Origin of the sequence: Escherichia sp. E2562 (genome assembly GCF_005781075.1) — a bacterium.
Classification (GTDB): Bacteria; Pseudomonadota; Gammaproteobacteria; order Enterobacterales; family Enterobacteriaceae; genus Escherichia.
In genome coordinates this window covers 1-447948 of the sequence record NZ_VATM01000002.1, presented here as the reverse complement: position 1 = coordinate 447948, position 447948 = coordinate 1, and the positions used below count along the sequence as shown (strand labels likewise).

The 447948-nt window shown below is 50.2% G+C and carries 428 protein-coding genes, 4 tRNA genes, 4 other RNA genes, 12 pseudogenes and 1 other annotated feature; of the genes and pseudogenes, 212 read left to right on the top strand and 236 right to left on the bottom strand.

The features are described 5' to 3' along the window. The 11 genes from FEK43_RS03935 to FEK43_RS03885 form a co-directional block, all read left to right on the top strand. Positions 1–936, top strand: a 936-nt coding sequence (locus tag FEK43_RS03935) for a glutamate decarboxylase (RefSeq protein WP_138158432.1), incomplete at its 5' end; no start/stop codon positions are given. Between the two features lie 155 nt (positions 937–1091). After that, entirely contained in the window at positions 1092–2627 is a 1536-nt protein-coding gene (gadC, locus tag FEK43_RS03930; protein WP_130210471.1) for an acid resistance gamma-aminobutyrate antiporter GadC, read from the top strand. Between the two features lie 130 nt (positions 2628–2757). Continuing rightward, on the top strand, positions 2758–4077 hold the full coding sequence (locus tag FEK43_RS03925; protein ID WP_131162621.1) for a glycoside hydrolase family 10 protein: 1320 nt from the start codon (positions 2758–2760) through the stop codon (positions 4075–4077). 349 nt (positions 4078–4426) lie between these two features. Beyond that, positions 4427–5809: a diguanylate cyclase DosC gene (gene dosC / locus FEK43_RS03920; protein WP_130210475.1), complete on the top strand. Its 1383-nt coding sequence runs from the start codon at positions 4427–4429 to the stop codon at positions 5807–5809. Between the two features lie 24 nt (positions 5810–5833). Next, the gene (dosP, locus tag FEK43_RS03915; RefSeq protein ID WP_138158430.1) at positions 5834–8233 is read left to right on the top strand and encodes an oxygen-sensing cyclic-di-GMP phosphodiesterase DosP; all 2400 of its coding nucleotides are present in this window, start codon (positions 5834–5836) and stop codon (positions 8231–8233) included. Positions 8234–8491: 258 nt separating this feature from the next. Beyond that, positions 8492–9073 (top strand): D-alanyl-D-alanine dipeptidase, encoded by a 582-nt coding sequence (gene ddpX, locus FEK43_RS03910; RefSeq protein WP_135406604.1) that lies wholly within the window; start codon positions 8492–8494, stop codon positions 9071–9073. 13 nt (positions 9074–9086) lie between these two features. Beyond that, positions 9087–10637: an ABC transporter substrate-binding protein gene (locus tag FEK43_RS03905; protein ID WP_135406602.1), complete on the top strand. Its 1551-nt coding sequence runs from the start codon at positions 9087–9089 to the stop codon at positions 10635–10637. A gap of 1 nt (position 10638) precedes the next feature. Further along, positions 10639–11661: an ABC transporter permease gene (locus FEK43_RS03900; protein ID WP_131162619.1), complete on the top strand. Its 1023-nt coding sequence runs from the start codon at positions 10639–10641 to the stop codon at positions 11659–11661. Further along, positions 11658–12554, top strand: a complete 897-nt coding sequence (gene ddpC, locus FEK43_RS03895; RefSeq protein ID WP_130210485.1) for a D,D-dipeptide ABC transporter permease — start codon at positions 11658–11660, stop codon at positions 12552–12554. The genes FEK43_RS03900 and ddpC overlap by 4 nt, the downstream gene beginning before the upstream one ends. Then, a complete protein-coding gene (locus FEK43_RS03890) occupies positions 12551–13537 on the top strand; it encodes an ABC transporter ATP-binding protein (protein ID WP_135406600.1) in 987 nt (328 codons plus the stop codon). The genes ddpC and FEK43_RS03890 overlap by 4 nt, the downstream gene beginning before the upstream one ends. Continuing rightward, on the top strand, positions 13530–14456 hold the full coding sequence (locus tag FEK43_RS03885) for an ABC transporter ATP-binding protein (protein WP_135406597.1): 927 nt from the start codon (positions 13530–13532) through the stop codon (positions 14454–14456). Before FEK43_RS03890 ends, FEK43_RS03885 begins: the two co-directional genes overlap by 8 nt. Before the next feature lie 55 nt (positions 14457–14511). Here FEK43_RS03885 and FEK43_RS03880 read toward each other — a convergent pair whose 3' ends face one another. Beyond that, a complete protein-coding gene (locus FEK43_RS03880) occupies positions 14512–15402 on the bottom strand; it encodes a LysR family transcriptional regulator (RefSeq protein ID WP_130210491.1) in 891 nt (296 codons plus the stop codon). A 141-nt stretch (positions 15403–15543) separates the two neighbouring features. On the opposite strand from FEK43_RS03880, the gene FEK43_RS03875 reads away from it, so the two are divergent. The 6 genes from FEK43_RS03875 to FEK43_RS03850 are packed head-to-tail and all read left to right on the top strand — an operon-like array spanning position 15544 to position 21257. Further along, positions 15544–16251 carry a CoA transferase subunit A gene (locus FEK43_RS03875; RefSeq protein ID WP_135406595.1) on the top strand — a complete coding sequence of 236 codons (708 nt, stop codon included), beginning with the start codon at positions 15544–15546 and terminating at the stop codon, positions 16249–16251. Positions 16252–16253: 2 nt separating this feature from the next. Beyond that, entirely contained in the window at positions 16254–16910 is a 657-nt protein-coding gene (locus FEK43_RS03870) for a CoA transferase subunit B (RefSeq protein ID WP_135406593.1), read from the top strand. Between the two features lie 9 nt (positions 16911–16919). Beyond that, positions 16920–18125: an acetyl-CoA C-acetyltransferase gene (locus FEK43_RS03865; protein ID WP_135406591.1), complete on the top strand. Its 1206-nt coding sequence runs from the start codon at positions 16920–16922 to the stop codon at positions 18123–18125. After that, complete coding sequence (locus FEK43_RS03860; protein ID WP_135406588.1) at positions 18115–19038, top strand: 3-hydroxyacyl-CoA dehydrogenase family protein; 924 nt, start codon at positions 18115–18117, stop codon at positions 19036–19038. The genes FEK43_RS03865 and FEK43_RS03860 overlap by 11 nt, the downstream gene beginning before the upstream one ends. Before the next feature lie 45 nt (positions 19039–19083). After that, entirely contained in the window at positions 19084–20475 is a 1392-nt protein-coding gene (locus FEK43_RS03855; protein WP_130224856.1) for a GntP family permease, read from the top strand. Positions 20476–20486: 11 nt separating this feature from the next. Continuing rightward, positions 20487–21257 (top strand): 3-hydroxybutyrate dehydrogenase, encoded by a 771-nt coding sequence (locus FEK43_RS03850; protein ID WP_130210503.1) that lies wholly within the window; start codon positions 20487–20489, stop codon positions 21255–21257. Between the two features lie 34 nt (positions 21258–21291). Here FEK43_RS03850 and osmC read toward each other — a convergent pair whose 3' ends face one another. Continuing rightward, the gene (gene osmC / locus FEK43_RS03845; protein WP_000152305.1) at positions 21292–21723 is read right to left on the bottom strand and encodes a peroxiredoxin OsmC; all 432 of its coding nucleotides are present in this window, start codon (positions 21721–21723) and stop codon (positions 21292–21294) included. Positions 21724–22067: 344 nt separating this feature from the next. Between osmC and bdm the strand changes: the two genes are divergently transcribed. The 5 genes from bdm to FEK43_RS03820 all read left to right on the top strand — a co-directional run bounded on the left by bdm (position 22068) and on the right by FEK43_RS03820 (position 25950). Further along, positions 22068–22283 carry a biofilm-dependent modulation protein gene (gene bdm / locus FEK43_RS03840; protein ID WP_130210505.1) on the top strand — a complete coding sequence of 72 codons (216 nt, stop codon included), beginning with the start codon at positions 22068–22070 and terminating at the stop codon, positions 22281–22283. 101 nt (positions 22284–22384) lie between these two features. Further along, complete coding sequence (gene sra, locus FEK43_RS03835) at positions 22385–22522, top strand: stationary-phase-induced ribosome-associated protein (protein ID WP_000841557.1); 138 nt, start codon at positions 22385–22387, stop codon at positions 22520–22522. Between the two features lie 156 nt (positions 22523–22678). Continuing rightward, the gene (gene maeA, locus FEK43_RS03830) at positions 22679–24376 is read left to right on the top strand and encodes a malate dehydrogenase (RefSeq protein WP_024166593.1); all 1698 of its coding nucleotides are present in this window, start codon (positions 22679–22681) and stop codon (positions 24374–24376) included. 133 nt (positions 24377–24509) lie between these two features. Continuing rightward, the gene (adhP, locus tag FEK43_RS03825; protein WP_000642407.1) at positions 24510–25520 is read left to right on the top strand and encodes an alcohol dehydrogenase AdhP; all 1011 of its coding nucleotides are present in this window, start codon (positions 24510–24512) and stop codon (positions 25518–25520) included. 145 nt (positions 25521–25665) lie between these two features. Beyond that, on the top strand, positions 25666–25950 hold the full coding sequence (locus FEK43_RS03820; protein WP_004975840.1) for a HigA family addiction module antitoxin: 285 nt from the start codon (positions 25666–25668) through the stop codon (positions 25948–25950). Between the two features lie 4 nt (positions 25951–25954). On the opposite strand, the gene FEK43_RS03815 is transcribed toward FEK43_RS03820, so the two are convergent. From FEK43_RS03815 to fdnG, 4 genes are all read right to left on the bottom strand, one after another. Next, entirely contained in the window at positions 25955–26431 is a 477-nt protein-coding gene (locus FEK43_RS03815) for an NUDIX domain-containing protein (RefSeq protein ID WP_135406586.1), read from the bottom strand. Between the two features lie 71 nt (positions 26432–26502). After that, on the bottom strand, positions 26503–27156 hold the full coding sequence (gene fdnI, locus FEK43_RS03810) for a formate dehydrogenase-N subunit gamma (RefSeq protein ID WP_000045638.1): 654 nt from the start codon (positions 27154–27156) through the stop codon (positions 26503–26505). Further along, a complete protein-coding gene (gene fdnH / locus FEK43_RS03805; RefSeq protein ID WP_001240581.1) occupies positions 27149–28033 on the bottom strand; it encodes a formate dehydrogenase N subunit beta in 885 nt (294 codons plus the stop codon). The genes fdnI and fdnH overlap by 8 nt, the downstream gene beginning before the upstream one ends. 12 nt (positions 28034–28045) lie before the next feature. Beyond that, positions 28046–31093 (bottom strand): formate dehydrogenase-N subunit alpha, encoded by a 3048-nt coding sequence (gene fdnG / locus FEK43_RS03800; RefSeq protein ID WP_077786070.1) that lies wholly within the window; start codon positions 31091–31093, stop codon positions 28046–28048. A gap of 231 nt (positions 31094–31324) precedes the next feature. On the opposite strand from fdnG, the gene yddG reads away from it, so the two are divergent. From yddG to FEK43_RS03765, 7 genes are all read left to right on the top strand, one after another. Further along, entirely contained in the window at positions 31325–32206 is an 882-nt protein-coding gene (gene yddG, locus FEK43_RS03795; protein WP_130210507.1) for an aromatic amino acid efflux DMT transporter YddG, read from the top strand. Positions 32207–32484: 278 nt separating this feature from the next. Continuing rightward, complete coding sequence (gene narU / locus FEK43_RS03790) at positions 32485–33873, top strand: nitrate/nitrite transporter NarU (RefSeq protein WP_135406583.1); 1389 nt, start codon at positions 32485–32487, stop codon at positions 33871–33873. A 94-nt stretch (positions 33874–33967) separates the two neighbouring features. After that, on the top strand, positions 33968–37708 hold the full coding sequence (narZ, locus tag FEK43_RS03785; RefSeq protein ID WP_135406580.1) for a nitrate reductase Z subunit alpha: 3741 nt from the start codon (positions 33968–33970) through the stop codon (positions 37706–37708). Beyond that, the gene (gene narH / locus FEK43_RS03780) at positions 37705–39249 is read left to right on the top strand and encodes a nitrate reductase subunit beta (RefSeq protein WP_130210513.1); all 1545 of its coding nucleotides are present in this window, start codon (positions 37705–37707) and stop codon (positions 39247–39249) included. Before narZ ends, narH (FEK43_RS03780) begins: the two co-directional genes overlap by 4 nt. Beyond that, a complete protein-coding gene (gene narW / locus FEK43_RS03775) occupies positions 39249–39944 on the top strand; it encodes a nitrate reductase molybdenum cofactor assembly chaperone (RefSeq protein WP_135406578.1) in 696 nt (231 codons plus the stop codon). The genes narH (FEK43_RS03780) and narW overlap by 1 nt, the downstream gene beginning before the upstream one ends. Beyond that, positions 39941–40621 carry a respiratory nitrate reductase subunit gamma gene (gene narI / locus FEK43_RS03770; RefSeq protein ID WP_130210515.1) on the top strand — a complete coding sequence of 227 codons (681 nt, stop codon included), beginning with the start codon at positions 39941–39943 and terminating at the stop codon, positions 40619–40621. Before narW ends, narI (FEK43_RS03770) begins: the two co-directional genes overlap by 4 nt. Before the next feature lie 79 nt (positions 40622–40700). Continuing rightward, entirely contained in the window at positions 40701–41594 is an 894-nt protein-coding gene (locus FEK43_RS03765) for a PhzF family isomerase (RefSeq protein ID WP_135406575.1), read from the top strand. A gap of 108 nt (positions 41595–41702) precedes the next feature. On the opposite strand, the gene nhoA is transcribed toward FEK43_RS03765, so the two are convergent. Next, positions 41703–42548: an N-hydroxyarylamine O-acetyltransferase gene (nhoA, locus tag FEK43_RS03760; protein WP_135406573.1), complete on the bottom strand. Its 846-nt coding sequence runs from the start codon at positions 42546–42548 to the stop codon at positions 41703–41705. An 82-nt stretch (positions 42549–42630) separates the two neighbouring features. Then, a pseudogene (gene tnpA / locus FEK43_RS03755) lies at positions 42631–43049 on the bottom strand (IS200/IS605 family transposase). A 22-nt stretch (positions 43050–43071) separates the two neighbouring features. Between tnpA and FEK43_RS03750 the strand changes: the two are divergent. Both FEK43_RS03750 and FEK43_RS03745 read left to right on the top strand, forming a co-directional pair. After that, a pseudogene (locus FEK43_RS03750) lies at positions 43072–44042 on the top strand (transposase). A gap of 184 nt (positions 44043–44226) precedes the next feature. Next, entirely contained in the window at positions 44227–44796 is a 570-nt protein-coding gene (locus FEK43_RS03745) for a flavin reductase family protein (RefSeq protein WP_130210861.1), read from the top strand. 3 nt (positions 44797–44799) lie between these two features. Here FEK43_RS03745 and pptA read toward each other — a convergent pair whose 3' ends face one another. Continuing rightward, positions 44800–45027, bottom strand: a complete 228-nt coding sequence (pptA, locus tag FEK43_RS03740) for a tautomerase PptA (RefSeq protein ID WP_130210863.1) — start codon at positions 45025–45027, stop codon at positions 44800–44802. Between the two features lie 305 nt (positions 45028–45332). Between pptA and FEK43_RS03735 the strand changes: the two genes are divergently transcribed. Together FEK43_RS03735 and FEK43_RS03730 are read left to right on the top strand one after the other, a co-directional pair. Further along, positions 45333–47309 carry an alkyl sulfatase dimerization domain-containing protein gene (locus tag FEK43_RS03735; RefSeq protein WP_130210865.1) on the top strand — a complete coding sequence of 659 codons (1977 nt, stop codon included), beginning with the start codon at positions 45333–45335 and terminating at the stop codon, positions 47307–47309. Between the two features lie 102 nt (positions 47310–47411). Then, positions 47412–48461, top strand: a complete 1050-nt coding sequence (locus FEK43_RS03730) for a GGDEF domain-containing protein (protein WP_138158436.1) — start codon at positions 47412–47414, stop codon at positions 48459–48461. Between the two features lie 164 nt (positions 48462–48625). Here the strand turns inward: FEK43_RS03730 and FEK43_RS03725 are convergent. From FEK43_RS03725 to FEK43_RS03700, 4 genes and pseudogenes are all read right to left on the bottom strand, one after another. Continuing rightward, positions 48626–49084 (bottom strand): annotated as a pseudogene (locus tag FEK43_RS03725) (ISAs1 family transposase); the annotation flags it as partial. A gap of 344 nt (positions 49085–49428) precedes the next feature. Further along, positions 49429–50004, bottom strand: coding sequence for a hypothetical protein (locus FEK43_RS03720; protein ID WP_138158429.1), 576 nt, complete (start codon positions 50002–50004; stop codon positions 49429–49431). Between the two features lie 120 nt (positions 50005–50124). After that, a complete protein-coding gene (locus FEK43_RS03715; RefSeq protein WP_135406569.1) occupies positions 50125–50916 on the bottom strand; it encodes a hypothetical protein in 792 nt (263 codons plus the stop codon). Between the two features lie 1114 nt (positions 50917–52030). Next, positions 52031–52648 (bottom strand): glutathione S-transferase family protein, encoded by a 618-nt coding sequence (locus tag FEK43_RS03700; protein ID WP_135406564.1) that lies wholly within the window; start codon positions 52646–52648, stop codon positions 52031–52033. A 265-nt stretch (positions 52649–52913) separates the two neighbouring features. Here FEK43_RS03700 and ansP point away from each other — a divergent pair, with 265 nt between their 5' ends. Then, on the top strand, positions 52914–54413 hold the full coding sequence (ansP, locus tag FEK43_RS03695; protein ID WP_130260839.1) for an L-asparagine permease: 1500 nt from the start codon (positions 52914–52916) through the stop codon (positions 54411–54413). Positions 54414–54610: 197 nt separating this feature from the next. Here ansP and FEK43_RS03690 read toward each other — a convergent pair whose 3' ends face one another. After that, positions 54611–55672, bottom strand: coding sequence for a YncE family protein (locus FEK43_RS03690; RefSeq protein WP_135406562.1), 1062 nt, complete (start codon positions 55670–55672; stop codon positions 54611–54613). Positions 55673–55913: 241 nt separating this feature from the next. Here FEK43_RS03690 and pqqU point away from each other — a divergent pair, with 241 nt between their 5' ends. After that, positions 55914–58016 carry a TonB-dependent receptor PqqU gene (gene pqqU, locus FEK43_RS03685; RefSeq protein ID WP_135406559.1) on the top strand — a complete coding sequence of 701 codons (2103 nt, stop codon included), beginning with the start codon at positions 55914–55916 and terminating at the stop codon, positions 58014–58016. 142 nt (positions 58017–58158) lie between these two features. Here pqqU and mcbR read toward each other — a convergent pair whose 3' ends face one another. Next, positions 58159–58824 (bottom strand): colanic acid/biofilm transcriptional regulator McbR, encoded by a 666-nt coding sequence (gene mcbR, locus FEK43_RS03680; RefSeq protein WP_138158427.1) that lies wholly within the window; start codon positions 58822–58824, stop codon positions 58159–58161. 198 nt (positions 58825–59022) lie between these two features. Further along, complete coding sequence (gene curA, locus FEK43_RS03675) at positions 59023–60060, bottom strand: NADPH-dependent curcumin/dihydrocurcumin reductase (RefSeq protein WP_135406557.1); 1038 nt, start codon at positions 60058–60060, stop codon at positions 59023–59025. Positions 60061–60240: 180 nt separating this feature from the next. Here curA and mddA point away from each other — a divergent pair, with 180 nt between their 5' ends. After that, entirely contained in the window at positions 60241–60759 is a 519-nt protein-coding gene (gene mddA, locus FEK43_RS03670) for an L-methionine sulfoximine/L-methionine sulfone acetyltransferase (RefSeq protein ID WP_130222672.1), read from the top strand. Beyond that, complete coding sequence (locus FEK43_RS03665) at positions 60756–61205, top strand: DMT family transporter (protein WP_135406554.1); 450 nt, start codon at positions 60756–60758, stop codon at positions 61203–61205. Before mddA ends, FEK43_RS03665 begins: the two co-directional genes overlap by 4 nt. On the opposite strand, the gene ydcY is transcribed toward FEK43_RS03665, so the two are convergent. Further along, positions 61206–61439 (bottom strand): DUF2526 family protein YdcY, encoded by a 234-nt coding sequence (gene ydcY / locus FEK43_RS03660; protein ID WP_113649882.1) that lies wholly within the window; start codon positions 61437–61439, stop codon positions 61206–61208. A gap of 85 nt (positions 61440–61524) precedes the next feature. Next, a complete protein-coding gene (locus tag FEK43_RS03655; protein ID WP_135406552.1) occupies positions 61525–61698 on the bottom strand; it encodes a GhoT/OrtT family toxin in 174 nt (57 codons plus the stop codon). Positions 61699–61892: 194 nt separating this feature from the next. Here FEK43_RS03655 and yncL point away from each other — a divergent pair, with 194 nt between their 5' ends. Next, positions 61893–61988, top strand: coding sequence for a stress response membrane protein YncL (gene yncL, locus FEK43_RS03650; protein WP_074399477.1), 96 nt, complete (start codon positions 61893–61895; stop codon positions 61986–61988). A gap of 98 nt (positions 61989–62086) precedes the next feature. On the opposite strand, the gene patD is transcribed toward yncL, so the two are convergent. The 8 genes from patD to FEK43_RS03610 all read right to left on the bottom strand — a co-directional run bounded on the left by patD (position 62087) and on the right by FEK43_RS03610 (position 69802). Next, the gene (patD, locus tag FEK43_RS03645; RefSeq protein WP_131161500.1) at positions 62087–63511 is read right to left on the bottom strand and encodes an aminobutyraldehyde dehydrogenase; all 1425 of its coding nucleotides are present in this window, start codon (positions 63509–63511) and stop codon (positions 62087–62089) included. 21 nt (positions 63512–63532) lie between these two features. Beyond that, positions 63533–64327 (bottom strand): ABC transporter permease, encoded by a 795-nt coding sequence (locus tag FEK43_RS03640; protein ID WP_135406550.1) that lies wholly within the window; start codon positions 64325–64327, stop codon positions 63533–63535. Then, positions 64317–65258 (bottom strand): ABC transporter permease, encoded by a 942-nt coding sequence (locus tag FEK43_RS03635; protein ID WP_001251315.1) that lies wholly within the window; start codon positions 65256–65258, stop codon positions 64317–64319. Before FEK43_RS03635 ends, FEK43_RS03640 begins: the two co-directional genes overlap by 11 nt. Then, entirely contained in the window at positions 65259–66272 is a 1014-nt protein-coding gene (locus FEK43_RS03630) for an ABC transporter ATP-binding protein (RefSeq protein WP_131161502.1), read from the bottom strand. A 17-nt stretch (positions 66273–66289) separates the two neighbouring features. Further along, entirely contained in the window at positions 66290–67435 is a 1146-nt protein-coding gene (gene ydcS, locus FEK43_RS03625) for a putative ABC transporter substrate-binding protein YdcS (protein ID WP_135406548.1), read from the bottom strand. Positions 67436–67676: 241 nt separating this feature from the next. Continuing rightward, positions 67677–69086: a PLP-dependent aminotransferase family protein gene (locus FEK43_RS03620; protein ID WP_135406546.1), complete on the bottom strand. Its 1410-nt coding sequence runs from the start codon at positions 69084–69086 to the stop codon at positions 67677–67679. A gap of 79 nt (positions 69087–69165) precedes the next feature. Continuing rightward, positions 69166–69582, bottom strand: a complete 417-nt coding sequence (gene hicB / locus FEK43_RS03615) for a type II toxin-antitoxin system antitoxin HicB (RefSeq protein ID WP_135406760.1) — start codon at positions 69580–69582, stop codon at positions 69166–69168. 43 nt (positions 69583–69625) lie between these two features. Then, entirely contained in the window at positions 69626–69802 is a 177-nt protein-coding gene (locus FEK43_RS03610) for a type II toxin-antitoxin system HicA family toxin (protein WP_103852386.1), read from the bottom strand. Positions 69803–70023: 221 nt separating this feature from the next. Between FEK43_RS03610 and FEK43_RS03605 the strand changes: the two genes are divergently transcribed. Then, positions 70024–70254 (top strand): YncJ family protein, encoded by a 231-nt coding sequence (locus tag FEK43_RS03605; RefSeq protein WP_130260851.1) that lies wholly within the window; start codon positions 70024–70026, stop codon positions 70252–70254. A gap of 92 nt (positions 70255–70346) precedes the next feature. Here the strand turns inward: FEK43_RS03605 and rlhA are convergent, their stop codons facing one another. Together rlhA and FEK43_RS03595 are read right to left on the bottom strand one after the other, a co-directional pair. After that, a complete protein-coding gene (gene rlhA / locus FEK43_RS03600) occupies positions 70347–72308 on the bottom strand; it encodes a 23S rRNA 5-hydroxycytidine C2501 synthase (RefSeq protein WP_130210251.1) in 1962 nt (653 codons plus the stop codon). 72 nt (positions 72309–72380) lie between these two features. Further along, on the bottom strand, positions 72381–72917 hold the full coding sequence (locus tag FEK43_RS03595) for an XRE family transcriptional regulator (protein WP_130210213.1): 537 nt from the start codon (positions 72915–72917) through the stop codon (positions 72381–72383). A gap of 52 nt (positions 72918–72969) precedes the next feature. Here FEK43_RS03595 and ydcO point away from each other — a divergent pair, with 52 nt between their 5' ends. Beyond that, the gene (gene ydcO / locus FEK43_RS03590) at positions 72970–74181 is read left to right on the top strand and encodes a BenE family transporter YdcO (RefSeq protein WP_135406757.1); all 1212 of its coding nucleotides are present in this window, start codon (positions 72970–72972) and stop codon (positions 74179–74181) included. Between the two features lie 34 nt (positions 74182–74215). Here the strand turns inward: ydcO and FEK43_RS03585 are convergent, their stop codons facing one another. From FEK43_RS03585 to tehA, 3 genes are all read right to left on the bottom strand, one after another. Next, positions 74216–74884, bottom strand: a complete 669-nt coding sequence (locus FEK43_RS03585) for a DUF3313 domain-containing protein (RefSeq protein ID WP_130260854.1) — start codon at positions 74882–74884, stop codon at positions 74216–74218. Positions 74885–75180: 296 nt separating this feature from the next. Then, the gene (gene tehB / locus FEK43_RS03580) at positions 75181–75774 is read right to left on the bottom strand and encodes a tellurite resistance methyltransferase TehB (protein WP_130260855.1); all 594 of its coding nucleotides are present in this window, start codon (positions 75772–75774) and stop codon (positions 75181–75183) included. After that, positions 75771–76763: a dicarboxylate transporter/tellurite-resistance protein TehA gene (gene tehA, locus FEK43_RS03575; RefSeq protein WP_130210219.1), complete on the bottom strand. Its 993-nt coding sequence runs from the start codon at positions 76761–76763 to the stop codon at positions 75771–75773. The genes tehB and tehA overlap by 4 nt, the downstream gene beginning before the upstream one ends. Positions 76764–76886: 123 nt before the next feature. Here tehA and ydcK point away from each other — a divergent pair, with 123 nt between their 5' ends. Next, entirely contained in the window at positions 76887–77867 is a 981-nt protein-coding gene (gene ydcK / locus FEK43_RS03570) for a YdcK family protein (RefSeq protein ID WP_135406544.1), read from the top strand. Here the strand turns inward: ydcK and rimL are convergent. The 4 genes from rimL to FEK43_RS03550 all read right to left on the bottom strand — a co-directional run bounded on the left by rimL (position 77859) and on the right by FEK43_RS03550 (position 82050). Then, positions 77859–78398, bottom strand: coding sequence for a 50S ribosomal protein L7/L12-serine acetyltransferase (gene rimL / locus FEK43_RS03565; RefSeq protein ID WP_130260857.1), 540 nt, complete (start codon positions 78396–78398; stop codon positions 77859–77861). The two genes, ydcK and rimL, sit on opposite strands and share 9 nt — an antisense overlap. A gap of 62 nt (positions 78399–78460) precedes the next feature. Then, the gene (locus tag FEK43_RS03560) at positions 78461–78685 is read right to left on the bottom strand and encodes a YdcH family protein (protein ID WP_001296778.1); all 225 of its coding nucleotides are present in this window, start codon (positions 78683–78685) and stop codon (positions 78461–78463) included. A 141-nt stretch (positions 78686–78826) separates the two neighbouring features. Then, positions 78827–80482: a glucan biosynthesis protein OpgD gene (gene opgD / locus FEK43_RS03555; RefSeq protein WP_135406542.1), complete on the bottom strand. Its 1656-nt coding sequence runs from the start codon at positions 80480–80482 to the stop codon at positions 78827–78829. Between the two features lie 224 nt (positions 80483–80706). Beyond that, the gene (locus FEK43_RS03550; protein ID WP_131161509.1) at positions 80707–82050 is read right to left on the bottom strand and encodes a VOC family protein; all 1344 of its coding nucleotides are present in this window, start codon (positions 82048–82050) and stop codon (positions 80707–80709) included. Between the two features lie 216 nt (positions 82051–82266). Between FEK43_RS03550 and FEK43_RS03545 the strand changes: the two genes are divergently transcribed. Next, positions 82267–83190 (top strand): LysR substrate-binding domain-containing protein, encoded by a 924-nt coding sequence (locus FEK43_RS03545; protein ID WP_135406753.1) that lies wholly within the window; start codon positions 82267–82269, stop codon positions 83188–83190. A gap of 30 nt (positions 83191–83220) precedes the next feature. Here the strand turns inward: FEK43_RS03545 and FEK43_RS03540 are convergent, their stop codons facing one another. Continuing rightward, positions 83221–84861, bottom strand: coding sequence for a methyl-accepting chemotaxis protein (locus FEK43_RS03540; protein ID WP_135406540.1), 1641 nt, complete (start codon positions 84859–84861; stop codon positions 83221–83223). A 422-nt stretch (positions 84862–85283) separates the two neighbouring features. Here FEK43_RS03540 and FEK43_RS22975 point away from each other — a divergent pair. The 6 genes and pseudogenes from FEK43_RS22975 to FEK43_RS03525 form a co-directional block, all read left to right on the top strand. Next, positions 85284–85340 (top strand): annotated as a pseudogene (locus FEK43_RS22975) (hypothetical protein); the annotation flags it as partial. Continuing rightward, the gene (locus tag FEK43_RS22970; protein ID WP_240783016.1) at positions 85327–85410 is read left to right on the top strand and encodes a Hok/Gef family protein; all 84 of its coding nucleotides are present in this window, start codon (positions 85327–85329) and stop codon (positions 85408–85410) included. The pseudogene FEK43_RS22975 and the gene FEK43_RS22970, both read left to right, overlap by 14 nt. Before the next feature lie 289 nt (positions 85411–85699). After that, a pseudogene (locus tag FEK43_RS22965) lies at positions 85700–85837 on the top strand (hypothetical protein); the annotation flags it as partial. Continuing rightward, entirely contained in the window at positions 85776–85907 is a 132-nt protein-coding gene (locus tag FEK43_RS03530) for a type I toxin-antitoxin system Hok family toxin (protein WP_316246020.1), read from the top strand. The pseudogene FEK43_RS22965 and the gene FEK43_RS03530, both read left to right, overlap by 62 nt. 326 nt (positions 85908–86233) lie before the next feature. Further along, positions 86234–86371, top strand: a pseudogene (locus FEK43_RS22960) (hypothetical protein); the annotation flags it as partial. Then, positions 86310–86441, top strand: coding sequence for a type I toxin-antitoxin system Hok family toxin (locus FEK43_RS03525; RefSeq protein WP_316246020.1), 132 nt, complete (start codon positions 86310–86312; stop codon positions 86439–86441). The pseudogene FEK43_RS22960 and the gene FEK43_RS03525, both read left to right, overlap by 62 nt. Positions 86442–86506: 65 nt before the next feature. Here the strand turns inward: FEK43_RS03525 and FEK43_RS03520 are convergent, their stop codons facing one another. Next, positions 86507–86680 carry a hypothetical protein gene (locus FEK43_RS03520; protein WP_130210233.1) on the bottom strand — a complete coding sequence of 58 codons (174 nt, stop codon included), beginning with the start codon at positions 86678–86680 and terminating at the stop codon, positions 86507–86509. A gap of 272 nt (positions 86681–86952) precedes the next feature. Continuing rightward, positions 86953–87483 (bottom strand): cytochrome b561, encoded by a 531-nt coding sequence (gene cybB, locus FEK43_RS03515; RefSeq protein WP_135406538.1) that lies wholly within the window; start codon positions 87481–87483, stop codon positions 86953–86955. A gap of 188 nt (positions 87484–87671) precedes the next feature. Here cybB and gap point away from each other — a divergent pair, with 188 nt between their 5' ends. After that, positions 87672–88673 carry a type I glyceraldehyde-3-phosphate dehydrogenase gene (gene gap, locus FEK43_RS03510; protein ID WP_135406535.1) on the top strand — a complete coding sequence of 334 codons (1002 nt, stop codon included), beginning with the start codon at positions 87672–87674 and terminating at the stop codon, positions 88671–88673. A gap of 40 nt (positions 88674–88713) precedes the next feature. Here the strand turns inward: gap and aldA are convergent, their stop codons facing one another. The 3 genes from aldA to hrpA all read right to left on the bottom strand — a co-directional run bounded on the left by aldA (position 88714) and on the right by hrpA (position 95324). Then, a complete protein-coding gene (gene aldA / locus FEK43_RS03505; protein WP_135406534.1) occupies positions 88714–90153 on the bottom strand; it encodes an aldehyde dehydrogenase in 1440 nt (479 codons plus the stop codon). Positions 90154–90348: 195 nt separating this feature from the next. Next, on the bottom strand, positions 90349–91149 hold the full coding sequence (ydcF, locus tag FEK43_RS03500; protein ID WP_135406531.1) for a DUF218 domain-containing protein YdcF: 801 nt from the start codon (positions 91147–91149) through the stop codon (positions 90349–90351). Positions 91150–91421: 272 nt separating this feature from the next. Next, the gene (hrpA, locus tag FEK43_RS03495) at positions 91422–95324 is read right to left on the bottom strand and encodes an ATP-dependent RNA helicase HrpA (protein WP_135406529.1); all 3903 of its coding nucleotides are present in this window, start codon (positions 95322–95324) and stop codon (positions 91422–91424) included. A 200-nt stretch (positions 95325–95524) separates the two neighbouring features. Here hrpA and azoR point away from each other — a divergent pair, with 200 nt between their 5' ends. Next, positions 95525–96130, top strand: coding sequence for an FMN-dependent NADH-azoreductase (gene azoR / locus FEK43_RS03490; protein ID WP_135406526.1), 606 nt, complete (start codon positions 95525–95527; stop codon positions 96128–96130). Positions 96131–96183: 53 nt separating this feature from the next. Here azoR and FEK43_RS22955 read toward each other — a convergent pair. The 5 genes and pseudogenes from FEK43_RS22955 to FEK43_RS03470 all read right to left on the bottom strand — a co-directional run. Beyond that, positions 96184–96255: pseudogene (locus tag FEK43_RS22955) on the bottom strand (hypothetical protein); the annotation flags it as partial. Next, positions 96256–97116, bottom strand: a complete 861-nt coding sequence (pdxI, locus tag FEK43_RS03485) for a pyridoxine 4-dehydrogenase (protein WP_135406524.1) — start codon at positions 97114–97116, stop codon at positions 96256–96258. Between the two features lie 366 nt (positions 97117–97482). Continuing rightward, positions 97483–97806 carry a YdbL family protein gene (locus FEK43_RS03480; protein ID WP_130260928.1) on the bottom strand — a complete coding sequence of 108 codons (324 nt, stop codon included), beginning with the start codon at positions 97804–97806 and terminating at the stop codon, positions 97483–97485. Between the two features lie 7 nt (positions 97807–97813). Next, positions 97814–97999 carry a YnbE family lipoprotein gene (locus FEK43_RS03475; RefSeq protein WP_000706310.1) on the bottom strand — a complete coding sequence of 62 codons (186 nt, stop codon included), beginning with the start codon at positions 97997–97999 and terminating at the stop codon, positions 97814–97816. Then, positions 97996–100635, bottom strand: coding sequence for a YdbH family protein (locus tag FEK43_RS03470; RefSeq protein ID WP_135406522.1), 2640 nt, complete (start codon positions 100633–100635; stop codon positions 97996–97998). The genes FEK43_RS03475 and FEK43_RS03470 overlap by 4 nt, the downstream gene beginning before the upstream one ends. Before the next feature lie 207 nt (positions 100636–100842). On the opposite strand from FEK43_RS03470, the gene ldhA reads away from it, so the two are divergent. Continuing rightward, positions 100843–101832 (top strand): D-lactate dehydrogenase, encoded by a 990-nt coding sequence (gene ldhA / locus FEK43_RS03465; protein ID WP_064527367.1) that lies wholly within the window; start codon positions 100843–100845, stop codon positions 101830–101832. A 141-nt stretch (positions 101833–101973) separates the two neighbouring features. Beyond that, complete coding sequence (gene hslJ, locus FEK43_RS03460; RefSeq protein ID WP_135406520.1) at positions 101974–102396, top strand: heat shock protein HslJ; 423 nt, start codon at positions 101974–101976, stop codon at positions 102394–102396. Here hslJ and FEK43_RS03455 read toward each other — a convergent pair. Continuing rightward, the gene (locus FEK43_RS03455; protein WP_135406518.1) at positions 102393–102659 is read right to left on the bottom strand and encodes a DUF333 domain-containing protein; all 267 of its coding nucleotides are present in this window, start codon (positions 102657–102659) and stop codon (positions 102393–102395) included. The two genes, hslJ and FEK43_RS03455, sit on opposite strands and share 4 nt — an antisense overlap. A 272-nt stretch (positions 102660–102931) precedes the next feature. On the opposite strand from FEK43_RS03455, the gene nifJ reads away from it, so the two are divergent. The 4 genes from nifJ (at position 102932) to ttcA (ending at position 109625) form a co-directional block, all read left to right on the top strand. Continuing rightward, complete coding sequence (nifJ, locus tag FEK43_RS03450) at positions 102932–106456, top strand: pyruvate:ferredoxin (flavodoxin) oxidoreductase (RefSeq protein ID WP_135406516.1); 3525 nt, start codon at positions 102932–102934, stop codon at positions 106454–106456. 365 nt (positions 106457–106821) lie between these two features. After that, entirely contained in the window at positions 106822–107940 is a 1119-nt protein-coding gene (ompC, locus tag FEK43_RS03445; protein ID WP_130216118.1) for a porin OmpC, read from the top strand. A 139-nt stretch (positions 107941–108079) separates the two neighbouring features. Further along, a complete protein-coding gene (uspF, locus tag FEK43_RS03440; protein WP_130260872.1) occupies positions 108080–108514 on the top strand; it encodes a universal stress protein UspF in 435 nt (144 codons plus the stop codon). Between the two features lie 175 nt (positions 108515–108689). Next, positions 108690–109625, top strand: a complete 936-nt coding sequence (gene ttcA / locus FEK43_RS03435; protein WP_130208761.1) for a tRNA 2-thiocytidine(32) synthetase TtcA — start codon at positions 108690–108692, stop codon at positions 109623–109625. A 118-nt stretch (positions 109626–109743) separates the two neighbouring features. Here ttcA and dbpA read toward each other — a convergent pair whose 3' ends face one another. From dbpA to zntB, 3 genes are all read right to left on the bottom strand, one after another. Next, positions 109744–111117, bottom strand: coding sequence for an ATP-dependent RNA helicase DbpA (dbpA, locus tag FEK43_RS03430; protein WP_135406513.1), 1374 nt, complete (start codon positions 111115–111117; stop codon positions 109744–109746). Between the two features lie 29 nt (positions 111118–111146). Further along, positions 111147–111320, bottom strand: a complete 174-nt coding sequence (gene ynaL / locus FEK43_RS23305) for a protein YnaL (protein WP_276319618.1) — start codon at positions 111318–111320, stop codon at positions 111147–111149. 274 nt (positions 111321–111594) lie between these two features. After that, positions 111595–112578 carry a zinc transporter ZntB gene (gene zntB, locus FEK43_RS03425; RefSeq protein ID WP_130208765.1) on the bottom strand — a complete coding sequence of 328 codons (984 nt, stop codon included), beginning with the start codon at positions 112576–112578 and terminating at the stop codon, positions 111595–111597. A gap of 256 nt (positions 112579–112834) precedes the next feature. Between zntB and FEK43_RS03420 the strand changes: the two genes are divergently transcribed. Next, positions 112835–114067, top strand: coding sequence for a sensor domain-containing diguanylate cyclase (locus tag FEK43_RS03420; RefSeq protein ID WP_135406512.1), 1233 nt, complete (start codon positions 112835–112837; stop codon positions 114065–114067). Positions 114068–114097: 30 nt separating this feature from the next. Here the strand turns inward: FEK43_RS03420 and smrA are convergent, their stop codons facing one another. Further along, complete coding sequence (gene smrA / locus FEK43_RS03415) at positions 114098–114661, bottom strand: DNA endonuclease SmrA (protein WP_130208769.1); 564 nt, start codon at positions 114659–114661, stop codon at positions 114098–114100. A 654-nt stretch (positions 114662–115315) separates the two neighbouring features. Between smrA and FEK43_RS22805 the strand changes: the two are divergent. The 4 genes and pseudogenes from FEK43_RS22805 to uspE form a co-directional block, all read left to right on the top strand. After that, positions 115316–115457, top strand: a pseudogene (locus FEK43_RS22805) (AbgT family transporter); the annotation flags it as partial. Positions 115458–115467: 10 nt separating this feature from the next. Next, complete coding sequence (gene ogt, locus FEK43_RS03410; RefSeq protein ID WP_130208908.1) at positions 115468–115983, top strand: methylated-DNA--[protein]-cysteine S-methyltransferase; 516 nt, start codon at positions 115468–115470, stop codon at positions 115981–115983. Between the two features lie 194 nt (positions 115984–116177). Beyond that, positions 116178–116930 (top strand): fumarate/nitrate reduction transcriptional regulator Fnr, encoded by a 753-nt coding sequence (gene fnr, locus FEK43_RS03405; RefSeq protein WP_000611911.1) that lies wholly within the window; start codon positions 116178–116180, stop codon positions 116928–116930. A 150-nt stretch (positions 116931–117080) separates the two neighbouring features. Next, positions 117081–118031 (top strand): universal stress protein UspE, encoded by a 951-nt coding sequence (gene uspE, locus FEK43_RS03400; protein WP_130208771.1) that lies wholly within the window; start codon positions 117081–117083, stop codon positions 118029–118031. 50 nt (positions 118032–118081) lie between these two features. Here the strand turns inward: uspE and FEK43_RS03395 are convergent, their stop codons facing one another. Continuing rightward, a complete protein-coding gene (locus FEK43_RS03395; protein ID WP_130208773.1) occupies positions 118082–118339 on the bottom strand; it encodes a DUF2534 family protein in 258 nt (85 codons plus the stop codon). A 243-nt stretch (positions 118340–118582) separates the two neighbouring features. On the opposite strand from FEK43_RS03395, the gene ynaI reads away from it, so the two are divergent. Continuing rightward, positions 118583–119614 carry a low conductance mechanosensitive channel YnaI gene (gene ynaI / locus FEK43_RS03390; RefSeq protein ID WP_130208775.1) on the top strand — a complete coding sequence of 344 codons (1032 nt, stop codon included), beginning with the start codon at positions 118583–118585 and terminating at the stop codon, positions 119612–119614. Between the two features lie 57 nt (positions 119615–119671). Here ynaI and FEK43_RS03385 read toward each other — a convergent pair whose 3' ends face one another. The 3 genes from FEK43_RS03385 to mppA all read right to left on the bottom strand — a co-directional run bounded on the left by FEK43_RS03385 (position 119672) and on the right by mppA (position 124481). Then, complete coding sequence (locus FEK43_RS03385; protein WP_135406510.1) at positions 119672–121597, bottom strand: GH25 family lysozyme; 1926 nt, start codon at positions 121595–121597, stop codon at positions 119672–119674. A 3-nt stretch (positions 121598–121600) separates the two neighbouring features. Further along, a complete protein-coding gene (locus FEK43_RS03380; RefSeq protein WP_130260934.1) occupies positions 121601–122587 on the bottom strand; it encodes a GH25 family lysozyme in 987 nt (328 codons plus the stop codon). Between the two features lie 280 nt (positions 122588–122867). Then, the gene (gene mppA / locus FEK43_RS03375) at positions 122868–124481 is read right to left on the bottom strand and encodes a murein tripeptide ABC transporter substrate-binding protein MppA (RefSeq protein ID WP_135406509.1); all 1614 of its coding nucleotides are present in this window, start codon (positions 124479–124481) and stop codon (positions 122868–122870) included. 182 nt (positions 124482–124663) lie between these two features. On the opposite strand from mppA, the gene mpaA reads away from it, so the two are divergent. Continuing rightward, complete coding sequence (mpaA, locus tag FEK43_RS03370; RefSeq protein WP_064527321.1) at positions 124664–125392, top strand: murein tripeptide amidase MpaA; 729 nt, start codon at positions 124664–124666, stop codon at positions 125390–125392. Here mpaA and ycjG read toward each other — a convergent pair. Further along, positions 125367–126332, bottom strand: coding sequence for an L-Ala-D/L-Glu epimerase (gene ycjG, locus FEK43_RS03365; protein ID WP_130208785.1), 966 nt, complete (start codon positions 126330–126332; stop codon positions 125367–125369). The two genes, mpaA and ycjG, sit on opposite strands and share 26 nt — an antisense overlap. Positions 126333–126450: 118 nt before the next feature. Here ycjG and tpx point away from each other — a divergent pair, with 118 nt between their 5' ends. Then, positions 126451–126957, top strand: coding sequence for a thiol peroxidase (gene tpx, locus FEK43_RS03360; RefSeq protein WP_064527317.1), 507 nt, complete (start codon positions 126451–126453; stop codon positions 126955–126957). A gap of 44 nt (positions 126958–127001) precedes the next feature. Here tpx and tyrR read toward each other — a convergent pair whose 3' ends face one another. The 8 genes from tyrR to pspA form a co-directional block, all read right to left on the bottom strand. Beyond that, positions 127002–128543: a transcriptional regulator TyrR gene (tyrR, locus tag FEK43_RS03355; protein WP_130208787.1), complete on the bottom strand. Its 1542-nt coding sequence runs from the start codon at positions 128541–128543 to the stop codon at positions 127002–127004. A gap of 146 nt (positions 128544–128689) precedes the next feature. After that, positions 128690–129751: a YcjF family protein gene (locus tag FEK43_RS03350; protein ID WP_130208789.1), complete on the bottom strand. Its 1062-nt coding sequence runs from the start codon at positions 129749–129751 to the stop codon at positions 128690–128692. Further along, entirely contained in the window at positions 129748–131145 is a 1398-nt protein-coding gene (locus FEK43_RS03345) for a YcjX family protein (protein WP_135406507.1), read from the bottom strand. Before FEK43_RS03345 ends, FEK43_RS03350 begins: the two co-directional genes overlap by 4 nt. A 118-nt stretch (positions 131146–131263) precedes the next feature. Beyond that, positions 131264–131578, bottom strand: coding sequence for a thiosulfate sulfurtransferase PspE (pspE, locus tag FEK43_RS03340; RefSeq protein ID WP_135406505.1), 315 nt, complete (start codon positions 131576–131578; stop codon positions 131264–131266). A gap of 74 nt (positions 131579–131652) precedes the next feature. Continuing rightward, positions 131653–131874: a phage shock protein PspD gene (pspD, locus tag FEK43_RS03335; protein WP_096839698.1), complete on the bottom strand. Its 222-nt coding sequence runs from the start codon at positions 131872–131874 to the stop codon at positions 131653–131655. Between the two features lie 8 nt (positions 131875–131882). Next, on the bottom strand, positions 131883–132242 hold the full coding sequence (gene pspC / locus FEK43_RS03330) for an envelope stress response membrane protein PspC (protein ID WP_130208793.1): 360 nt from the start codon (positions 132240–132242) through the stop codon (positions 131883–131885). Continuing rightward, on the bottom strand, positions 132242–132466 hold the full coding sequence (pspB, locus tag FEK43_RS03325) for an envelope stress response membrane protein PspB (protein ID WP_001274965.1): 225 nt from the start codon (positions 132464–132466) through the stop codon (positions 132242–132244). Before pspB ends, pspC begins: the two co-directional genes overlap by 1 nt. Positions 132467–132519: 53 nt before the next feature. Then, entirely contained in the window at positions 132520–133188 is a 669-nt protein-coding gene (pspA, locus tag FEK43_RS03320; RefSeq protein ID WP_000511019.1) for a phage shock protein PspA, read from the bottom strand. A 166-nt stretch (positions 133189–133354) separates the two neighbouring features. On the opposite strand from pspA, the gene pspF reads away from it, so the two are divergent. After that, positions 133355–134332, top strand: a complete 978-nt coding sequence (gene pspF / locus FEK43_RS03315; protein WP_001602351.1) for a phage shock protein operon transcriptional activator — start codon at positions 133355–133357, stop codon at positions 134330–134332. A 131-nt stretch (positions 134333–134463) separates the two neighbouring features. Here pspF and puuE read toward each other — a convergent pair whose 3' ends face one another. The 5 genes from puuE to puuD all read right to left on the bottom strand — a co-directional run bounded on the left by puuE (position 134464) and on the right by puuD (position 140048). Further along, complete coding sequence (puuE, locus tag FEK43_RS03310) at positions 134464–135729, bottom strand: 4-aminobutyrate transaminase (protein ID WP_135406503.1); 1266 nt, start codon at positions 135727–135729, stop codon at positions 134464–134466. 37 nt (positions 135730–135766) lie between these two features. After that, positions 135767–137047: a gamma-glutamylputrescine oxidase gene (puuB, locus tag FEK43_RS03305; protein ID WP_135406501.1), complete on the bottom strand. Its 1281-nt coding sequence runs from the start codon at positions 137045–137047 to the stop codon at positions 135767–135769. A gap of 1 nt (position 137048) precedes the next feature. Then, positions 137049–138536: an aldehyde dehydrogenase PuuC gene (gene puuC / locus FEK43_RS03300; RefSeq protein ID WP_135406498.1), complete on the bottom strand. Its 1488-nt coding sequence runs from the start codon at positions 138534–138536 to the stop codon at positions 137049–137051. A 164-nt stretch (positions 138537–138700) separates the two neighbouring features. Beyond that, positions 138701–139258: an HTH-type transcriptional regulator PuuR gene (gene puuR, locus FEK43_RS03295; RefSeq protein ID WP_001278727.1), complete on the bottom strand. Its 558-nt coding sequence runs from the start codon at positions 139256–139258 to the stop codon at positions 138701–138703. Positions 139259–139283: 25 nt separating this feature from the next. Then, positions 139284–140048 (bottom strand): gamma-glutamyl-gamma-aminobutyrate hydrolase, encoded by a 765-nt coding sequence (puuD, locus tag FEK43_RS03290; RefSeq protein ID WP_135406496.1) that lies wholly within the window; start codon positions 140046–140048, stop codon positions 139284–139286. Between the two features lie 211 nt (positions 140049–140259). Between puuD and puuA the strand changes: the two genes are divergently transcribed. The 9 genes from puuA (at position 140260) to sapF (ending at position 149341) form a co-directional block, all read left to right on the top strand. Beyond that, positions 140260–141678 carry a glutamate-putrescine ligase gene (puuA, locus tag FEK43_RS03285; protein WP_130208805.1) on the top strand — a complete coding sequence of 473 codons (1419 nt, stop codon included), beginning with the start codon at positions 140260–140262 and terminating at the stop codon, positions 141676–141678. A gap of 148 nt (positions 141679–141826) precedes the next feature. Further along, a complete protein-coding gene (locus FEK43_RS03280; RefSeq protein WP_130208911.1) occupies positions 141827–141991 on the top strand; it encodes a hypothetical protein in 165 nt (54 codons plus the stop codon). Next, positions 141981–143366, top strand: a complete 1386-nt coding sequence (gene puuP / locus FEK43_RS03275) for a putrescine/proton symporter PuuP (protein WP_130208807.1) — start codon at positions 141981–141983, stop codon at positions 143364–143366. Before FEK43_RS03280 ends, puuP begins: the two co-directional genes overlap by 11 nt. Before the next feature lie 134 nt (positions 143367–143500). Further along, positions 143501–143746, top strand: coding sequence for a YmjA family protein (locus FEK43_RS03270; RefSeq protein ID WP_130208809.1), 246 nt, complete (start codon positions 143501–143503; stop codon positions 143744–143746). Between the two features lie 312 nt (positions 143747–144058). After that, positions 144059–145702 (top strand): ABC transporter substrate-binding protein SapA, encoded by a 1644-nt coding sequence (sapA, locus tag FEK43_RS03265; protein ID WP_130208811.1) that lies wholly within the window; start codon positions 144059–144061, stop codon positions 145700–145702. Beyond that, complete coding sequence (sapB, locus tag FEK43_RS03260; protein WP_064527260.1) at positions 145699–146664, top strand: putrescine export ABC transporter permease SapB; 966 nt, start codon at positions 145699–145701, stop codon at positions 146662–146664. Before sapA ends, sapB begins: the two co-directional genes overlap by 4 nt. Beyond that, entirely contained in the window at positions 146651–147541 is an 891-nt protein-coding gene (sapC, locus tag FEK43_RS03255; RefSeq protein WP_130208813.1) for a peptide ABC transporter permease SapC, read from the top strand. Before sapB ends, sapC begins: the two co-directional genes overlap by 14 nt. Beyond that, a complete protein-coding gene (gene sapD, locus FEK43_RS03250; protein WP_001128856.1) occupies positions 147541–148533 on the top strand; it encodes a peptide ABC transporter ATP-binding protein SapD in 993 nt (330 codons plus the stop codon). Before sapC ends, sapD begins: the two co-directional genes overlap by 1 nt. A gap of 1 nt (position 148534) precedes the next feature. Next, positions 148535–149341, top strand: coding sequence for a peptide ABC transporter ATP-binding protein SapF (gene sapF / locus FEK43_RS03245; RefSeq protein ID WP_000573415.1), 807 nt, complete (start codon positions 148535–148537; stop codon positions 149339–149341). A 52-nt stretch (positions 149342–149393) separates the two neighbouring features. Here sapF and FEK43_RS03240 read toward each other — a convergent pair whose 3' ends face one another. The 5 genes from FEK43_RS03240 to FEK43_RS03220 form a co-directional block, all read right to left on the bottom strand. Further along, positions 149394–150557, bottom strand: a complete 1164-nt coding sequence (locus tag FEK43_RS03240; RefSeq protein WP_135406494.1) for a multidrug effflux MFS transporter — start codon at positions 150555–150557, stop codon at positions 149394–149396. Between the two features lie 8 nt (positions 150558–150565). Next, the gene (locus tag FEK43_RS03235) at positions 150566–151939 is read right to left on the bottom strand and encodes a TolC family protein (protein WP_135406492.1); all 1374 of its coding nucleotides are present in this window, start codon (positions 151937–151939) and stop codon (positions 150566–150568) included. 3 nt (positions 151940–151942) lie between these two features. Continuing rightward, on the bottom strand, positions 151943–155050 hold the full coding sequence (locus FEK43_RS03230) for an efflux RND transporter permease subunit (protein ID WP_167850470.1): 3108 nt from the start codon (positions 155048–155050) through the stop codon (positions 151943–151945). Continuing rightward, complete coding sequence (locus tag FEK43_RS03225; RefSeq protein ID WP_135406490.1) at positions 155050–156171, bottom strand: efflux RND transporter periplasmic adaptor subunit; 1122 nt, start codon at positions 156169–156171, stop codon at positions 155050–155052. The genes FEK43_RS03230 and FEK43_RS03225 overlap by 1 nt, the downstream gene beginning before the upstream one ends. A 151-nt stretch (positions 156172–156322) precedes the next feature. Continuing rightward, a complete protein-coding gene (locus tag FEK43_RS03220) occupies positions 156323–156886 on the bottom strand; it encodes a TetR/AcrR family transcriptional regulator (RefSeq protein WP_130208821.1) in 564 nt (187 codons plus the stop codon). Positions 156887–157400: 514 nt separating this feature from the next. On the opposite strand from FEK43_RS03220, the gene fabI reads away from it, so the two are divergent. The 3 genes from fabI to FEK43_RS03200 all read left to right on the top strand — a co-directional run bounded on the left by fabI (position 157401) and on the right by FEK43_RS03200 (position 161462). Beyond that, entirely contained in the window at positions 157401–158189 is a 789-nt protein-coding gene (gene fabI / locus FEK43_RS03210) for an enoyl-ACP reductase FabI (protein ID WP_000506490.1), read from the top strand. 143 nt (positions 158190–158332) lie between these two features. Next, positions 158333–159460, top strand: coding sequence for a CMD domain-containing protein (locus FEK43_RS03205; protein ID WP_135406487.1), 1128 nt, complete (start codon positions 158333–158335; stop codon positions 159458–159460). A 67-nt stretch (positions 159461–159527) separates the two neighbouring features. Beyond that, positions 159528–161462 carry an exoribonuclease II gene (locus FEK43_RS03200; protein ID WP_135406485.1) on the top strand — a complete coding sequence of 645 codons (1935 nt, stop codon included), beginning with the start codon at positions 159528–159530 and terminating at the stop codon, positions 161460–161462. A gap of 63 nt (positions 161463–161525) precedes the next feature. Here the strand turns inward: FEK43_RS03200 and FEK43_RS03195 are convergent, their stop codons facing one another. Continuing rightward, the gene (locus FEK43_RS03195; RefSeq protein WP_130208829.1) at positions 161526–161648 is read right to left on the bottom strand and encodes a hypothetical protein; all 123 of its coding nucleotides are present in this window, start codon (positions 161646–161648) and stop codon (positions 161526–161528) included. A 53-nt stretch (positions 161649–161701) separates the two neighbouring features. Between FEK43_RS03195 and pdeR the strand changes: the two genes are divergently transcribed. The 4 genes from pdeR to osmB all read left to right on the top strand — a co-directional run bounded on the left by pdeR (position 161702) and on the right by osmB (position 165337). Further along, positions 161702–163687, top strand: coding sequence for a cyclic di-GMP phosphodiesterase (pdeR, locus tag FEK43_RS03190; protein ID WP_138158425.1), 1986 nt, complete (start codon positions 161702–161704; stop codon positions 163685–163687). 148 nt (positions 163688–163835) lie between these two features. Further along, the gene (gene yciZ, locus FEK43_RS03185) at positions 163836–164009 is read left to right on the top strand and encodes a protein YciZ (RefSeq protein WP_130208833.1); all 174 of its coding nucleotides are present in this window, start codon (positions 163836–163838) and stop codon (positions 164007–164009) included. A gap of 93 nt (positions 164010–164102) precedes the next feature. Continuing rightward, positions 164103–164852: a DNA-binding transcriptional regulator YciT gene (locus tag FEK43_RS03180; RefSeq protein ID WP_130208835.1), complete on the top strand. Its 750-nt coding sequence runs from the start codon at positions 164103–164105 to the stop codon at positions 164850–164852. Between the two features lie 266 nt (positions 164853–165118). Beyond that, positions 165119–165337 (top strand): osmotically-inducible lipoprotein OsmB, encoded by a 219-nt coding sequence (osmB, locus tag FEK43_RS03175; protein ID WP_000498252.1) that lies wholly within the window; start codon positions 165119–165121, stop codon positions 165335–165337. Between the two features lie 126 nt (positions 165338–165463). Here osmB and yciH read toward each other — a convergent pair whose 3' ends face one another. The 5 genes from yciH to pgpB form a co-directional block, all read right to left on the bottom strand. Next, complete coding sequence (gene yciH / locus FEK43_RS03170) at positions 165464–165790, bottom strand: stress response translation initiation inhibitor YciH (protein WP_135406484.1); 327 nt, start codon at positions 165788–165790, stop codon at positions 165464–165466. Continuing rightward, positions 165790–166527 (bottom strand): orotidine-5'-phosphate decarboxylase, encoded by a 738-nt coding sequence (pyrF, locus tag FEK43_RS03165; RefSeq protein ID WP_135406482.1) that lies wholly within the window; start codon positions 166525–166527, stop codon positions 165790–165792. The genes yciH and pyrF overlap by 1 nt, the downstream gene beginning before the upstream one ends. 193 nt (positions 166528–166720) lie before the next feature. Then, complete coding sequence (lapB, locus tag FEK43_RS03160) at positions 166721–167890, bottom strand: lipopolysaccharide assembly protein LapB (protein ID WP_130208841.1); 1170 nt, start codon at positions 167888–167890, stop codon at positions 166721–166723. A gap of 6 nt (positions 167891–167896) precedes the next feature. Beyond that, positions 167897–168205 (bottom strand): lipopolysaccharide assembly protein LapA, encoded by a 309-nt coding sequence (gene lapA, locus FEK43_RS03155; RefSeq protein ID WP_130259733.1) that lies wholly within the window; start codon positions 168203–168205, stop codon positions 167897–167899. Between the two features lie 160 nt (positions 168206–168365). Further along, positions 168366–169118, bottom strand: coding sequence for a phosphatidylglycerophosphatase B (gene pgpB, locus FEK43_RS03150; RefSeq protein ID WP_135406480.1), 753 nt, complete (start codon positions 169116–169118; stop codon positions 168366–168368). A 168-nt stretch (positions 169119–169286) separates the two neighbouring features. On the opposite strand from pgpB, the gene ribA reads away from it, so the two are divergent. Next, the gene (gene ribA / locus FEK43_RS03145) at positions 169287–169877 is read left to right on the top strand and encodes a GTP cyclohydrolase II (protein ID WP_130208847.1); all 591 of its coding nucleotides are present in this window, start codon (positions 169287–169289) and stop codon (positions 169875–169877) included. A 62-nt stretch (positions 169878–169939) separates the two neighbouring features. Here the strand turns inward: ribA and acnA are convergent, their stop codons facing one another. The 6 genes from acnA to topA all read right to left on the bottom strand — a co-directional run bounded on the left by acnA (position 169940) and on the right by topA (position 177404). Next, the gene (gene acnA / locus FEK43_RS03140) at positions 169940–172615 is read right to left on the bottom strand and encodes an aconitate hydratase AcnA (RefSeq protein ID WP_135406478.1); all 2676 of its coding nucleotides are present in this window, start codon (positions 172613–172615) and stop codon (positions 169940–169942) included. A gap of 163 nt (positions 172616–172778) precedes the next feature. Then, a complete protein-coding gene (ymiC, locus tag FEK43_RS03135; protein WP_130208851.1) occupies positions 172779–172874 on the bottom strand; it encodes a small membrane protein YmiC in 96 nt (31 codons plus the stop codon). Positions 172875–172989: 115 nt separating this feature from the next. Further along, on the bottom strand, positions 172990–173160 hold the full coding sequence (locus FEK43_RS03130) for a hypothetical protein (RefSeq protein ID WP_130208853.1): 171 nt from the start codon (positions 173158–173160) through the stop codon (positions 172990–172992). 2 nt (positions 173161–173162) lie between these two features. After that, positions 173163–173303, bottom strand: a complete 141-nt coding sequence (locus FEK43_RS03125) for a YmiA family putative membrane protein (RefSeq protein WP_212741620.1) — start codon at positions 173301–173303, stop codon at positions 173163–173165. Between the two features lie 319 nt (positions 173304–173622). After that, on the bottom strand, positions 173623–174597 hold the full coding sequence (gene cysB / locus FEK43_RS03120; RefSeq protein ID WP_064527218.1) for an HTH-type transcriptional regulator CysB: 975 nt from the start codon (positions 174595–174597) through the stop codon (positions 173623–173625). Positions 174598–174806: 209 nt separating this feature from the next. Continuing rightward, complete coding sequence (topA, locus tag FEK43_RS03115; RefSeq protein ID WP_130208855.1) at positions 174807–177404, bottom strand: type I DNA topoisomerase; 2598 nt, start codon at positions 177402–177404, stop codon at positions 174807–174809. A 378-nt stretch (positions 177405–177782) separates the two neighbouring features. Between topA and FEK43_RS03110 the strand changes: the two genes are divergently transcribed. Further along, positions 177783–178034 carry a YciN family protein gene (locus tag FEK43_RS03110; protein WP_130208857.1) on the top strand — a complete coding sequence of 84 codons (252 nt, stop codon included), beginning with the start codon at positions 177783–177785 and terminating at the stop codon, positions 178032–178034. Positions 178035–178069: 35 nt separating this feature from the next. Here FEK43_RS03110 and sohB read toward each other — a convergent pair whose 3' ends face one another. After that, entirely contained in the window at positions 178070–179119 is a 1050-nt protein-coding gene (gene sohB, locus FEK43_RS03105; protein WP_130259729.1) for a protease SohB, read from the bottom strand. A 218-nt stretch (positions 179120–179337) separates the two neighbouring features. Here sohB and FEK43_RS03100 point away from each other — a divergent pair, with 218 nt between their 5' ends. Together FEK43_RS03100 and cobO are read left to right on the top strand one after the other, a co-directional pair. Next, positions 179338–180096 (top strand): YciK family oxidoreductase, encoded by a 759-nt coding sequence (locus FEK43_RS03100; protein ID WP_130222779.1) that lies wholly within the window; start codon positions 179338–179340, stop codon positions 180094–180096. After that, positions 180093–180683 (top strand): cob(I)yrinic acid a,c-diamide adenosyltransferase, encoded by a 591-nt coding sequence (cobO, locus tag FEK43_RS03095; RefSeq protein ID WP_130259727.1) that lies wholly within the window; start codon positions 180093–180095, stop codon positions 180681–180683. The genes FEK43_RS03100 and cobO overlap by 4 nt, the downstream gene beginning before the upstream one ends. 51 nt (positions 180684–180734) lie before the next feature. On the opposite strand, the gene FEK43_RS03090 is transcribed toward cobO, so the two are convergent. From FEK43_RS03090 to rnm, 6 genes are all read right to left on the bottom strand, one after another. After that, complete coding sequence (locus FEK43_RS03090; RefSeq protein WP_130208865.1) at positions 180735–181043, bottom strand: hypothetical protein; 309 nt, start codon at positions 181041–181043, stop codon at positions 180735–180737. A 10-nt stretch (positions 181044–181053) separates the two neighbouring features. Continuing rightward, positions 181054–182055 (bottom strand): hypothetical protein, encoded by a 1002-nt coding sequence (locus tag FEK43_RS03085; RefSeq protein ID WP_130208867.1) that lies wholly within the window; start codon positions 182053–182055, stop codon positions 181054–181056. A 169-nt stretch (positions 182056–182224) separates the two neighbouring features. Further along, positions 182225–183100 carry a 23S rRNA pseudouridine(2605) synthase RluB gene (rluB, locus tag FEK43_RS03080; RefSeq protein ID WP_001291217.1) on the bottom strand — a complete coding sequence of 292 codons (876 nt, stop codon included), beginning with the start codon at positions 183098–183100 and terminating at the stop codon, positions 182225–182227. A gap of 191 nt (positions 183101–183291) precedes the next feature. Next, positions 183292–185169 (bottom strand): DUF2207 domain-containing protein, encoded by a 1878-nt coding sequence (locus FEK43_RS03075; RefSeq protein ID WP_135406476.1) that lies wholly within the window; start codon positions 185167–185169, stop codon positions 183292–183294. 27 nt (positions 185170–185196) lie between these two features. After that, positions 185197–185817: an L-threonylcarbamoyladenylate synthase gene (locus FEK43_RS03070; RefSeq protein ID WP_001516499.1), complete on the bottom strand. Its 621-nt coding sequence runs from the start codon at positions 185815–185817 to the stop codon at positions 185197–185199. Continuing rightward, on the bottom strand, positions 185814–186695 hold the full coding sequence (gene rnm, locus FEK43_RS03065) for an RNase AM (protein WP_001285663.1): 882 nt from the start codon (positions 186693–186695) through the stop codon (positions 185814–185816). The genes FEK43_RS03070 and rnm overlap by 4 nt, the downstream gene beginning before the upstream one ends. 137 nt (positions 186696–186832) lie before the next feature. Here rnm and trpL point away from each other — a divergent pair, with 137 nt between their 5' ends. From trpL to trpA, 6 genes are all read left to right on the top strand, one after another. Beyond that, a complete protein-coding gene (trpL, locus tag FEK43_RS03060; RefSeq protein WP_001700591.1) occupies positions 186833–186877 on the top strand; it encodes a trp operon leader peptide in 45 nt (14 codons plus the stop codon). Next, positions 186854–186947: a sequence feature (Trp leader region), on the top strand. It overlaps the preceding gene by 24 nt. Positions 186948–186968: 21 nt before the next feature. Further along, positions 186969–188531 (top strand): anthranilate synthase component I, encoded by a 1563-nt coding sequence (trpE, locus tag FEK43_RS03055; protein ID WP_135406474.1) that lies wholly within the window; start codon positions 186969–186971, stop codon positions 188529–188531. Further along, positions 188531–190126 (top strand): bifunctional anthranilate synthase glutamate amidotransferase component TrpG/anthranilate phosphoribosyltransferase TrpD, encoded by a 1596-nt coding sequence (trpD, locus tag FEK43_RS03050; RefSeq protein ID WP_000763524.1) that lies wholly within the window; start codon positions 188531–188533, stop codon positions 190124–190126. The genes trpE and trpD overlap by 1 nt, the downstream gene beginning before the upstream one ends. Then, the gene (gene trpCF / locus FEK43_RS03045; protein ID WP_171020814.1) at positions 190127–191488 is read left to right on the top strand and encodes a bifunctional indole-3-glycerol-phosphate synthase TrpC/phosphoribosylanthranilate isomerase TrpF; all 1362 of its coding nucleotides are present in this window, start codon (positions 190127–190129) and stop codon (positions 191486–191488) included. Between the two features lie 11 nt (positions 191489–191499). Next, the gene (gene trpB, locus FEK43_RS03040; protein ID WP_130258918.1) at positions 191500–192693 is read left to right on the top strand and encodes a tryptophan synthase subunit beta; all 1194 of its coding nucleotides are present in this window, start codon (positions 191500–191502) and stop codon (positions 192691–192693) included. After that, positions 192693–193499 carry a tryptophan synthase subunit alpha gene (trpA, locus tag FEK43_RS03035; RefSeq protein WP_130259720.1) on the top strand — a complete coding sequence of 269 codons (807 nt, stop codon included), beginning with the start codon at positions 192693–192695 and terminating at the stop codon, positions 193497–193499. Before trpB ends, trpA begins: the two co-directional genes overlap by 1 nt. A gap of 50 nt (positions 193500–193549) precedes the next feature. On the opposite strand, the gene ompW is transcribed toward trpA, so the two are convergent. Continuing rightward, positions 193550–194203 carry an outer membrane protein OmpW gene (gene ompW / locus FEK43_RS03030; protein ID WP_130259719.1) on the bottom strand — a complete coding sequence of 218 codons (654 nt, stop codon included), beginning with the start codon at positions 194201–194203 and terminating at the stop codon, positions 193550–193552. Positions 194204–194404: 201 nt separating this feature from the next. Between ompW and FEK43_RS22950 the strand changes: the two are divergent. The 4 genes and pseudogenes from FEK43_RS22950 to yciA form a co-directional block, all read left to right on the top strand. After that, a pseudogene (locus FEK43_RS22950) lies at positions 194405–194619 on the top strand (YkgJ family cysteine cluster protein); the annotation flags it as partial. Positions 194620–194646: 27 nt separating this feature from the next. Then, positions 194647–195390: a YciC family protein gene (locus tag FEK43_RS03025; RefSeq protein ID WP_130208877.1), complete on the top strand. Its 744-nt coding sequence runs from the start codon at positions 194647–194649 to the stop codon at positions 195388–195390. Positions 195391–195419: 29 nt separating this feature from the next. Next, the gene (locus FEK43_RS03020) at positions 195420–195959 is read left to right on the top strand and encodes a septation protein A (RefSeq protein WP_000808667.1); all 540 of its coding nucleotides are present in this window, start codon (positions 195420–195422) and stop codon (positions 195957–195959) included. A gap of 104 nt (positions 195960–196063) precedes the next feature. Next, entirely contained in the window at positions 196064–196462 is a 399-nt protein-coding gene (yciA, locus tag FEK43_RS03015) for an acyl-CoA thioester hydrolase YciA (protein WP_130208879.1), read from the top strand. A gap of 40 nt (positions 196463–196502) precedes the next feature. Here yciA and tonB read toward each other — a convergent pair whose 3' ends face one another. Next, positions 196503–197222, bottom strand: coding sequence for a TonB system transport protein TonB (gene tonB, locus FEK43_RS03010; protein ID WP_064528843.1), 720 nt, complete (start codon positions 197220–197222; stop codon positions 196503–196505). A gap of 223 nt (positions 197223–197445) precedes the next feature. On the opposite strand from tonB, the gene FEK43_RS03005 reads away from it, so the two are divergent. Both FEK43_RS03005 and kch read left to right on the top strand, forming a co-directional pair. After that, positions 197446–197742: a YciI family protein gene (locus FEK43_RS03005; RefSeq protein WP_000967596.1), complete on the top strand. Its 297-nt coding sequence runs from the start codon at positions 197446–197448 to the stop codon at positions 197740–197742. Positions 197743–198044: 302 nt separating this feature from the next. Then, entirely contained in the window at positions 198045–199298 is a 1254-nt protein-coding gene (gene kch, locus FEK43_RS03000) for a voltage-gated potassium channel protein (RefSeq protein WP_130259718.1), read from the top strand. A gap of 54 nt (positions 199299–199352) precedes the next feature. On the opposite strand, the gene FEK43_RS02995 is transcribed toward kch, so the two are convergent. Next, the gene (locus FEK43_RS02995; RefSeq protein WP_122983112.1) at positions 199353–199526 is read right to left on the bottom strand and encodes a YciY family protein; all 174 of its coding nucleotides are present in this window, start codon (positions 199524–199526) and stop codon (positions 199353–199355) included. Between the two features lie 142 nt (positions 199527–199668). On the opposite strand from FEK43_RS02995, the gene cls reads away from it, so the two are divergent. Together cls and FEK43_RS02985 are read left to right on the top strand one after the other, a co-directional pair. Continuing rightward, the gene (cls, locus tag FEK43_RS02990; RefSeq protein ID WP_130208884.1) at positions 199669–201129 is read left to right on the top strand and encodes a cardiolipin synthase; all 1461 of its coding nucleotides are present in this window, start codon (positions 199669–199671) and stop codon (positions 201127–201129) included. A 34-nt stretch (positions 201130–201163) separates the two neighbouring features. Further along, positions 201164–201493, top strand: coding sequence for an HI1450 family dsDNA-mimic protein (locus FEK43_RS02985; RefSeq protein ID WP_000366958.1), 330 nt, complete (start codon positions 201164–201166; stop codon positions 201491–201493). Between the two features lie 55 nt (positions 201494–201548). On the opposite strand, the gene FEK43_RS02980 is transcribed toward FEK43_RS02985, so the two are convergent. The 7 genes from FEK43_RS02980 to ychE all read right to left on the bottom strand — a co-directional run bounded on the left by FEK43_RS02980 (position 201549) and on the right by ychE (position 209405). Then, positions 201549–202394 carry an ion transporter gene (locus FEK43_RS02980; RefSeq protein WP_138158423.1) on the bottom strand — a complete coding sequence of 282 codons (846 nt, stop codon included), beginning with the start codon at positions 202392–202394 and terminating at the stop codon, positions 201549–201551. Positions 202395–202442: 48 nt separating this feature from the next. Then, on the bottom strand, positions 202443–203447 hold the full coding sequence (gene oppF / locus FEK43_RS02975; protein ID WP_130222797.1) for a murein tripeptide/oligopeptide ABC transporter ATP-binding protein OppF: 1005 nt from the start codon (positions 203445–203447) through the stop codon (positions 202443–202445). Then, the gene (gene oppD / locus FEK43_RS02970; protein WP_130208888.1) at positions 203444–204457 is read right to left on the bottom strand and encodes a murein tripeptide/oligopeptide ABC transporter ATP-binding protein OppD; all 1014 of its coding nucleotides are present in this window, start codon (positions 204455–204457) and stop codon (positions 203444–203446) included. Before oppD ends, oppF begins: the two co-directional genes overlap by 4 nt. Before the next feature lie 11 nt (positions 204458–204468). After that, positions 204469–205377 (bottom strand): oligopeptide ABC transporter permease OppC, encoded by a 909-nt coding sequence (gene oppC, locus FEK43_RS02965; RefSeq protein WP_000979659.1) that lies wholly within the window; start codon positions 205375–205377, stop codon positions 204469–204471. A 14-nt stretch (positions 205378–205391) separates the two neighbouring features. Beyond that, complete coding sequence (gene oppB, locus FEK43_RS02960) at positions 205392–206312, bottom strand: oligopeptide ABC transporter permease OppB (RefSeq protein WP_001516507.1); 921 nt, start codon at positions 206310–206312, stop codon at positions 205392–205394. An 85-nt stretch (positions 206313–206397) separates the two neighbouring features. Next, a complete protein-coding gene (gene oppA, locus FEK43_RS02955; RefSeq protein WP_130208890.1) occupies positions 206398–208029 on the bottom strand; it encodes an oligopeptide ABC transporter substrate-binding protein OppA in 1632 nt (543 codons plus the stop codon). 728 nt (positions 208030–208757) lie between these two features. Beyond that, the gene (ychE, locus tag FEK43_RS02950; protein ID WP_000616766.1) at positions 208758–209405 is read right to left on the bottom strand and encodes an NAAT family transporter YchE; all 648 of its coding nucleotides are present in this window, start codon (positions 209403–209405) and stop codon (positions 208758–208760) included. Positions 209406–209882: 477 nt separating this feature from the next. On the opposite strand from ychE, the gene adhE reads away from it, so the two are divergent. Beyond that, the gene (gene adhE, locus FEK43_RS02945; protein WP_130216022.1) at positions 209883–212555 is read left to right on the top strand and encodes a bifunctional acetaldehyde-CoA/alcohol dehydrogenase; all 2673 of its coding nucleotides are present in this window, start codon (positions 209883–209885) and stop codon (positions 212553–212555) included. A gap of 318 nt (positions 212556–212873) precedes the next feature. Here adhE and tdk read toward each other — a convergent pair whose 3' ends face one another. Further along, entirely contained in the window at positions 212874–213491 is a 618-nt protein-coding gene (tdk, locus tag FEK43_RS02940) for a thymidine kinase (protein WP_130208894.1), read from the bottom strand. 601 nt (positions 213492–214092) lie between these two features. On the opposite strand from tdk, the gene hns reads away from it, so the two are divergent. Next, positions 214093–214506, top strand: a complete 414-nt coding sequence (gene hns / locus FEK43_RS02935; RefSeq protein WP_105289150.1) for a histone-like nucleoid-structuring protein H-NS — start codon at positions 214093–214095, stop codon at positions 214504–214506. Between the two features lie 143 nt (positions 214507–214649). Here the strand turns inward: hns and galU are convergent, their stop codons facing one another. From galU to rssA, 3 genes are all read right to left on the bottom strand, one after another. Next, positions 214650–215558, bottom strand: a complete 909-nt coding sequence (gene galU / locus FEK43_RS02930; protein WP_130208896.1) for a UTP--glucose-1-phosphate uridylyltransferase GalU — start codon at positions 215556–215558, stop codon at positions 214650–214652. 201 nt (positions 215559–215759) lie between these two features. Beyond that, on the bottom strand, positions 215760–216773 hold the full coding sequence (rssB, locus tag FEK43_RS02925; RefSeq protein WP_130216020.1) for a two-component system response regulator RssB: 1014 nt from the start codon (positions 216771–216773) through the stop codon (positions 215760–215762). Between the two features lie 86 nt (positions 216774–216859). After that, positions 216860–217771, bottom strand: coding sequence for a patatin-like phospholipase RssA (gene rssA, locus FEK43_RS02920; RefSeq protein ID WP_130208900.1), 912 nt, complete (start codon positions 217769–217771; stop codon positions 216860–216862). Positions 217772–217883: 112 nt separating this feature from the next. Here rssA and FEK43_RS02915 point away from each other — a divergent pair, with 112 nt between their 5' ends. The 8 genes from FEK43_RS02915 to FEK43_RS02880 all read left to right on the top strand — a co-directional run bounded on the left by FEK43_RS02915 (position 217884) and on the right by FEK43_RS02880 (position 220311). Continuing rightward, complete coding sequence (locus FEK43_RS02915; RefSeq protein WP_130208902.1) at positions 217884–218342, top strand: YchJ family protein; 459 nt, start codon at positions 217884–217886, stop codon at positions 218340–218342. Between the two features lie 49 nt (positions 218343–218391). Further along, positions 218392–219234, top strand: a complete 843-nt coding sequence (gene purU / locus FEK43_RS02910; RefSeq protein WP_130208904.1) for a formyltetrahydrofolate deformylase — start codon at positions 218392–218394, stop codon at positions 219232–219234. 160 nt (positions 219235–219394) lie between these two features. Continuing rightward, positions 219395–219479 (top strand) — tRNA-Tyr (locus FEK43_RS02905). A gap of 33 nt (positions 219480–219512) precedes the next feature. Further along, positions 219513–219597, top strand: a tRNA-Tyr gene (locus FEK43_RS02900). A 46-nt stretch (positions 219598–219643) separates the two neighbouring features. Continuing rightward, positions 219644–219775, top strand: a non-coding RNA gene (locus FEK43_RS02895) — RtT sRNA. A gap of 47 nt (positions 219776–219822) precedes the next feature. After that, positions 219823–219954, top strand: a non-coding RNA gene (locus FEK43_RS02890) — RtT sRNA. Between the two features lie 46 nt (positions 219955–220000). Further along, positions 220001–220132: non-coding RNA, RtT sRNA (locus FEK43_RS02885), on the top strand. Between the two features lie 47 nt (positions 220133–220179). Further along, positions 220180–220311, top strand: a non-coding RNA gene (locus FEK43_RS02880) — RtT sRNA. A 16-nt stretch (positions 220312–220327) separates the two neighbouring features. Here the strand turns inward: FEK43_RS02880 and FEK43_RS02875 are convergent. The 12 genes from FEK43_RS02875 to narK all read right to left on the bottom strand — a co-directional run bounded on the left by FEK43_RS02875 (position 220328) and on the right by narK (position 236030). Further along, positions 220328–221419 (bottom strand): acyl-CoA desaturase, encoded by a 1092-nt coding sequence (locus tag FEK43_RS02875; protein WP_135406464.1) that lies wholly within the window; start codon positions 221417–221419, stop codon positions 220328–220330. Continuing rightward, positions 221406–222530, bottom strand: a complete 1125-nt coding sequence (locus FEK43_RS02870) for a sterol desaturase family protein (protein ID WP_138158421.1) — start codon at positions 222528–222530, stop codon at positions 221406–221408. Before FEK43_RS02870 ends, FEK43_RS02875 begins: the two co-directional genes overlap by 14 nt. Next, complete coding sequence (locus FEK43_RS02865) at positions 222523–223125, bottom strand: phosphatase PAP2 family protein (RefSeq protein WP_130259712.1); 603 nt, start codon at positions 223123–223125, stop codon at positions 222523–222525. The genes FEK43_RS02870 and FEK43_RS02865 overlap by 8 nt, the downstream gene beginning before the upstream one ends. Continuing rightward, complete coding sequence (locus FEK43_RS02860; protein ID WP_135406461.1) at positions 223122–224408, bottom strand: F390 synthetase-related protein; 1287 nt, start codon at positions 224406–224408, stop codon at positions 223122–223124. Before FEK43_RS02860 ends, FEK43_RS02865 begins: the two co-directional genes overlap by 4 nt. Continuing rightward, on the bottom strand, positions 224405–225211 hold the full coding sequence (locus FEK43_RS02855) for an MBL fold metallo-hydrolase (RefSeq protein ID WP_135406459.1): 807 nt from the start codon (positions 225209–225211) through the stop codon (positions 224405–224407). Before FEK43_RS02855 ends, FEK43_RS02860 begins: the two co-directional genes overlap by 4 nt. Then, the gene (locus FEK43_RS02850; protein ID WP_135406456.1) at positions 225189–226220 is read right to left on the bottom strand and encodes an NAD(P)-dependent oxidoreductase; all 1032 of its coding nucleotides are present in this window, start codon (positions 226218–226220) and stop codon (positions 225189–225191) included. Before FEK43_RS02850 ends, FEK43_RS02855 begins: the two co-directional genes overlap by 23 nt. Then, positions 226217–227224 carry a 3-oxoacyl-[acyl-carrier-protein] synthase III C-terminal domain-containing protein gene (locus tag FEK43_RS02845; RefSeq protein ID WP_135406453.1) on the bottom strand — a complete coding sequence of 336 codons (1008 nt, stop codon included), beginning with the start codon at positions 227222–227224 and terminating at the stop codon, positions 226217–226219. The genes FEK43_RS02850 and FEK43_RS02845 overlap by 4 nt, the downstream gene beginning before the upstream one ends. Positions 227225–227459: 235 nt before the next feature. Further along, complete coding sequence (narI, locus tag FEK43_RS02840) at positions 227460–228137, bottom strand: respiratory nitrate reductase subunit gamma (RefSeq protein WP_135406451.1); 678 nt, start codon at positions 228135–228137, stop codon at positions 227460–227462. Then, positions 228137–228847 carry a nitrate reductase molybdenum cofactor assembly chaperone gene (gene narJ / locus FEK43_RS02835; protein ID WP_135406448.1) on the bottom strand — a complete coding sequence of 237 codons (711 nt, stop codon included), beginning with the start codon at positions 228845–228847 and terminating at the stop codon, positions 228137–228139. The genes narI (FEK43_RS02840) and narJ overlap by 1 nt, the downstream gene beginning before the upstream one ends. Beyond that, positions 228844–230382: a nitrate reductase subunit beta gene (gene narH / locus FEK43_RS02830; RefSeq protein WP_046082940.1), complete on the bottom strand. Its 1539-nt coding sequence runs from the start codon at positions 230380–230382 to the stop codon at positions 228844–228846. Before narH (FEK43_RS02830) ends, narJ begins: the two co-directional genes overlap by 4 nt. Then, a complete protein-coding gene (locus tag FEK43_RS02825; RefSeq protein WP_130205689.1) occupies positions 230379–234122 on the bottom strand; it encodes a nitrate reductase subunit alpha in 3744 nt (1247 codons plus the stop codon). The genes narH (FEK43_RS02830) and FEK43_RS02825 overlap by 4 nt, the downstream gene beginning before the upstream one ends. Positions 234123–234638: 516 nt before the next feature. Then, positions 234639–236030, bottom strand: a complete 1392-nt coding sequence (gene narK / locus FEK43_RS02820; RefSeq protein ID WP_130205687.1) for a nitrate transporter NarK — start codon at positions 236028–236030, stop codon at positions 234639–234641. Positions 236031–236368: 338 nt separating this feature from the next. Here narK and narX point away from each other — a divergent pair, with 338 nt between their 5' ends. Further along, positions 236369–238165 (top strand): nitrate/nitrite two-component system sensor histidine kinase NarX, encoded by a 1797-nt coding sequence (gene narX, locus FEK43_RS02815; protein ID WP_130222809.1) that lies wholly within the window; start codon positions 236369–236371, stop codon positions 238163–238165. Continuing rightward, positions 238158–238808: a two-component system response regulator NarL gene (gene narL, locus FEK43_RS02810; protein ID WP_000070491.1), complete on the top strand. Its 651-nt coding sequence runs from the start codon at positions 238158–238160 to the stop codon at positions 238806–238808. The genes narX and narL overlap by 8 nt, the downstream gene beginning before the upstream one ends. On the opposite strand, the gene FEK43_RS02805 is transcribed toward narL, so the two are convergent. After that, on the bottom strand, positions 238809–240203 hold the full coding sequence (locus tag FEK43_RS02805) for a YchO/YchP family invasin (RefSeq protein WP_130205683.1): 1395 nt from the start codon (positions 240201–240203) through the stop codon (positions 238809–238811). A gap of 184 nt (positions 240204–240387) precedes the next feature. On the opposite strand from FEK43_RS02805, the gene ychN reads away from it, so the two are divergent. Then, on the top strand, positions 240388–240741 hold the full coding sequence (gene ychN, locus FEK43_RS02800; RefSeq protein WP_064528737.1) for a DsrE/F sulfur relay family protein YchN: 354 nt from the start codon (positions 240388–240390) through the stop codon (positions 240739–240741). A gap of 51 nt (positions 240742–240792) precedes the next feature. On the opposite strand, the gene chaC is transcribed toward ychN, so the two are convergent. Next, the gene (gene chaC, locus FEK43_RS02795) at positions 240793–241491 is read right to left on the bottom strand and encodes a glutathione-specific gamma-glutamylcyclotransferase (protein ID WP_135406441.1); all 699 of its coding nucleotides are present in this window, start codon (positions 241489–241491) and stop codon (positions 240793–240795) included. A gap of 157 nt (positions 241492–241648) precedes the next feature. Continuing rightward, a complete protein-coding gene (chaB, locus tag FEK43_RS02790) occupies positions 241649–241879 on the bottom strand; it encodes a putative cation transport regulator ChaB (RefSeq protein ID WP_131162217.1) in 231 nt (76 codons plus the stop codon). A 268-nt stretch (positions 241880–242147) separates the two neighbouring features. Between chaB and chaA the strand changes: the two genes are divergently transcribed. The 3 genes from chaA (at position 242148) to FEK43_RS02765 (ending at position 244297) form a co-directional block, all read left to right on the top strand. Then, a complete protein-coding gene (gene chaA / locus FEK43_RS02785; RefSeq protein ID WP_064528732.1) occupies positions 242148–243248 on the top strand; it encodes a sodium-potassium/proton antiporter ChaA in 1101 nt (366 codons plus the stop codon). Positions 243249–243656: 408 nt separating this feature from the next. Then, on the top strand, positions 243657–243764 hold the full coding sequence (locus FEK43_RS02775) for a type I toxin-antitoxin system toxin Ldr family protein (protein ID WP_064528728.1): 108 nt from the start codon (positions 243657–243659) through the stop codon (positions 243762–243764). Between the two features lie 425 nt (positions 243765–244189). Next, the gene (locus FEK43_RS02765; protein WP_016265910.1) at positions 244190–244297 is read left to right on the top strand and encodes a type I toxin-antitoxin system toxin Ldr family protein; all 108 of its coding nucleotides are present in this window, start codon (positions 244190–244192) and stop codon (positions 244295–244297) included. Between the two features lie 149 nt (positions 244298–244446). On the opposite strand, the gene kdsA is transcribed toward FEK43_RS02765, so the two are convergent. Genes kdsA through hemA form a run of 6 tightly spaced genes read right to left on the bottom strand, consistent with a single transcriptional unit; the run spans position 244447 to position 249751 of the window. Next, the gene (gene kdsA / locus FEK43_RS02760; protein ID WP_000811058.1) at positions 244447–245301 is read right to left on the bottom strand and encodes a 3-deoxy-8-phosphooctulonate synthase; all 855 of its coding nucleotides are present in this window, start codon (positions 245299–245301) and stop codon (positions 244447–244449) included. A 35-nt stretch (positions 245302–245336) separates the two neighbouring features. After that, the gene (sirB1, locus tag FEK43_RS02755; RefSeq protein ID WP_001764444.1) at positions 245337–246146 is read right to left on the bottom strand and encodes an invasion regulator SirB1; all 810 of its coding nucleotides are present in this window, start codon (positions 246144–246146) and stop codon (positions 245337–245339) included. A 3-nt stretch (positions 246147–246149) separates the two neighbouring features. After that, positions 246150–246542 carry an invasion regulator SirB2 gene (gene sirB2, locus FEK43_RS02750; RefSeq protein ID WP_130205677.1) on the bottom strand — a complete coding sequence of 131 codons (393 nt, stop codon included), beginning with the start codon at positions 246540–246542 and terminating at the stop codon, positions 246150–246152. Continuing rightward, positions 246536–247372 (bottom strand): peptide chain release factor N(5)-glutamine methyltransferase, encoded by an 837-nt coding sequence (gene prmC, locus FEK43_RS02745; RefSeq protein WP_130205675.1) that lies wholly within the window; start codon positions 247370–247372, stop codon positions 246536–246538. The genes sirB2 and prmC overlap by 7 nt, the downstream gene beginning before the upstream one ends. Continuing rightward, positions 247372–248454 (bottom strand): peptide chain release factor 1, encoded by a 1083-nt coding sequence (prfA, locus tag FEK43_RS02740; RefSeq protein ID WP_130205673.1) that lies wholly within the window; start codon positions 248452–248454, stop codon positions 247372–247374. Before prfA ends, prmC begins: the two co-directional genes overlap by 1 nt. 40 nt (positions 248455–248494) lie before the next feature. Continuing rightward, on the bottom strand, positions 248495–249751 hold the full coding sequence (hemA, locus tag FEK43_RS02735; protein ID WP_130205671.1) for a glutamyl-tRNA reductase: 1257 nt from the start codon (positions 249749–249751) through the stop codon (positions 248495–248497). Between the two features lie 213 nt (positions 249752–249964). On the opposite strand from hemA, the gene lolB reads away from it, so the two are divergent. From lolB to dauA, 4 genes are all read left to right on the top strand, one after another. Then, a complete protein-coding gene (gene lolB, locus FEK43_RS02730) occupies positions 249965–250588 on the top strand; it encodes a lipoprotein insertase outer membrane protein LolB (RefSeq protein WP_130205669.1) in 624 nt (207 codons plus the stop codon). Next, the gene (gene ispE, locus FEK43_RS02725) at positions 250588–251439 is read left to right on the top strand and encodes a 4-(cytidine 5'-diphospho)-2-C-methyl-D-erythritol kinase (protein ID WP_135406439.1); all 852 of its coding nucleotides are present in this window, start codon (positions 250588–250590) and stop codon (positions 251437–251439) included. Before lolB ends, ispE begins: the two co-directional genes overlap by 1 nt. Positions 251440–251589: 150 nt before the next feature. Beyond that, the gene (gene prs / locus FEK43_RS02720) at positions 251590–252537 is read left to right on the top strand and encodes a ribose-phosphate diphosphokinase (protein WP_001298109.1); all 948 of its coding nucleotides are present in this window, start codon (positions 251590–251592) and stop codon (positions 252535–252537) included. Between the two features lie 124 nt (positions 252538–252661). Then, positions 252662–254341 carry a C4-dicarboxylic acid transporter DauA gene (gene dauA / locus FEK43_RS02715; protein ID WP_131162220.1) on the top strand — a complete coding sequence of 560 codons (1680 nt, stop codon included), beginning with the start codon at positions 252662–252664 and terminating at the stop codon, positions 254339–254341. A 59-nt stretch (positions 254342–254400) separates the two neighbouring features. Here the strand turns inward: dauA and ychH are convergent, their stop codons facing one another. Beyond that, positions 254401–254679, bottom strand: coding sequence for a stress-induced protein YchH (gene ychH, locus FEK43_RS02710; RefSeq protein ID WP_064528711.1), 279 nt, complete (start codon positions 254677–254679; stop codon positions 254401–254403). Between the two features lie 276 nt (positions 254680–254955). Between ychH and pth the strand changes: the two genes are divergently transcribed. The 3 genes from pth (at position 254956) to FEK43_RS02695 (ending at position 257114) form a co-directional block, all read left to right on the top strand. Beyond that, the gene (gene pth, locus FEK43_RS02705) at positions 254956–255540 is read left to right on the top strand and encodes an aminoacyl-tRNA hydrolase (protein ID WP_135559637.1); all 585 of its coding nucleotides are present in this window, start codon (positions 254956–254958) and stop codon (positions 255538–255540) included. Between the two features lie 116 nt (positions 255541–255656). After that, on the top strand, positions 255657–256748 hold the full coding sequence (gene ychF / locus FEK43_RS02700; protein WP_000505866.1) for a redox-regulated ATPase YchF: 1092 nt from the start codon (positions 255657–255659) through the stop codon (positions 256746–256748). Positions 256749–256937: 189 nt separating this feature from the next. Next, on the top strand, positions 256938–257114 hold the full coding sequence (locus FEK43_RS02695; protein ID WP_165383448.1) for a hypothetical protein: 177 nt from the start codon (positions 256938–256940) through the stop codon (positions 257112–257114). A gap of 37 nt (positions 257115–257151) precedes the next feature. Here FEK43_RS02695 and dhaR read toward each other — a convergent pair whose 3' ends face one another. Then, positions 257152–259071: a dihydroxyacetone kinase operon transcriptional regulator DhaR gene (dhaR, locus tag FEK43_RS02690; RefSeq protein ID WP_135406435.1), complete on the bottom strand. Its 1920-nt coding sequence runs from the start codon at positions 259069–259071 to the stop codon at positions 257152–257154. A gap of 227 nt (positions 259072–259298) precedes the next feature. Here dhaR and dhaK point away from each other — a divergent pair, with 227 nt between their 5' ends. The 10 genes from dhaK (at position 259299) to FEK43_RS02640 (ending at position 271024) form a co-directional block, all read left to right on the top strand. Continuing rightward, complete coding sequence (dhaK, locus tag FEK43_RS02685) at positions 259299–260369, top strand: dihydroxyacetone kinase subunit DhaK (protein ID WP_130215987.1); 1071 nt, start codon at positions 259299–259301, stop codon at positions 260367–260369. 10 nt (positions 260370–260379) lie between these two features. Then, positions 260380–261012, top strand: coding sequence for a dihydroxyacetone kinase subunit DhaL (gene dhaL / locus FEK43_RS02680; RefSeq protein ID WP_130259701.1), 633 nt, complete (start codon positions 260380–260382; stop codon positions 261010–261012). 10 nt (positions 261013–261022) lie between these two features. After that, positions 261023–262441, top strand: a complete 1419-nt coding sequence (gene dhaM / locus FEK43_RS02675; protein WP_130205655.1) for a dihydroxyacetone kinase phosphoryl donor subunit DhaM — start codon at positions 261023–261025, stop codon at positions 262439–262441. A gap of 121 nt (positions 262442–262562) precedes the next feature. Next, positions 262563–264260 (top strand): alpha,alpha-trehalase, encoded by a 1698-nt coding sequence (locus FEK43_RS02670; protein WP_130205653.1) that lies wholly within the window; start codon positions 262563–262565, stop codon positions 264258–264260. A gap of 337 nt (positions 264261–264597) precedes the next feature. Further along, complete coding sequence (locus FEK43_RS02665) at positions 264598–265620, top strand: iron ABC transporter substrate-binding protein (protein WP_130205651.1); 1023 nt, start codon at positions 264598–264600, stop codon at positions 265618–265620. Continuing rightward, positions 265620–266600 carry an iron ABC transporter permease gene (locus FEK43_RS02660; protein ID WP_135384646.1) on the top strand — a complete coding sequence of 327 codons (981 nt, stop codon included), beginning with the start codon at positions 265620–265622 and terminating at the stop codon, positions 266598–266600. Before FEK43_RS02665 ends, FEK43_RS02660 begins: the two co-directional genes overlap by 1 nt. After that, positions 266597–267355, top strand: coding sequence for an ABC transporter ATP-binding protein (locus FEK43_RS02655; protein WP_130215977.1), 759 nt, complete (start codon positions 266597–266599; stop codon positions 267353–267355). The genes FEK43_RS02660 and FEK43_RS02655 overlap by 4 nt, the downstream gene beginning before the upstream one ends. Before the next feature lie 9 nt (positions 267356–267364). Further along, complete coding sequence (locus FEK43_RS02650) at positions 267365–268177, top strand: class I SAM-dependent methyltransferase (RefSeq protein WP_130205645.1); 813 nt, start codon at positions 267365–267367, stop codon at positions 268175–268177. Beyond that, positions 268174–269028 (top strand): ModD protein, encoded by an 855-nt coding sequence (gene modD, locus FEK43_RS02645; protein WP_135406433.1) that lies wholly within the window; start codon positions 268174–268176, stop codon positions 269026–269028. Before FEK43_RS02650 ends, modD begins: the two co-directional genes overlap by 4 nt. Before the next feature lie 25 nt (positions 269029–269053). Continuing rightward, positions 269054–271024, top strand: coding sequence for a TonB-dependent receptor (locus FEK43_RS02640; RefSeq protein ID WP_138158419.1), 1971 nt, complete (start codon positions 269054–269056; stop codon positions 271022–271024). 49 nt (positions 271025–271073) lie between these two features. Here FEK43_RS02640 and FEK43_RS02635 read toward each other — a convergent pair whose 3' ends face one another. Beyond that, complete coding sequence (locus FEK43_RS02635) at positions 271074–271328, bottom strand: GlsB/YeaQ/YmgE family stress response membrane protein (protein WP_000511315.1); 255 nt, start codon at positions 271326–271328, stop codon at positions 271074–271076. A gap of 197 nt (positions 271329–271525) precedes the next feature. Here FEK43_RS02635 and FEK43_RS02630 point away from each other — a divergent pair, with 197 nt between their 5' ends. After that, positions 271526–272260: a flagellar brake protein gene (locus FEK43_RS02630; RefSeq protein ID WP_130259694.1), complete on the top strand. Its 735-nt coding sequence runs from the start codon at positions 271526–271528 to the stop codon at positions 272258–272260. A gap of 1 nt (position 272261) precedes the next feature. Here the strand turns inward: FEK43_RS02630 and emtA are convergent, their stop codons facing one another. Beyond that, the gene (gene emtA, locus FEK43_RS02625; RefSeq protein ID WP_130205637.1) at positions 272262–272873 is read right to left on the bottom strand and encodes a membrane-bound lytic murein transglycosylase EmtA; all 612 of its coding nucleotides are present in this window, start codon (positions 272871–272873) and stop codon (positions 272262–272264) included. 99 nt (positions 272874–272972) lie between these two features. Here emtA and ldcA point away from each other — a divergent pair, with 99 nt between their 5' ends. Both ldcA and FEK43_RS02615 read left to right on the top strand, forming a co-directional pair. After that, complete coding sequence (ldcA, locus tag FEK43_RS02620; RefSeq protein WP_135406432.1) at positions 272973–273887, top strand: muramoyltetrapeptide carboxypeptidase; 915 nt, start codon at positions 272973–272975, stop codon at positions 273885–273887. 94 nt (positions 273888–273981) lie between these two features. Further along, complete coding sequence (locus tag FEK43_RS02615; protein WP_064528688.1) at positions 273982–275718, top strand: potassium/proton antiporter; 1737 nt, start codon at positions 273982–273984, stop codon at positions 275716–275718. Between the two features lie 56 nt (positions 275719–275774). On the opposite strand, the gene dadX is transcribed toward FEK43_RS02615, so the two are convergent. Further along, complete coding sequence (gene dadX / locus FEK43_RS02610; RefSeq protein ID WP_135406431.1) at positions 275775–276845, bottom strand: catabolic alanine racemase DadX; 1071 nt, start codon at positions 276843–276845, stop codon at positions 275775–275777. A 9-nt stretch (positions 276846–276854) separates the two neighbouring features. Further along, complete coding sequence (dadA, locus tag FEK43_RS02605; protein WP_135406429.1) at positions 276855–278153, bottom strand: D-amino acid dehydrogenase; 1299 nt, start codon at positions 278151–278153, stop codon at positions 276855–276857. Between the two features lie 329 nt (positions 278154–278482). On the opposite strand from dadA, the gene FEK43_RS02600 reads away from it, so the two are divergent. After that, positions 278483–280015 carry a SpoVR family protein gene (locus FEK43_RS02600; protein WP_130205627.1) on the top strand — a complete coding sequence of 511 codons (1533 nt, stop codon included), beginning with the start codon at positions 278483–278485 and terminating at the stop codon, positions 280013–280015. 51 nt (positions 280016–280066) lie between these two features. Here the strand turns inward: FEK43_RS02600 and fadR are convergent, their stop codons facing one another. Next, positions 280067–280786 (bottom strand): fatty acid metabolism transcriptional regulator FadR, encoded by a 720-nt coding sequence (fadR, locus tag FEK43_RS02595; protein ID WP_130215962.1) that lies wholly within the window; start codon positions 280784–280786, stop codon positions 280067–280069. Positions 280787–281007: 221 nt separating this feature from the next. Between fadR and nhaB the strand changes: the two genes are divergently transcribed. Both nhaB and dsbB read left to right on the top strand, forming a co-directional pair. After that, positions 281008–282549, top strand: a complete 1542-nt coding sequence (nhaB, locus tag FEK43_RS02590) for a Na(+)/H(+) antiporter NhaB (protein WP_130259690.1) — start codon at positions 281008–281010, stop codon at positions 282547–282549. A 145-nt stretch (positions 282550–282694) separates the two neighbouring features. Continuing rightward, positions 282695–283225, top strand: coding sequence for a disulfide bond formation protein DsbB (dsbB, locus tag FEK43_RS02585; protein ID WP_130205621.1), 531 nt, complete (start codon positions 282695–282697; stop codon positions 283223–283225). A gap of 45 nt (positions 283226–283270) precedes the next feature. Here the strand turns inward: dsbB and umuC are convergent, their stop codons facing one another. Both umuC and FEK43_RS02575 read right to left on the bottom strand, forming a co-directional pair. Next, positions 283271–284539: a DNA polymerase V catalytic protein gene (umuC, locus tag FEK43_RS02580; protein ID WP_135406427.1), complete on the bottom strand. Its 1269-nt coding sequence runs from the start codon at positions 284537–284539 to the stop codon at positions 283271–283273. Then, positions 284539–284958 (bottom strand): translesion error-prone DNA polymerase V autoproteolytic subunit, encoded by a 420-nt coding sequence (locus tag FEK43_RS02575; protein ID WP_130205617.1) that lies wholly within the window; start codon positions 284956–284958, stop codon positions 284539–284541. Before FEK43_RS02575 ends, umuC begins: the two co-directional genes overlap by 1 nt. Positions 284959–285821: 863 nt before the next feature. On the opposite strand from FEK43_RS02575, the gene FEK43_RS22945 reads away from it, so the two are divergent. Beyond that, complete coding sequence (locus FEK43_RS22945) at positions 285822–286013, top strand: hypothetical protein (RefSeq protein WP_135406425.1); 192 nt, start codon at positions 285822–285824, stop codon at positions 286011–286013. 653 nt (positions 286014–286666) lie between these two features. Here the strand turns inward: FEK43_RS22945 and FEK43_RS02565 are convergent. The 3 genes from FEK43_RS02565 to FEK43_RS02555 all read right to left on the bottom strand — a co-directional run bounded on the left by FEK43_RS02565 (position 286667) and on the right by FEK43_RS02555 (position 288228). Then, positions 286667–287113, bottom strand: coding sequence for a YcgN family cysteine cluster protein (locus FEK43_RS02565; RefSeq protein ID WP_205712811.1), 447 nt, complete (start codon positions 287111–287113; stop codon positions 286667–286669). A 90-nt stretch (positions 287114–287203) separates the two neighbouring features. Next, on the bottom strand, positions 287204–287863 hold the full coding sequence (locus FEK43_RS02560; RefSeq protein ID WP_130205613.1) for a fumarylacetoacetate hydrolase family protein: 660 nt from the start codon (positions 287861–287863) through the stop codon (positions 287204–287206). Between the two features lie 71 nt (positions 287864–287934). Beyond that, positions 287935–288228 carry a YcgL domain-containing protein gene (locus FEK43_RS02555; protein WP_130205736.1) on the bottom strand — a complete coding sequence of 98 codons (294 nt, stop codon included), beginning with the start codon at positions 288226–288228 and terminating at the stop codon, positions 287935–287937. A 125-nt stretch (positions 288229–288353) separates the two neighbouring features. Here FEK43_RS02555 and minC point away from each other — a divergent pair, with 125 nt between their 5' ends. From minC to FEK43_RS02530, 5 genes are all read left to right on the top strand, one after another. Continuing rightward, positions 288354–289049, top strand: a complete 696-nt coding sequence (gene minC / locus FEK43_RS02550) for a septum site-determining protein MinC (RefSeq protein WP_130205612.1) — start codon at positions 288354–288356, stop codon at positions 289047–289049. A 23-nt stretch (positions 289050–289072) separates the two neighbouring features. Beyond that, a complete protein-coding gene (minD, locus tag FEK43_RS02545) occupies positions 289073–289885 on the top strand; it encodes a septum site-determining protein MinD (RefSeq protein WP_000101043.1) in 813 nt (270 codons plus the stop codon). A 3-nt stretch (positions 289886–289888) separates the two neighbouring features. Continuing rightward, positions 289889–290155, top strand: coding sequence for a cell division topological specificity factor MinE (gene minE / locus FEK43_RS02540; RefSeq protein ID WP_001185664.1), 267 nt, complete (start codon positions 289889–289891; stop codon positions 290153–290155). Between the two features lie 453 nt (positions 290156–290608). After that, on the top strand, positions 290609–290953 hold the full coding sequence (locus FEK43_RS02535; RefSeq protein WP_130205610.1) for a YMGG-like glycine zipper-containing protein: 345 nt from the start codon (positions 290609–290611) through the stop codon (positions 290951–290953). Between the two features lie 3 nt (positions 290954–290956). Further along, on the top strand, positions 290957–291292 hold the full coding sequence (locus FEK43_RS02530) for a YmgD family protein (protein ID WP_074399524.1): 336 nt from the start codon (positions 290957–290959) through the stop codon (positions 291290–291292). Positions 291293–291349: 57 nt separating this feature from the next. Here FEK43_RS02530 and FEK43_RS02525 read toward each other — a convergent pair. The 4 genes and pseudogenes from FEK43_RS02525 to FEK43_RS02510 form a co-directional block, all read right to left on the bottom strand. Then, a pseudogene (locus FEK43_RS02525) lies at positions 291350–291493 on the bottom strand (autotransporter outer membrane beta-barrel domain-containing protein); the annotation flags it as partial. 48 nt (positions 291494–291541) lie between these two features. After that, positions 291542–291760, bottom strand: a complete 219-nt coding sequence (gene ymgF, locus FEK43_RS02520) for a cell division-associated protein YmgF (protein ID WP_130205608.1) — start codon at positions 291758–291760, stop codon at positions 291542–291544. A 130-nt stretch (positions 291761–291890) separates the two neighbouring features. Continuing rightward, positions 291891–293414, bottom strand: a complete 1524-nt coding sequence (locus FEK43_RS02515; RefSeq protein WP_130205605.1) for a cyclic diguanylate phosphodiesterase — start codon at positions 293412–293414, stop codon at positions 291891–291893. A 253-nt stretch (positions 293415–293667) separates the two neighbouring features. Then, positions 293668–294069 (bottom strand): DUF302 domain-containing protein, encoded by a 402-nt coding sequence (locus FEK43_RS02510; protein WP_135406422.1) that lies wholly within the window; start codon positions 294067–294069, stop codon positions 293668–293670. 454 nt (positions 294070–294523) lie between these two features. Between FEK43_RS02510 and FEK43_RS02505 the strand changes: the two genes are divergently transcribed. Next, a complete protein-coding gene (locus tag FEK43_RS02505; RefSeq protein WP_130205601.1) occupies positions 294524–294853 on the top strand; it encodes a YkgJ family cysteine cluster protein in 330 nt (109 codons plus the stop codon). Between the two features lie 405 nt (positions 294854–295258). Here FEK43_RS02505 and FEK43_RS02500 read toward each other — a convergent pair whose 3' ends face one another. After that, a complete protein-coding gene (locus tag FEK43_RS02500; RefSeq protein ID WP_130259685.1) occupies positions 295259–295975 on the bottom strand; it encodes a YebC/PmpR family DNA-binding transcriptional regulator in 717 nt (238 codons plus the stop codon). A gap of 680 nt (positions 295976–296655) precedes the next feature. On the opposite strand from FEK43_RS02500, the gene FEK43_RS02495 reads away from it, so the two are divergent. Continuing rightward, positions 296656–296997, top strand: coding sequence for a DHCW motif cupin fold protein (locus FEK43_RS02495; RefSeq protein WP_135406420.1), 342 nt, complete (start codon positions 296656–296658; stop codon positions 296995–296997). A 188-nt stretch (positions 296998–297185) separates the two neighbouring features. Here the strand turns inward: FEK43_RS02495 and icd are convergent, their stop codons facing one another. Further along, positions 297186–298436, bottom strand: a complete 1251-nt coding sequence (gene icd / locus FEK43_RS02490) for an NADP-dependent isocitrate dehydrogenase (RefSeq protein WP_000444487.1) — start codon at positions 298434–298436, stop codon at positions 297186–297188. Between the two features lie 171 nt (positions 298437–298607). Between icd and rluE the strand changes: the two genes are divergently transcribed. From rluE to roxA, 8 genes are all read left to right on the top strand, one after another. Continuing rightward, complete coding sequence (gene rluE, locus FEK43_RS02485) at positions 298608–299261, top strand: 23S rRNA pseudouridine(2457) synthase RluE (protein WP_130205595.1); 654 nt, start codon at positions 298608–298610, stop codon at positions 299259–299261. A gap of 9 nt (positions 299262–299270) precedes the next feature. Continuing rightward, a complete protein-coding gene (nudJ, locus tag FEK43_RS02480; RefSeq protein ID WP_022296361.1) occupies positions 299271–299732 on the top strand; it encodes a phosphatase NudJ in 462 nt (153 codons plus the stop codon). Positions 299733–299785: 53 nt separating this feature from the next. Continuing rightward, the gene (gene mnmA / locus FEK43_RS02475; protein ID WP_001353282.1) at positions 299786–300892 is read left to right on the top strand and encodes a tRNA 2-thiouridine(34) synthase MnmA; all 1107 of its coding nucleotides are present in this window, start codon (positions 299786–299788) and stop codon (positions 300890–300892) included. A 35-nt stretch (positions 300893–300927) separates the two neighbouring features. Then, entirely contained in the window at positions 300928–301569 is a 642-nt protein-coding gene (gene hflD / locus FEK43_RS02470; protein ID WP_001297479.1) for a high frequency lysogenization protein HflD, read from the top strand. 3 nt (positions 301570–301572) lie between these two features. Then, positions 301573–302943, top strand: a complete 1371-nt coding sequence (gene purB, locus FEK43_RS02465; protein ID WP_131162237.1) for an adenylosuccinate lyase — start codon at positions 301573–301575, stop codon at positions 302941–302943. A gap of 162 nt (positions 302944–303105) precedes the next feature. Next, positions 303106–303777 carry a two-component system response regulator PhoP gene (gene phoP, locus FEK43_RS02460; protein WP_130205589.1) on the top strand — a complete coding sequence of 224 codons (672 nt, stop codon included), beginning with the start codon at positions 303106–303108 and terminating at the stop codon, positions 303775–303777. Further along, a complete protein-coding gene (gene phoQ / locus FEK43_RS02455) occupies positions 303777–305237 on the top strand; it encodes a two-component system sensor histidine kinase PhoQ (RefSeq protein WP_135406417.1) in 1461 nt (486 codons plus the stop codon). Before phoP ends, phoQ begins: the two co-directional genes overlap by 1 nt. 75 nt (positions 305238–305312) lie before the next feature. Continuing rightward, positions 305313–306434 carry a [50S ribosomal protein L16]-arginine 3-hydroxylase gene (gene roxA / locus FEK43_RS02450; protein WP_130205585.1) on the top strand — a complete coding sequence of 374 codons (1122 nt, stop codon included), beginning with the start codon at positions 305313–305315 and terminating at the stop codon, positions 306432–306434. A gap of 48 nt (positions 306435–306482) precedes the next feature. On the opposite strand, the gene pepT is transcribed toward roxA, so the two are convergent. Continuing rightward, positions 306483–307709: a peptidase T gene (gene pepT / locus FEK43_RS02445; protein WP_135491158.1), complete on the bottom strand. Its 1227-nt coding sequence runs from the start codon at positions 307707–307709 to the stop codon at positions 306483–306485. 249 nt (positions 307710–307958) lie between these two features. Here pepT and potA point away from each other — a divergent pair, with 249 nt between their 5' ends. From potA to potD, 4 genes are read left to right on the top strand one after another with little or no spacing between them, the layout of a single operon-like run. Beyond that, complete coding sequence (gene potA, locus FEK43_RS02440; protein ID WP_130205581.1) at positions 307959–309095, top strand: spermidine/putrescine ABC transporter ATP-binding protein PotA; 1137 nt, start codon at positions 307959–307961, stop codon at positions 309093–309095. Then, complete coding sequence (potB, locus tag FEK43_RS02435; RefSeq protein WP_135406415.1) at positions 309079–309936, top strand: spermidine/putrescine ABC transporter permease PotB; 858 nt, start codon at positions 309079–309081, stop codon at positions 309934–309936. Before potA ends, potB begins: the two co-directional genes overlap by 17 nt. Then, positions 309933–310727 carry a spermidine/putrescine ABC transporter permease PotC gene (gene potC, locus FEK43_RS02430; protein ID WP_135406413.1) on the top strand — a complete coding sequence of 265 codons (795 nt, stop codon included), beginning with the start codon at positions 309933–309935 and terminating at the stop codon, positions 310725–310727. Before potB ends, potC begins: the two co-directional genes overlap by 4 nt. Continuing rightward, entirely contained in the window at positions 310724–311770 is a 1047-nt protein-coding gene (potD, locus tag FEK43_RS02425; RefSeq protein WP_130205579.1) for a spermidine/putrescine ABC transporter substrate-binding protein PotD, read from the top strand. Before potC ends, potD begins: the two co-directional genes overlap by 4 nt. Before the next feature lie 241 nt (positions 311771–312011). Here the strand turns inward: potD and cobB are convergent, their stop codons facing one another. The 5 genes from cobB to lolC are packed head-to-tail and all read right to left on the bottom strand — an operon-like array spanning position 312012 to position 316926. After that, positions 312012–312833, bottom strand: coding sequence for a Sir2 family NAD+-dependent deacetylase (gene cobB / locus FEK43_RS02420; protein ID WP_096938882.1), 822 nt, complete (start codon positions 312831–312833; stop codon positions 312012–312014). 15 nt (positions 312834–312848) lie between these two features. Continuing rightward, a complete protein-coding gene (nagK, locus tag FEK43_RS02415) occupies positions 312849–313760 on the bottom strand; it encodes an N-acetylglucosamine kinase (RefSeq protein ID WP_135406410.1) in 912 nt (303 codons plus the stop codon). Between the two features lie 28 nt (positions 313761–313788). Continuing rightward, the gene (gene lolE / locus FEK43_RS02410) at positions 313789–315033 is read right to left on the bottom strand and encodes a lipoprotein-releasing ABC transporter permease subunit LolE (protein ID WP_042003467.1); all 1245 of its coding nucleotides are present in this window, start codon (positions 315031–315033) and stop codon (positions 313789–313791) included. Continuing rightward, a complete protein-coding gene (lolD, locus tag FEK43_RS02405) occupies positions 315033–315734 on the bottom strand; it encodes a lipoprotein-releasing ABC transporter ATP-binding protein LolD (RefSeq protein ID WP_001033695.1) in 702 nt (233 codons plus the stop codon). The genes lolE and lolD overlap by 1 nt, the downstream gene beginning before the upstream one ends. Continuing rightward, positions 315727–316926, bottom strand: coding sequence for a lipoprotein-releasing ABC transporter permease subunit LolC (lolC, locus tag FEK43_RS02400; protein ID WP_097123823.1), 1200 nt, complete (start codon positions 316924–316926; stop codon positions 315727–315729). Before lolC ends, lolD begins: the two co-directional genes overlap by 8 nt. A 261-nt stretch (positions 316927–317187) precedes the next feature. Between lolC and FEK43_RS02395 the strand changes: the two genes are divergently transcribed. The 3 genes from FEK43_RS02395 (at position 317188) to ldtC (ending at position 322939) form a co-directional block, all read left to right on the top strand. After that, on the top strand, positions 317188–318258 hold the full coding sequence (locus FEK43_RS02395) for an acyltransferase family protein (protein ID WP_130205573.1): 1071 nt from the start codon (positions 317188–317190) through the stop codon (positions 318256–318258). Between the two features lie 127 nt (positions 318259–318385). Further along, complete coding sequence (gene mfd / locus FEK43_RS02390) at positions 318386–321832, top strand: transcription-repair coupling factor (RefSeq protein ID WP_131162240.1); 3447 nt, start codon at positions 318386–318388, stop codon at positions 321830–321832. 144 nt (positions 321833–321976) lie between these two features. Then, positions 321977–322939 carry a L,D-transpeptidase LdtC gene (ldtC, locus tag FEK43_RS02385; protein ID WP_167850469.1) on the top strand — a complete coding sequence of 321 codons (963 nt, stop codon included), beginning with the start codon at positions 321977–321979 and terminating at the stop codon, positions 322937–322939. A gap of 81 nt (positions 322940–323020) precedes the next feature. Here ldtC and bhsA read toward each other — a convergent pair whose 3' ends face one another. Continuing rightward, positions 323021–323278, bottom strand: coding sequence for a multiple stress resistance protein BhsA (gene bhsA / locus FEK43_RS02380; protein ID WP_135406408.1), 258 nt, complete (start codon positions 323276–323278; stop codon positions 323021–323023). Between the two features lie 240 nt (positions 323279–323518). Between bhsA and comR the strand changes: the two genes are divergently transcribed. Further along, on the top strand, positions 323519–324151 hold the full coding sequence (comR, locus tag FEK43_RS02375; RefSeq protein WP_135406406.1) for a TetR family copper-responsive transcriptional repressor ComR: 633 nt from the start codon (positions 323519–323521) through the stop codon (positions 324149–324151). A gap of 62 nt (positions 324152–324213) precedes the next feature. On the opposite strand, the gene FEK43_RS02370 is transcribed toward comR, so the two are convergent. From FEK43_RS02370 to yceD, 22 genes are all read right to left on the bottom strand, one after another. After that, positions 324214–324753: a glycine zipper 2TM domain-containing protein gene (locus tag FEK43_RS02370; RefSeq protein WP_135406403.1), complete on the bottom strand. Its 540-nt coding sequence runs from the start codon at positions 324751–324753 to the stop codon at positions 324214–324216. A gap of 208 nt (positions 324754–324961) precedes the next feature. Then, positions 324962–326266 (bottom strand): NADH-quinone dehydrogenase, encoded by a 1305-nt coding sequence (ndh, locus tag FEK43_RS02365; protein ID WP_064528597.1) that lies wholly within the window; start codon positions 326264–326266, stop codon positions 324962–324964. 397 nt (positions 326267–326663) lie between these two features. After that, positions 326664–327206 carry an alpha/beta hydrolase YcfP gene (ycfP, locus tag FEK43_RS02360; RefSeq protein ID WP_135406401.1) on the bottom strand — a complete coding sequence of 181 codons (543 nt, stop codon included), beginning with the start codon at positions 327204–327206 and terminating at the stop codon, positions 326664–326666. A 22-nt stretch (positions 327207–327228) separates the two neighbouring features. Then, positions 327229–328254, bottom strand: a complete 1026-nt coding sequence (gene nagZ, locus FEK43_RS02355) for a beta-N-acetylhexosaminidase (protein WP_130205563.1) — start codon at positions 328252–328254, stop codon at positions 327229–327231. A gap of 10 nt (positions 328255–328264) precedes the next feature. Next, entirely contained in the window at positions 328265–329089 is an 825-nt protein-coding gene (thiK, locus tag FEK43_RS02350; RefSeq protein ID WP_130205561.1) for a thiamine kinase, read from the bottom strand. Further along, positions 329070–329711, bottom strand: a complete 642-nt coding sequence (gene lpoB / locus FEK43_RS02345) for a penicillin-binding protein activator LpoB (RefSeq protein ID WP_130205559.1) — start codon at positions 329709–329711, stop codon at positions 329070–329072. The genes thiK and lpoB overlap by 20 nt, the downstream gene beginning before the upstream one ends. A gap of 13 nt (positions 329712–329724) precedes the next feature. Further along, on the bottom strand, positions 329725–330102 hold the full coding sequence (locus tag FEK43_RS02340) for a YcfL family protein (protein WP_130205557.1): 378 nt from the start codon (positions 330100–330102) through the stop codon (positions 329725–329727). A 2-nt stretch (positions 330103–330104) separates the two neighbouring features. Next, entirely contained in the window at positions 330105–330464 is a 360-nt protein-coding gene (gene hinT, locus FEK43_RS02335; protein ID WP_054445830.1) for a purine nucleoside phosphoramidase, read from the bottom strand. 498 nt (positions 330465–330962) lie between these two features. Beyond that, a complete protein-coding gene (ptsG, locus tag FEK43_RS02330) occupies positions 330963–332396 on the bottom strand; it encodes a PTS glucose transporter subunit IIBC (RefSeq protein WP_000475698.1) in 1434 nt (477 codons plus the stop codon). Between the two features lie 294 nt (positions 332397–332690). After that, a complete protein-coding gene (locus FEK43_RS02325) occupies positions 332691–333488 on the bottom strand; it encodes a metal-dependent hydrolase (protein ID WP_130205555.1) in 798 nt (265 codons plus the stop codon). 10 nt (positions 333489–333498) lie between these two features. Next, positions 333499–334503 (bottom strand): DNA polymerase III subunit delta', encoded by a 1005-nt coding sequence (gene holB, locus FEK43_RS02320; protein WP_130259677.1) that lies wholly within the window; start codon positions 334501–334503, stop codon positions 333499–333501. After that, positions 334500–335141, bottom strand: coding sequence for a dTMP kinase (tmk, locus tag FEK43_RS02315; protein ID WP_130205551.1), 642 nt, complete (start codon positions 335139–335141; stop codon positions 334500–334502). Before tmk ends, holB begins: the two co-directional genes overlap by 4 nt. Continuing rightward, positions 335131–336153, bottom strand: a complete 1023-nt coding sequence (yceG, locus tag FEK43_RS02310) for a cell division protein YceG (RefSeq protein WP_138158417.1) — start codon at positions 336151–336153, stop codon at positions 335131–335133. The genes tmk and yceG overlap by 11 nt, the downstream gene beginning before the upstream one ends. Positions 336154–336155: 2 nt before the next feature. Further along, on the bottom strand, positions 336156–336965 hold the full coding sequence (pabC, locus tag FEK43_RS02305; RefSeq protein ID WP_135406398.1) for an aminodeoxychorismate lyase: 810 nt from the start codon (positions 336963–336965) through the stop codon (positions 336156–336158). A 119-nt stretch (positions 336966–337084) separates the two neighbouring features. Beyond that, entirely contained in the window at positions 337085–338326 is a 1242-nt protein-coding gene (gene fabF, locus FEK43_RS02300; RefSeq protein ID WP_130205545.1) for a beta-ketoacyl-ACP synthase II, read from the bottom strand. An 89-nt stretch (positions 338327–338415) separates the two neighbouring features. Continuing rightward, complete coding sequence (gene acpP, locus FEK43_RS02295) at positions 338416–338652, bottom strand: acyl carrier protein (protein WP_000103754.1); 237 nt, start codon at positions 338650–338652, stop codon at positions 338416–338418. A 210-nt stretch (positions 338653–338862) separates the two neighbouring features. Beyond that, on the bottom strand, positions 338863–339597 hold the full coding sequence (fabG, locus tag FEK43_RS02290) for a 3-oxoacyl-ACP reductase FabG (protein ID WP_001008542.1): 735 nt from the start codon (positions 339595–339597) through the stop codon (positions 338863–338865). Positions 339598–339609: 12 nt separating this feature from the next. Then, the gene (gene fabD / locus FEK43_RS02285; protein WP_130215900.1) at positions 339610–340539 is read right to left on the bottom strand and encodes an ACP S-malonyltransferase; all 930 of its coding nucleotides are present in this window, start codon (positions 340537–340539) and stop codon (positions 339610–339612) included. A gap of 15 nt (positions 340540–340554) precedes the next feature. After that, on the bottom strand, positions 340555–341508 hold the full coding sequence (gene fabH / locus FEK43_RS02280; RefSeq protein WP_130205541.1) for a beta-ketoacyl-ACP synthase III: 954 nt from the start codon (positions 341506–341508) through the stop codon (positions 340555–340557). A gap of 67 nt (positions 341509–341575) precedes the next feature. Continuing rightward, positions 341576–342646: a phosphate acyltransferase PlsX gene (gene plsX / locus FEK43_RS02275; RefSeq protein WP_074399521.1), complete on the bottom strand. Its 1071-nt coding sequence runs from the start codon at positions 342644–342646 to the stop codon at positions 341576–341578. 80 nt (positions 342647–342726) lie between these two features. Then, positions 342727–342900, bottom strand: coding sequence for a 50S ribosomal protein L32 (rpmF, locus tag FEK43_RS02270; protein WP_000290727.1), 174 nt, complete (start codon positions 342898–342900; stop codon positions 342727–342729). A 51-nt stretch (positions 342901–342951) separates the two neighbouring features. After that, entirely contained in the window at positions 342952–343473 is a 522-nt protein-coding gene (gene yceD / locus FEK43_RS02265) for a 23S rRNA accumulation protein YceD (protein ID WP_001174481.1), read from the bottom strand. 198 nt (positions 343474–343671) lie between these two features. Here yceD and yceF point away from each other — a divergent pair, with 198 nt between their 5' ends. Next, complete coding sequence (gene yceF / locus FEK43_RS02260; protein WP_064528833.1) at positions 343672–344256, top strand: 7-methyl-GTP pyrophosphatase; 585 nt, start codon at positions 343672–343674, stop codon at positions 344254–344256. A gap of 111 nt (positions 344257–344367) precedes the next feature. Here the strand turns inward: yceF and rluC are convergent, their stop codons facing one another. Continuing rightward, the gene (gene rluC, locus FEK43_RS02255; RefSeq protein WP_135406396.1) at positions 344368–345327 is read right to left on the bottom strand and encodes a 23S rRNA pseudouridine(955/2504/2580) synthase RluC; all 960 of its coding nucleotides are present in this window, start codon (positions 345325–345327) and stop codon (positions 344368–344370) included. 572 nt (positions 345328–345899) lie between these two features. On the opposite strand from rluC, the gene rne reads away from it, so the two are divergent. From rne to FEK43_RS02240, 3 genes are all read left to right on the top strand, one after another. Then, a complete protein-coding gene (gene rne / locus FEK43_RS02250) occupies positions 345900–349085 on the top strand; it encodes a ribonuclease E (RefSeq protein WP_135406394.1) in 3186 nt (1061 codons plus the stop codon). A gap of 133 nt (positions 349086–349218) precedes the next feature. After that, complete coding sequence (locus FEK43_RS02245; RefSeq protein WP_130205535.1) at positions 349219–349512, top strand: DUF1778 domain-containing protein; 294 nt, start codon at positions 349219–349221, stop codon at positions 349510–349512. Then, on the top strand, positions 349509–350000 hold the full coding sequence (locus tag FEK43_RS02240) for a GNAT family N-acetyltransferase (protein WP_135406392.1): 492 nt from the start codon (positions 349509–349511) through the stop codon (positions 349998–350000). Before FEK43_RS02245 ends, FEK43_RS02240 begins: the two co-directional genes overlap by 4 nt. Positions 350001–350098: 98 nt before the next feature. Here the strand turns inward: FEK43_RS02240 and flgL are convergent, their stop codons facing one another. The 11 genes from flgL to flgB form a co-directional block, all read right to left on the bottom strand. Further along, entirely contained in the window at positions 350099–351052 is a 954-nt protein-coding gene (gene flgL, locus FEK43_RS02235; RefSeq protein WP_130215892.1) for a flagellar hook-associated protein FlgL, read from the bottom strand. A gap of 11 nt (positions 351053–351063) precedes the next feature. Then, a complete protein-coding gene (gene flgK, locus FEK43_RS02230) occupies positions 351064–352707 on the bottom strand; it encodes a flagellar hook-associated protein FlgK (RefSeq protein WP_135406390.1) in 1644 nt (547 codons plus the stop codon). Positions 352708–352772: 65 nt separating this feature from the next. After that, positions 352773–353714, bottom strand: coding sequence for a flagellar assembly peptidoglycan hydrolase FlgJ (gene flgJ / locus FEK43_RS02225; RefSeq protein WP_130205527.1), 942 nt, complete (start codon positions 353712–353714; stop codon positions 352773–352775). Beyond that, entirely contained in the window at positions 353714–354811 is a 1098-nt protein-coding gene (gene flgI, locus FEK43_RS02220; RefSeq protein ID WP_135406388.1) for a flagellar basal body P-ring protein FlgI, read from the bottom strand. The genes flgJ and flgI overlap by 1 nt, the downstream gene beginning before the upstream one ends. Before the next feature lie 11 nt (positions 354812–354822). Next, entirely contained in the window at positions 354823–355518 is a 696-nt protein-coding gene (flgH, locus tag FEK43_RS02215) for a flagellar basal body L-ring protein FlgH (RefSeq protein WP_130222889.1), read from the bottom strand. A gap of 43 nt (positions 355519–355561) precedes the next feature. Beyond that, positions 355562–356344, bottom strand: a complete 783-nt coding sequence (flgG, locus tag FEK43_RS02210) for a flagellar basal-body rod protein FlgG (protein ID WP_000625837.1) — start codon at positions 356342–356344, stop codon at positions 355562–355564. A gap of 158 nt (positions 356345–356502) precedes the next feature. Continuing rightward, entirely contained in the window at positions 356503–357258 is a 756-nt protein-coding gene (gene flgF / locus FEK43_RS02205; protein ID WP_135406386.1) for a flagellar basal-body rod protein FlgF, read from the bottom strand. A gap of 19 nt (positions 357259–357277) precedes the next feature. Then, complete coding sequence (flgE, locus tag FEK43_RS02200) at positions 357278–358483, bottom strand: flagellar hook protein FlgE (RefSeq protein ID WP_135406384.1); 1206 nt, start codon at positions 358481–358483, stop codon at positions 357278–357280. Between the two features lie 24 nt (positions 358484–358507). Then, positions 358508–359203, bottom strand: a complete 696-nt coding sequence (gene flgD / locus FEK43_RS02195; protein WP_064528545.1) for a flagellar hook assembly protein FlgD — start codon at positions 359201–359203, stop codon at positions 358508–358510. 11 nt (positions 359204–359214) lie between these two features. Further along, a complete protein-coding gene (flgC, locus tag FEK43_RS02190) occupies positions 359215–359619 on the bottom strand; it encodes a flagellar basal body rod protein FlgC (RefSeq protein ID WP_001196460.1) in 405 nt (134 codons plus the stop codon). A 3-nt stretch (positions 359620–359622) separates the two neighbouring features. Further along, entirely contained in the window at positions 359623–360039 is a 417-nt protein-coding gene (gene flgB, locus FEK43_RS02185; RefSeq protein WP_130216143.1) for a flagellar basal body rod protein FlgB, read from the bottom strand. 153 nt (positions 360040–360192) lie between these two features. On the opposite strand from flgB, the gene flgA reads away from it, so the two are divergent. The 3 genes from flgA to flgN all read left to right on the top strand — a co-directional run bounded on the left by flgA (position 360193) and on the right by flgN (position 361641). Further along, positions 360193–360852, top strand: coding sequence for a flagellar basal body P-ring formation chaperone FlgA (flgA, locus tag FEK43_RS02180; protein WP_130259668.1), 660 nt, complete (start codon positions 360193–360195; stop codon positions 360850–360852). A gap of 74 nt (positions 360853–360926) precedes the next feature. Then, complete coding sequence (flgM, locus tag FEK43_RS02175; RefSeq protein WP_135406382.1) at positions 360927–361220, top strand: flagellar biosynthesis anti-sigma factor FlgM; 294 nt, start codon at positions 360927–360929, stop codon at positions 361218–361220. A gap of 4 nt (positions 361221–361224) precedes the next feature. Next, on the top strand, positions 361225–361641 hold the full coding sequence (gene flgN / locus FEK43_RS02170; RefSeq protein ID WP_130205509.1) for a flagella biosynthesis chaperone FlgN: 417 nt from the start codon (positions 361225–361227) through the stop codon (positions 361639–361641). A gap of 39 nt (positions 361642–361680) precedes the next feature. Here the strand turns inward: flgN and murJ are convergent, their stop codons facing one another. The 4 genes from murJ to rimJ form a co-directional block, all read right to left on the bottom strand. Then, entirely contained in the window at positions 361681–363216 is a 1536-nt protein-coding gene (gene murJ / locus FEK43_RS02165; protein ID WP_130205507.1) for a murein biosynthesis integral membrane protein MurJ, read from the bottom strand. 108 nt (positions 363217–363324) lie between these two features. After that, a complete protein-coding gene (locus FEK43_RS02160; protein WP_135406380.1) occupies positions 363325–364248 on the bottom strand; it encodes a Gfo/Idh/MocA family oxidoreductase in 924 nt (307 codons plus the stop codon). 1 nt (position 364249) lies between these two features. Next, a complete protein-coding gene (locus FEK43_RS02155) occupies positions 364250–364897 on the bottom strand; it encodes a YceH family protein (RefSeq protein ID WP_064528533.1) in 648 nt (215 codons plus the stop codon). Between the two features lie 10 nt (positions 364898–364907). Beyond that, on the bottom strand, positions 364908–365492 hold the full coding sequence (gene rimJ, locus FEK43_RS02150) for a ribosomal protein S5-alanine N-acetyltransferase (RefSeq protein WP_130205501.1): 585 nt from the start codon (positions 365490–365492) through the stop codon (positions 364908–364910). A 235-nt stretch (positions 365493–365727) separates the two neighbouring features. On the opposite strand from rimJ, the gene mdtH reads away from it, so the two are divergent. From mdtH to FEK43_RS02100, 10 genes are all read left to right on the top strand, one after another. Then, entirely contained in the window at positions 365728–366936 is a 1209-nt protein-coding gene (mdtH, locus tag FEK43_RS02145; RefSeq protein ID WP_135406377.1) for a multidrug efflux MFS transporter MdtH, read from the top strand. Positions 366937–366999: 63 nt separating this feature from the next. Further along, complete coding sequence (gene grxB / locus FEK43_RS02140) at positions 367000–367647, top strand: glutaredoxin 2 (RefSeq protein WP_130259666.1); 648 nt, start codon at positions 367000–367002, stop codon at positions 367645–367647. 133 nt (positions 367648–367780) lie between these two features. Further along, on the top strand, positions 367781–368341 hold the full coding sequence (locus tag FEK43_RS02135; RefSeq protein WP_032183927.1) for a lipoprotein: 561 nt from the start codon (positions 367781–367783) through the stop codon (positions 368339–368341). A gap of 105 nt (positions 368342–368446) precedes the next feature. Next, positions 368447–369493: a dihydroorotase gene (pyrC, locus tag FEK43_RS02130; protein WP_131162253.1), complete on the top strand. Its 1047-nt coding sequence runs from the start codon at positions 368447–368449 to the stop codon at positions 369491–369493. Positions 369494–369566: 73 nt separating this feature from the next. After that, a complete protein-coding gene (gene dinI, locus FEK43_RS02125; protein WP_001217771.1) occupies positions 369567–369812 on the top strand; it encodes a DNA damage-inducible protein I in 246 nt (81 codons plus the stop codon). A 284-nt stretch (positions 369813–370096) separates the two neighbouring features. Beyond that, positions 370097–370351 (top strand): biofilm formation regulator BssS, encoded by a 255-nt coding sequence (gene bssS / locus FEK43_RS02120; protein WP_000414435.1) that lies wholly within the window; start codon positions 370097–370099, stop codon positions 370349–370351. A gap of 114 nt (positions 370352–370465) precedes the next feature. Beyond that, positions 370466–371584, top strand: a complete 1119-nt coding sequence (gene solA / locus FEK43_RS02115; RefSeq protein WP_135406375.1) for an N-methyl-L-tryptophan oxidase — start codon at positions 370466–370468, stop codon at positions 371582–371584. Between the two features lie 47 nt (positions 371585–371631). Further along, positions 371632–371745, top strand: a complete 114-nt coding sequence (locus FEK43_RS02110; RefSeq protein ID WP_001253741.1) for a YceO family protein — start codon at positions 371632–371634, stop codon at positions 371743–371745. A 261-nt stretch (positions 371746–372006) separates the two neighbouring features. Next, positions 372007–372573: a cytochrome b gene (locus FEK43_RS02105; protein ID WP_131162255.1), complete on the top strand. Its 567-nt coding sequence runs from the start codon at positions 372007–372009 to the stop codon at positions 372571–372573. A gap of 3 nt (positions 372574–372576) precedes the next feature. After that, positions 372577–373152 carry a YceI family protein gene (locus FEK43_RS02100; RefSeq protein ID WP_064528519.1) on the top strand — a complete coding sequence of 192 codons (576 nt, stop codon included), beginning with the start codon at positions 372577–372579 and terminating at the stop codon, positions 373150–373152. Between the two features lie 41 nt (positions 373153–373193). Here FEK43_RS02100 and FEK43_RS02095 read toward each other — a convergent pair whose 3' ends face one another. Continuing rightward, positions 373194–374246 (bottom strand): rhodanese-related sulfurtransferase, encoded by a 1053-nt coding sequence (locus FEK43_RS02095; RefSeq protein WP_135406372.1) that lies wholly within the window; start codon positions 374244–374246, stop codon positions 373194–373196. Positions 374247–374469: 223 nt separating this feature from the next. On the opposite strand from FEK43_RS02095, the gene lpxL reads away from it, so the two are divergent. From lpxL to FEK43_RS02080, 3 genes are all read left to right on the top strand, one after another. Further along, positions 374470–375390: a kdo(2)-lipid IV(A) lauroyltransferase gene (gene lpxL, locus FEK43_RS02090; protein WP_130205487.1), complete on the top strand. Its 921-nt coding sequence runs from the start codon at positions 374470–374472 to the stop codon at positions 375388–375390. A 171-nt stretch (positions 375391–375561) separates the two neighbouring features. Next, on the top strand, positions 375562–376788 hold the full coding sequence (gene mdtG / locus FEK43_RS02085; RefSeq protein WP_130205485.1) for a multidrug efflux MFS transporter MdtG: 1227 nt from the start codon (positions 375562–375564) through the stop codon (positions 376786–376788). An 82-nt stretch (positions 376789–376870) separates the two neighbouring features. Continuing rightward, positions 376871–377245: a MysB family protein gene (locus tag FEK43_RS02080; protein WP_130205483.1), complete on the top strand. Its 375-nt coding sequence runs from the start codon at positions 376871–376873 to the stop codon at positions 377243–377245. On the opposite strand, the gene FEK43_RS02075 is transcribed toward FEK43_RS02080, so the two are convergent. The 3 genes from FEK43_RS02075 to mdoG form a co-directional block, all read right to left on the bottom strand. Further along, positions 377246–377473 carry a YceK/YidQ family lipoprotein gene (locus FEK43_RS02075; RefSeq protein ID WP_135406369.1) on the bottom strand — a complete coding sequence of 76 codons (228 nt, stop codon included), beginning with the start codon at positions 377471–377473 and terminating at the stop codon, positions 377246–377248. A 172-nt stretch (positions 377474–377645) separates the two neighbouring features. Continuing rightward, positions 377646–380189: a glucans biosynthesis glucosyltransferase MdoH gene (gene mdoH, locus FEK43_RS02070; RefSeq protein ID WP_130205479.1), complete on the bottom strand. Its 2544-nt coding sequence runs from the start codon at positions 380187–380189 to the stop codon at positions 377646–377648. Next, positions 380182–381717 (bottom strand): glucans biosynthesis protein MdoG, encoded by a 1536-nt coding sequence (gene mdoG, locus FEK43_RS02065; RefSeq protein ID WP_135406468.1) that lies wholly within the window; start codon positions 381715–381717, stop codon positions 380182–380184. The genes mdoH and mdoG overlap by 8 nt, the downstream gene beginning before the upstream one ends. A 394-nt stretch (positions 381718–382111) precedes the next feature. On the opposite strand from mdoG, the gene mdoC reads away from it, so the two are divergent. Beyond that, on the top strand, positions 382112–383269 hold the full coding sequence (gene mdoC / locus FEK43_RS02060; RefSeq protein ID WP_131162257.1) for a glucans biosynthesis protein MdoC: 1158 nt from the start codon (positions 382112–382114) through the stop codon (positions 383267–383269). A gap of 7 nt (positions 383270–383276) precedes the next feature. Here mdoC and clsC read toward each other — a convergent pair whose 3' ends face one another. The 6 genes from clsC to csgB all read right to left on the bottom strand — a co-directional run bounded on the left by clsC (position 383277) and on the right by csgB (position 387102). Beyond that, complete coding sequence (gene clsC, locus FEK43_RS02055; protein ID WP_131162258.1) at positions 383277–384758, bottom strand: cardiolipin synthase ClsC; 1482 nt, start codon at positions 384756–384758, stop codon at positions 383277–383279. Then, positions 384700–385233 (bottom strand): O-acetyl-ADP-ribose deacetylase, encoded by a 534-nt coding sequence (gene ymdB / locus FEK43_RS02050; protein ID WP_131162259.1) that lies wholly within the window; start codon positions 385231–385233, stop codon positions 384700–384702. The genes clsC and ymdB overlap by 59 nt, the downstream gene beginning before the upstream one ends. A gap of 94 nt (positions 385234–385327) precedes the next feature. After that, on the bottom strand, positions 385328–385639 hold the full coding sequence (locus tag FEK43_RS02045) for a type 1 fimbrial protein (protein ID WP_131162260.1): 312 nt from the start codon (positions 385637–385639) through the stop codon (positions 385328–385330). Positions 385640–385756: 117 nt separating this feature from the next. After that, positions 385757–386089 carry a curli assembly chaperone CsgC gene (gene csgC, locus FEK43_RS02040; protein ID WP_000992819.1) on the bottom strand — a complete coding sequence of 111 codons (333 nt, stop codon included), beginning with the start codon at positions 386087–386089 and terminating at the stop codon, positions 385757–385759. Between the two features lie 58 nt (positions 386090–386147). Beyond that, on the bottom strand, positions 386148–386606 hold the full coding sequence (gene csgA / locus FEK43_RS02035) for a curli major subunit CsgA (protein WP_000771421.1): 459 nt from the start codon (positions 386604–386606) through the stop codon (positions 386148–386150). 40 nt (positions 386607–386646) lie between these two features. Next, complete coding sequence (csgB, locus tag FEK43_RS02030; protein WP_130205467.1) at positions 386647–387102, bottom strand: curli minor subunit CsgB; 456 nt, start codon at positions 387100–387102, stop codon at positions 386647–386649. A 757-nt stretch (positions 387103–387859) separates the two neighbouring features. Here csgB and csgD point away from each other — a divergent pair. The 4 genes from csgD to csgG are packed head-to-tail and all read left to right on the top strand — an operon-like array spanning position 387860 to position 390202. Then, entirely contained in the window at positions 387860–388510 is a 651-nt protein-coding gene (csgD, locus tag FEK43_RS02025) for a biofilm master transcriptional regulator CsgD (RefSeq protein WP_064528493.1), read from the top strand. A gap of 4 nt (positions 388511–388514) precedes the next feature. After that, positions 388515–388904, top strand: a complete 390-nt coding sequence (gene csgE / locus FEK43_RS02020) for a curli production assembly/transport protein CsgE (protein WP_130205465.1) — start codon at positions 388515–388517, stop codon at positions 388902–388904. A gap of 22 nt (positions 388905–388926) precedes the next feature. Beyond that, on the top strand, positions 388927–389343 hold the full coding sequence (gene csgF, locus FEK43_RS02015; protein ID WP_130205464.1) for a curli production assembly/transport protein CsgF: 417 nt from the start codon (positions 388927–388929) through the stop codon (positions 389341–389343). Positions 389344–389368: 25 nt separating this feature from the next. Next, on the top strand, positions 389369–390202 hold the full coding sequence (gene csgG, locus FEK43_RS02010) for a curli production assembly/transport protein CsgG (RefSeq protein ID WP_130205462.1): 834 nt from the start codon (positions 389369–389371) through the stop codon (positions 390200–390202). A 61-nt stretch (positions 390203–390263) separates the two neighbouring features. Here the strand turns inward: csgG and FEK43_RS02005 are convergent, their stop codons facing one another. From FEK43_RS02005 to ghrA, 4 genes are all read right to left on the bottom strand, one after another. Further along, positions 390264–390755: a DUF1097 domain-containing protein gene (locus FEK43_RS02005; RefSeq protein WP_130205460.1), complete on the bottom strand. Its 492-nt coding sequence runs from the start codon at positions 390753–390755 to the stop codon at positions 390264–390266. A 101-nt stretch (positions 390756–390856) separates the two neighbouring features. Further along, positions 390857–391411, bottom strand: coding sequence for a molecular chaperone YcdY (gene ycdY, locus FEK43_RS02000; RefSeq protein ID WP_130205458.1), 555 nt, complete (start codon positions 391409–391411; stop codon positions 390857–390859). Positions 391412–391433: 22 nt separating this feature from the next. Then, entirely contained in the window at positions 391434–392171 is a 738-nt protein-coding gene (gene ycdX, locus FEK43_RS01995; protein WP_130205456.1) for a zinc-binding phosphatase, read from the bottom strand. Positions 392172–392225: 54 nt separating this feature from the next. Next, the gene (gene ghrA / locus FEK43_RS01990) at positions 392226–393164 is read right to left on the bottom strand and encodes a glyoxylate/hydroxypyruvate reductase GhrA (protein ID WP_130205454.1); all 939 of its coding nucleotides are present in this window, start codon (positions 393162–393164) and stop codon (positions 392226–392228) included. 233 nt (positions 393165–393397) lie between these two features. On the opposite strand from ghrA, the gene FEK43_RS01985 reads away from it, so the two are divergent. The 3 genes from FEK43_RS01985 to FEK43_RS01975 all read left to right on the top strand — a co-directional run bounded on the left by FEK43_RS01985 (position 393398) and on the right by FEK43_RS01975 (position 395720). Beyond that, positions 393398–393485 (top strand) — tRNA-Ser (locus tag FEK43_RS01985). Positions 393486–394272: 787 nt separating this feature from the next. Then, positions 394273–394650: a DUF1878 family protein gene (locus FEK43_RS01980; protein WP_130205450.1), complete on the top strand. Its 378-nt coding sequence runs from the start codon at positions 394273–394275 to the stop codon at positions 394648–394650. A 209-nt stretch (positions 394651–394859) separates the two neighbouring features. Further along, on the top strand, positions 394860–395720 hold the full coding sequence (locus tag FEK43_RS01975) for a hypothetical protein (RefSeq protein WP_138158415.1): 861 nt from the start codon (positions 394860–394862) through the stop codon (positions 395718–395720). Positions 395721–395833: 113 nt separating this feature from the next. Here the strand turns inward: FEK43_RS01975 and phoH are convergent, their stop codons facing one another. The 6 genes from phoH to FEK43_RS01945 form a co-directional block, all read right to left on the bottom strand. Then, on the bottom strand, positions 395834–396622 hold the full coding sequence (phoH, locus tag FEK43_RS01970; RefSeq protein WP_167850467.1) for a phosphate starvation-inducible protein PhoH: 789 nt from the start codon (positions 396620–396622) through the stop codon (positions 395834–395836). A gap of 641 nt (positions 396623–397263) precedes the next feature. Further along, positions 397264–398535 (bottom strand): iron uptake transporter deferrochelatase/peroxidase subunit, encoded by a 1272-nt coding sequence (gene efeB / locus FEK43_RS01965; RefSeq protein WP_135406364.1) that lies wholly within the window; start codon positions 398533–398535, stop codon positions 397264–397266. Positions 398536–398540: 5 nt separating this feature from the next. After that, entirely contained in the window at positions 398541–399668 is a 1128-nt protein-coding gene (efeO, locus tag FEK43_RS01960; protein WP_130205442.1) for an iron uptake system protein EfeO, read from the bottom strand. Between the two features lie 57 nt (positions 399669–399725). Further along, a complete protein-coding gene (gene efeU / locus FEK43_RS01955) occupies positions 399726–400556 on the bottom strand; it encodes an iron uptake transporter permease EfeU (protein ID WP_000497942.1) in 831 nt (276 codons plus the stop codon). Positions 400557–400868: 312 nt separating this feature from the next. Beyond that, a complete protein-coding gene (putP, locus tag FEK43_RS01950) occupies positions 400869–402377 on the bottom strand; it encodes a sodium/proline symporter PutP (RefSeq protein WP_113409538.1) in 1509 nt (502 codons plus the stop codon). Positions 402378–402522: 145 nt separating this feature from the next. Next, positions 402523–402741 (bottom strand): hypothetical protein, encoded by a 219-nt coding sequence (locus tag FEK43_RS01945; protein ID WP_135406361.1) that lies wholly within the window; start codon positions 402739–402741, stop codon positions 402523–402525. Between the two features lie 57 nt (positions 402742–402798). Between FEK43_RS01945 and putA the strand changes: the two genes are divergently transcribed. Continuing rightward, on the top strand, positions 402799–406761 hold the full coding sequence (gene putA, locus FEK43_RS01940; protein WP_135406359.1) for a trifunctional transcriptional regulator/proline dehydrogenase/L-glutamate gamma-semialdehyde dehydrogenase: 3963 nt from the start codon (positions 402799–402801) through the stop codon (positions 406759–406761). A 39-nt stretch (positions 406762–406800) separates the two neighbouring features. Here putA and rutR read toward each other — a convergent pair whose 3' ends face one another. Next, a complete protein-coding gene (gene rutR, locus FEK43_RS01935) occupies positions 406801–407439 on the bottom strand; it encodes an HTH-type transcriptional regulator RutR (RefSeq protein ID WP_000191701.1) in 639 nt (212 codons plus the stop codon). Between the two features lie 260 nt (positions 407440–407699). Here rutR and FEK43_RS22940 point away from each other — a divergent pair. Next, positions 407700–407954, top strand: a pseudogene (locus tag FEK43_RS22940) (solute carrier family 23 protein); the annotation flags it as partial. Positions 407955–408212: 258 nt separating this feature from the next. Here FEK43_RS22940 and FEK43_RS01925 read toward each other — a convergent pair. After that, on the bottom strand, positions 408213–408386 hold the full coding sequence (locus FEK43_RS01925) for a general stress protein (RefSeq protein ID WP_001273658.1): 174 nt from the start codon (positions 408384–408386) through the stop codon (positions 408213–408215). Between the two features lie 376 nt (positions 408387–408762). Between FEK43_RS01925 and wrbA the strand changes: the two genes are divergently transcribed. Then, positions 408763–409359 carry an NAD(P)H:quinone oxidoreductase gene (gene wrbA, locus FEK43_RS01920; protein WP_001151442.1) on the top strand — a complete coding sequence of 199 codons (597 nt, stop codon included), beginning with the start codon at positions 408763–408765 and terminating at the stop codon, positions 409357–409359. A 20-nt stretch (positions 409360–409379) separates the two neighbouring features. Next, positions 409380–409607: a YccJ family protein gene (locus FEK43_RS01915; protein ID WP_001143120.1), complete on the top strand. Its 228-nt coding sequence runs from the start codon at positions 409380–409382 to the stop codon at positions 409605–409607. 400 nt (positions 409608–410007) lie between these two features. Here the strand turns inward: FEK43_RS01915 and agp are convergent, their stop codons facing one another. Together agp and FEK43_RS01905 are read right to left on the bottom strand one after the other, a co-directional pair. After that, on the bottom strand, positions 410008–411249 hold the full coding sequence (gene agp / locus FEK43_RS01910) for a bifunctional glucose-1-phosphatase/inositol phosphatase (protein ID WP_135406356.1): 1242 nt from the start codon (positions 411247–411249) through the stop codon (positions 410008–410010). A gap of 149 nt (positions 411250–411398) precedes the next feature. After that, positions 411399–412832, bottom strand: coding sequence for a gluconate:proton symporter (locus FEK43_RS01905; RefSeq protein ID WP_130205434.1), 1434 nt, complete (start codon positions 412830–412832; stop codon positions 411399–411401). A 272-nt stretch (positions 412833–413104) separates the two neighbouring features. On the opposite strand from FEK43_RS01905, the gene FEK43_RS01900 reads away from it, so the two are divergent. The 5 genes from FEK43_RS01900 (at position 413105) to cbpM (ending at position 417115) form a co-directional block, all read left to right on the top strand. Beyond that, the gene (locus tag FEK43_RS01900; protein ID WP_130205432.1) at positions 413105–414019 is read left to right on the top strand and encodes a LysR family transcriptional regulator; all 915 of its coding nucleotides are present in this window, start codon (positions 413105–413107) and stop codon (positions 414017–414019) included. 50 nt (positions 414020–414069) lie between these two features. Continuing rightward, positions 414070–415323 (top strand): D-amino acid dehydrogenase, encoded by a 1254-nt coding sequence (locus tag FEK43_RS01895; RefSeq protein ID WP_131162300.1) that lies wholly within the window; start codon positions 414070–414072, stop codon positions 415321–415323. Continuing rightward, complete coding sequence (locus tag FEK43_RS01890; protein ID WP_131162301.1) at positions 415320–415676, top strand: RidA family protein; 357 nt, start codon at positions 415320–415322, stop codon at positions 415674–415676. The genes FEK43_RS01895 and FEK43_RS01890 overlap by 4 nt, the downstream gene beginning before the upstream one ends. Before the next feature lie 213 nt (positions 415677–415889). Further along, entirely contained in the window at positions 415890–416810 is a 921-nt protein-coding gene (gene cbpA / locus FEK43_RS01885) for a curved DNA-binding protein (protein WP_135406354.1), read from the top strand. Then, a complete protein-coding gene (cbpM, locus tag FEK43_RS01880) occupies positions 416810–417115 on the top strand; it encodes a chaperone modulator CbpM (RefSeq protein ID WP_130205424.1) in 306 nt (101 codons plus the stop codon). Before cbpA ends, cbpM begins: the two co-directional genes overlap by 1 nt. Before the next feature lie 155 nt (positions 417116–417270). On the opposite strand, the gene torD is transcribed toward cbpM, so the two are convergent. From torD to torC, 3 genes are read right to left on the bottom strand one after another with little or no spacing between them, the layout of a single operon-like run. Continuing rightward, positions 417271–417870, bottom strand: a complete 600-nt coding sequence (gene torD, locus FEK43_RS01875) for a molecular chaperone TorD (protein WP_131162302.1) — start codon at positions 417868–417870, stop codon at positions 417271–417273. Continuing rightward, positions 417867–420401, bottom strand: a complete 2535-nt coding sequence (torA, locus tag FEK43_RS01870; RefSeq protein WP_135406352.1) for a trimethylamine-N-oxide reductase TorA — start codon at positions 420399–420401, stop codon at positions 417867–417869. The genes torD and torA overlap by 4 nt, the downstream gene beginning before the upstream one ends. Further along, positions 420401–421570, bottom strand: a complete 1170-nt coding sequence (gene torC, locus FEK43_RS01865) for a pentaheme c-type cytochrome TorC (protein ID WP_135406349.1) — start codon at positions 421568–421570, stop codon at positions 420401–420403. The genes torA and torC overlap by 1 nt, the downstream gene beginning before the upstream one ends. Before the next feature lie 131 nt (positions 421571–421701). Between torC and torR the strand changes: the two genes are divergently transcribed. The 3 genes from torR to FEK43_RS01850 all read left to right on the top strand — a co-directional run bounded on the left by torR (position 421702) and on the right by FEK43_RS01850 (position 426316). Next, positions 421702–422394 (top strand): two-component system response regulator TorR, encoded by a 693-nt coding sequence (gene torR, locus FEK43_RS01860; protein WP_130205416.1) that lies wholly within the window; start codon positions 421702–421704, stop codon positions 422392–422394. 32 nt (positions 422395–422426) lie between these two features. Beyond that, positions 422427–425171, top strand: coding sequence for a TMAO reductase system sensor histidine kinase/response regulator TorS (gene torS, locus FEK43_RS01855; RefSeq protein WP_135406347.1), 2745 nt, complete (start codon positions 422427–422429; stop codon positions 425169–425171). 71 nt (positions 425172–425242) lie between these two features. Then, positions 425243–426316 (top strand): 4Fe-4S binding protein, encoded by a 1074-nt coding sequence (locus FEK43_RS01850; RefSeq protein WP_135406342.1) that lies wholly within the window; start codon positions 425243–425245, stop codon positions 426314–426316. A gap of 48 nt (positions 426317–426364) precedes the next feature. Here the strand turns inward: FEK43_RS01850 and FEK43_RS01845 are convergent, their stop codons facing one another. The 4 genes and pseudogenes from FEK43_RS01845 to cspG form a co-directional block, all read right to left on the bottom strand. Then, entirely contained in the window at positions 426365–426538 is a 174-nt protein-coding gene (locus FEK43_RS01845) for an addiction module toxin, GnsA/GnsB family (protein WP_130205410.1), read from the bottom strand. Beyond that, positions 426528–426763 (bottom strand): annotated as a pseudogene (locus FEK43_RS01840) (cold-shock protein). The gene FEK43_RS01845 and the pseudogene FEK43_RS01840 overlap by 11 nt, the downstream one beginning before the upstream one ends. Next, positions 426732–426920, bottom strand: a complete 189-nt coding sequence (locus tag FEK43_RS01835) for a cold-shock protein (protein WP_130205730.1) — start codon at positions 426918–426920, stop codon at positions 426732–426734. Before FEK43_RS01835 ends, FEK43_RS01840 begins: the two are co-directional and overlap by 32 nt. A 10-nt stretch (positions 426921–426930) precedes the next feature. Next, a complete protein-coding gene (gene cspG, locus FEK43_RS01830) occupies positions 426931–427143 on the bottom strand; it encodes a cold shock protein CspG (RefSeq protein WP_000066493.1) in 213 nt (70 codons plus the stop codon). 286 nt (positions 427144–427429) lie between these two features. On the opposite strand from cspG, the gene cspH reads away from it, so the two are divergent. Then, a complete protein-coding gene (gene cspH / locus FEK43_RS01825; RefSeq protein WP_130205408.1) occupies positions 427430–427642 on the top strand; it encodes a cold shock-like protein CspH in 213 nt (70 codons plus the stop codon). Here cspH and FEK43_RS01820 read toward each other — a convergent pair. From FEK43_RS01820 to hyaA, 10 genes are all read right to left on the bottom strand, one after another. Continuing rightward, entirely contained in the window at positions 427630–428940 is a 1311-nt protein-coding gene (locus FEK43_RS01820; protein ID WP_135406340.1) for an AppA family phytase/histidine-type acid phosphatase, read from the bottom strand. The genes cspH and FEK43_RS01820 overlap by 13 nt on opposite strands. Before the next feature lie 81 nt (positions 428941–429021). Beyond that, the gene (gene cbdX, locus FEK43_RS01815) at positions 429022–429114 is read right to left on the bottom strand and encodes a cytochrome bd-II oxidase subunit CbdX (RefSeq protein ID WP_032161491.1); all 93 of its coding nucleotides are present in this window, start codon (positions 429112–429114) and stop codon (positions 429022–429024) included. Positions 429115–429126: 12 nt separating this feature from the next. After that, complete coding sequence (gene appB / locus FEK43_RS01810) at positions 429127–430263, bottom strand: cytochrome d ubiquinol oxidase subunit II (RefSeq protein WP_135406339.1); 1137 nt, start codon at positions 430261–430263, stop codon at positions 429127–429129. Between the two features lie 11 nt (positions 430264–430274). Next, the gene (gene appC, locus FEK43_RS01805) at positions 430275–431819 is read right to left on the bottom strand and encodes a cytochrome bd-II oxidase subunit 1 (RefSeq protein ID WP_131162308.1); all 1545 of its coding nucleotides are present in this window, start codon (positions 431817–431819) and stop codon (positions 430275–430277) included. Positions 431820–431953: 134 nt separating this feature from the next. After that, positions 431954–432811 carry a hydrogenase expression/formation protein gene (locus FEK43_RS01800; RefSeq protein ID WP_135406338.1) on the bottom strand — a complete coding sequence of 286 codons (858 nt, stop codon included), beginning with the start codon at positions 432809–432811 and terminating at the stop codon, positions 431954–431956. Then, the gene (gene hyaE, locus FEK43_RS01795; protein ID WP_135406337.1) at positions 432808–433206 is read right to left on the bottom strand and encodes a hydrogenase-1 operon protein HyaE; all 399 of its coding nucleotides are present in this window, start codon (positions 433204–433206) and stop codon (positions 432808–432810) included. Before hyaE ends, FEK43_RS01800 begins: the two co-directional genes overlap by 4 nt. Next, entirely contained in the window at positions 433203–433790 is a 588-nt protein-coding gene (gene hyaD / locus FEK43_RS01790; protein ID WP_130205395.1) for a hydrogenase 1 maturation protease, read from the bottom strand. Before hyaD ends, hyaE begins: the two co-directional genes overlap by 4 nt. Beyond that, the gene (hyaC, locus tag FEK43_RS01785) at positions 433787–434497 is read right to left on the bottom strand and encodes a Ni/Fe-hydrogenase b-type cytochrome subunit (protein ID WP_130205393.1); all 711 of its coding nucleotides are present in this window, start codon (positions 434495–434497) and stop codon (positions 433787–433789) included. The genes hyaD and hyaC overlap by 4 nt, the downstream gene beginning before the upstream one ends. 18 nt (positions 434498–434515) lie before the next feature. Beyond that, positions 434516–436309: a Ni/Fe-hydrogenase large subunit gene (gene hyaB, locus FEK43_RS01780; RefSeq protein WP_130260792.1), complete on the bottom strand. Its 1794-nt coding sequence runs from the start codon at positions 436307–436309 to the stop codon at positions 434516–434518. After that, positions 436306–437424, bottom strand: a complete 1119-nt coding sequence (gene hyaA / locus FEK43_RS01775; protein ID WP_010344442.1) for a hydrogenase 1 small subunit — start codon at positions 437422–437424, stop codon at positions 436306–436308. The genes hyaB and hyaA overlap by 4 nt, the downstream gene beginning before the upstream one ends. 404 nt (positions 437425–437828) lie before the next feature. Here hyaA and FEK43_RS01765 point away from each other — a divergent pair. The 3 genes from FEK43_RS01765 to tusE all read left to right on the top strand — a co-directional run bounded on the left by FEK43_RS01765 (position 437829) and on the right by tusE (position 439195). Beyond that, positions 437829–437916, top strand: a tRNA-Ser gene (locus tag FEK43_RS01765). Between the two features lie 198 nt (positions 437917–438114). After that, positions 438115–438774 (top strand): FtsH protease modulator YccA, encoded by a 660-nt coding sequence (gene yccA, locus FEK43_RS01760; protein WP_135406336.1) that lies wholly within the window; start codon positions 438115–438117, stop codon positions 438772–438774. 91 nt (positions 438775–438865) lie between these two features. Then, a complete protein-coding gene (gene tusE, locus FEK43_RS01755) occupies positions 438866–439195 on the top strand; it encodes a sulfurtransferase TusE (protein WP_000904443.1) in 330 nt (109 codons plus the stop codon). On the opposite strand, the gene yccX is transcribed toward tusE, so the two are convergent. Further along, positions 439192–439470, bottom strand: coding sequence for an acylphosphatase (gene yccX / locus FEK43_RS01750; RefSeq protein WP_000048252.1), 279 nt, complete (start codon positions 439468–439470; stop codon positions 439192–439194). The two genes, tusE and yccX, sit on opposite strands and share 4 nt — an antisense overlap. A gap of 94 nt (positions 439471–439564) precedes the next feature. Between yccX and rlmI the strand changes: the two genes are divergently transcribed. Next, positions 439565–440755, top strand: a complete 1191-nt coding sequence (gene rlmI / locus FEK43_RS01745; protein WP_135406335.1) for a 23S rRNA (cytosine(1962)-C(5))-methyltransferase RlmI — start codon at positions 439565–439567, stop codon at positions 440753–440755. A gap of 57 nt (positions 440756–440812) precedes the next feature. After that, the gene (gene hspQ, locus FEK43_RS01740) at positions 440813–441130 is read left to right on the top strand and encodes a heat shock protein HspQ (RefSeq protein ID WP_001295356.1); all 318 of its coding nucleotides are present in this window, start codon (positions 440813–440815) and stop codon (positions 441128–441130) included. Between the two features lie 44 nt (positions 441131–441174). On the opposite strand, the gene FEK43_RS01735 is transcribed toward hspQ, so the two are convergent. Then, positions 441175–441588 (bottom strand): CoA-binding protein, encoded by a 414-nt coding sequence (locus FEK43_RS01735; protein ID WP_064528416.1) that lies wholly within the window; start codon positions 441586–441588, stop codon positions 441175–441177. A 172-nt stretch (positions 441589–441760) separates the two neighbouring features. Between FEK43_RS01735 and FEK43_RS01730 the strand changes: the two genes are divergently transcribed. Both FEK43_RS01730 and mgsA read left to right on the top strand, forming a co-directional pair. Next, positions 441761–442423 (top strand): DUF2057 family protein, encoded by a 663-nt coding sequence (locus FEK43_RS01730; protein WP_130205387.1) that lies wholly within the window; start codon positions 441761–441763, stop codon positions 442421–442423. Positions 442424–442518: 95 nt separating this feature from the next. Further along, a complete protein-coding gene (gene mgsA, locus FEK43_RS01725) occupies positions 442519–442977 on the top strand; it encodes a methylglyoxal synthase (RefSeq protein ID WP_064528411.1) in 459 nt (152 codons plus the stop codon). A 31-nt stretch (positions 442978–443008) separates the two neighbouring features. On the opposite strand, the gene helD is transcribed toward mgsA, so the two are convergent. Continuing rightward, the gene (helD, locus tag FEK43_RS01720; RefSeq protein ID WP_138158434.1) at positions 443009–445063 is read right to left on the bottom strand and encodes a DNA helicase IV; all 2055 of its coding nucleotides are present in this window, start codon (positions 445061–445063) and stop codon (positions 443009–443011) included. A 122-nt stretch (positions 445064–445185) separates the two neighbouring features. Between helD and FEK43_RS01715 the strand changes: the two genes are divergently transcribed. Continuing rightward, positions 445186–445632: a YccF domain-containing protein gene (locus FEK43_RS01715; protein ID WP_064528407.1), complete on the top strand. Its 447-nt coding sequence runs from the start codon at positions 445186–445188 to the stop codon at positions 445630–445632. Between the two features lie 9 nt (positions 445633–445641). Then, positions 445642–447804, top strand: a complete 2163-nt coding sequence (gene yccS, locus FEK43_RS01710) for a YccS family putative transporter (protein ID WP_130205383.1) — start codon at positions 445642–445644, stop codon at positions 447802–447804. On the opposite strand, the gene FEK43_RS01705 is transcribed toward yccS, so the two are convergent. Further along, on the bottom strand, positions 447767–447948 hold a 182-nt coding region (locus FEK43_RS01705), incomplete at its 5' end, for a TfoX/Sxy family DNA transformation protein (protein WP_171020813.1). The two genes, yccS and FEK43_RS01705, sit on opposite strands and share 38 nt — an antisense overlap.

The window sequence follows — 447948 nt, the reverse complement described above, 5'->3', positions numbered from 1 at the left end:
AACCTGGTCTGCGGTCCGGTGCAAATCTGCTGGCATAAATTTGCCCGCTACTGGGATGTCGAGCTGCGTGAGATCCCTATGCGTCCCGGCCAGCTATTCATGGATCCGAAACGCATGATTGAGGCCTGCGACGAAAACACCATCGGCGTGGTGCCGACTTTCGGCGTGACCTATACCGGTAACTATGAGTTCCCGCAACCGCTGCACGATGCACTGGATAAATTCCAGGCCGACACCGGTATCGACATCGACATGCACATCGACGCCGCCAGCGGTGGTTTCCTTGCGCCGTTCGTGGCACCGGATATTGTCTGGGACTTCCGCCTGCCGCGCGTGAAATCGATCAGTGCTTCAGGCCATAAATTCGGTCTGGCTCCGCTGGGCTGCGGCTGGGTTATCTGGCGTGACGAAGAAGCGCTGCCGAAAGAACTGATATTCAACGTTGACTATCTCGGCGGTCAGATTGGTACTTTCGCCATCAACTTCTCCCGTCCGGCAGGTCAGGTGATTGCCCAGTACTATGAATTCCTGCGCCTCGGTCGTGAAGGTTATACCAAAGTACAGAACGCCTCTTACCAGGTTGCTGCTTATCTGGCGGATGAAATCGCCAAACTGGGGCCGTATGAGTTCATCTGTACGGGTCGCCCGGATGAAGGTATCCCGGCGGTGTGCTTCAAACTGAAAGACGGGGAAAATCCAGGATATACCCTGTATGACCTTTCCGAACGTCTGCGCCTGCGCGGCTGGCAGGTTCCGGCATTTACCCTCGGTGGTGAAGCCACCGACATCGTGGTAATGCGCATTATGTGCCGCCGTGGCTTCGAAATGGACTTCGCTGAACTGTTACTGGAAGACTACAAAGCCGCCCTGAAATACCTCAGCGATCACCCGAAACTGCAGGGTATTGCCCAGCAGAACAGCTTTAAACATACCTGATAACGTTTAAGCGGTAACGGTGTCCCGAAACGAACCCGTTTCGGGACAATTTCCGAAGTCTGTTCACTGGCATTAGCAACGGAAAAAATTGTTCTGAAAGCACTTCAGAGCAAAACAGGTGCGGTTCCACAGGACAACCGTTTTAGGGGGATAATATGGCTACATCAGTACAGACAGGTAAAGCTAAGCAGCTAACATTACTCGGGTTCTTCGCCATCACGGCGTCGATGGTAATGGCTGTTTATGAATACCCTACCTTCGCAACATCTGGCTTTTCATTGGTCTTCTTCCTGCTCTTAGGCGGGATTTTATGGTTTATTCCCGTTGGTCTTTGTGCTGCGGAAATGGCTACCGTGGACGGCTGGGAAGAAGGTGGCGTGTTCGCCTGGGTATCAAATACCCTGGGGCCGAAATGGGGATTCGCTGCAATCTCATTTGGCTATCTGCAAATCGCTATTGGCTTTATTCCAATGCTCTATTTCGTGTTAGGGGCGCTGTCCTACATTCTGAAATGGCCAGCACTGAATGAAGAGCCGGTAACGAAAACTATCGCGGCGCTGATTATTCTTTGGGCGCTGGCATTAACTCAGTTTGGCGGTACTAAATATACTGCCCGAATTGCGAAAGTGGGTTTCTTCGCGGGTATTCTACTGCCTGCATTTATTTTGATTGCATTAGCAGCGATTTATCTGCACTCCGGAGCACCGGTTGCTATCGAAATGGATGCCAAAACATTCTTCCCTGATTTCTCGAAAGTTGGCACTTTGGTTGTGTTTGTCGCCTTCATTTTGAGTTATATGGGGGTAGAAGCTTCCGCGACCCACGTCAATGAAATGAGCAACCCCGGGCGCGACTATCCACTGGCAATGTTACTACTGATGGTGGCAGCGATTTGCTTAAGTTCAGTAGGCGGTTTGTCCATTGCGATGGTGATTCCGGGTAATGAAATCAACCTCTCCGCAGGTGTAATGCAAACATTCACCGTGCTGATGTCTCATGTGGCACCGGAAATTGAGTGGACGGTTCGCGTTATCTCTGCCCTGCTGCTGCTGGGTGTTCTGGCGGAAATCGCCTCATGGATTGTTGGCCCTTCTCGTGGGATGTATGTCACCGCGCAGAAAAATCTACTGCCCGCCGCGTTCGCTAAAATGAACAAAAATGGTGTGCCGGTAACTCTGGTAATTTCCCAGCTGGTGATTACCTCTATCGCGTTGATCATCCTCACCAACACCGGTGGTGGTAACAACATGTCCTTCCTGATCGCACTGGCGCTGACGGTGGTGATTTATTTGTGTGCTTATTTCATGTTGTTTATTGGCTACATTGTGTTGGTTCTTAAACATCCTGACTTAAAACGCACATTTAATATCCCTGGTGGTAAAGGGGTGAAACTGGTCGTGGCTATTGTCGGTCTGCTGACTTCAATTATGGCGTTTATTGTTTCCTTCCTGCCGCCGGATAACATCCAGGGTGACTCTACCGATATGTATGTCGAATTACTGGTCGTTAGTTTCCTGGTGGTTCTTGCCCTGCCCTTTATTCTCTATGCCATTCATGACCGTAAAGGCAAAGCGAATACAGGCGTTACACTGGAGCCAATTAACAGCCAGAACGCGCCGAAAGGTCACTTCTTCCTGCATCCACGTGCTCGTTCACCGCACTATATTGTGATGAACGATAAGAAACACTAACCGTGTCTGAGTGGTAATAACACAAGGGAGCGAAAATTAATCGCTCCCTTTTGCGTACTTATTGCCGTATTGACTTGCCCCAGATAAGTACGAGAATAAGCGCACATCTGTTTACCGGAAATAAGCATATATGGATATCTGCTCCCGAACTGTGAAATCCGCGATTAAAAGGCCAGCGGCACTGGTTGCACTGGCTCTTTTACTGTGTAGTTGTAAAAGCACGCCTCCAGATTCAATGACGACACCACCAGCAGGCTCAAAACCACCAGCGACCGTACAACAATCGTCGCAACCTATGCGCGGTATCTGGTTGGCCACGGTGTCCCGCCTCGACTGGCCCCCCGTATCCTCGGTTAATATCAGCAACCCCACCAGCCGGGTTCGCGTGCAACAGCAGGCGATGATCGACAAACTAGAAAACTTGCAACGACTGGGAATTAACACGGTCTTTTTCCAGGTGAAGCCCGACGGCACTGCCCTTTGGCCGTCGAAGATTTTGCCATGGTCCGATCTAATGACCGGCAAAATTGGTGAATATCCTGGTTACGATCCGCTGCAATTTATTCTCGACGAAGCCCATAAGCGTGGGATGAAAGTACATGCCTGGTTTAATCCCTACCGCGTGTCGGTTAATACGAAGCCCGGAACTATCAGGGAACTGAATAGCACCCTGTCTCAACAACCGGCCAGTGTCTATGTTCAACATCGCGACTGGATCAGGACGTCAGGTGACCGTTTTGTTCTCGACCCAGGGATCCCTGAAGTTCAGGACTGGATCACATCGATAGTTGCTGAAGTGGTTTCTCGTTATCCGGTAGATGGCGTGCAGTTTGACGACTATTTTTATACTGAATCGCCGGATTCACGGCTTAACGATAACGAGACATACCGCAAATACGGTGGTGCATTTGCGTCAAAAGCTGACTGGCGGCGCAACAATACCCAGCAGTTAATTGCTAAGGTGTCGCACACCATTAAAAGCATTAAGCCGGAAGTCGAATTTGGTGTAAGCCCTGCGGGCGTCTGGCGCAATCGCTCACACGATCCGCTCGGTTCTGATACGCGCGGGGCCGCAGCTTATGATGAATCCTACGCAGACACTCGTCGTTGGGTCGAACAAGGCTTACTGGATTATATAGCCCCGCAAATTTACTGGCCGTTCTCGCGTAGCGCAGCACGTTATGACGTACTGGCAAAATGGTGGGCAGATGTCGTCAAACCAACCAAAACCCGTCTTTATATTGGTATCGCCTTCTATAAAGTCGGCGAACCTTCAAAGATAGAGCCAGACTGGATGGTTAACGGCGGCGTGCCAGAACTGAAAAAGCAGCTCGATCTTAACGACGCCGTGCCAGAAATTAGCGGCACGATTTTGTTCCGCGAAGACTATCTGAACAAACCGCAAACTCAACAGGCAGTTAGCTATCTGCAAAGCCGTTGGGGAAGCTAAACGCCCTTTCTTACTTTGTGACACTGCCGGTGCTTTAAACACCGGCTTGTCATCAACAAAACACACTCAACTAATAATCAAATCAACTTAAGTCGAATTGTTATAATTCCCCTGATAAAAACGTATGAATATGAAAAACCATACGATATTAACCATCACCGAAAAATAATTACGATAGGCTATACTCTTCAGAAGACCAGTAGCGTAGATTAAAACTGTCATAAGTCACTTATTTCGTTTCAGTATATCTTCATATTTCAGGAGAATATGGTGCCATAAACCTGTCCAAACGAGTTGCGTTTCGTTTTTCAATTCCGTCTGCCTTTCCAGCCGTATAAGGGTATGAATTATGGAGATGTATTTTAAAAGAATGAAAGATGAGTGGACCGGATTAGTTGCCCAGGTCGACCCCCTCATTCGTAACAAAGCGGCAGAAATTGCCGTAACGCATGCTCATTACTTAAGTGTTGAGTTTTATCGAATTGTACGCACTGACCCGCATGCCGAAGAGTTTTTGAGTAACGAACAGGTCGAAAGGCAACTTAAAAGTGCGATGGAAACGTGGATTATCAATGTGCTCTCTGCACAAACGGACGATGTTGAAAGACTTATACAAATCCAACATACCGTAGCCGAAGTCCATGCTCGTATTGGCATTCCGGTAGAAATTGTCGAGATGGGTTTTCGCGTGCTGAAAAAAATCCTCTACCCGGTAATATTTTCCTCTGATTATTCACCTTCTGAAAAACTTCAGGTTTATCACTTTTCGATTAACAGTATCGACATAGCTATGGAAGTGATGACCAGAGCATTTACCTTTAGCGACAGTAGCGCGGCTAAAGAAGACGAGAACTATCGTATCTTCTCATTACTGGAAAACGCCGAAGAAGAAAAAGAACGACAAATAGCCTCATTACTTTCATGGGAAATAGATATTATTTATAAAGTCCTGTTGGATTCTGATTTAGGCAGCAGCTTACCGTTAAGTCAGGCTGATTTTGGCCTGTGGTTTAACCATAAAGGTCGCCATTATTTTAGTGGCATTGCTGAAGTTGGTCATATCTCTCGCCTTATTCAGGATTTCGACGGGGTTTTTCATCAGACAATGCTCAATGCCAAAAATTTGAGTAACAAAAGTCTGCGCGTGAAGTTTTTATTACAGATACGAAATACTGTATCGCAAATTATCACCTTACTGCGTGAACTCTTTGAAGAAGTCTCGCGTCATGAAGTAGGTATGGATGTACTGACGAAATTACTTAACCGCCGTTTCTTGCCGACTATCTTCAAACGTGAAATTGCCCATGCCAATCGGGCCGGTACACCATTGTCTGTTCTGATCATCGATGTAGATAAATTCAAAGAGATCAACGATACATGGGGACATAACACAGGCGATGAGATTTTACGTAAAGTCTCACAGGCGTTTTACGACAACGTACGTAGCAGTGACTATGTTTTTCGCTACGGTGGCGATGAATTTATCATAGTGCTGACTGAAGCTTCAGAAAATGACACTTTGCGTACCGCAGAGCGGATCCGCAGCCGGGTGGAAAAAACCAAACTGAAAGCCGCAAATGGCGAAGACATAACCCTTTCTTTGTCCATTGGCGCTGCCATGTTTAATGGGCATCCTGATTATGAACGCTTAATTCAAATAGCCGATGAAGCTCTGTATATCGCGAAAAGACGAGGTAGAAACCGTGTTGAACTCTGGAAAGCCAGTCTTTAGATGCTCCCGGATGCAGAGGTAATCATGAAGCTAACCGATGCAGAAAATGCCTCCGACGGCATTTTTTTTCCCGCCCTTGAGCAAAATATGATGGGCGCGGTGTTAATTAACGAAAATGACGAAGTAATGTTTTTTAATCCTGCGGCGGAGAAGCTCTGGGGGTATAAACGCGAAGAGGTGATAGGCAATAACATTGATATGCTGATTCCCCATAATTTGCGCCCTGCGCATCCAGAATATATTCGCCATAACCGCGAAGGCGGTAAAGCGCGGGTCGAAGGTATGAGCCGGGAATTGCAGCTGGAGAAAAAAGATGGCAGTAAAATCTGGACCCGTTTCGCGCTATCCAAAGTCACTGCCGAAGGGAAAATTTATTACCTGGCGCTGGTACGTGATGCCAGCGTAGAAATGGCACAGAAAGAACAGACCCGGCAGTTAATTATTGCCGTTGACCATCTCGACCGCCCGGTCATTGTGCTGGACCCGGAACGCCATATCGTGCAGTGCAATCGCGCGTTTACTGAAATGTTTGGTTACTGCATCAGCGAAGCCAGCGGTATGCAGCCCGATACTTTGCTTAACATCCCTGAATACCCGGCAGATAATCGTATTCGCTTACAGCAACTGCTATGGAAAACAGCACGTGATCAGGATGAATTTCTGTTGTTAACGCGCACGGGGGAAAAAATCTGGATTAAAGCCTCTATTAGCCCAGTTTATGATGTGCTGGCTAATCTGCAAAACCTGGTGATGACCTTCTCCGATATCACCGAAGAACGACAAATTCGTGAGCTTGAAGGCAATATCCTCGCCGCGATGTGTAGCAGCCCGCCATTTCATGAAATGGGCGAAATCATCTGCCGGAATATTGAATCCATTCTTCATGAATCCCATGTGTCGTTGTATGCATTGCGTAATGGTATGCCGGTGCATTGGGCGTCGTCCTCTCATGGGACGGAAGTAAAGAATGCGCAAAGCTGGTCAGTCACCATTCGCCAGCGCGATGGCGCACCTGCCGGGATTCTGAAAATCAAAACAGCGTCCGGGGCGGTAACCAGCGCGTTTATCGAACGAGTGGCGGATATCAGCCAGCATATGGCCGCCCTGGCGCTGGAACAGGAAAAAAGTCGCCAGCATATCGAGCAGCTCATTCAGTTTGATCCGATGACCGGTTTGCCAAACCGCAATAACCTGCACAATTATCTCGATGGCCTGGTAGAAAATGCCGTCTCTCCGGTGGTGTATCTTATTGGCATTGACCATATTCAGGATGTCATCGACAGTCTGGGCTATGCGTGGGCCGATCAGGCGTTGCTGGAAGTGGTCAATCGCTTTCGCGAAAAGGTCAAACCTGACCAGTATCTCTGTCGTATTGAAGGTACACAGTTTGTCCTCATCAGCCCGGAAAACGACGTCAGTATCATTACCCAAATAGCTGATGAACTTCGCAACGTCGTCAATAAACCGGTCATGATTGACGATAAACCATTCCCGCTAACTTTAAGCATTGGTATCAGTTACGACATTGGTAAAAACCGGGACTACCTGCTTTCGACTGCCCACAATGCGATGGATTTTATTCGCAAAAACGGCGGTAACGGCTGGCAATTCTTTAGCCCGATAATGAACGAAATGGTGAAAGAGCGTCTGATTCTCGGTGCGGCGCTGAAAGAAGCTATCAGCAGCAACAAACTAAAACTGGTTTATCAGCCGCAGATCTTTGCGGAAACCGGTGAGCTGTATGGTATCGAAGCCCTCGCTCGCTGGTATGACCCACAGCATGGTCATGTTCCTCCTTCACGATTTATCCCCCTTGCTGAAGAGATTGGCGAAATCGAAAACATTGGTCGCTGGGTTATTGCTGAAGCCTGCCGCCAGTTAGCAGAATGGCGTAGCCAGAATATTCATATCCCGGCGCTTTCCGTTAACTTGTCTGCGCTGCACTTTCGCAGCAATCAGCTACCCAATCAGGTGTCTGATGCAATGCAAGCCTGGGGTATTGACGGCCACCAGCTGACGGTGGAAATCACTGAAAGCATGATGATGGAACACGATACCGAAATCTTTAAGCGCATACAGATCCTGCGCGATATGGGCGTAGGTTTATCTGTCGATGATTTCGGCACTGGCTTTTCTGGTTTATCCCGTTTGGTCAGTCTTCCGGTAACGGAAATCAAAATTGACAAAAGCTTTGTCGATCGTTGTTTGACCGAAAAACGCATCCGAGCCTTACTTGAAGCCATTACCAGCATTGGGCAAAGCCTCAATTTAACCGTCGTGGCGGAAGGCGTCGAAACCAAAGAACAATTTGAGATGCTACGCAAGATCCACTGTCGCGTTATTCAGGGATATTTCTTTTCCCGCCCCCTGCCCGCCGAAGAAATTCCAGGCTGGATGAGCAGCGTGTTACCGCTGAAAATCTGACAATTTTCTCTCGCCCGCACTCGCGGGGTTTAATTTGACGTGACACTGTCACTTAAATACTGTGATTTCCGCTACGATTCCTGGAGATTCCTCCTTTAAGTCCCCCTCTTGCACCAAAACTGCACTACGCTGCACAAATGTTGATCAAAAGTTAAAAAAATATAACTTTAAGCCAGCATTATGGCGCTTATCCCGACATGGCATGAGATCTGCATAAGCGGAAAGCGCAGCAATTTTTGTCTTATACAGGAACCGTTTATGTCGGATACCACCGAGCTGGTTGATTTAGCCGTTATCTTCCCTGAGCTGGAGATCGATTTGAAATACGCCTATAGCGATAACATCACAGGCAAGCCGATTTATCAGCAAGCGCGTTGCCTGTTACACAAGGATGCGATTACCGCGCTGGCGAAAAGCATCAGTATCGCCCAACTGTCAGGCTTACAACTGGTGATTTACGACGCGTATCGCCCACAACAAGCACAGGCAATGTTGTGGCAAGCCTGCCCTGACCCGCAATATGTCGTTGATGTGGCCGTAGGCTCCAATCACAGCCGTGGCACGGCAATTGACCTGACGCTTCGTGATGAGCATGGTTTCATTCTGGATATGGGGGCCGGATTCGATGAAATGCACGAGCGCTCCCATGCCTGGCACCCTTCCGTACCGCCCGCTGCCCAGCGTAATCGCCTGTTGCTGAATGCGATTATGACTGGCGGTGGCTTTATTGGTATCTCCAGCGAATGGTGGCACTTCGAATTACCGCAGGCTGCAAGTTACCCGCTGCTCGCTGACCAGTTCGCCTGTTTTGCATCTCCTACTACACAGCACGCTAGTTAATCAGGAAACTGTCATGAAAAGATCGATATCATTTCGCCCTACACTGATCGCAATCGTCCTTGCCGCCACACTGCCGGTTGCTCACGCCGCCGTACCAAAAGATATGCTGGTGATTGGTAAGGCCGCCGACCCACAAACCCTCGACCCGGCGGTGACGATTGATAATAACGACTGGACCGTAACCTACCCATCTTATCAGCGACTGATACAGTACAAAACGGACGATGATAAAGGCTCAACCGACGTTGAAGGCGATCTGGCAAGTAGCTGGAAAGCGTCTGATAATCAAAAAGAGTGGACGTTCACCCTGAAGGACAACGCTAAATTTGCCGATGGCACGCCGGTCACTGCCGAAGCTGTAAAACTCTCTTTTGAGCGGTTGCTGAAAATCGGCCAGGGGCCAGCGGAAGCATTTCCCAAAGATTTAAAAATTGACGCTCCTGACGAACATACGGTGAAGTTTACCCTTAGCCAACCATTCGCACCGTTCCTGTACACCCTGGCGAATGACGGTGCATCCATTATCAATCCGGCCGTCTTGAAGGAACACGCTGCGGATGATGCCCGCGGTTTCCTCGCACAAAATACCGCCGGTTCCGGACCGTTTATGCTGAAAAGCTGGCAAAAAGGTCAGCAATTAGTTCTGGTGCCAAATCCGCATTACCCCGGCAATAAACCGAACTTCAAACGGGTATCGGTAAAAATTATTGGTGAAAGTGCCTCCCGCCGCCTGCAGCTCTCCCGTGGCGATATTGACATCGCCGATGCGCTGCCCGTGGATCAACTCAACGCACTGAAGCTGGAAAATAAAGTCAACGTGGCGGAATATCCGTCACTGCGCGTCACCTATCTGTATCTGAATAACAGCAAAGCGCCACTTAACCAGGCGGATCTGCGTCGGGCCATTTCCTGGTCTACCGATTATCAGGGCATGGTTAACGGCATTCTTAGTGGTAACGGGAAACAAATGCGCGGCCCGATTCCCGAAGGCATGTGGGGATACGATGCGACGGCAATGCAATATAGCCATGACGAAACGAAAGCCAAAGCCGAATGGGATAAAGTAGCGAGCAAACCCACCAGCCTGACGTTTCTCTATTCCGATAACGACCCGAACTGGGAACCGATCGCCCTGGCGACACAATCCAGTCTCAACAAGCTGGGCATCAATGTGAAGCTGGAAAAATTGGCAAACGCCACCATGCGCGACAGAGTGGGTAAAGGTGATTACGACATTGCGATTGGCAACTGGAGTCCGGATTTTGCCGACCCGTATATGTTTATGAATTACTGGTTTGAGTCAGACAAAAAAGGTCTGCCGGGTAACCGCTCGTTCTATGAAAACAGCGAGGTCGATAAGTTACTGCGCAATGCACTCGCGACCACCGACCAGATGCAGCGTACCCGGGACTACCAGCAGGCACAGAAAATCGTCATTGATGACGCTGCTTATGTGTATCTGTTCCAGAAAAACTACCAACTGGCGATGAACAAAGAAGTGAAAGGCTTCGTGTTTAATCCCATGCTGGAACAGGTCTTCAATATCAATACCATGAGTAAATAACGTGACCTTCTGGAGTATTTTACGCCAACGCTGCTGGGGGCTGGTGCTCGTGGTGGCGGGCGTCTGCGTGATTACGTTTATTATCTCGCACCTGATCCCCGGCGATCCGGCGCGGTTGCTGGCAGGCGACCGGGCCAGCGATGCTATCGTGGAAAATATTCGCCAACAACTGGGGCTCGACCAGCCGCTATACGTGCAGTTTTACCACTACGTCAGCGATCTGTTTCATGGTGACCTGGGAACATCCATTCGTACCGGGCGTCCGGTGCTGGAAGAGTTGCGGATATTTTTCCCGGCGACGCTGGAACTGGCAGTTTGCGCCCTGCTGCTGGCACTCCTGATTGGCATCCCGCTGGGCATACTCTCTGCCGTCTGGCGAAATCGCTGGTTGGATCATCTGGTGCGACTAATGGCTATTACCGGAATCTCCACACCTGCGTTCTGGCTTGGGCTGGGCGTCATTGTGCTGTTTTATGGTCATCTGCAAATTCTTCCAGGTGGCGGAAGGCTTGATGACTGGCTGGATCCGCCAACACATGTAACCGGCTTTTATCTGCTCGATGCGCTGCTTGAAGGAAACGGTGAAGTCTTCTTCAATGCGCTGCAACATCTCATCTTACCGGCGTTAACCCTGGCGTTCGTTCACCTGGGAATTGTCGCCCGACAAATTCGCTCGGCGATGCTGGAACAATTGAGTGAAGACTACATTCGTACCGCCCGGGCCAGCGGCTTGCCCGGCTGGTATATCGTTTTATGTTATGCGCTACCCAATGCGTTGATCCCCTCGATTACCGTTTTGGGGCTGGCGCTGGGTGATTTGCTGTATGGCGCCGTGCTCACCGAAACCGTTTTTGCCTGGCCCGGAATGGGCGCCTGGGTAGTGACATCAATACAGGCGCTCGATTTCCCGGCAGTGATGGGCTTTGCGGTCGTGGTTTCGTTTGCTTATGTGCTGGTGAACCTGGTGGTGGATTTGCTCTATTTGTGGATTGATCCGCGTATCGGACGCGGAGGTGATGAATGATGCTAAGCGAGGAAACACCCGTAGTACGTCCGCAAAAACGAACGAGATTTAACCTTGCAAAACTGTTATGGATGCTGAAAGGCAGTCCGCTTACCGTGACCGGCGCAGTCATCATTGTATTAGTGTTACTGATGATGGTTTTATCACCATGGCTGGCGACGCATGATCCCAACGCCATTGATTTAACTACCCGCCTTTTGCCGCCTTCTGCGGCGCACTGGTTTGGCACCGATGAAGTGGGACGCGATCTGTTTAGCCGCGTACTGGTCGGTAGCCAGCAATCTGTTCTCGCCGGATTAGTGGTGGTCGCTATTGCTGGCATTATTGGTTCGCTGCTCGGCTGTCTTTCAGGCGTGCTGGGCGGGCGCGCAGACGCCATCATCATGCGCATTATGGACATTATGCTGTCGATTCCTTCGCTGGTACTGACGATGGCGCTGGCTGCCGCTCTCGGGCCGAGTTTGTTTAACGCCATGCTGGCGATTGCTATTGTGCGTATCCCGTTTTATGTACGCCTGGCGCGGGGGCAAACATTAGTTGTCCGCCAGTACACTTACGTTCAGGCGGCGAAAACCTTTGGCGCGTCACGCTGGCATCTGATCAACTGGCATATTTTACGTAACTCCCTGCCGCCGCTGATTGTGCAGGCATCGCTGGATATTGGTAGCGCGATTTTAATGGCCGCCACGTTGGGATTTATTGGTCTGGGTGCTCAACAACCGAGTGCTGAATGGGGCGCGATGGTGGCGAATGGTCGCAACTATGTACTCGATCAGTGGTGGTATTGTGCATTTCCGGGGGCAGCGATTTTGATTACTGCCGTCGGGTTTAATCTCTTTGGCGATGGTATTCGCGATCTGCTTGACCCGAAAGCAGGAGGAAAGCAGTCATGACCCAACCCGTTCTGGACATTCAACAACTGCATCTGAGTTTCCCCGGTTTTAACGGCGACGTTCACGCGCTCAACAATGTGTCATTGCAGATTAACCGCGGTGAAATTGTCGGTCTGGTGGGAGAATCCGGCTCAGGTAAATCAGTCACCGCAATGTTGATTATGCGACTACTGCCGGTAGGCAGTTATCGCGTGCATCAAGGCCAGATTTTACTGCTGGGAGAAGATGTTCTTAACGCTGGGGAAAAACAGCTTCGTCAGTGGCGTGGTTCTCGGGTAGCGATGATTTTTCAGGAACCGATGGCCGCCCTCAATCCGACACGTCGAATAGGTCTTCAGATGATGGACGTGATCCGTCATCATCAACCATTAAGCCGTCGGGAAGCCAGAACTAAAGCGATTGCTTTGCTGGAAGAGATGCAAATCCCGGATGCGGCAGAAGTGATGTCGCGCTATCCGTTTGAACTTTCAGGTGGTATGCGCCAGCGGGTAATGATTGCGCTGGCATTCTCCTGCGAGCCGCAATTGATTATTGCCGACGAACCGACCACGGCGCTGGACGTCACTGTACAGTTGCAGGTATTGCGCCTGCTTAAACATAAAGCCCGCGCTAGCGGAACTGCGGTGCTGTTCATTAGCCATGATATGGCCGTGGTGTCGCAACTGTGCGATAGCGTCTATGTAATGTATGCCGGAAGCGTAATTGAAAGCGGCGTGACGGCAGACGTTATCCATCTTCCCCGGCATCCGTACGCCATTGGTTTGCTGCAATGCGCACCGGAACATGGAATACCGCGTCAGCCCTTACCCGCCATCCCAGGGACGGTGCCAAATCTCACCCGTTTGCCTGACGGCTGTGCTTTTCGCGATCGTTGCTATGCGGCAGGTGCACAGTGTGAAAACGTCCCGGCGCTGACAGCGTGTGGTGACAACAACCACCGCTGCGCCTGTTGGTATCCGCAGCAGGAGGTCATCAGTGTCTGACACGTTATTAACGTTACGCGACGTCCATATCGATTTCCCTGCCCGCAAAAACTGGCTTGGCAGAACTACCGAGTTTGTTCATGCCATTAATGGCATAGACTTGCAGATCCGCCGTGGTGAAACCTTAGGGATCGTCGGAGAATCCGGCTGTGGCAAAAGTACCCTTGCGCAGTTGCTGATGGGTATGCTGCAACCGAGTCACGGGCAGTGCACTCGTTCAGGATCACAGCGCAAAATGCAGATGGTATTTCAGGACCCGCTCTCTTCTCTCAATCCTCGCTTACCGGTGTGGCGCATCATCACGGAACCGGTATGGATTGCAAACCGCGGTAGTGAGCTACAGCGGCGGGCGCTGGCAGAGGAACTGGCTGTACAGGTGGGGATTCGACCGGAGTATCTCGACCGCCTGCCTCATGCGTTCTCCGGCGGGCAGCGACAACGCATCGCCATTGCCAGAGCACTCTCTTCGCAACCGGATGTGATGGTGCTTGATGAACCCACCTCGGCGCTGGATATCTCCGTGCAGGCGCAGATCCTCAATTTGCTGGTAGCGCTACAGGAAAATCGCGGGCTGACCTATGTGCTGATTTCACACAATGTCTCAGTGATTCGTCATATGAGCGATCGGGTGGCGGTGATGTATCTCGGGCAGATTGTGGAACTGGGCGACGCTCAGCAGGTGCTCTCTACTCCGGCACATCCATACACCCGATTATTGCTGGATTCCCTCCCCGCCATTGATAAGCCGCTGGAGGAAGAATGGGCATTGCGTAAAACAGAACTACCAGGAAACCGCACGCTGCCACAGGGCTGTTTTTTCCGCGAACGCTGCCCTCTGGCAACCAGTGGATGTGAAGTCCGGCAATCATTAGCAATAAGGGAGGACGGACGTGAGATCAGGTGCTGGCGGGCGCTGTAGAGATGCGGAATCCGGCTATTGCATGTCTGTTCTGGCCGACGGAAACGTGGAAACGTTATGTGTCATAGGTTTTTTTTAACGTTTCCATCAACGCTTGCGCCGCAGTAGAAAGCTTATGGTGTGACGAACGCAGTACGCCTACCCGTCGCTCAATCACCGGATTGTCCAGTTCCAGACACACTGCGCCCAGTTCGCTCATCTGCCTGCGGCACAGTGCAGGCACAGCGCTTCCTCCCAACCCGTTTGCCACCAGCCGCCCAACCGTAACCAGTTGATGGCTTTCCAGCGCCACTTCCAGTTGCGTTCCACTTTGTGCCAACTGTTCTTCCAGCATCAACCTGACGGCTGACGGTCGCTGGAGGGTGATAAAATCGAGCGTCAGTAAATCCCGCCAGCTTACGCGCTGCCGAGTTGCCAGTCGGGAATCAGCTGGAACAATGGCGACAAACCGATCCACGCCCAGCGGGGTAAAATGCAAATGGCCACAATAGTCAGGTTCAAAGGCAATCCCCATCTCCACGCGCCCTTCGCTCACCATTTCGATCACCTGCTCATTCACCACATCGTGCACGGTGACGTTAATCCCTGAATAACAATCGCGGAAGGTTTTCAGCACCGGAGGCAAAACGTTGGCCGCAAATGACGGCATCGCTGCCACTGACACTTTGCCTCGCCTGAGCGTGAATCGCTGACGCATGGCCTCCTCGGTGTTATCCCAGTCAGCCAGCAAAGGCCGTGCCATCGACAATAGCGTTTCACCCTCCTGGGTTAACGTCACTTTTCGCGTAGTGCGCAGCAGTAAAGCGCCCCCTAAGGCATCTTCCAGTCCTTTAATGGCAAGACTTAGCGCAGGCTGCGACATATTCAGCCTTTCACTGGCATGAGCAAAGTTCAGAGTGTGAGCTACCGCTAAAAACGCGCGTAACTGTTTGATGCTCATTTTCATTTGGCATTCCATTAACTCATTGAATACATTTAATTAACATTAAATTGATAAATAATACAAATGAATGAGTCACAAATTTAAAATTAACAAATCATTTTTTGCCCTTAATGATGTTGGAAAGGACAACTGGAGGGCAACTGTATGGCTGGGCTGGATAAACGGGTCGCTACGTATCACGAGGCGCTTGAAGGACTTACCAATGAGATGACGATTCTGGCGGGAGGTTTTGGCCTGTGCGGCATCCCGGAGAATCTGATTGCTGAAGTTCGCCACCGTGGAGTAACCGGATTAACGGTGGTTTCCAATAACTGTGGCGTAGACGGCTTTGGGCTGGGAGTACTACTGGAAACCCGACAGATCCGTAAAGTCGTCGCTTCTTATGTTGGAGAGAATGCTTTGTTTGAAAAACAGGTGCTTAACGGCGAACTGGAGGCGATTCTCACACCACAAGGAACCCTGGCAGAACAACTGCGCGCAGGCGGCGCGGGCATCCCGGCGTTTTTTACTGCCACCGGTTACGGTACTCCTGTTGCCGAAGGGAAAGAAGTCCGCGAATTCAACGGTCGCCCGTACATCATGGAACAGGCTATCACTGGTGATTTTGCCCTTGTCAAAGGCTGGAAAGCCGACTGGTACGGCAACGTGATTTATCGTCATACCGCGCAAAACTTCAACCCACTGATGGCGGCTGCCGGAAAAATCACCGTGGTGGAAGTGGAAGAAATAGTGCCACCAGGTGAACTTGATCCTGCCGCAATCCATACCCCTGGGATTTTTGTTAATCGCGTCATTCAGGGGCAATTTGAAAAACGCATTGAACAACGCACCATTAGCCGCAAAGGAGCCTGACCATGTTAACCCGTGAACAAATGGCGATGCGTGTCGCCCGCGAATTGCGCGATGGCTATTACGTCAATCTCGGCATTGGTATCCCGACCCTGGTGGCAAACTACATTCCTGATGGGATGGATGTGATGTTGCAGTCAGAAAACGGTTTGCTGGGAATGGGCGCATTTCCTACCGAAGAGGAACTGGACGCCGACATGATTAACGCCGGTAAACAAACCGTTACCGCACGGAAAGGCGCGGCAATTTTCGACTCGGCGCAATCATTCGCCATGATCCGTGGCGGTCATGTGGATCTGACCGTGCTTGGCGCATTTGAAGTGGATGTGAATGGCAACATTGCCTCATGGATGATCCCCGGCAAGATGGTTAAAGGCATGGGCGGTGCAATGGATCTGGTTGCCGGTGCCGGGAATATTATCGTGGTAATGACCCACGCCTCCAAATCCGGCGAATCCAAACTGCTTCCCGACTGTACCCTGCCGTTAACTGGCGTCGGCTGTATCAAACGCGTCTTAACCGACCTTGCTCTGCTGGAAATTGCTGACGGCGCTTTCATTCTGCGTGAGCGCGCGCCGGGAATCAGCGTTGCGGAAATCGTCACCAAAACCGCCGGTAAGTTGTTTGTGCCGGAACATGTACCGGAAATGCAATTCAACTGAGGAACCACCATGCAGGACGTTGTTATTGTTGCCGCTACGCGCACGCCGATTGGCAGTTTTCATGGCGCTCTCGCCCCACTCTCTGCGGTTGATCTCGGCGCTGCCACTATCCGTTCGTTGCTGGAGAAAACCGCACTTGCAGCAGAACAGATCGACGAAGTGATTTTCGGTCAGGTCCTGACCGCCGGAAGCGGACAAAACCCAGCACGGCAATCGGCGCTCAAAGCTGGGTTAAGCCACGATACACCCGCTGTGACCATCAACCTGGTATGTGGTTCCGGTCTTAAAGCCGTACAGCAGGCCGTGCAGGCGATCCGTTGCGGTGATGCACAGATAATTATCGCAGGTGGCCAGGAAAGCATGAGCAACGCGCCCTATTTTATTGATGGCGCGCGGGCCGGTTTACGCCTCGGACATACCAGTATGAAAGACAGCGTGGTTCATGACGGACTATGGGACGCTTTCAATGATTACCACATGGGCATTACTGCGGAAAACCTGGCGAAAAAATATGCCATCAGTCGCGAGCGCCAGGACACATTCGCACTACGTTCTCAGCAAAAAGCCGCTGCCGCAATGGAAGCCGGGCGCTTTGCAGACGAAATTACTCCGGTCAGCGTACCACAAGGTAAAAAACCACCACGCTGGGTAAATACCGACGAACAACCACGTTCCGGGACGCAACTGGAAAAACTGGCGCAACTGAAGCCGGCCTTTCTTCCGGGGGCGGGAAGCGTCACCGCAGGAAATGCCTCTTCCATCAATGATGGTGCCGCCGCAGTCATGTTAATGCGCGCCAGCAAAGCTGCTGAACTTGGCCTCCCTGTGCTGGCTCGGGTGGCCGGTTATGCCGTTTCTGGCGTCGATCCTGCCTTTATGGGCATCGGTCCGGTCGCCGCTACCCGCGAATGTCTTAAGCGTTGCGGATGGACGCTGGAAGATATTGATCTTATAGAAGCCAACGAAGCTTTCGCAGCGCAGGCGCTGGCCGTTGGCGACGAACTGAACTGGGATAGCGACAAAGTGAATGTTAACGGCGGCGCAATTGCACTTGGGCATCCTATTGGCGCTTCCGGTTGCCGCATTCTGGTCACTCTCATTTATGAAATGGCGCGACGTAATGCGCAAAAAGGGCTGGCGACGCTGTGCGTCGGTGGCGGTCAGGGCGTGGCGCTGACGCTGGAAAGAACCACAGGAGAACACCATGCAAACTGAACAATTTGCAGTACTGGGCACCGGATTGATGGGCGTGGGGATTGCCACTCATTTCGCCCGCTTTGGTCATGATATCTGGCTGTACGATACCGAGCAGAGCAGGATTGCAGAAATCCCCGTAGTGGCAGGCGGGATTCTTGATGAACTGAATAGCTGCGAACAGTTTACTGCCCCGGAAAAAGAGAATGTGCTTAAACGTCTGCACGGCACGACCTCTCTTGCTGACATCGCCGACTCGCAACTACTGATTGAGGCGATCCCGGAGCGGCTTGAACTAAAACACGCATTATATGCCGAGCTTGAAACGCTTATTTCTCCTGAGGCCATTGTCGCCAGCAATACCAGCGGTCTGCCGCCAGATGATCTGGCAGCGAAGATGCGCTACCCGCAACGACTGCTGATCGCCCATTTCTGGCATCCGCCGCACTTGATTCCGCTGGTGGAGATTGTCCCCGGCAGCGTTACCGAGCAAAAGCATTTGCACTGGCTGCAACACTTGCTTGTGTCACTGCAACTGGAAGCGGTATTGCTGGATCGCGCTGCGCCAGGATTTGTCGGCAACCGTCTGCAATTTGCACTGTTGCGTGAAGCCCTGCATATCGTAAAAAGCGGCATCGCCAGTGCCGAAGTGGTGGATCAGGTCATGCGCGCCTCGCTTGGGCGACGTTATGCCATGGTCGGCCCGCTGGAGGCCGCCGACATGACCGGACTTTCGACGGTACAGGATATTTGTCGCCATCTGCTCCCTGAACTGGCGACTGGCAGCGACATGATGTCGTTAGTTGCCGAAAAAGTGGAGCGTGGAGACATCGGCGTGCGTAGCGGTCAGGGATTTTACCGCTGGGATGAATCCCGCAAGCAGTACATCCAGCAGCGTCGGGAACATCAGCTTCGCTTCGCCCTGAAACCGTAACTTCTCTCGCTGTACCCACTATAACAACGATATTGAGGAGTCTCGATGAGTGTATTAATCGCCCTTGCCGCGCTTGGGCTGCTAATGCTGGCAGCCTATCGCGGATACAGCGTTATCCTTTTTGCCCCCATCGCGGCATTAGGCGCTGTTCTTGTCACCGATCCGGGGGCTGTTGGCCCTGCATTTACCGGCCTGTTCATGGAAAAAATGGTCGGCTTCGTGAAATTGTACTTCCCGGTGTTTCTGCTCGGAGCTGTATTCGGAAAACTGATTGAACTTTCAGGATTTTCTCGTTCGATTGTCGCTGCTGCGATCAACATTCTCGGGCGGCGGCATGCGATTCCGGTAATTGTGCTGGTATGTGCATTACTCACCTATGGCGGCGTGTCGCTGTTTGTGGTGGCATTTGCCGTTTATCCGTTCGCGGCTGAACTGTTCCGCCAGAGTAACATCCCAAAACGGCTTATACCGGCAACGGTGGCTCTGGGGGCATTCTCTTTTACTATGGACGCTCTGCCCGGCACGCCACAAATTCAGAACATTATTCCCACCAGTTTCTTTGGCACCAACGCCTGGGCCGCGCCGTGGCTGGGGTTTATTGGTTCACTGTTTATCATTGCCGTCGGGCTTATCTATCTGGAGCGGCAGCGTCGTAAAGCGCAGGCAAAAAATGAAGGTTACGGCACAGAGTTACTTAATGAACCTGAAACACCAGATAACATCAATTTACCGAACCCACTCATTGCTATTTCACCGTTGATTCTGGTGGGGCTGTTGAACTTGTTATTTACCTGGTGGATCCCTGTTTGGTACGGTGCGAGCCACCAACTGGCATTGCCGGGACTTGCCGCCCCGATTACCACAGATGTCGCCAAAATCACCGCTATCTGGGCCGTTGAAGCTGCACTCATTGCCGGAATTTTGCTGGTGGTGATTTTTGGATATCGCAATATTCATGGAAGACTGGCAGAAGGAAGCCGTACAGCGGTGGGTGGCGCAATTCTTGCCGCGATGAACACCGCCTCAGAATATGGCTTCGGTGCAGTTATCGCCGCCCTGCCCGGTTTTCTGGTGCTCTCGAAGGCGCTGGCCGCCATTCCAAATCCATTACTTAACGAAGCCATCAGCATCACCACGCTTGCCGGAATTACCGGTTCAGCTTCCGGCGGGATGAGTATTGCTCTTGCGGCTATGTCCGACACTTTTATTGCCGCTGCGCACGCTGCCAATATTCCACTGGAAGTTTTTCACCGCGTGGCATCTATGGCCAGCGGCGGCATGGATACATTGCCCCATAACGGCGCCGTGATCACCCTGCTGGCAATCACTGGGCTGAGTCACCGTCAGGCTTACGGCGGTATCTTCGCAATTACGATCATTAAAAGTCTGGCCGTGCTGTTTATCATCGGCGTGTACTACACCACCGGCATTGTCTAAGGAAAACCATCATGAATTTACAAGGTAAAACTGCGCTGGTAACGGGGTCCACCAGCGGTATTGGACTCGGTATTGCTCAGACACTGGCAAAAGCCGGCGCGCAAGTGATCCTCAACGGCTTCGGTGATGTTGACGCGGCAATCAATGCGGTTTCTCGTGTGGGTAAAACGCCTGGCTATCATGAGGCAGACCTCAGCGATGAATCGCAGATTGTCAGCATGATGGCCTACGCACGGCGGGAATTTAGCGGTGTCGACATTCTGGTGAATAACGCCGGGATCCAGTATGTCTCCCCGGTGGAATCTTTCCCGGTTGAAAAATGGAACGCCATTATCGCTATCAATCTCTCTTCGGTCTTTCACACCACGCGTCTGGCACTGCCGGAAATGCGCGCCCGTAACTGGGGGCGGATCATTAACATTGCCTCTGTGCATGGACTGGTAGCGTCGAAAGACAAATCGGCTTATGTTGCGGCAAAACATGGCGTGGTGGGACTCACAAAGACCATTGCGCTGGAGACTGCACAGACGGGTATTACCTGCAACACGCTCTGCCCTGGCTGGGTGCTGACACCGTTGGTACAACAGCAGATTGATAAGCGCATTGCGCAAGGTGAAGATGCGGGAAGCGCGCGTGACGCCTTGCTGGCAGAAAAACAGCCTTCTCGTGAATTTGTGACTCCGCAACAACTGGGTGAACTGGCTCTCTTTCTCTGTTCGGATGCGGCAGCACAAGTGCGCGGTGTAGCGTGGAATATGGATGGCGGTTGGGTAGCACAGTAAAAGTTCGCCGGATGACGCGTCATCCGGCAACGCTTTACGATTTCAACTGATAATCCAGCGTAATTTCCGCTTTCAGTACCTGTGAAACCGGGCATCCTGCTTTTGCTTTCTGGATAATGCCGTCAAAAGTGGACGCATCAATACCCGGCACGGCAACTTCGCTCTTCAGTGCGATTTTGGTTATCGCAAAACCAGCATCCACTTTATCCAGCGACACATCGGCGGTGGTATCAATCGATGTTGGCGTGAATCCCGCTTCCCCCAGCATCAGCGAAAGCGCCATTGAGAAACATGCGGCATGCGCTGCGCCAATCAGTTCTTCAGGGTTAGTTCCTTTTTCGCCTTCAAAACGCGTGTTAAACCCATACGGCTGTTGGTTCAGCACGCCGCTCTCGGTGGATACTGTCCCCTTCCCGCGTTTAATATCGCCTTCCCAGTGTGCCTGACCTTTCTTATGGATTGTCATTCTTGCTCTCCTGTGGGCTTAAAAAGGAAATTATAGACTACGTGAGAATCAGCACGAGGATAAGCAGGATATTCCGAATAAAATCAGGCGAAAATATTTCTCCTGCACTTAAATTAAACGCCCACAATAGATAACCGGAAATATATAACCCAAGAGATATTACCTCAATATAAATCAACTCATTATAATAACAATCCCCATCAATATCATGCAGTTAAAATATAAAAATCATCAACCAGGACTAATCTTAACAACGAAGCGGTAAATATTTGTCATGCTGAATGTGCTTTATAAATCTGCGATCCGTAGCAGACACCATAAATACACAGACACGGAGAATCACTATGTTTACTTATTATCAGGCAGAAAATTCAACAGCAGAACCCGCTCTGGTTAATGCCATTGAGCAAGGCCTTCGGGCAGAGCACGGTGTTGTCACTGAAGATGACATTCTCATGGAGTTGACCAAATGGGTCGAAGCCTCTGATAACGACATCCTCAGTGACATCTACCAGCAAACGATAATTTATGTGATCAGCGGCCAGCACCCTACGCTTTAAGCTGCTATGCTTGATCGGCAACCTAATTTAGGGGTTTAGCACGTGTTTCTTCGCTACGGCGATGTTGTCCTTAAAACTAGCTACAGGATTGAGGAGTACAAATGAAATCGAATCGTCAGGCACGTCATATTCTTGGACTGGATCATAAAATTTCTAACCAGCGCAAAATAGTTACCGAAGGTGACAAATCCAGCGTAGTAAATACCCCAACCGGCAGAAAACGCCCCGCTGAAAAGTAATCTTTAACAATCAGTCCTCAATGACGATTAAACACCATTGCCTGCGCAATGGTGTTTTTGTTTTTATCTGCTTTATACTTGGGGCCGACGCCCTGGCGGTAAAGCAAAGAAGATAAAAGCACCCCAGGGATGGATATTCAAAAAAGAGTGAGTGACATGGAACCAAAAACAAAAAAACAGCGTTCGCTTTATATTCCTTACGCTGGCCCTGTACTGCTGGAATTTCCGTTGTTGAATAAAGGCAGCGCCTTCAGCATGGAAGAACGCCGTAACTTCAACCTGCTGGGGTTACTGCCGGAAGTGGTCGAAACCATCGAAGAACAAGCGGAACGTGCGTGGATCCAGTATCAGGGATTCAAAACCGAAATCGACAAGCACATCTATCTGCGTAATATCCAGGACACCAACGAAACCCTCTTCTACCGTCTGGTAAACAATCATCTTGATGAGATGATGCCTGTTATTTATACCCCAACCGTCGGCGCAGCCTGTGAGCGTTTTTCTGAGATCTACCGTCGTTCACGCGGCGTATTTATCTCTTACCAGAACCGCCACAATATGGACGATATTCTGCAAAACGTGCCGAACCATAATATCAAAGTGATTGTGGTGACCGACGGCGAACGTATTCTGGGGCTTGGTGACCAGGGCATCGGCGGGATGGGCATTCCAATTGGTAAACTGTCGCTCTATACCGCCTGTGGCGGTATCAGCCCGGCGTATACGCTGCCGGTGGTGCTGGATGTCGGCACTAATAACCAGCAACTGCTTAACGATCCGCTGTATATGGGCTGGCGTAACCCGCGTATTACAGACGACGAATACTATGAATTTGTTGACGAGTTTATCCAGGCAGTGAAACAACGCTGGCCGGACGTGCTGTTACAGTTTGAAGACTTCGCGCAAAAAAATGCGATGCCACTGCTTAACCGCTATCGCAATGAAATTTGTTCCTTTAATGATGATATTCAGGGAACCGCGGCGGTAACGGTAGGCACACTGATCGCGGCAAGTCGCGCGGCAGGCGGTCAGTTAAGCGAGAAAAAAATCGTCTTCCTCGGTGCAGGTTCAGCGGGATGCGGCATTGCCGAAATGATCATCGCCCAGACCCAGCGCGAAGGATTAAGCGAGGAAGCGGCGCGGCAGAAAGTCTTTATGGTCGATCGCTTTGGCCTGCTGACCGACAAGATGCCGAACTTGCTACCTTTCCAGACCAAACTGGTGCAGAAGCGCGAAAACCTCAGTGACTGGGATACCGACAGCGATGTGCTGTCACTGCTGGATGTGGTGCGCAATGTCAAACCTGATATTCTGATTGGTGTCTCCGGACAGGCCGGGCTTTTCACCGAAGAAATCATCCGTGAGATGCACAAACACTGTCCGCGTCCGATCGTGATGCCGCTGTCTAACCCGACCTCACGCGTGGAAGCCACACCGCAGGACATTATCGCCTGGACCGAAGGTAACGCGCTGGTCGCCACTGGCAGTCCGTTTAACCCAGTGGTATGGAAAGATAAAATCTACCCTATCGCCCAGTGTAACAACGCCTTTATTTTCCCGGGCATCGGGCTGGGCGTTATTGCTTCCGGCGCGTCACGTATCACCGATGAGATGCTGATGTCGGCAAGTGAAACGCTTGCTCAGTATTCGCCGCTGGTCCTGAACGGCGAAGGTCTGGTACTACCGGAACTGAAAGATATTCAGAAAGTCTCCCGCGCAATTGCGTTTGCGGTTGGCAAAATGGCGCAGCAGCAAGGCGTGGCGGTGAAAACGTCTGCCGAAGCTTTGCAACAAGCCATTGACGATAATTTCTGGCAAGCCGAATACCGCGACTACCGCCGTACCTCCATCTAAGCCTGCGCCCGGTAGTGAAGGCTACCGGGCAATTTTTCTCTCCCTTTTTCAGATCTCATCCATACTGGGTAGTGGCAAATAAATCTCATTTGCCTCACCTGCTATGCAGAACATCATCCGAAAAGGAGGAACTATGAAGGCTGCGGTTGTTACGAAGGATCATCATGTTGACGTTACGGATAAAACACTGCGCTCACTGAAACATGGCGAAGCCCTGCTGAAAATGGAGTGTTGTGGTGTATGTCATACCGATCTTCATGTTAAGAATGGCGATTTTGGAGATAAGACCGGTGTGATTTTGGGTCATGAAGGTATTGGTGTGGTGGCAGAAGTGGGCCCAGGTGTCACCTCATTAAAACCAGGCGATCGTGCCAGCGTGGCGTGGTTTTACGAAGGATGCGGTCATTGCGAATACTGTAATAGTGGTAACGAAACCCTCTGTCGTTCGGTAAAAAATGCCGGATACAGCGTTGATGGCGGGATGGCGGAAGAGTGCATCGTGGTCGCCGATTACGCGGTAAAAGTGCCAGATGGTCTGGACTCGGCGGCGGCCAGCAGCATTACCTGTGCGGGGGTCACCACCTACAAAGCCGTTAAGCTGTCAAAAATTCGTCCAGGGCAGTGGATTGCTATCTACGGTCTTGGCGGTCTGGGTAACCTCGCCCTGCAATACGCGAAGAATGTCTTTAACGCCAAAGTGATCGCCATTGATGTCAATGATGAGCAGTTAAAACTGGCAACCGAAATGGGTGCAGATTTAGCGATTAACTCACGCACCGAAGACGCCGCCAAAATTGTGCAGGAGAAAACCGGTGGCGCTCACGCTGCGGTGGTAACAGCAGTAGCTAAAGCTGCGTTTAACTCGGCAGTTGATGCTGTCCGTGCAGGTGGGCGTGTTGTGGCAGTCGGTCTGCCGCCGGAGTCTATGAGCCTGGATATCCCACGCCTTGTGCTGGATGGCATTGAAGTGGTCGGTTCGCTGGTCGGCACGCGCCAGGATCTAACCGAAGCCTTCCAGTTTGCCGCCGAAGGCAAAGTGGTGCCGAAAGTCGCCCTGCGTCCGTTAGCGGACATCAACACCATCTTTACCGAGATGGAAGAAGGCAAAATCCGTGGCCGTATGGTGATTGATTTCCGCCGCTAAGAGGCCTTTGCTGCGACTGCCATGTTCGGGTCGCAGCATCGCACACTCTCCAACATGAAATGGCTAAATGGATTATTGTTGCGTAGGAAGGAACAATAATGATAGTGTTCCCAGTGAAGGAACACTACTGAGAGTAAAGACACTGATGAAAATGGCCAATCATCCCCGCCCGGGGGACATTATTCAGGAATCACTGGACGAACTTAATGTCAGCCTGCGCGAGTTTGCCAGAGCAATGGAAATTGCGCCCTCAACGGCAAGCCGATTGCTGACCGGAAAAGCAGCTTTGACGCCAGAAATGGCAATTAAACTTTCCGTGGTGATCGGCAGTTCGCCGCAAATGTGGCTGAATCTGCAAAACGCCTGGAGTCTGGCAGAGGCAGAAAAAACGGTCGATGTGTCGCGACTGCGCCGTCTGGCTGCGCAGTAAATATTTACTCATTTCCGACCGCTGGATTTCTCTGCGACACCTGTTTCGAAAGGAAATCGACAAGCAACTCCAGCGGAAATACAGTATCTTTTGTCTGGCGCAATTCCTCCAGTGACCACCAGCGGTGATCGCCTATAACGAGCTTTTCATGATGACTCCAGCCAGAAAATTCAGTCTCTTTTTGCGCTACGCGGATCATAAAGAAACGCTCATCGGCGATAACGCTTTCTCCGCTCGGTAACATCATGGTGAATCTTTGGCTGGCTATTTGTGGTCCGGCTGACTGGCGGGAAATGCCTGTTTCTTCCTGCAACTCCCTTAACGCAGCCTCTTCGAAAGACTCGTTATGTTCCAACCCACCACCAGGCGTAGCCCAGTATTGTCTTCCGGTAAGGGCATCATCAGTATGCTGAAAACGAAATAACAGCACCCGATTATCGGCGCTGAGAACAAATAATCTTGCTGCAGGGCGTTTACGCATAATAACCTCCATGTCAGATAAAAAAATGGCGCCTTTTACAGCGCCATTTTCAGCTTAAAGTTCAAAAGAGATTATATCCCTTCTTCACTCTCTTTTTTCGCTTCTGCCTTCTCGATTTCACGATACCAGCGCGGATGGTGTTTCTTCGCCCAGCGACGGCTCACCTTCCCTTCGATCATCCCTTTAATCGACCCTTTCACCCAGAATGCCATATACATATGGATCAGGATGGCGTGGATCAGGATGATGCCCGCAGCCGCGTGGATCAGCAGGCTATAACGGACAACCTGCATCGGGAAGTACTGCGCAAAGTACGGACGCCAGATAATCACCCCGGTCACCAGCAGCACAAAAATCATGCTCATGATCGACCAGAACATCATCTTCTGTCCGGCGTTGTACTTACCAACATCCGCCACTTTGTGCTCATTGCCTTTCAATACTTCAACAATGTTCAACAGCCACGGAATATCTTTCTTATCCGGGATGTTGTGATGCACAAAGCGGAAGAACATAAACATCAGCGCGACGAAAATCGCAATGCCGAAGAACGGGTGCAAAATGCGCCCCATCTGCGGCGTACCGAAGGTTTGTGTCAGCCATTGCAGCGTCGGGAAGAAGAACGAAATCCCGGACAGCGCCACCAGGAAGAAGCAAATCACCACGGTCCAGTGACAGGCGCGATCAATAAACTTGGTGCGCACAATCATTTTCGACTTACTCATGATGCTCCTCCTCGTCATCGTCCACTTCCTTATTCGGGCCAATACCGATGTAGTGGAAAATCAACCCAGCAAAAGTGGCGATAAAGCCAGCCGCTGCCAGCGGTTTCAACGCGCCTTTCCACAGGTTTACCGAGGTGTCGATCTTCGGATCTTTCGGCAGACCGTGATACAGCTCCGGCTGATCGGCGTGATGCAGCACGTACATGACGTGCGTACCACCGACACCTTCCGGGTTGTAGACGCCAGCATGTTCGTAACCACGCGCTTTCAGTTTCGCCACGCGCTGTTCCGCCAGCTCCAGCATCTCCTTTTTGGTGCCGAAGTGGATAGCCCCGGTCGGACAAGTTTTCACACAAGCCGGTTCCTGACCGACGCTGACGCGATCGACGCAGAGTGTGCATTTATATACCCGGTTATCCTCTTTGTTGAGGCGCGGAATATTAAACGGACACCCGGCAATGCAGTAACCACAGCCGATGCAGTTTTCCGACTGGAAATCGACAATCCCGTTAGCGTACTGAATGATTGCACCAGCAGACGGGCACGCCTTCAGGCAGCCCGGATCTTCACAGTGCATACAGCCGTCTTTACGGATCAGCCACTCCAGCTTGCCGTTCTGTTCGGTTTCGCTAAAGCGCATCACCGTCCAGGACTTGGCGCTCAGATCGGCGGGGTTATCGTAAACCCCGACGCAGTGCCCCACTTCATCACGGATGTCGTTCCACTCCGAACACGCCACCTGACAGGCTTTACAGCCGATACAGGTGGAAACGTCGATAAGTTTCGCGACTTCTGCTTTGTAATCACGCACCTGAGAAGGCGGCGTGATGGAGTTAGTTGCGGACCTTTTGATAATGTCCTGCGTTTCCATAGCCATCTGTTCGCCCCCTTACGCCTTCTCGATGTTTACTAAGAACGCTTTATATTCCGGCGTTTGCGAGTTTGCATCACCGACATTCGGCGTCAGAGTGTTAGCGATATAACCTTTACGCGCGACACCCTCAAAGCCCCAGTGGATTGGAATACCCACCGTTTCAACCTGCTGACCGTTTACATTCAGCGGTTTCAGACGGCGCGTTACCACAGCCACCGCGCGGATAAAACCACGCTTGCTGGAGACAGTGACACGATCGCCATTGGCAATGCCTTTCGCTGCTGCCAGCGTTTCGCTGATTTCCACAAACTGTTCCGGCTGAGCAATTGCGTTGAGCAACGCGTGCTTGGTCCAGGTGTGGAAGTGCTCGGTCAGACGATAGGTCGTACCCACATACGGGAACTGCTCTTTTTTACCCATCCGCAGCGCGTCTTGTTCATACAGACGAACAACCGGGTTAGAAACCACGTTCGGATGCAGCGGGTTAGTACCCAGCGGCGTCTCAATTGGTTCGTAGTGTTCCGGGAACGGGCCTTCCGCCATTTTGTTAATGGCAAACAGACGTCCCATCCCTTCCGGCTGCATGATAAACGGCCCGGTTGGCGTACCCGGTGCGGCATTGCCGAAGTCCGGAATATCGTTACCCGTCCACTTGCTGCCGTTCCACTGGATCAGCATCCGTTTCGGATCCCACGGTTTACCGTTGATATCCGCCGAAGCACGGTTGTAGAGTACGCGACGGTTGAGCGGCCACGCCCAGGCCCATCCCAGCGTATTCCCCAGACCGGACGGGTCGGAGTTATCGCGGTTAGCCATCTGGTTGCCCTGCTCTGTCCAGCTACCAGTGTAGATCCAGCAAGAAGATGCGGTTGTACCGTCATCACGCAGATGCGCAAAGCTACTCAGCAACTGACCTTTCTTCGCAATCAGCACCCCATTAGCGTCATAGAGATCTTCCAGCGCATAGCCGTTGTTCTCTTTTGCCACTTCGTCAGACTGCGGCTCGTGCGGCTGCTTGTAGTTCCAGCTCATCTTCATCAGCGGTTCTACACCTTTACCACCTTCGGCCTGGTACAGCTCGCGCAGATGATGGTAGATGCCCGCCAGAATTTCGCCGTCGTTACGCGCTTCGCCCGGTGCGTCCTGACCTTTCCAGTGCCACTGCAACCAGCGGCCGGAGTTGGCGATAGAACCATCTTCTTCAGCAAAGCAGGTCGAAGGCAGACGGAATACTTCAGTCTGAATAGACGCCGGATCGACATCGTTCGACTCGCCGTGGTTCTGCCAGAAAGTAGAGGTTTCAGTCACCAGCGGATCGATAACCACCATGTACTTCAGCTTGCTCAGGCAGCTCACCACTTTGTTTTTGTCCGGGAAGGACGCAACCGGGTTAAAGCCCTGGCAGAAATAACCGGTGACTTTGCCTTCGTCCATCATGTTGAAATACTTGATGACGTCGTAGGTCTGATCCCACTTTGGCAGCCAGTCGTAGCCCCAGTTGTTCTCTTTCTGCGCGGCATCGCCGTAGAAAGATTTCATCAGGCTAACGAAGAACTTCGGATAGTTGCTCCAGTAGTTCACCTGATCGGCCAGCGTCGCTTTCGGCGTATTCGCTTCCAGATACGACTGCAAATCAACCTGTTTTTCTGACGGCAGCGTCAGATAACCCGGCAGGCTGGTAGAGAGCAGGCCTAAGTCAGTCAGGCCCTGAATGTTGGAGTGACCACGCAATGCGTTCACGCCGCCACCGGCCATACCCATGTTACCGAGCAGCAACTGGATCATCGCCATAGTACGGATGTTCTGCGCACCCACGGTGTGCTGCGTCCAGCCCAGCGCGTAGAGGAAGGTGGTTGTGCGATCCGGCGCGCTGGTGGAGGCTAGCACTTCACACACTTTCAGGAAGTCGGCTTTTGGCGTACCGCAGATGTTTTCAACAACGTCCGGTGTGTAGCGGGAAACGTGCTCTTTCAGCAGGTTCCACACACAGCGCGGATGAGTCAGTGTTTCATCGCGTTTCGCATAGCCGTTTTCATCGAACTGATAGTTCCAGGACGACTTATCGTACTGGCGTTTTTCAGCGTCATAGCCACTGAACAGGCCATCTTCGAAAGCAAAATCATCACGCACCAGCAGGCTGGCGTTGGTGTAATGCTTAACGTATTCGGCGTTGATTTTGTTATTTTCGATCAGGTAGCGCAAAACGCCAGACAGGAACGTAATGTCCGTACCGGAACGAATAGGTGCGTAAATATCCGCTACAGAAGCGGTACGCGTAAAACGGGGATCGACAACGATCAAGGTTGCATCGTTGTTGTTTTTCGCTTCCATCGCCCAGCGGAAACCGACGGGATGTGCTTCAGCAGCGTTACCGCCCATCACCATTACGACATTAGCGTTTTTGATATCCACCCAGTGGTTGGTCATCGCACCGCGACCAAATGTTGGAGCAAGACTTGCTACCGTTGGTCCGTGTCAGACGCGCGCCTGGTTGTCTACCGCCAGCATCCCGAGGGAGCGGGCAAATTTTTGAGTCAGCATCCCGGTTTCGTTGCTGGCACCGGAGGCACACAGCATACCGGTAGAAAGCCAACGGTTTACCGTTACGCCCTGCTCGTTCTTTTCAATAAAGTTGGCATCACGGTCAGCTTTCATCAGCTTCGCAATACGGGAGAATGCTTCATCCCAGCTAATGCGCTGCCATTTGTCAGAACCTGGCGCACGATATTCCGGGTAGCGCAGACGGTTTTCGCTGTTGACGTAATCCAGCAAACCGGCCCCTTTCGGGCATAACGCACCACGGCTTACCGGATGATCCGGGTCACCTTCAATGTGATAAATCGCTTCTCTGGCGTTTTTCGCGCCATCACCCAGGCTATACATCAATAGCCCGCAACCTACGGAACAGTATGTGCAGGTGTTACGGATCTCTTTCGCGCGTAATAATTTGTAGTTTCGCGCCTGAGCCAGTGCTTGCTTCGGGGCAAAGCCCAATGCTGCTACTGTTGTTCCCGCCATACCGCCCGCGCAGATTTTAAAAAATTGTCTGCGACTGACGTCCATTGCTTTCCTCTTTTTTCAGGGGTATTACTGCGCGAGGAAACTAACAGTAAAATTCTGAATCTTTTTGCGCGAAATCAAAAAGAACACCTGTTTGCCACAAAATAATCCGCCTGCGCAAATTGACCTACCTCAATGGCGGTAGAAAAACACACCACTGCCTGACAGCCTGGTTAAAAAAATGCTATAAATTTCAGCTTAATTTTTAACGGCAAGAGAGACTAAACAGCGAGCATGACACGACAAAAAGCAACGCTCATAGGGCTAATAGCGATCGTCCTGTGGAGCACGATGGTAGGATTGATTCGCGGCGTCAGTGAGGGGCTCGGCCCGGTCGGTGGCGCAGCTGCTATCTATTCATTAAGCGGGCTGCTGTTAATTTTCACGGTTGGCTTTCCGCGCATTCGGCAGATCCCGAAAGGTTATTTACTTGCGGGGAGTTTCTTATTCGTCAGCTATGAAATCTGTCTGGCACTTTCCTTAGGGTATGCAGCAACCCGCCATCAGGCAATTGAAGTGGGCATGGTGAACTATTTATGGCCCAGTCTGACGATACTTTTTGCCATTCTGTTTAATGGCCAGAAAACCAACTGGCTGATTGTACCAGGATTATTATTAGCCCTTGGTGGCGTCTGCTGGGTATTAGGAGGTGAAAATGGCCTCAAGCCGGATGAAATTATCAACAATATCACTACCAGCCCGTTGAGTTATTGCCTGGCTTTTATTGGTGCTTTTATCTGGGCCGCTTATTGCACGGTCACCAATAAATATGCCCGTGGATTTAACGGTATTACCGTTTTCGTCCTGCTGACGGGAGCAAGTTTGTGGGTTTACTATTTTTTAACGCCGCAACCGGAGATGGTATTTAGCACGCCCGTCATTATAAAACTTATCTCAGCGGCATTTACTTTAGGATTTGCTTACGCGGCGTGGAACGTCGGCATTTTACATGGCAATGTCACCATTATGGCGGTAGGTTCGTATTTTACGCCTGTGCTTTCGTCGGCGCTTGCTGCGGTACTGCTTAGTGCTCCGCTATCGTTCTCTTTCTGGCAAGGCGCATTGATGGTCTGCGGCGGTTCCCTGCTCTGCTGGCTGGCAACGCGTCAACGATAAGCAAAGGCTACGACAATAAAGCCACGATTCATACGGCAACAAACACGTTTGCCGTATGTTAGTTTAAAAATAAGTAAAAAATATGATGCATCATTGTTACATTCAGTAACACATATCCATTCAGATAATCAGCTTTCTCCCCCCGCAGTTTCGCTTTGTTATCTATTCTTTCAATCAGCACTTCACTCTATTTACTCTTAATTCTAATAACGGACCATTGCGTCCAATGCCCTGCCTTGTCTTTTTTTCATTAACAATGTGTGCATGTGAGGAAGAATATGGCACTACAAAATGAGAAAAATAATCGTTACCTTTTACGCGACTGGAAGCCAGAAAATCCGGCATTCTGGGAAAATAAAGGAAAACACATTGCCCGAAGAAACCTCTGGATATCAGTAAGTTGTTTACTCCTTGCCTTCTGTGTCTGGATGTTATTTAGCGCAGTTGCCGTTAATCTCAATAAAATCGGCTTTAATTTCACTACCGATCAGCTTTTTTTATTAACCGCCTTACCTTCCGTTTCCGGTGCATTATTGCGTGTTCCCTACTCCTTTATGGTGCCTATATTCGGCGGACGCCGTTGGACGGTTTTTAGTACCGCGATTCTGATTATTCCTTGCGTCTGGCTCGGTATTGCTGTGCAAAATCCGAATACTCCTTTTGGGACATTTATTGTTATTGCTTTGCTCTGTGGTTTTGCTGGCGCGAACTTTGCTTCGAGTATGGGAAATATCAGTTTTTTCTTCCCGAAAGCCAAACAAGGCAGTGCATTAGGGATTAATGGCGGGTTGGGGAATTTAGGCGTCAGCGTGATGCAACTGGTTGCGCCGCTGGTGATTTTTGTACCGGTATTTGCTTTTCTTGGCGTCAATGGCGTACCGCAGGCCGATGGTTCTGTGATGTCGCTGGCGAACGCCGCATGGATTTGGGTACCGCTACTGGCGATTGCCACTATCGCCGCCTGGTCAGGGATGAATGATATTGCCAGTTCACGTGCGTCAATTGCTGACCAGTTGCCCGTTTTGCAACGGTTGCATCTGTGGCTGCTGAGTCTGCTCTATCTCGCTACCTTTGGCTCGTTTATCGGTTTTTCCGCCGGATTTGCCATGCTGGCAAAAACACAGTTCCCGGATGTGAATATTCTGCGCCTGGCGTTCTTTGGCCCGTTTATCGGTGCCATCGCGCGGTCGGTGGGTGGTGCTATTTCCGATAAATTCGGCGGCGTGCGGGTGACGTTGATCAACTTCATTTTTATGGCGATTTTCAGCGCCCTGCTGTTCCTCACCCTACCTGGCACGGGTTCCGGCAATTTCATCGCATTTTACGCTGTGTTTATGGGGTTATTCCTTACCGCTGGTTTGGGAAGTGGTTCTACTTTCCAGATGATCGCTGTCATCTTTCGCCAGATAACGGTTTATCGCGTCAAGATGAAAGGCGGCAGCGATGAACAGGCCCAGCGAGAAGCAATCACTGAAACGGCGGCGGCGCTGGGCTTTATTTCGGCCATCGGCGCGGTGGGCGGCTTCTTTATTCCACAAGCATTTGGCATGTCGCTGAATATGACCGGCTCGCCAGTGGGCGCGATGAAAGTGTTTTTAATCTTTTACATCATCTGTGTGCTGCTGACCTGGCTGGTTTATGGTCGGCGGAAGTTCAGCCAAAAATAAGAGATCGATGCCAGATTCGTCTTATCAGGCTACAACCGTGTCGCATCCGACAAGGCATCAGATCCCAAATCATTCCTGGAGCAGGAGTCAAGTCATGAGTAAACTTTTGGATCGCTTTCGCTACTTCAAACAAAAGGGCGAAACCTTTGCCGATGGTCACGGACAGGTGATGCATAGCAACCGCGACTGGGAAGATAGCTATCGCCAGCGTTGGCAATTCGACAAAATCGTGCGTTCCACCCACGGCGTTAACTGCACTGGCTCCTGTAGCTGGAAAATCTACGTTAAAAATGGCCTGGTGACCTGGGAAATCCAGCAGACCGACTACCCACGAACCCGCCCTGACCTGCCCAATCATGAACCCCGCGGATGCCCACGTGGCGCAAGTTACTCCTGGTATCTTTACAGCGCTAACCGCCTGAAATACCCGCTAATTCGTAAACGACTGATTGAACTGTGGCGCGAAGCCCTTAAACAGCACAACGATCCAGTACTGGCGTGGGCATCGATTATGAACGATCCGCAAAAGTGCCTGAGCTACAAGCAGGTACGTGGGCGCGGCGGCTTTATCCGCTCCAACTGGCAGGAACTAAACCAGCTGATTGCCGCCGCTAACGTCTGGACCATCAAAACTTACGGTCCGGATCGCGTTGCCGGATTCTCACCGATTCCAGCCATGTCGATGGTATCTTACGCCGCCGGAACGCGTTATCTGTCGCTGCTTGGCGGCACCTGTTTAAGTTTCTACGACTGGTATTGCGACCTGCCGCCCGCCTCGCCAATGACCTGGGGCGAGCAAACCGACGTGCCAGAATCTGCCGACTGGTATAACTCCAGCTACATCATCGCCTGGGGATCTAACGTACCGCAGACGCGCACGCCAGACGCTCACTTCTTTACTGAAGTGCGCTACAAAGGCACCAAAACTATCGCCATTACCCCTGACTACTCGGAAGTGGCAAAACTGTGCGACCAGTGGCTGGCGCCAAAGCAAGGCACTGATAGCGCGCTGGCGATGGCAATGGGCCATGTGATTTTAAAAGAGTTTCATCTCGATAATCCCAGCGACTACTTTATCAACTACTGCCGCCGCTACAGCGACATGCCGATGCTGGTAATGCTGGAACCACGTGAAGATGGCAGCTACGTTCCCGGGCGCATGATCCGCGCGTCTGACCTGGTGGATGGACTGGGCGAAAGCAACAATCCGCAGTGGAAAACCGTGGCGGTTAATACCGCAGGTGAACTGGTGGTGCCGAACGGTTCGATTGGTTTTCGCTGGGGAGAAAAAGGCAAATGGAATCTGGAATCCATTGCCGCCGGTACGGAAACCGAATTGTCGTTAACCCTGCTCGGTCAACACGACATCGTTGCAGGCGTGGCCTTCCCCTACTTTGGCGGCATTGAAAATCCGCACTTTCGCAGCGTAAAACACGATCCGGTACTGGTGCGTCAATTACCCGTTAAAAACCTGACATTAGCCGATGGCAGTGTCTGTCCGGTGGTCAGCGTTTATGATTTGGTACTGGCGAATTACGGCCTCGATCGCGGGCTGGAAGATGAAAGCAGCGCGAAAGATTACGCTGAAATCAAACCGTACACCCCAGCCTGGGGTGAGCAAATTACCGGCGTACCGCGCCAGTATATTGAAACCATCGCCCGCGAATTTGCTGATACCGCCCATAAAACGCATGGGCGCTCGATGATTATCCTCGGTGCTGGCGTCAACCACTGGTATCACATGGACATGAACTACCGCGGGATGATCAATATGCTGATCTTCTGCGGTTGTGTCGGGCAAAGCGGCGGCGGCTGGGCGCACTATGTCGGTCAGGAAAAACTGCGCCCGCAAACCGGCTGGTTGCCGCTGGCCTTTGCGCTCGACTGGAACCGTCCACCGCGCCAGATGAACAGCACCTCGTTTTTCTACAATCACTCCAGCCAGTGGCGCTATGAAAAAGTCACCGCGCAGGAATTGCTCTCACCGCTGGCCGACGCCAGTAAATACAGCGGTCATCTGGTTGATTTCAACGTTCGCGCCGAGCGCATGGGCTGGCTACCTTCTGCGCCGCAACTGGGGCGTAACCCGCTATCCCTGAAAGCCGAAGCCGACAAGGCCGGATTATCACCCGCCGAATTTACCGCCCAGGCACTGAAGTCAGGCGAGTTACGCATGGCCTGCGAACAGCCGGACAACGGCAGCAACCATCCGCGTAACCTGTTTGTCTGGCGTTCTAACCTGCTTGGCTCGTCCGGCAAGGGCCACGAGTATATGCAGAAGTATCTGCTGGGTACGGAAAGTGGCATTCAGGGGGAAGAACTTGGACCGACGGAGGGAATCCAACCGGAAGAAGTTGAGTGGCAAACTGCAGCGATTGAAGGCAAGCTCGACCTGCTGGTGACGCTCGACTTCCGTATGTCCAGCACCTGTCTTTTCTCCGATATTGTTCTGCCTACCGCCACCTGGTACGAAAAAGACGATATGAATACTTCGGATATGCATCCGTTTATTCATCCACTTTCTGCGGCGGTCGATCCGGCCTGGGAATCACGCAGCGACTGGGAAATCTACAAAGGTATCGCCAAAGCCTTTTCGCAAGTGTGCGTGGGACATCTCGGCAAAGAAACGGATGTTGTGCTGCAACCGTTGTTACACGACTCTCCGGCAGAGCTCTCCCAGCCGTGTGAAGTGCTCGACTGGCGCAAAGGCGAATGCGATCTGATCCCTGGCAAAACTGCCCCCAATATTGTGGCGGTGGAACGCGACTACCCTGCTACCTATGAACGCTTTACCTCGCTCGGGCCACTGATGGACAAACTTGGCAACGGCGGTAAAGGGATTTCGTGGAATACCCAGGATGAAATCGATTTCCTCGGTAAACTCAATTACACCAAGCGTGATGGCCCGGCACAGGGACGTCCGCTGATTGACACCGCCATTGATGCGTCAGAAGTGATTCTGGCGCTGGCACCGGAAACCAACGGCCATGTGGCGGTCAAAGCGTGGCAGGCGCTGGGCGAAATCACTGGACGCGAACATACCCATCTGGCGCTGCACAAAGAGGACGAGAAGATTCGCTTTCGCGATATTCAGGCGCAGCCACGTAAAATTATCTCCAGCCCCACATGGTCCGGTCTCGAAAGCGATCACGTCTCCTACAACGCCGGATACACCAACGTTCATGAATTAATTCCGTGGCGCACGCTGTCGGGCCGTCAGCAGCTGTATCAGGATCATCCGTGGATGCGTGCTTTTGGTGAAAGCCTGGTGGCTTATCGCCCGCCTATCGACACCCGCAGCGTCAGTGAAATGCGCCAGATCCCGCCAAACGGCTTCCCGGAAAAAGCACTTAACTTCCTGACGCCGCATCAGAAATGGGGCATTCACTCAACCTACAGTGAAAACCTGCTGATGCTGACGCTCTCTCGCGGTGGACCGATTGTCTGGATCAGCGAAACCGATGCCCGGGAACTGACCATTGTCGATAACGACTGGGTGGAAGTGTTTAACGCCAACGGCGCGCTGACAGCCCGCGCGGTAGTCAGCCAGCGCGTACCGCCGGGCATGACCATGATGTATCACGCTCAGGAACGCATTATGAATATCCCCGGCTCGGAAGTGACCGGAATGCGCGGCGGCATTCATAACTCGGTCACCCGAGTTTGCCCGAAACCGACGCATATGATTGGCGGTTACGCGCAGCTGGCCTGGGGCTTCAACTACTACGGCACCGTCGGCTCGAACCGCGACGAATTTATCATGATCCGCAAGATGAAGAACGTTAACTGGCTGGATGATGAAGGTCGCGATCAGGTACAGGAGGCGAAAAAATGAAAATCCGTTCGCAAGTCGGCATGGTGCTTAACCTCGACAAATGTATCGGCTGCCATACCTGTTCGGTGACCTGCAAAAACGTCTGGACCGGTCGCGAAGGCATGGAGTACGCATGGTTTAACAACGTCGAAACCAAACCGGGCATTGGTTACCCGAAAAACTGGGAAGATCAGGAAGAGTGGCAAGGCGGCTGGGTCCGCGATGTCAACGGTAAGATCCGTCCGCGTCTGGGCAGCAAGATGGGGGTAATAACCAAAATTTTCGCCAACCCGGTGGTGCCGCAGATTGACGATTACTACGAACCTTTCACCTTCGACTACGAACATTTGCATAGCGCGCCAGAAGGTAAACATATTCCCACCGCCCGCCCGCGTTCGCTGATTGACGGTAAGCGGATGGACAAAGTGATCTGGGGGCCAAACTGGGAAGAACTGCTGGGCGGCGAGTTCGAAAAACGCGCCCGCGACCGCAACTTCGAAGCCATGCAAAAGGAGATGTACGGGCAGTTTGAAAACACCTTCATGATGTATCTGCCGCGTCTGTGCGAACACTGCCTCAACCCCAGCTGCGTGGCGACCTGCCCCAGCGGCGCTATCTACAAACGCGAAGAAGATGGCATTGTGCTGATCGATCAGGATAAATGCCGTGGCTGGCGTTTGTGCATTAGCGGTTGTCCGTACAAAAAAATCTACTTCAACTGGAAAAGCGGCAAGTCAGAAAAATGTATCTTCTGTTACCCGCGAATTGAGTCAGGCCAACCAACCGTGTGCTCAGAAACCTGCGTGGGTCGCATCCGGTATCTGGGCGTGCTGCTTTACGACGCCGACCGCATTGAGGAAGCGGCGAGCACCGAGCGCGAAGTTGATCTCTATGAGCGCCAGTGCGAAGTGTTCCTCGATCCGCACGATCCCTCGGTGATCGAGGAAGCCCTGAAACAAGGTATTCCACAAAATGTGATTGAAGCTGCCCAGCGTTCACCTGTCTACAAAATGGCGATGGACTGGAAACTGGCGCTACCGTTGCACCCTGAATATCGCACCCTGCCGATGGTCTGGTACGTTCCTCCGTTGTCGCCGATTCAGTCCTACGCTGATGCGGGCGGTTTGCCGAAAAGCGAAGGCGTGCTCCCCGCCATCGAAAGCCTGCGTATTCCGGTGCAATACCTCGCCAATATGTTGAGTGCCGGCGATACCGGCCCGGTACTGCGGGCGCTAAAAAGGATGATGGCGATGCGCCACTATATGCGCTCACAAACCGTGGAAGGCGTTACTGATACCCGCGCCATCGACGAAGTGGGTTTGAGCGTCGCTCAGGTCGAAGATATGTATCGCTATCTCGCTATCGCCAACTATGAAGATCGTTTTGTCATTCCGACCAGTCATCGTGAAATGGCGGGCGACGCTTTCGCAGAACGTAACGGCTGCGGCTTTACTTTTGGCGACGGTTGCCACGGCTCGGACAGCAAATTTAACCTGTTCAATAGTAGCCGAATTGATGCCATCGACATTACCGAAGTACGCAATAAAGCGGAGGGCGAATAATGCAGATCCTCAAAGTGATCGGCCTGTTGATGGAGTATCCGGACGAGCTGTTATGGGAAAGCAAGGAGGATGCGCTGGCGTTGATCCGCCGCGACGCGCCGATGCTTGCGGATTTCACCAACAACCTGCTTAACGCGCCGCTGCTGGATAAACAGGCCGAATGGTGCGAAGTGTTTGACCGTGGACGTACCACATCGCTGCTGCTGTTCGAACATGTTCATGCCGAGTCCCGCGATCGAGGCCAGGCAATGGTGAACCTGCTGGCGGAGTATGAAAAGGTCGGTCTGCAACTGGATTGTCGGGAACTGCCTGATTATCTGCCGCTGTATCTGGAGTATTTAAGCGTACTGCCGGACGATCAGGCGAAAGAAGGGTTACTCAACGTTGCGCCGATCCTCGCTCTGCTTGGCGGACGTTTAAAACAACGCGAGGCACCGTGGTATTCGTTGTTTGACGCCCTACTGCATCTGGCGGGAAGTACGCTTTCAAGTGACAGTGTCACTAAACAGATTCGCAGCGAAGAGCGCGATGACACCCGCCAGGCGCTGGATGCGGTGTGGGAAGAGGAACAGGTGAAGTTTATTGAAGATAACGCCACGGCGTGTGACAGCTCGCCACTTAATCAATATCAGCGACGCTTTAGCCAGGATGTCGCGCCGCAGTATGTCGACATCAGTGCGGGAGGTGGGAAATGATTCAGTATCTGAACGTCTTTTTTTACGATATCTACCCGTACTTGTGTGGCACGGTTTTTATCCTTGGAAGCTGGCTGCGCTACGATTACGGGCAGTATAGCTGGCGCGCCGCCTCTAGCCAGATGCTGGATAAACGCGGGATGGTGCTGTGGTCGAACTTGTTCCATATCGGCATTCTGGGGATCTTCTTCGGTCATCTGTTTGGCATGTTAACGCCGCACTGGATGTACGCGTGGTTTCTGCCGGTGGCGGTAAAACAACAGATGGCGATGGTGCTCGGTGGTATTTGCGGTGTATTAACGTTGATTGGCGGTGCGGGGCTGCTGGTACGTCGTTTAACAAATCCGCGTATCAGGGCGACGTCTTCTGGTGCGGATATCCTGATCCTCGCCATTTTGTTAATTCAGTGCATTCTTGGGTTAACCACCATTCCCTTTTCAGCACAACATCCGGACGGCAGTGAAATGATGAAGCTGGTGGGATGGGCGCAAAGCATCGTCACTTTCCAGGGCGGCGCATCGACGCATCTTGATGGCGTAGCTTATATCTTTCGCGTTCATCTGGTATTGGGAATGACCATCTTCCTGCTCTTCCCGTTCACCCGACTGGTGCATGTGTGGAGCGCGCCGTTTGAGTACTTTACTCGTCGCTATCAGATTGTGCGTTCGCGGCGTTAATCATCACCCTGGCCGGATAGCCCTTCGCTCTCCGGCCAGTTGCAGGCTATGATAGTTCTCCAGCCACAGGAGAACGTTAATGAAACCGCAGGTTTACCACGTCGATGCTTTTACCTCTCAACCGTTTCGCGGCAATTCTGCCGGTGTTGTTTTCCCTGCCGATAATCTCAGTGAAGCGCAAATGCAACTTATCGCCCGCGAGTTAGGCCATTCGGAAACTGCGTTTCTGCTGCACAGTGACGACAGCGATGTGCGCATTCGCTACTTTACGCCAACGGTTGAAGTGCCGATTTGCGGTCACGCGACCGTGGCAGCACATTATGTACGTTCGAAGGTATTAGGTTTGGGAAATTGCACGGTCTGGCAAACGTCGCTGGCAGGAAAACACCGCGTGACTATCGAAAAGCACAACGATGATTATCGTATTTCGTTGGAACAAGGTTCTCCTGGCTTTGAGCCACCGCTGGAAGGTGAAACACGTGCGGCGATTATCAACGCGCTTCATCTCACTGAAGACGATATTCTGCCAGGCTTGCCAATTCAGGTCGCAACAACAGGACACTCAAAAGTGATGATTCCGCTGAAACCAGAGGTGGATATCGACGCCCTTTCGCCTGACCTTGCTGCGCTGACCGCTATCAGCAAACAGATTGGCTGCAATGGTTTCTTTCCCTTCCAGATCCGTCCAGGCAAAAACGAAACCGATGGTCGCATGTTCTCGCCTGCGATTGGTATTGTGGAAGATCCGGTGACCGGCAATGCCAATGGTCCGATGGGTGCATGGTTGGTACATCACAACGTATTGCCCCACGATGGCAGCATGTTGCGTGTTAAAGGCCATCAGGGGCGTGCTCTGGGGCGTGACGGCGTGATTGATGTGACGGTGACAATTCGCGATAACCAGCCGGAGAAAGTGACTATTTCTGGTACAGCGGTGATTTTATTTCATGCCGAGTGGGCAATTGAACTCTGAAACCGTTGCAATAGATGGCAGAAAAACAAATTGCCTGATGCGCTTCGCTTATCAGGTCTACAACCGCCGGATAAGGCGTTTACGCCGCATCCGGCACTCTGGCACAAACTATTTCCCCGCCTCCGGATGTGTATCAAACGCTGCCATCACCAACGCTAACTCATCCACAGTAAATCCATGTTTCGCATCATCCACGCCCAGTCCAAACTGCTCCTGCATCACCGTATACAACGACACCACATCCGGTAGATTTAGCTGCTCCACTGCATGTCCATTTTCATAATGGGTGAAATGAAAATTGGTCAGTGTCAGCTTGCCACCGTCCGGCAAATGGCGGCACATTAACAAATGATGGCGAAAATGCGATTGCGGCCAGTGCGCCGACCAGAAATTACCCATCACATAATCGCTTTGTTGCTGCTCGCAGAGATCAAAACGGTACATCGACTGCCAGTGCTGATGATGATTAAACTGCAACACCCAGTCGTCCCCTTCCTGTAACAGCCGATATTCGCCATGTGGCGTTGTTTGCGCGATATCCGGCACTAAACGGATTGGCGCGGTCAGCGTCTGACCACCAAAACCAACGTCGGCAATCCATTGTTCACCTTCCAGTTCTACTAACAACAGACGGTGCGTGCGCGGCGGTAATGATGGCGGATTAGATAACACTACGCGCCCTAACAGACTGCGCACATGAAAACCCAGCTCGCGTAAAACCCGCTCAAACACGCCATTCTGTTCAAAGCAATAACCGCCACGCCGGGCGAACACCAATTTCTCTTCCAGAGATTGATCATCAAGCTGCATTTCCCTCGGCAGCAGAACATCAAGATTTTCAAATGGAATGGTGCAATTGTGTTTCAAGTGTAATGCACGAAGCGTATCGATATTGACCGCAGCAGCTCCCGACCAGTTAATGCGGGCAAAATAATGATTCAGAATGGGCGTCATCAGGCGTTTCCGTTAGTGGTTTTATCCAGTGCGCCATAAAACCCCGTCCTTCAGGGTGGGGATATAAGGCGCGGTTTTCCACCTAACCAGGTGTTTGCTGTTGTTCAATGTATTGGCGGATGACGGATATTGGCGCACATCCGCAGCTACTGGCAAAATAACCGGGACTCCACAAAACGCCTTTGTGGTAATACCTGACTGCAATATCTGGTCGATCTCGTCGCAGTAATCTACTCGATACGCCTTTGAGGCTGTTTACCAGACTGGATATCGCCAGCTTGGGTGGATAGTTAATTAACAAATGGACGTGATCTTGTTCGCCATCCATTTCAACCGGTTCAGCTTCAAAATCAGCACATACATTTGAAAAGTAAGTGCGTAGTTTTTCTGTCGCGTCATGGTCAAAAATCTGGCGTCTGTATTTGGTTAGACAAAGACCAGGTGAACGTGCATCAGGAAAACACAGTGCCTTCCGCGTCGGATATCGGTTTCTTTTTTCATAGACCAAAGTATAGTTTGCCCTGTGAAGCGACTACAAGCATTTAAATTCCAGTTAAGACCCGGTGGTCAACAGGAGCGTGAAATGAGGTGCTTCGCAGGCGCATGTCGTTTCGTTTTCAATCGTGCTCTGGCGCTTCAGAATGAGAATCATGAGGCCGGTAATAAATACATCCCTTACGCGAAAATGGCTTCCTGGTTGGTTGAGTGGAAAAATGCCACTGAAACACAATGGATTAAAGATGCCCCATCACAGCCATTGCAACAGTCACTGAAAGACCTTGAGCGAGCCTACAAAAATTTCTTCCAGAAGCGTGCGGCTTTTCCCCGATTCTAAAAGCGGGGACAGAATGACGCATTCCGCTACCCGCAGGGCGTTAAGCTCGATCAGGAAAACAGCCGTATTTTTCTGCCGAAACTTGGCTGGATGCGCTACCGGAACAGTCGTCAGGTCACGGGTGTTGTAAAAAATGTCACAGTCAGCCAGTCCTGCGGTAAGTGGTACACCGTATCGTAAATATCCGCAGGGACTACCTTCACAAAGTCACAACGACCGTCAGCAAAAACCACGCAATGATAGTCATTGAAAATTTGAAGGTCAGCAATATGTCAAAGTCAGCAGCGGGTACGGTCAGCCAGCCGGGGCGCAATGTCCGGGCAAAATCAGGTTTAAACCGTTCGATACTGGATCAGGGCTGGTATGAAATGCGCCGCCAGCTTGAGTACAAGCAGCTCTGGCGTGGCGGTCAGGTGCTTGCTGTTCCGCCAGTGTACACAAGCCAGCGTTGCGCGTGCTGTGGTCATACAGCGAAAGAAAACCGCCTGTCACAAAGTAAATTCAGATGCCAGGTATGTGGATATACAGTGAACGCCGATGTAAACGGCGCTCGTAACATTTTAGCTGCGGGACACGCCGTTCTTGCCTGTGGAGGGATGGTGCAGTCAGGCCGCCCGTTGAAGCAGGAACCCACCGAAATGATTCAGGCGACAGCCTGAACGTAGCAGGGATCCTCGTCATTCAGGGCGTGGAGGATGTCAAAACCTGGAATAGACGCCGCACAGGCTATTTTGTGCGATCGCGGACATGCATCACGTTCGCAAATCGCCGATCCCGTTAATTTCGTTGCTTATTGCGTTACGAGCTACGCTTTTAAAACAACCTTCTTAGCGAGGCGATACCGTGAGCCGATTCATCCCCGTAGAATTACACCATGCCAGCCGTCTGTTAAATCATGGCCCTACTGTCCTGATCACCAGTTTAGATGAGCAATCCCAGCGGCGTAACATTATGGCGGCAGCCTGGTCAATGCCGGTGGAGTTTGAACCTCCACGCGTGGCGATTGTAGTAGATAAATCGACATGGACGAGGGAGTTGATTGAACGTAACGGTAAATTTGGCATCGTTATCCCGGGCGTTGCAGCGACTAACTGGACGTGGGCAGTGGGAAGTGTATCTGGGCGTGAAGAAGATAAATTTAATTGCTATGGCATTCCGGTGGTGAAAGGTCCGGTGCTTGGTTTGCCACTTGTTGAAGAGAAATGTCTGGCGTGGATGGAGTGCCGATTGCTACCAGCGACTTCCGCGCAAGAGAAATACGACACGCTGTTTGGCGAAGTGGTATCAGCAGCGGCAGACGCACAGGTATTTGTCGAAGGCCGCTGGCAGTTTGATGATGATAAGCTCAATACGTTGCATCATTTAGGCGCTGGCACGTTTGTTACCAGCGGCAAGCGTGTTACGGCTGGTTAAGCATTACATGCTGTAACCAGGTTTCTTTATCAAGGCATCCATTTGGGGCGCAATTTCGGCGTCCCAGATAGCTTGCCATGATTCTGGTTGAATCTGCTGTAGCGCAATGCTTATCGAACTGTCTTTACTGTTCAGATGGCGAATAATAACGTCGGTAATATCTGCAGCAAGCGCTGCTTTTTGTTGTTCGTCCAGTTCACGCGGAAAACATTTAATGTCTATGTGCGGCATGATTGTGCTCCTTTTGAAAGATGTCAGTAAAATTAACATACGTTGTGAATGTCGTGTGTCCGGTAATGCGTTTTTACGGTAATAATGCCTACTTGAAATTGTACATATTTGTACTACACCCTTTTAAATAAAGCGCCAACGAAAACGTTAACTTGCAGAATATATTCTTCGCCAACATGCCATTAAGAAAACACCAAGTTCCCGGCTTGCCAATTTGTTAACGCCCATTATAGTTATTCTTGCCCTCACTAAAAATTTTCATCCGTAATTACCCTCAATAAAAATCCATTCTGGAGACACTTAAGATGCAGCTTAATCATATTGTTAAAAGTCTGCTAATAACGGGATTATTCACCACCAGTTCCTTACCTCTCCTCGCGGCGGAAGCCCCTAAAAACGCCACCGCAGCCACGCAGCAAGCAAACAATTTACTCTATAACCAGTTGCCGTTTTCCGATAACACTGACTTTACTGATGCCCATAAAGGTTTTATTGCCCCTATTCCTCAGGACGTGATTAAGGGCGAACAAGGAAATGTTATCTGGGATCCACAACAATACGCTTTTATCAAAGAAGGCGATAAAGCCCCTGATACGGTGAATCCAAGTTTATGGCGTCAGGCGCAACTGATAAATATCAGCGGATTATTTGAAGTGACTGAAGGTGTCTATCAGATTCGTAACCTCGATCTATCAAATATGACCATCATTGAAGGCAAAGAGGGTATTACCGTCGTTGATCCACTTGTTTCAGCAGAAACAGCCAAAGTTGGGATGGATCTCTATTACAAAAATCGCGGCCAGAAACCGGTAGTGGCGGTTATCTACACACACAGTCATGTCGATCACTACGGTGGTGTTCGCGGCGTAATTGATGAGGCTGACGTTAAATCAGGCAAAGTTAAAATCTATGCGCCAGCCGGATTTTTGGAGGAGGCCGTTTCCGAAAATATTATGGCTGGCAATGTGATGAGCCGACGAGCCAGTTATATGTATGGCAACTTATTGAAACCTGATGTTAAAGGCCAGGTCGGCGCGGGACTGGGAACAACCACTTCAGCAGGAACGGTCACGTTGATTGCTCCTACTAACTACATCACCAAAACCGGGCAAAAAGAAACTATTGACGGGTTGACCTATGATTTTCTGATGGCGCCAGGTTCCGAAGCGCCTTCTGAAATGCTGTGGTTTATTGAAGAAAAGAAACTGATCGAAACAGCAGAAGATGTCACGCACACCCTTCATAACACCTATTCGCTGCGCGGGGCTAAAATTCGCCAACCGCTGCCGTGGTCAAAATATATTAACGAAGCGCTCAATTTATGGGGTGATAAAGCCGAGATTATTCTCGCTCAACATCACTGGCCAACCTGGGGCAATGATAACGTGGTCAAACTGCTTAAAAGCCAGCGTGATTTGTATCGCTACATCAATGATCAAACTCTGCGTATGGCAAATCAGGGGATGACCCGTGATGAAATTGCCGCAAACTTTAAACTGCCCTCTTCACTGGCTAACACTTGGGCGAATCGCGGTTATTATGGTTCGGTAAGTCATGACGTAAAAGCAACTTACGTGCTTTATCTCGGCTGGTTTGATGGTAACCCCGCAACGCTTGATGAACTGCCGCCAGAAGAAGGCGCAAAGAAATTTGTCGAGTATATGGGCGGTGCTGATGCCATTTTACAAAAAGCCAAACAGGATTATGACCAGGGTAATTTCCGCTGGGTTGCTCAGGTTGTCAGTAAGGTGGTGTTTGCGGATCCAAACAACCAGGCAGCGAGAAATCTGGAAGCTGATGCGCTTGAGCAGTTAGGCTATCAGGCTGAATCTGGGCCGTGGCGTAATTTCTATCTCACTGGCGCACAGGAATTGCGTAACGGCGTACAAAAATTACCAACACCAAATACTGCCAGCCCTGACACTGTGCGTGCAATGACGCCAGAGATGTTCTTTGATTATCTTGCCGTCCATATTAATGGTGAGAAAGCGGCAGACGCCAAAGCCGTGTTGAATTTCGATTTTGGTGAAGATGGCGGCACCTATAAAGTGGAGCTTGAAAATGGTGTTCTCAATCATACCGCTGGTGTAGAGGCTTCGAATGCTGATGCCACTATCACTCTGTCTCGTGATGTATTGAACAAAATAGTACTGAAAGAAGAGACACTGAAAGAAGCCACGGACAAAGGAGATGTCAAAATTACCGGCAATGCGGAAAAACTCAACGAGCTGTTAGGTTATATGGATAATTTTGAATTTTGGTTCAATATAGTGACACCTTAAATTCAGTATAAATTGGGCAGGTTTCCTGCCCTTTTCTGGTTATAAAAAATGGTTTCTGATAAAAGAAAAAACGCTCATTATTCGTGGAAAAATCGCCAGGATATGGTTATTCGCGGAATGTCGATTAGCCTGCCGTGGTTTGCCTTGATTAACATCTGTTTTTCATCGATGATTTTGCTGCGTGGTATTTTGTTTAATGATGACATGACTTCAGGGCTTAATGAGAAAAACCTTGTACATACTATTGATATATCATCTTTCGGCATTCTGCTGATTAGTGGCCTTTTATTGCTCATCTCCCGAAAAAAAGTGCTGTATATTCAGCAACTATTGGTCATTCTAAGCCTATTATGGTCATGGTGTTGCTTTTATTTCATTGCACACTGGACGTTACCTTTTGCTTACCCTCTGTGTGTATTATTAATGCTTAGTGCCGTTGTTGCGCTGTATTTTCACACGCCATCATTACTCGCATTTATCACTCCATTATGGTTTAGCATCCCGTTAGCCAGTCTTGTTCTCAATCAGCATGTGAATGTTCATTTCGCTGTCATCTGGGGCCTTTTTTCACTGGCGCTATATGGTGGGCGACTCATTTTGTTACGTTGGTTTGAAGAAGCATGGCAACAAAACAAGTACAACAACCAGTTAATTAATCGCCTTGATGCATTAGCACATCGCGATCCTTTAACTGGGATAGCAAACCGACGTGCAATGAACAGTATCTTACACGACGCGATAGATAACGGCGGGTCATTTGCTCTCATTATGTTGGATGTCGATTTTTTTAAACGCTACAACGACACCTACGGGCACCCAGCGGGCGATAAATGTTTGATACAAGTTGCCGACGCCCTGCAACGCGCAATTCGCCAGCCTGAAGATATAGTCGCTCGTTATGGTGGCGAAGAGTTTGCTATCCTACTTTTTAATGCGACATTGCCGGAAGCTGAGGCGGTAGCAGCCAGAGTGAAGCAAGAACTGAAACTGGCAGCTATCCCGCATCAGGCATCTGCTGTTAGTGCATTTGTTACGGTTAGTCAGGGGATTGCCTGTTCTGCTCCCGCAAAAACGGCTGAACAAATTGTTTCAGATGCCGACGCCGCGTTATACCGGGCGAAAGAAAATGGGCGAAATCGATGGGCTTTATAAGCATTAGGGGACTGGCCAGATTACGTCTCTCCGCACTTAACAAGGGCTGACGGGTGGTAATATTTGTCCAGAGCTATCTTCTCTGCGATTTCTTTCTGGCATTTATTGGAGCGATGGTGATTATTTTCCTTTAATGCCCATCATGTTAAGACGTTCAGAAATCACGTAATCTCATCGAATTTTTCATCAGTCTTGATCTTCCCGAAGACCAGACTGTGCATTGTTGAGAATGCACCAATAACGAGAGTCGCTCCCCTCCGACGACTTTTATCTTAAGAGTGCTGGAGCGTTTTTCCATCAATTGCGATGACGTCTTTATCATCTGAAGAGTGACATTCACGCATCCAGTTAATAAAACACTCGCGAAATTTTGTAGGACTGATACAGGATACAACTCTGGCAATGGTATCGTGAACAGGAATACTATTTTCAAAATCACCATATCGCTTCAAAAAATCGAGATGTGTTTCTCCAAAACCCTCTATATCTTCCCAACCTTCTGCACCAGAAATAACGGCGCAAATAGTCAACAGTAGAATATCAGACAATTTATGCTCCACTTTCCAGGCTTGTCTGTAATCGGGGATAATAGAAATATGTTCCATCAATCTTTTAAGTTCAATTTTGTTATCCTTAATTATGTAAGGAGTATTTAATCATGTATAAGCAATGAAAAATAGCTTTAGGTAATAAGGAATATCTCAATTATTGAACATAAAACGCGAATTATTTAGTATAACAAGTGTACTCCTGATGATCTTTCCTGACGGGCAGGCATAGAGGTGATCTCATTGAATTTGTTAACGCAATCAGTCGATCACAAAACTCTATGCCTGTCTTCTTTTCTGGGGATTCCTCAGCCTCAAAGAAGGAGAGACAAAAGCAGCACTATTAAATATACGCAATTGATATTATAGCATTTAATCAAGGCTACTTATTAACATCTCTTTGCTTTTAAGAATACTAGCTATCTGTTTTTGGATATTTCAAGCAATATATTTAATTCATCTTTTGGTAAATTCATTTTCCTCAGATATTGCTCTGGCATAGCTATTTTTTTCTTTTCCTCCAGCGAAAGTTTCTTATAGTAATCCATATTGAGTTTCTCATAGGGATAAAGCTGATAGGATTGAAGCTTAGGGATATATAAATCGAAAATCTTTTTTAAATGCTGGGGATGATCCTCATAAATAACAGAAGAGTATTTTTTAAAATACTCTTCCTGAGGTAGCGTTGCATCAGTTGTTGCCAGAGGATTGTTTCTTGCCACATCAGATCTTCTGCTATAATATTTTAAATAAACATGATCGCCTTCACGCAAAATATAAAGCATATTAACATCATGGCCTCCCCTGGCATTTTTAGGAATCTCAGCATCTATTTTAAACATTCCAACCTGCTGCCTGTAAGTATAATGGATCACATAACTTACTATATCATCATTATTTTCAGGGAATTGAAATCGATTGCCTTTGTATAAGATAGTGACAACTTTCCATGTAGAAAATCCTGGATATTTTTCACTGTTAGCATAGACTTCCATGTTAATTATCATGTCATCAAGAACATTTTTCTCACCATAGATCTCAAATACTTGATTAACCAATTTTTTTTCATATCGCACCCGCACATAATAAAAATAAACGCTAACAAATAAAAATAGTTAACTGACAATTTTCGATTTATGATCATTAAACACTCCCTGGTGACTGCTTCCAACCTTAGCACCATTGATGAACTTATTCATAAATCTGGCATTCGGATGAGGGCCTGTTATCGCTTTAGTACCTTCCCCCGGACCACCACCGACCATATAGGTTTGACCAACATCCCATCCCGTATTCATTGACCTTGCCGGAGTGGTAATTCTGACATTAGGTTCAAATGAAGGAAATGAGGATGCTGATTGACCCCAAATAGCAACATTCTTAAAGTTTTTCTGTTGTGAAACTCTTAGAGCAAAACCTTCTGGTATATCATGCCCAGAATTACAACCATAAAAAACACACATAGCGCAATTACTTTTCCAGTTGAAGTCAATAGAATCCCATCCCCCTGAGATGTCCATCTGTATTGGCCATTTAGGAGCGGGAGGGATATTTGGCGTGTTATAACAAATTGGCCCATGCAAAGTAGCAGAATGTGAAAAAACACCAACTTCTCTTATTGTTACTTTATCTCTTCCACCATATTTATCTATCCATTCAGAAACAATTGTTTTAATCTCATGAAATGCCTGTATTGGAGGACAATGAACTTTATGTATATTCTCATCATACCAAGGTGCTCGTTTTATGTTTTTCAAACGCGTCTGACTAGCCTCTGAAAACATCTTTTTCCCTTTATCATCTTCATTAATCCAAAATAATAAAAATAGTTCCTTAGGCCGGGTTATCTGCTGAGTAATTATATTATTCTCCTGAGCTTTCGTAGTTCCAGTTGTAACTTTTTCCATGTTTTACCTCACAAGTAATTAATCATACATACCACTATTAAATTCTGGCACACCTTCCTTTGGTGGATGGGAAATAAAACCGACTCATTAAATATAAACTTAGTCTTCATGTTGGCTAATTCGTCTAATGAGTTACTACTTTATTCAATCCAGTAAGCTAGTCGCTCTCCGGAACCTAGGTTTTCCTTTTTGTAATAAAATACAGTGTCAAAATTAAGTGAAATGTTTGCAGCTATAACTTTGAACAGTAATATTGATTCGAAATAAACTCGAGAATAATATTAGCATTATTATCATCGTTGATTCTTTTTAGCTTCATAAAATCATCAAGAGGATCACAAGTCCAGTGTGTATCACCACTCATGTAAGATGGTGCATTTATCACTGTTTCAAAATTATGATAGTAAGAAAGAACGCTACTGCCAACCATAATTAATCGTCCCTTTATATAGAAATAAATTTCAAAATCTATCATACAGTTATTTCTGTAATTACTCCTGATTTCGCCCACTACATCTTGTCGTTTCATTTAGAGATACTTTTCTACGCGTTAGGTTAGCGTACGGGATCTTTTGTAGATCGCCTCTGTAAAATTCAAATGGGAAGGCACTCACTTCTTAACAACACAAAACCCTCCAGGCTTGATACTTTATTTTTAACTCAGTTTGTATATACTGACTTGTATCATTATTACCATATTCAGCTATACAGAATATGACTACATCCATTATATCTCTTTCATAGTTTTCAATTGCATCAACAAAGACATCAACCAAAGTATTAACTTCTTTATTTGATGGATGTTCTGAAAGATTATTTTCAATTTGTGAGAATCTCAATCATACCATCACGATTCTCTTAGAAATTTCATTAAATACGCTACCGCCCTGCCCTGATAACATGATCTGCACTGCGCTATCATATCGACATGTTTCTCTACATGCGAAAAGATGGTTTATTTTCGGATTATATTAAATTGATATTTAATATAAAAACCGAAATTATATCAACCATATAAATAGTTGTGCCAACATTAATTGCTATTCATAGCAAACAAATGGACGTCCAGTTAACTTTGCCGATGATTTATTAACATTCATCTCCGGCATTATTGTTAAATAATGGCATTCCTTTTTAGTACTTCTTGTAACTTTGGTATCTGGCATACTGCATCAGCAATCGCACTGATATTCGTGGCATTATCCTGAAACCATTCATGCCCAGACCTCCATGTGCGCATAGTGCAAAGATAACATTCCACCAGCGTTAGTTGCTCACCAAAGGCATAAGGTTCAGCGGTCAATTGTGAATTCAGCCAGATATAAAGAGATTTGCGATATTCAATAACATTCTTCTTTAACTGTTCAGGTGCGTCAGATACCCAACGCTCAGGGTAATCGGCGAAAGTGAACGTTGGATAGACATTAGCAACCAGCCAGACCAATAGCCGTTGAAACTGCTGACGTTCGGCGCGCCCAACCGGTGGCGCAAGGTCCGGGCGACGATCGAGAACCATCAATACAATCGCCGCTGTCTCCGTCATAATCTCGTCATTTTCCAGCACCAGTGTCGGAACCTGACACAACGGGTTCAGAGTTTTCAATAACTCGCGTGAAGTACCCTCGCGGTCAAAACCACTGACATCAACGAACTGATAAGGAATATCAGCCAGTGTTAGCATCAGCTCACTGATTGTAGAGCCCCATCCGGGTACGCCATACACCTTAATCATATGCCCTCACAATCTTTTAAAGATTAAGTGTAGGACAGCACACAGGTTAACCAGCAAAAGGATTTGTCATTTTTTCGTCAGTTGTATTAATCCCCTTCAGGATTGTAAGGGGATGTTTTGCATCGTTTATGGATAACGGGTAGGATGCTGCGCCGATAGTTTTATACCCATAAAGAATAATGGTGATAACTATCATCGCCAGGATGAATAAACATTGTTCATGGCAACTTATATGACTTTTTCATTAAAGCAATCAGGGAGAACAATGAGTAAACACGACACCGACACTTCAGATCAACACGCCGCGAAACGCCGCTGGCTTAATGCCCACGAAGAGGGGTATCACAAAGCGATGGGCAATCGCCAGGTGCAGATGATCGCCATCGGCGGCGCGATTGGCACCGGTTTGTTTTTAGGTGCAGGAGCCCGACTGCAAATGGCAGGTCCTGCGCTGGCACTGGTTTATTTAGTATGTGGCTTGTTTTCGTTTTTTATTCTGCGTGCATTGGGTGAGTTAGTATTACATCGCCCTTCCAGTGGCAGTTTTGTCTCTTATGCCCGAGAGTTTTTAGGAGAGAAAGCTGCTTACGTTGCTGGCTGGATGTACTTCATCAACTGGGCGATGACGGGGATTGTCGATATTACCGCCGTCGCTCTGTATATGCATTACTGGGGTGCGTTTGGCGGCGTGCCGCAGTGGGTCTTTGCGCTCGCTGCGCTGACCATCGTTGGCACCATGAATATGATCGGTGTGAAATGGTTTGCGGAGATGGAGTTCTGGTTTGCGCTTATTAAAGTGCTCGCCATTGTGACCTTTTTGGTCGTGGGTACAGTGTTCCTCGGTAGCGGTCAGCCGCTGGATGGCAACACCACTGGCTTTCATTTAATTACCGATAACGGCGGCTTCTTCCCCCACGGTTTGCTGCCTGCGCTGGTGTTGATTCAGGGCGTAGTGTTTGCTTTTGCCTCCATTGAAATGGTTGGTACAGCTGCCGGAGAATGTAAAGACCCGCAGACCATGGTGCCTAAAGCAATTAACAGTGTGATTTGGCGTATTGGCCTGTTTTACGTCGGCTCCGTGGTGTTGCTGGTTATGTTATTGCCGTGGAGCGCGTATCAGGCGGGGCAAAGTCCGTTCGTGACATTCTTCTCTAAACTGGGTGTGCCGTACATCGGAAGCATTATGAACATTGTAGTGCTGACCGCTGCCCTCTCCAGCCTGAACTCAGGTCTGTACTGCACCGGACGTATTCTGCGCTCGATGGCGATGGGCGGTTCCGCACCGAGTTTTATGGCGAAAATGAGCCGTCAGCATGTGCCGTATGCCGGGATCCTGGCGACGCTGGTCGTTTATGTTGTTGGCGTATTCCTTAACTATCTGGTGCCGTCTCGCGTATTTGAGATTGTCCTGAACTTCGCGTCGCTGGGAATCATCGCCTCGTGGGCGTTTATCATCGTGTGCCAGATGCGCCTGCGTAAAGCGATTAAAGAAGGCAAAGCTGCGGATGTCAGTTTTAAACTGCCTGGCGCGCCCTTCACATCCTGGCTGACGCTACTGTTTTTGCTGTGCGTGCTGGTGCTGATGGCGTTCGATTACCCGAACGGGACTTATACCATCGCTGCGCTGCCGATTATCGGTATTTTGCTGGTTGTGGGTTGGTTTGGTGTGCGCAAACGCGTTGCCGAAATTCACAGCACTGCGCCAGTTGTCGAGGAAGATGAAGAAAAACAGGAAATTGTGTTTAAGCCTGAAACGACGAGTTAATTGCATAATTGCTCGGTTTAAAGCCGGATGCGGCGTAAATGCCTTATCCGGCCAACAAACTCAATATAAATCAAATAATTATGCATATTGCAGGCCTGATAAGACGCGACAGCGTTGCATCAGGCATTGTGCTCCGCTTGCCGGATGCGGCGCTAGCGCCTTATCCGGCCTACGAAAGACAAACTCCCCTGTGTCGATTACAGCGCAATACGAATCACATCGTCCGGCTGGGTAGCTTCCTGCTGTTTAGTGGATTTTTGTTTAACACTGACATACAGCGTTTTGCCATCGGCAGACAGCGCCAGGCTATTCGGATGAGTCGGCGTATCGAACGTTTTCACCACCTTATAGCTTTTCGCATCAATCACACTAACTTTACCCGCCTGACGATGCGTCACGTAGGCTTCATTACGCGCCGGGTTAAACAGCACAGCCAGTGATTCCGGTGCCGTAACCTTCGCCAGAATATTGCCATTACGGGTATCGACCACTAACACTTCTGCCGCTTTAGAGTCGGTGATAAATGCACGCTGATTGGCGGTATCGAGGCTGATGTTGATAAAGAAGTGCTCTTTGCCGTCATCCAGCAGCTTTTTACGGCTGAGGATTTTATTGTCTGCGGTGTCGATGGTAATCAATTCGCCGTCAGCGTTAGTGGTGTAAAGACGTTTGCCTTTACTATCCAGCGCTAAACCAGTGCTCATTTTACCGGTGTTCTGGATGGCGGTTTTCAGTTTGATATTCTCGCCATCAACGACCCAAATCACGCTCTCTTTGCCAATACCACTGATGTAAACCGTGTTCGTGGCATCGTCAGCTACCAGTTCACGCGGTTGCAGCGGGCGCACCTCTTCCGTGCGCTTACGATCATCCAGCACCAGACGCCCTTTCACTTCGCCCGTTTTGGCATCTATCGCCGTGACCGCGCTGTTTACGGTGTTACCAAACCACAACGTTTGAGTAGCGTTGTTAATGGTGGCGCCAAACGGCTTGAGATCGTTATGAATCGCCAGAGTCACTTCCAGAGTGACCGGATCAAGACGATAAACCACGCCGCCTTTATCCAGTTTGCGGCTTTGCGAAGTGGCGAGCCACAGCGCGTTCTCCTGCTGGCTATAAGCCATTTCGTAGGCACCTTTACCTACCGCTTTACGCAGCATTTCTTCTGCGGCCTGCGTACTGAATGATGAAGCAACGAGCAATGAACCTAACAGTAATGAACCACGCAGGCGCGATGAAAACAGATGACGTAAATGCATGACGACTCCCTTTGATGAACCGATATTTTTGCTGCTTCACAATGCTTCGCTGAGCGTAATCATCGTTACACCCTTGTTATAAATGGGAATGGTAATCATTATTTTCTCAAATGTGGAGTATTTCTTGCCGTTACGACTACAATTTTCTCAATTAGTTAACGTATTGTGCCGTTTCGTTTTCCATAAATTTACAATTTCATTACCATGACGGCGTATTCCCATTCTTAACCTGGCTTTTTTCATGAAGATTTTCTCCGTCCGACAGACTGTTTTGCCCGCACTGATTGCCCTTTCCCCTTCCGCTTTTGCAACCAATGAACAAACCATGATTGTCAGTGCCGCGCCACAAGTGATTTCCGAGCTGGATACGCCAGCAGCAGTAAGCGTGGTGGATGGCGAAGAAATGCGCCTGGCAACACCGCGCATCAATTTGTCTGAATCACTGACCAGCGTGCCTGGTTTGCAGGTACAAAACCGGCAGAACTATGCGCAAGATTTACAGCTGTCGATTCGCGGATTTGGTTCCCGCTCCACTTACGGAATTCGGGGTATTCGTCTGTATGTGGACGGTATTCCCGCCACCATGCCCGACGGACAAGGGCAAACATCCAACATCGATTTAAGCAGTGTGCAAAATGTGGAAGTGCTGCGTGGCCCCTTCTCTGCCCTGTATGGCAACGCGTCTGGCGGGGTGATAAATGTCACTACTCAAACCGGACAGCAACCGCCAACCATTGAAGCCAGTAGTTACTATGGCAGTTTTGGCAGCTGGCGCTATGAGCTGAAAGCAACGGGCGCAACGGGCGACGGCACACAGCCGGGCGATGTCGATTACACCGTCTCAATCACACGCTTTACGACCCACGGCTATCGTGACCATAGTGGTGCACAGAAAAATTTAGCCAATGCCAAACTGGGCGTACGCATTGATGACGCCAGCAAATTAAGCCTGATTTTCAACAGCGTGGATATCAAAGCAGATGACCCTGGTGGATTAACCGAAGCAGAATGGAAGGCGAATCCACAACAAGCGCCACGCGCTGAACAGTACGACACGCGAAAAACTATCAAGCAAACTCAAGCTGGGTTGCGCTATGAGCGTAGCCTGAGTTCGCGGGATGATATGAGTGTGATGATGTATGCCGGAGAGCGAGAAACGACCCAGTACCAGTCAATCCCGATGGCCCCCCAACTTAACCCGTCGCATGCGGGCGGCGTGATTACTCTGCAACGCCATTACCAGGGGATAGACAGCCGCTGGGCACACCGTGGCAAGCTGGGCGTTCCGCTCACGTTCACTACCGGCCTGAACTACGAAAACATGAGTGAAAACCGCAAAGGCTACAATAACTTCCGACTGAATAGCGGCGTGCCAGAATACGGGCAAAAAGGTGAGTTGCGCCGTGACGAACGCAATCTGATGTGGAACGTCGACCCCTATTTACAGACGCAGTGGCAGCTGAGCGAAAAACTGTCACTGGATGCTGGCGTGCGCTACAGCTCCGTATGGTTTGATTCCAACGATCATTACGTTACTCCGGGTAACGGCGATGACAGCGGTGATGCCAGTTATCACAAATGGCTACCAGCCGGATCGCTAAAATATGCAATGACCGATGCCTGGAATATTTATCTGGCAGCCGGACGCGGTTTTGAAACGCCGACGATTAATGAACTGTCTTATCGCGCTGATGGGCAAAGCGGTATGAACTTTGGTTTAAAACCTTCCACCAACGATACAATTGAGATCGGCAGTAAAACGCGTATTGGTGATGGGTTGCTTAGTCTCGCATTGTTCCAGACCGACACCGATGATGAAATTGTTGTCGATAGCAGTAGCGGTGGGCGTACGACTTACAAAAATGCCGGAAAGACCCGTCGTCAAGGCGCTGAACTGGCATGGGATCAACGTTTCGCGGGAGATTTTCGCGTAAAAGCGTCCTGGACCTGGCTTGATGCCACCTATCGCAGCAATGTTTGCAGTGAACAGGATTGTAACGGTAACCGGATGCCAGGGATCGCCCGTAATATGGGTTTTGCGTCGATAGGTTATGTACCGGAAGATGGCTGGTATGCAGGCACGGAAGCGCGTTACATGGGCGATATAATGGCAGATGATGAAAATACGGCCAAAGCGCCTTCTTATACTCTCGTCGGCTTATTCACCGGGTATAAATACAATTACCACAATCTAACTATGGATTTATTTGGTCGTGTCGATAATTTATTCGATAAAGAATATGTCGGATCGGTGATTGTTAATGAATCAAATGGTCGATATTACGAACCAGCTCCCGGGCGTAATTATGGTGTGGGCGTGAATATCGCATGGCGATTTGAATAACTATACTCTAAATAATTCGAGTTGCAGCGGCCCCGTAAGGGGTGAGACCCATGGATGGGCCGAATAACCCGCAGACGCAGCACATGCAACTTGAAGTATGACGAGTATACATTGATGCCCGATATTTGCCGGGCGTTTTAATTTAACAACTGTATTGCTGGCACAACATAGCAACGTTTTTTTGCATAATTTCAGCAAGACAATGTCTGCATCCCTCTTTGTCTTTTGCTTTTAACGCGGCGAATAGTACATGATAGCTTTCAATACGCTCACGTAATTCCGCTGGATTAATCGCTTCATAAAGATAATGTAAACCAGGTCCCATCCTGACCCATAATTGCTCAATAATTTCACACAGGATGGGCATATTTGAGCGATGGTAAATCGCTAAGCGGAATAGTCTGTTTGCATTAATGAGTTGTTCCATATCGCCATTTTCTTGCGCCTGCTGTAATTTCTCGAGCAATTTCTGTAGTTCCGCTATGTCTTGCGAGGAAATGTTTTCAACGGCCTGGACAACTGCCATTAATTCCAGTTCGTAGCGGATCCGATTGATTTCGTCTAATTGACTTTGCCTCACTTCCGGTACTGTAAATGCTTGTGCAGGTGCGACAGAGAGCGCATTAACCGAAACCAGGCGTAATAGTGCTTCACGTACAGGTGTAATACTCATGCCTAATTGCTCCGCCAGATTTTTAGTGATCAAGCGTGCGCCAGGTTTCAGTGCACCAATACTAAGCTGATGTTTCAGGTCGTTCTCAACCTGCATAGTCAAACTGATATGCGGTATTTTTTCCGTTCCAGGCATGTTATTTCCTTCACGTGTATTCGTTCCAACTCTGCCGGTATAGCAGAAGTCGTTTACCTGGTGTATGAAGCTGAATAACCATTATCCACTCATCTTTATTGTTATTAGCCGTCGAACAGTGATGTGGTTAGTTAATTAAAGCTGGAAATAAGATTTTTGCCTGGATTTTTGTGGCGGCTTTACGCCGCCGTCGTATCTTTAGTCATCATCCGCGACGCGAATAACAACTTTACCGAAGTTTTTGCCGTTCAGCAGGCCAATAAAGGTCTGTGGGGCGTTCTCCAAACCGTTGGTAACTTGTTCACGATAGTGAATTTTTCCCTCTTTTACCCACTGCCCCATCTCTTGCTGAAACTCATGGATTCGGTGACCATAATCCTGACTAATAATAAACCCTTGCAAGCGAATGCGTTTTTTCAGCACCGTGGCCATCAACAACGGTAAACGGTCTGGCCCCGATGGCAACTCCGTCGCATTATAGCCACTTACTAAGCCACAGACAGGAATACGCGCGGAGGTATTGAGCAACGGCAGCACGGCATCAAACACTTTTCCGCCAACATTTTCATAATAGATATCAACACCTTTCGGACACGCTTTCGCCAGCTGCCCGGCAAAATCATCCGCGTGGTGGTCAAGGCAAACATCGAAGCCCAGCACCTCGGTAGCATGGCGGCATTTTTCCGCGCCACCTGCTACCCCCACAACGCGACAACCTTTCAGTTTGCCGATTTGCCCCACCGTGGCGCCCACTGGTCCTGTCGCTGCAGCAACCACCAACGTTTCGCCCTCTTTGGGCTGACCGATATCCAGCAGGCCCATATAAGCGGTAAAGCCGGGCATCCCCAGCACACCCAGCGACCACGAAGGATTTTCCGGATGATCGCCAAGTTTCACCAGTTCATCGCCACTGGATATGTCATAGTCCTGCCATCCACTGTAGCCCAGCACCCAGTCGCCAGGCTGGTAATCAGGATGATTCGACTCCACGACACGGCTCACCGTACCGCCGACCATCACCCCGCCAATATCAACGGGCGGTGAATAAGATGGCTCATCGCTCATACGTCCACGCATATACGGGTCCAGTGACAAATAAACTGTGCGCAGTAACACCTGTCCTTCACCCGGCGTGGCGACATCATCTTCTTCAAGACGAAAATTATCCGGAACCGGCGCGCCATGCGGACGCGAGGCCAGAACCCAACGGCGGTTACGCTGCTTTTGTTGCCCCATAATGCTCTCCTGTGCTTTTGGCATGAATCGATCAATGGTAGCAGGCACACGTGGTTATATTTGTCTGTATGCATCACATTCCTCCCACAACACGCAATAATTTCATTGTAGATTGCGTTGCTTCCGGCTGTTTTCGATAGTATTGATAACATCATCATCAATATTTAATCGAGGCCAGATATGTCCATCCGTTTTGCCTGCAAAGCCGATTGTGCTGCTATTGCGGAAATTTATAACCACGCCGTGTTGTATACGGCGGCTATCTGGAATGACCAAACTGTGGATGCAGATAACCGCATTGCCTGGTTTGAAGCGCGGACTTTAGCAGGTTATCCAGTGCTGGTGAGCGAGGAAAACGGCGTAGTGACTGGATATGCCTCGTTTGGCGACTGGCGTAGTTTCGACGGTTTTCGCCATACCGTGGAACATTCGGTTTATGTCCATCCAGATCATCAGGGCAAAGGTCTTGGGCGTAAATTGTTAAGCCGATTGATTGATGAAGCGCGGGATTGCGGGAAGCATGTCATGGTCGCCGGGATCGAATCGCAAAATCAGGCCTCGCTGCATCTCCACCAGTCGCTGGGATTTGTCGTCACCGCACAAATGCCGCAGGTAGGCACTAAATTTGGTCGTTGGCTGGATCTGACATTTATGCAGTTGCAACTCGACGAGCGCACTGAACCGGACGCGATTGGATGAATCAGTCGCTCACCCTTGCCTTTTTGATTGCCGCCGGAATTGGCCTGGTGGTGCAAAACACGCTGATGGTGCGCATCACCCAGACGTCCTCAACCATTCTCATCGCCATGCTGCTGAACTCACTGGTGGGGATTGTGCTATTCGTCTCCATTTTATGGTTTAAACAAGGGATGGAGGGGTTTGGCGAACTGGTTTCCAGCGTGCGTTGGTGGACACTGATTCCTGGCTTGCTGGGATCATTTTTTGTCTTTTCCAGTATCAGCGGATATCAAAACGTTGGCGCGGCAACGACCATTGCAGTACTGGTCGCCAGTCAGTTGATTGGAGGGCTGGTGCTGGATATTTTGCGTAGCCATGGCGTGCCATTACGGGCGTTGATCGGCCCAATTTGTGGCGCAATTTTACTTGTGGTTGGCGCCTGGCTGGTGGCCAGACGCTCGTTTTAATCACAGGATAGTGCCGCCTTTGGTTAACTGTTCGTGGCGAGCTTCCATATCTTCTTTATGCTTACGCCCGTGATGAGCGATTGCTGTACGCAAACGCTGCTGCTGAGTGTAACGTTCCTCCCGGCTTAACTCTGCGTCATCGCTCAGGGCGATTAATAATTCGTTCATATGGGCAATGACGCTCTCATCAATCGCTGCATCCACGCGTGCGATGACCTCTTCCAGATGCGACATACTTTCTCCTTAGCCACTTGTGAAAATTATCGATTCTCCCAAATGATATAAGTCTGCGTTGTGCCGTCAAGCTAGTGCTCAAGATTTAAAACAGCGAAAACAGCAGCGCCACCGGAAAACTCATCGGCCAGGTCACCGCTACCAGGAAGGCGCTCAGAAAACGAATGTGCTTCTTCTCGTGGGAAAGAAACCAGGTAGCAACAAACGCGATAGCTGCCATAACAGCATAAAAAACAAGCAGGTATTGATAAAGAGACATGTACGGGCATCCAGCCAGAGGAATAAAACGCACGCAAATATGCGTTATTTTTTGATGCACATCAAGTTTTTCAACCCGTTTGAGATATTTCCATAACCCGGGAGCTTCCCTTGTCCATCTTCAGAATGAGTATTATTGCAGATTTACTTAACCCGTACTATACACATAGGGGCTATGACAAAAGGTGGCAAAATATGAATGTTTCCAGTAGAACTGTAGTGCTTATAAATCTCTTTGCTGCTGTTGGATTGTTTGCTCTTATCTCTATGAGATTTGGTTGGTTTATTTGATGTAGCGATATTGCACGCAGTACACACTGTCAGAGAGATATCAACTCTCTGACAGTGTGTTAGATCTTCTCACACTCTCCCTGGCTACAATATTATCCTTAATGTTTAACCATTACGTGGCGGACAACGGTGTAATCCTCCAGCCCATAAAGTGACATATCCTTGCCATAACCTGAAAGTTTCTGACCACCGTGCGGCATTTCACTTACCAGCATGAAATGGGTATTGACCCATGTGCAGCCATATTGCAGACGTGCACTAACGCGATGCGCCCGCCCCACATCTTTCGTCCACACTGAAGAGGCTAAGCCATACTGGCTATCATTTGCCCAGTTCACTACCTGTTCTTCATTATCGAAGACAGTCACGCTCACCACTGGACCAAATACCTCTCTTTGAACGATAGCATCTTCTTGCAACGCGCCTGCCAGCAGCGTCGGCGTATAGTAATAACCGTTACCTTTTCGTTTCTCCCCACCGGTGATCACTTTAATGTGTCCCGTCGCTTTCGCCTCTTCCACTGCTTTGCTGACGCGGTCGAGATGAGCCTGGGAACTCAACGGCCCCAGTTCTGTTGATTCGTCATCTGGCGCGCCCGATTTCAAGGTTGCGACAGCGGCGCCGAGTTTTTCCACCAGCGCATCGTAAATGCCTTTTTGCGCATAGATTCGACAAGCTGCGGTGCAATCCTGTCCAGCGTTGTAATAACCAAACGTGCGGACACCTTCAACCACAGCTTCAATATCAGCATCATCAAAAACAATGACCGGCGCTTTGCCGCCTAACTCCATGTGGGTGCGCTTAATGGATGGCGCGGTATGGCTGATGATGTGCTCACCGGTGGCGATAGACCCCGTCAGCGAAACCATGCGCACTTTTTGATGCCCGGTCAGCGGATCGCCCACGGTCTGGCCCCGGCCAAACAGTACGTTGATCACGCCCGGCGGGAAGATATCTTTCGCCAGCTCTGCCAGTTTTAGTGCGGTCAGCGGCGTGATTTCTGATGGCTTCAGTACCACGCAGTTCCCCGCCGCCAGTGCCGGAGCCAGTTTCCATGCAGCCATCATCAATGGGTAATTCCAGGGGGCAATAGAAGCCACAACGCCCAGCGGATCGCGGCGGATCATCGAAGTATGTCCCTCGAGATATTCTCCTGCCGCCAGACCATTCAGGCAGCGAGCAGCTCCGGCGAAAAAGCGAAAAACATCGACAATCGCAGGAATTTCATCATTGAACGCACTATGCAGAGGCTTGCCACAGTTACGAGACTCCAGTTCGGCAAAAACCTGACCATTTTCTTCAATAACATCAGCCAGTTTCAGCAGGCATTCTGCGCGCACCTTCGGCGTGGTTTGCCCCCATTCGGCAAATGCCGCATCTGCCGCGCGAACAGCAGCATCAACTTGCTCTGCCGATGCCTCGGCAATCTCCAGTAAAACGTCCCCCGTTGCCGGATTATAGACAGGCTGTTTTTCCCCTTCGCCGCTAACCAGTTCTCCGTTAATCAGTAGCTTATGTTGCATAGCATATTCCTGTATCAGTGGTTATTGACCATTGTCGCCTTCGCGGGTTAGCCACCAGGCCCCCAGGATCGGCAAGGTTGTTACCAACATAACCAGCAGTGCCACCACGTTGGTTACCGGTACATCACGTGGTCGCCCAAGCTGATTGAGCAACCACAACGGTAACGTCCGTTCATGGCCTGCCGTAAAGGTCGTAACGATGATTTCATCGAACGACAAGGCAAACGCCAGCATCCCTCCTGCCAGTAGCGCCGAACTGAGATTCGGCAACACCACATAACGAAAGGTTTGCCAGCCATTAGCCCCAAGATCCATTGACGCCTCAACCAGACTCCACGAGGTGCGGCGAAAACGGGCAATGACATTGTTAAACACCACCACTACGCAAAAAGTCGCATGCCCGACCACGATGGTGAAAAATCCCGGCTCCAGATTGATGGTTTTAAACGCGGTTAATAACGCCAGACCAGTAACAATGCCTGGCAGCGCAATAGGCAGCAGCAGTAACAGAGAAATGGCGTTTTTGCCGAAAAAGTCTCGTCGCCACAGCGCGGCAGCTGCCAGCGTCCCTAACACCAGCGCAATTAATGTTGCCAGCGCCGCCACTTTAAGTGACAGTGTCACGGCATCAAGAATATCACTACGCTGTGCTGCCACGCTAAACCAGCGCAGTGTCAGACCTTGCGGGGGGAAGCTAAATGCTGCTTCTTCAGTATTAAAAGCATAGGCAGCAATAATAAGGATGGGAAAATGTAGGAAACCCACGCCGCCCCAGGCCGCCAGTTTGAGGAAAAACGGTGCGCGTTCAGAGTGCATCGAACGCTCCCAGACGTTTCACGAACGCCAGATAGAGTGCGATAAGGACTATCGGCACCAGAGTAAAAGCCGCAGCCATCGGCATATTGCCAATCGCTCCCTGCTGGGAGTAGACCATATTGCCGATAAAATACCCTGGCGGGCCAACCAGCTGTGGGACGATAAAATCACCCAGTGTGAGCGAAAAGGTAAAGATAGAGCCAGCCGCGATGCCTGGGATCGCCAGCGGCAGCACCACATAGCGAAAGGTTTGCCGTGGACGCGCGCCAAGATCAGCCGACGCCTGCAACAATGACGGCGGCAAACGCTCAAGCGCCGCCTGCACAGGCAGGATCATGAACGGCAACCAGATATAGAGAAACACCAGAAAGCGCCCTAGCCCAGAAGTTGACAGCGTATTACCGCCCACCGCTGGTAATGTAAGGAACGCTGTCAGCAGTGGTTCCAGCCCCAGATGTTGTAAAAACCACTGCGCCACACCGTCTTTAGCCAGCAATAAGGTCCAGGCATAGGCTTTAACAATGTAGCTTGCCCACATGGGCAACATCACCGCAATGTAAAAGAACGCTTTCATTTTGCCGCTGGTATAGCGCGCCATATACCACGCCATCGGAAAGGCCAGAATGGCACTGGCGATAGTGACTGCCACAGCCATTGTCAGTGTGCGGAGAATGATGTCGTAATTCGCCGGATTAAACAGCGCACGGATATTCGCCAGCGTCAGTTCCGGCGTTACCGACATGGTGAAATCGTCAAAGGTATAAAAGCCCTGCCATAACAACGTCAGCAGCGAGCCGAAATAGACAATACCAAACCACATTAGAGGGCCAAGCAGCAGCAAAAACAGCCCCAGCCCCGGATTACGCCAGAAGAAACCGGACACCTTACCCAGACCAGGACGTGAAGGTGATTGCAATACGTTCATCGCCATTCACCTCTCCTCAACCAGTGGCACCATCACATCACGCGCCCAGGAAACCATCACCTGTTGACCAGCCGTGAGCGTGTTGGGTAAGTCTTCGCCCGTTACATTTGCCTGGCTAACCAGCAGTTTTTCACCGCTGTTCAGTTTCAGTTCAAAACGTGTGGCTGCCCCCTGATATTGCACCGCCTGAATCGTGCCATTGGCCTGCACTTCACCTGGTGTATTCAGGCGAATATGTTCCGGCCGCAGGGCAAAACTGCCCACCATGCCGCAAAGATTCTCGGCCATTAGCGGATCAAAAACGTTGGATGTCCCGACGAATCCCGCAACAAACGGCGTGCGCGGGCGCATATAGAGATCGCGCGGGGAATCGACCTGTTCAATGCGTCCATTATTGAAAACCGCCACACGATCGGACATCGATAACGCTTCGCCCTGATCGTGGGTAACGAAAATAAAAGTGATACCGAGCGACTGTTGCAGCTTTTTCAGCTCAAGCTGCATTTGTTCGCGCAATTTGAGATCCAGTGCGCCGAGCGGTTCATCCAGCAACAACACGCGCGGTTCGTTCACCAGTGCTCTGGCGATGGCGACTCGCTGGCGCTGACCACCAGAAAGCTGTGACGGTTTACGTTGCTGTACAAACCCCAACGCCACTTTCTCCAGCGCCTCTTGCGCCATTGCGTACCGCTGCTTTTTATCCACGCCTTTAACCATCAGCCCGTAGGCCACATTCTCGAGAATCGACATATGGGGAAACAGCGCGTAGTCCTGGAAGACGGTATTCACGTCCCGCTCCCACGGCGGTAGATTACTGGCCGGTTTGCCAAAGATAGCAATCGCCCCGCCGGAAAGCTGTTCGAAGCCAGCAATCAGGCGCAGGCAGGTGGTTTTGCCGGAACCGGACGGTCCCAGCATAGAGAAGAACTCACCATCTTTTATCGCAATACTGACGCCATCTACCGCGCGCACGTCGCCGTACAACCGCGAGACGTTGTCAAACTCCACTGCGTACGTCATAAAACACCCCAGCGAAGTTAGCGACCGCCCATAATGGCAATGTAATCCTGCGTCCAGCGACTGTAGGGAACAAACTTGCCCCCTTCGGCTATAGGCGTTTTCCAGAAGGCAATTTTATCGAAATAGTTAAAGCCGTTGGTTTCACAGCCTTTATCGCCCAGCAACGGACTGGCTTTGCAGCCTTCCGGTACTACCGGCAGCGAACCAAACCAGGCCGCTACATCGCCCTGCACCTTCGGCGTTAATGACCAGTTCATCCATTTGTAGGCACAAACCGGATGTTTCGCTTCGCTATGTAACATAGTGGTGTCAGCCCAACCGGTAACGCCCTCTTTCGGGAAGACGGTGGCGATCGGTTGGCCTTCGGCTTTCAAGGCGTTGGCCTGATACGGCCAGGCACTGGAAGCGACCACTCCCTCGTTTTTGAAATCGCTCATTTGCACGGTAGTGTCATGCCAGTAGCGATGGATCAAACTATGTTGATCGCGCAGCACTTTCAGTACCGCCTGATACTGTTGTTCAGTGAGTTGGTATGGATCGGAGATACCCAACTGCGGCTGAGTCGCTTTGACGAACAGCGCAGCATCCGCAATGTAGATAGGGCCGTCATAAGCCTGTACGCGGCCTTTATTACTCTGACCGTCCGGTAGATTCTGCTCAACAAAAACCACTTGCCAGCTATCTGGTGGTGTCGGGAAGGTTTTGGTGTTGTACATCAACAGGTTCGGACCCCATTGATATGGCGTGCCATAGACTTTTCCACCCACGTTAAACCAGTCGCCTTTAACCACGCGCGGATCGAGCATTTTCCAGTTGGGAATCAATGCGGTATTAATCGGCTGCACGCGTTTACCCATAATCAAACGCAGCGAGGCATCGCCGGACGCCGTGACCAGATCGTAACCTCCTTTGGTCATCAGGCTGACCATTTCATCGGAAGTCGCCGCAGTTTTCACATTGACCGCACAACCTGTTTCTTTTTCAAATTGCGTCACCCAGTCGTATTGTTTATCGGTTTGTCCGCGTTCGATGTATCCCGGCCAGGCGATAATATCCAGTCGTCCTTCCGGTTTATCCAAATTGGTAGGCTGTTCGGCGGCGTGGGCGGTCATTAATGTCATGGTAAGCGCACACAGGCTGCTGCGGGCAAATGTCTTGCTCATAAAGTCTTACTCCTGTCGTAATTAATTGTTCAGCCGCCGTGCCGTAAAAATATCTCCTTGTTTAACCATAGACGGCGGCTTGCAGGCGCACCCTCGCCCCCGAGAAAATTTAATCAGGATGTGAGCTAACGCGCATTATGCCGTTTGAGAAGCTATCTTCTGGAGTATAGACAAGGGGTTAGGAAATATAGCTTCTATTAGAAATTCATATTACCCAACCTGAGAGAAATTAAATGGGGATCTATTTCAGGTATTCTTTAATAAGGTGACCTAATTGTTTAACCGCCTGTTCTTCGCGCTCGCCCCACTGCCATGCAGTATTAAAACGGAAAAAACGGGACCAACTTTCGCCAGTAGAAAACATTTTACCCGGCGCAATGCTGATGTGATGCGCCAATGCCTGAACACTTAATTCGCCCGCATCTAACGGTTCGGGAAGCTCCAGCCAGAGAAAATAACCGCTGTCATTATGATGAATTTTTACTTCCGCAGGCAGATAACGCAGCAGTGCCTGCCAGGCGCGTTGTTTACGTTCCGCAAGCTGGCGACGTAGACGACGAAGATGGGCATCGTAACGGCGAGTAGAAAGGTAATCCACCAGTGCAAGCTGCATTGGCGAACTTGTGGAAAGCGTGCTCATCAACTGCAATCGCTGGATTTTGCGTGCATGTATTCCGGCGGCGACCCAACCAATGCGAAAACCTGGCACCAGACATTTAGAAAATGATGAGCAAAGCAGTACACCATCGTGACGATCCCACGCTTTCGCGGGTAGCGGTTTTTCCCGACCAAAGTAAAGCTCACTGTAAACGTCATCTTCAATTAACATCACGTTGTACTGATTGAGCAACTCTACCAGCCGCGCTTTTTTCTGTGGCGTTAAGGTAAATCCGAGTGGATTCTGGCTATTAGTCATCAGCCAGCAGGCTTTGACCGGATACTCCTGTAACGCCAGCTCCAGCGCCTGAAGATCGATCCCTTCGTTAACATCCGTCGCCACCGATAACGCCTTCAGCCGTAGCCGCTCCAGCGCCTGCAACGCGCCGTAGAAACAAGGATTCTCGACAATCACCCAATCGCCCGGTTCAGTGACCGCTTGCAAACTGAGGTTTAATGCCTCTAACGCCCCGGCGGTAATGACAATTTCATCAGGAGAAATAGTGATGCCTTGTAAGGCATAGCGACGAGCAATAGCCTGACGCAGTTCTGCATTCCCTGGCGGCAAGTTTTCAATCACGCTCATCGCCGTGGCGGTTTTACTCACCTGCGCCAGCGAGCGGTTCAGTTGCTGTAGCGGAAACAGGTGCGGATCGGGAAAGGCTGAAGCAAACGGTACTACCGATGGATCGCGACTGGCCTGCAACATATCAAAAATATAGGTGTTAATATCGACCGTTTCATCACGCGTTACCGGAATAGCAGGTGCCTGCGGTGATTTCACCGTGCGCGGCGCAACGTAATAACCTGACTGCGGCCGCGCAATAATATACCCCTGACTTTCGAGCAACTGATAAGCATGACCGACAGTCATAAAGCTCATGCCAGAAAGCGCAACCTGTTCACGTAGAGAAGGCAGGCGATCGCCGGGTTGCCAGATGCCTGACGCAATTTGCTCACGTAATAGTTCTGCGAGCTGCTGGTATTTTTTCATTAATTGGATCGTTATTATGTGCAGGTGATCCGGCAGTCTATATCAGTTGTTAAAAATGACAACTTTACGTTAACTGTAATTAAACCATTACCAGCGATAACTCTTTGCCCAGGGCTTTAGCCGCAAGCTGGACGGCGTCGATTTTTGTCGCATGATGCAAATCAAACAAGCGAGTGATCTCCTGCCTGGGTTTACCAATCCGCCTCGCCAGCTCTTGCTGGGTGATATCTGACTGCAAAAAAGCATTTAACAGCAATACCTTAGAAGCGACACTTAAAGGCACTTCAATAAAGTGATAGTTGTTATTTAATGGCGAAGGCAACGGGATTAGCTCGTTATCTTCAAAATAAAAATCAAATGCGGTGAGTAAGGCATCTTTTGCTGCTTCCATCGCTTCAGCAACAGTTTCTCCCTGCGTTAACGCTTCAGGGATATCTACAAAAGAAACCACATAACCGCCTTCCGGCGCAGGTGTAAGAGTGACGGGATAACGCATAATTTTGACTGTCTCTCGCATGTCATTAACCTTCTTATGGCGATTAATTTAAACCGAGTTGTTTCAGGATTGCTTTACGCAATGGTTCTTTGATCTCGTCACTGGGGTGACGCGGCATGATACTACGTCGCCCCTGAAACCTGAGTTTCAAATGGTTGCTGCCATTCGCCACATCTACGCCCTGAGATTCGAGCCAACGTCTGAACTCGCTTTGTTTCACATCGCCTCCCTGCCGCTGAGTATATCAACAAAGTAAACATTAATGTTTACCTCCTTTTTTAATTTGCTCGAAAATAGCACTAATTCGCCGCAACGGTGAAAAGCAGTGCCAAATCAGGAAGGCAGGTTCCAGAAATTCTTTGCGCTAATTTGCAAAACAGAATAATAACTCAAAGAAACTATCGGCATCATAGCGGCAAAGTGTAATAAACGGGTGGCGGGATGTTTACGAAAGCGTTATCGGTAGTCTTATTAACGTGTGCGCTGTTCTCAGGACAGCTGATGGCAGGACACAAAGGGCATGAATTTTTGTGGGTAAAGAATGTGGATCATCAACTGCGTCATGAGGCGGACAGCGATGAATTGCGTGCTGTAGCGGAAGAGTCGGCGGAAGGTTTGCGCGAGCATTATTACTGGCAAAAATCACGCAAACCAGAAACGGGACAACCTTGAGTCGTTTGTTGCCGGATGTGGCATGAACGCCTGATCCGGCAACAATATCATGCAGATTCAATGAGTTGTGAATACCCCTGAAAGCTTGCGTTTTATCCTTTCCGCTTCGGCAATGTTTTCAGCAGATCATCCGGGCTTACAGATGCGACAACGCTTCCCGGTAACGGCATTTTCAGAATATGATTTTTAATTTTACCGATGACGTGCATCTCACACGGGCGGCAATCAAACTTCAGCGTTAGTACTTCATCACCGTTAACCAGTTGCATCGGCGTTGCCTTCCAGCTTTTAATATTACCTTTCGCCTGTTTCGGACACAGATTGAAGGCAAAGCGCAGGCAGTGTTTGGTGATCATCACCGGGACTTCGCCCTTCTCTTCATGCGCTTCATACGCCGCATCAATCAGTTGTACGCCATAGCGATGATAGAACTCGCGTGCTTTATGGTTGTAGACGTTCGCGAGGAAACTCAAATGCGTTTGCGGATAAACCGGCGCAGGTTCAGCAACCGGTTTACGACTGCCGCGCTGGTAGCTGGCAAGACGTGCAGCATCCAGCATTTCGACGGCTTCACGGCGGAACTGATTTAACAGACTGTTTGGCACAAACAGCGCCCCCGGCAAATTAATTTGCACATCGCGGGCGTAATAGATGGTTTGCCCCAGTTTTGCCAGGCCATCTTTCAGGTTATTCAGCGCTTTTTCGGCGTTATTCGCTTCGTCGAACTGCCCATCCAGGGTATGAGTGATGCTAACGCCCTCTTCGCTGGTTAACGTCAGAATGAGTTGTTCTTGCCAGCCACCCAGTTCAATGTCTACCGCGATCCGACGCTCGCTGGAGGTTTTCGTCAGTGCCTGTTGCCAGTTATGGTCAAGGTTACGGTTAAGCGGATGATGTGGGCGAATTTTATGCAAATCTGCTGGCATTTCATTTGGCCAGACGCGGTAGTGATTTTCTCCGGTTTTCTCTACCGTATTGGCACGAAAGCCAACCACTTCACGTTTAATCATTACGTTCAGGCCATCGCCATTTGCCAGTGGCTCGGTGACGGCAACATCGAGATGATCTTTCGCCACTTTCAATACTTCACCCACCGGCAGGCCGATAAATTTCGGCGAATCGAACGCGCCAATGTCACCTTTACGCGCGTTAACAAAGTAGTCGGTGCTACCACGATGGAAGGTTTTTTCTGTCGATGGCACAAAGAAATGTTCAGTACGACCTGATGAAGCACGAGCCAGATCGCCGCGCTCTTCAATAATGGCATCCAGCATCTGGCGATAATGGGCGGTGATATTCTTCACGTAGCTCATATCTTTGTAACGCCCTTCAATCTTGAAAGAACGCACGCCCGCATCGATCAACGCGCCCAGGTTGGCAGTCTGATCGTTATCTTTCATCGACAGCAGATGTTTTTCATAAGAAACCACCCGCCCCTGATCGTCTTTCAACGTGTATGGCAAACGGCACGCCTGGGAGCAATCACCACGGTTGGCGCTACGTCCCGTTTGTGCATGAGAAATGTAGCACTGACCGGAATATGCCACACACAATGCGCCATGAATAAAGAACTCAATAGTCGCGTCCGTGGCCTGATGAATCGCACGAATCTGCTCCAGGTTAAGCTCACGTGCCAGCACAATCTGGGTAAAGCCAACGTCAGAGAGGAACTTCGCTTTCTCTACAGTGCGAATATCACACTGCGTACTTGCGTGCAGTTCAATCGGCGGAATATCAAGTTCCAGAATCCCCATGTCCTGAACAATCAGCGCATCTACGCCTGTCTGGTAAAGATCGGTAATCAGTCGTTGCGCCGGTTCCAGTTCGTCGTCATGCAAAATGGTGTTAAGCGTGACGAAAATTTTTGCGCCATAACGGTGGGCAAATGGCACCAGTTCGGCGATATCTTTCAGACTATTACTGGCGTTATGACGGGCACCAAAACCAGGGCCGCCGATATAAACAGCATCGGCACCGTGCAAAATAGCTTCGCGGGCAATGGCGGCATCGCGTGCCGGGCTTAACAGTTCAAGACGATGAGAAGATACGGTCACTTTCTTATCCAGTAGCTGAAAAAAGGCGGTTATTTTAGCCACAAGCGCGACGTTGCGAAATAGTTTTCCTGTTCAACTACGCGGGTAATGGATAATGGAATGAAAATGCACGGTTTGCTCGCCACGGTTGCAATAGGCATGGGCAACATCTGCGGCAAAGCGTTCACCTTCTCCACTTTTAAGGCTTCGCCACTCACCACCAACGCACAGGTCAAGCTGCCCACCAATGACGACAACATGCTCGATAACACCCTTTTCGTGCGGCGTCGATTCGCTTATTGCACCAGGGGCCATCATGATCGAGAAATGTTCAAAACAGAGTTGCGGATCATAAGGAAATAAAGAAGTGATCACCATTGCCTGCTGTTGTGGATCATAAACGGATGGCGTAGCGGTCTGCGGTGGCGAAATAAACGTCGAAAACGGTACGTTCATTCCAGTAGCTATTTTCCATAATGTTGCGACCGTCGGGCTGGATTCATTACGTTCAATCTGCCCTAACATCGCTTTTGAAACGCCCGTCGCTTCAGCCAGCCGCGAAAGACTCCAGCCTCGCTGCTGACGAAGATGTTTAAGCGTAGTGGATAAAAAGCGAGCGAGATTTTCCATGCGACTCCTCCTGCAAAACGGGAGTTTATCACTTGTGCGTTATAACGGACAAATGCTACGGTGCCTGTACGCTATAACGCACGAGGTAACTATGCGTCTGTTTTCCATTCCTCCTCCCACACTGCTTGCAGGGTTTCTGGCTGTCCTGATCGGCTATGCCAGCTCTGCGGCAATAATCTGGCAAGCGGCGATCGTCGCTGGAGCCACCACAGAGCAAATTTCCGGATGGATGACGGCGCTGGGACTGGCGATGGGCGTCAGTACTCTTGCCCTGACATTATGGTATCGGGTGCCTGTTCTTACCGCATGGTCAACGCCCGGTGCTGCGTTGCTGGTCACCGGGTTACAGGGACTAACGCTAAACCAGGCCATCGGCGTTTTTATTGTCACGAATGCGCTAATTGTTCTCTGTGGTGTGACAGGATTATTCGCCCGTCTGATGCGTATTATTCCGCACTCGCTGGCAGCGGCAATGCTGGCCGGAATTTTGTTACGCTTTGGTTTACAGGCGTTTGCCAGTCTGGATGGTCAGTTTATGTTATGCGGTAGTATGTTGCTGGCGTGGCTGGCGACAAAGGTTTTTGCGCCGCGTTATGCGGTAATTGCGGCGATGATTGTTGGGATCGTGGTCGTTATCGCGCAAGGTGACGTTGTCACAAAAGATATAGTTTTCAAACCAGTTCTCCCCGCTTATCTCGCCCCTGAATTTTCGTTTGCTCACAGTTTGAGCGTTGCACTCCCCCTTTTTCTGGTGACGATGGCATCGCAAAATGCGCCAGGGATTGCGGCGATGAAAGCCGCCGGGTATTCAGCTCCTGTTTCGCCATTGATTGTATTTACTGGATTACTGGCGCTTCTGTTTTCTCCTTTCGGCGTCTATTCCGTAGGTATTGCGGCTATCACTGCGGCTATTTGCCAGAGCCCGGAGGCGCACCCGGACAAAGATCAGCGTTGGCTGGCTGCCGCTGCGGCTGGCGTCTTTTATTTACTGGCGGGTCTGTTTGGCAGTGCCATTACCGGGATGATGGCTGCCCTGCCTGTAAGTTGGATCCAGATGCTGGCTGGTCTGGCGCTGTTAAGTACCATCGGAGGCAGTTTGTATCAGGCTTTGCATAATGAGCGTGAGCGCGATGCTGCTGTGGTGGCTTTTCTGGTAACGGCAAGTGGACTGACGCTGGTAGGTATTGGCTCGGCGTTTTGGGGATTAATTGCCGGTGGTGTCTGTTATGTAGTATTGAATTTGTTCGCTGACAGAAGCCGATAATCAGAAGCGCCATCTTGCGATGGCGCGACTGGCATTATTTTTTGTTAACGTCAAACATGGTCGCGTCGGTCGCCATGTCATCAATAACTTGCTTAATATTTTCGAAAGCCATTGGTGTGCTTTCGTTGTTCAGGTCCTTACCTTCGCCCTGACGAACCACCTTGATAACTGGTTTGTTGGTAGCCGCATCAATCAGCTCACCTTCAAAGTACAGGCGGGTATCCATGGTACGGTGACCCGTCGCCATTTGCGTCCCCGCTACCACTAATGCGACAGGAACAACTTCATAGAACTGTAACCCTTCTTTGCTGGTATCTACACCAGTAATAGCACCACGGAAAATCAGACTACGAGGCCCAGCGGTAGTAACCAGTGGTTTACGCTGTGAGATGGCTTCTTTCATTTCAGTATTGGTATAGCTCAAAATTCTATCCAGAACTTTTTGCCCTACCTGGGTAGAAGGTTTAGGCACCGGATAATAGGTGATTGGGTTCCAGACGATGCTGTCATATTTACTTTGATCAAAATTTGGATCAACCCAGCGTAATACCGGTTTGCCCGTTGCTGAAGTTGTTTCTTGAAGGTCGGAGTAATTGTTTAAAAAACCAGAATATTTATCTGGCTGGGTGATTTTAGAGGCACAACCTGACAGAGCCAACAAGCCGCATAAAGCCGCAACTTTCGCAATTGATGTGGTACGCATGAATAGTTTCCTGAGATGATTATATTACTTTTTAAGTTATAGCAAAAAGTACCGCTTCGTGTTGTGGCAAAAAAAGTGTTGGTGAAAATAAATTTTCCAGCCCCTTTTCTGACAATATAGTCAATGACGAAAAGGGGGCAGAGTCAATCATCAGTTGTTAAATTTCAGGCAGTTAAGCCGATAAAAAACTTCAACCACTGTGATATATTTCACATCACCTCGATAAAAAATATGCTTACCGCAAAAAACAGTTAAACATCTCACGTGGACATTTTCATGCGCCTTGCCCTGTTAGCTTATTTTTTACGTGCCAGCATCGTGGCGAAACGTAGTTTAATACGATTGCCGTTAGCGTCGGTGCGGTGGAGTTCACCCACGTCTTCATTGTATTTCAGCATCTCCCAGCCATCGTAATATTGACGTAACTCCCCTTTTTTAAAGGCAAAGGGGAACCCGACGGTACATGGAAAATCAGCTGTGTCCATTGCTGCCACAATCAAGTTATAACCACCGGGTTTGGTGCAACGCTGCATATTGGCAATCAATCCAGGAATGGTTTTCGCCTCCAGGAACATCAGCACCACGGTAGAAAGAATAAAATCGTATTGTCCATCAAACGTCAGGTTATTTAGATCAACAACCTGGGTGCGCAAATTTTCCAGTTTTTCAATGGATTTGATGCGTTCGACGTTGGCAATGCTCATGGCATTTTTATCCCATGCGTCGACATCATAACCATTGGCTGCCAGATAAAGGCTATTACGGCCATTACCACAGCCCAGATCCAGCGTTTTACCCGGCTTAACCACTTTCACCGCTTCCAGAACTTCAGAGTGTGTGCGGGTTAATTCATATTTATCAGTGAAGTAGTTTTCATCACGAATAATCATTCTTTGTCCTCAGCTTTCATTAAAACGGCGCGCTCGGTTCTGATTAACAATTTTCCCTGCATCAGAAGCGCGAAAGTACGGATGAGCAGTAATGCGATAATAAAATTGGTAAAAATAAATAGCGGCACAGCCAGGGTATGGAAAAATCCATTGTCGTTACCGCTTCCTAAATGCAAACCGGTGGTTGCCAGTGCAGATACGCCGAACGAGAAACTCCAGAATGAGGCATTAAACGGCTGGGAGAGATACCACGGCATCAGGCGTAACATAAAAAGAAGTTGCAGTAGACCGTAACCGAAAAGCATTTTCGCCAGCGTATCGCCCTCGCCACCGTTGACGCTCAACCAGGCGCTACATGCCACCAGCGCCGGTGCAAGCTGAATACCCAACGATGTACGCAGTGCCGTGGGCAATTCTCCCGAGCTACGCAGACGCTGAAGGATCACCGGCTCAAGACTTAACCAGGAGAAAACGCCAGCCCCTAAAAATACCAGACCAGCATCGGTGTAGCCCAATGCTCCACAGGCCATTGCACTGATGAAGTTGTTGGCAACAGTCGGTAAATAAAGTCCGGGTGTCGTAGCTTCCTCAGGATGGGAACCGCGCCATAAACCGGCTGTTTGCCAGGCGGCATAAGCCAGTTGAATCACAACACCAATACTGAACAGGCCCACCGCCAGCGGACGAAACCAGGGGACAAAACCAATTGCCACCAGCATCGTTGTTGCCGGAAACAAACTCACAAAACTGCTCATCACTGGATGACGCACTTCCGCCAGCACGCTATGCGGAAAGCGTATGAGTCGGGTAATAAATGCGCTAGTCAGTAATCCCCAAATGATCATTGCCAGAATCACCAGCCCATCGCCCAACCAGTGACTGACCTGCCAAACCTGGCTGGCATAACGCCAGGCAAATCCCATCCCTATCGTCCCCAACACAATGCCAAAGTAACCTGCCGGTAAATTGAGCACTTTATCGCTCTGCATCTTCTTACTCATTTTGTTTAATTTATAAAGTATATTTGAAATACATTTTATGGAAATTTGCTAAACATAGCCAGAGTCACAGAATTTGCTACGGTTATAGTAGGTCACCTGCGGGAAAACGCTATGCGCAAATATCGTCTTAGTGAAGAACAACGAGCTTTTAGTTATCAGGAAGATAGCGATAAAAAGAGTGTTTTATTGCGGCAGATTATTGCCATCGCTGATTTTAATGACGTAATAGCCGGAACGCCTGGCGGCTGGATTGATAATGAAACCGTATTGGCCCAGGACGGAAATTGTTGGATCTATGACCAGAATGCCATCGCGTTTGCCGGAACGGTGATATCCGGTAATACACGCATCACCGGAAGCAGCGAGCTATGGGGCGATGTTTGCGCGAAGGATAACGCCTGGATCGATAATAGCAAAATCAGTCAGGGCGTCCTGATAAGTGACAACGTCACAATTCGTGATTCATTAATATGCGGAAATTGCAGGATTTCTGGTCATGCCTGCATTGATCAGAACTCAATGGTAGTCGCTGCGCAAGGTTTAACGCCCGACCACCATCTTCTGTTGCAAATTTATGATCGCGCAAGAGTCAGCACCTCGCGCATTGTTCATCAGGCGCAAATATATGGTGATGCCATTGTGAAATTTGCGTTCATTGAGCATCGCGCCGAAGTTTTTGATTTTGCACGTATTGAAGGTAATGAAGAGAACAACGTCTGGCTGTGTGACTGCACGAAAGTCTACGGACATGCACGTGTGATCGCCGGAACAGAAGAAGATGCCATTCCCACGCTTCATTACAGTTCGCAGGTAGCGGAACATGCCTCGGTGGAAGGCAATTGTGTGTTAAAACATCATGTTCTGGTGGGTGGTCATGCACTCGTACGTGGTGGTCCGGTTTTACTCGACAATCACGTCACCATACAGGGGAACAGCCGCATTACAGGTGCGGTGATGATTGAAAACCATGTGGAGTTAACCGACCACGCCGTCGTTGCAGCCTTTGATGGCGACACGGTTCATGTCCGTGGTCCAAAAGTTATTAACGGCGAGGAGCGCATTACGCGAACGCCGCTGCCAGGGTTATTGTGAATCGATAATACGCGCGTATAAGTTCACATCATCAAAGGCATCATTCAGGAACTCAGCCTGTTTAAGGCAACCTTCAAGGATAAAACCATTGCGCAAAGCTACCTGATTGCTTTGGGGATTATCCACCCGACATTTGATCACGAAGCGTCTGAGTTCACCAGACTGAGCATAATGATGAATCAATGCCTGCAGCGCCTGAGAAATGATCCCCTGCCCCTGATGAGATTCGTCCAGCCAGTAGCCGATTTCCGCGGTTTTATTCAGTGGTTCAATACGATTAAACGAGATAACGCCGATAAGTTCATCTTCTTTGAAAATAATGAACATTTTGGCATATCCACGCTGATGCAACATCACATTACCCTGCACCGTTTTTCGCGTGTCCTCTTCACTTTGAACAAACTGCGGCCAGTTTAGCGACTGCTGTAACCAGGTTTTATTTTTACAGATTAACTGATAAAGAGGTGTGACATGACTTTCTGCAACAGCATGTAATTCAAGTGATTCGCTTACTTTTATCGTTTCAGTCATCTTATCTCCAGTCAATCCATGCAGTTGTTAAAAAAGCCGCCTGGCAGGCGGCTTAAGAAAGTTTACACCTCTTTGACGCTCTCCTGTTGCAGGATTTTGAGCATCTCATCTTTCAACTGGAGCTTCTGTTTTTTCATGCGGACCACTTCCGCATTGTATCCTCGACCGTCGGAACCTTCCTTTCTGGCAATTTCATGATCAAGTTTATTGTGTTTATCGAACAAGGACATAAAGCGAGGATTTTCGTTTTTCAGACGGGATATTAAATCTCGGTATTCTGGAAACATACGCACTCCCTGTTAGTGGCTGACAAAGTGTACATGAAATACACATCATCAGATTACTCAGATAGTTTGGGGAAAAATGCGAGCGGGATCGTGTTTTACCAGACGGCACCTTCCGTCAGAAGGTGCCGAAAAAAATGACGATCAATTCATCACGCGATCGTCAACGTATTTGCGCTTATCCGGAGCTGGTGGGAAATACTGATACAGCCATGTTTCACTGATGGCATCGCCCTGACAGCGGAGATACATCCGCATATCAACCGGATCAGTAGAGTCCGAAGTCGGATACCAGTCAAATTGAATACGGTAACCATCAATCGGTTCAATGTAGAGAATTTCGATTTGCTTCGCTTCACCGCTGGAGAGCGTAATAACAGGTTCAATCCCCTTAGGCGCAGCCGCTTTCAGGTCCCCACCAACAAAATCGACGGCAAAACGACGCGCCCATTTTTCTGGATAATGCTCACCCGGCGCCCAACCTTCCGGAAAACCTCCCATGCCGGTGCGCGTCGCCATAACACGTGCCAATGGACATTGAACAGGGGGATGTGCGCTCCAGTACAGACGATACTGGAATGCAAACTCGTCCCCTGCTTTTACTGCTTTTTCTGGCTGCCAGAAGCAGACAATGTTATCCAGCGTTTCACCCGTTGTTGGGATTTCCATCAGGCCGATGGTGCCTTTGCCCCATTTATTACGAGGCTCTACCCACAAACTTGGTCGTTTGTTGTACCAGCCCATGATGTCTTGATAATGGGAGAAATCACGATCCAGTTGCAATAAACCAAAGCCTTTCGGGTTATTGTCGGTGTAGGCATTGAACTGCAATTTCTTCGGATTATTTAGCGGACGGCAGATCCACTCACCATTGCCCCGCCACATGGAAAGACGGTCGGAATCATGGATTTGCGGATGAATAGTATCGCACATACGACGTTCATTAGTGCCGCAACTAAACATACTGGTCATCGGTGCAATACCCAATTGCTTGATCTCTTTACGCGCATACAGATGGTTTTCAACATCCATAATCACCTGACTCTTTTCACACTGGATGGTGAACTTGTAGGCACCGGTAATACTGGGGCTATCGAGTAAGGCATAAACGGTAAAGGTGGTTGCGCCTGGTTTTACGGTATCAAACCAGAAAGCGGTAAAATCGGGGAACTCTTCTTTGCTGTCGGTATAAGTATCAATCGCCAAACCACGGGCCGATAAACCGTATTGATACGTGTCATCAACGGCACGGAAATAGCTTGCACCGAGGAACGATACCACATCGCGGCGAGCCAGTTCCGGCGCTTTAAATACGCGGAAGCCTGCAAAGCCGAGATCGCTTTGCCCTTCCAGTTGTTTGGTATCTACGCCCGCATCATTGTATTTGAACAATTCTGGACGAAAGTGAATTTCACGTGCCAGATGCGTTGCAGGATCAACCGAGAACATGCGTACGCGGCGGCGGAAACCCATCCCCATATGAAAGAACTGGGCATCAAGCTGGCGGTTCTCGACGTTATGCCACAGTGATTGTTCGGCGTCGTATTGAATGCTGTTATAAGCCTGCGGGGTCATAGTCGCCAACGTGTTGGGTAACGGACGCGGCTCGCCACCCCACGGCTTTTGCGCTAAATCATGCGCCATCGACTGTAAAACCGAAAAGTCAAAACGCTGAGTTTGCCCATCGGCAATATCAGAATCTGCCGCGAACGCAGCCTGAGAAAAAAGAGAAGCAATACCGCTGGTACCGCACACGGCGGCCATAGCCATTGAACCTTTAATAAATCGTCTACGATCCATACCTGACAGTGAGTCCTTCTGGTGTTGTGAATGGTCCCGCGCTGGTCGTTTTCAGCGGCAAGAAAGTGCTTATTAATGACCGCTCACTCTAGACAATATTTATTAATAATCCAATTGTTGAGCATGGAGAATCTGCACAAATCGGCAATTTTTTTATGTCGATGGGAAGAGCCTGATTCATTTGTAAAATCAGGCAAATTTTTGCAAAGCAGGATGGTCCGATTTTAAAGCAATCCACAGCGGCGTTTACTGCGTTCTTCCGCTTCCTTGTATAACTGAAATTCATCAAAAACCTGGCAGCCCAGCGCCTGCTCGAATGCCTCACGACTGGCATTACCATGACTGCGCGTCTGCGTTTCGTTACCGAGATTGGACTGGAAGATCCCCGCCGCACTCACCGGCAAAAAATCCTCATAGGTAATAGGTTGTGCGACAACCCAGCCACGTTCAATCAAAGGTTGCGGATCATCCCCAGGATGTATCGCCTGACGATGCGCTTCACCCGATGGTGTCAGTCGATAACGGAACCATGCCAGCCCTTGCTGGCGCATCAAAAATTCGCTGTCCGGGAAAGCGCGAAAGGTTTCCTGCAAATGCAGTTGATGAGTGAGATTATCCTGTCCAGTTCCGGCATTACGCAGAAGTTCATCATACAGTCGCCGCCCTTTCGGCGTTAACGCCACTCCGCGCTGCTCTATCTCACCAAATCGCGCGGTATGCCTCCCCTGCTGTTGCCCCACAAACAGAACCGTTTCTTCCAGTGCCTTAAAGCTGGTTTGACGCAATAAAATAGGCACCTCGCGGCGCGGCGGCCCTTCGATGAGAATTTTTGGTTCGATACCGCATTCGGGCATCATCGACTGCACCCGATCAATGTCCAGCGTGCGTGGCGTCAGGTGATTGATATGGCAGCCTGGAAAACAGACTACATCAGCGATCAGCCGATGCTCGTTATGCAACGCGTGATAGGTTTCTTCATCTACCGTTGCTGACTGATGCCAACGAAATGTCTCCAGGGCTTCTCGCACAAACTCCCGCGCTTGCGCTTCGCTAAAACCGCCCTCCCGATCATATTCATCTAACAGTTGCCGACAACGTGGGGTAAAGATATCGCGCTGGCGTAAAATCTCCGCCGCCTTTTGGCGCAATGTTTTGTTTTCGATAAGCTCAAGGCGGAGCAATGAGGTAAAAACGCGGAAAGGATTACGCGCAAGCGAGGCATCATCGATGGGCCGAAATGCCGTAGAATGTACCGGCACGCCAGCCTGCGAGAGATCGTAATAACTCACCGGATACATTCCCATAATGGCGAATATCCGCCTTAATGTGGCAAGTTCCTGCGCGGTTCCTACACGTATCGCCCCATGACGTTCAACGTTAAGCCTCGCCAGTTCATCCGCATTAACCATTTTTTCATGCAGTTGGGGATTATTTTCCAGCACAGCCAGATTCACGTCAGCGACCAGTTCCAGCAACGTACCGTACTGTGGAACTTCTTGTTGATACATGGCTGACATTGCCTGCGAAAACTGTTCCCGAATCTCATCCGCTGTGATGCTGTTCGCCATAATGCCTACCCCCAGTGGTCAATTATCTCGAGTGTAGGTAACCGCATTCACTCTGGTGGGAAGAATTTACAAACTGTGATCTCGCCGCGAAATCATCAATATTATCGATTTCGATGTAACATAATTACTTTAAATGTTAATAATATTTTGCAATCAAGTTATCATAATCAAACAACATCACTTGTCAGCGGCACCGCTTCGTTTTTAACATCGCTTATGGAAAAAAATAGTCTGTTTAGTCAGCGCATCCGTTTGCGCCACCTTCATACATTCGTAGCTGTCGCACAACAAGGAACTTTGGGGCGCGCGGCTGAAACCCTTAATCTGAGTCAACCGGCACTCTCTAAGACATTGAATGAGCTGGAGCAATTGACGGGTGCTCGCCTGTTCGACCGAGGACGTCAAGGCGCGCAGCTCACCTTACCTGGCGAGCAATTTTTAACTCACGCAGTCAGAGTTCTTGACGCCATTAACACCGCTGGACTGTCACTTAATCGTAAAGAAGGCCTTAACAATGATGTCGTCAGAGTGGGCGCGCTACCTACCGCGGCACTAGGGATATTACCTTCGGTTATAGGTCAGTTTCATCAGCAACAAAAAGAAACCACACTGCAAGTTGCCACCATGAGTAACACGATGATCCTGGCGGGATTAAAAACAGGGGAAATCGATATTGGTGTTGGTCGGATGTCAGATCCTGAACTGATGACCGGACTTAATTACGAGCTGCTGTTTCTCGAATCACTTAAGTTAGTTGTTAGGCCTAATCACCCCCTGCTTCAGGAGAACGTAACGTTAAGTCGGGTACTGGAATGGCCTGTTGTCGTATCACCAGAAGGCACCGCGCCACGGCAGCATTCAGAGGCATTAGTAAAAAGCCAGGGATGTAAAATTCCTTCAGGCTGCATTGAAACGTTGTCTGCATCGCTTTCACGTCAGCTTACGGTTGAATACGACTACGTGTGGTTTGTTCCTTCTGGCGCGGTAAAAGACGACCTGCGTCATGCAACACTGGTGGCCCTGCCTGTTCCGGGGCATGGAGCAGGCGAACCTATTGGAATACTGACCCGCGTAGATGCAACACTCTCTTCCGGTTGTCAGTTGATGATTAACGCCATTCGAAAATCAATGCCGTTCTGAAAAGTAAGGGATCTTACGATCCCTTTTTTATCACACCGTTGCCAAACTCACTGAACTCCCTGTTCCTTGTTGATCCGCCTGAGCTGGTTGTTTCTTCAGACGGAACACATCCACGGCTTCAGTTAACCGCGCCGCCTGTTCTTCAAGAGATACCGCCGCAGCTGAAGCCTCTTCCACCAGAGAAGCGTTCTGTTGCGTCACTTTATCCATTTCAGAAATCGCCTGGCTAACTTGTGTGATACCTCTGCTTTGTTCATCTGAGGCGGCAGCTATTTCTTGCATGATATGTGTGACGCTCGCCACGGCATCAACAATAGCGCTCATGGTTTTCCCTGCCGTTGCCACCTCATCGGCCCCCTGGCCAATCAACCTGACGGACTCACTGATCAAGCCTTCAATCTCTTTCGCCGCCTGGGCGCTGCGGCTTGCAAGTGTACGCACTTCGCTGGCGACAACGGCAAATCCGCGTCCTTGTTCACCGGCTCGTGCGGCCTCAACGGCGGCATTGAGCGCCAGGATATTGGTCTGGAAGGCAATACTGTTGATAACAGCCGTGATTTCAGAAATTTTCTTCGAGCTACTGGAGATATTACCCATTGTCCGCACTACACCGGAAACTGTTTGTCCGCCATCACCGGCTTTACTTGAGGCCTCTTGCGCCAGTTTGCTGGCATGATGTGCATTATCAGAATTTTGCTTCACTGTTGCGGTGAGTTGCTCCATGCTGGCGGCGGTTTGTTCAATTGCCGCCGCTTGTTCTTCGGTGCGTGAGGAAAGGTCAGCATTACCGGCAGAAATCTCACTGGTGCCACGATAGATCTCTTCAGCCCCCTGACGCACCGTTCCCACCGTCAGCGCCAGCGAATGCTGCATTTGCTGTAGATGGCGACTTAAGCGGCCAATTTCACTGCGGCCAGTGGGTTCGTCAACCAGAGTCAGATCGCCACTAGCAATTTTTTCAATCCGTTGGGCAGCATGTTGCAGTGGACGAATGACAATCCGGCGTAACACCATAAAGGTTATCAGCGTCATTACCAGCGCAAGTATAAATGCGCCAATCATAAACATCCCTCCCAGACGAGTACGATGATGCGCCTGTTCCGCTAGCTGGTTAGCTCTGGCGCTACGTATCTCAATGGCTTTGCTTAACTGCTGGTTATAGGCATTATCAAGCGTTCTGATCTGCTCACTTTCATGATTGATAATGGCTTCAAACATGCCATTTTTGGCATATTTCAACATGGGTTGCAGGCCGGAAATATAAGCCAGGAAACGCTGATTTAATTCTCCGTCCAGCGCATCGTCAGCGGGAGTTTTCACCAGGCGAGTACGGTAAACGTTATAGCCTTGTTGCGATTGCTTTATTTGCAATTCCGCTTGCGCAATATTTCGCTTCATCTCTTCCATTTCAGCGATACGACTTGCTGCCCCGGCCTGAATCATATTGATCCGGGCTGAACGCAATAAATCAGAGCTGTTTGCTAAACCCGTGCGTATCTGGATCTCGTCGCTGACGTCGCGCTGATCGCGGTCTGCCTGCCAGAGAAAATACCCCGCCAGGGATGAACTCAAGGCAAACAGAAACAGGATGCCGCCAAGAATGCAGGCAAATAATGGAACCAGCCTGATGTGATGTAAAAAGCCTAAGCGGTGTGAGGATGTTGTATTCATGACCGTTGTCTCTCTTCCTGGTTTACTCCCGATAGAGAGTCATCGGCAATCGATGGTAATTGCTTACTGGCAAAAACCTGTTCATATCACATTTTTACAACAATTTTTGTGATGAGAGATTATTACCATCGGAATGAAGAGACTTACGAGTAGTTATACCTTGTAAGGCGTATTACGAAAAATTCTGGAAAATGCCACGCAATTTCGTGAAGTGATTATTTCGCTGGTAAGGGTAATTACATAGGATGTTTGCGGGCGCCTGAGACTTTCTGTTTTCAGGCTTACCGAAAATCAGAAAGACGAAGGCCCCGACCGATATTTCTATCAACCGAGGCCAACGAATGAAGCTAGCAATTCAGATGTTAGCCTCTTACCTGCCATCCGGCAAGGAGAAAAGGCTATGAAGCACAACCCCTGGTGGTGTGTCTGCTCATTATCTGTATCACGATTCTGACATTCACACTCCTGACCCGACAAACGCTCTACGAACTGCGATTCCGGGACGGTGATAAGGAGGTAGCGGCTCTCATGGCCTGTCAGTCCAGGTAAGGGCCTGCGCGGGGAGCATTCCCCGCGCATCTGATTGACGAGTTCATTTTCTCATGGCGCCCCTTATTCATGCCTCAACTGGAAGCTCTCTCGCATTGAGTCTTGCAGCGAGTGTTCTCTGATAACGATTTACCGGAAGCCGCCACACAATTTCGTGAAGTGATTATTTCGATGGTAAGGATAATTGCATAGGATGTTTGCGGGCGCCTGAGACTTTCTGTTTTCAGGCTTACCGAAAACTAGAAAGACGAAGGCCCCGACCGATATTTCTATCAACCGAGGCCAACGAATGAACCCAACAATTCAGATGTTAGCCTCTTACCTGCCATCCGGCAAGGAGAAAGGCTATGAAGCGCAATCCCCTGGTGGTGTGTCTGCTCATTATCTGCATCACGATTCTGGCATTCACCCTCCTGACCCGACAAACGCTCTACGAACTGCGATTCCGGGACGGTGATAAGGAGGTGGCGGCTCTCATGGCCTGCCAGTCCAGGTAAGGGCCTGCGCGGGGAGCATTCCCCGCGCATCTGGTTGACGAGTTCATTTTCTCATGGCGCCCCTTATTCATACCTCAACTGGAAGCTCGCTCGCATTGAGTCTTGCAGCGAGTGTTCTCTGATAACGATTTACCGGAAGCCGTCACGCAATTTCGTGAAGTGATTTTTACCGGAAGCCGTCACGCAATTTCGTGAAGTGATTATTTCGCTGGTAAGGGTAATTACATAGGATGTTTGCGGGCGCCTGAGACTTTCTGTTTTCAGGCTTACCGGGAATCAGAAAGACGAAGGCCCCGACCGATATTTCTATCAACCGAGGCCAACGAATGAACCTAGCAATTCAGATGTTAGCCTCTTACCTGCCATCCGGCAAGGAGAAAGGCTATGAAGCGCAACCCCCTGGTGGTGTGTCTGCTCATTATCTGTATCACGATTCTGGCATTCACACTCCTGACCCGACAAACGCTCTACGAACTGCGATTCCGGGACGGTGATAAGGAGGTAGCGGCTCTCATGGCCTGTCAGTCCAGGTAAGGGCCTGCGCGGGGAGAATTCCCCGCGCATCTGGTTGACGAGTTCATTTTCTCATGGCGCCCCTTTTAGTTAGTGCATGTTTTTTTCGATGCGCTGATAGAACCATCATTACAGACAAATTTGCCGCCAGCTGTACAGTGAGAGATCCCCCCTTTCGCACCAGAACAGGGTTTGCGCCCGGCATCAACATAAAAAGACATCAGTAATCCCATCAGTAAAATAAAGAGCAACTTTTTCATACAACCTCCATGGCTTGCCGAATCTTATGTTCGGTATAAAAGTTATACGCTGTGCGGTCTTTATTTCACTTAGGGAGATCAAAGATTGGAGAAATTGAATTTCAATCTTAACAGTAGATATATTGATTAAATATCAACCCGTTGAACATATAAACTCGGATTATGGTTTTATTTGTCATACAAATAAATATAATAGGCGCTTCCGATGTAGGCCCGTATTCTTCGCCTGTACCACGGGTCTGGTTTAGTACAGGCGCTTTCTTCTAATACCTTCAGGAGCGCTTACGCGGCATCATGCGCAAAAGCGTGTTGTCTTTCCATAAATAGTGGTGCGCCAGAGCTGCAGCCGCATGAAGCCCAATAAAGAAATATCCCAGATTGGCCAACGTTTCATGCCACCACTTTAATCTATCCACCAGGTCAAAATTGGCCTCTGACGCGTAAGGCATCGTCAGACCAAACGCAAACCACGGATTACCCCGGTTATACATCATCACCAAACCAATCACTGGCAATACAATAAACAGGAGATAGATCACCAAATGTCCCAAATGAGCGAATCCCGTCATCATGGGCCTGGGTTTCGGTACAATGAGCGGCGTTGGGTATATCAATCTGAGTAACAGACGAACCACCATCAGCACGAGAATTGAGATGCCACATGAAACGTGGATCATGTTGATCACCGGACGATCGCTACGCGGGAAAAAACCACGAAACTCCATTGCACAATAGGCTGCAATAACCAGCAAAAAGACCAGCCAGTGAATGCCAATTTGTAACCTTGAATATCTAATTCCCATAACATTTCCTGCTTTAACACAATTTGCCGTTAACATAACGAGCTTTTCTTAAAATTTCATTAAATATTGTTCACCCGTTTTCAGTACGTTACGTTTCATGGCAAAAATGTAGATTGCCCATCCTGTCATCCTGGTCTAAGCCTGGAAAGGACTAATTTTTACCCACAAGTTCTTGACTGGAGAAAACCATGAGCAAAGTTGGCATTAACGGTTTTGGTCGTATCGGCCGACTGGTATTACGTCGGCTACTTGAGATTAAAAGTAACATTGACGTTGTCGCCATTAATGATCTTACGTCTCCGAAAATTCTCGCCTACCTACTAAAGCACGATTCAAACTACGGTCCTTTCCCCTGGAGCGTCGATTTCACAGAGGATTCACTTATTGTTGATGGAAAAAGTATTACGGTTTACGCCGAAAAAGACGCGAAAAATATCCCCTGGAAAGTAAAAGGGGCTGAAATTGTCATTGAATGTACCGGTTTTTATACTTCCGCAGAAAAATCCCAGGCGCATCTGGACGCTGGCGCGAAAAAGGTGTTGATTTCCGCACCGGCAGGAGAAATGAAAACCATCGTTTATAACGTCAATGATGGCACTCTGGATGGCAACGACACCATTATTTCTGTGGCGTCATGCACAACCAACTGTCTTGCGCCGATGGCCAAAGCATTGCATGACAGTTTTGGGATAGAAGTTGGCACAATGACAACGATCCATGCCTATACCGGCACCCAGTCTCTGGTGGATGGTCCGCGTGGTAAAGATTTACGTGCATCGCGGGCAGCGGCGGAAAATATCATCCCCCACACTACCGGTGCGGCAAAAGCCATTGGTCTGGTGATCCCGGAACTTAGCGGCAAACTTAAAGGCCATGCGCAACGCGTGCCAGTGAAAACAGGTTCAGTGACCGAGCTGGTGTCTATCCTTGGGAAAAAAGTGACTGCTGAAGAGGTGAATAACGCACTTAAAAAAGCAACGACCAATAACGAGTCATTTGGTTATACCGACGAAGAGATTGTCTCTTCCGATATCATTGGCAGCCATTTTGGTTCGGTGTTTGATGCGACCCAAACGGAAATCACCGCAGTGGGCGATTTACAACTGGTGAAGACCGTCGCCTGGTACGATAACGAGTATGGTTTTGTCACTCAACTCATTCGTACTCTGGAAAAATTCGCCAAACTCTGACCAGCACTGGCGGAGGAAAAACCTCCGCCTCTTTCATATCTTACGACTGCAAATAGACCACCTGAGTCTGTAGATACTCATGCAAACCATGTTTGCCATCTGCGCCGCCAATACCCGACTTACGCCATCCAGCATGGAAACCTTGCATAGCCTCGAAGTTTTCTCGGTTGATGTAGGTTTCGCCAAACTTGAGTCCTTTGATGGCTTTCATCGCCACGTTAAGATTCTCGGTATATATCGATGACGTCAGGCCATAATCGCTGTCGTTGGCCATGGAGATAGCCTGTTCCAGCGTGTCAAAAGCGACTACCGGCAGCACTGGCCCAAAGGTTTCTTCGTGCATAATGGACATTTCCTGGCGGACATCCAAAAGCAACGTTGGCGGATAATAATAACCTTTCCCTTCTACAGCCTTACCACCCAACGCGATTCTCGCGCCCTCTTCTACTGCCCGCGCTACCTTTTGTTCCACCCTTTCCAGAGCCGCAGCGTTAATCAGCGGCCCCATCGCAATGTCGTTACGTTCGGCGGGATTACCAAATTGAACCGCCTGCATTGCCTCGCCCAGTCGATTAACAAAGCGATCGTAAATACCTTTCTGCACATAGACACGTTCCGCACAGTTACACACCTGCCCGGTATTTATCACGCGTGAATCAACAATGGCTTTGACGGCCAATTCAAGATCCGCATCATCCATCACGATAGCAGGGGCTTTGCCCCCCAGCTCCAGACACACTTTGGTGATATTTTTCGCCGCGGTCGCCATGATTTTTTCTCCGGCAGCGACGCTGCCTGTCATGCTGACCATAGCGACTTTTGTATTACCCGCCAATTCCTGACCAACCGTTTCACCGCGTCCTAACACAAGGTTAAACACGCCGCGTGGTAGGCCAATTTCGTCGACGATTTTAGCAAATGAGATCGCATTGTTTGGCGTAAATTCGCTCGGTTTGATGACGATGGTATTGCCTGTAAGAAGAGCTGGCGCCATTTTGCGAGCGATCAGGAAAAACGGGAAGTTCCACGGTAGGATACCGGTCGTTACGCCCAACGCACGTTTAAACAGCAGGATGTTTTCCCCAGGACGATCACTTTGAATAATCTCGCCCTCGTAGCGACGAGCCCATTCCGCCATGTAATCGATATAGTCAGCAGTAAAAGCGACTTCGACTTCGGCCAGCTGTTGAATTTTGCCACCTTCCTCGACGATCAATGAGCTAATTTCACTGGCCCGTTCGCGGATCCCCGCAGAGATTTTCCGTAACCAGTTCGCTCGTTCAATCGCGGGTAATGCTTCCCATTCTGGCTGCGCTCGCTCTGCCGCATCGATTGCTTTGCGAGCATCTTCAGCCTGGCCATCAGGAATGCGGGAAATCACTGCCTCTGTTGCGGGGTTAACCACATCAATCCATGCGTCGCCGCGCCAGGTGATAAACTGTCCATCGATATACATAGGATGTTGAACGGGTACAGACATGGGCTACTCCTGCGATTGATATGTTTATATTTTGTAACTCATGTGTTAATTAACATCAATCACAGCAGAGAAGGCATCGTGGATGTGCAATTTTGTGAAAGGCTTCATAAAAAGAGATACGACGGGAATAAAGAGAGGAAGAAAAAGATCAGATTATTACCCGTTTGCAATCATTTGTTCACAAACGGGCAATTATTAGCGCAGTGAACGACTCTCCATTGCCTCAATAAGCACGGCGTCATGCTGTAATAGCTGCCATGCCTGCGTAACTTCTGACGGAAAATCGACGTGAACGATAAAATCGCGTCCGCGCGGTCCATAGCCATCGCTGTCATCGCGCAAGCGTGGCAGCTCGCCAGTAAGTAGGGACAAATATCGCTCAACTGGCCATAGTCCTGTCAGCGGATTAGCAAACGTCACGCTGCCTGCATCATTTCCCAACTGTGGTACGAATCCCGGATAACTTAGCCAGCGAGGCGCATCAGGATTATCTCCTGTAATACGACGGAACGTCGCCATGGTTCGGCGTTGCATAGTGGGATCCTGGACGACAATCGTGGTATGGACTCGCTCTGCTAACTGATTCAATAATGCGATACTGAAACGGGCATTTTCTCCACAGTTAGTTGACTGGTCTTCAATCCAGATTTTTTCCTGCGGAATGTGCCAGAACTGATGAGCGATATCCGCCAGGATGGTAGCTTCTGCCCTGCCAGTGGTGCTGATAGTGTTGTAGTGCGGATGCTGTGCGATGGCGCTATACAAAAAAGTTGTCGAGTGACCTATACCACCACTAATCAGTAAAGGAATTTGCTGATCTCTTGCAATCTTACAAGCGGCATCGATAGTGGGAATGACAGCATTGCCTGCAAGTATCACGCAATCGGCCTGATACGGAGCTTCACCGGAGAAATCATCCTGCGCCAGCCATCGACCGATAACGTTTATAGCATCAATGGTTGACGCTGAAAGCGTCGGAAACGGGTTAATATTCATGGTCCCTCCTTATCGTTCCCTTAAGAATACTGCGTGAGATAATAATGAGAAGCGGAGCACTCTGAAAGGAGGAAGCCGTATTTCCTTAACCGCCTCTCCGCAAGCCTGACATATCTTTTACGGAAAAGCTGTAGATAAACATTATTCATCTTGCAGCAGAGAATTGTATTTTTCTGAATTCCCCAATTTTTGCCTTTACCGTTTTTAGAATTAATAAAAAACCCGGCGCTAAATGCTTACCGGGTTTTAGATTTATCAGGCAAATAGCAGGGTTAACCGCTAATCTGCTCCATCGCCTGCAAAATACGCTTATCTGAAATCGGATAAGGTGTCCCCAACTGTTGAGCGAAGTAACTAACGCGCAGCTCTTCTATCATCCAGCGGATCTCTTTCACGTCTTCATCCTCACGACGTGCAGGCGGCAGTTTGTTGATCCATTGCTGCCACGCCTGCTGGACGTTTTCGACTTTCAGCATCTGCACACGGTCGCGATGTGGATCAATCGCCAGTTTTTCCAGTCGTTTTTCAATCGCCTGCAAATATCGCAGCGTGTCGCCCAGCCGTTTGAAGCCGTTACCAGTAACAAAACCGCGATAAACCAGCCCGCCCATCTGCGCTTTGATATCCGACAATCCCAGCGCCATCGTCATATCCACCCGACCTTTCAGGCGTTTGTTGATATTGAACACTGCAGTGAGGATTTGCTCGACCTGCTTCGCAATATCCACCACCGTGTCGTTCAGTTCAGCGCGGACTTTTTCATGCAGTGCAGCAAAGCCTTCTTCCGTCCAGACCGGTCCACCATTGGCGTCGATCAGTTGATCCACACCGCAGGAGATACAGTCGTCAATCAGCTCCAGCACTTTACCATACGGGTTAAAGTACAGCCCCAGCTTAGCTTTGTTTGGTAACTTCTCATGCAAATACTTGATCGGCGATGGAATATTCAGCAGCAGTAGACGGCGAAGACCGTTCCACATTGCCTGCTTTTGCTCCAGCGGGTTATCAAACAGTTTGATCGCCACACTGTCGCGCTCATCCACCAGCGCCGGCCACGCCTTCACTTTGTAGTTGCCACGCTTCTGCTCATAGCTTTCCGGCAATTGACCAAAACTCCAGATATGCAGACCGCTCTGCTCAATACCGTCATCCGCCACCGCAGACAGCGTTTCCTGCACTTTGCCTTTCAGGGCATCTTTCAGATCTTGTAGCGAGCGTCCTTCTTTTAGCTTCTTGTTTTTGTCATCCACCACGCGGAAGGTGATTTTCAGGTGATCAGGCACCTGATCCCAGTGCCAGTCTTCGCGGTCAACGGTAACGCCGGTCATCCGCCGTAGCTCGCGTTCAAGGCTGTCGAGCAACGGTAACTCCAGCGGTGTGACGCGGCCTAAAAACGCTTCGGCGTAGTTTGGCGCGGGTACAAAATTACGGCGTACCGGTTTTGGCAACGATTTAATCAGAGCAATCACCAGTTCGCGGCGCAGGCCGGGGATCTGCCACTCAAACCCACTCTCCTCAACCTGGTTAAGTAACGGCAGCGGAATATGTACGGTCACACCGTCAGCATCTGCACCTGGCTCAAACTGATAGCTCAAACGCAGCTTGAGATTGCCCTGATGCCAGAAGTTTGGGTAATCCAGCTTGCTGATTTTTTCCGCACCTTCTTTGATCAACATACTCTTTTCAAAGTTGAGCAAATCAGGCGTTTCGCGGCTGACTTTTTTCCACCAGCTGTCGAAGTGGCGTGCAGAGATCACATCATGGCTGATGCGCTGGTCGTAGAACTCAAACAACGTTTCGTCATCAACCAGAATATCGCGGCGACGTGATTTGTGTTCCAGCTCTTCCACTTCTGCCCGTAGTTTCAGGTTTTCACGGAAGAATGCGTGACGCGTCTGCCAGTCACCTTCCACCAGCGCATGGCGAATAAAGAGTTCACGACACAGCGCAGGATCAATCTGGCTGTAGTTAACCTTACGCGCGGCGACAATCGGCAAGCCATAAACGGTGACTTTTTCTGTTGCCATCACCGCGCCCTGCGCCCGTTCCCAGTGCGGTTCGCTGTAGGTGCGTTTAATCAAATGCTGAGCGACGGGTTCCACCCATTCCGGATCGATGCGTGCCGCAATGCGCCCCCACAGACGGCTGGTTTCTACCAGTTCCGCCACCATCACCCATTTCGGCGGCTTTTTGAATAAACCGGAACCGGGGAAAATGGAAAAACGCGCGTTACGTGCGCCGGTATATTCTTGTTTATCGGCATCTTTCATGCCGATATGGGAAAGCAAACCGGTCAGTAAGGCGATGTGAATTTCGCGATACTCCGCCGGTTCGCTGTTCACCGGAATGCCGAGTTCTTTAACTACCTGGCGCAACTGGGTATAGATATCCTGCCATTCGCGCACGCGCAGATAGTTGAGATAATCGGTACGACACAGGCGACGGAAGGCGTTCGAAGAAAGCGTCTTTTGCTGCTCGCCGAGATAATTCCACAGATTTACAAACGCGAGGAAGTCAGACTCTTTGTCGTGGAAGCGACGATGTTTTTCGTCCGATGCCTGCTGTTTATCCATCGGACGCTCGCGCGGATCCTGAATGGAGAGCGCGGACGTGATAATCATCGCCTCACGCACGCAGCCATGTTTTTGCGCTTCCAGCACCATACGCGCCAGACGTGGGTCGACAGGCAACTGCGAGAGCTGGCGACCGAGCGGCGTCAGTTTATAGGCACTGGCCTGTTCATCCGTGGTGATCGCGCCCAGCTCTTCGAGCAGACGCACACCATCCTGAATATTGCGTTTATCTGGCGCTTCAACAAACGGGAACGCGGCGATATCGCCCAGCCCCAGCGCGGTCATCTGCAAAATAACCGATGCCAGGTTAGTACGCAGAATCTCCGGATCGGTAAACTCCGGGCGCGAGAGGAAATCGTCTTCCGAATATAGACGAATACAGATCCCTTCTGACACACGTCCGCAGCGGCCTTTACGCTGATTAGCTGAAGCCTGCGAAATTGGCTCAATCGGCAAACGCTGCACTTTAGTGCGATAGCTGTAACGGCTGATACGCGCCGTACCTGGGTCGATAACGTACTTTATACCCGGTACGGTCAACGACGTTTCCGCGACGTTGGTCGCCAGCACAATGCGCCGTCCGCTGTGCGACTGGAACACGCGGTTCTGTTCGCTGTTGGAAAGCCGTGCATAAAGCGGCAAGATTTCGGTATGGCGTAAGTTCAGCTTGTTCAGCGCATCGGCGGTATCGCGAATTTCTCGCTCGCCGCTCATAAAGATCAGAATGTCGCCAGGGCTTTCCTGGCTCAGTTCATCTACGGCATCGAAAATAGCCTGCAACTGGTCGCGCTCGGTGTCATCGGCTTCTTCAACAATCGGGCGATAGCGCACTTCCACCGGATAGGTCCGACCGGAGACTTCAATAATCGGCGCATTATTAAAGTGGCGCGAAAAGCGTTCCGGGTCGATAGTCGCGGAAGTGATAATGATTTTTAGGTCAGGACGCCGCGGCAGCAACTCTTTCAAATAGCCGAGCAGAAAATCAATGTTCAGGCTACGTTCGTGCGCTTCGTCGATGATGATGGTGTCGTACTGCATCAACAGGCGATCTTGCTGGATTTCCGCCAGCAAGATACCGTCGGTCATCAGCTTGACCATCGTGTTATCACTTACGTGATCGCTGAAACGCACTTTGTAACCGATGCAACCGCCCAGCTCCGTTTTCAGCTCTTCCGCAATACGGTTCGCCACCGTTCTTGCCGCCAGGCGACGCGGCTGGGTATGGCCGATCAGCCCTTTAATCCCGCGCCCCAGCTCCATACAGATTTTCGGTAGCTGAGTCGTTTTACCAGAACCCGTTTCCCCGGCGACGATCACCACCTGGTGATCACGAATTGCTTCGAGAATGTCCTGTTTTTTCTGACTAACCGGCAAATTGTCCGGGTAAGTAATTTCCGGTCGTGCCGCTTCACGCAGCAGGACTTTCCCTGCCGCCTGGTCAATCTCTTTAGCCATCTCCTGGAAAATGGCCTGTTGTGCATCAGGATTTTTAACCTTCTTCACACCGTGCAGACGGCGAGAAAAACGCAGTCTGTCACGCAGCATCAGCGAATCCAGCCGTTGCTGTAAGGCGTTAAAGGTCAATTTTTGTTGTTCTGTCATAACGTTAGAGGGCAGCGTCGTGCCTGATTAATTTTCTTTTAAATGATAGATATAGAGTACCACATCGCAGCTTTTTATGTGTTGTTCAATAAATTCGAACATAGACTTCGATATATTGCGCTATCTCTGTGGCAGGATTGTGAATAAAGTGTCAACAAGCAACGGGGCATCGCCCATTCAAACATCTATAAGGAAACACCATGAGCAAGGTATTAGTTCTTAAATCCAGCATCCTGGCAGGGTACTCTCAGTCTAATCAGTTGTCCGATTATTTTGTTGAACAGTGGCGTGAAAAGCATTCCGCTGATGAAATCACTGTTCGTGACCTGGCTGCAAATCCGATTCCGGTCCTGGATGGTGAACTGGTTGGCGCTCTGCGTCCGAGCGATGCGCCGCTGACTCCGCGTCAGCAGGAGGCTTTAGCGCTTTCCGACGAGCTAATTGCCGAGCTGAAAGCCCACGACGTTATCGTTATTGCGGCACCGATGTACAACTTCAACATCTCGACTCAGTTGAAAAACTATTTTGACCTGGTTGCACGTGCAGGCGTTACTTTCCGCTATACCGAGAACGGTCCGGAAGGTCTGGTAACAGGTAAAAAAGCCGTTGTTATTACCAGCCGCGGCGGTATCCATAAAGATGGACCAACTGACCTGGTGACGCCGTATCTGTCCACGTTCCTGGGCTTTATCGGCATTACTGATGTGAAATTTGTTTTCGCCGAAGGGATTGCCTACGGTCCGGAAATGGCAGCAAAAGCACAGTCTGACGCGAAAGCAGCCATTGACAGCATTGTTGCTGCATAACCGGACACGATCTTGATGTGGACTGTAGATATTCAGTCCACATCTCAATCCACTTACCTGTTTTCCCACAATCTCAGCATCGCTTTGTGCTCTTCCTTCAGCACAATCTGCGAGCGTCTGATTCGTTATTCTCGCGAAATACCATCCAACGTAAACAACACTTCCTCAGAAAGATGCAATTTTTCAGCAGCCATATTCTCCCGTAAATGCGCGACGGAAGACGTCCCAGGGATAAGCAAAATATTCGGTGAACGCTGTAACAGCCATGCCAGCGCCACCTGCATCGGTGTCGCATTAAGGTTTGCTGCCACTTCCGAAAGCGTGGAGGATTGCAGCGGCGTGAAACCACCGAGCGGAAAGAACGGTACGTATGCAATGCCATCGCGGGCCAAAGCATCAATCATTGCGTCATCAGCACGGTGCGCGATGTTGTATTCGTTCTGTACACAGACGATTTCGGCAATCTTACGCGCCTCTGCAACCTGCGTCGGTGTGACGTTACTCAGACCAATATGTTTTACCAGCCCTTGTTGTTGCATCTCCGCCAGCACGGTCAGGCTGGCTTCAATCGATCCTTCCGCTGGGCCATGACCATCGCCAAACATAACGCGCAGGTTAACCACATCCAGTACGTCCAGGCCGAGATTACGTAGATTATCGTGCACCGCTTTTTGCAGCTCTGCCGGAGAAAAAGCGGGCAACCAGGAAGCATCCTCACCACGCCGCGCTCCAATTTTAGTGACAATTGTCAGGTCGTCAGAGTAAGGATAAAGCGCTTCACGGATAATCTGATTGGTGACATGCGGACCATAAAAATCACTGGTGTCAATGTGATTGACGCCCAATGCCAGTGCCTCACGCAGCACGGTAATTGCGATATGGCGATCTTTCGGAGGGCCGAAAACGCCAGGCCCAGCCAGTTGCATTGCACCGTAACCAAGACGATTAACGGATTTTGTACCGAGAGTAAATGTGTTGCTGCTCATAACACCCTGCCCTGTAATAAAACGGAATACGAAAAATCAGTATAGAAATGAAAAACGAAAAAAAATGCGAAGACGTAAACAAGATTACTGGATGAGTTGCTCTATTGTCCTGAAAGACACCAAAACAAAACGCGTCAAGCGCCGCATCTACTACCATCAACTTTTAAATATTCCTGAGCGGTCGTTTCACTATCAACAACAACCGTTAATTTACCGTCGAGATTAGTATTGTTATTGTCGCCTTGAATGCTATGTCGGTGTAATCGATGTTCTCCTTTGCAGCGACACAGTGCACTATGCTCTTGTGAACTAATACCCTATTTTTCACCGACTACTACCAAATGGTGTTTGAACTACCGTTGTATGTTATTTCCGTATCCACATACCATTTATGCCCTGCACGTATTCACCTGGTTTTGCCTTTTCCACCAGCTTCGTCCCTGCCAGATTCGCCACTTCCTCCAATGGGATATTATGGCTTTCAGCGAGCTTCTGATAACTCTCTTTCCGTGCCTGGTTGATATTTGCTACCAGCTCGCGTGTTTCCGGATCAGTGCTTATAGCCGCAAGGTAGCCATTATGCCTTTCACCTACCCGCCCCTGACTTCTGGCTTCATTCAGGGTTAATGCCATCGCACTACTGCTCACCAGGCCAATAATCCATACCGCTATGAGTAATGTTCTTTTCATCATTACCTCAAAAAAGATCGCTACGGGTTTTGAGCAAATCTTCAACATCCTTGTCCGCCTTGATGATGATCTCGTGCTCAATTTTAACGTTCATATTAATGGTGATTGGCTCTTTCGGTGCAGCCACTTCAATGCGCGGCGTACAGCCAACCAACATAAAAGAGGACGCGAACGCGGCTATCACTATTTTCATTGTTTTTCCTCACACTCTTTTCCTGATGGGCAGCCAGTTTCCGGGAGTCGGGCATTCTGTTCCAGCCATGCCTGGAGATTATCGCCAAAGCGTAAACTGCGCCACAGCGTGAAAATATTCTCTTCATGGCTGTAATTGAGATTTACCGTACCGGTTTTACCATCGACGCGACTATTACCACTGATCGTCGCCTGCATGGTTAACACGCCGAGATTATCTAAATTAATTTTTGTCGATGAACGGCTAATTTCCATATAGCGCAACCAGTTGATGGCAGTTCCTGCGGTCATATTGTCTTTTGCCACTGCATCGGCGGTGTCTTTATCCAGGCGCAAAGTCATGGGACCTGCGTTTGCCAGCCAGCCATCTTTCACAATCCATTTTTCATTATTAAGCCATAGCGGCAATGCACCACTAAATGCCCCTGACATCGCGAATTGCTTCGGATTGACGGCGCTAACCAGTTCACTGGAAGAGAGATTATTCAGTCGCAACAGCGCCGGATCGTGTTGCGGCATACGTAATTGTTTCATCAGCACGTTACCGCCCAAAACATCAACACTCACATCGGTCAGTAACAAGGGTTCGTCTTCGGTCCACGGATAACGGCCCTGAAGATCGGCAGTGATATTTTTTGCCGTCACCAGGTTAACCACCTCAGCAATACGTAATGACACAGGCCGCCGCGTTCCCAGGTGCCACGCACCGTCGGCAAAACGAAATGGCAAAACAAAGTCGACACCGTTGACCTGGTTGTCTGGCATCCACGCGCTGCCACCTTTCAACACGCCATGCCCACCCGCACGGAAGCCCTGCTCAGGCGCAGCAGAAAATGCCACCTGGGCATACAACTCGCCATCGCGTAAGTTCATCTTCCAGTCTGGTGGCACCAGCGGCTGGAATACGGTCAGTGATTGTTTAGGCCACCAGGCGTTGCCGCGCAGGCGAATACCGTCCCAGCGACCATTCACCCGTACCGGACCAATCTCACCAGCATGTAAATCCCCTTTGAAGAGGAAATACGTCGGATCGCGCCCATCGACACTAAATTTTAACGTTGATGGCGGTAACACACTGCCGCCCGTGAAAAGTGTTTGTCCTGCATCCAGCGAAAGCGCGCCACTAAAAGACGGATTCTGGGCGTCGCGCACCCAGACAACGGGTTTATCAAGAATTAAGCGCGGTGTTTCCACTGTCATCGTGCCATATTGCAACTGATCGAACCCGGTTGAGAGATCGGTCAGCGTAATCGTGCTGTCCTGCCACTCTCCTTTTCCTGCAACATCCCAGGTGGCGTGCATTGGGGTAAAACTGCCCTTGCCCCAGTAACGCCACTGCCAGCGGCCTGCGTCAGGGAGAAAATCATTCGCCAGCCCATCCATATGAAGCACAAAGTCGCCCAATTCATTTTCATGAGCCTGCAAAATGGCCTGCAAGCGGCCGTCCACACCACGTTGCGTCACTTTAACACCTGCTAACGGCCAGCGGATTTCGTCAATGTCCAGCGAATCAATGACTCTCCCTTTAGAGCGTAATAATGCGCCCGGTTCAAAGGCCAGCGTTGGGTCAGCCAGACTTCCGCTTAAGTAAGCAGGTAAGCGAGCATATAAAATGAGATCTGCCTGCTTCGCTTCACCGGTCAGTTGCAGCGGCATCTGACTGTTATCCATGCTTAATTTTCCTGGGCCGAAATTAAGCACAGCGTTACCCTTACCCGCTTGCCCCTGGGTCAGCACACTCAGTCGACCACTCACCAACGCGTTCTCAAGCCCTGCCTGCCAGTTGTCGACTTTGATACCCAGCCGCCCACTCAGGGGAAAACCTTCATACGGCCAGCTCCAGCGACCATCGCTAACGGTCAACTGTTGACGGGTAATTTCCCACGGCAAATCGAGCAACGGATCGCCGTTATCTCGAGCCATTACAATCAATTGCCCACTATTTTCCTGCCACTCCAGCTCGGCATCCACCAGTGACGGTTCCTGCGGCAGGTTCAACGTTGCTGTAGCATGACCACTTACCGGAAGCCCATCCGGCACAAGCGGCATGGTAAATTCTCCCACCAGTTTTACTGGCGGCTGATTTGCAAAGGCGGCAACATCCAGTTCACTGACCGTGAGTTGCTGTCCTTTAAGTTGGCCTTGAAATTTAACTTTTTCGCCCTGATAACGCAGTTGCTGGATATCGGAGGTCAACGATAGAGAGAGTTTTCCCTGCCATTCCTGCCAGGGAGAAAAAATCAGTTTATCAATATTGATCCAGGTGTTAGGCAGCATGGATTGCCACTGCGCAAGAGTTTTCGGCGCGGCTGGCGAGGGTTCTTCCTGTGGCAATTTCGCCAGGCAAGTGGAGTCAAGTTCTACTGTACCGACGTTCAATAACCAGCGACTGGGGTGCGAAAGGCTGGCATCGGTGATATGTGCCAACTGGCAATCCGCCACCAAATAACGGAGATCGGGAATAATTAAACCTTTACGCGTAATGCGTGGGCTTTCATCCAATGCAATGCGTGTACCGAGCGGTAGCCAGATACCCGCCAGCGTGGGAACCCACAGCCCGAGCGTCATCAGCAGCGTCAACGGCACAAGAATAATCAGTAATAGCAGCGCGAGAACGGCTTTATATTTACCCAACATGGGTAGTTAATATCCTGATTTAGCGAAAAATTAAGCAGTCAATACAGGTATTGTGGCATGTTTAACCGTTCAGTTGAAGGTTGCGCCTACACTAAGCATAGATGTTCCTGGAATTTTCAATATCGCCATAACTTTCAATTAAATTTTAAATTTTGTAAAATATTTTTAGTAGCTTAAATGTGATTCAACATCACTGGAGAAAGTCTTATGAAACTCGCCGTATATAGCACAAAACAGTACGACAAAAAGTACCTGCAACAGGTGAACGAGTCCTTTGGCTTTGAGCTGGAATTTTTTGACTTTCTGCTGACGGAAAAAACGGCAAAAACCGCCAACGGTTGCGAAGCAGTATGTATTTTCGTAAACGACGACGGCAGCCGTCCGGTGCTGGAGGAGCTGAAAAAGCACGGCGTTAAGTATATCGCCCTGCGCTGTGCCGGTTTCAATAACGTCGACCTCGACGCGGCAAAAGAGCTGGGGTTCAAAGTGGTGCGTGTCCCAGCTTACGATCCGGAAGCCGTTGCTGAACATGCGATTGGTATGATGATGACGCTGAACCGTCGTATTCACCGCGCGTATCAGCGTACCCGTGACGCCAACTTCTCTCTGGAGGGGCTTACTGGTTTTACTATGTACGGTAAAACGGCGGGGGTGATTGGCACCGGTAAAATCGGTGTAGCAATGCTGCGTATACTGAAAGGTTTTGGTATGCGCCTGTTGGCATTCGATCCGTATCCAAGTGCAGCAGCGCTGGAACTCGGCGTGGAATATGTCGATCTGCCGACCTTGTTCTCTGAATCAGACGTTATCTCCCTACACTGCCCGCTGACGCCGGAGAACTACCACCTGCTGAATGAGGCGGCGTTCGATCAGATGAAAAATGGCGTAATGATCATCAACACCAGCCGTGGTGCGCTGATTGATTCACAAGCCGCGATTGAAGCACTGAAAAACCAGAAAATTGGCTCGCTGGGAATGGACGTGTATGAGAATGAACGTGATCTGTTCTTTGAAGATAAATCCAACGATGTGATTCAGGATGATGTTTTCCGTCGTCTGTCAGCCTGCCATAACGTACTGTTCACCGGACACCAGGCGTTCCTGACGGCAGAAGCCCTGACCAGTATTTCCCAGACAACGCTGCAAAATTTGAGCAATCTGGAAAAAGGCGAACCCTGCCCGAACGAACTGGTTTAATTTTGCGGCTCCCCTGCAAGTCAGGGGAGCTTATTCAGATAATCCCCAAAGATCTTTCATCCACTATCCTTAAAATACGTTTGAAGGACGGATAAGGCGCGTCGCGTTGCATCCGGCATATACCTTAAGTTGAGAACCACAATGAAGAAAGTTGCCGCGCTAGTCGCGCTAAGCCTGCTGATGGCGGGATGTGTAAGTAATGACAAAATTGCTGTAACGCCAGAACAGTTACAGCATCACCGTTTCGTACTGGAAAGTGTAAATGGTCAACCTGTTGCCAGCGAGAAAAACCCGCCAGAAATCAGCTTTGGTGAAAAGATGATGATTTCTGGCAACATGTGTAACCGCTTTAGTGGCGAAGGTAAACTTTCGGACGGAGAACTAAAAGTTAAAGGACTGGCAATGACTCGTATGATGTGTGCCAATCCACAGCTTAACGAACTCGATAACACCATCCACGAAATGCTGAAAGAAGGTGCGCAAGTGGATCTGACCGCGAATCAGTTAACGCTGGCGACCGCAAAACAGACATTAACGTATAAGCTGGCGGATTTAATGAATTAATAATTGCCACAACTTCCGGCGGCAAGCGACTGTTCGCTACAGCGTTTGCCGTTGGGCAATGCACACATCCCGATCGCTGTACCATCCAGTTGACGGGCAACGGAAAGCGAACCGCCAATCATCGCACAATTTGCCTCTCCGCTACTCGACATTGACGCTTTTAAACCTGGGCCCACATGTGCCGCGGTCGCCTGCTGAACAGGTTCACTACTACACGCCGACAACAATAAAACAGCAGCCCCTACGCACAACATTACTCGCATCTTTACTTCCTCAAATCTTTAAGTCCAACGACACCGCCGTAATAATAGGCAGCTCAGGCGGCTACGTCGAGAACTGTATTGTGAATTGCAACGTATTGTTACTATTTTGTGGCTATTTTTTTGTACCGGATTTGATCAAAACATTCATTACGCTGATATAGAGAACACAAAAGCGAAAATGCAGCAGAAAGCCATTTGCTAAAATTAAAAGATTACTACTGGGCGCGCAGCTTTTTCGTGCGCCCCTCATTTGCGCAATGTAAGGGTGTCGTATGATCACAATTGACGGAAATGGCGCGGTAGCTTCGGTGGCATTTCGCACCAGTGAAGTTATCGCCATTTACCCTATTACCCCGAGTTCCACGATGGCTGAACAGGCTGATGCCTGGGCCGGAAACGGCCTGAAGAACGTATGGGGAGATACACCTCGTGTGGTTGAAATGCAGTCAGAAGCTGGCGCTATCGCAACTGTGCATGGTGCTTTGCAAACAGGCGCTCTTTCGACATCATTTACATCGTCGCAGGGTTTACTGCTGATGATCCCGACGCTGTATAAACTGGCAGGTGAGCTGACGCCGTTTGTACTGCATGTGGCAGCGCGTACTGTGGCCACTCATGCGCTCTCTATTTTTGGCGATCATTCAGATGTGATGGCGGTACGTCAGACTGGCTGCGCCATGCTGTGTGCAGCAAACGTGCAGGAAGCCCAAGACTTTGCTCTCATTTCGCACATCGCAACGCTGAAAAGCCGCGTGCCATTTATTCATTTCTTTGATGGTTTCCGCACTTCCCACGAAATCAACAAAATTGTCCCACTGGCCGACGACACTATTCTTGAGCTAATGCCCCAGGCAGAAATTGATGCTCATCGCATTCGCGCACTTAACCCGGAACATCCGGTAATCCGCGGTACGTCGGCTAATCCGGACACTTACTTCCAGTCACGTGAGGCCACTAACCCGTGGTACAACGCGGTCTATGACCATGTTGTACAGGCGATGGCTGATTTCGCTGCCGCGACAGGTCGCCAGTATCAGCCGTTTGAGTATTATGGTCATCCGCAAGCGGAACGGGTAATTATCCTGATGGGGTCGGCCATTGGCACCTGTGAAGAAGTCGTGGACGAATTGCTGACCCGTGGCGAAAAAGTGGGCGTACTAAAAGTGCGACTTTACCGCCCTTTCTCCGCCAGACACTTACTGCAAGCATTGCCGAACTCTGTACGTACTGTGGCGGTGCTGGATCGCACCAAAGAGCCTGGTGCGCAGGCAGAACCCCTGTATCTGGATGTAATGACGGCGCTGGCTGAAGCCTTTAATAATGGCGAGCGCGAAACACTGCCACGCGTCATTGGCGGGCGCTATGGTCTTTCATCCAAAGAATTTGGCCCAGACTGTGTACTGGCGGTATTCGCCGAACTCAACGCAGCTAAACCGAAAGCTCGCTTTACCGTCGGTATTTATGACGATGTGACCAATTTGTCGCTACCATTGCCGGAAAATACTCTGCCGAACTCCGCAAAACTGGAAGCACTCTTTTACGGGCTGGGTAGCGATGGCAGCGTTTCCGCAACTAAAAACAATATCAAAATTATCGGTAACTCCACGCCGTGGTATGCCCAGGGCTATTTTGTTTACGACTCTAAAAAAGCGGGTGGCCTGACGGTTTCCCATCTGCGCGTAAGCGAGCAGCCCATCCGTTCCGCGTATTTGATTTCGCAAGCTGATTTTGTTGGCTGCCACCAGTTGCAGTTTATCGACAAATATCAAATGGCCGAGCGTTTAAAACCTGGTGGCATTTTCCTGCTTAACACACCGTACAGCGCCGATGAAGTGTGGTCGCGGCTGCCGCAAGAAGTTCAGGCTGTGTTGAATCAGAAAAAAGCGCGTTTCTATGTGATTAACGCGGCGAAAATTGCCCGCGAATGTGGGCTGGCAGCACGCATTAACACCGTCATGCAGATGGCTTTCTTCCACCTGACGCAAATTCTGCCTGGCGACAGCGCCCTGGCCGAACTTCAGGGCGCCATTGCCAAAAGTTACAGCAGCAAAGGCCAGGATCTGGTGGAACGCAACTGGCAAGCTCTGGCGCTGGCGCGCGAGTCCGTTGAAGAAGTACCACTGCAACCGGTAAATCCGCAAAGTGCCAACCGTCCACCAGTGGTATCTGATGCCGCACCTGATTTTGTCAAAACGGTTACCGCTGCGATGCTCGCCGGACTTGGCGACGCCCTCCCCGTTTCGGCGCTGCCGCCAGACGGCACCTGGCCGATGGGCACTACTCGCTGGGAAAAACGCAACATTGCCGAAGAGATCCCTATCTGGAAAGAGGAACTCTGTACTCAATGTAACCACTGCGTCGCGGCTTGCCCACACTCCGCCATTCGCGCGAAAGTCGTACCGCCCGAAGCGATGGAAAACGCTCCGACCAGCCTGCATTCACTGGATGTGAAATCTCGTGATATGCGCGGACAGAAATATGTGTTGCAGGTCGCACCGGAAGACTGCACCGGTTGTAACCTGTGCGTAGAAGTTTGCCCGGCGAAAGACCGACAAAATCCAGAGATCAAAGCCATCAATATGATGTCGCGTCTGGAACATGTGGAAGAAGAGAAAATCAATTACGACTTCTTCCTGAATTTACCAGAAATCGACCGCAGCAAACTGGAACGTATTGATATTCGTACTTCGCAGTTGATCACTCCGCTGTTTGAATATTCTGGCGCTTGCTCCGGTTGTGGTGAGACGCCGTATATCAAATTGCTCACTCAGCTCTATGGCGATCGGATGTTGATTGCCAACGCTACTGGCTGTTCTTCTATTTACGGCGGCAACCTGCCCTCCACGCCATATACCACTGATGCCAACGGTCGTGGACCGGCATGGGCGAACTCGCTATTTGAAGATAATGCCGAATTCGGCCTTGGTTTCCGCCTGACAGTCGATCAACACCGTGTCCGCGTGCTGCGTCTGCTGGATCAATTTGCTGATAAAATCCCTGCTGAGTTACTGACTGCGTTGAAATCAGATGCCACGCCAGACGTTCGTCGCGAACAAGTCGCTGCTCTGCGCCAGCAACTCAAAGATGTGGCTGAAGCGCATGAACTGCTGCGTGACGCAGATGCACTGGTGGAGAAATCAATCTGGCTGATTGGTGGTGACGGCTGGGCTTACGACATCGGCTTTGGCGGTCTGGATCATGTGTTGAGTCTGACGGAAAACGTCAACATCCTGGTGCTGGATACGCAATGCTATTCCAATACCGGTGGTCAGGCATCGAAAGCCACCCCGCTTGGCGCGGTAACTAAGTTTGGTGAACATGGCAAACGCAAAGCACGCAAAGATCTTGGTGTTAGCATGATGATGTACGGTCATGTTTATGTCGCGCAGATTTCTCTTGGCGCACAACTCAACCAGACGGTGAAAGCGATACAGGAAGCAGAAGCGTATCCGGGTCCATCGCTGATTATTGCTTACAGCCCATGTGAAGAGCACGGTTATGACCTGGCATTAAGTCACGACCAGATGCGTCAACTCACCGCAACTGGCTTCTGGCCGCTGTATCGCTTTGACCCGCGTCGAACCGATGAAGGTAAACTGCCGCTGGCGCTGGATTCCCGCCCGCCTTCAGAAGCTCTGGAAGAAACGCTTCTTCATGAGCAACGTTTCCGCCGTCTGAACACGCAACAGCCGGAAGTGGCCGAACAGTTATGGAAAGATGCCGCCGCTGATTTGCAAAAACGTTATGACTTCCTGGCACAAATGGCCGGAAAGGTGGAAAAAAATAGCACCGAGTAACCTTTCTGGATAACTATTATCCAATTCAAAAAAAAGCCCGAACGAAAGTTCGGGCTTGTCTTTTTATTCGTTGGAAAAACATTAGTAATGCAATGGCCCAACCGAAAATAAAATCCGTGACAATAAAGGCATATAACCCGCGCAGAATAACCCATGCTTTGTTAAATGTATAATTTTTATTTTGCATGATTCCCCAAAAACACATTCATCAAACTTATTACTATTTCCATAGAATTATTTGATTAAGGTTTTACTTAAGGCGTAACAAATGATATTTATCTGCTAACTGAACTTCTACTTTAGGATGTTTTCATTCCCCAAAAAGGGGAAATTAAGGCAAATAAAATAACTAAAGGATTTATTCAATGAAAAGCAAAGTACTGGCGCTCTTAATCCCTGCCCTGCTCGCCGCAGGTGCTGCACATGCAGCAGAAATTTATAATAAAGACGGCAATAAATTAGACCTGTACGGCAAAGTCGATGGCCTGCATTATTTTTCTGATAATGCGAATAGTGATGGCGATCAAACTTATGTACGTTTTGGTTTTAAAGGCGAAACTCAAATTACCGATCAACTGGTTGGTTATGGCCAATGGGAATATAACGTTCAGGCTAATGGCTCTGAAAATGATAAAGGCGACTCCTGGACTCGTCTGGCATTTGCTGGTCTGAAATTTGGTGACTTCGGTTCATTTGACTATGGTCGTAATTATGGTGTGATGTACGACATCGAAGGCTGGACAGATATGCTGCCTGAATTCGGTGGCGATTCTTATACCAAAGCCGATAACTATATGACCGGTCGTGCAAACGGCGTCGCGACCTACCGTAACACCGATTTCTTCGGTCTGGTTGATGGCCTGAACTTTGCTGTGCAGTATCAGGGAGCGAACGAAAACCAGGTTAGTCATGAGCAAGAAGGTACGGCAAACGGCGGCAGTCGTAATATTAAGAATGCCAATGGCGACGGTTTCGGTATCTCCTCTACCTACGACTTAGGTATGGGGGTGAGCATTGGTGCTGCGTATACCAGTTCTGATCGTACCAACCAACAGGCTGAATTCTCTACTGCAAAAGGCGATAAGGCTGACGCATGGACGGCAGGGGCAAAATACGATGCTAACAATATCTACCTTGCAACCATGTACTCTGAAACCCGTAACATGACGCCTTACGGCAATTCAGCAAATACGATTGCCAACAAAACCCAGAATTTTGAAGTTACTGCCCAGTATCAGTTTGATTTTGGCCTGCGTCCGGCTGTCTCCTTCCTGATGTCTAAAGGCAACGATTTAGTCGGTACTGATGGCGATAAAGATCTGGTTAAATACGCCGACGTTGGCGCAACATATTATTTCAACAAAAACATGTCCACCTATGTTGATTATAAAATCAACCTACTTGATGAGGATGACAGCTTCTACGCTGCGAACGGTATCTCTACCGATGATATCGTTGCTTTAGGTCTGGTATACCAGTTTTAATCTTGCCTGCCCGCCGTTTGGCGGGCATTTTCTTCATATTTCTCCTCCCTTGATCTAAATTAAAAATGTGAACTCCGTCATTACACAAAATGAGTCATCTGGCGTTACACTTTATGCGGATACTAAAACAGGAGGTTTTATGAACAGAACGATTCTTGTCCCTATCGATATTTCAGATTCAGAATTAACTCAACGTGTGATTAGCCACGTTGAGGCAGAGGCAAAGATTGATGATGCAGAGGTTCATTTCCTGACGGTAATACCTTCGCTACCCTACTATGCCTCTCTGGGATTAGCGTATTCCGCAGAGTTACCGGCAATGGATGACCTGAAAGCGGAAGCCAAATCGCAACTGGAAAAAGTCATTAAAAAATTCAAACTGCCGACTGACAGAGTGCATGTCCATGTTGAAGAAGGTTCGCCAAAAGACCGTATTCTGGAAATGGCGAAAAAAATCCCTGCTCACATGATAATCATTGCTTCTCATCGACCGGATATCACCACCTACCTGCTCGGCTCTAACGCCGCTGCCGTAGTACGTCACGCCGAGTGCTCAGTGCTGGTCGTGCGCTAACACTAACGCCCGCAGACCGCTGCGGGCTTTTTGATTCATTTCGCAAATGTGCTGACATTTTCCCCTCTAATCCGTACCATACACTCCACAGTTTTTATATCAGATTTCTTATGCTGGGCGTTCCGGCATGACGCATACTTTTCTGATGCCATATAACGAATTGAGTCGCTATTAAATGTCGCAAAATCAAGAAATTAGTAAGAAAGAACAATACAATCTCAACAAATTGCAAAAACGTCTGCGTCGTAACGTGGGCGAAGCCATTGCTGACTTCAATATGATTGAAGATGGCGACCGCATTATGGTTTGCCTCTCCGGGGGCAAAGACAGCTATACCATGCTGGAGATCCTGCGTAATTTGCAGCAAAGCGCGCCAATCAATTTCTCGCTGGTTGCCGTTAACCTCGACCAGAAACAGCCTGGTTTCCCGGAACACGTCCTGCCGGAGTATCTCGATAAGCTGGGCGTGGAGTATAAGATTGTTGAAGAGAATACTTACGGGATCGTAAAAGAGAAAATCCCTGAAGGAAAAACTACCTGCTCGCTCTGCTCTCGTCTGCGTCGCGGTATCCTTTATCGCACCGCAACAGAACTGGGTGCCACGAAAATCGCACTGGGTCACCACCGCGACGATATCCTGCAAACGCTGTTCTTAAATATGTTCTACGGTGGCAAGATGAAGGGGATGCCGCCGAAACTGATGAGCGATGATGGCAAACATATCGTGATTCGTCCGCTGGCCTACTGCCGCGAAAAAGATATTCAGCGTTTTGCCGATGCGAAAGCGTTCCCGATTATTCCATGTAACCTGTGCGGATCGCAGCCTAACCTGCAACGTCAGGTGATTGCCGATATGCTCCGTGACTGGGATAAGCGTTATCCGGGACGTATCGAGACAATGTTCAGCGCGATGCAAAATGTAGTGCCGTCTCATCTGTGCGATACCAGTCTGTTCGATTTCAAAGGCATTACCCACGGTTCAGAAGTGGTTAACGGCGGTGATCTGGCGTTTGATCGCGAAGAGCTCCCACTACAACCGACGGGCTGGCAGCCTGAAGAAGACGAAAATCAGCTGGATGAACTGCGGCTGAATGTGGTTGAAGTGAAATAATCAGGATAACGCCCGATGCGTAAGATTATCGGGCTACTCTTATGCATGCCGGATAAGACGCGGCCAGCGTCGCATCCGGCAAGATGTTTAGCCTTGCATCAGGCAATTCAACATTTCGTTATTTTAATAACCGTACCCGGCAAGTTTTTCCTTTAATCTTACCGCCCTGTAACTGCTTCCATGTCTTATGAGCAACAGCCTGTCGCACTGCGACATAGACATGCGCTGGGTGCACGGTGATTTTGCCAATATCTGCGCCATCCAGCCCGATATCTCCTGTCAGCGCGCCTAATACATCACCCGGACGCATTTTGGCTTTTTTCCCGCCATCGATACACAACGTTGCCATTTCAGCCTCCAGCGGCACAATGTCCCTGCTGGCTGGTAACGTTTGCCAGTTAAGTTTCATCTGCAACATGTCGGCAATGATATTAGCGCGCTGTGCTTCTTCTGGCGCACAGAAACTGATTGCCAGACCGCTATTCCCGGCACGCGCCGTACGCCCGATACGATGCACATGAACTTCAGGATCCCACGCCAGCTCAAAGTTCACCACCAGCTCAAGCGATTTAATATCCAGACCACGCGCAGCGACATCGGTCGCTACCAGCACACGAGCGCTACCGTTGGCAAAACGAACCAACGTCTGGTCGCGATCGCGCTGTTCCAGATCGCCATGTAACGACAATGCACTTTGCCCTACTTCATTCAGCGCGTCACACACAGCCTGGCAATCTTTTTTGGTGTTACAAAACACCACACAAGACGCTGGCTGATGCAAACTTAATAACCGTTGCAACAACGGAATTTTGCCCTTGCTGGATGTCTCATAAAATTGTTGTTCAATAGGCGGAAGAGCATCTGTTGTGTCTATTTCAATCGCCAGGGGATCTCGTTGCACACGACCGCTTATCGCGGCGATCGCTTCCGGCCAGGTGGCAGAGAAGAGAAGCGTCTGGCGAGAAGCTGGCGCAAAACCGATGACTTCATCAATTGCGTCGCTAAACCCCATATCTAGCATACGGTCGGCTTCATCCATGACCAACGTATTCAACGCATCTAACGAAACAGTGCCTTTTTGCAGGTGATCCAGCAAACGCCCCGGCGTTGCCACGATGATATGCGGCGCGTGTTGCAGTGAATCGCGCTGAATACCAAACGGCTGACCGCCGCATAAGGTCAAGATCTTGGTATTTGGTAGGAAACGCGCCAGCCGACGTAACTCCCCTGCGACTTGATCCGCCAGTTCACGAGTCGGACACAGCACTAAAGCCTGAGTCTGAAACAGCGACGCATCAATTTGCTGTAACAACCCAAGGCCAAATGCCGCGGTTTTTCCGCTGCCGGTTTTCGCCTGCACGCGAACATCTTTTCCAGCAAGGATCGTCGGAAGTGCGGCGGCCTGCACCGGTGTCATGGTTAAGTAACCCAACTCATTAAGGTTAGTGAGCTGGGCGGGAGGCAAAACGTTCAGGGTAGAAAAAGCGGTCACAATCTATTCTCGTGGTCATCAGCGCAAAGTTAGCAGGCGCGTATCCTCGCAGATCTACGCTCACGTTGCGACAATTTAATCGGTTCTTCATCGGGCGGCGGGTCGGGCATAGGTTGTGGACGAGGGATTGGATCGGGGACTGGTACGGGATCGCCAGGAATCGGTTCAGGGACAGGAATTTGCAAATAAATGAGTGTCATCATATTTCCCTTTGGTCATTGGGTAGACTCTTAAAGGGTAGACGTTGACAGATAACAGACAAAAAAAAGCCGACTTATCTAAGTCGGCGTCGTACGAATCAATTGTGCTATGCAGTAATTCAAAAAAGGAAGTAAGACAATATGGAGCGCAACGCCCATCGCTTGACGTTGCATTCACCTGCGTGAAAGATATTGCCCTGATTGGGTAGAGAGTTTATTGACCTCGCTCAAACTTTACGGCGTTTTTGTATACAGAAACCCGGGGAAATTGCTTTTGTTACAACCATTTACTACGATGCAACCATAAAGCAACACCACCAATAAGAACAACTAACAGAATACAAAAAAGCGAAAAACCAAATTGCCATCCTCCACCTGGAATACCGCCGAGGTTAACGCCAAATAACCCGGTTAAAAATGTACTGGGTAAAAAGACCATTGCCATCAATGACATTGTGTAAGTACGGCGGGCTAAATTTTCCTGCATCACTTGGGCGATTTCGTCCGCCATCACGCCAGTTCTCGCAATGCACGCGTCAATCTCATCCAGACCGCGCCCAAGACGGTCAGCAATATCCTGCATTCGGCGCCGTTGATCGTCATTCATCCAGGGCAGGCGCTCACTGGCAAGACGAGCATAAACATCTCGCTGCGGCGCCATATAGCGACGCATAACAATGAGTTGTTTTCGTAGTAGTGCCAGGAAACCGCGCGGCGGAATTTGTTGATCAAGTAAATTATCTTCCAGGTCGATAATTTTATCGTGCAGTTGCTCTATAAACTCATTGGAGTGATCGGTTAATGCATCACACACATCCACCAACCAGCCTCCGCAATCAGTCGGGCCGGTACCCTCTTCCAGATCGCTAACTACATCGTCTAACGCCAGTACTTTACGTTGTCGGGTCGAGACAATGAACCGACCGTCCATATAAACACGCATGGCGACCAGCTGGTCGGGACGTTCATCAGTACTGCCATTAATGCAGCGCAACGTAATCAACGTCCCTTCACCAAGACGGCTGACTCTGGGGCGCGTGCTTTCCCCTGCCAGCGCGTCACGCACGTTATTTGGTAGCAATGGTGTCGTTGCCAGCCACTGCGCGCTGTCATGGTGCACATAATTAAGGTGGAGCCAGCAGGGATGCTCTTCATCTATCTCATCTGTATTTTCCAGCGGTTTAACGCCGCCTTTACCATCCAACATCCAGGCAAATACTGCATCCGGTACATTTATGTCCGCTCCCTTAATCGTTTCCACAGTGCCTCCATTATCAATGCTTTATTTTGTAGTCTAGTCTTCTGGTCATCTTACGCAACATCTCCTCACCCCATTACCCTGAAATGATTAATAAAATCCTGTCAAAACTAAATACAGAAAGCAAAATACTTTTCATGATTAGAAAAGGGGTAAAGTGTTAAATAGCGTCTATCATTATCAGAATTATCTGATCATTTGTGGTGGCATTTTTGCGATCAGATAACAATAGAAAATTGATAAAAATAACGGGATTTCAATGAATACGCACAACTTCAATACCCTGGACTTATTAACCAGTCCTGTCTGGATCGTTTCCCCCTTCGAGGAATGGTTAATTTATGCCAATAGCGCTGCGCAACTGTTGATGCAAGAACTCACTTTTAGTCAGCTACGAACCGGCCTCTATTCCGTCTCCTCCCAAAACGAACTGCCAAAATATCTCGTAGACCTGCATAACCAACTCGATATTGTAGAAATTCTCACGGTCAAGCGTAATGGTGAAGAGACAGCACTAAGCTGTCGGTTAACCCTCAAAGAGATTGGTGATTCTGGGGAAGTGATTATATTTGAAGGGATGGAGACACCCGCAAGTCTGGGCTTAAAAGCCAGCCGATCTGCAAATTATCAGCGTAAAAAACAAGGGTTTTATGCGCGTTTTTTTCTGACTAATTCCGCGCCAATGCTGTTGATAGATCCCTCGCGTGATGGCCAAATTGTCGACGCCAATGTGGCCGCACTCAATTTCTATGGCTATAACCATGAAACAATCTGTCAGAAACACACCTGGGAAATTAATATTCTTGGGCGTCGCGTGATGCCTGTCATGCATGAAATTTCGCGTTTACCCGGCGGACATAAACCTCTTAACTTTGTCCATAAGCTGGCAGATGGTTCCACTCGCCATGTGCAAACTTATGCCGGGCCAATTGAGATTTATGGCGACAAGTTAATGTTATGCATCGTGCATGACATTACCGAGCAAAAAAGGCTGGAACAACAACTGGAACACGCGGCTCACCATGACGCGTTGACGGGGTTACTTAACCGCCGACAATTTTATCACATCACCGAGCAAGGCCAGATGCAGCATCTCGCAATCGCTCAGGATTACAGTTTGCTGCTTATCGACACCGATCGTTTTAAGCATATTAATGACCTGTACGGTCACCAGAAAGGTGATGAAGTTTTATGCACTCTGGCACGTACTCTCGAAAGCTGCGCTCGCAAAGGCGATATGGTGTTTCGATGGGGAGGTGAAGAGTTCGTCTTGTTATTACCCAGAACTCCGCTGGATACCGCAATTTCTCTCGCTGAAACTATCCGATTGAGCGTGGCAAAAGTGAGTATTTCTGGCTTACCGCGTTTTACGGTCAGCATTGGCGTGGCACATCACGAAGGCAATGAAGGCATCGATGAATTGTTTAAACGCGTAGATGATGCGTTGTATCGGGCGAAAAATGACGGACGCAACCGCGTACTGGCGGCTTGATATTTTCAATAGCGCGGAAGCGTCAATGAATTATCGACTGCGTTTAGCGTGACGCTCCCAGTTTTCTTGTTTCGCCTGCGCTGTTTTACGCAGTGCAACGTAACACGCCCCGCTGCCGCCATGATGCGGTAGCGCGGTGCAATAAGCCTGTACATCATCAAACTCTGTCAGCCAACGTGCGACATAACTACGGACAATGTTGGCGTGAGACTTATCTTCTCTGCCTTTGCCGTGAATAATAAGTACATTACGCAAACCATCCGCCCGCGCCTGATGAATAAAACTAAACACCATTTTGCGGCACTCTTCCACCGACTGGCGAAGTAAATTCAGGCTAGCCTGTTGCGGATATTTGCCGCTGCGTAGCTTATCGATCACCCCATGTTGCAAACCTTCCCGACGAAATTCCAGGGGCTGATTTAGCGGGATGATGTCGAGAAATCCTGTGGTGAGGAAATTATCAAGTTGCAGCGTGTCTATACGCTGTGGCGCGCGTTGGTTACGCACAGGATGCCAGTGGACATCAGTAGCGCGTTTCAGTGGTTGGACATCTTCCATGGCGTCAAGAAACAGCGATTTGTCGTCAAGGTTCATGTAACCTCCTATGTACCTTCGCACGTCGTGATCCAGACGAGTTAATTTTTCATACATCTGATGCTTGCTGTATCGTTCACTTCGCAAGTTGAAGCAACATCTTGCTCCATACAGGCTAGTGTCCCCGCAGGCGGGGCATTTTATACCAGCCTGGTTGCAGTATCGAACAGTTTAAGCCGGGAGTGAGCCTGCACAGGCCCTAATTAAGGCGATTTGTCCATCACAGCAACCAATATATGATGACGGTAATTTGTTGCACTTCGCCTGAAATATACTTCAGCAAATCACTCTGCAATATGTTTAAACGCCGAACAGGTTAATCATCCGCTAAATTCACCAGTCGATTAACGATGCATGATTATTCAATCACGAGATGAACGTTTTAACTTATATTTTCGTGAAATCTGTCACTGAAGAAAATTGGCAACTGATGGGCAAAACCGTTATAACACTGTCACCGGCTGACAGGAAGCAGGCCGGATTCAAGACGCGGATGCACTGCTGTGTGTACTGTAGAGTCTGGCGGATGTCGACAGGCTCTATTTTTTTATTCATTTGTTTGCATTGCAGAAAACCACATTCTCGCTGGTGTCGGGAGAAGTAACGAAGCAGCAGACGCATTTAGCCCGGAAATCCACCTCAGCGCTATCGATCAAACCGGAAACTAATCCAGGTACCTACTATTCATTAGTCGTACCGTACCCTCTTATCTTCTTGTGGTATGGCTGCTAATGTTGCTTGCATGGTATCTTGTCGGTCTGCTGATTAGTCGGGGGTTTACCCACATTTATCTTAAGAGAGAACGGATGCTGAGATTACTTGAAGAAAAAATTGCCACGCCACTGGGTCCTCTGTGGGTTATTTGCGATGAACAATTTCGTCTGCGGGCGGTTGAGTGGGAAGAGTATAGCGATCGCATGGTGCAATTGCTGGACATCCATTATCGCAAAGAAGGTTATGAGCGTATTTCCGCCACCAATCCCGGCGGGTTAAGCGATAAACTTCGTGATTATTTTGCCGGTAATCTAAGCATTATTGATTCCCTACCCACTGCCACCGGCGGTACGCCATTTCAACGGGAAGTATGGAAAACGCTACGCACTATCCCGTGTGGACAGGTAATGCATTACGGTCAACTGGCAGAACAACTAGGCCGCCCAGGGGCCGCGCGTGCCGTCGGCGCAGCCAACGGTGCAAACCCGATCAGTATTGTGGTGCCTTGTCACCGGGTCATTGGCCGAAACGGCACGATGACAGGATATGCAGGCGGAGTGCAGCGAAAAGAGTGGCTATTGCGCCATGAAGGTTATCTTTTACTGTAAACATTAAGCAATTTGTGCCTGCGTGTTCACAGTTTTACGTAAAGTTACCCTTAACAATCTAAGGTTTTTCAATTAGATAGACATAAATTTACATCTATTATCGGAATTCTCCGCTGTTAAGGTTTGCTTAGACTTACTTGCTCCCTAAAAAGATGTTAAAATTGACAAATATCAATTACGGCTTGAGCAGACCTATGATCCCGGAAAAGCGAATTATACGGCGCATTCAGTCTGGCGGTTGTGCTATCCATTGCCAGGATTGCAGCATCAGTCAGCTTTGCATCCCGTTCACACTCAACGAACATGAGCTTGATCAGCTTGATAATATCATTGAGCGAAAGAAGCCTATTCAGAAAGGCCAGACGCTGTTTAAGGCTGGTGATGAACTTAAATCGCTTTATGCCATCCGCTCCGGTACGATTAAAAGTTATACCATTACAGAGCAAGGCGACGAGCAAATCACTGGCTTTCATTTAGCAGGCGATCTGGTGGGTTTCGATGCCATAGGCAGCGGTCATCATCCAAGCTTCGCCCAGGCGCTGGAAACCTCGATGGTGTGTGAAATTCCGTTCGAAACGCTGGACGATCTGTCCGGTAAAATGCCAAATTTGCGCCAACAAATGATGCGTCTGATGAGCGGCGAAATTAAAGGCGATCAGGACATGATCCTGCTGTTGTCGAAGAAAAATGCCGAAGAACGTCTGGCTGCATTTATCTATAATCTGTCCCGTCGTTTTGCCCAACGCGGCTTCTCCCCTCGTGAATTCCGCCTGACGATGACTCGTGGCGATATCGGTAACTATCTGGGCCTGACAGTTGAAACCATCAGCCGTCTGCTGGGGCGCTTCCAGAAAAGCGGCATGCTGGCAGTCAAAGGTAAATATATCACCATCGAAAATAACGATGCGCTGGCCCAACTAGCCGGTCATACACGCAACGTCGCCTGATTTTTCCGCATAACTCACTATCCTTCTGTCATATCATTAAATTTTTCTCATTTATTGATCTGGCAGAAGGTTCATCACTGTTTCATTCACCAGATCTAGGTTACTCTTTTAATACAAACTGCATTGACAGTTGTTGTAAGGAGACTCTGTATGGCTATGTATCAGAACATGCTTGTTGTTATCGATCCTAATCAGGACGATCAACCCGCATTACGGCGAGCTGTTTATTTGCATCAACGGATTGGTGGCAAAATTAAAGCCTTTTTGCCTATTTATGACTTCTCATACGAGATGACTACCCTACTCTCCCCGGATGAGCGGACCGCCATGCGTCAGGGCGTCATTAGTCAGCGTACTGCGTGGATCCACGAGCAGGCGAAATATTATCTTAACGCTGGCGTTCCCATTGAAATTAAAGTGGTCTGGCATAACCGTCCTTTCGAAGCCATCATTCAGGAAGTACTTAGCGGTGGGCACGATCTGGTGCTAAAAATGGCGCACCAACATGACCGCCTGGAAGCGGTGATTTTTACGCCAACAGATTGGCACCTGTTACGCAAATGCCCAAGCCCGGTGTGGATGGTGAAAGACCAACCGTGGCCGGAAGGGGGTAAGGCACTGGTGGCGGTGAATCTCGCCAGCGAAGAGCCGTATCATAATGCGCTCAATGAAAAACTGGTGAAAGAGACGATCGAACTGGCGGACCAGGTCAACCACACCGAGGTACATCTGGTTGGTGCTTATCCAGTAACCCCCATCAATATTGCGATTGAACTGCCGGAATTTGATCCAAGCGTTTATAACGATGCTATTCGCGGGCAACATTTACTGGCGATGAAAGCCCTGCGGCAGAAATTCAGCATTGACGAGAAAATGACGCATGTCGAAAAAGGTCTACCGGAAGAAGTGATTCCCGATTTAGCGGAGCATTTACAGGCAGGGATTGTGGTTCTGGGAACCGTAGGACGCACTGGTATTTCTGCGGCATTCCTTGGCAATACGGCGGAACAAGTGATTGATCATCTTCGCTGCGACCTGCTGGTGATTAAACCCGACCAATACCAGACACCTGTCGAACTGGATGACGAAGACGACGATTAATCGTTCGTCACTTACTTTCAAGGCCCGAAGTTACGGGCCTTTTCTTTTACTTACTTTTCCTCTCCACCGAGGAAATAAATACCCAGCGGGATTGCCAGTAACACGGTAAAGACCAGACTATAGACAAAAATCATCGATGACTGAATCACATACATGGATGTCGTCCATTCGGACAGCGGGATATTGTATTGTTCAATAACACCACCGATAGTCGCGCGAGTCACTACCGACGCCGCAATAATGAAAACCGCCAACAAACCTATGAGAAACTTTCTCCCTTTCGCTGACTTCAGTTTCGCCATGATCATAATGTAATCCTTTTGCAGATAAACCCTTTGTTACTTGTGTGTAACAATGCCATGACATTTTGGTGTTGTCTGCCCTGAAAGCAATAGATTGTCGCGTAACATATCATCAACTCGTTGATAAATTAGCTAATGTTGCTACTTCCTTCCCTGTCTATTGATGATATGCATGAATTATCGCGATAAAATAACCCCGCCAGGGGTTTCCGGCATGACGTCAACAATCTGGAGGAGCCTAATAAAACAATGATCGCTGAACTGTTTACAAATAATGCGCTTAATCTGGTCATTATTTTCGGTAGCTGCGCAGCATTGATTCTTATGAGCTTTTGGTTTCGCCGTGGAAATCATAAAAGAAAAGGATTCTTATTCCACGCAGTGCAATTTTTAATCTACACCATAATTATCAGTGCTGTTGGTAGCATCATTAATTATGTCATCGAAAACTACAAACTCAAATTTATCACACCGGACGCCGTTGATTTTATCTGTACGTCACTGATAGCCCTTATCCTGACGGTCAAGTTATTCCTTCTAATCAATCAGTTTGAACGGAAGCAGATTAAAAAAGGCCGCGATATTACCAGTGCACGGATTATGTCGCGGATCATCAAAATCAGCATCATCGTCGTCATTGTTCTGCTCTATGGCGAACATTTCGGCATGAGCCTTTCAGGCTTGCTGACTTTTGGTGGTATTGGTGGCCTTGCAGTAGGTATGGCCGGTAAGGATATTCTGAGCAACTTCTTTTCCGGCATTATGCTCTATTTTGATCGCCCCTTTAGTATTGGCGACTGGATCCGTTCTCCTGACAGAAATATCGAAGGAACGGTGGCAGAAATTGGCTGGCGAATGACTAAAATCACCACATTTGATCATCGTCCGCTGTACGTGCCGAACTCACTGTTTTCATCTATCAGCGTTGAAAACCCCGGTCGAATGACCAACCGTCGTATTACTACGACCATTGGTTTACGTTATGAAGATGCGGCTAAAGTGGGCGCTATTGTCGAAGCGGTACGCGAAATGCTTACAAATCATCCCGCCATCGACCAGCAGCAAACCCTATTGGTTTATTTCAACCAGTTTGCCGATTCGTCGCTAAATATTATGGTTTATTGTTTTACTAAAACCACGGTTTGGGCCGAATGGCTTGCCGCCCAGCAGGACGTATATTTGAAAATTATCGATATTGTACAGTCGCATGGCGCGGATTTTGCCTTCCCCAGCCAGACGTTGTATATGGAGAATAACACACTACCAGAACAGGTGAAGTAATAACCTGCAGAAACTGGATGGCGATATGCTTATTCGCCATCCAGTCTTATTTATTATTCAATTAACAGCAGCCAGCGCGACATTATTCTCGCCAGCTTTAAACTGAACATATTGTTCCTCAGTACCAAAGAAAACTTCAGACTCCGTACTGTGACCGATCCCCGGTACCGTTTCATTCCCTGAATATTGCCAAAGCGTCCAGGGATTGCGTCCTTCAAGCTTCACACCAGCTTGTCCCCAATACCCCATCCACACCATATACTGCTCGAATCGACTATCCATGAAATGTGACAGGTTATTATGATTTCCATAAAATATGGGGGTTTTGTGATAATTTTGGTAGATTAAATCGGCAAAACGCAAAATATCATTACGTGCATTAGCCATTCCAGATTTTTTAAAGCAGTTTAGTTGAGTTGTATCTTCACCTTCAGGATTTACCAATAAAATGCCGGGCGGTAACATTTTCGGCTCTGCGGGCAGGAGACTTTTTGCCGTTTCCAATTGCGCCTCAGGTGTGCGGCAAAAATCAAATTTGAAATAACCTCCACGATCAAATTTGGAATCAGCTAATTGTTTCCAGTGAGACTTAAATGATGAATCGGGACCTCTCCAGCCAACCACTCTCGCATACACAAAACGCGCAGACGATTTTTCCTGGAATAATTTCCAGTCTATTTCGCCATCGTTAGAAGAAATATCATGCCCGTGAATCGGGTAAATTTCCGGCGTTTTAAAAATACGAATGTCAGGACGGTTGGGAATTGCACTTACGGGGCCATAAGGAATCTCAATCGATTTATTATCATTTTCCTGATTATCTGCGGGGACAGGGGCTGACTTATCAATCGAGAATGAGGCTACATCAATATTCGTAAACTCCCCTGCTTTACCCGCAGCTAGCTGAGTCTTATTATCCAGACGACTTGCCGCAGGTTCATTGATGAAGAAGAATCCCCCTGGACCCGCTGGCATTTCTGTTGCACCTATCCAGGCATCGCTTAAATGTAATCCCTTACCTTGTTCATCCAGTTTTTCATTAATATCTGAATATTGATCATTAACATAGATAAATAAACTCAACGTTCTGGTTATTCCTGCGTAGTATTCCTTTTTTCCATCTACTTTTACCATATACGACTTACCAAAACGTTCGTCGGCAACGCCATTCGTTACTCCTTTGATAATTGTATCGAAAAAGACACTGCCGCGCTTTACCTCCAGTGAGTAAACCTCTGTTTTATCATCACCGGCAGCTATTGCATAGGCACCAGGATTACTGTACGAGTTAGAATTACCCGCGCCGATAGTCATGCCATACAAGCCAGAACCAAAGCAGGCATTGACTAAAGTCAGAACATGGAAATAACGCTTTGCCAGAATATTAAGTTGTGTGTTCAAAGCTGGCATTTCATACATGCCTTTTGAACCATCAATATCCGTAGCGTTGCTCAATACAAATGCAGGTGCTTTATCAGAATTACCATTTTGAGTGCCAAAACGACCATGGCCTGAATAAGCAATTAACAAGCGAGCTTTCTTATCAAACATCATCCCTCTGGCAGGTAAATATTCCTTTAAAAAATAATTAATATTATCTAATGAAGCTTCCTGATCTCTCAATAAAATAACCTCATCAAACTTCTGTCCGTTGATCAGAAAATCAGCCATTCTTTGGCCATCCACCGCGGCTGCCGGAATATCTGCATGTAATAGTGGATATTTTGAAATTGCAATAATCAACCCGATGGAGCGCGTTTTCGCTGCATCCTGATCGGGTATTTTTAACGCATCACTGATCCGGATATCCAGTTTCCCTGGGTTCTCTGGCCCATAGTGGACAAAAAAATGACAATATTCATCAGGGACCATTGCGCCATTTTTGCAAATGTCATCTGCGCGGGCATCAGTCATTCCCAGTGATATTCCTGCAATTAACAGCCCCAGGACCGTTTTACATAAATTTGGCCATCGCCTGTTCATGATTTAAAACTCCTGCACACCCAGAGTGGAATAAAACTCAGCGGTCGGGCCCTTGTATATACTGGCATCGAATTTCTGACTTGATCCCAAATTAAGCTGCGCAGCATCGGTAAACTGCCAGATTGCCCATTTTGTCTGGTTAATTGAACGCGGCGTTTCGCTGGCCTGTGCCTGATTAGAATAATCAGCCAGCCACAGATTATGTTCTGCAACCTGGGCAAAACTTTTTTCTCCGCCGACGGCATCTTTCCACCACGCCCGCGCAGTGTAGATAACCGGTTTACGCCCTAAATCGGCTTCTACCTGCGCGGTGAATGCCTTGATCATCGTGATTATTTCAGTGGGTTTACGCTTCTGCCAGCGGTCCTTACCTGTTGATGAATCTACATCCCACTCAACATCCACCGCCGGTGGCATATCTGTCGCCCTTAACCCGCCATTGGCTTTAATAACTTTAACAAACGTCATTGCCTGCTTGCGTCCCCACAATTCCGCGTCGTCTGCCGGTGTGCCACTGGAAAGAAAGTGGTAGGCCCCACGGTGAAGTTTTATCCCTCGCTCAGTATCCCCAGCCCGCAGCCAAAAACCGGCGAATTCAGGATCAACATAACGCGTTCCTTGACTGGACTTCATATACAAGAACACAGACTTATTTTTTGCCAACAGTTCGATCGGGAAGTTTTTACCGTTATGATGGCTGATATCCACACCAAATAAAGAACTGGGTCGTGGTTGATTCAATACCGAATCGTAAGCGACATCAGCCGGAAATTTAAAATATTTTTTTACCGCAAAGGAATCAAACTCTTTATCACGAGATGGATCCGATTCCAGTATTTTTACAAACAATTCTTGTCGTGAGAGATCATTCGTTAAGTTTTCCAGCCCCAACGACGTGGCATCGGGCAGTGATTCTGCGGCCAGGCTTAAAGAAGGATAATGAAGGAGTAATAACGAGATAACTAAAGGAATAGCTAAGGATTTTTTCATTTTACCACCCCATTTTAGCTGTGTGTCTGTTTGCGAATGAAAATTTTCACAAGGAACGCAATACGTCTTGCGTTGTAAAGAAAAGTAAAGCACAGCTTATATTGGGAGTATGTAATACACCTTTTAAATAAAATATTTGATTGTTATTTATGCTGGACATTGGCAGAAAAATTCAAATAATTATCTTGGGTGTGATTTTTATAGGGGGGATTTTAAAAAAGAAGGTATTTTATCGGGGTTGTTAAATCTGGCGCGCATAAACGCGCCAGATGACATCATATTAATGCTTCACAATATACATTGTGCGACTATACGCCACATCTTCCGGGTTATTAATTGGATAACCTTTCAACCACGGTTTGATTAATCGCCCATTGGTATACTGGTAAATCGGTGCAATAGGCGCTTGTTCTATGAGAATTTTCTCTGCCGCGTTGTAATCGGCATTGCGCGCTTTAACGGTATTTTCAGTCGATGCCTGGGCCAGCACTTTATCGTATGCCGGATTATTAAACCGTGAAATATTTCCCGAGTGCGTTGACGTTAACAGCGTCAGGAAGGTAGACGGTTCATTATAGTCCCCTACCCATGATGCGCGGATAACGTCAAAATTACCGGTGTTACGGCTATCGATATAGGTTTTCCATTCCTGATTTTGCAATTTGACGTCCACACCAAGATTCTTTTTCCACATCGACGCTACGGCAATCGCAATTTTCTGATGGTTTTCTGAAGTGTTATACAACAGCGTCAGCTTCAGCGGTTTTTGCGGACCATAACCGGCTGCGCTCAACAAAGTTTTTGCCTGCGCATTCAGTTCTTCCTGACTCATTTGTTCAAACGGCGAAGGCTCCGGCGTAAATCCGGCAGTAACATCTGGCGTAAAATGCCATGCTGGTTTTTCACCGGTGCCTAATACTTTTTCCGTCATCAGGCGGCGGTCAATCGTCATACTTAATGCCAAACGAACGCGTTGATCTGCCGTCGGACCTTTTTGCGTATTGAAGGCATAATAATAAGTCCCCAGCTGCGGCGGTGTATAAACCTGCCCTGGAATATCCTTCAACAGCTTTTGATACATATTTTTCGGGAAGGACTCAGTGATATCAATATCACCTGCAAGATAACGTTTCGTGGCAGCGGACTCCTGGTTAATCGGCAGGAAAGTCACTTTTTGCAGTACCGTTTTTGCGTTATCCCAATAATGGGTATTCGGTACAACCACCAGCTTTTCATTCACTACGCGTTCTTTAAGCACATATGCGCCGTTGCCGATAAGTTTCCCTGGTTTTGTCCAATCTTTACCGCTTTCAACGTTGGCTTTTTGCACCGGGAAGAAGGCAAAGTTGGCCGTCAAATTAACAAACCACGGCAATGGCTTATCAAGCTGGATCTTCAGGGTATGGGCATCAACGGCAGTGACGCCAAGTTGGTCAGGCGTGGCTTTACCATCAATAATCGCCTGAGCATTGTTTACCCCCGCCAGCGCGGCAAACCAGGCAAATGGGGACAACGTTTTCGGGTCTACCAGACGTTGCCAGCTATAGACAAAATCCTGCGCGGTAACCGGTGTGCCATCTGCCCATTTAGCATCATCGCGCAGGGTAAAGGTCCAGATACGGTTGTCATTGCTTTTCCACTGGGTGGCGACGCCGGGGACAATCTCCCCTTTTTCATTCTGATTCACGAGTCCTTCAAACAAATCGCGAATCACCTGAATCTCTGGCAAACCAACCGCTTTCGCGGGATCCAATGATGCAGGCTCATCCTTAATATGACGCACCAGCTCCTGCTTGTCTGCCAGTACTGTGCCGCTCGGAACATCAGCAGCATACGAAAGAGAAATGCTGCTGACTAACAGCGCACAACAAGTTACTGAAACAGAGTGCTTCATAAGTTACCCTCAAACCGACGTTAATATTGATGCGTAATTATTTGTTTCTCCTTAAAGAAATGCAAATAACTTCCGGCAAAAAAGTGATAAAAGATCGATAACATATCGTTGTCGAAAAGGATTTGATAATCCACAAAATTTGCACAACACTGCCTGTAATACTTCTATTGTCAGAGACGATTATGACCGTGACTCGCCCACGCGCCGAACGGGGCGCTTTCCCCCCAGGAACTGAACATTACGGACGTTCATTATTGGGTGCGCCGCTGCTCTGGTTTCCCGCCCATGCCGCCAGCAGCGAAAGTGGTTTGATTCTTGCTGGTACCCACGGCGATGAGAATTCTTCCGTCGTCGCCCTCTCCTGCGCATTACGCACATTAACACCGTCTTTGCGCCGCCATCATGTGGTGCTGTGTGTGAATCCCGACGGTTGCCAGTTGGGTCTACGTGCCAATGCTAATGGTGTGGATTTAAACCGAAACTTTCCCGCGGCGAACTGGAAGGAAGGTGAAACGGTTTATCGCTGGAACAGTGCCGCCGAAGAGCGCGACGTTGTCTTGCTGACCGGAGATAAACCCGGCTCCGAACCTGAAACCCAGGCGTTATGCCAACTCATTCACCGCATTCAGCCCGCCTGGGTCGTCTCGTTCCACGATCCGCTGGCGTGTATTGAAGATCCCAGACACAGCGAATTAGGTGAATGGCTGGCCCAGGCATTTGAATTGCCGCTGGTAACCAGCGTCGGCTACGACACCCCCGGATCCTTTGGCAGTTGGTGTGCAGACCTGAACTTGCACTGTATCACTGCTGAGTTTCCCCCCATCTCCGCCGATGAAGCCAGCGAAAAATATCTTTTTGCGATGGCGAATTTACTGCGCTGGCATCCTAAAGATGCAATTCGCCGGTCGTAAACTGAAGAGCCGGTTCCACATCCACCGCCAGCCAGGTCGGCCCGTCGAGATCGGCGAAGCTGACCTGCGGCGCCAGCGGTAATGCTGCGCTAATGGCGCGTGAGGTGCATAACATGCAGCCCAACATCAGGCTGAAACCTTGTGCACGCGCTTCTGTTGCCAGCGCCAACGCTTCCGTCAGGCCGCCGGTTTTATCAAGCTTGATATTAACCATCTCATAGCGCCCTTTCAGCGCCTTCAGGTTGCTGCGGGTATGACAACTTTCGTCCGCGCAAATAGGCAATGGATGGATAAAATTCTCCAGCGCCGCATCGTCCTGAGCCGGGAGAGGTTGCTCCAGCATTGCGACGCCTAAATCGGCCAGCAACTGGCATCGAGCCGCCAGTCCTTCCGCACGCCAGGATTCATTAGCATCAACAATTAACGTCGCATCCGGCACTGCCGCGCGAATCGCCACCATCCGCTCGCTGATAAGATGATTATCCAGCTTCACTTTTAGCAGCTTAGCCCCAGCCTGCCATAGTGCTGCGGCACTGCCTGCCATCTGATCCGGCGTACCGATCACTACCGTCTGCGCAGTGGTGATCGTTTCAGGAAGAGAGATACCGGTAAGTACAGCCAGCGTCTGCTGCTGTTGTCTTGCGGCCAGATCCCACAGCGCACAATCCAGCGCATTACGCGCTGCACCGGCAGGCAGAACTTTTTGCAACTCTGCGCGCGTCAGCCCTTTTTCCAGTTGTGGGACCACGCTCATTATTTGCGCCATGACTGAGGCATCACTTTCGCCATAGCGCGGATAAGGCGTACATTCGCCCGTACCTTTGACGCCATCTTCTTCCAGTTCAACCACCACCACGCGCGCTTCACTGCGGCTTCCTCGCGCAATAACAAACGGGGTATGTAACGGCCAGGCTTCCTCAAATACCTTAACGGTTCTCATCTTTACTCCTTGTTGCCGCGGTGGTCTGCGGATTAAGCGCAAATAGCGATTGCTGTGTTATTGACAGTTAGCATAAACTAGGCGTGACGTTAACTATATGTAAACAGGAAAGATAATCATGTCACAAATCGTTCATTTCCAGGGCAACCCGGTTACAGTCGCCAATTCCATCCCGCAAGCGGGTAGCAAAGCGCAGACTTTTACTCTCGTGGCAAAAGATCTGTCTGACGTCACCCTCGGTCAGTTTGCGGGCAAACGCAAAGTGCTGAACATTTTCCCGAGCATTGATACCGGTGTTTGCGCCGCATCAGTACGTAAGTTTAACCAACTGGCAACCGAAATCGACAACACGGTTGTGCTGTGCATCTCCGCCGATCTGCCGTTTGCTCAGTCTCGTTTCTGCGGCGCGGAAGGTCTGAACAACGTTATCACTCTCTCCACTTTCCGTAACGCTGAATTCCTGCAAGCTTACGGCGTTGAGATCGCTGAAGGCCCACTGAAAGGTCTGGCGGCTCGTGCGGTTGTCGTTATTGATGAAAATGATAATGTGATCTTCAGTCAGTTGGTCAATGAAATCACCACTGAGCCGGATTACGAAGCAGCTCTCGCGGTACTGAAAGCGTAAATTATTATGCCTGATGGTATTGCGCCATCAGGCATTTATCCCACTTATTCTTCGCTCTTCTTCTGACTCAATCCATATTCCCGCAATTTATTGGCAATCGCGGTGTGTGAAACGCCCAAACGTTTTGCCAGTTTGCGCGTACTGGGGTAATTGCGATAAAGCTGGGTTAATACCGAACGTTCAAAACGGCTGGTGATTTCGTCCAGCGAACCTTCCATAGCATCTTCACCAACGGCCACAGTTGCAGCGTCATAATCTGGCAGCAAAATATCCTGCGGACGCAGTTCATAACCTTCCAGTTGCGTCAGTGCGCGGTAAATGGCGTTTTTCAACTGCCGCACGTTACCCGGCCATGCATAACGTGTAAGCACGGTATTCAGGTCAGCGGCCAGTTTCGGACGCGGCACTCCCTGCTCGTCAGCAAATCGGGCAACAAATAGCTCGGTTAACGGCATGATGTCCTGCGGACAGTCCCGCAGCGGCGGCAGATTTAACGTCAGCACGTTCAAACGATAATAGAGATCTTCGCGGAACATGCCTTTTTGCACCAGCTCGACCAGATTCTTCTGCGTCGCGCAAATTACCCGCACATCCACATGCACTTCGTGGTCTTCCCCAACGCGACGGAAAGTGCCATCGTTGAGAAAACGCAATAATTTTGCCTGCATTCGCGGCGACATCTCGCCAATCTCATCCAGCAAAACCGAGCCGCCGTTCGCCTGTTCGAAGAATCCTTTTTTCCCCTCTGGCGCATGTCCGAACAGTTCACTCTCTACAGCATCTTCTGGAATAGAAGCACAGTTCAGCGCCAGATAAGGTTTGCTCGCACGAGGGCTTGCCTGATGGCAAGCGTAAGCAAAGAGATCTTTACCCGTGCCGGTATCACCCGTGATCAGCAGCGGCGCGCTTAACATTGCTAACTTTTGCGCCTGCTCTACCGCATGCTTCATTTTAGGACTGATGGCGACAATCTGACTGAAAGCGCTGACATCCTGGGCAGCCACATTTTGCAACTGACGGCCCATACGGATTGTTGAGCGCAGCATCACTACCGCACCGGTCAGGACATGTTGGTCGTTTTCATCCTGAAGATAGACAGGCGTTATCTCCATCAGGAAATTTTGTCCATTAATCACTACATGTTCGTTATGTGAATCTTGCGGGTCGCTCTCAAGCCAACGTAAAAAATTAAATCCGTTAATCAATTGCGCAGCGGTATGATTGCGTAAGCGATCCAGTTTTTGCCCGAATAGCTGACAGCTCGCCGGGTTTGCCATGTCCACCTTGCTTTTCATATCGACAGAAAGCACGGGTTCAGGCAGTGCTTCAAGCAATGCGCTCAACGCCTGATGTTCTCGCTCGGAAGGCATCCACGGCACAGTGCGCACATCGGTAACGCCCGCGATACGGCGTATTTCCGCCATCAAACTGCTGAAACTGTCAAAATCCAGTTCGGCAAAATTCAGGTAAATCCGCCCGATTGGGTCAATCTCAATACCGCGTAAATCGATGCCTCTTAGCACCAGTAGGTCGAGCAATTCGCGGGTCAGACCGAGTCGGTCTTCACAAAAGACTTCCAGACGCATGGGAACCTTCACATGAAAAAGAACAATAAATATGATGATATGACACTATTCGAGTAGCAGGAAGGTTTCTGTCAACAAACATTGACACAACGATGGATAAACGGGCACTTCGGCGTAAAGGTATCCGATCAGTGCCCGAAAGTGCACTATTTTTCGCCGGACGTTTTGCTCTTTTGTAACGTCTCTTTTACCTGACCGATGAGCTGACGACGGAAATCACCCAAACGTGGTTTGTCATTGTCAATCCACGGCAGCGGGCGGCAAAGTTCCATAGCTTTGATCCCCAGTCGTGCGGTCAGTAACCCGGCACCTATTCCCTGAGCGGCGCGAGTAGACAAGCGCGCGGCGAGATCCTGCGACATCCAGTCCATCCCCACTTCACGTACCAGTTCGCTGGCACCCGCGAAAGCGATATTCAGCAAGACCAGTTTAAACAGGCGCAGGCGGCTGTAATACCCCAGTTCAATGCCATACAGCGTGGCGATGCGATTAATCAGGCGCAAATTACGCCAGGCGATGAAGGCCATATCCACCAGCGCCAGCGGGCTGACCGCAATCATCAACGTCGACTCCGCCGCTGATCGGCTGATTTCGCGCCGCGCCTGGGCATCTAAAACCGGCTGGACCAGGTGAGCATACAAACTAACCACTTCACGATCGTTCTGCGTTTCATGGATTGAGGCATACCAGCGCTGCAGCGCCGGATGAGACTGATCAATACCCGCCTGCTGCGCCAGTTTTTCGCAAAATGCGCGGCCTTTACCCGTGCCGTGGCTGTGCAACAAATCGCGTGCTTCGTCGCGTTCGTGTGCACGCTGGCGCAAGCGCCATAAGCGCCGCCATTCTGTTACCACAGAACCCACGCCAGCGCCGATTATCAATGCCCCAGCGGCACAACCGCCCAGCGCCACCCAGTCCTGAGTTTGCCAGGCGTTCATCGTCCACTGCACACCCTGACCAACAACGCTTGCGCCAAACAGCGCCAGCCCGCCCATCACCATTTTGCGCCACAGACTGCGTTTCGGACGTAACGCTGCATCCATTACCGCTTCGACTTGCCCCTCTTCTTCCTGTGCTTCTTCGAGCGTTGCCGGGGCAAAATTTTGCGCCTGATTTTCGTCAAAGGTCTGCTGCGCCCTGAATTTTGGATTCTGATCGACCTCCAGCGGACCGTCGAAATCAATACGTGGTTTTAACGGTTCGGTCATCGCAATTTATCTCCTATTAAAAATTCCAGCGCAGCATCAAGACGAATATGCGGCAGCGGTTTATCGACATCCATCACCTGCGGACGAAACGCTTCAAACTGGAAGCCTTGCTTATCCCAGAACGCCTGACCGGGCAAACGTGCGGGAACTTCGCCAGGATAAACAGTGAGCGGTGCGCCATCGCTGAGTCGATTACCGCGCAGCGCCGGGATTTTCTCACCGTTAACATCAATAATGCCGCTGGTGGTCGCCTGAACTGACGCTAGCCCCAGGCAGTCCATGCTGATCCCTTCGAACGCCGCATTTTGCCAGGCATCCTGAATCAGTTGTTGCAGTAATGAAACCATATTGGCGTGCTGATCGATGGTCACATGGTCCGCTTTAGTAGCAGCAAACAACAGTTTGTCGATTACCGGCGAGAACAAGCGCCGGAACAGGGTACGCTGCCCGTAGTGGAAACTTTGCATCAGCTGCGTCAGCGCCAGACGCATATCATTAAATGCCTGTGGCCCACTGTTGAGAGGTTGCAGGCAATCCACCAGCACAATCTGGCGGTCAAAGCGCAGAAAATGATTCTTATAGAACCCTTTCACCACCTTCTCACAGTAATAATTAAACCGCTCGCGCAGCATTCCGGCGTTGGTGTGTTTATCGGCCTGCGCCAGTTTGGACTCGCCCCAGGCATCGACATCAGGCCACGGGAAGAATTGCAGCGCGGGCGCTCCTGCCATATCGCCAGGCAAAACAAAGCGCCCTGGCTGAATAAAGTGCAGCCCCTGCTGTTTACACTGGTGGAGATAATCGGTCCACGCGGCGGCAATATCCGCCAGTCGGTTTTCGTCGGCAGGCGCTAACGGATCCAGCCCTTCGCTCATCATTCGCCATTTCGCCGACCATTCGCCGCGCTGACCATTGAGTAAACCCGTCATCTGCCGCGACCAACTTAAGTAATCCTGCGCCAGCATCGGCAGGTCGAGCAGCCATTCGCCAGGATAATCCACAATCTCCAGATACAGCGTGGAGGTGTCTTTGAAGTGACGCAGCAGTGAATCATTCGATTTAAAACGTAGCGCCAGGCGGATTTCACTGACGCCGCGCGTTGGCGTCGGCCAGGCGGGAGGATCGCCATATAACTGCGCCAGCCCTTCATCATAGGTGAAGCGCGGAATACCAAAGTCACGCTGGGGAATGCGTTTTACGCCCAGCAGGCGCTCTTCACGCACCGCGCATAATAGCGGCAAGCGTGCTCCGGCATGAATATTGAGCAACTGATTCACCATCGCGGTGATAAACGCTGTTTTGCCGCTGCGGCTAAGTCCGGTTACAGCGAGGCGCAGATGTCTGTCGACACCCCGATTCACCAGCGCATTAAGTTCATTTTTAAGTCGCTTCATTGCTGTCCTGTGCCAGAAAGCCGTAGAAAGGATTAGATACTGGAGATAATAATGTGGGTTAATTTTGATTTATCAAATGAATAAGCGGCGTTATTTACACCGCTCAGGCAATAATTTGTTAACCTTTGACCTTCGGCATTTCGATGTCTTTCAGTCCACCGACGTTCTCAACGTGGGTATATCCCATCTCGTTGAGGATCTCTTTTGCCTGCCCGGACTGGCGTCCGGCGTTGCAATACACTTTCACGGTGTCGTTTTTATCCGGAACGGCGGTGGCTATGCGCTCTTTCACTTCCTTTAGGGGAATATTGATGGCCCCCTGAACGTGCTCTTGCTGATACTGCTCTGGAACACGAACATCTATCCAGTGTTCAACGGCGAAAACAGGCAGTGAAAACACCAGAGTCAGAGCAAGTAAGCCTTTTTTAAACATATAAATATCCTTCTATGGATGAAAATTGCCATCCATTATACGCCTGAGATCTAACAATTTTTGCGGAACTCCCCTCACCTTTTATAACGCTGCGCCAGTTTATTGGCAGCCCGACTTAATAGCGGTTCCAGCGCCACAGCCAGCAACATTTTCAGCGGTCGGCGAGCAACTGATTTTATCGCCCAACCAGCCACACCCGCCGGGCCATAGCGCAGTGCGGTAAGAAGTACCAGCTTGCCTGCTAATTTGAAACCAGGCTTCATCTTTTGCCCGGCCTGTTGCCAGCGAGTATTCATAACTTTCCTCACAGTTGACGGAAACGGCTACGTAGCGTGAAGGTGTCGGAAGTGACATAACGTTCCATCTCGCGTAAACGCGTTTCACTGGCCGCCAGTTCACGGTCGACTTCATCCAGCAATTCGCTGCTGGAAGGTTGTTGTTCACCAAACGCCATGTTGTCAGGCATCGGGTCAAGCGCAAATGACAAAATGATGTAAGCAACCAGGGTAAACAGCGCCAGGCCGAAGAAAATCGACAGCACCACCAGAATACGTACCAGTTTTACCGGTACATCAAAATAGTTAGCAATCCCGGCACAGACCCCGCGTACCATGCCCTGTTGTGGAATGCGCCATAATTTTTTATTGAGATTAATACCCGCCATTAGCGATCCCTCCAGTTCGGATGTTCAGCATCAAGAATGGATTCCAGCGCCTGAATACGCTCGCGCATCCGTTTTGCTTCATCAGCCAGTTGCGCTAATCGCTGTTGTTCGCTTTGCGAAAGCTCTCCACGACTGGAGCGGTTGCTGTAATGCAGCCATAACCAAATCGGTAAAACAAACAGCACAAAGATGGTTAACGGAATAGCCAGAAATAGCGCGCTCATAAGGACTCCTTAAGGGATGAGCGGCGGCGTGTTCGGACGCCGCCTGGATGTTATTATTGATTGTCTTGCTTCATTTTGGCTTTTAATTGTGCCAGTTGCTCGCTGATTGCATCATCAGCTTTCAGCTCGGCAAACTGATCATCCAGCGATTTTTGTTTGCCGAAACTGTGGCTTTCCGCTTCTGCTTCCATCTGGTCGATACGGCGCTCGAAAGATTCGAAACGGGCCATCGCTTCATCCAGTTTGCCACTGTCCAACTGACGACGCACATCGCGCGACGAGTTTGCGGCCTGATGACGCAACATCAATGCCTGCTGGCGAGCACGAGTTTCGCTCAATTTGTTTTCCAGCTCGCCAATCTCTTTCTTCATACGCACCAGCGTATCGTCCACCAGCGTCACTTCATGTTCCAGGGACTTAATCAGATCGGTCAGTTTCTGTTTTTCAATTAACGCCGCACGCGCCAGGTCTTCTCTATCTTTCAGCAGTGCCAGTTCGGCTTTTTCCTGCCACTCAACTTCACGCGCCGACGCTTGTTCAATACGGCGAGTCAGCTGTTTCTTTTCCGCCAGCGCACGTGCCGAAGTAGAACGCACTTCAACCAGCGTGTCTTCCATTTCCTGGATCATCAGACGCACCAGTTTCTGCGGATCTTCCGCTTTCTCTAACAGAGCGTTGATGTTGGCATTCACGATGTCGGCAAAGCGAGAAAAAATACCCATAATGTTGTCCTCTTGATTTCTTCGTTCAGGATTGTCCTGCTGAACTGTTAATACAATTTGCGTGCCAATTTTTTATCTTTTTGATTTATAAAGATCTGATTGAAGAATCAACAGCAACATGCCAGGATGAATTAGCGAATTACACTAACAAGTGGCGAATTTCATCATGGCAGAATACAAAGATAACTTACTCGGTGAGGCGAACAGCTTTCTCGAAGTTTTAGAGCAGGTTTCGCATCTCGCACCGCTGGACAAACCGGTGCTCATCATCGGCGAGCGCGGAACAGGTAAAGAGCTGATCGCCAGCCGTCTGCATTATCTCTCCTCTCGTTGGCAAGGGCCGTTTATTTCCCTTAACTGCGCGGCGTTAAATGAAAATCTGCTGGATTCCGAACTATTTGGTCACGAAGCGGGGGCGTTTACCGGTGCGCAAAAACGTCATCCAGGGAGATTTGAACGTGCCGACGGCGGTACGCTATTTCTTGATGAACTCGCTACAGCACCGATGATGGTGCAGGAAAAATTATTGCGCGTGATTGAGTATGGTGAACTGGAGCGCGTTGGCGGCAGCCAGCCATTGCAGGTGAATGTGCGGTTGGTATGCGCGACGAATGCCGATCTTCCGGCGATGGTCAATGAAGGTACTTTTCGCGCTGACCTGCTCGACCGGCTGGCTTTTGATGTTGTGCAACTGCCACCACTGCGCGAACGCGAAAGCGACATTATGTTGATGGCAGAACATTTTGCCATCCAGATGTGTCGGGAAATCAAACTGCCTCTGTTCCCGGGTTTTACCGAGCGCGCCAGAGAAACGTTGCTGAATTATCGCTGGCCGGGAAATATTCGTGAATTGAAAAACGTGGTGGAACGTTCGGTGTATCGCCACGGCACCAGCGATTATCCGCTTGATGACATCATTATTGATCCCTTTAAACGGCGTCCACCTGAAGAAGCCATCGCCGTTTCAGAAACCACCTCGCTTCCGACGCTGCCGCTGGATTTACGTGAGTTTCAGATGCAGCAGGAAAAAGAGTTGCTGCAACTCAGTTTGCAACAGGGGAAATATAACCAGAAACGCGCAGCTGAATTGCTGGGATTAACCTATCATCAGTTCCGCGCGTTGTTGAAAAAGCACCAGATTTAGCGAAGTTGGGCAATACAACTTGCCGGATACGGCGTGAACGCCTTATTCGGCCTACATAATCAATACGTCATTTGTAGGCCTGATAAGCGCGGCGCATCAGGCATTATTGCGTTGGCCTTCGCTTCTGCGTATTAATCTCTCAGCGCATCCTGCAAAATTTTCATTGCCGCATCGAATTGCGCATCCGGGATGGTCAGCGGATACAGGAAACGAATCACGTTGCCGTATGCGCCACAGGTCAGGAGTAGCAGCCCCTGCGCCAGCGCACGTTGCTGGATTTTCTGCGCAATCTCCGCTGACGGTTCGCCCGTTTGCGGATCGTTAAACTCTGCTGCAATCATCGACCCCAGACCACGTACTGCCGCGATCGCCGGAACGTTTTCTTTGGCCTCAATAAGCGTGTTTGTCAGGCGCTGGCCCAGTTGATTCGCGCGTTCGCAAAGTGATTCTTTGTCGATAATGTTGAGCACCGCGTGCGCGGCAGCCACCGCCAGCGGGTTCCCGGCGTAGGTACCGCCAAGCCCGCCCGGCGCGGGGGCGTCCATAATATTCGCGTTACCGACCACGCCTGAAAGCGGCATACCGCCCGCCAGGCTTTTCGCCATCGTCATTAAATCCGGCTTATCGGCGTAATGATCCATGGCAAACAATTTACCTGTACGCGCAAAACCGCTTTGCACTTCATCGGCAATCATCACGATGCCGTGTTCGTCGCACAAGCGGCGAATGGCAGAAACCAGCTCTTTTGGCGCCACGTTGAAGCCGCCCTCGCCCTGCACCGGTTCGAAAATAATCGCCGCCACCTGCTTCGCTTCAATGTCCGATTTAAACAAGCGTTCGATGGCGTCAAGGGAATCTTGCGTCGAAATGCCATGCAGTTCTGACGGATACGGCACGTGATACACCGAACCGGGGAACGGGCCGAAGCCAATTTTGTACGGCGCGACCTTTCCAGTTAACGCCATGGTCATAAACGTACGACCGTGGAAGCCGCCGCTAAACGCAATCACGCCAGGGCGTCCGGTATGGGCGCGGGCGATTTTCACCGCGTTCTCAACCGCTTCTGCGCCGGTGGTGAAGAACGCGGTTTTAGCCTGCCCGCTCACCGGGGCCAGGGCGTTGATTTTCTCCGCCAGGGTGACGTAGCTTTCGTATGGCACGATCTGATACGCCGTGTGGGTAAACTGTTGCAGTTGCTGTTCCACTGCCGCCACCAGTTCAGGATGGCGATGTCCGGTGTTCAGCACCGCGATGCCTGCGGCGAAATCGATATATTCGTTGCCTTCAACATCCTTCAGCGTGGCATTTTCAGCCGACTGGGCGAAGAAGTTACACATCACGCCAACCCCGCGCGGAGTGGCAGAAAGACGACGCTGATGGAATTCATTGTTGCTCATGTTTCACACCTTTTGACTCTTCACGGTTAATCGGAAATTAAACGCCCAGACGATCGCGCAGGCTGTAATAAGCCGCGCCCATCGCGGTAAACGGCACGCGCAGCGTGCGCCCGCCGGGGAACGGGTAATGCGGGAGATTGGCGAAGGCGTCGAAACGTTCGGCGTCACCGCGCAGCAGTTCGGCAATCAAACGCCCAGCGAGATGGGTACAGGTCACGCCGTGGCCGCTGTAGCCCTGCATGTAATAAATGTTGGTATCAAGGCGACCGAACTGCGGCATCCGTGAAAGGGTCAGCAGGAAGTTGCCCGTCCAGCGGTAATCAATTTTCACGCCCTTCAGCTGCGGGAAGGTTTTCAGCAGTTTCGGCACCACAAGACGCTCAACGTCATCCGGGGCGCGCGCGCCGTACACCACACCGCCGCCGTACAGCAGGCGGTTGTCGGCGGTAAGACGGTAGTAATCAAGCAGATAATTACAGTCTTCAACGCAGTAGTTTTTCGGGATCAGCGAACGGGCTAACTCATCGGAAAGCCGTTCGGTAGTGATCACCTGCGTGCCGCACGGCATACTGCGTTTCGCCAGTTCCGGCTCCACTTTATCGCCCAGGTACGCATTCCCGGCGACAATCACATACTTCGCCGTCACCTGGCCTTTGGCAGTGCGCACCACGGCGGGCGTAGTGTGCTGGATCTGCGTCACCGCAGAGAGCTCATACACGCGCCCACCGTTCAGGCGGATGGCGTCCGCTTCGCCAATGGCGAGGTTCAACGGGTGGATATGCCCGCCACTGTGATCCAGCAGCGCGCCGGTGTAGCGATCGCTGGCCACTTCGCGGCGAATGGCGTTGGCGTCCAGCATCTCCAGCTGTTTATTACCGTAGCGTTCCCAGTTCTCTTTCTGCTCTTCGAGCGTGGCGAGCTGTTTATCATTCATCGCTACAAACAGGCCGCCGGGGCGGTAGTCGCAGTCAATCTGATAACGTTTGATGCGCTCGCGGATGATTTCTCCACCCTCAAACATCATGCTGCCAAGCATACGGGCGGTGTCCATGCCGTAGCTTTTTTCGATAACGTCGATGTCGCGGCTGTAGGAGTTCACAAGCTGCCCGCCGTTGCGCCCGCTGGCGCCAAAGCCGATACGTGAGGCTTCGAGAACCACCACGTCAAAGCCCGCTTCTGCCAGATGCAGCGCGGAAGACAGCCCGGTATAGCCGCCACCGACCACGCAAACGTCGCAGGAAATCGACTCATTCAGCGTGTCGAATTGCGCGTATTGATTCGCACTGGCGGCGTAGTAACTGCTGGTATGTTCGGTCATTTCAGGCCTCCAGGCTTATCCAGATGGTTTTCAGTTCGGTGAATTTTTCAAGGGCATGCAGGGATTTATCGCGACCATTGCCGCTCTGCTTATAGCCGCCAAACGGCACGGTCATATCGCCGTCGTTGTAGTTATTGACGAAGACGGAACCAGCTTTCAGGCGGCGGCTCATGCGGTGCGCACGGGAGAGATCGCGCGTCCATACCGCCGCGCCGAGCCCGTACTGGCTGTCATTAGCAAGCTGTAGCGCCTGCTCTTCTGATGTGAAACGCGTGACCACCAGCACCGGGCCGAAAATCTCTTCGCGACTTAAGGACGCATTCGGGTCCACATCCACAAAGATGGTCGGGCCGATGGCCGCTGCCAGTTCGGCGTTGCGTCCATCCAGCAGCAGTTGCCCTTTGCCTTCGCCTTCACGAATAAAGCTATGCACCGAGTCGGCGTGAGCGCTGTCGATTAAGGTGCCCATGGTGGTCGCGGGATCAAGCGGGTGGCCCGGCTGCCAGTTTTGCGCCTGCTGTTTTAACAGGGCTAAGAATTCATCGGCGATGCTCTCTTCCAGCAACAAACGCGTTCCAGCGATGCACACCTGGCCCTGGTTGTAGAAGATACCTGCGGCTGTTGCGCTCGCGGCTTTTTGCAGATCCGGGCAGTCAGCGAAAACGATGTTGGCGCTTTTGCCGCCCGCTTCCAGCCAGACGCGTTTCATGTTGCTGTCGCCAGCATCTTTCAGCAGCTGTTTCCCGGTGCGGGTTGAACCAGTAAAGGCAATGGCGTCGATATCGTTATGACGCGACAGCGCCTGCCCCGCTTCATGACCAAACCCCGTCACCACGTTCAGCACGCCATCCGGCAGACCTGCTTCTTTCGCCAGCCCCGCGAGACGAATCGCACTGAGCGGTGATTTTTCAGATGGTTTTAGAATCACGCTGTTCCCTGCCGCCAGCGCTGGGCCAAGCTTCCAGCAAGTCAGCAGCAGCGGAAAGTTCCACGGTACAATGGCAGCAATCACGCCGACCGGTTCACGCACGATCATCGCCAGCTCATGGCTACTGGTGGTCGCCACTTCGCCATACACTTTGTCGATCGCTTCGGCGTACCAGCGAATGGCGCGCGCCGCGCCGGGAATATCATCACGCAGGCTGTGACGAATCGGTTTGCCGGTGTCGAGAGTTTCCAGCAGTGCCAGCTCTTCGGCGTTGACTTCCATTAAATCGGCGAGTTTATTCAGCACCGCTTTACGTTTTGCCGGGGCGGCCTGCGACCAGTCGCCGCGTTCAAATACGCCGCGTGCTGCGCTCACCGCACGGTCGATATCGGCGCTCTTGCCGCGCGCGATATTCGCCAGCGGTGCCTGGGTGACCGGATCAACGGTTTCAAAGGTTTCATTTTCCGCCGCAGCGGTATATTCACCGTTAATAAATAAGCGGGTTTCAATGGCGAGACTTAACGCTTTATCCTGCCAGTAAGCCAGATGATGAAAATTCATTATGACTCCTGTTTCACGTCTATCAGATATATGCAGTTTGTGAACGTCAGGGCGCAGAGATCCCCGGGCGATGAGCCCGTTTATTTCCGGCGACATTCTTTATAGATTGCCTTTATAGCTAGCCGGGTGGCGTTTCGCTTACCCGGCCTACAAAAGCAAAAAGATTAAAACGTGGTGGGCGTATGGGCGCTGATAATTCGGCAAATGCCTGCCGACGTATTACTGAAACTGTGCGGGATGCCGGTATTAATGGCATAACTTTGCCCCGCGACGAGGTGGTAATCCTGACCATTAATCGTCAGAACAATTTCACCTTCCAGTACAGTGCCTATTTCCTCACCCTGATGCTTAATTCTTTCCCCAGTGGTTGTGCCCGGCTGGTACGTTTCAAAGATCATCGCCAGCGTGCGATTCGGGTTACCGTTATGCACCAGCTTCATCGACACACCCTGACTGCCCATTTCAATTAAGTCGTCCTGATTAATGACGACCTGCGGTTCATCAGGTTTTTCCGGCTCGGAAAAGAATTCCGAAAGTGACAGACCATACACCTTCAGTAGCTTTTGCAGCGTACTGATGGCAGGGCTGACTTTATCTTGTTCTATCGTACTGATAGCACTGTGAGTCAGCCCGGAGAGTTCGGCGGCACGACGTTGTGAAAGCCCCTGCTGCTGGCGGATTTCTGACAAGCGTTTTCCTGGCGCCAGTCCCTCATCACTCATATTTGCATTTCCTTAACTGTAGTGGTCAGAGTCGCTGTTTTTCAGCGATATGGTTCTGACAAGCGGTGATAAAGCCCTCGAACAATATACGCGAAAGCGCGTACTCGCTACTGTTCCATTCCGGGTGCCACTGTACGCCCAGCGCGAAAGGATGATTGATGACGCTCACCGCCTCAACCAGGCCATCCGGCGAGCGAGCTTCAACACGCAACTGCGGGCTAACGACCTTCGCCCCTTGTCCATGCAGAGAGTTTACCCAAAAGTTGCTACATTCAGGTAACAATGCAGACAGTAATCCCCCCTCTTCAACCTGAACTTCGTGCGACGGCGCATATTGCTGCTCCACCGGTAGTTCGGGATCTTCACGATGTTCCAGCAATTCAGGCTGTTCGCACAGTTTGCGATGCAACGACCCACCGGTTGCTACCACCAGTTCCTGTAACCCCCGGCAGATGGCGAAAATGGGGATGCGCCTTTCGAGTGCGGCATTAATTAACGCCATGCTCAGAAGATCACGCCCGGGATCGGCGTCAGGCTCATCGCCGTTTTCACCATATAGGTGCGGCTGCACATTGCTGGGACTACCTGGAAGATAAATGCCATCGAGTTTCGGCAGCAGTTCTTCAAGTAATGACGGTTCCGCCAGCGCATGTGGCAGCGCAATCGGTAAACCGCCCGCGTGGACGATGGCATTCAGATACTTTTCTTGCAGAGTCTGGGTCGTATGACCCTTAAGCCTGTTCCTGCACATTACGACACCGACAACCGGATTGTTCATTATATTTTCCATGCTCAATCTCACAAAGTGGACTAAATTATCGCCATTACTGCGGTTTAAATGACCTTTATGTTCAATATTTTTTCAATCTAGCAGTGGGTTTTCATTTTTGCAAACTCAATTTAACATTTGACAAACATTTAGTTTGCATACAGATTCGAATGGTGGTCATTATATTTTACGCTTTGCTAACGAGCGGAAAACAAACCAAAGGCGAAGAATCATGGAAACCAATATCGTTGAAGTAGAGAACTTTGTTCAGCAGTCAGAAGAGAGGCGGGGTAGCGCCTTTACGCAGGAAGTGAAACGCTACCTGGAGCGCTACCCGAATACACAATATGTTGATGTTTTACTTACTGATTTGAATGGTTGCTTCCGTGGGAAACGCATTCCAGTTTCAAGTCTGCAGAAGCTGGAAAAAGGGTGTTACTTCCCGGCCTCGGTGTTTGCAATGGATATTCTGGGCAATGTAGTAGAAGAAGCGGGCCTGGGTCAGGAAATGGGTGAACCAGATCGTACTTGTGTGCCAATACTCGGTACCTTAACCCCTTCTGCTGCCGATCCAGAGTTTATCGGTCAGATACTCCTGACCATGGTCGATGAAGATGGCGCTCCCTTTGACGTTGAGCCGCGGAACGTACTTAACCGCCTGTGGCAGCAGCTACGCCAGCGCGGATTGTTCCCGGTTGTAGCGGTAGAGCTGGAGTTCTATTTACTGGATCGCCAGCGCGACGCTGAAGGGTATCTGCAACCACCCTGCGCGCCCGGCACCGATGACCGCAATACACAAAGTCAGGTTTACTCGGTTGATAACCTCAACCACTTCGCCGATGTGCTCAATGATATTGATGAACTGGCGCAGTTACAGTTAATTCCCGCCGACGGTGCGGTCGCCGAAGCCTCGCCAGGCCAGTTTGAAATCAACCTTTACCATACCGATAACGTGCTGGAAGCCTGCGATGATGCGCTGGCGCTAAAACGCCTGGTGCGCCTGATGGCAGAAAAGCATAAGATGCACGCCACTTTTATGGCGAAGCCGTATGAAGAGCACGCGGGCAGCGGGATGCATATCCATATCAGTATGCAAAATAATCGTGGCGAGAACGTGCTTTCTGACGCAGAAGGCGAAGATTCGCCGCTGCTGAAAAAGATGCTCGCCGGGATGATCGACCTGATGCCGTCATCAATGGCGCTGCTGGCGCCGAACGTGAATTCCTATCGCCGCTTCCAGCCAGGCATGTATGTGCCAACGCAGGCGTCGTGGGGCCATAACAACCGCACCGTCGCCCTGCGTATTCCGTGCGGCGATCGTCATAACCACCGCGTGGAATATCGCGTGGCAGGTGCCGATGCCAACCCATATCTGGTGATGGCAGCGATTTTTGCCGGTATTTTGCATGGCCTTGATAACGAACTGCCGTTGCAGGAAGAAGTAGAAGGCAACGGGCTGGAGCAGGAAGGCTTACCCTTCCCGATTCGCCAGAGCGATGCCCTGTGGGAGTTTATCGAGAACGATCATTTGCGCCGCTATTTAGGTGAGCGTTTTTGCCATGTGTATCACGCCTGTAAAAATGATGAGTTGTTGCAGTTTGAGCGCCTCATCACAGAAACAGAAATTGAGTGGATGTTGAAAAACGCATAGTACCCCTTGCGGGGTTGTTTCATCGGCCTGAGCGGAGCCAGGCCTGACATTTGCTGGTAATCCAGACATTTCCCGGATGTCGCGTTATGGAGCGCAGGCGGCAACGGGCTTCCGTTAACGATTAAGACTGTGACGAGGAAATGAGATGATGCCGATGATTAAATCCCCGCATGGCGAGGGAGGCTGCGTGTGCGCCCTCCCTGCGACTGACTGGACTCCGCCCCCTTTGCTTCCCTTGCTAAACAGGTTTGATTTCAGGTCGACACGACCGCAAACCTTATTACGCAGGGGAGGCAACAATTATGGCTATTAATTCACCACTGAATATTGCTGCGCAACCCGGCAAAACCCGTCTGCGAAAATCACTGAAGTTGTGGCAGGTGGTGATGATGGGTCTGGCCTATCTCACGCCAATGACCGTGTTCGATACGTTTGGCATCGTTTCCGGTATTAGCAACGGTCACGTTCCGGCATCTTATTTGCTGGCGCTGGCAGGCGTGCTGTTTACCGCTATCAGCTACGGCAAACTGGTTCGCCAGTTCCCGGAGGCAGGTTCGGCCTATACCTACGCGCAAAAGTCGATTAACCCGCACGTCGGTTTTATGGTCGGCTGGTCATCGCTGCTGGATTATCTCTTTTTGCCGATGATCAACGTCTTGTTGGCGAAGATCTATCTCTCCGCCCTCTTCCCGGAAGTGCCACCGTGGGTGTGGGTGGTGACGTTCGTCGCCATCTTAACTGCCGCGAACCTGAAGAGCGTCAACCTGGTGGCTAACTTCAATACCCTGTTTGTGCTGGTGCAAATCTCCATCATGGTGGTGTTTATCTTCCTGGTGGTTCAGGGACTGCATAAAGGAGAAGGCGTTGGCACCGTCTGGTCACTTCAGCCGTTTATCAGCGAGAACGCGCACTTGATCCCGATTATTACCGGGGCGACGATTGTCTGTTTCTCGTTCCTCGGTTTCGATGCGGTGACCACGCTTTCGGAAGAGACGCCGGACGCCGCACGCGTGATCCCGAAAGCCATCTTCCTGACGGCGGTCTACGGCGGCGTTATCTTTATTGCGGCGTCGTTCTTTATGCAGCTGTTCTTCCCGGATATCAGCCGCTTTAAAGACCCGGACGCCGCGCTGCCGGAAATTGCACTGTACGTCGGCGGCAAGCTGTTCCAGTCGATTTTCCTCTGCACCACGTTTGTGAACACGTTAGCGTCTGGCCTGGCTTCACATGCCAGCGTGTCGCGTCTGCTGTATGTGATGGGGCGTGACAATGTGTTTCCGGAGCGCGTGTTTGGCTATGTGCATCCGAAATGGCGGACTCCGGCGCTGAACGTCATTATGGTCGGGATTGTCGCGATGTCGGCGCTGTTCTTCGATTTAGTTACCGCCACAGCGTTAATTAACTTCGGCGCGTTGGTAGCGTTTACCTTCGTTAACCTGTCGGTGTTCAACCACTTCTGGCGGCGCAAAGGAATGAATAAAAGCTGGAAGGAACACTTCCACTATTTATTAATGCCGCTGGTTGGCGCGCTGACGGTGGGCGTGCTGTGGATTAACCTCGAAGCCACCTCGCTGACGCTGGGTCTGGTATGGGCTTCGTTAGGCGGCGCATATTTGTGGTATCTGATCCGCCGCTATCGCAAAGTGCCGTTGTATGATGGTGACAGAACGCCGGTGAGCGAAACGTAATATCCAGGATGCACGGCGCATTATCCTGCCTGAGGGTAATGCGCCGCGCCATTAACTATAAAAAGATGTATGACCCGGATCACGAGTGCTATCATCCGCCCTTATGCTTAGCGCATTAACTCCAGGGGCAAACAATGAACCACGATATCCCATTAAAATATTTCGATATTGCCGATGAATACGCAACTGAATGCGCAGAACCTGTCGCAGACGCAGAACGCACACCGCTGGCCCATTACTTCCAGTTACTACTCACCCGTTTGATGAACAATGAAGAGATCAGCGAAGAAGCCCAGCATGACATGGCCGCTGAGGCGGGGATTAATCCCGCGCGCATTGATGAAATCGCAGAGTTTTTGAATCAATGGGGTAATGAATAATTATTTAATTGCAGACGCTCGGTCAGTATCGTTGCCCGGATAAATCGTTCACGCCGCATCCGGCTATAAATGACACGCACCGCAGCCTGCTTTAATGGGTTTCTCACGATCGTACCGCTCTGCTCTTCGCTAAGTTGTTCTGTGAGTTATAGTTATAGAGAAATCACGGGTACGAATGTTGAACAGATGGCGACGCCACCTGTTCAACGACCAACCACACGGCCCTCATTACGACCCCTGAACACAAACGGTAATGGCAAATGTCATTAAATATTAGTAAGATAGCCTCTTTACATAAAATCCCTTAATATTATGCGCCAGGTATTATCGTCTCTTTTGGTGATTGCTGGACTTGTGAGTGGTCAGGCAATAGCCGCGCCTGAATCCCCCCCGCATGCTGATATCCGCGACAGCGGTTTTGTCTATTGCGTCAGCGGGCAAGTCAACACCTTTAACCCATCCAAAGCGAGCAGTGGGTTAATTGTCGATACCCTTGCCGCCCAGTTTTATGATCGACTGCTGGATGTCGATCCGTATACCTATCGCCTGATGCCAGAACTTGCCGAAAGCTGGGAAGTGCTCGACAACGGCGCAACCTATCGCTTCCACCTGCGTCGCGATGTCCCGTTTCAAAAAACCGCCTGGTTTACTCCCACTCGCAAAATGAATGCCGATGATGTGGTGTTTACCTTCCAACGGATTTTTGACCGCAATAATCCGTGGCATAACGTCAACGGCAGTAACTTCCCCTATTTCGACAGTCTGCAATTTGCCGATAACGTTAAAAGTGTCCGCAAGCTGGATAATCACACCGTTGAGTTCCGTCTCGCCCAGCCGGATGCATCCTTCTTATGGCACCTGGCGACCCACTATGCGTCGGTAATGTCTGCCGAATACGCCCAGAAATTAGAGAAAGAAGATCGCCAGGAACAACTCGACCGTCAACCGGTCGGCACCGGACCGTATCAATTGTCGGAATACCGCGCCGGGCAATATATTCGCTTACAACGTCACGATGAGTTCTGGCGTGGCAAACCGTTGATGCCGCAGGTGGTGGTGGATTTAGGCTCCGGCGGTACCGGACGATTGTCGAAACTCCTGACCGGTGAATGTGACGTTCTGGCCTGGCCTGCCGCCAGCCAGTTATCCATTTTGCGCGACGACCCGCGTTTGCGTTTAACGCTGCGCCCGGGGATGAACGTCGCCTATCTGGCGTTTAACACCGCCAAACCGCCGCTAAATAATCCGGCTGTCCGCCATGCGCTGGCGTTGGCTATCAATAACCAGCGCCTGATGCAATCCATCTATTATGGTACGGCTGAAACTGCGGCCTCTATTTTACCGCGCGCCTCGTGGGCTTATGACAACGAGGCTAAAATTACTGAATACAACCCAGCGAAATCGCGCGAACAACTGAAAGCGTTGGGGCTAGAAAACTTAACGCTGAAACTGTGGGTACCGACACGATCGCAGGCATGGAACCCCAGTCCGCTGAAAACTGCCGAACTGATTCAGGCGGATATGGCGCAGGTTGGCGTGAAAGTGGTGATTGTGCCGGTAGAAGGTCGTTTTCAGGAGGCGCGGTTGATGGATATGAGCCATGATCTGACGTTATCTGGTTGGGCGACGGACAGTAACGACCCGGACAGTTTCTTCCGTCCGTTACTGAGCTGCGCGGCTATTCACTCGCAAACCAACCTTGCCCACTGGTGCGATCCGAAATTCGACAGCGTGTTGCGTAATGCCCTCTCCTCGCAACAACTGGCGGCGCGTATTGAAGCCTATGATGAAGCGCAAAGCATTCTGGCGCAGGAACTGCCCATTCTGCCGCTGGCCTCATCACTGCGCTTGCAGGCCTACCGTTACGATATTAAAGGTCTGGTACTGAGCCCGTTCGGTAACGCCTCCTTCGCGGGGGTGTATCGCGAGAAGCAAGAAGAGGTGAAAAAACCATGATTATCTTCACCTTACGTCGTATTTTGTTATTAATCGTCACCTTATTCCTGCTGACCTTTGTTGGCTTCAGTTTGAGCTATTTCACGCCACACGCGCCGTTACAAGGCGCTTCACTGTGGAATGCCTGGGTGTTCTGGTTTAATGGACTGATCCACTGGGATTTTGGTGTTTCCAGCATTAACGGCCAGCCTATTGCCGAACAGTTAAAAGAAGTCTTTCCGGCAACGATGGAGTTGTGCATCCTCGCCTTCGGTTTTGCGCTGATTGTCGGGATCCCGGTGGGCATGATTGCCGGGATTACACGCCATAAGTGGCAGGATAACTTGATCAACGCCATCGCCTTGCTGGGCTTTTCCATCCCGGTGTTCTGGCTGGCGCTTCTGTTGACGCTGTTTTGTTCACTCACGCTAGGTTGGCTGCCCGTTTCAGGGCGTTTCGATCTGCTCTATGAAGTGAAACCGATTACCGGCTTTGCGTTAATTGATGCCTGGCTTTCGGACTCACCGTGGCGGGACGAAATGATCATGAGCGCACTTCGCCATATGGTATTGCCCGTGATAACCCTGTCAGTTGCGCCAACAACTGAAGTGATCCGATTGATGCGTATCAGCACCATCGAAGTCTATGACCAAAACTATGTGAAAGCGGCGGCGACTCGCGGTTTGTCGCGCTTTACTATTTTGCGTCGCCACGTGCTGCATAACGCGTTACCTCCGGTTATTCCTCGCCTGGGCTTGCAGTTTTCCACCATGCTGACGCTGGCGATGATCACCGAAATGGTTTTTAGCTGGCCGGGTTTAGGGCGCTGGTTAATTAACGCCATCCGCCAGCAGGATTACGCAGCCATTTCCGCCGGAGTGATGGTGTGCGGTTCATTGGTTATTATTATTAACGTGATATCTGATATTTTGGGTGCCATGGCTAACCCTCTGAAACATAAGGAATGGTATGCCTTACGATAGCGTATACAGCGAGAAGCGCCCGCCGGGCACGCTGCGTACTGCCTGGCGCAAATTCTATGGAGACGCCGCTGCGATGGTCGGCCTGTACGGCTGCGCGGGGCTGGCGGTGCTGTGTATTTTTGGTAGCTGGTTTGCGCCTTACGGCATCGACCAGCAATTTCTTGGTTATCAATTGTTGCCGCCGTCATGGTCACGCTATGGCGAAGTCTCGTTCTTCCTTGGGACCGACGACCTGGGACGCGACGTTTTAAGCCGTTTATTGAGTGGCGCAGCACCTACCGTGGGGGGCGCATTTGTGGTGACGCTCGCCGCGACGATTTGTGGTCTGGTACTTGGCACCTTCGCCGGTGCAACGCACGGTCTGCGGTCAGCGGTGCTAAACCATATTCTGGATACTTTGCTGGCGATTCCGTCCCTGCTGTTGGCGATTATCGTAGTAGCATTTGCCGGACCGAGTTTATCGCACGCCATGTTTGCCGTCTGGTTGGCACTGCTGCCGCGTATGGTACGTTCGATTTACAGCATGGTTCATGACGAACTGGAAAAAGAGTACGTTATCGCCGCCCGTCTGGATGGCGCAACGACGCTGAATATTCTCTGGTTTGCGGTGATGCCTAACATCACCGCCGGACTGGTCACCGAGATCACTCGCGCATTGTCGATGGCAATTCTCGATATCGCCGCGCTGGGCTTTCTTGACCTCGGCGCACAACTGCCCTCGCCTGAATGGGGCGCGATGCTTGGTGACGCGCTGGAACTGATTTATGTCGCCCCGTGGACCGTAATGCTGCCAGGTGCGGCAATTATGATTAGCGTGTTGTTGGTTAACCTCCTTGGCGATGGCGTTCGTCGTGCGATTATTGCGGGGGTGGAATAATGCCATTATTGGATATTCGTAACCTGACTATTGAATTTAAAACCGGTGATGAATGGGTTAAAGCCGTCGACCGCGTGAGTATGACCTTAACCGAAGGTGAAATTCGCGGTCTTGTTGGCGAATCCGGCTCCGGCAAAAGTTTGATTGCGAAAGCGATTTGTGGGGTGAATAAAGATAACTGGCGTGTTACCGCTGACCGAATGCGTTTTGATGATATCGATTTGCTGCGTCTCTCCGCACGCGAACGGCGCAAACTGGTTGGACACAACGTGTCGATGATTTTCCAGGAACCGCAATCGTGTCTTGATCCATCGGAACGTGTGGGTCGCCAGTTGATGCAAAACATCCCGGCCTGGACCTATAAAGGCCGTTGGTGGCAGCGTTTTGGCTGGCGCAAACGCCGCGCCATTGAGTTGCTACACCGCGTGGGGATTAAAGATCATAAAGATGCGATGCGCAGTTTCCCTTACGAGTTGACCGAAGGTGAATGCCAGAAAGTGATGATAGCCATTGCACTGGCGAATCAACCGCGTCTACTGATTGCCGACGAACCGACCAACTCGATGGAGCCAACAACGCAGGCGCAAATTTTCCGCCTGTTGACACGTCTCAACCAAAACAGCAACACCACTATTTTGCTTATCAGCCATGACTTACAAATGCTTAGCCAATGGGCGGATAAAATCAACGTGCTTTATTGTGGCCAGACAGTGGAATCCGCGCCAAGTAAGGAGCTGGTGACAATGCCGCATCATCCTTACACCCAGGCGCTGATACGCGCGATACCGGACTTTGGCAGTGCGATGCCGCATAAAAGCCGCCTCAATACCCTGCCGGGCGCAATCCCGCTGCTGGAACAATTACCGATTGGTTGTCGTCTGGGGCCGCGTTGCCCTTACGCACAACGAGAATGTATTGTAACGCCGCGTCTGACGGGAGCGAAAAATCATCTCTATGCCTGTCATTTCCCGCTGAACATGGAGAAAGAGTGAGATGATAGAAACTCTGCTCGAAGTGCGTAATTTAAGCAAAACGTTCCGCTACAGGACCGGCTGGTTTCGCCGTCAGACAGTCGAAGCGGTAAAACCATTGAGCTTTACGCTGCGTGAACGCCAGACACTGGCGATTATTGGTGAGAACGGTTCCGGTAAATCGACGCTGGCAAAGATGCTGGCAGGAATGATTGAGCCAACCAGCGGCGAGTTATTGATTGACGATCATCCTCTGCATTTTGGCGATTATTCCTTCCGAAGCCAGCGTATTCGCATGATATTTCAGGATCCGTCGACTTCATTGAATCCACGTCAACGTATTTCGCAGATCCTTGATTTTCCACTGCGTTTGAACACGGACCTGGAACCGGAACAGCGCCGCAAACAGATTATTGAAACAATGCGTATGGTCGGGCTGCTGCCGGATCACGTCAGTTACTATCCGCATATGTTGGCCCCCGGGCAAAAACAGCGTCTTGGTCTGGCGCGCGCGCTGATATTGCGCCCAAAAGTGATTATTGCCGATGAAGCCCTCGCCTCGCTGGATATGTCGATGCGTTCGCAGCTAATTAACCTGATGCTGGAGTTACAAGAGAAACAGGGTATTTCTTATATTTATGTTACCCAGCATATCGGGATGATGAAGCACATCAGCGACCAGGTGCTGGTCATGCATCAGGGAGAAGTTGTCGAACGCGGTAGCACTGCGGATGTGTTGGCATCGCCGCTGCACGAACTCACCAAACGGCTAATTTCCGGCCACTTTGGCGAAGCATTGACGGCGGATGCGTGGCGTAAAGATCGTTAGTATTCGGTACCTCATTCTGACAGGGTAAATCCCCGTCAGAATGAGGTATTCATTACTTTTGATTGTCGATTCTGGTGAGAGCAACCAGCAATGCCAGCGTATAACACACCATAATTGCCAGGCTCATTTTTAACAGCGTTTCCCCACCAAGCCCCGACAATGGCGCGGCTATACCGCCGAAGACAAACATGCTCATCCCCATCAACGCAGACGCCGTTCCAGATTCCTGCGTCCCTACTGCACTCATAGCCTCTGCCCCGCCAACAGTGCCGATGCCGCTACAAAATGCGATGGTGAAAAATAATGCCACCAGTGCCGGAATGGGCAATTGTATCCATGCGCATAAGACCGTGAGCAATGCACACAAAATTGCCGCTATCAGGCCACCTCTCAGCAATATAATCGCGTTAACTCGTCGCGCCAGGCGCGAGAAGATCCATGAAGCGATGATAAGTCCGATGCCGTTAAGGCCAAACACCAGGCTAAATTGCATTGGACTAAAGCCAAATTCCTTCTGCAACACGAACGACGAAGAGCCGATGTACGCAAACAAGCCTGCTAGCATAAAACTTTGAATCAGGCAAAGGCGCGTAAAACGGCGGTTCTGCACCACGCTTCGTCCGGTTAATAGCAATGAAGAGCCCCTTTTATTTTCTGGCAATGTCTCATTGATAAATAACAGGCAGCCCAGCAACAGTACGGTGCTAATTTCAGCCATCACCCAGAATAAAGTGCGCCAGTCAAACGTGCTGACAATATAACCGCCCAGCACTGGCGACAACACCGGAGCCAGGCCATTCACCGTCATTAACAGCGCAAAGAACTGGGTCAGCGTTACTCCCTGATATTTGTCACGAGCAATAGAACGAGAGAGCACCGAACCACCTGCCCCCGCGATCCCTTGAATAAAACGCCAGACCACCAGCCAGTAAATATTGTTCGTTGTCGCGCACAAAATGGAAGAAACAATAAACAATAGCAACGACAAGATTAACGGACGTTTACGCCCTATTTTGTCGCTCAGAGGGCCAAATAACAGTTGTCCGACGCCAAGACCGATCAGTGATGCGGTCAGCGTTAATTGCGTTATGGTCGAGGTTGCCGCCAGTTGCTCTGACATCTCCGGCAAAGCCGGCAAATAAAGATCGGTACACATCGGGCCGATACCGGCTAAAAGACCAAGAATCAATGCCCATGAAAGAGAGACTCTAGCCATACTATTCCTTACTTGAGTGATGACATGCCGCCGCCCAGCGACTGCCAGAGCGTGATTCGGTTCGTAAAATCAGTCAGTTGCAATGCCAGCAGCTCCTGCTGTGCGCTCCACAAACTGCGCTGTGCCGTCAACACGGTCAGGTAATCACCAACACCCGCCTGATAACGACGCAGGCCAACATCGACCGTTTGTTGTTCAGCTTTAACATACTGGCGCTGTGCATCCAGTTGCTCTTCAAGCGTGGTCCGCCGCGCCAGTGCGTTAGCGACATCTTTAAACGCGCTCTGAACGGTTTTCTCATAGGTGGCAATGAGCCCGCGCTTTTGTGCTTCTGCGTAACGAAGCTGCGCCAGATTACTACCGCCGGTGAACAGCGGTAATGTGACCGATGGCGCAAATGACCAGATCTGCATTCCGTGGCTGAACAGCGATGACAATGCGTCACTGCCAACACCAGCGCTGGCAGTCAGCGAAATCGTCGGGAAAAAGTTAGCCCGCGCGGCGCCAATATCGGCATTGGCGCTCTTCAGATTATGTTCCGCTTCCTGGATATCCGGGCGACGCAGCAGAACGTCAGATGACACTCCCGCAGGAACCAGGCTTATCATCTGTTCCGGCAGGCTTTCCAGTGTTCCCGGTAGCAGATTTTCCGCAAGCGTTGTACCTGCCAGTAAGTTCAGAGCATTTTTATCCTGCATCACTTGTGTCTGATAGCTGGCAACGCTGGCGCGCGCTTGCTGATAAACACTCATCGCCTCACTGACATCTGTCGCTGCCGCCGTGCCAACCTGTTGCTGGCGCTGGATAATTTTCAATGAGTTTTCTGCACTGGCCATCGTTTCTTTTGCCAGGGCCAGATTGCTGTTATCAGCCGCCAGGGTCAGCCAGGCGGTGCTGATTTCAGCAATCAGCGTTAAACGGGTGTTCTGGGCTGTAAATTCACTGGCAAGCCAGGTTTCCCGCGCCGCCCGAGATAAACTCTGATTACGACCAAACAGATCTAACGTAAAACTGGACACCGTGCCATCAGCCTCGGCAGTGGTTCCCGTACCATTCGTCAGCGAACGACTGCGGGTCGAACTTAAGGCCGCATTCACCGTCGGGAATAACGACGCATTAGTTTGCCCATAGAGCGCCCGTGCGGAGTCAATATCAGCTATCGCTTTTTGCACATCGCGGTTACTGTTCAGAGCAATGGTCACCACCTGCTGCAATCGGGGATCGTGGATCACCTGCTGCCAGTCATGGCTGATTGCCTTTCCCTGGCCCTGTGCTCCCGGCAAGGTCGCCGGGATTGGGGATTCAGGCGTGCTGTAGTGAGGATCGAGCGAGACACATCCCGCACTCAACAGCACCAGAAAAATAAGAGAACGACGCAACATAACTTACTCCTGACGGCGCGGTTTACCGGCAAACAAACGTTTCACCAGTACAAAAAACAGAGGAACAAAGAAAATAGCCAGCAACGTAGCGGTCAGCGTACCGCCAATAATGCCCGTACCAATGGCGATACGGCTGTTCGCACCTGCGCCGGTCGCCATCGCCAGCGGCATTACCCCCGCAATAAACGCCAGCGAGGTCATGATGATTGGGCGTAAACGAGTCTGCGCCGCGCGTAATGCCGCCCGACTCAGGGAATGGCCCTCAGCAACTGCCGCTTCAGCAAATTCAACAATCAGAATGGCGTTTTTCGACGACAAGCCGATAGTGGTTAATAGCGCCACCTGGAAGTAAACATCGTTGTTTAAATCACGCATCCAGGCCGCCAGCGCCGCGCCAAGAAGCCCCAGTGGGATCACCAGAATGACCGAGAACGGAACTGACCAGCTTTCGTACAGGGCTGCAAGACAGAGGAAAACCACCAGAATAGAGACTGCGTACAGACTTAATGCCTGACCACTGGCCAGTTTCTCCTGCAATGACAAACCACTCCAGGCCCAGGTCGTTCCCGCAGGAAGACTGTTTGCCAGTTCCTCCATTTTTGTCATTGCATCGCCGGAACTAAAGCCAGTCGCGTTTTCCCCCTGAATTTCATAAGCCGCAGAACCGTTGTAGCGAACCAGTTTTTCCGGGCCATAGATCCAACGGGTAGTGGCAAAAGCAGAGAACGGCGTCATGGCGTTATCGCTACCGCGCACAAACCATTTCCCTAAATCTGACGGCGCGGAACGAAATTCACTGTCGCCCTGAATGTAGACTTTCTTCACACGACCACGGTCAATAAAGTCATTCACATAAGTACCGCCCCACGCGCTGGCCAGCGTGTTGGTGACATCGCTTAAGCTCAACCCCAGCGATACGGCTTTATTGTTATCGATATCTACCTGCAATTGCGGCATTTGCGGCAGGTCATTGGCGCGCACAGAAATCAATTCAGGGCTTTGATTAGCCTGTTCAATCAACTGATTACGCATTTTAAGTAAGGTTTCACGGTCAGTCGCACCACTTGCCATTAATTCAAACGTAAAGCCATTGCTTTGCCCCAGTCCGTCAACGGCTGGCGGCGTCATGGCAAATACCGTGGCATCACGAATTGTGCCCAACTCTTTGGTTGCCCGTAAGGCGATAGCCTGGGCGGTATTTTCTGCCCCTTTACGTTGTGACCAGTTTTTCAACGAGACAAACGCCATCCCGGTATTCTGTCCGCTGCCGCTAAAACTGAAACCATCAACGGTAAAGATGACATCGGTATTTGCTTTTTCGTTTACCAGGAACCAGTCAACAATCTGGCGATTCACTTCTGCTGTACGAGCTGCGGTCGCCCCAGCTGGCAGCGTGTACTGCACCATGATTTCGCCCTGGTCTTCAGTGGGTAAGAAACTGCCCGGCAGTTTCCACATCATCAGGGCCATTCCGCCACCCAGCACGGCATAAACACCCATCGTTCGGGCAGCACGGCGCAGGACATAAATTACGCCTCGCTGATATTTATCTTCAGTACGGCGGTAAAAGCGGTTAAATGCGCCGAAAAAGCCTTTTTTATGCGGTGGAACATGCTGAAGGACGGAACCGCACAGCGCGGGAGTCAAGGTCAATGCCACCACCACGGAAAGCAGCATTGCGGAGATAATGGTTATCGAAAACTGACGATAAATTACTCCCGTAGATCCCCCAAAGAAGGCCATCGGCAGGAATACGGCTGACAACACCAGCGCAATAGCAATCAGTGCGCCAGAAATCTCGCCCATTGATTTTTCCGTGGCTTCACGCGCGGGCAACCCTTCGTCACGCATAATGCGTTCGACGTTCTCCACCACCACAATGGCATCGTCCACCAGCAAGCCGATCGCCAGCACCATTGCAAACAACGTCAGGGTATTAATCGAATAACCAAACAACGCAAGAACGCCGAATGTGCCCAGCAAAACAACGGGGACAGCTAACGCCGGGATCAGCGTAGCGCGCAGGTTTTGCAGGAATAAATACATCACGCAAACCACCAGTACGATGGCTTCAAACAGCGTCTGAATTACGTCCTCTACGGAGATTTTAATAAATTCAGTGCTGTCTTTCGGGTATGCGATGTCGTATCCCTGCGGCATATTGCGCTGGAATTCGGCAATCTTATCCTTGACCAGCGTCGCCGTATTCAGCGCATTCGCACCGGGCGAAAGCATTACAGCAACCCCGGCAGACGGGTGACCGTTAAGTTTGCCAATCGCGGTATAATCTTCACTGCCCATCTCAACGCGAGCCACATCTTTTATGCGAACAACTGCACCGTCTGACTGGCTTTTCACGATAATATTTTTGAACTGTTCCACCGTCTGCAAACGAGACTGCGCCCGTACTGTCGCCGTCAGTTGCTGAGTATTCGGCGAGGGCAAAGCCCCTATTTTACCGGCAGTAACCTGCACGTTTTGCGCTTCGATAGCACTCTGCACGTCTGAAGGCATCAGCGAGTAAGACGCCAGTTTGGCCGGGTCAAGCCAAATGCGCATAGCATATTCTGCGCCAAAGACTTGCAGACTCCCCACACCTTCAACGCGCGCCAGCGGGTCCTGAACGTTACTGACCAACCAGTCGGCGATATCCGAACTGGAGGCTTTGTCAGTGGTGTCATACACGGCAGCAATCAGCAAAAAGTTGCTTTGTGATTTTTCCACTGTGACGCCCGTTTGCTGCACTTCACTCGGTAAGCGTGACTCAGCCTGCTGAATTTTATTCTGCACCTGAACCTGTGCAGTGTCGGGATCGGTACCTTGTTCAAAGGTCACATTAATACTGACCGAACCATCAGAGCTGCTGGTTGAGCTAAAATAGAGCAAATTATCCAGCCCGGTGAGTTGCTGTTCGATAACCTGGGTCACGCTGTTCTCCAGCGTTTCGGCTGAAGCACCGGTATAAGTGGCTGAAATTTTTATGGTCGGCGGCGCAACGTCAGGATATTGCGCGACGGGTAATGTGCGAATGGCCAGAATACCCGCCAACATAATCAAAATGGCGATAACCCAGGCAAAGACCGGACGGCGAACAAAAAAGCGCGAAAACATCAGGCGTTGCCTCCATTAGCCTGAACTTCAACAGCCTTGACGGTCTGCCCTGAAGTTACTTTGGCGGAACCTTCAACAATCAGTCGGTCGCCGTTTTGCAGGCCGTTCAGCACCAGCCATTTATCACCATACGTTTCTCCCGTTTCGAGCGTTCGCTGCTCTACTTTATTGTCCTTATTCACCACCAGCGCAGTTGCATTGCCTTTAGCATCGCGCGTGACACCCTGTTGAGGCGCGAGAATAGCGTCTTCCATCACGCCTTCATCGACACGAGCGCGAACAAACATGCCTGGTAATAACTGTTGTTGTGGATTGGGGAAAATCGCCCGTAATGTCACCGAGCCGGTAGACTCATCCACAGCGACTTCGGTGAGTTCCAGACGTCCTTTTTCGTTGTAGGTTGTGCCATCTTCCAGAATAAGTGAGACGCTCATGGTGTCACTGTTGGTCGCTAGTGACTGTTTGCGCAGACGCAATAAATCGACACTGGAGCGAGTGAGGTCGACATACATTGTATCCAGACCACGAATAGTCGTTAACGCCGTATCCTGCGACGCGGTCACCAGTGCGCCAGGGGTCACCGACGAAATGCCAATACGCCCCGAAATCGGCGCGGTTACCGTGGTCCAGTCAAGATTAATGCGCGCGGTTTCCAGTGCGGCTTTTTTCGCTTCAACACTGGCTTTATCTTGTGCGCAGGTAGACTGAGCATCATCAGCATCCTGTTGTGAGACACCGTTATCTTTCACCAGTCGGGCATAACGCTGCGCTTTCTGGCAATCGGCTTTTACCAGTGCCTGTGCCTGTTGTAATGCTGCCCGGGCTTCATTCCATGCCGCCCGATAACTGGCCGCATCAATTTGGTACAATGGTTGTCCGGCCTTAACCAAATCGCCTTCAGTAAATAGGCGTTTCTGGATAATTCCCCCAACCTGCGGACGTACTTCAGCACTGAGTGCCGCACTGGTGCGCCCGGTTAATTCACTGACTACCGAAACCGGTTGAGATTTGAGCGTAACAACGCCCACTTCTGTTTCCGACGGGGATGAATTGTTATTTTGCGTATTATCACAACCAGATAAGAGTAGCATTGCCACTACAGACGTTGCTATATACTTCATTATTTTCTCCAGGGTGAACAATACCCTCCCCATTAAAATTAATGAGGATATGTCAGGGATATTCAGATATAACGAACCCGCATCGCGAAATGAATTTCGCAATGAAATAAGGGGGATTAATATCCCCCACTATCGGTTAATTCTTTTCTTATTAATTTATCAACATACTAACAATGTCCTGATATATTTTTTGCAGACGTTGGGGATCGCTTTTTTGCGGTGTTAAGCGACGATAAACCGTACCTTCCATCATGGTGGCAAGCACTTCAACGCAGCAACGAATGTGCTCATCGCTAAGATGGGGATGCATTCTTTTCATATGTGCACAACCGTTAGCGAACATTCTGGCGTCAGCTTCCTCGAGCATCGCCATCACCCGTGGGTTGCGTGTGGCTTCTGCAGCCACTTCCAGCATCAACGCGTCGTCGTCCTCATTTAAGGATTTCCGCAAAGCAAGAACTTCCGGGAAGTGATCGGTACGCGCGTCAATGTCCATCTGGGCAATACGAAAGTCGATGATACGGCGAACCATCTCTTCAATAATGGCGTCTTTATTGGCGAAGTAACGATATATCTGACCCACGCTAAGCTGAGCTTCGCTGGCAATTTGCGACATACTGGCGGCGTGAAAACCGCAACGACGAAAACACCGACGGGCGGCGTTGATGATTTCATCCTGACGCTGTTTGTGACGTATCTCCAGCTTGCTGGTCATTTCTGTCTCCTGTCCTTTCACTTAGTGAGAACGATCATTCTCATTTTTGCCAATTATACATTTCTCCAAAGTGAGGGAAAGTATTTTTATCTTATTCATGGTGTATATTCTGATAATGAAGAGATTGTGGAGATTCTGTGAAGATAGTTGACAATATTAAATTGGGGGCTATTTGTCAGAGATAAGACCGCGACTTGTTGTCGCCAGATTATTAATCGTCGATGACACAACAAACGCCGGACCTGATAAATCCGCGTCTGTTTTATCATCAAACTTACCGGAAGTAATACGAATAGTTTTAAAGCCAGACGCTATAAGATATTTCCACAACCTGCCCCTTGCAGGCGTCGCAAAATGCTCTGGACTGCTGATTCTCTCCGGTACAGAAAGCGCAACTATAGCCACCCACAGCCAGGTTGATTATAATAACCGTTTATCTGTTCGTACTGTTTACTAAAACGACGAATCGCCTGATTTTCAGGCACAACAAGCATCAACAATAAGGATTAAAGCTATGGGTTTTCTTTCCGGTAAGCGCATTCTGGTAACCGGTGTTGCCAGCAAACTGTCCATCGCCTACGGTATCGCTCAGGCGATGCACCGCGAAGGAGCTGAACTGGCATTCACCTACCAGAACGACAAACTGAAAGGCCGCGTAGAAGAATTTGCCGCTCAATTAGGTTCTGACATCGTTCTGCAGTGCGATGTTGCCGAAGATGCCAGCATCGACACCATGTTCGCTGAGCTGGGTAAAGTTTGGCCGAAATTTGACGGTTTCGTACACTCTATTGGTTTTGCACCTGGCGATCAGCTGGATGGCGACTATGTTAACGCCGTAACTCGTGAAGGCTTCAAAATTGCCCACGACATTAGCTCCTACAGCTTCGTTGCAATGGCAAAAGCTTGCCGCTCCATGCTGAATCCGGGCTCTGCTCTGCTGACCCTTTCCTACCTGGGCGCTGAGCGCGCTATCCCTAACTACAACGTTATGGGTCTGGCAAAAGCGTCTCTGGAAGCTAACGTGCGCTATATGGCCAACGCAATGGGGCCGGAAGGTGTGCGTGTTAACGCCATTTCCGCAGGTCCGATCCGTACGCTGGCCGCTTCCGGCATCAAAGACTTCCGTAAAATGCTGGCGCACTGCGAAGCCGTTACGCCGATTCGTCGTACCGTTACCATCGAAGATGTGGGTAACTCCGCAGCGTTCCTGTGCTCCGATCTCTCTGCCGGTATCTCCGGTGAAGTGGTCCACGTTGACGGCGGTTTCAGCATCGCTGCAATGAACGAACTGGAACTGAAATAATCGTTCTGTTGGTCAAGATGGGCGGCGTTCTGCCGCCCGTTTTCTCTGTTATACCTTTCTGATATTTGTTATCGCCGATCCGTCTTTCTCCCCTTCCCGCCTTGCGTCAGGATAACGATTTCCGTTATGACCAAGGAGCGCCCATGGAACAACGCCACAGTTCAGGCAAAAGCCATTGGTATCATGAAATCCAATCCAGCACTTCAGAGCATAACGTTCTGCCACTTGTACCCGAAGCCGCAAAGGTCAACGACCCTTTTTTGCTCGACGTGATGCTTGAGGAACAAACGCTGGCCCCTTTTCAGTCATGGCTGGCACCCGCACGTGCACTCGCTGGAGCATTGTTCCCGGATCAGCTAACCGTGACCCGCTTGCAGACATTCACCGCTTATGAACGCCTGTCGACTGCCCTGACTGTTGCTCAGGTCTGCGGCGTCCAGCGGTTGTGCAACTACTATTCCGCGCGCCTGACACCACTTCCCGGACCGGATTCCTCCAGGGAAAGTAATCATCGGCTGGCGCAAATCACACAATATGCCCGCCAACTGGCCTTCTCTCCATCTATTATCGACGGTCGATCCCGTGAGCATCTTAAAGATGTCGGCCTTACCGCCTGGGACTGTGTGTTCATTACCCAAATTATTGGCTTTGTCGGTTTTCAGGCGCGAGTGATTGCCTCATTGCAGGCTTATCTTGAGCAACCAGTTCGTTGGCTACCCGGTCTGGAGATGCAAAACTACGCCGATGCATCACTGTTTGCGAATGAATCAACTCGCTGGCGTACCTGCTACGCCGTAGAAAAATCATGTGAAGATGCGGTGAATAGTTCGTCGGTTGAACTCAGCCAACTGACCGAAATACTCAATCTTCACCCAGCTCTACTTTCACGCCTTGAGGAGCTATTCGCCAGCACATTGGTTAGCGCCAAAACCAACCATCAACTTGCGACGTTGTTAACCGCGCGGATTAATGGCAGCGCCGCTTGCTTCGCTAGCCAAACATATTCAACAACAGAATATAAAGAGGCAATCCTCATTCTACGTCAGGGCGAAAATGAAATTAATCGGTGGGCTGATAGCCATTGTGTTGAGCGCGCTACCGTTCAGGCGATACAATGGCTGACCCGAGCACCCGATCGCTTTAGCGCCGCCCAGTTCAGCCCATTACTCGAACACGAAATATCATCAACACAGGTTATTAATTTGTTGGTATGGAGCGGGCTTTGTGGCTGGATCAATCGCTTAAAAATCGCGTTGGGTGAAACATATTAACCTTGCTGCGTCAGACAGAATCGCGTAAAACTGTCAGCCGCTCTAATGGCCACCAAAATAGACAATTATGTTTCAGGACAACCCGCTGCTAGCGCAGCTTAAACAGCAACTGCATTCCCAGACGCCCCGCGCTGAAGGGGTGGTAAAAGCCACTGAAAAAGGCTTTGGCTTCCTGGAAGTCGATGCACAAAAAAGTTATTTCATTCCGCCGCCGCAAATGAAAAAAGTTATGCATGGCGACAGAATTATCGCAGTCATCCACAGCGAAAAAGATCGTGAATCTGCCGAACCAGAAGAACTGGTTGAACCTTTTCTAACCCGCTTCGTGGGTAAAGTTCAGGGCAAGAATGACCGTCTGGCCATTGTCCCTGATCATCCATTATTGAAAGATGCCATTCCTTGCCGCGCAGCCCGTGGCCTGACACATGAATTTAAAGAAGGCGACTGGGCAGTTGCCGAAATGCGCCGTCATCCATTGAAAGGCGATCGTTCTTTCTATGCAGAACTCACGCAGTACATCACTTTTGGCGACGATCACTTCGTGCCGTGGTGGGTAACTCTGGCACGTCATAACCTGGAAAAAGAAGCGCCGAACGGCGTTGCTACTGAAATGCTCGACGAAGGTCTGGTGCGCGAAGATCTGACTGCACTGGATTTTGTCACCATCGATAGCGCCAGCACGGAAGATATGGATGACGCCCTCTTCGCGAAGGCGCTCCCGGATGACAAACTGCAACTGATCGTGGCGATTGCCGATCCAACCGCGTGGATTGCAGAAGGTAGCAAGCTGGACAAAGCGGCAAAAATTCGTGCATTCACCAACTATCTGCCAGGTTTCAACATCCCAATGCTGCCGCGTGAGCTTTCCGACGATCTCTGCTCCCTACGCGCCAATGAAATTCGCCCGGTACTGGCTTGTCGGATGACGCTCTCCGCAGATGGCACCATTGAAGACAATATCGAGTTCTTTGCCGCGACTATCGAGTCCAAAGCGAAACTGGTTTATGACCAGGTTTCCGACTGGCTGGAAAACACCGGCGACTGGCAGCCAGAATATGAGGCCATTGCCGAACAAATTCGCCTTCTGGCGCAAATTTGCCAGCGTCGCGGCGAGTGGCGCCATAACCATGCACTGGTGTTTAAAGATCGCCCGGATTACCGTTTTATTCTCGGTGAAAAAGGTGAAGTGCTGGATATCGTCGCCGAGCCTCGTCGTATTGCCAACCGTATCGTCGAAGAAGCGATGATTGCTGCTAACATTTGTGCTGCCCGCGTACTGCGCGATAAGCTCGGTTTTGGTATCTATAACGTGCATATGGGCTTTGATCCGGCAAATGCTGAAGCGCTGGCAGCATTGCTAAAAACGCACGGTCTGCATGTCGATGCTGAAGAAGTGCTCACGCTGGATGGTTTCTGCAAGCTGCGTCGCGAACTGGATGCGCAACCGACCGGTTTCCTCGACAGCCGTATTCGTCGTTTCCAGTCCTTTGCCGAAATCAGCACTGAGCCAGGCCCTCACTTTGGCCTCGGTCTGGAAGCGTATGCCACCTGGACCTCACCAATCCGTAAGTATGGCGATATGATCAACCATCGTCTGCTGAAAGCGGTCATCAAAGGCGAAACGGCGACGCGTCCGCAGGATGAGATCACCGTTCAAATGGCCGAGCGTCGTCGTCTCAACCGGATGGCGGAACGTGATGTCGGTGATTGGTTATACGCCCGTTTCCTGAAAGACAAAGCCGGGACCGACACCCGTTTTGCGGCGGAAATTGTCGATATCAGCCGTGGCGGCATGCGTGTGCGTCTGGTTGATAATGGCGCTATCGCTTTTATTCCTGCGCCATTCTTACACGCCGTACGCGACGAACTGGTTTGCAGTCAGGAAAATGGCACCGTGCAAATTAAAGGTGAAACGGTTTACAAGGTAACCGATGTTATCGACGTCACTATTGCCGAAGTTCGTATGGAAACTCGCAGCATTATTGCTCGTCCGGTAGCGTAATATTCTTTTGCGGCCCATTCATTACGGATGGGCCGTTTACCTTACTCGTCTCCGCATTCGTTTTTATCCCCCCAGATTTTTTTCACAGACTTTCGTTTGTAAACTGGCGTTTTTCCAAAACTGGATTACAAATAAATATATAAATAAAACAATACGTTTAGCCGTCGCTAATTTTATGTAATTCATGTTGGACCTTTCTTTTAATCGCGAACTCTGCTGTTAACCGGAAGACACGCTTCATGAAAACAGTTAGGGAGTCCACAACGTTGTACAACTTTCTCGGATCGCACAATCCATACTGGCGTTTATCGGAAAGCAGCGATGTTTTGCGCTTTTCCACCACCGAAACCACAGAACCTGAACGTACTTTGCAGTTATCTGCCGAACAGGCTGCTCGCATCAGGGAAATGACGGTCATCACTTCCAGCTTGATGATGAGTCTGACCGTCAATGAGAGCGATCTTTCTGTGCATCTGGTTGGACGAAAAATCAATAAGCGCGAATGGGGCGGCAACGCGTCTGCATGGCATGACACACTTGCAGTAGCCCGCGATTTATCGCATGGACTCTCTTTTGCTGAACAGGTAGTGTCTGAAGCTCATTCCGCGATAGTCATTCTTGACAGCCGGGGAAATATCCAACGGTTTAACCGATTATGTGAAGAATACACAGGTTTCAAAGAGCACGATGTCATTGGGCAGAGCGTATTTAAGCTGTTTATGAGTCGTCGTGAAGCTGCGGCATCCAGCCGCAATAACCGCGGCTTTTTTCGCAGTGGTAATGCTTATGAAATTGAGCTCTGGATACCAACGCGCAACGGTCAACGGCTATTTCTGTTTCGCAACAAATTTGTGCACAGCGGTAGCGGCAAAAATGAGATCTATTTAATCTGTTCCGGCACCGATATTACCGAAGAGCGTCGCGCCCAGGAACGACTTCGCATACTGGCAAATACCGACAGCATCACTGGACTACCGAATCGTAATGCCATGCAGGCGTTAATCGATCATGCCATTGATCAAGCTAACGACTGTAAGGTTGGTGTTGTATATCTTGATTTAGACAATTTTAAAAAGGTAAACGACGCTTACGGGCATTTATTTGGCGACCAGTTATTACGTGAGGTGTCACTGGCCCTTTTAAGCTGCCTTGAACAGGATCAGGTGCTGGCGCGTCCTGGCGGGGATGAGTTTCTGGTACTGGCACCCAATACATCACAAAGCGCACTGGAAGCGATGGCATCGCGTATTTTAACCCGGCTTCGCCAACCCTTCCGCATTGGTTTAATTGAAGTCTATACTGGCTGTTCCGTCGGTATTTCACTTTCGCCACAACATGGTATGGACAGCGCAGCCATTATTCGCCATGCCGACACCGCAATGTACACCGCAAAAGAAGGTGGGCGCGGACAGTTCTGTGTTTTTTCGCCAGAAATGAACCAACGTGTTTTCGAATATCTTTGGCTTGATACCAACCTGCGTAAAGCGCTGGAAAACGATCAGTTAGTTATTCATTATCAACCGAAAATCACCTGGCGCGGTGAAGTTCGAAGCCTGGAAGCGTTGGTGCGCTGGCAGTCGCCTGAACGCGGACTCATTCCCCCGTTAGACTTTATTTCCTATGCAGAAGAGTCTGGGCTAATTGTTCCATTAGGACGTTGGGTGATTCTCGATGTGGTGCGTCAGGTGGCGAAATGGCGTGATAAAGGCATTAATCTGCGGGTAGCGGTGAACATCTCTGCTCGCCAGTTTGCCGATCAAACTCTTTTTACCGATCTGAAGCAGGTTCTTCAAGAACTGAATTTTGAATACTGCCCTATTGATATCGAGTTAACTGAAAGCTGTCTGATAGAAAATGATGAACTCGCCCTCTCCGTCATTCAGCAATTTAGTCAGTTAGGCGCGCAAGTGCATTTGGATGATTTTGGCACCGGCTACTCTTCGCTTTCGCAACTGGCCCGTTTTCCCATCGATGCCATTAAACTTGACCAGGCTTTTGTCCGTAATATTCACAAACAACCTGTCTCGCAGTCATTAGTGCGTGCGATTGTCGCCGTCGCCCAGGCATTGAATCTGCAAGTCATCGCCGAAGGCGTGGAAAGCAAAAAAGAAGATGCCTTTTTAACCAAAAACGGCATCAATGAGAGGCAAGGATTTTTGTTTGCCAAACCAATGCCTGCCGTGGCCTTTGAACGTTGGTTTAAACGTTACCTGAAACGCTTATAAAGAGACGAATGTATATAATTAGCGATATATAATCTTATCACACATCATTTTCTTGAATGAAAATTGGCCTTTGCCACTATACGCTTCTCTTTTAGTGGCAATTTTTGCATTATTCATTTTTGCCTTTATTTGCCATAAGGATACCCTCATGTCTGAATTTGATGCCCAGCGCGTTGCCGAACGTATTGATATTGTGTTAGATATCCTTGTGGCGGGCGATCACCACTCTGCGATCCATAATCTCGAGATACTAAAAGCAGAACTCTTGCGCCAGGTTGCTGCATCTACGCCAGACATCCCGAAGGCACCGTGGGAGATTTAACAGTCGTGCTTTCAGGCTTTCCATTTAGCAGAAAAGGATGCCAGGCGCGTCAGCTTTTTTATTGAATATTATAACGTTATAAGAATTACAGCGATGAATTCCCGACAACAAACAATTCTACAGATGGTCATTGACCAGGGGCAGGTTAGCGTAACCGAACTGGCAAAAGCCACTGGTGTTTCTGAAGTTACTATTCGCCAGGATCTCAACACCCTCGAAAAACTGAGTTATCTGCGCCGCGCGCATGGTTTTGCAGTTTCGCTTGATAGCGATGATGTTGAAACCAGGATGATGAGTAATTATACGCTGAAGCGTGAACTTGCCGAGTTTGCGGCTGCTCTGGTTCAGTCAGGTGAAACTATCTTTATTGAAAATGGCAGCAGCAATGCCCTTCTGGCTCGCACGTTAGGCGAACAGAAGAAAGATGTTACCATCATTACGGTTAGCAGCTACATTGCGCATTTGTTGAAAGACGCCCCCTGTGAAGTCATTTTACTTGGTGGCGTGTACCAGAAAAAAAGCGAAAGCATGGTTGGCCCTCTGACACGTCAGTGTATCCAGCAGGTTCATTTCAGTAAGGCATTTATTGGTATTGATGGCTGGCAACCTGAAACTGGATTTACTGGACGCGACATGATGCGTACCGACGTAGTCAATGCAGTGTTGGAAAAAGAGTGCGAAGCAATAGTTCTGACGGACAGCTCAAAATTTGGTGCCGTACATTCTTACTCCATCGGCCCTGTTGAGAAAATCAAACGGGTCATTACCGACTCGAAGATACCTGCCAGCCACCTGTTGCATCTTGAGCATAATAGACTGACAGTTCACGTCGTCGACAATTAATTTCCCCTCCTCTACGGATGATTTGCACTTTCGCAAATCATCCGCTCTAAGATGATTCCTGGCTGTTAATTAAGACTATTTACCTGTCCTTAAAACTTCAAAGTTGTAAACTTAACATTAGCGATATAACAGGAAGTGACTGTCACCTGCGTGATATAACCCTGCGCGAGAGGATTTCACGGAAAATAACTTTTTCAGAAAGCGTCTTAACTATTATAGTTAAAGAGAGCTTACTTCCGTGAATCATAAATTCAGGAGAGAGTATTATGTTTGTAACGAGCAAAAAAATGACCGCGGCTGTTCTGGCGATTACGCTGGCTATGTCTCTGAGTGCCTGTTCTAACTGGTCTAAACGAGATCGTAATACCGCAATCGGTGCGGGTGCAGGTGCTTTAGGTGGTGCAGTACTGACTGATGGCAGCACGCTGGGTACGTTAGGCGGTGCGGCAGTCGGTGGTATTATCGGTCACCAGGTCGGTAAATAATCGTAAATAAATGTCGATTAGCGACTCGCAATTATAATACGCTTAACTCTGTTCAGTACGAAATAACTGAATAATACACACAGTAAAATAAACGAAAGCCACGGAATATTTTCGTGGCTTTTTTTGTTAACCGCCGGCGAGTTTTACCTTCATGCCTTTCGCTTCAAGCATTGATTTTAATAAATCACGCTTATCACCCTGAATTTCGATAATTCCTTCTTTTACTGACCCTCCGCAGCCGCATTTTTTCTTCAGTTCTGCCGCTAGCTTTATCAGTTCAGCTTCATCGAGATCAACACCAGTAATCAGGCAAACACCCTTACCTTTACGGCCGCTGGTTTGACGTTGAATACGCACAACGCCATCACCTTTAGGGCGTAAAGGGGCCACTTTCGGTTCATCGATACGTCCAGTCTCCGTTGAATAGACCAGACGGCTGTTGGAATCACTCATTATGCACTCCGCTGTAACGAGGCGTTGATCGCTTTCAGCGTTTGCGCTGGATCCGCAGATTGCGTCACCGGGCGACCAATCACCATATAATCAACCCCAGCTGCCAGCGCCTGTTCTGGCGTCATAATGCGGCGCTGGTCTCCAGCATCACTCCCCTGCGGACGAATACCCGGCGTAACCAGTTTGAAGTCCTGACCAAACGCTTGTTTAAAACGAACGGCTTCCTGGGCAGAACACACCACGCCATCAAGACCACATTTTTGTGTCAGCGCCGCCAGACGCTCTGCATAATCCGCTGGTGACAGTGTCACGCCGAGATCCGCCAGATCGCTTGATTCCATGCTAGTCAGCACAGTTACCGCTATTAACAACGGCGCGTCTTTGCCAAACGGAACCAGCGCCTCACGAGCAGCGGTCATCATACGCGCCCCGCCAGAGGCATGAACATTCACCATCCACACACCTAAGTCAGCCGCTGCAGCCACGGCGTGCGCTGCTGTGTTGGGAATGTCGTGAAATTTCAGGTCAAGGAAGATATCAAAACCACGCTCTTGCAGTTCACGGACAAACTGTGGCCCAAACAGCGTAAACATCTCTTTGCCAACTTTCAGACGACAATCGCGTGGGTCGATTTTTTCGACAAATGCCAGCGCAGCATCACGATTATTATAATCAAGGGCAACAACGACGGGAGAACGCGTAACAGCGCGGGAAGAAGATGAAGCAGTTAACGTCATGACCAGACCTTCTTGATGATGGGCACCGGAAGTGGCGCGAAAAAGGTAAACGGCGTGCATTCTACCCGTGGAAATAAAAAATTAACAGTTGCGATTTCTCCCCTGTCAGGCTTTTTTATGCAGGCGTTACCGAAGCACATTTGTTGATAACAACCATTAGTATGTTGTAACTAAAGTTGATTTTTTTTAAAAACTACAGACCGTCCAGACCACGAATTGGTTTAATGGTCGACCAGGCCCGACAGGACGGACAATGCCAGTAAAGGGTATAAGCGGTAAAACCACACTTCTGGCAGCGATAACGCGGCTTACTGCGTACCTTCTCACCAACCATATCGCGCAGCACCATCAGGCTCTCTTTTGCACGCCCTTCTTCCGCTTCATTGAGGTGGTAATCCATCAATTTGTGGAACACGCGCATGGTTGGATGACGTTGCAACTGCCGCGTAATGTAAACCTGAGCTGCATCGCTCCCGTCACGCGATTCAATGATGTCAGCAAGCATCAGTTCAGCATCAGCACCCGTATTTTCTTCCACCGCTCGCTGGAGAAACTCTGCCCATTCGTCAGTTTTACCCAACTGCTGATAGCAGGTTTGCAGCATTTCCAGCGTTTCGCTGACCAGTTCTCTGTCCTGAGAAATAACGCGTTGCAGGCTTTCGACCGCTTTGCCATACTCGCCTTTGGCCATAAAAACACGCCCCATCATGATGGATACGCGCGCGCTGTTTTTGTCGGCCGCCGCCCCTTTTTTCAGCAACGTCATGGCACGATCGAGATCTTCGCTGGCAATGTATTGAAGAGCTAATTCACAATAGAAATGAGCTATTTCGACCCGCTGTTTATCTTTACCCAGTTTAACCAAACGTTCGGCGACATCGATCGCCTTTTGCCATTCACTGGTGGCCTGGTAGATTTGCAGGAGTTGTTGCAAAGCGCCAACACGGAAGTCAGTTTCATCAGTCAATTGATTAAACATATCTTCCGCACGATCGTACAATCCGGCAGCCATGTAATCACGACCCAGTTGCTGAATTGCCAACAGGCGCTGTTCATAGGTCAGCGAGGCGCTTTCCATTAAGGTTTGGTGGATGCGAATTGCGCGATCGACTTCGCCACGGGATCGGAACAAGTTTCCGAGCGTAAGGTGGGCTTCAACGGTGCCGGTGTCCTCTTTGAGCATATCGAGGAACAGGTCCACCGCCTTATCTTGTTGATTGCTAAGCAGAAAGTTAACCCCCGCCACGTAATCACGTGACAGGCGATTGGCTTCATCTTGCTTGTTTTGTTGCGCACTTCTGCGGCCCATATACCAGCCATAGGCAGCGGCTACAGGCAAAAGCAGAAACAACAACTCCAGCATAGAAGGTTATTCCTTCGCCACTGACGCATGCGGCGCTACCGCCACATCAGTCGAGGATGAAAGCTGATTTTCCAGTCGCTTTATTTTACGTTCAGCACGCGCCAGAGAAACACGTACTCGCAGCCAGAACAGTCCGCAAATTAACCAACCGATAGCAAAACCCGCAGCAAACAATACCGCCAGCAAAGTAGAGATACGATACTCCCCTTGCGCTAACAGATAGTTAAACGTCACCTGTTGATCGTTCTGCGCACCTAACGTGACCGAAATCACGAAAATCGCCAACACCAATAAGAAAATGAGTAAATATTTCACATTACTTCCCGTTATGTGGTTAGAGCGCATAAATTATGGTCAACTTACCGCAATAGCCCTTTAAAGTACCATTTTCACGCCGACTGCGAAATGGCAACTACGTGCATTGTTGGTGATTTAAGGGCGAAAATCAGAAAATCAACCAGCGTTAACTTTCTTCTTATCGTTGCGCTATCTCACGATTTTCTTCCGGAGGTGGTGTTAATGGCCCACAAATTCGTTGTGCAAGCCAGGTTGCCACCGCCACCAGCGCCCACGAAATCAATGTAGCCACCACCAAATCACGCGGCCAATGCATCCCGAGTAGCAGACGGCTTCCCATGACTCCCGTGGCCCAAACCAGCAAGAGTGCAATGGTGAACGTTCGCCGACGCGGCCACAGTAACCCAACGGCCAGCAGCGCCCAACTGGCAGCAAACATCGTGTGACCGGAAGGAAAGGCAAAACCCGTCTCTTTCTGCCAGTGAGAGCGTAAATAGCCCGGTATATTATTTTCTGCAGCCAACTGTTCTTTCACTAAACTTCCGCGTTCCGCACGTTTTAAAGTGTAGAACTCCTCAACCGGAATATGATGTGTTTTTTCCAGCCATATCACAAAGGGGCGCGGCTCCTGAACTTTATCTTTTATCCAGGATTTCACGCCTTGTCCAATGAGGATCGCCGCAGCCAGAATGGTAAACAGCATAATTGCGGCTTTGAGGCGAAAACGCAGACACCAGAGAAACCAAGCGAATAAAATCAGATGTGTAATGACGCCCCAGGGCTGAGTAACGGTTTCAGTGATCCAAAAGGCCGCTTTTAACAGCCAACTTTGATCTCCTGGTTGCCAACGCCAGCCAGAAATCCATACAGCTACCGGCATTACAAGTAATAGTGCAGCTCCCACTGCGGTACGTCTGGCAATCGAACGCATGGCCTCTCCTTTTTATAATTCCCACAATCATAACTGAAAATGCCTGCGCCAGTAAAAATTGACAGATTTGTGCCATTCAGTGAACGATTGGCGCGTCGTGATTAGGAGAACCCCTTCGCGTTATGGCAAAATAAGCCAATACAGAACCAGCATTATCTGGAGAATTTCATGCAGCTTAAACGTGTGGCAGAAGCCAAACTGCCAACCCCATGGGGCGATTTCCTGATGGTGGGATTTGAAGAACTGGCAACCGGACACGATCATGTCGCGTTAGTTTATGGCGACATTTCAGGACATACTCCTGTCCTGGCACGCGTCCATTCTGAGTGTCTGACCGGTGATGCCCTGTTCAGCTTGCGCTGCGATTGCGGCTTCCAGCTTGAAGCGGCACTGACGCATATTGCCGAAGAAGGCCGTGGTATTTTGCTGTACCACCGTCAGGAAGGACGTAACATCGGTTTGTTGAATAAAATCCGTGCTTATGCGTTACAGGATCAAGGTTACGATACTGTAGAGGCCAATCATCAGTTAGGTTTCGCCGCTGATGAACGTGATTTCACCCTCTGCGCCGACATGTTCAAGTTACTGGGCGTTAATGAAGTCCGTCTGTTAACCAACAACCCGAAAAAAGTCGAAATTCTGACCGAAGCGGGTATCAACATTGTTGAACGCGTGCCGTTGATTGTTGGCCGTAACCCAAATAATGAACACTATCTCGATACTAAAGCCGAGAAAATGGGCCATTTGTTCAACAAATAACCCTGTTCGCTACAGACTTAATATATTTGCCGGATGATCCACATCCGGCAACTAAAGTTGAATTACTTCAACATATTACGGATGACATAATGCAAAATACCGTCATTCCGGTAATAGGTTAATTCTGTTGCAGTGTCGATGCGACAACGGCACGGCACAACGTCCTGCACACCATCAGCTCGCGTTAGTGTCACAGGAACCGTAGCGCCAGGTTGCAGATTTTGTAGATCGGCAATATCAATCTTCTCTTCCCCCGTCAGCCCTAACGATTTACGCGTCACCCCTTGCGGGAACTCCAGCGGCAAAATACCCATGCCGATTAAATTCGAACGATGAATACGTTCAAACGATTCTGCAATCACCACGCGAATACCGAGCAGACGCGGGCCTTTTGCCGCCCAGTCTCGACTCGAACCTGACCCATATTCTTTCCCGGCAATTACCGCCAGCGGTGTTTTCTCTTGCTGATAGCGCATCGCCGCATCATAAATAGAGATAACATCATTGCCTGGTAGATGGCGCGTCATCCCCCCTTCAACACCAGGCACCATTTCGTTACGAATGCGAATATTGGCGAACGTGCCACGCATCATCACTTCATGGTTACCACGACGCGAACCGTAGGAGTTAAAATCTTTACGCTCAACACCACGACCTTGTAGATATCGACCCGCGGGACTATCAGGCTTAATGCTGCCTGCCGGAGAGATATGGTCAGTGGTAACCGAATCCCCCAGCATTGCCAGAATTCGCGCACCGTGAATATCTTCCACTGGCGCAGGGGTTGCCTGCATTTCATCAAAGAAAGGGGATAAGCGAATGTAGGTCGAATCATCCTGCCATCCGTAGGTATCTGATCGTACAACCTTAATCTCCTTCCACTCCGCAGTCCCTTCGAAAACTTCCGCGTACTCCTTACGGAACATTTCAGTGGAGACTTGCGCAACAGCGCGAGCAATCTCTTGAGTCGATGGCCAGATATCTTTCAGATATACCGGATCGCCTTTACGATCGTGCCCCAGAGGTTCGGAAGCCAGGTTGATATTCATATTGCCCGCCAGTGCATAGGCAACCACCAGCGGCGGCGAAGCCAACCAGTTGGTTTTAACCAGCGGATGAATACGTCCTTCAAAGTTACGGTTGCCAGACAGTACCGCGCCAACGGTTAAATCGCCCTTTTTGATCGCGGTTTCGATAGGATCGGGCAACGGACCAGAGTTACCAATACAGGTGGTACAACCATAGCCCACAAGGTTAAAACCCAGTTCATCAAGATACGGCGTCAGTTTGGCTTTTGCCAGATAGTCAGAAACCACTTTCGAGCCAGGCGCGAGAGACGCTTTGACCCACGGTTGTCGTTTCAGCCCCAGGGTGACGGCTTTTTTCGCCAGTAATCCGGCCGCCATCAGCACGCTGGGGTTAGAGGTATTGGTACACGACGTTATCGCGGCAATAACCACCGCACCATCAGGCAACTGATACTGATGCCCGTTCATAACATAATCGACCGGCTGGCGATCTTTATGCGTGGCGTTGACTTCCAGTTCATTACTGGCGGCAAAAGCTTTTGGCACATCAGGCAGCGCAACACGATCTTGTGGACGCTTTGGACCGGCAAGACTAGCGACTACGTCGTTCATATTCAATTCAAGCGTACTGGTAAACACCGGTTCATCACCTGCGTTCCGCCACATCCCCTGCGCTTTAGCATATTTCTCAACCAGTTCAACCTGGTCTTCACTACGGCCGCTTAACCGCATGTAATCGAGAGTGACAGCATCGATTGGGAAGAAGCCGCAGGTCGCACCATATTCCGGCGACATATTGGCAATGGTTGCACGATCCGCCAGTGGCAGTGAATCCAGACCATCACCGTAAAATTCGACGAATTTACCTACTACGCCATGTTTACGTAGCATCTGAGTAACGGTCAGCACCAGGTCGGTGGCGGTAATGCCTTCACGCAGTTTACCGGTGAGTTTAAAGCCCACCACATCAGGAATAAGCATGGAAACTGGCTGACCTAACATCGCCGCTTCCGCTTCAATTCCACCAACGCCCCAGCCTAACACACCAAGACCGTTGATCATGGTCGTGTGCGAGTCGGTGCCAACGAGCGTATCCGGATAAGCAATCCACTCCCTCTCCTGCAATTCACTCCACACCGCTTTGCCGAGATATTCAAGGTTCACCTGGTGGCAAATCCCAGTGCCTGGTGGCACAACGCTAAAACGACTGAACGCCTGTTGCCCCCATTTCAGAAACACATAACGCTCGTGGTTGCGCTCCATTTCCAGGCGTACGTTTTCCTCAAATGCCTCATCATCGCCAAAGCGATCGACGGTCACCGAGTGGTCAATCACCAGATCGACTGGTGAGAGCGGATTCACCTTCGCGGTATCGCCACCGAGACGTTTTACGGCTTCCCGCATCGCCGCAAGATCAACAACAGCAGGTACGCCGGTAAAATCCTGCATCAGCACTCTGGCTGGACGGTAGGCAATTTCGCGGTCGGCATGGGCATTTTTCAGCCATCCCGCCAGCGCATGAATATCGTCTTCGGTGACCGAATTGCCATCCTGCCAGCGCAGCAGGTTTTCGAGCAGAACTTTGAGCGACTTAGGCAGACGGGTGATATCGCCCAGTGATTTGGCAGCAAGCGGCAGGCTGTAGTAGTGGTAAGTTTTATCTTTGGCCTGCAACGTGTCCTTACTGGCTTCTCGTAGGGTTGACGACATAGCTCCTCCTTAATAACAGGGTTGCGATGCCCTGATTCTCTTCAGGGTGAATATTAAAGATAACACAAACATCGCGTAACGATTTGATAACAACCCAAATTGATAAAAGAGGAGAAACCGTGTGGCAAAGCAAAAGAAAACCCCGCCGCAGCGGGGTCAGGGATCAGTGAGTAACGATCCAGAGGAGTTCAGCCCAGAAGAGCATCGACAGAGAAAATGCGCCCATCCAGGACCAGTATTTCGTATTTGTAGTGATCATAGGCTACACCCTTAACAGTTATTACTTTATGTTGAGATAACTCAACCTGTTATTGCTGTGGTGTAATAAAAGCCGTTATATTCATTAATATATTGGGGAACAAGAATGATGATAATTATTGTTTCTGCTGATCATCTTCAGCAAACATCTCTATAAAGGCTTGCTGTTGCGGTGTTAGTTTCCAGCTATGGGGTATAACGACGGAACAATCCCGTTTCGTTTCCGTTGCATTGTCATTCTGCTGACATAATGGTGACGGCTCCTGATGTTGCTCCTGAACGACCATAGTTATCCCCACACTTTCCAAATCAGCAGTGCGACAACCACCCAAAAGAGCGCAGAACCAAGAAATACCGCAAGCCAGGCTTTGCGTTTTAATTCAGGGTCCCGGCGGGGGTCCTGATTTCCAGAAGGCATTGCTAACCTCATATAATCGCCATCACTTATCAGAAAGACGCTAAACGATTGGTATAGTTAATCAAATGATAGGACAAATCCTAATGAAACTTTAGTCAAAAATCCAGCGAATTTACGAATCGTTTCCAGTGAATAATTCAATCTTTTGACCTGAAATAGATATTTGAAGAGTGGAGTTTGCAACGCGGATAAATAGACACTACTTTATGCTCGATTTGCCATAAAAATTTTGTGGATATTTATATTGTGAGCGACTAACAAATAAAAAGGAATAGAGAATATATTCCGGCACCTTTGTCACATAAAAAGATGCCGGAAATAACGTGGGTAATTATTTTTCTGGCAATTTGATATCTTTGAACATGACTTCAATTTCTTCATTGGAACGCAGTGCTACGGCGGCATCAACGACGTCTCGCGTTAAATGCGGCGCAAAACGCTGAATGAAATCATACATATAGCTGCGTAAAAACGTACTACGGCGAAAACCAATTTTAGTTGTGCTGTGGCTGAAGATATCATGTGCATCGACACGCACCAGATCGGGGTCTGAAACCGGATCGACCGCCATGCTGGCAATGACCCCTACTCCCAGCCCAAGACGAACGTAGGTTTTAATGACGTCAGCATCAGTTGCTGTGAAGACAATACGCGGCGTCAGCCCTGCGCGGTTAAATGCTGTGTCCAGTTCGGAACGGCCGGTAAAGCCGAAGGTATACGTTACTAGCGGATACTGCGCCAGTTCTTCAATCGTAATTTCCTTTTTGCCCGCCAGAGGATGATCCGGGGTTACCACAATGGCCCGGTTCCAGTGGTAGCACGGCAACATCACTAAATCTTCATATAAATGCAGGGCTTCCGTGGCAATTGCGAAATCAGCATTACCTTTAGAGACTGCATCAGCAATTTGTGTCGGCGAGCCCTGATGCATATGCAAAGAAACTCGAGGATAACGCTCGATAAAGCCTTTAATGACATTTGGCAGCGCATAACGTGCCTGAGTATGGGTAGTGGCAATATACAGCGAACCTTTATCAGGCCAGGTGTGTTCACCGGCTACCGATTTAATGGCGTCGACCTTTGACAACACTTCACGAGCAATACGGATAATTTCCTGCCCTGCGGGGGTTACCTGCGTCAGGTGCTTACCGCTACGGGAAAAAATTTGAATGCCCAGTTCATCTTCCAACATTCTGACTTGCTTACTGATCCCGGGTTGTGATGTGTAAAGTCCTTCAGCCGTTGAGGAGACATTCAGGTTATGATTGACTACCTCAACAATATAGCGAAGTTGTTGTAATTTCATGTTAAACCATCCAATTAGACGCCATCAGAACATCGTTTTTTCGCCACACCTGGCGGGTGACTAATACGATTTAATAATAAAAAAAGTGATAACTATAACCACTATATCATTTATAGCTTTAGTGTATAGGTGTGTAGAAAAAATAATATGCAATGAAAAAGGGCCGCTTTTGCGACCCTTTGTTTATAAAAACCGGAAAGACTTAAAGGTTATTTTTTCCCTTCAACCCATTTGCCATCAACATAAAATGCTGACCAGCCAGTTGCCTTTCCGTCTTTTTCCGAAGAGACATATTGCTGTTTGGTTTTACGGCTAAAGCGAACCATTGTCTTATTACCGTCTGGATCTTGCTGCGGAGCCTCCGCCAGATAACGCAGTTTTTCCGGTAGACGGTCGCGGAAGCGATAAAGCTCTTCCACCAGCGGCGCACGCGTTTCACGAGATTTCGGGAAGGTGTTGGCAGCCAGGAACACTCCAGCAGCGCCGTCACGGAGCACGAAATAAGCATCCGATTTTTCGCACGCTAATTCTGGCAGCGGAACCGGATCTTCTTTCGGTGGCGCCACTTCGCCGTTACGTAAAATCTTACGCGTGTTTTTACACTCTTCATTGGTACAAGCCATGTATTTACCGAAACGCCCCATTTTCAGGTGCATTTCAGAGCCACATTTTTCACACTCAACGATCGGGCCGTCATAACCTTTAATGCGGAATTCGCCCTCTTCGATCTCATAACCATCGCAGGTTGGGTTATTACCACAAACATGCAACTTACGTTTTGGATCGATGAGATAGCTGTCCATCGCCGTGCCGCATTTCGGGCAACGACGTTTGGCGCGCAGGGCGTTAGTTTCAGCGTCTTCGCCTTCCAGTACGTTCAGTACTTCGTTTTCCGGCACCAGGTTAATGGTGGTTTTGCAACGCTCTTTCGGCGGCAGCGCATAGCCAGAACAGCCAAGGAATACCCCGGTGCTCGCTGTACGAATACCCATTTTGCGGCCACAGGTAGGGCAATCAATGCTGGTCAAAACCATCTGGTTTGGACGCATACCGCCCTCTTCCGGATCTTTTTCCGCTTTATCAAGCTGCTGGGTGAAATCCGAGAAGAAGTGATCCAGTACGGCTTTCCATTCCGCTTCGTGATTTGCCACCTGGTCGAGGCTGTTTTCCATCTGCGCGGTGAAGTCGTAATTCATTAATTCGCGGAAATTTTCTTCCAGACGATCGGTTACGATTTCACCCATTTTTTCCGCATAGAATCGACGGTTTTCCACACGCACATAGCCGCGATCCTGGATGGTCGAAATAATCGACGCATAGGTAGACGGACGACCAATACCACGTTTTTCCAGTTCTTTAACCAGCGAGGCTTCGCTGAAACGGGCTGGCGGCTTGGTAAAGTGCTGTGCCGGAGTCAGTTCAACAAGCGACAGAGAGTCGCCTTTATCGACTGCCGGTAAAATACGATCTTCATCGCCTTTACGCAGCGCAGGCATTACTTTCGTCCAGCCATCAAAGCGCAGAATACGTCCGCGTGCTTTCAGGCGGAAATCGCCTGCACCAACGGTCAGCGTGGTGGAATCATATTTCGCCGGGGTCATCTGACAGGCAACAAACTGACGCCAGATTAACTGGTAAAGTTTCTGTGCGTCCGCTTCCATATCCTTCAGCGATTCCGCCATCACATTGACGTCAGAAGGACGAATTGCTTCGTGCGCTTCTTGTGAGTTTTCTTTGCTGGCGTACTGATTCGGACTTTCCGGCAGATATTTATTACCAAAATTATCGCTGATATAACCGCGAACCATATTTACCGCGTCCTGACTCAGGTTAGTGGAGTCAGTACGCATGTAAGTGATATAGCCTGCTTCATACAGACGCTGCGCCATCATCATGGTCTTTTTCACGCCAAAACCAAGACGAGTGCTGGCAGCCTGTTGCAGCGTAGAGGTAATAAAAGGAGCGCCAGGTTTGCTTGTGGTCGGTTTGTCTTCACGTTCCAGCACGCTATAGCGCGCTTTTTCCAGCAGACTTACCGCAGCCTGAGTTTGTTCTTTATTGACCGGGCGGAACGGTTTGTCATTCTGATGAGTCACCTGCAAAGCCAATGCCTCGCCGGATGGCGTGGTCGTGCTGGCATCCACTTCCCAGAACTCTTCCGGTACGAACGCTTTAATTTCACGCTCACGTTCAACCACCAGGCGGACCGCTACCGACTGCACACGCCCGGCAGACAGACCACGAGCAATTTTTTTCCACAGCAGCGGAGAAACCATATACCCCACCACGCGGTCCATAAAGCGACGCGCCTGCTGGGCATTAACACGATCGATATTCAGCTCACCTGGCTTGTTAAATGCCTGACGAATCGCGTTTTTCGTAATTTCGTTAAATACCACTCGGCTATAGCGCGCATCATCACCACCAATCACTTCCCGCAGGTGCCATGCAATGGCTTCCCCTTCGCGGTCAAGGTCGGTTGCGAGATAGATGTGGTCGGCTTTTTCAGCCAGTTGTTTCAGTTCAGAGACGACCTTCTCTTTACCTGGCAACACTTCATAGTGCGCCTCCCAATTGTGCCACGGGTCAACCCCCATACGGTTGACGAGAGCGCCACGTTCATCCTTTTTAGGCTTTTTAGCCGTCTTGGTGGAGGTAGAGTCGGCACTCTTTTTGGCTGCTGAGCCACTGGTCGGCAAATCGCGGATGTGACCGACGCTGGATTTCACCACGTAGTCACTACCCAGATACTTGTTGATCGTTTTGGCTTTTGCCGGGGACTCAACGATGACAAGAGCTTTACCCATATTCACCTTACCTAATTTGATTCTTCCAGGAATGCGTCGCACATTGATAAACCTTCCACTGGCAACGAGTTACCGATATGGACTCGCTCTCTGCGGATATCAACCCCTTGTCGTGACTCTGTTCACGATAATTCAGGTGACTGAGTTAACAGGTCTGGCCTACAGGCGCTATAGCACGACGTAATTTTGGTCGAATGTCAAGCAAATCTATTGCCAGATTGACGAAAGCGTCACACTGTACCTGATAAAATCCGTTACGCAACTTTATTAGCATGCAAAATCCAAAGTTGCCAGTAAGGCGCTCTTGCCGTCAGCGTGGTATATTTGTCTGCAAGCCATGCCTGGCGTAGACTAATGTCCTTGTTTAAGGAGTAAATAATGAACAAAGAGACACAACCCATCGACCGCGAAACGCTGTTGAAAGAGGCTAACAAAATCATACGTGAGCATGAGGATACGCTCGCAGGGATTGAAGCCACCGGCGTCACGCAGCGTAATGGCGTGCTGGTGTTTAGCGGCGATTATTTTTTAGATGAACAAGGATTGCCGACAGCGAAAAGCACCGCGGTGTTTAATATGTTCAAACACCTGGCCCATGTGCTCTCGGAAAAATACCATCTGGTCGATTAAAGATAAACGCGAGGTTTTACCCTCGCGTTTATCTTTTACATCAACGGCTTTTGCCCTCGTTGCCACCAGCGTAGCAACAATCGATCGGCGCTCTCTGCCGCGCTGCCAGTGAATCGATCGATCAACCGTTTACGCTGCATATAGCGTACATTGACCACTTCACGACCTTCCATCAGGCTAAGGATCACTTCATCACTGGTATTGATTTCGTCAACCAGGCCTTTCTCCACCGCCTGTTGTCCGTACCAGTGTTCACCGGTTGCCACCATTTCAATGTCCAGAGACGGACGCATACGCTTCACAAAATCTTTAAATAACTGATGCGTTTCGTTCAGTTCTTCGCGGAATTTCTCGCGCCCTTCTTCGGTGTTTTCACCCAGCACTGTCAGTGTGCGCTTATATTGCCCGGCAGTGTGCAGTTCGATATCAATATCTTTGCTTTTCAGGAAGCGGTTAAAGTTGGGCATTTGCGCCACAACACCAATAGAGCCAACAATTGCAAACGGCGCTGAAACAATTTTATCCGCCACACAGGCCATCATGTAACCGCCGCTGGCAGCCACTTTGTCTACCGTAACGGTTAAAGGAATATTTTTATCGCGTAGGCGCTGCAACTGTGAAGCCGCCAGACCGTAACCATGTACCATGCCTCCGGGGCTTTCCAGACGCAGAACGACCTGATCCTGCGGTTTAAATGCCGCGAGTACCGCAGTAACCTCTTCACGTAGCGCGTTCACTTCATGGGCGTCCATGCTGCCCTTGAAATCCAGCACCCAGACTCGTGGCTTACTTTCGGCTGCCACCTCGCCCAGTTTGGCTTTTGCTTTCGCTGCCTTCGCTTCTTGCTTGTGCTTTTTCTTCTGCGCTTTGTGCCACTGTTTTTGCTGATGTGGATCCATCAGCGCCGCAGCCAGTTCTTCTTTCATCTCCTTATACTGTTCGCTGAGATTGTTGACTCGTAACTCGCCACGCTGGCGTTTATTACGTTGAGCAACATTGACAATAATGGCGGCAATAGCCGCAATCGCCACCACAACGGTGACGATTTTCGCCAAAAACAAACCATATTCAGACAACAATTCCACGAGTCCCACCTTGGTTAAACAACGCTTTGGCTCACAGTTTACAACAGGCATGTTAAGCCGTCTCGCAGAGATGTTATTGCGGCGAAAGTATGACAAAGTATTCATTTTACGGCGTTATCGCCCCAGGCTGATTGAAATGCCCTCCTGTTTCAGGCATAAAACCCCAAAGTCATAAAGTACACTGGCAGCGCGACTGTTGATGTCGTCGGGGAGTAGCCATGCATTACCAACCAAAACAAGATTTACTCAATGATCGTATTATCCTGGTGACAGGCGCCAGCGACGGCATTGGTCGTGAAGCCGCTTTAACTTATGCGCGCTATGGCGCGACGGTCATTCTGCTGGGCCGGAACGAAGAAAAATTACGTCAGGTGGCCCAGAGCATGTTCGAAGAGACAGGACGCCAGCCGCAATGGTTTCTTCTCGATTTGCTGACCTGTACGTCCGAAGACTGCCAACAACTGGCACAGCGTATTGCTGTTAATTACCCGCGTCTGGACGGCGTGCTGCATAACGCCGGATTGCTCGGCGATGTTTGCCCAATGCGCGAGCAAAATCCGCAGGTCTGGCAGGACGTCATGCAGGTCAACGTTAATGCCACCTTTATGCTCACCCAGGCACTGCTTCCTTTATTACTCAAATCGGACGCCGGTTCGCTGGTCTTTACCTCATCAAGCGTTGGGCGTCAGGGGCGTGCCAACTGGGGCGCATATGCGGTGTCGAAATTTGCCACCGAAGGAATGATGCAAGTGCTGGCCGATGAATATCAGCAGCGCCTGCGCGTCAACTGCATTAACCCCGGCGGTACACGTACTGCAATGCGTGCCAGTGCTTTCCCCACCGAAGATCCACAGAAACTCAAAACACCCGCCGATATCATGCCACTCTATTTATGGCTGATGGGCGATGACAGCCGCCGTAAAACCGGCATGACCTTTGACGCCCAACCGGGCCGCAAACCAGGAATTTCCCAATGAGTGATGAACGCTACCAACAGCGTCAGCAGCGTGTTAAAGAGAAAGTTGATGCTCGCGTGGCGCAAGCGCAGGATGAGCGTGGCATTGTCATCGTCTTTACCGGCAATGGAAAAGGCAAAACCACCGCGGCATTTGGTACCGCAACTCGCGCGGTTGGCCATGGCAAAAAAGTGGGGGTCGTGCAGTTTATTAAAGGTACCTGGCCTAACGGCGAGCGCAATTTGCTGGAGCCACATGGCGTTGAGTTTCAGGTGATGGCAACGGGCTTTACCTGGGATACGCAAAATCGCGAGTCTGATACCGCCGCCTGCCGTGAAGTCTGGCAACATGCAAAGCGGATGCTGGCAGATCCCTCAGTGGATATGGTTTTGCTCGATGAGCTGACTTATATGGTGGCGTATGACTATTTGCCACTTGAAGAAGTGGTGCAGGCGTTAAATGAACGTCCAGATCAGCAGACGGTGATTATCACGGGTCGTGGTTGTCATCGGGATATTCTTGAACTGGCGGATACGGTAAGTGAGTTACGCCCCGTGAAACATGCGTTTGATGCTGGCGTAAAAGCGCAGATAGGGATCGATTACTAAGTGAAAGCACCTCAAAAGAAACCTCTTGAGGTGCTTTAATCATAATTATATTCAAGCGGCAATAGCAAAATTCAGAATGCGTGTAATCTCATTAAAATGTCTCTGATATGTTTCATGATTCTCAGCGTCAACATCTTCAATAAATAATATCAATTCAGTAATTAACGCATTAGCATCGTCATAATTTATCTCGGCTAACTCTGGCGAAGTTTCAGTACCATAGTTAATCGTCAGGTTGTTCATAACTGTGAGGATATGGATAAAATATTTATGACAAACATTGCATGTGGTTTTATTGCCCAGGGTATTATACAGCATATCAAGTAATGCCAGTATCCTACGATTTTGCACATCGTTCATAAAAAGCCTCCTATAACATTATTCCGCTGGCAATAAGTAATTTTGCCAGCCCCTCAGACGCCTTTAACCCACTAATGACCTGTGCGCGTAATATCTCATTTAACCTTTTTTGTTCAGCTGCCGTGCGTGTTTTATTAACGTATAAGCTTTTCAGATAATCACCCTTATCTATAAAGGCATTTAAAGCCTCAATCGCAGGCATGGCAGGTGCCGATGCCTGTAGCCTGGTTTCATTCACATTGATTACTGAACTTAGAAACTCTTTCCTGTTTTTCAGCGTGTTAAACTCTGTATTCTTAGAGTTTTTAGATGCCGTATTATAATAAAACATATTATCATGCACATTCGCAAAGGTATAATTTTCAATCTTGTTGCTTTTTGTATAAATATCATTACGCAAAACTGTCATGTTCTTTATAAGTCTTACCCAGTTTTCATCTACCGTTGTACCTATTTTTCCAGAATTGACTTTTATTATATATAACTCATTGAAATAATTTACTAAATCTTTAACCGCCGCTGCAGACTGAGCTAAATCTTTGCTATGTGAAACACCAAGTAGTGTTTGTGCGTTGTTTGCGTGATCCAGAGCCTGTTTAAGTAATGCCACTTGCTGACTTTCCGTTGTTGCCATATCCTCAGTCAGAAGTTCTACATAAGCGCTCATGCTATTAATGACTTCCATTGAAGCCAGTAGTTTTTCTTTCTCGAAAGGGACTAATTGTACTTGTTTTGTATTTGGCCCTGGACGCTGGCATAATTTCCCTCCATTACCATCACCGCCTATATCTATGGCATAATCAGGTCGCAGGGCACAATCCGGATTAGTTGCATAGAAATTAACAAGGAAGTTTTCACGAGAAGCATAATATTGTTTAAAGAAACTTGCATTCGCTGCCACCGCTTTGTTACCCACAGTAATAACAGTTTCAGCTTGTTCGTTTTTCAATGCTTCAGTTGCACAACCTGAAAGCATTAACAGCGATAGAAATATTCCACTATATCTAATCATAACCCACCTCTTAACGTTGAGTTTATCTCAGATAATTAAATAGTAATGTGGCTATTTCCGGGCATTATTCATAAGCAAGTATGAAATTAAATTAAAATACTGCGACTATTTATCATGCTTCAAATGAAGAAAAGGCCCCGCAGGGCCTTTATTTTATACTTATCTTAAATTAACCGTTATTATTACGTCCGCCAGAACGACGACCGCCGCTCACCTGGCTATGACGTTTCACCGCACGTCGAATTTGATTTGCCTTCATGCGACGACGATCTTTTTCTACAGCGACTTTAGAGCTGGTTTCTGGCGGTAGCTCCACCAGTTCGCGCAGATAGTTAGTCTGGGCGAGATCCAGCTCCGTCCAGCCGCCGCGTGGCAGACCTTTCGGCAGTGGAATATCACCGTAACGCACACGGATCAGGCGACTTACCTGCACGCCAACCGCTTCCCACAGACGACGAACTTCACGGTTACGGCCTTCGGTCAAAGTAACGTTGTACCACTGGTTGATCCCTTCACCGCCGCTGAACTTGATGGTTTTAAAGGCTGCCGGACCATCTTCCAGCTGCACACCACGGCTTAAATCACGCAGTTTCGCGTCGTCAACCTGACCAAATACACGCACGGCATATTCACGTTCAACTTCACGGCTTGGATGCATTAAACGGTTTGCCAGTTCACCATCGGTGGTGAACAGCAACAGACCACAGGTGTTAACGTCCAGACGACCCACGGCAATCCAGCGTGCGCCACGCAGCTTCGGCAGACGGTCAAACACCGTTGGGCGCCCTTCCGGATCGTTACGGGTACACAACTCACCTTCTGGTTTGTAATAGGCCAGAACGCGACAAATTTGTTCAGCGGACTCACGTACCGAAATCAGGTGACCATCGATACGGATTTTCAGCCCAGGGGTAACTTCAACGCGATCGCCGAGTTTGGCAATTTTGCCATCAACACTCACACGACCGGCTTCAATAATAGATTCGATTTCACGGCGAGAACCGTGGCCGGCACGCGCCAGCACTTTCTGTAACTTTTCGCTCATTGAGCTTCCTTTTGGTGTCGCCTTCCCAGGCGTCTGGTATGCTTTTGTGCAACAATGAGTCAGAACTTACATCTGACTCACTGATAGTAAAGTCTGTTTGAACTCTTCAGGCCGTAGCTGGCCTGCCTTTGAGGCGGAACATCATACACGATCTTTATGGTTAAAGCTTGTTTCGATTAACATCGGCTTCATTACCAACCACCACCAGCGCCAGAACCACCACCGGAATAGCTCCGCCCCAACAAACTGGTATAGGCCCCGCAACTCAGGTGCGTCTGTAATGAGAATAAAACGCCGTTACGGGCAATCTCTGGAGCGCGAATCGCCGAAGAAAGCGAAGGAACGATGCGTAACGCCCATTCCCTCCCCAAATTTGCCGATATAGCCCAACCTAACAACGCGTAATCCAGCTTCCGTGTTTCCCCTTTCCGCCGCCGCCCACTGTGCGTTGCCGCCTCTTTACGCGCAAGATAGTTAACGATAGCTTCACCGTGGGCATAACGTTGCTGCCCAGTTTGGGTAAACTTTGGCAGAAAAATATACCCCATGCCAGTGAGATAACCGGTCAGGAAAACAGCGCTAAAATAACCCGCCGGCATGTACCAGTAAAAGAATACATCTCCGACATTGATATAGAGAGAATAGAAGGCCACGCCTGAACAAATCAGTGGTAAAAACAAAGTGATGATTACACGATTAACGCAAGGCTTGTCATCATCGCGGGCAAACAAAAGCTCAAGGGAACAAAATAAAAAAGGAAGAAGCCAGCAGACCATAATAAACATATCGCCCACCAGACTCATTCCTGCCCAACCTACCGGACTCAGGTTACCGTAGAGAATGACCGCCAATATCGCCATTCCGCCCCATTGCAAAAACGCATCAGGTCGGTAAAACGAAGACTTTTTACGCGGCAGATAAAATTTCTGCATCCGTAAAAATGCTCTGCGTAAGACTCTGTTGCGCCTCCCCGTAAGAACGACCTTATCGCCTTTACGAAATAGCGCTTCCAGTAATAACTGTTCGGTGGGCAGTAATACCGCATTATTTCTGGTCGCGCCTTCATTAACACGAATCAGGGTTTGCTGATTTTTGTCATACTGATCTTCCAGATGAATTTTTCCTTTCACAATCAGATTTACGATATCGGCACAAAAACCTTTATCGTCGTAAACCAGTTTCGCATCGAGACGTAACATGCCGGGCGTATAATCTGGCGGAATGACATCGGTTTCAATCACATCTACCGGCGTAAATTGCGGCCTGCGCTTCCAGAGATATAACCATCCACACGCCAGGAGCAAACACGGTAACCAAATGATAAGAGACGATGTTGAGGGCCAAAAAAGATGGCTAAAGATATTCGCCGTGTGTTGTGCCGGGGCATTATCCAGCAAGGCATGAGGCCAGCGGTAGAGAACCGTGAAATCTTCACGATAAAACGGATCGCGAGATTCAATTTTTCCGTCCTCAAGGATGCGCCCATTTCGATATGTGTCGCCCTCTTCTCCAGTAAAGAGATCGATTTCGCTAAATGGATTACCCGCAATATTAGAGAACTGGAGAGAAAATCGGGTCTTATAAATTTCAAACGGCCAGTTGTTACCGGTCACGTTCCAGATTAGCAGGTCAGAGTCACCATCGCGTAGAAAAGCATTTTTAACCTGATAATGAATTTGATAATGATAGTCGCCTTGAGGCAAGAAACGTTGTTTATCGCCCACGACAATACTCATTAACCCGATATGCCAGTCAAGATGCCAGAGTTCAGGAACGCCATCACGGGTGACGCTAATAATGCGATAGTTCAGCAGCGCCGCGTCACCATTAGGCTGCATCCATAGTCGGGGTAAATCACGATAAAACCCGTGCTTAATCTGCTGATTTCGCGCCTGAAAATGAATGTTCTCTTTGATGTCGAGCACCCCATCCGGTTGCAGAGTGGCTTCAACATCAAAGAGCGAGATCCCTTCTTCATATGAAGGGATCTCCGTGTTTTTCGCATAACTCAACGAAGAGAAAAAAAGCCCAACTATCAACAGCAAAATGCAGCGATATATCCCTGCCATAATCTTCCATCCGTGGAACGCAATTTTTTATAAGAAAGGCTTCACATCACCCACGCCTTCACGCACCACGACCGGCGTATCATCGGTAAGATCAATGACCGTTGTCGGTTTCTGCCCGAGATAGCCGCCGTGGATAATCAAATCCACCTGTTTTTCCAGACGGTCTTTAATTTCTTCCGGATCGGATTCGGTAAATTCGCTGCCCGGTAGCATCAGCGATGTGGAAAGCATCGGTTCGCCCAATACTTCAAGCAACGCCTGCGCAATCGGGTTAGAAGGCACACGCATCCCAATGGTTTTGCGTTTTTCCTGCAACAGACGGCGTGGCACTTCCTTCGTCCCCTTCAGGATGAAGGTATAGTTGCCCGGCGTGTTGTTTTTCATTAAACGAAACGCAACGTTATCCACGAATGAATAGGTCGAAAGTTCAGAAAGATCGCGACACATCAGGGTAAAGTTGTGACCGTCCGGCAGCTGGCGAATACGACAAATACGCTCCATCGCGTTTTTATCTTCAATTTTACAGCCGAGTGCGTAGCCGGAATCGGTTGGATAAACAATCACCCCGCCTTTACGCACGATCTCCACCGCCTGGTTGATCAGACGTTGCTGCGGGTTATCAGGATGAATATAAAAAAACTGGCTCATAATTCCCTCTCTGTGGTGTTCTGCGGCTGTTCCCATAGCTGCCAGACGCCTTCAACGCCAGCGGGCAGCCAGAGTTTACGACCCAGTTCGATCCACGGGCATGGCTGATGAAAATCAGATCCTTGTGATGCCCATAAATGATGCTGGCGGGCAAGTGTCGCCAGCTGGGTACGTTCATTGGGCGATTGCTGGCACTGCGCGACTTCCATCGCGTCGCCGTGGTGTTCGGCAAAATGCGCAACCAATCTTTTCAGCCATTTAGCACTAAGATTGTACCGCCCAGGATGAGCAAGCACCGCCTTACCGCCAGAATGATGAATGACATCAATAGCTTGTTCTATTGTACACCACTGTGGCGGAACGTATCCGGTTTTCCCGCGCGCCAGATACTTTTTAAAGACATCCGCCATTGAACTGGCTTTGCCGCACTCCACCAGGAAACGAGCAAAATGACCGCGCGTCACCGCACCGCCCTGCGCCAGTCGTTGCGCGCCTTCCAGCGCCCCCGGTATTTGCGCTTTTTCAAGTCTTTCGGCAATTAGCTGCGCCCGCTGATTGCGCCGTTCTGTCTGCTGCGCGAGGAACTCACACATTAGCGGATGAGTAATATCAATATTCAGCCCGACAATATGAATTTCATGATTTTCCCAGACCGTGGAAATTTCCACGCCGGGAATAAGATTCAGCGCCAGTCCCGAACGTGAAATTTCCTCTCTTGCTGGCGCGATTGCAGCTGTGGTGTCATGGTCGGTGATCGCCAGAGTGCCGACGCGCATCTCGACCGCACGGTGCACCAACGCCTCTGGCGTCAGGCAGCCATCGGAAGCTGTGGTATGGCTGTGCAGGTCGTAAATCACTGCGTAATTCGTGTCGCTCAAGGCGCACTCCCGTTTTGGATAATGTTTTTGGCGCCGACATCATAACGGTTCTGGCAAATATTCTGAAATGAGCTGTTGACAATTAACCATCGAACTAGTTAACTAGTACGCAAGTTCACGTAAAAAGGGTATCGACAATGAAAGCGATTTTCGTACTGAAAGGTTGGTGGCGCACTTCCTGAAACGGGCAGTGTATTCACCATGCGTAAAGCAATCAGATACCCAGCCCGCCTTATAAGCGGGCTTTTTTTTGAACAAAATTAGAGAATAACAATGCAAACACAAAAACCGACTCTCGAATTGTTAACCTGCGAAGGCGCTTATCGCGATAATCCCACCGCGCTTTTTCACCAGTTGTGTGGGGATCGTCCAGCAACGCTGCTGCTGGAATCCGCAGATATCGACAGCAAAGATGATTTAAAAAGCCTGCTGCTGGTAGACAGTGCGCTGCGCATTACAGCTTTAGGTGACACTGTCACAATTCAGGCGCTTTCCGGCAATGGCGAAGCCCTGCTGACACTACTGGATAACGCCCTGCCTGCGGGTGTGGAAAATGAACAATCACCAAACTGCCGTGTGCTGCGCTTCCCCCCTGTCAGTCCACTGCTGGATGAAGACGCCCGCTTATGCTCCCTTTCGGTTTTTGACGCTTTCCGCTTATTACAGAATCTGTTGAATGTACCGAAGGAAGAACGAGAAGCAATGTTCTTCGGCGGGCTGTTCTCTTATGACCTTGTGGCGGGATTTGAAGATTTACCGCAACTGGTAGCGGAAAATAACTGCCCTGATTTCTGTTTTTATCTCGCTGAAACGCTGATGGTGATTGACCATCAGAAAAAAAGCACCCGCATTCAGGCAAGCCTGTTTGCTCCCAATGAAGAAGAAAAACAGCGTCTCACTACGCGCCTGCACGAGTTGCGCCAGCGACTGACCGAAGACGCGCCGCCGCTGCCGGTGGTTTCCGTGCCGCATATGCGTTGTGAATGTAACCAGAGCGATGAAGAGTTCGGTGGCGTAGTGCGTTTGTTGCAAAAAGCGATTCGCGCCGGAGAAATTTTCCAGGTGGTGCCATCTCGCCGTTTCTCTCTGCCCTGCCCGTCACCGCTGGCGGCCTATTACGTGCTGAAAAAGAGTAATCCCAGCCCGTACATGTTTTTTATGCAGGATAATGATTTCACCCTGTTTGGCGCGTCGCCGGAAAGTTCGCTCAAGTATGACGCCACCAGCCGCCAGATTGAGATCTACCCAATTGCCGGAACACGCCCACGCGGTCGTCGTGCCGATGGTTCACTGGACAGAGACCTCGACAGCCGCATCGAACTGGAAATGCGTACCGATCATAAAGAGCTGTCTGAACATCTGATGCTGGTGGATCTCGCCCGTAATGATCTGGCACGCATTTGTACCCCCGGCAGCCGCTACGTCGCCGATCTCACCAAAGTTGACCGTTACTCTTACGTGATGCACCTGGTCTCCCGCGTTGTCGGTGAGCTGCGCCACGATCTCGACGCCCTGCACGCTTACCGTGCCTGTATGAATATGGGGACGTTAAGCGGTGCGCCGAAAGTACGTGCTATGCAGTTAATTGCCGAAGCGGAAGGTCGTCGACGCGGCAGCTACGGCGGTGCAGTAGGTTATTTCACCGCGCATGGCGATCTCGACACCTGCATTGTGATCCGCTCGGCGCTGGTAGAGAACGGAGTCGCCACCGTGCAGGCCGGTGCTGGCGTGGTACTTGATTCTGTTCCGCAGTCGGAAGCCGACGAAACCCGTAATAAAGCCCGCGCTGTACTGCGCGCTATTGCCACCGCGCATCATGCACAGGAGACATTCTGATGGCTGACATTCTGCTGCTCGATAATATCGACTCTTTTACTTACAACCTGGCAGATCAGTTGCGCAGCAATGGTCATAACGTGGTGATTTACCGCAACCATATTCCGGCGCAGACCTTAATTGAACGCCTGGCGACGATGAGCAATCCGGTACTGATGCTTTCTCCTGGCCCCGGTGTGCCGAGCGAAGCCGGTTGTATGCCGGAACTCCTCACCCGCCTGCGCGGTAAGCTGCCAATCATTGGCATTTGCCTCGGACATCAGGCGATTGTCGAAGCTTACGGGGGCTATGTCGGTCAGGCGGGCGAAATTCTTCACGGTAAAGCGTCGAGCATTGAACATGATGGTCAGGCGATGTTTGCCGGATTAACAAACCCGCTGCCGGTGGCGCGTTATCACTCGCTGGTTGGCAGTAACATTCCGGCAGGTTTAACCATCAACGCCCATTTTAATGGCATGGTGATGGCGGTGCGTCACGATGCGGATCGCGTTTGTGGGTTCCAGTTCCATCCGGAATCCATTCTTACCACTCAGGGCGCTCGCCTGCTGGAACAAACGCTGGCCTGGGCGCAGCAGAAACTAGAGCCAACCAACACGCTGCAACCGATTCTGGAAAAACTGTATCAGGCGCAGACGCTTAGCCAACAAGAAAGCCACCAGCTTTTTTCAGCGGTGGTGCGTGGCGAGCTGAAGCCAGAACAGCTCGCGGCGGCGCTGGTGAGCATGAAAATTCGCGGCGAGCACCCGAACGAAATCGCCGGAGCAGCAACGGCGCTACTGGAAAACGCCGCGCCGTTCCCGCGCCCTGATTATCTGTTTGCCGATATCGTCGGCACCGGCGGTGACGGCAGCAACAGTATCAATATTTCGACCGCCAGTGCGTTTGTCGCCGCGGCCTGTGGGCTGAAAGTGGCGAAACACGGTAACCGCAGCGTCTCCAGTAAATCTGGCTCGTCGGATCTGCTGGCGGCATTCGGTATTAATCTTGATATGAACGCCGATAAATCGCGCCAGGCGCTGGATGAATTAGGCGTCTGTTTCCTCTTTGCGCCGAAATATCACACCGGATTCCGCCACGCGATGCCGGTTCGCCAGCAACTGAAAACTCGCACCCTGTTCAACGTGCTGGGGCCACTGATTAACCCAGCGCATCCTCCGCTGGCGTTAATTGGTGTCTACAGCCCGGAACTGGTGCTGCCAATTGCCGAAACCTTGCGCGTGCTGGGGTATCAACGTGCAGCGGTGGTGCACAGCGGTGGAATGGATGAAGTTTCCTTACACGCTCCGACCATTGTTGCCGAGCTGCACGATGGTGAAATTAAAAGCTATCAACTGACCGCTGAAGATTTTGGCCTGACGCCCTACCACCAGGAGCAACTGGCTGGCGGAACACCGGAAGAAAACCGTGACATTTTAACACGCTTGTTACAAGGTAAAGGCGACGCCGCCCATGAAGCAGCCGTCGCGGCGAATGTCGCCATGTTAATGCGCCTGCATGGCCATGAAGATCTGCAAGCCAATGCGCAAACCGTTCTTGAGGTACTGCGTAGTGGTTCCGCTTACGACAGAGTCACCGCACTGGCGGCACGAGGGTAAATGATGCAAACCGTTTTAGCGAAAATCGTCGCAGACAAGGCGATTTGGGTAGAAGCCCGCAAACAGCAGCAATCGCTGGCCAGTTTTCAGAATGAGGTTCAGCCGAGCACGCGACATTTTTATGATGCGCTGCAGGGTGCACGCACGGCGTTTATTCTGGAATGCAAGAAAGCGTCGCCGTCAAAAGGCGTGATCCGTGATGATTTCGATCCAGCACGCATTGCCTCGATTTATAAGCATTACGCTTCGGCAATTTCGGTACTGACTGATGAGAAATATTTTCAGGGGAGCTTTGATTTCCTCCCCATCGTCAGCCAAATCGCCCCGCAGCCGATTTTATGTAAAGACTTCATTATCGATCCTTACCAGATCTATCTGGCGCGCTATTACCAGGCCGATGCCTGCTTATTAATGCTTTCAGTACTGGATGACGAACAATATCGCCAGCTTGCAGCCGTCGCCCACAGTCTGGAGATGGGTGTGCTGACCGAAGTCAGTAATGAAGAGGAACTGGAGCGCGCCATTGCATTGGGGGCAAAAGTCGTTGGCATCAACAACCGCGATCTGCGTGATTTGTCGATTGATCTCAACCGTACCCGCGAGCTTGCGCCGAAACTGGGGCACAACGTGACGGTAATCAGCGAATCCGGCATCAATACCTACGCTCAGGTGCGCGAGTTAAGCCACTTCGCTAACGGTTTTCTGATTGGTTCGGCGTTGATGGCCCATGACGATTTGAACGCCGCCGTGCGCCGGGTGTTGCTGGGTGAGAATAAAGTATGTGGCCTGACGCGTGGGCAAGATGCTAAAGCAGCTTATGACGCGGGCGCGATTTACGGTGGGTTGATTTTTGTTGCGATATCACCGCGTTGCGTCAGCGTTGAACAGGCGCAGGAAGTGATGGCTGCGGCACCGTTGCAGTATGTTGGTGTGTTCCGCAATCACGATATTGCTGATGTGGTGGACAAAACTAACGCGTTATCGCTGGCAGCAGTGCAACTGCATGGTAATGAAGATCAGCAATATATCGACGCACTGCGTGACGTGCTGCCCGCTAACGTTGCCATCTGGAAAGCATTGAGCGTCGGTGAAACTCTTCCCGCGCGCGATTTTCAGCACGTCGATAAATATATTTTCGACAACGGCCAGGGTGGAAGCGGGCAACGTTTCGACTGGTCACTGTTAAATGGTCAATCGCTTGGCAACGTCCTGCTGGCGGGTGGCTTAGGCGCAGATAACTGCGTGGAAGCGGCACAAACCGGCTGCGCCGGGCTTGATTTTAATTCTGCTGTAGAGTCGCAACCGGGCATTAAAGACGCACGCCTTTTGGCCTCGGTTTTCCAGACGCTGCGCGCATATTAAGGAAAGGAACAATGACAACATTACTTAACCCGTATTTTGGTGAGTTTGGCGGCATGTACGTGCCACAAATCCTGATGCCTGCTCTGCGCCAGCTGGAAGAAGCTTTTGTCAGCGCGCAAAAAGATCCTGAATTTCAGGCCCAGTTCAACGACCTGCTGAAAAACTATGCCGGGCGCCCAACCGCGCTGACCAAATGCCAGAACATTACAGCCGGGACGAACACCACGCTGTATCTGAAGCGCGAAGATTTATTGCACGGCGGCGCACATAAAACCAACCAGGTTCTGGGCCAGGCTTTGCTGGCGAAGCGGATGGGTAAAACCGAAATCATCGCCGAAACCGGAGCCGGTCAGCATGGTGTGGCGTCGGCCCTTGCCAGCGCCCTGCTCGGCCTGAAATGCCGTATTTATATGGGTGCCAAAGACGTTGAACGCCAGTCGCCTAACGTTTTTCGTATGCGCTTAATGGGTGCGGAAGTGATCCCGGTGCATAGCGGTTCCGCGACGCTGAAAGATGCCTGTAACGAGGCGCTGCGCGACTGGTCCGGTAGTTACGAAACCGCGCACTATATGCTGGGTACCGCAGCTGGCCCGCATCCTTATCCGACCATTGTGCGTGAGTTTCAGCGGATGATTGGCGAAGAAACGAAAGCACAGATTCTGGAAAGAGAAGGTCGCCTGCCGGATGCTGTTATCGCCTGTGTTGGCGGCGGTTCGAATGCCATCGGCATGTTTGCTGATTTCATCAACGAAACCAATGTCGGCCTGATTGGCGTGGAGCCAGGCGGTCACGGCATCGAAACCGGCGAACATGGCGCACCGTTGAAACATGGTCGCGTAGGCATCTATTTCGGCATGAAAGCACCGATGATGCAGACCGAAGACGGGCAAATTGAAGAATCTTACTCCATCTCTGCCGGACTGGATTTCCCGTCCGTTGGCCCACAACATGCGTATCTCAACAGCATCGGTCGCGCTGATTACGTGTCGATTACCGATGATGAAGCGCTGGAAGCCTTTAAAACGCTGTGCCTGCACGAAGGGATTATCCCGGCGCTGGAGTCCTCCCACGCCCTGGCCCATGCGCTGAAAATGATGCGCGAAAACCCAGAAAAAGAGCAGCTACTAGTGGTTAACCTTTCCGGTCGCGGCGATAAAGACATCTTCACCGTTCACGATATTTTGAAAGCACGAGGGGAAATCTGATGGAACGCTACGAATCTCTGTTTGCCCAGTTGAAGGAGCGCAAAGAAGGCGCATTTGTTCCTTTCGTCACCCTCGGTGATCCGGGCATTGAGCAGTCGCTGAAAATTATCGATACGTTGATCGAAGCAGGTGCTGATGCTTTGGAGCTAGGCATCCCCTTCTCCGACCCGCTGGCAGATGGCCCGACCATTCAAAACGCCACACTGCGTGCTTTTGCGGCAGGTGTGACCCCGGCACAATGTTTTGAGATGCTGGCACTGATTCGTCAAAAACATCCGACCATTCCTGTTGGCCTGCTAATGTACGCCAACCTGGTGTTTAACAAAGGCATTGATGAGTTTTACGCTCAATGTGAAAAAGTCGGCGTCGATTCGGTGCTGGTTGCCGACGTGCCAGTGGAAGAGTCTGCGCCCTTCCGCCAGGCCGCGTTGCGTCATAATGTCGCGCCGATCTTTATCTGCCCGCCGAATGCCGACGATGATTTGCTGCGCCAGATAGCCTCTTACGGTCGTGGTTACACCTATTTGCTGTCGCGTGCGGGCGTAACCGGAGCGGAAAACCGCGCGGCATTACCACTCAATCATCTGGTCACGAAGCTGAAAGAATACAATGCCGCGCCTCCATTGCAGGGCTTTGGCATTTCAGCACCGGAACAGGTAAAAGCAGCGATTGATGCAGGGGCCGCAGGCGCGATTTCTGGTTCGGCAATTGTAAAAATCATCGAGCAACATATTAATGAGCCAGAAAAAATGCTGGAAGCACTGAAAGCTTTTGTACAACCGATGAAAGCAGCTACACGAAGTTAATTTGAGACAAACCGCCAGAAAACATCTGGCGGTTTATTGATGGTAAAAAATTAGAAGCGGTAACCCGCAGAGAACATAAATACCCACGGGTCGAGGCGTACGTTGTCAGAATAGCGTCCTGCAGGCAGCACTGCGCCATTGGATTTATATTTCACCTCAGTGTCGATATCCATGTACCAGACCGACATATTAAGCAACCAGTCACGGTTGATGAGATAATCCACACCTACTTGTCCCGCCACGCCCCATGAATCCTTCAGACTAAGGTCGGATAAACCAAGACCTTCACCGGTGTCATTGAAGTCATTATTAAAAAAGGTGGTGTAGTTAATACCCGCACCAATGTAAGGACGGAATTTACTGCCGGAATCGCCAAAATACCATTGTGCCATCAGTGTTGGCGGTAAATGGTGGACTGTCGCAATATCCCCGGTTGTGGCTGTGCCAACCTTATGACGAAACGGAGATGCCGCCAGCAATTCCACACCAATGTTATCAGTCGCCATATAGGTGAAGGTCAGGCCCAGTTGGGTGTTATTGGTCACGCTAAAGCCACCCAGGCTTCCCAGAGTTCCATCCGCGCCTTCCGTTGGACGTACCGTTGCCGAACCTGCACGAATAAAGAACTCGCCTGCTTCGTGAGCATAGACGCTACCAGAGAGAAGTGTACTGACTGCCAATGCCGCCACTGTTAATTTTTTCATGTTCGCTCCGTCGTTATGGTTATAAAAACGTGACGAATATACCTACATTGGAGTAACAAATGATCCTACATAGATCACATTGCATTCGCTAAATGACCATTTATTGATCTGGATTAATTTAGAAGTTGTATCGCAAATCCTGGTTAACATGATTCAAATCAATTTGAATGCTTTCCATCTCCGAAAGTATTCTTTTGCTACCTTATTGGCCTTTTAAGCAGGCGGTAAGTTGCGGTATTTATGCAAACAGCCCTTCTGCTTGTCAGGAATTTGTCGTGTCTGGAGAAAGCAATGGATCCTGTGATCGCACCCACGCACGCTGTGGATTACCTGCGCTTTACAAAGATATGCTTTTCCATACAAGTCGTGATGCTGCCACTGAAGGGATAACCAGGGTACAATTGCCCGCTAATTAACACCTGCATAAAACTCAAGGAGAGTGCATGTCTATCACGGCGCAGTCCGTATACCGTGACACCGGAAATTTCTTCCGTAATCAATTTATGACCATTCTGTTGGTATCGTTGCTTTGTGCATTTATCACAGTGGTGTTAGGACATGTTTTCTCACCCAGTGACGCACAGCTTGCGCAGCTCAATGACGGCGCGCCCGTTAGTGGCGGCGGTGGGTTGTTCGATCTGGTGCAAAATATGTCCCCGGAACAGCAACAAATTTTGCTGCGTGCTTCCGCTGCGTCCACTTTTTCAGGATTAATCGGTAACGCCATACTCGCCGGAGGCGTAATATTAATCATCCAACTGGTGTCTGCGGGTCAGAGAGTCAGTGCGCTACGCGCTATTGGTGCCAGTGCGCCGATATTGCCAAAGTTATTTATTCTGATTTTTCTGACTACCCTTTTAGTACAGATTGGCATCATGCTGGTGGTCGTTCCGGGGATTTTAATGGCCATTTTACTGGCACTGGCGCCGGTGATGTTGGTGCAGGATAAAATGGGCGTTTTCGCCTCTATGCGCAGCAGTATGCGGCTGACATGGGCGAATATGCGTCTGGTGGCACCTGCAGTACTAAGCTGGTTACTGGCAAAAACACTGTTGCTGCTGTTTGCCTCTTCGTTTGCCGCATTAACCCCGGAAATTGGTGCCGTACTGGCGAATACTTTAAGCAACCTGATTTCAGCCGTATTGCTTATCTATCTGTTCCGCCTGTACATGTTGATTCGCCAATAACCTGAAGTATTTGATTACGGAATCGTAAAATGAAGCAGTTTCTTGATTTTTTACCGCTGGTTGTCTTCTTCGCGTTCTACAAAATTTATGACATCTATGCGGCAACTGCGGCGCTCATCGTCGCCACGGCAATTGTGCTTATTTATAGCTGGGTTCGCTTCCGGAAAGTTGAGAAGATGGCCCTGATCACCTTTGTTCTGGTGGTCGTTTTCGGTGGTCTGACGCTGTTCTTCCACAATGATGAGTTTATTAAATGGAAGGTCACCGTCATCTACGCTCTGTTTGCCGGTGCTTTGTTGGTTAGCCAATGGGTAATGAAAAAACCGCTGATTCAGCGGATGCTGGGTAAAGAACTCACTCTACCGCAGCCAGTATGGTCGAAGCTGAACCTGGCCTGGGCAGTCTTCTTTATTCTTTGTGGTCTGGCGAATATCTACATCGCATTCTGGCTACCGCAAAATATTTGGGTCAACTTCAAAGTGTTCGGTCTGACCGCCCTCACCTTAATCTTCACACTGTTAAGCGGTATTTATATCTACCGCCATATGCCGCAGGAAGATAAATCATAATCTGTCTGCCGGCCCTTCGGGGCCGGCGCTGCATATCCTCTGTTCTCATTTGGAAAATCATAGTAGCATCGCGCCTGTGATTTTCCTTTTATGTCGGTTTTACCATGTCTACAACACCTAACGTCCCTCAGGGCGATCTTGTTTTACGTACTTTAGCCATGCCTGCCGATACCAATGCCAATGGCGATATCTTTGGTGGTTGGTTGATGTCGCAGATGGATATTGGCGGTGCCATTCTGGCAAAAGAAATTGCCCACGGTCGCGTCGTGACCGTGCGGGTTGAAGGAATGACTTTCTTACGGCCAGTTGCGGTTGGTGATGTGGTGTGCTGCTATGCGCGCTGTCTCCAAAAAGGGACGACATCAGTCAGCATTAATATTGAAGTATGGGTGAAAAAAGTGGCGTCTGAACCGATTGGGCAGCGCTATAAAGCGACGGAAGCGTTATTTAAGTATGTTGCCGTCGACCCTGAAGGAAAGCCTCGTGCCTTACCTGTAGAGTAATAGTCAAAAGCCTCCAAGTTGGAGGCTTTTGATTTTCTGTTTATTGAATTTCGGTGGTGCCGTTAATTTTAAACAGGATATTCACCACAATCCCACTTCCAGGTTTGCCCGGCTCATAACGCCATCTGCGCATCGCGTTTTTCACTTCGCGCTCAAACATGTTCGCCGGTTTGGCTGAAAGAATTTGTACGTTATCCACGCGACCATCCGGTGTGACGTCAAATTTAACTTTAACCTGCCCTTCAATGCGTAGTGCCTGCGCGCGCGCCGGATACTGCGGCTGATTACGGCTTAATGCCCGTGGACCAGACGCGACACTTGTGACCGGTTTGCTGGTTGCAGCCGTTGCCGTACTTGATGTTGGGCGAGCAGGTGCCGTATTTTCAAACGGTGACGCCGGACGTGACTCTACCGGTTTGACATCGCGTTTCGGCTGCTCCTGTACCTTTTTCACCGGCTTCGGTTTTGGCTTAGGTTTCGGCTTCGGCTTTTCAATGACTACCGGTGCTTCTTTTGGCGGTTCTGGTATCGGCTCAGGCTCCGGTTCTGGCTCCACCACTGGTTCCGGCGGCGGTTGAACGGCTTGTGGCGGCTCAAGTTCGGCCGGGGCAACCATGGTGACAGAAATCGGCTGCGCGGGCGCAGGTAGTTCAATAACCTGATGTACCGAGGTATAGAGTAGACCCGCCACAACAGCACCATGAATGCAGACCGAAAGTAACGTCGGCCAGGGGAAGCGGCGAGGTAAATCAAGGGTCATTGAAGTCATAATCGTTTCAGTAAAAAAACCAGGCCTCGATTTTAAATGCAAATAGCAATCATATTCAATAAGGCAAGGCGATCAGGATCAGTGAAAACGCAATTTTTGGCGCTATTAACCTTACTTTTAGTGACGCCTTAACAAAGACATCATCTTTCCGTTGCAGATCTTCGCCCTTTCAAATAACGTACTTTATAACCTTTCCGAACAAGGAGTTGTGCCCGTGTTGTATGTTATTTACGCTCAAGACAAAGCCGATAGCCTCGAAAAGCGCCTTTCCGTTCGTCCGGCACATTTAGCACGTTTGCAGTTACTGCATGATGAAGGGCGTCTGCTGACCGCCGGTCCAATGCCAGCGGTAGACAGTAACGATCCAGGCGCCGCAGGATTTACTGGCTCAACCGTTATTGCTGAATTTGAATCGCTGGAAGCAGCCCAGGCCTGGGCAGATGCCGATCCATACGTGGCTGCGGGAGTCTATGAGCAAGTTTCCGTGAAACCCTTTAAGAAAGTGTTCTGAATATCAACATCCAGGGGCGCGGTGACAGAAACCGTGCTCTTGTTTTTACTTTATATTTACCGATACCCCCAATCCACCACCACAAACAGATAATAACTTTATCTGTATCTCCCTATATACCCTCGGCATCTCCGTCTAAAAATGACAAAATTTCTCTGCCTGATTCGGTTTTGATCAATCAAAACCTTTGATTGCTGCGGATAAAGTCATCTACTATGGTTTAACACATTCACGTGCCGCATGTTTTTCACATTCTGTACGCGTGAAGATAATTAAACAAAATTGTGGTTACAGAGGTATCAGTGAGTCACTGGGCTACATTCAAGCAAACAGCGGTAAATTTATGGGTGACCCTGCGGCACGATGTTATCGCGCTGGCGGTCCTTTCAAATGGATTGCTTATTTTCAAAACAATTTATGGCATGTCGGTCAATCTGCTCGATATTTTCCATATCCAGGCGTTTTCAGAACTTGACCTCTCCTTGCTGGCCAATGCGCCACTGTTTATGCTCGGCGTCTTTCTTGTTTTGAACTCGATCGGCTTGCTATTTCGGGCAAAGCTGGCATGGGCTATCAGTATCATTTTATTGCTGATAACGCTGATTTACACCCTGCACTTTTATCCCTGGCTGAAATTCAGCATTGGTTTTTGCATCTTTACCTTGATAATTTTGTTGGTGCTGCGTAAAGACTTCTCTCACAGTAGTGCTGCGGCCGGGACAATTTTTGCTTTTATTAGTTTTACGACGTTACTGTTTTACTCTACCTACGGCGCACTTTATTTAAGCGAAGGTTTTAATCCGCGAATAGAGAGTCTAATGACCGCGTTCTATTTTTCGATAGAAACTATGTCAACCGTGGGCTACGGCGATATCGTCCCGGTTTCTGAATCAGCGCGCCTGTTTACTATTTCGGTCATTATTTCCGGTATTACCGTTTTTGCCACCTCCATGACCTCGATTTTCGGCCCGCTTATCCGCGGAGGATTCAATAAACTTGTGAAAGGAAACAATCATACAATGCATCGTAAAGATCACTTTATTGTTTGCGGGCATTCCATTCTGGCAATCAACACGATTCTGCAACTGAATCAACGCGGACAAAACGTCACGGTTATCAGCAACCTGCCAGAGGATGACATAAAACAGCTTGAACAAAGACTCGGTGACAATGCCGATGTTATCCCCGGTGACAGCAATGACAGTTCAGTACTAAAAAAAGCGGGAATTGATCACTGTCGAGCTATTCTGGCGTTAAGTGATAATGACGCCGATAATGCTTTTGTCGTTCTGTCGGCGAAAGATATGAGCAAAGATGTTAAAACCGTGCTTGCCGTCAGTGATAGCAAAAACCTGAATAAGATTAAGATGGTGCATCCGGATATTATTCTTTCACCGCAGCTATTTGGTAGCGAGATACTGGCGCGTATTCTCAATGGGGAAGAAATTAATAATGATATGCTCGTCTCGATGTTGCTGAATTCCGGGCATGGCATTTTCAGCGATAACAATGACGACGAAACCAAAACTGACAACAATGAATCTGCGCAAAAATAGATTTTAACGGCGGGAAGATAATCTTAATGGGCACCGCGTTGGTGCCCAGAACATTTAGATATTGTAGATCGCAAACAATAACGAGTTTCGCTGTTTGTTTAGAAGGCACTTCCTGATGCTGTGGATACGCATATTTCGGCGTGACTGCCCCTCAAGCCAACGCGATTTCCGTCGGCTAGCCTGACGCTGCATGCGCCAGCGCCCCACTTCCGTTCTACTCCGCTTCATGTTAACTACTCTATGCAATAACAGAGCGGTCATTATACCCCCGGTCCCGACGCTGACCAGTGCTTTTAACGCGTTTTTATTTGCCAGATGAATCCATATGCGTAAACTCATAACAATGCGCTTTCAAAAGGATTTCTAATCTATGACAACCGTTTATACGTTGGTGAGTTGGTTGGCCATTCTGGGATACTGGTTGCTCATTGCAGGCGTAACTTTACGCATTCTAATGAAACGACGCGCAGTTCCCTCCGCCATGGCCTGGCTGTTGATCATTTACATTCTGCCGTTGGTCGGAATTATTGCTTATCTGGCTGTTGGCGAACTCCACTTAGGCAAACGCCGCGCCGAACGCGCCAGAGCGATGTGGCCTTCCACGGCGAAATGGCTTAACGATCTTAAAGCCTGTAAGCATATTTTTGCGGAAGAAAATAGCAGCGTCGCTGGACCGTTATTCAAGCTCTGCGAGCGTCGTCAGGGGATCGCCGGGGTCAAGGGTAATCAGCTGCAACTGATGACCGAGTCTGATGATGTGATGCAGGCGTTAATCCGCGACATTCAACTCGCTCGCCATAACATTGAGATGGTGTTTTATATCTGGCAACCAGGCGGTATGGCAGACCAGGTGGCAGAATCTTTGATGGCCGCCGCACGACGCGGTATTCATTGCCGATTAATGCTCGACTCTGCGGGGAGTGTTGCTTTTTTCCGTAGCCCGTGGCCAGAGTTAATGCGAAATGCCGGTATCGAAGTGGTCGAGTCCTTAAAGGTTAACCTGATGCGCGTATTCTTACGCCGCATGGACCTGCGCCAGCACCGCAAGATGATCATGATCGATAACTACATTGCCTACACCGGTAGCATGAATATGGTCGATCCGCGCTTCTTCAAACAGGATGCGGGCGTAGGACAATGGATTGATCTGATGGCTCGCATGGAAGGCCCTATCGCCACCGCGATGGGAATTATCTACTCTTGCGACTGGGAGATTGAGACGGGAAAACGTATTTTACCACCACCGCCTGATGTCAATATTATGCCGTTCGAGCAGGCCAGCGGTCATACGATTCATACCATCGCTTCCGGCCCGGGATTCCCGGAAGACCTGATTCATCAGGCTTTGCTGACTGCGGCTTATTCAGCTCGTGAATATTTAATCATGACGACGCCCTACTTCGTCCCCAGCGATGACTTACTTCACGCAATCTGCACGGCGGCGCAACGCGGGGTTGATGTCAGTATTATTTTGCCGAGGAAAAATGACTCAATGCTGGTAGGCTGGGCCAGTCGCGCATTCTTTACAGAACTACTTGCTGCTGGGGTTAAGATTTATCAGTTTGAAGGTGGGTTACTGCATACCAAGAGCGTGCTGGTCGATGGCGAATTAAGTCTGGTTGGCACCGTTAACCTCGACATGCGTAGTCTGTGGCTGAATTTTGAAATCACGCTGGCTATTGACGATAAAGGTTTTGGTGCCGATCTGGCTGCAGTTCAGGACGACTATATTTCTCGTTCGCGTCTGCTCGATGCACGGCTGTGGTTAAAACGTCCACTCTGGCAACGTGTCGCCGAGCGACTGTTTTACTTCTTCAGCCCGTTGCTGTAAAACGTCGCCAACAGAGACTAAACAGGTAGTGACTATGGATATGGATTTAAACAATCGCCTGACTGAAGATGAAACGCTTGAGCAGGCCTACGATATTTTTCTTGAACTGGCCGCTGATAATCTCGATCCGGCTGATGTTCTGTTGTTCAATCTGCAGTTTGAAGAGCGCGGTGGTGCAGAGTTATTTGACCCGGCAGAAGACTGGCAGGAACATGTTGATTTCGACTTGAACCCGGACTTTTTTGCCGAAGTGGTGATTGGTCTGGCAGACAGTGAAGATGGCGAAATCAACGATATTTTCGCCCGTATTTTGTTATGCCGCGAAAAAGATCACAAACTTTGCCATATTATCTGGCGGGAATAACGCTTGGCATCGGATGTGACGTAGCTGCGTCACATCCGTTCTTCCTTTTACACATCTATCTTTCCCCTCCTCCCAGTTCATTGCCACAAATACGACAATACTTCGCATCGTGTGCATGATGTTGGGTATTGCATTTAGGACAACAGAGAAGTTTTTTAGTCTGTTCAAGTTCACTGGTGAGTTGCGCAGTAATAATCCCCGTCGGAATTGCAATGACTGAGTAGCCAATCAAGATTAATACCGAAGCCACCATCCTTCCTGCCGCAGTATGTGGTGTAATATCACCATAACCAACGGTGGTTACCGTCACTATCGCCCAGTATACGGCTGTGCCCAGCGAGTTAAATTCGTTTGATGCACCTTCTATGGCGTACATTAACGCCCCAGCGACGATCATCACAATGGCAATAAAAGCATAAAAAAGAATCAACTGATGGCGGGCATTATTTATCGCCCGCCATAGACTGTTTAAGGCAGGCATAAAGCGGAGCAGGCGCAAAATTCGCAACGCACGAATCGCTCTCATCGCTCGCCAGGCAAATAAATAAGTAAAACCAATTTCAGGCCATAGCCAGATGAAATACAGCGGCAAAATGGTGGCCAGATCGATAAATCCCCAAAAGCTAAAAACATAACGTACCGGATTCGGCCAGCTTAATATTCGCAGGAAATACTCGATCGTGAAGACAAAAGTAAAGGAGAATTCTACCCAAACAAAGATATGCCATTCGTCGTAAGTTAGCTGGAATTGCGATCCAATACCGGATTCTATGAAGACAGCGCCAACGCTTAACAATGCGAGGAAACCAAACAGCGCCTCGCAGCGTCGCCCGGTTTTCGTATGCTGATCAAAAAGGAAATGATAAACCCGTTGGCGATACTCTGAAAGATGTCCTGTCACCTGTACCTCCCATGAAAAAGGGCCGGCAATCTGCCAGCCCTTAACACGTTATAATGGGTCTACTTTCAGGCAAGAGACGGCATGTCTGAAACTGCCTTCCAGCACCGGGCGTGTTTTGGCACACTCAGGACCGGCTATCGGGCAACGGGTACGGAACACACATCCAGAAGGCGGGTTGATGGGCGACGGTAATTCCCCTTCCAGTAACTGGATAGATTTGTTCTTCTCCAGATCAGGATCTGGAATGGGGACTGCCGACATCAATGCTTTGGTATAGGGATGCAACGGATTGTGGTAAACCTCATCATACGTCCCCAACTCTACCGCATGGCCGAGATACATCACCAGCACGCGATCGGAAATGTGTTTTACCACGGCCAGATCGTGAGCGATAAAGATTAATGACAATCCCATCTCACGTTGCAACTGCTGGAGTAAATTCACCACCTGCGCCTGTATTGACACATCCAGTGCCGACACCGGTTCGTCGCAGATAATCAGCTTCGGCTCAAGGATTAGCGCACGCGCAATCCCGATACGCTGACACTGACCGCCGGAGAACTCATGCGGATAGCGGTTAATCAGGTTAGGTAGCAAGCCGACTTTCATCATCATCACCTTCACGCGCTCGCGAACTTCCTGGCGTGACATTTTCGGATGATAGGTACGCAGCGGTTCAGCGATGATCTCGCCGATGGTCATACGCGGGTTTAGCGATGCCAACGGGTCCTGGAAAATCATCTGAATATCACTGCGGACGGCACGCCATTCATCAGGTTTCATGCCCAGCAACTCTTTACCTAACCAGGCAACATGACCATCGGTGGCCTTGACCAAACCAATGATAGCGCGAGCAAAGGTAGACTTACCGCAACCTGATTCCCCTACGACGCCCAACGTTTCCCCTTCATATAACCTGAGCGTCACACCATCAACGGCCTTAAGGGTTTTCGGCGGTTGCCAGAACCACTGTTTGCCATCTTTGATCTCAAAGTGCACTTTCAAATCGGCAATTTCGAGGAGGACTTTTCTTCCTTCGGTTACAGCATTCATAACAGTTCCTCCACCGGTTTAAAGCAGGCACGCAGTCGGCCTGGCGTGAACTCTTCCAGCGGCGGCGCGCTACTGCAAATCTCCATCGCATACGGACAACGCGGCTGGAACGGGCAACCTTTCGGCAAACGTAGCAGGTTTGGCGGGTTACCCGGGATGGTCAACATCGTTTCACCTTCCGCATCAAGACGCGGTACCGCATTGAGTAAACCGATAGAATAAGGATGAACGGGTTCATAAAAGACATCGCGCGCGTTGCCATATTCCATTGTGCGCCCAGCGTACATCACCAGCACTTTGTCACAGATCCCCGCGACTACGCCGAGATCGTGGGTGATCATGATAATGGCAGTATTAAATTCCCGTTTCAGTTCATTCAATAGCGTCATGATCTGCGCCTGTACTGTCACGTCCAGCGCAGTAGTCGGTTCGTCGGCAATCAGCAATTTAGGTCGGCACAACAACGCCATCGCAATCATCACACGCTGACGCATGCCGCCAGAAAACTCATGAGGAAACATCTTCATACGCTTACGCGCTTCTGGCATTTTCACCGCATCGAGCATTCGTACCGATTCTTCAAACGCTTCGGCCTTGCCCATACCTTTATGCAGCATCAGCACTTCCATCAACTGCTCGCCGACGCGCATGTATGGATTTAACGAGGTCATCGGGTCCTGAAAAATCATCGAGATTTGTTCAGCACGCAGTTTATTAAGTTCACGTTCTGGCAGATTGAGGATTTCGCGCCCATTAAAGGTTGCCGATCCACCAATGCGTCCGTTAGCCGCCAGCAGCCCCATTAAAGCAAACGCGGTTTGCGACTTACCGGAGCCAGATTCGCCAACGATACCCAGCGTTTCCCCGGCACGCAGGGAAAAATTTAAATCATTGACCGCCGTGACGTCACCGTCCGGGGTGCTAAATGTCACTCGCAAATCTTTCACGTTCAGCAGTGCGTCAGCCTGTTGCTGTGCGAGCGGCACGGTTGCAGTTTCAATTACGCTCATGGCTGCACTCCTTAACGATCTTTCGGGTCGAGGGCATCACGCAAGCCATCGCCGATAAAGTTGAAACAAAACAGTGTCACCACAAGGAAACCTGCCGGAAATAGCAGCAACCATGGAGAGACTTCCATCGAGTTCGCGCCATCACTGAGCAATGCGCCCCAACTACTTAATGGCTCTTGCGTACCCAGTCCCAGGAAGCTAAGAAAAGACTCAAAGAGGATCATGCTGGGCACCAGCAGAGAGGCATAGACCACCACCACACCAAGCACATTCGGCACAATGTGGCGAATCACAATGCCGGGCGTAGATACACCGCCAACTTGTGCCGCCTCAATAAACTCTTTGCGCTTCAGACTAAGTGTTTGACCACGCACGATACGTGCCATGTCCAGCCAGGAAACCATCCCAATCGCTACGAAAATCAGCAGGATGTTTTGACCGAAAAAGGTCACCAGCAAAATGACGAAGAACATGAACGGAAAGGAGTTGAGGATTTCCAGCAGGCGCATCATTACGGAATCCACCTTGCCGCCAAGATAACCGGAAAGTGAACCGTAAAGCGTTCCTACGACTACTGCCACCAGTGCTGCAGCAACACCAACCATTAATGATATGCGCCCACCAATTGCAACGCGCACCAGCAGATCGCGACCGGAAGAGTCGGTACCAAAGTAGTGACCAGATTCCATATCCGGGGCGCTGGACATCATCGCCCAGTCGGTGTCGTCATAGGCAAATTGCGAGAGCATCGGCGCCAGGATAACAAACAGTGCAATAAGCACCAGTACAATCAGACTGGCCACTGCTGCACGGTTATGCATAAAACGTCGACGTGCGTCCTGCCATAAACTGCGGCCTTCGACCTCCAGCTTCTCACTGAAATTCTCCAGCGTCTCGCTGTTTTTCTTACTTAACATCATCGCGAGCTCCAGTATCAGTAACGGATTTTCGGGTCGATAACCGCATATAGCACATCGACAATGGCATTGAACAAAATGGTTAAAGCACCAACCAGAATGGTCAGGCTTAACACCAATGAATAGTCACGGTTCAAGGCACCATTAACAAACAATTGTCCGATGCCCGGCAAACCGTAAATGGTTTCGATAACCATAGAACCGGTGATAATGCCAACAAATGCGGGTCCCATATAAGAAAGTACCGGTAGCAACGCAGGTTTTAATGCGTGGCGGAAAATAATGCGCCGCATGGGCAGACCTTTCGCGCGTGCGGTACGAATGAAGTTGGAGTGTAAAACTTCAATCATTGATCCACGGGTAATACGCGCAATACTGGCGATATAAGCCAGTGATAAGGCAACCATCGGCAGGATCATAAATTTCAGCGCCCCACCATTCCAGCCACCGCCCGGTAGCCAATGCAAAATGATCGCGAATATCATGACTAATAATGGCGCAACGACAAAGCTTGGTATAACCACTCCCGTCATAGCCAATCCCATGACGGTATAGTCCCATTTGGTGTTTTGTTTTAATGCGGCAATAACGCCAGCACTAACGCCCAGTACCACTGCGAGGAAAAATGCAGCAGCGCCCAGTTTTGCTGAAACGGGAAAACTGGATGCGACCAGGTCATTGACCGAATAATCTTTATATTTAAATGAAGGGCCGAAATCGCCATGAGCCAGTTGTTTCAGATAGCTGAAATACTGCGTCATGATGGGATCGTTAAGATGATATTTCGCTTCAATATTGGCCATTACTTCTGGCGGTAATGTACGTTCGCCGGTAAAGGGACTTCCCGGCGCGAGGCGCATCATAAAGAACGAAATAGTAATAAGAATAAATAGCGTCGGAATCGCTTCCAGACAGCGACGTAGAATAAATTTTAACATTGCCGTACCTTCTGGCCTGTGCCTTCTGTAATGCGATAAAAAGCAGACACCGTGGAGCAGGATACACCTGCCCCACGCATTGCCATTAGTGCTTCACAATGTACATATTTCGGGTGTAGGTATTATCCAACGGATCTTTACCGGTATACCCCCCAACCCACGGTTTTACCAGACGCGCGTTCACGTAGTAATAAACCGGAACAATGGCCGAATCTTTATCCAACTGTTGCTCTGCTTTCGTGTACAGCGCCGTGCGCTGCGCCTCGTCTGTAGCTTTCAGGGTTTCCGCCATAATGCTGTCAAAGGCCGGGCTCTTATAATGCGCGGTGTTCATCGAACTGTTCGACAGCATGGTGTTCAGGAAGGAAGTTGGTTCATTATAGTCTGCACACCAGCCTGCACGGGCCACATCGAAAGTACCCTGGTGGCGGGTATCGAGGAATGTTTTCCATTCCTGGTTAACCAGTTTAACGTCCACGCCGATATTTTTCTTCCACAGTGAAGAGGCGGCAATCGCCAGCTTTTTATGCAGATCGGACGTGTTATATAACAGATTAATCGTTAGCGGTTTGTCTGCAGTATAGCCCGCTTCTGCCAGCAGTTTCTTCGCTTCTTCGTTACGTTTTTCCTGGCTCCAGCCAAACCATTCTGGTTGCGTCAGTTTTGCGCCATCGGTATATGGCGGCGTGTAACCATAGGCCGGCATATCGCCCTGCGCTTTGACTTTATTAACAATGATATCGCGATCCATACCCAGTTTCAGTGCGGTACGCACACGCACATCATTGAATGGCGGTTTCTGGTTGTTAATCTCGTAATAGTAAGTGCACAGGTATGGATCAACGTGAACTTCGTTCGGGATTTCTTTTTTCAGTTTCTGGAACAGTTCGATCGGCATGTTGTTATAAGTCATATCGATTTCGCCGCTACGATAACGGTTAACATCGGTAACTTCAGAAGCGATCGGTAAATAGGTCACCTGGTTAATTACCGTTTTAGCGTTATTCCAGTAGGTCGGGCTGCGCTCAAGAACGATACGTTCGTTAACAACCCAATCTTTTAATGTATAGGCGCCGTTAGTAACGATATTGCCTGGCTGGGTCCATTTTTCGCCAAATTTCTCAATAGCGGCTTTTGGCACCGGGGAAGTAGATGGGTGAACCAGTAACTTATAGAAGTACGGAACAGGTTCACTTAAGGTGACTTCTAATGTGTGGTCATCGAGGGCTTTAACACCGAGATCGGTAATTGGTTTCTTCCCTTCCAGTATTTCATCAATACCCGCAATATGCCCGTATTGTAAGTAGCTTGCGTAGGGAGAAGCGGTGTTCGGATCAACAGAACGTTGCCAGCTATACACAAAGTCTTGTGCCGTGACTGGCGTGCCGTCAGACCATTTCGCATCTTTACGCAGGTGGAACGTCCAGACTTTAGCGTCTTTGTTATCCCAGGATTCAGCCACACCAGGGGCCGGATGACCATCAAGATCGCTAACCAGCAAACCTTCAAACAGGTCACGGCTGATATTAGACTCAGGAACCCCTTCAATTTTGTGCGGATCTAATGACTGAACTTCAGAACCATTGTTGCGAACCAGCGTTTGTTTTTCCGCTAGTGTGACTCCTGCGGGTACATCAGCTGCCAGTGCGATATTCCCTGCCATAAGCGCAGCCAGAACGCCTGCTGCCACTAAACTTCTCTTGGTGATGTTGGTCATTGTGTTTTGGACTCCCTCATTATAATTACTGGTTTTTACCAGCATGTGTAATCCCGGATTAGGATACCTGTACAGCTCGGAGACTTTTTGCTGCCAGGTTGCTTTATCGTTACTAATTGCTATCACCGACTTTATTTATTCTGGTGATTCAGATGACCACCTTATGTCGATTCTTACTGTGTCTCCCCTGTCGAGACACATTATTTTTTGCAGCGTCTTTTAATCGCAAATCATTCTCATTGCCAATAAAAATCGCCAAACGGTTGGCCGAAAAGTATCAAATGCCCTTCTTGCCCGCCAATACATTTTGCAAAATTGTTACGCAATTCTCTTTTACTAACCATACCAGTACGTATACCCCTCGTTATCCAATCAATAAAATAATTTAAAAACAAAGGGATATAACTAAAAAAAGCAATACTGCCTTTTCCGGTTATAGTCCAGATAGAAAATACGCACAATAATTTAACAAATGAATGCTATTTAGCACTTTTCTCTGCCAAAGCCAGTAGAATTACTAATATCATTTCAATTATTCTTCAGCAAGGCCCAGGATTATGATGTGATGAAAATAACATGATGTTGTGGATCGCCAGATAAGGATAGTCTTATAACTATCTGTAAAATGGGGATAAAATTATCTATTTCTTTTGTTAACTACGTTGGCTTGCAGTAAAAATAGTGATGAAAGAAACGGAGCATCATGACTCCGTTTCATATGAAAGGAATTAATTGAGCAGACCCGGGAAAATCCCTTTGATACCGTTGACGATAAATTCAATCCCTAATGCCATTAGCAAGAGCCCCATAATACGGGTAATGACGTTGATGCCAGTCTGACGCAGCACCCTCACCAGCCAGGGTGCCATGCGGAATAAACCCCAGCAACATAAAGCGAACAACGCGATTGCTACAAAAAAACCGAACAGATAACCAATGCTGTGATAACGCGTTCCCCATACGATAGTTGAACTGATTGCCCCTGGTCCTGCCATCAGAGGTAATGCGAGCGGTACAACGCCAATGCTTTCACGAATTGCGGTTTCTGATTTTTCTTGTTTGTTCTGTTTATCCTCGCCAAGCTTACCGCTGATCATCGACATTGCAATTGTCACGACCAGTATGCCGCCCGCGATGCGGAACGAATCAATAGATATTCCAAAAAGTTGCAGAATCGTGTCGCCGAGAAACAGTGCGATCCACAAAATAATGGCTACAGACAAGTTGGCGGTCAGATTTGTTTTGTTTCTCGCTGCCGCAGTCTGATAGCTGGTCATACTGATGAACACGGGGATGATCCCTACCGGGTTAACCAGCGCAAATAACCCGATGAAAAACTTAAAATAAACGGGAAAATCAAAAAGTGTCTGAATCACGGTTAGCTCCGAAGCAAAAGCCGGATAATGTTATCTTTAAACAAGGGTAAAAATACGTGCTGACAATACGCCTTTTGTCAGCATTTTTCACCTCCTAACTATCTAAAATTACTATCATTCATTATTGTTATCTAGTCGTACAAAACATGCTAAGGTAGCCAACAATTAATACTACAATTTATTAACTATTAGCTATTATGGCTAAAAGCGGAGCTGAAAGGTGTCAGCTTCGCGAAATTTTGATCTGGATCACTTAATCGGTACCCAGAAGTGAGTAATCTTGCTTACGCCACCTGGAAGTGACGCATTAGAGATTAATGACTCTAATGTTTAAACTCTTTTAGTAAATCACAGTGAGTGTGAGCACGAGTAAGATTTTGATTTTCAAAGGTTAAGCAAATCATCATCGCACTGACTATACTCTCGTATTCGAGCAGATGATTTACTAAAAAAGTTTAACATTATCAGGAGAGCATTATGGCTGTTACTAATGTCGCTGAACTTAACGCACTCGTAGAGCGTGTAAAAAAAGCCCAGCGTGAATATGCCAGTTTCACTCAAGAGCAAGTTGACAAAATCTTCCGCGCCGCCGCTCTGGCTGCCGCAGATGCTCGAATCCCACTCGCCAAAATGGCCGTTGCCGAATCCGGCATGGGTATCGTTGAAGATAAAGTGATCAAAAACCACTTTGCTTCTGAATATATCTATAACGCCTACAAAGATGAAAAGACCTGCGGTGTTCTGTCTGAAGACGACACTTTCGGTACCATCACTATCGCTGAACCAATCGGTATTATCTGCGGTATCGTTCCAACAACTAACCCGACTTCAACCGCTATCTTCAAATCTCTGATTAGCCTGAAGACCCGTAACGCCATCATTTTCTCACCACACCCGCGTGCTAAAGATGCAACCAACAAAGCTGCTGATATCGTTCTGCAGGCTGCTATTGCTGCTGGTGCACCAAAAGATCTGATTGGCTGGATCGATCAACCGTCTGTTGAACTCTCCAACGCACTGATGCACCACCCTGACATTAACCTGATCCTTGCGACCGGTGGTCCAGGCATGGTTAAAGCAGCATACAGTTCCGGTAAACCGGCGATCGGCGTAGGCGCAGGCAACACCCCAGTTGTTATTGATGAAACTGCTGATATCAAACGTGCAGTTGCATCCGTACTGATGTCCAAAACCTTCGACAACGGCGTAATTTGTGCTTCTGAACAGTCTGTTGTTGTTGTTGATTCTGTTTATGATGCTGTACGTGAGCGTTTTGCCACCCACGGCGGCTATATGCTGCAGGGCAAAGAGCTGAAAGCTGTTCAGGACGTTATCCTGAAAAATGGCGCGCTGAACGCAGCTATCGTTGGTCAGCCAGCTTATAAAATTGCTGAACTGGCAGGCTTCTCTGTACCAGAAAACACTAAGATTCTGATCGGTGAAGTGACTGTTGTTGATGAAAGCGAACCATTCGCTCATGAAAAACTGTCCCCGACTCTGGCAATGTACCGTGCGAAAGATTTTGAAGACGCGGTAGAGAAAGCAGAGAAACTGGTTGCTATGGGCGGTATCGGTCACACATCTTGCCTGTACACCGACCAGGATAACCAGCCGGCACGCGTTTCTTACTTCGGTCAGAAAATGAAAACTGCCCGTATCCTGATCAATACCCCGGCTTCTCAGGGCGGTATCGGTGACCTGTACAACTTCAAACTCGCGCCTTCCCTGACTCTGGGTTGTGGTTCCTGGGGTGGTAACTCCATCTCTGAAAACGTTGGTCCGAAACACCTGATCAACAAGAAAACCGTTGCTAAGCGAGCTGAAAACATGTTGTGGCACAAACTTCCGAAATCTATCTACTTCCGCCGTGGCTCTCTGCCAATCGCGCTGGATGAAGTGATTACTGATGGCCACAAACGTGCGCTCATCGTGACTGACCGCTTCCTGTTCAACAACGGCTATGCTGACCAGATCACTTCTGTACTGAAAGCAGCTGGCGTAGAAACTGAAGTGTTCTTCGAAGTTGAAGCTGACCCGACTCTGAGCATTGTTCGTAAAGGTGCAGAACTGGCGAACTCCTTCAAACCAGACGTGATTATCGCGCTGGGTGGTGGTTCCCCGATGGATGCTGCGAAGATCATGTGGGTTATGTACGAACACCCAGAAACTCATTTCGAAGAACTGGCGCTGCGCTTTATGGACATCCGTAAACGTATCTACAAGTTCCCGAAAATGGGCGTGAAAGCGAAAATGATCGCAGTCACCACAACTTCCGGTACCGGTTCTGAAGTTACACCGTTCGCGGTTGTAACCGATGACGCAACTGGCCAAAAATATCCGCTGGCAGACTATGCTCTGACCCCGGATATGGCGATTGTTGACGCCAACCTGGTTATGGATATGCCGAAGTCCCTGTGTGCTTTCGGTGGTCTGGACGCAGTAACTCACGCCATGGAAGCATATGTTTCTGTACTGGCTTCTGAGTTCTCTGATGGTCAGGCTCTGCAGGCGCTGAAACTGCTGAAAGAATATCTGCCAGCGTCCTACCACGAAGGGTCTAAAAACCCGGTAGCGCGTGAACGTGTTCACAGTGCGGCAACTATCGCAGGTATCGCGTTTGCTAACGCCTTCTTGGGTGTATGTCACTCAATGGCACATAAACTGGGCTCTCAGTTCCACATTCCGCATGGTCTGGCAAACGCCCTGCTGATTTGTAACGTTATCCGCTACAACGCGAATGACAACCCGACCAAGCAGACTGCATTCAGCCAGTACGACCGTCCGCAAGCTCGTCGTCGTTATGCTGAAATTGCAGACCATCTGGGCCTGAGCGCTCCGGGCGACCGTACTGCTGCTAAGATCGAGAAACTGCTGGCATGGCTGGAAACGCTGAAAGCTGAGCTGGGTATTCCGAAATCTATCCGTGAAGCTGGCGTTCAGGAAGCAGACTTCCTGGCAAACGTTGATAAACTGTCTGAAGATGCATTCGATGACCAGTGCACCGGCGCTAACCCGCGTTATCCGCTGATCTCCGAGCTGAAACAGATTCTGCTGGACACCTACTACGGTCGTGATTACGTAGAAGGCGCAACCGTTGCTAAAGAAGCAGCTCCGGCTAAAGCAGAGAAAAAAGCGAAAAAATCCGCTTAATCGGTAGCTCTGTATAACATCATAAACGGTCCCATTCGGGGCCGTTTTTTTGTTTCAGGCAAAGAACGGCTATGTAAACTCAAATAATCCAGCTGTATTAATTCATCATGTTTGCATTGTCGGAAAACGAGCACAAAGCGAGATTGTCGACAAATAACTCAACCTCGTAGGTAATGAGGCATCGACGCACTAAAATCGTTCTGTGGTACGTTGAGTGATGATTAAGAATAGAGAAAGGATGATGACTCGGAAGAAGTTAGTAAAACGGACTGACAGGATAAAAGCGCCCTATTCACCCTGTCAGTAAAGAAAAATTTATTAGTCGTGCCGATGATTGTCCTGAATCGCCGTCAAAGAGCCGATCTCTAACGCTTCTTTATAGTGTTTACGGCAAACCGAGACGTAACGCTCATTACCACCAATAACCACCTGCTCACCTTCGTTATAAGGTCTACCCGCCAGATCAAGACGTAGCACCATGCTTGCTTTGCGGCCACAAAAACAAATGGTTTTTAATTCGACCAGTTTGTCTGACCATGCCAGTAAGTATTGGCTACCAACAAACAATTCACCGCGAAAATCGGTACGCAAACCATAACAAAGTACGGGTATATCGAGTTGATCGACAACCTCCGATAATTCATATACTTGTTGTCTGGTTAAAAACTGGCATTCATCAACAAGTACGCAATGAATTGTCTGCTGTTCGTGTTCCGCACGAATCTCATCAAATAATGATGAATTTTGGTTAAATAATTTTGCAGGTGATGACAAACCTATACGCGAGCTGACTTTCCCTGCCCCGAAACGATCATCAATTTCCGCCGTATATACGACAGTGCGCATACCGCGTTCCTGGTAATTGTATGAAGATTGCAACAATGCCGTAGACTTACCCGCATTCATTGCGGAATAGTAGAAATATAGCTGCGCCATCAGCCACAGGCCCTCAATGATATGAAATAAAGTTGGCAGGAGTTTATCATAATTCGTCAGTTTTACAGCGTAACAGTGAGCACAGAAGTAGTATATTCGTCATCCATTACGAATGACTGGCATAATCCTTCAGAGCTATCTTTACCACGGCCTTGCTTGTTATAAACGCGTAAATGACTCTTGGTAACTATTCACAATCTTTAACCTGTTGCGCACGTAATAACCCCAGTTGGCCTCCAGGAAAGAGCAATACGAAGTCCTTGCACTTATTGCGACTGTTCTACTTTTCATCATTCGCTTAATAGGGGATTTTCATAAACAGGGCTAATACCCAAGAGTGAAAAGGTTCCAGCGCATGTTAATCTCCACATAAAATGTGACATGAATCAGGAAGTTTTAACCTTAAGTGATGTGAAAGCATCGATGTAAATAGGGCTATATGCTACGTCATTTCTGGCTAATTTTATGAAAAGATATTTATTGTCGGTACGAAATAAAGAACATTTTTGAATTCCTTACATTCCTGGCTATTGCACAACTGAATTTAAGGCTCTATTATTACCTCAACAAACCACCCCAATATAAGTTTGAGATTACTACAATGAGCGAAGCACTTAAAATTCTGAACAACATCCGTACTCTTCGTGCGCAGGCAAGAGAATGTACACTTGAAACGCTGGAAGAAATGCTGGAAAAATTAGAAGTTGTTGTTAACGAACGTCGCGAAGAAGAAAGCGCAGCTGCTGCTGAAGTTGAAGAGCGTACTCGTAAACTGCAGCAATATCGTGAAATGCTGATCGCTGACGGTATTGACCCGAACGAACTGCTGAATAGCATTGCTGCTGTTAAATCTGGCACCAAAGCTAAACGCGCACAGCGTCCGGCTAAATATAGCTATGTTGACGAAAACGGCGAAACCAAAACCTGGACTGGCCAGGGCCGTACTCCAGCTGTAATCAAAAAAGCAATGGATGAGCAAGGTAAATCCCTCGACGATTTCCTGATCAAGCAATAATCTTTTCTTGATTCTGTTTGCTTAAAATCCCGCCATTGGCGGGATTTTTTATTGTCCGTTTTAAGACTCTCTGATAAGAATACGCTATAAAAAAACGGCATTGATCACTCAATGCCGTTTCGTAGAAAACATCGTGATAGATGTTACTTCTTAATGCCTATCTCTTCTTCAAGCCAGGCTTTAAATTCAGTACCCAGAGTGTTGTGGCGAATACCGTATTCAACGAAGGCCTGCATGTAACCTAATTTATTACCGCAGTCATGGCTCTTCCCTTTCATATGATAGGCTTCAACCGTTTCTTTTTCGATCAGCATATCAATCGCGTCGGTGAGCTGAATTTCATCACCTGCTCCCGGAGGGGTTTTTGCCAGCAGCGGCCAAATATCAGCACTGAGAACATAACGGCCGACAATAGCAAGATTAGACGGCGCTACATCTGCTTTCGGTTTTTCTACCACGCCGACCATCGGTACACTTTCGCCAGGCGCTAAATCCACACCTTTGCAATCCACAACACCATATGCCGTCACATCAGCAACAGGCTCCACCATTATCTGGCTGTGACCAGTTTCATCAAAGCGACGAATCATCTCTGCAAGGTTATCCTGCGATAAATCGGATTCATATTCATCCAGAATAACGTCAGGCAAAATAACAGCCACAGGTTCATCACCAACTACCGGATGGGCACACAATACTGCGTGTCCCAAACCTTTCGCCAGCCCCTGACGAACTTGCATAATAGTCACGTGTGGTGGACAAATGGACTGCACTTCATCAAGCAACTGGCGTTTTACACGTTTTTCCAGCATTGCTTCCAGTTCAAAACTGGTATCGAAATGGTTTTCAATAGAGTTTTTAGATGAGTGAGTGACCAGCACAATTTCAGTAATGCCAGCCGCAATACATTCATTCACGACGTATTGAATTAATGGCTTATCGACAAGCGGCAGCATCTCTTTCGGGATAGCTTTCGTCGCCGGCAACATCCTGGTTCCTAATCCCGCAACGGGGATAACGGCTTTTTTGACTTTCGTATTAATGGCAGCCATTTAAATTCTCCTGGACTGTTCGTGTATTGAACGTGTTCATATTTCTGTGTCGCATCCCAGTATATCAGTACCCTGGCGAGGCCTGGTTCTGAAAAGGAGGCGAGTTAACATAATTAAGACAATTACTTAAACGAATGGCGACGATAGTACCACCAGCCGACACCAGCGCGTAATGCAATTTTATCCCATATAATCGTTTGCTCATTCCGCAGACAACATCAAGCGCAGTCTTCCACCTGTTCCCCAAATTTGACATTGCCAGGCATCACATCGCTGGCTCAATTGATTCAAATAGGCGTTGCCTAATGTTCCTAACGGAACGCCATTACTGATTTGAATCTGGTGTTCACCAGCATTTAACGTTGCATTCAGGCCAGCGGAAACCAAAATGAGATTTTTTAATTCACGATGATAATAGCCGACTAATAGCGGGAACTGACCAGGCAGATTGGCCTGCCGCAGTAAATGATTTACCTGCTTCAATAACGCTCCCAACTCTGGCAAACGCTGATTTTGGTGGGCAATCTGTTCCTGTAATAACCCATTAAACAGCGCGCGTAATAACAAGGCGGCAAGGACACCATTATGTCCGGCGCGAGTTACATCGAGACAATAAAAAGCCAGATCGTTTTCCGAAAGAGCTGCAATATCAAGCACCAGCCCCGGTTTATCAACGGCCACCAGTTGGCGATAATTAACCCGGCAATGGGAAATCACCTGCTGAACCGGAGGTTGTAATTCTTGCAATAATTTAGCAGCCGCAGTGGGATTATCCACCATCGCATCCCAGTCGCGAAAAAGCCTTTCTTCTTCCTCTACACGCGAATTAAACATGCTGGGATAGAGACACGCAAAAACCATCTCGCGCAGACGGTTGAGATCTTTAACTGGTTTTAGCAAAACATCTTCCACGCCCAGACGTAACGCTTTCGCAATATCTGCCATGTTTTCCGTAGCGGAAATCACCAGGACTGGTGTTTGGTCACCCCGGTTGCGAATATGTTCCAATAGTTTCAGGCCGTTCATTCTCGGCATTGCAATATCACATATCATTAGATCGGGTGTGAAACCTCCCAGTAGCTCAAGGGCATCCACCCCATCAGCCGCCAGTACCGTTGTCGCTCCCAATGAGGAAAACCACGAATCCAGAAGCGAGCGAAATACCGCCTCATCTTCAACTATGAGAATCTGTTTTCCGACCAATGGCTGCGTCATGTTCTCTCCCCTGACTGGCTTTATTCAATAGTGGCATGCTATTGCCATCAGTGCCTGTCAGAATTAACTTAAGTGTAGATAAAAAATCAGGTCAAAACGTTAGTTCGAACTAGCGGTAAAAGCTCATCCATTTTCTTCTCAACCGCCAATTGTCCTGCCGAAATGGCAGCCTGCGCACGATGAAAATCGAGCGTGGAAATCTGTGGGCAAACGGGTTGAATCAGAATATCAGGCGGGTCCCCTGCCATACGGTTTCTTTTAAGGCGGTTTTCCAATACCTGAATAGAGGTAGTCATAATCTCTGTTGCTGTCGGTGCCGTGACGCCTCGACGCGCAGTAATACTACTTAGCCGCTCTTTCAGCCGCGCATGCCAGGGGAGATCATCTTCACTCTCGCCATTTTCAGCACCGACATTAAATGAAAGAAGATCTTGCTGCATTAAGTGAGCGTCGTGCTGGAGATCAACCGCAATTACGATATCTGCGCCCAACGCACGAGTAAGAGAGATAGGAATGGGATTAACGACTGCGCCATCAACAAGCCAGTAGCCGTTATGCGCGACCGGTGCCATCAAGCCCGGAATACTGCAGGATGCACGAATAGCGAGATGGAGATCACCTTCGGTAAACCATAATTCACGCCCTGTGCTTAGATTGGTGGCGACTGCAGCGAAGCGGCGTGAACAATTCTCGATTTCTGTTTCTGGCATTATTTCACGATATCGATTGAACACACGCTCACCGCGCAGCAGTCCACCGCGCTGCCAGGAGAGGTCCATCAGTCGTAAAACATCCCAATAGCTAAAAGAGGTAACCCACTCTTCCAGCGCAGATAATCGACCACAGGCATAGGCTGCGCCTACCAGCGAACCAATTGAACATCCTGCGACGATATCAATTTCAATGCCCATTTTTTTAAGCGCGTTAATGACGCCAATATGCGACCATCCTCGTGCAGCACCGGATCCCAGCGCCAGCCCTATTTTTACTTTTCTCATTGTTCCTGAAAGCGTCCCCTGGAATGCAGCCGTAGCCACATCGCTACCGCTCGGTTAACATAGTGCTACTCCGGCGGTTAAAACGCCGTTATTGTTTCCAGGGAGATTATTTGTGTCTAAGCTTTGTCCCTGTGGTAGTGCTGTCGAGTATAGCCTATGTTGCCACCCTTATGTGTCTGGTGAAAAGGTTGCACCAGATCCCGAACGTCTCATGCGTTCGCGTTACTGCGCTTTTGTGATGCACGACGCAGATTATTTAATTAAAACCTGGCATCCATCCTGTGGCGCCTCGGTGTTACGCGCTGAATTAATTGCCGGATTTGCACATACCGAATGGTTAGGTTTGACCGTATTTGAACGTTCATATCACGAAGGTGACGACGTAGGTTATGTCAGTTTTGTCGCTCGTTTTACTGAGAAGGGTAAATCCGGGGCGATTATTGAGCGTTCGCGATTTTTGAAAGAAAACGGTCAATGGTACTATATTGATGGTACACGTCCGCAGTTTGGTCGCAACGATCCCTGCCCTTGTGGTTCAGGTAAAAAATTTAAAAAGTGCTGCGGCCAATAAAGGTTGACGGTACGGTTTAGCAAACACTCTCAACAAGGTTTTTCCAGCAATGCATTCACTCCAACGTAAAGTTCTGCGTACTATTTGCCCGGATCAAAAAGGTCTGATCGCGCGTATTACTAATATTTGCTACAAGCACGAGTTAAATATCGTGCAGAACAATGAATTTGTTGACCACCGTACCGGGCGCTTTTTTATGCGCACGGAGCTGGAAGGTATTTTTAATGATTCCACCCTGCTGGCGGATCTCGATAGCGCATTGCCAGAAGGTTCAGTGCGTGAACTGAATCCCGCAGGTCGCCGCCGCATAGTCATTCTGGTGACTAAAGAAGCGCATTGCCTGGGCGATCTGCTGATGAAAGCCAACTACGGCGGACTGGATGTTGAAATCGCTGCGGTTATTGGTAACCACGAGACTTTACGTTCTCTGGTGGAACGTTTTGATATTCCGTTTGAATTGGTGAGCCATGAAGGGTTAAGCCGCAACGAGCACGATCAGAAGATGGCGGATGCCATTGAAGCGCATCAACCTGATTATGTGGTGCTGGCGAAATATATGCGCGTGCTGACGCCGGAGTTTGTCGCGCGCTTCCCGAATAAGATCATCAATATTCACCATTCGTTCTTGCCTGCGTTTATTGGCGCACGCCCCTATCACCAGGCTTATGAACGCGGCGTGAAGATTATTGGCGCAACAGCACACTATGTAAATGACAACCTGGATGAAGGTCCAATCATCATGCAGGATGTCATTCATGTGGATCACACTTACACAGCCGAAGACATGATGCGTGCAGGTCGTGATGTTGAGAAAAACGTATTAAGCCGCGCGCTTTACCAGGTTTTGGCACAGCGTGTATTTGTTTACGGTAACCGGACGATTATTCTTTAATCGCTGGCAAAATAGAACTGGTTGGCTTTAATCCGTTACGGATGAAAATTACGCAACCAGTTCATTTTTCTCAACGTAACCCTTTACAGCGGCGTGTCATTTGATATGATGCGCCCCGCTTCCCAGTGAGGGAGCAGGCCAGTAAAAAGCATTACCCCGTGGTGGGGTTCCCGAGCGGCCAAAGGGAGCAGACTGTAAATCTGCCGTCATCGACTTCGAAGGTTCGAATCCTTCCCCCACCACCATCTCAAGTATTACCTACAATATGAATTACCCCTGGTGGGGTTCCCGAGCGGCCAAAGGGAGCAGACTGTAAATCTGCCGTCATCGACTTCGAAGGTTCGAATCCTTCCCCCACCACCATTACTTTCAATAATCCCTGAATTCCCACACGAATCCGTAACTGAATATTCTGCCCATACGGGGAAGGACGAGAAGCTTCGACTAAGGTTCGACTCGAGCGCCAGCGAGAGAGCGTTGCCGCAGGCAACGACCCGAAGGGCGAAGCGTGCAGCGCTGAGTAATCCTTCCCCCACCACCATCACTTCCTGATAAAAACTCATTTCAAACTTATCGATATCGTTTCATATTCTGCCCATGCGGGGAAGGATGAGAACCTTCGACTAAGGTTCGACTCGAGCGTCAGCGAGAGAGCGTTGCCGCAGGCAACGACCCGAAGGGCGAAGCGCGCAGCGCTGAGTAATCCTTCCTCCACCACCATCACTTCCTGATAAAACTCATTTCAAGCTTATCGATATCGTTTCATATTCTGCCCATACGGGGAAGGATGAGAACCTTCGACTAAGGTTCGACTCGAGCGTCAGCGAGAGAGCGTTGCCGCAGGCAACGACCCGAAGGGCGAAGCGCGCAGCGCTGAGTAATCCTTCCCCCACCACCATCACTTCCTGATAAAAACTCATTTCAAACTTATCGATATCGTTTCATATTCTGCCCATGCGGGGAAGGATGAGAAGCTTCGACCAAGGTTCGACTCGAGCGTCAGCGAGAGAGCGTTGCCGCAGGCAACGACCCGAAGGGCGAAGCGCGCAGCGCTGAGTAATCCTTCCCCCACCACCATCTCTTAATTCGTTTCTCAATCTATCTGCGCCTCCCCCATTCGCCGTAAAAACTGCTGCTGTAGCCTCAGCAAATCGGCTAACGTCAATAACTGATAATCCAGACCTTGCTGGCTGGCAATTTGCGCGATAATGCGGCTTAACGCTGGATAATGGCGATGATGCCAGTGAGGAAAAAGATGATGGGTAAGATGCAAATTAATTCCGCCCAGCCAGTAGCCAAGCCATGCAGGTTGCGGCGTCCAGTCAAAGGTAGTGGCGAAGGTATGCGCCAGCCGGCCCACGGCCATTTTGCCCTCTTCTGGCGGTAACTGCGTATGCCCCTTCGCCCAGTGCGTTCCGATAATCAACATCACAAAGATCAATGACGCCAGCAGCTGGCTAAGCAGATAAATCAGCAGGATGGTCATAAAACTAAAATCAGACAAAAGCCAGGGAAGTATCAGACAGAGCGCACAATGCGCCAGTTTCCCGGCTAAGAAATACCCCCAGCCAGCAAAACCACGCAGGGCCAGATGCCGTGTTACCGGCGTAAACCCGGCGCGATCGAGCCAGTCCACCACCCAGATATACCAGGGAAAGGTGAGCGCGGCGACCAGCGGCCAGTAGCGATGTTGCTGGCGCATAAAAGGTCGCCACTGCTGCCACGGAGTCTGGCGAAGAATGCCATTTTCTGCAGTATCCGGATCGTAAAATTCAATATTGGTAAAGCCGTGATGAAAGCGAACGTGGCGCACCCGCCAACAGTCCGGATCAAGCCCCATTGGAAAAGCAACCCACCGGTTAAGCCACGCATTGGCCTTTTTACCGCGCAAAAACGCATCATGCGACGCGTCATGCACCACATTGACCGCTAACAGCATGGCGCAAAACATCATCGCCAGATACCACAACAGATACAGCCCCCACTGGCTTTGAGACAACGCCAGTGCATAACAGCACAGACAGGCAATAATCAGTGCCGCCATTTTGGTGAATGCCCAGCCGTCGGCATAACGATGATCGCCTGCTTTTGCGAGGTACGATTTCGTGCCATTCTGCAACTGTTTCACCAGTTGCGGATCATCAGCAGGAAAAATGATTAACCTGTCGGGCTTAAACAGGTTCATAGTGTTTCCTTAGCGACTTACGTCCTACACCGATTAGGAATAACACGCAATGGGCCAGCAAAATGCCCGCTAATCCCTTCCAGAGCAGAGTGCTCCATGAACACATATAAAGAATAAAATAGAGCAGTGACAACGTCACAGAGCACCACAAAATCATACCCCAACGCTGCCCGTCGCTCATGCCCCCCAGCGCAATGGAGCCTGCCACCAGCAGAACAAATAATACGGCTTGCTCACTGGTAATAAACTCGATGCCATAGCCATATTGCTGGATGTAACCAAGCACCAGCATAAACAGCAGAATCACCCCTGCCCCCACTGCCCACGCGGAACTTTGGTAACGACGTTCAATCGCTTTGCCAAATGAGCGAAAGCCCATTAAGCGTAAAAATGGCAGGTTACTCTCGCGCATCGGGTTACAGGACAAGCGACTATTTTTTACGCCGTAGCCTACGTCATGATCCGGCCCAGCACTCCAGGAACCGAAAAGTTTATCCCACAACAAAAAGGTGCCACCGTAATTGGTATCGGCATATTGCTTTTCATTCAGATGATGGACGCGATGATGCGAAGGCGTGATCAGCACTTTTTCCAGCCAACCCAGTTTCGGCGTTAGCGCGTTATGGTTAAAAAATTGCCAACCATAGTGAATAATAGAAACCGCCAAAAAGACCTGCAATGGCACACCAAGCATCGCCAGCAGCATAAAAAACGGGATTGAGGTTAACGAGGAATACCACGAGTTCCGCACGCCTAATGACAGGTTGTAGTGTTCACCCTGATGATGCACCACATGTACCGCCCACAGCGGGCGCATTTCGTGATGCCAGCGATGCAGCCAGTAAAAGCCGAAATCCCACGCAAGGATAGTAAACAGCCACAGCAGGATCACCGGCGCATTATCAAACAGTCCAAGGCTGAAGTGATTGACCAGCAGGCCATAGCAGAGCACTTCCAGGCAGCGAAATAACCACAGCATCATATGACCGGAGTTGATATTAAAAATAACGTCCAGCCAGTCCACTTTTTGCCGCCCGGTGAATTGCAACACACCCGCTTCGGCTAACACCAACAGCACCATCGATATGATGGGAAACAGTAAATCACTCATATTGCGTCTTCCTTTTCTCGCATGTTGCGCATATCCAACCGCAAATCGACGCCAGCAACGCGCCGCCTACTAAATCGATAAATAAATGTCTGCGTAATTGCAGAATCGAAAAGGCGATAGCTATCGCCCAAACCACGCTCATTAGTGTTAGCCAACGGCTCCCCTTTTTGGCAATTGCCCATACCGCCAACAGCGTGAGCGCGGCGTGTAAGGAGGGAAAACAGTTCTGACTTGAGTCAATGGCGATCAGCCCATTTAGAGCCCCCGCAGATATCCCCGACTGAGCAAACGCGGGATATTGCATGGTTGTGGGCCAGAGTAGATAAAACACGCCTGCCACCAGCGCCGAAAGTTGCATTGCGCGGACAAGCCAGCGCAGGTGGCAAAGTGGCGTGGATAAATAACCTAACGGCACAATTAGAAAAAACGAGAGATACAGCCACACGGCGGAGGGTGAAAACGCAATTAAATTATCAATTACTGACGGCGTTAATTGATACCCTTCACCTTGCAGGGAGTCGCTAAAATTGTAGATAACCCCAACGGTTCCCCAGCCCAGCAGCATCTGTTTCAGGCGTAGCAGTAAATTGCTCATTCCCGCCCCCACTCACGCACAATTCGCCGCCGCTTGGCTGTAAAAGAAACTGGCACAGTTTGCGATTCCAATGACCATATTAATTGCTCCACTGCGATATTCTGGCGCATAAACAAGGCATTCAACGCTTCCCGGCAATGCTCCAGCATCCGCTGCTCACAATCGGCTATTAACGTCAATTGTGCTGGCCCGGTTTGTAGCAGGCGATAATCAGCAGTTAACGGCAGCGTCATCGCCAGCACCCGACTACATGCATCGGCAAATACGGTCTGAATATCGCCAGATCTTGTCGGCAGTTGCAGTTGATCGTCCTGCCGCCCTTCGATACGCGCAATCGCCATTGTCGCACTGCCACAAGGGCATGGCTGTTCGCTTGCCACCAGCACATCATCAAGTCGATAACGCACCACCGGCTGCGTGGTGCGGGTAAAGTCTGTGACGATCGGCACGAAACGGTGCTCATCCAGCCATTGCGGTTCAATGTGAACAAATTCTTCGTTGAGATGTAACGTGCCACACCGGCAGGTAGAGGCGAGAAAGCCTTCTGTCGCCTGATAGATTTCGCCCACATTGTTGAACACGCTTCGCAGTAATTCCCGATCCTGCGGCTCCAGAACTTCCGCCACCGAAATCACTTTTTTGACCTTTAGCATTAGCTCTCCGGCAATCACCGCCAGCGCCAGTGCGCGTAATACCTGAGCTGGCGCGACAATAATCGTGGGCGCTCGCTGTTCCAGTTGTTTGAGTTGCGCCTGAAATGGCGCCAGCAGATCGTAAAAGTCGAGACTTAACCAGCGGTTATTCACGCTTTGATAGAGGTTGTTGTCCGCGCGCAAAAACAGTGCCACCCGCTCTCTGGCAAATAAACCGTCGGGCAACACTTTTGCCAGCACACCGGCGGCCCAAATCTGTTGCTCGTGCGGGCTAACCACGAAAAGTCCACGACGCCCCGATGTACCTGATGAAAGCCCGACGCTAAACTTGCCCACGCTGGGTTTGAAATCACGACTCTGCTCACTGCGCATTGCACAGGCGAGAAGCTCGTCGCGCTTTAAACCCGCGGTATTCATCTCATCGAAATGCGTCATCATTAATGCTTTGTCCATCAACGGCCACTGGTTAAACGGCAACGCCAGATAACGCTGAAACCACGGGCTTTTAGATAAGACATTTTGCCGGAACGAATGCAGCCTTTTTGCCTGCCAGTATTCCAGCGCCTGGCGATCGGTGAAATACAGCCTGCGGGTACGAAAGTAGCGCCAGAGTAAAGCCAACGGGATCATAAATCCCCCTCGTGGCACAACCGAATGTCCACTGCGCCGTTTTGCCAAAGCTGATGTAATTGCCCAAGCGTGCGGTAGTAGGCGCGGCTGTCGGACATAACCAGATGCGCCAGTGGTGAAGGCCCTCGCAGCTCCTGATAGTTAGCTGGTGCCCATGCCGCATCCCCAGCCAGTAAAGTCCAGCCATCGTCTGTTTGCACAAACGCACCGATATGTCCGCCAGCATGTCCGGGAAGCGGCACGAGGATAATTTCGCCATTGCTTTCTGGCAGCAAATAGCCACTCTCAAACGGTGCCAGTTCAGGAGGCGTATTCACCGATGCGAAACTTTCAATAAAACGCAGTGAGGATTCAAAATTCTCCGGGATCAACCCTGGTACAAAGGCCTGACGCAGTGCGGCTATGCCACGCAGCGTTCTTACCTGCTGCCAACCTTCACCGGAACAGATGCAGGCGACATCAGGAAAATCGCGCAGACCAGCAATATGATCGGCGTGAAAATGCGACAGAATAATCGCATCAACATCTTTTGCCGCCAGTCCGTGCGCGGAAAGTTGTCGCACCAGCGCCTGTTGTGGATCGAAATAAACCGGCGTGACCTGGCGATAAAGACGAAATACGCCGGATTGCGTGTAGTGTTCGAACCACGATGAATAACCGGTGTCCCACAGCCAGCGTTTCTCGCCCGCTTCCAGCAGCCAGGCGCGGGCGGGGAATTTACACACTTTAAGCCCAGCCCCTTTTAGCGCAATACAGCCAATATGGGTACACCAGCCCGTTTCAAATGCGGTTATTTTTGCCATGTTCCCTCAGCCCATGTTCCCGCAACCATTGTCCCGTGATTGCAATACCTTGCTCCATCGAAAAGCGCGGGTGATATCCCAACTCTGTAATGGCCTTTTGCGCACTCAGCGTCATATCAAAACAGAGTGTTCCGGCGCTGTAACGTGTGATAACAGGTTCCTGATTAACGCATTTCCCGTACAGCTCCAGGCCGCGCGCGACCAGAGAAAGCAATGGCCAGGGAACGGTAGTAATTTGGTAGCTCAATCCCAATTGCTGGCGCAGCAAGGCATCAAGCATTACAGATAATTTCTGCGGCTGATGATTGCTGATGTTGTAAATACTGCCTGAGCGTAATCCTTCAACTTGCGTTGCCAGCTGCATGGCATACACCACGTTTTGCACGAAAGTGAGATCCAATAACGCTTCACCCCCGCGCGGCAAACGTAAGCTGCCGCCCCCCTGTTGCAACTGCTGCATCAGGCGGGGAACAATCACCTGATCATGAGGACCAAACAAACCACGGGGACGCAAAAGAATAAACCTCGTGGCAGGATATTGCGCTACTGCCCCGGCAATAGCCTGCTCAGCGGCATATTTACTGCTGGCATAATGGCTGGAAAATGTTCGCGCAAGATAATTTTCTGGCAGGTCATAGTGATGTTGAAAATCAAAGTAAACTGCAGGCGTGGAGATATGGATAAACCGGGGAATGTTCAGCCTGCCTGCCGCCTGTGCCAGGGTGTGGGTCGCTTTGACATTGGCAAGCCAGAACGCCGTTTTGTCGCCCCAGGGCGAAGACTTTGCCGCACAGTGCCAGACGGCATCGCAGCCTTCCATCAACCGGGCGCAGTCATCCTCAGTTGCCTCGGTTAAATCGAGAGCCACAAACTGTGCACCTGCGCTTGCGAGAACTTTGCCAATCTCACGATTTCGCCCTGTTGCTACAACCGATACACCCGATTGCAACAAATATTGCACGGCATTTCGCCCGAGGCCGCTGGTCGCCCCTGTTACGAGGAGCTTCACGGTAAAAGCACCATGCCAGCCAGCGTTAACCCCGCCGCCGTGCCAATCAACAGCGCAGGTTTATCCGCAGTAAAACGACCGCTAATTACCGCTTCATGCAGCGCTGTGGGTATAGACGCAGCAACCTGATTGCCGTAGAAGCGGTAGACATCAATAAGCGCAGATTCCGGCACTCGCAGCCGTTTACGCATATGTTCAAGGGAAAGATGACTAGCCTGATGCGGAACGACCGTAACGATATCAGCCAGTTGCAGGTCGCTTTTTTGCAGTAAGCGCGAAAAATAATCTTCAATAAGTGAAGAGGCAAAACGAAACAGCGGTTTCCCCTGCATATGAAAAAGAAAGTCGCTGTCACTCACACCAGAACGAGGATTACGCCGCGTGCCGCCCGCACGAATTTCACACAGCTCGCTGCCTTCGGGATACATTTCGATCAGGCTGGCGATAATCCCGCTGCGACCATCGCCCCGCTCAACAATCGCGCACGCCGCGCCATCACCAAAAATGAGTGACGACTCTTCATGATTCCAGTCGATGCCGCGTGAAGCAATATCTGCCGAGACGATAGCAATGCGCCGATATGCTCCACAGTTTAATAATCCGGCAGCAACTTCCAGAGCGGAAATAAAGCTGACACAGCTACTGTTGATATCAAATCCGGCAACGCCTGCGGGCATAGCAGCGGCTTTAAGAATATGAATTGCGCTACAGGGTAATGCCTGTACGGCAATGGCTGACGCACAAATTAACAGATCAATATCAGAAGGTTTTAAGGCAGCCGATGCTAACGCATTATGCAACGCTTCTGCCGCCAGTTCGGCCTGGCTGGCGTCGTTGCTGGCAAAATAGCGCCAGCAAATGCCGGAACGTCGCTCAACGTAGCCCGCAGGTTTATTTAACTGAACATCCAGTTGTTGAGAGGTAATTTTATCAGGTGGTAAGGCGATCCCCGTGGCGATTATTTTTAATGCCGCAGAAATCGTCGAGTGATTAGGTTGATCCACGGTCAGTGCTCCTTCACTGCTCCATAGGTGGGCCAATCATATAGATGAGGTTCGTTTCTCTACAATCTGAAATATCGACAATGTGTAACTGATGATTTCAGCAGGCTGACAACGTGCGTTACGTTATGCCGGATGCGGCGTGAACGCCTTATCCGGCATACATATCACGTAATATCAATGAATTGTACGACTCTGTAGGCCTGATAAGCGCAGCGCATCAGGCACTATGTCGTGCTTAGTGGCGAGCGCGCACCAGCTGATACTTACGTGTCAGATACTCCACCGGTACGCTCCAGATGTGCACCAGACGCGAGAACGGGAACAGCAGGAATAACGTCATCCCCAGCACCAGGTGCAGACGGAAGATAAACGCGACACCATCAAGGTGTTGAGAAGCGCCACCGTGGAAGGTCACTACCGACTGCGCCCAGCCAACCAGTCTCATCATCTCGCTACCGTCCATATGCTGGGCAGAGAATGGAATGGTCAGCAAACCCAGCGCACACTGGATAACGAGCAGCGACAGGATCAGGATATCCGCTCCGGTAGTGGTTGCACGCACGCGTGGGCTGAACAGGCGGCGCTTCAGCAACAGCACGCCGCCAATCAGGCACAGCACGCCGCTGGCACCACCAGCAAACATCGCCATTTTTTGTTTCACTTCGATCGGCAACCACGCTTCATACATCCAGTGCGGCGTCAGCATACCGAAGAAGTGGCCGACGAAAATCCCCAGAATGCCGATATGGAACAGGTTCGACGCCAGGTTCATTCCTTTACGGTCCAGCATCTGGCTGGATGCCGCGCGCCAGGTGTACTGCCCGTAGTCATAGCGCAGCCAACTACCAATCAGGAAGACCGCCCCGGCAATGTACGGGTAGATGTCAAAGAAGAACATATTCAGGAATTGCATTAGTGCTGTCCTCCGGTGGTGATATTCAGATATTGCGGCGCGACGGCACCGGCAAAGCGACGCTGATGGGCAGTGATTGCCGAATCACCGCAGCCTTTGTCTGCAAAGAACTTAACCTGCTCTTCTTCCCAGACGGCATCCAGCGCCTGCGGCGTATCGTCGCGCGCTTCGTCGGCAATTTTTTCCGCCACTTTGTCACTGTCGATAGCGGTATTCGCCAGTTTCAGCAGCAGATCAAACAGCACTGCATAACGGCTTTCACGCTGTTGCAGACGCGCGCTCAGCAATGCCAGAATCGGCGCGATATCTTTCAAACCTTCCACGGCTTCGCTTTGCGGCAGCTGCGCCAGATATTCCAGATACAGCGGCAGATGGTCCGGCAATTCGCGGCTGTTTAACTGCAAGCCGTGCTGCTCGTACTGCGCCAACAGGTCAACCATTGCCTGACCACGATCGCGGGATTCACCGTGAACATGTTCGAATAGCAACAGTGACGTGGCGCGACCACGGTCGAACAGTTCGCTGTACTGCGCCTGGGCATCCAGCAGATCCAGCGCCGTTAAATCGCGCAGGAAAATGCCCAGCGCATGGGCATCTTCTTTCGACAAATTTTCCGACGCGGCAATCGCCTCGAACATCTCCTGTTGATGCTGCCATAAGGCAGCATCCGGATATTCAAGGAGACGCGATACAATCACGAGTTCGATCATGGATGCGGCTCCGTTTTGCTGGTCACATCGATGGCATCGATACGACGGCTGTTGAACAGATTGAATTTGGTATCTGAACCGTGGCAGCCGTCACCAAAGGTAAAGCCGCAGCCATTTTTCTCCGGGAAGGCTTCCCGTGCCAGTTCACGATGGCTGCTTGGTACCACAAAGCGATCTTCGTAGTTAGCAATCGCCAGATAACGATACATTTCCTGCGCCTGGGCTTCGGTCAGACCGACCTCTTCCAGCGCACGGGTATCAACTTTACCGTCAACGGTTTCAGCACGTTTGTAATGACGCATCGCCAGCATGCGTTTCAGCGCACGCAGTACCGGTTGGGTGTCGCCTGCGGTCAGCAGGTTCGCCAGATACTGTACCGGGATACGCAGGCTTTCGACGTCTGGCAAAATGCCGTTGCTGCCCAACTCGCCAGCGTCTGCCGCAGACTGAATCGGAGACAGAGGCGGCACGTACCAGACCATCGGCAAGGTGCGATATTCCGGATGCAGCGGCAGCGCCAGTTTCCATTCCATCGCCATTTTATAAACCGGCGACTGCTGCGCAGCTTCAATAACGCTCAGCGGGATACCATCTTTAATCGCCTGCTCGATGACCTTCGGATCGTTCGGATCGAGGAACACGTCCAGCTGACGCTGGTAGAGATCTTTTTCGTTCTCGGTGCTGGCCGCACGTTCAATGGCGTCCGCATCGTACAGCAGCACGCCGAGATAACGGATACGACCGACACAGGTTTCTGAACACACCGTCGGCTGACCGGCTTCAATACGCGGATAGCAGAAGATGCACTTCTCAGACTTACCGCTCTTCCAGTTGAAGTAGATTTTTTTGTATGGACATCCGGTGATGCACATACGCCAGCCACGGCATTTGTCCTGGTCAATCAGGACGATGCCATCTTCTTCACGCTTGTAAATCGCACCGCTCGGGCAGGTCGCCACACATGCCGGGTTCAGGCAGTGTTCGCACAGGCGCGGCAAATACATCATGAAGGTGTTTTCGAACTGGCTATACATCGCCTTCTGGATGTTGTCGAAGTTCTTGTCTTTCGCCAGCTTGTCAAACTCACCGCCCAGGTCATCTTCCCAGTTCGGCCCTTTTTCGATTTTCGCCATCCGTTCGCCGGTAATCAGCGAACGCGGACGGGCAATCGGCTGCGATTTGCTGCCTTCCGGCGCGGTATGTAGGTTCTGATAGTCAAAATCAAACGGCTCGTAATAATCGTCGATCCCCGGCAGATGCGGGTTAGCGAAGATTTTACCCAACAGCATGGCGCGGTTACCCATGCGCGGTTGCAGTTTGCCGTTGATTTTACGGATCCAGCCGCCTTTGTATTTTTCCTGGTTTTCCCAGTCAGTCGGGAAGCCCTGGCCCGGCTTGGTTTCAACGTTGTTGAACCACGCGTATTCCACGCCTTCGCGGCTGGTCCAGACGTTTTTACAGGTAACTGAACAGGTGTGGCAGCCGATGCACTTATCGAGATTCAGCACCATGCCGACTTGTGAACGAATTTTCATTTTACGCTCTCCTGTACCTGGTCATTGCCTTCGCCATCTAACCAGTCAATGTTCTTCATCTTACGCACTACAACAAACTCATCGCGGTTAGAACCTACAGTGCCGTAGTAGTTAAAGCCGTATGCCAGATGGGCATAGCCGCCGATCATATGCGTCGGTTTCGGCGTGATACGGGTGACCGAGTTATGGATACCACCACGCTGTTGGGTAATTTCCGAACCAGGCAGGTTAACGATACGTTCCTGCGCGTGGTACATCATGGTCATCCCTGCCGGAACACGCTGGCTGACAACCGCACGGGCAGTCAGTGCACCGTTGCTGTTGAAGACTTCAATCCAGTCGTTATCGGCGATACCCAGATCTTTGGCATCGGCTTCACTCAGCCAGACCACCGGACCACCGCGACCTAAAGTCAGCATCAGCAGGTTGTCGCTATAGGTGGAGTGGATCCCCCACTTCTGGTGCGGCGTCAGGAAGTTGAGCGCTTTTTCCGGATTACCGTTGGATTTCTGGCCCATCACTTCTTTCACCGAACGGGTGTCAATCGGCGGACGATAAACCAGCAGGCTTTCACCGAAATCACGCATCCACTGATGATCCTGATAAAGCTGCTGACGACCAGAGAGCGTGCGCCACGGGATCAGCTCGTGAACGTTGGTGTAACCGGCGTTGTAAGAAACGTGTTCATCTTCCAGACCAGACCAGGTCGGGCTGGAGATAATTTTGCGCGGTTGTGCCTGAATATCGCGGAAGCGGATCTTCTCGTCTTCTTTATTCAGCGCCAGATGCGTATGGTCACGACCGGTAAATTCGCTCAGGGCAGCCCAGGCTTTCACGGCTACCTGACCGTTGGTTTCCGGTGCCAGCGTCAGGATCATCTCTGCCGCATCAATGGCGGTGTTCAGCATCGGCTGGCCTTTCGCCGGACCTTCCGCTTTGGTGTAGTTGAGCTTACGCAGCAGATCCATCTCGCTCTGGGTGTTCCAGGCAATCCCTTTACCACCGTTACCGATTTTCTCCATCAGCGGGCCGATAGAGGTAAAGCGTTCGTAAGTTGCCGGATAATCGCGCTCTACGACCATAATGTGCGGTGCGGTTTTACCGGGGATCAGGTCGCATTCGCCTTTTTTCCAGTCTTTCACATCCAGCGGCTGCGCCAGTTCAGCGGCAGAGTCGTGCTGGATCGGCAGCGTGACGATGTCGGTTTCTTTACCCAGATGACCAACGCACACTTCGGAGAATTTCTTGGCGATGGCTTTGTAGATTTCCCAGTCACTTTTCGCTTCCCAGGCCGGATCGACCGCCGCAGACAGCGGGTGAATAAACGGATGCATATCCGAAGTATTCATGTCGTCTTTTTCGTACCAGGTCGCCGTCGGCAAAATGATGTCGGAATAGAGACAGGTGCTCGACAGACGGAAATCCAGCGTCACCACCAGATCCAGCTTGCCTTCCAGACCGTTGTCCTGCCAGTCCACTTCTTCCGGCTTCACGCCGCCCTGTTGCCCCAGGTCTTTGCCCTGGATACCGTGTTCTGTCCCCAGCAGATACTTGAGCATAAACTCATGACCTTTACCGGAAGAACCGAGCAGGTTAGAACGCCAGATGAACAGGTTACGCGGGTGGTTTTTGCCGTTTTCCGGTTGTTCCGCAGCAAAACGGATGGAACCGTCTTTCAGGGATTTCACGGTGTAATCCACCGGATTCATCCCGGCTTTTTCTGCTTCGCGAGCGATAGTCAGCGGGTTAGTGCCTAACTGCGGTGCAGACGGCAGCCAGCCCATGCGTTCCGCACGAACGTTGAAGTCGATCAGATGTCCGGTGTAGCGGGATTTATCCGCCATCGGCGACAGCAGCTCTTCCGCAGTCACGGTTTCATAACGCCACTGGCTGGAGTGGTTATAGAAGTAAGAGGTGCTGTTCATGTGACGCGCCGGACGCTGCCAGTCAAGGGCAAACGCCAGCGGCTGCCAGCCAGTTTGCGGACGCAGTTTTTCCTGACCTACGTAGTGCGCCCAGCCGCCGCCGCTCTGACCAATACAGCCGCAGAAAATCAGCATGTTGATCAGACCACGGTAGTTCATATCGAGGTGATACCAGTGGTTCAGACCCGCACCGACGATAATCATCGAACGACCGTGCGTCTTGTCAGCGTTATCAGCAAATTCACGGGCAATACGGATAATCTGGCTGCGAGAAACGCCAGTGATCTGCTCGGCCCATGCCGGAGTGTAAGCTTTCACATCGTCGTAGCTGGTTGCGCAGTTAACGTCGTTCAGGCCGCGTTCCAGACCGTAGTTTGCCAGCGTCAGATCATAAACGGTGGTCACCAGAGCGGTGCTACCGTCGGCCAATTGCAGGCGTTTTACCGGCAGTTTGTGCAGCAGAATGTTTTCCAGCTCCACTTTGTTGAAGTGTTCCGTGCCGTCGCCGCCAAAATACGGGAAGCCCACTTCAGCGATCTCATCCTGGCTACCCAGCAGGCTCAGTTGCAGCTCGGTTTCTTCGCCGGTTTTACCGTCGCGCTGTTCAAGATTCCATTTGCCCTTCTCGCCCCAGCGGAAGCCAATAGAACCGTTCGGCGCAACCATTTCGCCATTGGTATTAAAGGCGACCGTTTTCCATTCTGGATTGTTTTCCTGGCCCAGCGCATCCACCAGATCGGCAGCGCGCAGCATACGACCCGCAGCGTAGTAACCGTCGCGCTCTTCCAGCATCACCAGCATCGGCATGTCGGTGTAGCGACGCACATAGTCGGTGAAATACTGGCTTGGATTGTCGAGGTGGAATTCACGCAGCATTACGTGGCCCATCGCCAGCGCCATTGCCGCATCGGTGCCTTGTTTCGGTGCCAGCCAAAGATCGCACAATTTGGCGATTTCAGCGTAGTCAGGCGTTACGGCAACAGTTTTGGTGCCTTTGTAACGCACTTCAGTAAAGAAGTGAGCATCCGGGGTACGCGTCTGCGGCACGTTTGAACCCCAGGCGATGATGTAGCTGGAGTTGTACCAGTCAGCGGATTCCGGAACGTCAGTTTGCTCGCCCCAGGTTTGCGGAGACGCAGGAGGCAGGTCGCAGTACCAGTCGTAGAAGCTCAAGCAAGTACCGCCAATCAGCGAGAGATAGCGCGCACCCGATGCGTAAGAAACCATCGACATTGCCGGAATTGGCGAGAAGCCAGCGACACGGTCCGGGCCGTAGTTTTTGATGGTGTAAACGTTAGATGCGGCGATCAGTTCGTTCACTTCCTGCCAGGAAGAACGAACAAAACCACCGCGTCCACGCGCCTGCTTAAAGCTTTTCGCTTTATCGGCGTCTTCAATGATAGAAGCCCATGCCTCAACCGGATCGCTATGCAGCGCCTTCGCTTCACGCCACATTTTCATCAGGCGTTTGCGCATCATTGGGTATTTCAGGCGGTTGGCGCTATAGAGATACCAGGAGTAGCTGGCGCCGCGCGGGCAGCCGCGAGGTTCATGGTTTGGCAGGTCCGGACGGGTACGCGGATAGTCAGTCTGCTGGGTTTCCCAGGTCACCAGACCGTTTTTAACGTAGATTTTCCAGCTACAGGAGCCGGTGCAGTTTACCCCGTGGGTAGAGCGGACGATTTTGTCATGCTGCCAACGCTGGCGATATCCATCCTCCCAGTCACGGTTGGTATTGAGAAGCTGGCCATGCCCATCGGCAAAGGTTTCGCCCTTCTGCTTGAAGTAGCGAAACCGGTCCAGGAATTTACTCATCGGTTTTCTCCTGTGGGAGCCTGTCGGCTCTCTGATAAATCGACATTGCTAATGTTTAAAGGCAAGGTAACGCTCTGAAACAACGTGGGAATTGATAACGATCAAGAGTGGTGGGGATGAAAAATAAAGTAAATTCCTAAGATACTCCTTAAGGGTAATTAATAATTTATATCTAACAGACTGTAAATTAATGGTTTTTATGCTATCTCACATTTATACACTTCGGATTTTTATACAGGTGGGTATTAAGGAGTATCCCCCATGGATGACATATTAATGGTGCTTAATTGACGCAATTGAAAATAATTATCGCCCTCAAAGTATGTTGTAACTAAATGACAAATAAAAAAAGCGCGACATTACGCCGCGCAAAGGATAATCAAATATTTTACTCTATATAATTCGAGTTACAGGAAGGCGGCAAGTGAATGAATCCCAGGAGCTTACTAAAGTAAGTGACTGGAGTGAATGAACGCAGCCGCAGCACATGTAACCCGAAGTATGACGAGTAACGATTTATTTTTTAGAATGCCGACCGTATACCGCCCAGGTAATCACCACGCAGGCGATATAGAAAATCAAAAATACTTTCATTGCACCGACTGGCGAACCCGTTAATGCCAGTGAGCTACCAAACGCTTTCGGGATAAAGAAGCCACCGATAGCGCCAATCGCAGAGATGAAGCCAAGTGCCGCCGCAGTGTCGGTTGCCGCTTCACGCATGGCACGTTCGTCAGAACCGCCTTCTGCTTTCACACGATCCATCGTCAGTTTACGGAAGATCACGGAGATCATCTGGAAGGTAGAACCGCTACCCAGCCCTGCGGTCAGGAACAGCGCCAGGAAGACCGCAAAGAACGCCATAAAGCTTCCGCCCTGCCCGTCAGTCGGTAAGGTGAGGAACAGCAAGCCACTGAAAATCGCCATCAGCACGAAGTTCACCAGCGTGACACGGGTACCGCCAAGACGGTCAGACAATGCACCACCAGCAGAACGCGCCAGTGCGCCAATAAACGGTCCAAAGAAGGCGTAGTGCAGAATCTGCACGTCCGGGAACTGCGTTTTTGACAACATGGCAAAGCCCGCAGAGAAACCGATGAAGGAGCCGAAGGTTGCCAGATACAGCAGGCTCATAATCCACAGATGCCCACGTTTGAGTACCGGTAACTGCTCCTTGATGGAGGCTTTCGAGGTAGCAAGGTCGTTCATGCCAAACCATGCCGCGATGGTGAAGATGGCGAGGAACGGCACCCATACCCAGGACGCGTTCGCCAGATACAGCTCGGTGCCATCAGGCTGTGTTACACCCTGGCTACCAAATGCAGCAAAAATTGACAGTGATACCACCAGCGGAGCAACCAGCTGCATGACGCTGACACCCATGTTGCCCAGACCACCATTCAGGCCCAGCGCGCCACCCTGCTTCTGCTTCGGAAAGAAGAAGCTGATGTTTGCCATACTGGAGGCGAAGTTCGCGCCAGCAAAGCCGCACAGCAGAGAGATGATGATGAAGACGCTATAAGGCGTGGAGGTATCCTGCACGGCAAAACCCAGCCAGACGCAAGGAATAATCAGAATACCGGTGCTGAATGCCGTCCAGCGACGACCACCGAAGATTGGAACCATAAAGGAGTATGGAACACGTAATAATGCGCCAGAAACTGAAGGTAGCGCAGTCAGCATAAATAGCTGATCGGTCGTAAAATTAAAGCCGACTTTCGGTAGGTTCACCGCAACGGCACTGAATAACATCCATACGCAAAACGCCAGAAGCAGGCAGGGAACGGAAATCCACAGGTTACGGCTGGCGATGCGTTGACCGCGTTGTTGCCAGAACGCAGGATCTTCCGGTCGCCAATCTGTAATGACTGCTCCAGTAGCCCTTTCGGGGGCGGATGAGTGACTCATAGACACCTCTGATACTCGTTTCGATGTCTGCCACCTTAGTGTCTGTAGCCAAAGGCAATTTGATGTAAATCAAACGACAATATAACTTTATCTATCATTGATATTTATCATTACCCATAGTGAGTACAGAGATTTCATAAAAATTTTGAGATTTTTCACGACACTGTAAAATCCCTACCCTTACTGACGTAAAGCGACTAACCACACGGCAAATAAGGAGTAACTCTTTCCGGGTATGGGTATACTTCAGCCAATAGCCGAGAATACTGCCATTCCAGAATGTATCGTCACATTCATTAAGGTTATTGCTCATTCAAAGCCTGAAGGAAGAGGTTTATATGCTTAAACGTTGTCTCTCTCCGCTCACCCTGGTTAATCAGGTTGCGCTGATTGTTTTGCTTTCTACCGCCATTGGACTGGCGGGGATGGCAGTTTCTGGCTGGCTGGTGCAAGGCGTTCAGGGCAGCGCCCATGCGATCAACAAAGCGGGATCGCTGCGCATGCAAAGTTACCGTCTGCTGGCGGCTGTGCCATTAAGCGAGAATGACAAGCCCTTAATCAAAGAGATGGAACAAACGGCATTTAGCACCGAGTTAACTCGTGCGGCAGAACGAGACGGGCAACTGGCGCAATTACAGGGGCTACAGGATTACTGGCGCAATGAATTGATTCCTGCGCTGTTGCGTGCACAAAACCGCGAAACGGTGTCGGCAGACGTCAGCCAGTTTGTTGCCGGGCTTGATAAGCTGGTTTCTGGTTTCGATCGCACCACCGAAACGCGTATTGAGACAGTTGTGCTGGTCCACCGGGTAATGGCGGTCTTTATGGCGCTTTTACTGGTGTTTACCATTATCTGGCTGCGAGCGCGTTTGCTTCAACCGTGGCGACAATTACTGGCAATGGCCAGCGCTGTCAGTCATCGCGATTTTAGTAAGAGAGCGAATATCAGCGGACGAAACGAGATGGCGATGTTGGGGACTGCACTGAACAATATGTCTGCTGAACTGGCGGAAAGTTATGCCGTGCTTGAGCAGCGGGTACAGGAGAAAACTGCCGGACTGGAGCATAAAAATCAGATTCTCTCTTTTTTGTGGCAGGCCAACCGCCGTTTGCATTCCCGCGCTCCGCTGTGTGAACGCCTGTCGCCTGTGCTTAACGGTCTACAAAATTTAACCCTGTTGCGTGATATCGAACTACGGGTATATGACACGGAAGATGAAGAGAACCATCAGGAGTTCACCTGTCAGCCAGATATGACTTGTGATGATAAAGGCTGCCATCTCTGCCCACGCGGCGTTTTACCCGTTGGCGATCGCGGCACTACGTTGAAATGGCGGTTAGCGGATTCTCATATGCAGTATGGTATTTTGCTGGCTACCCTGCCGCAGGGGCGTCATCTTAGCCATGATCAACAACAACTGGTGGATACCCTGGTTGAACAACTCACCGCCACGCTGGCGTTGGATCGCCATCAGGAGCGCCAGCAGCAGTTGATCGTGATGGAAGAGCGTGCCACCATTGCGCGCGAACTGCATGATTCTATTGCTCAATCGCTCTCTTGCATGAAAATGCAGGTAAGTTGTTTACAGATGCAAGGCGACGCGCTGCCAGAAAGCAGCCGCGAACTGTTAAGCCAGATCCGTAACGAACTGAATGCGTCCTGGGCGCAGTTGCGTGAGTTACTCACCACATTTCGTTTACAGCTCACCGAACCAGGATTACGTCCCGCACTGGAGGCGAGCTGCGAAGAGTACAGCGCCAAATTTGGCTTCCCGGTGAAGCTGAATTACCAATTGCCGCCACGTCTGGTGCCTTCACATCAGGCAATCCATCTGTTGCAAATTGCCCGTGAGGCATTAAGTAACGCCCTCAAACATTCGCAAGCAAGTGAGGTGGTGGTTACGGTGGCGCAAAACGATAATCAGGTAAAACTGACCGTTCAGGATAATGGCTGCGGCGTGCCTGAAAATGCCATCCGCAGCAATCACTACGGCATGATAATAATGCGCGACCGTGCGCAAAGTTTACGAGGCGATTGCCGCGTCCGCCGTCGTGAATCAGGTGGCACCGAAGTGGTGGTCACCTTTATTCCCGAAAAAACTTTCACAGACGTCCAAGGAGATACCCATGAGTAATCAGGAACCGGCTACTATCCTGCTGATTGACGATCACCCGATGCTGCGAACTGGCGTAAAACAGCTTATTAGTATGGCACCAGATATCACCGTGGTTGGCGAAGCGAGTAATGGCGAACAGGGTATTGAACTGGCGGAGTCTCTTGATCCCGATCTGATCCTGTTAGATCTCAATATGCCCGGCATGAACGGTCTGGAAACGCTGGATAAACTGCGCGAAAAGTCCCTCTCCGGCCGTATTGTGGTGTTCAGCGTCTCTAACCATGAAGAGGACGTGGTAACCGCATTGAAACGCGGTGCAGATGGCTATCTGTTAAAAGATATGGAGCCAGAAGATTTACTGAAAGCATTACATCAGGCTGCCGCTGGCGAAATGGTCTTAAGCGAAGCGTTGACCCCTGTTCTGGCCGCCAGCCTGCGCGCTAACCGCGCTACGACTGAGCGTGATGTTAACCAGTTAACACCACGTGAACGCGACATTCTAAAACTAATAGCCCAGGGCTTACCGAATAAGATGATTGCCCGTCGCCTGGACATCACTGAAAGCACGGTTAAAGTGCATGTGAAACACATGCTGAAAAAAATGAAGCTCAAATCTCGTGTAGAAGCTGCGGTATGGGTGCATCAGGAACGTATTTTCTGATTACGGTTCCCAGATCGGTTCGTCGTTCGACATTGCGTCGAAAGGTTCGGCAAGCGTTAGCGTGATCTCATTGGAAGAGACACGCTGCCCCTGGTTATCCTCCACCACTACCGACAATCGCCATTGATTGCTCGCCCCTTCCCCACTTTGCCAGTCCGGCATGATCAACGTCCAGCCATCCGCACTATTGGCTGTCGCTCCCGATGTCAGACTTAACATCTGCGTATCTCCCTGCCAGATCAATTGCCGAATACCGTAATGACTGCGAATTTGTAATTTCAGTGGCACGGTTTCACCAGGTTTAAGATCCCAGGGCGGCGTCGCCAGAAACACCGTTAAGGTTTTACGTTGCCGATACTCAATAGTCGGCAGATTATTTCGCTGCGGATTGTCATAGCGACTGCCGCGTAGCGACTGGCTTTCAGCAACTTCGCCAGCAGAAAGCTGTTTGTTGAGCGGCACGCCAAAACGGTAGTTAATATTCAGTCCGAGGTTATTTTGCCTTTCTCCACTTTCCCCCTGTTTATGCAGGGCGGTTACTGTAACGAGTGGGACAGGTGTGTAATTTAGTCCAAGACTCAAGGCGACGGGATTGTGATAACCCGTGCCGGTGTTAAACAAATCAACACTCTGACCAAAATATTGTTCGAGGCTAACGCTGGTGTTGATATGCTGGTAAAACGGCATCCGCATCCGGGCCGTCAAGTCGTAACCACGCGCCATTCGTTGCTCGAGCGTGGCGGTCTGTTCACGCCAGGAGGCAAAAGGCTGATAATAGTTTGCTGACAACCGCAAATATTCCCCCCACGCTTCGGCACCGAAACCTGCTCGCTGGAGATTTTGATCCAGCAAGTTGTCATAAAAAGTGTTATATCCCACCAGCCAGTTGCCACGCGCCCAGCGTTGGCCTGCGCCAAGGTTACTGACCAGACCATCATCCTGCTGAGTGAGCCCAATCTGGCTCCATGTAAGATAACGTTCGTTATCCTGTAGCGGTACAAACCAGCTCCCCCGGCTACCTGTAAAATGTCCTTCGTTATCCACTTTGACGTCGACACTGGCGTTCCCCCACGGCGATAGCCAGGATTCCACGTGCTGATTGACCTGCTGGCTAAGCGCATCGCGGACTTTTCCCAACGCAAAAGCTCTCGCCTGCTCGCCAGTGTCCTGACCTTTATCAGTCATACTGGTTTCACCAAAATCTTTCACAATTTCAGCAAAATGTTTTTCACCGTCATGATTTTCCGCAGCCATTCCTAAGTCAGGAAGACCGTCACTGTCGTTATCAAAAGGATTTGCCGCTTGCTGTTTAAAAGAGGACTGTGCGCTAGCTATACCGCCTGCCAGCAGCAAGAGTAAACAAATTGCGATAATGCGGGGGACGAAACGGCTCAAAACGTCAGTAATTTCCAATAAAAATGAACAGCTACAGCTTTATAGAATAACGATTACTGGTAATTTTTCTTGTACTTTTGCATGCTTTATGACAAATCCTAAAAAATGTGTCGGATTGGTCAGACAGCACACAAGCTGTAAGATAGAAACTGAACATCTAATTCCCTGAATACAGGAGTAAATAATGCAAAGAATCGTGATCGTTGCCAATGGCGCCCCCTACGGGAGCGAATCCTTATTTAACAGCCTGCGGCTGGCCATTGCGCTACGAGAGCAGGAAAGCTACCTGGATCTGCGTCTATTCCTGATGTCTGATGCGGTCACTGCCGGATTGCGCGGACAAAAACCTGGGGAAGGCTATAACATTCAGCAAATGCTGGAGATCCTCACGGCGCAAAATGTGCCAGTGAAATTGTGCAAAACCTGCACCGATGGTCGTGGCATCAGCACACTTCCACTGATTGATGGAGTGGAAATTGGTACTCTGGTAGAACTGGCGCAATGGACGCTGCTTGCCGATAAAGTGCTCACATTTTAACGTAAGTATGGGGCGCTCAAGATAATAGAGATGCCCCTCTGCTAAAATGTTTTATCGGGCAAACCCGGGCCGTAACACACCATCCGGGAAATTTTCCGCCAGAAGTTTTTTCACCGACACCAGTAAATCACTCAGCCCGTCATCCTGCATCCCCAGTTTGTTAAGCGCTTGTTCCAGGGAAAACAAGTACTGTGCGTTGGTTCCCAATGGCCCACTCGCCGCAGCAATCAACGGGGCAATCACCTGAGCGCGGGTATCGGATTCATACTCAGGATGACGCGGGTCCATAATGAACACCAGCGCATTGACGGTGCGGCCATCGTCAAGATGAAGCTGACACCAGGACGGCAGATAGCAGCCAGTAATCATCTCACGCTTCCACAGTAAGGTCAGCTCCTGCTCCAGAGACTCATCCGGCAGACGATACGCGACGCCCGTGGTACGCCCGCCCTCTTTCAGTGCAAGCATCCTCCCCGGCTGGTGCGCAGTTCCCCGCCCGGCAGTAAGCCGCAAACAGAAAGCGCGATGCCACCCAACCAGCGTACCAGTGCACGACTCGGTAAACTCCAGCGCCGGATTCCACATTAATGATCCATAGCCGAAGATCCACACCGGTCCCTCATCAGGTCGACAAGCCAGCGTCGCCGCCAGTGAGGCCGCCCGTTGTTCTGCCGACCATAAGAGTGATTCTTCAATGGCACCAAATGCCGTTTTACAATCGGCATTCATCAAGAAATCACGCGTTATCACCTTACACCTCCGCCACTGCATACTTCCCTGCGACAACTTTTTGGTGTCTTCCGGACATTTTTACTGCTCATTTTGAAACCACTATTGGGACAATATGCAATCCACAGACCACTTGCAAGGCAACACCGCACGAATGGCTTTAACTTGCCGCTGAGTTTTACGATGTTTTATGCCATTTATCATCATCGCCTTTGGCATATTCATGTTTCACCGCAGCCCAGGCCACTTTATGCGCTGTCTCCTCGCGACTGGCATCATCACGCCGGTCTTCTTTATCTTTATATTGCTCCCAGGCGCTGTTGAATGCTTCTTTATAGATATCCTGGGCATGAGTGGGTAAAACGTGTTTTACGCTTTCCGGCAGGTCGCTTTTCGTTTTATACGGCATTGTTGACTCCTTTATTAAAATTGAACATTAAGTGTGGTCAACAATATCCCCTCTTGCCAAAACATAAGAATTCTCAGGTCAGACTCTTCTTAAGAGACGCGAATACAAACATTGTCTAAACACGTAGCTTATTTTTATGCTCCGAAGAGTAAAAAAACGACTACGGGGTAAAATTTCGTAAAATGTTACCGATATCCTGACACTTTCTGTTATTTTTCCTGCCTATTTATTACATTTCCGACAAATTCATCTGCAAAGGATAACCATAATGACAAATGCTCACGAGGCGGTAAAAACCCGCCACAAGGAGACTTCGCTTATTTTCCCGGTTCTGGCGCTGGTAGTGCTGTCCCTGTGGGGAAGCAGTCAAACACTACCAGTGGTTATTGGCATCAACCTTCTTGCTCTTATTGGTATTTTAAGCAGTGCTTTTAGTGTTGTCCGTCATGCGGACGTACTAGCCCATCGTCTGGGTGAACCTTACGGTTCGCTTATTCTTAGCCTTTCCGTCGTTATTCTTGAAGTCAGTTTGATTTCAGCCTTAATGGCGACCGGCGATGCAGCGCCGACGTTAATGCGAGATACGCTCTATTCAATCATTATGATTGTTACCGGCGGACTGGTTGGTTTTTCATTACTGCTGGGTGGCCGTAAATTTGCTACCCAATATATGAATCTGTTTGGTATTAAACAGTATTTAATTGCTCTGTTCCCATTAGCCATAATCGTGCTGGTATTTCCGATGGCGCTGCCTGCGGCGAATTTTTCGACCGGTCAGGCGTTACTTGTGGCATTAATTTCCGCAGCGATGTACGGCGTATTTTTGCTGATTCAGACCAAAACGCATCAAAGCCTGTTTGTCTATGAACATGAAGATGACAGCGATGATGACGATCCGCATCATGGCAAACCGTCTGCTCATAGCAGCCTGTGGCATGCCATCTGGTTAATTATCCATCTAATTGCCGTTATTGCGGTCACCAAAATGAACGCCAGCCCGCTAGAAACATTGCTCACCAGCATGAATGCGCCTGTGGCCTTTACCGGTTTCCTGGTAGCGCTATTGATTCTGTCGCCGGAAGGTTTAGGCGCGTTAAAAGCAGTTTTAAGCAACCAGGTCCAGCGCGCGATGAATCTGTTCTTTGGCTCGGTATTAGCGACTATTTCGCTTACCGTACCTGTTGTAACGCTTATCGCCTTTATGACGGGTAATGAATTGCAGTTTGCTCTGGGCGCACCAGAGATGGTGGTAATGGTAGCCTCTTTAGTACTGTGCCATATTTCATTTTCGACTGGCCGTACTAACGTACTCAACGGCGCGGCGCATCTGGCACTGTTTGCAGCTTATTTAATGACAATATTTGCCTGACATTTATATCTCCTCCGATGGCGGAAATCGGAGGAGATAATAAAAATTATCTGCTTATAGTATTTCTTCATTCTACCTGAACAGATCGTTAATCAGATTTGCGAGCCTGTACCACAACCTGCACGAAACCACTGCAACAGCTGATGAAAAGCCGGAACGCGTACAGCATTGCGCACATTTCAGGGATGAAGTGAATATAAATTGAGCCGTAGTATCCACACCAAGCCGGAGTTATCCGGTGAGGCGCAATGTTGTGGGGGCTTTATCCCTGGCGGCATTGGTTGCTGGAAAGAGAAAACCCCTGCACGTTGAGAGGTCAAACCTGACAACAGAACGGGGGCTAATCTTGAACCAGAACAATTCAAGAATAGCCGCGAAATGTTGTCATTACAACAAAAAGGCGGTTATATGACGCTCGCGCAGTTTGCCGTGATTTTCTGGCACGACCTGGCAGCACCGATCCTTGCGGGAATTATTACCGCAGCGATTGTCAGCTGGTGGCGTAGCCGGAAGTAAGGTAAAACGAGCGTCAGGCTGCCGTAATGGCAATATGCGCCCGAAACCGGCCGCAGGGTTAACAGCCTGCGGCCTTTTTTGTATTTATCTCTTCCACAAGTAGACACTGGCAACCAGATCTGGAAGCTCATCCAGTGCACTCATGAAACGACTGCAACAGCTGATGAAAAGCCGGAACGCATACAGCATTGCAAACATTTCAGGGATGAAGTGAAGATGAATTGAGACGTAGTATCGACACCAAGCCGGAGTTATCCGGTGAGGCGCAATGTTGCGGGGGCTTTATCCCTGGTGGCATTGGTTGCTGGAAAGAGAAAACCCCCGCACGTTGAGAGGTCAAACCTGACAACAGAACGGGGGCTAATCTTGAAACCAGACACTTCAAGAATAGCCGCAAAATGTTGTCATTACAACAAGGCGGCTATATGACGCTCGCGCAGTTTGCCGTGATTTTCTGGCACGACCTGGCAGCACCGATCCTGGCGGGAATTATTACCGCAGCGATTGTTGGCTGGTGGCGTAGCCGGAAGTAAGGTGAAAACGGGCGTCAGGCTGCCGTGATGGCAATGTGCGCCCGAAACCGGTCGCAGGGGTAACAGCCTGCGGCCTTTTTTGTCTTCTTTGACCATGAAAAAAGCCCTATCGTATAACGATAAGGCTTTTGTTTTCAAAGCAGAAAAGATTACTTGCTGGTATCCAGTTCTTCGAAACCTTTAACCAGATCATCAATCGCTTTCATCTGCTTGAGGAACGGCTCCAGTTTAGCCAGCGGCAGCGCGGATGGACCGTCACATTTCGCATGTTCCGGATCCGGATGCGCTTCAATAAACAGACCAGCCAAACCTACAGCCATACCGGCACGTGCCAGTTCGGCAACCTGGGCGCGGCGACCACCAGAAGCTGCACCAAACGGATCGCGGCATTGCAGTGCGTGGGTAACGTCGAAAATTACCGGGGAGTTGCCAGAGACTTTCTTCATTATACTGAAGCCCAGCATATCAACGACCAGGTTGTCGTAACCGAAGTTAGCGCCACGGTCACAAAGAATCACTTTATCGTTGCCGCCTTCTTTGAATTTATCAACGATATTACCCATCTGGCCTGGGCTCACGAACTGTGGTTTCTTGACGTTAATTACCGCGCCAGTTTTCGCCATTGCTTCCACCAGGTCAGTCTGGCGAGCAAGAAACGCTGGCAACTGAATAACATCTACCACATCAGCAACAGGCTGTGCCTGGCTTGGCTCGTGAACGTCAGTGATAATTTTTACGCCAAATGTCTGTTTCAGTTCCTGGAAGATTTTCATCCCTTCTTCCAGTCCTGGTCCACGATAAGAGTGGATGGAGGAACGGTTGGCTTTGTCAAAAGAGGCTTTGAACACGTAAGGGATACCCAGTTTCTGGGTTACGGTTACGTAGTGTTCGCAAATGCGCATCGCCAGATCGCGAGATTCCAGCACGTTCATACCACCAAACAGCACGAACGGCAGGTCATTTGCTACGTTGATGTCGCCAATGCTAACCACTTTTTGTTTCATAGGATCGCCTTAATCTTAAGTAAAGTGTCGATTAATTAATGCAGCACAATATGTTTATGCGCGATGTTGTTAATTTGCGCACGTATCATTTCGCTGATCGGGTCTTCCGGACACTGTTCAACGAAATAATTTAAATCATTCAACGCAACGTGTTCGCAATCCAGTTGCGCGTAAATCAACCCACGATCGCGAATTTCATACGGATCTTCCGGGTTAAATTGTAATAAGGCCTCGCTGGTGCGTAATGCCAGTTCCATCTGATTTTCTTCCATCAGCGACGCTTTCAGCGTATCCAACAGTTTACGGATAACCTCAATGTTATCGGCTTCATCCAGGTCTTCATAAAACAGTTCCGCAGACGGGCTGATATTTCCCTTTAACCACACATCCAGCATATGTTCGCTTAATGATTCACCGTTAAAAGGGTTAATCAGCCAGATTTCTCCGTCCGGGCATTCTATGCGCAATATAAGCTGCGTTGGGAATATCACCGGCAATAGTGGCAAATCGAGACGATTAGCAACCCACAATAAAACGGCGCCTAACGATACCGCACTGCCCTGCCGATTTTTTAGCACTTGATCAAGCCATAATGCATCGGAAAGACGATAAACACCACGTGAGGCTTTAAACCCCCATTCGCCGTAAAACAGCGCGATTAATTTTTCCAGCTGCTCTTCTAATGGCAGAAGCTGGCTAATTTCTTCCTTCGCCAGACTAACGAGACGCTCCAGTTCGTCGTAGACATCTTGCGAGGGAAAATCGCGGCGGATTGCTTCGCAAGCCAGGATCATGCCTTCGCACAATGGTGCTTTATTAAATTCGAAATCAGCTAACGATCTCATGACTTACCCCAGTAACGGTACTTTTGTGGTGGCGAGTTTAATGATGATGTACAGCACCACCAGCGCCAGCGGGAAGGCAATAATGCGCGCCTGCTGACTGTGCATCCGACGATAATCGAGTGCAATAAAACCCAAAACGATATAAATGATAACTCCAAACAGCTTTTCAGTCAGCCATTCAGCCTGCCCGGAAAATGGCAGGATGTGCGCTTTAGCCATCAGCGCGATGCCGCTAAGCAATAACACCGTGTCGACAACCGGCGGCACAATGCGCGTCCAACGAGCGAATGCCAGCGGACGCTCCTGGTAACGTAGCCAGAATCGTAGGGTTAAGAGCCCAACAGAAAGCGCAATGCTAATGAGATGAACGCTAAGCAGCGTAGTAAAACTTAACATCGATAATAGCGACCGAGCGTTACACGCTCGTTATCACCATAGTCCCGACAGGTTTCGACTTCATGATATCCCGCGTGGATAAATGCCTGTCGCACAGCTTCGCCCTGCTGCCAGCCATGTTCCAGAAGCAGAAAACCGCCGGATGCCAGCGCGTTACGCGACTGTTCGATGATATGCACGATGTCTGCCATTCCGCTGTCTGCCGCAACCAGCGCAGTGAGTGGCTCAAAGCGAACATCGCCTTGTTGAAGATGTGGATCCTGCTCGTCGATATACGGCGGATTGCTGACAATCATCGTAAACTGCTGCCCGGCTAGCGCGCTAAACCAGTCGCTTTGCAGGATGTGGATATTTTTGATTGCCAGATTTTGCGCATTGCGCTTCGCAAGAGCGATAGCGTCAGGCATTCGGTCAACCGCCGTAACATCGCAATCCGGGCGTTCGCTGGCCAATGCCAGTGCAATTGCCCCTGTGCCAGTTCCAAGATCGAGAATGCGGCAAGGTTGTTCAGGCAATCGCGCCAGTGCCTGTTCCACCAGACATTCCGTATCCGGGCGCGGAATTAAGGTCGCTGGCGAAACAAATAACGGCAACGACCAGAACTCACGCACACCGGTTAAATGAGCAATAGGTTCACCGGCACGGCGACGGGCTAAAAGCGCGTCGAGTTGCTCACATTGCTCTTCAGTCAACTGCGTTTCACCAAAGGCGAGAATATAAGTGCGCCCCTTGCCGGTAACATGCTCCAGCAGGATTTCAGCATCGCGCCGCGGGCTTTCGCTCGCCTGAAGTTGGCTTATTGCTTCACGTAACCAGTGTTGATATTCCATTATTCCTGCTCGGACAACGCCGCCAGTTGGTCGGCCTGATGTTCCTGGACGATCGGTTCTATCAGCATATCCAGTTTACCTTCCATTACTTCATCCAGACGGTAGAGCGTCAGGTTGATGCGGTGATCGGTAACACGCCCCTGCGGGAAGTTATAGGTACGGTTACGATCGCTGCGATCGCCGCTACCCAGCAAGTTGCGACGGGTGGAAGCCTCTGCCTGCTGGCGTTTTGCCATTTCCGCCGCATGGATACGAGCACCGAGCACTGAAAGCGCCTTCGCTTTGTTTTTATGCTGCGAACGTTCGTCCTGACATTCAACAACAATACCGGTCGGCAAGTGAGTAATACGAATTGCCGAATCGGTGGTGTTGACGTGCTGACCACCTGCGCCTGAGGAACGGAAAGTATCGATACGCAAATCTGCCGGGTTGATATCCGGTAGTTCCGCTTCCGGCAGCTCTGGCATTACCGCTACGGTACAAGCAGAAGTATGAATACGCCCTTGCGATTCCGTCGCAGGAACACGCTGCACGCGATGGCCGCCAGATTCGAATTTCAAACGTCCATACACACCATCACCGCTAATTTTGGCGATGATCTCTTTATAACCGCCATGTTCACCCTCGCTGGCGCTCATGATTTCTACACGCCAGCGGCGGGCTTCGGCGTAGCGGCTGTACATACGGAACAGATCGCCAGCGAACAGCGCCGCTTCATCACCACCAGTTCCGGCACGCACTTCAAGGAAGGCGTTACGTTCGTCATCGGGATCTTTTGGCAGCAAAAGAACCTGTAACTGTTGCTCCAGTTGCTCGCTTTTTTCTTTAGCTTCACGCAGCTCATCCTGCGCCATCTCGCGCATTTCCGGATCGTCGAGCATCATCTGCGCGGTTTCAATATCTTCCTGAACCTGTTGCCAGTCGGTGAAACAGCGCGAAACATCACTTAACTGCGCATATTCACGTGATAATGCGCGAAAACGTTCCTGGTCGGCGATGGTTTGCGCATCACCCAGCAGTGCCTGAACTTCTTCATGGCGTTCATGCAGGGCTTCCAGTTTGGCAACGATAGAAGGCTTCATAGGCGTAAATGCACCCTGTAAAAAAGAAAATGATGTACTGCTACTCCAGCCCGAGGCTGTCGCGCAGAATATTCAGGCGTTCGTTATCCCCGTCACGGGCGGCCTGTTGAAGTGATTTCGTTGGCGCATGGATCAGGCGGTTAGTCAGTTTCCATGCCAGATCCTGCATTATGGCTTGCGCGTCGCCGCCCTGTTCCAGGGCCGCTAACGCTTTGGCGGTTAACTCATCGCGAACTTGTTCAGCCTGGCTGCGATAATCGCGAATGGTTTCGCTGGCGCTTTGTGCGCGTAGCCACGCCATAAATTCGCTGGTTTCCTGGGCGACGATAGTTTCCGCCTCAACTGCGGCGGCTTTACGTTGCGCCAGGTTGTGCGAAATAATGCTTTGCAGATCATCAACGCTGTAAAGGTAGGCATTCGCCAGTTTGCCAACTTCTGGCTCAACATCGCGTGGAACGGCAATATCGACCAGCAGCATCGGTTGGTTGCGACGACTTTTTAATGCGCGCTCCACCATGCCCTTACCGATAATCGGCAACGGGCTAGCGGTGGAACTGATGATGATATCGGCTTCACACAGACGCTCGTCGATATCGCTCAGGGCAATCACTTCCGCGCCGACTTCATCTGCCAGAATTTGGGCGCGTTCGCGAGTACGGTTGGCGATAATCATCTTCTGTACTTTGTGTTCGCGCAGATGACGCGCCACCAGCTCGATGGTTTCGCCCGCGCCAACCAGCAATACGGTCACCGTAGAGAGCGATTCAAAGATCTGCCGCGCCAGCGTACAAGCCGCAAATGCAACAGATACCGCACTGGCGCCAATATCCGTTTCAGTGCGAACGCGTTTCGCCACGGAGAAAGATTTCTGGAACATACGCTCCAGTTCGCTGGCCTTCATATGGCCTTTTTGCGAATCGGCAAAGGCTTTTTTTACCTGGCCGAGGATTTGCGGCTCGCCCAATACCAATGAGTCCAGGCCACTGGCAACACGCATTAAATGGCTGACCGCGTCGTTATCCTGATGCCAATAGAGGCTATTACGCAGATCTTCTTCGTTGAGATTATGGTAATCGCACAACCAGCGAATGAGCGCCTCTTGCAGGTTATCCTGCTCTTCAACGCTAAGATAAAGTTCTGTGCGGTTACACGTCGACAGCACCACGCCGCCCTGCACCATCGGCTGCGCAAGCAGGCTGTCCAGCGCCTGATCGAGCTTATCCGGCGAAAACGATACACGTTCTCGCAGCGATACAGGTGCCGTTTTATGGTTGATACCGAGTGCTAAAAGGGTCATGTCTGCGGGAAATAATACCAACGTTGATATGGTTAGTCTGCTCGCATCATACAGGATGCGCGGGATCAATAAAAGAGAGCGCCCCCTTTTGGAGTAATTGCCTAAACCCGTTAGATACTGGCAATTAAGACAACTTGAACATAGACGATGGCTGACGGTAACGCTAGCATTAAGGGTTATAACTGCAACGTATCTCAAGGACTTGTCATTATTATGCCCCTGCCCGATTTTCGCTTTATCCGCCTGCTACCGCTGGCTGCTCTCGTGCTCACGGCCTGTTCCGTTACGACGCCGAAAGGTCCGGGCAAAAGCCCGGATTCGCCACAGTGGCGTCAGCATCAGCAAGACGTGCGCAACCTGAATCAGTACCAGACACGCGGTGCGTTTGCCTATATTTCTGACCAACAAAAAGTGTATGCCCGTTTCTTCTGGCAGCAAACTGGCCAGGATCGCTACCGTCTGCTGCTGACTAACCCATTGGGCAGCACTGAGCTGGAGTTGAATGCCCAGCCGGGTAATGTGCAGTTAGTGGACAATAAAGGCCAGCGTTACACCGCCGATGACGCCGAAGAGATGATTGGCAAATTGACCGGAATGCCGATTCCGCTCAACAGTTTGCGCCAGTGGATTTTAGGTTTGCCAGGTGATGCAACCGACTACAAACTGGACGACCAGTACCGCCTGAGCGAAATTACCTATAGTCAGAACGGTAAAAAATGGAAAGTGGTATACGGCGGTTATGACACCAAAACGCAACCTGCGATGCCTGCCAACATGGAACTCACCGAAGGTGGTCAGCGCATCAAGTTAAAAATGGATAACTGGATAGTGAAATAATGCGGACTCAGTGGCCCTCTCCGGCAAAGCTTAATCTGTTTTTATACATTACCGGTCAGCGTGCGGACGGCTACCACACGCTGCAAACGCTGTTTCAGTTTCTGAATTACGGCGACACTATCAGCATTGAACTTCGCAACGATGGGGAAATCCGCCTGTTAACGCCAGTTGAAGGTGTGGAACACGAAGATAACCTGATTGTTCGCGCGGCACGGTTGTTGATGAAAGCAGCCGCCGCCAGTGGGCGTCTTCCGAAAGGAAGTGGTGCAGATATCAGTATTGACAAGCGTTTGCCTATGGGTGGTGGTCTGGGCGGTGGTTCATCCAATGCCGCAACAGTTCTGGTAGCTTTAAATCATCTGTGGCAATGCGGACTGAGTGTTGATGAGTTGGCAGAAATCGGGCTGACGCTGGGCGCAGATGTTCCGGTTTTTGTCCGTGGTCATGCTGCTTTTGCCGAAGGGGTCGGCGAAATATTAACGCCGGTGAATCCACCAGAGAAATGGTATCTGGTTGCGCACCCTGGCGTGAATATTCCTACACCAATGATTTTTAAAGATCCCGAACTCCCGCGCAACACGGCGAAAAGGTCAATAGAAACGTTGCTAAAATGTGAATTCAGCAATGATTGCGAGGTTATCGCAAGAAAACGTTTTCGCGAGGTTGATGCGGTGCTTTCCTGGCTGTTAGAATACGCCCCGTCGCGCCTGACTGGGACAGGGGCCTGTGTCTTTGCTGAATTTGATACAGAGTCTGAAGCCCGCCAGGTGCTAGAGCAAGCCCCGGAATGGCTCAATGGCTTTGTGGCGAAAGGTGTCAATCTTTCCCCATTGCACAGAGCCATGCTTTAAGCCGGGCAAGCTGAGTTTCGGTGACAACGTCACCTTGTTCCAGACGTTGCATCGCGCTCTTTAATACACCGCCTGGAAAGAATATTGCCTGGCCCGCACAGTTTTCGGCAGATTCTTTCCACCAATGGACGCATGCCTGAGGTTCTTCTCGTGCCTGATATGAAGCTTTTTGCTGGTAACGCCACCCCGGAACTAGCACAACGTATTGCCAACCGCCTGTACACTTCACTCGGCGACGCCGCTGTAGGTCGCTTTAGCGACGGCGAAGTCAGCGTACAAATTAACGAAAATGTACGCGGTGGTGATATTTTCATCATCCAGTCCACTTGTGCCCCTACTAACGACAACCTGATGGAATTAGTCGTGATGGTTGATGCCCTGCGTCGTGCTTCCGCAGGTCGTATCACCGCTGTTATCCCCTACTTTGGCTATGCGCGCCAGGACCGTCGCGTCCGTTCCGCTCGTGTACCAATCACTGCGAAAGTGGTTGCAGACTTCCTCTCCAGCGTCGGTGTTGACCGTGTGCTGACAGTGGATCTGCACGCTGAACAGATTCAGGGTTTCTTCGACGTTCCGGTTGATAACGTATTTGGTAGCCCGATCCTGCTGGAAGACATGCTGCAGCTGAATCTGGATAACCCGATTGTGGTTTCCCCGGACATCGGCGGCGTTGTGCGTGCCCGCGCTATCGCTAAGCTGCTGAACGATACCGATATGGCAATCATCGACAAACGTCGTCCGCGTGCGAACGTTTCCCAGGTGATGCATATCATCGGTGACGTTGCAGGTCGTGACTGCGTACTGGTCGATGATATGATCGACACTGGCGGTACGCTATGTAAAGCTGCTGAAGCTCTGAAAGAACGTGGTGCTAAGCGTGTATTTGCGTACGCGACTCACCCGATCTTCTCTGGCAACGCGGCGAACAACCTGCGTAACTCTGTAATTGATGAAGTCGTTGTCTGCGATACCATTCCGCTGAGCGATGAAATCAAATCACTGCCGAACGTGCGTACTCTGACCCTGTCAGGTATGCTGGCCGAAGCGATTCGTCGTATCAGCAACGAAGAATCGATCTCTGCCATGTTCGAACATTAATCGAACCCGGCTCAAAGACCCGCTGCGGCGGGTTTTTTTGTCTGTAATATCCATTTGTATGACCTATGCCTCCTTCACCTGCCATTTAGTTGACAGATGATGCGCTCACGGATGAAACATTATTGTGAACAAAATATTTTCCTCACATGTGATGCCTTTCCGCGCTCTGATCGACGCTTGCTGGAAAGAAAAATACACTGCCGCACGGTTTACCCGTGACCTGATTGCCGGGATAACCGTTGGGATTATTGCTATTCCTCTGGCGATGGCGTTGGCAATTGGCAGTGGTGTGGCTCCTCAATACGGTTTATATACCGCTGCCGTTGCGGGGATTGTCATAGCTCTGACGGGTGGGTCGCGCTTTAGCGTTTCCGGTCCGACTGCAGCATTTGTAGTAATTCTCTATCCCGTTTCGCAACAGTTTGGACTGGCAGGCCTGCTGGTTGCGACGTTGTTGTCGGGGATCTTTTTGATCCTGATGGGTCTGGCGCGCTTTGGTCGTCTGATTGAATATATTCCGGTTTCCGTCACCTTAGGTTTTACCTCGGGTATCGGGATCACCATCGGTACCATGCAGATTAAAGATTTTCTCGGTCTGCAAATGGCTCATGTCCCGGAACATTATCTACAAAAAGTCGGCGCATTATTTATGGCGCTGCCGACCATTAATGTGGGTGATGCTGCTATTGGTATCGTGACGCTTGGCATTCTGATTTTCTGGCCACGTTTGGGTATTCGTTTACCTGGTCACCTTCCGGCCTTGCTGGCTGGTTGCGCGGTGATGGGGATTGTTAACCTGCTTGGCGGACATGTTGCTACCATCGGATCGCAATTCCACTACGTTCTGGCCGATGGTTCTCAGGGTAACGGTATTCCGCAACTGCTGCCGCAACTGGTGCTGCCGTGGGACCTGCCTAATTCAGAATTCACGCTAACCTGGGATTCTATTCGCACTCTGCTGCCTGCGGCATTCTCAATGGCAATGCTCGGGGCAATCGAATCTCTGCTCTGCGCCGTCGTACTGGATGGTATGACCGGGACTAAGCACAAGGCGAATAGTGAACTGGTCGGTCAGGGGCTGGGGAATATCATCGCTCCATTCTTTGGTGGTATTACCGCTACTGCTGCCATCGCACGTTCTGCCGCTAACGTCCGTGCTGGGGCAACTTCCCCTATCTCGGCGGTGATCCACTCTATTCTGGTTATTCTCGCCCTGCTGGTACTGGCACCACTGCTCTCCTGGCTGCCGCTTTCCGCCATGGCTGCCCTGCTGTTGATGGTGGCGTGGAACATGAGTGAAGCGCACAAAGTGGTCGACTTGCTGCGTCATGCGCCGAAAGATGACATCATCGTCATGCTGCTGTGTATGTCACTGACCGTGCTGTTTGATATGGTTATTGCCATCAGCGTGGGGATTGTTCTGGCATCGTTGCTGTTTATGCGCCGTATCGCCCGTATGACTCGTCTGGCGCCGGTGGCAGTAGACGTTCCTGACGATGTGCTGGTCTTGCGTGTTATTGGCCCGCTGTTTTTCGCGGCGGCTGAAGGTCTGTTCACCGACCTGGAATCACGTCTGGAAGGAAAACGGGTTGTTATTCTGAAGTGGGATGCCGTTCCGGTGCTTGATGCCGGTGGTCTTGATGCGTTCCAGCGTTTTGTGAAGCGCCTGCCTGAAGGGTGTGAACTGCGCGTGTGTAACGTGGAATTCCAGCCTCTGCGTACAATGGCCCGATCCGGTATTCAACCGATTCCGGGACGTCTGGCGTTCTTCCCGAATCGCAGCGCAGCGATGGCTGATCTGTAAGAAAGGCATTAAATTGACCAGTCAGCGCAAACTGACTGGTCAGCAAACTACTTTAGTTGTTAGCTATGACGGCGATTATCGCTACGGCGGCAACGTTTGTCATAGTGGCGAACCCACCAGTAACGGTCGCACACCTGTTCATGCCCGCCAACACGGGCTCCCGCCAGCCAGAGAATGGCACCGACGAAAATACTCAGCACTGCACCGTGTGCGAAATACTGGGGCATATCAAACTGTGGTAATTGGTTGAGGATTGAATACCCCACGCCGACCACCATCACCACCAGACCCAACCCCATAAGCACGTTACCGAGTAACGAAGCGTTTTTGCGTTTCATGTGTCACCTCCGGAACTTTCTGGGTTGTAACAGGGAATACCCCTCTTCCTTATGTGTAAAGTATAGACAACACCCTGTGGCTTATGTGCGGGCGTGATCACAATTACAACCCTTATTTCAACAAAACTTTACAAATAACCGTCTGAACACCTTGACTTTCTAATAGTCGATACTGGCAATTATTATGTTATCTGCGTTTAACACGCTGTTTTTTGTCAAGCGGGGCCGCAACCAGTAAACTACGCGCCAGTTATGTACTCACTCAGGACAAAAAACGTGACGATTAAATTGATTGTCGGCCTGGCGAACCCCGGCGCTGAATACGCCACAACGCGACATAATGCTGGCGCCTGGTTCGTTGACTTACTGGCGGAGCGTTTACGCGCTCCCCTGCGCGAAGAGGCTAAATTCTTTGGTTATACCTCGCGAGTTACCCTCGGAGGCGAAGATGTCCGCCTGTTAGTCCCGACTACATTTATGAATCTCAGCGGCAAAGCCGTCGCCGCGATGGCCAGTTTTTTCCGCATTAATCCGGACGAAATTCTGGTCGCTCACGACGAACTGGATCTGCCTCCGGGCGTCGCCAAATTTAAATTGGGCGGTGGCCACGGTGGTCACAATGGACTGAAAGACATCATCAGTAAATTGGGTAATAACCCTAACTTTCACCGTTTACGCATCGGAATCGGTCATCCGGGCGATAAAAACAAAGTTGTCGGGTTTGTGTTAGGCAAACCACCTGTTAGTGAACAGAAGTTAATTGATGAAGCCATCGACGAAGCGGCGCGTTGTACTGAAATGTGGTTTACAGATGGTTTGACCAAAGCAACGAACCGATTGCACGCCTTTAAAGCGCAATAAGTCGTTGTCTGCGGCATTTTTGCCGAGTGCCGTGTATAATAGGCAAAGTTATTTCCATTTCTGCAATCTGTTTGTGATAACAGATTGATTATTAAGATATTAAGGTGATTTAAATCATGGGATTCAAATGCGGTATCGTCGGTTTGCCCAACGTCGGGAAATCTACCCTGTTCAACGCGCTGACCAAAGCCGGTATTGAAGCGGCCAACTTTCCATTCTGTACCATCGAGCCGAACACGGGCGTCGTACCAATGCCTGACCCTCGCCTGGATCAACTGGCTGAAATCGTAAAACCGCAGCGTACGCTTCCCACGACCATGGAATTTGTCGATATCGCCGGTCTGGTAAAAGGCGCGTCGAAAGGTGAAGGTCTGGGTAACCAGTTCCTGACCAACATTCGTGAAACCGAAGCGATCGGCCACGTTGTTCGCTGCTTTGAGAATGACAATATCATTCACGTTTCCGGCAAAGTTAACCCGGCGGACGATATTGAAGTTATCAACACCGAACTGGCACTGGCGGACCTCGACACCTGCGAACGTGCGATTCACCGCGTACAGAAGAAAGCCAAAGGTGGCGATAAAGACGCGAAAGCCGAGCTGGCGGTACTGGAAAAATGCCTGCCACAGCTGGAAAACGCAGGCATGCTGCGCGCGCTGGATTTAAGCGCTGAAGAGAAAGCGGCGATTCGCTACCTGAGCTTCCTGACGCTGAAACCAACGATGTACATCGCCAACGTCAACGAAGACGGTTTTGAAAACAACCCGTATCTTGACCAGGTGCGTGAAATCGCGGCGAAAGAAGGTTCTGTTGTGGTTCCGGTTTGTGCTGCTGTTGAAGCTGACATTGCCGAACTGGACGACGAAGAACGTGACGAGTTTATGCAGGAACTGGGACTGGAAGAACCAGGCCTGAACCGTGTGATCCGTGCCGGTTATAAACTGCTGAACCTGCAAACTTACTTCACCGCTGGGGTGAAAGAAGTACGCGCATGGACCATTCCGGTTGGTGCAACCGCGCCGCAGGCAGCTGGTAAAATCCACACCGATTTTGAAAAAGGCTTTATCCGCGCACAAACCATCTCGTTTGAAGATTTCATCACTTACAAAGGTGAACAAGGTGCGAAAGAAGCGGGCAAAATGCGTGCAGAAGGTAAAGACTACATCGTTAAAGATGGCGATGTGATGAACTTCCTGTTCAACGTCTAATTCCACGTAATATCCTGGCGGTTAATAACGAGCCATTATGTGAGTCGCACATAATGGCTTTTTTACGCCTGCTACGCTGCTTCTTTCAATTCTGAGTTACCGAAACCCATAATCAGACTCCTGGCAATATTAACAATGCGGCTTTTATGTGATAACAATCACAGTGCATTAACCGTTCAAGAGTTTGTCATGAAAAAAACATTTACCTTCAGTCTGTTAGCAATTGTCTTTGCGAGCCTGTTAAGTGCTTGTGTTCCTCACCATCATCACCGCCACAACGATGGCCCGCGTGGCCCTGCGGCTTCCGGTAAGCCAATGCCACCTTCAAATGGTGGGCCAAATCATGGCAGTCATGGTCGCTATTAATTAGCAAGTCATACGCGGGAGAGTGCCTACTTTCCCGCTATCCACGGCGCTTAAACTGACTCGCATCAATGCCGTATTGCTTCATTTTTCGCCACAGCGTAGTGCGACCAATCCCGAGTAAAACCGACATTTCCTGAATACGTCCGCCAGTAACCTGGGCCGCGTTAATAATCGCTTCTTTTTCAACTTCCGCGAATGACAGACTGGTAGAAAGGCGTGTAGCGCTGGCATCATCTGTCGCCTGTTCAGTAAACAGGTGTTCCGGCAAATCACTGACACGAATGCGTCCGTTTTCGCTACTCAGCGCAAGATTCTCGATGACGCTGTAAAGTTCAAAATCATTGCCAGGCCATGCGCAAGAAACCAGGCGAGTAAGCGCATCGTCATCAATTTTCAGACGCGTAGAGAAGCGTTTTTCAAGACTGCGTAATTTGTTATTCACCAGCGCCGGAATACTGTCGCGCCGCATCCGCAAAGGAGGGATGGTAATTTCAAATGCATGAAGCGCGTAATAAAGCTGGCGACTAAAGCGATTCTGCTCCACCAGCATCGCCAGATCCGCTGTTGTAGTGGCAATCACTTTGACATCAATGGGTATTAAACGCCGCGCATCCAGTCTTGTGATGACGCCTTGTTTGATGACCTGGAGCAACGCAGACTGTAACTCTGCCGCCAGATATTCAATCTTTTCAAGGAACAACGTGCCGCCATGTGCCAGTTCCAGCCGACTCAGACGACCATTTTCATTCTCCGTGCGATCGCCACCAATAAATTCTTCCGCCAGCGCCGCATCGCCATATAACTCGCAATTAACCGCGATATAGGGACCCGCCGCACGCTCGCTTTCATTGTGAATGGCCTGGCTTAACAGTGCTTTGCCAACGCCTTCTTCTCCACAGAGTAGCACCGGGAAACTGCTGCGCGCCGCCTGGCGGCCAAAATGGATCAACCGGCGGGTTTGCGGATCGTCCTGTGGCATATGAGCAAAGGTATGGCTGACTTTTCCTAATTGACTGGTCATCAACTGCCGCATCTGTTCTACCGGATGGAGCAACAGAATAAAGCTGGTCCCTTGCGTTTCAATTATCGGTTTAAGGGTAATGACCGCATCAATAAACTGGTGCTGACTTTCAAAAGTCGCTTCCACATGTTTGAGGGGATGAGCTTGCTTTATTGCCTGTTGCAATACGGTTGGTAGCGTTAATAGCTCAGTGATCGGCCTTCCCTGACTTGCCGTCGCGTCCAGACACAAAACACGCGCCGCCTGGGCATTGATAAATTGCAAATTACCCTGCTCATCCCAGCTAATCACGCCATCATCCATACTTTCCAGCAAGGCGTTAAGCTGATTTAAATGCCGGTTTGTTTCAGCCAGTAAACTGTCTGTCAGCAGTAAATTTCCTACCTCGCGCGCAATTGCCAGCGTCAACGGCAAATCGGCTGCGGTGGTTTGCTCAACCGGACATGCCAGCGCTATCGTTCCCGTTAATCGGCCCTTGCTGTCAAACAGTGGCGTTGCACAAAATGCCCAATCCCATAGCGCCAGCTTGAAATGTTGATCGGCCATCGTTTTCACTGCCTGACCGGAGATAGCCGCTAACGATAGCGCACAAGTACCAATAATTCCCTCTGCGCAATACGTGCCGTCATTGAATCCCAGGACACTAAGCTGGTGCAACGTTTGTGGATCGCCATAACGACTAAGGATGCAGGCGGTTTCATCAAGGATGAACAGTCCGCACGCCCGCGATTCCATATATTCCCAGGCATCTTCCAGTGCCGCTTGCCCGAGAGCCAGCATCGCTTCCTTACGCCGATAGATAGAAGCAAATGTCACGCCCCGAGCCTGATGCGGTACGCTCCATGACTCCTGTTTCATCAGCTTGCGGCATCGCTCCCAGGATGCTGCTATCAAGGGAGATACGCTCTGTTGCTGGTTGTTAAAACCGTCATTCATATTTGCTGCCCTTATGACAAAAAGGTGTTCCGCATCGCAAATTTACTTATCCAGGTTCGGCATTGTTCCGTTATGGAACATTTATTAAAGCATATGTTTCATTATGAAACATAATTTGGGTTAATTTTCTTTTCCCCTCCCTGATGCACAATGGATTTACCGGCAGTCAGTGGTCGCCGTGTCGTTGAACATCATCCATGCCCTACCCTAATTGCTGGAGCAAAATAATGAAAAAATTGATCAATGATGTGCAAGACGTACTGAACGAACAACTGGCGGGACTGGCGAAAGCGTATCCTTCGCTGGCACTGCATCAGGATCCGGTGTATGTCACCCGAGCCGATGCGCCAATTGCAGGGAAAGTGGCGTTATTGTCAGGCGGCGGCAGCGGACACGAACCCATGCACTGTGGTTATATTGGCCAGGGTATGCTCTCGGGGGCGTGTCCGGGCGAAATTTTCACCTCACCGACGCCCGATAAAATTTTTGAATGTGCCATGCAAATCGATGGTGGCGAAGGTGTACTGCTGATTATCAAAAATTATACCGGCGATATTCTTAACTTCGAGACAGCGACCGAATTACTGCACGATAGTGGCGTAAAAGTGACCACCGTGGTCATTGATGACGACGTTGCAGTAAAAGACAGTCTTTATACCGCCGGGCGGCGCGGCGTTGCCAATACAGTATTAATTGAAAAAATTGTTGGCGCAGCGGCAGAACGCGGTGACTCGCTGGAGGCTTGTGCACAACTGGGGCGTAAGTTGAACAATCAGGGCCACTCTATTGGTATCGCCCTCGGTGCCTGTACCGTTCCTGCTGCAGGCAAACCTTCTTTTACGCTGGCAGATAATGAAATGGAATTTGGTGTCGGCATTCATGGTGAGCCGGGTATTGACCGCCGCCCCTTCTCCTCTCTTGATCAAACTGTCGATGAAATGTTCGACACGCTGCTGGAAAATGGCACATACCACCGCACGCTGCGCTTCTGGGATTATCGACAAGGTAGCTGGCAGGAAGAGACGCAAACTAAACAACCGCTTCAGTCTGGCGATCGAGTGATTGCGCTGGTCAACAATCTTGGCGCGACACCGCTTTCTGAACTGTATGGCGTCTATAACCGCCTGACCACGCGTTGCCAGCAAGCTGGCTTGACTATCGAGCGCAATTTAATCGGCGCGTACTGCACCTCACTGGACATGACCGGTTTTTCCATCACCTTACTGAAAGTTGATGACGAAACGCTGGCGTTATGGGACGCCCCGGTCCACACCCCGGCGCTTAACTGGGGTAAATAAGGAGATAACCATGTCACTGAGCAGAACTCAAATTGTTACCTGGCTCACTCGCTGTGGAGAAATTTTCAGCAAAGAGAGCGATTATCTTACCGGGCTGGATCGTGAAATCGGCGACGCTGACCACGGTCTAAATATGAATCGTGGCTTTAGCAAAGTGGTGGAAAAACTCCCTGCCATCGCGGATAAAGACATCGGTTTCATTCTCAAGAATACCGGCATGACGTTGCTTTCCAGCGTCGGCGGTGCCAGCGGCCCACTGTTCGGTACGTTCTTTATCCGTGCGGCACAGGCCACTCAGGCACGTCAAAGCCTGACGTTGATAGAGCTTTATCAGATGTTCCGTGATGGCGCAGACGGCGTAATCAGTCGGGGGAAAGCAGAACCAGGCGATAAAACCATGTGCGATGTCTGGGGGCCGGTGGTTGAGTCGTTACGCCAGTCCAGTGAGCAAAACCTTTCTGTTCCGGCGGCGCTCGAAGCCGCCAGTCGCGTCGCGGAATCCGCCGCACAAAGCACGATTACGATGCAAGCCCGCAAAGGCCGCGCCAGTTATCTCGGTGAACGCAGTATTGGTCACCAGGATCCTGGTGCAACCTCCGTGATGTTTATGATGCAAATGTTGGCGTTAGCCGCAAAAGAGTAAGGAATTGGTGATGGTAAACCTGGTCATAGTTTCACATAGCGCCCGACTGGGAGAAGGTGTCGGTGAATTAGCTCGCCAGATGTTAATGGGCGATAGTTGTAAAATCGCCATTGCCGCAGGAATTGACGATCCGCAGAATCCCATCGGTACAGATGCCGTCAAAGTGATGGAAGCCATCGAATCCGTTGCCGATGCCGACCATGTGTTGGTCATGATGGATATGGGTAGTGCGTTATTGAGTGCAGAAACCGCACTGGAATTGCTGGCGCCAGAGATCGCCGCGAGAGTACGTTTGTGCGCTGCACCGTTGGTCGAAGGAACGTTAGCAGCCGCCGTCAGCGCAGCCTCGGGAGCGGATATCGACAAAGTCATCCATGACGCCATGCATGCGCTGGAAGCCAAACGAGAACAACTGGGTTTACCATCATCCGCTACTGAAATCTCCGACATATGCCCCTCGCACGATGAAGAAGCCCGTTCTCTGGCAGTGGTGATTAAAAACCGTAACGGACTTCACGTCCGTCCAGCCTCCCGACTGGTCTATACCTTATCGACATTTAATGCAGACATGTTGTTGGAGAAAAACGGTAAGTGCGTAACACCGGAGAGTATTAACCAGATTGCGCTGTTACAAGTCCGCTGTAACGATACGCTGCGCCTGATTGCAAAAGGGCCAGAGGCTGAAGAGGCGTTAGCCGCTTTTCGCCAGTTGGCTGAAGATAACTTTGGTGAAATGGAAGAGATAGCACCGCCAACTCTGCGTCCAGTTCCGCCTGTCACAGGCAAAGCCTTTTATTATCAACCGGTTTTATGCACAGTACAGGCGAAATCATCACTGAGCGTGGAAGAAGAACAGGAACGGTTACGCCAGGCAATTGACTTCACGTTGTTAGATCTGATGACGTTAACGGCAAAGGCAGAAGCAAGCGGGCTCGACGATATCGCAGCAATTTTTTCCGGCCACCATACACTATTAGACGATCCTGAACTGCGGGTAGCGGCAAGCGAACTCCTTCAGCATGAACATTGCACGGCGGAGTATGCCTGGCAGCAGGTTCTTAAAGAACTTAGCCAGCAATACCAGCAGATTGATGATGAATATTTGCAGGCTCGCTATATTGATGTGGACGATCTTCTGCATCGCACCCTGCTCCACCTGACACAGACAAAAGAAGAACTCCCTCAGTTTAGCGCGCCGACCATTTTACTGGCGGAGAACATTTATCCCTCCACGGTACTTCAACTGGATCCGACAGTCGTTAAGGGCATCTGCCTTAGTGCCGGAAGTCCGGTATCCCACAGCGCTCTAATTGCCCGTGAACTGGGTATTGGCTGGATTTGTCAGCAGGGAGAGAAGCTGTATTCGATTCAACCTGAAGAGACGCTAACGCTGGATGTAAAAGCACAATGCTTCAGGCATCAGAGTTAAATTAGATTTGTCTGTCAGTTCGCAGAAAAAGATTTCAATCATGCTCTTACGGCGATCCTGAACTAAGGTTTTCTGATACTTGAATACCGTTTTGTTCGGTATCGCCAAAGGAGAATGATTGATGAAACCACTTGTCCCTCGTCGCTCGCAGAAAGTGGCGTTAATACCTGCTGCCGTATTATTGTGTGCCACCGCGCTATCTGCACAGGCAGAAGAAACACCGGTGACGCCACAATCGCCTGATATTTTGTTAGGCCCTCTGTTTAACGATGTGCAAAACGCCAAACTTTTTCCTGATCAAAAAACTTTTGCCGATGCCATTCCTAACAGCGATCCATTAATGATCCTCGCAGACTACCGGATGCAGCAGAATCAGAGCGGGTTCGATCTGCGCCATTTCGTTAACGTCAATTTCACTCTGCCGAAAGAGGGAGAAAAATATGTGCCTCCAAAGGGGCAGTCACTGCGCGAACACATTGACGGACTTTGGCCGGTGTTAACCCGTTCTACCGAAAGTACCGAACAATGGGATTCTCTGTTGCCGTTGCCGAAACCCTATGTCGTGCCGGGAGGTCGTTTTCGCGAAGTGTATTACTGGGACAGTTACTTTACCATGCTGGGGCTTGCCGAAAGCGGTCACTGGGATAAAGTGGCGGACATGGTGGCCAACTTTGGTCATGAAATAGATACTTATGGGCATATTCCAAACGGTAACCGCAGCTATTATTTGAGCCGATCGCAGCCGCCCTTTTTTGCCTTGATGGTAGAGTTACTCGCGCAACATGAAGGTGACGACGCGTTGAAACAATATCTGCCGCAACTGCAAAAAGAGTACGCGTACTGGATGGACGGTATTGAAAACCTGCAGGCCGGGCAACAGGAAAAACGCGTTGTTAAACTCAAGGATGGCACTATTCTTAACCGCTATTGGGATGACCACGATACGCCACGCCCGGAGTCGTGGGTAGAAGATATTGCCACCGCCAAAAGTAATCCGAACCGCCCTGCCACTGAAATTTACCGCGATCTGCGTTCTGCCGCCGCGTCTGGCTGGGATTTCAGTTCACGCTGGATGGACAACCCGCAGCAGTTAAATACGTTACGCACCACCAGCATCGTACCGGTCGATCTCAATAGTCTGATGTATAAGATGGAGAAAATTCTCTCCCGCGCCAGTAAAGTCGCCGGGGATAACGCGATGGCCAGCCAATATGAAACGCTCGCCGATGCCCGTCAGAAAGGGATCGAAAAATACCTGTGGAACGATCAACATGGCTGGTATGCCGACTACGATCTGAAGAGCGATAAAGTACGCAATCAGTTAACTGCCGCCGCCCTGTTCCCGCTTTATGTCAATGCAGCGGCAAAAGATCGCGCGACCAAAATGGCTGCTGCCACTAAAACACATCTGTTGCAACCAGGCGGACTGAACACCACATCGGTTAAAAGTGGACAGCAATGGGATGCGCCAAATGGCTGGGCTCCCCTGCAATGGGTCGCGACAGAAGGGTTGCAAAACTACGGGCAGAACGAGGTGGCGATGGACATTAGCTGGCACTTCCTGACCAATGTTCAGCACACTTATGACCGGGAGAAGAAGCTGGTCGAGAAATATGATGTCAGTACCACCGGAACAGGTGGCGGCGGTGGCGAATACCCGTTGCAGGATGGCTTTGGCTGGACCAATGGCGTCACGCTGAAAATGCTCGATTTGATCTGCCCGAAAGAACAACCGTGTGACAACGTTCCGGCAACGCGTCCGACCGGTAAATCAACCACACAGCCGGTTAAACAAAAAGAAGCGGAACCTACGTCTTAACTTTGCTGTATATCGGGCAATGCCATTGCGCGCATAAAATTGGCATTGCTCTTTTTTTCCACGAAAAACCAAACATCGATTATTATACGATCTATGTCTTAATTTTCTTATATCAGAGAAGATATTAATTTTACATTATCAATTTATTAATCATTACTCTTCTATTTATATTTTTCCGCCACTCACGCATTCTCCCTGACAATTTTCTTGTTGAACAAAGCGTTGTTTAGCAAATAAGCAGATCATTCTGTTTCTTTAGACAAATCTTGACATCAAACATGATCTTTATCGATATATATGTAAATATATAGCGGTTTTAATTGTCAGGATATTACTTATGTCACTAACCAGACGGATGTTTACGCAGGCTCTTGCGTCTACCTTGTTCCTGCATCATCTGCCGTCCTTTGCACAATCAGTTAAATTCTGGGCCTCATTGACGCTTCCTGAAGCCAAAAAAATTACGCGTATTGTCAGTGCCGGTGCGCCTGCCGATCTGCTTTTGCTGGCTGTCGCGCCAGAAAAACTGGTCGGTTTTTCTTCTTTTGACTTTGCTCGCGAGGCGGCAATTCCATTAACTCCGGCAATACGTCATTTACCTAAACTTGGACGACTCGCCGGGCGCGCCAGTTCGCTTTCAATGGAAGGGCTTATGGCATTGCAGCCCGATTTGGTCGTTGATTGCGGCAATACGGATGAAACCTGGCTCTCCCAGGCACGGCAGGTTAGCGAACAGACACAAATCCCCTGGTTATTGCTTAATGGGAAACTGGAGCAATCGGCAGAACAGTTAACAACGCTGGGCAAAACATTAGGCGAAGAGCACCGCACCGCAGAACAAGCCAATCTCGCCAGCCGCTTCGTCGGTGAAGCTCAGGCATTCTCCACCTCACCCGCCGCTAACCTCCGCTTTTATGCTGCGCGCGGTCCCCGAGGGCTGGAAACGGGCTTACAGGGTTCGTTGCATACCGAGGCGGCGGAATTATTAGGTTTGCACAACGTCGCGCAAATAGCCGATCGCCATGGCCTGGCACAGGTTTCCATGGAAAATCTACTGCGCTGGCAGCCGGATATTATTCTGGTTCAGGATGCTGTGACTGCAAACTTTATCCGTAACGATCCTCTCTGGCAGGGCGTAAAAGCCGTTGCGGAACATCGCATCCTGTTTTTGAGTGGCTTGCCTTTCGGCTGGCTGGATGCCCCGCCGGGAATCAACCGTCTTCTGGGATTGCGCAGACTCCACGCCTGGCTGGATCCCGCAGTCAACAGCCAGTTTAAAAACGATATGCAACGTTACGCTCAACTGTTCTGGCATTGCCCATTAAGTGACGCCGACTATCAAAAAATGGTGGCGAGCTAATGAGAACCGCGAACGGATGTATTCTACTGCTGGCAGCTATCAGTATCACTTTTGCCGCCGTAAATGGGGCTTATCATCTCGATATGCAGCAACTGCTGGCGCTAATTCTTCGTCAAGAAGATATTCCTGTGCAGGAACAAATTGTCTTCTGGCAAATCCGCGTGCCGCGCATTCTGGCGGCGTTGTTACTGGGCGCTGCGCTGGCAGGCGCCGGAACCACCTATCAGGGGATGTTTCGTAATCCCTTAGTTTCACCGGATATTTTAGGCGTCTCCGCCGGTGCCGGACTTGGTGCCTGCGCTGCAATCCTGTGGGGATTATCGATAGCTTACATCCAACTCTATGCATTTTGCGGCGGTCTGCTGGTGGTCGCAGGCGTCTGGCTGATTACATGTCGGGTGACTCGTCACGATCCGGTGCTCACGCTGGTGCTGGTCGGCATTGCGTTAGGAACGCTGTGTGGAGCGGGGATATCGCTAATTAAAACGCTGGCCGATCCCTATACCCAGTTGCCCTCGATTACCTTCTGGCTACTCGGTGGCCTGTCTACGGTAACCTTACGCGACCTTTACTACGCGGCACCGCTCATTCTGGCTGGCACCGTTCCTCTGCTATTCCTCCGCTGGCGCATGAATTTACTCACGCTTTCTGATGACGAAGCCCGTTCGCTGGGGCTGAATGTTGCGCGTCTGCGATTAGGATTGATTGTCTGCGCCACACTAATCACCGCCAGCACGGTAGCAATAGCGGGCATTATTGGTTGGGTTGGTCTGGTCGTTCCGCACATTGCCCGCTTGTTGACCGGTCATAACCATCAGCAACAGTTGCCCATGGCAATGTGTACTGGCGCGATTCTGCTCCTGCTTACCGATACGCTGGCGCGCAGCATTGGGACAACAGAAATCCCGCTCGGCATTCTGACCGCTTTTGTTGGTGCACCGTTTTTCCTGCTTTTGTTGTTACGCGGAGGTCGCCAGTGACTTTGCTTGCCGTCCGTCATGCGTCTCTGGGTTACTCCCGCCATCCGGTGCTAAGTGACGTTTCCTTCGCCCTGTCGCAAGGAACAATTTGTTGTCTGCTTGGCGCCAATGGTTGCGGCAAAACCACACTCATGCGCTCCATTCTTGGCGTTATTCCGTTATTAAAGGGCGAGATCTTACTGGATAGCATCCCTGTTCAGACACTTAGCCATCGCCAGCGCGCGCAAGCAATTGCCTGGGTACCGCAGGCGCACGACGGTATTTTTGCTTTCAGTGTGCTGGATATGGTGTTGATGGGCCTGGCCCCCACCATGGGCGCTTTTTCCGTTCCCGGTAAGCAAGAACGCCTGAAAGCAACGGAACAACTGGAAAAGCTGGGTATTTTGCATCTGGCGACAAGACGCTGGAATACCCTTAGCGGTGGTGAACGCCAGCTGGCTTTAATCGCCCGTGCACTCGTCCAACAACCGCGCTTGTTGTTACTGGATGAGCCCGCCTCCAGCCTCGATTTCGGTCATCAGATCCAACTTCTGGACACGCTGGCGCAGCTAAAAAATAACGGCATGACAATGTTAATGTCGACTCACCATCCGCTCCATGCCAACGCCATTGCCGACAGCATTATTCAGGTAGAGCCAGATGGACGAGTAACACAAGGCTTACCGACCGAACAGTTAACAACGAACAAACTGGCGGCCCTGTATCGGGTTTCTGCCGACCAAATTCATCATCACCTCTCTGCAATTAGCCGCTAAGGAACAATCATGCTCATTGATGATATTGATTTTGCAGACCTTTATCTGCAGCAACTCAAACTGGCTCACCGCACAGAAAAAACGCCCGATCACTGGGATCAACGGGCGGAGAAAATGGCTGAAAATTGTGCCTCGCCAACGGACAGCTACCTGCAACAACTGATCGCTAAAATTGACCTGCAAGGCGCGCAGACCTTATTCGATATGGGCTGCGGACCAGGCACCGTATCGCTGGCGCTGGCTGACAAACTCACTACGATTTATGGCGTTGATTACAGTCAGGGGATGCTGAACGTTGCCGCCCGCCGCGCCGCCGCGCTGAAGGCAGACAATGTCCACTGGATCCAGCGCGCCTGGGAAGAGGACTGGAGTGACCTGCCACGCTGCGATATTGCCGTGGCTTCCCGATCCACACTGGTGGCTGATATGCGCCAGGCAATGAGCAAACTGAATAATCAGGCACGGCTGCGCGTCTACACCACCCATCTGGTCAGCACCTCGTTCGTCTCCCCGGCCATTCAGCGGGCGGCAGGTCGGGAAGTGATCGAATTACCCAACTATATCTTTGCGCTCAACGTCCTGTATCAAATGGGAATTTATGCTCACGTCGATTTTATCCGTGGACAAAATTGCCAACAGGATAACAGCACCTGGGAACGTTTTGAGCAGAACGTCAGCTGGAGTCTTGGCGCGCTTAACGACGATGAGCGTGAACGGTTATATCGCTGGTATCAACAACAAGATGCTCGTGCCCTCGCCCCTGCCAGCCGCGACTGGGCGCTCATCTGGTGGGATAGCGTGCCGCCGGAGGCACTGCGATGATCTTCATTTCTCAGGCACAAATCGATGCGTTACTTCTGGAAGATATCCAGGGCGGTGACCTGACCACGCGGGCATTAAATATTGGACACCAGCCTGGCTATATTGCGTTTTTTCACCGCCAGGGCGGCTGCGTCAGCGGCGTTTCTGTCGCGTGTAAGATGTTAACCACGCTGGGGTTAACCATTGATGACGCGGTCAGCGACGGTTCACAAGCGGATGCAGGTCAGCGGCTGATCCATGCTCACGGCGACGCTGCTGCACTTCATCAGGGATGGAAAGCGGTCCAGAACGTACTGGAGTGGAGTTGCGGCGTCTCAGAGTATCTCGCGCAAATGCTGGCGTTGCTTCGTGAACGTTATCCTGACGGCAATATCGCCTGCACCCGAAAAGCTATCCCTGGAACCCGGTTGCTGGCAACACAAGCTGTCATTGTCGCTGGCGGGCTGATTCACCGTGCCGGATGTGCGGAAACCATATTATTGTTCGCCAACCACCGTCATTTTCTTGCTGACAATCAGGACTGGTCGGGCGCAATCGCCCAGTTACGTCGCCACGCCCCCGAGAAGAAAATTGTTGTTGAAGCCGACACGTCTGAAGAGGCTATCGCCGCGTTACGTGCGCAACCAGACGTACTTCAGCTCGACAAATTTAGTCCGCAGCAGGCAACTGAAATTGTGCAAATAGCGCCGTCGCTGGCTCCCCACTGCACGCTGGCTCTGACCGGCGGAATTAATCTGACGACACTCAAAAATTACCTCGACTGCGGCATTCGCCTTTTTATTACTTCCGCGCCTTATTACGCGGCACCGGCTGACATCAAAGTCAGTCTGCAACCCGCAGCCTCTTTTTAATTCTTTGTTAAACGGAATTTATTCTATGAGACTCAAAAAACGTTATCTCTGCACAGCACTATCACTTGCCTTTACCCAGCAGGCCGTAGCGGCTCAGGAGAGCGACACGCTGACCGTATGGTCCAGTCCGGTATCATCGACGACGACCACCGTTCTCGATCACCCCACCATGAAGGCCCTAGATAAGCAGAATGTCGCTCAGGCATTAAGCGTCGTCCCTGGCGTAGTGCTGCAAAAGTCAGGCAGCCGCAACGAAGAACAGGTCAAAGTTCGTGGTTTTGATAGCCGTCAGGTACCGGTCTATTTCGACGGCGTGCCGATTTATGTTCCCTATGACGGCAACCTCGATCTGGCGCGGATTCTGACCAACAATCTGGGCGCGGTCGAAGTTTCCAAAGGGTATTCGTCGCTGCTTCAGGGGCCTAATCAGATGGGTGGTGCCATTAATATCACCACCCAGAAGCCAACGAAACCTCTGGAAGCAAATCTGGGATATCGCCAGGGATGGAGCCGTAGCCGGGACAATGCCTACGATATGCATGCTTCATTTGCCGCCAGCAGCGATCTGGGGTATTTGCAAGTCAGCGGTAGCCAGCTAAAGCAGGATTTTCTCGGCCTGCCGCATGGTGTAAATAACGATATTGCAGGCAAACACGGCAAGATGATTAACTCATCGGCTGATGATAAACGCGGCATTGTGAAGCTCGGTTTTACACCGCGTGAAAACGATGAATACACACTGACTTACATTAAGCAGGATGGTGAAAAAGATAACCCGCCATACAGCGGAAACAGTGGTCAGAAATCACGCTACTGGCAGTGGCCGGAGTATGACAAAGAAAGTTTTTACTATCAGGGAACGACCCAGCTAAACGAGCGTTTTACTTTGAAAAGTCGGCTGTATCGCGACACCTTTGAAAATACGCTGATGATGTACAACTCGCTGGCTGATTTGAAAAATAAAAAAGGCAGCTACAGCCATTATTCCGATTACAGCGACGGTGCCGGGTTACAACTGGCAGCCGATGTGCGTGAAAACGATCTGCTGTCGTTTGCCGTTAACTGGAAAGATGACGTACACCGGGAAAAAGGTGCGCCGCACGCCGCTTACGATCGCTATGAAGATCGCACCTGGTCGCTCGCCAGTGAATATCAATGGGCTGCCGCCGATAATGTCGATGTCGTGGCTGGAATCAGCTATGACTGGCGCGATAGCGTAGAAGCGAAAAAACATGAGAACGATGGCAGCATCACCCATTATGACGACAACAATCAGTCAGCTTTTAACTGGCAGGTGATGGGGAAATACCACTTTGCCAATGAAGACACGCTGGCGCTTTCGTACTATGACCGCACACGCTTTCCGACGCTGAAAGAACGCTATACCACGTCCAAACCAGCGTATAACCAGATAGCGATTGTTAACCCGCAGCTCAAGCCGGAACGCGCGCGCGGGGTAGATTTAACCTGGAATGGTGCCTTCACGCGCGACTGGGGATTTGAGGTCAGCGTTTACTATAATCGGGTGAGTGATGCCATCCTCTCGCACAATATCGATGCCGATACCATTCAAAACCAGAACAGCGGCACGGTGGATTACAGCGGTCTGGACGCCGGTATTAAGGGGAAAATCAGCAATATACTGGATGTAGGGTTGAGCTACGCCCTGATCCACGCTGACGCCAAACGCAAAGACATCGGCAAGATAACCGATCTGCCAACGCAGACAATGACCGCATGGATGACTCTCAAACCGTGGGAGCCGTTAAGCGTAACACTGTCGGAAGAGGCGCGTTCCTCCAGCTACAGCAACAGTGACGGTTCACAAAAAGCCGCCGGTTTTGCGGTGACCCACATTCGAGCCGATTACGCCTTAGGTCATGGCTTCAGCGTCAATGCGTCGGTCAATAACCTGTTTGATACCCAATATGCCTACAGTGAAGGGTTTATTGAAGAAGGTCGCAATTTCTGGGCAGGTGTCGAGTATACGTTCTGATGTGAAAGCGGATAGCGGCATCTGTATCGCTATCCGCCTTATGAAAATCTTATTCTCTTCGCAGGAGGCGGAATACGCCCAGAACGAGAATAGCTCCCACTACCGCCACCAGGAAGCTGTGCAGATTAAAACCGCTGATGGAGCCGCCAATGCCAAACATGGTCGCCAGCCAGCCGCCGACCACCGCACCGACTATCCCGAGAATACAGGTCAGGAAAAATCCACCACCATCACGCCCCGGCATGATTAGCTTGGCGATAATGCCGGCTATCAGGCCAAAAATAATCCAGGCAATAATTCCCATGTTCAGGCCCTCGTTTCTATGAACAGGACGCAAGAAATGCTTACGTCAACGCTCTAAGTATAGGCAAGGGTAAGTTTGATGTTGGGCGTCTGGCGGTTGATTTGCAGCCAATATGTAAAAAAATTCTCATTTGTATAAAGTTTTGTTAATCGCTACCGATAAACCAAAGACAGTTTGTCGGTCAGGAGTTTTTCCGCGTGAGTCACTACCATGAGCAGTTCCTGAAACAAAATCCTTTAGCAGTGTTGGGCGTTTTACGCGATTTGCATAAAGCCGCAATTCCCTTGCGTATCAGTTGGAGTGACGGTCAACTGATCAGCAAAATACTGGCAATAACCTCGGATAAGCTGGTGCTGGATTACGGCAGTCAAGCAGAAGACAACAATGCCGTGCTTAAGGCGCGGCACATTACCATTACCGCCGAAACTCAGGGTGCGAAAGTCGAGTTTACTGTTGAACAATTACAGCAAAGTGAATACCTGCAGCTTCCGGCCTTTATTACCGCACCACCTCCCGCGCTATGGTTTGTGCAGCGACGCAGATATTTCCGCATCTCCGCCCCGCTCCATCCGCCTTATTTTTGCCAGACCAAACTGGCGGATAACAGCACGTTACGTTTTCGCCTGTATGATTTGTCGTTAGGCGGCATGGGCGCATTACTGGAAACGGCAAAGCCTGCCGGATTGCAAGAAGGCATGCGCTTCGCACAGATTGAAGTCAACATGGGACAATGGGGCATTTTTCACTTTGATGCCCAGTTACTGACGATCAGCGAGCGTAAATTGATTGATGGTAAAAATGAAACCGTCTCCACTCCCCGTCTGAGCTTTCGTTTTCTTAACGTCAGCCCGACGGTGGAGCGGCAATTACAGCGAATTATTTTCTCACTGGAGCGGGAAGCCCGTGAGAAAGCGGACAAAGTACGCGACTGAGTTACATTGCGTCCAGAGCCTGCTCGAGTTTGTAGATATAGCGTGGAGCCTGCGGCGCGGGGTGATTTCTCGCGACGTGATCGAGGAACTCGTCAGCGTCCAGATCGTTGATTTTGCTGATCGCCTTTTTCCGATCTGAGGAGAAAGTCCGTAGCAGTGCGCCTGCCCCGTTAGCGTATGACACTACCAGCGCATATTGCAGTACTTTCGGATCTTCAATACCTGCCAGCGGGCCGGTTTCCAGAATATTCAGGTAAGCTGCCCCCATTGAGATATTACGCTCTGGATTTTTCAGCTCACTGGTCGTCGGCTCACCACTCCAGCCCATACGGCGATAAACATCGCGTCCGGACGTGGAGGCTTTTAACTGCATCAAACCAATGGCATTCGATTTACTCACCGCGTTCGGGTTACCGCCCGACTCGATAGCGATAATCGCCGTGATCAATTGTGGATCGACACCCCAGGCAGCACCGGCTTTCTGACTTATTGGCATCCACTTCATTGCACGTTGTACCGGAACTTTCGCGTTCCACGGAGGATTCGTATAGTCATGTTTTGATGAACAACCCGCTAATAACACAATCAAAAAGGCAAACCATCTCAATTTCACTTCATCTATCCTTATAGCCTGGAATCGCCGTTGAGGTGACAACGGCACACCTAAGCGGCATGATATACAATTCGTTTCTGTTGTCAGCAAGGAATTGCCATGTCTCAGTTTCACTTAATCGCCCCGTCGGGTTACTGCATTAATCAGCACGCCGCGCAGCGCGGTATTCAACGCCTGATGGATGCGGGTCATCAGGTCAATAACGTAGAGGTCATTGCCCGTCGCTGTGAGCGGTTTGCAGGTACGGAAACGGAGCGTCTGGCGGATATTAATTCCCTTGCAGGGCTGACATCACCCAACACTATCGTACTGTCGGTTCGCGGCGGTTACGGCGCCAGCCGCTTACTGGCGGATATTGACTGGCAGGCGCTGGTTGCTCGCCAACAACATAATCCGTTGCTGATCTGCGGGCATAGCGATTTCACAGCCATCCAGTGTGGACTGCTGACCCAGGGTAATGTCATCACCTTTAGCGGCCCGATGCTGGTGGCGAATTTTGGCGCGGAAGAGCTGAACGCCTTTACCGAGCACCATTTCTGGCTGGCATTACGCAATGAAACATTCACCATTGAATGGCAAGGGGAAGGCCCGACGTGTCGGACCGAAGGCACGTTGTGGGGAGGCAATCTCGCGATGCTGATTTCGCTGATTGGTACGCCGTGGATGCCGCAAATTGAGAACGGTATTCTGGTGCTGGAAGATATTAACGAGCACCCTTTCCGCGTCGAACGTATGCTGTTACAGCTCTATCATGCCGGAATTTTACCGCGTCAGAAGGCGATTATCCTCGGTAGCTTCAGTGGTAGCACGCCCAATAATTATGACGCGGGTTACAACCTGGAGTCGGTGTACGCGTTCTTGCGTTCCCGCCTGTCTATTCCACTCATAACTGGCCTCGATTTTGGTCATGAACAACGCACAGTTACGCTGCCGTTGGGCGCACATGCCATCCTTAATCACACCCAGGAAGGCACACAGTTGACGATTAGTGGTCATCCTGTTCTTAAAGTGTAAAAAAATCACGTTTCAGGGCTAAGTAAAACGCTGTTTCTGCCGCTAATATGGTAGGGTTTATATAAGAGACAGCGTAATCAGGAGTAACCGACCGTTGGATGCCACAACAATAATTAGCCTTTTCATCTTAGGATCCATCCTTGTCACCAGCAGTATTTTACTTAGTTCATTTTCTTCCCGTCTTGGCATTCCCATTCTGGTTATTTTTCTGGCGATCGGCATGCTGGCGGGGGTTGATGGCGTCGGCGGCATCCCGTTTGATAATTATCCTTTTGCTTACATGGTAAGTAACCTCGCGCTGGCGATTATTTTGCTCGATGGTGGGATGCGTACCCAGGCCAGTTCATTTCGCGTGGCGTTAGGTCCGGCGCTGTCACTGGCGACGGTGGGCGTGCTGATTACTTCTGGTTTAACCGGCATGATGGCGGCGTGGCTTTTTAATCTCAATTTGATTGAAGGCTTATTAATCGGCGCCATTGTCGGTTCCACGGATGCCGCTGCGGTATTTTCTCTGCTTGGCGGCAAGGGGCTTAACGAACGTGTTGGCTCGACGCTGGAAATAGAATCCGGCAGTAATGATCCGATGGCCGTGTTTCTGACCATTACCCTGATTGCGATGATCCAGCATCATGAGAGCAATATTAGCTGGATGTTCATTGTCGATATTCTGCAACAATTTGGTCTGGGCATTGTAATAGGTCTTGGTGGCGGTTATTTACTGCTGCAAATGATCAACCGCATCGCCCTGCCTGCCGGATTATATCCATTGCTGGCATTAAGCGGCGGTATTCTGATTTTCTCATTAACCACTGCGCTGGAAGGTAGCGGTATTCTGGCGGTGTATCTGTGCGGTTTTCTGCTGGGGAATCGCCCTATTCGCAACCGCTACGGCATTCTGCAGAATTTCGACGGCCTCGCCTGGCTGGCGCAAATCGCCATGTTCCTGGTGCTTGGGCTGTTGGTTAACCCAAGCGACTTACTGCCTATTGCCATTCCGGCGCTCATTTTGTCCGCATGGATGATTTTCTTCGCTCGTCCCCTTTCGGTATTTGCCGGATTGCTGCCGTTCCGTGGCTTCAATTTGCGCGAGCGCGTATTTATCAGTTGGGTCGGGCTGCGCGGCGCGGTGCCAATTATCCTGGCGGTGTTCCCGATGATGGCGGGCCTGGAGAATGCACGGCTGTTCTTTAATGTCGCCTTCTTCGTGGTTCTGGTTTCGCTGTTGTTACAGGGAACATCGCTCTCGTGGGCGGCGAAAAAAGCCAAAGTGGTGGTTCCGCCCGTCGGACGCCCGGTATCACGCGTTGGCCTTGATATTCATCCGGAAAACCCGTGGGAACAGTTTGTTTATCAGTTGAGTGCCGATAAATGGTGCGTGGGCGCGGCGCTGCGCGATCTGCATATGCCAAAAGAGACGCGTATTGCGGCACTATTTCGTGATAACCAATTACTTCATCCCACTGGCAGCACCCGACTGCGTGAAGGCGACGTCTTGTGCGTGATTGGTCGGGAACGCGATCTCCCAGCGCTCGGTAAACTGTTCAGCCAGTCACCGCCAGTCGCGCTGGATCAACGCTTCTTTGGTGACTTCATTCTTGAAGCCAGTGCCAAATATGCCGATGTGGCGCTGATATATGGTCTGGAAGACGGTCGGGAGTATCGCGATAAACAGCAAACGCTGGGGGAAATTGTCCAGCAATTGTTAGGCGCGGCTCCGGTTGTCGGTGATCAGGTGGAGTTTGCCGGGATGATCTGGACGGTGGCCGAGAAAGAAGATAATGAAGTGCTGAAGATTGGCGTTCGGGTAGCGGAGGAAGAAGCCGAATCTTAAGTTTGATCCGTCTTGTATCGCCGGATACGACGCTGGTCGCATCCGGCTACAACAAGTTACACCGTCACAACAGGCACACGTAACGCCAGCGCGCACATCAACTCATAGCCAACGGTTCCGGCAGCGGCGGCGACATCATCAATTTTGATCTCTTTGCCCCACAGCTCAACCGGTGTACCAATACCCGCCTGCGGGCAAGGCGTTAAATCGACCGCCAGCATATCCATCGAGACAGTCCCTACCGTCATGGTGCGTACGCCGTCGACTAAAACCGGCGTACCGGTTGGCGCATGACGCGGATAACCGTCAGCGTATCCGGCGGCAACAATGCCAATTCGCTGTTCATCGCGCGCGGTATAGCGACCGCCATAGCCCACACGATCTCCCGCTTTTAGCGTCTGGATACCAATAATCTCGCTGCTTAACGTCATTACCGGACGTAATCCGGTATTGGCGATATCGCGCCACTGACCGGACGGCGATGCACCATACAAAACAATCCCCGGACGCACCCAGTCAAAATGCGCTTCCGGATGCCACAGCGTCGCGGCCGAGTTAGACAACGAACGTCGACACTCAAGCCCTTCCGCCGACTGGTCAACACGCGCCATCGCCTCGGTAATCCCATCAGGATGCTCGGCCTCGGCAAAATGCGACATCAGGGTCATTTCGCCAACATTCGCCATCGCCCGCAGTTGCTGCCAGACGGTGGACACGCGATCGGGCAGGAAGCCCAGCCGATTCATTCCACTGTTCACTTTAAGATAAATATCCAGTGGTGCTTTTAGTCGCGCGTTTTGCAACGCTTTGAGCTGCCAGTTACTGTGAACGCAGGTAGTCAGGCGATACTGGTCATAAATCTCCAGATCCTGGGCGTGGAAAAAACCTTCCAACATGAGGATCGGCCCTTTCCAGCCGCGCTCACGTAGGGTAATGGCCTCTTCCAGATTAAGTAAGGCAAAGCCATCAGTCGCCCCGAGCGCACTCCAGATACGTTCAATACCATGCCCATACGCGTTCGCTTTTACCACCGACCAGACGCGCGCATGCGGCGCGGCCTGGCGGACAATGTTCAGATTCTGTTTTAATGCCTGTAGATCGAGGCTGGCCTGTATCGGTCTGGTCATCTCGATTCCTTAGCTGTGCGCGCCATGTAAATGGCCCGGGCGTGATGGCGTAAATCCACGGCTGTAGCGCGCTACGCTTAAATCCTCATACGGGATAGCGGGCGTGCGCCCCGAAAGCAGATCGCTTAACAACTGACCGGAACCGCAAGCCATCGTCCAGCCGAGCGTACCGTGACCGGTATTCAGCCACAGATTTTTAAAGCGTGAACGACCAACAATCGGCGTGCCGTCTGGCGTCATCGGGCGCAGACCGGTCCAGAAAGTAGCCTGCTCGACATGACCGCCGCGCGGATAGAGATCGCGAACGACCATTTCCAGCGTTTCACGACGCGGCTGTAACAGTTCAGTGTTAAAGCCAACAATTTCCGCCATTCCGCCAACGCGGATGCGGTTATCGAAACGGGTAATGGCGATTTTGTAGGTTTCATCCAGAATGGTGGATACCGGCGCGCCATCTTCCTGCGCTATCGGAATGGTCAGGGAATACCCCTTCAGCGGATATACAGGAATATCAACAATGCCTTTAAGCATCGCCGTCGAGTAAGAACCAAACGCCATCACATACGCATCGGCCTTAATCACTTCATCACCACACTTCACGCCATAGATTTGTTCGCCGTCACAAAGCAGCTGATCAACTGGCGTATTAAAGCGGAATTTAACCCCTGCCTGCTCCGCCATCCGCGCCAGATTCTGGGTAAACAGCTGGCAGTCTCCGGTTTCGTCATTGGGCAGTTGCAGACCGCCAGTCAGTTTGTGCGCCACTTCTGCCAGCGCGGGCTCCACCTCCGCCAGGCGGCTGGATTCCAGTAATTTGTACGGCACACCAGCATCTTCCAGCACGGCGATATCGCGAGTGGCATTTTCATACTGTTGTTCGGTACGGAACAGTTGCAGCGTCCCGCCCTGCCGACCTTCATACTGGATATTTGTCTCTGCGCGTAATGCTTTCAGGCAATCACGGCTGTATTCCGCCAGGCGCACCATCCGCCCTTTATTTTCCATATAGTGGCTGGTGTCGCAGTTACGTAACATTTGCCACATCCATTTCAACTGGAACTGCGTACCGTCGAGACGAACGACCAGCGGCGCATGGCGCTGAAACATCCATTTAATCGCTTTTAAAGGCACGCCTGGTGCTGCCCACGGCGCGGCATAGCCGGGGGAGATTTGCCCGGCATTCGCTGCGCTGGTTTCAAGAGCCGCCCCCGGTTCCCGATCAATGACGGTGACCTCATGTCCTGCCTGATTCAGATACCAGGCGCTGGCAACGCCTACCACACCACTTCCCAGTATGACAACTCGCATAGCCACTCCGATAACGGTAGATACAGTAAAAGAACAATAATCTAATTACATCTTGATAACTTAGTTGAAAATATTATTCAACATATGGTTTTTTTATGGTGAGCCAGCTCACATCTCCCTGACACAGCGGGAATATGCTGTCTTTGGCATCTCCTGCTGAACGTGCTTTTTATCCAGCAGAAAATTCCGTTGAGAAGCTAATTATTGGCACTCCGATAATAAGAAATCGCAAAGAAAAAAATTCTCCGGTGACGCGGTTTTTAACAGGTGTTCTATGCTTGAAATGAGGCGTTCCACACAGAGAACGCCGACAACAATGAGGTGCGCGTATGGCGACGATCGATTCTATGAATAAGGACACCACACGTTTGAGCGATGGACCCGACTGGACGTTCGACCTGCTGGATGTTTACCTTGCAGAGATAGACCGGGTGGCGAAACTCTATCGGCTGGATACCTACCCGCACCAGATTGAAGTGATCACTTCGGAACAGATGATGGATGCCTACTCCAGCGTCGGCATGCCGATTAACTATCCGCACTGGTCATTCGGTAAAAAGTTTATCGAAACCGAACGTCTGTATAAGCACGGTCAGCAAGGGCTGGCCTATGAAATTGTCATTAACTCTAACCCGTGCATCGCTTACCTGATGGAAGAGAACACCATTACCATGCAGGCGCTGGTGATGGCACACGCCTGCTATGGTCACAACTCTTTCTTCAAAAACAATTACCTGTTTCGCAGCTGGACTGACGCCAGTTCCATTGTCGATTACCTGATTTTTGCCCGTAAATATATTACCGAGTGCGAAGAGCGTTATGGCGTTGATGAAGTAGAAAAGCTGCTGGACTCCTGTCATGCCCTGATGAACTACGGTGTAGACCGTTACAAACGTCCGCAAAAAATCTCTCTCCAGGAGGAAAAAGCCCGGCAGAAAAGTCGCGAGGAGTATCTGCAAAGTCAGGTCAACATGCTGTGGCGTACCCTGCCGAAGCGCGAAGAAGAGAAAACAGTCGCCGAAGCGCGCCGCTATCCTTCCGAGCCGCAAGAAAACCTGCTTTATTTTATGGAGAAAAATGCCCCACTGCTGGAATCATGGCAGCGTGAAATCCTGCGCATCGTGCGAAAGGTGAGCCAGTATTTTTATCCGCAAAAACAGACCCAGGTGATGAATGAAGGCTGGGCGACCTTCTGGCACTACACCATCCTTAACCATCTATATGATGAAGGGAAAGTAACGGAACGTTTTATGCTGGAGTTTTTGCACAGCCACACCAATGTGGTCTTCCAGCCGCCCTATAACAGCCCGTGGTACAGCGGAATAAATCCGTATGCGCTTGGTTTCGCCATGTTCCAGGATATTAAACGGATTTGTCAGTCGCCGACGGAAGAAGACAAATACTGGTTCCCGGATATCGCCGGTTCTGACTGGCTGGAAACATTGCATTTTGCGATGCGTGATTTCAAAGATGAGAGTTTTATTAGCCAGTTCCTGTCACCGAAAGTGATGCGTGATTTCCGCTTCTTCACCGTGCTGGATGACGATCGCCATAATTATCTGGAGATTTCCGCTATTCATAATGAAGAAGGTTATCGGGAGATCCGTAACCGGTTATCGTCGCAATATAACTTAAGTAATCTGGAGCCAAATATTCAGATCTGGAACGTGGATTTACGCGGCGACCGTTCACTGACGCTGCGCTACATTCCGCATAACCGCGCTCCGCTGGACCGGGGGCGTAAAGAGGTGCTGAAGCATGTGCATCGCCTGTGGGGATTTGATGTGATGCTCGAACAGCAAAACGAAGACGGCAGCGTCGAGTTGCTGGAACGTTGCCCGCCGAGAATGGGTAATCTGTAAAAACAACAAAAAACCCCTCGTTTGAGGGGTTTGCTTTTTAAACGGAAGGGATTATCGCCCCTGAATGGCTAAATCACCTGGCAGATTTTTCTGCATCCGGTGCCATATCTCGCCACTCTCATGCCCATAGCGGCGCACTGTTTCGTAAACCTGATCATGCGCGCCTTCAGTGCACAATGCCGATAGCTTGTGATAGAAGCCCAGTGCCAGACTGCGCGCCTCCGGATTAGCGAAATAGTGACGACCAATTCGCGTATACAGCCCTTTCATCCCGTTAAGGATCAGACCGTAAATTGGGTTACCGGAAGCAAACGCCAGACCGCGGAAAATGTTGTAATCCAGGTCAGCAAAGGCGTCGGCGTGATCGGCCACTTCATTGGCGGTTGCCAACACTTCTTGCGCTTTATCAGGATGCTGACGAAACGCGGTGCGAATAAAAATGGTTGAAATATTGGTACGCACCGACAGCAAATTATCAATAAGCTGCGGCACACTTTCGTGATCCAGTCGCGCCAGCGTCTCAAGAATATTCAACCCGGAGGTTTCCCAGAAATTATTCACCTTCGTCGGTTTGCCGTGTTGAATAGTCAGCCAGCCGTCTCGCGCCAGGCGCTGCAACACTTCGCGTAACGTAGTACGCGTTACGCCAATTAATTCTGAAAGTTCACGTTCTGCGGGCAAAATAGTCCCGGGAGGGAAGCGGTTATTCCAGATACTTTCAATAATGTACTCTTCCGCGAAACCCGCCGGGCTTTGCGCCTTAATGACCATAGTGAGATTTCCATAACACAGCAAAACAAAGTTGCACTCATCATACCAGAGGGCTAATCACGCTGATAGCGGACAAAAAGAAGAAAAAAGGGATCAAGGCTTCATTTTCTGCATCTCTTTCTCCTTGATCATCAATACTTGCCTCACTCCTGCCCGACCGTTAAGCTTTGCGCTTAAACATAAAAACATCATTGATTATTACTAAGGTAAGGGAAACCATCATGGAAATCTCCTGGGGCCGCGCGTTATGGCGCAATTTTTTAGGCCAGTCACCCGACTGGTACAAACTTGCCCTCATCATTTTTTTAATTATTAACCCGCTCATTTTTCTCGTCAGTCCTTTTGTTGCTGGCTGGCTGCTGGTAGCGGAATTTATTTTCACGCTGGCAATGGCCCTGAAGTGCTATCCGCTACTGCCAGGCGGTCTGTTGGCTATCGAAGCCGTATTTATTGGCATGACCAGCGCAGGACATGTTCGGGAAGAGGTGGCTGCAAACCTTGAGGTTTTGCTGCTACTGATGTTTATGGTTGCGGGGATCTATTTTATGAAACAGCTATTGCTGTTCATTTTTACCCGCTTGCTGTTAAGCATTCGCTCCAAAATGCTGTTGTCGCTCTCTTTTTGCATTGCGGCAGCATTTCTCTCCGCGTTCCTTGATGCCTTAACCGTCGTGGCGGTGGTGATCAGCGTCGCTGTCGGTTTTTATGGTATTTATCACCGCGTAGCCTCTTCCCGCACGGAAGATACCGACCTGCAAGACGACAGCCATATCGACAAACATTACAAGGTGGTGCTGGAGCAGTTCCGTGCTTTTCTACGTAGCCTGATGATGCACGCGGGCGTCGGTACCGCATTAGGCGGCGTGATGACTATGGTAGGCGAACCGCAAAACCTGATTATCGCCAAAGCCGCTGGCTGGCATTTTGGCGATTTCTTTCTGCGCATGTCGCCGGTAACCGTTCCGGTCCTGATCGGCGGCATGTTAACCTGCCTGCTGGTGGAAAAAATGCGTTGGTTTGGCTACGGTGAAACACTGCCGGAGAAAGTCCGCGAAGTGCTGCAGCAGTTTGACGATCAAAGCCGCCAACAGCGTACCCGCCAGGATAAAGTTCGCCTGATTGTCCAGGCCGCCATCGGCGTCTGGCTGGTTATCGCGCTGGCACTACATCTGGCAGAAGTTGGCTTAATTGGTTTGTCTGTGATCATTCTGGCGACATCACTGACCGGTGTGACTGATGAACACGCTATCGGCAAAGCCTTCACCGAATCACTTCCGTTTACCGCATTGTTGACGGTCTTTTTCTCGGTAGTTGCGGTGATTATCGACCAGCAATTGTTCTCGCCAATTATTCATTTTGTCCTACAGGCATCGGAACACGCCCAGTTGTCACTGTTCTATATTTTCAACGGCCTGCTGTCATCCATTTCGGATAACGTCTTCGTGGGGACGATTTATATCAACGAAGCGAAGGCAGCTATGGAGAGTGGCGTTATCACCCTGAAGCAATACGAGCTGCTGGCGGTCGCTATTAACACCGGGACCAATCTGCCCTCCGTCGCTACACCGAACGGACAGGCTGCATTCTTGTTCCTGCTGACCTCCGCACTCGCGCCATTGATTCGCCTCTCTTATGGCCGCATGGTGTGGATGGCCCTGCCTTATACCCTCGTACTGACTCTCGTCGGACTGCTCTGCGTCGAGTTTACTCTTGCCCCTGTAACCGAATGGTTTATGCAAATGGGGTGGATAGCAACGCTTTGATAACAACTTACCGGGCATATTTATGCCCGGTTTGCCTTTTCGCCCGATAATTGTTCAATTACATCCTATTTTTACTCCCTCCTGGTGGCGCAACGAATGAATTGGTTTAAACTGCGCATTCGATGCATATTGCAGGGAAATTATTATGTTGCGATTTTTGAACCAATGTTCACAAGGCCGGGGTGCGTGGTTGTTAATGGCGTTAACCGCTCTGGCACTGGAACTGACGGCGCTGTGGTTCCAGCATGTGATGTTACTAAAACCTTGCGTGCTCTGTATTTATGAACGTTGTGCGTTATTTGGCGTTCTGGGCGCTGCACTCATTGGCGCCATCGCCCCGAAAACTCCGCTACGTTATGTAGCAATGATTATCTGGTTATACAGTGCGTTCCGCGGTGTGCAGTTAACTTACGAACACACTATGCTTCAACTCTATCCCTCACCGTTTGCGACCTGTGATTTCATGGTTCGCTTCCCGGACTGGCTGCCGCTGGATAAATGGGTGCCACAAGTGTTTGTCGCCTCTGGCGATTGTGCCGAGCGTCAGTGGGAATTTTTAGGTCTGGAAATGCCACAGTGGTTGCTCGGTATTTTTATCGCTTACCTGATTGTCGCGGTGCTGGTGGTGATTTCCCAGCCGTTTAAAGCGAAAAAACGTGATCTGTTTGGTCGCTAATCAATTCGGCGCTCCTGCGGGAGCGTCTTTTTCCTGCCGCTATGTTTATTTGACCCGCAGTAAATCAGAACTTCGCGTTGTATAACGAGGCGAAAGCATGGCACGCTTCATCTGCCATTGTTGCTGGATCCCCTGCCCGGCAAAATAGAGTGTTCCCCTGCCATCCTTAGCATTCAGCATATCCATTACCGCCATCAATTGTTCACTACCGGGACGCGGTGCGTTGTCATCGAACAAATTTAGCTGCGCCACTCCCTGACTGAAAAAATCGCCCAGCAGCACGCCCGCTTTTTGGTAGCGATGGCCCGCTTGCCAGATGATGTCCAGGCAGCGCGTAGCCGCGTTAATAATGTCTCTGCTGTCCTGGGTAGGCGTCAGCAGTTTTACCGACGCACTATTACCGTAATAGGATTCATTGAGCGCAAATGGCGACGTTTTAATAAACGTGGAGATAAACCGACAATATTGATGCTCACTGCGGAGTTTTTCTGCCGCCCGGGCGGCGTAACTACAAATGGCCTGCCGCATCGATTCATAATCCGTGATACGTTCGCCAAACGAGCGGGAACAGATAATTTCCTGCTTCGTCGGTGCAAACTCTTCCAGCTGCAAACAGGGTTCGCCGCGCAGTTCACGCACCGTTCTTTCGAGCACGACATTAAAATGTTTACGGATAAACCGGATATCAGTATCCGCCAAATCCAGAACGGTTTTGATACCCATCGCGTTCAATTTTTTGCTGATGCGCCGTCCAATTCCCCAGACTTCATCTACGGGTAAAGCGGCCATTAATTTACGCTGGCGTTCCAGATTGGATAAATCCACCACCCCACCGGTCTGCCGCTGCCATTTTTTTGCCGCATGATTGGCAAGTTTTGCCAGCGTTTTGGTCTGAGCGATACCCACCCCCACGGTGAGATGCGTTCGTTGCAGTACCGTTGCGCGAATTTCTCTGCCAAAGTCAGTGAGATCGCGGCAGTTACGTACCCCCGTCAAATCGCAGAACGCTTCATCAATACTGTAAATCTCCACGCGAGGAGATAGCTCTTCCAGCGTCGACATCACCCGATTGCTCATGTCTGCGTAAAGCTCATAATTGCTGCTAAAGCAGACAACGCCACAGCGACGAAACAGCTCTTTTTGTTTGAACCAGGGATCGCCCATTTTAACGCCCAGCGCCTTTGCCTCAGCGTTTCGGGCAATAACGCAACCGTCATTATTCGATAGCACAACCACCGGTTTACCCCATAAATCAGGGCGAAACACCGCTTCACAACTGGCATAAAACGAGTTCACATCGCAAAGGGCAAACATCAGCGCATCGCCTTTATTACATGGACAACTACGCCAAAGACATCCAGCGTATCCTCGCTGCCGAGGGTAATCGGCGAGTACGCGCTATTCATGGGAATAAGCTGTACCGTCGGGCGCAACTGCAATTTTTTCACCGTAAACTCGCCATCGACAGCAGCGATGACGATATCACCGTGGCTGGCGGTAATAGCGCTATCGACAATCAATAAATCACCGTCACTAATCCCACCGTCAATCATGGAGTCTCCGCTCGCTTTGACGAAGTAAGTCGCGCTGGGATGCTGAATAAGCAATTGATTCAGATCGATACGCTGTTCAACGTAATCCGCTGCCGGTGAAGGAAAGCCACACTGAACAAGATCGCTAAATAGCGGAAAAGTCACAATTTCGCGGAGATCCGCAGGCTTGATAAACAACATAATAATCTGCCTGAAGTTATACTGTTTTTATATACAGTAGTCTGTTCTTACCAGCAGATCAATACTGATTCAGGCTATCAATACCTGTCGCTGCGTAGGCTGATCCTTAAGGATTGCCGCCCCACTGTTAACCGTCTGAACGCGGTATGGATATGTCGGTAAGCATTACCTAAAAATACGGTTAATTTTATAGTTTAAACCTTTTTTAGTTATTAGTAAGATACCTGTGCTTCCAAAAAAGCTGGGAAATTCAACGACTCTTGGAAATTTTTGGACCTTGTCCCGCGGCTACAATCCGACAGCCGCGTTTCTTTTTACTATCTAACCCACCGTAAACCTACGGACCTTGCTCTACGGCTCATCCTGTACCCGTGTGATCCTGGCCATGTAATGAATGGATAGCAGTGACTTATCCGGTTACGACATCAACCAGTTCTTTGGTTTCATCACTTTGGACTCTGCCCACCACAATAAATCTGAGAAGATGGACAACGAGAGCAATAACACAGACCATAAATAAGCCTCAAAAAAAATAATAAAAGAAGCCATTTGTTTTATTAACAACGAGGATTTAATGATCAATAGAATTACAGATGTTTTAGTTAATGGGATATCTTCGATATTAAAATGATATAAAGAGTAGTTATTATTTTCCTGACACATTGTTCCCGGTGACGGCCTTCAAGATGGTCATTGATAATGATCAAGTCAATAATATCTTCCGATATTTATATTTTTATCGTGAAGCGTTTTTACTATAGCCCTAAAGTTTATCGATCAGCTAAAGATACGTTACCATGGATTAACAGTATGAATAGAGTTTTTTCAGCACGGCGTGATATTAATCACGCCTGAGTTGGATAATGAAAAGCAATATGACAGACAAAAAGTTAATGCAGGACTTTTCCATGAGTGGAGGGCGTTGCGTAACGTTGGATATTTACGCTCAGGAAGATGGGTATATTTATTATGTTGAAAATCATGGGGTAGTTCAGGATCTTGCTGTGGCCTATCCTGCTCAGGCAGTAGCATTCTACGGCGAATCCATCGCCTGATGGCGCTTCTTTGTCCACTGTCATTTGCATTATTGTAGAGTAAACATAGACTGGAATTGAACAATCTCACGTAATCAGAATCACCCATTCTCAATTTCAACCGCCAGTGCATAGCGCTAAATAAAGCTAACAATATAAAATGACTTTATGAATTTTTCACATATTCTACAAGCATATTCACGAGTATTTTATATCAACCACCTGTAGCTCGGATATATAACGACGTCGTTTGATGTCCGAATTTACCGTCTTTCATTTTATACCCACCAGAACACCTGAGTAGAATAAGCATGCATGTTCAGGCAGTCTAATTAATGTGTCCATTGGTTACGGCATTTAAATTATTGTCATACCGTAGATTATCTTTTTTCGCGTGCTGCAATTTACTTAGAAACAGCGATGACGCTCTCACTTTTTAGCTCGAAAATTTTTTGCAGGATTCAGGATTAATACGTCAGCCCACCAGTACAAAATATTTCATACTTCCAATATACCGCCAGCCCAAACTTCATCGTGGCACTCTGGCGACACGTCTGGGAAATCGGTTCATTTCTTCCCGGGTAGCAAATCTCTAATACACTGTGCGCCAGACCTTGTTATTGATGACCAGAAAACCGCAAGGACCATTTTCGCGGCGGTTTGACTGATGCGGATTATTGCGCCCAGTCAGGTTTATTTAAGATATGGTCCTGCCAGTCAATCACTTCCGACTCTTTCACCGCGATATGGCGCACTGAAATGCGTTCGCCATGCATGGCTGCTTTTGAACCGGTAAGTAGCGGATGCCACGCAGGTAAATCTTTACCCTCCGCCAACAAGCGATAAGCACAAGTCATCGGTAGCCATTCGAACGTGGGCAGATTTTCACGAGTTAATTTAATGCAGTCGGGTTCAAACTCGAAGCGGCGTTCGTAGTTCCGACATTGACAGGTTTTAATATTGAGCTGACGGCAGGCAACGTTAGTGAAGTAGATTTCGTCGGTGTCCTCATCCATCAGTTTATGCAGGCAGCACTGACCACAACCATCACACAACGACTCCCATTCTGCATCGCTCATTTCGTCCAGGGTTTTACTTTGCCAGAAAGGTATATCGCTCATCAGGTGTTCCACCATTACGTTAAAACGCACCTTATAACCAGTCTGGCACGGCGATGCAAGCTTTGCCGCCCCTTTCAGGCGGCAAAAGTATTACAAAACGCGAGTTGTCAAAGAATGACCGCCGAAAGTAACCGTCAATTCATCGCCACTGTGCAGCGGACCAACACCATCAGGCGTGCCTGTCAGCACAACGTCACCGGCCTTAAGGGTAAAAAACTTGCTCATATAAGCAATCAGTGGAACGATTTTGTGGATCATGTCCGCAGTCGTACCTTGTTGGCGTTGTTCGCCGTTTACACTTAGACCCAGCGACGTATTTTGTGGATCACCGCTGAACTCTGCTGCAGGAATAAACCCGGAAAGTGGACACGAGTTATCAAACCCTTTGGCCTTTTCCCACGGCTGTCCGGCTTTCTTCATTTTTCCCTGAACATCACGTAATGTCAGATCGAGCGCCACACCGTAACCTGCAATAGCTTTGCGCACATGCTCTTCCGTGGCCTGACGTAGCGTCGCGCCAATCAACACCGCCAGTTCAACTTCATGATGAACCGAGCCGAAATTAGAGGGGATAGCCAGGGGCTGGCGCAGATCACACAGTGCCGTTTCAGGTTTAATAAACAACACGGGCTCTTCGGGCACTTCACTCCCCATCTCTTTAATATGTTTGGCATAGTTACTGCCAACACAGACGACCTTACTCACCGGATAATCCAGCAGCGCACCTTGCCAGTTGTGATGTTGATACATAACGTTCCTCTCACTTCATCGTGGTTCTTAAAACCCGCTCCAACGAATATGATGCCACCGCCGGATATCGGTTATTTGTCAGTACTGTCTGTATTTTTCGCCATCACAGAAAGATGTTGTTTAAGCAAATCCTCAGGTGGTGGTGGTAACTGGAGATAATAACCTTGCTCGGCTAATGCCTGTTTAACTTTCTCAATATCGGCATTTACCAGTTTTTTCCGCCCATCCAATGGCAGAATCATCGCGAGTTGAGGTTGGCCAAACCCTTTCATCAGCTCCTCTGGAACACGCGAAAAATCGTCTTTTTTTTCGACATATAAATAGGTCTGGTCACGTTTGCTACTTCGATAGATCACACAAAACATAATTTTACTCTGAATAAATGTGGGGGTGACTTGCCTCAATATAATCCAGACTATAACATGCCTGATAGTCTTCGTAATATCATCGCTCGCTGATGATGATAATTAGCTAATTGAGTAAGGCCAGGATGTCAAACACGCCAATCGAGCTTAAAGGTAGCAACTTCACCTTATCCGTGGTTCATCTGCATGAGGCAGAGCCTAAGATTATTCATCAAGCGCTGGAAGACAAAATCGCTCAGGCCCCGGCATTTTTAAAACATGCACCCGTCGTACTCAATGTCAGTGGCCTCGAAGAACGGGTCAACTGGTCAGCAATGCACAAAGCTATCTCAGCAACTGGCTTGCGGATAATTGGCGTCAGCGGTTGCAAAAATGCGAAACTGAAAGCTGAAATAGAAAAGATGGGGCTACCAATCCTGACTGAAGGAAAGGAAAAAGCGCCACGTTCAGCTCCCGTTCCCCAGGCTCCAGCGCAAAATACGATCCCGGACACAAAAACACGTTTAATAGATACTCCTGTACGTTCCGGTCAGCGCATTTATGCTCCACAATGTGATTTGATTGTTACAAGTAATGTAAGTGCAGGAGCAGAATTGATCGCAGATGGTAACATTCATATCTATGGCATGATGCGCGGTCGTGCGCTGGCCGGGGCAAGTGGTGACCGGGAAGCGCAAATATTTTGTACTAACCTGATGGCCGAACTAGTATCTATTGCTGGTGAATACTGGCTGAGTGATAAAATCCCAGTAGAATTTTATGGCAAAGCGGCACGGCTGCAATTAGTCGAAAACGCTTTGACCGTTCAATCGTTAAATTGATCCCTTTTTAACAAGGAATTTTTATGGCACGCATTATTGTTGTTACTTCGGGGAAAGGGGGCGTTGGAAAGACCACCTCCAGCGCGGCCATCGCCACTGGTTTGGCCCAGAAGGGAAAGAAAACTGTCGTGATCGATTTTGATATCGGCTTGCGTAACCTCGACCTGATTATGGGTTGTGAGCGTCGGGTCGTGTACGATTTCGTCAACGTCATTCAGGGCGATGCAACGCTAAATCAGGCGCTAATTAAGGATAAGCGTACTGATAACCTCTACATTCTCCCGGCATCGCAAACTCGCGATAAAGATGCCCTCACCCGCGAAGGGGTGGCCAAAGTTCTTGATGACCTAAAAGCGATGGACTTTGAGTTTATCGTTTGTGACTCACCGGCGGGTATTGAAACCGGTGCATTAATGGCTCTTTATTTCGCTGATGAAGCCATTATTACCACGAACCCGGAAGTCTCATCAGTTCGTGACTCTGACCGTATTTTAGGTATTCTGGCGTCGAAATCACGTCGCGCAGAAAACGGCGAAGAACCCATTAAAGAGCACCTGCTGTTAACGCGCTATAACCCTGGTCGCGTGCACAAAGGAGACATGCTGAGTATGGAAGACGTGCTGGAAATCCTGCGCATCAAACTCGTCGGTGTGATCCCAGAGGATCAATCCGTATTGCGCGCCTCTAACCAGGGTGAACCGGTCATTCTCGACATCAATGCCGATGCGGGTAAAGCCTACGCAGATACCGTAGAACGCCTGTTGGGTGAAGAACGCCCTTTCCGCTTCATTGAAGAAGAGAAGAAAGGCTTCCTCAAACGCTTGTTCGGAGGATAAGTTATGGCATTACTCGATTTCTTTCTCTCACGGAAGAAAAACACGGCCAACATTGCAAAAGAACGACTGCAGATTATTGTTGCTGAACGTCGTCGCAGCGATGCAGAACCACACTATCTGCCGCAGTTGCGTAAAGATATTCTTGATGTCATTTGTAAATACGTACAAATTGATCCCGAGATGGTAACCGTACAACTCGAGCAAAAGGATGGCGATATTTCCATTCTTGAGCTTAACGTGACCTTACCAGAAGCAGAAGAGCTGAAATAAGCTGTATTAGCTCAAACCTGATCTGACAGTTACCGGTTGTTTATACTGGTATCTGTCAGATTGCATTTGGTCTAAATTTTGTTCTCCCCTTCTATTGTCAGCTCAAATCGCCGCTAATTCACACTATTGCCACCAGAGCGAAATTACTTACCCTGCCTTTTTTGAAAAATATTTTTTACATTTAAATCACACAACAATATTGATATTTCAGATCGCATAACCTTTACAATACCATGTTAACACCTGATGACATTTCTTGAAGAAAATATTTCAAATCAATGAGTTAATCCTTATTTAAGATTATTCCCATTCAAGCATAAAACACAATTACTATTATACCATTCGCGCTCATTTTGAATTATCTGAATAATAGCGAGCGTTCTTTAGTTAAGTGAATATTAATTAAAGACGAAATTATTGTGTGTGCAACTTACTTAATACCGGACATCTAAGTTGAAGAAAAAAATACTCGCCTTCGGGCTTATCTCAGCATTGTTCTGCTCCGCACCAGCAATGGCGGATATGAATCGCACCACGAAAGGTGCGCTGTTAGGTGCAGGCGTAGGTTTACTGACTGGCAATGGCGTTAATGGTGTGCTGAAAGGCGCTGCTGTGGGCGCTGGTGTTGGTGCAGTAACTGAAAAAGGTCGTGACGGTAAAAATGCCCGCAAAGGTGCGAAAGTGGGTGCTGCCGTTGGTGCAGTCACTGGCGTGTTGACCGGCAATGGTCTGGAAGGCGCGATTAAAGGTGCTGTAGTTGGCGGCACAGGTGGTGCCATTCTGGGTAAAATGAAATAAGGAATGATGATGAAAAAATTTGCATTACTGGCTGGTCTGTTTGTTTTCGCACCAATGAGCTGGGCGCAGGACTACAATATTAAGAACGGTTTGCCAGCAGAAACCTATATTACTTGTGCTGAAGCCAACGAAATGGCAAAAACTGACAGCGCACAGGTTGCAGAAATTGTGGCTGTAATGGGTAACGCCAGCGTTACGAGCCGTGATTTAAAGATCGAGCAATCTCCGGAACTCAGTGCCAAAGTGGTAGAAAAACTGAACCAAGTTTGTGCTAAAGATCCGCAAATGCTGTTAATTACCGCCATTGATGACACCATGCGTGCCATTGGCAAAAAATAATCATTAATGCAGTACCGCGCCGATTGATTCGGCGCGTTTTTTTAGCAGGCGAAGGAATCAGAACTTATATTTAAATCCCACCATAACTGCGGTGTCATTGTAGCCATTATCACCGAGTTGAACGCCAACATTTCCTCAGACGCTGGCCGCTGGATTCAGATTGCCATTTACGCCAAGTTTAATTTCCCCCAGATTACGCGCACTGCCAGCAACTCATTTAGCCGTTTTCTGACAGTGATAACAGAAGGATTAATGCTGATCCCTATGGCTAACGAGTTTTTCCCTTAACCGATTAACCACATTGATCGCCAACCAAACCAACGCATTTAGCAAATTTATAGTAACAAGCACTTCTCCCAGCCAGGTGCTGGGTTTGGCAAAAAGGATAACCAGGAAAGTGATTAGCATAAATGCAATGGAGAAAATGATATATAAAGTAAAATAATCCAGATTATTACTCTTGTTCATGCTACTGATGGTAATCCTGTCAAAAATTTCAGACAATTATAGCAAACAAAATAATGAACAATAGTAACAAGACGAAACGAGCTAATTAGCTGTCTATAATTACGTCACCTCACGCTCAAGCGATCATTTCTCACTCAACCACCACTTTCACCTTCGGTTTTGAGAGAATAATTTTGACCAGCTCAATATATGTCACCGGTTTATAGAAATAGTATCCCTGTTGGAACGTGATGTTGTTTTGGTTCAGGTAATCGAGCTGCTCCTTCGTCTCAACACCTTCAGCGACAATACTGATAGAAAGTTTGCGCGCCAGATCCAGCACGCAGTCCAGGATCCGGGTGGAATCGGGATCTGCGTTGACCCGCCCGACGAAGCTGTGATCAATCTTAATATAATCAATATGTAGATCATGGAGATAAGAAAGCCCCGAGTATCCAGTACCAAAATCATCCAGTGCGATGACAAAACCATTTTCATGCAAAATGTTTAGTCGCTGGACCAGACTTTCATCAACATGCAAAGGCTCACGCTCAGTGACTTCAAGCACGAGATTCAAATCACGGCGCGTGAAGCTGTCCTTGTATTTCAGGCATTCTTCAACAAATGTCGGCGAAATAATATGCGAGGCGCTGAAATTTATCCCAACGTGAAAACCTTCTGGCAGTTTACTTTCGATCGCATTCATTTGTTTGGCGACCTGGCTCATCAAACTTTGGGTGAGCGGAACTATCAACCCTGATTTTTCAGCAAGAGGAATGAAAGCCGCAGGAGAGATATATCCTCCCCGAGGGTGTTTCCAGCGGGCAAGGACTTCCACGCCGCGTAACGTCCCTTCCAGCCCATTTACCACTGGTTGATAAAAAGGCACAATTTCACCGTTATGTATTGCCCGCCGCAGGATCTCTTCCGGTGTCGCGCTTTTGTTGAAATATTTATCAAGCAGGAAGACAACGGCGCAGGAAATCAACAAAATGAATATCAAAATCCCCAGACCTTTATCGATAAGTCTGCTAAAGCTAAATAGAGGCGGCTGGTTATAAATAATACTGAAATGATATTTTGTGGAACTGACTCGTCCAGAAAAATGATTTTTACCATTGAGAGCTGTCACATCTCCCGACGGGCCAATAATGCTACCGCCAACGAGTAAAGTATATTTCGCCCCCTTCAACGGCACATTGAGCGCGCCACGAATATGTTGATCGCTAATAGTCACCAAAACTCGGGTATCTGCGAACTGATTCTGATAAAGCAAAATGGGCATTTTATTAACAGTATCGATTGCCGGAGCTAGCAGTAAATTGCTTTCAGGAATCACGGGTATACGTGATAGCAGTACGCGGTTCCCCGGCAATGAAGTACACCAGACCGCATCTTGTTTGAGAATGATGATCGTACGCAGATGTGGCTTGAGCGCTGCTTCTGTACCTAGTTGATATTGTTCATCCAGATCACACCCTTTTCTGGCTATTTCCCGTACCGTTTGAATCGCCTGTGACGCTTCCTCAAGTATATAATTGATATTGTTTGCGGCATATCTCGCCCCTGCCAGGCTCTCCGCTTTTGCGGAATACCAGAGCTGGATGTTCAAAATAGAGACGCCGGTAATAAACAGGCAAACCGCAGCGAGGATAGGGATAAGTGTATTGCGCATCTGCGTGTCCCTGACAACAGGTTAATAGAGGGGGTTGACATTCATTCGCTCAATCTGGCGTCTACAGAGAGCATGGTCGAGAGAATCAGAAATATCCACGCATCAGATGAAATTTTGCCCAACATGCCGCAAGTCTTTCAATGATTGATGAAAAACTAATGTTAGCGCTGATCAATAGGTCTTTAAGCAGACAAGAGGCATGGGGTAATAATTCGGGAGCAAAAATATAGGTTGAGCACGTTTCTGTTTAGCTTTAAGCTTCGCCTTTATACATATGTGAATCAATAGGTTGAATGCATTTCTGTACCAACAATTCCAGCTTTTTCAGCGTTTGTATCGCCGTTGAGTCAAGTCCATAACATTTCAATTCTTCTGCCGAGTGAAATCTAACGTTGACCTGACCTCCGGGCAACTGGCGAAGGAGTACCCTGAAAGGTAAATCCAGAGCGAGGTCTGGATGTTCCAACATCAAAGGCGTTCCCTTTTCAGGATTACCAAATACCAGAACAGTCGTTGGCGGCATTACAAGACCTGCATTACTGGCAGCTTTCGCGTGGTCAAACTCGCCAAATAAAACCAGACCATTATTTGATACCGCCTTAAGAAGACGTGTTCTGGTATGCTCGAAGTCAAATGCACTATTGAATTGAATCATAACGTTTTTACCATTAACACAATAATCAATGTGAACGATGAGACAACCGTAATATAAATACAAAATATTATAACCTGAGCTTGCTCATATTTTTGAACATCATAGAAATAACATTTTCTGATGAGTCCCTTTAATCAACCAGAATTAAAACAATCACAATATCCACCATGCTTATAAAATCATCCTATAGTAACAAGATAATGTAGACTCTGATTCCATAAAGCACTCCCTTCCTAAACCCTGTAGCTACAAATTGTAAAGATTAATTTACTCTGTTTATATTTTGACTATCTGGTTATATCTCAGTGGATATGTAAAATTAATAACAGCTGGTGATCATTCAGTAGTTGACTATAGAAAATTCACCAGCCGGTCACAGACACGCATCTTTACAGGGCGTGTCTGCATTTTTTGTTATGATGTATTGTGATGTATATAGTAGTACTGGTGAATTATGAGCAATCTGAATCCATGCCTGGCGTGTGGTGCCTGTTGTGCATTTTTCCGCGTCTCTTTTTACTGGGCCGAAGCAGATGATGCAGGCGGCACTATCCCGGCTCATCTTACTGAGCAAATATCCCCTTACCACCGATGTATGAGCGGTACTAACCAGAAGGATCCACGTTGTGTCGCCCTGGCAGGAACGCCTGGAAAAAACGCATGTTGCACCATATACAAGAATCGCTCATCGACATGTCGAGAATTCGCCATGTCTGGCGAGGATGGGAAGATTAATGAGGCATGTAATCGCGCCCGCGCAAAATATGGGCTACCGCCAATTTAAAAAGCACTTTTCATTTTTAATGGGCGCTATAAAACTGCGTATCCATGATTATATTCTGATGTAACATGCCCATTGCCCGAGTATCAAGAATACAATGCCATATGTTCCTGGTACCGGGCAACGTTTTGGTGAAAACTGACATTTTAAAAATTCAGTTCTTGATGATCATTCTTGATATTTTACGTAACAATCAACAGGCATTACATTCTGATATTTCGACTGTAAACCATTATGTTTTTCGCGCAATTCCCACCCATCGAATGATCCTTTGCCGTTAATCATGAGATAGTTAAAATCAGTAATTTCGATTAGTCTTATTTTTTAGATGAGAGTCTTTTTATATGCTTTTAAACATTCTTTAAGAATAAGAAATCTGCCATAAAGACAGATTTCTTTAATTTATAATTAGAGATTTGCAACGTTATGATATACTTTTTGAACATCGTCGTCATCTTCGAGGGCATCAATAAGTCCTTCAAAGATTTCTAAATCTTCTGGTGAAAGCTCAACTTCTGATTGAGCAATCATTTCTAATTCTGTTGTTGAGAACTCAGTAATTCCAGCTGCTTTTAGAGCTGCAATTCCTTTATGAAGGTCTGTAGGCTCAGTATAAATAACGATGTTTCCTTCTTCTTCGGTCACATCACGGACATCCACTTCAGCTTCAAGCAAAATTTCAAAAATACGGTCAGGGTCAGTTCCTTCAAATACAATCACGCCAGTATTGTCAAACATATAGCTGACAGAACCAGCTGCTCCGATATTCCCGCCTTTTTTATTGAAAATTGTACGAACGTTAGCAATCGTACGGTTAACGTTTGAAGTCAACGTTTCAGCGATAATCATTGAACCACTGGGTCCAAAGCCTTCATAACGTCCTTGTACGAACGTTTCGTCTCCGCCACCTTTGGCTTTATCAATAGCTTTATCAATAACGTGTTTTGGAACTTGCGCCTGCTTCGCGCGTTCAATAACGAACTTTAAAGAAGTGTTTAATTCTGGGTCTGGTTCACCTTGTTTAGCCGCAGCATAGATTTCCACACCGAATTTTGCATATACTTTAGACGTTGCCCCGTCTTTAGCCGTTTTTTTAGCTACGATATTGGCCCATTTACGTCCCACTGGAATAATCTCCTCGAAATTTATTTACATCAATAACAGGTTGATAACCTGCGATTTTCGTCATATTATATCATAACATGAAAAAATTCGTCTATGAGAATTAGAAATAAGATAAATGTATAGCGACAGTTTAATTCTCCATTATTTAAATAATGTTACCAGATTATTTTTCGGATTTAGTTTTAGCTTTTTGCTCTTAATTATTGAAACGCTATAATAACACCCAAGACAAGAATAATGTGATAATCCCGACTAATCATCTGGAAACCGTTTTTAAAACAAATCCATTCTTAATCAACTGATATTTAATGATAAATTTCATTTAATTGTTCTTTTATTAATTGAAATCAGCCCTTTCCCAACCATTTGATATAATTGATATTATCCTTCATTTTAGGAAGTTTTTTTACTATCACTTATATCAAAATAACGTTTCTTTTCACCAACGATTAAGAGGAACTTTTAATGATTACGGTTGAGCTATGAGCGAAAAGCGGACGTTACCGACACCCGCCGATCTTCACTAATGTAGCACTCCAAATGAATATATACCTTAAATCAGGTTCAACTTCGTTACTACATATGAAAAATAATGTGTTGATATATAAATTATTTTTTCTTATGTTAATTCATTCCAACCTGGGCTCAAGCACTCTTTCTTAACAACGAAAGGCCATAAAATGAATATCGAAGCATTTGCTTTTGGCACCACCAACTGGGGTGAAGTCGAAAAAACAGAACATCCCGGGGAAACAGGCATGGCCTACTGGCGCACACAATTTTTTGGTCACAAGCCGAACCAAATCCGTGTGCGAATGGTTGAATATACCCCAGGTTACCTGGCGAATCATTGGTGCAGTAAAGGTCATATCCTTTTATGCATGGAGGGAGAACTCGAAACACTGCTCGCAGATGGCCGCAAATTCACTTTAACTGCGGGGATGAGTTATCAGGTTGGTGATAACGCAGAGCCACATCAGTCCAGAACGGAGACAGGAGCAAAACTCTTTATTGTGGACTAAAGGATTCGTCGTTGTTGCGATTGCGACATCCGATTCTGGCACAGAATTGGAACCTGGCAGTAGAACAACCATCTGACCATCCCCCAACTACCTGGGGGTTTTGATAACTTATTTTGATAACCGTTAGCATCCTGACAAAAATAACGGGAGCGTTACGCTCCCGTTAATGGATTTAATAAATTACCAAATTACATATTCTTGATGATCGCATCACCAAACTCTGAACATTTCAGCAGCTTAGCGCCTTCCATCAGACGTTCGAAGTCATAGGTTACGGTCTTCGCGTTGATTGCGCCTTCCATACCTTTAACAATCAGGTCTGCGGCTTCAGTCCAGCCCATATGGCGCAGCATCATCTCCGCGGAGAGAATAATAGAGCCTGGGTTTACTTTGTCCTGACCGGCATATTTCGGCGCAGTACCGTGGGTGGCTTCAAACAGGGCGCATTCGTCACCGATGTTTGCGCCAGGGGCAATACCGATACCGCCAACCTGCGCTGCCAGGGCGTCAGAAATGTAGTCACCGTTCAGGTTCATACAGGCGATAACATCATATTCAGCCGGACGCAGCAGGATCTGTTGCAGGAATGCATCAGCAATCACGTCTTTAATGACGATCTCTTTGCCGGTATTCGGGTTTTTAACTTTCAGCCACGGGCCGCCGTCAATCAGTTCACCGCCAAACTCTTCACGCGCCAACTGGTAGCCCCAGTCTTTAAACGCGCCTTCGGTGAACTTCATGATGTTGCCTTTGTGCACCAGGGTCACGGAGTCACGATCGTTAGCAATTGCGTATTCGATCGCGGCACGAACCAGACGTTTGGTGCCTTCTTCAGAACATGGCTTAATACCGATACCACAATGTTCCGGGAAGCGAATTTTCTTCACGCCCATCTCTTCACGCAGGAATTTAATCACTTTCTCAGCGTCGGCTGAGTCAGCTTTCCATTCGATACCCGCATAAATATCTTCCGAGTTTTCACGGAAGATAACCATATCGGTCAGTTCAGGGTGTTTAACCGGGCTTGGGGTGCCCTGATAGTAACGTACCGGACGCAGGCAGATGTAGAGATCAAGTTCCTGGCGCAGGGCAACGTTGAGAGAACGAATACCGCCACCAACCGGAGTGGTCAGTGGGCCTTTAATAGCAACGCGATATTCACGAATCAGATCAAGGGTTTCAGCAGGCAGCCAGACATCCTGACCATAAACCTGTGTGGATTTTTCACCGGTGTAAATTTCCATCCAGGAGATTTTACGCTCGCCTTTATAGGCTTTCTCGACTGCAGCGTCGACCACTTTCAGCATGGCTGGGGTTACATCTACACCGATTCCATCACCTTCAATGTAAGGGATAATCGGATTTTCAGGAACGTTGAGTTTGCCGTTTTGCAGGGTGATCTTCTTGCCTTGTGCCGGAACAACTACTTTACTTTCCATTCACCTCTCCTTCGAGCGCTACTGGTTTGCTCGTCTGCCACCACGTTGCATATGCGTTTGCGTCCTGCGATACGGATGCTTTAGAGCAATTTTTTGTTAATGATTTGTAATTGGCTTGTCAATACTACCCTATTGTTTGCCGTCATGAAAGATGCGCGTTATTAGGCTATAATGCGGCAATTCATAATCTCTGAAAATACCATGCAAAAAACTTCTTTTAGAAATCACCAGGTTAAGCGATTCAGCTCGCAACGCACTAACAAACGCAAACCAGAAAACCAGCCCACGCGTGTGATCCTGTTTAATAAACCTTACGATGTCCTGCCACAGTTCACCGATGAAGCTGGGCGCAAAACATTAAAAGAATTCATCCCGGTTCAGGGTGTTTATGCGGCGGGTCGTCTCGACAGAGATAGCGAAGGGTTATTGGTGCTGACCAATAATGGTGCACTACAGGCTCGTTTAACTCAGCCGGGCAAACGCACCGGGAAAATCTATTATGTGCAGGTGGAAGGCATTCCCACACAAGACGCTCTTGAAGCCTTGCGCAATGGCGTAACCTTAAATGATGGCCCTACCCTGCCCGCAGGCGTGGAGTTGGTTGAAGAACCAGAGTGGTTATGGCCACGTAATCCGCCAATTCGTGAACGTAAAAGTATTCCCACCAGCTGGCTGAAGATTACTTTATATGAAGGACGTAATCGCCAGGTGCGCCGCATGACCGCCCATGTCGGTTTCCCTACGCTGCGACTGATTCGTTATGCCATGGGCAATTACACACTGGATAATCTCGCTAACGGCGAATGGCGAGAAGCAACAGAATAAGGATGCACAATGTTTAAACCGCACGTTACCGTCGCCTGCGTGGTACACGCAGAGGGCAAATTTTTAGTTGTTGAAGAGACGATTAACGGTAAAGCGTTATGGAACCAACCGGCGGGACATCTGGAGGCGGATGAGACGCTAGTAGAAGCGGCTGCGCGTGAGCTGTGGGAAGAAACCGGCATCAGCGCGCGACCGCAACACTTCATCCGCATGCATCAGTGGATTGCGCCAGATAAAACGCCGTTTTTGCGTTTCCTGTTTGCCATTGAACTTGAGCAAATATGCCCGACCCAGCCTCATGACAGCGATATCGACTGCTGCCGTTGGGTCAGCGCCGAAGAAATTTTACAGGCGTCAAATCTACGTTCGCCACTGGTGGCGGAAAGTATTCGTTGTTATCAAAGCGGGCAACGCTATCCGCTGGAGATGATTGGCGATTTTAACTGGCCTTTTACAAAGGGTGTCATCTAAAAGGCTGCGTGATAGAATACGCCGCCTTGAAGTTCAATGTCGTGAGTAATCCAATGTCTGAAACCGCAAAAAAAGTGATCGTCGGCATGTCCGGCGGTGTCGATTCCTCCGTTTCTGCCTGGCTGTTGCAACAACAGGGATATCAGGTCGAAGGCCTGTTTATGAAGAACTGGGAAGAAGACGACGGTGAGGAATATTGCACAGCGGCAGCGGATCTGGCTGATGCCCAGGCGGTCTGCGATAAGCTCGGCATTGAACTGCACACCGTCAACTTTGCTGCCGAATACTGGGACAACGTCTTCGAACTGTTCCTTGCCGAATATAAAGCCGGTCGCACGCCGAATCCGGATATTCTGTGCAACAAAGAGATCAAATTTAAAGCCTTCCTCGAATTTGCCGCCGAAGATTTAGGTGCCGATTATATCGCTACCGGTCATTACGTTCGTCGTGCAGATGTCGATGGCAAGAGCCGCCTGCTGCGTGGTCTGGACAGCAATAAAGACCAGAGCTACTTCCTTTATACGCTCAGCCATGAGCAAATTGCGCAAAGCCTGTTCCCGGTCGGCGAACTGGAAAAACCGCAGGTGCGTAAGATTGCTGAAGATCTTGGTCTGGTCACCGCGAAGAAAAAAGACTCTACCGGCATTTGCTTCATTGGCGAACGTAAATTCCGCGAGTTCCTGGGCCGTTATCTCCCGGCGCAACCGGGCAAAATCATTACCGTCGATGGCGATGAAATTGGTGAGCACCAGGGGCTGATGTATCACACCCTCGGTCAGCGTAAAGGTCTGGGTATCGGTGGCACTAAAGAAGGCACCGAAGAACCGTGGTATGTGGTCGATAAAGACGTCGAAAACAACATTCTGATTGTTGCGCAGGGCCATGAACACCCGCGTCTGATGTCTGTCGGTCTGATTGCCCAGCAGCTACACTGGGTCGATCGCGAACCGTTCACCGGCACTATGCGTTGCACGGTAAAAACCCGCTATCGCCAGACCGACATTCCGTGCACCGTCAAGGCGCTGGACGACGATCGCATTGAAGTGATTTTCGATGAGCCAGTTGCCGCCGTGACGCCGGGCCAGTCTGCCGTCTTCTATAACGGTGAAGTGTGCCTCGGTGGCGGTATCATTGAGCAGCGTCTGCCGCTGCCGGTCTGATTATTGTCTTTAATTACAACAAGGAAGCAGTGAACGTGGCAAAGAATTACTATGACATCACCCTCGCCCTGGCCGGTATTTGTCAGTCGGCACGCCTGGTGCAACAACTCGCTCACCAGGGGCATTGTGATGCCGATGCGCTACACGTCTCACTCAACAGTATTATTGATATGAACCCCAGCTCGACGCTGGCGGTTTTTGGCGGCAGTGAAGCCAACCTGCGCGTCGGGCTGGAAACCCTGCTCGGCGTGCTCAATGCCAGCAGTCGTCAGGGCTTAAACGCTGAGCTAACCCGCTACACGCTAAGCCTGATGGTGCTTGAGCGCAAACTTTCCTCAGCGAAAGGTGCGCTCGACACTCTGGGCAACCGGATCAACGGCCTGCAACGCCAACTCGAACACTTCGATTTACAGTCCGAAACGCTGATGAGCGCGATGGCCGCCATCTATGTTGATGTGATAAGCCCGCTTGGCCCGCGCATTCAGGTCACCGGCTCCCCTGCCGTACTGCAAAGCCCACAGGTGCAGGCGAAAGTTCGCGCAACCCTGCTGGCAGGCATTCGCGCCGCCGTGCTCTGGCACCAGGTTGGCGGCGGACGTCTGCAACTGATGTTTTCTCGTAATCGCCTGACCACTCAGGCAAAACAAATTCTTGCTCATTTAACCCCGGAGTTGTGATCTATGGAATTATCCTCACTGACCGCCGTTTCCCCTGTCGATGGACGCTACGGCGATAAAGTCAGCGCGCTGCGCGGGATTTTCAGCGAATACGGTTTGCTGAAATTCCGTGTACAAGTTGAAGTACGTTGGCTGCAAAAACTGGCCGCGCACGCAGCGATCAAGGAAGTTCCTGCTTTTGCTGCCGACGCAATCGGTTACCTTGATGCAATCGTCGCTAATTTCAGTGAAGAAGATGCATCGCGAATCAAAACCATCGAGCGTACCACTAACCACGACGTTAAAGCGGTTGAGTATTTCCTGAAAGAAAAAGTGGCGGAGATCCCGGAACTGCACGCGGTTTCTGAATTCATTCACTTTGCCTGTACTTCGGAAGATATCAATAACCTCTCCCACGCGTTGATGCTGAAAACTGCGCGTGATGAAGTGATCCTGCCATACTGGCGTCAACTGATTGACGGCATTAAAGATCTCGCCGTTCAGTATCGCGATATCCCGCTGCTGTCCCGTACCCACGGTCAGCCAGCCACGCCGTCAACCATCGGTAAAGAGATGGCTAACGTCGCCTACCGTATGGAGCGCCAGTACCGCCAGCTTAACCAGGTGGAGATCCTCGGCAAAATCAACGGCGCGGTCGGTAACTATAACGCCCACATCGCCGCTTACCCGGAAGTTGACTGGCATCAGTTCAGCGAAGAGTTCGTCACCTCGCTGGGTATTCAGTGGAACCCGTACACTACCCAAATCGAACCGCACGACTACATCGCCGAGCTGTTTGATTGCGTTGCGCGCTTTAACACCATTCTGATCGACTTCGACCGTGACGTCTGGGGTTATATCGCCCTTAACCACTTCAAACAAAAAACCATTGCTGGTGAGATTGGTTCTTCCACCATGCCGCATAAAGTTAACCCGATCGACTTCGAAAACTCCGAAGGCAATCTGGGGCTTTCCAACGCGGTATTGCAGCACCTGGCAAGCAAACTGCCGGTTTCCCGCTGGCAGCGTGACCTGACCGACTCCACCGTGCTGCGTAACCTCGGCGTGGGTATCGGTTATGCGCTGATTGCTTACCAGTCCACCCTGAAAGGTGTGAGCAAACTGGAAGTGAACCGTGATCATCTACTGGATGAACTGGATCACAACTGGGAAGTGTTGGCAGAACCGATCCAGACGGTAATGCGCCGTTACGGGATTGAGAAGCCATACGAGAAGCTGAAAGAGCTGACTCGCGGTAAACGCGTTGACGCCGAAGGCATGAAGCAATTTATCGACGGTCTGGCGCTGCCAGAAGAAGAAAAAGCACGCCTGAAAGCGATGACGCCGGCTAACTATATTGGTCGTGCCATCACTATGGTTGATGAGCTGAAATAAGCCTCGTATCAGTGCCGGATGGTGATGCCGTCCGGCCTGTTTATTAAGATAATCCGCTTTTCTATTTACACCTCCCTTCCCCACTGGTTTATTTAATGTTTACCCCCACAACCACATAATCGCGTTACACTATTTTTATAATTAAGACAGGGAGAAATAAAAATGCGCGTACTGGTTGTCGAAGACAATGCGTTGTTACGTCACCATCTTAAAGTTCAGATTCAGGACGCGGGTCATCAGGTCGATGACGCAGAAGATGCCAAAGAAGCCGATTATTATCTCAACGAACATTTACCGGATATTGCGATTGTCGATCTCGGTTTGCCTGACGAAGATGGTTTGTCGCTGATCCGTCGCTGGCGTAGTAATGATGTTTCACTGCCAATTCTTGTATTAACCGCCCGTGAAAGCTGGCAGGACAAAGTTGAAGTATTAAGCGCCGGTGCTGATGATTACGTGACTAAACCCTTTCATATTGAAGAGGTGATGGCACGAATGCAGGCATTAATGCGGCGTAATAGCGGCCTGGCTTCACAGGTTATTTCGCTGCCGCCGTTTCAGGTTGATCTCTCCCGTCGCGAATTATCCATTAGTGACGAAGTCATCAAACTGACCGCATTTGAATACACCATTATGGAAACCTTGATCCGTAACAACGGCAAAGTGGTCAGTAAAGATTCATTGATGCTACAGCTCTACCCGGATGCCGAACTGCGGGAAAGTCATACCATTGATGTTCTGATGGGCAGACTGCGCAAAAAAATTCAGGCGCAATACCCGCACGAGGTGATTACCACTGTTCGCGGCCAGGGTTATCTTTTCGAATTGCGCTGATGAAAAAATTACTGCGTGTTTTTTTCCCGCTCTCGCTGCGGGTACGTTTTCTGTTGGCGACGGCCGCGGTAGTACTAGTGCTTTCACTTTCCTACGGTATGGTTGCCCTGATCGGTTATAGCGTTAGTTTCGATAAAACGACGTTTCGTCTGTTACGCGGCGAGAGCAATTTATTCTATACACTGGCGAAATGGGAAAACAATAAGCTACACGTTGAACTGCCGGAAAATATTGACAAGCAAAGTCCCACGATGTCTCTGATTTATGACGAGAACGGCAAACTATTGTGGGCGCAGCGTGACGTTCCCTGGCTGATGAAAATGATCCAGCCTGACTGGCTGAAATCCAATGGTTTTCACGAAATAGAGGCTGACGTGAACGATACCAGCCTGCTACTGAGTAACGATCTCTCTATTCAGCAGCAGTTGCAGGAAGTTCGGGAAGACGACGACGATGCAGAAATGACCCACTCGGTAGCCGTTAATGTCTATCCGGCAACGGCGCGAATGCCAAAACTCACCATTGTGGTGGTCGATACCATTCCCGTAGAGCTTAAAAGTTCCTATACGGTATGGAGCTGGTTTCTCTATGTACTCCTGGCCAACCTGTTGTTAGTGATCCCGTTACTGTGGATCGCCGCCTGGTGGAGCTTACGCCCTATTGAAGCCCTGGCGCGAGAAGTCCGCGAACTGGAAGAACACCACCGTGAACTGCTCAACCCTACAACAACGAGAGAACTGACCAGCCTGGTGGGTAACCTGAACCGACTTTTAAAAAGCGAGCGTGAGCGTTACGACAAATACCGCACTACGCTCACTGACCTGACTCACAGCCTGAAAACGCCTCTGGCGGTGCTACAAAGTACGCTACGTTCTTTGCGAAGTGAAAAGATGAACGTCAGTGAGGCGGAACCGGTGATGCTGGAACAAATTAGCCGTATCTCGCAACAAATTGGTTACTACCTACACCGAGCCAGTATGCGTGGAGGGACATTACTTAGCCGCGAACTACATCCAGTGGCCCCGTTGTTGGACAATCTCACATCGGCACTGAATAAAGTTTATCAGCGTAAAGGCGTCAATATTTCCCTCGATATCTCGCCAGAAATTAGCTTTGTCGGTGAGCAGAACGATTTTGTTGAGGTAATGGGCAATGTACTGGATAACGCCTGTAAGTATTGCCTCGAGTTTGTCGAAATCTCCGCAAGGCAAACTGACAAACATCTCTACATCGTGGTCGAAGATGATGGACCGGGGATCCCGCAAAGCAAGCGTGAGGTGATTTTCGACCGTGGTCAGCGTGTTGATACCTTACGCCCCGGGCAAGGCGTGGGGCTGGCGGTCGCTCGTGAAATTACTGAACAGTACGACGGAAGAATCATCGCCGGAGAGAGCATGCTCGGCGGTGCGCGAATGGAGGTGATTTTTGGTCGCCAGCATTCCTTGCCAAAAGATGAATAAATATGTCCTTTGTTCACGCATTACAGTACGCATCCGTTATAATCGGTTGCAGATACCCGCCTATGGACGCTTAACATGGAATACCAACTCACCCTTAATTGGCCCGATTTTCTTGAACGCCACTGGCAGAAACGTCCCGTGGTGCTAAAACGCGGCTTTAATAATTTTATTGACCCTATTTCTCCCGACGAGCTGGCGGGCCTGGCGATGGAAAGTGAAGTCGACAGTCGGCTGGTCAGTCATCAGGATGGCAAATGGCAGGTCAGTCACGGGCCATTCGAAAGCTACGACCATCTGGGCGAAACCAACTGGTCATTGCTGGTCCAGGCGGTTGATCACTGGCATGAACCGGCCGCCGCGCTGATGCGTCCGTTCCGTGAATTACCGGACTGGCGCATTGACGATCTGATGATCTCGTTTTCCGTGCCTGGCGGCGGCGTCGGTCCGCATCTCGATCAGTACGATGTATTTATTATTCAGGGTACAGGTCGCCGTCGCTGGCGGGTAGGTGAAAAACTGCACATGAGGCAGCACTGCCCTCACCCGGATCTGTTACAGGTTGATCCGTTTGAAGCGATTATTGATGAAGAGCTGGAGCCAGGCGATATTCTTTATATTCCGCCTGGGTTCCCGCACGAAGGCTACGCGCTGGAAAATGCGATGAACTATTCCGTTGGTTTTCGTGCGCCGAATACGCGGGAACTGATCAGCGGATTTGCCGATTACGTGCTGCAACGTGAGCTGGGCGGTAATTACTACAGCGATCCGGATGTCCCTCCTCGCGATCATCCGGCAGACGTTCTGCCGCAGGAGATGGATAAACTGCGTGAGATGATGCTTGAGTTGATCAACCAGCCAGAACACTTTAAGCAGTGGTTTGGCGAGTTTATTTCGCAGTCGCGTCATGAACTGGATATCGCTCCGCCAGAGCCACCGTATCAACCGGATGAAATCTACGACGCGCTGAAACAAGGTGATGTACTGGTGCGTCTGGGTGGTCTGCGCGTCTTGCGCATTGGCGACGATGTTTATGCTAATGGTGAGAAAATTGATTCCCCGCACCGTCCGGCGCTGGAGGCACTCGCCAGCAACATTGCACTGACCGCCGAGAATTTTGGCGACGCACTGGAAGATCCGTCATTCCTCGCGATGCTCGCGGCGCTGGTCAATAGCGGGTATTGGTTCTTCGAAGGGTAAATTTGAATTGAAGCCGGATGCGGCATCATATGCCGCATCCAATTTCGCTTACTTCCGTTTCGCCGTTAACTCGGCAATACGCACAATCACTTGCACCGCTTTTTCCATTCCTTCCAGAGTGACAAACTCATGTTTACCATGATAGTTATAACCGCCGGTAAACAGATTTGGACACGGTAATCCCATAAACGACAACTGCGCACCGTCAGTACCACCACGGATCGGTTTCAGGTCTGGTTCAATATCGCAATCGCGCATCGCCTGCTGGGCAATATCAAGAATATGCGGATGCTCAACGACTTTCTCGCGCATGTTGTAGTAACTGTCTTCAATCACCAGTTCAATGTAGCAATCCGGGTGTAACCCTTTGCCCACTTTCTTGGCAATTTCCATCATTTTACGTTTACGCGCTTCAAACTGTTTACGGTCGAAATCACGGATGATGTAGTGCATATCGGCGCGCTCAACAGTGCCTTTCATGCTTGTCAGGTGATAGAAGCCTTCATAACCTTCCGTAGCTTCCGGGCTTTCATCTGCCGGTACTTCCGCATGAATGCGTGCCGCCAGCGACAGCGCATTCACCATCACACCTTTTGCCGTACCTGGGTGAACATTGTTGCCGACGATTTTGATATTCACCGAAGCAGCGTTGAAGTTTTCAAACTCCAGTTCACCTACGCCACCACCATCTACGGTGTAAGCCCAGCGGGCATCAAAGGCTTCAACATCAAAATGTTTCGCCCCTTTGCCCACTTCTTCATCTGGCGTAAAGGCAACACGAATATCGCCATGCGGAATATTTTTCTGCTGCAATACCGCCAGCGCGGTCATGATTTCTGCAATACCTGCTTTGTCGTCAGCACCCAACAATGTTTTACCGTCAGTGGTGATCAGCGTATGTCCCAGCAGTTGATGCAGTACCGGGAACATGACCGGTGACAGGACTTCGTCGCCGACGCCCAACGCAATGTCGCCGCCACGATAGTTTTCAACAATCTGCGGATTCACATTTTTACCGCTGCAATCCGGTGAGGTATCCACATGAGAAATAAAGCCAATCGCCGGAATATCGCCAGGAACGTTAGCCGGTAGCGTCGCCATCAACGTTCCTTTCTCACTTAAGGTCACATTGATAAGACCCATTTCTTCCAGCTGATCTTTCAGCAGATGCAATAATTTCCACTGGCCTTCCGTGCTGGGAACTTGTCTCACCCCCGCTTTTGATTGGGTATCGAGAGACACGTAGTTCAAAAAACGCTCAAGTAGTTTATCCATGTAGTCACCCTCACTTTTCGTGACAACATTATTAAGAAGCAGGAAAAGACAAATATTGCGTCAGGTCACTTTTACCCCCGCAATCGGGAATATTTATCAACATTACCTTAATGAATATAAAGCTAAGCCAGTAATTCACAACAAGGATTGGCGATCCAAGTAGTTTGCCGTAGAATTACGGCCCTCTTTAAGAGTCACCAAGGTGGTTAACCACAAACCCCGCTTCGGTAAGCCATCCGTTGCGTTTACATGGGACAGAGTAAAAAATTGAATAAACAACCGAGTTCGCTTTCACCGCTGGTGCAATTGGCGGGAATTCGCAAATGCTTTGATGGTAAAGAGGTCATTCCCCAGCTGGATCTGACTATCAACAATGGCGAGTTCCTCACGCTGCTTGGCCCTTCTGGCTGCGGTAAAACAACCGTTCTTCGCCTGATTGCGGGTCTGGAAACTGTTGATTCTGGACGCATCATGCTGGATAACGAGGACATCACCCACGTTCCGGCGGAAAACCGCTATGTGAACACCGTTTTCCAAAGCTACGCGCTATTCCCCCACATGACCGTATTCGAAAATGTGGCCTTTGGTTTGCGTATGCAAAAAACCCCTGCTGCTGAAATTACGCCTCGCGTGATGGAAGCTTTGCGGATGGTGCAACTGGAAAGCTTCGCTCAACGCAAACCGCATCAACTCTCAGGCGGTCAACAGCAACGCGTCGCCATTGCCCGCGCGGTGGTTAACAAGCCTCGCCTGCTGCTGCTTGATGAGTCGCTCTCTGCGCTGGATTACAAACTGCGCAAGCAAATGCAGAACGAGCTGAAAGCGTTACAGCGTAAGCTTGGCATTACCTTCGTCTTTGTCACTCACGATCAGGAAGAAGCACTCACCATGTCAGACAGGATTGTGGTGATGCGCGAGGGTCGTATTGAGCAAGATGGTACACCGCGCGAAATTTACGAAGAGCCGAAGAATTTATTTGTTGCCGGATTCATTGGCGAAATCAATATGTTCAACGCTACTGTCATCGAACGTCTCGACGAGCAGCGCGTGCGGGCTAACGTTGAAGGTCGCGAGTGTAATATCTACGTTAACTTCGCCGTTGAACCGGGGCAAAAACTGCATGTTCTGCTGCGCCCGGAAGACTTACGTGTTGAAGAGATTAACGACGACAACCATGCTGAAGGGCTGATTGGATACGTTCGTGAGCGTAACTACAAAGGCATGACGCTGGAGTCGGTTGTTGAACTGGAAAATGGCAAGATGGTGATGGTCAGCGAATTCTTCAATGAAGACGATCCTGACTTTGACCACTCTCTCGACCAAAAAATGGCCATTAATTGGGTAGAAAGCTGGGAGGTCGTACTGGCTGATGAAGAACACAAGTAAGTTCCAGAATGTAGTGATTGTCACTATTGTCGGTTGGCTTGTGTTGTTTGTCTTTATGCCCAACCTGATGATCATTGGCACCAGCTTTTTGACCCGCGACGACGCCAGTTTCGTCAAAATGGTCTTTACGCTGGAAAACTACGCACGTCTGCTCGATCCGCTCTATTTTGAAGTGCTATTGCACTCGCTGAATATGGCGCTGATCGCCACCCTCGCCTGCCTGGTTCTGGGCTATCCGTTTGCCTGGTTTCTGGCGAAGCTGCCGCACAAGGTGCGTCCGCTGCTGCTGTTTCTGCTGATTGTTCCCTTCTGGACCAACTCACTGATTCGCATCTACGGGCTGAAAATTTTCCTCAGCACCAAAGGCTATCTCAACGAGTTTTTGCTCTGGCTGGGCGTTATCGACACACCAATTCGTATCATGTTCACGCCCAGTGCGGTGATTATCGGTCTGGTTTACATTCTGCTGCCGTTTATGGTGATGCCGCTGTACTCCAGTATCGAAAAACTGGATAAGCCGTTGCTGGAGGCGGCGCGCGATCTCGGTGCCAGCAAGTTACAGACTTTTATCCGCATCATTATTCCACTGACGATGCCGGGAATTATTGCCGGATGTCTGCTGGTGATGCTGCCAGCGATGGGCCTGTTCTATGTGTCCGACCTGATGGGCGGTGCGAAAAACCTGCTGATCGGTAACGTCATCAAGGTCCAGTTCCTTAATATTCGTGACTGGCCGTTTGGTGCAGCCACCAGCATTACGCTGACTATCGTAATGGGCCTGATGTTGCTGGTTTACTGGCGCGCTTCTCGTTTGCTGAATAAGAAGGTGGAACTCGAATGATCGGTCGACTGCTTCGCGGCGGTTTTATGACCGCTATCTACGCGTACCTGTATATCCCAATCATTATTTTGATTGTGAACTCCTTCAACAGCTCGCGCTTTGGCATCAACTGGCAGGGTTTTACCACCAAATGGTATAGCCTGCTGATGAACAACGACAGTCTGTTACAGGCAGCGCAGCATTCACTGACGATGGCGGTGTTTTCGGCGACGTTTGCCACGCTTATCGGTTCACTGACGGCCGTTGCGCTGTACCGCTATCGCTTTCGCGGTAAGTCGTTCGTTAGCGGAATGCTGTTTGTGGTGATGATGTCGCCAGATATCGTGATGGCGATTTCTCTGCTGGTGCTGTTTATGCTGCTGGGTATTCAGCTTGGCTTCTGGTCGCTGCTGTTCTCGCATATCACCTTCTGCCTACCGTTTGTGGTGGTGACGGTGTATTCGCGCCTGAAAGGTTTTGACGTGCGAATGCTGGAAGCGGCGAAAGATCTCGGTGCCAGTGAATTTACCATTCTGCGAAAAATCATCCTGCCACTGGCAATGCCAGCGGTGGCGGCGGGCTGGGTGTTAAGCTTTACCCTGTCGATGGACGATGTGGTGGTTTCTTCGTTCGTCACCGGACCAAGCTATGAAATTCTGCCGTTAAAAATTTATTCGATGGTCAAAGTCGGCGTATCGCCGGAAGTTAACGCGCTGGCAACCATATTACTGGTGCTGTCGCTGGTGATGGTTATTGCCAGCCAGCTTATTGCTCGTGATAAAACGAAAGGTAACACAGGGGACGTTAAATGAAAAAATGGTCACGCCACCTGCTCGCGGCGGGTGCTCTGGCACTGGGCATGAGCGCCGCTCACGCTGATGACAACAACACACTGTATTTCTACAACTGGACCGAGTACGTGCCGCCTGGACTGCTTGAACAGTTCACCAAAGAAACCGGTATTAAGGTTATCTATTCGACTTACGAGTCGAACGAAACCATGTACGCCAAGCTGAAAACGTACAAAGACGGTGCCTATGACCTGGTGGTTCCTTCAACCTATTACGTTGATAAAATGCGTAAAGAAGGGATGATCCAGAAGATCGACAAGTCGAAGTTAACAAACTTTGGCAACCTCGATCCTGAAATGCTCAACAAGCCGTTTGATCCGAATAACGACTACTCCATTCCGTATATCTGGGGTGCGACGGCGATTGGCGTTAACGGTGATGCGGTGGATCCGAAATCTGTCACCAGCTGGGCCGATCTGTGGAAGCCTGAGTACAAAGGCAGCCTGCTGCTGACCGACGATGCCCGTGAAGTGTTCCAGATGGCGCTGCGTAAGCTGGGCTACTCCGGTAACACCACCGATCCGAAAGAGATTGAAGCTGCGTATAACGAGCTGAAAAAACTGATGCCAAACGTCGCGGCGTTTAACTCCGATAACCCGGCAAACCCGTACATGGAAGGCGAAGTTAACCTCGGCATGATCTGGAACGGCTCTGCTTTCGTTGCTCGCCAGGCGGGTACGCCTATTGACGTGGTGTGGCCGAAAGAAGGCGGCATTTTCTGGATGGACAGCCTGGCGATTCCGGCAAATGCCAAAAACAAAGAAGGCGCGCTGAAACTGATCAACTTCCTGCTGCGCCCGGATGTGGCAAAACAGGTTGCCGAAACTATCGGTTATCCAACGCCAAACCTCGCCGCGCGCAAACTGTTAAGCCCGGAAATAGCAAACGACAAGACGCTCTACCCGGATGCTGAAACCATTAAAAATGGCGAATGGCAGAGTGACGTTGGCCCAGCCAGTAGCATTTATGAAGAGTATTATCAGAAGCTGAAAGCAGGACGTTAATTCAGCAAGCGGGCGGTGGTATTACCGCCCGTTTTTTATTTAGCAAGGAAGTAACTAATGAGTCAGGAATAATGTATCGCTGCTATAGACGAGTTAAAGGAAAAGAGGCCGGAAAAGTGCGCGTGTATTATGCCAAATGCGGCGAGAACGCCTTATCCGGCCTACAAACCCCACAAATTCAATTAATTGTGGTCCGCTCGTAGGCCTGATAAGCGTAGCGCATCAGCCAATTACTCCTGATTTATAATCCCTTCAGCAACTTCTCAACAAACTCTGGTACCACCTGGCTTGCCGGGCCGTAATATTTCTCGGCAAATTCATTACCGACCTGACTCGGTTCGAGATTGAGTTCAACCGTATGCGCGCCATGCAGCTTCGCTTCGTGAACAAACCCAGCCGCCGGATAAACATGCCCGGATGTGCCAATAGCAATGAAAATGTCGGCCATCGACAACGCCATATAAATTTCATCCATGCCGAGTGGCATTTCGCCAAACCACACTACGTGTGGGCGCAGCGGAGCCGGGAACTGGCAGCAATGACATTTGTCTTCTGGCGTGACGTCTCCGGTCCAGTCGAGAACCTGACCGCTTTGCGAACAACGTACTTTCAGCAATTCCCCATGCATATGAATCACATTGGTATTACCTGCGCGTTCATGCAGATTATCGATATTCTGCGTCACCAGCAAAAAGCGATCGCCGAGGGCGTCTTGCAGTTTAGCCAGAGCAAGATGTGCAGCGTTAGGCTGAATTTCTGGCTGCTGTAGTTGACGGCGACGGGCGTTATAAAACGCTTGCACCAGTTCAGGATCGCGATCAAAACCTTCCGGTGTAGCCACATCTTCAACCCGATGTTCTTCCCACAGGCCATCTGCTGCGCGAAAGGTACGAATACCTGATTCCGCAGAAATTCCTGCCCCTGTCAGTACGAGTACTCTTGGTTTTTCCATTGCTTCCGGCACCACTTTATCTCTGAAAAAAATACGCTGACGCAAACGCTCGTGCAGGCGGCGTTTATTTTTACGAAAACGACTTAACCGATGACCCCGACGCGACAACATAGCAACCTCTGTTGATTAATCGGTTAGATGTAGGAAGGCCGCACCACGCATTCCTCCTGCATCCCCGTGACGCGCGCGTTCAATGCGCGGAACACGAGCTACAGGTAAGAGATGACGAGGCAGCCTGTCCGCCAGTTGCGTTGTGATTGCCGGGAAATTCGATAAGCCACCGCCAATGACCAGCAAATCAGGGTCAACAATGGTCAGGATATTTCCCAGACAAACCGCTAATAAATCCAGATAACGCTCAACGTGCGCCCTTGCCTGCTCATCGCCTTGCTCATAAAGCGCAATAATTTCGGGAGCCTGCAACGGTTGATGATAATAGTGTTGATACAGCCACGCAAAACCGCGACCAGACAGATAATTTTCAATGCAACCGTGCTGACCACAGCCGCAGCGACGTAACGGGAAATCCAGCCCCATCATGGTTAACGCATCGACGGGAAGGCGCATATGCCCAAATTCACCCGTAATATAGCTTTTACCCGTTACCGGTTTACCGTTGAATACCAGTCCACCGCCAACGCCAGTCCCCAGGATCAGTCCCATCACCAGTGGATATTGGGTAAATTCATCGTCCCAGGCTTCAGAAAGGGCAAAGCAGTTGGCGTCGTTATTAAGGCGCACATCGCGTTCAAGGCGGGTGCTCAGATCGGCACGCAGCGGTTTACCGCTGGCGGCGGGGACATTGGCGGCATACAGCGTGCCATCTTCTGTTTCCGGCATTCCCGGAATACCGATGCCGACAGAACCTTTACAGCCAAAACGTTGATCGGCTTCAGCCACCAGTTCGCACACTGCATCTAAAAATGCGTCATAGCTGTCACGCGGTGTCGGCACCCGCTTTTCCCACTGCAACTGCCGACCGCTATCAAACACGCCTAGCGCAATTTTCGTTCCACCAATATCAAACCCGTAATACATTCCCGCTCCTTGTTTTAATGTACTGCCTTTACTGGCCGCTAAGGACTCGCGCAGGGTCAATATTACTGGCGCGTCGCGCCGGATACCAACTTGCCAAAAGACTCAGCAACAATGCTGTGACCAGTACGTAGAAGACGTCCAGCCAGTGCAATTCCGATGGCAGGAAGTCAATAAAATAGATATCGCTGGAGAGGAACTGATGACCAATCAGCTTTTCAATCCACTCAATAATAGGGGTAAGTTGCAGTGAAACCACTACGCCGATAATCACACCACAGAGGCTGCCGAACAGCCCTGCCAGCAATCCATACCAGACAAAGATGGCGCGAATTAAACCGTCTTTCGCCCCCAGCGTTCTTAAAACTGCGATATCGCCACTCTTGTCTTTCACCGCCATCACTAAGGTGGAGACGATGTTGAAACAGGCCACGCCAATCACCAGTACCATCGCCAGATACATAATGGCGCGGATCATCTGGATATCGCGATACATATAGCCGTAAGTACCAATCCAGCTTTTAATATAAACATAGCTGTTGGTTACTTCACCCGCGTCACGTACCAGTTTGTTAGCGTTAAAAACATCCGTCATTTTAAGGGCAATGCCTGACACACTGGAACCCATATCAAGATATTGTTGGGCATCCGCCAGCGGGATCATGGCAAAACTGTGATCGAGTTGGCCACTCAACTGCAAAATACCCGCAACGTGCAAACGCACACGTTTCGGCTGCATCAGCTTATGCTCGGGATTCGAGTTTGGGATCATGATCGACACCCAATCCCCCTGCTTCACTTTCAGCGCATCCGCCACGCCTTTGCCGATGATAATTTGCTGTTCGCCCGCTTTAAAATTGTTCCAGGCATCGCCCTGGACAAATGATGGCAGCGCGCTCAGACGCTGTTCCTGTTGCGGATCAACGCCTTTAACCTGCAGAGCGCGCAGATTCGCGCCACTCTCCACCAGCCCGGTGAAATTGATATACGGCGCAGCGGCGGCAATACCCGGCACTTTCTGCACTTTATCCAGTGCTTCCTGCCAGTTAGTCCACGGCTGATCTACCGCCTCAATTTCACCGTGCGGTACCACAGCAAGAATGCGGTTGTTCAGTTCGCGTTCAAAGCCATTCATCGCGCTTAAGCCGACGATCAATACCGCCACGCCAAGTGCAATGCCAATGGTAGAAATGACGGAGATCAGCGACACCATGCCGCCGCGCCGCCGTCCGCGACTAAAACGCAGGCCAATTAATAACGATAAAGGCATCGCCATTACTCCGCCCCCATCAGGCTTAGTTCCGCCGTCAGACGACCATCACGCATCTCCAGTTGGCGGCTCATGCGTTTCGCCAGTTGCAGGTCGTGAGTAACCACCAGGAACGCGGTGCCCTGCAAGCGATTCAACTCCCCAAGCAACTGGAAGATGCTGTCTGCGTTACGCGCGTCAAGGTTACCGGTAGGTTCATCCGCCAGCACCAGGCGCGGGTTATTGACCAGCGCACGGGCAATCGCCACACGCTGGCGCTCACCGCCGGAAAGCTCTGACGGGCGGTGATTCGCACGATGCTCCAGCCCCACCGCTTTTAACATTTCCAACGCTCGACTGTTGATTTCAGCGGGCTTTTTCTTGCCAATCAGCAGCGGCATAGCCACGTTTTCCAGGGCGGTAAAGTCCGGCAGCAAGTGGTGAAACTGATAAATAAAGCCCAGCTTCTGGTTGCGCAGTTCTGCTTTCGCCGCCGAAGACAGTTTGCTCATTGGCTGACCATTAAAAATCACATCGCCGGAGGTTGGCGTATCCAGCCCGCCTAACAGGTGCAGCAAGGTACTTTTACCAGAACCAGAGCTACCGACGATCGCCATCATTTCACCTTCGCCCACGCTGAAACTGACATTGTGCAGCACATCGGTTTGCACACTGCCTTCCTGATAGCGTTTGCACAGGTTGTCGCATTGCAACAGGATCTTATTCATAACGTAAAGCCTCAGCGGGTTGAGTGGCGGCAGCGCGCCAGGAAGGGTAAAGCGTAGACAACAGCGCGATAGCCATCGCCACCAGCGCAATAACAATGACCTGTAAAGGTTCGATAGCCACCGGCAGCGCTGCACCATCAAGCAGGACGCCGATTATCGGCATCAGATTATTCAACTGGCTGGCAAGCAGTGCGCCAAGCGCAGCTCCGAGGATTGCACCGATAATCCCGGCGCTGGCCCCTTGCACCATAAAGACCATCATGATTTGTCGCGGAGTTAAGCCTTGCGTTTGCAGGATCGCTACTTCGCCCTGCTTCTCCATCACCATTAGCCCCAGCGAGGTAATAATGTTAAACGCCGCAACGGCGACAATCAGGCTCAGCAGCAAGCCCATCATATTTTTTTCCATACGCACGGCCTGGAACAGCTCGCCTTTGCGATCGCGCCAGTCCTGCCATTTGCTGCCTTCTGGCAGTTTTTGCTGACTTAATGAGTCGACTTTCAGCGGCTCATCCAGCCACAAACGCCAGCCGGTAATATTGCCTGCCGGATAACGCATCAGACGCGAGGCATCCTCAATATTCACCAGCATTTCATAGCCATCGACTTCACTGTTGGCGGCGAAAGTGCCAATCACATTGAACAGGCGCTGACTTGGAATACGCCCCATTGGCGTGAACTGACTGGCAGATGGCACCATCACGCGAATTTGATCACCGCGATTAACGCCCAACTGTGAGGCCAGCTGTTCACCGAGGATGACATTATATTTCCCCGACTCGAGGTCAGTTTGTTTCACATTGACCAGATACGGCGTTAGTGGATCTTTTTGCGCCGGGTCGATACCCAGCATCACCCCGACCGCCACGCTGCGCGCGCTTTGCAGTACCACATCACCGGTAGTGATAGGTGCGACGCGATTAACGCCGTCCAGTTTGACTGCCGTTTCCGGGAGTTGCTGCGGGTTAAGAGAGCCATGCTCAGAAGAGAGAATTGCCTGTGGCATCAGGCCAAGGATGTTGTTTTGCAGCTCGCGCTCAAAGCCGTTCATCACTGACAATACTGTGACCAGTGCCATCACCCCGAGGGTAATGCCGATGGTAGAAAGCCAGGAGACGAAACGACCGAAGCGATCCGCTGCACGCCCACGCATGTAACGCAGGCCAATAAATAGAGCGACAGGTTGGTACATGAAATCCGTCTGGTTGCTGTTAGCAAAGACACGAGTATATAAGCGAAAGCGAGATGGGTAAACGTCTGAACTGTAAGTGATCGTCAGGGCTAATCTGAAAAGTACCAGCAAATCAATCGGCTAAAGGGCCTCATTTTCTCATCGGCCTTGTGGCCTGATCTTTATCTGAAAAATAACCAAATACAGACAGATACGCATTACACCACGCGACTCGCCCCGCAGGATCAACAGCATGTTAAATAAAAAGAGCGTGTTGTCCTGATGAAACAAAAAGAGCTATGGATTAACCAGATCAAAGGGTTATGTATTTGTCTGGTGGTAATTTATCACTCGGTCATTACCTTTTATCCGCATCTGACCACTTTCCAGCATCCGTTATCGGAAGTCCTGAGCAAATGCTGGATCTATTTCAATCTTTACCTTGCGCCCTTTCGTATGCCGGTTTTTTTCTTTATTTCCGGCTACTTGATTCGCCGCTATATCGACAGCGTACCCTGGGGAAATTGTCTCGATAAACGCATCTGGAATATCTTCTGGGTGCTGGCGCTTTGGGGCGTGGTGCAGTGGATGGCGTTAAGTGCGCTGAACCCGTGGCTGGCGCCTGAGCGCGATTTAAGCAATGCCTCCAATGCCGCGTATGCCGATTCCACCGGTGAGTTCCTGCACGGGATGATCACCGCCAGCACCAGCTTGTGGTATCTGTATGCTTTAATTGTCTATTTCGTGATATGTAAAATTTTTAACCGCCTGGCACTGCCGTTATTCGTTCTGTTTGTGCTGATGAGTGTGGCGGTTAATTTCGTTCCCACGCCATGGTGGGGAATGAACAGTGTGATCCGCAATTTGCCTTATTACAGCCTTGGTGCATGGTTTGGCGCAACATTAATGACCTGTGTTAAAGAGGTGCCGTTGCGCCGCCATCTGCTGATGGCTTCTTTGCTGGCTGTTCTGGCGGTTGCTGCCTGGTTGTTTAATATCTCGCTGCTGTTGTCGCTGGTATCGATTGTAGTGATCATGAAACTGTTTTATCAGTACGAGCAGCGTTTCGGTATGCGTTCCTCCAGCCTACTGAATGTGATTGGTTCTAACACCATTGCCATCTACACCACCCATCGCATTCTGGTAGAGATATTCAGCTTAAGTCTGATTCCGCAAATGAATGCAGCCCGCTGGTCGCCGCAACTCGAACTAACGCTCCTGCTGGTTTATCCTTTTGTCAGTTTGTTGATTTGTACTGTTGCTGGATTACTGGTGCGAAAATTTTCACAACGCGCATTCAGCGACCTGTTGTTCTCCCCGCCTTCTCTACCTGCCACCAGTTACTCCCGTTAAACCATCGCCCCTGCCGGGGCGATTCGATTTGCTAAACCATCTCGATTACGGATAATGAACAGCATTGCTTATCAGAGATAGGCCCCCATATGTTGGGGCATATCCTAACGAGACTCTGACAACCGTTATGCCTGAACAATATCGTTATACGCTGCCCGTCAAAGCGGGTGAGCAGCGTCTGCTGGGCGAGTTAACTGGCGCTGCCTGCGCGACGCTGGTGGCGGAAATTGCCGAACGTCACGCCGGTCCGGTGGTACTCATTGCACCAGATATGCAAAATGCTCTGCGTTTGCATGATGAGATCAGCCAGTTCACCGATCAGATGGTGATGAATCTGGCGGACTGGGAAACACTCCCTTACGACAGTTTTTCACCTCATCAGGACATTATCTCCTCGCGCCTTTCCACCCTTTACCAGCTACCGACGATGCAGCGTGGCGTACTGATTGTTCCGGTGAATACGCTTATGCAGCGCGTTTGCCCGCACAGTTTTCTCCACGGTCATGCGCTGGTGATGAAAAAAGGTCAGCGCCTGTCACGAGATGCATTACGAACCCAACTGGACAGCGCAGGTTATCGCCATGTTGATCAGGTGATGGAGCACGGCGAATACGCCACGCGCGGCGCGTTGTTGGATCTCTTCCCGATGGGCAGCGAGCTACCTTATCGTCTTGATTTCTTTGATGATGAAATCGACAGCCTGCGTGTATTTGACGTCGATAGCCAGCGCACGCTGGAAGAAGTTGAAGCCATCAACCTGCTGCCCGCACACGAATTCCCGACCGATAAAGCGGCGATTGAACTGTTCCGCAGCCAGTGGCGCGATACCTTCGAAGTGAAGCGCGATCCAGAACATATTTACCAGCAAGTGAGTAAAGGCACATTGCCTGCCGGGATCGAGTACTGGCAGCCGCTATTCTTCAGCGAACCGCTGCCGCCACTGTTCAGTTATTTCCCTGCCAATACATTGCTGGTGAATACTGGCGATCTGGAAAACAGTGCCGAACGTTTCCAGGCTGACACGCTGGCGCGTTTTGAAAGCCGTGGCGTCGATCCAATGCGACCGCTGTTACCGCCACAATCGCTCTGGCTGCGGGTGGACGAGCTCTTTTCAGAGCTGAAAAACTGGCCCCGCGTGCAGCTAAAAGCTGAACATTTACCGACAAAAGCAGCGAATGCCAATTTAGGCTTCGAGAAGCTGCCAGACCTGGCCGTTCAGGCGCAACAAAAAGCGCCGCTGGATGCGCTGCGTAAGTTCCTCGAGTCTTTCGACGGTCCGGTGGTGTTCTCGGTAGAAAGTGAAGGTCGCCGTGAAGCGCTGGGTGAACTGCTCGCGCGAATTAAAATTGCCCCGCAACGCATTATGCGTCTTGATGAAGCCAGCGACCGTGGGCGTTATTTGATGATTGGCGCTGCCGAACATGGTTTTGTCGATACGGTGCGTAATCTGGCGCTGATCTGCGAAAGCGATCTGCTCGGTGAACGCGTTGCCCGTCGTCGTCAGGATTCTCGCCGTGCCATCAACCCCGATACACTGATCCGCAACCTTGCGGAATTGCATATTGGTCAGCCAGTGGTCCATCTGGAGCACGGCGTCGGGCGCTATGCCGGAATGACCACGCTGGAAGCCGGCGGCATTACTGGCGAGTATTTGATGCTCACCTACGCCAACGACGCCAAACTGTATGTTCCGGTGTCGTCACTGCATCTGATTAGCCGTTACGCAGGTGGCGCGGAAGAAAACGCCCCGCTGCATAAACTTGGCGGCGATGCGTGGTCACGCGCGCGGCAGAAAGCGGCGGAAAAAGTGCGTGATGTGGCGGCGGAATTGCTGGATATCTACGCGCAACGCGCCGCCAAAGAGGGCTTCGCGTTTAAGCACGATCGTGAGCAATATCAATTGTTCTGCGACAGCTTCCCGTTTGAAACCACGCCGGATCAGGCGCAAGCCATTAATGCTGTGCTTAGCGACATGTGTCAGCCGCTGGCAATGGATCGTCTGGTGTGCGGCGATGTTGGCTTTGGTAAAACAGAAGTCGCGATGCGCGCCGCTTTCCTGGCGGTAGAGAATCACAAGCAGGTGGCGGTGTTGGTGCCAACCACTCTTCTCGCGCAACAGCATTACGACAACTTCCGCGACCGTTTCGCCAACTGGCCGGTACGCATCGAAATGATCTCCCGTTTCCGCAGCGCCAAAGAGCAGACGCAAATCCTTGCGGAAGTGGCGGAAGGGAAAATCGATATTCTGATCGGTACGCACAAACTGCTGCAAAATGACGTCAAGTTTAAAGATTTAGGCTTGCTGATTGTCGATGAAGAACACCGCTTCGGGGTGCGTCATAAAGAGCGCATTAAAGCGATGCGGGCGAACGTGGATATTCTGACGCTTACCGCTACGCCAATCCCACGTACGCTGAATATGGCGATGAGCGGAATGCGTGACCTGTCGATTATCGCCACGCCACCCGCCCGTCGTCTGGCTGTTAAAACGTTTGTCCGCGAGTATGACAGTCTGGTGGTCAGAGAGGCGATTCTGCGTGAAATTTTGCGCGGGGGGCAGGTTTATTATCTCTACAATGATGTGGAAAACATCCAGAAAGCCGCCGAACGGCTGGCGGAACTGGTGCCTGAAGCGCGGATTGCCATCGGTCACGGGCAGATGCGTGAGCGTGAACTGGAACGGGTGATGAATGATTTCCATCATCAACGTTTCAACGTGCTGGTTTGTACCACCATCATCGAAACCGGAATCGACATCCCGACTGCCAACACCATTATCATTGAACGCGCGGATCACTTCGGTCTGGCGCAGCTACACCAGTTGCGCGGTCGCGTCGGACGTTCGCATCATCAGGCATATGCATGGCTGCTGACGCCGCATCCGAAAGCGATGACTACCGATGCGCAAAAACGTCTTGAAGCGATTGCCTCGCTGGAAGATCTCGGGGCAGGCTTTGCGCTGGCAACGCACGATCTGGAGATCCGCGGCGCGGGTGAATTGCTTGGCGAAGAACAGAGCGGCTCGATGGAAACCATCGGTTTCTCGCTGTATATGGAGTTGCTGGAAAACGCCGTCGATGCACTGAAAGCCGGACGCGAGCCGTCGCTGGAAGATCTCACCAGCCAGCAAACAGAAGTCGAGCTGCGGATGCCGTCGCTATTGCCAGATGATTTCATCCCTGACGTGAATACGCGTTTGTCGTTCTATAAACGTATTGCCAGCGCCAAAACGGAAAACGAACTGGAAGAGATCAAAGTCGAGCTTATCGATCGCTTCGGCCTGCTGCCGGATCCGGCGCGTACCCTGCTGGATATTGCCCGTCTGCGCCAGCAAGCGCAGAAACTGGGGATCAGGAAGCTGGAAGGTAATGAGAAAGGCGGCGTGATCGAATTTGCCGAGAAGAATCACGTGAATCCAGCCTGGCTGATTGGTTTGCTGCAAAAACAGCCGCAGCATTATCGCCTTGATGGCCCGACGCGCCTGAAGTTTATTCAGGATTTGAGCGAGCGGAAAACGCGTATCGAATGGGTTCGCCAGTTTATGCGTGAACTGGAAGAGAACGCGATCGCTTAATGGTGATATCGGGGGCGTTTCTGCGCCCCCATCTGTAACATTTACAAATTCTTTGCACTTCCCTGCACTATCCGACACTGTCACCATCCATAATTCAGGCTTATCTTTTTATTACAATAACCTTATATTTATTATGGATTTTTGGTGATGATCAAAACGCGTTTTTCTCGCTGGCTGACGTTTTTTACGTTCGCTGCTGCCGTGGTGCTGGCACTACCGGCAAAAGCCAATACCTGGCCGCTGCCGCCAGCGGGCAGTCGTCTGGTTGGCGAAAATAAATTTCATGTGGTGGAAAATGACGGTGGTTCGCTGGAAGCCATCGCCAAAAAATATAACGTCGGCTTTCTCGCTCTGTTACAGGCTAACCCCGGCGTTGATCCTTACGTGCCACGCGCGGGTAGCGTGTTAACGATTCCGTTGCAAACTCTACTACCAGACGCGCCGCGCGAAGGCATTGTGATCAACATTGCGGAGCTGCGTCTCTATTACTACCCGCCGGGTAAAAATTCGGTAACCGTGTATCCAATAGGTATTGGTCAGTTAGGTGGTGACACGCTGACACCGACAATGGTGACCACCGTTTCAGACAAACGTGCAAACCCAACCTGGACGCCTACAGCGAATATTCGCGCCCGTTATAAAGCACAGGGAATTGAGTTGCCTGCGGTAGTTCCGGCTGGGCCGGATAACCCAATGGGCCATCATGCGATTCGTCTGACGGCCTATGGCGGCGTTTATTTGCTTCACGGTACGAACGCCGATTTCGGCATTGGCATGCGGGTAAGTTCTGGCTGTATTCGTCTACGGGATGACGATATCAAAACACTCTTTAGCCAGGTCACCCCAGGCACCAAAGTGAATATCATCAACACGCCGATAAAAGTCTCTGCCGAACCAAACGGTGCGCGTCTGGTTGAAGTGCATCAGCCGCTGTCAGAGAAGATTGATGACGATCCGCAGCTATTGCCGATTACGCTGAATAGCGCAATGCAATCATTTAAAGATGCAGCACAAACTGATGCTGAAGTGATGCAGCATGTGATGGATGTCCGTTCCGGAATGCCGGTAGATGTGCGCCGCCATCAACTGAGCCCACAATCGCTGTAACTCCCGGATAAAAAAATCCCCGCGGCACAGTATGTCGCGGGGAAAAAAGCAGCAATAGCGGGCATTAATGAGGGTTAATGCTTATTTATAAATGACGGCCGTTCCGTGGAGGGTATTCGGACCGGTTACTGAAGTAATACGGAAAGATTTTGCGCCCATCTCATCCGCTTTTTGTGCCAGCTGTTCTTCCAGCGATCCCAGATTTGTCCCCGCGTTAGCACTAATTGTACCCACTTTTTGTTGGCCTTCTGGTGTTGCCTGAACTTCGACAGCAGCAAAGCTGGTAAATGACATGGAACTTAAAATCGCCGCAGCGATGAGGGTTTTTACGTTTTTCATAATAGTGGCCTTATGCAGGTGAATGGCGTCGCAAGAAATTACTTAACGATCGATAACTAAATGATAGATGTGATCCAGATCACATACAAGAAGTTTTTTATAACAATCATTAATTAAATTAAAAAACTTTAAATTTCAGTTAAATGGAGAGTTTTGATTTTTCTATTTTCTGGACTGGTGAAGGGAGGTGATTATTTTTATAATAACCATTCATTCACAGCCACCAGGTACAATGGCATCATGGCAACAGACTCAACACATTGTGTAAAAAAAAGCCGTGGCCGCCCAAAAGTGTTCGACAGGGACGCCGCGCTTGATAAGGCCATGAAATTGTTCTGGCAGCACGGTTATGAAGCGACTTCCCTTGCGGACCTCGTTGAAGCGACCGGAGCCAAAGCGCCAACGCTCTACGCGGAATTTACCAACAAAGAGGGGTTATTTCGCGCCGTACTCGACCGTTATATCGATCGCTTTGCCGCTAAGCATGAAGCGCAGTTGTTTTGTGAAGAAAAAAGCGTGGAGTCTGCACTGGCGGACTATTTTGCTGCCGTCGCCAGCTGCTTTACCAGCAAAGACACCCCTGCGGGTTGCTTTATGATTAACAACTGCACCACGCTTTCAGCGGATTCGGGCGATATTGCTCATACGGTGAAATCACGTCACGCAATGCAAGAACGCACCTTGCAGCAGTTTTTAAGTCAACGCCAGGCACGCGGGGAAATTCCCGCCCACTGTGACGTAACGCATCTTGCGGAATTTCTTAATTGTATTATTCAGGGGATGTCGATAAGCGCCCGTGAAGGCGCATCGCTGGAAAAACTGATGCTGATTGCCCGGACAACGCTGCGTGTATGGCCTGAACTGGTGAAGTAAGACGCAAAAAAAAGCCCCTCAGCCTGAGCGAATGAGGGGCTAAATTGCAGAGTACAGCCTTGTTATACTTTGTTATTCAGAACCAGTTGCCCATTGTTATCTAATGGGATTTGCGTACCCGGATCGCTGTTCATCCGAATTTTGCCCTGCTGATCGCCAATCTTATAGGTCACATCATAACCGAGCATTTTTTCTGACTTGTCATACACCGTTTTACAACGCTGCTGCGTGGCAGTGTAAGTATCGCTTTCCTGGAGAGAGCCCTGGATCTGGTTACCGGCATATCCACCGCCCAGCACCCCCACAACAGTGGCGACATCTTTACCGCGACCACCACCAAACTGATGCCCTATCACCCCGCCAGCGACGGCCCCGAGGACCGAACCAGCAATGCGGTTTTCATCCTGTACCGGTCGGCGATGGGTCACCGTGACATTGCGGCACTCCTGGCGCGGTGTTTTAACCGTTTCCTTGATTGGGGTTGCAGAAACAACCTGAGCGTATTGCGGGCCACGTTCAAACACGTTCAGACTGGCCACTGCCGCTACGCCAAGCGCAGCCGCTACACCAATCCCGATACCCGCCAACATTGATTTATTCACGGGAACACCTCCTTCTTTGCAGTTATGACAATCATGCAAGCGAAGGGGAAAAGCAGCTATCAGACAGAAGATGAAAAGCGTGGGAATAGCAGGAAAAGCTGAAGGATTCAGAGAAGTCTGAAAGGATGCCTGAACGACGCGGCTACCGATCGCACTGTTCCTCAAGGGCGGATGAGGCGTTTACGCCACATCCGCCAGTGTACGCCGATTAATGCAACTTCAAACGCGGACGGATAACGCGGTTGATACTGCCCACCAGCATCATTAATCCGGTTTTAAAGTAGCCATGCAGCGCAATCTGATGCATTCGGTATAGCGAGATGTATACAAAGCGCGCAATTCGTCCTTCAATCATCATTGAACCGCGCGTCAGGTTACCCATCAGGCTACCGACGGTGGAGAAGTTGGACAGCGATACCAGCGAACCGTGATCCTTATACTGATAATTTTTCAGCGGTTTACCGTTCATCTGCGCCAGAATGTTGTTCATTGCGCAGGTCGCCATCTGATGTGCGGCCTGAGCGCGCGGCGGTACAAAGCCCCCTTCCGGACGCGGGCATGACGCACAGTCGCCAATAGCGTAAATGTCTGGATCGCGCGTGGTTTGCAGCGTCGGTTCCACCACCAGTTGGTTGATACGGTTGGTTTCAAGACCACCAATATCTTTCAGGAAATCTGGTGCTTTTATCCCGGCAGCCCACACCATCAGATCGGCCTGAATATATTCACCATCTTTAGTGTGCAAACCGCCTTCATCGGCACTGGTAACCATAGTTTGCGTCAGCACGCGAACGCCCAGTTTCGTTAACTCATTGTGAGCCGCAGCAGAGATACGCGGCGGTAACGCTGGCAAAATTCGCTCTCCCGCTTCCACCAGAGTAACGTTCAGGGCTTCGTTGGTCAGCCCTTTGTAACCGTAACTGTGCAGTTGTTTCACGGCATTGTGCAATTCGGCAGAGAGCTCTACGCCGGTCGCGCCGCCGCCAACAATCGCAATATTCACTTTGCCATTGGCGCCCAGGTTAGCAGAAAACTTCAGGAACAGATTCAGCATCTCCTGATGGAAACGACGTGCCTGATGCGGGTTATCAAGGAAAATGCAGTTCTCTTTTACGCCCGGCGTGTTGAAATCGTTAGAGGTGCTACCCAGCGCCATCACCAGCGTGTCGTAAGCAATTTTCCGCTCTGGAACTAACAATTCACCTTTTTCGTCGCGCAGTTCAGCAATGGTGATTGTTTTCGCTTCACGATCGATATCAACCACAGACCCCAGCTGAAACTGGAAACCATGATTACGCGCATGGGCCAGATAGCTCAGCGCATCAACGCCTTCATCGAGCGATCCGGTCGCCACTTCGTGCAGCAACGGTTTCCACAGGTGACTGTGGTTACGATCGACCAATGTAATTTTGGCTTTTTTCTTGCGCCCCAGCTTATCTCCAAGCTGTGTTGCCATTTCCAGCCCACCAGCACCGCCGCCGACAATCACAATTTTTTTCAATGGCGTAGTCAACGTGACCCCCTTAAATTTATTAACCAATTGTTAACTAATGGTTATTAACATAGCTATTAATTAACAACAGGTTACAGCAATGAAAATGTTCTTCGCTATTGAGAATAACATGAATGGTGCATTGGTCATACCAAAATTGATGTTAATCAAGTTTTGTTGCTGAAAAGATAGGCGGTTTTACCTGTTGAGATCAAAAAACAGAGTTTATTGTTTATTATTCGAGCTAATTCAGGAGAGTGATGCGTATATGGAGGGCGTTTGGTAGGCCTGATAAGACGCGAACGGCGTCGCATCAGGCACATTGCCAGTGTCGGATGCGGCGTGAACGCCTTATCCGACCTACAGAATCCGGGGCCGCATCAGGTACCGACAAGGTTACCTGATGCGACGATGCCAATTAACCGAGGGTTTTGAATGCTTTAATGCGCTGCAAATACGGAGAGATATTTTTGAATTTGTGTGTCTGCTCTTCGTCCCAGACAATCTCGTAATAATGATGCAACTCTTCAGATGTCCGCTGACTGTTAAGCGCTTCATCGTGACGCGACAAAATCACCAGGCAACGATCGCGATTCTTCTCACGGAAGTTGGTCACACACTTGGTGGCAATATCGGCATACTCTTCCGGGCGATCAATCTTCCCTTCCATGTTCTCATAAGGGAACAAATTGGGATTGAAGATCACCTGGCGAATATCACAGAGAAAACCAATCCGCTCTGCCCAATAACCGCCCAGACCAACACCACAAATGAGCGGGCGCTCGTCGACGTTCAGTTGCAGCATTTTGTCCACTTCTTTGAGCAAATGCTGCATATCATGTTTCGGATGCCGCGTACTGTAGCTTATTAGCCGTACATCCGGGTCAATAAACTGCAATTGTAAGACTTTCTCGTGGTTACCCGGACTGTTAGAGTCAAAACCGTGCAAATAGATAATCATCGCTTCCTCACATAAGCCAGGGTTAATGACCTGCCTTCTCTTCCTGCCAGCGTTCATGTAACTGATTCAGACGGGCGCTGATCTCTTTCCAGCGAGCCGAGTCCATCAGTTCCTGTCGCGAAAATGAACCTTTATGATACAAACGTGTAACACGTTCTGCCTTGATCGGTGACAGATTATCTAACACGCTGACGGCCCCTTTACGATTATTGCAGACCAGGATCATATCGCAACCTGCATCCAGTGATGCCTGTCCACGCTCGGCATAACTGCCCATAATCGCGGCACCTTCCATCGATAAATCGTCAGAGAAAATCACGCCGTCAAACCCCAGCTCCTGACGTAAAACAGTTTTCAGCCAGTGGGGAGAACCGCTCGCCGGACGCGGATCAACATCGCTGTAGATCACATGCGCGGGCATAATGGCATCGAGTTTATTTTCGCAAATTAACGTACTGAAAACCGACATATCTTTGGCACGAATTTCCGCTTGCGGGCGGGGGTCGCACGGCGTCTCTTTGTGTGAATCTGCAGTTACGGCACCGTGACCAGGAAAATGTTTACCGGTGGTTTTCATTCCGGCTTCATGCATCCCATCAATAAACCGACTGGCGATTGCCAGGGCTTTTTCTGGGTCGGCATGATAAGAACGTTCACCAATCGCCGCGCTGATATGTCCTACGTCCAGCACTGGCGCAAAGCTGATATCAATATCCATAGCTATCATTTCGCTGGCCATCAGCCAACCTGCCTCTTGCGCCAGTTTGCCCCCCTCTTCCATTCCTAACAGCGCAGCGAATGATTGCGCTGCCGGTAAGCGGGTAAAACCGTCACGAAAACGCTGCACACGTCCACCTTCCTGATCCACCGCCACCACCAGGTGATTGCGTGAAGCTGCGCGGATCTGGCGTACCAGTTCGCGCAACTGTGCTGGATCATGATAGTTACGTGTAAAGAGAATCAGCCCTCCCACCAGCGGATGCGCTAGTATTTCGCGCTCTTCCGCGTCCAGTTCATAACCTTCAACATCCAACATTACTGGACCCACACTGCTCTCCTTATTGTTTTATTGATAGCTGCCGCCAGGTGTCATTGGCCAGCCTGATAAATTGTTGATCGCCGGTTTGTTGCCAGCGGTACTCAAACCACCCTGCTTTCAGCATCAGTAACCAGGGAAACCAGCGCCTGACCTGATGCCACAAATGCGCCGAATTAATATTCGCCCGCACGGCATAGTCATTAACTAATTGCCGGTGCTGCTCACTATTTTCCACCCACACCGCCGCCAGTTCCAGAGCGATATCGCCATCACCGGCATACTCCCAGTCGATGAGTTTTAGCCCTGACGAGGTATAGACTAAGTTCCCTGCATGAACATCCATATGCAACGGACTTAATCGTAACGGTTGTGGTTCGCGCGCTTTACGCAGACGTTTTAACAGTCGCAACCATCCCGCTGTTCGCCGCGCCGGATCGCTTCGCTGCCAGTACCGTTCCAGTAACGGCAGCAGGGTTATTCGCCAGCCAAAACGCGGTTGTTGATGCAGATAATACAGCAAGCCTGCCAGTTCGTCGGTATCCGGCAATTGCGTTTTTACCTCGCCGGGCAAATAGTCGACCGCCATCCAGCCACGGAGATAGAGACGTGGCTTCGGTGCAAGGTATGCCGGTAATCTTGATAACGCCCGGTACTGGCGCAGAAACACGGACTGCGGCGCATCAGGATCGTGAGTCTGACGCACAACAAAACGCTGATCCTGATGTTCAATGAGAAAACTCCCGCCGCTAAGTCCACTGTTAAACGTCGCGACGGGGTGATACTGCGGGAAATAGCGCGACAATAACTCGTCGCGCGTGATGGGATTATTGTTGCTGAACGGCACCTTTACCTGACCAGATAATTTCGCCCGTCTGCACCAGCATCAACTGCATTTGCAGGGTCGGAGCGTTAACGTTGCCAGAGGCGCTGGAGTACAGCACGTAATGAGCCCCCACGTTGCGAGCAATACCAATGGCTTTACTACGGGTGCCTAAGCTATCCTGCGGCGACAAACCTAACTGCTGCTTGGCCATCGAAAGCTGCTGGGCGGAAACGAGGGTAAATTTACCGTTATTAGCCAGTGCATTGCGCAGCGTTTCTGTCGCTTCCCCGGTATTCAAAGAACCATTGGTGCGGTTATTGACGCTATCAACCAGCAAGACGCTGCCTGCGGTCACGCCATCGGCCCCAAGCATCTTACCGACCATCGGCTGCATTGCGCCATTCCAGTCATAATGACGAATATGCGGCGCAGGCGGTGCGGTTTGGTCTTCGTGCTCAATTGGCCCTGGCTGCTCCGGGATCGTCGGCACTGATGGCACTGTGGGTACTGGCTGTTGCGGCTCAGCCGGTTGCTCCGGCGCAGGTTTTACCTCTTCTACCGGTGCGGGTTCACGTGGCCCCACACACCCGGCGAGAAACATCGCCAGCGCGGTGATTAAGGCGTAGCGACTCATTTTTGTCATCAAGATTCACCCCTTACAAATAAAGATAAAGTCTGACTTTGTGCGCTCCAAGAAAATTGGCGCTGCCGTACAGAGTCACCGCTGAACGTGCGGGAATGGTGACGCTGCGCGGCGTTTCCAGAGGGTGCATCTCAAGCCCCCTGGCGTCATACCAGTAAAAACGATAATGAACGGTAACGGGTTCTTGCCTTTCGTTATAAAGCGTCGAGGATGCTGAAGGCTGAATATCAGACGTTGAAAGAACGGGCTTTTCTGCGCTAATGCCCGCTGCCAGCAAAGATGACTCCATCACCAGTGACTGTTCATCATTCACCGGGATTTCCGGATGTGAACGACAACCGACCAGCAATAGCAACGCCAAAGACGCCAGTCCAAAGCATCCTTTTCTCATCGTTACAGGCCTTTATGCGCCAGCATTGGCCCCAACGGACGGCCACCCAGCAGGTGCATATGAATGTGATAGACCTCTTGTCCGCCATGACGGTTGGTGTTCATGATCAAACGATAGCCGTCTTCGGCAATACCCTCTTGCTCGGCGATTTTTGCCGCTACGGTGATCATACGCCCCAACGCCTGCTCATGCTCGGCAGACACGTCGTTCACGGTAGGGATAAGGATATTTGGAATGATCAGAATATGCGTTGGCGCTTGCGGCGAAATATCGCGAAACGCCGTTACCAGCTCATCCTGGTAGACGATATCGGAGGGGATCTCACGACGAATAATTTTGCTGAAAATAGTTTCTTCTGCCACGACATTTTCCTTTTTCAAATTGCCATGCGTTGCGCCATGCTACGCCGCGCTACACTGCGAGTATAGAGTATGGTCGAGTTAAACCTGCTCTTTCAACCTTAAGCCACGATTTATAAGCAAAAAATCGTTTTACTGCCGTATACATCGCCATTATTCCCATTTTTGCCTATGAATGGGCCGAAAACACCTTTTCTCTTTGGTTTAGATAATAACAGGGATATCGGCGACAAGGCCCTTCCTGCTACCACCAGCATTGCTTTGACAGTTTCCTTCCACTGCCGGGCAAAATTGCTATGCGCAAGTGGAACTGTTCGCCTGTTATCAGGCAACCCCAAACGTCTCATTGCTGGAAATAATCTGCTCGACAAAACCTACGATATCAACGTGAAAGGAACTATCGCCCCGGGCGCAACACGCAATTTAATGATGACCGGTCTGATTAGCGGCTGTAAAAAAGGCAGCCATTCGGCTGCCTCAGTCTCCCCAACGTCTTACGGATTAGTTGTTGCGGATGTACTCATCCATTTCGGTTTTCAGGTTATCGGATTTCGTACCGAAAATCGCCTGAACACCGGAACCAGCAACCACTACGCCCGCTGCGCCCAGTTTCTTCAGGCCAGCCTGATCCACTTTGGACACATCAGCGACGCTAACACGCAGACGGGTAATACATGCGTCAAGGTTAGTGATGTTTTCTTTACCACCAAATGCAGCAACCAGAGCCGGTGCCATTTCGCTGGTGCCGGTAGCTTTCGCATCTTCAGTTGCGTCTTCACGGCCCGGGGTTTTCAGATCCAGAGCTTTAATCAGCACGCGGAAGATGGTGTAGTAAACAATCGCATAACCGATACCGACAATCGGGAACAGCCACAGCTTGCTGCTGTTACCAGACAGGACGATGAAGTCGATCAGACCGTGCGAGAACGATGTACCATCGCGCATACCCAGCAGGATACAGATCGGGAATGCCAGACCTGCCAGAATCGCGTGGATGATGTACAGGATCGGCGCTACGAACATGAAGGAGAACTCGATTGGCTCGGTAATACCGGTCAGGAACGAGGTCAACGCCGCGGAGATCATGATACCGCCCACTTTAGCGCGGTTTTCTGGTTTAGCAGAGTGCCAGATAGCAATCGCGGCAGCCGGCAGACCGTACATTTTGAACAGGAAGCCGCCAGACAGTTTACCCGCAGTCGGGTCACCCGCCATATAACGCGGAATGTCACCGTGGAATACCTGACCTGCGGCGTTGGTGTATTCACCAATCTGCATCTGGAAAGGTACGTTCCAGATGTGGTGCAGACCAAACGGTACCAGGCAGCGTTCGATGAAGCCGTAGATACCAAACGCAACTACCGGGTTCTGGTAAGCAGCCCACTGGGAGAAGGTCTGAATGGCGGAACCAATTGGCGGCCAAATAAAGGACAGCACAACGCCAGTAAAGATGGCAGCCAGGCCAGAAATGATCGGCACAAAGCGTTTACCGGCAAAGAAGCCAAGATACTCAGGCAGCTTAATACGGTAGAAACGGTTAAACATGTACGCTGCGATCGCACCGGAGATGATCCCCCCGAGTACGCCCGTATCCGCCAGGTGTTTAGCGGCAATTTCTTCAGCAGGTAAATGCAGTACCAGCGGCGCAACCACGGCCATGGTTTTTACCATGATGCCGTAGGCAACAACTGCGGCCAGCGCGGATACGCCATCGTTATTGGTAAAGCCGAGGGCGACACCAATTGCAAAAATCAGTGGCATGTTTGCAAAAACGGAACCGCCCGCTTCTGCCATAACATGCGATACAACGGCGGGCAGCCAGCTGAAATTCGCGGAACCGACGCCAAGCAGAATACCTGCGATAGGCAGTACGGATACCGGCAGCATCAGCGATTTACCGACCTTTTGCAGGTTAGCAAATGCATTCTTAAACATAATTGAGAGTGCTCCTGAGTATGGGTGCTTTTAACGTTCTCACGCGTGGCAAGGGGGGGAGAACCTTGCCGTGTACAGGGCGTCTAAGCGCCCTTTATTTATTACACAGAGTAAAATAATTCATTATCGATTTGTTTGACGGCTATCACGTTTCAACTTCGGACCTTTAGCGAAGTTGCACATATTGACAAAATAAATGCCATAATGCATCAAACATGGTTATTCACCGCCCAATTTGCGGCGGTGAACTTTACTCGTTTTAGTAATTAATTACGAGCCTTAAAATAAATTCATTTAACGGATGGATTGAAGGCGGGAAGCGTCGATGTGAAACAGGCGGGCGAAGTTATCGGTGGTTACCTGCGCTAGCTCTTCAACGGCAACACCTTTCAACACAGCCATGTATTCAGCAACATCACGAACCATTGCAGGTTGATTCTCTTTTCCTCGATGCGGCACAGGTGCCAGATAAGGCGCGTCAGTTTCGACCAGTAACCGGTCGAGCGGCACATAACGCGCGGCATCACGTAGTTGTTCTGCATTACGGAAGGTCACAATGCCGGAGAAGGAGATGTAAAATCCAAGATCCAGTAATTTGCCTGCCGTTTCTCTGTCCTCTGTAAAACAGTGTAGTACGCCACCGCAATCCGTCACCTTTTCTTCGCGCAGAATTGCCAGCGTATCGGCGCGGGCGTCACGCGTATGGACGATAACCGGCTTGTTCAGTTCACGACCAATCTGGATATGGTGGATGAAAGACTCTTGCTGACGCACTTTAGTTTCCGGCGTGTAATAATAATCCAGCCCGGTTTCCCCGAGAGCAACAACGCCCTCTTCCGCCGCCAGGCGGCGCAAATCTTCCACATCATAGGGATCGTTCTGGTTGAGCGGATGCACGCCGCAAGAAAATACGACGTTGTCACGTTCACCTACCAGATCCCGCATATGCAGATAACCCGGTAATGTCGTGGCGACCGCCAGACAAAATTTCACATCGCGCGCAGCGGCTTTCGCCAGAACGTCATCCACGTCCTTATGCAAAGATTCATAATCCAGACCATCGAGATGGCAGTGTGAGTCGACTAAAAACATGATGTCTCTCTTAAAGATGAGGAACCGGTAGCACAACGCCCGGTTGCAGGTAATGCTCAATACGCAGTAAAAGATCGGTGATGAGAAGCTCGCGGTTTACGCCAGTGACAGAAATTAACTGCTCACGAGTGTGACAAACATCCCCCAGTATAGCCTGCAGGCGCGCGGGAGAAAGCTGGTTTGCCAGCGCAGCAACAACGCCCGGCACATCAACATTGGTAACCTGCGAAGCGCCATACTTGCGCTTGAGCGCGTCCATCATCAGGGTTGCCAGCCAGTGCAGACGCGCCGGAGCTTGTTCATGATTAAGTGTCGGCAACAGGGAATACCAGTCGCCAGATTGCACACTGTGAGCCAACGCCTGGCAAAGTGTTTCGCGGGCCTGCCAGGTATCTCCCTGAAACAACGCCAACGCCGCTCCTGGCGAACCGGCGCTTAAGCGCAGTGCGGCAAGTAACGCATCCTGTGACATTGTCACTTCACGTGAAAGCCAGGTCACGGCGTACTGTTCTGGCGGTGGTGCGAGGTAATGTAGCCGACAACGACTACGTAATGTCGCCAGTAAACGTTCAAGCTCCCGGGTAGCAAGGAAAAACCAGGTTTCTGCCGGCGGCTCTTCCAGTGTTTTTAGCAAAGCGTTCGCCGCAGCGTCGGTCAGCAAGGCGGCATCGGTTATCCAGACAACCTTAGCACCGCCTAAACGCGCGTGCTCATTCAGTTTTTCGGTGACTTCACGCACCGCATCAATGCCCAGCGCGTTCTTCCCTTTTTCGGGAGCAAGGGTGTAATAGTCGGGATGCGTTCCCGCCTGCATCAACTGACATCCACGACAGTGGCCGCAGCTTTTATGCCCCTCTGGTTGTTGGCACAGGAGATAACGGCTTAAAGCGTAGATTAAGGCATCATCGCCCATGCCTGGTAACGCCTGAATGAGTAGCGCATGGTGACCCCTTCCGGCCTGATAGCTGGCTACCAGTTTCTCGAAATCGGGTCTTAACCACGGATACCATCTCATGCGTTATGTTCCTTAACCCAGTGAGTCACGGTGGTGCGAATCGCCTCCATTACTGATTCCAGTGGCTGAGTGGCATCTATGGTGTAAATGCTTTTATCCTGTGCCGCCAGTTCAAGATAGCGAGCGCGAGTACGATTAAAGAAATCGAATGACTCTTGCTCAATGCGATCCAGTTCGCCACGCGCACGGGCGCGTTTTAGCCCCACTTCTGGGGTCACATCAAGATAAAGCGTCAAGTCAGGGCGAAAATCCCCCAGAACAGCATCACGCAGCGTTGCCAGCATATGCTGGTCAATGCCACGACCGCCGCCCTGATACGCCTGAGTGGAGAGATCGTGCCGATCGCCAATCACCCAGGTGCCTTTCGCCAGCGCCGGTTTGATGACAGTTTCCACCAGCTGAACGCGCGCGGCATAAAACATCAGTACTTCGGCTTTATCGGTAATGACTTCATCGCCTACCGATTTGATATCCAGCACCAGGCTTCTTAATTTTTCCGCCAGCTGCGTACCGCCGGGTTCTCGAGTGAAAACCATGTCGCGGATCCCCAGTTGCTCAAGCGTCTCAACCACCACGTTTCGCGCGGTGGTTTTGCCTGCGCCTTCCAGCCCTTCAATGACGATATACTTACTGCGCATTTTTTTCCTTAAGCACTTTCAGGTAATCCTGCACAGACTTGTTATGACTGGCAAGATTGGTGTTAAACGTGTGACCGCCTTTACCATCGGCCACAAAATAGAGATACGGCGTTTTCGCCGGATGCGCAGCAGCCTTCAGCGAATCCGCCCCCGGCGTAGCAATCGCGCCTGGCGGCAGACCAGTAATGGTGTAGGTGTTATACGCTGTCGGCGTTTCCAGATCTGCACGAGAAAGTTTGCCATTATAACTCTCTCCCATCCCGTAAATCACCGTCGGGTCGGTTTGCAGGCGCATGCCGATACGTAAACGGTTGATAAATACTGAGGCAACCTGATCGCGCTCACTGGCAACGGCGGTTTCTTTTTCGATTATCGACGCCATCGTTACCAACTGGTTTTTATCTTTATACGGCAGACCATCCGCTCGTCCATCCCAGGCGCTATCGACCGCTTTCACCATTTTCTTGTGCGCTCGTTTGAGTAACGCGACATCAGTGGTATTAGCGGTATACATCCAGGTGTCTGGCCAAAACCAGCCTTCAATCCACTCCGGATTATCAAGTTCCAGGGCCTGCGCCACGGTAGCGTATTTATCGTCGCTTAACGTGTGCGTGATATAGGGTGCCTCACGCAATTGTTTGAGGTAGTCGCTCAGACGCATCCCTTCTACCAGGCGTAGCGGAAACTGCGCTTCTTTCCCGCTTTTCAGCAATTGCAGCATTTCGCGCACGGTCATCTGCGGCGTAAAGCGATAAGTCCCGGCTTTGAAATGGGAAAGGTCCGGCTCAATACGCAGCAACCACTGAAAGACGCGGGGGCGATTGATGATTTTATCGGCATACAATTGTTCACCGAGAGCCATTCTTCCGGTTCCAGGTTTCAGGGTGAATATCGTCTCTTCTTTAATAAGTAATTTGCTGTCGGCAAGATGGTGAACCTTCCAGACGCCCACACCAGCGGCGATACCCAGTACCATCAGCAATAACAGGATAATCAAAAACACTTTTTTCATGACTAATTCGGGTGCTCACAAAGTGGGGCTAAATATTCATATAGCGTTGTTGACGAAAAGAAGACATCATCACAGGCACACACAGGTATAACTGGCATCAGCGCATTACAAACCATCACTTCATCTGCCTGCATCACGTCTTCCAACGAGGCTTGCACTTCGGCAATCTGATAGGAGGATTGTGCCAGTAAACGGATACAGAATTGTCGCATAATACCGTTAACTCCAGCCTGATCCAGACGCGGCGTGTAGACCACGTTGCCTTTACGCCAGAACAAATTAGCTGCACAGCATTCCGTAACCCACCCTTCACTGTCAAGAACCAGCGCCTCGTCGGCGTTTGTCTGCTCAAGATGAGAGCGAATCAACACTTGCTCAAGACGATTAAGATGTTTAATTCCCGCAAGATGAGGATTGCGTCCCAGGCGTACCGGGCTTAGTGCCAGCAGCATTCCCTCTTTGCGTAAGCGGTCGTAATGCGTTGGGTAAGCCATAACTGAGAGCATGCGCGTTGCCGGTCCGCTGTTTAACGTACTGTAACCTCGCCCACCACTGCCACGACTGATCACCACTTTCAGCACGCCATTTTGCTGCTCTGCCGCCAGAGTCGCCATCTCGTGCTCAAGCTGCGTCCAGAAGTCACAAACGATCATTAATCGCTGACAGGCTTCCTGTAGTCGCGTCATGTGCGCGGATAATAAGCTGACTTTACCGTCGATAATTCTGGCTGTCGTGAAACAGCCATCGCCAAACTGTATGGCCCGATCGTTTGCTGCCAGCGAATCCTGTTTATGACCGTTAATTAAGAACATACCGGCTCCTTATAATAGGATTGTAAGTGTGGCAGCATGTTCACTGCGGAACAAGCCTGAATAAAATCTAAGAAAAAAGGCCCGCAAGCGGACCTTTTATGTAGGTGGAAAATGGCGACTTAGATCTTTTTGAAGATCAAAGAACCATTGGTGCCACCAAAGCCGAAGGAGTTACACAGGGTGTATTCCATTCCGCTGACCTGACGCGCTTCATGCGGCACAAAATCCAGATCGCAACCTTCATCCGGGTTATCCAGGTTGATGGTCGGCGGAACAGCCTGATCGCGCAGCGCCAGGATGGAGTAGATGGACTCTACTGCACCTGCTGCACCTAACAGGTGACCGGTCATGGATTTCGTGGAGCTTACCAGCACACGGCTTGCAGCTTCACCGAAGATAGTTTTCACGGCCTGCGCTTCAGCTTTATCGCCAGCTGGCGTAGAAGTACCGTGCGCGTTCACGTAGCCAATCTGGCCAGGCTCAATTCCTGCGTCACGCAGAGCATTTGCCATCGCCAGAGCTGCGCCTGCGCCGTTTTCCGGCGGCGACGTCATATGGTAGGCATCGCTGCTCATACCAAAGCCGACGAGTTCAGCGTAAATTTTCGCACCGCGTTTTTTCGCGTGTTCGTACTCTTCAAGTACCAGCATACCGGCGCCATCGCCCAGTACGAAACCATCACGCTCTTTATCCCACGGACGGCTAGCCGCTTGCGGGTTATCATTGCGGGTAGATAATGCACGTGCCGCGCCAAAACCACCAACGCCCAGCGGCGTACTGGCTTTCTCTGCGCCACCTGCAACCATCACGTCAGCATCGCCATACGCGATAATACGCGCAGCTTGACCGATGTTGTGCACGCCAGAAGTACAGGCGGTCGCGATAGAGATGCTTGGGCCACGCAGGCCATACATGATAGTCAGGTGACCTGCCACCATGTTCACAATCGTTGACGGAACGAAGAATGGGCTGATCTTACGCGGACCACCGTTCATCAGAGATGTGTGGTTTTCTTCGATCAGTCCGAGGCCGCCAATCCCGGAGCCAATTGCGGCACCAATGCGGGTTGCGTTCTCTTCCGTTATTTCAAGGCCAGAATCCTGCATGGCCTGAACGCCAGCGACAATTCCATATTGAATGAAGGCATCCATCTTGCGCTGTTCTTTGCGCGAGATAATGTCCTCACAGTTAAAATCCTTTACTAAGCCAGCAAATTTCGTTGCATAGGCGCTAGTATCGAAATGGTCGATTAGGCTGATGCCACTCTGACCGGCAAGCAGAGCTTTCCAGGTAGACTCTACGGTATTGCCGACAGGAGACAACATGCCCAGTCCGGTCACAACTACACGACGCTTAGACACGTTTGTCCTCCAGGGAGGGAAAAAAATGATTCTAGTGGGACAAAAAAGAAAAAACTCAGGCGGTCGAACGACCGCCTGGAGATGTTCACTTACGCCTGGTGGCCGTTGATGTAATCAATGGCAGCCTGAACGGTGGTGATTTTCTCAGCTTCTTCGTCCGGAATCTCAGTATCAAACTCTTCTTCCAGAGCCATTACCAGCTCAACGGTGTCAAGAGAATCCGCGCCCAGGTCTTCAACGAAAGAAGCATTGTTGGTAACTTCTTCCTGCTTAACGCCCAGCTGTTCGCCGATAATTTTCTTAACGCGTTCTTCGATAGTGCTCATACTCTTAAATTTCCTATCAAAACTCGCTTTCGCGATGGTTTTCGTAGTGTATAAAATGTTGAAAAATTTGCAACTAAATCCCGGCAGGTCTTACCACGATTTTACGTTATTTTGAGGCCATACCCCCCAACAACGCAAATCATTTTGCACTTATTATTACTCATAACCACGCAGACTGCGCGCAACATGAGCATTTTGTGCAAATCGCGGTCAGACCATGTACATCCCGCCGTTCACATGCAAAGTTTCACCCGTGATGTAAGCTGCTTCGTCGGATGCCAGGAATGCAACCGCGTTGGCGATTTCCTGTGCGCCGCCGAGGCGACCCGCAGGAACCTGCGCCAGGATACCCGCACGCTGGTCATCGCTCAGCGCACGTGTCATGTCCGTTTCAATAAAGCCCGGAGCAACAACGTTTACAGTAATACCGCGTGACGCAACTTCGCGCGCCAGTGATTTACTGAAGCCGATCAAGCCCGCTTTCGCCGCAGCGTAGTTGGCCTGACCGCCATTTCCCATGGTACCAACCACAGAACCGATAGTGATAATACGACCATGACGCTTTTTCATCATAGCGCGCATTACCGCTTTTGACAGACGGAAAACAGATGAAAGGTTGGTTTCGATAATATCGTTCCACTCATCATCTTTCATTCGCATTAACAGGTTATCACGAGTGATACCGGCATTATTGACCAGGATATCGACTTCACCAAATTCTGCGCGAATTTTTTCCAGAACAGATTCGATAGATGCCGGGTCGGTCACATTCAACATCAGACCTTTACCGTTGGCGCCTAAATAATCACTGATCGCCTGAGCGCCGCTTTCACTGGTCGCAGTACCGATAACTTTCGCGCCACGAGCCGCGAGCGTTTCAGCGATTGCACGGCCAATCCCGCGGCTAGCACCGGTTACCAGTGCGATTTTTCCTTCAAAATTCATGTTGTTCCTCTTTTAAAGCTCGAGCGCCGCTGCCATCGCTGAAGGTTCGTTCAGCGCCGAGGCGGTCAGGGTGTCGACAATACGTTTCGTCAGGCCAGTAAGCACTTTGCCCGGTCCCACTTCATAAAGATGCTCAACGCCTTGCGCTGCCATGTATTCAACGGATTTCGTCCACTGAACAGGGTTATACAACTGACGTACCAGTGCATCACGAATGGCATCGCCATTGGTTTCGCATTTGACATCAACGTTATTGACAACCGGAACGGTCGGCGCGTTAAAGGTGATTTTCGCTAATTCAACCGCCAGTTTGTCGGCAGCGGGTTTCATCAGCGCACAGTGAGAAGGTACGCTCACCGGCAACGGCAGCGCACGTTTCGCGCCCGCAGCTTTACAGGCAGCGCCAGCACGTTCAACCGCTTCTTTGTGACCAGCAATAACCACCTGGCCCGGAGAGTTGAAGTTTACCGGAGAAACGACCTGACCTTCTGCTGCATCTTCACAAGCTTTCGCAATAGACGCATCATCCAGACCGATGATTGCCGCCATTGCGCCAGTTCCTTCCGGTACGGCTTCTTGCATGAACTTGCCGCGCATCTCAACCAGACGTACCGCATCAGCAAAATCAATCACACCAGCGCAAACCAGCGCGGAGTATTCACCCAAGCTGTGACCGGCCATCATCGCCGGTGCTTTACCGCCCTGCTGCTGCCATACACGGTACAGTGCAACAGAGGCAGTTAACAGTGCAGGCTGAGTTTGCCAGGTTTTATTCAGTTCTTCGGCTGGCCCCTGCTGGGTCAGCGCCCACAGGTCATAGCCCAGCGCCGCAGAAGCTTCAGCAAAGGTTTCTTCGACAATTGGATAGCTCGCCGCCATATCAGCCAGCATGCCAACGGTTTGAGAACCCTGACCAGGGAACACAAATGCAAATTGCGTCATGTTTAAATCCTTATCCTAGAAACGAACCAGCGCGGAGCCCCAGGTGAATCCACCGCCAAAGGCTTCAAGCAGAACCAACTGCCCCGGCTTAATACGCCCGTCGCGTACGGCTTCATCCAGCGCGCACGGTACAGAAGCGGCAGAGGTATTACCATGGCGGTCCAGCGTCACGACGACATTGTCCATTGACATGCCGAGTTTTTTCGCCGTTGCGCTGATGATACGCAGGTTCGCCTGATGTGGAACCAGCCAGTCCAGTTGGGAACGGTCAAGATTATTTGCTTCCAGCGTCTCATCAACGATGTGCGCCAGCTCTGTTACCGCAACCTTGAAGACTTCGTTGCCCGCCATGGTCAGATGAATTGAATTCTCTGGATTCACGCGGTCGGCGTTTGGCAGCGTCAGCAATTCACCATAACTACCGTCGGCATGCAGATGGGTAGATATGATTCCCGGCTCTTCAGAGGCAGCCAACACCGCAGCGCCCGCGCCATCGCCAAAAATGATAATGGTCCCGCGATCTGTGGGATCGCAGGTGCGCGCCAGTACATCGGAACCGACGACCAGAGCATACTTCACCGCGCCAGATTTCACGTATTGATCGGCCACGCTCAATGCATAGGTGAAACCTGCGCAGGCTGCGGCAACGTCAAACGCCGGGCAGCCTTTGATGCCCAGCATGCTTTGGATCTGACATGCTGCGCTCGGGAAGGCGTGGGTGGCAGAAGTCGTTGCCACAACAATCAGGCCAATCTGGTCTTTATCGATGCCTGCCATTTCAATTGCACGCGTTGCCGCTTCAAAACCCATGGTTGAAACGGTTTCGTTTGGCGCAGCAATATGGCGTTCGCGAATACCGGTACGAGTAACAATCCACTCGTCAGAAGTATCCACCATTTTTTCCAGATCGGCGTTTGTCCGCACTTGTTCGGGCAGATAGCTGCCAGTACCAATAATCTTCGTATACATGTACGCTCAGTCACTTTTCGGTTATATACCGTCACTTGCAAACTGCGAGTTCGCTGGCAGCGCCCTGCTACCGCAGAGTTCCGCTTTTGCCATCGTCCAGCAGCTCAAAACCAGCTGGGTATACAGATTTCAGGCGAGCGGCAATCCGCTGAGGAACTTGTCGCTGCACCGCCTGCACTGCCTGTTCAATCGCGACCGCAAAAGCTCGCTGATTGGCCGCACCATGACTTTTTATCACCGTGCCGCGCAATCCTAACAGACAGGCGCCGTTATACTGGTCGGGGTTGAGGTGACTGAATCGCCTCGTCAGGCTCTTTTGTAGCCAACGCTTTAATAACAGTAGCCACCACGACCGTTTTTTTCCTTCACCCTGAGATTTCAGCAGAGAAAGGAACATCCTGACAACACCTTCCATCGTCTTTAATGTGACATTTCCTGTAAAGCCGTCACAGACCAGCACATCTGTCTTGCCAGTTAATAACTCATTGGCTTCAAGATAGCCGATGTAATTGATAGAAGGGATTGTTTTCAGCACAGCTGAGGCATCCTGAATGCTGTCAAGACCCTTCACTTCTTCTTCACCAATATTGAGCAACGCCACGCGAGGATTGGGAATTTCCACCACCTCTTCAGCCAAAACAGAGCCCATAATGGCGAATTGCACCAACATTGTGCTATCACAATCGACGTTGGCCCCTAAATCAAGGACCACCGTTTTGCCCTTTTGTTGATGCGGCAGCACCGTCACCAACGCCGGACGCTCAATCCCCTCAAGGGGCTTGAGTAATAATTTTGCCAGTCCCATCAACGCTCCGGTATTACCAGCGCTGACGCAGGCTTGTGCTCTACCTTCTTTAACCAACTCCAGCGCCACGCGCATTGAGCTACCGCGACTGGCGCGAATAGCTTGCGAAGGCCGGGCATCACTGGCGATAACTGACTGCGCAGGGATAATCTGCAGACGCGAACGTTGTTCAAAGTCAGCTTTAGCAAGTAATGGCGTGATGGCGTCGGGATTACCGACTAAAAGAAGAGTGAGTTGCGAATTAGAATTCAGTGCCTGCAAAGCTGCAGGCACTGTCACGGAAGGACCGAAATCCCCTCCCATGACATCTAACGCCAGGGTTAGACGTGTCAAGGTATCGTCGCCGCCCGGTTTGGTCTTTCCCCAGTTGCCTGGGGAAAATCCTCACTAAGCTTCATCACGCAGACGCGTGATTACTTAGCGATGACCTTGCGGCCGCGGTAGTAACCGTCGGCAGTGATGTGGTGACGCAGGTGTTTTTCACCAGAAGTTTTGTCTACAGACAGGCTGGTGACTGCGGTCAGCGCGTCATGGGAACGACGCATGCCACGTTTGGAACGGGTTGGTTTATTCTGTTGTACGGCCATGGACCTTACTCCTCAATTACGGTTTATCCCCGATCCAACGGGGAGCACCAATTACTTACGCTTTAAGCTGGCTAATACGGCAAATGGGTTTGGCTTTTGCGCTTCTTCAGGCAGTTCACCAAAGACCATGTCCGCTTCGGACACTTCACAGTGTTCAGAATCATGCACCGGAACTACCGGCAAGGCGAGGATGATTTCATCTTCAACCATTGCAAGCAGATCGATTTCACCGAATTCGTTAACCTCAATCGGTTCATACGCTTCCGGCAGTGCTTCAGCCTGTTCGTCTGAACGCACAGGACTAAAACAATACGTTGTGTAGACCTGATGAGTAAACGGCTTCCCGCAACGCTGACACTCGAGCGTTACCGTCACCTTCGCATCGCCGTTTAACACCGCGAGACGTTGGTTATCGATAGCGAACGACATGGAGCATTCCACATCACTGTCCACACTGACCACAGATTCGGCGACGCGCTCAACCTGATCAGGAGTATAAATACCCTGGTAATCAAGGCGTTTTTGAGCCGTACGAACCGGATCGAGAGTCAGGGGTAATTTTACCTTTTGCATAGGGCGCGCATATTAACTTTGTAACGTCATAGAGTCAAAGAAAAAGGCAGCCTGTGGTTGCCTTTTGCCAATAATTCGCACACATTGCGGGTTACTGCTTTATTTTCGTTCAGTGCTGACCACGAACATCAACCTGCAAAACGAAGCGCATAGTTTAAAATGGCTATCATCAATACGCTATATCTGATGGAAAAAAATATGCCTAAACTTATTTTAGCCTCCACATCGCCCTGGCGCCGCGTCCTACTGGAAAAACTGCAAATCTCTTTCGAATGTGCCGCGCCGGAGGTCGACGAAACTCCGCGCAGCGATGAATCACCGCGCCAGTTGGTGCTTCGACTGGCGCAGGAAAAAGCACAATCCCTGGCGTCACGTTATCCGGATCATTTAATTATTGGTTCTGATCAAGTGTGTGTACTGGACGGTGAAATCACTGGCAAACCGTTAACGGAAGAAAATGCACGTCTGCAATTACGTAAAGCCAGTGGCAATATTGTCACCTTCTATACCGGGCTTGCGCTGTTTAATTCGGCGAATGGGCATCTGCAAACAGAAGTTGAACCTTTTGACGTCCATTTCCGTCACCTGAGCGAGGCGGAGATTGATAATTACGTGCGTAAAGAGCATCCCCTGCACTGCGCAGGCAGCTTTAAGAGTGAAGGGTTTGGTATTACGCTGTTTGAGCGCTTAGAGGGGCGTGACCCTAACACGCTGGTTGGTTTGCCGCTTATCGCGCTCTGTCAGATGTTGCGCCGGGAAGGGCAAAACCCGCTGATGGGATAATTTTATGGGCCGGACGCGTTTACGCCGCATCCGGCAATTGGTGCTGACTGCCTGATGCGGCGTAAACGCCTTATCAGGCCAACCGCCTACTAGCAGGTTTATATGCTCGCATTAACGCGTGTTACGCAGTTTCTGCAAACAACGCTTCAAACAATCATCCATTGGCGCTTCGATACGCATCACCTCACCGGTCCCCGGATGGGTAAACTTCAGCGCCGCCGCATGCAGGAACAAGCGATTTAACCCCGTTCCCGCTTCAGTCAGTTGTTTATCGAATTCACGGTCGCCGTAACGATCGTCAAACGCTATAGGATGACCGGCATACTGAGTATGCACTCGGATCTGATGAGTACGTCCGGTAACCGGGCTACAACGCACCAGAGTGGCAAACGCATAGCGTTCCTCCACTTTAAAACGCGTTTCGGATGGTTTACCTTCCTGGCTCACACGCACAATACGCTCACCGCTTTGCAAAATATTCTTCAGCAACGGCGCTTGTACACTCTTCACGTGTGACTGCCACTGACCACGCACCAGCGCCAGGTAATCTTTCTGCATGCCTTTTTCACGTAACTGCTCATGCAGCGAACGTAACGCCGAGCGTTTTTTCGCCACCAGCAGCACGCCTGAAGTGTCCCTGTCGAGTCGATGCACCAGTTCGAGGAACCGCGCTTCAGGGCGCAACGCCCGCAAACCTTCAATAACGCCGAAACTTAAACCACTGCCGCCATGTACCGCCGTGCCGGACGGTTTATTCAGCACCAGAATATGATCATCTTCATATAAGATGACATCCGCCAGCGCCGCCACTTTTTGCAGATGTGGCGACACCGCATCTTCTTCCCGTTCGGCAACGCGAACTGGCGGAATACGCACTTCGTCGCCAGCTTCGAGTTTATATTCAGGTTTAATACGTTTTTTGTTCACCCGTACTTCACCTTTACGCAAAATACGGTAGATCATACTTTTTGGTACGCCTTTCAGTTGGGTACGCAAAAAATTATCGATACGTTGCCCTGCTTCGTCAGCAGTGATAGCAACGATTTTTACGGATGGAGTCTCTGTTTTCATGGTGGGCGATTCTAAATAGCCAGCAGGATTCGCGCCACTCATTTTTCTATGCTTATATTTAGTTTTGCACCTTATTACTTCGCAGGGTGATCACCTGATTGGTGGTTATTAAACCAATCGCCAGCAAGAAGTGAAAAAACTGTGAGTAAGTGGGTGATAAATGGTAAAAGTCATCTTGCTATAACAAGGCTTGCAATGGAATAATGAGAACGTTTCCGTGTCCAACCTTGTTAAAACAAGAAATTTTACGGAATAACCCATTTTGCCCGACCGATCATCAACGCAGCAATGGCGTAAGACGTATTGATCTTTCAGGCAGTTAGCGGGCTGCGGGTTGCAGTCCTTACCGGTAGATGGAAATATTTCTGGAGAGTAATACCCAGTCTGTTTCTCTGATAATTGCGCTGTTTTTCCGCATGAAAAACGGGCAACCGACACTCTGCGCCTCTTTGAGCTGACGATAACCGTGAGGTTGGCGACGCGACTAGACACGAGGCCATCGGTTCACACCCGGCAAGGCGTTACTTTGCCCGCAGCTTAGTCGTCAATGTAAGAATAATGAGTAAGTTACGATGAAAAGAATGTTAATTAACGCAACTCAGCAGGAAGAGTTGCGCGTTGCCCTTGTAGATGGGCAGCGTCTGTATGACCTGGATATCGAAAGCCCGGGGCATGAGCAGAAAAAAGCTAACATCTACAAAGGTAAAATCACCCGCATTGAACCGAGTCTGGAAGCTGCTTTTGTTGATTACGGCGCTGAACGTCACGGTTTCCTCCCTCTTAAAGAAATTGCCCGCGAATATTTCCCAGCTAACTATAGTGCTCATGGTCGTCCCAACATTAAAGATGTGTTGCGTGAAGGCCAGGAAGTTATTGTTCAGATTGATAAAGAAGAGCGCGGCAACAAAGGCGCGGCATTAACTACCTTTATCAGCCTGGCGGGTAGCTATCTGGTTCTGATGCCGAACAACCCGCGCGCGGGTGGCATTTCTCGCCGTATCGAAGGCGACGACCGTACCGAATTAAAAGAAGCACTGGCAAGCCTGGAACTGCCGGAAGGCATGGGGCTTATCGTGCGCACCGCAGGCGTCGGTAAATCTGCTGAGGCGCTGCAATGGGATTTAAGCTTCCGTCTGAAGCACTGGGAAGCCATCAAAAAAGCGGCTGAAAGTCGCCCTGCTCCGTTCCTGATTCACCAGGAGAGCAACGTAATCGTTCGCGCATTCCGCGATTACTTGCGCCAGGACATCGGCGAAATTCTTATCGATAATCCGAAAGTGCTCGAACTGGCACGTCAGCATATCGCTGCATTAGGTCGCCCGGACTTCAGTAGCAAAATCAAACTGTACACTGGTGAAATTCCGCTGTTCAGCCACTACCAGATTGAATCGCAGATTGAGTCCGCCTTCCAGCGTGAAGTCCGTCTGCCGTCTGGTGGCTCTATTGTTATCGACAGCACCGAAGCGTTAACCGCCATCGACATCAACTCCGCACGTGCAACTCGCGGCGGCGATATCGAAGAAACTGCGTTTAACACCAACCTGGAAGCTGCTGATGAAATTGCTCGTCAGCTGCGTCTGCGTGACCTCGGTGGTCTGATTGTTATCGACTTCATCGACATGACGCCAGTACGCCACCAGCGTGCGGTAGAAAACCGTCTGCGCGAAGCGGTGCGTCAGGACCGTGCTCGTATTCAAATCAGTCATATTTCTCGCTTCGGCCTTCTGGAGATGTCCCGTCAGCGCCTGAGCCCGTCGCTGGGTGAATCCAGTCATCACGTTTGTCCGCGTTGTTCCGGTACTGGCACCGTGCGTGACAATGAATCCCTGTCGCTCTCTATTCTGCGTCTGATTGAAGAAGAAGCGCTGAAAGAGAACACTCAGGAAGTTCACGCCATTGTTCCTGTACCAATCGCTTCTTACCTGCTGAACGAAAAACGTTCTGCGGTAAATGCCATTGAAACTCGTCAGGACGGCGTGCGCTGTGTGATTGTACCAAACGATCAGATGGAAACTCCGCACTACCACGTGCTGCGCGTGCGTAAAGGGGAAGAAACGCCGACCTTAAGCTACATGCTGCCAAAACTGCATGAAGAAGCGATGGCGTTGCCGTCTGAAGAAGAGTTCGCTGAACGTAAGCGTCCTGAACAACCTGCACTGGCAACCTTTGCTATGCCGGATGTGCCACCAGCGCCAGCTCCGGCTGAACCTGTAGCGCCTGCAGCAGCCCCGGCACCTAAAGCTGCACCAGCAACGCCTGCAGCTCCGGCACAACCGGGTCTGTTGAGCCGCCTTTTCAGTGTACTGAAATCGCTGTTCAGTGGCGGTGAAGAAACCAAATCGGTCGAGCAACCTGCACCAAAAGAGGAAGCGAAACCGGAACGTCAACAGGATCGCCGTAAGCCTCGTCAGAACAACCGCCGTGACCGTAATGAACGCCGCGACACGCGTAGCGAACGTACGGAAGGTAGCGATAATCGCGAAGAAAACCGTCGTAATCGTCGCCAGGCGCAGCAGCAAACGGCTGAGACGCGTGATAGCCGTCAGCAGGCTGATGTAACGGAAAAAGCGCGTACCACTGACGAACAGCAAGCGCCGCGTCGTGAGCGTAGCCGCCGCCGTAACGATGATAAACGTCAGGCGCAACAAGAAGTGAAGGCGCTGAATGTTGAAGAGCAATCTGTTCAGGAAACCGAACAGGAAGAACGTGTACGTCCGGTTCAGCCGCGTCGTAAACAACGTCAGCTGAATCAGAAAGTGCGCTATGAACAAAGCGTTGCAGAAGAAGTGGTAGCCGCACCGGTGGTTGAAGAAACTGTCGCTGCCGAGCCTGTTACTCAGGAAGCACAAGCCCCGAGCACTGAACTGGTGAAAGTACCGCTGCCAGTCGTAGCGCAAACTGCGCCGGAACAGCAAGAAGAGAACAACGCCGATAACCGTGACAACGGTGGCATGCCGCGTCGTTCTCGCCGTTCGCCTCGTCACCTGCGCGTGAGTGGTCAGCGTCGTCGTCGCTATCGTGACGAGCGTTATCCGTCCCAGTCACCGATGCCGTTAACCGTAGCGTGCGCATCTCCGGAACTGGCCTCTGGCAAAGTATGGATCCGTTATCCGGTTGTACGTCCGCAAGATGTACAGGTTGAGGAGCAACGCGAACAGGAAGAAGTGCAGGTGCAGCCGATGGTGACAGAAGTCCCTGTTGCTGCCTCTGTCGAACCGGTTGTTGCTGCGCCGGTTGTTGAAGAGGTGGCTGAAGTTGTAGAAACACCTGTTCAGGTTGCAGAACCGCAACCAGAAGTTGTTGAAACAACGCATCCTGAAGTGATTGCCGCAGCGGTAACAGAACAGCCTCAGGTGATTGCCGAGGCCGATGTTGCCGTAGCGCAGGACGTTGCAGAGCACGCAGAACCGGCAGTTGAACCGCAGGAAGAGACGACAGACATTGAAGAAGTTGCCGAAACTGCCGAGGTTGTGGTTGCCGAACCTGAAGTTGTCGCTCAACCTGCCGCCCCGGTCGTCGCTGAAGTCGCAGCTGAAGTTGAAACGGTAGCTCCTGTTATATCCGAGGCAATCGTTGAACATAACCACGCCACTGCGCCGATGACACGCGCTCCGGCACCGGAATATGTTCCGGAAGCACCGCGTCACAGTGACTGGCAGCGCCCAAGCTTTGCCTTTGAAGGTAAAGGTGCGGCAGGTGGTCATGCAGCAACACATCATGCATCTGCTGGCCCTGCGCGTCCGCAACCTGTTGAGTAAAACTTAACTCAAAGTGATCAAGCCCTGGCAACCGCCGGGGCTTTTTATTTCAGGGGCAGTGCCTTTGCTGTAATGACATTAGCGTTACATATGTTGTATAATTATTATCCATATAAAGCTGAAGGATTTTTTTATGCCAGCCGCCAACAACATTCCAGCCAGGCGCGAATCTTTAAATCTGCGCATAAAACCCGCAGAACGCGATCTTATCGACCGGGCCGCTAAAGCCCGAGGAAAAAATCGCACCGAATTTGTCCTTGAGGCCGCCAGAGCCGCCGCTGAAGAGGCGCTCATTGAGCAGCGAATTTTCAGGATGGATTCTGATGATTATCAGCTATTTTTGAATCGGCTGGATCAGCCACCCGCGCCCAATTCTGCATTACGCAAAACCATGCAAACACCCGCGCCGTGGGAACAGAAAAAATGATTCAGGCCCCCGAACCACTCCAGGCAAAGCATCAATTCACCTCTTTTTGCTCGGGGGTAGAAACGATGGATAACTGGCTAAAGCAGAGGGCCCTAAAAAATCAGCTTGCAGGTGCATTACGTACATTTGTTGGCTGTGATACTCATAGCAACGTTTTGGCTTATTATTCGCTTGCCTCAAGCGCCGTCGAAATGCATGTCGCAACAGGACGATTTCGCCGTAATATGCCAGAACCGATCCCTGTTGTAGTACTTGGTCGTTTGGCAATAGATAAATCATTACAGGGTCAGGGTATCGGTCGCGCGATGGTCAGAGATGCCGGTCTACGAGTACTACAGGCAGCTGAAGTCATTGGTATTCGCGGAATGTTGGTCCATGCGTTATCAGACCAGGCCCGCGAGTTTTATCTGCGAGTAGGTTTTGAGCCGTCACCTGTCGATTCTATGATACTGATGGCAACATTGGCTGATTTGCAGGCATGTCTGTAATAGTTCTTTATGCCTCATAGCAAAAAAATGCCCGCCCCGGCGATCCCAGAGCAGGCAGACAAAACATACCCAGTTTCATGATATGTTTTAAAGCGAGCTTATTTGTTGAGTTGGAAGAGCGACAATCCCTGCATATCGGTAAATGCTTTATACGATGCCTGCAATGCCGTTTGCTGCATGATGTAAGAGGAAATAGTTGCATTCCAGTCCACATCAACCAGATCACTCATCTGCTGCGTTTGCCCTAAAGCGCGATCGCTTCCTAATGAATCCAGCGACTCCAGTTCATTCAGTTGCGTGCCGAGTTCCGCGCGTACGGTCAGGACATTATTCAGTGAGTTTTTCAGGCCACGGTTGGTTTTATCCAATGCCGCAGCGGCGGTTTCTTTATCCGCTTCGCTATCTGCGACTGGCGTTTTTAGCGCCGCGATGGCGCTATCCAGCATAGCAAACAGGTTAGTTTCAGAATCGCTACCGTCAGGTTCCGCTACCGCGTTGCTAGTGATGCTGTTGAAAATTTTGTCACCTGTATGCCCTATCACCATTGAGCGAGAGGCATCGACCTGCTGCTTAATACTTTCTGTTCCGCCGACATAATCACCGTCAGCCTCACTAAACGGCGCGGATTCTGTTTTATAACCGGCAAAAATGTAACGCCCGTTCCCATCCGTGGTATTCGCCAGGTTTAACAACTGGTCGCGAATCCCCTGAATATCCGTTGCCAACGATGCCCGGTCATCATCACTTAACGTGCCGTTGCTGGCATAAACAATTTTTTCCTGGGCATTCTGGATTGCAGTCGTCACCTGGCCAAGCACGCTTTCTTCCAGCGACACCTTTTGGGTCGCGAAAGTCCGCGCCAGTGTGTACTGGCTGTTTTGCGCCTGCGCCTGGGAGAGAACCACGGCTTGTGATGCTGCAATGGGATCGTCAGAAGGGTTAACGACTCGCTTACCCGTCGACATCTGTTCGCCGTACTTCATCCATTCCGCCTGAGAATTGGTGATACCGCGCATATTTTGCTGGTACATCATCTGGGTACTGAAACGCATCTTATCTCCCCTTAGCGAATGTTAATCAGCGCATCAAAAATAGCATTCGCCGTCTGCAGAACCTGGGCATTGGCCAGATAATACTGCTGAAAACGTTGCAGATTGCCGTACTCTTCGTCGAGATTGACGCCAGAGATAGACTGCTGCTGATTAGAAAGTTGCGTCACCACATTACTTTGAGTAGTGCTGCTGGTTTTCAACGTAGCGGTTTTATTCCCGATATCGCTAACCAACGAGGCATAGGCATCGTTAAAGGATTTCCCCCCGCCGACCGTTTTGCCATTAGTTTGCAAATCCAGCAGCGCCTGACCATTGCGGTTGTCGCTTTCACCGGCAGTTTCGTCGCTTGCCATGGCGATTTTCGCTTCGTCAGTGATTAGTACATCCATATTGACGATGGCATCGCTTACCGGTTTCAAGGTGAAGCTGTCGTTTGGTTTTGGCGTTCCGGTGAAGGTCAGTTCCAGACCATCAAATGAGACTTTACCGTCGGCATCCGGCACCACCGTAAAAGTGGTATTGCTTGCCAGACGGGTGACCTGCCACTGATTATCTTGGAACGTGATTTTGTAATCTGTCGCCAGCACAGCGGAACTATCGGTCACCGTAGCACCGATCGCGGAGCTACCTTTGTTTTTGCTATTTTCCAGAACAGCGGGCTTACCAATAGCAAAGAAATCCCCCCCTTCTTTACCATTGGCATCATACCCCTTGCTATGTTGGGCATTGAAAGCCTCGGCAAATGCCAGCGCCAGTTGCCCGAGCGTATTGCGCGTCTGATCAAGATCCTGAGAACGAAATGTCAGAATGCCGCCCAGCGACCCCGTATTCAGCAATTTCTCCGGGATCTCGATATTTTCCGCCGTCCCATCAACATAAGCGACTGTCGTACGAGAAGGATCGGCACTGGACGGGACAGCTGCAAGCTGACGTGCCGAACTGCCTTGAACCAGCGAATACCCATTGGCCATGGTGATATTGTAAGTACCGCCATCCTGAACACTGACCTCAACACCAACGATCTGGTTTAATTCACTCACCAGTTGATCGCGTTGATCAAGGAGATCGTTGGGTGAAGCCCCTGCTCCCACACCTGTTAAACGGGAGATCTGATCGTTCAGGCTGGCGATTTGTTTGGCATAATTATTGATCTGGTCAACGCTGGCACCTATCGCGATATTGACCTGTTTGTCCTGGTCGCGCAGATACTGGTCGGTGGTTTTAAACTGATTTACCAGACCTTCCGCCTTGCCAATCAGCGCCTGCCGCGCAGCCGGATCCTCTGCGTTACTGACCAGCGTTTGCAAACTGGTAAAGAAGTCCTGCATTTGCGTTGCCAGCGACGTGGTGCTGCCAGAGAGCATATTGTCGATTTTCGACATTTGCTCATAACGGGAAGTCAGGCCGCTACTCTGGGTCTGGGCCGCACGTAACTGATTGGTAATAAACGCATCGTATTCACGTTGCACGCCAGAAACATAAACGCCATTGCCTCCCCAACCGCCCGCACCTAACGTACTGTTAGCCTGCGCCATAATGGTGGTTTGTCGGGTATATCCGGCAACGTTATAGCTGGAAATATTATTACTCGCCGTATTTAACGCCGCCTGGGCAGCGTTAAGTCCGCTCATGGCGTTATTAATCAAGCTGGACATGGAGGTTCCTTATAAGCCTTCAATTACCAAGCATTATCGGCAGACACCCGCCGGACTTGAATTATTCAGAACAGATTATCGATACTCATACTGTAGGTTTTGCTCACCTTGTCGCTTACCGATTTCAATTGCTGAATCATATTGGTGAGTTTGCGGGCATATTCAGGATCGGTGGCATAACCTGCATCCTGTAATGCCTGCGCCCCCTGCTCGGCGCTGGCAGCGCGAGTCACGGCGGCGTAGCGTGGATTACGGGTTAACAGCCCAACGTAATCTGACAATGCTTCGAAATAAGAACTGTAAACACGAAACTTCGCCTTTACTTTCTTCGCTTCGCCGTTTTCATATTCGGTGGTTGTGATTTCAGTAACTGGCCCTTTCCAGTTACCTGACGCTTTTACGCCAAACACGTTGTAACTCGGCTCGCCATTTTCGCGACGAATTTGTCGTTGTCCCCAGCCGGATTCCAGCGCAGCCTGGGCGAGGATCAGGTGATGTGGCACACCGCTTTGCTGACTTGCCAATTGAGCTGGCTGCGAGAGCTGTGCAAGGAACGCTTTGCTGTCACCAGGCAGCAAAGCATCGAAATTGTGCGGTAAAGCTTTTTGCACCATCTGCTTGAGCGCTTTATTTTGAAAACTCATCACCGTTTCAAGTGGGAATTTCATCGGTCCGGCAGGCATTTCTTCTGCTGGCAATGGCTGCTCTGGCGTCATCTGTTTTACCATCATCTCCGCAAGTCCCAGACCTTTGCCTGCTGTCATCTGTTGGGCTATCTGCTGGTCATACATGCTGGTGTAGAGCCGGGTATTCTCGCTGCTGAACAGGCCATCTTTCGGTAAGGCTTCACGCATGCTTTTTAGCATCATCTGCACAAACATCCCTTCCACCTGGCGAGCTACCGGGCGAATATTTGCTGCTGGATCTTCGCCCGCTTTCGCTTTCAGATCGTTAAGTGATTGTGCATCCCAGGCGGCGCTCGCCAGCAGTTTGCTGTCGCTAATCATCAGATGATTTCCAGTTTTGCCCGCAGACATCCCGCGCTTTGCATAGATTGCAGTATGGACATTAAATCCATCGGGGTGGCTCCCAAGGCGTTGAGCGCGCGCACCACGTTATTGAGGCTGGCGCTGGAACGCACGCTTTGCAGCGAACCGCCGCTCTGGCGTAAGTCGATCTTTGTTTGTGGCGTTACCACGGTCTGCCCGCCACCAAACGGCGTATCTGGTTGGCTGACATTGGCCTGACGATTTACCGTAACCGAGAGATTGCCCTGCGCCACCGCGCAGCTGTCGAGGGTCACTTCACGATTCATCACCACCGAACCGGTGCGCGAGTTAATCACGACTTTGGCGTCCTGCGGGGTGACATTGACCTGCATATTCTGGATATCGGCAAGGAAACGCACCTGGGAACTATTACCGCTCGGCACGCGAACCTGAATAGTTCGGGCATCTAACGCCGTGGCACTGCCGAATCCTCGGGTGCGGTTGATGGTATCGGCGATCTGCTGCGCCATCGCGAAGTCTTCGTCATTTAGCTGCAAATTGAGGGTATTGCCAGTGCCGAATTGGCTGGGCAATTCGCGCTCAATAATCGCACCGTTGGTGATCCGCCCGCCATTCAGTTGGTTAACCTGAACGCTGCTACCTCCCGCTGATGCCCCCGCGCCACCGACCAGAATATTGCCCTGCGCCAGCGCATAAACCTGGCTGTCGACGCCCTTAAGCGGTGTCATCAACAACGTACCGCCACGTAAGCTTTTGGCATTACCCATGGAAGAAACCACCACATCGATGGTTTGCCCCTGGCGTCCAAACGGCGGAAGTGACGCTGTCACCATCACCGCAGCGACGTTTTTTAGCTGCATATTGGTGCCAGTCGGAACGGTAATTCCCAACTGTGAGAGCATGTTATTAAGCGTTTGAGTGGTAAACGGCGTCTGGGTCGTCTGGTCGCCCGTACCGTCAAGGCCAACAACAAGGCCATAACCAATCAGCGAGTTTTGCCGTACGCCCTGTACGCTGGTGAGATCGCGAATGCGGTCAGCCTGAGCAACGGTCGCTACCAGCAGAAGAATGAATACAGAGAGAAATTTAATCACCACAGCCTCACTTACATTGGCGACAGGTTAAGGAAGAAACGCTGTAACCAGCCCATGTTTTGTGCTTCGTTAATGTAGCCATTGCCAACGTACTCAATGCGCGCGTCTGCCACCTGGGTTGACGGTACAGTGTTGCTGCCACTGATGGTGCGTGGATTGACCACGCCGGAGAAACGAATAAATTCCGTACCCTGATTAATGGCTATCTGTTTTTCGCCCACCACATGCAGGTTGCCGTTGACCAGCACCTGATCAACCGTCACGGTCAAGGTGCCGCTAAAGGTATTGCTGGCATTTGCCCCGCCTTTACCATTGAAGCTATTACCGCCAGAGGCATCGACGTCGGCACGGGCATTACCAAACAGCCCCTGCAAATAGCGCGGCACAGTATCAAACCCGAAGTTGGTTTTTCCGTCGCGGCTGGCATTAGCTGACGAACTCTTGCTGGCGCTGACATTTTCCTGCAACACAATAGTCAGCGTATCGCCGATATTGCGTGGTCGACGATCTTCAAATAACGGCTGATAGCCATAATTAATCGGCTGGGCAGACTGAAAAATGGAACCATTGGCGACGGGCGTCGGGCCGGGAACAGGTTGTGCCGTGGTCACCCCCTGCACCAGCGGGGTAGACGGGATCCAGGCGCAGCCGGTCAGTGAAAGCACCAACAAGGTGGAAATGCCGTATTTTTTTCGCATGGCTATCATCTTCAAAAATCAATAAACCGGTAAGTTGCCCTACCGGTATGCTTTAGAGTTGCGTCAGTTTTTGCAGCATCTGGTCGGTGGTGGATACCGCTTTACTGTTGATTTCGTAGGCGCGCTGTACCTGAATCATGTTGACCAGTTCCTCCGCCACGTTGACGTTAGACGTTTCAACATATCCTTGATACAACAGCCCAGCGCCGTTCAGACCTGGCGTGCTTTCGTTCGGTGCGCCGGAGGATTGTGTTTCGGTGTAGAGGTTTTCGCCAATGCTCTCCAGGCCAGTGTCGTTCATAAACGTGGTCAGATTGAGTTGTCCAACCTGAACCGGAGCGGCCTGTCCTTGCTGGGTAACGCTGACCACGCCATCACGACCAATGGTAATGCTTAACGCATTCGCCGGAATGGTGATTGCTGGCTGCACCTGAAAACCGCCCGCCGTCACCAGTTGCCCGTTCTGATCCACCTGGAAAGAGCCGTCGCGGGTATACGCTGATGAGCCATCCGGCAGCATGACCTGGAAAAAGCCCTGCCCTTTAATCGCCACATCTTTGCTGTTATTGGTTTGCGACAGGTTGCCCTGGCTGTGTAAGCGTTCAGTGGCGACCGGACGTACTCCCGTACCGATTTGTAACCCGGATGGCAAGGTAGTTTGTTCGGAAGACTGTGCGCCAGGCTGGCGAATGGTTTGATAAAGCAGATCTTCAAACACCGCCCGCTGGCGCTTGAAACCATTGGTACTGACGTTTGCCAGGTTGTTGGCAATGACGTCCATATTGGTTTGCTGGGCATCGAGGCCCGTTTTGGCGATCCATAATGAACTGATCATAAAATGTCCTGTAGTGGATTGCTGACAAATCGCATATGTCTTCTCGCCGGATGCGGCGTAAACGCCTTATCCGGCCTACAAGAGCTCGCAAAATCAATAAATTGCGAATCATCCCGCAGGCCCGTCGGGCAACTTATGTTTGTCATTTATCCTTTCAATTAACTCATCGACAGCAGTTGGTTGGCGCGACCAGCGTTATCATCGACGCTGCTTATTACCTTCATCTGCATTTCAAAACGCCGCGCACTGGCAATCATGTCGCTCATTGCCGAAACGGCATTGACGTTGCTACCTTCCAGCACGCCCGACATCACCCGTAACGTCGGGTCAGCCTGTAACACCGGACCACGCGTGGCCTGACTTTCCGCACTCAAACGAAAGATCCCATCATCACCACGCTGCACTTCACTGCCCGTGGCTTTCACCAGTTTCAACCGTCCTACTGGCGCAACGGTATTTGCCGGATCGCCCGGATTGAGCGCCGAAATGGTGCCATCGGCGGCGATAGTAATTTCCGCCCCTTCCGGCACGGCAATCGGCCCCGCCTCGCCAATCACCGGATACCCCTGAATCGTCAGTTGTCCACCGGGATCAACCTGAATGCTGCCATTACGCGTATACCCCTCGCTGCCGTCAGCGGTCTGCACGGCCAGCCAGCCATCCTGCTGCAACGCAACATCCAGGGGGCGCGAGGTGTAACCCATCTTGCCGGACGTCATATCTGCACCTGGCGTAGAGGCCGTCACCAGAGTGCGTGTGGGCAGAGAAAGCCCTTCCACCGGCACTGCGCGCAAGGCGTTTAACTGCGCGCGAAAACCGGGCGTGGAGGCATTCGCCAGATTGCTGGCGGTCACCGCCTGTTGATTCAGCGTCTGGCTGGCGGCGCCCATCGCGGTATAGATTGCGTGATCCATCGAGCTATCCCGTCAGCAATTAGCGTAAGTTAACCAGCGTGTTGAGGATCTGGTCCTGAGTTTTGATGGTCTGGGCGTTAGACTGATAGTTACGCTGGGCGACAATCATATTGACCAGTTCTTTGCTGAGATCGACGTTAGACGCTTCCAGGGCGCCGTTGGTCAGTGCGCCAAAATTGCCGGTCCCGGCGATTCCCAGCAGCGCTACACCAGAAGATTGCGTTGCAGACCAGACGTTGTCCCCCTCTGATGCCAGCCCTTCGTTGTTGGCAAAGTTGGCCAGCACAATCTGACCCAGCAATTGGGTTTGTTCGTTCGAATAGTTCCCGACTACCGTGCCGTCATCGTTGATTTGATAACTCACCAGATCGCCCGGTTTGTAACCGTTCTGGGTGGTTGCCACAATATTGTTAGCGCCGGTGTTTTGCTGCATAGAGTTGAGGAAGCTGAGGGAGAATGTCGCAGGTTCCGCGCCGTTAATCGCGCCAGTGGTAATATCCTTTGTTGGATCCGACGTCAGAACACCATTGGCATCAAATTCCAGTGTTGTCGCTATCGTTGCAATGCTGTTTGGAGCACTACTATCCTGGGTGTAGACATCCCAGGTATTATCTTGCGTCTTCACAAAGTAGACGCTCATGTCATGGGCATTACCCTGACTGTCATACACCGTTACCGAACCTTTTTTGTTATAGCTATCGGCATCACTGGCGCTGAATGGCGTCACGGTAGGAAGCGTATCACTGGAGTTAAGGTTAATCTGCATGGACGCCGTGGTCGTAGACTTCGCCGCCATCAAGGTATTTGGAATCGAAATACTGCCTGGATTCGCCCCTTGCTGGATGGTCGGAGGCGTACCGGTTGCCGGATACCCGGTCAACTGTAAACCTTGCATATTCACAAGATTACGGTTTTCATCCAGTTTGAATTGCCCGTTACGGCTGTAAAACACCGAACCGTTACTGTCTACCAGACGGAAAAAACCGTTCTGGCTGATAGCGACGTCCAGGCCACGGCCAGTATTTGTGGTCGTGCCATCGGTAAAATCCTGAGTGATGCCAGCAACTTTTACCCCCAGTCCCACTTTCGAACCAGCAAACATATCAGCAAAAGAGGCCGTGCCGGATTTAAAGCCATAGGTGGCGGAGTTGGCGATATTGTTGCCAATGACATCGAGATTGGTGGCGGCAGCGTTTAATCCGCTAACCGCTTGAGAAAAGGCCATGACTGACTCCTGAAATGTGAAGGCTTAAATTATCTGCCGTACTTCGTCGAGGGTGGTGGTGCCGTAAGTGCCGAGATCCAGCGTGTTACCGTTATTGCCGCGAATCACGCCCTGTACCAGCGCAAACTGCAATGGCTGGGCAACCAACTGCGTACCGCCGTTGCTGGCACTAATTGCCACGTTATAAGAACCGTTCGGCGCGGTCGTACCATCAGTCAACGTGCCGTCCCAGGTGAAACTGTGGACTCCGGCGCTGAGCTCACCAATATCAATGGTGCGCACAACTGCGCCATTTTTATCGGTTATAGTTGCGGTCACTTTGTCTGCGGCCTGTTGCAGTTCAACACCAAACGGCGTGGTGGTGGTCACCGCCCCTTCTTCACTGCCAGTACCGGCAAGAATGGTGGTGCCGGGGATCATCACGCCGTGACCAATCAGGTTGCTGGCCTGTAGCGACTGGCTGTTATCAATCTGCCCGGAAATCGAACCGAGTGTGGTGTTGAGCTTTTCAATCCCGCTGACCGTGCTGATTTGCGCCAGTTGTGACGTCAGCTCGTTGTTTTCCATTGGATTGGTCGGATCCTGGTTTTTCAGTTGCGCCACCAGCAACGTCAGAAAGCTGCTCTGTAAATCGGCGGCGTTACTGCCCGTAATCGAACTACTGCTGGTAGTGCTGACGCCGGTATTTGTCGGATCGGTGGTGGTTACCGCAATGGACATGACTTTCTCCTTTATTGACCGAGCGTGAGGGTTTTCAGCATCATGCTTTTCACCGTATTGAGTACTTCAACGTTGGCCTGATAGCTGCGCGACGCCGACATGGTGTTAACCATCTCGCCTACCACATCGACGTTTGGCATTTTCACGTAGCCCTTCGCGTCCGCCAGCGGATTACCCGGTTCATAGACCAGTTTGTCCGGGGCCTGGCTTTCAATCACGTCAGCCACTTTGACTCCGCCCGTCGCTGCCCCTGGCGCGGCGTTCACCTGGAACACCACCTGTTTTGCCCGATACGGCTGACCATCTGGCCCCGTCACGCTGTCGGCGTTGGCCAGGTTGCTGGCAGCCACGTTCAGACGCTGAGACTGAGCGGTTAACGCCGATCCGGCGATGTCAAAAATATTCAGCAGTGCCATCCGTTAATTTCCGCTTTGTAATACGTTCATCATGCCTTTGATTTGTCCGCTCAACGCGCTAAGGCTCATCTGGTATTGCAGGCTGTTATCGGCAAACTGGGTGCGTTCGCGATCCATATCCACGGTATTGCCGTCCAGTGAAGGCTGGTCCGGAATACGGTATTGCAATTCTGTGGCAGGAGGTGACAACGCCTGTGCTGGAATATGCTGCGACGAGGTCAACGTCAGCGCGACCACGCTGGTTTCATCTCTCCCGCGCTGCATCACTTTTTTAAGTTCACTGGCAAAATCCATATCGCGCGCCTGATAACCAGGGGTGTCGGCATTGGCGATATTTGCCGCCAGCACTTCCTGACGCTGGGCGCGCAGATTGAGTGCCTCTTGTTGAAAACGTAAGGCGGCGTCGAGCTTATCGAGCATATCTCCTCCGCAGATATCAAAATTCTGCCGTCAGCTTAAAGACTTTACGCGCGCGTTATCGGCGGAATAAAAGCAAAATGGGTTGCTATTTATGCCGTTGATGGTCATTGCGTACGGGTACAATTCAGGCTGTGAAAATAGCCGGGGGCAAAAATGCTGACAATAATGCGCTGTGTGGCGATCATCACGATGTTGTTCAGTCCACTTAGTGCGGCTGGCGATTTCCCCTCACAATTGCAAACCTTTTTCGTTGCACAACTGGCAGGGCTAAGTGATGAGGTCCACGTTTCTATTCGTACTGCACCCAATTTATTGCCGCCATGCGAACAGCCGCTGCTTTCCATGACTAATAACGCCCGCCTGTGGGGCAATGTGAATGTGCTGGCACGTTGTGGCAACGATAAGCATTACGTGCAAGTGAATGTACAGGCGACAGGGAATTATGTTGTTGCAGCAATGCCAGTTGTGCGTGGGGGAAAGCTTGACGCAGGCAGTGTAAAACTTAAACGTGGCAGACTGGATACACTACCGCCGCGTACCGTTCTGGATGCTAATCAACTGGTTGATGCGGTTAGCCTGCGCGATTTGGTCCCCGGACAACCTATACAGCTGACTATGCTGCGTCAGGCCTGGCGGGTAAAAGCAGGACAACGCGTTAACGTGATTGCCAGTGGCGATGGGTTCAGTGCAAATGCTGAAGGTCTGGCGCTGAATAACGCTTCCGTCGCGCAAAAAGCCCGCGTGAGAATGATATCGGGTCAGGTAGTCAGTGGCGTAGTGGATGCCGATGGGAATATTCTTATAAACCTGTAAGCTATTAAAGATTGCCCGTCCATTGCCGATAAATAAGCAACAAATGATAAAGCGCCCTCAATGAGGAATAAACCATGAGTATTGACCGCACTTCCCCCCTGAAGCCTGTAAGCACCGTTCAGCCACGTGAAACCAGTGACGCTCCGGTAACCAATACCCGCGCAGCAAAAACGACGGCTACCGCCAGTACTAACGTCAAGTTAAGCGATGCGCAGGCAACACTGATGCAACCGGGCAGCAGTGATATCAATCTTGAACGCGTTGAAGCATTAAAATTGGCGATTCGTAATGGTGAACTAAAAATGGATGTCGGCAAAATTGCCGATGCGCTGATCAACGAAGTGCAACAAGATTTAATGAGTAAATAATCAGATGCCGCGTCTTGCTGAGATTCTCAACCAGATGTCTGTGGTGCTTAACGAGCTTAATATAGTGATGGTCCAGGAGCAGCAACATCTCTCTATGGGGCAGTTCACCGGTAGCCAGCTGCAACATATTACAGAACAAAAAAGCTCAATGCTGGCGACTCTGGATTACCTGGAACAGCTGCGTCGACAGGCACCGGATACAGAAATAAGTGAAGATATTGCGCAATGCTGGCAGGAAATCACCGAGAAAACGCAGCAATTGCGCCAGTTAAATCAGCATAACGGCTGGCTACTGGAAGGGCAGATTGAGCGCAATCAACAGGCACTGGAAATGCTGAAACCGCATCAGGAGCCGACACTGTACGGGGCGAACGGTCAGACCTCAACACCCTGGCGCGGTGGTAAAAAGATTTCTATTTGAAGATTTTCTCCGGCCTGCGATGCAGGCCGGAATTCTACGTTAAGCAGTACGACGAGCAAATTCTTTTACTTTGAAGCCCAACACGGCCAGTGCGGCAAAGTATGCTGCAATTCCCGCGACAACGACCGCCATCAAACGCAGTAAACGCCAGGGCATAGTGCCCAACGACCAGTCCGGCATAATATGCAACATGCCTAAAAGCACACCAGACATCACCAGAACCGCCACGAGTAAACGCAGCAGAAACGCAGTCCAGCCGGGTTGTGGGGTAAAGATTTTCTGCTTACGCAACTGCCAGTAAAGCAGCGAAGCATTCAGACACGCCGCCAGACCAATGGAAAGCGACAGTCCGGCATGTTTCAACGGGCCGATAAATGCAAGGTTCATCAATTGCGTCAAAATCAGCGTGACGATGGCAATTTTCACCGGCGTTTTAATGTCCTGCCGTGAATAAAAGCCCGGAGCCAGCACTTTCACCACAATCAGGCCAATCAAACCTACCGAGTAGGCAATTAACGCCCGCTGGGTCATCAACGCATCAAAGGCGGTAAATTTACCGTACTGGAACAGCGAAACAGTTAACGGACCGGAGAGGATGCCCAGCGCCACCGCGCTTGGCAGCGCCAGCAGGAAACAAAGACGCAGCCCCCAGTCCATCAGACGGTTGTATTCATCGTGATTACCGCTGGCAAAACTTTTCGACAACGACGGCAGCAAAATGGTCCCCAGCGCCACGCCCAGTACACCGGACGGAAACTCCATCAAACGGTCGGCATAATACATCCATGACACCGAGCCGGAGGCAAGAAATGAGGCAAAAATAGTGTTGATGATTAAGGAAATCTGGCTAACAGAGACGCCAAGAATCGCCGGCCCCATCTGTTTCACTACGCGCATCGCCCCGGCATCGTGGAAGTTAATGCGCGGCAATACCAACATACCAATCTTCTTCAGATGCGGTAGCTGATAAACCAGTTGCAGGATGCCGCCCACCGTAACTGCCCACGCCAGCGCCAGCACGGGTGGATTAAAGTACGGCGCTGCAAACAGCGCAAAGCCAATCATGCTGATGTTGAGCAATGTTGGGGCAAATGCCGGAATCGAGAAACGGTTCCAGGTATTCAGAATTGCCCCCACCAGCGATGCCAGTGAAATCAATAAGATATAAGGAAAAGTAATCTGTAATAACTGGCTGGTAAGTGCGAATTTGTCGGCAGTATCCGCAAAGCCCGGCGCGGTTACCATGATCACCCACGGCGCGGCGAGCATGCCGGCGACCGTCACAACCGCCAGCGCCAGTGTCAGCAGACCAGAGACATAAGAGACAAAGACCCGCGTGGCGTCTTCGCCCTGCTTGCTTTTATATTCCGCCAGAATCGGCACGAAAGCCTGGGAGAATGCCCCTTCAGCAAAGATACGGCGTAACAAGTTAGGAAGTTTGAACGCGACAAAAAAGGCGTCGGTTGCCATCCCTGCGCCAAAGATTCTGGCGACAATAGCGTCGCGTGCGAAGCCAAGCACACGCGAAAACATGGTCATCGAGCTGACGGCGGCCAGCGATTTTAATAAATTCATCGGTGTTCTAATCCAGACCCACGGCAAAACGCCTGCAAGGCAGGCGCTGAAAGAGGCGAATAGTCTACCTGGATTATGGTGAATTGCTACCGCCAGATGTTACAGGGTTTATTCACTCATCGCATCGCGCCAGATCTTATCAACGATGCGCTGCGCCAGCACCGCCTGTTCACCCGCGGTTTGCGGAACTGTCTGATTTTGCACGCATTCAATGAAATGGCACGCACAACCGACAAATCCACGCTGCTCGAGGGTACTTTGCCAGCCAGGAATCGGTTTATGCACCACGCCCTGCCCACGCTCCTCACGCCATTCACGCATATCGGTGATGTCGATTAATGCCCCTTCAGTCACTGCCAGCACCGCTTCACGCTGACTTCCGGCACGACGATGCATAGAGGTGGTGATTTGTAACTGACCTGCCGAAAAATGGTGCTCGGCAAACAGCATTTCGCCAGACTCATTGGTCAGCAACGTACCGCTTTCGAGAGTTGCATTGCCGCCAGACAACCACAGCGCGGTATCAATCACATGCAAATAATCATCCAGCAAGGTGAAATAAAGATCGTGTGGCCCGACGCTATTGGTACGATGTTTATCCATTCTTAGCGAGGCTGCGCTGGCAAGCTGCGTTTTTAACTCACAGTACAGCGGCGCGAAACGACGGTTAAAGCCGACCATCAGTGTCAGTTTTTTGCGCGCTGCAAGTTCAACCAGTCGCTCGGCATCGCGCAGATTTTCCGCCAGCGGTTTATCGACACAGACATGTACACCTGCATTTAATAACGCACTGACCACCTCAAAATGACTGGCGGTGCTGGAGTGGACAAATACCGCATCGCAACTGGCGGCAAGGTTAGATAACGAATCGGCGTAAGGAATGCGCCAGCTTTCACAAATTGAGATGGCTTTCTCACGCGTTGGCGACCACGCCCCCTGTAGCGTCCAGTCAGACGCAGCTGTCAGCACTGGCAGCCACGCTTTTTGCGCGATGCCGCCTAAACCCACTACGCCGATACGTAATTTTTTCACGTTAATCTCCCAGATGGGCCAGCAACGAATCAAGACGCTGTTTCAGTTCTGCCACCTCGATTTCCAGGGCTTCGACGCGGGATTGTAAATCACCACCAACCGCGTCCGACGTTTCTGTAAGCACAGGCTGATCATCCACCTCGCCACTGAAAAGATGCATATAGCGGCTTTCGCGTTTACCCGGTTCGCGAGCCAGACGAACGACAAAAGGCCCATCTTCGCGATTAGCCAGTTGTTCCAGCGTCGTTTCTACTTCCGTCATATCGCTGAATTCATACATCCGCGCCGCGCGACTGCGCAGTTCACCTGGCGTCTGAGCACCGCGCAACAACAAGGTGGTAATTAATGCGACTTCCGCGGCGCTAAGTTTCAGGTCACCAAACTCAGAGTTGCAGAAACGCTGTTCATATTTGGTGACTCGATTACCAAAGCCACTCACCGTGCGCAGATAATGGCGTTTTACCAGATTATCCAGTTGCTCCTGTACCTCGGATTCGCTCAGATTCATTACCGGTTCACGGTTTGTTTTCTGGTTACAGGCCGTTACCACGCCATTCACGGAAAGCGGGTATTGCTCTGGCGTCGTCACCTGTTTTTCCAGCAAACAGCCAATCACACGGGCTTCCAGTGCGGTAAGTTGATACTTCATGAAATTCTCCTTAGCGGCCGGGCGTCCAGTCCGGGGTGGTTAATGCCGTCAGTACGTGATCGCGCCATTTTCCATCAATCAACAAATAATCTTTCGCATAGCCTTCTTTTTCAAACCCCAACCGCGCCAGCAAATCACCGCTGCGTTTATTGTGCGGCATATAGTTGGCCATAATGCGATGAATATGTTGGGTACGTTGCATATAGCGAATGGCGGCGGTCAGAGCTTCAAACATCAGTCCTTTCCCCTGCCATTTTTGTCCGATCGAATAACCGAGATAACAGGCGTGAAAAGAGCCGCGTACCACATTGGAAAAATTGGCTACGCCAATAATCTCTTTCTCATCTGGATCAAATAATCCAAAGTAAAAGGCTGAGCCCTGTTTATGAAATTCGTTAATCATGCTTAACCTGGCCTGCCAGCCTGAAGGATAGCAGTGGCTTTCATCGCGCACCGGCTCCCAGGGCTTCAGGAAATGGCGATTCTCTGCGTAATAATCCGCCAGTCGCCAGGCATCACGTTCATGCACCAGACGCACGACCAGTCGGTCGGTGGTTAAGCGCACTTTTGGCACGTTACTGCGATAGCCAAACATTCTATACCTACTCCTTCCCGTAACGTCTTTAATACGCTGTAAGTATTACTATACCTGCGCAACCAGAGCCTGTGAAAAGTCCAAAATACCATTTTCTGCATTATTCACATATTTGATAAAAACTCTCTATCAAAGCGACGTTTTGATAAAAAAATATTGTCCCCGATATGATGGGAAAAATCTTAGCAGCAATGCAGAATAGAAAGTGCTCATCTTTTATTTCCCGGGAGGGGAAATGTCGCGCGTATCGCAGGCGAGGAACCTGGGTAAATATTTCCTTCTCGTCGATAATATGCTGGTCGTGCTGGGGTTCTTTGTTGTCTTCCCGCTGATCTCTATCCGCTTCGTTGATCAAATGGGCTGGGCCGCCGTAATGGTCGGTATTGCCCTCGGTCTGCGTCAGTTCATTCAGCAAGGATTAGGCATTTTCGGCGGTGCTATTGCCGACCGTTTTGGCGCTAAACCGATGATCGTTACCGGTATGCTGATGCGCGCCGCCGGATTCGCCACCATGGGCATCGCCCATGAACCCTGGATGCTGTGGTTTTCTTGTTTGCTCTCGGGCCTCGGCGGTACGTTATTTGATCCGCCGCGTTCGGCGCTGGTGGTGAAATTAATTCGTCCGGAACAACGGGGCCGTTTTTTCTCCCTGTTGATGATGCAGGACAGTGCCGGTGCGGTCATTGGCGCGCTGTTGGGGAGTTGGTTATTGCAATACGATTTTCGCCTGGTCTGCGCCACGGGGGCAATTCTGTTTGTATTGTGTGCAGCGTTTAACGCCTGGTTGTTGCCCGCATGGAAACTCTCTACCGTGCGTACGCCAGTCCGCGAAGGCATGACCCGCGTGATGCGCGATAAACGTTTTGTCACCTATGTCCTGACACTCGCGGGCTACTACATGCTGGCTGTGCAGGTGATGTTGATGCTGCCGATTATGGTCAACGACGTAGCCGGAGCGCCCTCTGCCGTTAAATGGATGTATGCCATCGAAGCGTGTCTGTCGTTAACGTTGCTCTACCCTATCGCCCGCTGGAGCGAAAAGCGTTTTCGTCTGGAACACCGGTTGATGGCGGGGCTACTGGTGATGTCATTAAGCATGATACCCGTGGGCATGGTCAGTGGCCTGCAACAACTTTTCACCCTGATTTGTCTGTTTTATATTGGCTCGATTATTGCCGAACCTGCGCGTGAAACTCTTAGCGCCTCGTTAGCGGATGCACGAGCGCGCGGCAGTTATATGGGGTTTAGTCGGCTGGGCCTGGCGATAGGCGGCGCTATTGGCTATATCGGCGGCGGCTGGCTGTTTGACCTGGGTAAATCCACGCAACAACCGGAGTTGCCGTGGATGATGTTGGGCGTTATTGGCGTCATCACCTTCCTTGCGTTGGGCTGGCAATTTAGCCATAAACGTGCCGCGCGTCGGTTGCTGGAACACGACGCCTGATTTGATACTCCCCCCTGACTCCTCCATACTGAAAGTGAACTGACAGCCAAATGGAGGAGTCACGTGAAGCTATATATTTACGATCACTGCCCTTACTGCCTCAAAGCCCGCATGATTTTCGGCCTGAAAAATATCCCCGTCGAATTACACGTTCTGCTCAACGACGATGCAGAAACACCCACCCGGATGGTCGGTCAAAAACAGGTTCCCATTCTGCAAAAAGATGACAGCCGCTATATGCCAGAAAGCATGGACATTGTTCACTATGTGGATAAGCTCGACGGCAAACCGTTACTGACGGGTAAACGCTCCCCTGCCATTGAAGAGTGGCTGCGCAAGGTCAACGGCTATGCCAATAAACTGCTGTTGCCGCGTTTTGCCAAATCGGCGTTTGATGAGTTTTCTACTCCCGCCGCGCGCAAATACTTCATCGACAAGAAAGAGGTCAGCGCGGGTAATTTTGCCGAGCTTCTCTCACATTCTGATGGGTTAATTAAAAATATCAGCGATGATTTACGTGCACTGGATAAACTCATCGTCAAGCCAAACGCCGTGAATGGCGAGCTTTCGGAAGATGACATTCAACTTTTTCCGCTGCTGCGTAATCTGACGCTGGTTGCCGGAATAAACTGGCCAAGCCGCGTCGCTGATTACCGCGATAACATGGCCAAACAGACGCAAATCAATTTGCTATCATCAATGGCGATTTAATCCTGGCCTGCCGCGGCAGCCTGTATTCGCGGGTTGCCGCTGTTTTCAGTTTTTTCTGCTGGCGAGTTTATCGCTGGTGACACATGCTGCGTTGTGTCAGGATATTGACGCAGATTTCATGTCGAGGACTACCATGAACAAGTTTTTATTTGCCGCTGCATTAATCGTCAGTGGCCTGCTCGTTGGCTGTAATCAACTCACCCAATACACCATCACCGAACAAGAGATTAACCAGTCGCTTGCGAAACATAATAATTTCTCAAAAGATATCGGTTTGCCCGGCGTGGCTGACGCCCATATAGTTCTGACAAACCTGACCAGCCAAATTGGTCGTGAAGAACCTAATAAGGTTACCCTAACCGGGGACGCCAATCTGGATATGAACTCTCTGTTCGGTAGCCAAAAAGCAACCATGAAACTGAAGCTGAAAGCGCTGCCTGTGTTTGATAAAGAGAAAGGCGCCATCTTCCTGAAAGAGATGGAAGTGGTCGACGCGACCGTGCAGCCGGAAAAAATGCAAACCGTGATGCAAACGTTACTTCCCTATTTGAATCAGGCATTACGCAATTACTTTAACCAGCAGCCGGCTTACGTCCTGCGCGAAGATGGCAGCAAAGGCGAAGCAATGGCTAAAAAACTGGCAAAAGGCATTGAAGTGAAACCAGGTGAAATAGTCATTCCGTTCACTGATTAATTACGAGGGCGTATTTGCGCCCTTTATTTTTCGTGCAAAGGAAAACGTTTCCGCTTATCCTTTGTGTCCGGCAAAAACATCCCTTCAGCCGGAGCATAGAAATTAATGACTGCACCATCCCAGGTATTAAAGATCCGCCGCCCAGACGACTGGCACCTTCACCTCCGCGATGGCGACATGTTAAAAACTGTCGTGCCGTATACCAGCGAAACCTATGGTCGGGCCATCGTTATGCCCAATCTGGCACCGCCTGTAACAACAGTTGAGGCTGCTGTGGCTTATCGCCAACGTATCCTTGACGCCGTACCGGACGGACACGATTTCACCCCGCTGATGACCTGTTATTTAACAGACTCGCTGGACCCCAATGAGCTGGAGCGTGGATTTAACGAAGGCGTGTTCACCGCCGCAAAACTTTACCCTGCGAACGCCACCACCAACTCCAGCCACGGCGTGACGTCGGTTGACGCAATCATGCCAGTACTTGAGCGCATGGAAAAAATCGGTATGCCGCTGCTGGTGCATGGTGAAGTGACCCATGCTGACATCGACATTTTTGACCGTGAAGCGCGTTTTATTGAGACGGTCATGGAGCCACTACGCCAGCGCCTGACCGCGCTGAAAGTCGTTTTCGAGCACATCACCACCAAAGATGCTGCTGACTATGTTCGTGACGGAAATGAACTATTGGCCGCCACCATTACTCCCCAGCATCTGATGTTTAACCGTAACCATATGCTGGTTGGCGGTGTGCGTCCGCATCTCTACTGTCTGCCGATCCTCAAACGCAATATTCACCAACAGGCGCTGCGTGAGCTGGTCGCCAGTGGTTTTGATCGCGTTTTTCTGGGTACCGATTCCGCACCACATGCCCGTCATCGTAAAGAGAGTAGCTGCGGCTGTGCAGGTTGCTTTAATGCGCCATCGGCGCTGGGTAGCTATGCAACCGTATTTGAAGAGATGAATGCACTACAGCATTTTGAAGCATTCTGTTCTTTAAACGGGCCGAAATTCTATGGATTACCGGTCAATGAATCGTTTATTGAGCTGATACGCGAAGAACAGCAAATTGCTGAAAGCATCGCTCTGACAGACGACACGCTTGTTCCTTTCCTGGCTGGGGAAACTGTACGTTGGTCTTTTAAGCAATAAAAAACGTAGCCACCTGTTGTCTTTAGCTTATTTTACCTGTATAAATAACCAGTATATTCAACAGGGGGCTATTATGCGAATTGAAGTCACCATAGCGAAAACTTCTCCACTACCCACTGGGGCCATTGACGCTCTGGCGGGTGAACTTTCTCGTCGTATTCAGTATGCGTTTCCGGACAATGAAGGTCACGTATCGGTACGATATGCTGCGGCAAATAATTTATCGGTTATTGGCGCAACAAAAGAAGATAAACAGCGCATTAGCGAAATTCTACAAGAAACGTGGGAAAGCGCCGATGACTGGTTTGTTAGCGAATAATATGCAGTGATGTTTGTTTTTGCCGGGTCGCCCCGGCTTTTTTATATTTTAAGATTGTTTGTACAAATTTTACACTCCCTCAAAATAATTGCACAATATGCTAAAAAAATATGAACGACATGCTGTTTTATTGTTCATATAAATCTTAAAAGCAAAAAAATATCTCACTACACCTTTAAAATTTCGGTGAATACCCATATTTATTGATATACTGAAGTTGCTTCAGATAAAAACGCATTGAACCTCGAATAACGTTGTCTAGTAACACGAATTAGGGGGCCATGATGGAAAAAAACAATGAAGTCATTCAGACTCATCCGCTCGTAGGGTGGGACATCAGCACCGTTGATAGCTATGATGCGCTGATGTTGCGTTTGCACTACCAGACCCCAAATAAGTCCGAGCAGGAAGGGACTGAAGTTGGTCAGACACTCTGGTTAACTACTGATGTTGCCAGACAATTTATTTCGATATTAGAAGCAGGAATCGCCAAAATTGAATCTGGTGATTTCCATGTCAATGAGTATCGGCGTCATTAACATGACATGACCATCCACCCAAAAGGCACCTTAACGGTGCCTTTACCATTTCTGGGTTGTATATCGTTTGTTACTTATTTACTCTGCTTAAACCATGAGAGCAGAGAGAAAAAAATGAAATACGATCTCATCATTATTGGCAGCGGTTCCGTAGGCGCTGCAGCCGGGTATTATGCCACCCAGGCCGGTTTGAAAGTGCTGATGACCGACAGCCATATGCCGCCACATCAACACGGCAGCCACCACGGAGATACGCGATTAATTCGCCATGCTTATGGCGAAGGCGAAAAGTATGTCCCGCTAGTACTCCGTGCGCAAACCCTGTGGGATGAACTCTCCCGTCACAACGAAGAAGACCCCGTTTTTGTGCGCTCCGGCGTCATCAACCTCGGCCCTGCCGACTCCGAGTTTCTCGCCAATGTCGCCCACAGCGCGGAACAATGGCAACTCAACGTCGAAAAACTGGATGCACAGACAATTATGGCCCGCTGGCCGGAAATACGCGTCCCTGACAACTATATCGGGCTATTTGAGGCCGATTCCGGTTTTTTACGCAGCGAACTGGCGATTAAAACCTGGATCAAACTGGCGAATGAAGCTGGCTGCGCACAACTGTTTAACTGTCCGGTCACCGCAATTCGTCATGACGATAACGGCGTAACTATTGAAACGGCGGACGGCGAGTACCAGGCGAAGAAAGCGATCGTCTGTGCAGGTACCTGGGTAAAAGAGCTGCTACCAGAACTGCCCATCCAGCCCGTACGTAAAGTATTCGCCTGGTATCAGGCCGATGGCCGCTATAGCGTGAAGAATAAATTCCCGGCCTTTACCGGTGAATTGCCCAATGGCGATCAATACTACGGTTTTCCGGCGGAAAACGATGCTCTGAAGATTGGGAAACATAACGGTGGTCAGGTCATTCATTCAGCGGATGAACGTGTTCCGTTTGCGGAAATCGACAGTGACGGTTCCGAAGCTTTCCCATTCTTACGTAGTGTGTTGCCAGGTATCGGCTGCTGCCTGTATGGCGCTGCTTGCACCTATGATAATTCGCCTGACGAAGATTTTATTATCGATACCCTACCAGGACACGCTAATACGCTACTGATTACCGGCCTGAGTGGGCATGGCTTTAAATTTGCGTCGGTATTAGGGGAAATAGCCGCTGATTTTGCGCAAGACAAAGAAATCGATTTTGATTTAACGCCATTCCGGCTTTCCCGCTTCCAATAATCATCATCACGGCCTCTAAGTTGAGGCCGTTTTTACAGGAGTTTTTAATGCGTCGCCTGGTGAACTATCTCATCAATAATATTCGCGAACATCTCATGCTTTATCTTTTTCTCTGGGGGGTATTGGCGATTATGGATCTGATCTATGTGTTTTATTTTTAATCACCAGGCGCTGACACAAACTGACAAAAATTTAATTTCCCTTTCATTTGGCGTGAAAATTTGAATAAGCTTATTCCAGTCGCAACAGCATTCACCAGACATCCCTCAGCCTGGAACCACTAAACTTATGAAGATTCTTTCATTATTAAATCAAAATTATTGAAATAAAAATAAATATCATTCGGATTGTTGTTTTTAAGTTGCAATTCATCTCATGACAGGCCATTTTCATTACCTCGTGAATATGTTCTGGATGCAGTTATGCAATTCATAAATTCCCCTCAACGCTATGGTGTTATTTCTGCCGCTTTGCATTGGCTAACGGCAATTATTGTCTATGGCATGTTTGCTTTAGGTTTGTGGATGGTAACGTTAAGTTATTACGACGGTTGGTATCATAAGGCGCCAGAGTTGCATAAAAGCATCGGTATTCTATTAATGATGGGGCTGGTTATTCGCGTTCTCTGGCGTTTAATTTCTCCTCCGCCTGGCCCACTGAAAAGCTATTCTCCCGGTATACGCTACGGAGCGAAAGCAGGCCATCTGGCACTTTATCTTTTGCTCTTTGCTATTGGCATGAGCGGCTACCTTATCTCGACCGCCGATGGCAAACCCATCAGCATCTTTGGTTGGTTTGAAATCCCCGCAACGCTTGCCGACGCAGGCACGCAAGCTGACTTAGCAGGCGCTCTACATTTCTGGTTTGCCTGGAGTGTCGTCGTCCTGTCAGTTATGCACGGATTTATGGCGCTGAAACATCATTTCATCGATAAAGACGACACCCTGAAGCGCATTCTGGGAAAGTCGTCATCTGACTATGGAGTATAAAAAATGAAAAAAAGCCTGCTTGGTTTAACCTTCGCTTCCCTGTTGTTCTCTGCCGGTTCAGCTATCGCTGCCGATTACAAAATTGACAAAGAAGGCCAGCACGCCTTTGTCAATTTCCGCATTCAACATCTGGGCTACAGCTGGGTTTACGGCACTTTTAAAGATTTCGACGGTACTTTTACGTTTGATGAAAAGAATCCGGCTGCCGATAAAGTCAATGTCACCATTAACACCACCAGCGTAGATACCAACCATGCCGAGCGCGATAAACATCTGCGCAGCGCGGATTTCCTCAACACAGCAAAATATCCGCAGGCAACCTTTACGTCCACTAGCGTAAAAAAAGACGGTGACGAGCTGGATATCACAGGTGATCTGACACTGAATGGCGTAACTAAACCAGTAACGCTGGAAGCGAAGTTGATTGGTCAGGGCGACGACCCATGGGGTGGTAAACGTGCAGGCTTCGAAGCTGAAGGTAAAATTAAGCTGAAAGACTTCAATATCAAGTCAGATTTGGGTCCGGCCTCTCAGGAAGTTGATCTGATTATTTCAGTGGAAGGTGTACAGCAGAAATAATGCTGAAATGTTGCCGGATGACGAGCATCCGGCAATGATGTTCATTTCACAGGATCAGGTATGCCCAGCGTCGTATTCAGGCGCCCCCGCGACTTATTGAAGATTTTATTGCCATTTTCTCGCCCGGCTCGACGACGTCGTTGTTCTTCTGGCGGTAATGCGCTCTCTTCGCAGCAAATCTCACTACAACACCCCTTGAATTTCTCAGCACACGTCGGACACTGGATAAACAGCAAGTGACAGCCATCATTTTTACAGTTGGTATGGCTGTCGCATGGCGTGCCGCACTGATGGCAATGTGCAATAATTTCATCAGAGATGCGCTCGCCCATCCGTTCGTCAAAAACGAAATTTTTGCCAACAAAACGCACTGGTAAGCCTTGTTCACGCGCCTTACGGGCGTATTCAATAATGCCGCCTTCAATATGCCAGACTTTATTAAAGCCGTTATGCTTCATCCAGGCACTGGCCTTTTCGCAACGAATGCCACCAGTGCAGTACATGACGATTTTTTTATCTTTATGCGTCTGCATCATCTCAACCGCTTTCGGCAGTTGTTCACGAAAGGTATCAGCCGGAATTTCCAACGCATTTTCGAAATGACCGACTTCATATTCATAGTGGTTGCGCATGTCGATAAACAGCGTATCGGGATCATCAAGCATGGCATTCACTTCCGCCGCTTGCAGATATTCCCCGACATTGGTGGCATCAAATTGAGGATCGTCAATCCCGTCGGCGACAATCCGCTCGCGGACCTTCATGCGCAGCACCCAGAAGGATTTCCCATCATCATCCAACGCGATATTCAGGCGTAAACCATCTAACGCAGGATCAAAAGCATAAAGCTGTGCACGAAATGTCTCGACGTTGCTCGCTGGTACACTAATTTGCGCGTTGATCCCCTCATGTGCCAGATAGACCCGGCCAAAAACATCCAACGAAGCAAATAGCTGATATAAAGCATCGCGGGTCACTTTAGGATCGGCAATATGGAAATATTCATAAAACGAAATGGTGGTGCGCGGTTCACTCTCGGCCAGCATTTTGGCTTTCAGTGCGTCGTTGGAAATTCGGTTGTGTAACACTGGCATGGTGTACGGTTCCTGCGAGGTGGGAAAGTAAAATCCGGCGCATGATATAGCAATAATCGCAAATTAACATCCACACATTTTACGCTACATTTGCGCATTAAAAATTATTAATAGTTTACATGCGCGGCATTTTCGCCCAGTCTTCAGCCTCAAATTTTGGTTGAGGGCGAAAAAATGCGACAATACATACAATTGCCCGTATAGGTTGAAAGACAGGATTGATATGACGAATCTACCCAAGTTCTCCACCGCACTGCTTCATCCGCGTTATTGGTTAACCTGGTTGGGTATTGGCGTACTTTGGTTAGTCGTTCAGTTACCCTACCCAATCATCTACCGCCTTGGCATTGCGACGGGGCGACTGGCGTTACGTTTAATGAAACGACGCGCCAAAATTGTGCATCGCAACCTGGAACTGTGCTTCCCGGAAATGAGCGAACAAGAGCGCCAGCAGATGGTGATTAAGAATTTTGAATCCGTTGGCATGGGACTGATGGAAACCGGCATGGCATGGTTCTGGCCAGAAAGTCGGGTTGCCCGCTGGACGGAAGTTATCGGCATGGAGCATGTCCGTGACGTGCAGGCGCAAAAGCGTGGCATCCTGTTAGTTGGCATCCATTTTCTGACGCTGGAACTCGGTGCACGACAATTTGGAATGCAGGAGCCGGGGATCGGGGTTTATCGCCCGAATGACAATCCATTGATCGACTGGCTGCAAACCTGGGGCCGCCTGCGTTCGAATAAATCGATGCTCGATCGCAAAGATTTAAAAGGGATGATTAAAGCACTTAAAAAAGGTGAAGTCGTCTGGTATGCGCCGGATCACGATTACGGTCCGCGCTCGAGCGTTTTTGTGCCGTTGTTCGCCGTTGAGCAGGCGGCAACCACTAGCGGCACCTGGATGTTGGCACGAATGTCCGGCGCATGTCTGGTGCCATTTGTCCCTCGTCGTAAGCCGGACGGCAAAGGTTATCAATTGATCATGCTGCCGCCAGAGTGTTCACCGCCTCTGGATAACGCTGAAACCACCGCCGCATGGATGAACAAAGTGGTTGAAAAATGCATCATGATGGCGCCAGAACAATACATGTGGTTGCATCGCCGCTTCAAAACGCGCCCGGAAGGCGTTCCTTCACGTTACTAACCTTCTTTATGCCGGATGCGCAGCATCGCATCCGGCACATCAGCATCAAATTCCCTGATTTAGCGATAAAAGCTCTCTGCATTGCGTCACTTATAAGTCAGGCGCATAATTAGTGTGCTTATCTTTTATTCTCTTGTTCACCGCGCCCTGGCGCACCAACAGCGGATTGCTATGTCACCCTGTGAAAATGACACTCCCATAAACTGGAAACAAAACCTGCTCGTTGCCTGGCTTGGCTGTTTTCTTACCGGCGCCGCCTTCAGTCTGGTAATGCCGTTCTTACCCCTCTACGTTGAGCAACTTGGCGTTACGGGCCACTCGGCGCTAAATATGTGGTCAGGGATTGTCTTCAGTATTACCTTTCTATTTTCCGCCATTGCTTCTCCGTTCTGGGGAGGATTAGCTGACCGCAAAGGTCGAAAAATTATGCTCCTGCGCTCTGCCCTCGGGATGGGTATCGTGATGGTGCTGATGGGGGTAGTGCAAAATATCTGGCAATTTCTGATCCTGCGAGCATTGCTGGGTCTGCTCGGTGGATTTGTCCCTAATGCCAACGCACTAATCGCCACTCAGGTCCCACGCAATAAAAGCGGCTGGGCGCTGGGTACGCTCTCTACCGGTGGCGTTAGCGGCGCACTGCTCGGCCCCATGGCTGGCGGCTTGCTCGCCGATAACTACGGCTTACGCCCGGTATTTTTTATTACCGCCAGTGTGCTAATACTCTGCTTTTTCGTCACCCTGTTTTGTATCAAAGAAAAATTCCAGCCAGTCAGCAAAAAAGAGATGCTGCACATGCGGGATGTCGTGACATCGCTTAAAAACCCGAAGCTGGTACTTAGCCTGTTTGTCACAACATTAATCATCCAGGTCGCTACCGGTTCAATCGCGCCAATCCTGACACTCTATGTCCGCGAACTGGCGGGGAATGTCAGTAATGTTGCTTTTATCAGTGGCATGATTGCCTCGGTCCCCGGCGTGGCTGCGCTACTTAGCGCGCCACGGCTTGGCAAACTGGGGGATCGTATCGGGCCAGAGAAGATCCTGATAACGGCGCTGCTCTTTTCTGTGCTGCTGTTAATCCCTATGTCTTACGTCCAGACACCATTCCAACTGGGGGTTTTACGCTTTTTACTCGGGGCCGCCGATGGTGCGTTACTCCCCGCAGTACAAACGCTACTGGTCTATAACTCAACAAACCAAATCGCCGGACGAATTTTCAGCTACAACCAGTCATTTCGTGATATTGGCAACGTTACGGGACCATTGATGGGCGCGGCTATCTCGGCAAACTATGGTTTCCGCGCAGTGTTTCTGGTCACCGCAGGAGTTGTGTTGTTTAACGCGGTTTATTCCTGGAACAGTTTGCGTCGCCGCCGATTGCCCCAAGTGACAGGCTGATTTTTCGCCTTTCATACTTGCAAAAGCGCATAATCAGCTATTCTTTCCCTGAATACATCATCAAATCAAAGGGAGAATCGTGATGACTATGTACGCAACGCTTGAAGAAGCCATTGATGCCGCACGGGAAGAATTTCTTGCTGACAACCCCGGAATCGATGCAGATGAAGCAAATGTGCAACAGTTCAATGTCCAGAAATATATTCTGCAAGATGGCGACATTATGTGGCAGGTTGAGTTTTTTGCTGATGAAGGCGAAGAAGGTGAATGTCTGCCAATGTTCAGCGGTGAAGCTGCACAAAGCGTCTTTGACGGCGATTATGATGAAATTGAAATCCGCCAGGAATGGCAGGATGAAAATACGCTGCATGAATGGGACGAAGGCGAATTTCAGCTTGAGCCGCCCCTGGATACTGAAGAAGGACGCGCTGCCGCCGATGAATGGGATGAGCGTTAATTACTCATATGGCCCATGTTGAATATCAATGGGCAGCAGTAAGGTATCAAAGACGAGGGAGAACGGCAGATCGAGGATCATAACATAGCGCCATGCGGAGTCACGAACATCCCATTGCACCCCGGGATAATATTGGTTGCCATGCCCCTGCCCCGGTAAAGTGCGGCTAATGATGCTGCCACAGCCACTCAGTAAGGTAACCATGATGCCTACCACAATGAAACGCATTTGATACCTCTTTCCTAAAAAAATACCGGCATTACGCCGGTATTTTTATTGGCTCGTTGTTTTTGCCGGATGCGGCGTGAACGCCTTATCCGACCTACAAAATCTTGCAAACTCAATATATTGCAGGAACGATGTAGGCCTGATAAGCGTAGCGCATCAGGCAACTACGTTTTTATTGCGAAGCCGCATCCGGGTTACGCAATGCCTGTGGATTCAGCTTTATCCCTTCATAGTAACTCACCCATGAAGAATATTTCTCCGGAGAGTTCCATACGCGGAAATGCAAACGTGCCATCGTTACCGGATCGCTCAAAAGCACCAGACGACGATCGCGGTTCAGCTTCTCTGGCGTCTCGTTCAGCGCCTGTTCAACGTGGCGGTCACGGGCGATTTCCAGCACCTTACTGGCGCGGTGACGAGCGGTCGCCATTGCCGTTGCCAGGGCGTTAAACGACGGGTTAAATACCGCGTGCATAAAGCCATCGTCGAGAGAACGTTGACGGTTCATCTCAAGGAAACGATCGGTATCTACCAGCACCTGCGGCGGTGAATACTCTTCCGGGATCAGGAACAGTTTCCAGCGTTTAGCACGCAGCCCCACGGTCGCACGACTGGAGATCACCGAAACAAACGGTGACAGGATCAGCGAGAAGACAATCGGCGCCAGCCAGAACAGGAATCTCAGATCCAGCCATGCCATGCCAACCGCCCACACCAGGCCCAGTAACAGTTGCGAACCGTGACGTTTAAAGGCTTCTCCCCAGGAAGTGGAGTCATCATCACGTTGCGGTGAATTCCACACCACCTCCCAGCCGAGGAAGGCACTGACCACGAATACCGTATGAAACAGCATGCGCACCGGCGCCAGCAGTACGGAGAACAGCACTTCCAGTAGCAACGACAAGGTGACGCGCCAGAAGCCACCATACTCTTTAGTCCCTTTGCACCAGATGAGCAAAATACTCAACAATTTTGGCAGGAACAGCAGCACCATTGTTGAGGCAAACAGTGCAATCGCCAGTTCAGGACGCCATTGCGGCCACACCGGGAACAACTGCCGTGGTTGCAGGAAGTATTGCGGTTCGGTCAACGCATGCACTACCTGCAATGCGGTCGAGAGTGCGAGGAACATAAACCACAGCGGCGCAGAGAGATAAGACATTACCCCCGTCAGGAACACCGCACGGTGTACCGGGTGCATCCCTTTAACCAGGAACAGGCGGAAGTTCATCAGGTTGCCGTGACACCAGCGACGGTCACGCTTTAGCTCGTCCAGCAAGTTTGGTGGCAACTCTTCATAAGAGCCCGGGAGATCGTACGCAATCCATACTCCCCAACCTGCACGGCGCATCAGTGCCGCTTCTACAAAGTCGTGCGACAGGATTGAACCGGCAAAAGAGCCTTCACCCGGCAACGGCGCCAGCGCGCAGTGCTCGATAAAGGGTTTCACGCGGATAATCGCGTTATGCCCCCAATAGTGCGACTCGCCAAGTTGCCAGAAGTGCAGACCGGCAGTGAACAATGGCCCATAAACACGGGTCGCAAACTGCTGGCAGCGCGCGTACAGCGTATCCATACCAGATGCTTTCGGCGAAGACTGGATAATCCCGGCGTTCGGGTTGGCTTCCATCAGGCGCACCAGGCCGCACAAGCAATCACCGGTCATCACTGAATCGGCATCCAGCACTACCATGTAGCTGTACTGACTGCCCCAGCGACGGCAGAAGTCATCGATATTACCGCTTTTACGCTTTACACGACGGCGGCGGCGGCGATAGAAAATCTGCCCTTCGCCGCCGACTTCAGCGATAAGCTCCATCCAGGCTTTTTGCTCTGCGACGCAGATATCCGGGTTGTAACTATCACTCAGAATGTAGACATCAAAGTGTTTAGCATTGCCGGTGGCTTTTACCGATTCCCACGTTGCGCGCAAGCCTGCAAAGACGCGATTCACGTCTTCATTACAGATGGGCATGATCAATGCCGTACGATGCTCCGGGTTTAGCGGTTCATCGCCAACGGTCGACGCAGAAATACTGTATTTATCGCGACCAATGAGCAGTTGCAGGAACCCCATCAACGCGGTCCAGAAACCGGCAGACACCCAGCAGAAAAGAACAGCAAAGAGGATCAGAATGCCGGTTTGCAGCATATAGGGCAGGAGCTGCATAAAGGAAACCCACAGATCCTGATCGACCATATCAACCGGATTAATAAACGCCCACCCCTGGTACGGCAGAATCGTCTTCATGTACCAGGTAGCGACAACGGTTTGCGCCAGTGTCAGGATAAGCAGGATATAACGACGGATTGTCCCGACGGTACGCCACTTTTGCTCGCTTTCCTGTTCTTCTTTGGTTAACCGAGCCAGATAGCGCGGTGTCACATCGCGGCCGCGCAGACGATCCCAGAATCGCCCTACCGGGTTAGTTCGCCACGGATCGGGAAACATAGAGGAGCGTTTTGCTTTCGGCATTGCCTGAAGCTGATCGCGTCCTTCGTCGTCCTTAATTAACTGCCCATCAGCCAGCGAATCCGGCCAGGCTTGTTCAAGACGTGCCTTCACCGACCCTTGCGGGGAGTCATCCTCCCGCGCATAGATGCGGTGTTCGGCATCCAGCGCCTGATGAACGGCGCGGATATCGGTCTTCGGCAATGCCGCTTTCTCACTGGCGGAGATGGGCATTGCGTCAATGTACTCAGTTGTTTTATTCATTGGCAGGTAACTGGTAGCTCCAGGTTTCACTCAACGTCTGATCGGCATTCACCAGCGCAGCACGCATTTCAGTGGTTTTCTTGGCATCTTTCACTTTCACGCGCATTACCAGACGCCAGCCTTTGGTGACCGGGTTATAACGCACTGTACTCTCTACAATCTCACCATTATCGCCAATACTGGTTTGTGCGGTGACTGGCGTATCCGCTGGCAGTTTTTTCATTTCTGCACCAGTAAAATCGACCACAAAGGCGATAGTACCGTCAGGTTGACGAATCAGGTTTGATTGTTTCACATCCCCCGTTGAACGACGCGTCTGCTGTACCCAGGCGTTATCTGGCGCATGCAATTTGTCTTCGTCCCGGCTGAAGGTGATGGTGTATTTAAAGTTCATCTCTTTACCCGGTTCCGGCAGCTGGTCCGGCGTCCAGTAAGCGACGATGTTATCGTTAGTTTCATCGTTAGTCGGGATTTCTACCAACTCAACGCTACCTTTGCCCCACTCCCCTTTCGGTGTTACCCAGGCGCTTGGACGCAGATCGTAACGGTCGTCGAGATCTTCAAAACGAGAGAAGTTGCGGCCACGCTGTAACAGACCAAACCCTTGCGGATTCTCCATAGAGAAGCTGCTAACTGCCAGATGTTTCGGGTTATTCAGCGGACGCCAGATCCACTCGCCGTTACCGGCATGGATAGACAAGCCATTTGAGTCGTGCAATTCCGGACGATAGTTATTCGCCGGAGACGGCTGGTTCGGTCCGAACAGGAACATACTGGTTAGCGGCGCAACACCCAGTTTGCCGACTTTGTCGCGCAGATAAATTTTAGACTGCACATCAACAACCGTGTCACGTCCTGGCATAACCACAAACTTGTAAGCGCCTGTCGCTCGCGGTGAGTCAAGCAATGCATAAATGGTTAAACGTTTATCACTCGGTTTTGGTCGCTCGATCCAAAACTCTTTAAAGCGCGGAAATTCTTCACCGGATGGCAACGCGGTATCAATTGCCAGGCCGCGGGCAGAAAGGCCATAAACCTGACCTGCACCAATCACGCGGAAATAGCTGGCCCCGAGCATGCTGACGATTTCATCGTTTTTATCTTTGCTGTTGATCGGGTAAAGCACTTTAAAACCGGCAAAACCAAGGTCTTTTACCGTGTCTTTGTCATGCTGAACATCGCCGAATGTAAAATAATCCGGACTGTATTTGATTCTTTTTACTGCCGTTGCAGTAACTTCATTGATTTTGACCGGCGTGTCGAAGTACATACCCTGATGGTAGAACTCGAGCTTGAATGGGGTCTTCAGATTGTTCCAGTAGGCTTTGTCATGATTAAACTGGATCTGCTGATAGTCCGCGTATTTCATGTCGCGGAAAACGGAGGGCAAGTTGCTTTTAGGCGCCTCATAGCCTTTTCCGGCTAAGGATTGAGCTTGCTTTGCAACATCGTCAATGCTGAACGCCCAGCTTGAAGAGGTATACAGGGTTAACATTACTGCAGCACTCAACCAACGCATTTTCATCATTTGTAGTTTATGTTTCATAATAAGTAAGCACTTCCCCCTTTGTGTGCTTATATCGATCCGATCTATTTTAATGGATAACCAGCCATTACGACAACAGAATCCCGGCGTTATTCAGCATGCTGGCTCATGGATTAAGCACTTGATTGCGGCCGTTTTCACTTTCCGTGCTTCTCCTAAAGACAGAAGCAGCGAGTTCGTGTAGGGTTTGCCAGCAAATTTATTTATCAACAGTCTTACAGACGCTTCCATTTTGGTTAGTGGTAGTGACTATGCCGCGCAAAAAACACCCGCGAAGCCTGTGCCAGATGCGGTCAGGTCGATGTTGTTATGGCAAAAGCCTAAAGGCATTCCCCGGCAGGGATAAGACGAAAAATCCGAGATTAGTTAACCATATATGAATCCAGTACCCGCGCAGCGTGAATATTTCCTCGACTCCATCCGCGCCTGGTTGATGTTGTTAGGGATCCCTTTTCATATTTCTTTAATCTATTCAAGCCACACCTGGCATGTGAATAGCGCAGAGCCGTCCTGGTGGCTGACACTTTTTAACGATTTCATCCACTCGTTCCGCATGCAGGTATTTTTCGTTATTTCTGGTTATTTTTCCTACATGCTTTTTTTGCGCTACCCATTGAAAAAATGGTGGAAAGTTCGTGTCGAACGCGTGGGGATCCCGATGTTAACGGCCATTCCTCTGCTGACCTTGCCGCAATTCATTATGCTGCAGTATGTCAAAGGCAAAGCAGAAAGCTGGCCTGGCCTGTCATTGTATGACAAATATAATACACTGGCCTGGGAATTAATTTCGCACCTGTGGTTTTTACTGGTATTGGTGGTCATGACGACACTTTGCATATGGATATTTAAGCGCATCAAAGACAATTTAGATAATTCCGATAACAAAAATAAAAAATTCTCAATGGCTAAACTATCGGTGATCTTCTTATGCCTCGGCATCGGCTATGCGGCAATAAGAAGAACGCTCTTTATCGTTTATCCGCCCATTTTAAGCGATGGCATGTTCAATTTTATTTTCATGCAGACGCTGTTTTATATGCCGTTTTTTATCCTTGGTGCATTAGCTTTTATTTTCCCTAATCTTAAAGCCTTGTTTACCACACCTTCTCGTGGTTGCACACTCGCTGCAGCAATGGCATTTGTCGCCTATTTGCTCAATCAACGTTACGGTAGCGGCGATGCCTGGATGTATGAAACCGAGTCGGTGATCACGATGGTACTCGGCTTGTGGATGGTGAATGTGGTTTTCTCCTTTGGTCACCGTTTGCTCAATTTTCAGTCGGCGCGGGTGACCTATTTTGTAAACGCATCGCTGTTTATCTACCTGGTTCACCACCCGTTAACGCTGTTTTTCGGCGCATACATCACCCCGCATATCACCTCAAATTGGCTTGGTTTTCTCTGCGGCCTGATATTTGTGATAGGGATTGCGATAATTCTGTATGAAATTCATTTACGCATTCCGTTGTTGAAGTTTTTGTTCTCCGGAAAACCGGCCACTAAGCGCGAGAATGATAAAGCGCCAGCCCGCTGAGCCACACTTACAATAACCATTCAACGGGTAATATTGACGCCAGTCTGACCAAAACCCGCTTCCAGAAACTGGTTGCGGGTTCTTTTTTGAGAATAATTTCTTCCTTCCCGCGACGATCGACCCAGTTAATCCGCCCCCATCGATCCAGACGCAGCTGCCAGGCCGCATCATACTGACTCTGAATAAAGCGTTTATCGATCAGTTGCGCCAGCATTTTGCTCTCTATTACCAGGCCCATTTCAGTGTTGAGTAATGTTGAACGCGGGTCGAAATTGAATGAACCAATAAATACGGTTTTGCCATCGACACTGAAGGTCTTGGCATGCAGACTGGCACCGGAATTCCCGGTTATTCCGCGGTCGTGCAGTGTACCGGGTTGTTCCTGCGTCGGCTTTAGTTCATAGAGTTCCACGCCATAACGGAGCAATTTTTTGCGCCAGCGTGCGTAGCCAGCATGCACCACAGCGACATCATTGGCGGCAAGTGAGTTGGTTAAGATTGCTATCTTTACCCCTTTTCTTACCATCCGTAACAGTTGCGCTACACCTGCACGCGTCGGCACAAAATAGGAAGAGATAATATCAATCCGCTCGCCGGGTGACCCCATGATATCGAACAGACGCTGCGGCAGAAGGGAATGGCGTTTTGCTTTGCCCTCCCCTTTCGCAGGATCATCACTTAATAAACGCGTTTTTGCCCAAATAAGCGGTAACGCCCCCTCAACGAGTTGATTCATAAAAGGGCTTGATTCCAGTTTACGCAAATAGCGATGCGTGATGCTGTCATTATGCCAGGATGCGGGGAGTTCAATACGATCAGCCATTTCACCTTCTGGCACATCCAGAACATGCTGCAAGGGTGAAACTGATTTGCAATACCAGTAGCGGGCAAAATCATCAGCGACGTCCTCAACAACCGGCCCCATTGCCATCACATCTAAATCTGAAAAAAGCGGTTCTTCTCCTGCACCAAAATATGCATCGCCAATGTTTCTCCCCCCCACCAGCGTCACCACGCCATCGACGGTAAAACTCTTATTGTGCATACGTCGATTGAGACGGGAAAAATCGGTGATATAGCCAAGCGGACGCAATAAGCGAAATGAGAAAGGATTGAAAAGTCGAACTTCAATCCGCGGGTGGCTATTGAGCAAGCGTAAAATGTCATCAAGTCCGGGGGTATTGTTGTCATCAAGCAACAAACGAACGCGAACGCCACGCTTCGCGGCGGCTAACAGAGCGGAAAACAGTAACCGCCCCGACATATCGTCCTGCCAGATGTAATACTGAACATCCAGCGTATGTTCCGCCATTTCTGCCAGGCGATAACGTGCGGCAAACGCATCCAGACCTTTATCAAGGGGGAAAATGCCGCACAGTCCTGGATGTTGCGAACACAAGTGCAACACCGCGCTCGCCAGCCGAGGCAAATCATTCATCTCCTTGTTGGGTAAGGAGTCTTTCGTAGAGATGGGCGTTTTCTTCATCATAACAGACAAAGTATACCTGCTCGGGTAAAGCGTGACGGATAATAAATTCCGAAACGGTTTTTACTGCTATTTCAGCTGCTGCTGCGCGTGGGTATCCATAAACACCAGTACTAATGGCAGGGAAAGCTACCGATGTATAACTGTTCGCCGCCACCAGTCGCAGACTATTGAGATAGGCATCCTGCAATAGCTGATCTTCATTTTGTTCTCCGCCGCGCCACACGGGTCCAACAGTGTGTACAACAGCTTTGGCGGGGAGATCGCCTGCGAGGGTAATTACTGCGTGTCCCGTAGGGCAATCGCCCTGTTGTTGTCTGACTTTTAAACAGGCATCCAGCAGCGCCGGACCGGCAGCGCGATGTATAGCGCCATCGACGCCGCCTCCCCCCATCAACGATGGATTTGCCGCATTAACAATCACATCAACAGCCAGTTTGGTAATATCGCCCTGTACAACATGAATACGCGATTTCATAACGCCTCCTTACACCATCTTGTTTCTTAAGTGTACAGCAGGGTTTTTAGAGAAATCGCATTTTTCTTGTCGGCGACGTGAGTGGTTCAGAAACTTAGTTATATTCGATATTCATCACAGCCAGCTTTTTCTGCTCATCAAGATACTGCACTTTTACTGAGGCAATTTGCGCATTTTTAACTTTGCCGCTCATTAGCTCTTTGCTGGAATACGTTTCGCTCTGTACAGGACCATTTTGCATACAGGTCATTTCAACTGGCGCTTGTAGGGAGCTCACGTCACACGCCGGTTCCACAATTTGACCATAAAAATGAATCACGCCACCTTGCGCATTGCTTTCCGCTGTTGCAAAAAAAGGAAAAACCAGGCTGCCAAGCATAAGGGAGTTTAATAACGGTCTGAACATCTCTTCTATTTCCTCAATGATTAATCATCCTTGAGGGTGTGTTATCCATGCTTTCAGGTGGTCGATTCGTATCAGACCATTCTCTTCCGGCTCATTTTATGCTCAACTATCAATACATTAAGACTTTCCTGAAGAGGGCGGCCATTGTTGTGATAAATGAAGTGACTGTCCATCAGAAACAGTAACAACTATTTTCACCCGATCGTCCGGGGAAATATTTAAACTCAACTTCGTCAAGGCAATGGGTTGATTAGCGGGTAATGAAAGGGTTTTTTCTTGCTTCGTCTGACTTTGTCCCGAACTGCCTTCACGCAGAGATAATATTTGCACCCGGCACAAGCATGATTGCGTCAGAGTAACCTCAGGAATAATGGTGTACATGTCACCTTGCTGGGTTGTATTAAAGGTTATCTGGCTGGAAAGCGCCGCGAGAAGTAATAACGCGTTCATACTATTCTCCCGAAAAAAAACAGGGCTTGCGCCCTGTTTCTGTAATACAAATTCTATATTAGTACTGATGAGCGGTCGCGTTGTTACCAAAGCCAACCTGAGTTACGTTGACGCTGGAGTTAGATGCAGTCTGGTCAACTGCTGCACCGTTGCCGCCACCGAACTGTTTAACAGTCATTTCAGAGTTTTTACCGTTCCACTGATCCAGTGTCGCGCTGTTACCAAAGCCACGTTGGGTCAGTTCAATTGAGCTGTCATCAGAACCTTGTCCCACGTCTGCGCCGTTACCGCCGCCGTGCTGGGTAATAGTCAGATCAGAGTTGCGGGCATCAGCCTGCAATGCAACAGCAGAGTTACCGCCACCGTATTGGTAAATATTCAGTTCAGAATTCGGGCCGCTGTTATTACCGCCACCACCGTGGTTGCCGCCGCCACCGCCGTACTGAGGAATAGAACCTGCCAGAGCGCTACCGGAGAATACGATTGCTGCAATTGCTGCTACTTTTAAAAGTTTCATGTAAAACCCCCATCGGATTGATTTAAAAGTCGAATGGAAATTAACGCTGTGTTACGCGAATAGCCATTTGCGACTGTCTCTGCACTACAATTGCCGTTTTTTGAGTACCATACTGCGTAATATTTGCTTTATTACCAGAACCTTTCTGGATAATCATTGCTGTATTACCATATGCGCCCTGCGAAATACTGGCATCGTTGGCATTGCCCGCCTGATCAATATACGCAAGGTTATAATCTCCTGTCTGGTCAATCTTTGCCCGGTTGTTATTACCATCTTGCGAAACAACCGACAAAAGTTTAGAGCCTCCCTGCCGTAACTGTGCACTATTATTAGCACCAGCTTGACCAATTATGGCTGCCTGATTAAATGAAGACTTACTCAATTCATTTACCGCAAAGTTATACTCTGAATTAGCTAAATCATAACCTGCCGCGGCTGCAATCCCAGGCGCACCCAGTACTGTTAACATCATAAATAACAATCTGTTTTTCATGTTGTCACCCTGGACCTGGTCGTACATTTAAGAAATTTAAATCATTTCAACTTGGTTGTTAACGCAAACCGTTTTTTGTTAACGCTGCGTTACGATGGAAAGTATGTCTGCGGAAATATTTTTAATAACTCACCCGCGCGTTGTATTTTTCTTTTTTTACTCATGCCAAAGTATTAAAACTCGCGTAAATACGCTGTTATTTACGCAAAAATTATTTTGTTTACTTTTAAACCGTCGTTTTTTGACCGCGAAAATTCGACAAACTATCTCTCCTCATGATTCACGAAGATTCTGTCGATATGTTTGCCTGACAAGCCGTCACAAACATCGTTTTTTTGCAGCCAAAAATTGTCCATGAAGAGAATCTGAAAATGCAGACAATTTTAGCGCAACAAAAGGACCAGAGATAAATAACATTTATTAAAATAATCATGTAGTTACGTGTATTTGTATGACTTTTCAAAATTGTGCAATAAAAGCCATATGTACAACTTTTCTATCATTACCAAACTTAACAATCCCTTAATGTTAACAAATTTAATTACCAGATTACATTTTGTTACATGTTTAACACTTGATTTAAGATTTGTAATGGCTAGATTGAAATCAGATGTAATCCATTAGTTTTATTTTTTACCCATTTAGGGTTGATTTATTACTACACACAGCAGTGCAACATCTGTCAGTACTTCTGGTGCCTTTATTGAATAAAGGCAGCTGTCAGGTGTGCGATTAATAAAAAGAGCGGGGTTTCATCATGTTTAATGAAGTCCATAGTATTCATGGTCATACATTACTGTTAATCACTAAACCTTCCTTGCAAGCGACTGCGTTATTGCAGCATTTAAAACAATCGCTGGCAATCACAGGAAAACTACATAACATTCAACGTTCTCTGGACGATATATCTTCTGGCTGCATTATTTTGTTGGATATGATGGAAGCAGATAAAAAACTCATCCATTACTGGCAAGATACATTAAGCAGAAAACACAACAACATCAAAACACTGTTGTTAAATACTCCAGACGATTACCCGTACCGCGACATTGAAAACTGGCCTCATATCAACGGTGTTTTTTACGCCCTGGAGGATCAAGAACGCGTCATCAATGGGTTGCAAGGCGTCTTACGCGGGGAATGCTACTTTACGCAAAAACTTGCCAGCTATCTGATTACACATTCAGGTAACTATCGTTATAACAGCACGGAATCTGCCCTCCTTACTCATAGGGAAAAAGAGATCCTTAATAAACTGCGTATCGGCGCCTCCAATAACGAGATTGCTCGTTCGCTGTTCATCAGCGAAAATACGGTTAAAACGCATCTTTATAATCTTTTCAAGAAGATAGCAGTCAAAAACCGGACTCAAGCAGTCTCATGGGCAAACGATAACCTCAGGCGATAAAGCCATGAAACGCTATTTATGCTGGATTGTAGCAGCGAATATTTTCTTCGCTGCGGGGAATGTTCACGCCGTAGAGGTAGAAGTACCGGGATTGTTAACTGACCATACTGTTTCATCCATTGGACATGATTTTTATCGTGCCTTTAGTGATAAATGGGAAAGTAGCTATACCGGGAACTTGACGATTAATGAAAGGCCCAGTGCACGATGGGGAAGCTGGATCACCATAACGGTAAATCAGGACGTTATTTTCCAGACTTTTTTATTCCCATTGAAAAGAGACTTCGAGAAAACTGTTGTCTTTGCACTGGCACAAACTGAAGAAGCACTGAACCGTCGACAGATTAGTCAGGCTTTACTGAGTACGGGCGATTTAGCGCCTGATGAATTTTAAATTAAATTGTCCGGAGGCTGCAATGCGTGTCAAACATGCAGTAATTCTACTCATGCTAATTTCGCCAATAAGTTGGGCCGGAAATATGACCTTCCAGTTCCGCAATCCTAATTTTGGTGGCAACCCCAATAATGGTGCTTTTTTACTAAACAGCGCCCAGGCACAGAACTCGTATAAAGACCCTAGCTATAATGATGACTTTGGTATTGAAACACCCTCGGCGTTAGATAACTTCACCCAGGCCATTCAGTCACAAATATTAGGTGGGCTGCTGACAAATATTAATACAGGTCAGCCAGGACGAATGGTGACTAACGAATATATCGTCGATATTGCCAACCGGGATGGTCAGCTGCAACTGAACGTAACCGATCGTAAAACGGGTCAAACGTCCACGATTCAGGTTTCGGGATTACAAAATAACTCAACCGATTTTTAAGCCCCAGCTTTGAAAGGAAAATAATATGCAGCGCTTATTTGTTTTGGTTGCAGTCATGTTGCTGAGTGGATGCTTAACCGCACCACCAAAAGAAGCCGCCAAGCCGACATTAATGCCTCGAGCTCAAAGCTACAAAGATTTAACCCATTTGCCTTCGCCAACGGGCAAAATCTTTGTCTCGGTATACAACATCCAGGATGAAACTGGACAATTTAAACCCTATCCGGCAAGTAACTTCTCCACCGCAGTTCCGCAAAGCGCGACCGCTATGTTGGTCACCGCATTGAAAGATTCGCGTTGGTTTGTACCGCTGGAGCGTCAGGGCCTACAAAACTTACTGAACGAACGTAAGATTATTCGTGCGGCACAGGAAAATGGCACCGTTGCGCTCAATAACCGGATCCCGCTACAGTCGCTGACGGCAGCCAATATCATGGTTGAAGGGTCGATTATTGGTTATGAAAGTAACGTGAAATCGGGCGGTGCCGGGGCGAGATACTTCGGTATTGGCGCCGATACGCAGTACCAACTTGACCAAATCGCGGTGAACTTGCGTGTCGTTAATGTCAGCACCGGTGAAATCCTGTCATCAGTGAACACCAGTAAGACCATTCTTTCCTATGAAGTCCAGGCCGGCGTCTTCCGCTTTATCGACTACCAGCGGCTACTGGAAGGGGAAGTAGGATATACCTCAAACGAACCCGTTATGCTATGCCTGATGTCGGCGATTGAAACCGGTGTTATCTTCCTGATTAATGATGGTATCGACCGCGGTCTGTGGGATTTGCAGAATAAAGCAGATCTGCAGAATGACATTCTGGTGAAATACCGCCATCTGTCAGTACCGCCGGAATCCTGATCCATAAAAAAGCCGGAGTATTAATCCGGCTTTTACGTATTCAATATAAAGCGTGATTCTCTCACGCTTTATTTTTTACTTGTTGCTCATGGTTAGCGGTCTTAGCACTGCGCGCCGCCAACCAAAGCCCACTGTTTTTCATCGCGTAACCAAACACCAGCCCAAGCGCCAGAGATGGCAATACCAGTTTCCAGTTTCCCTGCGCGGCAAACGTCGCACACGCACCGATAAATGTACCCGGAACAAATGACAGCAATAGCTGTTTGGCCTGAATACACATCAGGAAAGCGACAATGCCAGTCATGACATAGCCAACTATTTCCAGATGGGGTGCCAGCGCACTACCGTAAATAATGACCATTGCCCACACCACACCGCTAAGCAGCGTCGCAGCGGAGATCGCCAACCCTTTCAGGCCACCTTGCGGACAGGCAAAGTAGGCCGTGCAGCCAAGGAAACCCGCCCAGCTGAGTAAACCAAGGGAAACGGCCACCCATCCCCAGATACCGGAGAGAATGCCTGTTGTGATTGCAATAGAGAGAAGTATGTTCATGCCGCGAATGATAGCAGAAAACGCGGCCATGAATGAGATCGAGCACACATTTTATGCAACGTAGAGTTTGATGTTGCATTCATTAGTGATCACGATCACACTTATTCTTCTTTTTCTTCCTCAAGTTCATCCCACATTGCGCCGATAGCATCGCGGGTCAGTGGTGCCATAGTGCGCCAGAACGGCGTGGTTGCATGGGCCTCAATTTTACCGAGAAATGCGCCACACCACGGCAACAGATACTCGCTGAACAACGTTTCCAGAGCTTCGCTTTCATCTTCCGTTGACTGATCCTCCAGCCAGGAAGCCGCAAGCAGTAACGTGCCGATGTGATCGGCTGGCGTATCTGCTAACGGCATCCCGCGTTCTGAAAGAAAAGCACGCACTTCCGCTTCCGTCGCGCCCTCAACCCAGGCACTGCGGTAAGGCGGTACTGCACATTCATCGCCGATAAACAGCGCATTGTAATCGGCAGATACTTGCGCCATATCACAACTTTTCTGCAAGCGTGCCAGCAACTCATCCTGCTCCAGAGGCCAGCTCGCTGCCAATTTTCCCTCACGAATCAGGGTAAACAGCGGAACCAGTAAAGGGTCCTGCGGTTGGCGGTAATAAAGTGACCCCAGTACACGACACAGGATAGAAAACTCGTTCATTTATTTATTTCCATAAAAGCAATTAAAGTTCAGCAAATTCCGCAATCGGCGCCATACCGCGGGATTCCAGGAAGTTGAGTAAACGGCGCGGTGAAACATTCAAAATGCGTTCTTCTGGAAAATCAACCGCGTCAAGAATTTTACGACACTCTTCAAAATCACCCATAGTAAACGCGGTATGAGAATCCGAGCCTAATGCCACCCAACCGCCAGCATCGCGCACCGCAGCGGCAACTGCACGGCAGTTATCTTCACTGCCTTTGCGCGAGTGTAGGAAGGACGAATTATTGATTTCCAGCGCGACCTGGTGTTTCGCGGCTGCTTCCGCAACTGCTTTGAAATCAATGGAATATTTCGGATTGCCCGGATGGCTTATTATGTGCACATTGCCGCTGGCGATAGTCGCGATCATCGCTTGCGTATTGGTCGCTTCATCATGTGGTGCAAAAACCGGTTCATGAAAACCAGCAATGATTAAATCCAGCGACTCAAACATTTTGCCGCTACAGTCAATTTCACCGTCAACATTTTTAATGTTGGCTTCAATGCCGCGCAGGATCCCTACCCCATCAACCACTCGTGGCCAAATACGCATATTAATGAAATGCCAGTGATGCGGCGCATCTTCCATATCCGGGCCGTGATCGGTAATTGCAAAAAGCTTGATTCCCTTCTGTTTAGCCTGGGCAATGTAGTCACTTAATGTGCTGTATGCATGCGTGCTGGCAACGGTATGCATATGTAGGTCGACGGGATACATAACTCTCTCCTGTATTCAATTCTTGCCAAGGATAGCAGGAATCCTGGCGCTTTATTAGTAGCCTCGAACTCGGTCGACTTGCCCGCTGACAGCCTCACCTCTTTCTAGCTGGGAAATGGTGCGCGAAATATACTCCACTGCTTCGACGGGGCGAGTAATAGCTGCCACATGTGGCGTTATCGTGACGCGTGGATGTTGCCAGAGCGGGCTTTCCGGCGGTAAAGGTTCACGATTAAAAACATCCAGCATTGCTCCTTTAATCTTGCCACTTTCCAGCGCCGCGAGCAGGTCATCTTCCACCACATGGACGCCACGCGCCAGATTGAGAAGATACGCGCCATCTGGTAATTGATTGAATAATTGTTGATTAATAATGCCGACGGTTTCGGGCGTATTCGGTAACAGATTAATCAGTACCCGGCATTGACTCAGAAATGCCTTCAGCTCTTCGCCTCCAGCAAAGCTTTGTACATCTGGCCAGGATTTACGACTGCGACTCCAGCAACGCAGCGGAAAGCGCCATGTTTGTAGACTCTGTGCGACTTTACTGCCCAACACGCCAGCGCCCAGGATGCCAATTGTAAAATCTTCCCGATGATATTCAGGCAGCGGTTGCCAGTGTGAAGCATTTTGCTGGATTCGATAATCGTCAAAACGTCGGAACCAATGTAGCACCTGGCTGACAGCATATTCCTGCATTTGCTCGCCCATACCGGTATCTTCCAGGCGGAAAAGCGGAATGGAGGGTTTAAGCATTTCAGGGTGTGCCTGTAGTTTACTCAATATAGAATCCACACCGGCGCCTAGTGCAAACACAGCTTTAAGATCGCGTCCTGCCAGCATTTCAACTGGAGGATGCCAGACTAACGCATAATCCGCGCCCTGGTTATCTCCGTTTTTCCAGGCTCTGACCCTGGCATGAGGTATCGCTTTACTCAGCGCCTCAATCCACCATTTTGAGTCAAAGGTTGGGTGATAAAAGATGATATCCATATTGGCTCCCGAAAAGAGTTGAGCGGAATTTATTCGCGCTTATTGTTATGATCTGCAAGGAACATCAGAATAGCAAATCTGCTGTCGGTGGCAAAAAAAGCGAAACTTGCTTATTTAAGCCGCAAATTGATTGAAGTTTGAATAAACGCACTTTTTTTTAAAAAAGTTTGTTGACCCGAGGCGACTATTTCCCTAAATTAGCGCCCGTTCCAGCAAGACAGGAACAACAATTTGGTGAGGTGTCCGAGTGGCTGAAGGAGCACGCCTGGAAAGTGTGTATACGGCAACGTATCCGGGGTTCGAATCCCCGCCTCACCGCCATATTTAAAGAAGAGCTCGTACGAAAGTACGGGCTTTTTTTTCGCATATTGCACAACCTGGCGGGGATGAGAAGCCCGGACCGGGTTCGACAACTGGCGACAGCCAGTTGGACAGACCGCGAACGTAGTGAGCGGGCTGCCCGCAGGGCGAGCGAAGCGAGTCAATCCCCGCCTCACCGCCATATTTTAAAGAAGAGCTCGTACGAAAGTACGGGCTTTTTTTTCGCATGTTGCACAGCCTGGCGGGGATGAGAAGCCCGGACCCGGGTTCGACAACTGGCGACAGCCAGTTGGACAGACCGTGAACGCAGTGAACGGGCTGCCCGCAGGGCGACGAGGAATTTCCCAACATAGTCTCCTGTTGCGTTCAGAAAGGATGAGGTAAGCGATACCTTGTTTTGCAAAATCATTTTTGCATTAGATAATACCGAAATAATATTTATTATTTACCAAGGCAAAAGCTGAATATAAATGTACAAAGTGATTCAATTCTAACTATTGTGGGTAAATGGATGGGAGTATCCTTTAATAACAGACAGCATGACTATGCTCTTCTGAAGCGAGCACAAGACAAAAGAGGTTCCGATATTGCTTTAGGAACTCTTGATACAAAAGATCCTGATGCTGATACTCACCTGCTTCTTGTTGAAGCAAAATAAATCTTAACTCTTACGAAACAGGTTGGCATTCAGGCACTCCAGACTCGCATATGTTCATGATCTACAAACAAAGACTCAAGATGTCATATCTGCGATGAATTCTACAAATTCTAAAATGGAGGATAAAGCATGAACTTAACTGAAATTTCAAAAGAAATTGAAAAATTGAAATACCATATAAGTATCCTTGGTGACATAATCGATTACCATAATCATCCTGTGGAGTCATTAACTATTTCAATGGATTGGAATGAAAAAAACATTAATCGTACACATGATATATTTGAAAAATACGATGAAAAATTAAGCAACAATGAAAAATTAAAATGGTATGAATTTGAAAACGACTTAAAAGATGAACTCGATATTGAATACCAAATGGTAAAACAAGTTATTCTTGCTTTTTACAAAAACCATCAGTGGACAGATGTTTGTTATCAATATGCGCTGAGTTTTGGCCCCAACATACCTGCCGAGTTTTACCAAATTATTCGCCACAATAACTGATTGTTTATCTGGTAGTAGGCTAAATCTATTACCAGATAAATGCTTTTGTTCATAATCATTTATTTATCAACTAATCTAATGCACAAATTGATATGGCGTTGATTCGGGCGATGAGGCAGTAAATTACATACGATATTAATAATAATCTTGCGCATGTATTAATATCCATAAGTATAGTTTTCATAATAAATCAATTTAAGGATAGAACCATGTATAATACAAAGCGGATTGCCTGGCGTGCATATAAAAAAGGGTATCATACAGGGGAGACTATAAAATGGTTTTCATATTTTCACTCAATTCTTACTGGAGCCTGCTTTACCTTTTTTATTGGGCTTTTTAGTGTACCCCCTGTTAATATCTCCAATAGTTTTCCGCTATGGTGGGCTACGTTAGGTTTCGCAATATCAACATTACTGAACACAGGCTTCTCATTATTTTACATATTCGCAAGTGACGAAAGGGAATTCATTTTTGAGCTACACTCATATAGTAAAGTCGGTAATTTATTGATTATTACTTCATTAGCACTACCAGTAATTTCATTTATAATGTTACTTTTTTATTACTCCACACATATTGGCGTAATTATTTTATTTGTCACGGCCATCATTTTATTGATAATAAAAAGAATGTTTTCAGAGATAAAATCAACAAAGGATAAAATAGAAAAGAGAAAATTATGGTCAATTGAAAATGATAAGTTTGATGATTATGATACAATATGTGAACAATATGACTTTCCAATTTTCACACCAGAAGAACAAACCCAGAGAAACATTGAGTTTTATTTCATTATAAAAATATGTAAAATCATAAAAAATTTTCAAGACAACAATCCTCAAATCGACAACATGGATAATATTGACTTTTTTAATAGCGAATTGCTCAACATTCTTCATGAAATGTATAACAGCATAAATTTCCACCCTGGAATTTTATCAAAAAAATCAAAGGAATTGATTTTATTAACCATGACTGACAACAATGAATTGAACAAGGAAAAAATCGCAGAAGAACTAACAAAACTGAATGAATATATTGATAACAGACTTTATTATTTAAAATAGCTATCTTGCATTGCAACTAAACCGGCTGTAGGTAGTTTCAGATAAATTTGCACTCCGGGCATACACATCAAAAACAAAGCCCGGTTAGCCCGGGCTCTGCGCTTGTAATACACTTAACTATAGGCATGTAGCGTACGTTGGCAAAGAGCCGAACGTACGCAATCATTTTTGCCGAACCGGACGATCCCGACCATTTCATCTTCTTCGAAACGTTCCAGTGCGTCACTTAATCCAGAGCGCACGCCGCGAGGCAGATCGCATTGCGTGATATCACCATTGACGATAACCGTTACGTTTTCCCCGAGGCGGGTTAAAAACATTTTCATTTGCGCGGCAGTCACATTCTGCGCCTCGTCAAGAATGACAACTGCATTTTCAAAGGTACGTCCACGCATATAGGCGAACGGCGCGATTTCCACCTTCCCTATTTCCGGTCGCAGGCAATACTGCATAAAGGAAGCCCCCAGGCGCCGGACCAGCACGTCATAGACCGGACGAAAATAGGGAGCAAACTTTTCTGCGATATCCCCAGGTAAGAAGCCAAGATCTTCATCGGCTTGCAAAACTGGACGGGTGACGATGATCCTGTCGACATCCTTATGTATCAGGGCCTCTGCCGCTTTTGCCGCACTGATCCAGGTTTTACCGCACCCGGCTTCGCCCGTAGCGAATATCAGCTGCTTACTCTCAATAGCCTTCAGATAGTGCAATTGCGCTTCATTTCGCGCCACGATTGGCGAAGTATCGCGACTGTCGCGGGCCATACCAATGGCTTCTACGCCGCTCATCTGCACAAGCGAGGTGACCGATTCTTCTTCACGCTGTTTATGGCTGCGTGAATCCCGTCTCAGCACACGTTTTGCTTCGCGACGAGCTTTGATCACTGCTTTTTGTCTTCCCATGGAGAGCACCTTGAGTTGTTTGTATTCATCACACGCGCCGTTGGCAGCGCGATTATGCGCACGAACATCAGAGGGTTGGCTTCCTTGTAAGCCATAGTTTGCTTTTGGAAATAACACCGAAAACGGCTACGCGCACCGTTCACGGCGTCGGTAACACAAGAAAAGGGAGGAAGTGAGTAAAAATACAGAGTGACGAAGTTGCTACCGGAGGAGAAATCTCCGCGTTTGGTCGAGCGTTGATTGTCAAAAACATGTCCAGTGCAGGACGTTACCATCCGCGATCTCCATAGTGACTGACTATCACTGCCGGGAACTACCGCTGTTACTTAATAAGTACAACAGTTTTCGCATTCATTGCAACAATATTTTTACTTACATTTAACCATAAAACACCATTTCAGTGACATCACTTTCTACTGGAAAGATGACAGAGTGATGACAGTGATGAAAAAAGCTGTGTGCTTTCAGCAGGATTTGCAGTACTGGTAAGATGTACCTTGTGTTTGCCGGATGCGGCGTAAACGCCTTATTCGGCCTACCGAGCCAGCACCGATTGTAGGCCTGATAAGATGCGCCAGCATCGCATCAGGCATCAGTGCACGAACGCCGGATGCGACGAACTCCTTATCCGCCTAAAAACATTAAACCTGCAATAGCGCCCTTCCCAGGTAATCATTCGCGTCCTTCACCCCCGGCAACGCATAAAAATAACCGCCGCCGATAGGTTTGACGTATTCCTCCAGCGCTTCGCCATTGAGCCTTTTTTGTACTGTCAGGAAGCCCTTTTCCAGATCGTGTTGGTAGCAGACAAACAATAACCCCATATCCAGTTGCCCGGAGTTGGTGACGCCCAACGAATAACTGTAGCCACGACGCAGCATCAGACTGGACTCACTCTCCGCCGTGCGGGGATTCGCCAGACGAATATGGCTGTCCAGCGCAATCACCTTCCCTTCCGGATCGCTGGCGTAATCCGGCACATCGTGCTCATGCTTCATCCCCAGCGGCGCACCGGTTTGCTTATCACGACCAAAAATCGTCTGCTGTTCTTTCAGCGGCGTTCTGTCCCAAAATTCCACTCGAAACTGAATCAAGCGCACCGCCTGGTAGCTGCCGCCGATAGCCCACGTAGGCTCCTGCTGATCTGCCGTGACCCACACCACTTTTTGCATCAACTTATCATTCTGGCTGTCGGGATTGGCAGTGCCGTCTTTAAAGCCCAGCAAATTTATCGGCGTCTCTTTGCCTTTACTACGCGCCGCGTGATCGGAAATAAACCCTTCCCGCTTCCAGCGCACACTGAGCAAATCCGGCGTGTGTTTGATGATATCGCGCAGCGCATGGATCACCGTGTCCTGGGTGTTGGCGCAAATTTGTAGCAACACATCACCATGACATAACGCCGCATCAAGCGAGTCGTTGGGGAAACGCGTCATCTTCTGCAACTTTTTCGGCATCTGCGGCGCAAGCCCAAACCGTTCATCAAACAATGAGTGGCCCACCGATAACGTGATGGTGAGATTATCGGGCGCAATGTAGTCGCCAAGAATGCCGGAATCGAGTGGTGGCAGGCGCGGATTTGGTGTTTCTGGTGCCGCTCCGCCCTTAGTCAGAAAAGCAAAACGCTGAGTCAACAAGCGAAACAATCGTTCAAGATCGGCTTTATCGCTGGCAAGCATATCAAACGCCACCAGCATCATTGCGGCCTGTTGTGGCGTCAGGATCCCTGCCTGATGCTCACCGTAAAACGGCTGTTTCTCATTACGTGCATCCGGTGAAAGCGTACCCGGCGCACTTTGCGTTTTTTGTGCATGAGCGACCGGACAACTTCCCGCCAGCGCCAGCGCACCAATCCCTTTCAATAAACGTCGGCGTGACAGTTCATTCACGCCGTTTTCATCTTCATACTGCATAACGCTTAGTCCAGCCCCAGCACACCGCGAAGTTGCGCCAGATCTTCCGCCAGCGCAGTAATCGGCCCTTTCAGCGCGTTACGGTCGGCGTCGGTCAGCTTGTCGTAGGTTTCAAAACCGTCTTTGGTACGGTATTTCGCCAGAATGGTATCGACCTTTTTGAAGTTAGCATCGACTTTTGCCAGCAGCTCCGGGTTGGCTTTTTGCAGTTGTGGACGCAGCAGATCGACAATTTTCTGCGAGCCTTCAACGTTAGCCTGGAAGTCCCACAGATCGGTGTGGCTGTAGCGATCTTCTTCACCGCTGATTTTGCTGGCTGCCACTTCCTCAATCAGTCCGGCTGCGCCGCCGACCACTTTTGAAGGTGGGAAAGCCAGTTCACTGATGCGTTTTTGCAAATCGACCACATCGGTATAAAGCTGGTCAGCGTACGTATCCATCCCTTTGGTGGTGTTGTCGCCAAACAATGCTTTTTCCAGACGGTGGAAACCGGTGAATTTTGGATCGGCGGCTTTTTGCTCGTAATCATCTTCACGGGCGTCAATGCTGCCATCCAGATCGGAGAACAGTTCAGCAATCGGTTCGATGCGCTCATAGTGCTGACGCGTCGGCGCATACAGTGCTTTCGCTTTTTCGATATCGCCTGCTTTGATGGCGTCGGTAAAGGCTTTAGTGTCGGTCACCAGCTGCGTGGTTTCTGCCATGACATACGCTTTATATGCAGTAATTGCACCACCAAGACTTAACAGCGCATCACTTTGCGCCGCATCCGCCGTTGCCTCGCCTTTGACGATCAACTTCCCTTTCGGGTTAGTCAGCAGACCGCAGGTCATATCGTATTCGCCAGGCTGTAAATTCGCCGTCATTTTCTGGCTAAAGCCAGGGGCGATATTTTCCCGCTCTTCCACTACCATTACGCCTTTAAGGATCTCCCACTCCAGCGCCTTCTGGCTGTGGTTCTGAATGATAAATTGCGTTTTCCCGGCGTTAACCGTAATGGACATCGGTTCGCACTGCTTATCCGTCACGGTCACTTTGACCTGCGGCACATCAGCGGCGTTAGCCATAAAAGCAGAAGAAAACAGCGCAGCCACGCTCAACTGCAATGCGTTACGGCGGAAGTTAATGGTCATGACGAGACTATCCCTTTAAAGTATGTTGTAACTAAGCAAGAGTTTGCGTCGTATTCGTTATGCGGAGCGAGACGCTGTCGCCCCTGCACGTGGTGGCAGAGCAAATGCCACCAGCGCCGGGATGAGATAAATAAACCAGACGGCGACTTCGCTGACGCTCGGCGCTTCCTGATAGCCAAAAATCCCTTCCATTAGCGTGCCGAATAGCGAGTGAGTTGAGAGCACCGCGCTCATATCGAAGGCGATTTCCTGAAAGTGGTTCCACAGGCCAGCTTCATGAAATGCGCGAATGGCACCAGCTGCCAGCCCTGCGGCGACGAAGAGAATAAACAGGCTGGTCCATTTGAAAAATGCGCCGAGATTAAGACGAATACCGCCCCAGTAGAGCAGGAAGCCGAGCACCACGGCAGTAGCAAGACCGAGCATTGCACCCAGCGGCGGCCAAATCCCGACATCTTGTTGAAATGCCGCCAGCAGGAAAAAGACCGACTCCAGCCCCTCCCTTGCTACGGCAAAAAAGACCATCATCACCAGCGCCCAGCCATGATGATTTCCACGCTGCAATGCGCTATCGACTGCCTGTTCCAGTTGCACTTTGACATTGCGCGACACTTTGCGCATCCAGAAAACCATCCAGGTGAGGATCACCACAGCGATCACTGCCACGATACCTTCAAACAGTTCCTGTTCTTTTTGCGGGAATTCGCCGGTAGTTTCGTTAATGAAGATACCCAAGCCCAGGCACAACGCAGCGGCAAGCAACACGCCAATCCACATGACACCAATCCACCGGCCTCGCTGGGTACGCTTAAGATAGCTGGCAATCAAACTGACAATCAGCGCGGCTTCAAGTCCTTCGCGCAACATAATGAGAAACGGAACAAACATGCCACCACCCTTAAACGTTTTTCTGAGTCAATCTATGCAAAGAAAAGTAAATCGCAGTGATAGCGATTATCATTACGCTAAAGAAAAATACAAGCAGAATGTTTATAAAATGATGTTGGAATGTAAACAAAGAGAGGTAATGCCCGGGATATAAACGATTATTCCAGGGTAGAAAGATGGGATTGTTTACAACGAGCCATGTGTTCTTGCCAGATGCCGCGTAAACGCCTTATCCGGCAAGAACCACACAACTATTTTAATGCTGCGCAACACGCTGCTGAAGCCAAACAAAACCGCCGCAGGCTAAGTCCCTTAGCTTTCCTGCAACCGTGACGGCGGCGCTGAATGATAGTGCGCATCGGCCTCGGCAAAGCGTTTTTGCATCGCCGCTGACGGCGCTTTACCCAGCAAACTGAACACCACAATTCCAATGCTACCAAAGATAAAGCCCGGAATAATTTCGTACAGTCCCAGCCAGCCGAACTGCTTCCAGACGATAACCGTCAGCGCACCGATGATCATCCCCGCCAGCGCACCGTTGCGCGTCATGCGTGACCACATCACCGAGAACAGCACCACCGGACCAAACGCCGCGCCAAAGCCTGCCCACGCGTAGCTCACTAAGCCCAGCACGCGGTTTTCCGGGTTTGCCGCCAGCGCAATCGCCACCAGCGCCACTACCAGCACCATCACACGCCCTACCCACACCAGCTCTTTCTGGCTGGCATGTTTACGCAGAAACGCTTTGTATAAATCTTCGGTAATCGCACTGGAGCACACCAGCAACTGGCAGCTTAAGGTTGACATCACCGCCGCCAGAATCGCCGACAGCAGAATCCCGGCAATCCACGGGTTAAACAGAATTTGCGCCAGTTCGATAAACACACGCTCGGCGTTCTGATTTACCGCACCCGCCAACGCCGGATGATCGTTAAAGTAAGCAATCCCAAAGAAGCCAACAGCCACCGCCCCTGCCAGGCAGAGGATCATCCAGGTCATACTGATACGACGCGCATGGACAATGCTGTGGTGAGAATCTGCTGCCATAAAACGCGCCAGAATGTGCGGCTGCCCGAAGTACCCCAGACCCCAGCCCATCAGCGAGATAATGGCAACAAAGTTCAGCCCTTTGAGCATATCAACGTTTTCGATGCTCTTTTGTTTGATCACTTCCAGCGAGTCGCCAAACCCACCGACACTGATAATGACGATAACCGGCGTCAGGATCAGGGCAAAAATCATCAGGCTGGCCTGTACAGTGTCAGTCCAGCTCACCGCCAGGAAACCGCCAATAAAGGTGTAAAGGATCGTCGCCACAGCTCCCGCCCACAGAGCCGTTTCGTAGCTCATGCCGAAGGTGCTTTCAAACAGGCGCGCGCCTGCCACAATGCCCGAAGCGCAATAAATGGTGAAGAACAGCAAAATAACCAGCGCGGAGATAATGCGCAAAATGCGGCTTTTATCTTCAAAGCGCCCGGTGAAATAATCCGGCAGAGTTAAGGCGTTATTATTGTATTCGGTATGAACACGCAACCGCCCGGCCACCAGCTTCCAGTTGATCCACGCGCCTAATGTCAGGCCGATGGCGATCCAGCTCTCGGAAATCCCGGAAAGAAAAACAGCGCCTGGCAACCCCATTAACAGCCAGCCGCTCATATCCGACGCACCCGCCGATAATGCCGTCACGAATGGCCCAAGGCTACGACCGCCCAGAATATAGTCGTCAAAGTTTTTGGTTGATCGCCAGGCGATAAACCCAATCAATATCATGCCAAAGATATAGACACAAAATGTCACCAACATCGGTGTGCTAATAGCCATCTAAAGTCTCCAAAAATTATTATCGGCAATGTCGAAACTTGCCGTTATATCTGCCACCGGAACGGGGTAACAGAGTTTATGTTTTACCAGGGCGACCGTATCCTGCCGGAAGTGCTGGTTATTCACAATCGATTTAACACATCATTTACATCAAATTTTGTTGCCCAGCGATACTATTTTTCATCAGGTTGCACTTCCTCACATTTTTCGCGGTTGCACCTTTCAAAAGTGTTAACTGCCGCAGAGAAAAAGTCTGAGTTATTTTTTTAATCCCTGTCATATCGATTTCTTTTATTAACATTTCATTCATTTTTAAGCTTGCTACGCAGGTCACATTTAACATGGTTGCACAAAGTTGCAACATAATGGATATTTCACGATAACGTTAAGTTGCACTTTTCAGAACAACAGGAGCAATGGCATGGGAACCACCACCATGGGGGTTAAGCTGGACGACGCGACGCGTGAGCGTATTAAGTCTGCCGCGACACGTATCGATCGCACACCGCACTGGTTAATTAAGCAGGCGATTTTTTCTTATCTTGAACAACTGGAAAATAGCGATACCTTGCCGGAGCTGCCTGCACTGCTTTCTGGCGCAGCCAATGAGAGCGATGAAGCGCCGAATCCGGCAGAGGAACCACACCAGCCTTTCCTCGACTTTGCCGAGCAAATTTTGCCCCAGTCGGTTTCCCGCGCCGCTATCACCGCGGCCTATCGCCGCTCGGAAACCGAAGCGGTTTCTATGCTGCTGGAACAAGCTCGCCTGCCGCAGTCAGTTGCCGAACAGGCGCACAAACTGGCGTATCAACTGGCCGATAAACTGCGTAATCAAAAAAACGCCAGTGGTCGCGCAGGTATGGTTCAGGGGTTATTGCAGGAGTTTTCGCTGTCATCGCAGGAAGGCGTGGCGCTGATGTGTCTGGCGGAAGCGTTGTTGCGTATTCCCGACAAAGCCACCCGTGATGCGTTAATTCGCGACAAAATCAGCAACGGTAACTGGCAGTCACACATTGGTCGTAGCCCGTCTTTGTTTGTTAATGCCGCCACCTGGGGGCTGCTGTTTACCGGCAAACTGGTTTCTACCCATAACGAAGCCAGCCTCTCCCGCTCGCTAAATCGCATTATCGGTAAAAGCGGTGAACCGCTGATCCGCAAAGGTGTGGATATGGCGATGCGCCTGATGGGCGAGCAGTTCGTCACGGGTGAGACCATCGCGGAAGCGTTAGCCAATGCCCGCAAGCTGGAAGAGAAAGGTTTCCGTTACTCTTACGATATGCTGGGCGAAGCCGCGCTGACTGCCGCGGACGCGCAAGCGTATATGGTTTCCTATCAGCAGGCGATTCACGCCATTGGTAAAGCATCCAATGGTCGTGGCATCTATGAAGGTCCGGGCATTTCAATCAAGCTGTCGGCGCTGCATCCGCGCTACAGCCGCGCCCAGTATGACCGGGTAATGGAAGAGCTGTACCCGCGTCTGAAATCATTAACCCTGCTGGCGCGTCAATACGATATTGGTATTAACATTGATGCCGAAGAGGCCGACCGTCTGGAGATCTCCCTCGATCTGCTGGAAAAACTCTGTTTCGAGCCAGAACTGGCAGGCTGGAACGGTATCGGTTTTGTTATTCAAGCTTATCAAAAACGCTGCCCGCTGGTGATTGACTACCTGATTGATCTCGCAACCCGCAGCCGTCGTCGTCTGATGATTCGCCTGGTGAAAGGCGCGTACTGGGATAGTGAAATCAAGCGTGCGCAGATGGACGGCCTTGAAGGTTATCCGGTTTATACCCGCAAGGTGTATACCGACGTTTCTTATCTCGCCTGTGCGAAAAAGCTGCTGGCGGTGCCGAATTTAATCTACCCGCAGTTCGCGACGCACAACGCCCATACGCTGGCGGCAATTTATCAACTGGCGGGTCAAAACTACTACCCGGGTCAGTACGAGTTCCAGTGCCTGCACGGTATGGGCGAGCCACTGTATGAGCAGGTCACCGGGAAAGTTGCCGACGGCAAACTTAACCGTCCGTGTCGTATTTATGCTCCGGTTGGCACACATGAAACGCTGTTGGCGTATCTGGTGCGCCGCCTGCTGGAAAACGGTGCTAACACCTCGTTTGTTAACCGTATTGCCGACACCTCTTTGCCACTGGATGAACTGGTCGCCGATCCGGTCACTGCGGTAGAAAAATTGGCGCAACAGGAAGGGCAAACTGGATTACCGCATCCGAAAATTCCCCTGCCGCGCGATCTTTACGGTCATGGGCGCGACAACTCGGCAGGGCTGGATCTCGCTAACGAACACCGTCTGGCCTCGCTCTCTTCTGCCCTGCTCAATAGTGCACTGCAAAAATGGCAGGCCTTGCCAATGCTGGAACAACCGGTAGCGGCGGGTGAGATGTCGCCCGTTATTAACCCGGCGGAACCGAAAGATATTGTGGGCTATGTGCGTGAAGCCACGCCGCGTGAAGTGGAACAGGCGCTGGAAAGTGCGGTTAATAAGGCGCCAATCTGGTTTGCCACTCCTCCGGCTGAACGCGCGGCGATTTTGCATCGCGCTGCCGTGCTGATGGAAAGCCAGATGCAGCAACTGATTGGTATTCTGGTGCGTGAAGCCGGAAAAACCTTCAGTAACGCCATTGCCGAAGTGCGCGAAGCGGTTGATTTTCTCCACTACTACGCCGGACAGGTGCGGGATGATTTCGCTAACGAAACCCACCGTCCATTAGGGCCTGTGGTGTGTATCAGTCCGTGGAACTTCCCGCTGGCTATTTTCACCGGGCAGATTGCTGCCGCACTGGCGGCAGGTAACAGCGTACTGGCAAAACCGGCAGAACAAACGCCGCTGATTGCTGCGCAAGGGATCGCCATTTTGCTGGAAGCGGGTGTACCGCCAGGCGTAGTGCAATTGCTGCCAGGTCAGGGGGAAACCGTGGGTGCGCAACTGACGGGTGATAATCGCGTGCGCGGGGTGATGTTTACCGGTTCAACCGAAGTCGCTACGTTACTGCAACGCAATATCGCCAGCCGCCTGGACGCTCAGGGGCGCCCTATTCCGCTCATCGCTGAAACCGGCGGCATGAACGCGATGATTGTCGATTCCTCCGCCCTGACCGAACAAGTAGTAATAGATGTGCTGGCCTCGGCCTTCGACAGTGCGGGTCAGCGTTGTTCGGCACTGCGCGTGCTGTGCCTGCAAGATGAGATTGCCGACCACACGTTGAAAATGCTGCGCGGCGCAATGGCCGAATGCCGGATGGGTAATCCGGGTCGCCTGACCACGGATATCGGTCCGGTGATTGATAGCGAAGCGAAAGCCAATATCGAGCGTCATATTCAGACCATGCGTAGCAAAGGCCGTCCGGTGTTCCAGGCTGTTCGGGAAGACAGTGAAGATGCCCGTGAATGGCAAAGCGGCACCTTTGTCGCCCCGACGCTTATCGAACTGGATGACTTTGCCGAATTGCAAAAAGAGGTCTTTGGACCGGTGCTGCATGTGGTGCGTTATAACCGTAACCAGCTGCCGGAACTGATCGAGCAGATTAACGCTTCCGGCTATGGCCTGACGCTTGGCGTCCATACGCGTATTGATGAAACCATCGCCCAGGTCACTGGCTCGGCCCATGTCGGCAACCTGTACGTTAACCGTAATATGGTGGGCGCGGTGGTTGGGGTGCAACCGTTCGGCGGCGAAGGGTTGTCCGGCACCGGGCCGAAAGCTGGCGGTCCGCTCTATCTCTACCGTCTGCTGGCGAATCGCCCGGAAAGCGCGCTGGCGGTGACGCTCGCGCGTCAGGATGCAGAGTATCCGGTCGATGCCCAGTTGAAAACCGCATTGACTCAGCCGCTGAATGCACTGCGGGAATGGGCGGCAAACCGTCCAGAATTGCAGGCGTTATGTACGCAATATGGCGAGCTGGCGCAGGCAGGAACACAACGATTGCTGCCAGGGCCGACGGGTGAACGCAACACCTGGACGCTGCTGCCGCGTGAGCGCGTATTGTGTATCGCGGATGATGAACAGGATGCGCTGACTCAGCTTGCCGCCGTGCTGGCGGTGGGCAGCCAGGTACTGTGGCCGGATGACGCGCTGCATCGTCAGTTAGTGAAGGCATTGCCATCGGCAGTCAGCGAACGTATTCAACTGGCGAAAGCGGAAAATATAACCGCTCAACCGTTTGATGCGGTGATCTTCCACGGTGATTCGGATCAGCTTCGCGCATTGTGTGAAGCAGTTGCCGCGCGGGATGGCGCAATTGTTTCGGTGCAGGGTTTTGCCCGTGGCGAAAGCAATATCCTGCTGGAACGGCTGTATATCGAGCGTTCGCTGAGTGTGAATACCGCTGCCGCTGGCGGTAACGCCAGCTTAATGACTATAGGTTAAACAGGTAGCCGGAGGATGTTACAACCTCCTCCGGCATCTTTAACGTGGTCGAATCCCCTCAATAATAATCCGCTGCACGTTTTCAACCGTTTGATTGAAAAATACCTCATCGCGCAACGTCGCGCCTGTCACCGCCTCCACCTGAGGGGCAAAATCGGCGTAATGTTGAGTGGAAGCCCAGATCATAAAAATCAAATGCTGCGGGTCAATCGGCGCGAGTTTGCCACTCTTGACCCAGCCTGCAATCAGCGCTGATTTCTCATCAATTAACGCCTTCAAATCGCCCGTCAGTTCATCCATTAACAGCGGCGCACCTGCCAGCATCTCCATACAGAACAGGCGCGAAGCCTGCGGATAATCGCGGGAGACTTCCAGCTTCAGACGAATGTACTCTTTGATCGCCGCCAGCGGGGCGAAATCTTCACGAAACGCCTTTAACGGCGCCAACCAGATATCGAGAATTTGCCGCAGCACGGCAATATACAGTGCCTCTTTCGACGGGAAGTAATACAGCAGATTGGTTTTAGAAACGCCCGCCAACTCTGCAATTTGCTCCAGCCTTGTGCCGTGAAAACCGAATTGCGAAAAAGTGTCCAGTGCCGCGCTAAGAATCGCTTTTTTCTTCGCGCTCACTGCGCGCGAACGTTTACCCGTTGTTTTCACTGCGCCTTGCGTCATGCGCTCTCCCCTCTTGTAGATTAGCAACAGGATAGCAAAACCCCCGTCTGGCCTCGACCTTCTGCACTCTCATCGCGCACGAACGCATGTTTTATGTGCAACTGTTTTGACCGTTTAGTCCACTTTTTACCAGTCATTTTCAACAACCAAACATTAATACATTAATAACATTGAATTTTTAAAAACTGGCATCCGCTTTGCCAACAAGCCATTACGCGGCTGAAAAGGATATGCAGGATGCAGCGCCCCGTCTGACTTTCACGTTATTGTTTTTCTTTATTACTGGCGGACACGTCCCCAGTTATCTCGGTTCCAGCGCGGCTTTTGTTGGCGTGGTGATTGCCGCAACGGGCTTTAACGGTCAGGGGATTAACCCGAATATCAGCATCGCGCTGGGCGGTTTTACGTTGGGAGGGATCGGTACAGCAACTTTTGGCGCGATTTTACTCAATGCGTTGTTAAGCAGAAAGTTGGTTGACGTTCCACCGCCAGAAGTTGTTCATCAGGAGCCATAAACAGAAAACCGCCGGGATTACCCGGCGGTGCAGATTGTTGACAACGTACGCATTGTTCATGCCGGATGCGACGTAAACGCCTTATCCGGCCTACAAAACAGTGCAAATTCAATATATTGCAATCTTCTGGTAGGCCTGATAAGCATCGCGCATCAGGCAAGCTTACATTTGTCATCAGTATCAACCGCCGGGGTAACCGGCGGTGATGGCTTTTTGACGAGCTAGAGACAAAAATGCATTCGTCATTGATTAGCCCGGCTAGTTGTCGCTTTTGCCGTGACTGCTCTTGCCACCTTTTTTACCTGCTTCAGATGCGCGCTGCGGGTCATTTTTGAAATTACCCCCGCTGTGCTGTCCACCTTTTTTACCTGCTTCTGATGCTCTTTCGCGGTCTTCTGCAAAATTACCTGAACCGCCTCGATGGTTTGCCATTACTGACCTCCGTCTTGATGTAGACATCATATTGCATTGCATAAGATTAACGCGGCGTATGGCGGTGCCATATTTTCGCTACGTGGGACTAAGCTTAGTGAACTGACGCGGGTGGACCCGCGTTTGGTAATATCCTGCAACAGGTTCTGAGCGAGAATAGATATCATTTCCAATAATTATCCATAAGCCTCTCTTATGATTAAAAAAACGCTATGGGATAAAAATGTATCATTTTGCGACAAATTTACGCGCTTGTGAAAGTTGTTATAAATCAAATAAGTGGTTGTGAAATTTGCACTCTGAAAAGGACGTCTTATCTTTAAAAGAGTGGTAGCGAATCGCTACGGAATAGAGATAACACGAGGAGTGGTTAGAAATGGCTAAAGTTCTGGTGCTTTATTATTCCATGTACGGACATATCGAAACGATGGCGCGCGCAGTCGCTGAAGGCGCAAGCAAAGTCGATGGCGCAGAAGTTGTTGTTAAGCGTGTACCGGAAACCATGCAGCCGCAATTATTCGAAAAAGCAGGCGGTAAAACGCAAACTGCACCCGTTGCAACTCCGCAAGAACTGGCCGATTACGACGCCATTATTTTTGGTACGCCAACCCGCTTTGGCAATATGTCCGGGCAAATGCGTACCTTCCTCGACCAGACTGGCGGCCTGTGGGCTTCTGGCGCATTGTACGGAAAACTGGCGAGCGTCTTTAGCTCTACCGGCACCGGCGGCGGTCAGGAACAAACCATCACATCCACCTGGACGACACTTGCGCACCACGGCATGGTGATTGTCCCTATTGGCTACGCAGCGCAGGAACTTTTTGACGTCTCGCAGGTTCGCGGCGGAACGCCGTACGGCGCAACCACCATTGCAGGCGGTGACGGTTCACGCCAACCCAGCCAGGAAGAGTTGTCTATCGCACGTTATCAGGGGGAATATGTCGCTGGTCTGGCAGTTAAACTTAACGGCTAATCTTCAACAGGAGGATACGCATGCCAACTCAAGAAGCGAAAGCTCATCACGTGGGTGAATGGGCATCTCTGCGCAATACGTCGCCGGAAATAGCCGAGGCCATTTTTGAAGTCGCCGGGTATGACGAAAAAATGGCGGAAAAGATTTGGGAAGAAGGTAGCGATGAAGTGTTAGTCAAAGCCTTTGCTAAGACCGATAAAGATTCGCTTTTTTGGGGCGAACAGACCATCGAACGTAAAAACGTTTAATCAGCAATTCCCCCGCTTCTCGCGGGGGAGCTTTCAAATTGTTGACAAAGTGCGCTTTGTTCATGCCGGATGCGGCGTGAACGCCTTATCCGGCCTACATGATCGTGCAAATTCGATATAGTGCAATTCTCGGGTAGGCCTGATAAGCGTAGCGCATCAGGCAATCTCACGTTTGTCATCAGTCTCATATTCCCCCGCTTCTCGCGGGGGAGCTTTCAAATTGTTGACAACGTGCGCTTTGTTCATGCCGGATGCGGCGTGAACGCCTTATCCGGCCTACGCGATCGTGCAAATTCGATATAGTGCAATTCTCGGGTAGGCCTGATAAGCGTAGCGCATCAGGCAATCTCACGTTTGTCATCAGTCTCATATTCCCCGCTTCTCGCGGGGGAGCTTTCTGTTATTTCACCGCTTCATTCAACACGCTATCAAACTTATCCATCGGGCAAAAACCGTTGGCATCTATCGGGCAGCCGGTAAGTTCAAGCGTCACGCGTTGAGCCGGAGCCTGCAACGTTAACGCGTCGGCATTACGCAACTGTTCCGAACTCTGGTACACATACTCGATTTTCATCAGGTCGCGGTTGGCTTTGCTGTCATGCCAACGCTGGAAAACGATTTTGCCGCCAATCGGCGTGCGTTCGTTCTGGTCATGCAGTTGATACGGTTTGAAATCCAGCGCCGTTAACAGAGAGGCAATGTTTGAGTCGTGCCCAACCAGCACTGTGATTTTCGGCGCACTGGCACGATCGGTAACCAGGGCTTTGTCGATATAACTGACCAGCGGTTTCGCGACATTGCGCGCCACTTCCGGTGAAGTAAACAGGCTATCCTGGTAGCCGTTTTTCAGTTTCGACAACACTTTCCATTGTTGATCTGATTTGATCTCCCCCCAGGCCACCTGATCCATCGGGAAACCTTCGTAGTATTGCAGGGTGAACGCGTCCACCAGCGAGTTGCCCACTTTTAGCGGCCCGGAAACGCCTGGTTCTTGTTGATACTTCGCGCTAAAGGTATTTTTACCGTCCACCAACGAGCACTGCTGTTTCTCTTTGCAGGCAGGAGAATCTTTATAGTTAACGATTTTTTCCAGTAGCTGATAGCTGTCCGTTAGTTGTAGTTTGCTGAACTCTTTCTCCATTGCCGCCACCGCCTGCTCACTGAATGCGGCGGAATCATCGGTGATTACCGGATTAAAGGTGGGGTCCATGGTGCCCATTTTTTCCTGGTGGTGGACCGGAATGTCACACCCAGGGAATGCGCCAGTAATAAAGAATTGTGCGGTAGCGACGGTACGTTGCAGGCTGTTGGCATAGACATAAACGGTGTCAGGCGGCGGGCATTCCCCCGAATTCACCATCCCCTGCTCCGCCAGCCACTCACGCATGTAATGGCCCATATACACTTCCAGCACGCCGCCTTTGGTCGTGAGTTGTCCACCAGGAACATCCCACTCCGGCCATTTATTCGGCGTCGACTGCTCAAGCACACTGCCATTATTTGCCAATGGCGCACGTAAATTATGACGGCTCATGAGTAGCACTTGCTGTAGCTGATAGCCTTCCGGCATGGTCTGTGCCTGAGTATTCGAAGAGAGTAAAACCATTCCAGCCACGGCCGCAGCAATTAGCGTTTTTTTCATTCCCATCACCTCTTTAGTTATCAATCAATTAAGAGTGTGACAGAAATATGGCATTTTTCCGGGAACAGGTTCGCAATTTAGCAGATGACGAGGCGGGAAACCGTCAGGCGATAACGGACAGTAGTCGCGCTATCGCCTGGTTTGTATCGTTAAACTAATACCTGAAACAGCAAGGCAAAAAGAATGATATTGGCAATGACAATGGCCCAACCGTTATAAAGCATATATTTCAGGTGAGTAGATTGTGCCAGCCCCATTTGACCGAACATATCCGATGAAGGGAAAGGCCCAAACCAGTCCACTTGCGATGAGGCTAATAATACTGCCGTTGTACCCTGTGGCGGCACTCCCGCAGCCATCAACATCGGACCAAATATTTTATGCGTGAAGGTCATCTGAGCAACAGCAGCACCTGGCACATGACCGATAATATTAAAGGCAAAAATACAGAAGCAAAGCCATGCCGGAGATATCCCGGTTAACAGTGGTTGTGTGTATTCGAGCAATCCCTGATACGCCTGCAGGCTATCCATAAGCTCCAGAATCGGGTTATACAGCCAGTAGAGCAGAAACATCCACACCAGTCTGCCACACCCTTTATACAGGGCTTGCAGGATCCCGGTTGGGCTTAATCCCCCCACCAGCCCGGTGATCAACGCCACCAACAGCATAACGATAATGGCAAAACTAAAACCTGCTTTTATCACTACGCCAATAACCGCCATCACAATAATGGTTGCAGCAAATGCCAGGGCGCTGAGTTTGCGACGACGATCGCGGGCAGGATCCTCTTCTTCCTGAGTTTTCTCTGAGAGATCCACTTCGTAGTGTAATTTTCCTTCCGTCATCTTCTGAATTCGCCCGGCCATTATCCAGCCAGCAAATAACGTCACGGCGCTCATTGGCAGCCCGACGTACATCAGGTATTGCGGATAAGTCAGGCCGCCGAGTTGTAAAATCGTCACGGTACTGGGAGTAAATGGCCCGGTAAACAATCCCACTGACCCCGCCGTCATCATCAGTGCAGCCACTGTAGGCGGTGTCAGCCGTACTGCAGCCGCCACGGGAATAATCACCGCAACAATAATGGCATTACCGCCTGCCATAGTACCCAGCGCGCCACAGATAAGAATGGATGAGACAACGATGCCAAATTTGACCCGTGTCTGGCTGGAAAGCCCGATACGATGCACCACAAATTTGACCAGTTCAACGGCGGCTCCGGTACGTGTTGCCACTTCACCTACGCCTGCGCCAAGCATAATGATCAAACCAACAGTGGCGATAAACGATCCCGTCGATTTTGCCAGCATGGCACCCATTTCAGGTAAGCCGGTGGAAGTCATTATCATCGCAATAATAATCGATGAAATAACCGCCAGAACAATATCGACGCCTATCAACGAGAGCACCGCTAACGCCACCAGTGGTGTAAAACCAAGCAGTCCGAGTTCATTACCTGGACGCCCCTGGCACCAGAACGCTATCAGTAAAAATGCAATCAATAACAAACCAATAATGACATTCTTTTTGGTGATATTTTGTCTGGTTAGTAAACCACCAGCGAGCATTGAGTCACTCATATAACTCCTTAACCCCATCGAATCGACTTTCAATATCAGCCGATGTATTTGGACAGCTCAGAAAATATCCCCCCTCGTTATTATTGTTAGCAAAATGCACTGAGGGTTTGTCCGGGTACTACAGGTATTATTCTGAGTTCGTAATTAACCCCTTTAGGTGGGCAAATAACGCATTGTTACCAGAACAGACGTTACAGATTAAATTTATGTTAACTTGGTGTTACCATGAAATGACTTTTTATCTATCGTCTATAACTCTGGGTTAACTCTTAATGAAACTGCGCCACCTGGAAATCTTCTATGCTGTGATGACATGCGGGACACTTTCACGGGCAGCGGAATCGCTGAATATTTCCCAACCGGCCGCCAGTAAAGCGTTAAAAAACGCTGAGCAAAAACTCGGTTTTCAGCTCTTTCAGCGAGTTCGTGGCAAGCTTCTTCCAACCAGCGAAGCGATCACACTTTTTGAAAAAGCGCAGTCGATTTATCACGAACTCGACAACCTGCGACTGCTGGCCGATAACCTGACGCGAGATCCGCGAGCCAGAATAGCCCTGGGATGCCTGCCAAGCCTGGGATTAAGTCTGGTGCCGGAAATAGTCACGGCGTTTTACCAGCAGAATGCGAATCTGGTCATGACACTGACGACAGAGCACACTGAAACGTTGGTTAAAAAGCTTGATCTGCGTGAGATTGATCTGGCCCTGACGCTACAGCCGATTCAACAGGGGGAAATTATGACGACGCTGATAGCCGAAGTTCCGCTGGTTTATATCGACCGGGACTATCGCCTGGGCGCAGTAGAAATAGACAAGATTGACCAACAACGCTGGATTTCTCCCGGCCCTCATTCCCTTTCCGATGCAATAGCTAAACGACGTGATTTTTTGACGACGCGCCTGAATGTCCAGACCTATTACATGGCCACGGAATTTGTAAAACGCGGAATGGGATGCAGTATTACCGATATTTTCTCTGCCCGTCATAACCTTCCGGCAGAGACGATTCACCCCATCGAACCCCCAATGAAAATAGACCTTTGTTTGCTACGCCGTGCCGACGTTTCACTTAGTCCCATTACACAAAAATTTGTCGATTTCCTTTGCCAGCAATTACGTCAGCAACTGCGAGCCATTAACCTTGAGTTATACCCTGAAAATAAAAAGTCAATTGCTCCTCAGGCCTAAATGCTTTGACATACCCCCAACGCATTTATTAGCGGTGGATATCTCAGGTGATGAAAAAACGCATTGTAATTATTGGCGGCGGGGTAATTGGTCTGGCAACAGCATGGGTGCTGGTAAAACAGGGCCATCAGGTACAATTGTTAGAACGCAACAGTCAGGCAGGTATCGCCACCAGTTTCGCTAATGGTGGGCAACTCAGTTATCGCTACGTTGCTCCTCTGGCGGATAAAGGCGTACCGATGCAGGGGCTTAAATGGATGGGGAAAAGCAACTCTCCCCTGAATATGCGTTTGCGCATGTCATTTAGCCAGTGGCGCTGGTTGCTGGAGTTTTTACTGGCCTGCAATAGCCGGACAAATAAACTCAATGGCGACCATATTTTACGCTTATCACTGTTAAGCCGTCAGGTCATGGAAGAGTGGCTGCTGGAAGATAATCTTGATGATTTTCACTGGCGCCGTTCTGGCAAACTGATTATTCATCGCCGCCCGCAAGATTTAGCCAAAGCGGCAAAAGGTATTAATCCGCAATTTCAACAGGCTTTATCACGCGAAGAGTGCGTTCATCTTGAACCAGCACTAAAACATATTGGTCATTCATTGTGTGGCGGTATTTACTCTCCCGGAGATGAAACGGCGGACTGCTATAAGTTCTGCCAGGCATTACTTGCCAAACTTAATGCCAGCGCAAATTTTTCGCTACAAACCGATTGTGAAGTTTTGCAGTTGAATAAAAAAGGCGAGCGCATTGATTCCATCACCACCAGCACAGGAACGCTGGTTGCGGATGATTATGTCGTTGCCGCGGGTAATGGTAGTAAGCATTTACTTGCCGAAACCGGGACTCACGTACCGATCTGCGGTCTTAAAGGTTACAGTCTGACGCTTCCCTTCCCACAAGAAATGGGGATCGCACCGCAAATCAGTGTCACCGACTACGGTCATAAAATTGTCTATGCCCGACTCGGTGAGCGGTTGCGTATCGCCGCTATGGTCGATATTGGCTATGACGGAAATGAATTGCGCCCTGAACGAATCAATGCCTTAAAGCAGATCGTAGCTAACAGTTTTCCGCAACTGCAAGGCATCGATGATGCCGAATTATGGACAGGTATGCGTCCATCCACCCCTGCGGGTCCGCCACTCTTAGGACGGGCGAAGTATCAAAATCTGTGGATGAATCTTGGTCAGGGCAGTCTGGGTTTTACGCTGGCGGCAGGTAGTGCCGTAGTGTTAGGCGCGCTGCTGTCGGGCGAAGATCCCGCAATTTCCCTTGATGGACTGACATGGAGCCAATCAGCTTGAATATCAAACGTAATAACCCACAACCTCGTCTTGCCGCCAGTGTGGAATATGGCAATCTTGTATTTCTCTCCGGTCAGACACCGAAGGGCAATACTCCTGACATCGCGCAACAAACGCGCGAAGTGCTGGAGAAAATCGACGCATTACTTGCTGAAGCTGGCAGTGATAAATTTCATCTCTTGTCCGCTCAGGTATGGCTGAAAGATATCAGCCGCGATTTTGCCGATTTCAACGACGTATGGGTTAGCTGGCTGCCAGAAGGACATAGCCCGGCTCGCGCTACCGTACAGGCTGAGATGGCCCGCCCGGAGATTCTGGTTGAAGTGATGGTCACTGCGGTAAAAGCAGGATAAGTCACCATTTTCAGCCCCCTGACAACGTCGTCATGGGGCATCTGTGAAGGTTAAACGTCCCCTCTTTTACCTGCCAAAATTCAGGCTGAAAATATCATTTTTAGTTATGTTTTTATCACTGGCCTACGATTTTTTCTGATTTCCCCTACACTTAACACTGATACCTTGTCAGGGGTTTCCCTTTGTCTGTATTGATTTACGCGAGATAACGCTATGGAATTAAAGGATTATTACGCCATCATGGGCGTGAAACCGACGGACGATCTCAAGACAATCAAGACCGCCTATCGTCGACTGGCCCGCAAATACCATCCTGATGTCAGCAAAGAGCCCGATGCCGAAGCCCGCTTCAAAGAGGTTGCTGAAGCCTGGGAAGTGCTAAGTGATGAACAGCGTCGCGCTGAATATGATCAGATGTGGCAGCATCGCAACGATCCGCAATTCAACCGCCAGTTCCAGCATGGCGACGGTCAGAGTTTCAATGCCGAAGATTTTGACGATATCTTCTCGTCAATTTTCGGTCAACATGCCCGCCAGAGCCGTCAACGCCCCGCCACACGTGGCCACGATATTGAAATTGAAGTTGTGGTATTCCTGGAAGAAACGCTTACTGAGCACAAACGTACCATCAGCTATAACCTGCCGGTTTATAACGCCTTTGGCATGATCGAACAGGAAATCCCGAAAACGCTGAATGTGAAGATCCCGGCGGGTGTCGGCAATGGTCAACGTATCCGCCTGAAAGGCCAGGGGACGCCAGGCGAAAACGGTGGTCCAAATGGCGACCTGTGGCTGGTGATTCATATAGCCCCGCATCCGTTGTTTGATATTGTCGGTCAGGATCTGGAAATTGTGGTGCCGGTTAGCCCGTGGGAAGCGGCTCTGGGTAGCAAAGTCACTGTACCAACGCTGAAAGAAAGCATTTTGTTGACCATTCCGCCAGGCAGTCAGGCCGGGCAACGATTGCGCATTAAAGGCAAAGGTCTGGTAAGCAAAAAACAGACTGGTGACTTGTATGCTGTGCTGAAAATCGTCATGCCGCCGAAACCGGATGAAAATACTGCCGCGCTGTGGCAACAACTGGCAGACGCCCAGTCGTCTTTTGATCCACGTAAAGATTGGGGGAAAGCATAATGGCTCATGTTACGGTGACTTTTACCATTACCGAGTTTTGCCTGCATACCGGCATTTCTGAAGAGGAGTTGAATGAAATTGTCGGTTTGGGGGTGGTTGAACCGAGAGAGATCCAGGAAACAACCTGGGTATTTGATGACCATGCCGCCATTGTGGTGCAACGCGCGGTACGTCTACGTCAGGAACTGGCGCTGGACTGGCCGGGGATCGCGGTGGCGCTAACGTTAATGGATGATATTGCACATCTGAAACAGGAAAACCGCCTGCTACGCCAGCGGCTTTCCCGGTTTGTGGCTCACCCGTGAGTGTGGCTGCCGGAACTGGCTGCCGGATGCGACGCTTAACGCGTCTTATCAGGCCTACAAAAATCACCCTTTCCGTAGGCCGGATAAGGCATTCACGCCGCATCCGGCAGCTATGCCATAATGCCTGATGCGACGCTTAACGCGTCTTATCAGGCCTACCTATCGGCATTATCTCTATTGGTTATCGCAAGCAATAACTGGCTTAGTGCCGCGTAAAAACCAAAGCTGTCATACTGATGGCAACACACAGCAAACTCTGGTAACCATTGCCGCAGCGACATCAGTGTTTTTTGCCGCAGATTGTCAACTTCCTGTGCAGGTACAATCCCCTCTCCCCGGGCAAAATGCAGATGACTTAACAACTCAAGAAAAATCGCCAGATGATCTGCCGGTTCGTTGAAATTGCCACTGGTGTCCATCCCTGCCTCAGCCAGTAAGCCTTTGATCACATGTGGGTCCTGCTGATACGCCGATGCATACGGCAGTGCCGCCTGCTTGTCAGTCATCAAAAACAGGCTGCAAAAGTCAGCGGCCAGTTCCAGACGGGCATCGTCACGTACCGTCAAGGCGGCGATTTTAGCTTCCAGTTCGTTCACCGACGCAGTCAGCGGCGGCTCGCGTTTCAGCAAAGAAAACCATTCAGCCATCTGTGCACTGGCGATTTGCGTCAGTTGTTCATCGTCCAGTTCACGGGAGAACAACTGCGCCAGCCAGGCGTAGATACAGGCATTCTGTTCCACCGTTAGTGAAGTCATGATTTCACCTGCGGTGCCGGAACATATTCGCACTGTGCCACCATCTCAATCGGACCGCTAAACGCCGTTACCTTCTCTATTGGACCGGTGAATTTTTCAATTTCCACAATGGTCGTGTGTGAGCTGGTGGCCTGCGCCAGTTGCGAAGTCCCGATGTCGGGCGTTAGCACATTAGGGTTACCGTATTTACACAGCGCATTGAGCTCACCGCCTTTATCCGGATCATACCAGGCGCCTTCATGGATCCGGATCACGCCTGGTGCATAGAGATCAGAAACCACCGCGCCCACCAGAACCTGCCCCCGATCGTTAAAGACACGCACCACATCACCGTTAGCAATCCCGCGCGCACGGGCATCCTGCGGGCTGATATATACCGGCTCTTTGCCCGCTACGCTGTAATGCTGACGCAGTGTTTCAGATTCACACAGTTGCGAGTGGACGCGATAATCGGGATGCACCGATTGCAGATGCAGTGGATACTTCTGCGAACCAGGTCCACCGTGGGAACGTTCAATTTTCTCAAACCACATTGGATGCCCCTGACAATCGTCATAGTGCATGTCGGCGATAGTTTGCGAGTAGATCTCAATCAACCCGCTCGGCGTCCCCAGCGGTTCGAGGTCGGGATCTTCGCGGAATGCCTGATGACGCACGAACATCTGCGGATGGTCATAGACCACGTATTCTTTACTGTTCCACAACTCATCAAAGGTCGGTAAATGGATGCCGAGTCCTTTGGCCTGCTGGAGCGCGTCCTGCCAGATGCGCTTGAGCCACCCCATCTCATCCAGCCCTTCAGTAAAGGCTTCCTCACGGTCAAAGCGGCGGCATAACTCGCGGAAAATATCAAAGTCGTTGCGCGCCTCAAATTGCGGCTGCACCACCTGTTTAGTGGTGATAAGCCCATGGCTGGCATAGTCACCAAACTGGTCGAGATCGTTACGCTCAAACTGGGTGGTTGCGGGTAATACAATGTCGGAAAAGCGGCAACTGGAGGTCCACTGGTTATCAATGGAAATCACCGTCTCCAACTTACGCCAGCCTTCGATTATGCGGTTGATCTGCTGATGGCGGTGGAACGGATTGGTCCCGGCGAAAACACACATTTTCAGCGGCGGCAACTTAACTGTTTTGCCGTCCCAGTTGATCTCTTTCCCCGGTTCCAGAATGGCGTCGATATAACGGGCCGTTGGGATGGTGCTGCTGTAACCTTTGTAATCGTTGTTGTTATGAACTGGCGGAATTTTCGTGGCACCGGGAAAACCGCTCAGGATAATCCCTTTACGGCCTGGCACGCCTGAGCCGCTGCTGTGCCAACTAAAACCAAAACCGCCACCTGGCAGGCCAATCTGCCCGAGCATTGCCGCCAGCACCACAATCATCCATGACCACTGCTCGCCGTGCTGCATACGTTGGGCGCACCAGCCAGCCATAATTTGCGTTCTTGTGCCCGCCATTTTCCGCGCCAGCGTGCGGATCGTTTCGGCGTCAATGCCACACAGTTTTTCTGCCCAGACGGCATCCTTCGGCTGGCCGTCTTTCTCACCCAGCAAATACGGCAGAAATTGCTCGAAACCGACGCAATAATCAGCAATGAATTGTTTGTCGTACAGATTTTCGCTGTACAGGGTATGGGCCATCGCCAGTTGTAGCGGTACATCGGTTTGCGGGTTAACAATAATATGTTTAACGTGCTCACGCCCCTGATATTCATGCGTTGAACTGACCACCGGGTCGATGCTGATAACTTCGATTTCGCCCGCCACCACCTTTTCTTTCAGTTGCTCGTAATATTCATAAACATCGTGAGACGGGCAGCGGAAATTAACCTGCTGATTCTTCACCAAATCGGTGCCCCACATGACGATGATTTTACTGTTTTGCAACACTAACGGCCAGGAGGTTTGCTGTTCGTAAACTTCCATTGATCCCACCACCCGCGGCAGGATCACCTGCGCTGCCCCAGTGGAATAGTCACCGCCGGTACTCGCTTTATTGCCATGTAGAGCGATGGCTTTCGACAGCATTCCCCCGGCGCTATGAAATTTACCGGATGATTGCCCGCCGCTGGCGGTCAGTAACGCACTGGGGCCATAGGTTTTTTGCACCCGTTCCAGTTCTTCATAGAACATGTCCAGGGCTTCATCCCAAGTGACGCGGACAAAACGGTTATCGCCGCGCTGAGTGGTGTCACTCAGATGGCGCTTACGCAGCCAGTCGACTCGTACCATTGGGTAGCGAATACGCGCCGGATTGTGGACGTGATCCGGCAGCCCGGCGATAATTTTCGTCGGGTACTTATCCAGTTCGAACGGTTTCACCGCCACAAAGCGCCCGTCTTTCACCGTCGCGCGAATGGCGCCAAACCGCGAACCGGTCAGGATACCTTCTTTCGACGTAACAGCCTGCGCTGCGTTAACGCGGCGTGGAGTTAACAGCGATGGCCCCAGCATCCCTGCCAGCGTTAAGCCGCCAAGCTGGGTAAGAAAGCGTCGACGTGATGCCTGAAAAATGTCTTTATTTTTCATTATTTTCCTTCCTTATCGCTGTGAAACTTCCCTGCGGTATCCGACGCATGCATTTGCAGATATTTCAGCATGGTGCGTTCTTCCCGTTTATCCAGGCTGGTAAAACCAATCATGCCGTTGATTTGGCCGATCCAACCGTTGGCGTCGTAATGGGTCGTTGCTGACGCGCCGTGACACTGTTTACAGGCACTGCTGTACAGCGTATCGCCATAGGCCCAGATTGGTTTGATGTCGTCGACCATATCGCCCTTCTTCAACCATGCGGTGGCCTGCATCTTACTCCACTCGGTTTTGGTATCAGCAACGGTGGTTTTCTCCAGCATTTTCGCCTGCTGCTGGATATCGCCGCGAATAGAGGCGACAAAAATCCGTTTGCCAGGTAACTCGGTCAGAACCCGTTGAGTTCCAGCGCTTTCCGTCCAACCGATGATAGCCACCTGCAACCAGTCGCCGTCACGTTTAAGCACTTTCACTTCAGAGGCTGGCAGCAGTGAACCCGTCGCTTCTTTATCATCCTTTGCTGCATAAAGCGGCTTTATATCTATAGAATAAAGGATGTCTTTATCATCTCTGCCGCTGGCGCGTAGCTCTTCGAACTGTTTACGCGAGCCGCTGCTCATATCCGGCAGCTGGTGGGCAATGCCTTTATGGCAGTCGATACAGGTCTGATTATCTTTCGCTGCGGCGGCCATTTGACGTGCGGCTTCCGGATGCTGCTTTGCATGATCCATCGCGTCGTAGTTATGGCAGGAACGGCAGGTCGCTGAATTGTTCTCTTTCATCCGCGCCCATTCGCGCTCGGCGAGTTCTGCGCGTTTAGCGTTGAATTTCTCAGGGGTATCGATGGAGTGACCAATAACGGTCTGATACACCTCATTACTCGCTTCCAGTTTCCGCTTCAGCATTCCCGGTAAATCTGACGGGACGTGGCAGTCATGACACTCGGCGCGTACGCCGGAAGCATTCTGGAAATGCGCCGACTTTTTATATTCTTCATACACCGGCGTCATACTGTGGCAACTGACGCAAAACTCAGTGCTGCTGGTGGCCTTGATCCCGAAGTGAGGTAACACAATCAAGGCAATACCGATCACGATCCCCATCAGCACCAGCGCTAACACCGACCAACGCGCACTTGGCCGACGCAGCGCACTCCATAGTCGTCTCATAATAACTCCTGTAAAAATATAATTTGGCAACTGTGATCTTAATAAGCAAATATGAATAGCGGCACTCGTCAGGATGAATGGCTTATGACAGCATATGAATGGATATGAACAGGAAGATCGGGAAAGCAGGGATGTCACACCATATTGTCATTGTTGAAGATGAGCCTGTGACGCAGGCACGTTTGCAAAGCTACTTCATCCAGGAAGGGTATCTCGTGTCGGTCACGGCAAGCGGCGACGGACTACGGGAAATTATGGAAAACCAGCCTGTTGATCTCATTTTGCTGGATATTAACCTGCCCGATGAAAACGGCTTAATGCTCACCCGAGCCCTGCGCGAACGCTCAACGGTGGGGATTATTCTGGTGACCGGGCGCAGCGATCCTATTGATCGAATTGTCGGGCTTGAGATGGGCGCCGATGATTATGTCATCAAACCGCTGGAGCTGCGTGAACTCGTGGTACGGGTAAAAAATCTGCTCTGGCGTATCGATCTGGCCCGTCAGGCCAACGCTCTCTCTCAGGATAACTGCTATCGTTTTGCCGGATATTGTCTGAATATCTCACGCCACACGTTGGATCAGGACGACCGACCTATCAAACTCACCCGCGCGGAATACGAAATGCTGGTGGCCTTTGTCACTAATCCTGGCGAGATCCTCAGCCGCGAACGACTGCTGCGTATGCTCTCCGCCCGGCGGGTAGAAAACCCCGATTTGCGCACTGTGGACGTACTGATCCGCCGTTTGCGTCATAAACTCAGCGCCAACCTGTTAGTTACGCAGCATGGCGAAGGGTATTTCTTAGCCGCTGATGTCTATTAATCCACCGATTCAGGTAATGTGGTGCACCAAGGATGATTTTCACTCTGGCCAAAAGATTGTGGATGGCGTTTGCCCTGATGGCATTGCTGACTCTGGTAAGTATCTTTGTAGGTTGGTATAACCTGCGCGTTTTAACTCAAAGCGCTCAGACCAATACTCTGGCCCTGATCCCAACCATGAATATGGCCCGTCAGTTGAGTGAGGCCAGCGCGTGGGAACTCTTTACCGCCCAAAATCTGAACAACACGGATAGCGCAGAGATGTGGCAATCCCAGGGGAGAACGTTATCGGCGCAGAAGCTGAAAATTGACTCCCTGTTGCAGGGGCTGCGCGAGAAAGGGTTTGAAACGATAGCTATTGAACGGCAAGCCTATGAGATTGACCACTCGCTACGTCAACAGGGCGATCTGGTCGGTCAGCGGCTGAAACTCCACGATCAACAGCAACAACTCAGCCAGCAAATCGTCGCCGCGGCCGGAGAAATCGCCAACATCGCGCAATCCCAGACCCATTACATAGCCATCGCCACCGCATCACCGCAGTCTGGCCCGCAAAGTGTGTTTGGCTACAATCATAACAGGTCGGCAGAGAGCGCCGTCGAACAGTGGGTTGCTGGCGATCGTGAGTACGTCAGGCAGATGCACGAAATGCGCTTTAGCGCTCTGCAAATACAGCATTTCGTTATGAAACTGGAGCTGGAGGAGAGTGAAAAAAATAAGAACAGGCTGCCTGTTCAATTGAAAAACGCCCTTAACAGGGTACAGCTTCAACAAAGGCGTATTAAGGCCCCACCGGTTCGCGCGCAGGCTGAAAAGGCGCTGGAGACAGTACAACGATATGTCGAGTTACTGGCGCTGTACCAACGTGAAAAAGCACTCAATACTCACCTGCAGACGCTGACGCAAAATAATATTGTGCAGTTTGCACAGTTCAGCAACGAAGTTAATCAGTTGGTCGCAACCATTGAGCAGCGTAATCGGGCCGGACTTACACATCTGGAAAGCGCCAGTGAACATGTACGGTTTAACCTGCTACTGCTGGGCGTCGTTTCTCTTTGCTCATTGATTCTGATCCTCTGGCGCGTGGTTTATCGCTCAGTCACGCGTCCACTTGCCGAACAAACGCAGGCTCTGCAACGGCTGCTGGACGGTGATATCGACTCCCCTTTCCCGGAAACCGCTGGCGTGCGGGAGCTGGACACCATCGGGCGGCTGATGGATGCGTTTCGCAGCAGTGTTCATGCGCTTAATCGCCACCGCGAACAACTGGCGGCGCAAGTCAAAACGCGTACAGCTGAATTGCAGGAACTGGTGATAGAACACCGACAGGCACGGGCGGAAGCAGAAAAAGCCAGCCAGGCAAAATCGGCGTTTCTGGCAGCAATGAGCCATGAGATCCGCACTCCGCTGTACGGAATTCTCGGCACCGCGCAGTTGCTGGCAGATAACCCGGCGCTTAACGCCCAGCGTGATGATTTGCGGGCGATTACTGACTCTGGCGAATCGTTGCTGACCATCCTCAACGATATTCTCGATTATTCGGCTATCGAAGCAGGCGGCAAGAATGTTTCGGTCAGCGATGAGCCCTTTGAACCGCGCCCACTGCTGGAAAGTACCCTGCAATTAATGAGCGGACGGGTTAAAGGTCGTCCGATTCGACTGGTAACGGAAATTGCCGACGATGTCCCAACCGCGTTAATGGGCGATCCGCGCCGTATTCGCCAGGTTATTACCAATTTGTTGAGTAATGCCCTGCGTTTCACCGATGAGGGGCTGATTATCCTGCGCAGCCGCATTGATGGCGAGCAATGGCTGGTCGAAGTGGAAGACAGCGGCTGTGGTATTGATCCCGCGAAACTGGCTGATATCTTTCAGCCGTTTGTTCAGGTGAGCGGCAAACGCGGCGGCACCGGGCTGGGGTTGACTATCAGTAGCCGTCTGGCCCAGGCGATGGGCGGCGAACTGTACGCCACCAGCACGCCGGGAGCAGGAAGCTGTTTTGGCTTACGGTTACCATTACGTGTTGCCACTGCGCCCGTGCCAAAAACAGTCAATCAGGCGGTGCGTCTGGACGGTTTACGATTACTGTTGATTGAAGATAACCCGCTAACGCAGCGTATTACCATCGAGATACTTAACACCAGTGGCGCTCAGGTCACAGCCGTAGGAAATGCCGCGCAGGCTTTAGATGCTCTGCAAAATAGTGAACCGTTTGCTGCCGCGCTGGTGGATTTTGATCTGCCGGATATCGACGGCATTACACTTGCCCGGCAACTTTCGCTGCAATATCCGTCGCTGGTTTTGATTGGCTTTAGCGCCCATGTCATCGACGAAACGCTGCGCCAGCGTACCAGTTCGCTATTTCGCGGAATTATCCCTAAACCGGTGTCGCGTGAAGTGCTTGGTCAGTTACTGGCTCACTATCTGCACCCGCAAACACATAACCATCAACCGCTGGATGTATCGCAACTCAATGAAGATGCGCAGTTAATGGGGGTGGAGAAAATCCACGAATGGCTGACATTATTTAAACAACATGCCCTGCCCCTTCTCGATGAAATGGACACTGCCCGCGCCAGTCACGACAGCGACAAAATCAAACGTGCCGCGCATCAGTTGAAAAGCAGCTGCGCCAGTCTGGGCATGCGCAGTGCCTGTCAGTTGTGCGGACAACTTGAGCTGGAACCATTAACCGCGGCCCTGCCGCGTGAAGAAATTACGCGTAGCATCGCGGCCCTGGAACAGTGGCTGAATAAGAAAGCCCCGAACCCGATGTGAATCAATATCATCCCGTTGAGAAAACTTAGAATAGTGGCATTTGGTATGCAACTTAACGGGCGGGCAAAATCATGGCAGAGAAAAAAAGAATCCGCTGGCAGCGACGGCCAGGCACGACGGGCGGTAAATTACCGTGGAATGACTGGCGCAATGCCACGACCTGGCGTAAAGCGACGCAATTATTACTGTTGGCAATCAATATTTATATTGCCGTCACCTTTTGGTACTGGGTGCGCTATTACGAAACGGCAGGTAATACGGCATTTGTCGCCAGACCGGGGGGCATTGAAGGTTGGCTGCCGATTGCTGGTCTGATGAATCTGAAATACAGCCTTGCAACAAGTCAGTTACCTTCCGTGCACGCCGCCGCGATGCTGTTATTGGTCGCTTTTATCATTATCAGCTTACTGCTGAAAAAAGCCTTTTGTTCGTGGCTATGCCCTGTTGGTACGCTCTCTGAATTAATTGGCGATCTCGGAAAAAAACTGTTTGGTCGACAATTCGCCCCTCCCCGCTGGCTGGATATTCCTCTACGCGCGGTGAAATATTTGCTATTAAGCTTTTTTCTTTATATCGCGTTATTCATGCCCGCCCAGGCGATTCACTATTTTATGCTATCGCCTTATAGCGTGGTGATGGACGTTAAAATGCTCGATTTCTTTCGCCATATGGGGAAAGCGACATTAATCAGCGTGACGGTTTTGCTGATTGCCAGCCTGTTTATTCGCCATGCCTGGTGTCGTTATCTCTGCCCATATGGTGCGCTGATGGGACTGGTTTCGCTATTATCGCCGTTTAAGATTCGTCGCAATGCCGAAAGCTGTATCGACTGCGGTAAATGTGCGAAAAATTGCCCATCACGGATCCCAGTCGATAAATTAATTCAGGTCAGAACGGTGGAATGTACCGGTTGTATGACCTGCGTGGAGTCATGCCCGGTGGCCTCAACATTGACCTTTTCGCTGCAAAAACCTGCGGCAAATAAAAAGGTCTTTGCCTTGTCTGGCTGGCTCATGGCACTACTGGTATTGGGAATTATGTTCGCGGTGATTGCTTATGCGATGTATGCGGGAGTATGGCAGAGCCCGGTGCCAGAGGAGTTGTACCGACGCTTAATTCCACAAGCGCCAATGATTGGTCACTAAATTAGCAACAAGCGGAACATCACCTCGCACGGGGTGATGTTCACAAAATCACATTATTTTGATTTTGACATCATAACTTTCAAGCCCGGTCATTTTCTCCCGCGCGGTGAAGCGAATTTCAGAGACTTCTTTCCCTGTGTTCTTGTTAAATTCGGCGATTTTTTGCGCGATAAAATCTGAGATTTCCGTTTCGGCTTGTTTTTTTAGCTCTTCAATATTCACTGTTAACCTCTTCTGGTCTTAAAAGACAGCAACACGCCAGTAAGGTGTTGGTTCCCGGTACCTGGTCAGGTAAGAAATGTTATAAGCCATCTCCCTGAAAGATTCAATAATCAACAGGTTATCGCTTATTATACATACAGACTTGAGGAAAAATAAGCCAGATATAAAAAAGGCTCCACGAGGGAGCCTGATATTATTTGGTGAAATCCAGTGGTGTCTGGTCAGTGCGTATTTGCAATGCGATGTTATCAAAGGTGATCATCATCGATTTACAGAAAATACACTTTGCACCTAAAGGGTTTCGCTCCGTCACATCGAATGCCGATGTGCGGTACTGTGAACCATGACAACATGGACAGCGGAAATGGAGATGCTGAGTAATAGCGGCAACCTTAGAGCGTAACAACGTTCGCTGCCGAGGGACCACGTTGCCCCTGCTCAATAGAAAATTCGACTTTCTGATTTTCGTTCAGCGTGCGGAATTCATTGCTCTGGATGGCGGTGAAATGGACGAAAACGTCCTTGCTGCCATCATCAGGAGTGATAAAGCCGAAACCTTTATCTGCGTTAAACCATTTTACTAAACCAGTCATTTTATTAGACATATTATTACTTCCTTCATTTTGGGCCTTTCGGCAAACAGGGCTTTAATACAGAAACTACTTAGTGTTCAGGAGAGAGACTCAAAAGAAGGGGATAATGCCTGATAATGAGAACTGCTTTAGTAAACTACTTTGTATGATGTCTGTCTTTCAAACCGACGCAGCTATTAACGCATGATAAATAATATTAAGCAAACTTTATTTTGGCCGTCCAGCGGTCTTAAATAAAACTGGCTTTATTTTATTTAGACCGTATAGTGCAGCGCAGATTTATCAGTAAGGAATTTGTTTGTCCCGTAAAATGACAGGAATTGTCAAAACCTTTGATCGCAAAAGCGGCAAAGGATTCATCATCCCCTCCGACGGTCGTAAAGAAGTCCAGGTCCATATTTCCGCATTCACCCCCCGCGACGCAGAAGTGCTCACCCCAGGGTTACGCGTGGAATTTTGCCGCGTCAATGGCCTGCGTGGCCCCTCAGCGGCAAATGTTTATTTGTCCTGATGGAGAGTGCATGCCGGAATGCGTGCTTCATTCACGATTTGCGTAAAACCAGCCAACGAACACATGCCCTGCGCATTTCGTTCTTCACATCCTGCCAGTGTCAGTTTCACCTCTCCGGGCGGCGTATTTAATGATAGCGGCGTTTTGTCACGCATCTGCTGTAGGGTCTGGAATACCAGCGATACCTGAATCCACTGGCTGTTATCACTAAGTCGCCGCCAACGTTCAAAAACCAGTTCGCCCCCCGGTGGGGTATTATCCGGCTGGCCTGGTAGCGTCCAGTTAAGCTCTAGCGCGCCCCCCAGATTCGCCAGATTAGTGTCGTGTCCGGCAATAAATAGCAGCGAAGTGGGTAATGTCACGCCATAAACCTGTTGTTGCGTGTTATTTGGCGTCAGCGCCGTCAGCACTAAATCCAGCAACGGCGTGGCGCGACTACGGGCAACCTCTGGTGTCCGTTGCAGCAAATAAAACTGCGCGTTATGCAGACTTAGCAAGGTGTTCCACTGGTGTGAATCAGTAATTCGCCCCCAGCCAGGCTCCGGCATTCCCTGTGCCTGTTGCAGGAGAAATATCTCCGTCAGCATTGAAGCCAGACTTGCCGCACCGGTCAGAGATACATTGTCATCCCTCACTTTGAGTTCGGACGGCAATGCCTGAGTCAGCGTACAACTTTCGTCCTGATTGTCTCGTTTAAGGCACAGATTTGATTGCTGGAAATTGAGAACCTGCTCCAGTTCGCGAAATGCGGTTTGCCGATGCTCGGTAAACTCCGCTATCGATCCCCCTGCTCTACTGAGAATAGTCTCGGTAACGTTGGTCTTATCCAGTTGGCAAACGCCAGTTTTAAGGGGATTAAACAAGGGATCGGGCCGGGAAGTATCTGGCTGGGTATGGACTGTAATCGTACAGTTGGGTGCCAGCCCGGCAGCAAAGGCTTCACCTGTTTTACGCGTACGTTCATCGACATCCGCAATAATCGCAACCTGATCAGGTTTCGGGCAGCCATTTTTTGCCAGTAAACCGTCAGCAACCAGGCGTTGGCGTTGATAATGTCCAAGATAAGTGACCAGTTCGCCGCCACGCGGGGTCAACCAGCCCAATTTCACCGGCCACTCAGGCCATGTGTCTGGAGTGACATCCTGCATGAGTGGCGTGGCTTTGGTGGGCGCACGCACGCCATGACGGCTGACAATCACCACCCGCTCCAGCTTCAGTTCCGGCTCACTCTGAGCGAATGCAGGTGGCGAGGTTAACGGAATCAGAAGAGATAAAAATGGGATCAAAATCGCTTTCATCGATATGTTTCCGTTTTTCATATCCGACATGACTGCCTGATGCGACGCGTCGTATCAGGCCTAAGTTCGTTGTGCGCCCAGTCATCCCTTCAGGCGCGGATCCAGCCATACCAACACGACGGTAGAAAGCGAACACATCAACAAAATGCCGACGAACCACAATAGATACCACATTGTTCATGCTCCTTAGTACAGCTCATGATCGTGACGGCGCAGAGTTTCAGTCGTCATACGACCCCACATTTTGTAGTAGCTCCATAGAGTGTAGAGCAACACTATTGGCAAAAATATCAGTACAATTACTAACATAATGATAAGTGTCAGTTGGCTGGAGGTACTGTCCCACACGGTCAGGCTGGATATCGGACTGATACTCGAAGGCATAACAAAGGGAAATAACGTAACGCCAGCGGTGAAAATCACACCAAATTGCATCAATGACGCCATCAGAAATCCCCAACCGGGGCGACCACGATAAATTGCCATCGCTGTCAGTAACGGGCAGAAGAAGCCGAGCAGTGGGAAGATCCACAAGACTGGCGATTCGATGAAGTTATTCATCCAGGTGCCTGGCAGTACCGTCACCATTTTCATCAGTGGATTGGACGGACCGTTGACATCCTGAGCGAGTAACACAAAGCCATCAATACCGACCCACAGCCAGTATCCCGCCAGCAGGAAGCAGAGCATCACCAGCAGCGCGGCGCGTTTGGTCGCCAGTTGTGAACGCAGATGAATAGCGCCAACGGTTTTCAGCTGCAACCAGACGCCCCCTTGCAAAATCACCATCCCCAGACTGAGCAAGCCGCACAGCAAAGGGAATGGCGTCAGCAACTGCCAGAAGCTACCGAGATACTCCACGCGTAATTGTGGTGTGAAGCTAAACGGCACGCCAAGTAACAAGTTACCAAACGCAATACCAAAGACCACAGGCGGGACCAGACTACCAATGACCAGACCGGCATCCCACATTTTGCGCCAGCGGGCATCCGCTATTTTGCCGCGATAATCAAAAGCTAACGGGCGGAAGAACAGCGAGCACAGCACCAGGATCATCGCCACATAAAAGCCAGAAAACGCCGCTGCGTAGACTCTGGGCCAGGCGGCAAATAATGCCCCACCTGCGAGGATCAGCCAGACCTGGTTACCCTCCCAGTGAGCGCCAACGCTGTTGATCACTATCCGGCGTTCATCATCGTCACGCGCCACCAGTGGCAGCAGACAACCGATCCCCATATCAAATCCGTCGGTGACCATAAAGACCACCAGGATGACGCCCATCAGCAGCCACCAGATGAACCGTAATGTTTCATAATCAAACATAACTCTCTCCTTTACCCCTGTTGCTGCGCTGGTTGTTCACTCTGCATCGCACTCGGCCCCAGGCGGGCATATTTCTGCATCAGGTAGACTTCGGCGATTAAGAACAGGGTGTAAAGTCCTACGATCATGATCAGAGAGAAGGCCAGTTGGCCCGTGGTTAATGCAGAGTGCGCGGAGTATGTCGGTAAGATGTCCTGAATCGCCCACGGCTGACGACCAAACTCGGTCATAAACCACCCGGCTTCAATGGCAATCCACGGCAGTGGCAAACTCCAGAGCGCCATTTTCAGCACCCAGCGATGTTGATCGATTTTGCCGCGCAGCGTCTGGACAAGCGCAATCAGCATCACCAGTAACAGCAGCGAACCGCAGCCAACCATGATGCGGAAACTCCAGAATACCGGCGCAACTTGCGGGATTGCGCCACGCATCGCAGCCTGGTACTGCGCAGCAGTGACATGATTCATATCCGGTGCATAACGAGAGAGCAGCATGCCGTAACCGAGATCGCCTTCTAACTCGCGAAACGCCTGTAATACATGCGGCTCGCGGTTGCCCTGCGATATCTCCTGCATTAACAGCCAGGCTATGCGTCCGCGTTGCAGCCGTGGGTAGGTTTCGGCCATCAAATTTTTCAGCCCGGGAACAGGTTTATCCAATGAATGAGTGGCGAGGATCCCTAACAGGGCCGGGATTTTAATGGCAAAAGCGTTGCGTTCTTGATCCTGTTCCGGCCAGGCAACGAGATGGAACGGCGCGGGTGCAGGTTCAGTTTGCCACTCCCCTTCCATTGCCGCCAGTTTTACCGGCTGTACTCGTGCGACTTCATATGCAGAGCTGTCTCCGAGTTGCAGCGCGCCGATTATCGCCAGGGTCCCGAAGACAGAACCGATGGCAAACGAGCGGAGTGCAACGTCGCGCTCCCGCCCACGCAGCAAATACCACGCGCTGATCGCCATAATGAACATCGCCCCGGTCACATAACCTGCCATCACCGTGTGCACAAATTTCACCTGGCTGACAGGGTTAAAGACCAGATCGCTGAAGCTGGTCATCTCCATACGCAGGGTATCGATATCGAAATGCGCCCCGGTCGGGAACTGCATCCAGCCATTGGCATTCAAGATCCACAATGCGGAGATATTTGAACCGAATGCCACCAGCCAGGTGACCAACAGGTGTTGATATTTGTTCAGGCGTTGCCAGCCGAAGAAGAACAGACCAACAAAAGTGGATTCGAGGAAGAAGGCCATTAATGCTTCCATCGCCAGCGGTGCGCCGAAAATGTCGCCCACATAGTTGGAATAGAATGACCAGTTAGTACCAAACTGAAACTCCATCGTCAGGCCGGTGGCCACGCCGAGAGCAAAGTTGATACCGAAGAGCTTACCCCAGAAACGCGTCATATCGCGGTAGATTGTTTTGCCGGTAACCACGTAAATAGTTTCCATGATGGCCAGCAAAAAAATCAGCCCCAGGGTAAGGGGCACAAATAAAAAGTGATACAGCGCGGTCAGCGCAAACTGCCAGCGCGATAAGTCAATAACATCCCACATGCTAACTCCTGTAGGCGAAGAGAGGGTAATAACCCTTTAATAGTAGATCCCTCTTTTTATCCTTACAGTTTGTAGGTAGTTGTATTCGCTAATTGCGATATTCACAGGACCGAAAGCGATATTTGCCACCGTTTTTACTGTTGTGCGCTTTCCTCCAGCCACTGACAAACCTCGCCGAGACGCTGCGCAGAGTCCGCCAGATCTTCCGGCGCAGCCAGCACAACTTCGGGTATCGGGCAGATTTCATAACTCTCAAGCAGGGGGCCTTTTAAGGTGTCCATACAGCGTAAATGCCAGACATGGCGTAATCCCGTAGCATTGATATAGCTCTCGCCGTAGCCAATGGTCCGAATCTGAATATTTCCCGGTCCGCAAAGACGCGACAGAAAAAGCCGATCAGCCTCGCTGATGGGTAGCTGCGTCAGATTAATACTGTGCGGCTGCGCGTCGGGGTTTCGTACATGCGCCAGCAACTCATGGGCCAGCGGTAAGCCATTCATCAGGCCATTGATGGGGGGCGGTAATAGCGAATCTGTCGGCAGCGCGTTTTGCGTTGCCGCCTGCCACAACGCCAGCGGCGCGCAGCCAGCCTCCAGTGTGTCCTCCAGCAACTGTTCGCCGCGACGTCTGCGTACACGCCATAATCCACAGAATATCGCCTCCTGAATTTCACTTTCACTGCCGTCAGCGTGCTGGATGCGCACTGATACTTCCCCTTCCCCAAGCAGCGTATTGATGAAATGACGATCGTCGGCGTTGAGATTTAACAGATCGACTGCCAGCACCTCGCCCAACGGCAGCTGACGTTCGCTTAGTTGATGTTGCAACTCGTTTAACAGCGCCATCACCTGCGGGCTGTGAGCACATTGCTCCAGTGCCGCCATACTTGGTTCATCATTCACCTGACAGGTAATCGGCAGTGGATTCATACTGAAACTGTCGTCGCCAGGTTGTGTTCCCGGTCCCAGCAGATGGAAGAAAGTGTCGCTCATGAGGCTCGCTCCTGTTGCGGTTCGACAAGCCCACGCATCAGGTTTATCAGCTCCGCCCACGGGTGGATGCCGTTCAACACGCCGCGATAGCTACCGCCGGTAAACACCAGGGTGGCGGGAAAGCGAAAAACACCAAAGCGATCGCCAATGACTTCGCTTTGCTCAAGATCGGCAATCGCCACCTTCCACACATAGTCTGGAAACTCGCGCAGTAGCTCGCCGATCATTACCGGATTGTCGCTGACTTCAGGCGTCCGTTTTGGGTCACAGCTTAACAACACCACGCCGTCTGGCGCTTGCGTAAGCCAGTCATCAAGACAGGATTCACTAACCTGCGTCCAGCCGCGCGCCAGCATTCGTTGCCACAACGCATCAAATGGCGTGTCGTTGCTCATCCCTGCTCCTCCAGCGTCATCCGGTACTGGCGCAAGCGAACGCCTTCGTAATTTTCCATCGACAGACAGTCATAATTGAGACAACGAGACTCCTCAGTCGGTTGCGGTACAACTCCCCACTCAGCCAGCTGTACCAGCGCCGCCTGTTCCGCAGCGGGCAGTTGCTCTCGCGCCAGTTCGCTCAGGCTGCCGCCGTAGTCGTCGAGCATCGCGGGTTGCAGGCCGACGAGGGCAATATGTGCTGGCAGATGTCCGCGGATATCTGCCAGCGCCAGCACTTCGGAGAAACTGTTCTGGTGCAGGCTCATTTTCTTCGCGCTGAGATAGGCCGGAATACGTTCTCCGACATAGGTTCGTAGCGTTCCTGGCTCCAGCCCATAATCAATGGCATCGAGAATCAACAAGTGGCTGGCGCTTTCGACATAGCCCAGCAAGTTCAGCCCCTGAGTGCCGCCATCAACAATCTCCACTTCCTCGGGCCAGTGATAATGGGCATACAGCCGTTCTGCCACCCGCACGCCGAAGCCTTCATCGGCCCACAGCAGGTTACCCAGCCCCATTACCACCACGCGTTGCTCGCTCATGAACGCTCCTTGTTGCTTTTGACTTTAAAAAATTTGTGGCTGCGGTAGCCATTCACCATAGTGGAGATCACCGTGTCATCAGACATGATGTCTTCACGCAGCGCCATATACACATGACCGATCACAAACGCGCCAATCAGCCACATCCCCAGCCGATGCCAGCTGTGAATGTCCATTGAGTTGCCGCCCGTCCAGTAGAAAAATTCCACCACGTAACGGAACGGTGTGAAGATGGCATACTGACTATGTTCGCTGAACAGCGCAAAACCGGTGACGATCATAAAAACGGACATCAGGAAATAGCCGAACATCGCGGCCTGGGCGATGGGATTATGACCAATATCAGCACTCGGGCGTTTTGCCAGAAACAGATACCAGCGGATTTCATACCACACGCCCAACCACCAGCGTTTACGCCACACCGGCACGATGAACAGCTCGCGTGAGTAGCGATTACCGACAAATGCCCAGTAGATCCGCATCAGTAATATCACGGTAAAAATCATCCCAGCACTGAAGTGAATTAACCGGATGTACCCCATGTAGAACAGATAAGTCGCCTCGCCGCTGACCGAAGGCAGCGGTTTACCAATAAAGTAGCCAGTAACCATCAACACTGCCATGCACAGCACCGTCAGCCAGTGCCAGATCCGCACGGGCGCTTCAAAGACATAGTGGCTGACAACGTTGTCGCTTTTCTGTTGCATGATGATTCTCCTTCGCTGTTAACGCACCTGCACGGAGATAAGCTCGCTGCCATCGTCGCCTAGCACGTGAGTTGAACAGGCGAGGCACGGGTCGAAGCTGTGCAAAGTACGCAGGATTTCCAGCGGCTGTTCAGGAATAGCCATTTTGGTGTTCATCAGCGCCGCTTCATACGCACCAATTTGCCCTTTGGGATCGCGCGGGCTGGCGTTCCAGGTGGTCGGCACCACGCACTGATAGAGATCAATCTTGCCATCGCGAATGGCGGCCCAGTGACCTAACGCCCCGCGCGGCGCTTCGGTAAAACCGACGCCCCGGCACTCTTTCGGCCAGGTAGCAGGCTCCCATTTTTCAGTGGAGGCGGTGGCGAGGTTGCCGTTTTTCAGGTTGGTCATCAGCTTGTCAAAGAAGTATTGCAACTTACCTGCGGCCCACTGCGCTTCGTGCGCGCGGCACAAAATGCGGCCCAACGTTGACTGGATGCCATAAAGCGGCAGGTTCAGTGCCGACATCATGCGATCGACAGACTCAACGGTTGCCGCATCGCCTTTGTGGTAAGCGATCAACGTGCGCGCCAGCGGCCCCACTTCCATCGCATGACCGCGCCAGCGTGGCGCTTTGATCCACGAGTAGCGTTCCTGTTCATTCAGTTGCTGAATGTTAGTATCACTGCCTTTGACATCGCCGGGGTTGTACCACGGATCGGTAATACCATCGAAGGGATGACGTCCAACCCGATCGTCGGGATAACGATACCAGGCGTGATCGACAAACTCCTGCACCTGCTGCGGATCCACTAAATCTACTGGCAGCACGTTTTTGAAGTCGCCGTTAATTACTGCGCCGCCAGGCATCAGCAGACTTTTTTCGCCAAAGTCGTTGGCGATATCGGGGAACGCACCGTAGCTGAGGACGCATTGATCCGAAAGGCCCGTGCCGATTTCGCTCCACGGTTTGTTGAACTGGCCGATGGCTAAAGCGTCGGGGATCATCACGTTATTAATGAAGTCCGCCGTACGGGTGATAATCGACTGCACCAGGTTCAGGCGTTCCATATTGACCGCGCCGACCGCGCCGCTTTCGTCAATGTTAATTGCGCATGGCATCCCGCCGACAATCCAGTTTGGATGAGGGTTTTTACCGCCAAAGACCGCGTGGATTTTGACAATTTCACGCTGAAAATCGAGAGCTTCGAGATAGTGGGCAAAGCCCATCAGGTTGGCTTCTGGCGGCAGTTTATATTGCGGATGGCCCCAGTAGCCGTTACGGAAGATCCCCAACTGCCCGCCTTCAACAAATTTCTTCAGTCGGTTTTGTACGTCGAAGAAATAGCCAGGGGACGATTTCGGCCACGAAGAGAGGCTTTGCGCCAGTTCGGAGGTTTTCCGCGGATCGGCTTTCAACGCATCTAACACATCGATCCAGTCCATCCCGGCGAGCTGATAGAAATGCACCAGGTGATCGTGGCACCAGAGCGTTGCCAGCATAATATTGCGGATGATATTGGCGTTGTCCGGCACTTTAATACCGATGGCATCTTCGATGGCGTAAACCGAAGCCAGAGCGTGTACGCCGGTACAGACGCCGCAGATACGTTCAACGAACGCCCACGCATCGCGCGGATCGCGCCCTTGCAGGATGATCTCCAGCCCGCGAAACATAGTGCCGCAGGAGACGGCATTGGTTATCACATTCTGATCGTTGATATTTACTTCGCAGCGCATATGGCCTTCGATGCGCGTGATTGGATCAACCACCAGGCGACGTCCGGCATTGTTGATGGTGTATCCCTGAGTTTCGTACTGAGTGCTCATGCCTGTTTATCCTCGTTGCCCGGCTGTTGTTCTGCTTCTGCAAGTTGCTGGTTATGACGTCTGCGCTGGTCAACGGCGCTGGCGACTGCATGTACGCCAACCGCCGCAGCCACCACGCCAAGCGCGGTTAAACCGACGGTATCGGCGGTGGAGTGAGTCCCCATTTGCGGAATATCGACCACGCGGCTGTAGAACGAGCCGCGATCCCAGAAGCCATTTTCAGAACAGCCAAGACAACCGTGACCAGACTGAATCGGGAAGGAAACGCCATCGTTCCAGCGGGTAGAGGAGCAGGCGTTATACGTAGTTGGCCCTTTGCAGCCCATTTTGTACAGGCAGTAACCTTTACGCGCCGCGTCATCATCCCAACTCTGCACAAACTCTCCGGCGTCGAAGTGGGCGCGGCGATAGCATTTATCGTGAATACGCTGACCATAGAACATCAGCGGACGCCCCATTCTGTCGACATCCGGCAGGCGATCGAACGTCACCATGTAAGTAATGATGGCGCTCATCACATCCGGGATCGGCGGGCAGCCTGGCACTTTGATAATAGGTTTGTCGGTGATGACTTTGTCGATAGGCGTTGCCTGCGTCGGATTGGGCCGCGCGGCCTGCACGCAGCCCCATGAAGCGCAGGTTCCCCATGCGATAATCGCACTGGCTCCTGCAGCGGCACGTTTGAGTTTTTCAATAAACGGCCTACCGCTGCTGATACAGAACATCCCCTGCTCGCCCAGTGGCGGATTGCCCTCTACCGCAAGGATATATTTGCCATTGTATTGTGTGATGATGTCTTCAAAGACTTCTTCCGCCTGAGTTCCGGCAGCAGCCATCAGAGTATCGTCGTAGTCGAGAGAAATAAGGGAAAGAATGACATCCTTCGCCAGTGGGTGAGCGGAGCGGATAAAAGATTCGGTACAGCAGGTGCATTCCAGACCGTGGATCCACACCACCGGAATGCGCGGTTTATTTTCCAGCGCCCAGGCAATCTTTGGTGCCATTCCCGCGCCTAATCCCAGCGAGGTTGCAGCCAGACTGCAATATTTGAGAAAGCTGCGCCGGGTGACCCCCTGACGCCGCATGGCCTGGTAAAATGTCTCCTCGTTATTCATATCGCACGTCTCTTCTCCTTGCGACACCAGCAGGACGCCGGGCGCATATGGTCGGCAAGCGACGTCCCTGTAGCAAGGCAAACCATCGTTTTACGTGAGAGGCTGAAAACGAAAGCTCATCCTTCTGCACTGGCGCACGTCGCCAGAAAGTATTGTTAATAAAGCGTAGTGAAACTTTTGCACAAAACAATACAAACTGTGTGGATTTGTCTTTTAGCGATAAAAATGGGCCTTATTTTCCTTAAGGTTTGGCGCAGAACGATTACGAGCTCATTTTTATGGCGACAGAATACCCAAATTGCTGTTATTTCACGCAATCAACGCGCATTTGTCTGTTTTTCAAGCAAACAAACAAATTGGGGGTTTACACGACGCATCGGGATGTTTATAGTTCGCGTCATTCCGGAAGTGTGGCCGAGCGGTTGAAGGCACCGGTCTTGAAAACCGGCGACCCGAAAGGGTTCCAGAGTTCGAATCTCTGCGCTTCCGCCAAATAAGATAAGGGGTTAGCTAAATGCTAACCCCTTTTTCTTTTGCCTGTCAAAATGCTATACCACACTCAGTGGCTTAACCATCCTCTGCTAAACCTGTTCCAGATCAAATGCGTAAAGATGGGTAAAACCTCTGGGTAGCTTTCGGCATTATCATTATGCTGCTTCATTAATTACATCTGTCATAGAGAGTGACTCAATGGATCGTATTGTTAGTTCTTCACATGACCGTACATCGCTGCTTAGCACCCATAAGGTGCTGCGTAATACCTATTTTCTCCTGAGCCTGACACTGGCCTTTTCGGCGATTACCGCGACGGCCAGTACGGTTCTGATGCTGCCATCTCCGGGGCTGATTCTGACGCTGGTGGGTATGTATGGTTTGATGTTCCTGACCTATAAAACGGCGAATAAGCCGACCGGGATTATCTCCGCGTTCGCGTTTGCCGGTTTTCTGGGTTATATCCTCGGGCCAATTCTGAACACCTATCTGTCTGCCGGAATGGGTGACGTAATTGCCATGGCGTTGGGCGGTACGGCATTAGTGTTCTTCTGCTGCTCTGCGTATGTGCTGACCACTCGCAAAGATATGTCGTTCCTCGGCGGTATGCTGATGGCAGGTATTGTTGTTGTCCTGATCGGGATGGTAGCGAATATCTTCCTGCAACTGCCTGCTCTGCATCTGGCGATCAGCGCGGTGTTCATTCTGATCTCCTCTGGCGCAATTCTGTTTGAAACCAGCAACATCATCCACGGCGGTGAAACAAACTACATTCGTGCCACTGTGAGCCTGTATGTGTCGCTGTATAACATCTTCGTTAGCCTGTTGAGCATTCTGGGCTTCGCCAGCCGCGATTAATCTCGCCCGCTATCTCTTTCTGAGCCTCGCTTTATGCGGGGCTTTGTTTTTTGTTACACTGCCGTCAGTCTGACTAAGGTAGTAAATAATTATGCTGATCTTCGAAGGTAAAGAGATAGAAACCGATACCGAAGGCTATCTCAAAGAGAGTAGCCAGTGGAGCGAACCACTGGCGGTGGTCATTGCAGAGAACGAAGGTATTACACTGTCGCCAGAACACTGGGAGGTGGTGCGTTTTGTACGTGACTTCTACCTGGAATTTAATACCTCTCCGGCAATTCGTATGCTGGTTAAAGCGATGGCGAATAAATTTGGTGAAGAGAAAGGCAACAGCCGCTATCTGTACCGACTGTTCCCGAAAGGCCCGGCAAAGCAAGCCACCAAAATTGCTGGCCTGCCTAAACCGGTGAAATGCATTTAACGAATACGAAAATCCGTTAACTCCCCGGAGGGATGATGCGGCTCGCTAAGCACCCGCTCCACACGCGCTGAACGCGGGCCGCCGCTTTTTAACCACTGCATTAATTTTTCCACCTGCCCTTCTTCACCGCAGGCAACGACTTCCACGCTGCCATCGTCAAGATTTTTGGCGTAACCGGTTAATCCCAATCTTTTCGCTTCGTACTGGGTGGTATAGCGAAATCCTACCCCCTGAACCCGGCCGTATACCCAGGCAATTATGCAGACTTTCGACATGACTGCTCCCCTTATCCTTAATGGACGCGTTGCAAATCCATGGAAAACTCCGGACAATGGCGCCCATTTCTTTGCATCGACAGAATAGTTAATTATGAGTGTACGTTTAGTGTTAGCCAAAGGGCGCGAAAAATCATTACTTCGTCGCCATCCGTGGGTCTTTTCCGGCGCCGTTGCCCGAATGGAAGGTAAAGCCAGCCTCGGAGAAACCATCGATATTGTTGATCATCAGGGAAAATGGTTAGCACGCGGCGCTTATTCGCCAGCATCGCAAATCCGTGCGCGCGTCTGGACGTTTGACCCGTCAGAATCCATCGACATTGCCTTTTTTACTCGCCGTTTACAACAGGCGCAAAAGTGGCGCGACTGGCTGGCGAAAAAAGATGGCCTCGACAGCTATCGTTTAATTGCTGGCGAATCTGATGGCCTGCCTGGCATTACTATCGACCGCTTCGGCAATTTTCTGGTGCTGCAACTGCTGAGTGCTGGCGCAGAGTATCAGCGCGCGGCATTAATTAGCGCCCTGCAAACGCTCTATCCGGAGTGCACAATTTACGACCGCAGCGACGTCGCTGTACGTAAAAAAGAAGGTATGGAACTGACCCAGGGCCCCGTTACCGGCGAGCTGCCGCCTGCCCTGCTGCCGATTGAAGAACACGGTATGAAGCTGCTGGTGGACATTCAACACGGCCACAAAACGGGCTACTACCTGGACCAGCGTGACAGCCGCCTGGCTACCCGCCGCTACGTTGAAAATAAACGCGTACTCAACTGTTTCTCCTATACCGGTGGTTTCGCCGTCTCGGCATTAATGGGTGGATGCAGCCAGGTAGTCAGTGTTGATACTTCGCAGGAAGTCCTGGATATCGCGCGGCAGAACGTTGAGCTGAACAAGCTGGATCTGAGCAAGGCTGAGTTTGTCCGTGATGACGTCTTTAAATTGCTGCGTACCTATCGCGATCGCGGTGAAAAATTTGACGTTATCGTGATGGACCCGCCGAAGTTTGTTGAGAATAAAAGCCAGTTGATGGGCGCATGCCGTGGCTATAAAGACATCAACATGCTGGCCATTCAGCTGTTGAATGAAGGCGGAGTTCTCCTGACTTTCTCATGTTCTGGCCTGATGACCAGCGATTTATTTCAGAAAATCATCGCTGACGCCGCAATTGATGCCGGTCGTGATGTACAATTTATAGAGCAGTTCCGTCAGGCCGCCGATCACCCGGTGATCGCTACCTACCCGGAAGGGCTATATCTGAAAGGGTTTGCCTGTCGCGTCATGTAACTTGAAAAGTGAAATTTTGCCCATATATCAAAGGTAAAGATTTCCCGGGAGGTGACTATGATTGCCAGCAAATTCGGTATCGGCCAGCAGGTCCGCCATTCCCTGTTAGGTTATCTCGGAGTGGTCGTGGATATCGACCCGGTTTACTCGCTCTCTGAACCGTCGCCTGATGAGCTGGCGGTGAATGACGAGCTTCGCGCCGCTCCGTGGTATCACGTGGTGATGGAGGATGACAACGGCCTACCGGTTCATACCTACCTGGCTGAAGCCCAGCTAAGTAGCGAATTGCAGGATGAACATCCAGAGCAACCGTCAATGGATGAGCTAGCGCAGACTATCCGCAAACAACTCCAGGCGCCGCGTCTGCGTAACTAATCCTCATAAACATGCCCGGAAGGTTTTCGCCTTCCGGGTATTTTTTATTTCGCCAGGCCCAGACGAGGGATCTCAATCGCCGGGCAGCGATCCATCACCACGTTTAGCCCTGCATCACGCGCCAGCACTGCCGCCTGTTCATTTATAACACCCAGTTGCATCCATAAGGTTTTCGCACCAATAGCGATCGCCTCCTGCGCCACGCCCCATGCTGCTTCTGAATTACGGAAAACATCGACCATATCCACTTTTTCCGGAACCTCCGCCAGCGTGCCGTAACCTTGCTGGCCTAACAGCGTTTTACCGGCGACCTTTGGGGAGACGGGAATAACGTGATAGCCCTGATCGAGCAGATACTTCATTACGCGATAACTTGGACGATCGGGTTTGTCACTTGCTCCCACCAGCGCAATGGTACGAGTGGACGTTAAAATACCTGCAATATCGGTTTCTTTCATCATTTCCTCCAGACTATTTACCAAAGTGTACGACAATCCCGACATGCCAACCATGTAGCTACTACGAATGTATGAGAGCAAAAGCAGAAAACATGTCTATATGTTAGTAAGTATGATTAAAGAAAAATTTTGATACATTATTAGTCGGGCGGTCTTTGGACAGGAGCTACCTATGAAAACCGGCATTATGACCACCTTGATTGCACTGTGTTTGCCGGTATCCGTTTTTGCCACCACACTGCGGCTATCCAGCGATGTTGATCTCCTGATACTCGACGGCAAAAAGGTTTCCAGTTCTCTGCTTCGCGGTGCTGATAGCATCGAACTGGATAATGGACCACATCAGTTAGTGTTTCGCGTTGAAAAGACAATCCATCTTTCCAGTAACGAAGAACGACTTTATATCTCCCCGCCGCTGGTCGTTAGCTTTAATACCCAGCTCATTAGTCAGGTGAATTTTCGTCTCCCTCGCCTGGAGAATGAACGAGAAGCGAACCATTTTGACGCAGCGCCGAACCTTGAATTGTTAGATGGCGATGCGACGCCGATTCCGGTGAAACTGGATATTCTCGCCATTACCTCTGCCGGGAAAACAATCGATTATGAGCTGGAAGTCGAACGCTATAACAAATCCGCAAAACGCGCTTCGCTACCGCAATTTGCCACTATGATGGCGGACGACAGTACACTGCTCTCCGGCGTTTCGGAACTGGATGCGATTCCTCCGCAGTCACAGGTGCTCACTGAACAACGGCTGAAGTATTGGTTTAAACTGGCTGACCCACAAACGCGTAATAACTTTCTGCAATGGGCGGAAAAACAACCTTCTTCCTGAGATTTTTGTGCCTGTGCGCAGGCTTTTTCAGTCTTTATCTTGCAGCGATAAGTGCTTACAGTAGTCTGTAGGAAAGTTAACTACGGATGTAAATTATGGAACTGACAACTCGCACAATGGCGGCGCGTAAACATATTGCGCTGGTGGCACATGATCACTGCAAGCAAATGCTCATGAGCTGGGTGGAACGGCATCAGCCGCTTCTGGAGCAGCACGAACTTTATGCAACGGGCACCACGGGTAACTTAATTTCCCGCGCGACAGGAATGAACGTCAACGCGATGCTGAGCGGCCCGATGGGCGGCGATCAGCAGGTTGGCGCATTGATCTCAGAAGGGAAAATTGATGTGCTGATTTTCTTCTGGGACCCGCTGAATGCTGTACCACACGACCCCGACGTGAAAGCGTTGCTGCGTCTGGCGACGGTGTGGAACATTCCGGTCGCCACCAACGTGGCAACGGCTGATTTCATCATCCAGTCACCACATTTCAACGACGCTGTAGATATTCTGATCCCGGATTATCAGCGTTATCTCGCAGAACGCCTGAAGTAAGTTCGCACAGGCGGCACTCGCCGCCTGTTTCTTACGGTTTCCTTGCTACCGGTACATCCAGTTTTTTCAGGTCGTCCACAAAGGGAGAAGGATTCTCTTTGCTGAACAGTACCCAAACCCGATGCCGTGCGCGAGTGAGCGCAACGTACATTAATCGCCGTTCTTCGGCGTCCGGATAGTCCTCTACTGGCGGCAGTAGCGCCTCTTCCATAATGGACTCACGCGCCACAGCCGGGAAGCCATCACTCCCCTCCTGCAAACCAACGATGATGACGTAGTCGGCCTGTTGCCCTTTGCTGGCATGAATGGTCATAAAGTCGATTTGCAGCTTCGGCCAGCGCGTCGTGGCTTTATCCAGAGTAACGGGCTTCAGATGATGGTAACGCGCTAGTACCAGAATGCGCTCTTCGGGTTTGACATAACCAGATAGCTTGTCCAGTAAAGCGTCAAGCTGACTCTCATCCAACAAGGTGACGGCTTTTTTGTCACCATTCGTTAAGCTATTCAGCGGTTTTTTCAACTGATTAGGGTTCTGCTGAATAAAACGGTTTGCCACCTCTCCGATACGGCTATTGAAACGGTAAGTCGTGTCTAAATCACAGCGATCGCCTTCACCGAAGTTTTCATGGAAGGCCGTGGTGAGCGACATTTGCGCGCCGCTGAAGCGGTAAATAGCCTGCCAGTCATCGCCAACGGCAAACAACGTTGTCTGACTATTTTGTTTACGCAATGCTGCCAGCAAGGCCGCTCGCTGTGGGGAGATGTCCTGGAATTCATCAACCAGAATATGTTTCCACGGGCTGATAAACCGCCCTTTCTCAAGGATAGCAATCGCCTGATGAATCAGACCTGAAAAATCGACAGCGTTTTCCGCTTTCAGCGCACCTTTCCAGGCTTTCAGCAACGGTGCCATCAATTTGATTCGTTTACTGAACAGTTCCCGAATCTCTTCTGGCGCACTGGCAATCATTTCAGCCTGCGCGCCGCCGTGCATCCGCATCAGACTGACCCAGCGATCGAGGCGAGATGCGAGACGACGCTGCAATTTTTCATCATCCCAGAAGTTGCCTTCTGGCACTGACCACTGCAGTTCTTCCATCAACCATTGTCGCCAGCCCTTCGCCTGTGCTTTCTTTTCACTACACTGCTTACGCCACTCAGCAATAAAGAGTTCATGGCGGGCTGCGGTGTCATTTTCCAGGTTGCTGACTGTCGGTACTTTTTTGCTACCTTGCTGAATAATATGCAGGGCCAGAGAATGAAACGTGCGCGCGGTAATCTCTTCGGTATGCAGCCGTTCGCGGATCCGCTCGTCCATCTCTTCCGCCGCTTTTCGGCCAAACGCCAGCAATAAAATTTGCTCGGGTAATGCTTCACCACGCGCCAGTAACCAGCCAGCGCGCGCCACCAGCACAGACGTTTTTCCGCTTCCTGCGCCAGCCAGCACTAACAGGGAATGCTCACCATTAACCACCGCCCGGGCCTGCGCCGGATTAAGCGGTGAAGACTCAACCTGACGGAAAAAATCCGCATGTTCGTTAAGCATGGTTTCGGTATACGCCTGATTATGCTGCAACCGACTGCCTTCAATATCTTTCAGCCAGGCCTGACATTTGCGCCACGCCTCACGACAGTTATCAAATTCCTCCAGGCGATTAACCGGTAATGGCAACGCTGATAAAGCCTGACGAATTTGTTGCTGTACCCCAGTGGTTTGCTCCCGCGTCAGCCATTTATTTTCTCCAGTGCGAGCAGCAATAAGATCCAGTTGTTGCTGCAATACGCCAGCGGCAATTTCGCTCATTTCCTCGCTCCAGCGCCGCCAGTGAGCATCAAGATGATGGTGAAAACGCTGCGTCTCTGCCCATTCAGTGCCATGCAGACGCACGACTTTTTCATCAGGCAATACAAATTCCAGCTCACCCCATACCAAACCACGTTTGCAGTGAATAGCCAGTAATTGATTGAAAGGAATAAGGTATTCGTGGCGATCGCCGGAAACTTTTATCCCGGCATTGAGGATCACCGCCCGATCGTAAGGGTGCTGTGCCAGACGTTTGCCAAGAGTTGTCGCTTTCAGTTCCATGTCTCTGTAGATCCACACGATGTCATTTCTTATCAGTGTAACCGCCAGAGAAAACGTGCTCCAGCCCAAAAAAACGTTACAATTGCCGCCCATTACTGAAAACCACAGTAAAGCGAGGTTTTATGCGTACCGTTTTGAACATTCTGAACTTTGTGCTTGGCGGATTCGCCACCACTCTTGGCTGGCTGTTAGCGACCCTGGTCAGTATTGTGCTGATTTTCACCTTACCGCTGACACGGTCCTGCTGGGAGATAACCAAACTGTCTCTGCTGCCTTATGGCAATGAAGCTATTCATGTCGATGAACTAAACCCGGCAGGCAAAAATGTGCTGCTTAACACTGGCGGTACGGTGCTGAATATTTTCTGGCTGATTTTCTTCGGCTGGTGGCTATGTCTGATGCATATCGCAACAGGTATCGCGCAATGCATTTCCATCATTGGTATTCCGGTTGGTATTGCGAACTTTAAAATTGCCGCTATTGCTCTGTGGCCGGTCGGACGCCGCGTGGTATCGGTAGAAACAGCTCAAGCTGCGCGTGAAGCCAATGCACGTCGCCGTTTCCAATAATCCAACATTATGGCCTTTATGCTAAGTCCTTTGCTCAAACGCTATACCTGGAACAGCACCTGGCTGTATTACGCGCGCATTTTTATCGCACTTTGCGGCACCACTGCGTTTCCGTGGTGGCTGGGTGATGTAAAACTTACGATTCCGCTGACTCTCGGAATGGTGGCGGCAGCACTGACCGATCTCGACGACCGACTGGCGGGACGTCTGCGTAATCTCATTATTACGCTGTTCTGTTTTTTTATTGCCTCGGCTTCAGTAGAGCTGTTATTTCCGTGGCCCTGGCTGTTCGCCATTGGTTTAACGCTCTCCACCAGCGGCTTCATTTTGCTCGGCGGTCTGGGTCAACGCTATGCGACCATCGCTTTCGGTGCATTGCTGATTGCCATTTACACGATGCTGGGAACCTCCCTGTATGAGCACTGGTATCAGCAGCCTATCTATCTGCTTGCTGGTGCGGTTTGGTACAACATCCTGACGCTTATTGGTCATTTGCTGTTCCCTGTCCGCCCGTTGCAGGACAACCTGGCTCGTTGTTATGAACAACTGGCGCGGTATCTGGAACTCAAGTCACGTATGTTTGATCCTGATATTGAGGATGAAAGCCAGGCACCGCTGTATGATTTGGCGCTCGCCAACGGGCAACTTATGGTGACGCTGAACCAGACGAAAATCTCGTTGCTGACCCGCTTACGCGGCGACCGCGGTCAGCGGGGAACGCGTCGTACACTACATTACTATTTTGTAGCGCAGGATATCCACGAGCGGGCAAGTTCTTCACATATTCAGTATCAAACGCTGCGAGAACATTTTCGCCACAGCGATGTGCTGTTCCGCTTCCAGCGCCTGATGTCGATGCAGGGACAAGCTTGCCAACAATTGTCACGCTGTATTTTGCTGCGTCAGCCTTATCAGCACGATCCACATTTTGAACGCGCTTTTACGCATATTGACGCCGCACTTGAGCGGATGCGCGAAAATGGTGCGCCCGCCGATCTGCTAAAAATACTGGGATTCCTGCTGAACAATTTACGTGCCATAGATGCCCAACTGGCGACTATTGAATCAGAACAAGCCCAGGCGCTGCCCCCCAATGCAGACGAAAATGAACTCGCCGACGACAGCCCTCGCGGGTTTAGCGATATCTGGCTGCGTCTTAAACGTAACTTAACGCCGGAGTCTGCACTATTTCGCCATGCAGTGAGAATGTCGCTGGTATTGTGTGTTGGTTACGCCATCATTCAGATAACCGGAATGCATCACGGGTATTGGATCTTGCTGACAAGTCTGTTTGTCTGCCAGCCAAACTATAACGCCACGCGCCACCGTCTGAAGTTAAGGATTATTGGTACGTTGGTGGGTATTGCGATTGGTATTCCTGTGCTGTGGTTTGTTCCGTCACTGGAAGGACAACTGGTGCTGCTGGTGATTACCGGCGTGCTCTTTTTTGCCTTCCGTAACGTGCAATACGCTCATGCCACGATGTTCATTACGCTTCTGGTGTTACTGTGCTTCAACTTGCTGGGTGAAGGTTTTGAAGTCGCGCTGCCTCGCGTAATCGATACGCTGATCGGCTGTGCAATAGCATGGGCGGCGGTGAGCTACATCTGGCCCGACTGGCGGTTTCGTAATTTGCCGCGAATGCTTGAACGCGCGACGGATGCTAACTGCCGTTATCTCGATGCCATTCTTGAGCAATATCATCAGGGGCGTGACAACCGTCTGGCGTATCGTATTGCCCGACGCGATGCTCACAACCGTGATGCTGAACTGGCGTCGGTGGTGTCGAATATGTCCAGTGAACCGAACGTCACACCGCAAATTCGCGATGACGCGTTCCGTTTACTGTGCCTTAACCATACTTTTACCAGCTATATTTCTGCCCTCGGCGCACACCGCGAGCAGTTAACCAACCCTGAAATTCTGGCGTTTCTTGATGACGCAGTTTGCTATGTTGATGACGCGCTACATCATCAACCTGCCGATGAAGAACGCGTCAATCAGGCATTAGCTGGCCTGAAACAGCGGATGCAACAACTTGAACCGCGGGCAGACAGCAAAGAACCTCTGGTCGTACAGCAAATCGGGTTACTGATTGCATTACTGCCAGAAATTGGCCGTCTGCAACGCCGGATTACTCAAGTTCCTCAGGAAACTCCTGTTTCGGTGTAATAGAATCTGCCCATTCTGCAAGCTCCTGGCGGCGTGCCACCGGGAGCGCAGCTTCATGAATACCGATAATTGCGCCTTCAAGCATGAACAGAATCTTTTCTGTCACCAGGCTGTTATGCTGCCGTATGTAGTGGTCAACAAAAA

Excerpts from the sequence above, each read along its gene's own strand:
- dsbB (WP_130205621.1), top strand. The coding sequence starts at position 282,695 with ATGTTGCGATTTTTGAACCAATGTTCACAAGGCCGGGGTGCGTGGTTG.
- cbpA (WP_135406354.1), top strand. The coding sequence starts at position 415,890 with ATGGAATTAAAGGATTATTACGCCATCATGGGCGTGAAACCGACGGAC.
- pyrC (WP_131162253.1), top strand. The coding sequence starts at position 368,447 with ATGACTGCACCATCCCAGGTATTAAAGATCCGCCGCCCAGACGACTGG.
- umuC (WP_135406427.1), bottom strand. The coding sequence starts at position 284,539 with ATGTTTGCCCTTTGCGATGTGAACTCGTTTTATGCCAGTTGTGAAGCG.
- purB (WP_131162237.1), top strand. The coding sequence starts at position 301,573 with ATGGAATTATCCTCACTGACCGCCGTTTCCCCTGTCGATGGACGCTAC.
- ycdX (WP_130205456.1), bottom strand. The coding sequence starts at position 392,171 with ATGTATCCCGTCGACCTACATATGCATACCGTTGCCAGCACGCATGCA.
- FEK43_RS03700 (WP_135406564.1), bottom strand. The coding sequence starts at position 52,648 with ATGATTAAGGTGTATGGCGTACCCGGATGGGGCTCTACAATCAGTGAG.
- FEK43_RS02665 (WP_130205651.1), top strand. The coding sequence starts at position 264,598 with ATGTCACTAACCAGACGGATGTTTACGCAGGCTCTTGCGTCTACCTTG.
- acpP (WP_000103754.1), bottom strand. The coding sequence starts at position 338,652 with ATGAGCACTATCGAAGAACGCGTTAAGAAAATTATCGGCGAACAGCTG.
- sapD (WP_001128856.1), top strand. The coding sequence starts at position 147,541 with ATGCCATTATTGGATATTCGTAACCTGACTATTGAATTTAAAACCGGT.
- pspA (WP_000511019.1), bottom strand. The coding sequence starts at position 133,188 with ATGGGTATTTTTTCTCGCTTTGCCGACATCGTGAATGCCAACATCAAC.
- nagK (WP_135406410.1), bottom strand. The coding sequence starts at position 313,760 with ATGTATTACGGGTTTGATATTGGTGGAACGAAAATTGCGCTAGGCGTG.
- yccS (WP_130205383.1), top strand. The coding sequence starts at position 445,642 with ATGGCCTTTATGCTAAGTCCTTTGCTCAAACGCTATACCTGGAACAGC.
- flgC (WP_001196460.1), bottom strand. The coding sequence starts at position 359,619 with ATGGCACTGCTGAATATTTTTGACATCGCCGGATCGGCGTTAACCGCT.
- narZ (WP_135406580.1), top strand. The coding sequence starts at position 33,968 with ATGAGTAAACTTTTGGATCGCTTTCGCTACTTCAAACAAAAGGGCGAA.
- narX (WP_130222809.1), top strand. The coding sequence starts at position 236,369 with ATGCTTAAACGTTGTCTCTCTCCGCTCACCCTGGTTAATCAGGTTGCG.
- potA (WP_130205581.1), top strand. The coding sequence starts at position 307,959 with ATGGGACAGAGTAAAAAATTGAATAAACAACCGAGTTCGCTTTCACCG.
- FEK43_RS02670 (WP_130205653.1), top strand. The coding sequence starts at position 262,563 with ATGAAACCACTTGTCCCTCGTCGCTCGCAGAAAGTGGCGTTAATACCT.
- lolE (WP_042003467.1), bottom strand. The coding sequence starts at position 315,033 with ATGGCGATGCCTTTATCGTTATTAATTGGCCTGCGTTTTAGTCGCGGA.
- bhsA (WP_135406408.1), bottom strand. The coding sequence starts at position 323,278 with ATGAAAAACGTAAAAACCCTCATCGCTGCGGCGATTTTAAGTTCCATG.
- FEK43_RS03205 (WP_135406487.1), top strand. The coding sequence starts at position 158,333 with ATGGAACAACGCCACAGTTCAGGCAAAAGCCATTGGTATCATGAAATC.
- roxA (WP_130205585.1), top strand. The coding sequence starts at position 305,313 with ATGGAATACCAACTCACCCTTAATTGGCCCGATTTTCTTGAACGCCAC.
- hslJ (WP_135406520.1), top strand. The coding sequence starts at position 101,974 with ATGAAGAAAGTTGCCGCGCTAGTCGCGCTAAGCCTGCTGATGGCGGGA.
- FEK43_RS03880 (WP_130210491.1), bottom strand. The coding sequence starts at position 15,402 with ATGAAAATGAGCATCAAACAGTTACGCGCGTTTTTAGCGGTAGCTCAC.
- potB (WP_135406415.1), top strand. The coding sequence starts at position 309,079 with ATGAAGAACACAAGTAAGTTCCAGAATGTAGTGATTGTCACTATTGTC.
- FEK43_RS03560 (WP_001296778.1), bottom strand. The coding sequence starts at position 78,685 with ATGTTTCCAGAATACCGAGATTTAATATCCCGTCTGAAAAACGAAAAT.
- ynaL (WP_276319618.1), bottom strand. The coding sequence starts at position 111,320 with ATGATGACACTCATTTATTTGCAAATTCCTGTCCCTGAACCGATTCCT.
- ispE (WP_135406439.1), top strand. The coding sequence starts at position 250,588 with ATGCGGACTCAGTGGCCCTCTCCGGCAAAGCTTAATCTGTTTTTATAC.
- FEK43_RS03240 (WP_135406494.1), bottom strand. The coding sequence starts at position 150,557 with ATGGCTAGAGTCTCTCTTTCATGGGCATTGATTCTTGGTCTTTTAGCC.
- FEK43_RS03850 (WP_130210503.1), top strand. The coding sequence starts at position 20,487 with ATGAATTTACAAGGTAAAACTGCGCTGGTAACGGGGTCCACCAGCGGT.
- csgB (WP_130205467.1), bottom strand. The coding sequence starts at position 387,102 with ATGAAAAACAGATTGTTATTTATGATGTTAACAGTACTGGGTGCGCCT.
- helD (WP_138158434.1), bottom strand. The coding sequence starts at position 445,063 with ATGGAACTGAAAGCGACAACTCTTGGCAAACGTCTGGCACAGCACCCT.
- ydcO (WP_135406757.1), top strand. The coding sequence starts at position 72,970 with ATGCTACGGTGCCTGTACGCTATAACGCACGAGGTAACTATGCGTCTG.
- FEK43_RS02555 (WP_130205736.1), bottom strand. The coding sequence starts at position 288,228 with ATGTTTTGTGTGATCTATCGAAGTAGCAAACGTGACCAGACCTATTTA.
- flgE (WP_135406384.1), bottom strand. The coding sequence starts at position 358,483 with ATGGCCTTTTCTCAAGCGGTTAGCGGATTAAACGCTGCCGCCACCAAT.
- ynaI (WP_130208775.1), top strand. The coding sequence starts at position 118,583 with ATGATCGCTGAACTGTTTACAAATAATGCGCTTAATCTGGTCATTATT.
- FEK43_RS03865 (WP_135406591.1), top strand. The coding sequence starts at position 16,920 with ATGCAGGACGTTGTTATTGTTGCCGCTACGCGCACGCCGATTGGCAGT.
- puuB (WP_135406501.1), bottom strand. The coding sequence starts at position 137,047 with ATGACCGAACATACCAGCAGTTACTACGCCGCCAGTGCGAATCAATAC.
- flgD (WP_064528545.1), bottom strand. The coding sequence starts at position 359,203 with ATGTCCATTGCGGTAACCACCACCGATCCGACAAATACCGGCGTCAGC.
- FEK43_RS01820 (WP_135406340.1), bottom strand. The coding sequence starts at position 428,940 with ATGAAAGCGATTTTGATCCCATTTTTATCTCTTCTGATTCCGTTAACC.
- flgK (WP_135406390.1), bottom strand. The coding sequence starts at position 352,707 with ATGTCCAGCTTGATTAATAACGCCATGAGCGGACTTAACGCTGCCCAG.
- dhaR (WP_135406435.1), bottom strand. The coding sequence starts at position 259,071 with ATGAATGACGGTTTTAACAACCAGCAACAGAGCGTATCTCCCTTGATA.
- FEK43_RS03480 (WP_130260928.1), bottom strand. The coding sequence starts at position 97,806 with ATGAAAAGAACATTACTCATAGCGGTATGGATTATTGGCCTGGTGAGC.
- FEK43_RS03640 (WP_135406550.1), bottom strand. The coding sequence starts at position 64,327 with ATGCACTCTGAACGCGCACCGTTTTTCCTCAAACTGGCGGCCTGGGGC.
- hemA (WP_130205671.1), bottom strand. The coding sequence starts at position 249,751 with ATGACCCTTTTAGCACTCGGTATCAACCATAAAACGGCACCTGTATCG.
- dhaL (WP_130259701.1), top strand. The coding sequence starts at position 260,380 with ATGTCACTGAGCAGAACTCAAATTGTTACCTGGCTCACTCGCTGTGGA.
- sirB1 (WP_001764444.1), bottom strand. The coding sequence starts at position 246,146 with ATGAGATCGTTAGCTGATTTCGAATTTAATAAAGCACCATTGTGCGAA.
- agp (WP_135406356.1), bottom strand. The coding sequence starts at position 411,249 with ATGAAAAAAACGCTAATTGCTGCGGCCGTGGCTGGAATGGTTTTACTC.
- FEK43_RS02515 (WP_130205605.1), bottom strand. The coding sequence starts at position 293,414 with ATGCGCAATACACTTATCCCTATCCTCGCTGCGGTTTGCCTGTTTATT.
- rssA (WP_130208900.1), bottom strand. The coding sequence starts at position 217,771 with ATGAGAAAAGTAAAAATAGGGCTGGCGCTGGGATCCGGTGCTGCACGA.
- FEK43_RS02855 (WP_135406459.1), bottom strand. The coding sequence starts at position 225,211 with ATGGCAAAAATAACCGCATTTGAAACGGGCTGGTGTACCCATATTGGC.
- tmk (WP_130205551.1), bottom strand. The coding sequence starts at position 335,141 with ATGCGCAGTAAGTATATCGTCATTGAAGGGCTGGAAGGCGCAGGCAAA.
- FEK43_RS02080 (WP_130205483.1), top strand. The coding sequence starts at position 376,871 with ATGACTATGTACGCAACGCTTGAAGAAGCCATTGATGCCGCACGGGAA.
- narW (WP_135406578.1), top strand. The coding sequence starts at position 39,249 with ATGCAGATCCTCAAAGTGATCGGCCTGTTGATGGAGTATCCGGACGAG.
- yccX (WP_000048252.1), bottom strand. The coding sequence starts at position 439,470 with ATGTCGAAAGTCTGCATAATTGCCTGGGTATACGGCCGGGTTCAGGGG.
- uspE (WP_130208771.1), top strand. The coding sequence starts at position 117,081 with ATGGCTATGTATCAGAACATGCTTGTTGTTATCGATCCTAATCAGGAC.
- torC (WP_135406349.1), bottom strand. The coding sequence starts at position 421,570 with ATGAGACGACTATGGAGTGCGCTGCGTCGGCCAAGTGCGCGTTGGTCG.
- FEK43_RS02510 (WP_135406422.1), bottom strand. The coding sequence starts at position 294,069 with ATGATTCAATTCAATAGTGCATTTGACTTCGAGCATACCAGAACACGT.
- hspQ (WP_001295356.1), top strand. The coding sequence starts at position 440,813 with ATGATTGCCAGCAAATTCGGTATCGGCCAGCAGGTCCGCCATTCCCTG.
- FEK43_RS03870 (WP_135406593.1), top strand. The coding sequence starts at position 16,254 with ATGTTAACCCGTGAACAAATGGCGATGCGTGTCGCCCGCGAATTGCGC.
- fabD (WP_130215900.1), bottom strand. The coding sequence starts at position 340,539 with ATGACGCAATTTGCATTTGTGTTCCCTGGTCAGGGTTCTCAAACCGTT.
- trpE (WP_135406474.1), top strand. The coding sequence starts at position 186,969 with ATGCAAACACAAAAACCGACTCTCGAATTGTTAACCTGCGAAGGCGCT.
- rluE (WP_130205595.1), top strand. The coding sequence starts at position 298,608 with ATGCGGCAATTCATAATCTCTGAAAATACCATGCAAAAAACTTCTTTT.
- lolB (WP_130205669.1), top strand. The coding sequence starts at position 249,965 with ATGCCCCTGCCCGATTTTCGCTTTATCCGCCTGCTACCGCTGGCTGCT.
- FEK43_RS01975 (WP_138158415.1), top strand. The coding sequence starts at position 394,860 with ATGTATAATACAAAGCGGATTGCCTGGCGTGCATATAAAAAAGGGTAT.
- FEK43_RS03220 (WP_130208821.1), bottom strand. The coding sequence starts at position 156,886 with ATGACCAGCAAGCTGGAGATACGTCACAAACAGCGTCAGGATGAAATC.
- murJ (WP_130205507.1), bottom strand. The coding sequence starts at position 363,216 with ATGAATTTATTAAAATCGCTGGCCGCCGTCAGCTCGATGACCATGTTT.
- cysB (WP_064527218.1), bottom strand. The coding sequence starts at position 174,597 with ATGAAATTACAACAACTTCGCTATATTGTTGAGGTAGTCAATCATAAC.
- FEK43_RS02695 (WP_165383448.1), top strand. The coding sequence starts at position 256,938 with ATGAAAAAAACATTTACCTTCAGTCTGTTAGCAATTGTCTTTGCGAGC.
- FEK43_RS03090 (WP_130208865.1), bottom strand. The coding sequence starts at position 181,043 with ATGAACGATGTGCAAAATCGTAGGATACTGGCATTACTTGATATGCTG.
- osmB (WP_000498252.1), top strand. The coding sequence starts at position 165,119 with ATGTTTGTAACGAGCAAAAAAATGACCGCGGCTGTTCTGGCGATTACG.
- purU (WP_130208904.1), top strand. The coding sequence starts at position 218,392 with ATGCATTCACTCCAACGTAAAGTTCTGCGTACTATTTGCCCGGATCAA.
- putP (WP_113409538.1), bottom strand. The coding sequence starts at position 402,377 with ATGGCTATTAGCACACCGATGTTGGTGACATTTTGTGTCTATATCTTT.
- FEK43_RS03545 (WP_135406753.1), top strand. The coding sequence starts at position 82,267 with ATGGAAAAAAATAGTCTGTTTAGTCAGCGCATCCGTTTGCGCCACCTT.
- appC (WP_131162308.1), bottom strand. The coding sequence starts at position 431,819 with ATGTGGGATGTTATTGACTTATCGCGCTGGCAGTTTGCGCTGACCGCG.
- FEK43_RS02995 (WP_122983112.1), bottom strand. The coding sequence starts at position 199,526 with ATGAAGCGGAGTAGAACGGAAGTGGGGCGCTGGCGCATGCAGCGTCAG.
- mnmA (WP_001353282.1), top strand. The coding sequence starts at position 299,786 with ATGTCTGAAACCGCAAAAAAAGTGATCGTCGGCATGTCCGGCGGTGTC.
- FEK43_RS03905 (WP_135406602.1), top strand. The coding sequence starts at position 9,087 with ATGAAAAGATCGATATCATTTCGCCCTACACTGATCGCAATCGTCCTT.
- csgD (WP_064528493.1), top strand. The coding sequence starts at position 387,860 with ATGTTTAATGAAGTCCATAGTATTCATGGTCATACATTACTGTTAATC.
- oppC (WP_000979659.1), bottom strand. The coding sequence starts at position 205,377 with ATGATGTTAAGTAAGAAAAACAGCGAGACGCTGGAGAATTTCAGTGAG.
- galU (WP_130208896.1), bottom strand. The coding sequence starts at position 215,558 with ATGGCTGCCATTAATACGAAAGTCAAAAAAGCCGTTATCCCCGTTGCG.
- aldA (WP_135406534.1), bottom strand. The coding sequence starts at position 90,153 with ATGTCTGTACCCGTTCAACATCCTATGTATATCGATGGACAGTTTATC.
- FEK43_RS03665 (WP_135406554.1), top strand. The coding sequence starts at position 60,756 with ATGAATCAGTCGCTCACCCTTGCCTTTTTGATTGCCGCCGGAATTGGC.
- FEK43_RS03720 (WP_138158429.1), bottom strand. The coding sequence starts at position 50,004 with ATGGAAGTCTATGCTAACAGTGAAAAATATCCAGGATTTTCTACATGG.
- patD (WP_131161500.1), bottom strand. The coding sequence starts at position 63,511 with ATGCAACATAAGCTACTGATTAACGGAGAACTGGTTAGCGGCGAAGGG.
- cbpM (WP_130205424.1), top strand. The coding sequence starts at position 416,810 with ATGGCTCATGTTACGGTGACTTTTACCATTACCGAGTTTTGCCTGCAT.
- minC (WP_130205612.1), top strand. The coding sequence starts at position 288,354 with ATGTCAAACACGCCAATCGAGCTTAAAGGTAGCAACTTCACCTTATCC.
- FEK43_RS01915 (WP_001143120.1), top strand. The coding sequence starts at position 409,380 with ATGCCAACTCAAGAAGCGAAAGCTCATCACGTGGGTGAATGGGCATCT.
- nhoA (WP_135406573.1), bottom strand. The coding sequence starts at position 42,548 with ATGACGCCCATTCTGAATCATTATTTTGCCCGCATTAACTGGTCGGGA.
- clsC (WP_131162258.1), bottom strand. The coding sequence starts at position 384,758 with ATGATGAAGAAAACGCCCATCTCTACGAAAGACTCCTTACCCAACAAG.
- ompC (WP_130216118.1), top strand. The coding sequence starts at position 106,822 with ATGAAAAGCAAAGTACTGGCGCTCTTAATCCCTGCCCTGCTCGCCGCA.
- gadC (WP_130210471.1), top strand. The coding sequence starts at position 1,092 with ATGGCTACATCAGTACAGACAGGTAAAGCTAAGCAGCTAACATTACTC.
- chaA (WP_064528732.1), top strand. The coding sequence starts at position 242,148 with ATGACAAATGCTCACGAGGCGGTAAAAACCCGCCACAAGGAGACTTCG.
- minE (WP_001185664.1), top strand. The coding sequence starts at position 289,889 with ATGGCATTACTCGATTTCTTTCTCTCACGGAAGAAAAACACGGCCAAC.
- torA (WP_135406352.1), bottom strand. The coding sequence starts at position 420,401 with ATGAAAAATAAAGACATTTTTCAGGCATCACGTCGACGCTTTCTTACC.
- lapB (WP_130208841.1), bottom strand. The coding sequence starts at position 167,890 with ATGCTGGAGTTGTTGTTTCTGCTTTTGCCTGTAGCCGCTGCCTATGGC.
- modD (WP_135406433.1), top strand. The coding sequence starts at position 268,174 with ATGATCTTCATTTCTCAGGCACAAATCGATGCGTTACTTCTGGAAGAT.
- rimJ (WP_130205501.1), bottom strand. The coding sequence starts at position 365,492 with ATGTTTGGCTATCGCAGTAACGTGCCAAAAGTGCGCTTAACCACCGAC.
- hns (WP_105289150.1), top strand. The coding sequence starts at position 214,093 with ATGAGCGAAGCACTTAAAATTCTGAACAACATCCGTACTCTTCGTGCG.
- ydcY (WP_113649882.1), bottom strand. The coding sequence starts at position 61,439 with ATGTCGCATCTGGAAGAGGTCATCGCACGCGTGGATGCAGCGATTGAT.
- yccA (WP_135406336.1), top strand. The coding sequence starts at position 438,115 with ATGGATCGTATTGTTAGTTCTTCACATGACCGTACATCGCTGCTTAGC.
- flgA (WP_130259668.1), top strand. The coding sequence starts at position 360,193 with ATGCTGACAATAATGCGCTGTGTGGCGATCATCACGATGTTGTTCAGT.
- sapC (WP_130208813.1), top strand. The coding sequence starts at position 146,651 with ATGCCTTACGATAGCGTATACAGCGAGAAGCGCCCGCCGGGCACGCTG.
- smrA (WP_130208769.1), bottom strand. The coding sequence starts at position 114,661 with ATGAACCTTGACGACAAATCGCTGTTTCTTGACGCCATGGAAGATGTC.
- FEK43_RS02005 (WP_130205460.1), bottom strand. The coding sequence starts at position 390,755 with ATGAACATACTTCTCTCTATTGCAATCACAACAGGCATTCTCTCCGGT.
- yncL (WP_074399477.1), top strand. The coding sequence starts at position 61,893 with ATGAATGTTTCCAGTAGAACTGTAGTGCTTATAAATCTCTTTGCTGCT.
- FEK43_RS03815 (WP_135406586.1), bottom strand. The coding sequence starts at position 26,431 with ATGCGTAAACGCCCTGCAGCAAGATTATTTGTTCTCAGCGCCGATAAT.
- pspF (WP_001602351.1), top strand. The coding sequence starts at position 133,355 with ATGGCAGAATACAAAGATAACTTACTCGGTGAGGCGAACAGCTTTCTC.
- FEK43_RS03925 (WP_131162621.1), top strand. The coding sequence starts at position 2,758 with ATGGATATCTGCTCCCGAACTGTGAAATCCGCGATTAAAAGGCCAGCG.
- FEK43_RS02600 (WP_130205627.1), top strand. The coding sequence starts at position 278,483 with ATGGCGACGATCGATTCTATGAATAAGGACACCACACGTTTGAGCGAT.
- mfd (WP_131162240.1), top strand. The coding sequence starts at position 318,386 with ATGCCTGAACAATATCGTTATACGCTGCCCGTCAAAGCGGGTGAGCAG.
- cspG (WP_000066493.1), bottom strand. The coding sequence starts at position 427,143 with ATGTCTAATAAAATGACTGGTTTAGTAAAATGGTTTAACGCAGATAAA.
- FEK43_RS03110 (WP_130208857.1), top strand. The coding sequence starts at position 177,783 with ATGAACAAAGAGACACAACCCATCGACCGCGAAACGCTGTTGAAAGAG.
- sapB (WP_064527260.1), top strand. The coding sequence starts at position 145,699 with ATGATTATCTTCACCTTACGTCGTATTTTGTTATTAATCGTCACCTTA.
- ymgF (WP_130205608.1), bottom strand. The coding sequence starts at position 291,760 with ATGAACAAGAGTAATAATCTGGATTATTTTACTTTATATATCATTTTC.
- dosC (WP_130210475.1), top strand. The coding sequence starts at position 4,427 with ATGGAGATGTATTTTAAAAGAATGAAAGATGAGTGGACCGGATTAGTT.
- trpD (WP_000763524.1), top strand. The coding sequence starts at position 188,531 with ATGGCTGACATTCTGCTGCTCGATAATATCGACTCTTTTACTTACAAC.
- ycdY (WP_130205458.1), bottom strand. The coding sequence starts at position 391,411 with ATGAACGAGTTTTCTATCCTGTGTCGTGTACTGGGGTCACTTTATTAC.
- hyaC (WP_130205393.1), bottom strand. The coding sequence starts at position 434,497 with ATGCAACAGAAAAGCGACAACGTTGTCAGCCACTATGTCTTTGAAGCG.
- FEK43_RS03875 (WP_135406595.1), top strand. The coding sequence starts at position 15,544 with ATGGCTGGGCTGGATAAACGGGTCGCTACGTATCACGAGGCGCTTGAA.
- FEK43_RS02100 (WP_064528519.1), top strand. The coding sequence starts at position 372,577 with ATGAAAAAAAGCCTGCTTGGTTTAACCTTCGCTTCCCTGTTGTTCTCT.
- pspE (WP_135406505.1), bottom strand. The coding sequence starts at position 131,578 with ATGTTTAAAAAAGGCTTACTTGCTCTGACTCTGGTGTTTTCACTGCCT.
- rssB (WP_130216020.1), bottom strand. The coding sequence starts at position 216,773 with ATGACGCAGCCATTGGTCGGAAAACAGATTCTCATAGTTGAAGATGAG.
- FEK43_RS03520 (WP_130210233.1), bottom strand. The coding sequence starts at position 86,680 with ATGAAAAAGTTGCTCTTTATTTTACTGATGGGATTACTGATGTCTTTT.
- FEK43_RS03595 (WP_130210213.1), bottom strand. The coding sequence starts at position 72,917 with ATGGAAAATCTCGCTCGCTTTTTATCCACTACGCTTAAACATCTTCGT.
- pdxI (WP_135406524.1), bottom strand. The coding sequence starts at position 97,116 with ATGAGCAGCAACACATTTACTCTCGGTACAAAATCCGTTAATCGTCTT.
- pyrF (WP_135406482.1), bottom strand. The coding sequence starts at position 166,527 with ATGACGTTAACTGCTTCATCTTCTTCCCGCGCTGTTACGCGTTCTCCC.
- FEK43_RS01735 (WP_064528416.1), bottom strand. The coding sequence starts at position 441,588 with ATGAAAGAAACCGATATTGCAGGTATTTTAACGTCCACTCGTACCATT.
- efeU (WP_000497942.1), bottom strand. The coding sequence starts at position 400,556 with ATGTTTGTTCCGTTTCTCATTATGTTGCGCGAAGGACTTGAAGCCGCG.
- maeA (WP_024166593.1), top strand. The coding sequence starts at position 22,679 with ATGGAACCAAAAACAAAAAAACAGCGTTCGCTTTATATTCCTTACGCT.
- ydcF (WP_135406531.1), bottom strand. The coding sequence starts at position 91,149 with ATGAATATTAACCCGTTTCCGACGCTTTCAGCGTCAACCATTGATGCT.
- flgH (WP_130222889.1), bottom strand. The coding sequence starts at position 355,518 with ATGATAGCCATGCGAAAAAAATACGGCATTTCCACCTTGTTGGTGCTT.
- csgA (WP_000771421.1), bottom strand. The coding sequence starts at position 386,606 with ATGAAACTTTTAAAAGTAGCAGCAATTGCAGCAATCGTATTCTCCGGT.
- pqqU (WP_135406559.1), top strand. The coding sequence starts at position 55,914 with ATGAAGATTTTCTCCGTCCGACAGACTGTTTTGCCCGCACTGATTGCC.
- csgG (WP_130205462.1), top strand. The coding sequence starts at position 389,369 with ATGCAGCGCTTATTTGTTTTGGTTGCAGTCATGTTGCTGAGTGGATGC.
- potC (WP_135406413.1), top strand. The coding sequence starts at position 309,933 with ATGATCGGTCGACTGCTTCGCGGCGGTTTTATGACCGCTATCTACGCG.
- chaB (WP_131162217.1), bottom strand. The coding sequence starts at position 241,879 with ATGCCGTATAAAACGAAAAGCGACCTGCCGGAAAGCGTAAAACACGTT.
- rne (WP_135406394.1), top strand. The coding sequence starts at position 345,900 with ATGAAAAGAATGTTAATTAACGCAACTCAGCAGGAAGAGTTGCGCGTT.
- FEK43_RS02565 (WP_205712811.1), bottom strand. The coding sequence starts at position 287,113 with ATGAGCGATATACCTTTCTGGCAAAGTAAAACCCTGGACGAAATGAGC.
- FEK43_RS01980 (WP_130205450.1), top strand. The coding sequence starts at position 394,273 with ATGAACTTAACTGAAATTTCAAAAGAAATTGAAAAATTGAAATACCAT.
- yciA (WP_130208879.1), top strand. The coding sequence starts at position 196,064 with ATGTCTACAACACCTAACGTCCCTCAGGGCGATCTTGTTTTACGTACT.
- FEK43_RS03070 (WP_001516499.1), bottom strand. The coding sequence starts at position 185,817 with ATGAGCCAGTTTTTTTATATTCATCCTGATAACCCGCAGCAACGTCTG.
- flgF (WP_135406386.1), bottom strand. The coding sequence starts at position 357,258 with ATGGATCACGCAATCTATACCGCGATGGGCGCCGCCAGCCAGACGCTG.
- ycjG (WP_130208785.1), bottom strand. The coding sequence starts at position 126,332 with ATGAGAACCGTTAAGGTATTTGAGGAAGCCTGGCCGTTACATACCCCG.
- FEK43_RS03630 (WP_131161502.1), bottom strand. The coding sequence starts at position 66,272 with ATGACGTACGCAGTGGAGTTTGACAACGTCTCGCGGTTGTACGGCGAC.
- appB (WP_135406339.1), bottom strand. The coding sequence starts at position 430,263 with ATGTTTGATTATGAAACATTACGGTTCATCTGGTGGCTGCTGATGGGC.
- acnA (WP_135406478.1), bottom strand. The coding sequence starts at position 172,615 with ATGTCGTCAACCCTACGAGAAGCCAGTAAGGACACGTTGCAGGCCAAA.
- lolC (WP_097123823.1), bottom strand. The coding sequence starts at position 316,926 with ATGTACCAACCTGTCGCTCTATTTATTGGCCTGCGTTACATGCGTGGG.
- FEK43_RS03635 (WP_001251315.1), bottom strand. The coding sequence starts at position 65,258 with ATGGCGATGAACGTATTGCAATCACCTTCACGTCCTGGTCTGGGTAAG.
- FEK43_RS02530 (WP_074399524.1), top strand. The coding sequence starts at position 290,957 with ATGATGATGAAAAAATTTGCATTACTGGCTGGTCTGTTTGTTTTCGCA.
- oppD (WP_130208888.1), bottom strand. The coding sequence starts at position 204,457 with ATGAGCGTAATTGAAACTGCAACCGTGCCGCTCGCACAGCAACAGGCT.
- FEK43_RS03180 (WP_130208835.1), top strand. The coding sequence starts at position 164,103 with ATGAATTCCCGACAACAAACAATTCTACAGATGGTCATTGACCAGGGG.
- holB (WP_130259677.1), bottom strand. The coding sequence starts at position 334,503 with ATGAGATGGTATCCGTGGTTAAGACCCGATTTCGAGAAACTGGTAGCC.
- trpA (WP_130259720.1), top strand. The coding sequence starts at position 192,693 with ATGGAACGCTACGAATCTCTGTTTGCCCAGTTGAAGGAGCGCAAAGAA.
- FEK43_RS03715 (WP_135406569.1), bottom strand. The coding sequence starts at position 50,916 with ATGGAAAAAGTTACAACTGGAACTACGAAAGCTCAGGAGAATAATATA.
- hrpA (WP_135406529.1), bottom strand. The coding sequence starts at position 95,324 with ATGACAGAACAACAAAAATTGACCTTTAACGCCTTACAGCAACGGCTG.
- mppA (WP_135406509.1), bottom strand. The coding sequence starts at position 124,481 with ATGAAGCACTCTGTTTCAGTAACTTGTTGTGCGCTGTTAGTCAGCAGC.
- FEK43_RS03855 (WP_130224856.1), top strand. The coding sequence starts at position 19,084 with ATGAGTGTATTAATCGCCCTTGCCGCGCTTGGGCTGCTAATGCTGGCA.
- ribA (WP_130208847.1), top strand. The coding sequence starts at position 169,287 with ATGCAGCTTAAACGTGTGGCAGAAGCCAAACTGCCAACCCCATGGGGC.
- mdoC (WP_131162257.1), top strand. The coding sequence starts at position 382,112 with ATGAATCCAGTACCCGCGCAGCGTGAATATTTCCTCGACTCCATCCGC.
- FEK43_RS01730 (WP_130205387.1), top strand. The coding sequence starts at position 441,761 with ATGAAAACCGGCATTATGACCACCTTGATTGCACTGTGTTTGCCGGTA.
- nhaB (WP_130259690.1), top strand. The coding sequence starts at position 281,008 with ATGGAAATCTCCTGGGGCCGCGCGTTATGGCGCAATTTTTTAGGCCAG.
- dinI (WP_001217771.1), top strand. The coding sequence starts at position 369,567 with ATGCGAATTGAAGTCACCATAGCGAAAACTTCTCCACTACCCACTGGG.
- efeO (WP_130205442.1), bottom strand. The coding sequence starts at position 399,668 with ATGACCATTAACTTCCGCCGTAACGCATTGCAGTTGAGCGTGGCTGCG.
- FEK43_RS03195 (WP_130208829.1), bottom strand. The coding sequence starts at position 161,648 with ATGAATTACATAAAATTAGCGACGGCTAAACGTATTGTTTTATTTATA.
- narL (WP_000070491.1), top strand. The coding sequence starts at position 238,158 with ATGAGTAATCAGGAACCGGCTACTATCCTGCTGATTGACGATCACCCG.
- FEK43_RS01905 (WP_130205434.1), bottom strand. The coding sequence starts at position 412,832 with ATGAGTGACTCAATGCTCGCTGGTGGTTTACTAACCAGACAAAATATC.
- FEK43_RS03655 (WP_135406552.1), bottom strand. The coding sequence starts at position 61,698 with ATGTCTCTTTATCAATACCTGCTTGTTTTTTATGCTGTTATGGCAGCT.
- FEK43_RS02765 (WP_016265910.1), top strand. The coding sequence starts at position 244,190 with ATGACGCTCGCGCAGTTTGCCGTGATTTTCTGGCACGACCTGGCAGCA.
- ptsG (WP_000475698.1), bottom strand. The coding sequence starts at position 332,396 with ATGTTTAAGAATGCATTTGCTAACCTGCAAAAGGTCGGTAAATCGCTG.
- csgE (WP_130205465.1), top strand. The coding sequence starts at position 388,515 with ATGAAACGCTATTTATGCTGGATTGTAGCAGCGAATATTTTCTTCGCT.
- ansP (WP_130260839.1), top strand. The coding sequence starts at position 52,914 with ATGAGTAAACACGACACCGACACTTCAGATCAACACGCCGCGAAACGC.
- hyaA (WP_010344442.1), bottom strand. The coding sequence starts at position 437,424 with ATGAATAACGAGGAGACATTTTACCAGGCCATGCGGCGTCAGGGGGTC.
- adhP (WP_000642407.1), top strand. The coding sequence starts at position 24,510 with ATGAAGGCTGCGGTTGTTACGAAGGATCATCATGTTGACGTTACGGAT.
- ttcA (WP_130208761.1), top strand. The coding sequence starts at position 108,690 with ATGTCGCAAAATCAAGAAATTAGTAAGAAAGAACAATACAATCTCAAC.
- curA (WP_135406557.1), bottom strand. The coding sequence starts at position 60,060 with ATGGGGCAACAAAAGCAGCGTAACCGCCGTTGGGTTCTGGCCTCGCGT.
- narH (WP_046082940.1), bottom strand. The coding sequence starts at position 230,382 with ATGAAAATTCGTTCACAAGTCGGCATGGTGCTGAATCTCGATAAGTGC.
- FEK43_RS03350 (WP_130208789.1), bottom strand. The coding sequence starts at position 129,751 with ATGACCGAACCGTTAAAACCACGTATTGATTTCGACGGTCCGCTGGAG.
- torR (WP_130205416.1), top strand. The coding sequence starts at position 421,702 with ATGTCACACCATATTGTCATTGTTGAAGATGAGCCTGTGACGCAGGCA.
- FEK43_RS02775 (WP_064528728.1), top strand. The coding sequence starts at position 243,657 with ATGACGCTCGCGCAGTTTGCCGTGATTTTCTGGCACGACCTGGCAGCA.
- comR (WP_135406406.1), top strand. The coding sequence starts at position 323,519 with ATGGCAACAGACTCAACACATTGTGTAAAAAAAAGCCGTGGCCGCCCA.
- FEK43_RS03860 (WP_135406588.1), top strand. The coding sequence starts at position 18,115 with ATGCAAACTGAACAATTTGCAGTACTGGGCACCGGATTGATGGGCGTG.
- sapA (WP_130208811.1), top strand. The coding sequence starts at position 144,059 with ATGCGCCAGGTATTATCGTCTCTTTTGGTGATTGCTGGACTTGTGAGT.
- FEK43_RS01850 (WP_135406342.1), top strand. The coding sequence starts at position 425,243 with ATGGCAGAGAAAAAAAGAATCCGCTGGCAGCGACGGCCAGGCACGACG.
- uspF (WP_130260872.1), top strand. The coding sequence starts at position 108,080 with ATGAACAGAACGATTCTTGTCCCTATCGATATTTCAGATTCAGAATTA.
- lolD (WP_001033695.1), bottom strand. The coding sequence starts at position 315,734 with ATGAATAAGATCCTGTTGCAATGCGACAACCTGTGCAAACGCTATCAG.
- ydcK (WP_135406544.1), top strand. The coding sequence starts at position 76,887 with ATGCGCAAATATCGTCTTAGTGAAGAACAACGAGCTTTTAGTTATCAG.
- rlmI (WP_135406335.1), top strand. The coding sequence starts at position 439,565 with ATGAGTGTACGTTTAGTGTTAGCCAAAGGGCGCGAAAAATCATTACTT.
- hicB (WP_135406760.1), bottom strand. The coding sequence starts at position 69,582 with ATGCGTTATCCCGTCACTCTTACACCTGCGCCGGAAGGCGGTTATGTG.
- lpoB (WP_130205559.1), bottom strand. The coding sequence starts at position 329,711 with ATGACAAAAATGAGTCGCTACGCCTTAATCACCGCGCTGGCGATGTTT.
- flgM (WP_135406382.1), top strand. The coding sequence starts at position 360,927 with ATGAGTATTGACCGCACTTCCCCCCTGAAGCCTGTAAGCACCGTTCAG.
- pabC (WP_135406398.1), bottom strand. The coding sequence starts at position 336,965 with ATGTTCTTAATTAACGGTCATAAACAGGATTCGCTGGCAGCAAACGAT.
- FEK43_RS03470 (WP_135406522.1), bottom strand. The coding sequence starts at position 100,635 with ATGTTGGGTAAATATAAAGCCGTTCTCGCGCTGCTATTACTGATTATT.
- puuC (WP_135406498.1), bottom strand. The coding sequence starts at position 138,536 with ATGAATTTTCATCATCTGGCTTACTGGCAGGATAAAGCGTTAAGTCTC.
- narK (WP_130205687.1), bottom strand. The coding sequence starts at position 236,030 with ATGAGTCACTCATCCGCCCCCGAAAGGGCTACTGGAGCAGTCATTACA.
- yceG (WP_138158417.1), bottom strand. The coding sequence starts at position 336,153 with ATGAAAAAAGTGTTTTTGATTATCCTGTTATTGCTGATGGTACTGGGT.
- FEK43_RS02870 (WP_138158421.1), bottom strand. The coding sequence starts at position 222,530 with ATGAGTGATTTACTGTTTCCCATCATATCGATGGTGCTGTTGGTGTTA.
- FEK43_RS02105 (WP_131162255.1), top strand. The coding sequence starts at position 372,007 with ATGCAATTCATAAATTCCCCTCAACGCTATGGTGTTATTTCTGCCGCT.
- FEK43_RS02110 (WP_001253741.1), top strand. The coding sequence starts at position 371,632 with ATGCGTCGCCTGGTGAACTATCTCATCAATAATATTCGCGAACATCTC.
- narU (WP_135406583.1), top strand. The coding sequence starts at position 32,485 with ATGGCACTACAAAATGAGAAAAATAATCGTTACCTTTTACGCGACTGG.
- minD (WP_000101043.1), top strand. The coding sequence starts at position 289,073 with ATGGCACGCATTATTGTTGTTACTTCGGGGAAAGGGGGCGTTGGAAAG.
- fabH (WP_130205541.1), bottom strand. The coding sequence starts at position 341,508 with ATGTATACGAAGATTATTGGTACTGGCAGCTATCTGCCCGAACAAGTG.
- cls (WP_130208884.1), top strand. The coding sequence starts at position 199,669 with ATGACAACCGTTTATACGTTGGTGAGTTGGTTGGCCATTCTGGGATAC.
- dadX (WP_135406431.1), bottom strand. The coding sequence starts at position 276,845 with ATGACCAGACCGATACAGGCCAGCCTCGATCTACAGGCATTAAAACAG.
- FEK43_RS03420 (WP_135406512.1), top strand. The coding sequence starts at position 112,835 with ATGAATACGCACAACTTCAATACCCTGGACTTATTAACCAGTCCTGTC.
- cybB (WP_135406538.1), bottom strand. The coding sequence starts at position 87,483 with ATGGGAATTAGATATTCAAGGTTACAAATTGGCATTCACTGGCTGGTC.
- potD (WP_130205579.1), top strand. The coding sequence starts at position 310,724 with ATGAAAAAATGGTCACGCCACCTGCTCGCGGCGGGTGCTCTGGCACTG.
- oppA (WP_130208890.1), bottom strand. The coding sequence starts at position 208,029 with ATGACCAACATCACCAAGAGAAGTTTAGTGGCAGCAGGCGTTCTGGCT.
- yciZ (WP_130208833.1), top strand. The coding sequence starts at position 163,836 with ATGTCTGAATTTGATGCCCAGCGCGTTGCCGAACGTATTGATATTGTG.
- prmC (WP_130205675.1), bottom strand. The coding sequence starts at position 247,372 with ATGGAATATCAACACTGGTTACGTGAAGCAATAAGCCAACTTCAGGCG.
- fdnI (WP_000045638.1), bottom strand. The coding sequence starts at position 27,156 with ATGAGTAAGTCGAAAATGATTGTGCGCACCAAGTTTATTGATCGCGCC.
- FEK43_RS03225 (WP_135406490.1), bottom strand. The coding sequence starts at position 156,171 with ATGAAGTATATAGCAACGTCTGTAGTGGCAATGCTACTCTTATCTGGT.
- ogt (WP_130208908.1), top strand. The coding sequence starts at position 115,468 with ATGCTGAGATTACTTGAAGAAAAAATTGCCACGCCACTGGGTCCTCTG.
- FEK43_RS02985 (WP_000366958.1), top strand. The coding sequence starts at position 201,164 with ATGGATATGGATTTAAACAATCGCCTGACTGAAGATGAAACGCTTGAG.
- FEK43_RS02865 (WP_130259712.1), bottom strand. The coding sequence starts at position 223,125 with ATGAGCAATTTACTGCTACGCCTGAAACAGATGCTGCTGGGCTGGGGA.
- FEK43_RS03475 (WP_000706310.1), bottom strand. The coding sequence starts at position 97,999 with ATGAAAATAGTGATAGCCGCGTTCGCGTCCTCTTTTATGTTGGTTGGC.
- trpB (WP_130258918.1), top strand. The coding sequence starts at position 191,500 with ATGACAACATTACTTAACCCGTATTTTGGTGAGTTTGGCGGCATGTAC.
- puuR (WP_001278727.1), bottom strand. The coding sequence starts at position 139,258 with ATGAGTGATGAGGGACTGGCGCCAGGAAAACGCTTGTCAGAAATCCGC.
- pspB (WP_001274965.1), bottom strand. The coding sequence starts at position 132,466 with ATGAGCGCGCTATTTCTGGCTATTCCGTTAACCATCTTTGTGCTGTTT.
- tyrR (WP_130208787.1), bottom strand. The coding sequence starts at position 128,543 with ATGCGTCTGGAAGTCTTTTGTGAAGACCGACTCGGTCTGACCCGCGAA.
- FEK43_RS01800 (WP_135406338.1), bottom strand. The coding sequence starts at position 432,811 with ATGAGCGACACTTTCTTCCATCTGCTGGGACCGGGAACACAACCTGGC.
- efeB (WP_135406364.1), bottom strand. The coding sequence starts at position 398,535 with ATGCAGTATGAAGATGAAAACGGCGTGAATGAACTGTCACGCCGACGT.
- dhaK (WP_130215987.1), top strand. The coding sequence starts at position 259,299 with ATGAAAAAATTGATCAATGATGTGCAAGACGTACTGAACGAACAACTG.
- FEK43_RS03550 (WP_131161509.1), bottom strand. The coding sequence starts at position 82,050 with ATGGCGAACAGCATCACAGCGGATGAGATTCGGGAACAGTTTTCGCAG.
- mcbR (WP_138158427.1), bottom strand. The coding sequence starts at position 58,824 with ATGCCTGGAACGGAAAAAATACCGCATATCAGTTTGACTATGCAGGTT.
- bdm (WP_130210505.1), top strand. The coding sequence starts at position 22,068 with ATGTTTACTTATTATCAGGCAGAAAATTCAACAGCAGAACCCGCTCTG.
- FEK43_RS03380 (WP_130260934.1), bottom strand. The coding sequence starts at position 122,587 with ATGAAAAAATCCTTAGCTATTCCTTTAGTTATCTCGTTATTACTCCTT.
- FEK43_RS02395 (WP_130205573.1), top strand. The coding sequence starts at position 317,188 with ATGAAACAAAAAGAGCTATGGATTAACCAGATCAAAGGGTTATGTATT.
- flgB (WP_130216143.1), bottom strand. The coding sequence starts at position 360,039 with ATGCTCGATAAGCTCGACGCCGCCTTACGTTTTCAACAAGAGGCACTC.
- FEK43_RS03270 (WP_130208809.1), top strand. The coding sequence starts at position 143,501 with ATGAACCACGATATCCCATTAAAATATTTCGATATTGCCGATGAATAC.
- narJ (WP_135406448.1), bottom strand. The coding sequence starts at position 228,847 with ATGATCGAACTCGTGATTGTATCGCGTCTCCTTGAATATCCGGATGCT.
- FEK43_RS02575 (WP_130205617.1), bottom strand. The coding sequence starts at position 284,958 with ATGTTGTTTATCAAGCCTGCGGATCTCCGCGAAATTGTGACTTTTCCG.
- putA (WP_135406359.1), top strand. The coding sequence starts at position 402,799 with ATGGGAACCACCACCATGGGGGTTAAGCTGGACGACGCGACGCGTGAG.
- rpmF (WP_000290727.1), bottom strand. The coding sequence starts at position 342,900 with ATGGCCGTACAACAGAATAAACCAACCCGTTCCAAACGTGGCATGCGT.
- nifJ (WP_135406516.1), top strand. The coding sequence starts at position 102,932 with ATGATCACAATTGACGGAAATGGCGCGGTAGCTTCGGTGGCATTTCGC.
- FEK43_RS03280 (WP_130208911.1), top strand. The coding sequence starts at position 141,827 with ATGCCGATGATTAAATCCCCGCATGGCGAGGGAGGCTGCGTGTGCGCC.
- FEK43_RS03765 (WP_135406575.1), top strand. The coding sequence starts at position 40,701 with ATGAAACCGCAGGTTTACCACGTCGATGCTTTTACCTCTCAACCGTTT.
- cobO (WP_130259727.1), top strand. The coding sequence starts at position 180,093 with ATGAGTGATGAACGCTACCAACAGCGTCAGCAGCGTGTTAAAGAGAAA.
- ldhA (WP_064527367.1), top strand. The coding sequence starts at position 100,843 with ATGAAACTCGCCGTATATAGCACAAAACAGTACGACAAAAAGTACCTG.
- puuP (WP_130208807.1), top strand. The coding sequence starts at position 141,981 with ATGGCTATTAATTCACCACTGAATATTGCTGCGCAACCCGGCAAAACC.
- FEK43_RS03130 (WP_130208853.1), bottom strand. The coding sequence starts at position 173,160 with ATGGTCGTTCAGGAGCAACATCAGGAGCCGTCACCATTATGTCAGCAG.
- adhE (WP_130216022.1), top strand. The coding sequence starts at position 209,883 with ATGGCTGTTACTAATGTCGCTGAACTTAACGCACTCGTAGAGCGTGTA.
- yciH (WP_135406484.1), bottom strand. The coding sequence starts at position 165,790 with ATGAGTGATTCCAACAGCCGTCTGGTCTATTCAACGGAGACTGGACGT.
- pspD (WP_096839698.1), bottom strand. The coding sequence starts at position 131,874 with ATGAATACTCGCTGGCAACAGGCCGGGCAAAAGATGAAGCCTGGTTTC.
- ddpC (WP_130210485.1), top strand. The coding sequence starts at position 11,658 with ATGATGCTAAGCGAGGAAACACCCGTAGTACGTCCGCAAAAACGAACG.
- puuA (WP_130208805.1), top strand. The coding sequence starts at position 140,260 with ATGGAAACCAATATCGTTGAAGTAGAGAACTTTGTTCAGCAGTCAGAA.
- FEK43_RS03540 (WP_135406540.1), bottom strand. The coding sequence starts at position 84,861 with ATGAATACAACATCCTCACACCGCTTAGGCTTTTTACATCACATCAGG.
- puuE (WP_135406503.1), bottom strand. The coding sequence starts at position 135,729 with ATGAGCAACAATGAATTCCATCAGCGTCGTCTTTCTGCCACTCCGCGC.
- FEK43_RS22945 (WP_135406425.1), top strand. The coding sequence starts at position 285,822 with ATGAAAAGCAATATGACAGACAAAAAGTTAATGCAGGACTTTTCCATG.
- puuD (WP_135406496.1), bottom strand. The coding sequence starts at position 140,048 with ATGGAAAATATAATGAACAATCCGGTTGTCGGTGTCGTAATGTGCAGG.
- FEK43_RS02660 (WP_135384646.1), top strand. The coding sequence starts at position 265,620 with ATGAGAACCGCGAACGGATGTATTCTACTGCTGGCAGCTATCAGTATC.
- FEK43_RS03385 (WP_135406510.1), bottom strand. The coding sequence starts at position 121,597 with ATGAACAGGCGATGGCCAAATTTATGTAAAACGGTCCTGGGGCTGTTA.
- FEK43_RS03100 (WP_130222779.1), top strand. The coding sequence starts at position 179,338 with ATGCATTACCAACCAAAACAAGATTTACTCAATGATCGTATTATCCTG.
- pptA (WP_130210863.1), bottom strand. The coding sequence starts at position 45,027 with ATGCCGCACATAGACATTAAATGTTTTCCGCGTGAACTGGACGAACAA.
- torD (WP_131162302.1), bottom strand. The coding sequence starts at position 417,870 with ATGACTTCACTAACGGTGGAACAGAATGCCTGTATCTACGCCTGGCTG.
- solA (WP_135406375.1), top strand. The coding sequence starts at position 370,466 with ATGAAATACGATCTCATCATTATTGGCAGCGGTTCCGTAGGCGCTGCA.
- FEK43_RS02135 (WP_032183927.1), top strand. The coding sequence starts at position 367,781 with ATGAACAAGTTTTTATTTGCCGCTGCATTAATCGTCAGTGGCCTGCTC.
- flgL (WP_130215892.1), bottom strand. The coding sequence starts at position 351,052 with ATGCGTTTCAGTACCCAGATGATGTACCAGCAAAATATGCGCGGTATC.
- rluC (WP_135406396.1), bottom strand. The coding sequence starts at position 345,327 with ATGAAAACAGAGACTCCATCCGTAAAAATCGTTGCTATCACTGCTGAC.
- opgD (WP_135406542.1), bottom strand. The coding sequence starts at position 80,482 with ATGGATCGTAGACGATTTATTAAAGGTTCAATGGCTATGGCCGCCGTG.
- FEK43_RS03235 (WP_135406492.1), bottom strand. The coding sequence starts at position 151,939 with ATGTTGCGTCGTTCTCTTATTTTTCTGGTGCTGTTGAGTGCGGGATGT.
- FEK43_RS03585 (WP_130260854.1), bottom strand. The coding sequence starts at position 74,884 with ATGCGTACCACATCAATTGCGAAAGTTGCGGCTTTATGCGGCTTGTTG.
- ychF (WP_000505866.1), top strand. The coding sequence starts at position 255,657 with ATGGGATTCAAATGCGGTATCGTCGGTTTGCCCAACGTCGGGAAATCT.
- csgC (WP_000992819.1), bottom strand. The coding sequence starts at position 386,089 with ATGAACGCGTTATTACTTCTCGCGGCGCTTTCCAGCCAGATAACCTTT.
- wrbA (WP_001151442.1), top strand. The coding sequence starts at position 408,763 with ATGGCTAAAGTTCTGGTGCTTTATTATTCCATGTACGGACATATCGAA.
- topA (WP_130208855.1), bottom strand. The coding sequence starts at position 177,404 with ATGGGTAAAGCTCTTGTCATCGTTGAGTCCCCGGCAAAAGCCAAAACG.
- rimL (WP_130260857.1), bottom strand. The coding sequence starts at position 78,398 with ATGACTGAAACGATAAAAGTAAGCGAATCACTTGAATTACATGCTGTT.
- flgN (WP_130205509.1), top strand. The coding sequence starts at position 361,225 with ATGCCGCGTCTTGCTGAGATTCTCAACCAGATGTCTGTGGTGCTTAAC.
- gap (WP_135406535.1), top strand. The coding sequence starts at position 87,672 with ATGAGCAAAGTTGGCATTAACGGTTTTGGTCGTATCGGCCGACTGGTA.
- FEK43_RS03025 (WP_130208877.1), top strand. The coding sequence starts at position 194,647 with ATGTCTATCACGGCGCAGTCCGTATACCGTGACACCGGAAATTTCTTC.
- oppB (WP_001516507.1), bottom strand. The coding sequence starts at position 206,312 with ATGTTAAAATTTATTCTACGTCGCTGTCTGGAAGCGATTCCGACGCTA.
- narH (WP_130210513.1), top strand. The coding sequence starts at position 37,705 with ATGAAAATCCGTTCGCAAGTCGGCATGGTGCTTAACCTCGACAAATGT.
- hyaB (WP_130260792.1), bottom strand. The coding sequence starts at position 436,309 with ATGAGCACTCAGTACGAAACTCAGGGATACACCATCAACAATGCCGGA.
- oppF (WP_130222797.1), bottom strand. The coding sequence starts at position 203,447 with ATGAATGCTGTAACCGAAGGAAGAAAAGTCCTCCTCGAAATTGCCGAT.
- prfA (WP_130205673.1), bottom strand. The coding sequence starts at position 248,454 with ATGAAGCCTTCTATCGTTGCCAAACTGGAAGCCCTGCATGAACGCCAT.
- FEK43_RS01900 (WP_130205432.1), top strand. The coding sequence starts at position 413,105 with ATGAAACTGCGCCACCTGGAAATCTTCTATGCTGTGATGACATGCGGG.
- FEK43_RS02875 (WP_135406464.1), bottom strand. The coding sequence starts at position 221,419 with ATGAACCTGTTTAAGCCCGACAGGTTAATCATTTTTCCTGCTGATGAT.
- dosP (WP_138158430.1), top strand. The coding sequence starts at position 5,834 with ATGAAGCTAACCGATGCAGAAAATGCCTCCGACGGCATTTTTTTTCCC.
- FEK43_RS02650 (WP_130205645.1), top strand. The coding sequence starts at position 267,365 with ATGCTCATTGATGATATTGATTTTGCAGACCTTTATCTGCAGCAACTC.
- FEK43_RS02075 (WP_135406369.1), bottom strand. The coding sequence starts at position 377,473 with ATGCGTTTCATTGTGGTAGGCATCATGGTTACCTTACTGAGTGGCTGT.
- ydcS (WP_135406548.1), bottom strand. The coding sequence starts at position 67,435 with ATGAGCAAGACATTTGCCCGCAGCAGCCTGTGTGCGCTTACCATGACA.
- rutR (WP_000191701.1), bottom strand. The coding sequence starts at position 407,439 with ATGACGCAAGGCGCAGTGAAAACAACGGGTAAACGTTCGCGCGCAGTG.
- pspC (WP_130208793.1), bottom strand. The coding sequence starts at position 132,242 with ATGGCGGGTATTAATCTCAATAAAAAATTATGGCGCATTCCACAACAG.
- pgpB (WP_135406480.1), bottom strand. The coding sequence starts at position 169,118 with ATGCGTTCGATTGCCAGACGTACCGCAGTGGGAGCTGCACTATTACTT.
- FEK43_RS03690 (WP_135406562.1), bottom strand. The coding sequence starts at position 55,672 with ATGCATTTACGTCATCTGTTTTCATCGCGCCTGCGTGGTTCATTACTG.
- FEK43_RS03890 (WP_135406600.1), top strand. The coding sequence starts at position 12,551 with ATGACCCAACCCGTTCTGGACATTCAACAACTGCATCTGAGTTTCCCC.
- sra (WP_000841557.1), top strand. The coding sequence starts at position 22,385 with ATGAAATCGAATCGTCAGGCACGTCATATTCTTGGACTGGATCATAAA.
- flgG (WP_000625837.1), bottom strand. The coding sequence starts at position 356,344 with ATGATCAGTTCATTATGGATCGCCAAAACGGGCCTCGATGCCCAGCAA.
- FEK43_RS03200 (WP_135406485.1), top strand. The coding sequence starts at position 159,528 with ATGTTTCAGGACAACCCGCTGCTAGCGCAGCTTAAACAGCAACTGCAT.
- tehB (WP_130260855.1), bottom strand. The coding sequence starts at position 75,774 with ATGATTATTCGTGATGAAAACTACTTCACTGATAAATATGAATTAACC.
- fabG (WP_001008542.1), bottom strand. The coding sequence starts at position 339,597 with ATGAATTTTGAAGGAAAAATCGCACTGGTAACCGGTGCTAGCCGCGGG.
- FEK43_RS02825 (WP_130205689.1), bottom strand. The coding sequence starts at position 234,122 with ATGAGTAAATTCCTGGACCGGTTTCGCTACTTCAAGCAGAAGGGCGAA.
- FEK43_RS01895 (WP_131162300.1), top strand. The coding sequence starts at position 414,070 with ATGAAAAAACGCATTGTAATTATTGGCGGCGGGGTAATTGGTCTGGCA.
- FEK43_RS02505 (WP_130205601.1), top strand. The coding sequence starts at position 294,524 with ATGAGCAATCTGAATCCATGCCTGGCGTGTGGTGCCTGTTGTGCATTT.
- FEK43_RS03230 (WP_167850470.1), bottom strand. The coding sequence starts at position 155,050 with ATGTTTTCGCGCTTTTTTGTTCGCCGTCCGGTCTTTGCCTGGGTTATC.
- narI (WP_135406451.1), bottom strand. The coding sequence starts at position 228,137 with ATGCAATTCCTGAATATGTTCTTCTTTGACATCTACCCGTACATTGCC.
- kdsA (WP_000811058.1), bottom strand. The coding sequence starts at position 245,301 with ATGAAACAAAAAGTGGTTAGCATTGGCGACATCAACGTAGCAAATGAC.
- dhaM (WP_130205655.1), top strand. The coding sequence starts at position 261,023 with ATGGTAAACCTGGTCATAGTTTCACATAGCGCCCGACTGGGAGAAGGT.
- cbdX (WP_032161491.1), bottom strand. The coding sequence starts at position 429,114 with ATGTGGTATCTATTGTGGTTCGTCGGCATTTTGTTGATGTGTTCGCTT.
- tdk (WP_130208894.1), bottom strand. The coding sequence starts at position 213,491 with ATGGCGCAGCTATATTTCTACTATTCCGCAATGAATGCGGGTAAGTCT.
- FEK43_RS03620 (WP_135406546.1), bottom strand. The coding sequence starts at position 69,086 with ATGAAAAAATACCAGCAGCTCGCAGAACTATTACGTGAGCAAATTGCG.
- FEK43_RS03345 (WP_135406507.1), bottom strand. The coding sequence starts at position 131,145 with ATGAAGCGACTTAAAAATGAACTTAATGCGCTGGTGAATCGGGGTGTC.
- tonB (WP_064528843.1), bottom strand. The coding sequence starts at position 197,222 with ATGACCCTTGATTTACCTCGCCGCTTCCCCTGGCCGACGTTACTTTCG.
- mdoG (WP_135406468.1), bottom strand. The coding sequence starts at position 381,717 with ATGATGAAAATGCGTTGGTTGAGTGCTGCAGTAATGTTAACCCTGTAT.
- mgsA (WP_064528411.1), top strand. The coding sequence starts at position 442,519 with ATGGAACTGACAACTCGCACAATGGCGGCGCGTAAACATATTGCGCTG.
- FEK43_RS01945 (WP_135406361.1), bottom strand. The coding sequence starts at position 402,741 with ATGTTGCAACTTTGTGCAACCATGTTAAATGTGACCTGCGTAGCAAGC.
- ychN (WP_064528737.1), top strand. The coding sequence starts at position 240,388 with ATGCAAAGAATCGTGATCGTTGCCAATGGCGCCCCCTACGGGAGCGAA.
- ompW (WP_130259719.1), bottom strand. The coding sequence starts at position 194,203 with ATGAAAAAATTAACAGTGGCGGCATTGGCAGTCAGTACACTTCTCTCT.
- trpCF (WP_171020814.1), top strand. The coding sequence starts at position 190,127 with ATGATGCAAACCGTTTTAGCGAAAATCGTCGCAGACAAGGCGATTTGG.
- FEK43_RS02340 (WP_130205557.1), bottom strand. The coding sequence starts at position 330,102 with ATGAGAAAAGGATGCTTTGGACTGGCGTCTTTGGCGTTGCTATTGCTG.
- mdtH (WP_135406377.1), top strand. The coding sequence starts at position 365,728 with ATGTCGCGCGTATCGCAGGCGAGGAACCTGGGTAAATATTTCCTTCTC.
- yceD (WP_001174481.1), bottom strand. The coding sequence starts at position 343,473 with ATGCAAAAGGTAAAATTACCCCTGACTCTCGATCCGGTTCGTACGGCT.
- mdoH (WP_130205479.1), bottom strand. The coding sequence starts at position 380,189 with ATGAATAAAACAACTGAGTACATTGACGCAATGCCCATCTCCGCCAGT.
- dadA (WP_135406429.1), bottom strand. The coding sequence starts at position 278,153 with ATGCGAGTTGTCATACTGGGAAGTGGTGTGGTAGGCGTTGCCAGCGCC.
- fdnH (WP_001240581.1), bottom strand. The coding sequence starts at position 28,033 with ATGGCTATGGAAACGCAGGACATTATCAAAAGGTCCGCAACTAACTCC.
- nudJ (WP_022296361.1), top strand. The coding sequence starts at position 299,271 with ATGTTTAAACCGCACGTTACCGTCGCCTGCGTGGTACACGCAGAGGGC.
- sirB2 (WP_130205677.1), bottom strand. The coding sequence starts at position 246,542 with ATGTTAAGTTTTACTACGCTGCTTAGCGTTCATCTCATTAGCATTGCG.
- FEK43_RS02155 (WP_064528533.1), bottom strand. The coding sequence starts at position 364,897 with ATGAAGTATCAACTTACCGCACTGGAAGCCCGTGTGATTGGCTGTTTG.
- mpaA (WP_064527321.1), top strand. The coding sequence starts at position 124,664 with ATGACCGTGACTCGCCCACGCGCCGAACGGGGCGCTTTCCCCCCAGGA.
- ychH (WP_064528711.1), bottom strand. The coding sequence starts at position 254,679 with ATGAAACGCAAAAACGCTTCGTTACTCGGTAACGTGCTTATGGGGTTG.
- tpx (WP_064527317.1), top strand. The coding sequence starts at position 126,451 with ATGTCACAAATCGTTCATTTCCAGGGCAACCCGGTTACAGTCGCCAAT.
- phoQ (WP_135406417.1), top strand. The coding sequence starts at position 303,777 with ATGAAAAAATTACTGCGTGTTTTTTTCCCGCTCTCGCTGCGGGTACGT.
- FEK43_RS03020 (WP_000808667.1), top strand. The coding sequence starts at position 195,420 with ATGAAGCAGTTTCTTGATTTTTTACCGCTGGTTGTCTTCTTCGCGTTC.
- ymiC (WP_130208851.1), bottom strand. The coding sequence starts at position 172,874 with ATGATCACTACAAATACGAAATACTGGTCCTGGATGGGCGCATTTTCT.
- FEK43_RS03075 (WP_135406476.1), bottom strand. The coding sequence starts at position 185,169 with ATGGCAGGGATATATCGCTGCATTTTGCTGTTGATAGTTGGGCTTTTT.
- FEK43_RS03125 (WP_212741620.1), bottom strand. The coding sequence starts at position 173,303 with ATGAGGTTAGCAATGCCTTCTGGAAATCAGGACCCCCGCCGGGACCCT.
- FEK43_RS03085 (WP_130208867.1), bottom strand. The coding sequence starts at position 182,055 with ATGATTAGATATAGTGGAATATTTCTATCGCTGTTAATGCTTTCAGGT.
- FEK43_RS03455 (WP_135406518.1), bottom strand. The coding sequence starts at position 102,659 with ATGCGAGTAATGTTGTGCGTAGGGGCTGCTGTTTTATTGTTGTCGGCG.
- narI (WP_130210515.1), top strand. The coding sequence starts at position 39,941 with ATGATTCAGTATCTGAACGTCTTTTTTTACGATATCTACCCGTACTTG.
- pdeR (WP_138158425.1), top strand. The coding sequence starts at position 161,702 with ATGAAAACAGTTAGGGAGTCCACAACGTTGTACAACTTTCTCGGATCG.
- ldcA (WP_135406432.1), top strand. The coding sequence starts at position 272,973 with ATGTCTCAGTTTCACTTAATCGCCCCGTCGGGTTACTGCATTAATCAG.
- mddA (WP_130222672.1), top strand. The coding sequence starts at position 60,241 with ATGTCCATCCGTTTTGCCTGCAAAGCCGATTGTGCTGCTATTGCGGAA.
- FEK43_RS03730 (WP_138158436.1), top strand. The coding sequence starts at position 47,412 with ATGGTTATTCGCGGAATGTCGATTAGCCTGCCGTGGTTTGCCTTGATT.
- icd (WP_000444487.1), bottom strand. The coding sequence starts at position 298,436 with ATGGAAAGTAAAGTAGTTGTTCCGGCACAAGGCAAGAAGATCACCCTG.
- rluB (WP_001291217.1), bottom strand. The coding sequence starts at position 183,100 with ATGAGCGAAAAGTTACAGAAAGTGCTGGCGCGTGCCGGCCACGGTTCT.
- mdtG (WP_130205485.1), top strand. The coding sequence starts at position 375,562 with ATGTCACCCTGTGAAAATGACACTCCCATAAACTGGAAACAAAACCTG.
- FEK43_RS02240 (WP_135406392.1), top strand. The coding sequence starts at position 349,509 with ATGATTCAGGCCCCCGAACCACTCCAGGCAAAGCATCAATTCACCTCT.
- csgF (WP_130205464.1), top strand. The coding sequence starts at position 388,927 with ATGCGTGTCAAACATGCAGTAATTCTACTCATGCTAATTTCGCCAATA.
- FEK43_RS02325 (WP_130205555.1), bottom strand. The coding sequence starts at position 333,488 with ATGTTTTTAGTCGACTCACACTGCCATCTCGATGGTCTGGATTATGAA.
- hyaE (WP_135406337.1), bottom strand. The coding sequence starts at position 433,206 with ATGAGCAACGACACGCCATTTGATGCGTTGTGGCAACGAATGCTGGCG.
- ddpX (WP_135406604.1), top strand. The coding sequence starts at position 8,492 with ATGTCGGATACCACCGAGCTGGTTGATTTAGCCGTTATCTTCCCTGAG.
- ghrA (WP_130205454.1), bottom strand. The coding sequence starts at position 393,164 with ATGGATATCATCTTTTATCACCCAACCTTTGACTCAAAATGGTGGATT.
- lpxL (WP_130205487.1), top strand. The coding sequence starts at position 374,470 with ATGACGAATCTACCCAAGTTCTCCACCGCACTGCTTCATCCGCGTTAT.
- tehA (WP_130210219.1), bottom strand. The coding sequence starts at position 76,763 with ATGCAGAGCGATAAAGTGCTCAATTTACCGGCAGGTTACTTTGGCATT.
- FEK43_RS02635 (WP_000511315.1), bottom strand. The coding sequence starts at position 271,328 with ATGGGAATTATTGCCTGGATTATTTTTGGCCTGATAGCCGGCATTATC.
- FEK43_RS01925 (WP_001273658.1), bottom strand. The coding sequence starts at position 408,386 with ATGGCAAACCATCGAGGCGGTTCAGGTAATTTTGCAGAAGACCGCGAA.
- FEK43_RS03820 (WP_004975840.1), top strand. The coding sequence starts at position 25,666 with ATGAAAATGGCCAATCATCCCCGCCCGGGGGACATTATTCAGGAATCA.
- FEK43_RS02045 (WP_131162260.1), bottom strand. The coding sequence starts at position 385,639 with ATGTTCAGACCGTTATTAAACTCCCTTATGCTTGGCAGCCTGGTTTTT.
- ycfP (WP_135406401.1), bottom strand. The coding sequence starts at position 327,206 with ATGATTATCTATTTGCACGGTTTTGACTCTAACAGTCCGGGTAACCAC.
- phoP (WP_130205589.1), top strand. The coding sequence starts at position 303,106 with ATGCGCGTACTGGTTGTCGAAGACAATGCGTTGTTACGTCACCATCTT.
- fabI (WP_000506490.1), top strand. The coding sequence starts at position 157,401 with ATGGGTTTTCTTTCCGGTAAGCGCATTCTGGTAACCGGTGTTGCCAGC.
- cobB (WP_096938882.1), bottom strand. The coding sequence starts at position 312,833 with ATGTTGTCGCGTCGGGGTCATCGGTTAAGTCGTTTTCGTAAAAATAAA.
- FEK43_RS01715 (WP_064528407.1), top strand. The coding sequence starts at position 445,186 with ATGCGTACCGTTTTGAACATTCTGAACTTTGTGCTTGGCGGATTCGCC.
- FEK43_RS02495 (WP_135406420.1), top strand. The coding sequence starts at position 296,656 with ATGAATATCGAAGCATTTGCTTTTGGCACCACCAACTGGGGTGAAGTC.
- FEK43_RS02860 (WP_135406461.1), bottom strand. The coding sequence starts at position 224,408 with ATGATCCCGTTGGCTTTACTCTGGCGCTACTTTCGTACCCGCAGGCTG.
- yceF (WP_064528833.1), top strand. The coding sequence starts at position 343,672 with ATGCCTAAACTTATTTTAGCCTCCACATCGCCCTGGCGCCGCGTCCTA.
- FEK43_RS03395 (WP_130208773.1), bottom strand. The coding sequence starts at position 118,339 with ATGATCATGGCGAAACTGAAGTCAGCGAAAGGGAGAAAGTTTCTCATA.
- yddG (WP_130210507.1), top strand. The coding sequence starts at position 31,325 with ATGACACGACAAAAAGCAACGCTCATAGGGCTAATAGCGATCGTCCTG.
- bssS (WP_000414435.1), top strand. The coding sequence starts at position 370,097 with ATGGAAAAAAACAATGAAGTCATTCAGACTCATCCGCTCGTAGGGTGG.
- FEK43_RS02560 (WP_130205613.1), bottom strand. The coding sequence starts at position 287,863 with ATGTATCAACATCACAACTGGCAAGGTGCGCTGCTGGATTATCCGGTG.
- FEK43_RS02095 (WP_135406372.1), bottom strand. The coding sequence starts at position 374,246 with ATGCCAGTGTTACACAACCGAATTTCCAACGACGCACTGAAAGCCAAA.
- phoH (WP_167850467.1), bottom strand. The coding sequence starts at position 396,622 with ATGGGAAGACAAAAAGCAGTGATCAAAGCTCGTCGCGAAGCAAAACGT.
- flgJ (WP_130205527.1), bottom strand. The coding sequence starts at position 353,714 with ATGATTAGCGACAGCAAACTGCTGGCGAGCGCCGCCTGGGATGCACAA.
- sapF (WP_000573415.1), top strand. The coding sequence starts at position 148,535 with ATGATAGAAACTCTGCTCGAAGTGCGTAATTTAAGCAAAACGTTCCGC.
- osmC (WP_000152305.1), bottom strand. The coding sequence starts at position 21,723 with ATGACAATCCATAAGAAAGGTCAGGCACACTGGGAAGGCGATATTAAA.
- ymdB (WP_131162259.1), bottom strand. The coding sequence starts at position 385,233 with ATGAAATCGCGTATTCATGTTGTACAGGGCGATATTACCAAACTGGCT.
- hyaD (WP_130205395.1), bottom strand. The coding sequence starts at position 433,790 with ATGAGCGAGCAACGCGTGGTGGTAATGGGGCTGGGTAACCTGCTGTGG.
- azoR (WP_135406526.1), top strand. The coding sequence starts at position 95,525 with ATGAGCAAGGTATTAGTTCTTAAATCCAGCATCCTGGCAGGGTACTCT.
- torS (WP_135406347.1), top strand. The coding sequence starts at position 422,427 with ATGATTTTCACTCTGGCCAAAAGATTGTGGATGGCGTTTGCCCTGATG.
- fadR (WP_130215962.1), bottom strand. The coding sequence starts at position 280,786 with ATGGTCATTAAGGCGCAAAGCCCGGCGGGTTTCGCGGAAGAGTACATT.
- FEK43_RS03605 (WP_130260851.1), top strand. The coding sequence starts at position 70,024 with ATGTTTACGAAAGCGTTATCGGTAGTCTTATTAACGTGTGCGCTGTTC.
- tusE (WP_000904443.1), top strand. The coding sequence starts at position 438,866 with ATGCTGATCTTCGAAGGTAAAGAGATAGAAACCGATACCGAAGGCTAT.
- FEK43_RS02245 (WP_130205535.1), top strand. The coding sequence starts at position 349,219 with ATGCCAGCCGCCAACAACATTCCAGCCAGGCGCGAATCTTTAAATCTG.
- pepT (WP_135491158.1), bottom strand. The coding sequence starts at position 307,709 with ATGGATAAACTACTTGAGCGTTTTTTGAACTACGTGTCTCTCGATACC.
- FEK43_RS03735 (WP_130210865.1), top strand. The coding sequence starts at position 45,333 with ATGCAGCTTAATCATATTGTTAAAAGTCTGCTAATAACGGGATTATTC.
- FEK43_RS02640 (WP_138158419.1), top strand. The coding sequence starts at position 269,054 with ATGAGACTCAAAAAACGTTATCTCTGCACAGCACTATCACTTGCCTTT.
- fnr (WP_000611911.1), top strand. The coding sequence starts at position 116,178 with ATGATCCCGGAAAAGCGAATTATACGGCGCATTCAGTCTGGCGGTTGT.